At 35.9% G+C, this 461,373-nt stretch carries 360 protein-coding genes, 7 tRNA genes and 1 riboswitch (1 of these 368 only partly in view); of the genes, 191 read left to right on the top strand and 176 right to left on the bottom strand.

Features of this window, described 5'->3' with window-relative positions:
• Nucleotides 1–360, bottom strand: partial view of an acetyltransferase gene (locus HCX49_RS16520; RefSeq protein ID WP_168127642.1) — the 5' portion only. Its footprint begins 168 nt before the window's first position; only the first 360 of its 528 coding nucleotides appear in the window; the start codon lies at nt 358–360; its stop codon lies beyond the left edge, outside the window.
• A 267-nt stretch (nt 361–627) separates the two neighbouring features.
• Between HCX49_RS16520 and HCX49_RS16515 the strand changes: the two genes are divergently transcribed.
• Together HCX49_RS16515 and HCX49_RS16510 are read left to right on the top strand one after the other, a co-directional pair.
• Nucleotides 628–1,107: a DUF4293 domain-containing protein gene (locus HCX49_RS16515; protein WP_168127641.1), complete on the top strand. Its 480-nt coding sequence runs from the start codon at nt 628–630 to the stop codon at nt 1,105–1,107.
• A gap of 152 nt (nt 1,108–1,259) precedes the next feature.
• A complete protein-coding gene (locus tag HCX49_RS16510; protein ID WP_168127640.1) occupies nt 1,260–1,727 on the top strand; it encodes a hypothetical protein in 468 nt (155 codons plus the stop codon).
• Between the two features lie 32 nt (nt 1,728–1,759).
• Here the strand turns inward: HCX49_RS16510 and HCX49_RS16505 are convergent, their stop codons facing one another.
• Nucleotides 1,760–2,299 (bottom strand): tetratricopeptide repeat protein, encoded by a 540-nt coding sequence (locus HCX49_RS16505; RefSeq protein WP_021192435.1) that lies wholly within the window; start codon nt 2,297–2,299, stop codon nt 1,760–1,762.
• Between the two features lie 113 nt (nt 2,300–2,412).
• Between HCX49_RS16505 and ung the strand changes: the two genes are divergently transcribed.
• Nucleotides 2,413–3,087 (top strand): uracil-DNA glycosylase, encoded by a 675-nt coding sequence (ung, locus tag HCX49_RS16500; RefSeq protein WP_168127639.1) that lies wholly within the window; start codon nt 2,413–2,415, stop codon nt 3,085–3,087.
• A 9-nt stretch (nt 3,088–3,096) separates the two neighbouring features.
• On the opposite strand, the gene HCX49_RS16495 is transcribed toward ung, so the two are convergent.
• Entirely contained in the window at nt 3,097–4,176 is a 1,080-nt protein-coding gene (locus HCX49_RS16495; protein ID WP_168127638.1) for a DUF6695 family protein, read from the bottom strand.
• Between the two features lie 384 nt (nt 4,177–4,560).
• Complete coding sequence (locus HCX49_RS16490) at nt 4,561–5,031, bottom strand: Lrp/AsnC family transcriptional regulator (RefSeq protein WP_021192431.1); 471 nt, start codon at nt 5,029–5,031, stop codon at nt 4,561–4,563.
• 342 nt (nt 5,032–5,373) lie between these two features.
• Here HCX49_RS16490 and sufB point away from each other — a divergent pair, with 342 nt between their 5' ends.
• From sufB to sufD, 3 genes are all read left to right on the top strand, one after another.
• Entirely contained in the window at nt 5,374–6,825 is a 1,452-nt protein-coding gene (gene sufB, locus HCX49_RS16485) for a Fe-S cluster assembly protein SufB (protein ID WP_021192430.1), read from the top strand.
• A 69-nt stretch (nt 6,826–6,894) separates the two neighbouring features.
• Nucleotides 6,895–7,653: a Fe-S cluster assembly ATPase SufC gene (sufC, locus tag HCX49_RS16480; protein ID WP_021192429.1), complete on the top strand. Its 759-nt coding sequence runs from the start codon at nt 6,895–6,897 to the stop codon at nt 7,651–7,653.
• Between the two features lie 58 nt (nt 7,654–7,711).
• On the top strand, nt 7,712–9,013 hold the full coding sequence (gene sufD, locus HCX49_RS16475; protein ID WP_168127637.1) for a Fe-S cluster assembly protein SufD: 1,302 nt from the start codon (nt 7,712–7,714) through the stop codon (nt 9,011–9,013).
• A 78-nt stretch (nt 9,014–9,091) separates the two neighbouring features.
• On the opposite strand, the gene HCX49_RS16470 is transcribed toward sufD, so the two are convergent.
• Complete coding sequence (locus HCX49_RS16470; RefSeq protein ID WP_165905865.1) at nt 9,092–9,508, bottom strand: PH domain-containing protein; 417 nt, start codon at nt 9,506–9,508, stop codon at nt 9,092–9,094.
• Nucleotides 9,509–9,783: 275 nt separating this feature from the next.
• Here HCX49_RS16470 and HCX49_RS16465 point away from each other — a divergent pair, with 275 nt between their 5' ends.
• From HCX49_RS16465 to HCX49_RS16445, 5 genes are all read left to right on the top strand, one after another.
• Nucleotides 9,784–11,121: a sensor histidine kinase gene (locus HCX49_RS16465; protein WP_165905864.1), complete on the top strand. Its 1,338-nt coding sequence runs from the start codon at nt 9,784–9,786 to the stop codon at nt 11,119–11,121.
• Between the two features lie 159 nt (nt 11,122–11,280).
• Nucleotides 11,281–13,896, top strand: coding sequence for a zinc-dependent metalloprotease (locus HCX49_RS16460; protein WP_168127636.1), 2,616 nt, complete (start codon nt 11,281–11,283; stop codon nt 13,894–13,896).
• 24 nt (nt 13,897–13,920) lie between these two features.
• On the top strand, nt 13,921–17,265 hold the full coding sequence (locus tag HCX49_RS16455) for a SusC/RagA family TonB-linked outer membrane protein (RefSeq protein WP_168127635.1): 3,345 nt from the start codon (nt 13,921–13,923) through the stop codon (nt 17,263–17,265).
• An 11-nt stretch (nt 17,266–17,276) separates the two neighbouring features.
• On the top strand, nt 17,277–18,596 hold the full coding sequence (locus tag HCX49_RS16450; RefSeq protein WP_132769440.1) for a RagB/SusD family nutrient uptake outer membrane protein: 1,320 nt from the start codon (nt 17,277–17,279) through the stop codon (nt 18,594–18,596).
• A gap of 70 nt (nt 18,597–18,666) precedes the next feature.
• Nucleotides 18,667–19,392 (top strand): LytR/AlgR family response regulator transcription factor, encoded by a 726-nt coding sequence (locus tag HCX49_RS16445; protein ID WP_132769438.1) that lies wholly within the window; start codon nt 18,667–18,669, stop codon nt 19,390–19,392.
• Here the strand turns inward: HCX49_RS16445 and HCX49_RS16440 are convergent, their stop codons facing one another.
• On the bottom strand, nt 19,393–19,827 hold the full coding sequence (locus HCX49_RS16440; RefSeq protein ID WP_021188858.1) for a PH domain-containing protein: 435 nt from the start codon (nt 19,825–19,827) through the stop codon (nt 19,393–19,395).
• Between the two features lie 182 nt (nt 19,828–20,009).
• Here HCX49_RS16440 and HCX49_RS16435 point away from each other — a divergent pair, with 182 nt between their 5' ends.
• Complete coding sequence (locus tag HCX49_RS16435; protein WP_132769434.1) at nt 20,010–21,245, top strand: MFS transporter; 1,236 nt, start codon at nt 20,010–20,012, stop codon at nt 21,243–21,245.
• 40 nt (nt 21,246–21,285) lie between these two features.
• On the opposite strand, the gene HCX49_RS16430 is transcribed toward HCX49_RS16435, so the two are convergent.
• Nucleotides 21,286–21,358 (bottom strand) — tRNA-Gly (locus tag HCX49_RS16430).
• Between the two features lie 64 nt (nt 21,359–21,422).
• Entirely contained in the window at nt 21,423–22,961 is a 1,539-nt protein-coding gene (locus HCX49_RS16425) for an NAD(P)/FAD-dependent oxidoreductase (RefSeq protein ID WP_021188859.1), read from the bottom strand.
• Nucleotides 22,962–23,137: 176 nt separating this feature from the next.
• Here HCX49_RS16425 and HCX49_RS16420 point away from each other — a divergent pair, with 176 nt between their 5' ends.
• The 5 genes from HCX49_RS16420 to HCX49_RS16400 all read left to right on the top strand — a co-directional run bounded on the left by HCX49_RS16420 (nt 23,138) and on the right by HCX49_RS16400 (nt 26,762).
• Nucleotides 23,138–23,716, top strand: coding sequence for a LemA family protein (locus HCX49_RS16420; RefSeq protein WP_021188860.1), 579 nt, complete (start codon nt 23,138–23,140; stop codon nt 23,714–23,716).
• Between the two features lie 89 nt (nt 23,717–23,805).
• Entirely contained in the window at nt 23,806–24,237 is a 432-nt protein-coding gene (locus HCX49_RS16415) for a TPM domain-containing protein (RefSeq protein ID WP_021188861.1), read from the top strand.
• Nucleotides 24,238–24,306: 69 nt separating this feature from the next.
• Nucleotides 24,307–25,071 carry a TPM domain-containing protein gene (locus HCX49_RS16410; RefSeq protein WP_132770060.1) on the top strand — a complete coding sequence of 255 codons (765 nt, stop codon included), beginning with the start codon at nt 24,307–24,309 and terminating at the stop codon, nt 25,069–25,071.
• Between the two features lie 44 nt (nt 25,072–25,115).
• Entirely contained in the window at nt 25,116–26,246 is a 1,131-nt protein-coding gene (locus HCX49_RS16405) for a TlpA disulfide reductase family protein (protein ID WP_168127634.1), read from the top strand.
• A gap of 72 nt (nt 26,247–26,318) precedes the next feature.
• On the top strand, nt 26,319–26,762 hold the full coding sequence (locus tag HCX49_RS16400) for a hypothetical protein (protein ID WP_132769430.1): 444 nt from the start codon (nt 26,319–26,321) through the stop codon (nt 26,760–26,762).
• Between the two features lie 69 nt (nt 26,763–26,831).
• Here HCX49_RS16400 and HCX49_RS16395 read toward each other — a convergent pair whose 3' ends face one another.
• Nucleotides 26,832–28,418: a glycoside hydrolase family 10 protein gene (locus HCX49_RS16395; RefSeq protein ID WP_168127633.1), complete on the bottom strand. Its 1,587-nt coding sequence runs from the start codon at nt 28,416–28,418 to the stop codon at nt 26,832–26,834.
• 152 nt (nt 28,419–28,570) lie between these two features.
• On the opposite strand from HCX49_RS16395, the gene HCX49_RS16390 reads away from it, so the two are divergent.
• The 6 genes from HCX49_RS16390 (at nt 28,571) to HCX49_RS16365 (ending at nt 37,871) form a co-directional block, all read left to right on the top strand.
• On the top strand, nt 28,571–29,998 hold the full coding sequence (locus HCX49_RS16390; RefSeq protein WP_021191985.1) for an L-serine ammonia-lyase: 1,428 nt from the start codon (nt 28,571–28,573) through the stop codon (nt 29,996–29,998).
• A gap of 94 nt (nt 29,999–30,092) precedes the next feature.
• Nucleotides 30,093–30,896 carry an MBL fold metallo-hydrolase gene (locus HCX49_RS16385; RefSeq protein WP_021191984.1) on the top strand — a complete coding sequence of 268 codons (804 nt, stop codon included), beginning with the start codon at nt 30,093–30,095 and terminating at the stop codon, nt 30,894–30,896.
• Nucleotides 30,897–31,394: 498 nt separating this feature from the next.
• Nucleotides 31,395–34,544 carry a SusC/RagA family TonB-linked outer membrane protein gene (locus tag HCX49_RS16380; RefSeq protein WP_168127632.1) on the top strand — a complete coding sequence of 1,050 codons (3,150 nt, stop codon included), beginning with the start codon at nt 31,395–31,397 and terminating at the stop codon, nt 34,542–34,544.
• An 11-nt stretch (nt 34,545–34,555) separates the two neighbouring features.
• Complete coding sequence (locus tag HCX49_RS16375) at nt 34,556–36,082, top strand: RagB/SusD family nutrient uptake outer membrane protein (protein ID WP_168127631.1); 1,527 nt, start codon at nt 34,556–34,558, stop codon at nt 36,080–36,082.
• Nucleotides 36,083–36,093: 11 nt separating this feature from the next.
• Nucleotides 36,094–36,786, top strand: a complete 693-nt coding sequence (locus HCX49_RS16370) for a hypothetical protein (protein WP_168127630.1) — start codon at nt 36,094–36,096, stop codon at nt 36,784–36,786.
• A 17-nt stretch (nt 36,787–36,803) separates the two neighbouring features.
• Nucleotides 36,804–37,871, top strand: coding sequence for a DUF5007 domain-containing protein (locus HCX49_RS16365; RefSeq protein ID WP_021191981.1), 1,068 nt, complete (start codon nt 36,804–36,806; stop codon nt 37,869–37,871).
• Between the two features lie 183 nt (nt 37,872–38,054).
• Here HCX49_RS16365 and HCX49_RS16360 read toward each other — a convergent pair whose 3' ends face one another.
• Nucleotides 38,055–38,855, bottom strand: coding sequence for a hypothetical protein (locus HCX49_RS16360; RefSeq protein WP_168127629.1), 801 nt, complete (start codon nt 38,853–38,855; stop codon nt 38,055–38,057).
• Between the two features lie 253 nt (nt 38,856–39,108).
• Between HCX49_RS16360 and HCX49_RS16355 the strand changes: the two genes are divergently transcribed.
• The 3 genes from HCX49_RS16355 (at nt 39,109) to HCX49_RS16345 (ending at nt 43,326) form a co-directional block, all read left to right on the top strand.
• Nucleotides 39,109–40,287: a DUF1343 domain-containing protein gene (locus HCX49_RS16355; RefSeq protein ID WP_339424098.1), complete on the top strand. Its 1,179-nt coding sequence runs from the start codon at nt 39,109–39,111 to the stop codon at nt 40,285–40,287.
• A 426-nt stretch (nt 40,288–40,713) separates the two neighbouring features.
• A complete protein-coding gene (locus HCX49_RS16350; protein ID WP_168127627.1) occupies nt 40,714–41,496 on the top strand; it encodes a hypothetical protein in 783 nt (260 codons plus the stop codon).
• A 279-nt stretch (nt 41,497–41,775) separates the two neighbouring features.
• A complete protein-coding gene (locus HCX49_RS16345; RefSeq protein ID WP_168127626.1) occupies nt 41,776–43,326 on the top strand; it encodes a sulfatase in 1,551 nt (516 codons plus the stop codon).
• A gap of 92 nt (nt 43,327–43,418) precedes the next feature.
• Here HCX49_RS16345 and HCX49_RS16340 read toward each other — a convergent pair whose 3' ends face one another.
• Complete coding sequence (locus HCX49_RS16340) at nt 43,419–43,835, bottom strand: hypothetical protein (RefSeq protein ID WP_165905863.1); 417 nt, start codon at nt 43,833–43,835, stop codon at nt 43,419–43,421.
• A 497-nt stretch (nt 43,836–44,332) separates the two neighbouring features.
• Nucleotides 44,333–45,055: a hypothetical protein gene (locus HCX49_RS16335; RefSeq protein WP_021191972.1), complete on the bottom strand. Its 723-nt coding sequence runs from the start codon at nt 45,053–45,055 to the stop codon at nt 44,333–44,335.
• Nucleotides 45,056–45,156: 101 nt separating this feature from the next.
• Between HCX49_RS16335 and HCX49_RS16330 the strand changes: the two genes are divergently transcribed.
• The 3 genes from HCX49_RS16330 (at nt 45,157) to HCX49_RS16320 (ending at nt 47,544) form a co-directional block, all read left to right on the top strand.
• Nucleotides 45,157–45,573 (top strand): hypothetical protein, encoded by a 417-nt coding sequence (locus HCX49_RS16330; protein ID WP_132769405.1) that lies wholly within the window; start codon nt 45,157–45,159, stop codon nt 45,571–45,573.
• Nucleotides 45,574–45,712: 139 nt separating this feature from the next.
• Nucleotides 45,713–46,105, top strand: a complete 393-nt coding sequence (locus HCX49_RS16325; protein WP_021191970.1) for a hypothetical protein — start codon at nt 45,713–45,715, stop codon at nt 46,103–46,105.
• A gap of 218 nt (nt 46,106–46,323) precedes the next feature.
• Nucleotides 46,324–47,544: a hypothetical protein gene (locus HCX49_RS16320; protein WP_132769404.1), complete on the top strand. Its 1,221-nt coding sequence runs from the start codon at nt 46,324–46,326 to the stop codon at nt 47,542–47,544.
• 60 nt (nt 47,545–47,604) lie between these two features.
• On the opposite strand, the gene lipB is transcribed toward HCX49_RS16320, so the two are convergent.
• The 10 genes from lipB to HCX49_RS25735 all read right to left on the bottom strand — a co-directional run bounded on the left by lipB (nt 47,605) and on the right by HCX49_RS25735 (nt 60,277).
• A complete protein-coding gene (gene lipB / locus HCX49_RS16315) occupies nt 47,605–48,303 on the bottom strand; it encodes a lipoyl(octanoyl) transferase LipB (RefSeq protein WP_021191966.1) in 699 nt (232 codons plus the stop codon).
• A 112-nt stretch (nt 48,304–48,415) separates the two neighbouring features.
• Nucleotides 48,416–49,603 (bottom strand): GTPase HflX, encoded by a 1,188-nt coding sequence (gene hflX, locus HCX49_RS16310; RefSeq protein WP_021191965.1) that lies wholly within the window; start codon nt 49,601–49,603, stop codon nt 48,416–48,418.
• Between the two features lie 226 nt (nt 49,604–49,829).
• Nucleotides 49,830–51,935, bottom strand: a complete 2,106-nt coding sequence (gene recG / locus HCX49_RS16305; protein WP_132769402.1) for an ATP-dependent DNA helicase RecG — start codon at nt 51,933–51,935, stop codon at nt 49,830–49,832.
• A 197-nt stretch (nt 51,936–52,132) separates the two neighbouring features.
• Complete coding sequence (locus tag HCX49_RS16300) at nt 52,133–53,800, bottom strand: RagB/SusD family nutrient uptake outer membrane protein (RefSeq protein WP_132769400.1); 1,668 nt, start codon at nt 53,798–53,800, stop codon at nt 52,133–52,135.
• 10 nt (nt 53,801–53,810) lie between these two features.
• Complete coding sequence (locus tag HCX49_RS16295) at nt 53,811–56,870, bottom strand: SusC/RagA family TonB-linked outer membrane protein (RefSeq protein ID WP_021191960.1); 3,060 nt, start codon at nt 56,868–56,870, stop codon at nt 53,811–53,813.
• Nucleotides 56,871–57,512: 642 nt separating this feature from the next.
• On the bottom strand, nt 57,513–58,034 hold the full coding sequence (locus HCX49_RS16290) for a hypothetical protein (protein ID WP_132769398.1): 522 nt from the start codon (nt 58,032–58,034) through the stop codon (nt 57,513–57,515).
• An 18-nt stretch (nt 58,035–58,052) separates the two neighbouring features.
• Entirely contained in the window at nt 58,053–58,757 is a 705-nt protein-coding gene (locus tag HCX49_RS16285; RefSeq protein WP_132769397.1) for a hypothetical protein, read from the bottom strand.
• Between the two features lie 65 nt (nt 58,758–58,822).
• On the bottom strand, nt 58,823–59,749 hold the full coding sequence (locus HCX49_RS16280) for an EamA family transporter (RefSeq protein WP_021191957.1): 927 nt from the start codon (nt 59,747–59,749) through the stop codon (nt 58,823–58,825).
• Nucleotides 59,749–60,135: a RidA family protein gene (locus HCX49_RS16275; RefSeq protein ID WP_021191956.1), complete on the bottom strand. Its 387-nt coding sequence runs from the start codon at nt 60,133–60,135 to the stop codon at nt 59,749–59,751. The genes HCX49_RS16280 and HCX49_RS16275 overlap by 1 nt, the downstream gene beginning before the upstream one ends.
• A 10-nt stretch (nt 60,136–60,145) precedes the next feature.
• Nucleotides 60,146–60,277, bottom strand: a complete 132-nt coding sequence (locus tag HCX49_RS25735) for a DUF6728 family protein (protein ID WP_310437834.1) — start codon at nt 60,275–60,277, stop codon at nt 60,146–60,148.
• A 68-nt stretch (nt 60,278–60,345) separates the two neighbouring features.
• On the opposite strand from HCX49_RS25735, the gene nagA reads away from it, so the two are divergent.
• From nagA to HCX49_RS16175, 21 genes are all read left to right on the top strand, one after another.
• Nucleotides 60,346–61,458 carry an N-acetylglucosamine-6-phosphate deacetylase gene (gene nagA, locus HCX49_RS16270; RefSeq protein WP_132769395.1) on the top strand — a complete coding sequence of 371 codons (1,113 nt, stop codon included), beginning with the start codon at nt 60,346–60,348 and terminating at the stop codon, nt 61,456–61,458.
• Nucleotides 61,459–61,527: 69 nt separating this feature from the next.
• Nucleotides 61,528–63,135, top strand: a complete 1,608-nt coding sequence (locus tag HCX49_RS16265; RefSeq protein WP_132769394.1) for a glycoside hydrolase family 10 protein — start codon at nt 61,528–61,530, stop codon at nt 63,133–63,135.
• 165 nt (nt 63,136–63,300) lie between these two features.
• Nucleotides 63,301–63,849 carry an acyl-CoA thioesterase gene (locus HCX49_RS16260; RefSeq protein WP_132769392.1) on the top strand — a complete coding sequence of 183 codons (549 nt, stop codon included), beginning with the start codon at nt 63,301–63,303 and terminating at the stop codon, nt 63,847–63,849.
• A 243-nt stretch (nt 63,850–64,092) separates the two neighbouring features.
• Nucleotides 64,093–67,176 (top strand): SusC/RagA family TonB-linked outer membrane protein, encoded by a 3,084-nt coding sequence (locus HCX49_RS16255; protein ID WP_132769390.1) that lies wholly within the window; start codon nt 64,093–64,095, stop codon nt 67,174–67,176.
• Between the two features lie 4 nt (nt 67,177–67,180).
• Nucleotides 67,181–68,812, top strand: coding sequence for a SusD/RagB family nutrient-binding outer membrane lipoprotein (locus HCX49_RS16250; protein ID WP_021191952.1), 1,632 nt, complete (start codon nt 67,181–67,183; stop codon nt 68,810–68,812).
• 51 nt (nt 68,813–68,863) lie between these two features.
• Nucleotides 68,864–69,505, top strand: coding sequence for an N-acetylmuramoyl-L-alanine amidase (locus HCX49_RS16245; protein WP_132769388.1), 642 nt, complete (start codon nt 68,864–68,866; stop codon nt 69,503–69,505).
• A gap of 483 nt (nt 69,506–69,988) precedes the next feature.
• Nucleotides 69,989–71,206, top strand: coding sequence for an exo-beta-N-acetylmuramidase NamZ domain-containing protein (locus tag HCX49_RS16240; protein ID WP_168127625.1), 1,218 nt, complete (start codon nt 69,989–69,991; stop codon nt 71,204–71,206).
• A gap of 57 nt (nt 71,207–71,263) precedes the next feature.
• Nucleotides 71,264–74,722 (top strand): SusC/RagA family TonB-linked outer membrane protein, encoded by a 3,459-nt coding sequence (locus HCX49_RS16235; RefSeq protein WP_132769384.1) that lies wholly within the window; start codon nt 71,264–71,266, stop codon nt 74,720–74,722.
• 5 nt (nt 74,723–74,727) lie between these two features.
• Complete coding sequence (locus tag HCX49_RS16230; RefSeq protein WP_237682827.1) at nt 74,728–76,590, top strand: RagB/SusD family nutrient uptake outer membrane protein; 1,863 nt, start codon at nt 74,728–74,730, stop codon at nt 76,588–76,590.
• Nucleotides 76,591–76,760: 170 nt separating this feature from the next.
• Nucleotides 76,761–78,614, top strand: a complete 1,854-nt coding sequence (locus tag HCX49_RS16225; protein ID WP_168127624.1) for a PQQ-binding-like beta-propeller repeat protein — start codon at nt 76,761–76,763, stop codon at nt 78,612–78,614.
• A gap of 20 nt (nt 78,615–78,634) precedes the next feature.
• On the top strand, nt 78,635–80,461 hold the full coding sequence (locus HCX49_RS16220) for a glycoside hydrolase family 9 protein (protein ID WP_237682826.1): 1,827 nt from the start codon (nt 78,635–78,637) through the stop codon (nt 80,459–80,461).
• 38 nt (nt 80,462–80,499) lie between these two features.
• Nucleotides 80,500–81,156 (top strand): polysaccharide deacetylase family protein, encoded by a 657-nt coding sequence (locus HCX49_RS25590; RefSeq protein ID WP_237682825.1) that lies wholly within the window; start codon nt 80,500–80,502, stop codon nt 81,154–81,156.
• Between the two features lie 25 nt (nt 81,157–81,181).
• Nucleotides 81,182–81,994 carry an N-acetylmuramic acid 6-phosphate etherase gene (gene murQ, locus HCX49_RS16215; protein ID WP_132769378.1) on the top strand — a complete coding sequence of 271 codons (813 nt, stop codon included), beginning with the start codon at nt 81,182–81,184 and terminating at the stop codon, nt 81,992–81,994.
• Between the two features lie 30 nt (nt 81,995–82,024).
• Complete coding sequence (locus HCX49_RS16210; RefSeq protein ID WP_132769376.1) at nt 82,025–83,515, top strand: sodium:solute symporter; 1,491 nt, start codon at nt 82,025–82,027, stop codon at nt 83,513–83,515.
• Nucleotides 83,516–83,584: 69 nt separating this feature from the next.
• Nucleotides 83,585–84,400 carry a purine-nucleoside phosphorylase gene (locus tag HCX49_RS16205; protein ID WP_132769374.1) on the top strand — a complete coding sequence of 272 codons (816 nt, stop codon included), beginning with the start codon at nt 83,585–83,587 and terminating at the stop codon, nt 84,398–84,400.
• Between the two features lie 28 nt (nt 84,401–84,428).
• A complete protein-coding gene (locus tag HCX49_RS16200; protein ID WP_132769372.1) occupies nt 84,429–86,417 on the top strand; it encodes a putative porin in 1,989 nt (662 codons plus the stop codon).
• Nucleotides 86,418–86,603: 186 nt separating this feature from the next.
• Nucleotides 86,604–86,678: transfer RNA gene (locus HCX49_RS16195), tRNA-Val, on the top strand.
• A gap of 30 nt (nt 86,679–86,708) precedes the next feature.
• Nucleotides 86,709–86,783, top strand: a tRNA-Val gene (locus HCX49_RS16190).
• 114 nt (nt 86,784–86,897) lie between these two features.
• Nucleotides 86,898–86,972: transfer RNA gene (locus tag HCX49_RS16185), tRNA-Val, on the top strand.
• A gap of 46 nt (nt 86,973–87,018) precedes the next feature.
• A complete protein-coding gene (locus tag HCX49_RS16180; RefSeq protein ID WP_132769370.1) occupies nt 87,019–87,264 on the top strand; it encodes a GIY-YIG nuclease family protein in 246 nt (81 codons plus the stop codon).
• 271 nt (nt 87,265–87,535) lie between these two features.
• Nucleotides 87,536–90,469 (top strand): M16 family metallopeptidase, encoded by a 2,934-nt coding sequence (locus HCX49_RS16175; protein ID WP_132769368.1) that lies wholly within the window; start codon nt 87,536–87,538, stop codon nt 90,467–90,469.
• Nucleotides 90,470–90,512: 43 nt separating this feature from the next.
• On the opposite strand, the gene HCX49_RS16170 is transcribed toward HCX49_RS16175, so the two are convergent.
• Together HCX49_RS16170 and HCX49_RS16165 are read right to left on the bottom strand one after the other, a co-directional pair.
• Entirely contained in the window at nt 90,513–91,235 is a 723-nt protein-coding gene (locus HCX49_RS16170) for a DUF1080 domain-containing protein (protein WP_165905862.1), read from the bottom strand.
• 100 nt (nt 91,236–91,335) lie between these two features.
• Nucleotides 91,336–91,857 (bottom strand): NADPH-dependent FMN reductase, encoded by a 522-nt coding sequence (locus tag HCX49_RS16165; RefSeq protein WP_132769364.1) that lies wholly within the window; start codon nt 91,855–91,857, stop codon nt 91,336–91,338.
• 228 nt (nt 91,858–92,085) lie between these two features.
• Here HCX49_RS16165 and HCX49_RS16160 point away from each other — a divergent pair, with 228 nt between their 5' ends.
• The 5 genes from HCX49_RS16160 (at nt 92,086) to lepB (ending at nt 96,898) form a co-directional block, all read left to right on the top strand.
• Complete coding sequence (locus tag HCX49_RS16160; RefSeq protein WP_132769363.1) at nt 92,086–92,883, top strand: ParA family protein; 798 nt, start codon at nt 92,086–92,088, stop codon at nt 92,881–92,883.
• Nucleotide 92,884: 1 nt separating this feature from the next.
• A complete protein-coding gene (locus tag HCX49_RS16155) occupies nt 92,885–93,811 on the top strand; it encodes a ParB/RepB/Spo0J family partition protein (protein ID WP_021188018.1) in 927 nt (308 codons plus the stop codon).
• Nucleotide 93,812: 1 nt separating this feature from the next.
• Nucleotides 93,813–94,535, top strand: a complete 723-nt coding sequence (locus HCX49_RS16150; RefSeq protein ID WP_132769361.1) for a DUF5683 domain-containing protein — start codon at nt 93,813–93,815, stop codon at nt 94,533–94,535.
• An 84-nt stretch (nt 94,536–94,619) separates the two neighbouring features.
• On the top strand, nt 94,620–95,366 hold the full coding sequence (dapB, locus tag HCX49_RS16145; protein WP_132769359.1) for a 4-hydroxy-tetrahydrodipicolinate reductase: 747 nt from the start codon (nt 94,620–94,622) through the stop codon (nt 95,364–95,366).
• Nucleotides 95,367–95,473: 107 nt separating this feature from the next.
• Entirely contained in the window at nt 95,474–96,898 is a 1,425-nt protein-coding gene (gene lepB, locus HCX49_RS16140) for a signal peptidase I (protein ID WP_132769357.1), read from the top strand.
• Between the two features lie 45 nt (nt 96,899–96,943).
• Here lepB and HCX49_RS16135 read toward each other — a convergent pair whose 3' ends face one another.
• Nucleotides 96,944–97,660 (bottom strand): pyridoxine 5'-phosphate synthase, encoded by a 717-nt coding sequence (locus HCX49_RS16135; RefSeq protein WP_021188016.1) that lies wholly within the window; start codon nt 97,658–97,660, stop codon nt 96,944–96,946.
• Nucleotides 97,661–97,777: 117 nt separating this feature from the next.
• Here HCX49_RS16135 and cdaA point away from each other — a divergent pair, with 117 nt between their 5' ends.
• Nucleotides 97,778–98,572: a diadenylate cyclase CdaA gene (gene cdaA, locus HCX49_RS16130; RefSeq protein WP_021188015.1), complete on the top strand. Its 795-nt coding sequence runs from the start codon at nt 97,778–97,780 to the stop codon at nt 98,570–98,572.
• 47 nt (nt 98,573–98,619) lie between these two features.
• On the opposite strand, the gene HCX49_RS16125 is transcribed toward cdaA, so the two are convergent.
• The 6 genes from HCX49_RS16125 to HCX49_RS16100 all read right to left on the bottom strand — a co-directional run bounded on the left by HCX49_RS16125 (nt 98,620) and on the right by HCX49_RS16100 (nt 105,156).
• Entirely contained in the window at nt 98,620–99,468 is an 849-nt protein-coding gene (locus HCX49_RS16125) for a DUF2911 domain-containing protein (RefSeq protein ID WP_132769355.1), read from the bottom strand.
• Between the two features lie 114 nt (nt 99,469–99,582).
• Nucleotides 99,583–101,310: a DUF4091 domain-containing protein gene (locus tag HCX49_RS16120; RefSeq protein WP_132769353.1), complete on the bottom strand. Its 1,728-nt coding sequence runs from the start codon at nt 101,308–101,310 to the stop codon at nt 99,583–99,585.
• 69 nt (nt 101,311–101,379) lie between these two features.
• Nucleotides 101,380–102,675 carry a sugar MFS transporter gene (locus HCX49_RS16115; protein ID WP_021188012.1) on the bottom strand — a complete coding sequence of 432 codons (1,296 nt, stop codon included), beginning with the start codon at nt 102,673–102,675 and terminating at the stop codon, nt 101,380–101,382.
• Nucleotides 102,676–103,006: 331 nt separating this feature from the next.
• On the bottom strand, nt 103,007–103,426 hold the full coding sequence (locus tag HCX49_RS16110; RefSeq protein ID WP_132840961.1) for a hotdog fold thioesterase: 420 nt from the start codon (nt 103,424–103,426) through the stop codon (nt 103,007–103,009).
• Nucleotides 103,398–103,946: a DinB family protein gene (locus tag HCX49_RS16105; protein WP_132769349.1), complete on the bottom strand. Its 549-nt coding sequence runs from the start codon at nt 103,944–103,946 to the stop codon at nt 103,398–103,400. Before HCX49_RS16105 ends, HCX49_RS16110 begins: the two co-directional genes overlap by 29 nt.
• A complete protein-coding gene (locus HCX49_RS16100) occupies nt 103,927–105,156 on the bottom strand; it encodes a sensor histidine kinase (protein ID WP_132769347.1) in 1,230 nt (409 codons plus the stop codon). The genes HCX49_RS16105 and HCX49_RS16100 overlap by 20 nt, the downstream gene beginning before the upstream one ends.
• Nucleotides 105,157–105,317: 161 nt before the next feature.
• Here HCX49_RS16100 and gltX point away from each other — a divergent pair, with 161 nt between their 5' ends.
• Nucleotides 105,318–106,844, top strand: coding sequence for a glutamate--tRNA ligase (gltX, locus tag HCX49_RS16095; RefSeq protein WP_132769345.1), 1,527 nt, complete (start codon nt 105,318–105,320; stop codon nt 106,842–106,844).
• 58 nt (nt 106,845–106,902) lie between these two features.
• Here the strand turns inward: gltX and HCX49_RS16090 are convergent, their stop codons facing one another.
• Both HCX49_RS16090 and dapF read right to left on the bottom strand, forming a co-directional pair.
• Nucleotides 106,903–109,788: a DEAD/DEAH box helicase gene (locus HCX49_RS16090; RefSeq protein WP_021188008.1), complete on the bottom strand. Its 2,886-nt coding sequence runs from the start codon at nt 109,786–109,788 to the stop codon at nt 106,903–106,905.
• A gap of 171 nt (nt 109,789–109,959) precedes the next feature.
• Nucleotides 109,960–110,742 (bottom strand): diaminopimelate epimerase, encoded by a 783-nt coding sequence (gene dapF, locus HCX49_RS16085; RefSeq protein WP_132769343.1) that lies wholly within the window; start codon nt 110,740–110,742, stop codon nt 109,960–109,962.
• A gap of 243 nt (nt 110,743–110,985) precedes the next feature.
• On the opposite strand from dapF, the gene HCX49_RS16080 reads away from it, so the two are divergent.
• From HCX49_RS16080 to HCX49_RS16060, 5 genes are all read left to right on the top strand, one after another.
• A complete protein-coding gene (locus tag HCX49_RS16080; RefSeq protein ID WP_132769341.1) occupies nt 110,986–112,533 on the top strand; it encodes a Do family serine endopeptidase in 1,548 nt (515 codons plus the stop codon).
• 105 nt (nt 112,534–112,638) lie between these two features.
• Complete coding sequence (locus tag HCX49_RS16075) at nt 112,639–113,073, top strand: low molecular weight protein-tyrosine-phosphatase (protein WP_132769339.1); 435 nt, start codon at nt 112,639–112,641, stop codon at nt 113,071–113,073.
• A gap of 183 nt (nt 113,074–113,256) precedes the next feature.
• Nucleotides 113,257–113,604, top strand: coding sequence for a hypothetical protein (locus HCX49_RS16070; protein ID WP_021188004.1), 348 nt, complete (start codon nt 113,257–113,259; stop codon nt 113,602–113,604).
• 9 nt (nt 113,605–113,613) lie between these two features.
• Nucleotides 113,614–114,366: a peptidylprolyl isomerase gene (locus HCX49_RS16065; RefSeq protein WP_132769337.1), complete on the top strand. Its 753-nt coding sequence runs from the start codon at nt 113,614–113,616 to the stop codon at nt 114,364–114,366.
• 18 nt (nt 114,367–114,384) lie between these two features.
• Nucleotides 114,385–115,149 (top strand): exodeoxyribonuclease III, encoded by a 765-nt coding sequence (locus tag HCX49_RS16060; protein ID WP_132769335.1) that lies wholly within the window; start codon nt 114,385–114,387, stop codon nt 115,147–115,149.
• 121 nt (nt 115,150–115,270) lie between these two features.
• On the opposite strand, the gene HCX49_RS16055 is transcribed toward HCX49_RS16060, so the two are convergent.
• Entirely contained in the window at nt 115,271–116,332 is a 1,062-nt protein-coding gene (locus tag HCX49_RS16055) for an Mrp/NBP35 family ATP-binding protein (RefSeq protein ID WP_021189414.1), read from the bottom strand.
• Nucleotides 116,333–116,521: 189 nt separating this feature from the next.
• Here HCX49_RS16055 and HCX49_RS16050 point away from each other — a divergent pair, with 189 nt between their 5' ends.
• Genes HCX49_RS16050 through hpt form a run of 3 tightly spaced genes read left to right on the top strand, consistent with a single transcriptional unit; the run spans nt 116,522 to nt 119,085 of the window.
• Nucleotides 116,522–117,931: an AsmA family protein gene (locus HCX49_RS16050; protein ID WP_237682824.1), complete on the top strand. Its 1,410-nt coding sequence runs from the start codon at nt 116,522–116,524 to the stop codon at nt 117,929–117,931.
• Nucleotides 117,844–118,545, top strand: a complete 702-nt coding sequence (locus tag HCX49_RS25585; RefSeq protein WP_317166841.1) for a biosynthetic peptidoglycan transglycosylase — start codon at nt 117,844–117,846, stop codon at nt 118,543–118,545. The genes HCX49_RS16050 and HCX49_RS25585 overlap by 88 nt, the downstream gene beginning before the upstream one ends.
• The gene (gene hpt / locus HCX49_RS16045; RefSeq protein WP_021189412.1) at nt 118,546–119,085 is read left to right on the top strand and encodes a hypoxanthine phosphoribosyltransferase; all 540 of its coding nucleotides are present in this window, start codon (nt 118,546–118,548) and stop codon (nt 119,083–119,085) included.
• On the opposite strand, the gene HCX49_RS16040 is transcribed toward hpt, so the two are convergent.
• Nucleotides 119,082–119,642, bottom strand: coding sequence for a DNA-3-methyladenine glycosylase I (locus HCX49_RS16040; RefSeq protein WP_132769331.1), 561 nt, complete (start codon nt 119,640–119,642; stop codon nt 119,082–119,084). The genes hpt and HCX49_RS16040 overlap by 4 nt on opposite strands.
• A 110-nt stretch (nt 119,643–119,752) precedes the next feature.
• Between HCX49_RS16040 and HCX49_RS16035 the strand changes: the two genes are divergently transcribed.
• From HCX49_RS16035 to HCX49_RS16025, 3 genes are all read left to right on the top strand, one after another.
• Nucleotides 119,753–120,706: a DUF4271 domain-containing protein gene (locus HCX49_RS16035; RefSeq protein WP_165905861.1), complete on the top strand. Its 954-nt coding sequence runs from the start codon at nt 119,753–119,755 to the stop codon at nt 120,704–120,706.
• 12 nt (nt 120,707–120,718) lie between these two features.
• Nucleotides 120,719–121,489 carry a uroporphyrinogen-III synthase gene (locus tag HCX49_RS16030; protein WP_021189409.1) on the top strand — a complete coding sequence of 257 codons (771 nt, stop codon included), beginning with the start codon at nt 120,719–120,721 and terminating at the stop codon, nt 121,487–121,489.
• 283 nt (nt 121,490–121,772) lie between these two features.
• Nucleotides 121,773–122,639, top strand: coding sequence for a cupin-like domain-containing protein (locus HCX49_RS16025; protein ID WP_132769327.1), 867 nt, complete (start codon nt 121,773–121,775; stop codon nt 122,637–122,639).
• 68 nt (nt 122,640–122,707) lie between these two features.
• Here the strand turns inward: HCX49_RS16025 and HCX49_RS16020 are convergent, their stop codons facing one another.
• Nucleotides 122,708–125,584: a PD-(D/E)XK nuclease family protein gene (locus HCX49_RS16020; RefSeq protein ID WP_132769325.1), complete on the bottom strand. Its 2,877-nt coding sequence runs from the start codon at nt 125,582–125,584 to the stop codon at nt 122,708–122,710.
• Between the two features lie 3 nt (nt 125,585–125,587).
• Nucleotides 125,588–128,959: a UvrD-helicase domain-containing protein gene (locus HCX49_RS16015; protein ID WP_132769323.1), complete on the bottom strand. Its 3,372-nt coding sequence runs from the start codon at nt 128,957–128,959 to the stop codon at nt 125,588–125,590.
• 348 nt (nt 128,960–129,307) lie between these two features.
• Here HCX49_RS16015 and HCX49_RS16010 point away from each other — a divergent pair, with 348 nt between their 5' ends.
• The 4 genes from HCX49_RS16010 to HCX49_RS15995 all read left to right on the top strand — a co-directional run bounded on the left by HCX49_RS16010 (nt 129,308) and on the right by HCX49_RS15995 (nt 134,960).
• Complete coding sequence (locus HCX49_RS16010) at nt 129,308–129,829, top strand: 30S ribosomal protein S16 (protein ID WP_021189406.1); 522 nt, start codon at nt 129,308–129,310, stop codon at nt 129,827–129,829.
• A gap of 133 nt (nt 129,830–129,962) precedes the next feature.
• The gene (gene rimM / locus HCX49_RS16005; RefSeq protein ID WP_132769321.1) at nt 129,963–130,490 is read left to right on the top strand and encodes a ribosome maturation factor RimM; all 528 of its coding nucleotides are present in this window, start codon (nt 129,963–129,965) and stop codon (nt 130,488–130,490) included.
• Between the two features lie 166 nt (nt 130,491–130,656).
• Nucleotides 130,657–130,762, top strand: a riboswitch (SAM riboswitch).
• 60 nt (nt 130,763–130,822) lie between these two features.
• Nucleotides 130,823–131,779, top strand: a complete 957-nt coding sequence (gene metF, locus HCX49_RS16000) for a methylenetetrahydrofolate reductase [NAD(P)H] (RefSeq protein ID WP_132769319.1) — start codon at nt 130,823–130,825, stop codon at nt 131,777–131,779.
• 166 nt (nt 131,780–131,945) lie between these two features.
• Nucleotides 131,946–134,960, top strand: coding sequence for a protein O-mannosyl-transferase family (locus HCX49_RS15995; RefSeq protein ID WP_132769317.1), 3,015 nt, complete (start codon nt 131,946–131,948; stop codon nt 134,958–134,960).
• A 50-nt stretch (nt 134,961–135,010) separates the two neighbouring features.
• Here the strand turns inward: HCX49_RS15995 and HCX49_RS15990 are convergent, their stop codons facing one another.
• The 4 genes from HCX49_RS15990 to HCX49_RS15975 form a co-directional block, all read right to left on the bottom strand.
• Nucleotides 135,011–136,678, bottom strand: coding sequence for a glutamine--tRNA ligase/YqeY domain fusion protein (locus tag HCX49_RS15990; RefSeq protein WP_132769315.1), 1,668 nt, complete (start codon nt 136,676–136,678; stop codon nt 135,011–135,013).
• 160 nt (nt 136,679–136,838) lie between these two features.
• On the bottom strand, nt 136,839–137,483 hold the full coding sequence (locus tag HCX49_RS15985; RefSeq protein WP_021190157.1) for a carbonic anhydrase: 645 nt from the start codon (nt 137,481–137,483) through the stop codon (nt 136,839–136,841).
• Nucleotides 137,484–137,577: 94 nt separating this feature from the next.
• Nucleotides 137,578–139,116: a SulP family inorganic anion transporter gene (locus tag HCX49_RS15980; protein ID WP_031288378.1), complete on the bottom strand. Its 1,539-nt coding sequence runs from the start codon at nt 139,114–139,116 to the stop codon at nt 137,578–137,580.
• A 99-nt stretch (nt 139,117–139,215) separates the two neighbouring features.
• Nucleotides 139,216–139,485 (bottom strand): hypothetical protein, encoded by a 270-nt coding sequence (locus HCX49_RS15975; protein ID WP_031288376.1) that lies wholly within the window; start codon nt 139,483–139,485, stop codon nt 139,216–139,218.
• A gap of 283 nt (nt 139,486–139,768) precedes the next feature.
• Here HCX49_RS15975 and HCX49_RS15970 point away from each other — a divergent pair, with 283 nt between their 5' ends.
• The 5 genes from HCX49_RS15970 (at nt 139,769) to HCX49_RS15950 (ending at nt 143,900) form a co-directional block, all read left to right on the top strand.
• The gene (locus HCX49_RS15970; RefSeq protein ID WP_168127623.1) at nt 139,769–141,310 is read left to right on the top strand and encodes a helicase HerA-like domain-containing protein; all 1,542 of its coding nucleotides are present in this window, start codon (nt 139,769–139,771) and stop codon (nt 141,308–141,310) included.
• Nucleotides 141,311–141,365: 55 nt separating this feature from the next.
• A complete protein-coding gene (locus tag HCX49_RS15965) occupies nt 141,366–142,277 on the top strand; it encodes an NDP-sugar synthase (protein ID WP_132769311.1) in 912 nt (303 codons plus the stop codon).
• Between the two features lie 104 nt (nt 142,278–142,381).
• A complete protein-coding gene (locus tag HCX49_RS15960) occupies nt 142,382–143,062 on the top strand; it encodes a TIGR02117 family protein (protein ID WP_206368541.1) in 681 nt (226 codons plus the stop codon).
• A 132-nt stretch (nt 143,063–143,194) separates the two neighbouring features.
• Nucleotides 143,195–143,704 carry a hypothetical protein gene (locus tag HCX49_RS15955; RefSeq protein ID WP_168127622.1) on the top strand — a complete coding sequence of 170 codons (510 nt, stop codon included), beginning with the start codon at nt 143,195–143,197 and terminating at the stop codon, nt 143,702–143,704.
• Nucleotides 143,694–143,900: a helix-turn-helix transcriptional regulator gene (locus tag HCX49_RS15950; protein WP_021190153.1), complete on the top strand. Its 207-nt coding sequence runs from the start codon at nt 143,694–143,696 to the stop codon at nt 143,898–143,900. Before HCX49_RS15955 ends, HCX49_RS15950 begins: the two co-directional genes overlap by 11 nt.
• 57 nt (nt 143,901–143,957) lie before the next feature.
• On the opposite strand, the gene dnaK is transcribed toward HCX49_RS15950, so the two are convergent.
• Nucleotides 143,958–145,862, bottom strand: coding sequence for a molecular chaperone DnaK (dnaK, locus tag HCX49_RS15945; protein ID WP_132769309.1), 1,905 nt, complete (start codon nt 145,860–145,862; stop codon nt 143,958–143,960).
• 213 nt (nt 145,863–146,075) lie between these two features.
• On the opposite strand from dnaK, the gene HCX49_RS15940 reads away from it, so the two are divergent.
• A complete protein-coding gene (locus HCX49_RS15940; RefSeq protein ID WP_021190152.1) occupies nt 146,076–146,630 on the top strand; it encodes a thioredoxin family protein in 555 nt (184 codons plus the stop codon).
• Between the two features lie 18 nt (nt 146,631–146,648).
• On the opposite strand, the gene HCX49_RS15935 is transcribed toward HCX49_RS15940, so the two are convergent.
• The gene (locus tag HCX49_RS15935) at nt 146,649–147,557 is read right to left on the bottom strand and encodes a GLPGLI family protein (RefSeq protein WP_168127621.1); all 909 of its coding nucleotides are present in this window, start codon (nt 147,555–147,557) and stop codon (nt 146,649–146,651) included.
• Nucleotides 147,550–150,222 (bottom strand): TonB-dependent receptor domain-containing protein, encoded by a 2,673-nt coding sequence (locus HCX49_RS15930; protein WP_021190149.1) that lies wholly within the window; start codon nt 150,220–150,222, stop codon nt 147,550–147,552. Before HCX49_RS15930 ends, HCX49_RS15935 begins: the two co-directional genes overlap by 8 nt.
• Before the next feature lie 194 nt (nt 150,223–150,416).
• On the opposite strand from HCX49_RS15930, the gene HCX49_RS15925 reads away from it, so the two are divergent.
• From HCX49_RS15925 to HCX49_RS15915, 3 genes are all read left to right on the top strand, one after another.
• Complete coding sequence (locus HCX49_RS15925) at nt 150,417–150,770, top strand: MmcQ/YjbR family DNA-binding protein (protein WP_021190148.1); 354 nt, start codon at nt 150,417–150,419, stop codon at nt 150,768–150,770.
• A 150-nt stretch (nt 150,771–150,920) separates the two neighbouring features.
• Nucleotides 150,921–152,063, top strand: a complete 1,143-nt coding sequence (locus HCX49_RS15920; protein WP_168127620.1) for a PCMD domain-containing protein — start codon at nt 150,921–150,923, stop codon at nt 152,061–152,063.
• Nucleotides 152,064–152,092: 29 nt separating this feature from the next.
• Nucleotides 152,093–152,869 (top strand): porin family protein, encoded by a 777-nt coding sequence (locus tag HCX49_RS15915; protein ID WP_168127619.1) that lies wholly within the window; start codon nt 152,093–152,095, stop codon nt 152,867–152,869.
• Between the two features lie 162 nt (nt 152,870–153,031).
• On the opposite strand, the gene HCX49_RS15910 is transcribed toward HCX49_RS15915, so the two are convergent.
• Nucleotides 153,032–153,994 (bottom strand): isopenicillin N synthase family dioxygenase, encoded by a 963-nt coding sequence (locus HCX49_RS15910; protein ID WP_045752411.1) that lies wholly within the window; start codon nt 153,992–153,994, stop codon nt 153,032–153,034.
• A 288-nt stretch (nt 153,995–154,282) separates the two neighbouring features.
• On the opposite strand from HCX49_RS15910, the gene HCX49_RS15905 reads away from it, so the two are divergent.
• The 6 genes from HCX49_RS15905 (at nt 154,283) to HCX49_RS15880 (ending at nt 162,262) form a co-directional block, all read left to right on the top strand.
• Nucleotides 154,283–154,732 (top strand): MarR family winged helix-turn-helix transcriptional regulator, encoded by a 450-nt coding sequence (locus tag HCX49_RS15905; protein ID WP_021187929.1) that lies wholly within the window; start codon nt 154,283–154,285, stop codon nt 154,730–154,732.
• A 37-nt stretch (nt 154,733–154,769) separates the two neighbouring features.
• Nucleotides 154,770–157,196: a 3-hydroxyacyl-CoA dehydrogenase/enoyl-CoA hydratase family protein gene (locus HCX49_RS15900; protein ID WP_132769299.1), complete on the top strand. Its 2,427-nt coding sequence runs from the start codon at nt 154,770–154,772 to the stop codon at nt 157,194–157,196.
• A gap of 42 nt (nt 157,197–157,238) precedes the next feature.
• The gene (locus HCX49_RS15895) at nt 157,239–157,601 is read left to right on the top strand and encodes a four helix bundle protein (RefSeq protein ID WP_132769297.1); all 363 of its coding nucleotides are present in this window, start codon (nt 157,239–157,241) and stop codon (nt 157,599–157,601) included.
• 55 nt (nt 157,602–157,656) lie between these two features.
• Nucleotides 157,657–158,832: an acetyl-CoA C-acyltransferase gene (locus HCX49_RS15890; protein WP_132769295.1), complete on the top strand. Its 1,176-nt coding sequence runs from the start codon at nt 157,657–157,659 to the stop codon at nt 158,830–158,832.
• 257 nt (nt 158,833–159,089) lie between these two features.
• Nucleotides 159,090–160,868 (top strand): acyl-CoA dehydrogenase family protein, encoded by a 1,779-nt coding sequence (locus HCX49_RS15885; RefSeq protein WP_168127618.1) that lies wholly within the window; start codon nt 159,090–159,092, stop codon nt 160,866–160,868.
• 137 nt (nt 160,869–161,005) lie between these two features.
• Nucleotides 161,006–162,262: a YeiH family protein gene (locus HCX49_RS15880; protein ID WP_031286926.1), complete on the top strand. Its 1,257-nt coding sequence runs from the start codon at nt 161,006–161,008 to the stop codon at nt 162,260–162,262.
• Between the two features lie 102 nt (nt 162,263–162,364).
• Here the strand turns inward: HCX49_RS15880 and putP are convergent, their stop codons facing one another.
• Complete coding sequence (gene putP / locus HCX49_RS15875) at nt 162,365–163,858, bottom strand: sodium/proline symporter PutP (protein WP_168127617.1); 1,494 nt, start codon at nt 163,856–163,858, stop codon at nt 162,365–162,367.
• 203 nt (nt 163,859–164,061) lie between these two features.
• Between putP and HCX49_RS15870 the strand changes: the two genes are divergently transcribed.
• Both HCX49_RS15870 and HCX49_RS15865 read left to right on the top strand, forming a co-directional pair.
• On the top strand, nt 164,062–164,598 hold the full coding sequence (locus HCX49_RS15870) for an RNA polymerase sigma factor (RefSeq protein ID WP_031286924.1): 537 nt from the start codon (nt 164,062–164,064) through the stop codon (nt 164,596–164,598).
• On the top strand, nt 164,558–165,298 hold the full coding sequence (locus HCX49_RS15865) for a hypothetical protein (protein WP_206368539.1): 741 nt from the start codon (nt 164,558–164,560) through the stop codon (nt 165,296–165,298). Before HCX49_RS15870 ends, HCX49_RS15865 begins: the two co-directional genes overlap by 41 nt.
• Before the next feature lie 6 nt (nt 165,299–165,304).
• Here the strand turns inward: HCX49_RS15865 and HCX49_RS15860 are convergent, their stop codons facing one another.
• The 8 genes from HCX49_RS15860 to HCX49_RS15825 all read right to left on the bottom strand — a co-directional run bounded on the left by HCX49_RS15860 (nt 165,305) and on the right by HCX49_RS15825 (nt 173,824).
• Nucleotides 165,305–166,528, bottom strand: a complete 1,224-nt coding sequence (locus HCX49_RS15860) for a carboxypeptidase-like regulatory domain-containing protein (protein ID WP_168127616.1) — start codon at nt 166,526–166,528, stop codon at nt 165,305–165,307.
• A 143-nt stretch (nt 166,529–166,671) separates the two neighbouring features.
• Nucleotides 166,672–167,238, bottom strand: a complete 567-nt coding sequence (locus HCX49_RS15855; protein ID WP_132769287.1) for a nitroreductase — start codon at nt 167,236–167,238, stop codon at nt 166,672–166,674.
• Nucleotides 167,239–167,283: 45 nt separating this feature from the next.
• Nucleotides 167,284–168,543: a peptidase T gene (gene pepT, locus HCX49_RS15850; protein WP_168127615.1), complete on the bottom strand. Its 1,260-nt coding sequence runs from the start codon at nt 168,541–168,543 to the stop codon at nt 167,284–167,286.
• A gap of 552 nt (nt 168,544–169,095) precedes the next feature.
• Nucleotides 169,096–169,905 (bottom strand): DUF4197 domain-containing protein, encoded by an 810-nt coding sequence (locus HCX49_RS15845; RefSeq protein WP_168127614.1) that lies wholly within the window; start codon nt 169,903–169,905, stop codon nt 169,096–169,098.
• A 183-nt stretch (nt 169,906–170,088) separates the two neighbouring features.
• Entirely contained in the window at nt 170,089–170,925 is an 837-nt protein-coding gene (locus tag HCX49_RS15840) for an endonuclease/exonuclease/phosphatase family protein (protein ID WP_168127613.1), read from the bottom strand.
• Nucleotides 170,926–170,982: 57 nt separating this feature from the next.
• The gene (locus HCX49_RS15835) at nt 170,983–171,777 is read right to left on the bottom strand and encodes a glycerophosphodiester phosphodiesterase (protein ID WP_237682823.1); all 795 of its coding nucleotides are present in this window, start codon (nt 171,775–171,777) and stop codon (nt 170,983–170,985) included.
• A gap of 225 nt (nt 171,778–172,002) precedes the next feature.
• On the bottom strand, nt 172,003–172,650 hold the full coding sequence (locus HCX49_RS15830; protein WP_132841010.1) for an HD domain-containing protein: 648 nt from the start codon (nt 172,648–172,650) through the stop codon (nt 172,003–172,005).
• Nucleotides 172,643–173,824, bottom strand: coding sequence for a class I SAM-dependent RNA methyltransferase (locus HCX49_RS15825; protein WP_168127611.1), 1,182 nt, complete (start codon nt 173,822–173,824; stop codon nt 172,643–172,645). Before HCX49_RS15825 ends, HCX49_RS15830 begins: the two co-directional genes overlap by 8 nt.
• Nucleotides 173,825–173,894: 70 nt before the next feature.
• Between HCX49_RS15825 and HCX49_RS15820 the strand changes: the two genes are divergently transcribed.
• Complete coding sequence (locus HCX49_RS15820; protein ID WP_021187916.1) at nt 173,895–174,269, top strand: DUF3127 domain-containing protein; 375 nt, start codon at nt 173,895–173,897, stop codon at nt 174,267–174,269.
• A gap of 63 nt (nt 174,270–174,332) precedes the next feature.
• Here HCX49_RS15820 and HCX49_RS15815 read toward each other — a convergent pair whose 3' ends face one another.
• The 5 genes from HCX49_RS15815 to HCX49_RS15795 form a co-directional block, all read right to left on the bottom strand.
• Complete coding sequence (locus HCX49_RS15815) at nt 174,333–175,325, bottom strand: acyltransferase (RefSeq protein ID WP_168127610.1); 993 nt, start codon at nt 175,323–175,325, stop codon at nt 174,333–174,335.
• 8 nt (nt 175,326–175,333) lie between these two features.
• Nucleotides 175,334–176,503, bottom strand: a complete 1,170-nt coding sequence (locus HCX49_RS15810; protein WP_168127609.1) for an MFS transporter — start codon at nt 176,501–176,503, stop codon at nt 175,334–175,336.
• A gap of 85 nt (nt 176,504–176,588) precedes the next feature.
• On the bottom strand, nt 176,589–177,119 hold the full coding sequence (locus HCX49_RS15805) for a fumarate hydratase (RefSeq protein WP_168127608.1): 531 nt from the start codon (nt 177,117–177,119) through the stop codon (nt 176,589–176,591).
• 4 nt (nt 177,120–177,123) lie between these two features.
• Nucleotides 177,124–178,521, bottom strand: coding sequence for a class II fumarate hydratase (gene fumC, locus HCX49_RS15800; protein ID WP_021188024.1), 1,398 nt, complete (start codon nt 178,519–178,521; stop codon nt 177,124–177,126).
• 108 nt (nt 178,522–178,629) lie between these two features.
• On the bottom strand, nt 178,630–179,199 hold the full coding sequence (locus HCX49_RS15795) for a hypothetical protein (protein ID WP_168127607.1): 570 nt from the start codon (nt 179,197–179,199) through the stop codon (nt 178,630–178,632).
• 150 nt (nt 179,200–179,349) lie between these two features.
• On the opposite strand from HCX49_RS15795, the gene HCX49_RS15790 reads away from it, so the two are divergent.
• Nucleotides 179,350–180,951, top strand: a complete 1,602-nt coding sequence (locus tag HCX49_RS15790) for a S41 family peptidase (RefSeq protein WP_132769275.1) — start codon at nt 179,350–179,352, stop codon at nt 180,949–180,951.
• On the opposite strand, the gene HCX49_RS15785 is transcribed toward HCX49_RS15790, so the two are convergent.
• The 5 genes from HCX49_RS15785 to uvrA all read right to left on the bottom strand — a co-directional run bounded on the left by HCX49_RS15785 (nt 180,948) and on the right by uvrA (nt 188,496).
• Complete coding sequence (locus HCX49_RS15785; RefSeq protein ID WP_132841019.1) at nt 180,948–182,066, bottom strand: endonuclease/exonuclease/phosphatase family protein; 1,119 nt, start codon at nt 182,064–182,066, stop codon at nt 180,948–180,950. The genes HCX49_RS15790 and HCX49_RS15785 overlap by 4 nt on opposite strands.
• Nucleotides 182,059–182,940 carry a rhomboid family intramembrane serine protease gene (locus HCX49_RS15780; protein ID WP_132841021.1) on the bottom strand — a complete coding sequence of 294 codons (882 nt, stop codon included), beginning with the start codon at nt 182,938–182,940 and terminating at the stop codon, nt 182,059–182,061. Before HCX49_RS15780 ends, HCX49_RS15785 begins: the two co-directional genes overlap by 8 nt.
• Nucleotides 182,941–182,953: 13 nt before the next feature.
• Nucleotides 182,954–183,631, bottom strand: a complete 678-nt coding sequence (locus HCX49_RS15775) for a rhomboid family intramembrane serine protease (protein WP_132841022.1) — start codon at nt 183,629–183,631, stop codon at nt 182,954–182,956.
• 12 nt (nt 183,632–183,643) lie between these two features.
• The gene (gene mutL, locus HCX49_RS15770; RefSeq protein ID WP_132769269.1) at nt 183,644–185,521 is read right to left on the bottom strand and encodes a DNA mismatch repair endonuclease MutL; all 1,878 of its coding nucleotides are present in this window, start codon (nt 185,519–185,521) and stop codon (nt 183,644–183,646) included.
• Nucleotides 185,522–185,655: 134 nt separating this feature from the next.
• On the bottom strand, nt 185,656–188,496 hold the full coding sequence (gene uvrA / locus HCX49_RS15765; protein WP_168127833.1) for an excinuclease ABC subunit UvrA: 2,841 nt from the start codon (nt 188,494–188,496) through the stop codon (nt 185,656–185,658).
• 165 nt (nt 188,497–188,661) lie between these two features.
• On the opposite strand from uvrA, the gene HCX49_RS15760 reads away from it, so the two are divergent.
• Nucleotides 188,662–189,717: a DUF2157 domain-containing protein gene (locus HCX49_RS15760; protein WP_132769267.1), complete on the top strand. Its 1,056-nt coding sequence runs from the start codon at nt 188,662–188,664 to the stop codon at nt 189,715–189,717.
• Nucleotides 189,718–189,747: 30 nt separating this feature from the next.
• Here HCX49_RS15760 and HCX49_RS15755 read toward each other — a convergent pair whose 3' ends face one another.
• Both HCX49_RS15755 and HCX49_RS15750 read right to left on the bottom strand, forming a co-directional pair.
• The gene (locus HCX49_RS15755; RefSeq protein WP_132769265.1) at nt 189,748–190,419 is read right to left on the bottom strand and encodes a response regulator transcription factor; all 672 of its coding nucleotides are present in this window, start codon (nt 190,417–190,419) and stop codon (nt 189,748–189,750) included.
• Entirely contained in the window at nt 190,412–191,746 is a 1,335-nt protein-coding gene (locus tag HCX49_RS15750) for a sensor histidine kinase (RefSeq protein WP_168127606.1), read from the bottom strand. The genes HCX49_RS15755 and HCX49_RS15750 overlap by 8 nt, the downstream gene beginning before the upstream one ends.
• A gap of 114 nt (nt 191,747–191,860) precedes the next feature.
• Between HCX49_RS15750 and HCX49_RS15745 the strand changes: the two genes are divergently transcribed.
• The gene (locus tag HCX49_RS15745; RefSeq protein WP_168127605.1) at nt 191,861–194,236 is read left to right on the top strand and encodes an outer membrane beta-barrel family protein; all 2,376 of its coding nucleotides are present in this window, start codon (nt 191,861–191,863) and stop codon (nt 194,234–194,236) included.
• Between the two features lie 114 nt (nt 194,237–194,350).
• Here HCX49_RS15745 and HCX49_RS15740 read toward each other — a convergent pair whose 3' ends face one another.
• The 3 genes from HCX49_RS15740 to HCX49_RS15730 all read right to left on the bottom strand — a co-directional run bounded on the left by HCX49_RS15740 (nt 194,351) and on the right by HCX49_RS15730 (nt 197,529).
• Entirely contained in the window at nt 194,351–194,767 is a 417-nt protein-coding gene (locus tag HCX49_RS15740) for an OsmC family protein (protein ID WP_031287012.1), read from the bottom strand.
• 225 nt (nt 194,768–194,992) lie between these two features.
• Nucleotides 194,993–196,285, bottom strand: a complete 1,293-nt coding sequence (locus HCX49_RS15735; RefSeq protein WP_132769260.1) for a G-D-S-L family lipolytic protein — start codon at nt 196,283–196,285, stop codon at nt 194,993–194,995.
• A gap of 26 nt (nt 196,286–196,311) precedes the next feature.
• Nucleotides 196,312–197,529, bottom strand: a complete 1,218-nt coding sequence (locus HCX49_RS15730; RefSeq protein ID WP_132841032.1) for an OmpP1/FadL family transporter — start codon at nt 197,527–197,529, stop codon at nt 196,312–196,314.
• Nucleotides 197,530–197,713: 184 nt separating this feature from the next.
• Between HCX49_RS15730 and tpx the strand changes: the two genes are divergently transcribed.
• Nucleotides 197,714–198,214: a thiol peroxidase gene (gene tpx, locus HCX49_RS15725; protein ID WP_132769257.1), complete on the top strand. Its 501-nt coding sequence runs from the start codon at nt 197,714–197,716 to the stop codon at nt 198,212–198,214.
• A 53-nt stretch (nt 198,215–198,267) separates the two neighbouring features.
• Here the strand turns inward: tpx and HCX49_RS15720 are convergent, their stop codons facing one another.
• Together HCX49_RS15720 and HCX49_RS15715 are read right to left on the bottom strand one after the other, a co-directional pair.
• Nucleotides 198,268–199,440, bottom strand: coding sequence for a trans-sulfuration enzyme family protein (locus tag HCX49_RS15720; protein WP_021188037.1), 1,173 nt, complete (start codon nt 199,438–199,440; stop codon nt 198,268–198,270).
• Between the two features lie 349 nt (nt 199,441–199,789).
• Nucleotides 199,790–201,289 carry a catalase gene (locus HCX49_RS15715; RefSeq protein ID WP_132769255.1) on the bottom strand — a complete coding sequence of 500 codons (1,500 nt, stop codon included), beginning with the start codon at nt 201,287–201,289 and terminating at the stop codon, nt 199,790–199,792.
• A 226-nt stretch (nt 201,290–201,515) separates the two neighbouring features.
• Here HCX49_RS15715 and HCX49_RS15710 point away from each other — a divergent pair, with 226 nt between their 5' ends.
• From HCX49_RS15710 to HCX49_RS15685, 6 genes are all read left to right on the top strand, one after another.
• Nucleotides 201,516–203,411: an alpha-L-fucosidase gene (locus tag HCX49_RS15710; RefSeq protein WP_132769253.1), complete on the top strand. Its 1,896-nt coding sequence runs from the start codon at nt 201,516–201,518 to the stop codon at nt 203,409–203,411.
• Between the two features lie 3 nt (nt 203,412–203,414).
• Nucleotides 203,415–205,763: a glycosyl hydrolase family 95 catalytic domain-containing protein gene (locus HCX49_RS15705; protein WP_168127604.1), complete on the top strand. Its 2,349-nt coding sequence runs from the start codon at nt 203,415–203,417 to the stop codon at nt 205,761–205,763.
• 62 nt (nt 205,764–205,825) lie between these two features.
• The gene (locus tag HCX49_RS15700) at nt 205,826–207,064 is read left to right on the top strand and encodes a hypothetical protein (RefSeq protein WP_132769249.1); all 1,239 of its coding nucleotides are present in this window, start codon (nt 205,826–205,828) and stop codon (nt 207,062–207,064) included.
• An 82-nt stretch (nt 207,065–207,146) separates the two neighbouring features.
• Nucleotides 207,147–208,028 carry an AraC family transcriptional regulator gene (locus HCX49_RS15695; protein ID WP_132769247.1) on the top strand — a complete coding sequence of 294 codons (882 nt, stop codon included), beginning with the start codon at nt 207,147–207,149 and terminating at the stop codon, nt 208,026–208,028.
• A gap of 22 nt (nt 208,029–208,050) precedes the next feature.
• Nucleotides 208,051–209,784: a M64 family metallopeptidase gene (locus HCX49_RS15690; RefSeq protein ID WP_132769245.1), complete on the top strand. Its 1,734-nt coding sequence runs from the start codon at nt 208,051–208,053 to the stop codon at nt 209,782–209,784.
• Between the two features lie 59 nt (nt 209,785–209,843).
• The gene (locus tag HCX49_RS15685) at nt 209,844–211,292 is read left to right on the top strand and encodes a hypothetical protein (RefSeq protein WP_168127603.1); all 1,449 of its coding nucleotides are present in this window, start codon (nt 209,844–209,846) and stop codon (nt 211,290–211,292) included.
• A gap of 96 nt (nt 211,293–211,388) precedes the next feature.
• On the opposite strand, the gene HCX49_RS15680 is transcribed toward HCX49_RS15685, so the two are convergent.
• The 4 genes from HCX49_RS15680 to HCX49_RS15665 form a co-directional block, all read right to left on the bottom strand.
• Nucleotides 211,389–212,858 carry a glycine--tRNA ligase gene (locus tag HCX49_RS15680; protein WP_132769241.1) on the bottom strand — a complete coding sequence of 490 codons (1,470 nt, stop codon included), beginning with the start codon at nt 212,856–212,858 and terminating at the stop codon, nt 211,389–211,391.
• Nucleotides 212,859–212,988: 130 nt separating this feature from the next.
• Entirely contained in the window at nt 212,989–213,450 is a 462-nt protein-coding gene (bcp, locus tag HCX49_RS15675) for a thioredoxin-dependent thiol peroxidase (protein ID WP_021191329.1), read from the bottom strand.
• Between the two features lie 36 nt (nt 213,451–213,486).
• Nucleotides 213,487–215,208: a M23 family metallopeptidase gene (locus tag HCX49_RS15670; protein ID WP_168127602.1), complete on the bottom strand. Its 1,722-nt coding sequence runs from the start codon at nt 215,206–215,208 to the stop codon at nt 213,487–213,489.
• Between the two features lie 5 nt (nt 215,209–215,213).
• A complete protein-coding gene (locus HCX49_RS15665) occupies nt 215,214–215,825 on the bottom strand; it encodes a fumarylacetoacetate hydrolase family protein (RefSeq protein ID WP_168127601.1) in 612 nt (203 codons plus the stop codon).
• A gap of 292 nt (nt 215,826–216,117) precedes the next feature.
• On the opposite strand from HCX49_RS15665, the gene HCX49_RS15660 reads away from it, so the two are divergent.
• The 7 genes from HCX49_RS15660 to HCX49_RS15630 all read left to right on the top strand — a co-directional run bounded on the left by HCX49_RS15660 (nt 216,118) and on the right by HCX49_RS15630 (nt 226,218).
• Complete coding sequence (locus tag HCX49_RS15660; RefSeq protein WP_168127600.1) at nt 216,118–216,630, top strand: DUF6266 family protein; 513 nt, start codon at nt 216,118–216,120, stop codon at nt 216,628–216,630.
• Between the two features lie 158 nt (nt 216,631–216,788).
• Entirely contained in the window at nt 216,789–217,439 is a 651-nt protein-coding gene (locus HCX49_RS15655; protein ID WP_168127599.1) for an HAD family hydrolase, read from the top strand.
• A gap of 91 nt (nt 217,440–217,530) precedes the next feature.
• Nucleotides 217,531–218,031 (top strand): gluconate 2-dehydrogenase subunit 3 family protein, encoded by a 501-nt coding sequence (locus HCX49_RS15650; protein WP_237682822.1) that lies wholly within the window; start codon nt 217,531–217,533, stop codon nt 218,029–218,031.
• Complete coding sequence (locus HCX49_RS15645) at nt 218,032–219,747, top strand: GMC oxidoreductase (protein WP_168127598.1); 1,716 nt, start codon at nt 218,032–218,034, stop codon at nt 219,745–219,747.
• Between the two features lie 484 nt (nt 219,748–220,231).
• Nucleotides 220,232–223,411, top strand: a complete 3,180-nt coding sequence (locus HCX49_RS15640) for a SusC/RagA family TonB-linked outer membrane protein (RefSeq protein ID WP_206368536.1) — start codon at nt 220,232–220,234, stop codon at nt 223,409–223,411.
• A 14-nt stretch (nt 223,412–223,425) separates the two neighbouring features.
• On the top strand, nt 223,426–224,991 hold the full coding sequence (locus HCX49_RS15635) for a RagB/SusD family nutrient uptake outer membrane protein (RefSeq protein WP_168127597.1): 1,566 nt from the start codon (nt 223,426–223,428) through the stop codon (nt 224,989–224,991).
• Nucleotides 224,992–225,039: 48 nt separating this feature from the next.
• On the top strand, nt 225,040–226,218 hold the full coding sequence (locus tag HCX49_RS15630; protein ID WP_206368534.1) for a glycoside hydrolase family 76 protein: 1,179 nt from the start codon (nt 225,040–225,042) through the stop codon (nt 226,216–226,218).
• A 42-nt stretch (nt 226,219–226,260) separates the two neighbouring features.
• On the opposite strand, the gene HCX49_RS15625 is transcribed toward HCX49_RS15630, so the two are convergent.
• From HCX49_RS15625 to HCX49_RS15600, 6 genes are all read right to left on the bottom strand, one after another.
• A complete protein-coding gene (locus HCX49_RS15625; protein WP_168127596.1) occupies nt 226,261–228,069 on the bottom strand; it encodes a M60 family metallopeptidase in 1,809 nt (602 codons plus the stop codon).
• 339 nt (nt 228,070–228,408) lie between these two features.
• Nucleotides 228,409–228,891 (bottom strand): carboxypeptidase-like regulatory domain-containing protein, encoded by a 483-nt coding sequence (locus HCX49_RS15620; protein WP_168127595.1) that lies wholly within the window; start codon nt 228,889–228,891, stop codon nt 228,409–228,411.
• Between the two features lie 114 nt (nt 228,892–229,005).
• The gene (nrdF, locus tag HCX49_RS15615; RefSeq protein WP_021191849.1) at nt 229,006–229,992 is read right to left on the bottom strand and encodes a class 1b ribonucleoside-diphosphate reductase subunit beta; all 987 of its coding nucleotides are present in this window, start codon (nt 229,990–229,992) and stop codon (nt 229,006–229,008) included.
• Between the two features lie 98 nt (nt 229,993–230,090).
• Nucleotides 230,091–232,196 (bottom strand): class 1b ribonucleoside-diphosphate reductase subunit alpha, encoded by a 2,106-nt coding sequence (nrdE, locus tag HCX49_RS15610; protein WP_132841062.1) that lies wholly within the window; start codon nt 232,194–232,196, stop codon nt 230,091–230,093.
• Complete coding sequence (gene nrdI / locus HCX49_RS15605; protein WP_206368532.1) at nt 232,156–232,563, bottom strand: class Ib ribonucleoside-diphosphate reductase assembly flavoprotein NrdI; 408 nt, start codon at nt 232,561–232,563, stop codon at nt 232,156–232,158. The genes nrdE and nrdI overlap by 41 nt, the downstream gene beginning before the upstream one ends.
• Nucleotides 232,564–232,593: 30 nt before the next feature.
• Nucleotides 232,594–232,827 carry a thioredoxin family protein gene (locus HCX49_RS15600; RefSeq protein ID WP_021191847.1) on the bottom strand — a complete coding sequence of 78 codons (234 nt, stop codon included), beginning with the start codon at nt 232,825–232,827 and terminating at the stop codon, nt 232,594–232,596.
• Nucleotides 232,828–233,193: 366 nt separating this feature from the next.
• Here HCX49_RS15600 and HCX49_RS15595 point away from each other — a divergent pair, with 366 nt between their 5' ends.
• Nucleotides 233,194–235,599, top strand: coding sequence for a prolyl oligopeptidase family serine peptidase (locus tag HCX49_RS15595; protein WP_168127594.1), 2,406 nt, complete (start codon nt 233,194–233,196; stop codon nt 235,597–235,599).
• A 107-nt stretch (nt 235,600–235,706) separates the two neighbouring features.
• Here the strand turns inward: HCX49_RS15595 and HCX49_RS15590 are convergent, their stop codons facing one another.
• The 20 genes from HCX49_RS15590 to HCX49_RS15495 form a co-directional block, all read right to left on the bottom strand.
• Nucleotides 235,707–236,225: a DUF2911 domain-containing protein gene (locus HCX49_RS15590; protein ID WP_132769218.1), complete on the bottom strand. Its 519-nt coding sequence runs from the start codon at nt 236,223–236,225 to the stop codon at nt 235,707–235,709.
• A gap of 251 nt (nt 236,226–236,476) precedes the next feature.
• On the bottom strand, nt 236,477–237,730 hold the full coding sequence (gene ilvA / locus HCX49_RS15585) for a threonine ammonia-lyase IlvA (protein ID WP_021191845.1): 1,254 nt from the start codon (nt 237,728–237,730) through the stop codon (nt 236,477–236,479).
• A gap of 148 nt (nt 237,731–237,878) precedes the next feature.
• The gene (locus HCX49_RS15580; protein ID WP_021191844.1) at nt 237,879–239,042 is read right to left on the bottom strand and encodes a 2-isopropylmalate synthase; all 1,164 of its coding nucleotides are present in this window, start codon (nt 239,040–239,042) and stop codon (nt 237,879–237,881) included.
• Nucleotides 239,043–239,077: 35 nt separating this feature from the next.
• Nucleotides 239,078–240,151 (bottom strand): 3-isopropylmalate dehydrogenase, encoded by a 1,074-nt coding sequence (gene leuB, locus HCX49_RS15575; protein ID WP_132769216.1) that lies wholly within the window; start codon nt 240,149–240,151, stop codon nt 239,078–239,080.
• Between the two features lie 134 nt (nt 240,152–240,285).
• On the bottom strand, nt 240,286–241,749 hold the full coding sequence (locus HCX49_RS15570; protein WP_206368530.1) for an ATP-binding cassette domain-containing protein: 1,464 nt from the start codon (nt 241,747–241,749) through the stop codon (nt 240,286–240,288).
• Nucleotides 241,749–242,333 (bottom strand): 3-isopropylmalate dehydratase small subunit, encoded by a 585-nt coding sequence (leuD, locus tag HCX49_RS15565; RefSeq protein WP_132769212.1) that lies wholly within the window; start codon nt 242,331–242,333, stop codon nt 241,749–241,751. Before leuD ends, HCX49_RS15570 begins: the two co-directional genes overlap by 1 nt.
• A 213-nt stretch (nt 242,334–242,546) precedes the next feature.
• Complete coding sequence (locus HCX49_RS15560; protein WP_021191842.1) at nt 242,547–243,368, bottom strand: methyltransferase domain-containing protein; 822 nt, start codon at nt 243,366–243,368, stop codon at nt 242,547–242,549.
• A gap of 41 nt (nt 243,369–243,409) precedes the next feature.
• Nucleotides 243,410–244,807, bottom strand: a complete 1,398-nt coding sequence (gene leuC, locus HCX49_RS15555; RefSeq protein WP_021191841.1) for a 3-isopropylmalate dehydratase large subunit — start codon at nt 244,805–244,807, stop codon at nt 243,410–243,412.
• A 94-nt stretch (nt 244,808–244,901) separates the two neighbouring features.
• Complete coding sequence (ilvC, locus tag HCX49_RS15550) at nt 244,902–246,383, bottom strand: ketol-acid reductoisomerase (protein WP_168127593.1); 1,482 nt, start codon at nt 246,381–246,383, stop codon at nt 244,902–244,904.
• A 40-nt stretch (nt 246,384–246,423) separates the two neighbouring features.
• On the bottom strand, nt 246,424–246,900 hold the full coding sequence (locus HCX49_RS15545; RefSeq protein ID WP_132769204.1) for a DinB family protein: 477 nt from the start codon (nt 246,898–246,900) through the stop codon (nt 246,424–246,426).
• An 87-nt stretch (nt 246,901–246,987) separates the two neighbouring features.
• The gene (gene ilvN, locus HCX49_RS15540) at nt 246,988–247,578 is read right to left on the bottom strand and encodes an acetolactate synthase small subunit (protein WP_021191838.1); all 591 of its coding nucleotides are present in this window, start codon (nt 247,576–247,578) and stop codon (nt 246,988–246,990) included.
• A 1-nt stretch (nt 247,579) separates the two neighbouring features.
• Complete coding sequence (gene ilvB, locus HCX49_RS15535) at nt 247,580–249,325, bottom strand: biosynthetic-type acetolactate synthase large subunit (protein WP_132769202.1); 1,746 nt, start codon at nt 249,323–249,325, stop codon at nt 247,580–247,582.
• A 58-nt stretch (nt 249,326–249,383) separates the two neighbouring features.
• Nucleotides 249,384–251,084, bottom strand: a complete 1,701-nt coding sequence (ilvD, locus tag HCX49_RS15530; protein WP_021191837.1) for a dihydroxy-acid dehydratase — start codon at nt 251,082–251,084, stop codon at nt 249,384–249,386.
• The gene (gene ilvE, locus HCX49_RS15525) at nt 251,068–251,958 is read right to left on the bottom strand and encodes a branched-chain-amino-acid transaminase (RefSeq protein WP_021191836.1); all 891 of its coding nucleotides are present in this window, start codon (nt 251,956–251,958) and stop codon (nt 251,068–251,070) included. Before ilvE ends, ilvD begins: the two co-directional genes overlap by 17 nt.
• Nucleotides 251,959–252,852: 894 nt before the next feature.
• Nucleotides 252,853–253,101, bottom strand: a complete 249-nt coding sequence (gene atpC / locus HCX49_RS15520) for an ATP synthase F1 subunit epsilon (protein WP_132769200.1) — start codon at nt 253,099–253,101, stop codon at nt 252,853–252,855.
• Between the two features lie 108 nt (nt 253,102–253,209).
• The gene (gene atpD / locus HCX49_RS15515) at nt 253,210–254,712 is read right to left on the bottom strand and encodes a F0F1 ATP synthase subunit beta (protein ID WP_132769198.1); all 1,503 of its coding nucleotides are present in this window, start codon (nt 254,710–254,712) and stop codon (nt 253,210–253,212) included.
• 471 nt (nt 254,713–255,183) lie between these two features.
• Nucleotides 255,184–255,816: a hypothetical protein gene (locus HCX49_RS15510; protein WP_021191834.1), complete on the bottom strand. Its 633-nt coding sequence runs from the start codon at nt 255,814–255,816 to the stop codon at nt 255,184–255,186.
• Nucleotides 255,817–255,980: 164 nt separating this feature from the next.
• Complete coding sequence (locus HCX49_RS15505; protein ID WP_132769196.1) at nt 255,981–257,894, bottom strand: DUF294 nucleotidyltransferase-like domain-containing protein; 1,914 nt, start codon at nt 257,892–257,894, stop codon at nt 255,981–255,983.
• A gap of 10 nt (nt 257,895–257,904) precedes the next feature.
• Nucleotides 257,905–258,531: a 3'-5' exonuclease gene (locus HCX49_RS15500; RefSeq protein ID WP_021191833.1), complete on the bottom strand. Its 627-nt coding sequence runs from the start codon at nt 258,529–258,531 to the stop codon at nt 257,905–257,907.
• An 80-nt stretch (nt 258,532–258,611) separates the two neighbouring features.
• The gene (locus HCX49_RS15495; RefSeq protein ID WP_168127592.1) at nt 258,612–262,664 is read right to left on the bottom strand and encodes a two-component regulator propeller domain-containing protein; all 4,053 of its coding nucleotides are present in this window, start codon (nt 262,662–262,664) and stop codon (nt 258,612–258,614) included.
• 518 nt (nt 262,665–263,182) lie between these two features.
• Between HCX49_RS15495 and HCX49_RS15490 the strand changes: the two genes are divergently transcribed.
• The 11 genes from HCX49_RS15490 (at nt 263,183) to HCX49_RS15440 (ending at nt 281,832) form a co-directional block, all read left to right on the top strand.
• Nucleotides 263,183–264,295 (top strand): glycoside hydrolase family 88 protein, encoded by a 1,113-nt coding sequence (locus HCX49_RS15490; protein ID WP_132769192.1) that lies wholly within the window; start codon nt 263,183–263,185, stop codon nt 264,293–264,295.
• A complete protein-coding gene (locus HCX49_RS15485; protein WP_206368528.1) occupies nt 264,295–265,530 on the top strand; it encodes a DUF2264 domain-containing protein in 1,236 nt (411 codons plus the stop codon). Before HCX49_RS15490 ends, HCX49_RS15485 begins: the two co-directional genes overlap by 1 nt.
• 12 nt (nt 265,531–265,542) lie before the next feature.
• Nucleotides 265,543–266,898, top strand: a complete 1,356-nt coding sequence (locus tag HCX49_RS15480) for a BNR repeat-containing protein (RefSeq protein WP_168127591.1) — start codon at nt 265,543–265,545, stop codon at nt 266,896–266,898.
• A 2-nt stretch (nt 266,899–266,900) separates the two neighbouring features.
• On the top strand, nt 266,901–268,925 hold the full coding sequence (locus tag HCX49_RS15475) for a DUF2264 domain-containing protein (RefSeq protein WP_168127590.1): 2,025 nt from the start codon (nt 266,901–266,903) through the stop codon (nt 268,923–268,925).
• Between the two features lie 539 nt (nt 268,926–269,464).
• Nucleotides 269,465–272,476, top strand: a complete 3,012-nt coding sequence (locus HCX49_RS15470) for a SusC/RagA family TonB-linked outer membrane protein (protein ID WP_206368526.1) — start codon at nt 269,465–269,467, stop codon at nt 272,474–272,476.
• Between the two features lie 91 nt (nt 272,477–272,567).
• Nucleotides 272,568–274,310, top strand: coding sequence for a RagB/SusD family nutrient uptake outer membrane protein (locus tag HCX49_RS15465; RefSeq protein ID WP_206368525.1), 1,743 nt, complete (start codon nt 272,568–272,570; stop codon nt 274,308–274,310).
• A 191-nt stretch (nt 274,311–274,501) separates the two neighbouring features.
• On the top strand, nt 274,502–275,578 hold the full coding sequence (gene rhaT, locus HCX49_RS15460; RefSeq protein WP_168127589.1) for an L-rhamnose/proton symporter RhaT: 1,077 nt from the start codon (nt 274,502–274,504) through the stop codon (nt 275,576–275,578).
• A 16-nt stretch (nt 275,579–275,594) separates the two neighbouring features.
• On the top strand, nt 275,595–277,703 hold the full coding sequence (locus HCX49_RS15455) for a bifunctional aldolase/short-chain dehydrogenase (protein WP_168127588.1): 2,109 nt from the start codon (nt 275,595–275,597) through the stop codon (nt 277,701–277,703).
• Nucleotides 277,704–277,784: 81 nt separating this feature from the next.
• Complete coding sequence (locus HCX49_RS15450) at nt 277,785–279,059, top strand: TIM barrel protein (protein WP_168127587.1); 1,275 nt, start codon at nt 277,785–277,787, stop codon at nt 279,057–279,059.
• Nucleotides 279,060–279,069: 10 nt separating this feature from the next.
• The gene (locus HCX49_RS15445) at nt 279,070–280,425 is read left to right on the top strand and encodes an FGGY-family carbohydrate kinase (RefSeq protein ID WP_132769180.1); all 1,356 of its coding nucleotides are present in this window, start codon (nt 279,070–279,072) and stop codon (nt 280,423–280,425) included.
• 369 nt (nt 280,426–280,794) lie between these two features.
• Nucleotides 280,795–281,832 (top strand): substrate-binding domain-containing protein, encoded by a 1,038-nt coding sequence (locus HCX49_RS15440; protein WP_206368523.1) that lies wholly within the window; start codon nt 280,795–280,797, stop codon nt 281,830–281,832.
• Between the two features lie 73 nt (nt 281,833–281,905).
• On the opposite strand, the gene HCX49_RS15435 is transcribed toward HCX49_RS15440, so the two are convergent.
• The 9 genes from HCX49_RS15435 to panC form a co-directional block, all read right to left on the bottom strand.
• Nucleotides 281,906–282,466, bottom strand: a complete 561-nt coding sequence (locus tag HCX49_RS15435) for a DUF4136 domain-containing protein (RefSeq protein ID WP_132769178.1) — start codon at nt 282,464–282,466, stop codon at nt 281,906–281,908.
• A 78-nt stretch (nt 282,467–282,544) separates the two neighbouring features.
• The gene (locus HCX49_RS15430) at nt 282,545–284,185 is read right to left on the bottom strand and encodes an NAD+ synthase (RefSeq protein WP_168127586.1); all 1,641 of its coding nucleotides are present in this window, start codon (nt 284,183–284,185) and stop codon (nt 282,545–282,547) included.
• A 198-nt stretch (nt 284,186–284,383) separates the two neighbouring features.
• On the bottom strand, nt 284,384–285,016 hold the full coding sequence (locus HCX49_RS15425) for an FKBP-type peptidyl-prolyl cis-trans isomerase (protein ID WP_132769174.1): 633 nt from the start codon (nt 285,014–285,016) through the stop codon (nt 284,384–284,386).
• Nucleotides 285,017–285,252: 236 nt separating this feature from the next.
• A complete protein-coding gene (locus HCX49_RS15420; protein ID WP_132769172.1) occupies nt 285,253–285,933 on the bottom strand; it encodes a hypothetical protein in 681 nt (226 codons plus the stop codon).
• Nucleotides 285,934–286,006: 73 nt separating this feature from the next.
• The gene (locus HCX49_RS15415; protein WP_168127585.1) at nt 286,007–286,465 is read right to left on the bottom strand and encodes a thioredoxin family protein; all 459 of its coding nucleotides are present in this window, start codon (nt 286,463–286,465) and stop codon (nt 286,007–286,009) included.
• A 28-nt stretch (nt 286,466–286,493) separates the two neighbouring features.
• Nucleotides 286,494–288,821: a TonB-dependent receptor domain-containing protein gene (locus HCX49_RS15410; RefSeq protein WP_168127584.1), complete on the bottom strand. Its 2,328-nt coding sequence runs from the start codon at nt 288,819–288,821 to the stop codon at nt 286,494–286,496.
• A 236-nt stretch (nt 288,822–289,057) separates the two neighbouring features.
• Nucleotides 289,058–289,417 (bottom strand): hypothetical protein, encoded by a 360-nt coding sequence (locus tag HCX49_RS15405; protein ID WP_237682821.1) that lies wholly within the window; start codon nt 289,415–289,417, stop codon nt 289,058–289,060.
• Nucleotides 289,418–289,505: 88 nt separating this feature from the next.
• Nucleotides 289,506–289,856 carry an aspartate 1-decarboxylase gene (gene panD, locus HCX49_RS15400; RefSeq protein ID WP_031288422.1) on the bottom strand — a complete coding sequence of 117 codons (351 nt, stop codon included), beginning with the start codon at nt 289,854–289,856 and terminating at the stop codon, nt 289,506–289,508.
• Nucleotides 289,857–289,913: 57 nt separating this feature from the next.
• On the bottom strand, nt 289,914–290,759 hold the full coding sequence (gene panC, locus HCX49_RS15395; protein ID WP_021190242.1) for a pantoate--beta-alanine ligase: 846 nt from the start codon (nt 290,757–290,759) through the stop codon (nt 289,914–289,916).
• 151 nt (nt 290,760–290,910) lie between these two features.
• Here panC and HCX49_RS15390 point away from each other — a divergent pair, with 151 nt between their 5' ends.
• Together HCX49_RS15390 and ispF are read left to right on the top strand one after the other, a co-directional pair.
• Nucleotides 290,911–291,735: a glycogen/starch synthase gene (locus HCX49_RS15390; protein WP_031288421.1), complete on the top strand. Its 825-nt coding sequence runs from the start codon at nt 290,911–290,913 to the stop codon at nt 291,733–291,735.
• A gap of 175 nt (nt 291,736–291,910) precedes the next feature.
• Nucleotides 291,911–292,390: a 2-C-methyl-D-erythritol 2,4-cyclodiphosphate synthase gene (gene ispF / locus HCX49_RS15385; protein ID WP_021190240.1), complete on the top strand. Its 480-nt coding sequence runs from the start codon at nt 291,911–291,913 to the stop codon at nt 292,388–292,390.
• Here ispF and HCX49_RS15380 read toward each other — a convergent pair.
• Nucleotides 292,387–293,604, bottom strand: coding sequence for a TCR/Tet family MFS transporter (locus HCX49_RS15380; RefSeq protein ID WP_132769166.1), 1,218 nt, complete (start codon nt 293,602–293,604; stop codon nt 292,387–292,389). The two genes, ispF and HCX49_RS15380, sit on opposite strands and share 4 nt — an antisense overlap.
• A gap of 462 nt (nt 293,605–294,066) precedes the next feature.
• Between HCX49_RS15380 and HCX49_RS15375 the strand changes: the two genes are divergently transcribed.
• On the top strand, nt 294,067–296,322 hold the full coding sequence (locus tag HCX49_RS15375) for a transglycosylase domain-containing protein (protein ID WP_132769164.1): 2,256 nt from the start codon (nt 294,067–294,069) through the stop codon (nt 296,320–296,322).
• A gap of 73 nt (nt 296,323–296,395) precedes the next feature.
• Entirely contained in the window at nt 296,396–298,198 is a 1,803-nt protein-coding gene (gene uvrC / locus HCX49_RS15370; RefSeq protein ID WP_168127583.1) for an excinuclease ABC subunit UvrC, read from the top strand.
• A 107-nt stretch (nt 298,199–298,305) separates the two neighbouring features.
• Here the strand turns inward: uvrC and era are convergent, their stop codons facing one another.
• The gene (era, locus tag HCX49_RS15365) at nt 298,306–299,184 is read right to left on the bottom strand and encodes a GTPase Era (protein WP_132769161.1); all 879 of its coding nucleotides are present in this window, start codon (nt 299,182–299,184) and stop codon (nt 298,306–298,308) included.
• 114 nt (nt 299,185–299,298) lie between these two features.
• On the opposite strand from era, the gene HCX49_RS15360 reads away from it, so the two are divergent.
• From HCX49_RS15360 to HCX49_RS15320, 9 genes are all read left to right on the top strand, one after another.
• Nucleotides 299,299–299,371: transfer RNA gene (locus tag HCX49_RS15360), tRNA-Met, on the top strand.
• Between the two features lie 49 nt (nt 299,372–299,420).
• Nucleotides 299,421–299,493, top strand: a tRNA-Met gene (locus tag HCX49_RS15355).
• 375 nt (nt 299,494–299,868) lie between these two features.
• The gene (locus HCX49_RS15350) at nt 299,869–302,970 is read left to right on the top strand and encodes a SusC/RagA family TonB-linked outer membrane protein (protein WP_132769159.1); all 3,102 of its coding nucleotides are present in this window, start codon (nt 299,869–299,871) and stop codon (nt 302,968–302,970) included.
• A 17-nt stretch (nt 302,971–302,987) separates the two neighbouring features.
• The gene (locus tag HCX49_RS15345; RefSeq protein WP_132769157.1) at nt 302,988–304,622 is read left to right on the top strand and encodes a RagB/SusD family nutrient uptake outer membrane protein; all 1,635 of its coding nucleotides are present in this window, start codon (nt 302,988–302,990) and stop codon (nt 304,620–304,622) included.
• Nucleotides 304,623–304,912: 290 nt separating this feature from the next.
• Complete coding sequence (locus HCX49_RS15340) at nt 304,913–307,987, top strand: SusC/RagA family TonB-linked outer membrane protein (RefSeq protein WP_165905858.1); 3,075 nt, start codon at nt 304,913–304,915, stop codon at nt 307,985–307,987.
• 20 nt (nt 307,988–308,007) lie between these two features.
• Nucleotides 308,008–309,741: a RagB/SusD family nutrient uptake outer membrane protein gene (locus HCX49_RS15335; RefSeq protein ID WP_168127582.1), complete on the top strand. Its 1,734-nt coding sequence runs from the start codon at nt 308,008–308,010 to the stop codon at nt 309,739–309,741.
• 428 nt (nt 309,742–310,169) lie between these two features.
• Complete coding sequence (der, locus tag HCX49_RS15330) at nt 310,170–311,471, top strand: ribosome biogenesis GTPase Der (protein WP_021188677.1); 1,302 nt, start codon at nt 310,170–310,172, stop codon at nt 311,469–311,471.
• 19 nt (nt 311,472–311,490) lie between these two features.
• Nucleotides 311,491–312,957 carry a cysteine--tRNA ligase gene (cysS, locus tag HCX49_RS15325; protein WP_132769153.1) on the top strand — a complete coding sequence of 489 codons (1,467 nt, stop codon included), beginning with the start codon at nt 311,491–311,493 and terminating at the stop codon, nt 312,955–312,957.
• 32 nt (nt 312,958–312,989) lie between these two features.
• Nucleotides 312,990–313,874: a hypothetical protein gene (locus tag HCX49_RS15320; protein ID WP_021188679.1), complete on the top strand. Its 885-nt coding sequence runs from the start codon at nt 312,990–312,992 to the stop codon at nt 313,872–313,874.
• Nucleotides 313,875–313,955: 81 nt separating this feature from the next.
• Here the strand turns inward: HCX49_RS15320 and HCX49_RS15315 are convergent, their stop codons facing one another.
• Entirely contained in the window at nt 313,956–315,305 is a 1,350-nt protein-coding gene (locus HCX49_RS15315) for a peptidylprolyl isomerase (RefSeq protein ID WP_168127581.1), read from the bottom strand.
• 360 nt (nt 315,306–315,665) lie between these two features.
• On the opposite strand from HCX49_RS15315, the gene HCX49_RS15310 reads away from it, so the two are divergent.
• A complete protein-coding gene (locus HCX49_RS15310) occupies nt 315,666–316,760 on the top strand; it encodes a lactonase family protein (RefSeq protein ID WP_021191303.1) in 1,095 nt (364 codons plus the stop codon).
• Here HCX49_RS15310 and mnhG read toward each other — a convergent pair.
• Genes mnhG through mbhE form a run of 7 tightly spaced genes read right to left on the bottom strand, consistent with a single transcriptional unit; the run spans nt 316,750 to nt 322,479 of the window.
• Entirely contained in the window at nt 316,750–317,142 is a 393-nt protein-coding gene (mnhG, locus tag HCX49_RS15305) for a monovalent cation/H(+) antiporter subunit G (protein ID WP_021191304.1), read from the bottom strand. The two genes, HCX49_RS15310 and mnhG, sit on opposite strands and share 11 nt — an antisense overlap.
• Nucleotides 317,135–317,362: a monovalent cation/H+ antiporter complex subunit F gene (locus HCX49_RS15300; protein ID WP_232789402.1), complete on the bottom strand. Its 228-nt coding sequence runs from the start codon at nt 317,360–317,362 to the stop codon at nt 317,135–317,137. Before HCX49_RS15300 ends, mnhG begins: the two co-directional genes overlap by 8 nt.
• Nucleotides 317,363–317,406: 44 nt before the next feature.
• Entirely contained in the window at nt 317,407–317,883 is a 477-nt protein-coding gene (locus HCX49_RS15295) for a Na+/H+ antiporter subunit E (RefSeq protein ID WP_021191306.1), read from the bottom strand.
• Nucleotides 317,884–317,891: 8 nt separating this feature from the next.
• On the bottom strand, nt 317,892–319,394 hold the full coding sequence (locus HCX49_RS15290) for a proton-conducting transporter membrane subunit (protein ID WP_132769146.1): 1,503 nt from the start codon (nt 319,392–319,394) through the stop codon (nt 317,892–317,894).
• A complete protein-coding gene (locus HCX49_RS15285; protein ID WP_021190426.1) occupies nt 319,391–319,747 on the bottom strand; it encodes a Na+/H+ antiporter subunit C in 357 nt (118 codons plus the stop codon). The genes HCX49_RS15290 and HCX49_RS15285 overlap by 4 nt, the downstream gene beginning before the upstream one ends.
• A gap of 7 nt (nt 319,748–319,754) precedes the next feature.
• Complete coding sequence (locus HCX49_RS15280) at nt 319,755–320,168, bottom strand: Na+/H+ antiporter subunit B (RefSeq protein ID WP_021190427.1); 414 nt, start codon at nt 320,166–320,168, stop codon at nt 319,755–319,757.
• A gap of 1 nt (nt 320,169) precedes the next feature.
• Nucleotides 320,170–322,479 (bottom strand): hydrogen gas-evolving membrane-bound hydrogenase subunit E, encoded by a 2,310-nt coding sequence (gene mbhE, locus HCX49_RS15275; protein WP_132769144.1) that lies wholly within the window; start codon nt 322,477–322,479, stop codon nt 320,170–320,172.
• Nucleotides 322,480–322,690: 211 nt separating this feature from the next.
• Between mbhE and HCX49_RS15270 the strand changes: the two genes are divergently transcribed.
• The 8 genes from HCX49_RS15270 (at nt 322,691) to HCX49_RS15235 (ending at nt 334,474) form a co-directional block, all read left to right on the top strand.
• Nucleotides 322,691–323,227: an RNA polymerase sigma factor gene (locus HCX49_RS15270; protein ID WP_021190428.1), complete on the top strand. Its 537-nt coding sequence runs from the start codon at nt 322,691–322,693 to the stop codon at nt 323,225–323,227.
• A 240-nt stretch (nt 323,228–323,467) separates the two neighbouring features.
• A complete protein-coding gene (locus HCX49_RS15265; protein ID WP_132769142.1) occupies nt 323,468–324,628 on the top strand; it encodes a FecR family protein in 1,161 nt (386 codons plus the stop codon).
• Between the two features lie 128 nt (nt 324,629–324,756).
• Entirely contained in the window at nt 324,757–328,461 is a 3,705-nt protein-coding gene (locus HCX49_RS15260) for a SusC/RagA family TonB-linked outer membrane protein (protein ID WP_132769140.1), read from the top strand.
• Between the two features lie 11 nt (nt 328,462–328,472).
• The gene (locus HCX49_RS15255) at nt 328,473–329,945 is read left to right on the top strand and encodes a RagB/SusD family nutrient uptake outer membrane protein (RefSeq protein ID WP_168127580.1); all 1,473 of its coding nucleotides are present in this window, start codon (nt 328,473–328,475) and stop codon (nt 329,943–329,945) included.
• 3 nt (nt 329,946–329,948) lie between these two features.
• Nucleotides 329,949–331,319: a substrate import-associated zinc metallohydrolase lipoprotein gene (locus tag HCX49_RS15250; RefSeq protein ID WP_168127579.1), complete on the top strand. Its 1,371-nt coding sequence runs from the start codon at nt 329,949–329,951 to the stop codon at nt 331,317–331,319.
• Between the two features lie 3 nt (nt 331,320–331,322).
• Nucleotides 331,323–332,651: a DUF4302 domain-containing protein gene (locus HCX49_RS15245; protein WP_132769134.1), complete on the top strand. Its 1,329-nt coding sequence runs from the start codon at nt 331,323–331,325 to the stop codon at nt 332,649–332,651.
• A 206-nt stretch (nt 332,652–332,857) separates the two neighbouring features.
• On the top strand, nt 332,858–333,709 hold the full coding sequence (locus HCX49_RS15240) for a hypothetical protein (protein WP_132769132.1): 852 nt from the start codon (nt 332,858–332,860) through the stop codon (nt 333,707–333,709).
• Between the two features lie 165 nt (nt 333,710–333,874).
• Nucleotides 333,875–334,474 (top strand): helix-turn-helix domain-containing protein, encoded by a 600-nt coding sequence (locus HCX49_RS15235; protein WP_165905857.1) that lies wholly within the window; start codon nt 333,875–333,877, stop codon nt 334,472–334,474.
• A gap of 783 nt (nt 334,475–335,257) precedes the next feature.
• On the opposite strand, the gene acs is transcribed toward HCX49_RS15235, so the two are convergent.
• A complete protein-coding gene (gene acs / locus HCX49_RS15230) occupies nt 335,258–337,174 on the bottom strand; it encodes an acetate--CoA ligase (protein ID WP_132769128.1) in 1,917 nt (638 codons plus the stop codon).
• Between the two features lie 198 nt (nt 337,175–337,372).
• On the opposite strand from acs, the gene HCX49_RS15225 reads away from it, so the two are divergent.
• Nucleotides 337,373–338,224 carry a hypothetical protein gene (locus tag HCX49_RS15225; protein ID WP_237682820.1) on the top strand — a complete coding sequence of 284 codons (852 nt, stop codon included), beginning with the start codon at nt 337,373–337,375 and terminating at the stop codon, nt 338,222–338,224.
• Between the two features lie 16 nt (nt 338,225–338,240).
• Here the strand turns inward: HCX49_RS15225 and HCX49_RS15220 are convergent, their stop codons facing one another.
• The 3 genes from HCX49_RS15220 to rsmA all read right to left on the bottom strand — a co-directional run bounded on the left by HCX49_RS15220 (nt 338,241) and on the right by rsmA (nt 341,206).
• On the bottom strand, nt 338,241–339,173 hold the full coding sequence (locus HCX49_RS15220; RefSeq protein ID WP_132769124.1) for an NAD(P)-dependent oxidoreductase: 933 nt from the start codon (nt 339,171–339,173) through the stop codon (nt 338,241–338,243).
• A gap of 96 nt (nt 339,174–339,269) precedes the next feature.
• On the bottom strand, nt 339,270–340,418 hold the full coding sequence (locus HCX49_RS15215) for an FAD-dependent monooxygenase (protein WP_168127577.1): 1,149 nt from the start codon (nt 340,416–340,418) through the stop codon (nt 339,270–339,272).
• Nucleotides 340,419–340,429: 11 nt separating this feature from the next.
• The gene (rsmA, locus tag HCX49_RS15210) at nt 340,430–341,206 is read right to left on the bottom strand and encodes a 16S rRNA (adenine(1518)-N(6)/adenine(1519)-N(6))-dimethyltransferase RsmA (protein ID WP_132769120.1); all 777 of its coding nucleotides are present in this window, start codon (nt 341,204–341,206) and stop codon (nt 340,430–340,432) included.
• 183 nt (nt 341,207–341,389) lie between these two features.
• Here rsmA and pdxA point away from each other — a divergent pair, with 183 nt between their 5' ends.
• The 4 genes from pdxA (at nt 341,390) to miaA (ending at nt 345,571) form a co-directional block, all read left to right on the top strand.
• On the top strand, nt 341,390–342,445 hold the full coding sequence (gene pdxA, locus HCX49_RS15205; protein ID WP_132769118.1) for a 4-hydroxythreonine-4-phosphate dehydrogenase PdxA: 1,056 nt from the start codon (nt 341,390–341,392) through the stop codon (nt 342,443–342,445).
• Nucleotides 342,446–342,562: 117 nt separating this feature from the next.
• Entirely contained in the window at nt 342,563–343,996 is a 1,434-nt protein-coding gene (locus tag HCX49_RS15200) for a CCA tRNA nucleotidyltransferase (RefSeq protein WP_168127576.1), read from the top strand.
• A 70-nt stretch (nt 343,997–344,066) separates the two neighbouring features.
• The gene (locus tag HCX49_RS15195; RefSeq protein WP_021190443.1) at nt 344,067–344,657 is read left to right on the top strand and encodes an IS1096 element passenger TnpR family protein; all 591 of its coding nucleotides are present in this window, start codon (nt 344,067–344,069) and stop codon (nt 344,655–344,657) included.
• A complete protein-coding gene (gene miaA / locus HCX49_RS15190; RefSeq protein WP_168127575.1) occupies nt 344,657–345,571 on the top strand; it encodes a tRNA (adenosine(37)-N6)-dimethylallyltransferase MiaA in 915 nt (304 codons plus the stop codon). The genes HCX49_RS15195 and miaA overlap by 1 nt, the downstream gene beginning before the upstream one ends.
• Nucleotides 345,572–345,685: 114 nt before the next feature.
• On the opposite strand, the gene HCX49_RS15185 is transcribed toward miaA, so the two are convergent.
• Nucleotides 345,686–346,756: a branched-chain amino acid aminotransferase gene (locus tag HCX49_RS15185; protein WP_021190447.1), complete on the bottom strand. Its 1,071-nt coding sequence runs from the start codon at nt 346,754–346,756 to the stop codon at nt 345,686–345,688.
• A gap of 387 nt (nt 346,757–347,143) precedes the next feature.
• Here HCX49_RS15185 and HCX49_RS25425 point away from each other — a divergent pair, with 387 nt between their 5' ends.
• The gene (locus tag HCX49_RS25425; RefSeq protein ID WP_021190448.1) at nt 347,144–347,290 is read left to right on the top strand and encodes a hypothetical protein; all 147 of its coding nucleotides are present in this window, start codon (nt 347,144–347,146) and stop codon (nt 347,288–347,290) included.
• Nucleotides 347,291–347,405: 115 nt separating this feature from the next.
• On the opposite strand, the gene HCX49_RS15180 is transcribed toward HCX49_RS25425, so the two are convergent.
• Genes HCX49_RS15180 through recJ form a run of 3 tightly spaced genes read right to left on the bottom strand, consistent with a single transcriptional unit; the run spans nt 347,406 to nt 351,429 of the window.
• Nucleotides 347,406–348,920: a GH3 auxin-responsive promoter family protein gene (locus HCX49_RS15180; RefSeq protein WP_132769114.1), complete on the bottom strand. Its 1,515-nt coding sequence runs from the start codon at nt 348,918–348,920 to the stop codon at nt 347,406–347,408.
• A gap of 18 nt (nt 348,921–348,938) precedes the next feature.
• Entirely contained in the window at nt 348,939–349,679 is a 741-nt protein-coding gene (lptB, locus tag HCX49_RS15175) for an LPS export ABC transporter ATP-binding protein (RefSeq protein WP_021190449.1), read from the bottom strand.
• 49 nt (nt 349,680–349,728) lie between these two features.
• Entirely contained in the window at nt 349,729–351,429 is a 1,701-nt protein-coding gene (gene recJ, locus HCX49_RS15170) for a single-stranded-DNA-specific exonuclease RecJ (RefSeq protein ID WP_021190450.1), read from the bottom strand.
• A gap of 113 nt (nt 351,430–351,542) precedes the next feature.
• Between recJ and HCX49_RS15165 the strand changes: the two genes are divergently transcribed.
• The 3 genes from HCX49_RS15165 to HCX49_RS15155 all read left to right on the top strand — a co-directional run bounded on the left by HCX49_RS15165 (nt 351,543) and on the right by HCX49_RS15155 (nt 354,283).
• The gene (locus tag HCX49_RS15165; RefSeq protein WP_168127574.1) at nt 351,543–352,322 is read left to right on the top strand and encodes an MBL fold metallo-hydrolase; all 780 of its coding nucleotides are present in this window, start codon (nt 351,543–351,545) and stop codon (nt 352,320–352,322) included.
• A 215-nt stretch (nt 352,323–352,537) separates the two neighbouring features.
• Complete coding sequence (locus HCX49_RS15160; protein ID WP_021190452.1) at nt 352,538–353,017, top strand: cation:proton antiporter regulatory subunit; 480 nt, start codon at nt 352,538–352,540, stop codon at nt 353,015–353,017.
• Between the two features lie 24 nt (nt 353,018–353,041).
• Nucleotides 353,042–354,283, top strand: coding sequence for a cation:proton antiporter (locus HCX49_RS15155; protein ID WP_021190453.1), 1,242 nt, complete (start codon nt 353,042–353,044; stop codon nt 354,281–354,283).
• Nucleotides 354,284–354,319: 36 nt separating this feature from the next.
• Here the strand turns inward: HCX49_RS15155 and HCX49_RS15150 are convergent, their stop codons facing one another.
• Together HCX49_RS15150 and HCX49_RS15145 are read right to left on the bottom strand one after the other, a co-directional pair.
• A complete protein-coding gene (locus HCX49_RS15150; protein ID WP_021190454.1) occupies nt 354,320–354,649 on the bottom strand; it encodes a metal-sulfur cluster assembly factor in 330 nt (109 codons plus the stop codon).
• Between the two features lies 1 nt (nt 354,650).
• A complete protein-coding gene (locus tag HCX49_RS15145) occupies nt 354,651–355,820 on the bottom strand; it encodes a glycosyltransferase family 4 protein (RefSeq protein ID WP_168127573.1) in 1,170 nt (389 codons plus the stop codon).
• A gap of 273 nt (nt 355,821–356,093) precedes the next feature.
• On the opposite strand from HCX49_RS15145, the gene HCX49_RS15140 reads away from it, so the two are divergent.
• On the top strand, nt 356,094–357,062 hold the full coding sequence (locus tag HCX49_RS15140; protein WP_132769108.1) for a polyprenyl synthetase family protein: 969 nt from the start codon (nt 356,094–356,096) through the stop codon (nt 357,060–357,062).
• 91 nt (nt 357,063–357,153) lie between these two features.
• A complete protein-coding gene (locus HCX49_RS15135) occupies nt 357,154–357,930 on the top strand; it encodes an amidohydrolase (protein ID WP_021190460.1) in 777 nt (258 codons plus the stop codon).
• 5 nt (nt 357,931–357,935) lie between these two features.
• Here HCX49_RS15135 and HCX49_RS15130 read toward each other — a convergent pair whose 3' ends face one another.
• Complete coding sequence (locus tag HCX49_RS15130; RefSeq protein WP_132769107.1) at nt 357,936–358,253, bottom strand: hypothetical protein; 318 nt, start codon at nt 358,251–358,253, stop codon at nt 357,936–357,938.
• A 242-nt stretch (nt 358,254–358,495) separates the two neighbouring features.
• On the opposite strand from HCX49_RS15130, the gene HCX49_RS15125 reads away from it, so the two are divergent.
• Nucleotides 358,496–358,942: a MarR family winged helix-turn-helix transcriptional regulator gene (locus HCX49_RS15125; protein WP_021190462.1), complete on the top strand. Its 447-nt coding sequence runs from the start codon at nt 358,496–358,498 to the stop codon at nt 358,940–358,942.
• Between the two features lie 41 nt (nt 358,943–358,983).
• On the opposite strand, the gene HCX49_RS15120 is transcribed toward HCX49_RS15125, so the two are convergent.
• From HCX49_RS15120 to HCX49_RS15105, 4 genes are all read right to left on the bottom strand, one after another.
• On the bottom strand, nt 358,984–360,534 hold the full coding sequence (locus HCX49_RS15120) for an FMN-binding glutamate synthase family protein (protein ID WP_021190463.1): 1,551 nt from the start codon (nt 360,532–360,534) through the stop codon (nt 358,984–358,986).
• 217 nt (nt 360,535–360,751) lie between these two features.
• Nucleotides 360,752–361,516 carry a Rossmann-like and DUF2520 domain-containing protein gene (locus tag HCX49_RS15115; RefSeq protein ID WP_021190464.1) on the bottom strand — a complete coding sequence of 255 codons (765 nt, stop codon included), beginning with the start codon at nt 361,514–361,516 and terminating at the stop codon, nt 360,752–360,754.
• Nucleotides 361,516–363,981, bottom strand: a complete 2,466-nt coding sequence (locus HCX49_RS15110) for a heme lyase CcmF/NrfE family subunit (RefSeq protein WP_168127572.1) — start codon at nt 363,979–363,981, stop codon at nt 361,516–361,518. The genes HCX49_RS15115 and HCX49_RS15110 overlap by 1 nt, the downstream gene beginning before the upstream one ends.
• A 20-nt stretch (nt 363,982–364,001) precedes the next feature.
• On the bottom strand, nt 364,002–364,412 hold the full coding sequence (locus HCX49_RS15105; RefSeq protein ID WP_168127571.1) for a cytochrome c maturation protein CcmE: 411 nt from the start codon (nt 364,410–364,412) through the stop codon (nt 364,002–364,004).
• Between the two features lie 357 nt (nt 364,413–364,769).
• On the opposite strand from HCX49_RS15105, the gene HCX49_RS15100 reads away from it, so the two are divergent.
• Nucleotides 364,770–365,717 (top strand): lipid A deacylase LpxR family protein, encoded by a 948-nt coding sequence (locus HCX49_RS15100; protein WP_132769101.1) that lies wholly within the window; start codon nt 364,770–364,772, stop codon nt 365,715–365,717.
• Here HCX49_RS15100 and HCX49_RS15095 read toward each other — a convergent pair.
• Entirely contained in the window at nt 365,706–366,956 is a 1,251-nt protein-coding gene (locus HCX49_RS15095; protein ID WP_168127570.1) for a dicarboxylate/amino acid:cation symporter, read from the bottom strand. The genes HCX49_RS15100 and HCX49_RS15095 overlap by 12 nt on opposite strands.
• Before the next feature lie 368 nt (nt 366,957–367,324).
• Between HCX49_RS15095 and HCX49_RS15090 the strand changes: the two genes are divergently transcribed.
• The 5 genes from HCX49_RS15090 to HCX49_RS15070 all read left to right on the top strand — a co-directional run bounded on the left by HCX49_RS15090 (nt 367,325) and on the right by HCX49_RS15070 (nt 375,294).
• A complete protein-coding gene (locus HCX49_RS15090) occupies nt 367,325–367,906 on the top strand; it encodes an RNA polymerase sigma factor (protein WP_168127569.1) in 582 nt (193 codons plus the stop codon).
• A 100-nt stretch (nt 367,907–368,006) separates the two neighbouring features.
• Nucleotides 368,007–369,194, top strand: a complete 1,188-nt coding sequence (locus tag HCX49_RS15085) for a FecR family protein (RefSeq protein WP_168127568.1) — start codon at nt 368,007–368,009, stop codon at nt 369,192–369,194.
• 131 nt (nt 369,195–369,325) lie between these two features.
• A complete protein-coding gene (locus HCX49_RS15080) occupies nt 369,326–372,673 on the top strand; it encodes a TonB-dependent receptor (RefSeq protein ID WP_168127567.1) in 3,348 nt (1,115 codons plus the stop codon).
• A gap of 9 nt (nt 372,674–372,682) precedes the next feature.
• Complete coding sequence (locus HCX49_RS15075; RefSeq protein ID WP_168127566.1) at nt 372,683–374,134, top strand: RagB/SusD family nutrient uptake outer membrane protein; 1,452 nt, start codon at nt 372,683–372,685, stop codon at nt 374,132–374,134.
• A gap of 8 nt (nt 374,135–374,142) precedes the next feature.
• Entirely contained in the window at nt 374,143–375,294 is a 1,152-nt protein-coding gene (locus tag HCX49_RS15070; RefSeq protein WP_168127565.1) for a metallophosphoesterase, read from the top strand.
• Nucleotides 375,295–375,355: 61 nt separating this feature from the next.
• Here HCX49_RS15070 and HCX49_RS15065 read toward each other — a convergent pair whose 3' ends face one another.
• On the bottom strand, nt 375,356–376,567 hold the full coding sequence (locus tag HCX49_RS15065) for an FG-GAP repeat domain-containing protein (protein ID WP_168127564.1): 1,212 nt from the start codon (nt 376,565–376,567) through the stop codon (nt 375,356–375,358).
• A gap of 203 nt (nt 376,568–376,770) precedes the next feature.
• Here HCX49_RS15065 and mnmD point away from each other — a divergent pair, with 203 nt between their 5' ends.
• Complete coding sequence (gene mnmD, locus HCX49_RS15060; RefSeq protein WP_168127563.1) at nt 376,771–377,436, top strand: tRNA (5-methylaminomethyl-2-thiouridine)(34)-methyltransferase MnmD; 666 nt, start codon at nt 376,771–376,773, stop codon at nt 377,434–377,436.
• Nucleotides 377,437–377,520: 84 nt separating this feature from the next.
• On the opposite strand, the gene HCX49_RS25420 is transcribed toward mnmD, so the two are convergent.
• From HCX49_RS25420 to HCX49_RS15045, 4 genes are all read right to left on the bottom strand, one after another.
• A complete protein-coding gene (locus HCX49_RS25420) occupies nt 377,521–377,790 on the bottom strand; it encodes a hypothetical protein (RefSeq protein ID WP_206368521.1) in 270 nt (89 codons plus the stop codon).
• 507 nt (nt 377,791–378,297) lie between these two features.
• The gene (locus HCX49_RS15055; protein ID WP_021190473.1) at nt 378,298–378,795 is read right to left on the bottom strand and encodes a peptidylprolyl isomerase; all 498 of its coding nucleotides are present in this window, start codon (nt 378,793–378,795) and stop codon (nt 378,298–378,300) included.
• A 30-nt stretch (nt 378,796–378,825) separates the two neighbouring features.
• A complete protein-coding gene (locus HCX49_RS15050; protein WP_168127562.1) occupies nt 378,826–380,829 on the bottom strand; it encodes a thioredoxin domain-containing protein in 2,004 nt (667 codons plus the stop codon).
• A 22-nt stretch (nt 380,830–380,851) separates the two neighbouring features.
• On the bottom strand, nt 380,852–381,337 hold the full coding sequence (locus HCX49_RS15045) for a SixA phosphatase family protein (protein WP_168127561.1): 486 nt from the start codon (nt 381,335–381,337) through the stop codon (nt 380,852–380,854).
• A gap of 431 nt (nt 381,338–381,768) precedes the next feature.
• Between HCX49_RS15045 and HCX49_RS15040 the strand changes: the two genes are divergently transcribed.
• A complete protein-coding gene (locus HCX49_RS15040) occupies nt 381,769–382,863 on the top strand; it encodes a glycosyltransferase family 4 protein (protein WP_168127560.1) in 1,095 nt (364 codons plus the stop codon).
• Nucleotides 382,864–382,926: 63 nt separating this feature from the next.
• Here the strand turns inward: HCX49_RS15040 and HCX49_RS15035 are convergent, their stop codons facing one another.
• Nucleotides 382,927–383,715, bottom strand: a complete 789-nt coding sequence (locus HCX49_RS15035; RefSeq protein WP_168127559.1) for a glycosyltransferase family 2 protein — start codon at nt 383,713–383,715, stop codon at nt 382,927–382,929.
• 291 nt (nt 383,716–384,006) lie between these two features.
• Between HCX49_RS15035 and HCX49_RS15030 the strand changes: the two genes are divergently transcribed.
• From HCX49_RS15030 to HCX49_RS15015, 4 genes are all read left to right on the top strand, one after another.
• On the top strand, nt 384,007–385,038 hold the full coding sequence (locus HCX49_RS15030) for a glycosyltransferase family 2 protein (RefSeq protein WP_168127558.1): 1,032 nt from the start codon (nt 384,007–384,009) through the stop codon (nt 385,036–385,038).
• Between the two features lie 2 nt (nt 385,039–385,040).
• Complete coding sequence (locus tag HCX49_RS15025) at nt 385,041–386,306, top strand: glycosyltransferase (protein WP_168127557.1); 1,266 nt, start codon at nt 385,041–385,043, stop codon at nt 386,304–386,306.
• A gap of 428 nt (nt 386,307–386,734) precedes the next feature.
• Nucleotides 386,735–387,913, top strand: a complete 1,179-nt coding sequence (locus HCX49_RS15020) for a glycosyltransferase family 4 protein (protein ID WP_168127556.1) — start codon at nt 386,735–386,737, stop codon at nt 387,911–387,913.
• 87 nt (nt 387,914–388,000) lie between these two features.
• Nucleotides 388,001–389,074: a glycosyltransferase family 4 protein gene (locus HCX49_RS15015; RefSeq protein ID WP_168127555.1), complete on the top strand. Its 1,074-nt coding sequence runs from the start codon at nt 388,001–388,003 to the stop codon at nt 389,072–389,074.
• Between the two features lie 66 nt (nt 389,075–389,140).
• Here HCX49_RS15015 and HCX49_RS15010 read toward each other — a convergent pair whose 3' ends face one another.
• The 16 genes from HCX49_RS15010 to HCX49_RS14935 all read right to left on the bottom strand — a co-directional run bounded on the left by HCX49_RS15010 (nt 389,141) and on the right by HCX49_RS14935 (nt 406,011).
• Complete coding sequence (locus HCX49_RS15010; RefSeq protein ID WP_168127554.1) at nt 389,141–390,229, bottom strand: glycosyltransferase; 1,089 nt, start codon at nt 390,227–390,229, stop codon at nt 389,141–389,143.
• On the bottom strand, nt 390,226–391,344 hold the full coding sequence (locus HCX49_RS15005; protein ID WP_168127553.1) for a glycosyltransferase family 4 protein: 1,119 nt from the start codon (nt 391,342–391,344) through the stop codon (nt 390,226–390,228). The genes HCX49_RS15010 and HCX49_RS15005 overlap by 4 nt, the downstream gene beginning before the upstream one ends.
• Nucleotides 391,345–391,424: 80 nt before the next feature.
• Nucleotides 391,425–392,450 (bottom strand): glycosyltransferase family 9 protein, encoded by a 1,026-nt coding sequence (locus tag HCX49_RS15000; protein WP_168127552.1) that lies wholly within the window; start codon nt 392,448–392,450, stop codon nt 391,425–391,427.
• A complete protein-coding gene (locus HCX49_RS14995) occupies nt 392,450–393,055 on the bottom strand; it encodes a DUF4254 domain-containing protein (RefSeq protein WP_132769066.1) in 606 nt (201 codons plus the stop codon). The genes HCX49_RS15000 and HCX49_RS14995 overlap by 1 nt, the downstream gene beginning before the upstream one ends.
• A gap of 157 nt (nt 393,056–393,212) precedes the next feature.
• The gene (locus HCX49_RS14990) at nt 393,213–394,703 is read right to left on the bottom strand and encodes an NADH-quinone oxidoreductase subunit N (protein WP_168127551.1); all 1,491 of its coding nucleotides are present in this window, start codon (nt 394,701–394,703) and stop codon (nt 393,213–393,215) included.
• Between the two features lie 4 nt (nt 394,704–394,707).
• Nucleotides 394,708–396,309 carry a NuoM family protein gene (locus tag HCX49_RS14985; RefSeq protein WP_168127550.1) on the bottom strand — a complete coding sequence of 534 codons (1,602 nt, stop codon included), beginning with the start codon at nt 396,307–396,309 and terminating at the stop codon, nt 394,708–394,710.
• Between the two features lie 3 nt (nt 396,310–396,312).
• Complete coding sequence (locus HCX49_RS14980) at nt 396,313–398,355, bottom strand: NADH-quinone oxidoreductase subunit L (RefSeq protein ID WP_168127549.1); 2,043 nt, start codon at nt 398,353–398,355, stop codon at nt 396,313–396,315.
• A gap of 2 nt (nt 398,356–398,357) precedes the next feature.
• On the bottom strand, nt 398,358–398,663 hold the full coding sequence (gene nuoK / locus HCX49_RS14975) for an NADH-quinone oxidoreductase subunit NuoK (protein WP_132769058.1): 306 nt from the start codon (nt 398,661–398,663) through the stop codon (nt 398,358–398,360).
• A complete protein-coding gene (locus HCX49_RS14970; protein ID WP_132769056.1) occupies nt 398,660–399,208 on the bottom strand; it encodes an NADH-quinone oxidoreductase subunit J in 549 nt (182 codons plus the stop codon). Before HCX49_RS14970 ends, nuoK begins: the two co-directional genes overlap by 4 nt.
• Nucleotides 399,208–399,771 carry a 4Fe-4S binding protein gene (locus tag HCX49_RS14965; RefSeq protein WP_132769054.1) on the bottom strand — a complete coding sequence of 188 codons (564 nt, stop codon included), beginning with the start codon at nt 399,769–399,771 and terminating at the stop codon, nt 399,208–399,210. Before HCX49_RS14965 ends, HCX49_RS14970 begins: the two co-directional genes overlap by 1 nt.
• Nucleotides 399,772–399,786: 15 nt before the next feature.
• Nucleotides 399,787–400,860 (bottom strand): complex I subunit 1/NuoH family protein, encoded by a 1,074-nt coding sequence (locus HCX49_RS14960; RefSeq protein ID WP_237682819.1) that lies wholly within the window; start codon nt 400,858–400,860, stop codon nt 399,787–399,789.
• Between the two features lie 169 nt (nt 400,861–401,029).
• Nucleotides 401,030–402,316: a citrate synthase gene (locus HCX49_RS14955; RefSeq protein WP_132769051.1), complete on the bottom strand. Its 1,287-nt coding sequence runs from the start codon at nt 402,314–402,316 to the stop codon at nt 401,030–401,032.
• Nucleotides 402,317–402,645: 329 nt separating this feature from the next.
• Nucleotides 402,646–403,557 carry a molybdate ABC transporter substrate-binding protein gene (locus HCX49_RS14950; protein WP_168127548.1) on the bottom strand — a complete coding sequence of 304 codons (912 nt, stop codon included), beginning with the start codon at nt 403,555–403,557 and terminating at the stop codon, nt 402,646–402,648.
• A gap of 14 nt (nt 403,558–403,571) precedes the next feature.
• Nucleotides 403,572–404,042 carry a DsrE family protein gene (locus tag HCX49_RS14945; RefSeq protein ID WP_021188704.1) on the bottom strand — a complete coding sequence of 157 codons (471 nt, stop codon included), beginning with the start codon at nt 404,040–404,042 and terminating at the stop codon, nt 403,572–403,574.
• A 3-nt stretch (nt 404,043–404,045) separates the two neighbouring features.
• A complete protein-coding gene (locus HCX49_RS14940; protein WP_132841227.1) occupies nt 404,046–405,026 on the bottom strand; it encodes a c-type cytochrome in 981 nt (326 codons plus the stop codon).
• A 79-nt stretch (nt 405,027–405,105) separates the two neighbouring features.
• Nucleotides 405,106–406,011 carry a LysR family transcriptional regulator gene (locus HCX49_RS14935; protein ID WP_132769046.1) on the bottom strand — a complete coding sequence of 302 codons (906 nt, stop codon included), beginning with the start codon at nt 406,009–406,011 and terminating at the stop codon, nt 405,106–405,108.
• Between the two features lie 452 nt (nt 406,012–406,463).
• Between HCX49_RS14935 and HCX49_RS14930 the strand changes: the two genes are divergently transcribed.
• A complete protein-coding gene (locus tag HCX49_RS14930; RefSeq protein WP_021188707.1) occupies nt 406,464–406,826 on the top strand; it encodes a BlaI/MecI/CopY family transcriptional regulator in 363 nt (120 codons plus the stop codon).
• A gap of 5 nt (nt 406,827–406,831) precedes the next feature.
• Complete coding sequence (locus HCX49_RS14925) at nt 406,832–408,913, top strand: M56 family metallopeptidase (RefSeq protein WP_168127547.1); 2,082 nt, start codon at nt 406,832–406,834, stop codon at nt 408,911–408,913.
• A gap of 70 nt (nt 408,914–408,983) precedes the next feature.
• Here the strand turns inward: HCX49_RS14925 and HCX49_RS14920 are convergent, their stop codons facing one another.
• The 9 genes from HCX49_RS14920 to HCX49_RS14880 form a co-directional block, all read right to left on the bottom strand.
• On the bottom strand, nt 408,984–411,020 hold the full coding sequence (locus HCX49_RS14920; protein ID WP_168127546.1) for a beta-N-acetylhexosaminidase: 2,037 nt from the start codon (nt 411,018–411,020) through the stop codon (nt 408,984–408,986).
• Between the two features lie 150 nt (nt 411,021–411,170).
• Nucleotides 411,171–411,734, bottom strand: coding sequence for an aminoacyl-tRNA hydrolase (pth, locus tag HCX49_RS14915; protein ID WP_168127545.1), 564 nt, complete (start codon nt 411,732–411,734; stop codon nt 411,171–411,173).
• Nucleotides 411,735–411,824: 90 nt separating this feature from the next.
• Nucleotides 411,825–412,571, bottom strand: a complete 747-nt coding sequence (gene pstB, locus HCX49_RS14910) for a phosphate ABC transporter ATP-binding protein PstB (protein ID WP_132769040.1) — start codon at nt 412,569–412,571, stop codon at nt 411,825–411,827.
• Nucleotides 412,561–413,418 (bottom strand): phosphate ABC transporter permease PstA, encoded by an 858-nt coding sequence (pstA, locus tag HCX49_RS14905; protein WP_132769038.1) that lies wholly within the window; start codon nt 413,416–413,418, stop codon nt 412,561–412,563. Before pstA ends, pstB begins: the two co-directional genes overlap by 11 nt.
• Nucleotides 413,408–414,298, bottom strand: coding sequence for a phosphate ABC transporter permease subunit PstC (gene pstC, locus HCX49_RS14900; protein WP_021188714.1), 891 nt, complete (start codon nt 414,296–414,298; stop codon nt 413,408–413,410). Before pstC ends, pstA begins: the two co-directional genes overlap by 11 nt.
• A gap of 8 nt (nt 414,299–414,306) precedes the next feature.
• Complete coding sequence (locus HCX49_RS14895; protein ID WP_168127544.1) at nt 414,307–415,161, bottom strand: substrate-binding domain-containing protein; 855 nt, start codon at nt 415,159–415,161, stop codon at nt 414,307–414,309.
• Between the two features lie 179 nt (nt 415,162–415,340).
• Nucleotides 415,341–415,937 (bottom strand): 50S ribosomal protein L25/general stress protein Ctc, encoded by a 597-nt coding sequence (locus HCX49_RS14890; protein WP_021188716.1) that lies wholly within the window; start codon nt 415,935–415,937, stop codon nt 415,341–415,343.
• Nucleotides 415,938–416,077: 140 nt separating this feature from the next.
• Nucleotides 416,078–417,034, bottom strand: coding sequence for a ribose-phosphate pyrophosphokinase (locus HCX49_RS14885; RefSeq protein ID WP_021188717.1), 957 nt, complete (start codon nt 417,032–417,034; stop codon nt 416,078–416,080).
• Between the two features lie 651 nt (nt 417,035–417,685).
• A tRNA-Gln gene (locus HCX49_RS14880) sits at nt 417,686–417,756 on the bottom strand.
• Between the two features lie 291 nt (nt 417,757–418,047).
• On the opposite strand from HCX49_RS14880, the gene HCX49_RS14875 reads away from it, so the two are divergent.
• From HCX49_RS14875 to HCX49_RS14815, 13 genes are all read left to right on the top strand, one after another.
• The gene (locus tag HCX49_RS14875) at nt 418,048–421,056 is read left to right on the top strand and encodes a DUF2723 domain-containing protein (protein ID WP_132841240.1); all 3,009 of its coding nucleotides are present in this window, start codon (nt 418,048–418,050) and stop codon (nt 421,054–421,056) included.
• A gap of 435 nt (nt 421,057–421,491) precedes the next feature.
• A complete protein-coding gene (locus HCX49_RS14870; protein WP_168127543.1) occupies nt 421,492–423,228 on the top strand; it encodes a GMC oxidoreductase in 1,737 nt (578 codons plus the stop codon).
• 5 nt (nt 423,229–423,233) lie between these two features.
• Nucleotides 423,234–423,866: a gluconate 2-dehydrogenase subunit 3 family protein gene (locus HCX49_RS14865; protein ID WP_168127542.1), complete on the top strand. Its 633-nt coding sequence runs from the start codon at nt 423,234–423,236 to the stop codon at nt 423,864–423,866.
• 159 nt (nt 423,867–424,025) lie between these two features.
• On the top strand, nt 424,026–425,420 hold the full coding sequence (locus HCX49_RS14860; protein ID WP_168127541.1) for an APC family permease: 1,395 nt from the start codon (nt 424,026–424,028) through the stop codon (nt 425,418–425,420).
• Nucleotides 425,421–425,506: 86 nt separating this feature from the next.
• Nucleotides 425,507–426,055: a bifunctional pyr operon transcriptional regulator/uracil phosphoribosyltransferase PyrR gene (gene pyrR, locus HCX49_RS14855; RefSeq protein WP_168127540.1), complete on the top strand. Its 549-nt coding sequence runs from the start codon at nt 425,507–425,509 to the stop codon at nt 426,053–426,055.
• A gap of 27 nt (nt 426,056–426,082) precedes the next feature.
• Nucleotides 426,083–427,021, top strand: coding sequence for an aspartate carbamoyltransferase catalytic subunit (locus HCX49_RS14850; protein ID WP_021188731.1), 939 nt, complete (start codon nt 426,083–426,085; stop codon nt 427,019–427,021).
• A gap of 237 nt (nt 427,022–427,258) precedes the next feature.
• Nucleotides 427,259–430,294, top strand: coding sequence for a tetratricopeptide repeat protein (locus HCX49_RS14845; RefSeq protein WP_132769024.1), 3,036 nt, complete (start codon nt 427,259–427,261; stop codon nt 430,292–430,294).
• A gap of 6 nt (nt 430,295–430,300) precedes the next feature.
• On the top strand, nt 430,301–432,037 hold the full coding sequence (locus HCX49_RS14840) for a TonB-dependent receptor (protein ID WP_132769022.1): 1,737 nt from the start codon (nt 430,301–430,303) through the stop codon (nt 432,035–432,037).
• 43 nt (nt 432,038–432,080) lie between these two features.
• Nucleotides 432,081–433,265 carry an SPOR domain-containing protein gene (locus HCX49_RS14835; protein ID WP_168127539.1) on the top strand — a complete coding sequence of 395 codons (1,185 nt, stop codon included), beginning with the start codon at nt 432,081–432,083 and terminating at the stop codon, nt 433,263–433,265.
• A gap of 34 nt (nt 433,266–433,299) precedes the next feature.
• The gene (locus HCX49_RS14830) at nt 433,300–434,001 is read left to right on the top strand and encodes a MotA/TolQ/ExbB proton channel family protein (protein ID WP_132769018.1); all 702 of its coding nucleotides are present in this window, start codon (nt 433,300–433,302) and stop codon (nt 433,999–434,001) included.
• 43 nt (nt 434,002–434,044) lie between these two features.
• Entirely contained in the window at nt 434,045–434,452 is a 408-nt protein-coding gene (locus HCX49_RS14825) for an ExbD/TolR family protein (RefSeq protein ID WP_132769016.1), read from the top strand.
• A gap of 59 nt (nt 434,453–434,511) precedes the next feature.
• On the top strand, nt 434,512–435,339 hold the full coding sequence (locus tag HCX49_RS14820) for an energy transducer TonB (RefSeq protein ID WP_168127538.1): 828 nt from the start codon (nt 434,512–434,514) through the stop codon (nt 435,337–435,339).
• A gap of 12 nt (nt 435,340–435,351) precedes the next feature.
• Nucleotides 435,352–436,650 (top strand): bifunctional folylpolyglutamate synthase/dihydrofolate synthase, encoded by a 1,299-nt coding sequence (locus tag HCX49_RS14815; protein WP_168127537.1) that lies wholly within the window; start codon nt 435,352–435,354, stop codon nt 436,648–436,650.
• 192 nt (nt 436,651–436,842) lie between these two features.
• Here the strand turns inward: HCX49_RS14815 and HCX49_RS14810 are convergent, their stop codons facing one another.
• The 6 genes from HCX49_RS14810 to HCX49_RS14785 all read right to left on the bottom strand — a co-directional run bounded on the left by HCX49_RS14810 (nt 436,843) and on the right by HCX49_RS14785 (nt 445,462).
• Nucleotides 436,843–437,862, bottom strand: a complete 1,020-nt coding sequence (locus tag HCX49_RS14810; protein ID WP_021188735.1) for an asparaginase — start codon at nt 437,860–437,862, stop codon at nt 436,843–436,845.
• Nucleotides 437,863–437,870: 8 nt separating this feature from the next.
• Entirely contained in the window at nt 437,871–438,638 is a 768-nt protein-coding gene (locus tag HCX49_RS14805; protein WP_168127536.1) for a TatD family hydrolase, read from the bottom strand.
• Between the two features lie 639 nt (nt 438,639–439,277).
• The gene (locus tag HCX49_RS14800; RefSeq protein WP_168127535.1) at nt 439,278–440,264 is read right to left on the bottom strand and encodes an FKBP-type peptidyl-prolyl cis-trans isomerase; all 987 of its coding nucleotides are present in this window, start codon (nt 440,262–440,264) and stop codon (nt 439,278–439,280) included.
• 428 nt (nt 440,265–440,692) lie between these two features.
• The gene (locus HCX49_RS14795; protein WP_132769008.1) at nt 440,693–441,676 is read right to left on the bottom strand and encodes an FKBP-type peptidyl-prolyl cis-trans isomerase; all 984 of its coding nucleotides are present in this window, start codon (nt 441,674–441,676) and stop codon (nt 440,693–440,695) included.
• An 18-nt stretch (nt 441,677–441,694) separates the two neighbouring features.
• Entirely contained in the window at nt 441,695–442,705 is a 1,011-nt protein-coding gene (locus HCX49_RS14790) for a DHH family phosphoesterase (RefSeq protein WP_168127534.1), read from the bottom strand.
• Nucleotides 442,706–442,822: 117 nt separating this feature from the next.
• Entirely contained in the window at nt 442,823–445,462 is a 2,640-nt protein-coding gene (locus HCX49_RS14785) for a PQQ-binding-like beta-propeller repeat protein (RefSeq protein ID WP_168127533.1), read from the bottom strand.
• A 157-nt stretch (nt 445,463–445,619) separates the two neighbouring features.
• Here HCX49_RS14785 and HCX49_RS14780 point away from each other — a divergent pair, with 157 nt between their 5' ends.
• The 5 genes from HCX49_RS14780 (at nt 445,620) to HCX49_RS14760 (ending at nt 451,981) form a co-directional block, all read left to right on the top strand.
• A complete protein-coding gene (locus tag HCX49_RS14780) occupies nt 445,620–446,009 on the top strand; it encodes a DUF423 domain-containing protein (protein ID WP_021190553.1) in 390 nt (129 codons plus the stop codon).
• Between the two features lie 79 nt (nt 446,010–446,088).
• Nucleotides 446,089–448,590 (top strand): primosomal protein N', encoded by a 2,502-nt coding sequence (gene priA / locus HCX49_RS14775; protein ID WP_237682818.1) that lies wholly within the window; start codon nt 446,089–446,091, stop codon nt 448,588–448,590.
• A 129-nt stretch (nt 448,591–448,719) separates the two neighbouring features.
• Nucleotides 448,720–449,376 carry a protein-L-isoaspartate(D-aspartate) O-methyltransferase gene (locus tag HCX49_RS14770; RefSeq protein WP_168127532.1) on the top strand — a complete coding sequence of 219 codons (657 nt, stop codon included), beginning with the start codon at nt 448,720–448,722 and terminating at the stop codon, nt 449,374–449,376.
• A gap of 370 nt (nt 449,377–449,746) precedes the next feature.
• Nucleotides 449,747–451,570, top strand: a complete 1,824-nt coding sequence (locus HCX49_RS14765; protein ID WP_168127531.1) for a MutS-related protein — start codon at nt 449,747–449,749, stop codon at nt 451,568–451,570.
• Nucleotides 451,571–451,576: 6 nt separating this feature from the next.
• The gene (locus HCX49_RS14760) at nt 451,577–451,981 is read left to right on the top strand and encodes an acyl-CoA thioesterase (protein WP_132769000.1); all 405 of its coding nucleotides are present in this window, start codon (nt 451,577–451,579) and stop codon (nt 451,979–451,981) included.
• A gap of 42 nt (nt 451,982–452,023) precedes the next feature.
• On the opposite strand, the gene HCX49_RS14755 is transcribed toward HCX49_RS14760, so the two are convergent.
• Nucleotides 452,024–452,401, bottom strand: a complete 378-nt coding sequence (locus HCX49_RS14755; protein ID WP_021190548.1) for a DUF779 domain-containing protein — start codon at nt 452,399–452,401, stop codon at nt 452,024–452,026.
• An 84-nt stretch (nt 452,402–452,485) separates the two neighbouring features.
• On the bottom strand, nt 452,486–453,988 hold the full coding sequence (locus HCX49_RS14750) for an aldehyde dehydrogenase family protein (RefSeq protein ID WP_168127530.1): 1,503 nt from the start codon (nt 453,986–453,988) through the stop codon (nt 452,486–452,488).
• Between the two features lie 208 nt (nt 453,989–454,196).
• Between HCX49_RS14750 and HCX49_RS14745 the strand changes: the two genes are divergently transcribed.
• Complete coding sequence (locus tag HCX49_RS14745; protein WP_168127529.1) at nt 454,197–455,105, top strand: helix-turn-helix domain-containing protein; 909 nt, start codon at nt 454,197–454,199, stop codon at nt 455,103–455,105.
• A 4-nt stretch (nt 455,106–455,109) separates the two neighbouring features.
• Here the strand turns inward: HCX49_RS14745 and smpB are convergent, their stop codons facing one another.
• Nucleotides 455,110–455,565 carry an SsrA-binding protein SmpB gene (smpB, locus tag HCX49_RS14740; RefSeq protein WP_132768994.1) on the bottom strand — a complete coding sequence of 152 codons (456 nt, stop codon included), beginning with the start codon at nt 455,563–455,565 and terminating at the stop codon, nt 455,110–455,112.
• A 389-nt stretch (nt 455,566–455,954) separates the two neighbouring features.
• Here smpB and spt point away from each other — a divergent pair, with 389 nt between their 5' ends.
• From spt to HCX49_RS14715, 5 genes are read left to right on the top strand one after another with little or no spacing between them, the layout of a single operon-like run.
• The gene (gene spt / locus HCX49_RS14735) at nt 455,955–457,154 is read left to right on the top strand and encodes a serine palmitoyltransferase (protein WP_021190543.1); all 1,200 of its coding nucleotides are present in this window, start codon (nt 455,955–455,957) and stop codon (nt 457,152–457,154) included.
• A 9-nt stretch (nt 457,155–457,163) separates the two neighbouring features.
• On the top strand, nt 457,164–458,288 hold the full coding sequence (locus HCX49_RS14730; RefSeq protein ID WP_168127528.1) for a hypothetical protein: 1,125 nt from the start codon (nt 457,164–457,166) through the stop codon (nt 458,286–458,288).
• The gene (locus HCX49_RS14725; protein ID WP_168127527.1) at nt 458,285–459,277 is read left to right on the top strand and encodes an NAD-dependent epimerase/dehydratase family protein; all 993 of its coding nucleotides are present in this window, start codon (nt 458,285–458,287) and stop codon (nt 459,275–459,277) included. The genes HCX49_RS14730 and HCX49_RS14725 overlap by 4 nt, the downstream gene beginning before the upstream one ends.
• A gap of 11 nt (nt 459,278–459,288) precedes the next feature.
• Nucleotides 459,289–459,978, top strand: coding sequence for a CDP-alcohol phosphatidyltransferase family protein (locus tag HCX49_RS14720; protein ID WP_132768988.1), 690 nt, complete (start codon nt 459,289–459,291; stop codon nt 459,976–459,978).
• Nucleotides 459,979–459,981: 3 nt separating this feature from the next.
• Nucleotides 459,982–460,368, top strand: coding sequence for a GtrA family protein (locus tag HCX49_RS14715; protein ID WP_021190541.1), 387 nt, complete (start codon nt 459,982–459,984; stop codon nt 460,366–460,368).
• The last annotated feature ends 1,005 nt before the right edge of the window (nt 460,369–461,373 follow it).

The following is a 461,373-nucleotide window of genomic DNA, read 5'->3' as shown; positions in this document are numbered from 1 at the left end:
GCTACCAATAACACAATGGTTACCAATTTGAACATCAGGAGCAATGGATGCTCCAGGTAAAATAAGAGTGCCTTTGCCGATATCCGCTCTTTTAGAGACATGCGCTTTAGGATGTATCAGTGAACAGTATTTCCAAAAACAGTTTTCGGAAACAATTCTTTGTCGTAATCCCGAATCGAGAACAGCTACAAATACCATATCTTCTTCCTGATTTATCTCCTCGTGAAGTTCAACCGGATAATCAAAGACATCATTAATAAGCAATGATTTATCAATAAGACCTGCAATATCCAATTTAAGATCTTCTGCAGTTTCGACAGCAACTTTAGCGTGTGCTGTAGCGCCATAAATATATAACATCTCGCAAAAGTAAAAAATACCAAATCAAAAGCAGGAATTAATTGTTATTGTTATGTAATGTGTTATTTTTAAATTAGCAGTTCGCGAATATAGTAGTACAAGTGACCGTTAAGTCTAGTATAATCACATTGCAATACATTTGATTGTAACCCAAACAAAGACAATTTTCAATCTTATCTCCAGCTACAAAAGGGTGTTTGTATCGGAAATATATTGTGTTTGCAATCAAATTTATCTAAGTTTGTCATCAATCAATTTATATAAAAAATGATTCAACGTATTCAAACCATTTATTTGCTGGTAGCCGGACTTGTTTTGTTTGGCTTATTTCTGTTTCCATATGTTCATTATAATGATCTTGTAGGCCTTGGAAAAGATGTAAAAGTAACAGGTATTTATGGAACGTCGGCTGGTTTGCCAACACATGAAACTGGTTTTTATTATATCTTACAGATCATTGCAACGGTAGTAATTGGCCTGTTACCCCTATATACCATCTTCAAATTTAAGAATCGCAAAACTCAGATAAAATTGATTCTTCTGAATATTGTATTGATCATTTTATTAGGCATATGGTTATATGCAAGTGCAAGTGGTCATTTAGTAACGGTAAATCAGTTTTTAGGAGCAGGGACAATTGGTGTCGGCTTCTTTTTATTGCCGATATCCATTATTTTTCTATCCTTAGCATTAGGAGCAATTCGTAAAGATGAAAAATTGATCAAGTCTGCAGATCGATTACGTTAATAAGAAAAACAAGATTTAATATAGAAAGCTATGTATTCAGTACATAGCTTTTTTTAATTTTTAAAAATGAAACCAGCATCTGCATATTCTTCACAAATAGTAGTGAATATGCTCATGCTAGTTTGATTACAGTTAAAAACAGATTATATTCAATGAAAATAATAATAAAAGACCTCGTTATCATATGCATGTTTATTTTATTTGGACAGTTTGTGTATGCACAGTCCGATAAGATAGAAAAGGAGCCATTAGTAGTAGATGAAATTCAAGTTGATGTTAAAAGCGTCCAGATTGATGCTAAATTAAAGACTGCAACCGTAGAGCTTTTTCTTACCTCTTACAATAGAAATGAACGCGAACTTAAATTAAACACTTATGGTACGCAATTGGTTGATGTAAAAGGTAAAAAATATCTGTTCGGAACGCTAAGTCTAGGGAAAATTCTGGTAAAATTAGAGGACAAGCAAAACTACATTAACTATTTAATGAAAATGGATGAACCTGTATTGTTGACCCTAAAAATTGCAAACTGGGGAAAAGAAAAACCAAAAGAATTGATTCTTGTCTTTGAAAACAGTGAAGAAGAAGGTCACTATATAGAAACGGCTGTTCAATTATAATTGAACAGCCGTTTCTATATAAATTTAATAACTTATCTGCTGTATCGAATTTGTTGGCGATCCATCATACCCATCTGATCTTTCATCATTTTGATTTGATCGGCCAATAATTTACTCTTATCTGCTTTTTTAGCTTCCTGTAAATATTTCTCTGCCTCACGCTTATTACGTTTTGCCATTGCTATACCTGCTAAACTAAGTTTTGCTAATGCAATATTGTGATCCATATGAAGACCTAATGTCAATGCCTTTTTGAAATATTTCTCAGCTTGCATAGGAGCACGTTGCGATTCGATCAGGCCGATTAACATATTGTAATAACCATATTGAGCCGGAATTAACTGCTTTTCATAGTTTGTGATTTTATTTAACCATTTTTCAGCTTTTGGCATATCTTGCTTGCGAAGAAACCATTGCGCCAGTAACATATATTCATGGAAGAAAACTGTTACAAATCCGATTATTGTTAAGAATATTCCTAAAATACCCCATCCCCATTGGCCAATCCAAAATAAAGCAACTGTTCCGATTAATAGCACACTGCTAATAATAATTCTTACAAGATTTGACATAAGTCTATATTTAATGTAAATGTATATCGAGTTTAATTTTGCAAATATCCGTTAAATTGTGCGCTAAAGCAACTTGTTTTAGTTGTTATTTTGTAAAATTGTATATTTAGAATATGGGAAAACGTTTTGATAAATCTTGGGAACCGATTTTGGGCCCACTTTTAGGTCAGTCTTATATGGTTGATCTATCTTTTTTTGTGCAACAAGCAAGAGATAATGGACAAGTATTTCCTCCGCAAGATCTAGTATTCAATGCATTTCGATTAACAACTTTTGATTCTCTTAAAGTAGTGATTTTGGGTCAGGATCCTTATCACAACGATGGTCAAGCTCACGGTCTGGCATTTTCGGTTCCAGAGGGTATTGCATTACCGCCATCCTTAAAGAATATTTTTAAAGAATTGGAAACAGATATTTTGGACTTTAAAATTCCGAAATCAGGAGATTTATCGTATTGGGGCAAACAGGGAGTTTTATTATTGAATGCTACTCTTACAGTCAATGCACATCAAGCAGGGTCACATCAGAAAAAAGGTTGGGAAAAGTTCACAGATCAGGTTATTCAGGCAATTTCAGAAAATAAGGAAGCTGTAGTCTTTTTATTGTGGGGTGCATATGCACAGAAAAAGGCGAGCCTAATAAACGCTCAGAAACATTTGGTTTTGACAGCAGTACATCCATCACCTTTATCTGTTTATCGTGGGTTTTTCGGATGCAGGCATTTTTCTCAGACAAATGTCTTCTTACAGCAACGTGGAGAAAAACCGATTGACTGGAAATTGATCTAGCTATCCATCTCAAGCAGTCATAACTTCCGCTAGTAACGATTGCAGTTCTTGAGTAGAAATATGATGGAGATGATTTATTTTGATTTTTCGTTGCTTATAAAGCACATGTGTCATTTGAAGATGGCTGTCATAAGTTATTTTTAGATCTTGCAAACACGTTATTCTTTCTTCAATCTCACCGATAATCGCATATTCAAAAGTGCCGATTATGGTAAACCGCTGTATGAGCAACTGATTGTTTCTAAGCAACGATAGATCAAACCAGGCTCCTTCACCAACGCCACCGAGATATTGAGAACTCTCAGGGATATGAAGCGGTTTATGTTTAGATAACATGCTTCCGATACTGATGTCTTCAGGGAGTAAAGCAGCCTGTTTGCTGTATACGTTTTCACTTAGCTTTTTAATTAAGAATAAGAGTGATTGAACGCGAGACATTCTGAAATTCTGCAATCCATATTCTGGAGAATAACGGTAAATCATTTTGTTCTCAGCAGAATTGACAATATTGCTGATCGGACTAGCTTTAATAGTTTCCGGAAAATTAATTGGATGGGACCAGCAAAATTGGCGTGAAGAAGCAAACAGTAGCCGTGTAATGAAACGGGAGCAGTTATTGTTTCCTTTTGCCACTGCTCCGTAAGGATAGGAACCTTTCTGTACCCATTTATCTGCAAATGCTTTTGCATGGTCAAAGTTAAGTCCTTTGACAATAGAGAAGAAAAGTTCACCACTTCCCTGCATAGCAGGTTTCATATCTTCAAAATGAGCAACGATAGCCTCTAAATTTGAAATCTCCCCATTGTTGAACGTCGCTTTGATACTGATTGATAAAAGAGGGTCTGATTCCTTTGATCTTGTTCGTCCATAACCTCGCGGGGAGATATATCTGCCAAAATCATAATAAAACAAATCGCCTGTTTTTGAGGAAATGATAACAACACCAGTATGTCCAACCTTAAAATTTAAATTCTTAACGATCCCTATTTTTTTGAAAAACATCATCCATTTTTCATCACCTCTTATTGTGGCATCTGGCCAAGAAAGAATAAGTGCAAAATCAGGATATGGTGTAATAGTATCTGTCATAACTGTCTTGTAAAGATAATAAATATAATTTATTGCCTTCTCTAATGCTGTCACATGCGAAAAATAGTAATTATGAATAACTATTTTTTCACAGTTTTATTTATGATAAATTCATTATCAACACGTAACCTTAATCTACTTTTATCAGTCAAGTATATTAGAAAGAATATGGTATATCAATTATAGTAGTTGTCAAGTAATGAATGGAAAGCAAAATAACTGGTACTAAAATCGAGCCGATTTTTAAGTGGGACAGCAGATTTTTCGCTAAAGTGAAAATCCCTAAGACAGATCATAAAGGAAGTAATCCAAAATAGGGATGTATATATACGATGAAGAACATTGCCCATCAGCAGCAAGCAAAATGGACAATGTATTTATTCATTAATATTCCAAAGGAATAATAGGTTCTTTTTTACTTGTGGACATTATCATCATGGTCTGGAAAGTTTTTACAAACGGAATCTTAGCTATTTTTTCCATAATTACAGCTTCATATGCTTTAATATCCTTAACATATACTTTAAGCATGAAATCACAGCTTCCTGTTACGTGGTGACATTCAGTTACTTCTGGAATCATTTTAACTGCTGCCACAAATTCTGGGATAGCATTGTGTGTGTGAAAATCCAACGATATTTGTATGAAAGATTTGATTCCTAATCCTAATTTTTCTTCATCAACAAATGCGTGGTAGCTCTTTATAAATCCCGAATTTTCAAGTTTCCGTACTCGTTCCAATGTTGGAGCGGGCGAAAGTCCGATGCTTGAAGCTAGTTGCAGGTTGGTGATACGTCCGTTCTCCTGTAATAATTTTAGGATTTTTAAATCTGTTTTATCTGGCAAAAATGGCATATTCAACTATTTTTATTGGTGATATTCTGTAAATATACACAATTGTTCCAAATTTAATTTGGTGTTGTAGTGTGTTTTTGATTTTTAATTTTTTGTATAATCAAAAACAATATTTTAAACCATATGATATAGATTTTTGTTATGGTGAATCATTTGTTTGTAAAAAAAGAGCTACCTGTTAAGCTTAGAGTGCGTAAAAAGTGACATTCGTCACTTTTTTTATCAAAATGGGCGCTTAAACTACTAAAAGTAACGTTTTATTGACATGTAAATCGTAACTTTGTCGTTCAGAAGATTGTGGGTTTTACCTGAATGCAATTTTTTAAACCGTGAGAGCGAACTATGAGTACTAAAGACGACGATTTACTAAAAGAGCTGGAGCTCGAAGAATATAAATACGGGTTCACAACAGACATCGAAATGGAATTTGCGCCGATTGGTCTTACAGAAGACACCGTGCGTTTTATTTCAGCTAAGAAAAACGAGCCTGAATGGTTATTGGAATGGAGATTAAAAGCATTCCGTCATTTTCAGACCTTAAAAATGCCGAAATGGCAAAATTTCGAAACACCAGAGGTTGATTTTCAAGGCATTTCCTATTATGCGGCGCCAAAGGCAAAACCGCAATTGAACAGTTTAGATGAAGTAGACCCTGAGTTATTGTCTACATTCGCTAAGCTTGGAATTCCTTTGGACGAGCAGAAAATTTTGGCAGGTGTAGTTGCCGTAGATGCTGTATTTGATTCAGTATCTGTGAAAACAACTTTCCGTGAAAAATTAAAAGAACAAGGTGTTATCTTTTGTTCTTTCGGTGAAGCTGTTCAAGAGCACCCTGAATTGGTTAAAAAATATTTAGGATCAGTTGTTCCTCAAACAGATAATATTTACGCCGCATTAAATTCAGCAGTATTCTCTGATGGATCTTTCGTTTACATTCCGAAAGGCGTTCGTTGCCCAATGGAATTGTCTACTTATTTCCGTATCAACGCACAAAATACAGGTCAATTTGAACGTACATTAATTGTTGCTGAAGAAGGCGCTTATGTCTCCTATTTAGAAGGTTGTACAGCTCCTATGCGCGATGAAAATCAATTGCACGCAGCAGTAGTCGAATTAATTGCAGAAAAAGACGCTGAAATAAAATATTCTACCGTTCAAAACTGGTATCCTGGTGATAAAGACGGTAAAGGTGGTATCTTCAACTTCGTTACAAAACGTGGTATTTGTAAAGGTGATAATAGCAAAATTTCCTGGACACAAGTAGAAACTGGGTCAGCAATTACATGGAAATATCCCGGTGTCATCTTAAAAGGCGATAATTCAGTTGGTGAATTTTATTCGGTAGCAATGACACGTAATATGCAAGTCGCAGATACAGGTACCAAGATGATTCACATCGGAAAAAACACCAAATCAAAGATTATTTCTAAAGGTATTTCTGCAGGCAAAAGCCACAACAGTTACAGAGGTTTGGTGAAAATCGGACCAAATGCAGATAACGCAAGAAACTTTACACAATGTGACTCCTTACTAATCGGAGACCGTTGTGGTGCACATACGTTCCCTTATATTGAAAATCGTAATAATACAGCAACTTTAGAACATGAGGCTACCACTTCAAAAATAGGAGAAGATCAAGTCTTTTACCTCAATCAACGTGGTATCGATTCGGAGAAGGCAGTAGGGTTAATTGTCAATGGTTACGCAAAGGAAGTATTAAACCAGTTACCGATGGAATTTGCTGTTGAAGCACAGAAGTTGTTGGCGATTTCGTTAGAAGGTTCAGTAGGATAGATAAAAAAATAGTTGCAACCAGAGTACTTGTTTAAAGTACCATGCGCAATACACAATACTAATAAAGAAATGTTAAGTATAAAAAATTTACACGCGTCTGTAGACGGCAAACAAATTTTAAAAGGTTTAAATCTTGAAGTAAAAGCAGGTGAGATTCATGCAATCATGGGTCCCAATGGTGCTGGTAAAAGTACTTTAGGAAATGTTTTAGCTGGTCGTGATGCGTACGAAGTGACAGAAGGTGAAGCTTTATTGGACAACGTTGATCTATTGGATTTATCTCCAGAAGATCGTGCTCGTGAAGGGCTGTTCTTAGCTTTCCAATATCCAATTGAAATACCAGGAGTATCGAACATTAACTTCTTGAAAACAGCAGTTAACGATATTCGTGCATATAAAGGTCTGCCTCCAATGGAAGCAAAAGAATTCTTAAAAACAGTGAAAGAAAAGCAACAGTTGGTAGAATTCTCTGCGAACTTGGCTAACCGTTCATTGAATGAAGGATTCTCAGGTGGTGAGAAAAAAAGAAATGAGATCTTCCAGCTGGCCATGTTAAATCCTAAATTATCTATTTTGGATGAAACAGATTCAGGTTTGGATATCGATGCTTTACGTATCGTAGCAAATGGTGTTAATCAATTGCGTTCTAAAGATAATGCTTTCGTAGTTATCACGCATTACCAACGTCTTTTAGATTATATCGTGCCAGATGTTGTTCACGTATTATACAACGGACGTATTGTAAAATCTGGTCCTAAAGAATTAGCTTTAGAATTAGAAGAAAAAGGTTACGATTGGTTAAAAGAATTAGACGCACAAAACGCATAATTACACAAATCTTGTGAAAGAATAGAGGTGTTAATTAGCGATTTGATTAAAATATAAAATGAATACATTAGTTTCAGAATCATTACTTCAACAAGTGTTGAGCAATTTTCAAGAGCAAGTAGCGGAGCCTACTTTTTTGTCGGCAATACGTCAGCAAGCTTTTGATCGCTTCTCAGCAGTTGGCTTTCCAACGGTGAAAGACGAAGAGTGGAAATATACCAATATTCATAAGCTTATCGATCAATCATATGTATTGAATTCGGATGTGGATATTGAAGGATTAGATTTTAGTGCCGGTGAAATTCCAAATTTGGATGCACACCGCATTGTGTTGGTTAACGGTCAATACATGCTGTTATTCTCTTCTTTAGAAGAAGAAAAAGGCCTTATCGTGAAAACGATGGAGGATGCTGTAGAAGAACCTGCTTTTCAAGCGCATTTTGCACAACATGCAGACAAAACTAGTAATCCTTTCGTAGCATTGAATACAGCTGGTTTTACAAATGGTGTTTTTATTGCACTTGCAAAAAATACAATTTTATCTAAGCCGATCCATATTATCCATGTTGCGACAGGTACAGAAGATTTCTTTTCACAGACACGTAATTTAATCGTGCTGGAAGCAAATGCTGAAGCAGAGATTATCGAGTCTTATATGACTGTTGCTGGTGCCGCTAAAAACATTCAAAATAAAGTATCAGAGATCATTGTCAAAGAAAATGCTAAAATGCAACATTACTATTTGCAAGTAGCGGAATCTGCGAGTAATTATTTCAATCATACGGAAGTATATCAAGAGAAATATAGCTTATACAATAACTATAACTGTAATTTTCCTGGAGCAGCTTTTATAAGAAATAATATCAACGTACGTCTTGACGCTGAAAATGTGGAAAGCCACTTATACGGTATCAACTTGACAGATGATAAACAGTTGGTCGATAACCACACAGAAGTGGATCATATGAAACCACATTGTGAATCTTACGAATGGTATAAAAATATTACGCAGGGAGAATCTGCAGCTGTTTTTAATGGTAAGATTTTCGTACGTGAGGATGCTCAAAAAACAAATGCATTTCAGCAAAATAATAACTTGTTGATCTCAGATAAATCTGCAGTTTATACGAAGCCTCAGCTTGAAATTTTTGCTGATGATGTGAAGTGTTCACACGGTTGTACAATTGGACAATTTGATAACGATGCCCTATTTTATTTAAGAGCTAGAGGTATTGGTGAAGAAGCTGCTCGTATCTTATTGGTACATGCATTTGCATTTGATGTAACGACTCGTTTCTCGAATGAGGTTGTTCGTCAATATGTCGAAGAATTAGTTGAAGAAAACTTAACTAGTAAATAGGTTAACTTCCTAGGTGCAATAAAATACTAGGTGCAATAAAATAAAAGCGTTTGAGCTCTAATTCAAACGCTTTTATTTCTAAATAATTTCAAGATCTGGATTTACTTTTAGTAATTCTTGTATAAATGAATCCTCAGAACGAGGATTTACAAAAACATCATCATATTTATTGAAATGTATTACTAAACCCTTCTGGTAAGGATTTAAAAAAGGGTAGATTCCTCTGATTTGATTTCGCTCTATTTTTCTAATTGTACTAATGGGGATTGTTTTTTTTTCTAAAAAATTGTTTAGCTGAAGAAATTCATTTGTAATATGATATTTTGGAGATATAAACATAGCATACCAGATAAATCCAAGCAATGAAGTTGATAATAGTGCTCCCAGAAAAAGTCCTTTATTAATACTTCCGTAGGAATTGAAAACAAATAAGGTAAGGATAATAAGTAACCAGACATAAGTTCCTTTACCAATTTTAGGGTGATAACTTTTCATAATCATTGTTTTTTGGCTTTAATTCCTTTAATATAGTGATTTTTTCACTTTTCTACAAGTATTAGTATTGCGCTTGATGCTTAATATATAATTTTAAACTTTGTAAGTTTTTAGGCTCTTTGTTGATGAATAAATATATAACTTCATTTTATTTTAAACGTAATCGATTTATAATCTTAGGGTTATCGCTATTTGTGATAGTTTCGATCTACGTCTTGATGTTTCGAGTCATTGACCATAGGTTACACACTTTAAACAAGAGGATTTTAAAAGAGATGTCATTTGAGAAATCACAATTAGTCCAAAAAGAATTCGATGATTTTGATTGTGTTTTCCATTTGATGGGGCTTGCTGCTGATGAAGGACAGCAAAAATTTATGAATAAACTGATTGATCAAGACAGTGTGCGACAGTTTCTCATTGCCTACACATATTGGAGATCTGATGGTCTTAATTTTTCAAAAAGTCTGGAATGGTATGCCGATCCGAAGGCCGTAGATCCCGTGATTAAGAGTACAGCATTACCAGAAGATTTCAGAAAAACAAAATTTATTAAAAGTGAAAAAGGGATGTATTTACATGTTTATGTCCCAACCGATGAGGGAATTCTTCAGCTGACACTAGATCTGCATAAACTGAACGCTTATTTTTGGGCTGGAAATCCAGGAACCCGGGCATATTTTGAAGTATATGATGCCAATGGAATATGTTTGATTTATCCTGATGAAAAACAAATAGGAAAAAAAAGAATAAAGAGCTGGAAGCAATATCCTGTGAAAAATAATCTGGTCATGTCAGACTATATTCTGATGGAAGTTCTGTTGGATGAATATAAATTCAAAGGAACATTTGAAAATAATCGATTATTTGTGAATGTGCTATTGATGCTGACAGAAGATGATGTACGTGATATTAGTAACAAGACATTCCTTCTAGGTGCTATAGGTATTGCTACCATGTTATTTTTTATGTTTTTGCTTGACATTCAAAATAGAAAAGCGAAGCGATTGCGGCTAAAAAATCTGGAATATCAAAAAGAAGATGCTTTGCTTCGCTTTGAAAATTTGAAACGGAAAGTAGATCCACATTTTCTGTTTAATGCTTTGGGATCCCTACAGCAATTAATTGGCAAAGATCCGGCTCAAGCAAAAGTTTTTGTTGGGAAGATGGCAAAAGTATACCGGAAGTTTTTAAGTGGTGATGAGTCAGGTCTAGCAACGATAAGAGAAGAATTGGCACTTGCAGAGGAATATTTTTTCATGCAAAAAATACGTTTTGGAGATACCTTAAGTCCATTGAAAATCAACGTCACTCCAGAGGTCATATCTTTATTTATTCCGAAATTCAGTTTGCAGATTTTAATTGAAAATGCCATCAAACACAATGAACTTCGTAAGGAGCAGCCATTATCAATTACGATTGAAGAGCAGGAAGGAAGATTGGTCGTTCGTAATACTGTATTGTTCAAAAACCCGGATATGGACGCCGCAGGTTATGGAACCAAAATGATAGCACATGTTTACGATTTTTACCAGGTACAAGGGTTTGAAATCCAGTATCATGATGCTGATTTTATTGTATATCTACCATTCATCCATATTGACAGTCGATAAAGATAAAATAATAATTTTAGAGCACTGGACTATTTCTTCCAGTAAAACTGCGGATTCACTCCTGAAATTCACGCCTTCACTCGGATTCGCTTTTTGGAACCATAATATATTGGCATCTTCACCACCCTATATCTATGAGTCCTATTTTAATTTAAACAAATGAATAATCTGCCTTTCAAAAGAAATTCAGCATTAGCAAGCTTTGGTTTCTTTTCTATTTTCATTCTCAATTCTTGTCAGCTGCTCAGTCCTCTAGGCTTAGGTAAAAAGAAAGATGTTGTCGCTGATTCCACAAAAAAGGATTCTGCTTTAGTTTACGACAAGTTTCTAAAAAATGCCAAAATTGATAGCGGGATTTTTAATGTTATTAATAAAGAGAAAGATTTCTTTTTCGAAATACCGGTTGAGAAACTGGATAAAGACTTTTTGTTGATCAATAAAATCTCTTCTGTACCCTTAGCTTTGAATGAAGCAGGTTTAAATAAGGGTATGAATTATGAAAATAAAGTAATACGTTTCTCCCTAAAAAAAGCGCGGAAAGAGATTTGGGCAAGTGAGCTCAAACCTCAGGTAGAAGTACCTAAAGAAGATGCGATAGCACGCTCAGTCGCCGATAATTTTACAGCATCTTTTATTGAATCATTTAAAATTGAAGGCTATAATAAAGATTCATCGTCAGTAATTATCAAAATAAATAAAGTATTTGATGGAACTGAGAAAAGTTTTAATGATGTATTTACCAATATTGGATTAGGTACTTCTCCTAAAACTGCATTATCATTGATCGATCAGATGAAATCATTTGATAACAACATCGTGATTCGCTCCATATTATCTACACGTGTCACCGAAGGGAATGAATCTATTCCAATCAGTTTAACCATCACTAGTAATATATTAGAATTGCCTAAAGATGCAATGAAGCCACGTTTCTCAGATCCTAGGGTAGGTTATTTTACTACTCCACGCTGGTATTTTTCAGATAAGCAGCAAGAAATGGAGAAAAGAGAACTGGTAACACGCTGGCGGTTAGAGCCACGTGAAGAAGATGTGGAACGTTATTTAGCGGGCGAACTGGTTGTTCCAAAGAAACCAATAGTTTTCTACATTGATCCAGCTACTCCACAGCAATGGCGTAAACAAATTATCGAAGGAGTGCACGATTGGCAAAAAGCCTTTGAAGAGGCCGGTTTTAAAGATGCCATCATTGCAAAAGAAGTTCCAAAAGGAATGGACTTTGATATCGATGATGCAAATACATCAGCCATCACTTATGCAGCTTCTCCACAGGCCAATGCGATGGGACCATCAGTTGTTGATCCACGTACCGGTGAGATTTTAGAAGCAGATGTAATCTGGTGGCATAATGTAATGACTGCTTTAAATACCTGGATGCGTGTACAGACAGGAACGATCGATCCATCTGTTCGCGGTAACGTGTTCTCCGATGAGAAAATGGCACATGCCATCCGCTTTGTATCATCACACGAGATTGGACATACATTAGGATTGAAGCATAATATGGGATCGTCTTTTAGTTTCCCTGTAGATTCATTGCGTTCAGCTTCCTTTACACAGAAGATGGGAGGGACAGCAACATCCATTATGGATTATGCCCGCTTTAATTATGTGGCACAACCAGAAGATCAAGTACAGGCTATTACGCCAGTGATTGGTTTATATGATAAGTATGCAATTGCCTGGGCCTACCGTTGGTATCCAAATAAGACTGCCTGGGATGAACTTCCATTGCTAAAAAAAGAAATTGAATCGAAGCAGGACAATCCTTACTATTGGTACGGAGAGCAACAGGACCCTAAAAATACAGTTGATCCAAGATCGCAGTCAGAAGATTTAGGAGACAATGCCATGCTTGCTGGTACATATGGGTTGAAAAATCTGAAACGTATCATGCCACAGATCATTAACTGGACGACTACTTCAGGTCAGGATTACTATAAAGCAGGTAAATTATATATGGCTGTTATTGGTCAGTGGTATGCTTATGCAGATCATGTTTCCAACAATATCGGTGGTATCTATCTCAATAATCCTGTTTTAGGTGACGGTAAAGACGCATATGCACCAGTGCCACGCCAGAAACAGGTAGAAGCATTAGCTTACTTAAAAGAAAACGTTTTCACTTTGCCAGAGTGGTTGTTCCGAAAAGAATTGATGACAAAAACATTTCCATTAAAAGATAGTCCAGTAGGTTCTTTCGAATATGCGCCTTATACATTAAAAAGAGAATTTCAATACAGCTTATTATATAATTTACTTCAAGATCAGCGCTTATTGCGCATGACCGAGATGGAACTACTTTTCGGACGTGCTCAAGCGTGGAGTGTAGAGGAATTTCTGAAAACATTACGTCAGGAGATATTTGCAAAAACTTTAAAAAAGCAAAACTTAGATATTGATGCCCGTATGTTGCAGCAGAACTATATCGATATATTATTGGTAACCAATAATAAAAGTATGGATAAGTTGAATACGAAAAAATTGTCTTTTGTAGATCAATTTATGAAAGTGGCTAAACCAGCGTTCTGTCCGATACATGCAACAGCACATACTAATTCTGATGAACATGATTTACGCAATGTGCATGTTTCAGGTATGAGCAGAACATCTGAAATGCTGACCGTGAAGCGAGCGGAATTAATCCAGATACAGAAGTTGTTGAAAGCAGCGCAGTCTTCAGGAGATTTTACCACTCAGGCACATTATCAGGACCTGTTAATGCGGATCAATAGTTCGTTAAATGTGAATAATTAACAAAAATCTATATATAAAAAACAAATGAACAAATTCTTACTCTTTGTCATCTTTTCTTGCGTGCAACTTACTTCGTATGCACAAGAAACGATAACCCTAAAGGGAAAAGTGTTGGATAGCAAAACACAAACACCGATATTAGGTGCTACAGTTTTTATTGAAAGCACAGCAGTAGGGGAATCTACGGGCGTAGTTGGTCAAATACAACAATCTGCATTGGGAGCAGTGACCGACAATGCTGGTAATTTTACGCTAACTGTACCGACGGACGTTAAATATTTTACGGTTTCCTTTGTAGGGTACCAAAATAAGCAAGTCCAGGTAGCAAAGGTATACAACACGATCTTTTTGGAGGCAACAGATAATGCTCTTGATGAAGTGATCGTAACAGGGTATACCAATATCAGTAAGGTCAAAAACACGACCGCTTATAATAAGCTGAAATTAGATGATATCAAGCAAACCGGTGTGTCTAGTGTTGACCAATTACTGGAAGGACAGGTAGCAGGTTTACAATTAAGCAATCTTAATGGTGGACCAAACAGTGCACCAAAGATTCGTATCCGCGGTACCGTATCCTTAAATGGAACACAAGATCCACTATGGGTAATTGATGGTTTACCGATCGAAGGAACTGCATTGCCCAATACTTTCGATAAAGATAATTTGAACAATCTGTCGAATTTACCGATTGCAGGTATCAATCCAGATGATATTGCGGATATTACCGTATTGAAAGATGCCGCGGCAACTTCAATTTATGGCGCTAGAGCTGCCAATGGTGTTATCGTCATTACAACTAAAAAAGGTAAAAAAGGACCTACACAGGTTTCTGTATCGGCAAATAGTTTCGTTACGCAAAAACCTGATTTTACGAAACTCAACCTGATGAACGCATCAGAAAAGGTTGAGTTTGAATTAGGGATGGCCAATCGTTCGGATTTGACTTACCGTACTAACCAAGGCGCTATTGCTCGGTTGTTGAGTGCTAATAATGAATTAGATTCTTATCGTAAATTTGGTATAACGGGCCTTTCTAAAACAACACAAGATGCGATCAGTCAATTGCGCAGTCAGAGTCATAACTGGGGAGATGAATTGTACCGTACTGCATTAAATCAGCAATATACAGCAGCAATATCTGGAGGATCTGATGGACATGATTTTTATTTATCAGGTGGATTCTATGATGAACAAGCAGCTACCAAAGGGGTCGGAATGCGTCGTTATTCATTGACTTTAAATAATAACTTTAAGATCAGTAATAAGCTAAAGGCTGGTATCAATTTATTGGGATCATCTACAGATCGTAATAATTTCATTCAGGATCGTGATGCATTTACAAACCCCAATACCTATGCACGGACAGTTAACCCATATTTGACGCCAAGAGACGCACAGGGTAATTATGTGTATGACCAAGATATCGTAGGCTATGAAAGAGATACCTATATTCCTTTCAATGCTCTAGAAGAACGTGCAAATACAAATTATAATTTGAATAACAAAAGCTTAAAAGCGATTGCAAATTTAACCTATCAGATTTTGCCATCGTTATCTTTACGTACTGAACTGGGTTTGCAATTTGAAGAGTCAGGCACAGAGCGTTTCGCTGACAAGGAAAGTTATAATACAAGAAAGTTTAGGGCACAAACACGTTATTATGATAGTGCTTCAAAAACAAATAAGTATTTTTTGCCTGATGGCGGGCAAATCCAGAATGATAAGAACAGTATTTTTCAATACAACTGGAAATCTTTTGCTCAATACAACTTGAAATTCGATGATCACCATGATATTGAAATCATGGCAGGTACGGAGTTGAGAAGATCTAAAAATACGGGTATAATGACACGCGGTTTTGGTTACAATCCAAAAACATTGACAACTCAGCCTATTTTGTTCCCATCTAGTAATTATGCGACTGATAAAAAATATCAGCAATATGTTAAAACAATAGGTGAATCTTCTTATGCATCATTTTATGCAAATGCTTCATATAGTTATGATCGTAAATATAATATATATGGTAGTATCCGTTACGATGGCTCCAATATGTTTGGTGTAGATCCTAAATATAGATTCTTACCCATCTGGTCACTATCGGGATCATGGAATGCAAAAGAAGAAGATTTCTTGAAAGATCAGGAATGGGTTTCTAATCTGAAATTTCGTGGTTCTTACGGTATACAAGGTAATATTGATCGTAATTCATATCCATTTATTATCGGTACATATAGTAATGGATCTATGTTGCCTGGAAATAACGAAGAAAGCATTGTTGTTGACATGCCTGCTAATGATAAATTACGTTGGGAGCGTACACAGTCCTGGAATGCAGGTTTTGATTTCGGAATTCTAAAAAATAGAGTACAGTTTACGGTTGATTATTATAATCGTTTATCGACAGATCTAATTGGTACAAGTCAATTGCCATTAGAAAATGGATTCCCGAATGTATCACGCAACTGGGCATCTGTTAGCAATGATGGTATTGAATTCTCAGTTAATAGCCAAAATATCGTGCGTGATCGTTTCTCTTGGTCGACAGATTTTAATATTGCACATAACCGTAATAAGTTGAAACGTGTGATGGCAGATCCGACAGCTTACAATGTAGATGCGCGTGCAGGTAATCCGATCAATGCGATGTATGAAATTGAGACAGCTGGTTTGGATGCTGATGGTTTGCCTCAGTTCTACAACGATCAAGGAGCTGTCGTATCATATGAAGATTACTTTCAATTGTTTGATCCCTATGCAGATATGGCGCCGGGTCTTTTTGTAAATTCATCGATGAATAACAATGAATATCAGAATAAATTTAAATACAAAGGTAGTATGGACCCTAAATTTGTTGGTGGTATGACAAACAGGTTCCGCTATGCTAATTTTGATCTAGCTGTTTCAGTTGTATTTAATATTGACCAATGGATGAGACGTAGTCCAACTTATAATCCAGCCATTGTAGATCGCGGATCCAATTATACAAAAGATGTACTGCAGGCATTGACTCCAGGCTCAAAAGATTTTATTGCAATAGGTTCGACAAGCGCTGAAGCGAGTGATCGCTGGATGGCCTACAGCTGGATGGATGGTAACGATCCATCAAATGCTTTTAAATATTTAGATATCTGGTCTAAAAAGATGAGTTATTTACGTGTCAATAGCATCCGTTTAGGTTATACTTTGCCAAAATCAGTAGCAAATAAAATTCAGGCATCTAATATCCGATTTAATATAGAAGGACGTAACCTGTTTGTTTTTGGTAATAATTATGATGGATATTTTGATCCGGAAACGTTTGGTAATAACTATGCACAACCCATCTCCAAATCATTTGCTTTTGGTTTAACAGCATCATTTTAATTAAGATATCCATGAAAAAGAATTTATTATATATAGGATTGTTAGTTGGTGGGCTTTTAAGCACTTCTTGCAATAAATACTTAGATATACAACCAGTAGGAACTGTTGTTCCTACTACAGAAGCTGATTTTAGAGCTTTGATGTTTAGTGGCTATAAAGTTTATCCAGAACACAAATCATACTTAAACTTACGTACAGACGAGTTGTTATTGGATGAATTTTCTACCGATCTGGCAACATTGAAAGATCTTTATCTATGGAATGATCAAAATCCTGATCGCAATACTCAATCCATGGCTTGGGAAACGCTCTTTAAAAGTATTTTCTATGCCAATCACATCATTGCAGAAGCTAAAGACAAAGCAGGAGATACAGATGCTGTAAAGCAAATCCGTGCAGAAGCCTATTTGTTACGTGCTTATGCGCACTTTGAATTATTAAATACCTACGCTGATAATTATAATGCTGCAACAGCTGCAACAGATCGTGGCGTACCGATTTCGATAAAAGTAGACTTGGAGCAATTGTTTGCGCCAGCAACAGTAGAAAAAGTATATGCCCAGATTCTGCAGGATATGGAAGACGCATCTGCTTTATTACAAGTTCAAGATCAGGCGACCAACGTAAAATACAGATTCAGCCGTCGTGCTTACGAAGCCTTTGAAGCACGTTTAAGATTATATCGTGGCGAATGGGAACTTGCAACCAAAGCTGCCGATAAAGGATTAGCGATTAATGCGAATCTAGAAAATTTAAACGAAGTCGGTTCAAAATTACCAAATGATTTTGAATCCAAAGAGATGATTCAGGCATGGGAAGAGGTAGGAAAAACGAATGTTTCTCGCTCAACTTATATTAGTCCATCTTTTATGGCTAAGTATAAAGCGGGAGATTTACGTGTTAATCGTTATTTTCAAAAATTAGGAAGTGACTATGTATCTAAAAAAGGGGGAGATAACCGCTTTAATGTCACGTTTAGAAATGCAGAGTTATATTTAATTAAAGCGGAAACAGCAGCGAGATTGGGACAAAAAGAACAAGCTATTGCAGCTTTGACTACGCTATTAAAAAATAGATTGACCGCAAGTGCTTTTACAACAGCTCAAGTAAAATTGGCAACCCTATCTAATGCTGAACTGATTATGTTTATACTAGATGAGCGTGCTCGAGAACTTGCTTTGGAAGGATTGCGTTGGTACGATTTAAAACGTACAACACGACCTGAAATTGTACATAGCTATCAGTCTAAAGACTATACTTTAATTCAAAATGATCCACGTTATGTCATTCGTTATCCTAAAGAAGCGATATCAAATAATCCAGATTTATAAAATTAGAGCAATTTCATAAATTCCGATCCCCATTCTCGAAAGAATGGGGATTTTTTTTTAAATTCAGCACATGTTTAAAAAGATATTAATCGTAGAAGATGAAAATTGGGCCTCTGAAAGTCTATTGGAGAAATTAGACCAATTGATTGCTACGAAATTTCAATCTACGATTATAACAACAGTGCGTGAAGCTACCGATTGGTTGCTTAAAAATGAAGTCGATCTCATTTTTATGGATGTGCAACTCGGTGATGGATTGAGTTTCGAAATATTTGACCAGGTCAAAGTTCAGGCACCTGTTATTTTTACTACAGCGTTTGAAGATTACGCCTTAAAAGCTTTTCAGAATCAAGGCTATGCCTATTTGTTGAAGCCGTATGACGACGACGAGTTACAACAGGCACTTAATAAAGTCGCGCCGTTTATCGTCCAGGATACCAGGGAGATTCAATACAAAACTCGTTTTCTAGTACGGTATGGTATGCGGTTAAAATCGATACCGACAACAGAAATTGCCTATTTTATGGCTGAAGATAAAATATTGTACGGCTACACAAAAGATGGAGATCAATTTATTGTCGACGATACCATAACAGGTCTTGTGTCTCGCCTGGATCCAACATTCTTTTTTCAGGTCAATCGCAAATTCATTATCCATATAGATTCCATTATAGATATGTTGAAAGTAGCTCGTAATCGCATACGGCTCCAATTACAACCAGCGTTGCCAGCTGGTATCGAAGTTATCGTGAGTGAAGATAAATCATCCGATTTTCAGATGTGGTTGGACCGCTGATTAAGCTGATCGTATGATTTTAATAGCAGGATTGTATTGCAGTAATTCATTTACAAAATTATCATTTCCGTCTGGGCTAATGTATATTTCTTCGTACTTGTTATAGTGTATGATCAAACCTTTGCGGGCAGCTGCTGGTTTAAAACCCACCCATAAAGTCTTTCCAATCTCTATTTTGTGAATTTTGTCAATGGCAATCTTTCCTCTAAAGATACACGTTCGATAAGAAAAATACGGACTGTCTATTGTATACCTCGGTCTTGGTAATAATAATGTGGCTATCAACAATGTCGGAAGACCTATTATAGTCACAAATTCTATAAAAGTAGCTTGTTCAGTACGAAGTGTAACGATCATCATGACTATCATGGATAATATAAGGCCAATGATCATGGCATCCATCAAAGGGTCTTGTCTGCTTCTGAAAACTTTCATAATTTATAGGATGTTGCTAATCTTAAAGTTAACAAATTTTTGTAAATTTGCATCGTTATGAAAGTCGCTTTATATACAACGTTTTATTTTATTCCTTGACGATTTTAGCTCAGTCAAGTAAATAGTTTTTTTAATAAATGATATTTCGCATCATTTAAGGTTGTATAATACTTTATTATTTTATGGAAAAGAAAAATTGGTTTCAAACCTATATGTATATTTGGATTGGACAATTTGTGTCACTGTTGACGAGCTCTGCTGTCAATTTTGCTGTGATTGTCTGGTTGAGTTTAACGCATAAGTCGGCCGAGGTATTGGCTTTGGCAGGTATTGCAGGCTTATTGCCACAGGCACTTATTGGACCCTTCGTAGGTGTTTTAATTGATCGCTGGGACCGGAAAAAGGTAATGATTTTTGCCGATGCATTTATTGCTTTATGCACCCTAATGATGACTTTTGTTTTGCAGGAGGCTGCAGTAGGGCTATCGCTGATCTATCTGTTGCTAACTTGTCGTTCCATAGGGGCAGCTTTTCATGCACCAGCGATGCAGGCAATAGCACCACTGATGGTTCCGGAAGATAAATTGCTACGTGTATCTGGAATAAATCAGATGCTTCAGTCCGTCAGTAGTATTGCCGGGCCTGCATTAGGAACGCTGGCGATTACTTATTTTTCAATCGCTCAAGTGCTTTATCTCGATGTTATCGGTGCGGCAGTTGCAATAGTATCGTTGTTCTTTGTCACCATTCCTCATTTAAAGGTTGAATCTAAATTATCCTTTGGACAGGCATGGGGTGATCTGAAACAAGGTATGCAGGCCATCTACCATAATCGTGGCTTGAGCCTATTGTTTTTATACGCGATGATCGCTACTTTTTGTGTTATGCCGATCGCTATTATGTTTCCACTTTTGACAATCGATCATTTTAATGGCGGAAAATGGGAGATGAGTGTGATTGAAATTATATGGGGAGTAGGCATGTTAGTAGGAGGAGGATTATTGGGAGCATTTAAAGTGAATTTTTCGAAAGTAATTATGATCAATACCATGCATATTGTACTGGGATTGACATTTGCTTTTTCAGGATGGTTCCCATCCACTTGGTTCATTCCTTTTGTAATCGTGACTGGAATAGGCGGTGTATCCATGTCGCTGTTCTCAGCCTCTTTTATGACGACCATACAAGAAGAAGTCGCACCCCAAATGTTAGGTCGCGTATTTTCGCTCTATTTTAGTCTTGCTATTCTGCCAAGTGTCATCGGATTACTTTTTACGGGTATGATAGCAGATGTAATTGGAGTAGCCAACGCTTTTGTGATCGCAGGATTATTGATGATGATTGTAGGCGTATTGTCCTTTTTTACACCAGCTGTCATGCGACTGGGAAAAAAAGTGCCCCATAACGAAGCAGTATAAAATAAAAAAGCTTCCAAATTTTGGAAGCTTTTTTATTTTGAGCGAAAGACGAGATTCGAACTCGCGACCCCAACCTTGGCAAGGTTGTGCTCTACCAACTGAGCTACTTTCGCGTTGGTCTTACAAAAATACGGCTTTATTTGAATTTTTGCAAGACCAATTTAATATTTTATCAATTTAATTGATCGCATTGGCACAGTTCATACCATCAATAGCAGCGGAAATAATACCCCCAGCATAACCAGCCCCTTCAGCACAAGGGTAAAGACCCTTAATTTCAGGATGTTGTAAAGATAACTTATCACGGGGAATACGGACGGGTGAAGAAGTGCGGGATTCTACAGCAACAAGGATAGCTTCATTGGTATAGTAACCTTTCATCTTTTTACCGAAGATAGGCAATGCACCGCGTAATGCTTCGTACACAAATTTTGGTAACACCTGAGTTAAATCTGCAGAAACCGTACCCGGTTTATAAGAGTTTTCCGGAAGATCTTTGGATATCCGCCCCTCAACAAAATCAATCATCCGTTGCGCAGGAGCCACCATTTTTCCACCACCAGCTTCAAAAGCACGTTTTTCGATTTCACGTTGAAAATCCAACAACGCAAATGGATTGCTGTCCGATCCCGGAACATCCTCCAGGTTGATCTGGATAACAGTACCAGAATTGGCGTGCGGATTATTGCGTTTCGATGGCGACCAGCCATTCACAACGATTTCATTGTCTGCAGTAGAACAAGGAGCAATGACCCCACCTGGGCACATACAGAACGAAAACACACCACGGCCATTTACCTGTTCCACAAGACTATAATAAGCCGGTGGAAGATGCTCGCTTCGGACTTCACAATGATACTGTGCTTGATCAATAATCTCCTGCGGATGCTCAATTCGAACACCTAGAGCAAAAGCTTTAGCCTCAAGTAACCAGTTTTTAGCACGGAAGAGTTCGAAAATATCACGTGCCGAGTGTCCTGTAGCTACAATGACATGATTTGATTTCAATTGTTTTCCACTTGCAAGTGTGACACCTGTAACCTGATTATTTTCCGTATTGATATCAACTACACGTTGTTCAAAAATAACCTCGCCACCATGCGCGATAATCGTTTCTCGGATGTCCTGAATAATATGAGGTAACTTGTTCGTTCCGATATGAGGGCGCGCATTGACCAAAATATCTTCATTCGCACCATGGGCAACAAAAAGTTTAAGTACTTTCTCAACATCACCACGTTTATCCGAGCGGGTATATAGCTTTCCATCAGAATATGTACCGGCACCACCTTCACCAAAACAATAATTGGAGTCTTCATCAACAATACCTTCGCGGTTTAACTTCGCAAGGTCACGGCGGCGATCCTGCACAGCTTTACCACGTTCAACAATAATAGGTTTAAGCCCTTTTTCCAAACATTGTAGCGCTGCAAATAAACCTGCAGGGCCAGCACCGATAATTAACACTGGTTGTGCGTTATGGGCCAATTTAAAGTGGGTTTCAAAAACTTCATTAATAGGTTCTTCGTCGATAAAAAATATAATACGAGCTCTAAAAACGACATGTCGGCTACGGGCATCAATAGAACGCTTGCGAATTTTAAATCCTTTAATACGCTCACCATTTATTTTCAAGGCTTTAGAACCTTGAATTAGAATATAATTATCGTCCTCAATTCTTTCCGGAGCGATAGCCAGTTCAATTTCTTTCTGCATAAATTTCTTGCTGGGTTTTTATCCCAAAAACAGCCCAAAGTTAAGGATAACTGCTGTATTTTTTTAGTTATAAATACTTAACGCCTAAAATTATTCTTATATTCGTAGGAGTGGTATGAGCTTTGTAGTAAGCTTTCTATCAAAATTTAATTTGAAATATATTAATTCAACAAAAAATGAAAAGATTATTAGTCGCATTCTTTGGTTTAATGGTCGCATTATCTTTCAGTTCATGCGGATACAATACAATGGTATCGCAAGATGAAAATGTAAAAGGAAAATGGGCTCAAGTTGAAAATGCATATCAGAGACGTGCAGATTTAGTTCCGAATTTGGTAAATACCGTAAAAGGAGCAGCAAAGCACGAAGAAAGTACATTAACAGCTGTTGTTGAAGCACGTGCCAAGGCGACTTCTATCACGGTAGATCCTACCAATTTGAATGAAGAAACAATTGCACAATATCAAAAAGTACAGGACCAGTTTTCAGGTTCTTTAAGTAAGTTGATGGCTACAGTAGAAGCTTACCCAGATTTGAAAGCAAATCAAAACTTTTTAGAATTGCAAGCGCAATTAGAAGGTACTGAAAATAGAATTTCAACCGAACGTAGAGCTTACAATGAAGCGGTACAGCAGTTCAATACAACTGTGAGAAGTTTTCCTAACAATTTGATGGCTGGCATGTTTGGCTTTAAAGCAAAAGGAACTTTCACAGCACAAGAAGGTGCGGATAAAGCGCCAGCAGTATCTTTCTAAATACAGCGTATTAGTTTACTAGAAAAGATGAATGATGGCCGAAATTTGTGCACGCATTCATCTTTTTTTATTTAAAAAAGACTTTAGTAATGGGAACATTTTCATCAGAAGAGCAGGAAAAAGTAGTACATGCGATCAGTATTGCGGAAAATAAAACTTCCGGTGAGATCCGTGTGGTTGTTGAGAAACACTGTCCTGGAGAAGTTTTCGATCGTGCAACCCACTATTTTGAAAAGTTGGATATGCATAAGACCGCTTTAAGAAATGGAGTTTTAATCTACTTAGCACACGAAGACCATAAATTTTCCGTTATAGGAGATGCGGGAATTCATAAGAAAGTAGGGGACGATTTCTGGGAGAAAACGAAAGAAATTATGGTTCAGGAATTTCGGAATGCACAATATGTGAATGGTTTGATCCAAGGCATTGAGCATGCAGGCGAACAACTGGCGAAATTTTATCCACGAGAAGACGATGATATTAATGAATTACCAAATGATATTGTTTTTGGCGATAAATAAAAAATGGATAAACGAAAAGAAAATAGGTCATTGACCAAAATTAGATTGTCAGCCATACGTTTTGTTGTCATGACGGCAGTCGCAGTACTATTTAGTATTGCAGGTGTATTTGCACAGGACGATTTTCCGGCGACATCCAACAGATTGGTCAACGATTATACAAACACATTATCGCCCACTCAGGTACAGCAGTTAGAGCAAAAACTACTGGCTTTTGAAGACTCTACCTCCATACAGATTGCGGTAGTCTTGATGAATTCAACAGGATCTTATGATATCAGTGATTATGCCGTAAGACTAGCTCAAAAGTGGGGCGTAGGAAATAAAAAGTACAACACAGGTATTCTGTTGCTTGCCGCAATTGGCGATCGTGCTGTTACTATTCAGACAGGGTACGGTATAGAAGGCGCTGTTCCTGATGCGATCGCACATCGAATTATTGAAAACGAAATAAAGCCAGCTTTCCGGGCGCAGGATTATTTTTCAGGAGTTAATAAGGCAACTGATGCTCTGATTTCCTATACCAAAGGAGAGTATAAAGCAGATCCTAAGCAACCCCAAGGAAAAGGAGGCACTTCAAAGATGTTGATCGTGATTGTGATTGTGATCATTGTCATCGCAGTGATTTCTAGAAAAGGAGGAAACGGTGGAAATGGTGGTGGTAAAGTCATGAATGGTACAGGAACTTCCGATTTGTTTTGGTGGACACTCTTAAATACACTTGGACGAGGCGGTTCCGGAGGTGGCGGCTTTGGTGGCGGTGGAGATAGTGGTGGTTTCGGCGGTTTTGGTGGCGGTGGCTTCGGTGGTGGCGGTGCCAGCGGCAGATGGTAATCCAAACCGTGTAAATGAAGTAATAAATATCAAATTATATACAGATGAAAAAAGGAATATTATTGGGATTAGGACTTATCCCGACTTTAATTTTTGCACAAGAGAATTTTACCGTAACAGGTAAAATACAAGGAGCGACAGATAAAGCAAAAGTGTTTATGCAATATGCTGAAAACAATGCGCGCAAAATAGATTCAACAACAGTAACAGGTGGACAGTTTAAATTTAGCGGTACAGTTGCTGGACCTGTTAAAGCGTACTTAATTCTTTCAGCAGACGGAACTAGCATCAAAGAAATACAAAATCCTGATTTGACGCAAGTATACCTGTCAACTGGAGTGATCAAAGTAGAATCTACTGGTGAGATGAAAAATGCAGTTATTTCGGGTAATGCGATCAATAATGATTTTGCAAAATACCAAACTGCTGTTAAGCCTTTCTCAGAGGGATTTCAGGCATTAAATAAGCGTTATTCAGAAGCTGCTGAAGAACAGCGTAATGACCAGACTTTTATTGCAGGTCTGCAAAAAGAAGCCGGAGAAATCAATGAGAAACAAGAATTGGTGGACGAGCAGTTTATTAAAAATAATAAATCAAGTTTCATTACATTGGATTTATTAGGAGATAAATTAGATGCTGAAAATGTCAATTCATTGATTATTCCAAGTTATCAAGCGTTATCAGCAGAGCTAAAAAACAGTAAAAAAGGTAAAGAATTAGCAACAAGAATTGAAAAGTTAAAAGCAGTAGCTATCGGAGCAGTAGCGCCGGACTTTACATTACCTGATACTGCAGGTAATCAGGTTTCTCTTTCTTCTTTAAGAGGTAAATATGTATTATTAGACTTCTGGGCAAGCTGGTGCGGACCATGTCGCCAAGAGAACCCTAATGTTGTAGCAGCATTTAATAAATTTAAAGACAAGAACTTTACTGTATTTGGAGTCTCTTTAGATAATCCAGGTAAAAAAGACGCCTGGTTGAAAGCGATTGCAGACGATCAATTAGGACAGTGGCCACAAGTGTCAGATTTGCAAGGATGGAAATCTGCTCCAGTAGGTTTATATGAAGTACGTGGTATTCCACAGAACTTTTTAATCGATCCGACAGGAAAGATTGTTGCCTCTAATTTACGAGGTGAAGCTTTAGAAGCTAAATTAGCAGAATTACTAAAGTAATAGCAGTGTAAGGATATCTTAAAAAGGGCTTTTCAATTCGTTGAAAAGCCCTTTTTATGTTTACTATTGTACATGCGTACTTTTTTAACCCTTATCGTAGCGACCGTGTTAATGGTCAGTTGCCAAAACAAACAAGAAGCGGGAGTGCCCGTTCTGAACCTTGCCTCATTAGCGGCAATCCCATTAGACAATCCCATTGATACTTTGGCGAAAGGCAAAGCCTTTATAGAGGTTAAATTGCCTCCTGGAGCTCGAATTGAAGAATTGTCGAAAGAAGATTTAGGACTATTAAAAGCCGCTGCTTATCGTTTTTTTGGACAAGTTAAATTGGTCGACAATCAATATATCGCAAATATCAAAGAAGGAAAAGAAATTGCGGTTTCGGATGCTGTGGTTGCAGCTTATTTGAAAGCAATAGCCAATACCAATGCATTTGCAGACTCCTTAAAAAATGAAGGACAAGAAATCCAATTGCCGGCTATAACAGATGAATACCGTAATGCTTTATTAAAATAATAAAAAAGCCGATTATATACTAATCGGCTTTCTTTTTGTCATATTTTGAAACCAGTACTGTATAACTTTTTATTGTTGCCGCGTTACTTCTTGATTTGTACTATATAGATGAGTTTTTTGGGTACTTCTTATGTTAGATGGTTCACTCTCATTTTTCATTCGGTCCAGTGCCGTCACCATATAATAGTACTGTTGATGTATTTCCAGGTCACTATCATCAAATTGAAGGTCATCCTCATTATAAGAAATATGGATGATATTCTTACTATTATTCAAATCAGGTTGATCCCCCTCTTTAAATCGGTAAACAATATAGCCATAAGCAGATTGACCATCAGACGCACGATCGGGTTTTTGCCAGACTAGGTGATTTAATTTTGTATTTTCTGAAGACCTCAACTGTAATCCAAAAGGTGCATTGGGCGGGATACTGTCGATCCACGGCATCGTCGGAGGCAAAGCCGATGTTTTATACAGATTACGTTGCAAAGAATCCTGAAGACCGGCAAGATTGTCCGTTAAAGATTTTGAACTAAAGAAGATACTTCCCTGTACATTCTGTTGTTCTCGTAAAAAACGGATCTGACGCGGAATTTGGCTTCGGTCAGTCCATCCAGGTTTTTGCTCATTCACGCGATAAGCACCATGACCGATATAAAAGTGTCGGCCATAAGTATGATGTTGCCACCATTCAACCAGAATTTCATAAGCGGCAGCACGGTTTTGGAAAGGAAAATAAATCTGGGGATTGATGTAGTCTATCCAACCCTCTTTGATCCATTTCACGCCATCCGCAAATAAAGTCCGGTAACCACTTAAACCATGTGTATTAGAACCGTCACGGTTTGCATCCTTATTATCCCAGATACCAAAAGGACTAACACCGTATTTTACATAAGGTTTTTTAGCTTTGATCGCAACGCCCAGATCGTGAATAAGCACATCGACATTATTTCTGCGCCAATCCTCTATATTTGAAAAGTTGTTGCTGTATTGGCCAAACGTTAAGCGGTCAGGAATAGCTGTGTTGCGGCTGTCGGGGTAGGGATAAAAATAATCATCAAAATGAACACCATCAATATCATAATTGCTCACGACATCCATGATGACATCGATGATATATTGACGCACCTCCGGTATTCCCGGATTAAATAATTTTTTTCCAGCGTAGGTAAAAAACCATTCGGGTTTCTTTTTCGTGATATGATCTTCTGAAAAATGGTTCGGGTTTAGAGTTGTTGAAGCACGGTAAGGGTTGATCCAGGCATGCAGTTCCATCCCTCTTTTATGGCATTCAGCGATAATGAAATCCAAAGGGTCATAAAAAGGTTCAGGAGGCTTTCCTTGTTTCCCCGTTAAATAACGGCTCCAGCCTTCTCTACCACGACCATAGAAAGCGTCTGCAGCGGGTCGAATCTGAAAAAGAATAGTATTCATACTCGACTTTTTGTGCTGGTCAAGTATTTGTATCAGCTCTTGTTTCTGTTTTTCAACATTAGTGCCAGTGGCGACTGTTGGCCAGTCAATATTACCTATAGTGGCAATCCAAACACCGCGAACTTCTCTTTTGGGGCTAGGTTGAGCGAATAAAAGTTGTGCTGTTGATGCTATTAAAAAAAATACTCCAAGTAAGTGCAGAACGTGTTTAATTCTCATTTGTTTAATGATAAGTTAACAAAGATAATTAAGCTTTATTGATAAAGTATTAAATCTTTGTAAGAACTTTGTGGTTGTTTTATATTCTGTAAATTGCAATGTTTTTGGACTGTCCTAAAAACATTATTTTTATAGCGCTTTATTAGTATAGCATGAGCAAAGAGCAAATTTCCGTTTTTGATATGTTTAAAATAGGTATTGGCCCCTCCAGTTCACATACCTTAGGTCCCTGGCGTGCGGCGCAGCAGTTCACAAAGGTACTGCAGGATAAGGATGTACTTAATAACGTCGAATCTGTTAAGATATTATTATATGGATCTTTAGCCAAAACAGGTACTGGGCACGGAACTGATATTGCTGTGATGTTGGGTTTAAGCGGAGATGATCCTGTAACTTTTGATGTCAATCAAGTAACACCAAAAGTAGAACATATCAAATCTGTAAATCAGTTGCGTCTGGCTGGTACACATACCATTCCGTTTACATACAAAGAAGACTTGCTTTTTTTATATAGTGAAAGCTTACCCTTTCATCCCAATGCAGTTACTTTTCAGGCATTTTTGAATAATGGAAAGGCTCTTAGTGAAACCTATTATTCAATTGGTGGTGGATTTGTTGTTCAGGAAAATGATGAGAGCAGTTCTTCAACAGAGGTCGATCTACCTTTTCCGGTAGATACCGCACAGGATTTATTGCATTGGTGCCGCAAGACAGGTTTGAAAATCTCAGAGCTCGTTTTAGAAAATGAACATGCTTGGCGTGAAGAAGAAGAGACGCGCGCCGGCGTATTAAATATCTATAAAACCATATACGAATGTATATATCGTGGGTGCCATACAGCGGGAACACTACCAGGAGGACTTAATGTAGAAAGAAGAGCTGCAAAACTGAATCAGCGATTGCTTAAAAACCGAAGCTATCACGATTATGAAAGCTGGATCGCAGCAATAAAAGCAGGAGGAGAGAATTTTCAATATATCCTGGATTGGGTAAGTTGTTTTGCTTTAGCAGTAAATGAAGAAAATGCTTCATTTGGAAGAGTCGTTACCGCGCCAACAAATGGAGCGTCTGGTGTTATTCCTGCCGTATTGCAATATTTTATTACCTTCCATAATGGAGATTCAGAAGATAAAATTATTCAGTTTATTCTAACCGCTTCCGAAATCGGTTCCATATTTAAAAAAGGAGCAACTATTTCTGCCGCTATGGGCGGATGTCAGGCTGAGATTGGAGTATCATCAGCAATGGCAGCTGGAGCATTGACCGAATGTCTCGGCGGATCGCAAAGACAGGTTCTCATGGCCGCAGAAATCGCCATGGAACATCATTTGGGCCTAACATGTGATCCTATTGGAGGTTTAGTACAGATACCATGTATTGAGCGAAATACGATGGGAGCTATAAAGGCTATCACAGCTGCGCAGTTGGCCCTGCAATCCAACCCTGATAAAGCCAAAGTCAGTCTCGATACAGTTGTCAAGACCATGTGGCAGACCGCGTTAGATATGAACGTTAAATATAAAGAAACGGCAGATGGCGGTTTGGCTGTACAGATTCCGTTAAGTTTACCGGAATGTTAATGTTAAAGAACCCGTTGTCATAAAAATATTTATGTTGCATGAATGAGGTCTGATCATGCAATATAAATGTCAATAAAGAATAAATGAAATACATATGAAGTATTGTGCTATTGCCTCAGGCAGTAATGGAAATTGTTATTATATCGCGAAAGGCGATACAGCTATTCTAGTAGATGCGGGTATTAATAATAAGCACATTCATCTCCGTATGCATAATCTAGGTATAATTCCAACTCAGATCAAAGCCGTTTTTATTACCCATGAACATACGGATCATATTCGGGGTTTATCTGTTTTTGTCAAAAAATATAATATACCGGTGTATATCACTCAGGGCAGTTACGATGGAACAAGATTGCATCTTCCTGGCCACTTGGTGCACATCATTACCCCAGATGCCGTTACCGAGATCGGAGAAATGAAGATTTATGGTATACCTAAGTATCACGATGCAAAAGAACCTTGCAGTTTTTTGATTTCCGATGGAACGCATAATATTGGCGTGTTGACCGATATAGGTCGTCCGTGTTCAAATGTGCAGCATGTCATCAAACATGCAGATGTACTATTGCTAGAATCCAATTTCGATGAAGAGATGCTTAGAAACGGGCGATATTCCTATTTTCTAAAAAATAGAATCAGCAGCGGGTGGGGGCATCTTTCCAATGCAGTTGCGTTAGAATTATTCAACAAATACCGAACAGCCCGTCTCAAACACTTAATTCTAACGCACCTTTCAGGCGAAAATAACACCGTAGAACTGGTTCACGAAACGTTTAGAACACATTGTGAAGACATTCTACTTTCCGTTGCCACACGCTATGAAGAAACAGAAATTTTTGATGTTTTAGACCTCCATAATATAGAAAGCAATCAGGTCATTAGTCAGTGCGGATAGGGAAAATCTTATCATTACATAATGTAACGATCTAAACCGTTAAAGTTATAAACTTTAACGGTTTTGTTTTTTATGTTAAAATCCTTAACGAGCTAAAATTCAAGAACATTTATTTGGTAAAATAATTTCATAAAGTTTTCATGTTTAGTATTTGTGAAAAATGGAATTTTTAAACACTAAAATTTAGTTGCATAGTGTATTAATATATTGTTTCATAAAAAAACCGTTTAAATTATTACGAAACAACAAATGCCCATATACTCCTTGAAATGGGAAAAATTCAATGTAATTAATATGTTAAAAAATGTAAAAATTTCCCGATTTCAGGAAAAAAAATAGTACAAATTACGCATACGTTTGCGTGAAAATAGAACAATCGTTTGCGATGCAATCAAGTTAATTCTTTTGTTTAGAATGAAAATTAAGAAAATGTAAAATTTGAGTTACCATTTCAATTGCTGTAAATTAACCTAAAATTTACTAACCAAATCAATTGTTATGAAGAAAATTTTACCAATTTTTCTCTTCTTTTTGATGTCATGTAATTTATTGTTTGCACAGGTAACTAATATTACTGGAACAATAAAAGACGACAAAGGAAGAACATTACCTGGGATAACAGTATCCGAACGAGGTACCAAAAATCAAGCTTCAAGTGGAGGTGATGGAAACTTTACTATTAAAGTTAAAGGTATTCCTACTGCCTTAATTATTAGTGGTGTTGGGTATAAAAAACAAGAAATACCAGTGAATAAAGAGACGCATGTCACCATTAATCTTGAAGAATCTACTAATGATCTGAGTGAAGCTATTGTGACAGGTTATACTACAATTAGTCGACGAAAAACAACAGGATCTATTTCCAGTATTACAAGTAAAGAAATTGAAAACTTGCCTGCGGCTAGTATTGATGTTCTTTTACAAGGTAAATTGCCAGGAGTCAATGTCCAGAACTTTACAGGACAGCCAGGTGTTAAGACTTCTTTGGTAATTCGTGGAAACACAAACATTCCAAGATCAAGCGGTGACTTTGATGCAGATAATTTAAGTAGTAATCCTTTATATGTACTCGATGGTATACCAGTATCAGATGATGAGATTAAAAACTTTAATGTTACTGGAACAAATTATTTAGCGAGTTTAAATCCAAATGATATTGAATCTGTCGATGTATTAAAAGATGCATCTGCGGCAGCATTATATGGCGCTCGAGCAAATAATGGGGTTATCATTATTAAGACGAAAAGAGGGGTGCTTGGAAAGCCTAAATTGAGTTTAAATACCTACCAAGGTTATGTGACGAAACCAGGAAAGGTGGAAACATTGATTGGTGCCGCAGAGCGTAGAAAAAAGATGGAATTAATTTATAAATATGCGAATGATGCACAAGAGCAAAATATTCCTCAATTACTTACTGATAGTTTAAATCCTGCATTTAATAATAATAATGATTACCAAGATCTATTTTATCAATCAGGCTACGTTCAGAATTATGATTTAGCTGTATCCGGTGCTACTGAAAATGTAAATTATCGTATCAGTGGAGGTATGTACAACGAGAAAGGAATAGTTAAAAGTACAGGTTATAAACGGTATTCTTTTACCAGTAATGTAAATTTTAATATTACTCAGAATCTTGAGTTTCTAACTAATTTTAAAGCTTCTACAGGCAAAAGATTAGAAGGAAAGGGGACCACTGATTTCTTAAAACAAGGTAGATATAGAAGTGTATTCGGGATTAATCCAATCAGTATGCCAACTTCATTGTTAGGTATGAGCGATGATGATGTAAATAGTATCATTAATCCGTATGATTATCAGCGGAATGATAATGTGAACGTTGATCTAAGTGGAGTTGGAGAATTACGTTATACTTTCTTAAAAGACTTTCGTATCAGTACAAGAAGTATTATTAATTATTCAACAGCTAAAAATGACTTTGCTTCTCCGTCCATTATTAATACAGATGGTTTAGCATACGCAAAATCGACTTATACACAATATCGAAAATACTTATTGACCAATAATATATTGTGGACTAAGACTTTAAATGATAAACATAATATTACTGCAACTTTTGTGCAAGAATATGAGACTCGTAAAAATGAGGGCTTATATTTGCTAGGCAGAGATATTCCAAATGATAACATTCAAGTTATTAAAGGTATTGCATCTCAAAATTTAAGTGGCTATTCCGATCAATCTACATATGCAAAGTTATCCTTTCTAGGAGCTGCTCACTACGATTATAAGGGCAAATACCTTTTTGATGCAGTTTATCGTGGAGATGCTTCTTCACGTTTCGGAAAGAATAATAAGTGGGGATATTTTCCATCGTTAGGAGCAGGATGGATCTTAACAGAAGAAGATTTCTTATCGCAGTCGGAATGGGTTAAAGAACTGAAACTACGTGGAAGTTGGGGTAGAACAGGTGATGAAAGTAGTATCGGTGATAATGATCGTTATAATGCTTATATCGCTGGTAATGGGAATTACCCAGGAAATTATGGTAGTACATATGGTGGTGGTACCGCAGTTATACCAAACTATGCCGGTATAACAAATGATGATATCACTTGGCAAAGAACGGAGACTTGGAATGCTGGTGTAGATGCATTGCTTTTCAATGGAAGACTGACGGTCAATGTAGATGCTTATGTGAGAACTACGACTGGACAAATGTTAAGTGTATGGATTCCAGAATATACTGGATATCTGAGTACATTTACAAATGCAGCCGGTGTGCGTAATTCAGGTCTTGAAATTAACCTAATGGGAAAAGTATTTGGTAGGGAAAAAGCTTTACAATGGACACCATCTATTAATTTTTCATTCAATAAAAATATAGTAACAGCTCTTCCAGATGGAAATCGTGACCTGTATTATGATCAAGCAGTTTATGTTGTTGGGAAACCATTAAATATGTTTTATGGTTATTTAGTAAATGGTGCAATTAGTACTTCCAATGATATTATTGTAAATCCATATACGGGTGCTGTGGGCGCTTCAAAATGGGGAACATTACAGCCGGGATATCCAAATTGGGTCGATGTAAATGGTGATTATAAAATATCAGATGCAATAGGTGAAAATGATATGACTTTTTTTGGTGATCCTAACCCTAAAGTAACAGGTGGTTTTACCAATTATTTTAGTTATAAGGATTTCTCATTGCAAATTCTGACGACGTTTACTTTTGGAAGAGATATTATCAATAGTACTTTTGCGCAGCGTATGTCTAATGGGTTCTTCTATGGTAATCCTAAAGATCTTTCAAAAGCTTCAATTGGTAATTTAGATAATTATGATTTTTGGCAAAAAGAAGGTGACATAAGTCGTTATCCTGCCGCGAATCCATATATGGGATTATATGCCTGGAGAGCTGGTCAATCGATGTTCATGGAACCAGGATGGTATATCCGTATTAAGAACATCAATTTAGCGTACCGTTTTGATAAAACAAAACATGCTTGGATGAATCGTGCAGGTATAAATTCATTCCGTATTTATGGTACTATGGACAATGTACATATGTTTCAAAAATTTTCGGGGATTGATGCTGAACGTGTTGATGGGAGAGGATTTGACTATGGAGATGGTTATCCACTACCATCAAAATATACATTGGGTGTACAATTCGAATTTTAATAGATACTATTATGAAAATACAGTTTAAACAATATATAAAAATTGGGGTAGCGGCCTTGATTTTAATTGGTTTATTTGGAGCGAGTTCATGTAATAAAGACTTGGAAAATAAATTGATAAACGATACGTATTCAGATACGTATTGGCAAAATGAAAAAGATATCAATGGTGCCGTTTTAGGGACATATGGTTTATTCCGTAAGGCAATGACTACAAACCAATGTTTTTTTATTTGGGGAGATGCACCAATAGGAATATTAACAACGCTTGAAGGAACAAATCATTCAGGAGTATATACATCTGGTAATTTTGCACTTCCATATCGTGAAACAGGGGTTCATAATTGGACAAACTGGTATCGAGTGGTCGATTTATCCAATCTGATTATTAAGCGGGTACCAGAACTTGATGATAATAAATTTTCATCGGGAAATAAGAACTATCTTTTGGGGGAGGCATATTTCATGCGGGCGCTGGCTTATTTTTATATGTCTCGTGTCTGGGGCGATCTTCCATTGCAAACTACGCCAACTGAAACGGCTAATCAGGCTGTTTTGAAAGGAAGAACTCCTACAGATGAAATTCTTAAATTAATTGTCGAAGATGCACAAAAAGCATCATCATTATTAACTTGGGAGGGTGTTGAAGGCAACGGTAGACGTCGTGCTAATAAAGCGGCTGCATTAGCTTTACTAGCCCACACAACTGCTTGGCAAAATGACTATGCTAAAACTATTCTTTATACAGATTCAATAATTTCAAAAAAGGAAATCTTTTCATTGCAACCAAAAGGAAGTATTCGTAATGTTTTCAAAGATGCAAATGCAAAAGAGAATATTTTTGTATTTACAACTAAAGATAGTGAAAATGAATCATCACAATATGATGGTAATGTAAACATATTTTCTGCTGCAGTAGGATTCATAACTGTTTCGAATCAAATTTATGTCAACATGCCGTTTAATGTACCAAATTATTTTATTACAAATTCAAAACTTGATGAAATTTACGGAGATAACTCAGTTGAAGATTCGCGTAAATTAGAATTCTTTCGTAATATGACGAATACTGAAAACAACTCTTTAATGAAGTATTCAGATATTGTTTATAAAAATGCTGCCACCAATTCGGACCCTCGACTAGAAAGTAATTATGTGATATTCCGTTTGGCTGATATGATTTTATTAAAGGCTGAAGCACTAAACGCTCTAAATCGTGATGGAGATGCGTTGACAGCTGTAAACAGCATACGAACGAGAGCAGGTGCAAAAACGATGTTAAATAGTGGTGGAGCAAACCTTAAACGTGATATATTAAAAGAAAGACAAAGAGAATTAATTGGAGAAGGACATGCGTATTTTGATATAGTGAGAAACACATGGAAATCAGGAAATAATAATTTATTTGTTCAATTGACTTCTTGGAGTATGGATGCAGGAAGATTAGCTCAAAAAGGTTATTTATTTCCTATTCACAATACAATATTAAATACTAATCGTTTAATCACCCAGAACCCATATTGGATGGGTAGATATTAATGAAGAAAATTATGAAAAAAATAATATTCCTAACAGCAGTAATTATTGGTTTTTTTACGAGTTGTAAAAAAGATGACGTAATCGATGGTAGATTAAGTATTGGTTACGTTAATATGACTACTTATGATTTTTTGAAATCACATCCTCAACATTTGTTTGATACAACTTTGATGATTATAGATAAAGCTGGATTGAAGGATAAGGTCAATGCTGCAAAAACATTTTTTGTTCCTACGAATTATTCAATTCGTAATTTTCTGTTGTCGAAACAGCAAGAAATTCGCAAACAGAATGAAAAATTGAATTTCAATATTGATTCGTTATTTAAATACTACACACCTAAAATGTTGCAGGATTCAATGAGTGTTTATTTTTTCTCGGGTAGAATTACACGTGATGATCTGACCGAGGCCGGTACTATTTATCAGACGGAGGAACCATCTACTAAATTATTAGCAACTTTAGAACAATCAACAAGTAATGATTACTTGGTAGATGGTATTATTTCGCAAGGACCAAAATTTATTTATTTGACTAAGATTATTGGTGAACGTGATATTATGAAAAATGGTTCATTGAATGATCCCTCAGGTAATACAAAGTTAAATGATATCAGGGTCTTGTGCCAGACAACAGGACTTTTAACTAATACAGGAGTTATACATGTTCTGAATAACACACATATTTGGGCTTTTAGGAGATAATTTTAAATTGAATCAAAATGAAAATTAATTATAAAAAAATTATTATAGCCACTGCGGTTTTCTCTCTTTTTTACACAGGGTGTAAGAAAATAGAAGTCGGTTATTTGAGTGATAATATTCGTTATGGATCTAATCCTATAACGGTTGATCAGGGCACATTTTATATCGCAACTGGAATTATTCCTGATGCTTCCACTCCTCCATTTAAAATCACTTTATTGGATATTAGAAATAAAGAAACTGGAAAACGAGAAGAAGCTTTTTTTAAAGAGTCTGATGTTGTGGTCTGGAAGGAAAAATATGATCCCAAAACTGATACTACTCTGGAAATTATAAATAGTAAAAGAGCTATTGAAAAGAGATTACCTTTTACAGTTTTGGAAAAAAGTGGTCAATTCATGTTTACACAAGCAACAGATAAAGTTCCAGTCGGTGATTATGAAGTTGATTTACGTGTTGAAAATCCCAAAGGAACTAAAGATTATAAAGGGATAACGACTGTTCGACTTTCTCCTGTTAAGGAATATTCTTATGAAAATGCACCTTACTTTATTGCTGTTGAGGCTAATAGTGAAACAAGTATTCGTTATCCGTATGATGACCAATGGGTTGATCAAACTAAAGGTCAAACCACAAATACAACGTTAAAAATAACACGTGTTGCAGATGGACCAAATCAAATAGTACTAAAAGTTATTGACAAAAATGGAGCAGTGTTTCCAGGTAAAGCATTAGAGAGAAGACCTTCTGGAAATGATTTTCTTAAAACATTGTCAACATTTGCATATAAAACAACTGTTACTGATACTGCTGTCTTATATGATTATGCGCAGACAAGATTTCCAGATATTTACTGGGATACTCAATCAAACGGTCTTAACTGTTATTATAGAATATACTCGCAATGGATAAAATCCGTAGATTACGCTGATTCTAAAAATTGGAATCCACCATTTGGTCTAAATTATTTGACGCAGGAGGGACCAGTGAAATTAAATATTCGTTTCAATACAAAAATTAATAGACCTGGTAAGTATATTTATGAGCTTCATTTGAAAGCAACTAAAAATCCAAATGCAAAATAAGCTATAGAGTGATTTAACTATATTTTTCAATATAGTGCTCGGACTCGATTTTAATTGTCTTTTGTTAAGACTTTAAGAATTGATAGATTAATTAAGAAAACCTCGAACTTCAGTTTCGAGGTTTTCTGTTTTAAGGGAAAACTAATCTGATCATCTATTGTCTGGAATATTCAAATTAATTATTTACTCATACATGGTTGAAGCCGTAAAAATTGTTGGATATATAAGTAAAGTCTGCGCGCACAGGATAGCACTTTTTATTTCATATTCAGTTCCGCTTTTTAAGCCATTTATCACATAATAAGTTTTCCTTGGTCCATTCAATGAGCCGGTTCCAGAAGAATGAAATTGTGGAGTTTGTAACCATTGATCTTGTGTGTTTTTCTCTCTGTATAGAAGAACTATGTATGTATTTAAACTTAAATCATTAGGAAACAATACTAAAATTTCATTATCTTTTTTATGTAAATCAGTATTATTAGGTCCAACATTAGTGATTATGTCAGGAAATTGTGGACTTGTTAGTGAAGATGGATACGTGCAATTATTATTTCCACTTCCTGAAGATATTGTGATGCTTTTTGTTAAAGAAATGTTTTTAATAATTCCATTTATTAAATAATCAAAAGTCGCCTTAATATTATATTGTTTTGAAGCAATACCTTGGAAATTTGCGGTTCCAGTACTACCAAAGATTGCAGAATTCTGATAGGTTCCGTCAACACCCAGGCATTCTATTGACCCATTGATTTGGGTTGCTCCGGAAACTCCTACTAAAGTGGCCTTTGTATTGATGATTGTTCCGCTGACAGTGACTTCTAAAGTTATAGATGGAGGACCATTAGCTAAGAGATTAATGTTTTGAGACTTTGTACTGCTAATTTTGTTTAGCTCATCTTTTGTGATTTCAGTTCCATTTTGTTTAGAACAGCTAAATAAAAGCACAACTAGAAACAAAGTAAGTTTGTAAATTGAATTTTTCATAATTTTTTAGGGATTAGTTATGTGAATTTATGTAAATATTTCTATTTATTATGTTGATATTTTTGACACTTTATAAGTGTTTTAATCAGTCAATACTGTAATAAATAATATCTACATAAGTTAAGCGTCTTTTTTATACCTCAATTTTCTTCCATTCCAAAATAAATGAAATCACTATCTTTATATAGATTACACTTGTAACCCTATTATGATGAATGCTAAACAATTAATCAGTTTTATGATAGCCATTTGTATGATGCTTACGATTGGTAAAGCACAGACAAAATTAAACTATTGCAACGATCAGATACGAACCGGAGCAGAACAGACGGAAAAATACCTACCCTATTTAAAAGATAAACGAGTTGCCATATTAGGCAATCCATCAACAGTAATAAAAGAGCGCCATCTTGTCGATAGCCTTTTGCTCAGAGGAGTTAATATTGTCAAGATTTTTGGCCCAGAGCACGGCTTTAGAGGAAATGCAAGTAATGGAACCGAAGTATCGGACGAAAGAGATCCCACAACGCAGATACCCATAATTTCCCTGTACGGAAATAAGAAAAAACCAACAGCAAAGGATTTAGCAGATGTCGATATCTTTATTTTTGATGTGCAGGACATGGGCGTCCGTTTTTATACCAATATCAATACCTTACGGGATATAATGGAAGCGTGTGCCGAAAATGGTAAAGAGTTGCTTATCCTTGATAGACCAAATCCCAATGCATACCTCATTGATGGACCCATACTCGATATGAAACATAAATCAGGAATCGGTCAGTTCCCGGTACCCATTGCCCACGGTATGACTACGGCCGAATTTGCTCAGATGATCAACGGAGAGAAGTGGATGGCAACAGACCGTAAATGCAAATTGAAAATCATTCCAATAGAAGGGTATAACCACAGTATGCTATATAAATTACCTGTCAGCCCATCACCGAATCTCAATACTGAACAGAGTATAATTCTATACCCCAGCACCTGCCTCTTTGAAGGAACCAAATTGAATCACGGTCGTGGAACAGATTTTCCATTCACCATTGTTGGCAGTCCGATATATAAAGGAATCTTCACATTTTCCTTCACACCCGTTAGTAAAAAAGGAATGAGTGAAACACCACTGTTCATGAATGAAGTCTGTTACGGATTAGATTTACGAGATTATGATTTGCAAAGTCTCGTTGACAGTAAAGAGATCAATCTTTCATGGATAAAAGAAATGTACAATAAATCCCCAGAAAAAGATAAATTCTTTGACCAGAGCTATTCCAAGCAAATCGGTAGTATCGAAAAGCTGGCCGGAGTAGACCAATTTCGAAAGCAGATAGAGAACAATGTGAGCGATCAGGAAATCAGAGCAAGTTGGAAAGCAGGTTTAGAAAGCTATAAAAAGATGCGTCAGAAATATGTCCTTTATAAAGATTGATGTAATACCGGAAAAAATCACTTATTCTACAGGTGGCACATCATTTTCATTAAAACCAATTAAAACACGCCATTAATCGGCAGTGGTTTGAAGTTTCTTTGAGAATCATTCGAGACAAGTAGGAGACAAGTTCGGCGATGGTATGCCTTCTGTTCGGCGTTTGTTTGCCTCCTTGCCGAACCCCTCCCGAACAATAGGCGAAAGAGAGTCGAACCATTCCCGAAGGTGTTCCCTATGAATGTCAAGGCACTACCGACTCAATCCCGAATAAAGTATGGACTTTCACGGACTTCTACGGACTTACATGGACTTTTACGCACTTAAATTTACTGAATGTAGAGATATGAGCTAGTTGATTCATAAAGCTAATAATTGTATTTATCCAATAAATAAACTATTTTTAGTAAAACCAGTATAGCATAAATCATGTTCGATTTCGAAAAACCTAAGAATCCATATCGAAAAAAAGGAAAAGATTATAATTTGTCAGAGAACAGCAAATTAGCAGGAGCAGATTTCGCATACTCCAATACATTAGCCAGCAGGATTTATAAGCAGATGAAAATCATACAAGATGATTCCGCTAAGTACGAATCCTTCTTACGTCTCAAAAAGAAGCTTTACATGGTCATTCGAAATGATCGTCAACATGATCTAGGACAATTGAAATTAGGATACGGGAACATAAATCCGCTAAAGAACTTCCGTTTTTCACCAAAGACTAGTTGGCAAACTTTCTTTATGAATTATCCCACAACAAATTTTGACGCGGAGAAAGAAGAATTATGTATAAGTACTCCACCGATTTTAGCCCGTGAACTAGATACACTTCCTGAAAGAGTAAGAAAAGTTATTCTGAAGATGCATATCATTAAAGTGTCCATAGATGATGAAAATACAGTTGATATAAGTTCAAGTAAAGAGTTGGTTATAGTTAAGGGTGATGATGTCGAATCACGATCGGTCATTTTTTCCATTAAAGATAAACCCAATGTGCTATTATTATGTGTGGCCACCGTACGGATGTGGCTGTTATCCACAGATCGTAAAGAGGAATTTCTGACCCTAAACACAAAATATATGACTGCAGAAATATTTGATGCCATATTGATTCGTAACGGTCAGATCTGCAAGTTTGAAGAGGAAACAAATAAAGAAAGCCGTCCTTCGGAATTTCCAGATTCAGATGAAGAACTAGATTGGGTGTAATAAGTTTTGAAATTTTAATAAAAGTAATATTTTGTGAGCTTGTGCTTCCGTAGAATCATTTTAATTTATCGTTCTTAGAGTTTGAGCAGCCTCCGACCTGGAGAGGAAAGGCCGTAAATGAAGCTTTTGCTAAATAATGATTTTTTAAAAGATATATCCATTACTAGGGGAAATTAATAGTAACAGGAAGCCCTCTGATCTGCTCAGGGGCTTTTGCATTTAAGAACCAAATTTGATTAAAGAATAATACTTTGTAAATTAGGACATATAAATCTAAACATGCTATTTAAAAAATCAACCTTCTTCCTGTTATTATTTTCTTGTGCAATCGGAAGTGGCCAAGTTCATGCCCAAACAAAAGAACGACCGAATATTATCGCATTCATCGTAGATGATATGGGATGGGAAGATACTTCGGTTCCTTTTTGGAAAGAAAAAACTTCGTTAAACAATTTTTATCAGACACCGAATATGGAACGTCTGGCGAACCAAGGTATGAAATTTACACAGGCTTATGCCAGTAGTGTTTGTTCTCCAAGCCGGGTAAGTTTAATGAGTGGCATGAATGCCGCACGACATCGGGTGACCAATTGGACATTAAACAGAAATGCTTCCGTAGATGCTAAAGATGATGAGTTGGATTTTCCTTTGTGGAACGTAAATGGTATGCAACCCGTTGATACCATAGAGCGATCTGTATTTGTCAATTCCTTGCCTCAACTATTAAAGGAAAACGGATATTTAACCGTTCATGCAGGAAAGGCTCACTTTGGAGCTGTGGGAACACCTGGAGCTGATCCTATAAATTTGGGGTTTGATGTGAATATTGCCGGTCATGCAGCGGGTGGTCCTGGTAGCTTTCTGGGAACAGAAAATTTTGGGAATAATAAAGATGGAACGCCCAAAAGTCCTTGGGGAGTACCGGGTTTGGAAGAATATTACGGTCAGGATATATTCTTGACAGAAGCATTGACGCAAAAAGCACTAAAAGTTTTGAATGACTCATTGTCAAATCAAAAACCTTTCTTTTTGTATATGTCACATTATGCAGTGCACGTACCTTTTAATGCAGATAAACGGTTCTATCAGAAATATATTGATAAAGGAGCCACTCATGTTGAAGCACAATATGCTTCAATGGTAGAAGGTATGGATAAGAGCCTCGGCGATATGATGGATTTTTTGGAAAGTAAACATTTGACTGATAATACGATCATCCTCTTTATTTCTGACAATGGTGGTTATGCGATACAGGATCGTGGCAGAACATGTAAAAAACACAGATGGAATGAACCTTTAAAAAGTGGCAAAGGATCGGCATATGAAGGTGGGATAAGAGTACCCATGCTGGTTAAGTGGCCCGCTGTTGTTAAAGAAAATTCGGTAACGGAATATCCCGTTATAATAGAGGATATATTTCCGACAGTATTGAACATGGCAGGAGTTAAAAAAACAAAAACTGTGCAACATATAGACGGAGAAAATTTTATTTCTGTACTGAAAGCGAATAAGCAGGTAAATCGTAAATCGGCCATATATTGGCACTTTCCAAATAGCTGGGGCGAGACTGGACCCGGAATAGGTGCAACAAGTACAGTGAGAGACGGTGACTGGAAACTGATCTATTGGCATAAAACGCAGAAAAAAGAACTGTTTAATATCAAGAACGATATCGGAGAAGAGCAAGATCTTGCGATGAATAATCCCAAAATTGTAAAAAGGTTATCACATAAGCTGGGAGGCTATTTAAGACATGTAGATGCTCAGATGCCAATTATTAAAAATACTAAAGCTTCTGTTCCTTATCCAGACGTAGTTTCTGATCGGTAGTACTTCGTAATAAATTTTGGTAAATGATATATGAAAATAACAAAACAAAGCCCTCTATAATATTTTAGAGGGCTTTTACTTTTTTTAGCTATCTAATTTATTCCTGAGTTTAATTTATGCTCCAAACATTTTTCTATTCCTCCCACAGCATGTATCGTCTGCAGAGCAATGGGAAGATTAGTGAGAAATTGTGCAATGGGAATTATACTGTCCGCACTTTGTATGAAAGAATCTTTTAATGAGGTAATGGAAAAACTTTCTATTAATTCATCCATGATTTCGTACCATTCTCTATGAGTTTTGAAACGAAACATTCGAGCTAAGAAATCAGGAGGATAGATTCCTAAGTTATTATTGCACGAACAAGCTATCTCGTGTTTATGATTTAAGAATAAATCTTTTTTCTTACATTTTTGTAGGTCTGATTGGATGAAAATCAACCACGCGAGGTCGATTGCATAACCGATATTCATATAAATGTAACCATAGTTGAAATCTTGGCAGCGCATCCTGCTACTGACAGAAATATTAACAAGGTGGTTGAAATTTTTACTCCAGTCCGTATTGCTTTTTGCAAATTTCTCTAAAGAGTTTGAATAATTCTTAAAGGTATATTTAGGTAAATACCTAAACTCTTTCCATTTTAGTTTTTTTTTTCATGATTGTAATATTGGATTATTATGCTGTTGGGTAGCATTAAATAGGCTGTCTGAAAGGCTATATCAAGGGGGGTATGTTGTGTTCATTTGCTACATTTTAGTTTGTGTTATTTCTTGTCACATCTTTTTGGTGAGAATGGAGATGAAATGTAACATTGTATTCAGACGCCTTATTATTTATTTGTTTTATAACATATTTTTTTCGTTAAATGCTCTGTTTTTTTAAGATTATAGAGATTGTAAGGTTGGCTGAATACAGGTCATGTTCTCTTTTAAAGTGTTTACCGGGTCAAGATGATCTGTTGCTTCCATATATAGTCCTGTTATTTTCTGTGTAGCTCCTTCTTTTATATTTGCGCCTTATTCTCTGTTTCCAGTTTTGTCGAGTTTATTTCCGACATTTTTTCTTCATCTCGTATATCATGAGGATCGTCTAATGATTCATTATTTGATTCCGCTTCTTCACGTGGTTTCCTTGATTCCATATGAACATAGGGAGGTAGAGGAATAGTGATACCCCCATGCTCATAGATATAATAAAGTGCGTACGCCAAACGAATGAGAAACTCGCGAATAACGACAATTTTATCACCGAAATGTTCATCGCCGATAGATCTTTTTAAAGTTAGCTGTTCCATCAGGCCATCCATGGTTTTATACCATTTTTGTAAGGGCTGATAAGAGAAAAACTTACGAATCAAATCGTAGGGGCTTTTTTTATTATTACAAGTGAATTCAGGTCCATACGAATAATTGAAGTAATCTTTTCTTGTGTCAAATAATGTTAAGGGATTCTTATGTTTGGGTAGTCCACATTGTTTAAAAATAACATAAGCTATTTCCATCTGCTTAATCATTTGATGGCAATTGTAGCCATTTTCGGGATAACCACCGGTCGACATCGCTGGATAAGCTCCAGTTGTTACAAAGAGATTGATATCCTTTTGCCAGTTAATGATATCAGTTTGCTGTTGGAAAAAATCACGGATGTAGATCATGGGATTTTTGATATTCTTTTTACTTAAATAGCGAAAATGTTTCGCTTTTAGTTTCTTTTGCGTATTTTTCATAATGGAAATTTTGGTTTAAAATGGTTTTAATTATCTTCATAAAACTAATTTAGGGATTATTTTAAGTCAAAACAAATTATTTTAAGATTAAATTTGCACATATGAGTGATTATTTGAAGAGAATTAAGCTTGTTGCTGATCGGGAAGGTATGAGTGTTTCTGCTTTAGAAGCTACTATTGGGGCCAGTAAAGGCGTTTTTACAAGAGCCCTGAACAACGGGACAGATATTCAATCAAAGTGGCTAATCAGCTTGTTAGAAAATTATCCCGATTATTCAGCAGAATGGTTACTAAGAGGTGAAGGAGCTATGTTATGTGCTAAATCAATCGTTAAAGAATTTAATGAGACCTACTTAACAGCCGAACAGGAAGGCATTAGTAATGCTGTAATTAATGCCTTACATCAAGTAATAGCATCTCAAAATGCAACAATTAAATCCCAGGAAAAGATAATTTCCTTCATGGAGCGACAATTATCAGTTTACGAACAGGAAAATACATCGTCAAAAAAGGAGTAACCCATACGGGGTGATATTTAAGTAGGGATAAAGTAATATTGAAATAGCGTAAAATAACACGCAGAAATTGCGAGTTAAGAGGTTATAATGATGAGAGCGCTGTGTTGCATCATAAAGTATAGGTTAAAAAAGAGAAATCATGTCGGGAGTTAAAGAACGTGTGTTATTAATTGCAGAAAGTAAGGGGATAAGCAAAGCTATTTTTTTTGAAGGCTTGGGATTTTCTTATGCTAATTTTAAAGGCGTTCAAAAATTTTCAGCACTTAGTTCGGATGCAATGATAGCGATCTTAACTAAATATAATGATATATGTCCAACCTGGTTACTGATGGGTACAGGTGAAATGTATAGGAACAGTAACGGTGATGAAAGGGTTTCTCTTGAACATTCCAAGCAGCGCCCAGATGATAATGCAATTAAGATGGACGAGGCAATGAATAAAGTGATCAATGCTTTGGAACAGACGATAAGAACACAAGAGAAGACAATTCTTGCCCTTGAAAAGCAAATTGGTTTCTTGGAAAAAGAATAGGGTCGGGTATCATTGCACCTGATTTCTATAAATTAGGCCAATATTGACTCAAGAAAATTTGTATAGTACAATATTTCGTTATTATAATTTTAAAAAAATAACGGATTCAAGTGATTTTATTGCCGTGGTTTTCGTTTATTTTTGTCTCATGGAGGTGAACTGTCGAATATAAGAATTATTATTGCTAAGATCTTTTAATAATTAATAATACCATATTTATGTTGGGAAGACTATATCGTTTGTTTGCTGTGTTACTTTGTTTTACAACACTTGATACTGTTGCTCAATCGGCCGGTGATCGTCCTGTTTACACTTCAGAATGGGGGCATCTCTATCGAACCGAAAATAACAAAATGGATCTGCTGGGGATATTTCCGACGGAAGCTCCTGTATATGTTTTGGACTCTACAAAAACACAATATAAGGTGCAGGTGAGTAATGGGGATATTGGGTTTATAATGAAGCAACCTCTCCAACGGGCAATGTTTGGTAAGCGATCAGCGGGTGAACCTGCGCAATATTTCTATCGGGGTACACAAGGAAGCCAGTGCCCTCATTTTTTTGTTCAGGTATCGGAATTACGGGTGCGTAAAGCTCCAGATGTTTCAAGCACTGCAGTAAGAAGAGCAAGACTCAATGAGCTGGTCTGTATCGATTACTTTCCGCTCTACACGGACGGTTGGGTATATGTGGGTGATCACTTTCATGAGAGACCAGAATTCATTCAGGCAAAATTTCTAGGTGCGGAATTGACCTATGATAAAGTGTTAAAAGAATATCTCAAAGTAAAAGGTAAGGATCAAAAACAGGAAATTTTATGGGTAGGAAGACTCCGGGAAATTGCCTGGACCGATGATAAAAAATTAAAACAGGCATTGACATTTTGGAAAGAGTCATTCGAAAATGCTGGATTACAGGACCCGAAAGTTGATATTGATTTTGAATTGTATCTGGCAGATTGGTTTCAAGTTCGTCCGGCATTCGATGTGGTGGAGAAGCAGGTGACATCTTTACGGATGCATTTCGATTGGAAGGGGTTGCTTCTTTATGATGGGAAGATAACAGAAAGTCAGATGAAGCAACTTCAGATGCAAAAAGTATCGGTTATTCCGGATATGCCCGAATGCGGTTGGGAACCTGTATATTATTATCGATCTGATAATAATATCGTGGCATTTGAAGAAAATGTCAAGGGAAAAGTTTTTGGGTCCGTATATCAGGTTACCCTCAGCAATGAGCTAGCCTTGTGGATGGGAGAGGAGCGAATCGATATGAATTATGATGAAAAGGAATTTGTGAAACATTTTGGACATCTGGTTTCGACCGACTGGATCGGTGCCCCGCATGTTTATCGAATCCCCGATGGTGACGCAGGCCTATTTATGATCACTTTTGAAAATGGAAAAGCCGTCCGTTATGAATGTATGTTTTATTGTTAGAAAAGTCAATTAAAGATAAAATAAAAAAGGACCTGAAGCTTTTGTAAGTCCTTTTTTATTTTAAACCAATTCCATAGCGAAGAGATTGGCGATATGCCCTTTTAGCTTATCTTTTACTTCGTTAATATTGGGTTTATAGCCCAGTTCTCGCTCCATAGAGGTAACGTCTTTGTCGTCTATACCACAGGGTACAATATTTCCAAAATAGCTTAGATCGGCATTTACATTGAATGCAAATCCATGCATGGTTACCCATCGGCTTGCGCGGACACCCATCGCGCAGATTTTCCGTGCCTTTTCGTTGTCCCCATCGATCCATACACCTGTAAAACTTGGGTATCTTCCTGCCTGAATTCCATAATCATTTAGGGTTAGGATGATCGCCTCTTCTAACGTGCGTAGATAAAGATGAATATCGGTAAAGAAATTATCTAAATCCAGAATTGGGTATCCAACAATCTGACCAGGACCATGATAGGTAATATCACCGCCACGGTTGATCTTATAGTAGGTTGCTTCTTTCTCTTCGAGCGCTTTTTCATCCAATAAAAGATGTTCAGGTTTCCCAGATTTCCCTAAGGTATATACATGAGGGTGCTCGTTGAAAATTAAAAAGTTTTCCGTTGGAAGTTCTGTGCTGTTAACCCGGTTTTCATGTTTTACAGCTAAGGTTTTATTAAAAATCTCTTCTTGTCTATCCCAGGCTTCTTGATAGTCAACCAAGCCCCAATCGATAAAGGTTACTTTTTTATTTTGCATAGTGATGTGGCTATATGCGTTTTAGCCCAGTTTGAAATGATTAAAGCACGCTTGATTTTACATTGGATATAACCTGTTTTTCAAGCGTACTTTAAGTACTTATAAATTCGGATTAGTAAAGCAAATTATTATAAGGATATCTTTCACGGTGAATTTCCACAATGATATCGTATAATTTTTGTTTAAATTCCTCTAAGTTTGTTTTATTTGTAGCTGAAATGAAGATTGCTGGATCAGCATTCTTGGCCATCCAGCTGTTTTCAAAATCTTCCAATGTTACTGTTTTTTCACCTTCTTCACCCTCTTCAACTGTCGGTACATAAGCATCAATTTTATTGAATACCGTAATGATTGGTTTATCTAAAGCTCCAATATCTTTCAATGTCTCATTAACAGCGATAATATGATCTTCAAAATTTGGGTGTGAAATATCAACCGCATGAATCAATACATCCGCTTCGCGAACTTCGTCTAATGTTGATTTAAAACATTCAACTAAATGATGGGGAAGTTTACGGATAAAACCTACAGTATCGGATAATAAGAATGGTAAATTATCAATCACTACTTTACGAACGGTTGTATCTAATGTTGCAAATAATTTGTTTTCAATCAAAACATCCGATTTTGAAATCATGTTCATGATGGTTGATTTCCCGACATTGGTATAGCCGACTAAAGCAACACGTATCATTTCACCCCGATTTTTACGTTGTGTTTCATTCTGTTTGTCAATCAGATCAAGACGTTCTTTTAAAACAGTTATTTTATTTAAAATAATACGTCTATCAGTTTCAATCTGACTTTCACCAGGACCACGCATACCAATACCACCACGTTGGCGTTCCAAGTGGGTCCATAATCTTGTCAACCTGGGTAATAAATACTGTAATTGTGCTAATTCAACTTGTGTTTTTGCTTGCGCACTTTTAGCGTGGCTTGCAAAAATATCTAAAATTAAATTTGATCTGTCTAATATTTTAACTTGAAGCTCACGTTCGATATTACGTAATTGAGAAGGAGATAATTCATCATCAAAAACGACCATATCAATTTCTTCTGCGATAACAAAAGCTTTAATATCTTCCAATTTTCCTGCCCCTACATAGGTAGAGCGATCTGGATAAGTTAATTTTTGCGTGATAATACCTTTTGTTATCCCGCCTGCAGTTTGAACTAAAAATTCTAATTCTTCAAGATACTCGTGTGCTTTTTCCTCGCTTAATCCCTGAGGAATTACACTCACGAGTAAAGCTGTTTCGGGTCTTACTGCGGTGTCGTATATTTTGATTTTTGCCATTGTTTTCTATTCTAATTTTGTATTGCTTATTAAGATTTTGCATGAGTAGGCCCAGGGGCACTGCAAAAAGACGTGAAAATGATGTGACGTCATAGCACGATGACTCAATAATAATACAAAGATAATCGTTTTTAGTTTAATTGTTTTATGCCAAAAGCGGATCCTATAATTTTATTAAAGAAGCTTATAGACTAATGCATAATGGAATAGGAGGGAGATAAGTACTTTATGAGATCTTATCCCATGCAATACCGTCCGTTTTTCTAGCGAGGTATTGTCTGAGTGATGCATGACGTTCTTCTGTCATTTCTGGATCTTCCTTGAAGATATCAATAACAGAATTTCGGGCTTCTGACAGAAGCTGTTGGTCTGTTGCAAGGTTGGCCAATTTTAATTCCAGTACACCAGATTGTTGCGTACCTGAAATATCGCCCGGACCACGAAGTTCTAAATCAACTTCTGCGATTTCGAATCCATCATTTGTTCGTACCATTGTATTCAATCGCAACTTCCCTTCCTTGCTCAACTTATTACTTGACATTAAGATACAGAACGATTGCTCTGCACCACGGCCAACCCGTCCTCTCAACTGATGGAGCTGAGATAAACCAAATCGTTCCGAGTTTTCAATAATCATGACAGAAGCATTGGGAACATTAACACCGACTTCAATTACGGTTGTTGCAACCATAATCTGGGTTTCATGTTTCACAAAACGTTGCATCTCAAAATCCTTATCTTTGACAGGCATCTTGCCATGGACAATACTGATCTTAAATTCAGGAAGCGGAAATTCACGTTGGATATTTTCCAGACCTGCTTCTAAGTATAATAAGTCTAGTTTCTCACTTTCCTTGATCAGTGGAAATACAACATACACCTGTCTCCCCTTTGCTATTTCTTCACGGATAAGACCAAACATGCGCAATCTGGAGCTCTCGAAAAAATGAACTGTCTTAATCGGTTTTCTTCCCGCAGGGAGTTCGTCGATAACCGAAATGTCCAAATCGCCATACATAGTCATTGCCAAAGTACGCGGAATAGGGGTAGCGGTCATCACGAGCATATGTGGTGGAATGCTATTTTTACGCCAAAGTTTAGCGCGCTGTTCAACTCCAAACCGGTGTTGTTCGTCAATAACAACAAAACCTAAATTCTTAAATTTGACTTTGTCTTCAATTAAGGCATGGGTTCCTATCAGGATATCCAACGAACCATTTTCCAATTCTTCATGTATGATACGGCGTTGCTTAGTACTCGTAGAGCCTGTTAACAATTTAATATTGCAGATATCCTCTCCCAGTAACTCTTTTAGCCCCGTATAATGTTGGGTTGCTAATATTTCTGTTGGTGCCATCATGCAAGCTTGAAAACCGTTGTCTATGGCCAAAAGCATAGTTAAAAGTGCAACCACTGTTTTCCCAGATCCCACATCGCCCTGCACCAAACGATTCATTTGTGCGCCGGTAACAGTATCCTGTCTGATCTCTTTGACGACACGTTTCTGTGCGTTGGTCAACGGAAAAGGAATCCGTTCTTTGAAAAAGGTATTGAATTTGTCGCCGACTTTAGAGAAAATCTGTCCCCTGAATTTTTTAGTATTGAGCTGTTTATTTTTTAGTAATTTGAGCTGAATATAGAATAATTCTTCAAATTTGATACGTTTTATGGCCTGCGTCAGTTCCTCTTGACTCTGTGGAAAATGAATCGCAACAGTGGCTCTGACTTGGTCCATCAATTGATGCTTGGCCAATAAATAAGCTGGTAGCTGTTCAGTGAGTTGACGAAATACGGTTTCTAAAGCAGTCTGCTGTAATTTTTGAATCCCTTTACTGTCCAAGTTGAACTTCTTCAGTTTCTCAGTGGAGGAGTAGACAGGTTGCAAAGTCATATTACCCAGGTTTTTTACTTGAGCTTGATAAGGTTCCATTTCGGGATGTGTGATCGATATCTGTCCGTTAAATACAGATGGTTTGCCATAGAGCACATAGGCCGAACCTACTTTTAATGATTTCTGTAACCAGGTGATCGATTGGAACCACACCAGTTCGATGCTCCCTGTTTCATCTTTGAATTGTCCAACCAAACGTTTTGCTCTTTTTTCACCAACTTCTTTAAGCCCAATAAGTCTCCCTAATACTTGGGCCGAATACATATCGGCATCCAGTTGTCTTATTTTATGAAATACGGTACGGTCAATATAGCGAAAAGGGTAATAACTAAGCAGATCACCAATGGTGAAAATTTGCAATTCTTTTTTAATTACATCAGCTTTCTGAGGGCCTACGCCTTTCAGATATTCTATTGGGGTTATTAAAGATAAATCAGCCATTCTTCTACTTTGCTAATTTAAGGATTTTACTTAAAAATTTAGCAAAATAGTATAGATGATTGCTAAAGTTGTTGTATATGTTAATTAAAAAGGAGTATTTAGTCCGGTGATGTGGTATCAGATATTTTTTTCGCATATTAATAAAAAAGGCTGCCCCTTTATTGAAGAGGCAGCCTTTAAATAGGATAAGATGTTGATTAAAAATTTCCTTTATTCACATCCCACCATAGACGTGTACCGCCGTTATCAGCACCGCCAAGTAATGAAATGGCATTCTGTACCTCAGCTGCATTCGTGTTGTACTCATTTTGTGGAAATGGTAAACGACGGATCTGAATCTTAGTGTCAATAAGACCAGCGCTATTATTCACCGCAACAGGGAATAATTTTGGATATCCGGTTCTACGGAACTCACTCCAGGCTTCTTGTCCTTCTGGGAAGATCGCTAACCATTTTTGTGTAATAATACGTTCCAACTTTTCTTCATTAGAGGCTGCATCATTCCATTGAATAGTTAAGTTAGTTGGTGCAGCTGCATTATTGCTTGCATTGAATGGATCAACGTAAGCAGCAGCTTTACTCGTATTGTCTTGTAAATAGGCCGATAAACCGCTTACGCCCCATTGTGCAAAAGAGGTTTCAACACCTTTTTCGTAAAGTGATTTTGCTGTTCCACCAACATTTGCCCAACCTCTCAATGCGCCTTCAGCACGTAAAAAATAGACTTCAGCAGCAGTCATTAAAATTGGGGCAGTGGTTGCTGTGAATGACGGCGTACTTCCTCCCGTATTAAGCGCTGATAACATCTGGTATTTGTCTTTTTCAATACCTGCTGCACCTGTACGGATACCAATGTATTTGCCCGCGAAGCCGGTTGTCTGTTTGTCAACTGGTACTGGCTCCATATATTTGGAAATACGTGGATCGCCGTAACCTGTCATGTATGACTGTAAAGAAGCATTCATACGGGTATCTGCCCAATTCTTTGAAATAAACCAAAGGGGATTGCTGAATGTACCGTCTGTAGGAACTTTTACTTTGAAGTTTTCACTATTCGCTTCAATAACGCCACCATTTGCTGGATCTAACGCTTTCTCTGCTTGTGCTTTTGCTAGTTGAGGTTCAACTTTTACAATACGCACAGCAAAACGCAAGCGAAGTGAGTTAGCTAATTTTAACCAGTTCTTAAAACGTGTTTGGTTATCCAAATTCGGATATACTAAATCGATCTCTTCAATTTTGTCGGTCATTGGACTTTGGGCATTAAATGACTTTAAAGCCTCCGTCGCTTCATCTAATTCTTTGAAAAAAGCAGTGTAAAGATCAGCTTGCTTATCATAAGGAATATCTCCAGATGTGCCTACTTTGCTATATGGAATAGGTCCGTAAATATCAGTTACACGATTAGCAGCAGCTACCTTAATTACTTTTGCGGCTCCGCCAAGTGCTGGATAGTTTTTATCCAATCCATTTTTTTGTAGTTTATCAATAGATTTGATCACATCAAGGTAAAGCACTTTAAAGGGTTCACCATTCCAGCCATTTACCATAGCGTAATTCAGGTTATTTTGACCGCTATTGAAAGGTGTAGGGGACATGAAATAACCAGAGAATACGTCGGCATTCAAATTTTGTTGAAGTTGATATGAATTTGGATCACCACCTCCAGAAAAATTGTAGATGGCCATCTGTGCTGTTTTGAAGAATAGTACTAAATCTTTTCCATCGGCAGCCAGGTCTTCATCTGTCAGGCCGTTGTTGTTTTTGTTATATTCTTCGAAGTTTTTTGTACAGCTGCTCATGGCACTTCCAAGTACCACAAAAGCTAACATCAACTTACTTATATTTTTGAAATTGTATTTCATCGTTGTTTTATTAAAAAGTTGCATTCAAAGTAAGACCATAATTACGAGTTGGAGGCATCATGAAGATATCGACTCCACTTAATGTATTGCCGGTAGACATGGTCACTTCCGGGTCAAAAGGTGCTTTCTTAGTAAAGTAGAATAGATTTCTGCCGACTGCCGAAACGCGGAGCTTTTTAAAGAAACTATCATTAAGATTAAAGTCATAGCCTAGCACTAATTCACGTAGTCGAACAACTGTTCCGTCATAAATATATTGACTGCTTACAGGTCCCATACCACCAACGGTTGTATACCATTTCTCTGCTGCAACATTTGTTACTTCAGCACCAGCAGCTGTAATGCCATTGATTGTTACACCTCCATTAGCGCGGGCATCTCCACTTGCTTTTGAAACACCATAACCGTCAAGAAGCGCTTGTGTTATGGACATCACTTCGTAATCAAACTTACCGTCGATCAAGAAACTTAAGTTGAAGTTTTTGTAACTAAAGCTATTGTTCAATCCCATTTGCCAAATAGGATTTGAATTTCCTAATTTGGTATAATTGGAATTCTTTTGGGGAGTACCGTCTGCCGAGACTAGAATACGGCCTTGATCATCACGAGCAAAATCTTGACCATAAATGTCACCAAAAGAACCGCCTACTTCAAATTTGGAAGCGTAATTGTTACGTCCATCTCCGGTTAATGCAAATTCTTTAATGCGATCATCTAATTTGATAATCTTATTTTTGTTATAAGTGAAGTTTAAACTTGTTGTCCAGGTAAAATTGTCATTCTTAATGGCATCTAATGACACTAATGCTTCAACCCCTTGATTTTGGATATCTCCAGCATTGATGGCATATTGATCATACAATGATGCTTGACTGGCAGCAATTTTGAAGAACTGATTCTTCGTATTTGTCTTATAGTAGGTTACATCTACGTTTAAACGGTTGTTCCACATACGCCATTCAGTACCAATCTCTAATGAATGTGTTTTCTCTGGTTTAAGACCCTTAAGAAAAGCAATATCATTGAGGTTGATAACACCATAAGCATTCAGATTATTGGTTAATAAGGTGGTGTAAGGAGGTAAATCATTACCAACGATAGCATATGAACCCCTAATTTTGGCCATGTTGACAAAATCAGGCATATTCAATTTGTCGTTTAAGACAACACCTAAACCTACTGATGGATAAAAGAATGAATTTGATTCTGTGAAAGCAAGTGTACTTGACCAATCATTACGAGCAGTTAAATCAAGATATAACCATTGATCGTATGATAGATTAGCACTGGCAAAAACAGATTGCAGTTGTCTTCTGTTATTTGATAAACCTGTCGGAGTAGGTGTAGTCGAATTCTGAATGATAAACTGATTTGGATATTGCAGACCTGCTGTTCCACTGGTGTAATCTACTCCTTCAGTCTTCCAGTCTGTAATACTTGTTCCCACGACACCGGTAATCTGAAGCTTATCGTTCACATTGAAGTTCATATTGGCGATTAGATCACCATATTGTTGTGTGATGGTTGTATTCGTGTAATTATAGCCGCCATTTGGTCTAGCTAAAATATTTTGAGTACCTGCATATATTTTTCGATCCCAAACTTCACTTGTACGATCTACACTTCCACGTGCTTGAACATTAATCCATGGTGCAATTTGATATTTGGCACTTCCATTTAATAATAAACGGTTTCTTTTAGAACTGTTCTGGTTTCTGTTTACGATCCACCATGGGTTTTGTTGGGTTGTAGGATCATCGGATAAAGTAAACCAGTTCTGATCATAAAGATTACGGCTTGGATTAAATTTCTCAAAATCTTTGTAAGGTGAAATATCAATACTACGAGGCAATAAATAAAGTCCTACTAGAGGATTATAATAAAAACCAGATGTTGGTGCATTATCCAATTTTTGGGTAATATAATTGGCACTTCCTTCAACCGTTAATTTGTCATCAAAGAATTTAGCACTTTCTTTCAGATTGAAATTGTGACGGGTCATGTCATTATTTGGCGTGATTCCTTTTGCTAAGGTGTTCGCGTAAGAAAAATAAGTTTGATTTTTCTCGTTTCCGCCTGATAATGTCAATGAATTTGTAAAATTACTCCCTGTTCTTAAGAACTTGTCAACATTATTAAAATTAGCTTGATCGCTTTTCTCTCCCCAACTGGATACACTTGTCGCACTAGATTTTCCACCCGATCCTTGTCCATATTGATTTTGAAATTCGGGTAAAGATGTTGCTTGTTCGATTTGTGCACTGGAAGAGAAATTGACGGTTGTACGTCCTCCTTTTCCAGACTTTGTTGTAATCAGAATAACACCGTTTGCCGCTTGGCTACCATATAAAGCCGCAGCAGATGCTCCTTTTAGTACAGAGATATTTTCAACATCTTCTGGATTGATCATAGCAATTGGATCTCCGGGATCGCGTTGGCCACCAAATACGTTATCAGGTTGTGTTCCTAATGTCTGATTATTGATAGGTACACCATCAACAACATATAATACCTGATTGTTGCCTGATGCAGATTTATTACCTCTAAGCACAACTTTAGCAGAACCGCCGGGGCCCGATGAACTGGAAGCAATATTGACACCTGCAACTTTACCATTTAGATTATTGGCTAAGTTGGTGCTTTTTACGCGATTCAGTTCATCACCTTTGAGTTGTTGGGTCGAATAAGTTAAGGATTTTTGAGAACGGCTAATTCCTAGTGCTGTAACGACTACACTTTCTAATTGTTGTGTCTGCGGTACAAGACTCACGTTGATAGTAGTCTCATTTGGCCCTAATGTAACAGTTTTGGTTTCGTAACCAATCACACTAATGCTCAAAATACGATTCTTATCGTCAACGTTAATTTGAAAAACACCATTAGCATCCGTAGAACTAGCTTTAGAAGTACCTAGAACTTTAATGGTTGCTCCAGCTATTGCGGCTTTAGATTGGCTGTCCACAATAGTACCCTTTACTTGATTATTTTGGGCATGGAGTAAAGATGCTGAAAAAAGCATTGTCGGAACAATACCCAGTATCTTTAATGTAGTTTGTAATTTACTATTCATTCAGTAATATGTGTTATGATCTAATTATGTCTTTACACATTTCATAAGAATAGATTTATTGTAAATGGCTAATTCAATTTAGCACATTGGTCAGTAGATGTCTCATATTGAAGATAGGTAGGATACGTAATTTCGCAAATGTGAATAAATATCAATACAAGGTAAAAATAAGAAGGATTCTTATTCTAGGAATCTAATGTACTACTGTTCTATAAAATTTAAAAGAGTTTTATAACATATGTGATATATTTTAACATTTTTTTCCTGTAAATAGCTATTTATCAGGTTGTTTTATTTCAATGTTTTTTACAGGGAAATTATGTTTTGTATCATAATTTGTTTTAATCTCATAAAATATATGTTCAGACGTACAGGGGGAGATCAAAAAAAATCGGCCAATACTTTAAGAGCTTAGCCGATTTTAAAAATACTGCTGTTTGTTTTATTATTCTGAGAGCTCAACAACGGGTTTGTTATTGACGCATTTTACTCCTTTGGGATATGTATATTTTCCTGTCGAACAATTCGGCTTTTCACGTTCTATGATATTCTTTTTTAAGGAATTGTAAAGTGCAATATCTTTCATGATTTCCGGACGTTCTGCTGTTCTAATATAAGCTATATGTTCAACTCCACAGTTTTTTAAGAGTATTGTCGTACCCCAGTTTCGGTTCCGCTACAAGTAAGATTATTCAGGTATTTGTCGATCTTTATTTTTAAAGGGGCAATACGTATTTTACTTTCTGATAAGCTTAAATCTTTTATGTACAGCAATTTGGCTTTTCCATTTACGCAGGAAAGTTGAGTGGGTTCACTATTAAACAAAATATACTCCTCACAGGGTTCGTAAATAATTCCTTCTTTGATACCGGCATTGACTTCGTTGGATCTAAGTGCTAGATATTCCTCCCATAGTTTGTTGAATTGTGATTTGAAACGTTTATGCACAGGGAAATAAACATGCCCACACCAAAAGTTGCTGACTTTTTCAATGTTCCAGTCGTTCAAATTTTCACATTTTTCTGAAGCAATGAGTTTATCAATTTCGGCTTTCTTTTCTTCAGCTTTAGCAGACCATTGTTCAGAAGTAAAATCGTCTTTTTTGCAAGCACTAAAAAGTAACATAAATAGAAACAAATAGCTGACTAGTTTTATAAATTTCATATCGAGTAAGTATAAAGTCTAAAAGACTAAAATCGGTTTATTATTTTCACATCGTACGGATTTGGGGGCGGGGCCACTATTCGGAGTACAATTTTGTAGTTCTTTATCTAATTGTGTTAGATGGAAATATAAGGTATTATATTCTGTAAGAATTGTATAAAATCCATTACGATATGTTTGATTAGCAATGGTTGGAATCCATATTTGGGAACAATCTTTTTTTATGCCAGTAACTATCCAATCATTCGCCGCGGTACATGGTTTATCTTTAAAGTAATGCTGCAGTGTTTCACTTCTTTCGTTTAGAGCCTTTCGTGTCTGTTCGGTATTGAAATCTTCGACAGTTTTTACCTTTGCAAATCCATTCTGGCATATGATTCCGAAATGTACAGGCATATGTAGAGATACAAAGTTTGGATATGGCCGATCATCAGCGTCCATGGCTTTTGTTAATAAATTAGTATGTTCTTTTTTTAGAAGATCATATTTGTTTTTTATTGTGGGAGAAACGGGTAAGTAACCTCGAGTATTTGGATCTAACAATAAGGTATCGACGTACCACTTGCTGATGTCTCCGCATGAAATACTTTGTGTCAACAATTGCATTTCTTGATATTTCTCTGATGCTTTTTTATAAAGCTCATCATAAGAAAGGTGATCTTTTTTACACGATAGTATCGTGAGCACTAAAAAAGAAAGTGTAAAAAATCGATAGATTTTCATTGCATTAAGGTTACATGGTTAATATTAGTTTATTAACCATGTAAACGTAACTAAAACAGGTTGTGCTACATGTGTTTTTTCCTTTTAAAGAGAAATTTTATTTTATCAGAATTGAAGATAATAATGGCAATGAAAATAAGGCCATATGCCCAGAACTTATAAGGATCTACCTGTTCCCGAAAGTATGTAACAGCGAGTGCGAATGCAATGATGGGATTAATATATAACATGATCCCCAGTGTCGAAGAAGATATTCTCTTTAAAGCATACATGCTCGAGAAGAGCGGTATGATTGTGAACAATAGTGCTATGGTTAAAGTAACAGTCCAAAATGTGCTGTCTTGAGGTATTGGACTTTGATCAACGAGCATTTGAGGTATAATGAATAATGTACAGATGGCAAGTTGGATTGCCAGCATATTGAGCTTGTCAAACCCTTGTATAATACGCTGTAATACCAAATAAAAGGCATATAGTGAGCCAATGGTTAAAGACCATAATACTTCTGTAAGTGATCCGGTTGCCAACATGCATACACCAGTAATAGCAATAAGTAAAGATACCTTTTGGGCTATATTTAAGTTTTCTTTTAAAATTAAATAGCCTGCTGCAGTCGTGATTAATGGACATAAGATGTAAGCAAAGGCACCGGCCTGTACACTGATGCTATTAATGCAGTAGATATACGTATACCAGTTTGCAAATAAAAGTATAGCCGAAATAAGGGTAAGATAGGTAATCTTAGTTCTGTTATTCTTGGGCAGTTGCCTAAAATAATTATAATCAGCTCTAATGTCGGCCTTTCTGAAAACGATATTGAAGAGCCAAAGAAGTGAAACGGCTAATATGATGCGGTAATGGAGGATATCTTCTGCTGACCAATTTTTTAATAAGCGTATAGGGACAGCCATAAACCCCCAGATTAAAGGACCTAAAAAAGCCGCTAAGAAATACTTTCCGCGGCCTTCAGTATCTTGTTCTATGTTTGCCATTAATCTTTCCAAGCAATCACGGAGATTTCTACATTTACATTTTTTGGAAGAGTCTTTACAGCAACACATTCACGTGCAGGCTGTGCTGTAGTGAAGTATTGTGCGTAGACTTCATTTACTGTAGCAAAGTCATCCATACTACTTAAGAAAATAGATGCTTTAACAACATCTTCAAATCCATAGCCTGCGTTTTTTAAGATGGCATCAACATTCTTTAACACTTGATGTGCTTCATCTGCAGCTCCTGTTGTGATTAATTCCATAGTTTCAGGAATTAAAGGAATTTGTCCGGAAACGTATAATGTTTTGTCAGCTTTTATAGCTTGGTTGTAAGGACCAATTGCGGCTGGTGCTTTTTCGGTATTTAAAATAATTTTTTGAGACATATGCTGGTATTTAGGATGCAAAGAAAAACTTGTAAATCAGCGCCAGAATGAAAACGATGATGGCTATAGCATTAATAATATGCATAGCTTTTAGATTGCCGTTCGTTGGGCGATTGGGGTCTTTTTTTCTAAAAAAGTACATGGAACTAAGTTACGCTAGTAAATTGATAATCGCAATGATTATCTTTAAACAATCAAAAATAAAAGATAATGAATAAACTCGCTTTAGTTGGTGGAAGAATTTTTTCAGATTATAATCTTATTGAAGATAAAACATTGCTTATTGAAAATGGAAAGATTACTGCAATAGTAGAGCCTAATCAAGTTCCAGCTGATTTTGAACAGATTGTTGTTAATGGAGCTAATATTTGTGCGGGTCTCATTGATTTACAGTTATATGGCGACGGTGATGATTTATTTTCGGCGCATTTGACTTCAGCATCTTTACAGCGCATTTCTGATCGTTTGGTTCGAAAAGGAACGACTTCATATATGATGACTTTAGCGACAAATACGTTTAAAGTTTTTCAAGAAGCGATTCAGGTTGCTGACAATTTTAAACATGATGCATTATTGGGCTTGCACCTTGAAGGGCCATTCTTGAATGCAAAGAAGAGAGGGGCTCACCCGGCTGATCTCATTGTAAAAGCAACAAAAGAAAATATTAAGGATTTGCTTGGCGAGCACAATACTGTTGTGAAAATGATGACCATTGCTCCGGAATGTATGGACGATGATGTTCTTGAGTACCTAAAATCGTATGAACTTTTATTAAGTGCAGGGCATAGTGATGCAACATTTAAGGAAGGCACTAAAGGTTTTGATTTGGGGATTCCCACAAGTACCCACCTATTTAATGCGATGTCTTCTTTACATCATCGGGAGGTTGGTATGGTAGGAGCTATTTTCAATCATCCAACAGCATGTTCGAGTATAATTACAGATGGACATCACGTCAGTTTCGAGGCCGTTAAAGTGGCTAAAAAACAAATGGGCGAACGATTGTTTTTGATATCAGATGCAGTTGCTGCTTGTGCAAAAGGAATCTATCAACATGTGTTGAATGACGGTTATTATTCACTGCCCGACGGGACGATTTCGGGAGGAGCCATTTCTTTATTTGAATCGGTTAGAAATATAGTGCAACAGGTTGGTGTTCCATTGGACGAGGCGATACGGATGGGAACTACTTATCCAGCAAGACTGCTAAAGCGTACAGATATTGGAAACCTGAATATAGGAAGTATAGCTAATGTGATCATTTTTACTTCTAATTTTGAACTTCAAGATGTTCTGGTTAAAGGAAAGTTAATATCGCGCTAGTGCTCTTGATACAAATCCATAATCCGTACATTTGTAACTTATTTTGAAATAATTCCTTAACATTTTTTAATGAAACATCACTTATTAATACTTTCAGTTGCTTTATTCTTATTTTCATGCTCTTCCAAAAAGAATAGAAAAACAGAAGAGGTAAAAGCCACACCTGCTGTAATTGTACAGCATCCGGATAAAAAGGATAAACCGCAACGTGAAAAGGTTAACATTAATATACAAGAGAAAAAGATTGAAGCACCAAAAGAAATCGCTGTGGAGCTTCCTGAAGTGCAACGTGAATTTCGTGCTGCATGGATCGCATCTGTCGCAAATATAAATTGGCCAAGTAAAAACTTTTTATCTACGGATGAACAAAAACAGGAAGCGATCCAGATTTTAGAATTTTTGAAAGCAAATAATTTCAATGCAGCTATTTTTCAGGTTCGCCCCTCGTCGGATGCGATGTATAAGAGTGATCTCGAGCCTTGGTCATATTTTTTAACAGGAGAACAAGGGAAAGCTCCTTTTCCATATTATGATCCTTTGGAATTTTGGGTTGAAGAGGCACATAAGCGGGGGATTGAATTACATGTTTGGTTAAATCCTTATCGTGCTCACCATACTTCTGGCGGTAAGTTGACAGAGGCATCTATGGCTAAAAAGATGCCCAATTCCGTTGTCCGTTTGAAGCAGGGATGGTATTGGTTTGATCCATCAAAACAATCTACTCAAGACCATGCTGCCCGTGTAGTAATGGATATTGTAAAACGTTATAACATTGACGGGGTACATTTTGATGATTATTTTTATCCTTATGCGGAATATAATGGAGGGCAGGATTTTCCGGATAATGACAGTTGGAATGATTACAAAAAGAATGGTGGTACATTGGCTCGTGCAGATTGGCGTAGAAATAGTGTAAACACATTCATTGAACGGATCTATAAAGAAATAAAAGCTGAAAAGAATTTTGTGAAATTTGGTATTAGTCCTTTTGGGATCTGGAAACCAGGTTATCCGGCAGGTATTCAAGGATCTAGTCAATATGATCAATTGTATGCAGATGCAAAGCTATGGCTTAATAAAGGCTGGGTCGATTATTATACGCCACAATTGTATTGGCCTATACAGCCTGCTAAGCAAAGTTTCACAACTTTATTGAAATGGTGGGAGAGTGAAAATACAATGCACAGACATCTTTGGCCAGGTATCAATACTGTCGGGAAACGTACAGCAGAATATTCAACTGAAATTGTAAATCAAATTGCTGCGATGCGTAATATCGTGCCAGATAGCAAAGGTATTGTTCATTGGAGCTTAGCCGGTTTAATTAAAAACCCTACGATGACAAGAGCAATTTTTGAAGGTCCTTACCAAAATAAAGTATTGATACCTAGAACGCCTTGGTTGAATGCAAATCCGATGCTGAAGCCAACTTTGTTGTTGACAGCAGAAAAAGATTTTGTTTTTGCAAAGTGGCAACATAAACAAGTAGATCAAGTTTATCACTGGATACTTTACTGCAACTATGGTGGTGAGTGGTCATATGAGATTTTTGATCCTTCGGTTACTGCCAAGCAACTTGCAAAAAGTAAGAATGGTAAAAAGTTACAGTATGTGGCAGTAAAAGCAGTGGACCGTCTGAGTAATGAGAGTCCATATATGGCGGAAAAGATTAAGTAATTTAAAATAAATCTATTAAAAGGGATATCCAAAAAGGTATCCCTTTTTTTTGTTCTGCGAATTCGTGTTTTGATGTGGTAGCGTACATTATAGTCTCGGTGTCTTAATTACATTGCTTGATAACAAGCGATTTGGAGTTCGTATTTATCTGAAGTATATTTAGATATGGAAGATACTTATAAAAAAGCTGGTGAATCTGTTATACGGATATCTCAGTTGATGTTACCCTCTAACGCCAACTTTGGCGGAAAGATTCATGGCGGCTATATTTTGTCATTGATGGATCAAATTGCTTTTGCAGTTGCCTCCAAGTTTTCCGGAAATTATTGTGTGACAGCGTCCGTTGGAAAAGTGGACTTTCTAAAGCCTATTGAAGTAGGGGAGTTGGTAACACTTATCGCTTCGGTCAATTATGTAGGAAATAGTTCGATGGAAGTTGGAATTCGTGTTGAATCGATGAATATTCAATCTGGTGAGACAAAACACTGCAATTCATCATATTTTACAATGATTGCGAAAAATGCTGAAGGCAAATCTGTTCGTGTTCCGCGACTTATATTGGAAAGTGAAAAGGAGATCTTTCGGTTTTATAAAAGTGTGATTAAAATCGAAATTGAGAAGGAGAGAGAGCGGGCTACCCTCGATTTGGAATTTGACTCTCAAGAACAACAGGAATATATCAGACAACATTACGATGTGAAAATAAATTTGTGATGATGGTGATAATAATTTAGTGGTGCGGTCTTTTGCATATTGTATTTTTTGTTTTTAAGGTTTATCAATCGATTGTATGATAACTTAATGATTTTCAAGTGTGTTTTATGGCATTTTTTGAAAATAATTACGCATAATCTTGCAAAGCTTAGAACCTTTTTATACTATTGTAAAGTAATTCGTATAAACCTGTCGGGATCGAAACATCCGATATAAACAATTGCTACTAACTAAATTATTATCATGAATAAAAAATTACTCTTATTCTGTTCGGGAGTGATGTTATCTACCAGTTTGTGGGCACAAACGAAAACTATTTCGGGAAAAGTGACCAATGCATCTGATGGGACATCAATGTCGAATGTGACTGTAAGCATCAAAGGCAAAGCAGTAAGTACGCAGACCAATCCAGATGGAAGTTTTACCATTAAAGCAGATCCTGGAGATGTGCTTATTTTTAGCACTATTGGTTCCAAACCATTGCAACAGACTGTTGGCTCAAGCTCTACCGTCAATATTGCCCTTTCCAACAGTGAAGAAGCATTGACCGAGGTAGTTGTAACTGCTATGGGGATAAAGAAGGAGAAAAAAGCTTTAGGTTATGCTGTTCAGGATATTAAGGCCGACGAGCTGATGAAGAATAAAAATCCTAATGTGATCAATTCTCTGAATGGTAAGATTGCAGGTGTGAATGTAACCAACTCTGGAGGTTCCCCCGGAGGTTCGGCATCTATTGTTATTCGTGGTGGCACATCTTTAGAAAGAGATAATCAACCTTTGTTTGTTATTGATGGTATGCCCATGGATAATTCGACTGGTCAAGGTGATAATTCAGCATTTGACGGAAATACAAATATTTCAACGACAAATGGTAATCGAGCATTAGATATTAATCCCGAAGATATTGAGTCTATTTCAGTATTAAAAGGCCCGGCTGCTGCTGCGCTTTATGGTTTGAGGGCAGCGGCCGGGGCTGTGGTTATTACCACAAAGAAGGGTAAAGAAGGTGCAACTTCTATTGGTATTAATTCGCGTATCGGTACTAATTGGGTTAATCGTCTGCCAAAGCAACAGGATAAGTTTAAACAAGGATCATATTACAATGGTTTATTTATTCCTGAAACTAGCTTATCCTGGGGTGATGCTTTTAAAGATGGGGAGAAAATCTATAATAATATGGAAGATTTCTATCAAACCGCAACTACATATGATAATTCATTTAATGTTTCTGGCGGATCTGCAAAAGGGAACTTCTATCTATCGGGTTCAAATATTAAACAGAGCGGTGTTGTGCCAACAACAGATTTCGACCGGACTACATTTCGATTTAATGCAGAGCAGAAAACAGATATCTTTACCTTTGGTGCTAATGCTTCTTTTGCACGTTCCTCAACTCGTAAAACTTTAACTGGATCTGGTTTATGGGGTGGTTCTGGTTCGGGCTATATGGAATCTATAATTGCTTGGCCGAGAAATTCAAATATGCGAGATTGGATAAATCCTGATGGTTCACAGCATTTATTATTGCCAAATATTCCATTGTTAGATAATGCGGATAATCCATATTGGACGATTAATAAGAATCCACAAAATGATAAAACAGATCGTTTTTTAGGTACTGCTTATGCCTCTGCTAAAATTACGAGTTGGTTAGATGCTACATATCGTCTAGGTATCGATAATTATACTACGGATTTTAGTACATTAATTTCTCCTGGATCTGCAGTCAAATTGGCCTGGCAGAATGGTATGCTTTCTGAAGGAAAAAGACAATACTCCTATTTGAATTCAAATTTCATGTTAAATTTCCATAAAGTAATTGCTGAAGACTGGGATTTAAATTTGTTATTAGGGACTTCTGCTGAAGATACTCACATACAGGCAAATTCTTTACGTGCAGAAAATTTTTCTATTCCAAATTTTCAAAGTATCAATAATGCCGAAAATGGAGATAAATATTTAAATCAAGTAATCACGGATAAGCGCTTATTAGGTGTTTATGGTGAATTTAGAGCGGGATATAAAAATTTGGCGTTCTTTAGTGTTACTGGAAGAAATGATTGGTCTTCAACTTTGCCAATCCAAAACCGTTCATTTTTCTACCCATCTGTTTCAGGAAGTTTAATTTTCACTGAGCTAATGGAAAAGAATGATATGTTATCATTTGGAAAATTACGAGCATCGTATGCTCAAGTGGGAAAAGATGCTCCGGCATATCAAACCAATACTTATTTGTTTGGTCCTGAATTAACGATAGGTGGAGGTTATAGAAATGCCTGGACACGAGGTAATGATCAATTAAAACCTGAGACAACAACCTCTATGGAATTTGGTACGGAATTGAAATTCCTAAAAAATAGATTGGGGCTAGATTTTACATACTATCAAAATAATTCGAAAGATCAAATCTTACAACCTCGTGTTTCAAACGCTACAGGTTATATCTTAAGTTATGTAAATACGGGTGAAATTGAAAATAAAGGTTTTGAGATTTCGTTAAATGCAACTCCAATAAAACGAGATCATTTCACTTGGGATATGATGTTGAATTTTTCACATAATAAAGGTGTTGTTAAATCGCTTCCTGCGGCACTCCCAATATTATATGTTACTGATGTGCAGGTGGGAAACGGTAAAGCTGCTTCTTTTGGTAATGGGAATTTTATGGGCCTGTCGGGATCAACATGGCAGAAGGATGCAGACGGAAATCTTTTATTAGATTGGGAAACAGGAAATCCTTTGACATCCACATTGACTACTACACCAATTGGCAATCGTGAACCAGATTTTATTGGAGGATTAACTAATAATTTCACGTATAAAAATTGGGATTTTTCATTCTTATTTGATTTTCGTAAAGGTGGAGATATCTTGAATGGGACAGAATATCTGATGACAACTTATGGGCTTAGTAAAGAAACAGAAAATAGAGGCCAGACACTTACCTTTACAGGGAAATCTTTAAATCCAGTTACAAAAGAATACGAGACAGTAACGCGTGAAGTTATTGCTACAGAAAAATATTATCGAGATATTTATGCAAATAACACTCCTTTTTTTGTTGAAAAAGTTAATTGGTTGCGTTTACGCTCGGTTTCATTGACTTATAGTTTACCATCATCTATCTTAAAAAGATCCAAAGTTTTCAAAGGTGCTTCTTTTAATGTAACCGGAACAAACTTGTGGTTGCTTACAAATTATTCAGGGATGGATCCGGAGACAAGTGCAGCGGGGGCGGGTGTTATCGGATCAGGTTCGGTAGGTATTGATTATGCAGGCGTTCCTGCAACTGCTGGATTTACATTTGGTGTTAATTTAAAATTCTAACGTAATGAAAAAAATATTTTATATAGCCACAACTTCTATACTATTGCTACTCAATTCTTGCAGTAAATGGTTAGATGTCAATGAAAATCCTAATTCTGCGAATTCAACAGTACCTACACCTCAACAACGACTGCCATCAATGTTGGCTCAGTTTATCGATGGATATGAGTCTGCAGGTACACGTACTTCATTTTTAGGTCAACAATTGGCAGTTGTAAATGCTAACAACAACAACTGGAATTTAACCAGGTGGAATTCAACAGCTTCTTCAACAGGCTGGCCTTGGCAATCATGGTATGTGAATACTGCGGTAAATATTGATCCATTAATTGAGAGTGCAACTAAAGTTGGAGCTTACCACTATATTGGAGTAGCAAAACTGATTAAAGCTTGGGGCTTTGGTTATATGGCTGATTTATATGGAATGTTGCCGTATGACGAGTTTGATAAAGTTAATAATCTCACACCTAAGTTTGATGATGGAGAATATGTGTACACCAAAATTTTAGCTTTAATTGATGAGGCTATCTTAGATTTGTCTAAAGAACAAGCTTCTGGAGCAGCTCCATTATCTGCCGGAGACATTTATAATAAGGGAAACGTACAGAATTGGTTGAAATTAGCTTATGGATTAAAAGCTAGATTTTTAAATCATTATAGTAAATTACCTACATATAACTCACAAGCTGTATTAGACGCTTTGGCGAAAGCTCCAATTTTAAATGATGAGAGTACAATTATACAATATATCGATGAGACAGCTACGACAAGTGATCAGAGTAAAGCTTCTTTGCAGTGGGGGAATACTGGGACTTCAGCCCGTATTACGCAATTATATTATAATTATATTACCAATAATTATCATGGCGCCCCCTCTGGTAATGCTAATGTTATTGATCCGCGATTAAACTTATTAGTTCCAAGTTCTCAGAATCCAGATGGCAGTTATCGTCAAACCTTATTTGTAGATATGACTTCGGATTTGCCAAAAACAGGCCCTGCTTCTTATGTTTATGCCAGCGCGACAAATAAATTTTCAAATAAAGATTCTGTTTATATTTCAATGCGTAAGGAGGTTGCAGCAAATGGACGAGTACTTTCAACAGGAACTTGGTATACTGAAAAAGGAGGTAAAGGATTATTATTAACTAATTCTGAAATGAAGTTCATTGAAGCAGAAGTTCGCTTTAAAAAAGGAGAATTGGGAGCTGCGCTAACCGCTTATCAAGCCGGTATCAAGGCGCATATGGAAATAATGGGTGTTAAGGCTTCTGATGTAGCAGCATATATGGCAAGTTCTTCCATAGTGCAGGAAGCTGGAAAATTAACTTTAAGTCATATCATGATTCAAAAATATATCGCTCTTTCGTACTCCCCTGAGCAATGGTCTGACTTGAGAAGAATGAATTATTGTACGGATGCATCAGGGAATTACAATGAATCAACGGGTATTTATAAAGGATTTAAAAGGCCGTCCCATGTATTTGCCACTGCTTATCCGTCGCAAATTGAATGGCCTAGACGGTTTGCAATTCCATCTTATGAAATTAATTATAACCTAACTCAAGTAAAAGCGGCTAATGCGGAAGCGGATTTGCCAACATATCAAAATCAACGTATTTGGTGGGATAAATAAAAAATAATTAGGGTTTACATTTTTTTGTAAACCCTTTTATATATTAGTGAAATGAGATATTTTTATTTTCTATTTTTATTTTTTGCCATTCGTTCATTTGCGCAGACATCTGAAATTATTCAAAAACCAATTATTTGGAATGCTGAGCGTGAGCAATTGTCTTTAGATTATTTGAAAAAAAGGCATGGTATTGTACAGCAAAAAGCCATTATTAAGCCAACAATGGTAGTAGTGCACTGGACCGCGAATAACAGTGTTCAGGCAACATTTAATACATTCAATCCAGTGCTATTGCCCGGAAGGCCTGAACTCAGAAAAGCAAGTGCTTTAAATGTTTCTTCCCAATATGTTATTGACAGAGATGGAACAATTTATCAGTTTTTACCCGATACAGTGTTTGCGAGACACACTATTGGTTTAAACTATTGTGCTATCGGTATTGAAAATATTGGAGGAGATAAGTATCCACTTACCGAAAAGCAGTTAAAAGCAAATGAGAAGCTGATTAGATACTTGAAAAGTAAGTATCCGATTGATTTTGTAATTGGCCATCATGAATATAGAGCTTTTCGAAAGACTAAATATTGGAAAGAGACTGATCCTGATTATTTTACGTCTAAATCAGATCCAGGGGATGCCTTTATGTTAAAGCTGAGGGGAAATCTGACTGATTTGAAACTTTTATCTTTATAATAGATCGAATCGATCAATGAAATAAAAGGAGCTCGTATGGGTTCCTTTTTTTGTTATTTATTTTTTTTTGAGGATTTCATTGCATTTGAGGAGTTTTTTTGTCGCTTTTGATCCCCGAAAGATATTTCTCTTATCTTTTTCTTAAGAAAGTGTTGTTTGCTGTTTTATGCTACATTCTGCATATGTATCAGTAATGTTACATTAAGGTGTATCTGTTACACTATTTGAACCACTTTTACATCTTTAAATTTTGTTTAATATGTTGTTATTTAATTAGTTGCGTTATTGAAGTGATTTTTTCTGTTAAAAAATGTTAAATAAATAGCAATTGAATATGGATAAAATAAAAGTGATCACTTACTTTGTTTTGCGTTTTTATGAGTTATTTAATTTAAAAAACGAAAACATCTACTTACATTTATTGACGAATTATCAACTATTTGGCAGTATGGTAGATATGCTGTCATCAATTTTAATTTAACTATGAAAAGACTATTTGCATTCCTTGCATTGACAAGTTTTCTTACTTTCAATTCGTGTGCTAGTAAATCAGCAATTGTAAGCAAGACTTCTTCTGTTATTAATAATTCAGAAATCTTACCTGGAGCAGATCAACTTGCAATTTATTTACCAATGCTAAAAGGTAAGAAGGTTGGGATAATGGGGAATCAAACTTCTGTTGTTGGACGATCAAAGGAACATTTGGTTGATCTATTATTTCGGGAGAAAGTGGATTTAAAATTCGCTTTTGCTCCTGAGCATGGATTTAGAGGTGATGTAGAAAGGGGGGAGAAATTTGGAAATGATGTTGACTCAAAAACAGGATTGCCTTTATATACTTTATATGGCGGTAATCAGAAACAGGATTCAATCATAAACACTATCGATGTTATGATTTTCGATCTTCAGGATGTAGGTGCTCGATTTTATACTTATATCACTTCGTTGCATCGTGTCATGGAATTATGTGCAAAACATAATAAGAAATTGATTGTTTTGGATCGACCTAATCCAAATGGAGATCAAGTAGACGGTCCAGTAAGACATGATGATAAATTTAAATCTGATGTTTCATGGCACAAAATAGCGATGATTCACGGGTTGACAATTGGTGAATTGGCGAAAATGGTTAATGGTGAAAAATGGTTAGAAAATGGAAAGCAATGTGATGTTACGGTTGTCCCTGTAAAAGGATATGATCATAAGATGATGTATGAACTGCCGGTTATTCCCTCACCAAGTCTTCCAAATGCGTTATCGGTTCGGCTGTATTTATCATTATGTCTTTTTGAGGGGACTGATATTTCCGTGGGACGTGGAACGGACTGGCCATTTCAAATTATTGGTTATACCAATCCAGTTTACGGTTCATTTACTTTTACTCCAGGTGATCGCCATGGTATGACAAAACATGTGGAAGGTAAAGGCGCTGTTAATTATGGTGTTGATCTGCGAAATATAATTCCTTCAGAGCACAAGTTTACCCTGAAATATCTCTTGGATTTTTACAATAAAACTCCTGATAAGTCAACTTTCTTTGCTCGACCTGCCTTTTTTGACAAGCTAGCGGGAACAGATCAATTAAGACTGCAGATTCTTGCGGGTAAATCGGAAGAAGAAATTAGAGCATCATGGGCTAAGGATTTAGACGCATATAAATTGATGCGTAAAAAATATTTGATCTACCCAGATTTTAAATAAAACAAACAAACTAAATATCAATATAAGCAATCATTTATTTTAAAACGCTACAATACAATGAGAAAATTTATACTATTTTCTGTTGCAGTGGGATTAAGTGTGCCTTCTAAGTCTTTCAGTAATGTGAGCAAAGAGAGTATTCTAAATAATCCTAAAGTAACACAGTCACTTTTAGCTTCATCCAAATCTGTACTTCAAAATGCAGTTCAGGGGGTAGTGACTGGACCAGATGGGCCCATATCTGAGGTAAGCGTAGTAGTTGTTGGAGGGACGGCATCTACAAAAACTGATAGCCAAGGTCATTTCAAAATTGCTGCTCCAATTGGAAGTAAATTAAGATTTACTTCTGTGGGTTATGCAACAAAAGAGGTGACAGTAACTTCTAATACAGTTAATGTAACCATAGAATCTAGCAATCAAGCTTTGGAAGAAGTCGTTGTGGTTGGTTATGGTACGCAGAAAAAAGGAAATTTGACAGGTGCTGTTTCGTCAATTTCTGTAAAAGATAATTTACAAGGCAGAGCTATTGCTGATGTTGGAAGAGGTATTCAGGGAACTACTCCAGGTTTGACCGTGGTTATTCCAAGTGGCGAGGTCGGGTCTGATCCGGTTATGAAAATACGTGGGCAGATAGGTTCTATTGCAGGAACATCTAACCCACTTATTTTGTTGGATAATGTTGAAATACCAAGTATTCAGTTGGTTAATCCTGCTGATGTGGAATCGATTACTGTATTGAAAGATGCTGCCGCATCATCAATTTATGGTGCAAAAGCAGCCTTTGGTGTTGTTTTGATTACGACAAAAAAAGGTGGATCAGGTGAAAAAGTAAATATCAATTATTCAAATAACTTTTCGTTTCAAAGCTCGGCAATCGATTATAATATGGCTGGGGTAAATGCTTTGAAATATACTTTGGAAGCTGTAGAGCGTGTTGGAGGAACCGAAGCTGGGGCTTTTTATAAAGTAAATCGTGAAAGTTATAACCGTGCTTTAGAATGGGAGAAGCTATATGGTGGAAAATTAGGTGTTAATGATCCAACTGTATATGGAAGAGATTGGTATGTGAATCCAGCTGAACCAACAAAAAAATATGGTGTACGAACTTATGATCCTCAAGATTATATGATTCGTGATGTTGCTCCTTCGTCACAACATAATCTTTCATTTTCTGGATCTGCAGGAAAAACAGATTACAATTTAAGTATGGCTACTCTCAGTCAGGCTGGAATGATGAAAACTACTGACAACGATAAGTTTAAGCGTTATAATGCTTCGTTGCGGATTTCTACCGAGCTTAACAAATATTTGACTGTGAGAGCAGGAGCGATGGTCTCTAGAAGAAATAAACAGTATCCGTATACGACTAACTCAACAACTGCAGATCCTTGGTTATATTTGTATAGATGGAGTTCGCTGTATCCAATGGGCTTGGATGAAAATGATAGAGCGATCAGAAGTCCTTGGAGTGAAACATCTGCGGCAAATACAGCCAGTCTACAAAATAATTATTTAAATCTAAATCTAGGAGCGACAGTAAAAATTAATGATAACTGGAAGTTTGATATTGATTACACATTTGCAAATAATGAGATGATCAATACTTATCCAGGAACACGATTTACAGGGGCAGATTCATGGGTTGCTGGTGTGGCTAGAAATGATGCAAATGGCGTTCCTGTTTATGTTGATAATACAGGTGCTTTAGTAGCTTCAGATGTTTCTGGTGCCATGCGTGCATACGATCTAAATTATTATCAGTATACGCCTAATGGTGGTAATCCTGATCATTATAAAAGGACAGCTGGTAACGAACGAAATAATACGATCAATGCATTGACAACTTACAATTTAAGGGTAAATGATGATCACGATTTTAAATTTATTGCAGGATTGAACCGTGTAACATTAGATTATTCTGAAAATTCTTCGCAAACATTTAATCTAATAGATTTAAATAATCCTCAGTTAGGATTTGGAATTAATACTGCATCACAACAAGCTACGGGTGATGCAAAATGGGAAGCTCAGTTGGGGTACTTTGGACGTGTGAACTATGCCTACAAGAATAAGTATCTTTTTGAGGGTAACATTAGATATGATGGTTCTTCTAAATTTCCGACAGACTTGAAATGGAAATGGTTTCCATCTTTTTCAGCTGGTTGGGTTGCTTCGGAAGAAGGTTTTATGGAATGGTCTAAGCCTGTTGTGAACCAATTGAAATTTAGAGGTTCATGGGGCTCTATTGGTGATCAAACGATTAAGCCAAGTTTATATACGTCAACTATGACTGTTGGTGAGGTGAGTTGGTTGGCTGCAGATGGTAGTAGGGTTTATGCGATCGGTACACCAACTTCTGTGCGATCGGATATATCGTGGCAAAATATTGAAACTTTGAATTTAGGAGCTGATTTAAGAGTGCTTAATAATAAGTTGGGTTTTGTATTTGATTGGTATAGAAGAAATACGAGAAATATGATTGTTCCTAGTGGAAATGTGAGTGCAACATTTGGAGCGCCAGCACCACAAGGGAATTATGGTGATATGAAGACTCAAGGATGGGAGTTTGCGGTAGACTTTAATCATAGATTTAGCAATGGTTTAGGTTTAAACATGCGTGGAACATTAGCTGATGCACAATCAACTATCTTAAAATATACAGATACGCAGTTGATCAGCAGTTATTATGTGGGTAAAAAAGTAGGAGAAATCTGGGGGTATAAAACTGATAGATTGTACCAAGCTTCAGATTTTGAATATGATGCCGCTGGAGCATTAGTTAAAACAACAGATAAAGGTAAAATAGTAAATAAATTATCTGACCCTAAAGGCGCTTACCAAGGATATTTGCAGAATAGCAGTGACTTTATTTTCGGGCCTGGTGATGTAAAATTTGCTGATTTAAACGGTGATGGAGTTATCAATGATGGAAGTAAGACCGTTAATGATCATGGGGATTTAGCAATCTTGGGGAATGAGACGCCTAGATATGAATATGGTTTCCGTTTAGGTCTTGATTTTAAGGGGTTTGATTTTTCTGCGTTTGTTCAAGGTATTGGGAAACGTGAAATGTGGGGTAATGGTTCGTTAGCGATTGCTGGCTATCAATCCTCTGACGGTGCAATGCCTTCAACTATTGCCGATAATTTTTGGTCTGCCGATAATCTTGAAGCATTTTATCCTAGAGCTTATAATAATGGTGGTAACAATCTGAATAATAATATGCAAATCCAATCGAGATACCTGTTGGACTTATCATACCTGCGTGTTAAAAATATAACGTTGGGTTATTCGTTGCCAACTACGATGCTGAATAAAGTTTATATTAAATCAGCACGTGTCTATACGTCATTAGAGAATTTCTTTACAAAAGATCATGTAAATGGATTGCCTATCGATCCTGAAGTGATAAATGGTTATTCAATGTTTAATGACACGAATTATAACTCGGGAAGAACAGGGATTGGTACGCCTACTTTTAAGTCGGTATCGTTTGGTGTTCAAGTTAATTTTTAATAACAATGAAAATGAAATATTCAAAGAAAATAGCATACGTTGCTTTTGGGGCAATGGCTTTGTTTTCATCATGTAATAAGGAAGTGTTAGATAGAAATCAATTGACACAGTTGGAAGATGAAAATAGTTGGGGAAATGAATTGGGACTTCGGTTATATGCGAATGGGTTTTATCAAAATTACTTTGTGGGGTATAATAGTGCTTGGGGGACAGATTATGCTCCGGTTACTGGTTATACGTTCTCAGATGATTTGACAAATAGAAACGTTCAGACAAATTTTGAAAATGCTGTTCCTGCATCTCGTGTAGGTTCTGGTAGCACGATTACTGCTATGGAGGCTCCATCTATGTTGACGCAGTATTCTGGCCCAACATGGAATTTTGCTTGGGTAAGAAAGGCAAATATTTTTATCAATAGAATCGATACTAAAACTAAACCAAATATTACCACTGAAGCCTATAATCATTGGACTGCAGTTGCGCGCTTTTTTAGAGGGTTTGAATATAGTCGCTTAGTGGAGGTTTTTGGTGATGTTCCTTATTTTGATCGTGAACTCGCGGATAATGATACCCAATTAATGTATAAAGACCGTGATAAACGCGGTGAGGTAATGGATAAGGTTTACGAAGACTTTAAATATGCCTTGGAGAATATGAGAATCAATGACGGTAAACAGTATTTGAATAGATATATTGCCGCATCTTTTATTTCTAGATTAATGTTGTTTGAAGGATCATTTCAATATTATCATAACCTGGATAAAAATAGGGCTAAGAAATATCTTGAATTAGCACAACAAGCTTCTGAAATTGTTATCAATTCGAACGCGTATTCATTTACGAGTGATTTTAAAAGTTTGTTTTCTTCAGATGATCTAAGCGCCAATAAAGAGGTGATCATGTATAGAGCCTACGATAATGGTAAAAGTGTTACGCATAGTGTAGGATCTTATAGTAACGGAACTGAAGGACAAAATTCAGCAGCCAATTTAGTATTGATGAAATCGTTTATTTGTAACGATGGTAAGCCTTGGCAAAATTCTACTGCAACAAATGCAAGTAGTTTCAAGATAAAAGATTTGGCAGTGTCGCGTGATCCTAGATTTGAGGCTTCATTTTATGAAAAACCATTAAGTTCTTCTGCGACTTTATTGTATGCTTTTAAATTTGCTTCTCGTGAGGCTCTTACTTATTTAGGCAAAACATATCCTGCGGCTTGGGCTAGTAATACAAATATTACTGATGCGCCTGTCATTCGTCTAGCTGAAGTTGTATTGAACTGGGTCGAGACGAAACAGATTTTAGCTGAAGGTTTTGGTGGAGCTGCAGTTACGCAGTCGGATCTGGATAAGTCGGTTAATGCGATCAGAAACCGTCCAATTGATGCTATTGCAACTTCAAAAGGAGTTAAAAAAACTGCGCCTTTAATTCTTGGAGCTATTGCGGTAGATCCTTCTCGTGATGGTGATGTTTCTCCTTTGATGTGGGAAATTCGTCGTGAACGCCGAATGGAATTTGTGTACGAAGGTTTTAGATTGTTGGATATTAAGCGCTGGAAAAAACTTAATTACATGGATTATAGTAAAAATCAAGACTATTTCTTAGGCCCGTGGTTAGATGTGAAAACAGATATGCCTAGTTTACTAAATAAGAGTAATGAAGGTAAATTGAAAGTTGTGAATGCAACCGGTGCGACAATTACATATAATGGTAGCAATGCTGATCAATTGGTTGGTTTTTATATGGTTGAAAATGCGCAACATAGAGAACCTTTCACAGATCGCTCTTATATGGCTCCAGTTGGTCAGGCTCAGGTTAACGAGTATAAAGACAGAGGATATACATTAACACAAACAGCAGGCTGGTAGTCTTTGACTACTGGGTTATTAGAGCCACTTAATTTAAGTGGCTCTTTTTATTTGTTTCCATTGATCAATATATAAAAGTCTTTGTTTGCGTTATTATTTTATGTTATTGCACAAACATGCATGTTTGTGCATTTTTTTAAGTATATTTACTTTAATAACTGATTCCTATAATGATAAAAAGAACCTATAGTTTTATTTGCATAATGATTTTTGCCTTCAATTTCTTGCATGCGCAAACTTTCAAATTTGCTCATGTAACAGATACGCATGTTGGCGGTGCAACTGGAGAAGAAGATTTACGTCGAACCGTAAAAGATCTGAATACATTAAAAGATATTGATTTTGTTATTTTATCGGGTGATATTACAGAGTTTGGTGCGGATCATGAATTGAAATTGGCCAAGCAGATACTGGATAGCTTGTCATTACCCTGGTATGTAATACCTGGAAATCATGATGGTAACTGGTCTGAAAATGGGGCTAATACATTTCGTAGTGTGTTTGGAGGTGAAACCTTCTTCTTTAAACATAAAGGATTTATATTTTTGGGAACAAACTCTGGTCCTAACATGCGGATGAGTCCCGGTCAGATTCCGAGGGAAAACCTAGTGTGGATGGATTCTGTGTTTATTGCTCATCCTGATCGTAATACCCCTCTCATATATATCAATCATTATCCGCAAGATTCTTCTTTAAATAATTGGTTTGAAGCGTTGGATCGTGTGAAATCTAGGAATGTGCAATTGGCTTTTTGTGGACATGGTCATATAAATAAAGTGTACGACTGGGAGGGTATACCCGGGATCATGGGGAGGTCAAATTTGCGCGCCAAGAATGAGTATGGTGGTTATAATATTGTGACGATTGACCAGGGTAAGGCTACTTGTCAAGAACGTACAGTTGATGGAACTTACTTGGATCCTTGGGCAGTGATCCCGCTAGAAAATCATCATTTTGAACTAGATAAAAAGAAATATCCAAGACCAAATTACGCAGTTAATGAAAAATTTGCCTCTAAAGTTGCTGTGGATTGGGTTTTTCAAGATGAGAGTGATATCGGTTCTGGAATGGCACTTTATAAAGATTTGATCATTACAGCAAATACTTCAGGTGATGTTTTTGCTTTGGATAATAATACGGGACAGAAAAAATGGTCATTTAAAACTGGTGGTAAAGTTTATTCAACACCAGCTGCTTGGAAGGGGGTTGTTATCGTCGGTTCTTCAGATCATTATATCTATGGATTGGATGCAGAAAGTGGACTGTTAAAATGGAAAGTAAAAACAGGAAAAGCTGTTTTGGGATCACCTTTGATTCAGAGTGGCACTGCATACATCGGTGGTTCGGATGGAGTTTTTAGAGCATTGGATGTATTGACTGGAAAGGAAAAGTGGAATTTTAAGGGTGTAAAGGGGTATGTTTCTACGCTTCCAACTTATTATCAAAATCTAATTATTTTTGGTTCATGGGGTAATGGTTTTTATGCCTTAAATGCGCAGTCAGGTAAATTAGAGTGGGAATGGAATAATGGGCATGCAAATCGGATGTTTTCAGCTGCTGCTTGTTATCCCGTTGCGGTGAATAACGCCATTTATGTAGTAGCTCCAGATCGGTTTATGACAGCATTAAATGCAAAAGATGGAACGGTTATCTGGCGAGAGAAGAAGGATACGATACGAGTTAGAGAGTCAATGGGTTTATCAACTGATCATAAATATGTTTATGTGAAAACAATGGATGGTGATTTACTTGGTATTTCCACCAAAGCTGATAAAATGGAAGTCTCATGGAAATCAGATTTGAAACTTCCATATGAACTAACCCCGTCAGCGATAACCGCTAACAGTAAAATTGTTTTTGTACCAAGTCATTCAGGTTTGCTGTCAGCTGTTAATGCCTCATCAGGAGCTGTAATGTGGCAATATAAAATATCAAATGGTATGGTCAATCCGCCATTGATTATGGGTAATAAAGGGTTAGTTTGCAGCACAATGGACGGTAAAATTGTTAAACTAAAATTTTAACTTTATAAAAGTTCTAAATTATGAAATTAACTACACAAAACTTATTACATTTACAGCGAGTTTTTATGCTTGTTTTTGCATGTTTTGTTTTTAACTTTGCGAAAGCGCAAGAACAGGCATGGATAAGAGTGAACCAATTAGGGTATACACCTGCAGGAATTAAAGTTGCGGTATTTGGAGCAAAGGAAAAGGCTGATTATACTCGGTTTGAACTGATTGATGTGAAAACGCAGAAAAGTGTATTTTCGAATCTAATCGGTAAAGATTTTGGAACTTATGGACCATTTGTGCAAAGCTTTAGGTTTGATTTTTCAGCATATCGCGATACGGGTTCTTATTATTTAAGAGTTGGAAAAGTGAAATCACCAGTTTTTAAAATTGGAAAGGATGTATATAAAGGAGCTGCTGATTTTGCACTTCGTTATATGCGGCAACAAAGAACACTTTTTAACCCGTATCTGAAAGATAGCTGTCATACACACGATGGTTTTGTATTGCATGCTAATAAGGTAGGTATTGCAGATAGCTCACGTATTGATGCAGGAGGAGGCTGGCATGATGCTTCCGATTATTTGCAATATTCAACGACTTCGGCAAATGCTACTTATCATTTGTTAGCGGCTTATAGAGATTTTCCAAAAGTATTTGGTGATCAAAAGCAGGCAAATGGATTGGATGGCCAGAATGGTCGCGCTGATGTGCTGGACGAAGCAAAATGGGGATTGGATTGGTTGCTGAAGATGCATCCTGCGCCAAACTTAATGTTTAACCAGATTGCAGATGACCGTGATCATACGAATATGAGAATGCCAGGTGAAGATCCTTTTTATGGAAGAGGTTTTGAAAGACCTGTTTATTTTATAAATGGAGAACCGCAACAAAGAGGTAAGTTTATGAATAATACAACTGGTACAAGTTCAACGGCAGCCAAATTTTCGAGTGCTTTTCATCTGGGTAGTTCTTTGTTTCGAAATGATGATATTAAATATGCTAAAACTTTGGCTAAAAAAGCCAAAACAGCATATAACTTTGCATTAATAAAACCTGGGGTAACACAAACAGTATCAGTGAAGTCTCCTTATATTTATGCCGAGGATAATTGGGTTGATGACATGGAACTTGCTGGAGCAATGTTTTATGGAGCAACAAATAAGAAGCGGTTTTTAAATGAATCGATAGTTTATGCGCGGCAGGAGAAAATTACGCCGTGGATGGAAACAGATACCGCAGCACATTATCAATGGTATCCATTTATTAATCTAGGGCATTATGAACTGGGAAAACAGCTAAAAGGCAATGATCGCGAGGAGATTGTCTCATATTATAAGTCTGGAATAGCGTCGGTTTTTGAACGGGCAAAAACAAATGCCTTTTATAGGGGTGTTCCTTTTATTTGGTGCAGTAATAATTTGACTGTATCCTTCGCTATTCAATGTTTATGGTATAAAGAATTGACACAGGATACACAATATGATGAATTGGCACAAGCAAATATAGATTGGATCTTCGGTACAAATCCTTGGGGTACAAGCATGGTTTATGGCCTGCCTTCGTGGGGCGATACACCGGTTAATCCGCATTCTGCTTTTACTCATTTAAAGAATTTTCCAATTGATGGTGGGTTAGTTGATGGTCCCATAATGACTTCGACATATCGTAATCTGATCGGAATTAAATTGCTCAATGAGGATCCGTATGCGGCATTTCAAAGTGATCTTGTTGTTTATCATGATGATTATGGTGACTATAGTACAAATGAACCTACAATGGATGGTACTGCTTCATTGATCTATTTGTTAGCTTCTCAAGAACAAAAGGCCTTAGAGGAGCCTCAAATAAAAAAGTAGTCAAAGATTCTTTTGGAGCTATCGTGAGAGGAGATAGCTTGCAAAAGCAATTAGCGCTGGTTTTTACAGGACATGATTTAGCTGATGGTGGATTGACGGTGCTAAAAATATTGAAAGAAAAGGATGTAAAGGGTTCTTTCTTTCTAACAGGAGACTTTTTGAGAACATCCAAATTTCGTTCTGTTGTAAAGGAGATTAAAAGGAATAAAAATTATCTTTCTGCTCATTCTGATAAACACTTATTGTTTAGTGACTGGGGCAATAGACAAGGTTTATTAGTAACAAAGGATTCATTTATCCAAGATTTGGAGATGAATTTCAGGGAATTAGAAAAATTAGGTTTTCGAACCGATAACAAATATTTTATTCCTTCGTATGAATGGTACAATCAGGAGATTGTAACTTGGAGTGAGCAAATGGGATATGTTCCCATTAATTATACTCCTGGATTACGAACTGCCGCCGATTATAGTTATCCTGAAATGGGTAAACGATATTTATCTTCCGATGATATTGAAAAGGGGCTATGGGAACAAAATAAAAAGCTAAACGGATTAAATGGATTTATCATACTCATACATATGGGCACAGACTCACGTCGAAAAGATAAATTTTATCACCGTTTAGGTAAAATAATAGATAAGTTAAAGAAAGAGGAATATCAATTTGTCGATATTCGTGAGTTATTACAATAGAATAAAGGATAATATAGAAGATAGGATGATAAATACAACCGAAAAAGAATCGCATTACCAGGATTTAGAAAAAATGACTGTTTTGGAGTTGTTGACGAATATTAATAACGAAGATAAGACCGTTCCGATGGCTGTTGAAAAAGCTATTCCGCAGATAGAGGCGTTGGTTAATGAGTGTGTGGCTAAGATGAAAAATGGGGGACGTGTTTTTTATATCGGTGCTGGTACAAGTGGACGACTAGGTGTTTTGGATGCATCAGAATGTCCTCCAACTTATGGTGTTCCATTTGATTGGATTATCGGAATGATTGCAGGAGGAGATACGGCTATCCGAAAAGCAGTTGAATTTGCCGAAGATGATACAGAACAGGCCTGGAAGGACTTGACTGAATATAGTATCAATAAAACGGATGTTGTTATCGGTATTGCCGCATCAGGAACGACTCCTTATGTAGTTGGAGGTTTACAAGCTGCCAATGCCGCGGGATTAGCAACAGGCTGTATCGTTTGTAATAGTGGTTCTCCTATAGCAAAAGAAGCGCAATTACCTGTGGAAGTTGTGGTTGGACCTGAGTTTGTTACAGGTTCTACACGTATGAAAGCAGGGACTGCTCAAAAATTAGTACTGAATATGCTAAGTACCTCCATTATGATCCAATTGGGACGTGTGCAGGGAAATAAAATGGTCGACATGCAATTATCTAATCATAAATTAGTGGCTCGCGGGGTCCGTATTATTATGGATGAAACGAATGCAACGGAAGCTGAAGCGACAGAATTATTGGAAAAATTTGGTCATGTGCGCCAAGCAATAGAGGCATATCAAGAAACACACTAAACACTAAATCACCTATTATAAAACAAACTTATGTCACCAATAATTTTATTATCATTTTTGGTGGTCTACTTTGCTGTTTTACTTGCCGTAGCGCATTTTACTTCAAAGGGATCATCAGATAACTCCACTTTTTTTGTGGCTAATCGCAATTCGAAATGGTATATGGTTGCCTTTGGAATGATTGGTACTGCATTGTCAGGAGTGACTTTTATTTCAGTACCGGGAGCAGTTGGTGCTTCAGAATTTAGCTACTTTCAGTTTGTACTCGGAAATGCCGTTGGTTTTATTATCATCGCATATGTCTTGTTACCGCTATATTATAGGATGAACCTAACTTCTATTTACACCTATTTAGAAGAACGTTTTGGTCATACAACCTATAAAACAGGAGCAGCTATTTTTTTAATTTCAAGAACGATTGGTTCTGCCTTTCGTCTTTACTTGGTTGCTATTGTATTGCAACATTTTATTTTTGACGCTTGGAATATTCCTTTTGTAGTTACAGTTGTCATCTGTCTGTTGTTAATTTGGCTTTATACAAATAAAGGCGGGTTGAAGACAATTATTGTTACAGATACACTGCAAACAACATTTTTGATAACAGCGGTTATTCTTTCCATCTACTTTATGGCTAAAGGACTAAACTTTGGAATTGTTGATACTTTCGAAGCAGTTAAAGAAAGTAGCTATTCTAAAATATTCTTTTTGGATGATTTTGTTGGTAGCAAAGCTAATTTTTGGAAACAATTTCTAGGGGGGATTTTTGTAACCATTGCCATGACAGGATTAGACCAGGATCTGATGCAGAAGAACCTCTCCATGGGAACAATCAAAGAGGCTCAAAAGAATATGATTACCTTTACCAGTGTATTTGTGGTGATCAATATTTTCTTTTTAGCAGTTGGAGCACTGCTCTATATCTATGCAGAGAAAAATGGAATTGATATCAGTCAGCTCGCTACTCGTGATTATTTATATCCTGAAATTGCTTTAAATCATTTGGCTATTCTTCCGGCAATAATTTTTATGATGGGATTGACGGCAGCTACATTTGCAACTACTGACTCAGCATTAACTGCTTTGACGACTTCGTATTGTATTGATTTCCTAAATTTCAATAAAAAAGAGAATCCAAATGATCCTGTATTGGTTAAGCAACGCAATTATGTACATTTTGGCTTTTCTATTGTTATGTTATTGGTGATTTTAGTATTCAAATTAATCAATGATGATTCGGTCGTAAACGCAATCTTTACAGCTGCAAGTTACACATATGGTCCATTGTTGGGACTCTTTGTTGTAGGTATTGCTACAAAATACGCAGTTAAAGACAAACTAGTGCCTTTCATTTGTGTTATATCACCAGCTATTTTGTATATTTTGAAAACTTATGTAATAGAAGTTTATACGCCGTATGTAATCGGTTTAGACTTGATCATTATCAATGGTTTTATAACATTCTTATTGTTGATTTTAACTTCTCCGGGTAAAGCCTCCGATAGAGCGCTTTCACATAATTAAAAAAAGTTAAGTGATTTGTACGTGCAAAAAAATTAAGTTAAGTTTGATTAAATTAGTTTTTTTGCACGTATGTATCAATTGATAGAAGAAACCGCTGGATTTATCCGCAAGAAAATAGGCGATTTTCAGCCTGAATTTGGAATAATACTAGGTACTGGATTGGGTAAGTTGGTCGATGAGATCGACGTCCAGTATTCATTGATGTATTCCAATATCCCCAACTTTCCCATTTCTACAGTTGAATTTCATTCCGGTAAATTGATATTCGGTACGCTGAATGGTCGTAGGGTTGTAGCGATGCAGGGTAGACTTCATTATTATGAAGGCTACAATATGAAAGAAATTACATTTCCAATCCGTATCATGAAAGTCTTGGGCATTCAGAAGCTCTTTGTTTCAAATGCCTCAGGATCTTTAAACCCTAATATTCTTAAAGGTGATTTGGGTATTATTTCCGATCACATTAATTTGTTGCCAGATAATCCGCTACGTGGTTCAAACTTAGCCGCATTCGGTCCACGTTTTCCTGATATGAGTCAACCCTATAACCGTGAAATGGTAAAGCAAGGTTTAGACATTGCTGTCCACAAAGAAATTAGGGCGCATGAGGTTGTATATGTAGCCGCCCCGGGACCAAATTTGGAAACTAAAGCCGAGTATCGTTACATGAGATTGATTGGTGGTGATATTGTAGGGATGAGTACTGTGCCTGAAGTTATTGTCGCTAATCATATGGATATACCTGTTTTTGCGATCTCTGTGATTACTGATGAGGGTTTTCATGATCATCTGCAACCTGTTTCTTTGCAGGATATCGTAGATATAGCAGCAAAAGCTGAACCAAAGATGACGTTAATTTTGAAAGAATTAATAGCTTTGCAATAGTTTTTAAACAATACTAGTTCAAATATTAATGAAGGTGACCCTGCGCTTATTAGCGATTTTTTGTTGTATTCTTGGTTTTGTAAATCAAGTTCAAGCACAAAGTAATGATGAATGGAGTAGTGCTTTAGATTCTGCTAGGGCAAAAGAGGATGCAAAACAGGATTCTGTTATTTTGTCTGCTAAATATATTCGATATACAACATTGGATATGATGAAAAAAGGAACCTACACCGTTCAAATAGATACATCACATCGTAATTTTCAATATTACAATAAACAGAATTTACCAGGGAATCCGAGTATCAATTTAGGCTCCTACGGTTTGGCAACGCGTGACCTATTATTTCAACCTAGTAAAACGATAGGTTTTCAAAGTGGATTTCATAGCTTGGAGCGGACCTTATACAGACCGGATTCTATTCAATATTTTAGGGCCCGTGCTAGATTTTCGGAACTTTATGCTGTAGGTTTTTTCTTTGATGATCAAGTGTTTCGTGCTAGACTTGCACAAAATATAAATCCAAGACTTAATATAGGTGGAGAATTTCATGCAACAAGAGCAGATGGATATTATACCAATCAGAAGTATTCCGATATCAAATCGGCTTTATTTGCTTGGTACGAGTCCGAAAATCACCGCTATAATTTGTTGACAAATTTAGTGTTTAATAAACTTGATGCTTCAGAGAATGGTTCGATTTTATCAGATAATATATTCAAAGATAAAGAAAAACAATCGTCCGATCGTTACCCCGTAAGATTACAGGGGCAAGGAGACAATAGACCTCGAAATGAATGGCGTGATAATTCATTCTTCCTTCGTCAATCGATGTTTCTTGGTCATCTTGATACCGTTGATGCAGGTAAGTCTACGATGCAGATTTACCCTACAAATAGTGTTGCACATAATAGTTCTGTACGGATTCAGAAATATAATTTTTTTAAAAATGAAACCGATGCTAATGGTGCTTTCCCCTATGGCTCTTCCAGATTAACGCAGGATACAACGGAAATTACTTCTATTTCAAATGAATTTGAATATAGCTTTTACTTGAGGGGAAAATCTATTTTTAAAAATGAAGCGAAATTAAATGTTGCTTTTCAACATGATATGTATTGGTATTCCGATAGTGGTGTCAATAACAGATTTTATCAAAATGGTATGCTAAAGGGGGAGCTGGGGTATAAGTTCTCAGATCGAGTCAATCTGACAGGTAAAGTCAATCAGATAGTGATGGGTCATAATTTTGGTGATTATCTTTATGAAGCAAAAGCCGACTTTTTATTAAGTTCTAATGTTGGTAAAATTACGCTTTCGGCTTATTCGCAGAATAAATCACCAGAAATGGTGTTTAATCGAATGAATTATACGTACCATCAATGGGAGCGGGATCTTAATAAAACAAAAACACAAAATCTAGCTTTTCAGTATAGCAATCCAAAAATTGGGTTCAATGGAAAGGTTGAATACTTTTTAATGGATAACTATCTTTATTTTAAAGAGATTGATAATCCGCAAAATGATCCACGTCTGGCTAAATTAATTGAACCGGCGCAATTAGGATCTGTTAATCTATTAAAGGTTTCAGTAGGACAAAAGTTCAAGTTTAGTAAATTTACCTTGGATAACTTAATTGTATATCAAAAAACAGATCAGCAGGAAACACTTGCAACTCCTGAAATATATACCTGGCATAGTTTGTATTACAGCAATGTGCTTTATAAGGTGGTTGATTTCAACATTGGAGTTGATGCACGTTTCAACACTCCGTTTACAACACCATCTTATTCAATTAATGCAAGTCAGTTTTATAATGATAATGCAGGGATTAAATTTTCGACTTATCCTATATTTGATGCGTGGGCTACAGCAAACATACAACGCGTGACACTTTTTATCAGTTGTAATTTTGTAAACCAATATTTGGGCATGCCAAAAGGCTATTATACTGTTCGTCGTTATCCGATGAATGATGCGAATATAAGATTTGGTGTTTCTTGGAAATTCTATGACTAAAAATATTGAAAATTATATGCGTGGCTTCTAGTGGATTGCGTTTTTAAGCGTAAAAAACTTTTGAAATAATTTTGAGAGTCGAAATTTTGCAGTACATTTGCATACGCAATTAGGGAAAGGTATTATATACCAAGAACTAAAGCGGAGAATTAGCTCAGCTAATTTATTGAAAGTCTGAAAAAAAATGGAGAATTAGCTCAGCTGGTTCAGAGCATCTGCCTTACAAGCAGAGGGTCACTGGTTCGAACCCAGTATTCTCCACACAAACAGAAGTGTTTCAAAATACTTAATGGAGAATTAGCTCAGCTGGTTCAGAGCATCTGCCTTACAAGCAGAGGGTCACTGGTTCGAACCCAGTATTCTCCACACAAACAGAAGTGTTTCAAAATACTTAAATGTGAATTGGCTCAGCTGGTTCAGAGCATCCCTATATATCGGGAGTGGTCACTGACAAATGAGATGGTTCATTGAAAGAAAAAAGGAGAATTAGCTCAGCTGGTTCAGAGCATCTGCCTTACAAGCAGAGGGTCACTGGTTCGAACCCAGTATTCTCCACATCAAAGCATCGATTTATCGATGCTTTTTTTATTTACCCCTTTTTATGTATTTCCTATATATTTTATATTCGTTAAGCTGTGACCGGTATTATATCGGTGTTTCTTCAGATGTTGAGGGGCGACTTCGCAGGCATAACGCTGTTTATAAAAAAGGTTTTACCGGTAGAGCTCAGGATTGGGAGGTTGTATACCAGGAAGAATATGGCTCTAAGCATGATGCTTTGATTAGGGAAACGCTTATTAAATCTTGGAAAAGCCGTTTAAAAATCGAAGAATTGATTCGTGTCTAGTACGCTGGTTCAGATCATCCCGATACATCGGGAGTGGTCACTGGTTCGAACCCAGTATTCTGCACATCAAAGCATCGATTTATCGATGCTTTTTTTATTTACTCCTTTTTATGTTTCCTTTATATTTTATCGAAGCTAAATTGATCTAGCTGATTGCTTTCGCAATTGAAATTTACCTCATAGTAGTGTTGTCATTTTAAAGATGTTCAAACACGATGAGTTTTCATATAAACATTTATATATTTGATTGTATTATATAAACTTATTAGAAATGAATTTAAAATCTATTTCGGTAATAGCTTTTGTGTTCTTATCACACGTAACAATTTTTGCACAGGTGAAAAAGTATGATTGGAAAGAAGCAAACGAGGGTGGGTATACGTATCGTTACGTAACCAATGATCCTACAAATTCGCGTTTTTATACATTAAAAAACGGTCTTACAGTTATTTTGAGCCCTTCTAAAAAGGTACCTCGTATTCAGGCCTATATTGCAACGAAAGCAGGTAGTAAAACTGATCCTTCAGATCACACAGGCTTAGCACATTATTTAGAGCACATGCTTTTTAAAGGGACTGATAAGTTTGGATCAAAAGATTGGGCAAAGGAAAAACCATTACTGGATCAGATCGATGGTTTATATGAACAGTATAACTCCACTAAGGATGAAGCCAAGCGTAAAGAAATTTATAAGCAGATCGATCAGGTTTCTGGCGAGGCAGCAAAATATGCTATTGCTAATGAATACGATAAATTGATGAGTGAGATGGGGGCTGAAGGGACAAATGCCTTCACTTCTTTTGAACAGACTGTCTATACTGAGGATATTCCCAATAATGTCATCGATAAGTTTCTGGCTGTACAAGCAGAGCGTTTTCGTAATCCTATATTAAGATTGTTTCATACAGAATTAGAAGCTGTTTACGAAGAGAAGAATAGAGGTTTGGATAATGATGGACGTAAATCTGTAGAAGCCATGTTTGAGGCGATGTTTCCAAATAATAATTATGGAAAACAGACAACTATCGGTACGGTTGAACATTTGAAGAACCCGTCTTTGAAAGCGATTCGTGAATATTTTAATACGTATTATGTCCCTAATAATATGGGGGTAATTATGTCTGGTGACTTTGATCCAAATGAAGTAGTAAAGAAAATCGATCAGGCGTTCAGTTATATGAAACCGAAAGAAATTCCAGCCTATACTTTTGATGCTGAAAAAGACATCAAACAACCAATTGTAAGAGAGGTTAAAGGTCCAGAATCGGAATTTCTATTTTTAGGTTTCCGTTTCCCCGGTGCATCTACAAAAGATGCTCAAATGTTAAATTTGCTCGGAAATATGCTTACAAATGGTTCAGCTGGATTAATTGATTTAGATTTAGTGAAATCTCAAAAGTTATTGGGAGCAGGGGCTTTTCCATATGTATTAAAAGATTATTCGATGTTGATCATGCAGGCTAATCCAAGTCAAGGTCAATCTTTAGATGATGTGAAATCTTTGATTTTAGGAGAATTGGATAAGCTGCGTAAAGGTGATTTTTCTGACGACCTGATTACTTCCATTGTAAATAACGAAAAGAAATCAGAAATTTCACGAAATGAAAGCTATAGTAATCGTGCTGAGGAGTTAATGGATGCCTTTACTTCTGGAGTTGATTGGTCGACAGAATTGAGTTATTCAGATAACTTAACTAAAATCACGAAGAAAGATATTATGGATTTTGCTACAAAATATCTGAATGATAATAATTATGTAGTGGTCTATAAACGTAAGGGCATTGACGATAGCATTGTAAAAGTAGAGAAACCTCCTATTACGCCTGTAGTTGTAAATCGTGACGATCAATCACTTTTTCTAAAAACTATTGCTGCAATGCCTGAAAGCAAAATTGCACCTGTCTGGTTAGATTATACTAAAGATGTACAAAAGACTACCTTAAAAGGTCTTGATGTGATCGCAGTGCAAAATAAAGATAACGCATTGTTTAGTTTAACTTATCGTTACGAGATGGGGAAATGGAATAATAAGTTATTAAGTATTGCCGCAGATTATTTAGAATTCTTAGGTACTAAAGAAAAAACCAGTGAAGATTTCAGCAAGGCGTTTTATAAGTTGGCCTCAGATTTTTCAGTGTCTTCAGGTAATGAAGAAACACGTATTAATATTTCAGGATTAAATGAAAATTTTGAACAAACAGTTGAGCTGATTCAAGATTTATTAAAAAATAGTGTTGGTGATCAAGAAGCATTGGAAGCTTATATCGGTCGTTTGAAGAAATCAAGAACAAATGCTAAAGAAAATAAGAACTTGATCATGGAAGGATTGAGGTCATATGCAAAATATGGAGCTAAAAATCCTTTTAATAATGTTTTGACAGATCAAGAGTTGGATGCGATCAAAGCATCGGACTTAGTTGCTATTTTACACGAGCTGGCAAATACAAAACATCAAATATTATATTACGGGCCTAAGACCACCAGTCAATTGGTTGCTACTCTTAAACCTTTAAATTCAAATACCAATTTTGCTACAGTTCAGAAAGCAAATACTTTTGAAGAATTGCCTACCCCTAAAAATCAAGTGTTGTTTACTAATTTTGATATGAAGCAGGCGGAAGTATTCTGGTTTAGAAATTCTGAAGTGTATAATTCAAAATATAGTCCTACTGTCGCATTATTTAATATGTATTTTGGTGGTGGTATGGGAAGTATCGTATTTCAAACGATTCGAGAATCTAAAGCTTTAGCTTATTCTACTTATGCTAATTTTGCTTCTCCTGTTAAAAAGGAAAATCATTATTCGGTAGGCGCATATGTCGGTACACAGGCCGATAAATTTAATGAAGCTGTTGTCGGTATGAATGAACTATTAAATGATTTACCTGATGCTCCAAAAGCTTTGGATATTGCTAAAGTTAGTTTAGTAAAATCATTGGCTAGTGACCGAATTACAAATGCAAATATTTTATCAAATTATCTAAGTGCACAGCGGTTGGGACTTACTTCAGATATCCGTAAAGATGTTTATGAACAAGCACCAAAATTAAGTTTTACAGACCTAAAAGCTTTTCATAATAAAGAAATGAGTCGTAAACCTTATGTTTATTGTATTGTTGCAAAAGATGAAAATATAAAAATGGAGGATCTGCAAAAACTTGGAGAAGTTAAGAAATTAACATTGCAAGAGTTGTTCGGATATTAATCTGATTTAAAAAATAAGAGCAGGATTACCTGCTCTTATTTTTTTATAATACCTTAATTTTGATGTTACGAAAAGAAACTTCATCAGTATGGTTTTGTAAGGCAATTTTTCCTTTTTGGAATTTACCGAAATCTGGATAGTTCTTCATATTGGTACCAGCGACAAGATCTTTCCATTCCTGGGTGTTGGTTTCGTTTTCGAATGTTAACTTCCCATTTAACCAAAAGCTTACTTTTCCCTTGTTCTGTACAATTCTAGATTGATTCCATTCGTTGTAGGGATTAGGTTTTGAATTGGATCCTATGCCCTTTATTGCGTACAACGATCCAGCCCAATGTGTTGAATCTGTTTGATGCCGCGGTTCCGCATTGGCATTATCTAAAAGTTGCATTTCAAGTCCTGTAACAAATGTAGCGTCATATTTTGGATCCTCTTGAACATCTATAAATACGCCGCTATTGCCACCTTTGGCAACTTTCCAATCAAATTTTAAGTCAAAGTCTTGAAAAGTTTCATTCGAAACTAAATCTCCAAATACACCAGTTTTAACAGTGGGGTCGCAAAGTATAGCATCATCTTTTACCACCCATTTAGAGGGTTGATTCCCTTGGTTGTAAATATGCCAATTGTTAATATCTTTTCCGTTAAAGAGAAGTTGCCAACCCTCTTCTTTTTCGATTGCACTTAGCGTATTATGTTCTGTAGTTTGTTTGCAAGACCATAGTAAGCCAATGGATAATAGGAGGTATGTAATTTTTAATTTCATATGATTAAGTTTTGGGCAAAATACAAATATTTGCGCTTTTATTGAATTAAAACACAAGAGCCAATGCGTGTAAGCATTGGCTCTTGTGTTTTGTAAATTTTTAAAAATGAATAAGTTCATCTATTTGTTCATGAATGGCATTCCTTGTTTCAATATGCACAAATGTATTTTCTTCGCTTATTTCATTTTGAATATGAGGTAAAAAAATTTTTAATGGTAAAACATGCATACGTAAGTAATTACATATTCCGGTTAGATGATCTATCCCTCTTAAATTACCATAGCGTCCCGATGAAATACCAACAAGAGCCGCTTTTTTATGGCAGAAGCTAATTGGGAAAGTACAGGCGTCAATGAAGACCTTGAGTACGCCTGGTATACTGCCATTATACTCTGGTGTGATAAAAATAAATTTATCGGCTTCAGATACCAACTGTTGTATCTTTTTAAACTGGTCACTTCGTTGACCATATAAATCTGAGACTATAATATCTGCAGGTAGATTTGTTAAAGGTAGTATTTGACAGCTTTCACCGCTTTTTTGTATGTAATCTTGATAGTATTGTGCAACTTTTAGCGTCTTACTTTTGGGTCGATTCGTCCCCGAAATTATTAAAATCATTGTCTAGTTGTAACTTATAAAAACCCAAGGAACAAAGTGGATGTATATCCTGATTTTTTGTATCTTAGCATCTTGAGGATCTATTCCTTTAGATGCTTTCAAAAGTAAGAAATATGCATGATTTAAGTGTTTTTTTGCGTGGAAGAATTTATGAATGAACAGAATAATCCTTTTTTGTGACTTTAGGGGAACAAAATGACATTTTATAAAGAAAGAATTTCATTCGAAATGGGTAAAATTATATCAATTGCAAATCAAAAGGGTGGTGTTGGTAAGACGACAACATCAATCAATCTGGCAGCTAGTTTAGCTGTTTTAGAATATAAAACCTTATTGGTTGACGCTGATCCACAAGCAAACTCTACTTCTGGAATTGGATTTGATCCAAGAACCATTAAAGAAAGTATCTATGAGTGTCTGGTAAATGATCTAGATCCACGTGATGCTATTCAAGCTACTGAAACTCCTAATTTAGACTTATTACCTGCTCATATTGACCTGGTAGGTGCTGAGATCGAAATGATTAATATGCACGAACGTGAGTATAAGATGAAAAAAATCTTAGATCAGGTAAAGGATGATTATGATTTTATCATTATTGACTGCTCTCCTTCACTAGGTTTAATTACGATTAATGCTTTATCGGCTTCAAATTCAGTTGTAATTCCTGTTCAATGTGAATATTTTGCATTAGAAGGGCTAGGCAAGTTGTTGAATACAATTAAAATTGTTCAGACACGTTTAAATACTAGTTTGGAAATAGAAGGTATTTTATTGACCATGTACGATGTGCGATTACGTTTGTCTAATCAAGTTGTAGAGGAAGTTAAGACACATTTTACTGATTTGGTATTTGAAACGATTATCCAGCGAAATACGCGATTAAGTGAGGCGCCAAGTTTTGGTATTTCTGTGATTATGCACGATGCATCCTGTAAAGGTGCAATCAACTATTTAAATTTGGCCAGAGAAATTTTACATAAGAACGGACATCTAAAAGAATTAGATTCAACAGTTACAATATAATATGGCAGCACAACAGCGAAAAACAGGTCTAGGAAGAGGATTAGGTGCCTTATTAAACGATAGTGCCGATATCCCTGAAAGAAATTCGGAGGTAGAAACATCCCGGGTAGAATCTGCTACAAAATCAAAAGAATCTGGCAATATTAGTACAGTTAATGTGGATACGATAGAAATGAATCCATTTCAACCCCGTACTGATTTTGATCCACAAGCGCTACAGGAACTGTCTGAATCGATCTTATTGCAAGGTTTAATTCAACCTATTACTGTTAGAAAAATTGGTGAGAATGCCTACCAGTTGATTTCTGGAGAACGCAGATACCGTGCATCAAAATTAGCTGGTATTACCGAAATTCCGGCATATATCCGGACAGCGAATGACCAACAGATGTTGGAAATGGCACTGATTGAAAACATTCAACGTGAAAATCTAAATGCGATTGAAGTAGCATTAAGTTTTCAACGGATGATTGAAGAGTGTAATTTGAAGCAAGAAGAATTGGGAGAACGTGTAAGTAAAAACCGTTCTACCGTAACCAATTATTTACGCTTATTGAAATTGCCTCCTGTTATTCAAGCAGCGATCCGTGATGGAGAGTTAACGATGGGACATGCACGTGCGCTAATTAATGTGGGAGAGGTAGATAAGCAATTGTATATCTTTAAATTGATCGTTGACTTAGGATTGTCTGTTCGCAAGGCAGAAGAATTGGTGCGGGAGATTCAAAATGGCAATAAAAAGAAAGCACAAAAAGATAAGAATGTACCTAAATCATTTCAGTTTCAAAAGATTGAAGATGATCTGGCATCTAAATTTTCATCTCAGGTTAAGTTAAATTTGAAAAGTGCAAAAGGAAAAGGTGCGATCGAAATTCCTTTTGAGTCTGAAGATGATCTGAGCCGTATTCTGGAATTATTAGACTGGTAAGATGTATAAAATAATCAGTTTATTCTGTTCTATATTTATCTTTTTTGCTGCGCAGGCACAGAAAGTTGATACAAAGGATAAAGTTGCTTTAAAAACAGTTACAGCAACAGATTCAACGAAAAAAGTATCGGCAGTGCAGGATACAACAAAAAAAGAGAGCCGTAGGGAACGAAAAAAAAGAGAGAAGGCTGAAGAAGAAGCAAAAACACCCAAAATCTTTAAAGATTCAACACGTCTTGCTATTGAAGCCAAAACCGTTACCGCATGGAAGCGATCTTTAGTTTTGCCAGGATGGGGTCAATATACCAATAAGGGATTATGGTGGATCAAGGTTCCTGTAATTTATGGAGGATTTGCAACCACGGTACTTGTCTTTGACTTTAACAACCGTTTTTATAAAGAACTTCTTGATGAACTTGATTATCGTTTTGAATTTAATCAGAAGAAAAATCCGTTGTATTTTAACGCTTCAGATCAAGGTCTTATCAGTGCAAAAGATTATGCACGGCGTAATCGAGATTTAATGGTGCTTTTAACTGTGGGGTTATACGGGTTGAATGTGGTTGAAGCCTATGTGGACTCAATGCTAAAGAATCGATGGAGTGTAAGTTCTGAAAAGGTCGCATTTTCCATTAGGCCAACTGTACTTCAGGGCCCATCAAATAGTTTTGCATTTAATGCCGTTCCAACTATGGGACTGAAATTATCCATGAAAATAAAATAAAAATTATATAACTTAAAGCTGTATTTGTGCGCTGTCGCATAGATTTATTTGGTCTTCTTTATTTAAATATGATCTGAAATAGATATGAAAATAGTATTATTCGGCTACGGAAAAATGGGCCAAATCATAGAAAAATTTGCTCAAAAGAGGGGGCATGAAATTCATTTGATCGTCAATAGCGAAAATCGTAATCTCATTACAGTGGATGAACTGGTTGGTGCAGATGTTGCAATTGACTTTGGTGTTCCACAGGCAGCGATAGCTAATATGGAACTTTGCTTAGAAGCAAATCTTCCGATTGTAATGGGTACAACAGGCTGGTATGAACATCTTGATACGATCAAGGAGAAATGTCTCTCTGTGGATGGGTCTATCTTATATGGTTCTAATTTTTCGATCGGTGTAAATATCTTTTTTCATATCAATAAGATGTTGGCGAGAGCAATTCAGCCTTATAAAGCTTACGATGTACAGGTTGAGGAAATTCATCATATCCACAAATTGGACGCACCAAGTGGAACTGCTATTACAATAGCGGAGGGTATCCTGAACAATAGCGACACTAAAACTTCCTGGGTTAATTCTGTCGTTGGCGATGGAGAAGAGGAGGTTATTCCGAAAGCAGATCAATTGCTAATAGAGAGTCATCGTATTGAAGAAGTTCCAGGAACTCATACTGTTGTATATAGTTCTGAAGTGGATCAAATTGAATTTAAGCATACAGCACACAGTCGTGATGGTTTTGCTTTAGGTTCAGTAATTGCTGCTGAATGGTTATTTGGAAAGCAAGGATTCTATCAGGTGACAGAAATGTTTGATTTTAATCGGTAACTAAGTTGCCGATTTTGCATTAAAAAATAAGGATTCTGTAACGAATCCATAGTCTATTATACTAATTGAAATATTAGATTATTAAACAATAAAATTTTAAGAAGCTTATGTGGTATATTATTTTTGCGGTCTTAACAGTAGTTGCTCATTACGGGCTTTGGAAATTATTTGTTAAGGCAGGAAGACCGGGATGGGAAGCATTAGTTCCTTTTTATCGGGAATATGTGATGGCTCAATTGACAGGTCGTGCAAAATGGATTGTTGTTCTTTTGCTAGTTCCAATCGTAAATATTTTTATTTTCTATGGATTGTATTTGGACCTTATAAAGGCATTTGGGAAAAGAAGATTCTGGGAAAATACGGCAGCAGTTTTAGCTCCTTTTATTGTATTGCCTCTTTGGGGTAACGATCCTCTAGTAAAGTATTTAGGAAATCCAAATTCAGAGGAATTTAAAAAGAAATATTTTTATAAAAAATCAATGGCCCGCGAATGGGCAGATGCGATTGTTTTTGCAACAGTTGCAGCATCCTTAATTCGTGGTTTTTTGATTGAAGCGTATATGATTCCAACTGGATCCATGGAGCGAACATTGTTAGTCGGTGATTTCTTGTTCGTTAGTAAGTTGAATTATGGGCCTCGTATTCCAATGACACCTTTGGCATTTCCTTTTGCTCATCATACGATGCCGCTAACAGGCGGAAAAGCTTATTCCGAACTGATCGAACTTCCTTATAAACGTTTACCTGGTTTTCAGGATATCAAAAGAAATGATGTCGTAGTATTCAATTATCCTATGGAAGCCGATGCTCCTTACAACAGACCCGTTGATAAACGTGAAAACTACATCAAGCGTTGTGTAGGGATGCCTGGAGATGAAGTTTCAATGGCAAATGCAGTATTTTTTGTAAATGGTAAGCCTGGTTTTAATCCGCCAGAAGGACAATTAGATTATATTGTAGTAACGGATCAATCTGGTTTGGATCTGCGTGTGATGAAAGAAAAACGATTAGAAATGTCTGATACCGGACAACCTAACATTTATCAAGTTTTTATGACAGCAGATGAGGCTGCAATGGTCAAAGGTTGGATAAATGTAAAGGAAGTTGTTCCCAATATTCGTAAAGCTGGAGAAAATGAAGATGGAACTTTTCCTCATGTTGCATCTCTGAACTGGAATTTTGACAATTTTGGTCCTATTAAAGTTCCGAGTAAAGGATGGACAGTTCAATTAGATAGTGCAACAATGCCACTATATGAACGTGCAATCACTGTTTATGAAGGTAATAAATTAGAAAATAAGTCTGATGGTATTTATATTAATGGTGTAAAAGCTAATTCTTATACTTTCAAAATGAATTATTACTGGATGATGGGTGATAATAGACACAATTCATTAGATTCTAGAGGATGGGGTTTCGTGCCGGAAGATCATATAGTGGGTAAAGCATTATTTACCTGGTTAAGTCTTGATGAATTGGGATCGGGACTATCGAAAATAAGATGGAATAGAATATTCAAAGGAATAGAATAAACATAACAACAAAAGAGGCTTAACATTTGTAAAGCCTCTTTTGTTTTATTTAAGTGCGTTTAAGTATCTTTTTATCGTTTCTTCTAAGCCTAAGTACAGGGCATCAGCAATTAGAGCATGTCCTATGCTTACTTCTAACAATCCGGGAATATGTTCGTTAAAGTAAGTTAGGTTATTTAAATCTAAATCATGACCAGCATTAATGCCTAATCCTACCTCTCTCGCTTTTAATGCGGCATGAAAATAAGGTTTGATCGCTTCATCTCTTTCATCTAAGAATGCTTGAGCATATGACTCTGTATAAAGCTCAATTCGGTCAGTACCCGTTTCTGCTGCTGCCTCAACCATATCTTCATCTGGATCCACAAAAATAGAAACTCGAATACCTTGATCTTTAAATAGTTTGCACATATCAGTCAGATATGCCTTATTTTTAATAGTATCCCAACCATGATTCGAAGTAATCTGTCCCTCCGCATCAGGAACTAATGTTACCTGAGCAGGTTTGTTCGCCAAAACAAGATCTATAAATTTTTGTTCCTGACAATTACCTTCAATATTTAATTCTGTTTGAATATTGGCTTTTAAGTCAAAAACATCTGCATAACGGATGTGGCGTTCGTCAGGTCTTGGATGTACAGTAATTCCATTTGCACCAAAACGTTCACAGGCTAGAGCAGCTGCTAATACATTTGGATTATTTCCGCCACGAGAATTACGTAGGGTAGCAATTTTATTGATGTTTACAGATAATGCAGTCATGTTGATTTCAATCTTTAAAGTAAAAATACAAAACAATTTGCATGCTTACTCATATTAGCAACAATTTGCTTGATAAAGAACAGATTCTTAAATTGATTTTTTTTAACTTGCATCTATATGGAAGGATTTGATTACAGCCTTTTTAGAGGTTTCCGCTTGCTCGATGTTATCGATATTATTTTAGTAGCGATTATTATTTACTATGTGTATAGTTTGATACGCGGGACCATTGCTGTTAATATATTAATAGGTGTCGCATTATTCTACGGAATATATATAATTGTTAAGCAGATGCATATGCGCTTGCTGACGGAAATATTTGGGGGCTTTATCTCTGTTGGTTCTATTGCCTTGATTGTTGTATTTCAACAGGAGATCCGGCGTTTCCTGTTACATATAGGGAAAAACATTTCGATGAAGCGAAAGAAGATCTTATGGTCCTTTTTGGTTAGCAAACGTACTGTTGCAAAAGATAATTCTGAACACATGAGACCTATTATTGAGGCATGTCGTAGCATGTCAAAATCCCGTACGGGTGCGCTATTGGTTTTTTCTAAATATTTTGATGAAGAATACTATCAAAGCAGTGGTGAGTATATTGATGCACATATCTCTAAGCGCCTAATAGAAAGTATTTTCAATAAGAATAGCCCTTTACATGATGGAGCTGTAGTTGTTGTTGATTTTAAAATTATGTCAGCTTCTTGTATTTTACCTTTATCAGATAGCGAAGATCTGCCTTTGCAATTTGGCTTACGACATCGTGCCGCGATTGGGGTGACAGAGGTATCTGATGCTGTCGCTGTTATTGTATCAGAGGAAACGGGTGAAATATCTTTTGCAAAAGATGGCAATGTCAATATGAATATTACACATGAGGAACTCGCAGAATTGCTGAAAGAAGAATTATAAAAAAACGCCACTTTTTTCGAAGTGGCGTTTTTTATAGCATAATATTATTATTTACCAGCTTCTTGGATCACCTGGTTATTTAATTTAACGTACTCAGCATTATTCCCTTTTTGTGCAATTTCTACTCCTTTTTGAGCTGTTGCAATTGCACCTTTTTTATCGCCAGATTTTAATTGAATTTTAGCTTTCCAATAACGAACATATGGTGCATCAGGATTTTCTTTTTCAGCCTCATTTGCCCAAGCTAATGCTTTATTAAGATCTAAATTATTACTTAGGTAAAATTGTGCAGCTTGTAGATAAGGTTTTTTATCACCTTTCATTGCTTGATCAATATTAGCTAAAATCTCCTTCGTTTGATCGGTTTTAATTGTAAATTTCGTGTATGTGTTTTCCCAAGCTAATGATAGTGTAGCCGAATTAGTTGTTACATTTTCAAATTGCATGGTAAAAGTTTCTACCTTATTAGAAAGCTTTGTGGATTTTACATTAAAACGAACTAAATCATCTTTCTTATCGTAGGTATAGGCTCCCCACTGATTACTGTTTTTTGTTAATATGATTGTCCAGTCACCTTTAGTTGGGATAGTTAAAATACCATATGTTCCTGCAGGAACCTTATTTCCTTCTATTGTAACTTCTTCTTCAAATTTAATAATAGGAAGGTTATTAGCACCTGTTCTCCAAACTTCATTGTAAGGAACCAAATTACCAAAGATAACACGACCGTTTATGTTCGGTCTTTGGTATGTAAGCGCTATGTTTTTAATTCCTAAACCTTGAGTAATCGAAGTCGTACTACTTGCTTGCGGCAATTTTACTTGAGCAAAAGAAGTTGTAGAGATACTAAATGTGAGTACCGTCGCGGCGCACAGTGTTAAAATAGATTTTTTCATTTTGGAAACGTTTAATTTTTCCTAATTTACTCGTAAAAAATCAGAATAAAGAATTTTGATTATTAATAATAAGAGCCGGTAAATCATCTTTATCGGCTCTTATATTCTATATTTTTATAAACTGTTTAATATTTTTTGTGCTTCTTTCACTTGGTTTGGTATTGCTTTTTGATTGATATTTTTATTTGTGAATCCAGCAATGGCATCATTCAATTTCTGTAATTGAGATGCTTTTAACTCTTTTTTCAAGATTCTTATTTTTTCAGCATCCTGAATCCCTTCAATTAATTTTTCGAAACGAATAGAAGTCATATTATCAGGATAAACAAAATAGGTGTCGCCACCTAACCACGTTCCATAACGTGTATCTTGATTAGGATTTGAATTCCAGCAGTCAAATGCCCATCTTAAATAACCATCAAAACCTCTTTGAACACTGTGCCACGCTAACCACGTTGCTTCTTGATATCCAGAATTAGTAAAAGTGTTCGGGAATATTTCTGAACAGCAAGTGTAAACAGTGGTTTTGTAACCTTTTTCCTGACGGGCTTTTAATACATCTGGAGCCATATCTTCTCCTAGAGTAATACTATAATCTGCAAATTCATTCGAAATTTGTGGATGATATCCACCGGCAAGAGATGATTTGAATTGGGGATCAGCTTCTTTGATAATAGCAATAGCACGTTTCATATCTTCCTGGGGTCTTTCATCCATGGCAATGGTTGTCCATTCGAAGTATCCTTTTTGTTTAAGGTGTTTTGCGAAATCTTTTAAAAGAGGTAACCAATGTGCTCTATATTTTGGATCATCAGTTTTTATTTTTAAAATTTCATATTTTCCGGTGTTTTCATCAAAATATTGGAAATTCATATTCCATGGAATCATGCTATAACAATTGATATATTCTGAAATTCCAATTTCACGCATGAAACTTACCCATTTATCAAAAATACTGTAATCATATGACCAAGAACCGTCCTTCTTTTTAGTCCATTTGATCATAGCTTGGTATTTATCATACGTTTGACCATTCCAAGGATCGTTGATGATACTTGCAGTGATATTTTTCTGACCAGCATCGCGTAACCTTTCATAATATGGTTTCATGACACTGAAGTGTGCAGGAGACCATAGCTCGACGTTATGATGCCGAGCAATAGAGTAAGGGTTTTGCCATAGATCTAAATGATAAGCCCAATCTTTTGCTTCAGGAAGTATATGTGATAATACCTCTACTGTATAAGGAATAGTGGTGTTATAATTTGTACCTTTTAGTGTAAGTGATCCTTTATAGATTCCAGGAGCTGCATCACGAGGAACTTGAATACTTAACCAGAGGGGTCTCGTGGTATTTTTATCATATTCAAAACTTGATTGATTAGTGATACGGTCTGCAACTAAAGCGGAATCTAGTATTTTACTGATACCGCAACCATTTTTTAAATCTCCAGGAAGGTCTGTCATTACATAAGAAATATACCCAGTAGTAATATCTTTTGTTCCGATTTCCTGCCCTTTGCTATTTTTTAACGGTGAAGAACTCACTTCAATTTTATCGTGATTTTGGTTACTCCAAAAGACTAATTGTGTATGTACTTTCTCACCTCTCCAAGCTTTTGTAATCCATGATTTACTTAGTGTTTCTAGGGTGGGTGGGTTTCTTTTGGAATAACTATAATCAGCTGTGCTAAAAGAAAAATTATTATTCTCTTTTAGACTGTTCCATTTTTCAGTTGTTTGAGGGGCTTTTGGATCTTTCAGTTCATTTATTCTCTGGGAATAGCCCTGTTGTGTATAAACGAATAGACCAAATAGTAAACAATAAAACGATTTTTTCATATTTAGGTGGATAAGAAAATAGCGATTATTTCTTAAAAATAATCGCTATTTGATTGTAATTAGTATTTTTTATTTCTGTCCGACTCTGTGGCCCTTTGTTGCGAAGTATAAGATATACAGATAAGCAGGAACCATAGCATAAAGAAATGCATGTTGAAAGTCAACATGTAAATTATCTTTTAAGTAACCATAAATTAGAGGCCAAATAGCTCCTCCGGCAATACCCATAATCATGATGGCTGATCCTGTTTTAGTAAAACGGCCTAGACCTTTAATACCTAGTGGGAAAATAGCAGGCCACATTAAAGAATTGGCAATACCTAAAAGGGCAACGAAAATGAATGAAGTGATTCCAGTTGTAAATACAGAAATAACAGTGAATAAAATACCAACAATAGTACAAACTCGTAATGCTAATTGTTGAGAAACAAATTTTGGTATTGCAATAATACCAACAATGTAACCTAAAAGCATACATCCTAATGTGAATGTTGTCGCATAGGTAACTAATGCACCATGGATATTTAATTCTCTTGCATAAACACCAATAATATCTCCAGCCATTACTTCTACAGCAACACAGAAAAAGATAGCTAAAGAGCCTAAGAATAGGTGTGGGAATTGGAATACACTTGTTTTTTTCTCTTTAAGAATAACTGCCCCATTCTCATCAGTATGTTCTTCTTCTGCATTTACATCCACCTCAGGTAAATGTGTTATTTTAATAACGATCGCAAATAAAACGAAGATAACAGCTAACGTAATGTATGGTGTATGTACGCGTTGTAATAAAGAATCTAGAATGGCATTTTTAGCTTCCATATCTACCGCGGCATCCAATTTAGCTGTTATAGCAGAAGAATCTTTTAAGAATAATGTACCAAATATTAATGGAACAATAATACCTGCAGATTTATTGAAAAAGCCAGCAATAGATATTCTTTGTGCAGCACTGTCAATAGGGCCAATGATACTTAAATATGGGTTAACAGCAGTTTGTAGTAATGCCATTGCAGAACCTTGAACAAAAATTCCTGTTAAGAAAAGAATATAGCTTCTACCATCTGCAGCAGGAATGAAAATTAAAGAACCAACTCCAAGTAAAATTAAGCTGAGAACTAATCCATTTTTAAAACCAATTTTTTTCAAAATCCAAGAACTTGGGATTGCTAAAAAGAAGTAAGCGATGTAAGAAGCAAATGTTACAAAAAAGGCTTGTAAATCTGTTTCTAAATTACAGGCAATCTTTAAGAATGGGATAAGTGTTCCATTTGCCCAAGTGACAAATCCTAAAATGAAGAATAAGGCACAACACATAGCCATGGGGCGAAATGCTGTTTTTCCTGAATTTGGTTGAGAATTCATTTTTTTAGTATCAATTAATTGTTTTTTAGATTATAAAATTAGAAAATAATGATTTTTATAGTGTCTCTATTCAAGATGTGCTTACACAATCGATTGATATTGGTTTATAATAAAAAATCATGCTTTCCATTACAAGACTAATTAAATAAATTCAATATAGGAAATAAAAAGAAGTGGTTTTTGAGATTATTTAGTAATATTTTCATTAGAAAAAAGGAGCATTATACCTAGTATAATACTCCTTTCTTGTAAAAACCGTATTTGTAAACCAATCCAGTTGGCTTCATTTATATTTAAGACAAGTAATAAGAATAAATGTTTTAAAATAATTTTATTTTGGTATAATAGCGACTGTCAATCTGGAAATACAATTTAAGTTACCCGATTCATCTGCAATTCGTACATCCCAAATATGAGTTTGTTTGCCAATGTGTACGGCTGTACAAACTGCGGTTACTAATCCTGTAGCAACTGGTCTTAAATGATTAGCATTAATCTCCAATCCCACGCCTTTATAAATATCTGGATCAATAATCAGATTGGATGCGATACTTCCTATTGATTCGGCTAGTACAACAGATGCTCCGCCATGCAGGATTCCAAATGGCTGTCTTGTTTTGTCATTCACGGGCATCGTTGCAGTAATGGAATGACTATCGATTGCCGTCGCTTTAATTTCGAGCAGACCGGTCATATATTGAGAGAGGATACCGTTTATCTGCTCAATGCTGTAATTCTGAAACCAAATCATGGACATTGTTTGAGTTGAAATAACGCTCTTGAATAATTATGCGGTGATGATTTAGGTGTCCGGCAATCACATATAATAAAGCTTTTACACTTGTAAGTCTTTCTGACGCCATTCCTTTTCTCTCCAATTCTGCCTCATTGAAGTTTTCGAAAAGAAACATATTTGCTTTTCTAAGATGTACAAATTCTTTACTTAGAGAGGCTAATGTGCGTTCGCTATATCTTGAGTTTTGGATAAAGTATTCTTGATCATACCCCAAAAGTTCTTTCATATCATTTCGAGAGAAGCGCAGGGCACGGTAAGCCATAATACGTTCATTATCCAAAATATGCCCTATAACCTCTTTAATAGACCATTTATCTTCAGCATAACGGTAATCGCCTTTTTCTTCAGGTATGGTATCTAGGAACGCTGGAAAGGATAAAATTTGTTCTTCCAGTACTTCCATGACATCGCCGACAACGGTCTCAATGTACGTGGAATACACCGCTGGGTATTCATCAGATTTCAGTGGGTTCATATGTTAGATTACTTTTTAATATTATTCTAAATGTTGTTCCTTTTCCTATTTCCGAGTCTTTGACAAAAATGTGGCCTTGATGATAATGTACCATTCTTTTGGTTAAACTCAGTCCCAATCCCCACCCTCGTTTGCGCGTGGTGAAACCTGGTTGAAATACCGTTTCAAAATTTGATCTGGGAATTCCTTTACCTGTATCACTAATGTCTATAAAAATTTCCTCTTTCGCAATATTTTCAGATATTTTAACAGTTATCTTTCCTTCTGATGCAATTGCGTTAACGGCGTTTTTCAGAAGATTCTCAATAATCCAATCAAATAAGGGAATGTTTAGTTTCGCTTCAACATGTTTGTCACCCGTGAGCTCGAAGAGAATCTTGTCACTTGTTCTTACTTTGAAGTAACGAATGTAAGCGGCTATCACCTCATAAACATTCGCATTGTGAAGAACAGGTGTTGAACCAATTTTGGAAAAGCGATCGGCGACGATTTCTAAACGTTTAATGTCATTTTCCATCTCATTTAAAGTTTCGTCATCTTCTGCATCGAACTTTAATTTAATAAGCTCAACCCAGCCCATTAATGAAGAAATCGGTGTACCGAGCTGATGAGCAGCTTCCTTAGTCAAACCTACCCAGACTAAATTCTGTTCTGATTTTCGAATAGAATTAAAGACGGTATATCCAATAATTAGAAAGATAGCGATTAATGATAACTGAATATAAGGAAACACACGAAGTTGTTGTAGAAACCAGGAGTCTTTGTAATATACCATCCATTTTGCTCCATTGTCTAAATTTAAAATAATAGGAGCATGGCTTTTCTTCATGAAATTGAGTTGCTTCTCAAAGTAATGTGGATCGTAATCCAAATGATGGTTCGAGCTATCTTTTGCTGTTGTTTTAATGTTGGTTTTGGTCGAATCTAAATCCCTCCAGAATACAATATTATCCTTTTCATCGGTAATGATTGCAGGAACTGCTAGACTATCTCTTACCGAGTAGACGAACGTTATAAATTCATCGTCAACATCTGGCATGGTCATAATACTTTTTGTACTCATTGCCCATACTTCTGCTTTTGTTCGCTCTACCTTTGATAAATTTCGAACAAGGTAATTTGTGTACAAAAGCGAAGCCGCCGCGATGATGGCCGCGAAAATAAGCAAGAAAAATTTCCAACGTTGTTGGTTGTATTGATACGGATTCATATAAGTGATCAGGAATCTTGTTGCCGCAAATTAAGTAATTAAATGAAATTTACCTTTATCGGCAACATTTATCTATTCATAAACTCCCTGTTTTATTATTTTATTGTGGTTATCAGTGCTATAGTTTCATTGAAATGAAAATTTTGTGGTAATTTTGTGTCATGAGTTCTGAAAGAAAAGTAAGAGTGCGTTTTGCACCAAGTCCTACAGGTGGATTGCACCTTGGAGGAGTTCGTACAGCTTTATTTAATTATTTGTACGCGCGTAAACATCAAGGAGATTTTATTTTGCGTGTTGAAGATACTGATCAGACACGATTTGTTGCTGGTGCAGAAGAATATATTAATGAATGTTTAGCTTGGTGTGGCTTAACACCAGATGAAAGTCCTCTTAAAGGTGGCGATTTTGGACCCTATCGTCAAAGTGAACGAAAACCTTCTTATCGCCAATTTGCGGAACAATTGATAGAAAAGGGATATGCTTATTATGCATTTGATACTTCGGCTGAATTGGATGAACAACGAAAAGAACAACCGAATTTCCGTTACAGCCATGAAAATAGATTGAAACTTAGAAATTCATTAAGTTTATCACAAGAAGAAACAGCAGAACTATTAGCCGCAGGTACACCCCATACGGTTCGTATCAAAGTACCAACAGATGAAACCGTTTCTTTTAATGATATGATTCGTGGACAAGTAAGTTTTGATACTAATCTTATTGATGATAAGGTTTTGTTAAAAGCTGATGGAATGCCTACTTATCACTTAGCTGTTGTCGTCGATGACAAAGCAATGGAGATTTCTCACGTTTTCCGAGGGGAAGAATGGTTACCTTCTGCTCCTGTACATGTTTTATTATGGGAATATTTAGGATGGAATGATGAAATGCCAAAATGGGCACATTTACCATTAATATTGAAGCCCGATGGTAATGGTAAATTGAGTAAGCGTGATGGTGACCGATTAGGTTTTCCTGTGTATGCTATGAATTGGAAAGATGCGCAATCAGAGACTGTAACGCAGGGATTCCGTGAAATGGGATTTTTGCCGGAAGCATTTGTCAATATGTTAGGTGTACTGGGATGGAATGATGGCACAGAACAAGAATTGTTTTCTTTAGATGAATTGATCGCAAAATTCTCGGTAGAGCGTATTAGTAAAGCTGGAGCAAAATTTGATTTTGAAAAGGCGAAATGGTTCAACCATGAGTGGATCAAAAAATCGTCTAACGAGGATTTATTGCCACAGATTAAAGCCCTGTTAACATTGCATAACGTGCAAAAGGTAGACGATCATTTTGTTACTGAAGTTTTAAGTGCAGTGAAAGAGCGTTTGACTTTTGTTTCGGATTTTTGGGAACAAGCATCATTCTTCTTTGTACAACCAGAAAATTATGACCTAGCTGCTGTTAAACCTAAATGGTCTGCTGAGAAAACGGATTTCTTTCAGAAAGTTAATAGCGAATTTGGTAAATTTGAGTCTTGGGATGCTTCAGCATTGGAAGCGTACTTTAAAGGTGCTATTCAGGAGTCAGGCATGAAAATGGGTGAATTGATGATGCCTTTCCGTATTATGTTAGTGGGAGGTAAATTTGGTCCAGATGTGTTCCAAATCGTTTCATTATTAGGACAAGAAGAAGTAATAGCTCGTGTTAATAAAGCTTTAGTAGCTTTTACAGCTGAATAAGAGCACTGATATATATGATAAGCCCCCCATGCGTTGTATGGGGGCTTTTTTTGAGCAACTAACCCAGTAGCTCTTGAATATCTTCTGAAGAGAGTGATTTGATAAAACTTTCTTCAGTGGTAATTAAACTTTGAGCAATGGAACGCTTCCTGTTTTGCATTGCAAGTATTTTCTCTTCGACAGTATCTTTTGAGATGAATTTGTATATAAAGACATTTTTTGTTTGTCCAATACGGTGGGATCTATCAACAGCTTGTTGCTCCACAGCAGGATTCCACCATGGATCTAAAATAAATACGTAGTCCGCTTCAATAAGGTTTAGGCCTACACCGCCGGCTTTGATGGATATTAAAAACAGCTTGGTGTCTTTATCTTCTCTAAATTGACTAACAGCTTCGTCCCTATTTTTTGTGCTTCCATCCAAGTAGGCATAATTAATACTTTTTTTGTCAAAATAGCTTCTGAAAATATTCAACTGCTTGACGAATTGAGAGAAAATCAATACTTTATTACCATTTTGAAGTACTTTTTCAAGTGTTTCTATGACAGTATCGAATTTACCCGAATTGCCTGTGTATTCCTGATCAACCATTTTCGGGTGGTTGGCAAGTTGTCTCAATTTAATCAATCCTTGTAATAATGCGATCTGATTTGATTTTGCTTTTCCTGCGAGCTGATTGTCTAAAATGGCATTACGATATTCCGATTTAACCTTTTCATACAGTTCATGCTGTTTCTCTGACATTTCGCAGTAAAGGACCTGTTCCGTTTTTGGAGGTAATTCCGTTGCTACTTGATCTTTAGTTCTACGTAAAATGAACGGTTTAACTATAGTTTGAAGTCTTTTTGCTTTTTCTTCATCCTTTTTCTTTTCGATTGGTTGAACAAATTCTTTTTGAAAATAAGTATAACTACCCAAGAGGCCTGGATTTGTAAAATGCATCTGTGTCCATAAATCAGAAACTGAATTTTCTACGGGTGTTCCGCTTAATGCTAATTTATGTTGACTTTTTAGACTTTTGATCGCTTTAAATGATTTTGATGTTGGATTTTTAATGTTTTGACTTTCATCTAGGATGATATAGTTGAAGTAAAACTGATTTAAAAATTCCTCATCAATACGAGTGATACCATATGTAGTAATGACCAGATCATACGGAGAAAGCAACTGTGGGTCTTTTAATCTATTATTTCCCGTATGCAGATAAATCTTAAGATCAGGAGCAAATTTAGTAGCCTCATTTTGCCAATTGTAAATTAATGAGGTTGGCAATATTAGTAAAGATGTTCTGACAGCATGGTCTGCTATTAATATTTCTTTTTGATGTTGCAGTAGGGCTAATGTTTGAATAGTCTTACCAAGACCCATATCATCTGCCAAGCATCCTCCAAATTTATATTGCTGTAAGAAATTGAACCAATTGTAGCCAGCCCTTTGATAAGGTCGGAGTTGACCATGAAAATTTTTAGGTAATGGTGCATCAGCGATTTCTTCGAAATCAGCTAATTTTTTTAATTTTCGACTAAAGGTAAGTTCTGTATGTTCACTGATTTCATACAGCAAACCCAGATGAATTTTATTTAATTTTAATTCATTCTTATCCCTAGAGAATTGAAATAAGTGATTGTATTGTGCAAACCACTCTTCAGGTATCATCGCAATCTCTCCATTGGGTAAAGTAAATTCTTTAATGTTATGAAGGATATGATGGCGCAATTGAATAAAAGGAATTTCAAAAGGACCAAATTTTGCGATCGCTTTGATATCAAACCAGTCGTTATCCTCATTGATGGATATATCAATGGAAGTTTGGCCGATGAAGAATTTCTTTTCGGCTACATCCTGAATGATTTCAAACCCTTTTTCCCGCAATACCAAATCATTTTGACTTATCCAATCAAAAATAGAAGGCCGTTTTCCAAGTATTTCTTTTGGCAGTAAATCATTAGAGTGGGGATATAGTTTTTCTAAACCAAGCTCAGTAATGATCTTTGCCTGATTTTCTTCCCAAATAATCGATCTTTTTATACGATGGAAAGTATACAGATCATTTTCCTCATCATATTCCATACGTACATTGACCTTATTGTCTTTTCCAGACGAAAAGATATAAGGCCCATATTGAAACTGCAATTCAACATGCGAATCACCTTCCTCATGATAGATTAATTTTAATATTGGGTTGGCATTATGTTGATGGGTTTTGATCTCAAAGCCTTCAGCATATACATTATATTTCTCTATTAAGCTACAAACAAAAGTTTCAAAATATTTTTTCTCGGTACTTCTGGATACAGATATGAATCTTTTATTTAAAAAAGGGCTGAGTTTTTTCCCCTCTAATTGTTGGTCGAAGTGGAATAGGGTATTGTTTAAAAGTAGCCAAGCTTGTTCATTGACAATGACTTGTGCGTTCTTAAACATGAATTCCATACGATGGTCTTCATATTTAATCGTTGGAAAATAGCGGGTTTCCTCTTCATTTCTTCTAAAATGGAAAAGTACGGAAGCGGGTTGAGGAGCGATCAATAGTTTTTGATCTGCAGGATAACCATCTTTGCTCATGAGGAATATAGGCTTCTCTCCAACAAGGGCAAAGAATTGTAACAATACCTGATCAATTTTTGTTCTTAATAATTCATACAGATTTTTATCAAATACTTTTGAAAAAAAGTCTACGGGTCTTATTGCTTTTTTATGGAACTTTTTAATAAGGCTTGTTTGCTCAATTTCATCTAATAATCGGATTAATTTATAATCCAATTCATCGACCGCTTGCGCATATTCATTGACTGTATTGCTAAATACGCGTTGATATCGAAGTGAATATGTCCCATTTGGATTTAACTTAACCACATGTGGTTCTATTAAATAGCCCAAGTAAGGATGTTCGCAGATTGAATAAACAATTCGGTGTGATGAAGATAACTTTGTTTGTTGCATTAATATATTCGTACCTCTAAAAAGGTTTCTAATATACAGATTAATCTATATGATGTGGCTAAAATTTGTTAATAAATTTATGCTCAATGAACATAAACGTGGATTTTGTTTATGTTCATCAAGTAATATTTGACTTTTTAATAAATTTTTTGGTCAGTCAAAGATGGGGAATTAAATCATTCCTTCGAAAACAAATGTGGCAGGGCCCTTCAGGTAAACTTCTGTAAAGGAAGTTCCGTCTTTAAGAAAGGAAATATACAATTGACCTCCTAATACACGGATAGGTATTGTTATTTGTCCATTTAGATTTTCGTGAAGAGCTATAGTCATCGCTGCTGCAGTTGCTCCGGTGCCACAAGCAAATGTTTCATCTTCAACACCTCGTTCAAATGTACGTAAGAAATATCCGGAGTCGCCTTCTTTTTCGATAAAATTGACGTTGATACCCTCTGTTTTGTAGATCTCATTGTTTCGAATCTCATAACCTGCCTTGAAAACATCTAAATCAACCAGATTATGCATAAACTTAATATAGTGAGGGGAGCCTGTATTGATCACGTATGCCTCTCCATCACGGCTTATTTCTTGAACATCAATCATCTGCAGGTCAATCAAATTATTTTCTAAATTGGCATGATGACTTCCGTCTACTGCCAAAAAGTCAGTTTTGTCAGATATTAATTTGAGATCTCTAGCAAATGCAACAATACACCGGCCCCCATTGCCACACATAGTTCCTTCTCGTCCATCCGAATTGTAATAAATCATCTCAAAATCAAAGTTTTCTTTTTCTTGCAATAACATCAGGCCATCTGCACCGATACCAAATCTTCGGTCACAAAGCTTTTGTATCAAACCCTCATTCTTACTGTCGAAATGAAGCTTTCTATTATCAATTAGAATAAAATCATTGCCGGCGCCTTGGTATTTTGAAAATTTAATTTTTGATTCCATTTGAGTGATTGTATCTAGCAAAATTAACTTTTCTGTTACAGATAACATAGGGAAAGTTAAGTTTTGTTAAAATAGTCTTTCATAGGCTTTAATTAACATTTTTTAACGTGTCTAATTTGCAGAGAATATTGAAATGGTACTAGATTTGAAAAGTATCTGTTATATTTATGTAGAATAAATTTTCGGGATAAATATCAATTTGAAGTATATCATATTTAATAAAAAATTTAGAAGCTATAGTTTATGAACAAAGTAAGTTTAACTTTATTAACAGCAGTCTTCGGTGGAGCCGTAGCCCTTGGGGGTTATAAGCTTTTTGAAAATAAAAAGTTTGAAGGAATGTCTATCGAGGACAAACAGAAAGTATATTTTGCGAACAATCCAACTGGAGTGATGTCCTCAACAGGAAATCCTGATTTTACACAAGCTGCTGCTATTGTGTCTCCGGGGGTAGTTCATATTAAAACAACATATACGAGACAAGCGCCTCAAGGTGGTGGATCGGGTTCTCCTTTCGACATGTTTGAAGAGTTTTTTGGAACACCGCAGGGCCGTGGTCGTCAACAGAGACAGGCACAACCTGTCCAAGCGTCAGGTTCTGGAGTAATAATAACAGAGGATGGTTATATTGTAACAAATAATCACGTTGTGGAGGACGCCGATAAGATTGAGGTTGTCTTGACAGATAAACGTTCCTTTGAAGCAAAAGTAATAGGTCGCGATCCAAATACGGATTTGGCCCTTCTTAAAGTGACGGGTAAAGGTTTGCCTGTCGTGAAGCTAGGGAATTCGGATAATGTCAATATCGGAGAATGGGTTTTAGCGGTAGGATATCCACTGGGATTACAGTCTACAGTAACTGCAGGTATAGTGAGTGCTAAAGGTCGTCAGATTGGGATCTTAGGTGAAAGTCAACAACAACCAAGAGGATATGGAAATCAGGACCAACCTCCTGTGAATTCTTCAATTGAGTCTTTTATCCAGACAGATGCCGTTATTAATAGAGGTAATAGCGGGGGAGCATTGGTTAATGCACAGGGTGAGTTAATCGGTATTAATTCAGCAATAGCATCACCAACAGGGGTTTATGCTGGATATGGTTTTGCAATACCAGTTAATTTAGTTAAAAAAATTGTTGACGATTTTATTGAGTTTGGAAATGTTAAGCGTGGATACATTGGTATTACCTTTACTGAAATTACACCAGAGTTAGCGAAAGAAAAAGGATTTACAGATGTGAATGGTCTGTATGTTCAAGATATCGTTAAAGGTGGAGCTGCTGAAGCTGCAGGAATTCAGAAAGCAGATTTGATTACGAAAATTAATGGTAAAGTGATTACTTCTTCGCCAGTTCTACAAGAAACAATCGGTAGATTACGTCCTGGAGATAAAGTTAAATTAACGTTTAAGCGCGATGGAAAAGAGAAAGAGGTGACGGTAACTTTAAAAGGCGAAGAAATTAATAAAGCTGCAGCTGGTGATAAATCAAGTAAAAGTGCTACCGAAATTTATAATAAGTTAGGTGCTAGCTTCATGCCTGCTTCTAGTGAGAAGAAAAAAGAATTAGGAATTAACTCAGGTGTTGTAGTGACGCAAATAAATAAAGGTGGTGTATTTGAATACTTTGGAGTAGAAAGAGGATTAGTGATAACAGAGGTGAATGGGGTTCCAGTTAATAATGTTGATGAAATTGAAGCGGCATTAGGTAAAACAAAACGTAATATTGTAAGCTTAAAAGGAGTTCCTGAGCGTGGAAGTACTGTTATTATTAATGTTCCTATTGAATATTAATTAGATTTTAGGTTGGTTATGGAAAGGTGGTTTCGGAATCGAAATCACCTTTTTTTAGTTTATATATACCACTTATAATAGCAATATTATCATTATTTTTAAGGCATGAAAATTTTAATGGTTTGTTTAGGAAATATTTGTCGCTCACCATTGGCACATGGTATTCTGAGCCATATGGCAAAGGAAGAAGGTTTAGATTGGACAATTGAATCTGCTGGAACAGGAGACTGGCATATTGGTCAAAGCCCAGACCGTAGATCTATCGCTGTGGCTAAAAAATATGCAGTAGATATTTCACAACAAAAGGCAATGCATTTTAATCCTAGTTTATTTGAAATCTATGATCATATTTTGGTAATGGATCACCAAAATTATAAGGATGTCGTTGCACAGGCATCAACAAAAGAAGAAAAAGATAAAGTTGCTTTATTTTTAGTTAATGATATTGTTCCCGATCCCTATTTTGATGAAAGCTTATTTGAACCTGTTTATAAGATGATCGAAGCTCGTTGTAAAGAATTAATCAAAGCGTGGAAGTAATAATATGAAATGTCTAGAACCCCATATTTTCAGGAGATAGGTACATCTTGCTAATCTCGCGCTGAGATCTACTTGAGGTAAAATTGATAATCTGAATGTACTATGTTTCATATTCACATTTATATATTAGTATATAAATTACAATTTATCTAAGTTTGTCTTTATATCTAAGATTGTCTTTATATGAATGCATCAGAAGTAAATAAGAAATGGGTGATTTTGCAACATGAGATTGCACAGTCATTTGATATGGATCTACCAGATTTAAAAGTGTTTTTATTTCTGATAGGTGTCCAGGAATTAGGGAAAGGACCGCAGACTTTTTCAAAAAGAGAAAAAGAAGAGTTGATGCATATAGCTAATTGCCGCCTTTTTAGTGCAATGGGCTTTTATGAGCTTAAGGGGTTGGACGAACAAGGATGGCCACATTGGGAATTGATTAAGCCTATTCCTAATTATACATTGCTTGAACAAGAGTTGATCATAAAATCATTGATCATTGATTATTTTCAAGAGCTAAATGTAATTTAATAAAACGTAATGAAAAGAATTGTTTTAAGTTTATTTTTTTGTGCTTTATCGATCGTAGTATTTGCTGCAAAGCCTGCGTTTAAATATGTACGTATTCAAACAGATAAAGGAGTAGTTGTTTTAAAATTGTATAATGAAACACCTAAGCATCGGGATAATTTTATCAAATTGGTGAAAGAAAACTATTTCGACAGTTTATTGTTTCATCGTGTTATACAGAATTTTATGATTCAAGGTGGAGATCCTGATTCAAAAAATGCCAAATCAGGACAACTGTTAGGTGATGGTGGTCCAAGTTATACAATTCCTTCAGAAATACAATCGGGATTATTTCATAAAAAAGGTGCTCTTGGTGCCGCACGTGACGATAATCCGGCAAAAGCTTCCTCTGCGTCACAGTTTTACATCGTACAGGGCAAGAAATTTACGAATGCAGGTCTGGATAGTTTAGAAACTTTACGAATGAAAGGCGTAAAATTTACTGAAGCACAACGCACAACTTATACAACCGTGGGTGGTACTCCGCATTTGGATGGAAATTATACGGTATTCGGAGAGCTGGTCAATGGAACGGAAGTTATCGACGCGATTGCCGCTGTAAAAACGGATAAAAATGATCGTCCTTTAACAGATGAGCGTATGTATGTTAAATTATTAACGAAAAGAGAAGCAATTAATTTGGAACGTGAATTAAAGGGTTTAAAACCTCAGAACGGTTTCTTTACAAAGATTGCAGATTTATTTTCTTCTCAAAATTATTAAGCTTCAAAAAAGATTACTGTGAAAATAGTTACTTATAACGTCAATGGTTTACGAGCGGCCATAAAAAAAGATTGGTTAGGTTGGGTAAAGGAAGTAAATGCAGATGTTATATGTTTGCAGGAGATAAAAGCGACTCCCGATCAAATTCCTGAAATAGCATTGCTGGAACAGCTCGGTTATGAACATTATTGGTATCCTGCTCAGAAAAAAGGATATAGTGGTACCGCTATATTTACTAGAATAACACCAAAACATGTTGAGTATGGATGTGGACATGAGGATTATGACTTTGAGGGACGAATTATTCGTGCAGATTTTGATGATTTGTCCATCATGAGTACTTATTTTCCTTCAGGCACCACGGGAGATATCCGACAAGATTTTAAGTATCGGTTTCTTGCAGATTTTCAGGATTATTCGAATCAGTTACTACAGGAAAAGCCTAATTTAATTGTATGTGGTGATTATAATATCTGTCACCGTCCGATTGATATTCACAATCCGAAATCAAATGCTAACTCTTCAGGTTTTTTACCAGAGGAAAGGGAGTGGATGGAAAATTTTATAAACTCAGGGTATATTGACTCTTTCCGTCACTTAAATCCAGATCCGCATCACTACAGCTGGTGGAGTTATCGTGCAGGAGCACGTGCTAGAAATTTAGGTTGGCGTATTGACTATAATATGGTATCAAATGCTTTAGCAGATCGAATCGAATCGGCTACAATATTAAATCAGGCGGTACATTCTGATCACTGTCCAGTTGTCCTTAACTTAAAATAATACTATGTCGAAGCAGTAGCTTCCATATTTAATGATGGAATAAGTTTATCGTCATTTACAACACAAAAGAAAAGGCCCTAATTCTTTATTAGGGCCTTTTCTTTTTATACGATATAAGTTGCTATCTAACAGCTTGTATAATAGACAACTGTTGTGCTACTTTTTCAGCGATTGCTATAAATGCTTTGGTTGTTGGATCTTCTTCATCAATAGCGATTGGAAAACCGTTATCTCCGGCATCAGAAATCCCCTTTAATAAAGGAATCTCCCCTAAGAAAGGTATTTTGTATTCTTCTGCTAGCCTTGTTCCTCCACCTTTACCAAATATGTAATATTTGTTTTCAGGTAATTCTGCTGGTGTGAAGTACGCCATGTTCTCCACGATACCCAGCAATGGGATATTGATAGAGTCCATTAGAAACATTCCCATACCTTTAATAGCATCAGCTAGTGCTACATGCTGTGGTGTCGTTACAATGACTGCACCTGCAATAGGATAGTTTTGGGCAACAGTGATATGGATATCTCCGGTTCCTGGTGGCATATCGATCACTAAATAATCTAAATCACCCCAATCAGTGTCATTCAATAATTGTTTGATAGCCGATGTTGCCATTGGACCTCTCCATGGAATAGGCTGATTTGGATCTGTGAAAAATCCGATCGATAACAATTTGATACCAAACTTTTCTATAGGCTGTATTTTAACAGTACCATCTTCATGTTGTACAGATTGAGGTTTTTCACCTTCTAAGCCAAACATAATTGGAAGGGAAGGGCCATAGATATCGGCATCTAAAAGTCCTGTTTTTGCACCTTTAGCATGTAATGATAAGGCTAGGTTTGCAGCAACAGTCGATTTACCCACACCACCTTTTCCCGAAGAAACAAGGATGATGTTTTTAATTCCTAAAAGTTGATTTCCTTCTTTACCTAATACACGTGAGGTCATGTGAACATCTACTGCAATATTCTTGTCAATAAAATGCGCAATAGCATTGCGACAAGCATGTTCTATATGATCCTTAAGTGGGCATGCTGGAGTTGTTAAAACAACTTCGAAAGATACTTTTTGATCTTCAATCACAATATTCTGAATCATATTGAGCGTAACCAAATCTTTTTTCAAATCTGGCTCTTCGACATATGATAATGCTTCTAGTACTTGTTCTTTGGTTATCATCTGATATATGGATGCATGTATATTAAACTACAAATTTACTGAATGATAAATTAAAACTTGTCATAAAGATGTTTTTAATGATATTAAGATTTAATTTTTACATTTGAGTATTCAAAATCGAGTGTGATACGTTGTTATAATATGTCCAATAATCTTAAGACCCTTCTTCGCTCCAAGAAAATGCGAATCTTGTACATTGTATTAGGAGTTATTTCTATATTTATAGTAGCAGGAGGTGTATTCGCATATCAAAAAAGAGACGGTATCTTGTTGTCTGCAATCAACAAGGCAAAAGAAAAACTTGCGACCAAGTATGACTTGGACCTTAAAATCCAATATTATTCTTTTAAAGGCCTATCAGCTGTTCAGTTTCAGAATATTATTTTGCAACCTAAAGGTAAAGAGCAATTGGCCCATATTCAGGATCTGACTGTATCTATTCGAATATTTCCATTACTATTCGGTGATGTCAAATTAGGTCAGATCTTAATGAACAATAGTGCGGTCACTTTGATTAAGAAAGATTCGACAAGTAATTACGATTTCCTATTCAAGAAAAAAAATAGAGATAGCACAGCTAATGATAAAGCTGAAACTAATTTTGCAGAACTGGCCGATCGTATGCTAAAGAGCGTATTCTTTAAAATTCCAAAGGATATGGATTTACAGAATTTCGAAATATCCTATCAGGATGATAGCACTTCACAGCGTATCTCAATTCCTGAGGCAGAAATCTCAGGTGGAGATCTTAAAACAAAATTCCTGTTGAATGATCATGAAGCTGTCTGGAATCTAGAGGGCACAGTCAATCCTGATGGGAAGGAAATGTATCTCCGGTTGTTTTCTGATGCAAAAGATGTAGAGCTACCATTGTTACGACGAAAATTTGGTTTAAGAGCAAGTTTTGATGCGTTGACATTTCGTTTAAATAAGGTCGATCGTAAAAATAAAGAGTTATTGTCGCTATCTGGTGAATGGGGGTTTGAGAATTTGAAATTGAATCATTGGCGTATTTCAGATAAAGATGTTCTTTTTCCTGAAGGTTTAATGAGTGGTATTCTTAATATTGGAAAAACATCTGTTGAAATTGATAAGGAAAGTAAGGTTAAGGTTAAAGAGTTTGAATTTAGTCCTTATGTAAAATATGTGCATAAACCTGATAAACAATTAGAACTGGCCATTCATACCGATCGAATTGAGGCTCAAAAGTTTTTTGATGCCATACCTCAAGGGTTATTTCATTCTTTAGAAGGTATACGTGTTTCCGGACATATGCAATATGATTTAAATTTTGCATTGAACTTTAAGAAACCGAATGAAGTGATCTTTACATCTAAAATGGATGATAAAGATTTAAAAATAGAAAAATGGGGTAATGCTAATATTCAAGAATTAAATACAGCATTTACCTACATTGCCTATGAGAAAGGAGAGCCCATGAGAACGATAGTACTTGGCCCTCAGAATAAAGATTTTACACCTTTAGATCAGATTTCAAGGTATATGCAGATATCCTTAATCAATACGGAAGATCCATCTTTTTTTCTCATAACGGTTTTCAAGAAGAGGCTTTTCGTTTATCAATTGCTACAAATTTAAAGGAGAAAAAATTTAAACGTGGAGCAAGCACAATTTCGATGCAACTTGTGAAAAACGTGTTTTTGAACCGTAATAAAACGGTAGTAAGAAAGGTAGAAGAGATTATTTTAGTCTGGTTGATGGAGTCTTCTAAACAAGTCAGTAAGAAACGACTTTATGAAGTGTATTTGAATGTCATAGAGTGGGGGAATAATGTTTATGGTATTACAGAAGCATCTCGTTATTACTTTGGTAAAAAACCTGCAGATTTAAATTTAGGTGAAAGTATCTTTTTGTCTAGTATTGTACCTCGACCTAAGACGGGTTTATATTCTTTTGACTGGACAGGCCATCTGAAGTCAAATATGATCCGCTATTTTAATACCTATGGCAACATCATGGTTAAGACAAAGCAGATTGGAGTAGACTCTACGGTGTCTAATTATGGTTTTTATCAAGTCGAGTTGGTGCCACATCTTCGATCGGCAAGACCTGCATTTTTTGATTCAGTACAAACAGATACATTGGATCTAGAAGAGGGAGAAGATAATTTTCTAAACTTAGATGAGACAACGGAAGCCCACAAGCGATCTCTTTTTGATAAATTATTAGGGCGAAATAAAGAAGAAAAATAAATGAAACAGATACAGATAGATGAATTGCACTTTGAATTGATGATTGATGAAAATCAGATTCAAAAACGGATACGTTTGATTGGCGTTGATATTAATCATCGTTATGAAGATAAAAATCCAGTATTTATTGGTGTCTTAAATGGCTGTTTCATGTTTATGAGCGACCTTTTGAAGCAGGTTGTAATTCCTTGTGAAATGTCTTTTGTAAAACTATCTTCTTATCAGGGTACCAACCAGGGGGAAATGAGTGAGCTTATAGGTTTGGGTATAGATCTTAAAGGAAGGGATGTTATTATTGTAGAGGATATAGTAGAGTCAGGTAATTCATTAAAGCATACCATAGCCTCCATCGAAAAGCAGTCACCATCCAGTGTAGTGGTATGTACGCTATTGTTAAAGCCTGAATGTTTACAAAATGATTTTGAAAACATTCAGTATGTAGGCTTTGAGATTGAAAAAGAGTTTGTTGTTGGCTACGGTATGGATTACAATGGTTTGGGACGAAATATCCCACATATTTATAAAAATATTGTTATTTAGTTTCTGAAAGTACAAGAATTAAGGTGATCGTTGACCATCCCTACAGCTTGCATATAGGCATAGCAAATGGTAGATCCAAAAAACTTAACACCTCTTTTTTTTAGATCTTTAGAAATTAAATCAGATTCTAAGGACGTAACTGCGGTGTCCTTTTGTGTTAGGATGTTGTTTTCAATCCGCTCCCGATTGGGCATAAATTGATAGAGATATTCATAGAAGCTACCAAACTCCTCTTGAATTTTGATAAAAATTTGGGCGTTTGTTATTGATGTTTCAATTTTCCGACGATGGCGGACAACTCCCGTATTTGTTAAAATGTGCTCTACATCTTCAGGAGTGAACTTTGCCACAGCTTGTACATCAAAATCTGCGAATGCCTCCTTGTATTGGGGCCTTCTTTTCAATATGGTAATCCAGCTTAATCCAGCTTGCGCAGATTCCAAAATCATAAATTCAAAAAGGGTTTTGTCATCCTTAACCTGTTTACCCCATTCCAAATCATGATACTCCATATACAGCGGGTCGTTCCCGCACCATAAACATCTTGTTGTTGACATCTGTTCGTTTTTAATTTTGGTTGAAGTTAAGAAAAGCGTTTGTAATGTTTTTTTTCTAAGCCAATTTTTATCATAACTTTACAACTCTAAAGAGTTTCAAAGCGATGCAGGTGAAGTTAAGCTACATTATTCAGTTTATTTTTTTCATTTTTTTATCTTTTGCCCATAATGCAAAAGGACAGGAGACTGTTGATTCGATAAGCAAGATTTCCATTGATTCTGTAACGATCTCAGATACTTTGGCTGTGAAACAAGTTCCAAAAGGACAGGAATTGCTCCATCCATCTTTAATACGGCCCTATCATATCGTAGAAATTGTTGGCGATGAAATTATTCTTCATAATTTGAACTCATATGCTGTTACACAATATTTTAAAACAAGTGATCTAAAAGGTAAAGATAAAGTACATGTTGGCATATTAAAATATGAACGGAAAAGGTGGGTATTATTTACAAGTCTATTTCTTTTTTTAGCATTTGCAATAGTTCGGTTTTTCTTCTCTTCAGATGTAAAATTAATTGTATCTGCATATTTTAATGAACGAATTATTGTACAAGTAAGTAAAGAAGATACCATATTAACCTCTTGGCCGTTTATCTTTTTATACCTACTGTTTTCTTTAGCACTAAGCTTATTTGTCTGTATATTTTATGCATACATCCTACAACGATTTAACTTCTTATCTTTTACCAATTATTTAAAAATATCAGCGATCATAGCAATAATATTTGCTTTAAAAATAGGATTTATAAGGTTTATAGCGTTTGTTTTTGAAATACAGCGATTAGTGAAAGAATATGTTACAATCTTATATTTAATTTACTTTAATTCATTGTTATTTTTACTGCCAGTAGTGCTTGTAGTAAGTCTTGTACCTTTAGAATATCTGTCTTATATCTTCAGTTTCACGGTAATCATCGGTATACTGCTGTTTTCTTATCGTTTTTTACGGACAGCGCTAAATGTTGTCTCTCAACAGCAGTTTTCAGTTTTTTATTTAATTTTGTATCTTTGTTGCCTAGAAATAGCACCTATTTTAATATTGGTGCGACTACTAAGCTAATTAAATGATAATATGCAAACTTCCGACGTAGAAAGAGCGAAAAAGGTAAAAAGTATATTGGTAACCTTGCCAAAGCCTGAAAATGATAAGTCACCATATGCTGCATTAGCACTGAAGTATAATTTAAAACTTGATTTTAGAGGTTTCATCCACGTAGAGGGTGTTCCAGCACGTGATGTAAGAAAAGATAAAGTTAATCTTGCTGATTTTACGGCTGTTATTTTTACAAGCAGAAATGCTGTAGATCATTTCTTTAGAGTCTGTGAAGAAATGCGTTTTGAAGTGTCTTCTGAGTTGAAATATTTCTGTATTTCTGAAACGATAGCTTTGTACCTTCAAAAGTATATTCAGTATCGTAAGCGTAAAATTTTCTTTGGAAAGCAAACAGCTAAAGATTTAGAAGACGTTCTTAAGAAGCATAAAGACGAAAATTTCTTATTTCCTTGTTCAGATGTCGCAAATGAAGAGACAAGTAAGTGGTTGAAAGAAAATGGCTATAAATTTACACCTGCTGTTCTTTTTAAAACAGTGGTAAGTGATTTATCTGATCTGAAGGATGTTTTTTATGATGTCATCGTATTCTTTAGTCCTTCTAGTGTGCAATCTCTGTATGAGAATTTTCCAGATTTTAAACAAAATCAAACCAGAATTGCTGCATTTGGTGGAAGCACACAACAAGCATTACTTGAGCATGGCTTAGTTTTAGATATTCCTGCACCAACACCTAAGGCACCTAGTATGACAATGGCGGTTGAGGAATATATAAAAATGGTAAATAAATAAAAATATCATTATCTCAATTTGAGATGATGATCGAAATAAGGCTTAAGACGAAGTTTGATTGAATACTGAAAAGTTATTTGTAATTCTCTATATGTTTTTATTCAGTAATATTAAGATGATAATATAAAATTAAATGACAAGTGTCATTTAGTTATTTAGAATATTTCTACTAACTTGTGAGCTAAATTAGTACTTTAGCAGGAGTGATTGTTTTTAATCATGGCATAAGTTTAAGTAGAAATATTTTTTTTAAGTTTGTAGTAGTTGTAAAAACAGATAGCTTGTGAAATTAAAACCAGTTGATAGTATCTCAGGAATAACTCCAAAAGAATTTGTAAAAGATTACTTAAAAAAAGGTCAGCCTGTAATTATTAAAGACTTTATAAGTAAGGATAGTGCATGTTGGGATAAATGGAGTTACGATTATTTCAAGGAAATTGCAGGTCAAGAGCAAGTAGATGTGTATGGGCGTGAAGAAAATTCTCAAAATCATGCTGCAAGTCCTCCTGTTGGGAAAATGACTTTGGCAGAATACTTAGATAAAATAAGTGCAGAACCTACCGAGCTACGGTTGTTCCTTTTTAATCTGCTGAAGATTAGACCAGAACTAAAAAAGGATGTTATTTATAACGATGTGACCGGTGGTAAAGTGATTCAATGGTTACCTTACTTATTTTTTGGTGGAGAAGGGTCGTCAACAAGAAATCACTTTGATATTGATATGTCACATGTGTTTATTTCCCAGTTTCAAGGATCTAAGCGGATCTGGTTATTTCCAAATGATCAATCTGATTTATTGTACAAATTACCCTATAATTTTCATAGTATAGCCAATCCTAAATACAGTACTGAAGCTGAATATCCTGGATTACAATTTATAAAAGGCTATGAAGCGGTTATAAATCCTGGAGATACGTTATATATGCCGGCAGGGTGGTGGCATTATATCCAATATGATACGGAAGGTTATTCCATCTCAGTTCGGGCTTTAGCAAATACATTCTCTGAAAAATTAATTGGTGCCCGCAATTTGTTCATCACCCGTTATTTTGATGATGCTATGCGTAGGATCTTTAAAAAGAAATGGTTGGATTATAAGATAGAAATGGCAATAAAACGAGCGCAAAAAGCGATTAAAAAATTAAAATAGTATATTTTAATTGATAAAAAGAGCTCCATCCGACACAAAAGGGTGGAGCTCTTTTTATGATATTGCATTTATTCTTCGTCTTCTTCGTCGATAGCGTTTTTGTAAAATAAAGTATAAGGATCCGAATCGTATATTTTTGCTTTTGGATCATGTCTAAAAGGAATTTCTGGATTGAAGATCTCTTCCAAAGTAGCTTTTAGAAAGGAAATAAATTCTTTTTTCACTTCTGCAAGATATACTGTTTCTAACACTTCTGATTTGGCGTAAAATAAAGTTCCTTCTTCCCTCATTTTTCGAGCAACATACAGATTAGGTTCTATTCCGATACGTCCTGTTACCTGCTCATAGACATACGTATAAAATAAAGTTTGCACCAATGCTTTATTCTCCGTGTTTTTGATAAACACTTTATCCAATGACTTAAAATTGACTTCGTCCGCGCCTGTTTTATAATCAACAATACGTATTTTGACTGTTTTATCTTTTAATAGCACTTCGTCCACGCGGTCAATAATACCGTATATACGTACATTTTCCTCTTTCCCTTCAACCTCGATAGGTAAATCCATGATATAGTCTTCATCATTTTCCAATTCAATGATTTTGATGCCAATAAAGTGATCGATGTCATGTTGAACCAGTAATCTGACATATTCAGAAGAAATCTTATGCATGATCCGCTGAAGACTATTTAGCGAATTTAGTCCCGTGCCTTCCAATTGATATAATTCAATTATTTCGGCAATAATTAAAGCATCTACTGTCTGTAATGATTGCTCTAATTTTCCTATAGGTACAAATTTTGCTGCACCTTTGAATGGTAGATAGACTTTTTCCATCACGTTGTGAATAACAGTACCCAAATTGTTCATTTCAAATTCTTGCGAGATACTGGGAGGTTCTTTAATCTCAGCTACATATTTCAAGAAAAATTGTAGGGGAGATTGTAAATAAGTCGTGAGCGCGGTTGCAGAAATTTTTTTCTTATTAGTAATGAAATCCGAGCGCAATTTATCCCAAATTTTTCCTTTTTTGTCAATGATAACTTCATCTTGATCAGGTAAAAAGGTAATATTTTGCTGTTGATTATGTTTTAAAAAATTGAACTTGCTTTCAAACTCCAGCTGTTTGATAAAGCGGCTTTCCTCTCCAGATGAACTGTCGCTAACAATACCATTATAGAGCAGATGGATCTCGGTACTGTATTGAAAATGACGATAGAACAAATATGCGGAAAGCGCGTCCTGGTTCTCCAGAATTGGTAATCCATAAGCCTGTCTTAGTGAATTGGGGATGAATGTTGGAGAGCTAGATGTTTTAGGCAATATACCCTCATTTGCACCTAAAACATAAACGTGGTCAAAATTGAGACAACGACTTTCTAAAAGCCCCATGATCTGCAGTCCTTCAAGTGGATTACCCTCGATTGCCGAATTGATATTTGCAATTGCTTTACTGATTAGTCCAAATTGAAATGGTAGGCTTAGCGGTTGAAGCGATTCTAGGCCTAAATTAAGCTGGTTTAAAGTCTTTCTTACTTCAATCAATAAGTTGCTGTCAATCTGTTTTATTCGATCTTCCTGTGCTAGATTTTGCAGTAGATTATCAATGATATGAATCAATATAGCAATTGCTTCCTCTATCCTTACAATGGGGTGGAAGAAGTGTGCTAAACTTGAACTTTTGAAGGAAAGCTCTTTGATTTCTACTTCGAAAAGTTGTTTATCTGATATAAGCTTTTGAATGTCCAACTTTTCCTCTTTAGACACATTGGTCAATGGGTGATTGATAAATGTCTCAATCAGTGTGTATGGAATTTTATTTTTTTTCTGATGTGTGATGAGGTGTTGTACCTCCATCCACAATTCTATAATGCCGTAGATGGGAGATTGAGTCAAAGGAAAACCGGTGGTAATATTAGGTTTCACATCTGGAAGACTTTGTAATAGCGATACTAGTAAAGATTCATCTGCCAATAAGATAGCAGAAGATTTGCCTTCCTTTTCATTATTTACTAAAATATCATGCAATAATTTGGTTTGCGATACATTTCCGGTTGCGGAATAAAGGTTTACATCTGAATAGCGATTGCCAATAACATTTGAACTTTCACCTAATGCATTTTTCAATCCGCTTTCAAATATGTTACGACGAATAAATAATCCTGCCTCTTGTTGTTTGTCATCTAAATAGTAAGCATCTGCATCAAAATAGAATAATGCCAAACCTGCATCTTGCCACTTTTTGAATAAAGTAGCTTCTGCTTTGCTCAAAGCATTGAATCCGACAAAAATGATTTGTTTATACTGTTGGTGGAATGTTTGGTTTTTTGCTTTTCCATCCACAATATCACGGTAGATGGTCGGCATATTTGTCATTTTTTTAACTTTTAATTCTTCTTTAAACGACCGATATAGCACCGGAAGACGTCGCCATAACTTTAAAAATCGTTCTTGTACAGCAGTATGACCTGCTATGGAAAATGATTGCCAAAATTGACGGATAAAATCCTGCTGTTCTGCAGTGAAATGTTGAAACTGTAAATCAATTTGGGTATTGTCAAACAATTCCATAAAGATTTCGTCTATGTCAACAAGATCATAATCCAGCTGTGAAAAATCACTCAATATGGTTTCTGCTATTGGGTAAAACTCTTCTAAGGTCTCCGCTTCATGACCTTCCTTGGCGAGGAGTTCATTGTGTAAATGATAGAGAATAAAAAATTGTGCAATAGGTGTAGCCTCAGACAAGTTAGTGGACAGACGAAAAAATTCTTGAATGGTAAAAAATTGTGGTGACCAAATTGCTTGACCATATACCTCAGCTAGATGTTGTTTGAGGTACGTAATCGGTCTCTTATTATTGAATATTATAGCAGTTTCGTGTAGATCTTCTCCAAAACGATTTTTCAAATCGATAGCGACGTCTTTTAAAAATGGATTCATTTCTTAGTTTTTTGCTTGTATGATAACCTCTACTAAATCATTTGACTTGGCGTAAAATAAAAATCCTTTCACATTTTTATACCCCAATTCTTCCAAAGTTTTGACATATTGTTTGACTTGCTTCTGATGTGACAGCGCTTCGCTCTGTGTAAATTTAAAGTCTAATACGATTGTCTCTTCTTCACTTGTGAAAACTTTATCAGGACGTAATGTTTCTCCTTTAGCAGTAATAATAGCCGATTCATTCCAAATTTTGAAATTCCCAGTTAACCATTTATTAATCTGTTGGTGTTGCCAAATTTGGTTGACTTCATGTAAAATCGCTGACTTTTCTGAAGGTGTAAATATTCCTTCAGAAATATATTGATTTATAATACCATCAATTTCGTCTTCAGAAGTTATGATCGACATAATTTCGTGAGCCATTACACCATATTGGGACGCTTTATCCAATAGCAGGATACTGGTGATAGTGCGTTGTGATGATTTATCAAAGGCTTTATCCAATTCTTTTGAAATCGGGTATTGCTGTAAGGCAATTTTGCCAACTTCAATCTTAGTGCTTTTTTCTCTACGAATAACATGGTCGATATGCAATTCGTTGTCGGTAAGTGTAAAGGCTCCATTATTGCTGTCAAGCACTTGATAAACAATATCACTGATTAAATCATTTTTTACATCCATTCCCATTATCTCTCCCGTTTTTTTGTCAACGATTTGCTTAAAAGCAGGAGCCGATATATAAAGATGTTCTATTGCTCGGGTTGTCGCCACATAAAATGTATTCAGGGCATCCATATAATTGAAAACCATCTCTTCATAATATTTTTGATAGAGTGTTGATTGCCCTAAAGAAGAGGTATATTTTATGGGCGCCTTTCCAATAATTTCAAGAGCTGTACCTTCCGTATCTATCCAGAAGTTTCCGTTGGTCATACCATCTAGTGTCCAACTGCAGAAAGGAATCATAACGACATCGTAAGCTAAACCTTTAGATTTATGTACAGTGGTTACCTCAATGGCATCCACTTTGCCCGAAGAAGGAAGTACCGCCTTCACCCCATCTTCATCCCAAAAGGTTAAGAACTGGTTAATTCCGCGTTCCCCATTTGCAGAAAAATTAGCGATCATATCTTTGAATGCAAGAATATAAGGCAAATGTGGGTTGTGTAATGAGGTTAAACTATAAACTTCTATAAGTTTTTCAACGAGGTGAACTAAGGGTAATTTTTGCCAATTTTCCCAATTTTCAATCAGATCCTTAGGGAGGTCCTCATTTAAATTAAGAACATCATTTTCCTTAAATTTCAACCAGACTTCGGCATTGAAATTTTGCTCTTTTTGAATAATATGATACAGATGTGTGATTTTAGCTTTATATAAAATGTGCTTATCCGTATTAAAAACAAATGCTTTTAATGTTTCGATCAACAGCTGAATACCTTCGTTAGCCTCTAATGCCAGTGCGTCTCCAGAGATAACTTCAAAATGTAACTGTTTTTCATTTCTATAATTCATTAATTCGTGGATAATCAATCGCGCCTGTTTATTCGATCGTACAAGGATTCCGATTTGATTAGCTTGGTATCTGCCCGAAGTAATCCATTCTTCAATCTGTTCACATAAGGAAGATACAGTAAGATTTTCAACTTGTGAGTTTCTTCTCACGTTATTTTCTACATCAAAATATTTGATGGTAATAGAACCCTTTTGTGATTCATCTAAGACCTTTGCTTCTGGAACCTTTTGTGACGCACCATCGTAGGCTTTATTAATCATGTGGTCATATCCCATTTCCTGCCACCATGTTTGTCCTTCCGTAGTAAGATTAGTAGCAATATGTTCATTAAGTAACTGTTGGATATGATCAGGTACTGTCTCAAATAGGTAATTATTGAAATGAATAATATTTGGAAGACTTCTATAGTTTACATCCAGCGAGCCATTCTCAACAAGTTCCTGTAATTCCTGCTCGTTTGAAATATGAAAGGCATCTGCTACTTGTTTTTCAGCCTGTTCCAATAGTATTCGCCAATCTCCATTTCTCCAACGGTAGATACTTTGTTTAACATCACCAACGATTAAATGCTCGGATAATTCTCCCGATGCATTCCCAAGGGCATTAATCAATAAAGGACTGTAATTTTTCCACTGAATGCGGGAAGTGTCCTGAAACTCATCGAACAAGAAATACTGATAGCGATTTCCAATCTTTTCCCAAATAAAAGTAGGATCTCCATGTTGATCTAGCCCAAGCTTATTCAATTGGATCTGCGCATCGGAAATTAATTGTGCATTATTTTCCTTTCGCCATTGCGCTAACAAATCACTCATTTCTTTTAAAAGACGGAGGTAGTAGAAATTCTTTTGGAATGCCTCATATGTGATATAAGTACTTAATTTATCCTGTAATATTTTGAAATTTTTTAAGATAGGTAAAAGTGCCTGCTGTAGTCCGTAATTAACTTCTTTTTTGCCATCTAAAAATGCATCTTCCTTATCTAGGAGCTCTACATATTTACCAATGATCTCCTGTAGTTTAGAAGTACTTTGTTTGAATACGTTGTTCTTTGAATTAGAAAGCGAGTAAATCGGATTTCTACTTTTTCCTTTTAAGTCAGCAGAATCCATATTTAATGCCTTAAAAGTATTTGCAAAACTTTTTATTTCCTCATGAACTGCTTCTAGGAATATTTTTGTAAAGTTTTCAATTTCTTTATTTAAGGTATTGAACACTTTATCCGAATCTTGCGATAGGAGGTGTTTGTCAAACTCTTTAAAGTTTTCAGAAAATATCTCATTCGCTAGATTGGTTAATTCACGACGATAGTTCCAGTTTTCATTATTTAAAATTTTCTTTTCCGCATATTCAATAATCCATTCCAATAAATCAGGGCGTTGATCCAGAAGTTGATTTAACATGACAGTAAGGTCCTGCCGCACCTTACTTGTATTCATTTCAATCTTGTAAGCAGCATCTAAATTGAGTTCGTAAGTAAAGCTTCGAATCACTTTTTGCGAAAAACCATCAATGGTACTGATGGTAAAATGGCTATAATCATGTAAGATTTTACGATAAACACGATGTGCTTTTTCTTGAATTGAAGTCGTACTCCAATATGGAAATTGGGTCAACAATAAACGTCTATAATCATCGATTTTTCGGCTTTTGTCACCTTGTGCTAATCCTTTTAGAACAGATAAGATCCTTTCCTTCATCTCAGCGGTCGCCTTATTAGTAAAAGTGACGGCCAATATTTCACGATAACTGTTTTCTTTTGAAAGTAATAAAGTCAGGTAATGGACAGTTAAGCTGAATGTTTTGCCTGAACCAGCTGAGGCTTTTAATATTTTTAATGGCGCTATCGATGACATGAATTCAATTTGATTTGGAAGGATGAAAATACGCTTATTAATTTGAATAGACAAAATTGCTAATGCGTACGGAACCTTTAGAAATAAGGCAAAATTACAAATTAATTCCCTATATAAATTTGTATCATCCAGATGGCATCTATGATTTGTTTCGTTGTAAGACTAAGACGGTGTGCATGAAATAATTTGGCCATAATGGTATATAATGACGCTTATTTGTCATCTTTCTTATTCTGTGGAAGTTGACTTCTATTTTTAGTTTTTAACTTCCAATAATCCTTTGTATCTTTGCGTCCCCTCTTGCATGTAGCACGGGGGATATGTTGAATACATAAATAACACAAAAACATGGCAACTAAAATCAGATTGCAAAGACATGGTAAAAAAGGACGTCCTTTTTACCACCTAGTAGTAGCAGATGCACGTGCTCCACGTGATGGTAAATTCATCGAACGTATTGGTTCTTACAACCCGAACACAAATCCAGCGACTATCGTTTTGGATTTTGACAAAGCTTTGGATTGGATGAATAATGGTGCACAACCTACTGACACAGCTCGTACTATCCTTTCGGATAAAGGTGTTTTATACAAAAAACACTTATTAGGCGGTGTTAAAAAAGGTGCATTTGATGAAGCAGCTGCTGAAGCTAAATTTGTAGCTTGGACTGAAGCTAATGATGCAAGAACTGCTGGTAAAAAAGACGGTTTAGCAACTACTAAAGCTGAAGCTAAGAAAATTGCATTAGCTGCTGAAGCTAAGAAAAAAGAAGAAAAAGCTGCTGCTATTGCCGCTAAAAATGCGCCAGTTGTAGAAGAAACTCCTGCTGAAGAAACTGAAGCTCCTGCTGCAGAAGAAACTGAAGGTTAATTTTTCTTTCATACAGTATCAAGAAAGCCGGTTCAATTTTGATCCGGCTTTTTTTTAAGAATGTAGTTGCTATACCTACGAAGTACTGTATTTATATATTTATATTTTTAAATTTGCACTTTCAAATTAGAACATGACCATAGAAGAAAGTTTTTACATCGGTTATATTAGCAAAACACGTGGATTAAAAGGTGAGCTTCAGCTTTTTTTTGAATTTGAAGATTATCAAGATTTAGACTTTGATGTTTTATTTGCTGAAGTGAATAAAAAATTAGTGCCTTACTTTGTCGACAATATCAAATACCAATCAAATAGTACAGCCTATTTAAATTTAGAAGACGTCGATCATATTGATAAAGCACAACCTTTAGTGCGTAAGAAAATATACCTTCCAAATGATAAAATGCCAGAGCGTGATCCTGATGATTTTAGATATACGGATTTAATTGGATACTTGGTGATTGATGAAGTTCATGGAGAATTAGGAGAGATTAAACATGTACAGGAAATGCCTCAGCAATTTATAGCAACAGTAGACTTTAATGGAAAAGAATTGATGTTCCCATTAAATGACGATCTTATGCTAGGAATTGATTCAGAGGATAAAGTTTTAGAGGTTGATTTACCAGATGGATTGGTTGAGCTATATAAGGAGATTTAAAGTCTTCACGATATACAGATTAATAAAAAGGAGTTACTGTAGTTATATGCAGTAACTCTTTTTTATTTAAAGAAATCCATTTTAATAAACGTTTTATTGGGGCATTTTTTTAGGCATGACCTTAATATTATTTTGATTATAAATTTCTATTGCCGATATTAGCCGATGCTTATAGAGAAAGGCCGAGGGAATAGACCCAATGAAGCCTTAGCAACCTGTTATTTTATAAGGTGCTACATTCTACCCCAACTCAGAGCTGGGAAAGATAAGTTGAAACAAGTCCACTTGTGCATTTCGATGTAAGCCAACCAAAATCACTTTAAAAAATATTAATGAAAATCGTTGATCATATCAGTAATGCCAAAGGAAAAACTTTGTTTTCTTTTGAACTGTTGCCACCAGCTAAGGGGCAAGGTATCCAAAGTATTTTTAAAACAATGGATGCACTTATGGAATTCAAGCCTCCCTTTATCGATGTGACTTATCATAGAGAAGACTACATGTATAAGAAGCACGAGAGCGGTTTATTAGAACGTGTGGCTTATCGTAAACGTCCAGGGACTGTTGCAATTTGTGCCGCTATTATGAATAAGTATAAAGTGGATGCTGTACCACATCTTATCTGTGGTGGTTTCACAAAAGAGGAAACTGAAAATGCTTTGATAGATTTGAACTTCTTGGGTATTGACAATGTGCTCGTATTGAGAGGTGATGCAAGAAAAGGCGATCCTGATTTCATACCAACAGAAGGTGGTCATGCATTTGCAACAGATCTTTTACAGCAGGTTGCCGATATGAACCAAGGACAGTACTTACATGAGGATATTGCGATTTCAGAAAAGACCAACTTTTGTATTGGCGTTGCAGGATATCCTGAAAAACACTTCGAAGCGCCAAATTTTAATACCGATTTTAAATGGTTAAAAAAGAAGGTTGAGATGGGGGCTGAGTTTATTGTTACACAAATGTTCTTTAATGTTGAAAAATATAAAGAGTTTGTCAATAAGTGCAGGGAAAATGATATTCATATTCCAATTATACCAGGTTTAAAACCATTGACAACAAAAAAACAACTGATTACGCTTCCGAAAATTTTTCATTTGGATATTCCAGAGGAATTGAGTGAAGCAGTATCCGGATGTAAAAATAATGCAGACGTGAGACAAGTCGGAGAAGAGTGGTTGGTACAACAATGTAAAGAATTAATTGACTTTGGTGCGCCAGTTTTACATTTTTATACCATGAGTAATCCTGGACCGACTAAAAGTATTGTAGAAAAGTTATTCTAAGACTTATATCGTATAAAAAAGCCTGCTATCACATTATAGCAGGCTTTTTTATGCGTTTCGATTTTTGTTAAAAAAAGTTAATCACCCTCAAATGAAATCTCTTTTTATTATATTTAATTGAAAATTAATTTGATTTATCAAATAATCAATTAAACCTGAATCATTCATGGATTATAAGAAAGTAAACAACGTGTTAGGTTGGCTATGTGCCATCATAGCAACATCCGTTTTCATTATCACAGCAGAGCGAACAACAAGTTGGTGGGATACTGGTGAATTTATTGCATCAGCATATAAACTTCAGATTGTTCATCAGCCTGGAGCACCTTTGTTTCTAATGTTGCAGAATATATTTTCAAATTTTGCTTTAGGAAATTTAGCTCAGATTGCATTTTGGATGAATGTGGGTTCTGCTATATGCAGTGGTTTGACAGTTATGTTTTTGTTTTGGACCATAACAGCATTAGCAAGAAAAATTATCCAATCTGATCATCAATCCAATGATAAAAATCATCTGATTAAAATAATGGGAGCAGGCATGGTGGGAGCTTTAGCTTACAGTTTCTCCGATACATTCTGGTATTCAGCAGTAGAATCTGAAGTTTATGCGATGTCATCCTTATGTACAGCAGTCGTATTCTGGGCAATTCTAAAATGGGAAGCCCGTGCAAATAAACCGCATGCAGATCGTTGGCTTATTGTCATCGCTTATATTATTGGACTTTCAATAGGAGTTCATTTATTGAATCTATTAGTTATTCCAGCGATAGCACTTATTATTTATTTTAAGAAAACTGATCGTACAACGTTTTGGGGAATTAGTAAAGCATTGTTTATTGGACTAGGAATATTGGCCATTATTCTGTGGGGAATAATCCAGTACCTTATTAAATTTGCTGCCAAGTTTGATTTGTTTTTTGTCAATACACTTGGATTAGGATTTGGCTCGGGCATATTCGTTTTTATCATAATGATCTTATCGGCATTAGTTTATGGCATATATTACTCCATAAGAAAAGGAAAAGTTATTTTGAATACAGCGATTTTGGCAACTTGTTTTATTTTATTAGGATATAGCTCTTTCACTATGGTATTGCTAAGGGCTAATGCTAACCCTTCCTTAAATAATAATGATCCTGAAAACGTATTTTCTTTCTTGGGTTATTTAAGTAGAGAACAGTATGAATCAGAGCCACTCATAAAAGGGCAATATTTTGATGCAAATCCCATAGGTATCAATGAACGTATTGATTATAGAAAAGACAACCACCAGTATACTTCAATAAAAAGAGCCGCAAGTTATCAATTTGATAGAGAAACCATTTTCCCAAGGATTTACAGTCAAAAACCCTATCATCAATATTTTTATAAAGGTTATTTAGGTATTGAAGAAGGAAGAAAAGCAAATTTTGCTGACAACTTGAAATTCTTCTTTAACTATCAAGTGGGGCATATGTATGCACGTTATTTCCTGTGGAACTTTGTTGGAAGGCAAAATGATCAGCAGGGACACGGTTCTTTAACAGAAGGAAATTGGTTATCAGGGATTAAGGCTATCGACAATTTACATGTAGGTGGACAATCTAAATTATCGGATGAAATGATCCATAATCCATCTCGGAATACCTATTTTTTCCTTCCGCTAATAATTGGATTCGCAGGTGCACTATGGCATTTTAAACGTAACAAGAAAGATGCAACTGTTGTTAGTCTCTTATTTATGTTTACAGGATTGGCCATCGTTATCTATTTAAATCAATCTCCTTTGCAACCACGTGAACGTGATTATGCTTATGCAGGATCATTTTATGCTTTCGCAATCTGGATTGGATTAGGTGTATTTGCTATTTCTGAATTTTTTAAAAAATATATTAATGAAAGAAATGCAAATCTGCTTGCTACATCATTATGTCTCATAGCTGGCCCATTGATTCTTATTAGTCAAAATTGGGATGATCATAATCGATCGGAGAAATCGTTAGCTCGGGATATGGCGAAAAATTATTTAGAAACCTGTGCTCCCAATGCGATCCTGTTTACTTACGGTGATCATGATACTTTTCCGCTATGGTATTTACAAGAAGTAGAAGGTGTTCGGCGGGATGTTAGAATAGTGGTGATCAGTTATTTGACTTCTGACTGGTATTTCCGCCAGGTGAAAAATGGTACCTATCAGGCCGCAGGATTGCCGATCACGATACCGAATGAAAAGGTGGCAAAAGGCCTTCGAGAATCTTTGCCTTACCATGATCTGAATTTAGCAGGATCTACAGATATAAACTTGTTGTTGGATTTTTTATTATCAGATAGTAATGATAACAAACTTCAAATGAGAGACGGACAATATGAAAACTTTCTGCCAACAAAAAGCTTGAAGCTTGCCGTGAATAAGGAAGATGTCATTAGAAATAAAGTCGTACCTCAAGAATGGGAAAGTGAGATCCCAAAACAAATGGAGTGGACTTTTGGTAATGATTACGTCACCCGCGCAGATCTAGGCTTGATGTCTGTTCTTGTGAATAATAATTGGAAAAGACCAATTTATTTTTCAGGAATGGTACCCGCTGAAAGTTTGATGGGATTGGATAAATACATGGTTAATGAAGGGTTTGCCAAACGGTTGATGCCTATAGAAGCAAAGCTTGAAAAAGGGGAGTCTCTAATTAATGTCGATAAATTATATAAAAATATTGTTGATAAATACGCTTGGGGAAACATACATCAAGCAACTTACCTTGATACGGATTCCTTCCGTTTTGCAGGTATGTATGCAGAGGAGATTTTCGGGAAAGCAGCGCGAACCCTATTGGCAAAAGGGGAGACCGAAAAAGCAAGACAAGTGGCAGTAAAAGCATTTAATGAATTACCCCAAAGACTATATAGCATGTCTGATGTGACGAGTTATGGGGATGTTATTGATACGCTTTATAAAACTGGAGAAATAAAATTTGCAAACCAGCTGGTTGATCGTAATATGAAATTTTTAACAGAGCATATGGATTATTATCAACAACTAGCTATTGACAAACCTGAAAACGGGTTGGAAGTTCAAAATATAAGGATGGCTCTTGACTCGGTCGATCTATATGAACGTATACTTTCTAATACAAAAGAAAAGGACCGATATGCATATATTGCTGAGCTGAGCAATAAATATAAAAAGATGTATCTATCAGAATGATATATTAAAAAAAGGGAAGCAGCTGCTTCCCTTTTTTGTTAATATTAATATTATCCTTTTTTAACTTCCTTGGCCCAAGAGTCTTTTAGTCCGACCGTACGGTTGAAAACCAAGTGATCTGGTTTAGAAGATGTATCTAAAGTGAAATACCCTAAACGGATAAACTGATAACCTTTTCCAGGGATTGCATTTAACAAATCAGGTTCAATAAATGCTTTGCTGATTTTTAAACTATCTGGATTAATCGATTCTTTGAAGTTTTCTGAAGCAGCAGGATTCTCGTCGTTAAATAAACGATCGTACAATCTGATTTCTGTTTCTTTAGCATGTGGCACAGAAACCCAGTGAATAGTTCCTTTAACTTTCATTCCTGAAGTATCTTCGCCAGATTTTGAATTGGGCACATAAGTACAGTGTACTTCTGTTACTTGACCATTTGCATCTTTAACGAAATCATGACAGGTTACTATATATGCATTTTTTAGACGCACAGAAAGGCCAGGACCTAAACGGAAAAATTTCTTTGGAGCATCTTCCATAAAGTCATCACGTTCAATCCATAATTCATTTGAAAAAGGAATCATACGAGAACCTTCACCACCCTCAACTTCTGGGTTGTTTTCACCATGTAGTTCTTCAATGTGGTCAGAAGGAAGGTTTGTGATCACTAATTTAATAGGGTCTAGCACAGCCATTCTTCTCCATGCTGTTTTATTCAGATCCTCACGAATACAGAATTCCAACAGACTCACATCAATCATATTTTCGCGTTTAGCGACGCCGATCTTATCACAGAAAGTACGGATACTTGCTGGAGTATAACCTCTTCTGCGTAAACCTGAAATAGTAGGCATACGTGGATCATCCCAACTTTCTACAAATTTATCATTTACCAATTGTAAAAGCTTACGCTTACTCATAACGGTGTAGGTCATGTTTAAACGTGCAAATTCATATTGCTTTGAAGGATAGATTTCTAGTTTTTCAATACACCAGTCGTACAATGCACGATGTGGAATAAATTCTAACGTACAGATAGAATGTGTGATTTTTTCGATAGAATCGGATTGTCCATGTGCAAAATCGTACATGGGATAAATACACCATTTATTTCCAGTTCGGTGGTGATGCGCGTGTTTGATGCGGTATAACAACGGATCACGTAAGTGCATATTTGGATTTGCAAGATCTATCTTAGCACGTAACACTTTTTCACCATCTTGGTATTTACCATCTTTCATTTCTTGAAAAAGAACCAAATTCTCTTCAATGCTACGACTGCGATTAGGAGTTGGAACTCCAGGTTCAGTTGGCGTACCTTTGGCTGCTGCAATTTCTTCGGCAGTACTATCATCTACATAAGCCAAATCTTTTTTGATGAGGTCTACAGCATATTGATAAAGGGTGTCAAAATAATCAGAAGTATATAATTCCTGTGCCCAGTTGAAGCCAAGCCATTGAATGTCGTTTTTAATACTTTCAACGTACTCCGTATCTTCTGTCACGGGGTTAGTATCGTCAAAACGTAAGTTGGTCTGGCCATTGTATTTTTGCCCTAAACCGAAGTTTAGGCAAATAGATTTTGCATGACCGATGTGAAGATAGCCGTTAGGCTCGGGAGGGAAACGTGTCAATACACGCCCATCATGGGTCCCATTACGAAGATCTGCTTCGATAATTTCTTCAATAAAATTTAATGATTTCTCCTCGTTTATCATAATACAAAGTTAAGTATTACTTCGAATTATCCGTAGTAGTTCTTACATTTTAAAGTAAGTTGTTTCGAAAGAAAAATGAGTGAGTTGTAACGGAGAGAAGAGATGCTGTAAAGAACTGTTTTTAATAGTAAAAGGATCGGTTGCCCGATCCTTTTATATGCTATCTATAAGAGAATACATCTCCAAGATCTTCGTTACTCGTGAACGTACAATCAAGATCTGTTAATTCACCTGTTCCAATGTTGATGACCATTCCATGAACAGCTAGATCGTTTCTGTCTTTCCAAGCATTTTGGATAATAGAAGTTGTACATAAGTTAAATACCTGTTCTTGCACATTTAACTCAATTAAACGATCAACTTTTTTATCATGTTCATCAATTGCATCTATTTCTGCTGCATGTAAACGATAAACATCTTTGATGTGACATAACCAGTTATCAATAATTCCAAATTGATTACGGCTTAATGATGCCGCTACACCACCACAGCCATAGTGACCAGCAATAATAATCTGCTTTACTTTCAATACATTTACAGCATAATCGAGTACTGATAACATGCTCATGTCCGAATGCACACACATGTTTGCGATATTACGGTGTACAAATACTTCTCCAGGTTTAGTACCTGTGATTTCATTTGCAGGAACACGACTATCAGCGCAACCAATCCATAAAATTTCTGGATTTTGACCTTTTGCTAATTGTTGAAAACGACCAGTCGTATCATTCTTAACAAAGTCCATCCACTCACGATTTCCTTGTAAAATTTTTTTAAATCCTATTTCTAAATCTTTTTCCATTTTATATATATATTAATACAGTTCATTCAGTCATGTGCTGTATGTTTTATCCCTTATAGGATACAAATCTCGTTAATTAATTGTTTTTATTTTATTATTTTTTCTTGTATTCAATATCTGTCAATTCAATGCGCTTTCCTTTGGTCAGGGCATTCTGTTCAAAATCTTTAATGACCTCGATAACATCTTTATCAATGAATTTACTACCTGTACCGTTAATAACAATAAGGCCAACAGATTTTGGAAGACTATAAAGCTTTTGTTGAATAGGAGCTTTGTTTAAAAAAGATACTTCTTCCGCTAAAGTGATTACAGCTTTGTCGTAATCATTTTGTTTGACGATATCAAATTTGAAAGCATTCTGCATATTAGCTTTTAAAATATAAAAAGTGGCTACCACAAGACCAATACCTACACCCATTAATAAGTCTGTAAATACAATTGCCACAATTGTTGCAAAGAAAGGAATAAACTGGTCAAGTCCTTTTTTATACATAGATGTAAATAAAGCTGGTTTCGCTAGCTTATAGCCAGTTTGCAATAAAATAGCAGCTAAACAAGATAGTGGGATAAAATTTAATACGTTAGGTATGATCAGAATCGCTAGTAATAACCACATACCATGAAGTAAGGCAGATTGTCTTGTTCTTCCTCCAGCATTTACATTCGCTGATGAACGTACAATAACTGACGTCATTGGTAAACCACCCAATAGACCACTTGTTATGTTACCAACTCCTTGTGCAATCAGTTCCCGATTGGTCGGCGTATTTCTTTTAAATGGATCAATTTTATCGACCGCTTCAATACTCAATAGTGTTTCTAAACTGGCAATGATCGCAATGGTGAAAGCGACAATCCAAACTTCTTTATTGATGATCTGTGTAAAATCGGGAAGCGTAAACAGCCCTGTAAATTCTGCAAAGGAATTAACAATCGGTACAAGTACAAACTGTGACTCTGCTAATTGAAATGCTGTTCCATTAAAGGCAAATGATAATCCGATACCTAAAGCCACTACGATTAGTGGAGCAGGAATGCTTTTCAATTTCGGTATGCTTGGCCAATAAATTAAAACAATCAGTGATAAGATGCAGATAATCAAAGCCCCAGGGCCAATTGAAGATACCAAAGTGTCTGTAAATGCGCCAATTCCATGGCCGTTATCAAGCTCAAAAGCATGTGTTTCCAACATACCAAGTGCCAAAGGAATTTGCTTTAATATAATGGTAATCCCAATGGCAGCAAGCATTCCAACAATAACCGAGGATGGGAAATAATTACCAATCATTCCCGCCTTTACAATACCTAGAATCAACTGAAGTATTCCAGCAATAACTACGGCTAATAAAAACGTTTCATAAGCTCCAAGACTCTGAATGGCTCCTAAAACGATAACTGTAAGACCAGCTGCAGGACCACTGACGCTTAAAGGTGATTTACTGATAGAAGAAACGACTACACCGCCAATTACTCCAGTTAACAATCCTGCAAACAATGGCGCACCAGAAGCCATTGCAATACCCAAACATAGTGGAAGTGCTACTAAAAACACCACAACACTAGCGGGTACATCATATTTTAAGTCTCTTTTCGATAGTTTCAGAAAAGCAGACATACGAGTTCCAAACATTAGTTTTTGTCTAAAATTTTACCTGTTTTTTTTATATAAGATTTTCCTTTAGTCAGATCTGACCAAAGTTGAGGTCATGCCAAAGCATGTACAGGAAGCCTAGCAGTTAGGAGGCGGCGTAGGAACAGATGGGTGGAATGCACGAATACTTTTTTCATTTTTCAAGTAGTGCTTTTGTTTTCCGTGGTTATCAGTTATGATCGCTAGAAAGTAAGATTCTTCAGTTTTGGCATTAAAAAACTTTGATCCGGACTCATTATGATCACTATGTGCTCCATTGTTGTTCTCAATTTCTAATTGAAGCACAATTTGAAGAATGGTATTTTGATCTAATAAAGATGAAAATATAGGTGTTATTGATATGCTCATCTTTGTGAAAAAGATTAAAGCACATAATAAAGCGGCTATATTTCTAATTTTTTTATTAAACATCTTTCTTCAAAACTGTATCTGTCCCCTATTTAGAGTATGTAAAAATACATTTTTCATGTTAAAAAATTGTGAAATTTTTTAAAAAAAATCCATGCTGACAAAAAAATTACAAAGACTCAATATTTCGTTCTATCTTTAATAGAGGAAATATAACATGTAAAAAGTGAAGAGATTTCTCAAGCGTTAACTGTTTGGGTTTTAAAAATTAGCAAATTAAGTAATGGAAGATCAAACACTATTTATTGAAAAAGTAAAAGCATCATACAATCCAAAGGGAGCCTATATATATTTAGGTGCAGGTATTTTGGACGGTAATATTTTATCAGAGGCTAAAGTTAACCTGGCTTTAAAAATGATGAATCGACATGGCTTAATTGCAGGAGCAACCGGAACTGGGAAAACACGTACTTTGCAGTTAATTGCAGAACAGTTGTCTGATGCAGGAGTTCCCGTGTTTATGCTAGATGTTAAGGGAGATTTATCGGGCTTAGCTGTTGAAGGACAAACCAATCAAGCGCTTATAGATCGTGGAGATGCTGTGGGCGTTCCGTTTGTACCAGCGAGTTTTCCCATCGAATTATTTTCTTTGACAGGTAATAAAGGAACAACAATGCGGATAAAAGTATCTGATGTTGGTCCTATTCTTTTGTCCCGTATTTTAGAACTGAATGATACACAAACTGGAGTGTTAGCTGCAATCTTTAAATATGCACAAGATCATAATATGCCTTTGGTTGATTTTAATGATGTTAAAAAGTTACTGAGTTACCTCGCCGATGGTCCAGGAAGTGAGGAGATTAAAGATGATTATGGTAAAATAAGTACATCGAGTTCCGGAACTATTTTACGTAAGATAGTTGCTATAGAACAACAGGGTGTTGCTCATATATTTGGAGAGAAGGAATTTGATATCGAAGATTTATTTCAAAAAGTAGATGGCAGAGGTGTCATTAGTTTATTGAATATTTCGGATGTTCAGGATCAACCCGTGTTATTTTCAACATTTCTATTAAGTATATTAGCCCAGTTGTTTAAAAATTTACCTGAAGTAGGCGATTTGGATAAACCAAAGTTGGTATTTTTCTTTGATGAAGCTCATCTACTATTTAAAGATGCTTCTAAAGCATTTCTGACGCAGGTAGAGCAGATCGTTAGATTGATTCGATCAAAAGGTATAGGCGTATTCTTTTGTACTCAGTCACCAACAGATATTCCCGAGTCTGTGTTGGCACAGTTGGGGAATCGCGTACAGCATGCTTTACGTGCTTTTACTCCGAATGATGCTGAGAATTTAAGAAAAACTGTCAAAACATATCCTAAATCAGATTTTTATGCAATCGATCAAATATTAACATCCTTAGGAACAGGGCAGGCACTCATTACAGTGCTGAATGATAAAGGAATTCCTACAGAAGTTGTTTCCACACATCTGGTACCAGCAAGAGCTGTCATGGGACCTGCAGATGCAACAACTTACGATCAGCTTGTCAAACAATCTGATTTGTATTTGAAATATCAACAACGTGAGGAAAATCGCTCTGCAGCTGAGATTGTTGATGAAAGAATGAAAGTGGCAAATGATCAGCAGATACAGCAAGATCGAGAAAAAGAAGAGGCTAAGCTTGCTAAGAGCAGTTCGAGAAGACAAACACCACTAGAAGCCGCTCAGAAAACAGCGACGACCACACTTGCAAGAGAAGGGGTAAAGTTGTTGGGGAAACTGGCAAGTGGTTTGTTAACAGCATTCTTTAAGAAAAAGTAATCTAATATTTATATATTTGCACAAATTTAAACTAGAAACGACCTAGAAATTGGATATGAGTAAACCAACTTTATTAATTTTGGCAGCAGGTATGGCTAGCCGTTACGGATCATTGAAACAGATTGATGCTTTTGGGCCTCACGGCGAAACTATTATTGATTATTCTATCTATGATGCTATTAATGCTGGATTTGGCAAAGTAGTATTTATAATTCGTGAAGAATTTTTAGATAAAATGAAAGAAGTCTTTGACGAAAAGTTAAAAGGAAAAATCGAAGTAGATTACGCTTTCCAAGATTTTGATTTAAAGAAGTATGGTATTGACCGTGAAATAGAGCGTGCTAAACCTTGGGGTACTGCACACGCTGTAATGAGTGCAAAAAATCACGTTGATGGACCTTTCTGTGTGATTAATGCAGATGATTTTTACGGTACGGATTCTTACGAAAAAATGGCTAAGTTCTTAACAACTGAAGTATCAGATGACCAAATGGCTTTGATGGGATTTCAAGTTGGTAATACGTTATCCGATTATGGTTATGTATCTAGAGGGGTATGTGTAGTAAGTCCTTCAGGACATATGGAAAGTGTTACGGAACGTACTAAGATATACTATAAAGAAATTGAAGGCGAGAAAAAAATAGTTTTCGAAGAAGGTGATGTAATAACAGAGTTGGATCCGGAAAGTCGTGTATCTATGAATTTCTGGGGCTTTACTCCAAAAGTATTTGAAGTGGCTGAAGGCATGTTTAGAGATTTTGTTGAGAAAAATTCGGAAGATCCTAAATCTGAATTCTTCATTCCTTCTGTAGCAGATTATTTCGTGCAAACAAAGCAAGCAGATTTTAAAGTTATCCCGACCTCATCAAAATGGTTCGGTGTTACCTATAAAGAAGATAAGGAAATTGTGCAGGCATCAATCCTAAAATTGATTGCAGATGGTGCATATCCAGAAAAAATATTTTAAAATATTATCGTAGTATTTTCTAAACCCGCAATATTTGTTGCGGGTTTTTTTTATGTTTGAGTATTAGAAGGTATTATCATTCTAAGATCAAGTCCATTATAAACATGAAAAAAATATTAAAAGTGCTATTATATATTCTTATCACACTCATTCTAATTGTATTTATTTATTGGTTGTCAGAACGTGTCTTATCGCGAATAAGTGCACATAGAGAAAATTCTGCTCTACCGAAAGATATAACGTTGTATATTATGTCAAATGGTGTGCATACAGATCTAGTATTCCCCGTTAAAAATAATCTGATGGATTGGACACATCTATTTCCATTAAGTAATAATAAGGGAAAAGATACCACATATACTTACATGGGAATAGGATGGGGAGATAAGGGCTTTTATTTAAATACCCCAGAATGGAAAGATCTAAAAGCTTCGACAGCATTTGTAGCAGCAACTGGCATTGGTGAAACGGCACTACATATTACCTATCATAAATCAGTGGAGGAGAATGAGCTCTGTTACAAGTATATGATTGATACAGTACAATATCAAATCCTTATTGATTTTGTGAAATCATCGTTGGAATATGATGCTGAAAATAAGCCAATTGTAATTAATACTAATGCACAGTATGGTGATTCGGATGCTTTTTATGAAGCCAAAGGATCTTACAGCATGTTTTACTCATGCAATACTTGGACGAACGAGGCTCTTAAAAAGGCGAATATGCCAGCGGGTATATGGGCAACATTAGATAAAGGAATATTAAGCCATTACAAAAAATAGCACTCCAGTATTCATCACAATAAAAGACATAATAGATTGACAAGTATTTTTTACATTTTGTAAAAAACACTTGTCAATATGTATGATTAGTTTTACATTTGTCGTACTAACAATATAAAACTTAAAATCATTATGAAAAAAATTCCTTTATTACCCCGGTACTTCCGGTGGATTGGATTAGGATTAGTCCTCATGTTTTTAATCCCAACGGCATTATATATGCTAAAAGAAAATAGTATTTTAATTACTAATTATCCAAGAATAAAAGGGGTAGAGATTATGCCTTTCGAATTATCTTTTTCTACTTTTGCAGTTTTGGGAGGAAATGATGGCCCTTTTGAAATTATTAATACAGAAATGTCACTAACATTACAGCTTTTATCGATCTTTTTAGGGTTGAGTTTTATTGCATTTACGAAGTATAAGTATGAGGATGAAATGATTAATTCTATTCGTCTTTATTCTAGGTCCTGGTCTATTATTTCTTTTGCTATTTTCAATGTATTATTAATTGCATTTGTTTATGCTAGTTGGTATATAAGCCTGGCATTTTTAAGTCCAAATATTATATTATTGCTTTATATTATTATTTTTCGGTTCCAGGTTTTTAAAATGAATAGGAGGTTAGCGCATGAAGAATAATATTAAAATCAATCGACTGATGAAAGATTATTCACAAGAACAGTTAGCAAATAAAGTCGGAGTAAGTAGACAGACAATCAATGCCTTGGAAGCTGCGAAATATGTTCCTTCAACTGTATTGGCACTTAAGTTATCAAGAGTATTGGATAAAAGTATAGAAGAATTATTCCAATTGGAAGATTCAGACTTGGTCTAATAATAAAAAAGCTCGAAGATTCATCTTCGAGCTTTTTATTATTTAAAAGGAGTGTAATTATTTGACTTCTTCGTATTCTACGTCAGTTACGTCATCACCACCTTGGTTACCACCATTGTTTGCTTGACCAGCATCACCTTGAGGTTGTGAACCACCTTGTGAAGCAGCATACATCTCTTCAGAAGCAGCATTCCAAGCATTGTTTACTTCTGCAGAAGCTGAATCGATATCAGCAAAACTTCTTGCTTCAAAAGCAGCTTTCAATTTTACTAAACCAGCTTCGATAGCCGCTTTTTTATCTGCTGAAATTTTATCTCCGTATTCTTTTAATTGTTTTTCAGTTGAGAAAATCAAAGCATCTGCACCATTGATTTTATCAGCTTCTTCTTTCATTTTTTGATCCGCTTCAGCATTTGCTTCAGCTTCTTCTTTCATTTTTTTGATTTCTTCGTCAGATAAACCAGATGAAGCTTCAATACGGATATTTTGCTCTTTTCCAGTTGCTTTATCTTTAGCAGAAACTTTAATGATACCATTTGCATCGATGTCGAATGTTACTTCAATTTGAGGAACACCACGAGGAGCAGAAGGAATATCATTTAAGTGGAAACGGCCAATCGTACGGTTTTGAGCAGCCATTGGACGCTCTCCTTGTAAGATGTGGATTTCAACAGATGGTTGATTATCAGAAGCAGTTGAGAACGTTTCAGACTTTTTAGTAGGAATAGTTGTATTTGCTTCAATTAATTTAGTCATCACACCACCCATTGTTTCGATACCTAATGATAAAGGAGTAACGTCTAATAATAATACGTCTTTCACTTCACCAGTTAATACACCACCTTGGATAGCAGCACCTAATGCTACAACTTCATCAGGGTTAACACCTTTAGAAGGCTCTTTTCCGAAGAATGCTTTTACTGCATCAACGATTGCAGGGATACGTGTAGAGCCACCAACTAAGATGATCTCATCGATATCACCTGTACTGAATCCAGCATTTTTCAATGCAGAACGACAAGGATCAATTGTACGTTTGATCAAATCAGCAGCTAAGCTTTCAAATTTAGCACGTGATAAAGGACGAACTAAGTGTTTCGGGCCTGTTGCATCAGCAGTGATGTATGGCAAATTGATTTCAGTAGAAGTTGTGCTTGATAATTCAATTTTAGCTTTCTCAGCAGCTTCTTTCAAACGTTGCAATGCCATTGGATCTTTTTTCAAGTCAAAGCCATTGTTTTCGTTTTTAAACTCGTCATTTAACCAGTTGATGATTACATTATCAAAGTCATCACCACCTAAGTGTGTATCACCGTCAGTAGATTTAACTTCAAATACACCATCACCTAATTCCAATACTGAAACGTCATGTGTACCACCACCACAGTCAAAAACAACAATTTTCATGTCTTTGTGTGCTTTATCTAAACCATAAGCTAAAGCAGCAGCTGTTGGCTCGTTGATAATACGTTTAACTGTTAAACCAGCGATTTCACCAGCTTCTTTAGTTGCTTGACGTTGTGCATCATTGAAGTATGCAGGAACTGTAATTACAGCTTCAGTTACTTCTTGACCTAAGAAATCTTCTGCAGTTTTCTTCATTTTTTGAAGAATCATAGCTGAAATTTCTTGAGGTGTATATTTACGGTCGTCAATTTCTACACGTGGTGTATTGTTGTCGCCTTTTACTACATTATAAGGTACATGTTGCGCTTCATTTACAGACTCATCATAAGATAAACCCATAAAGCGTTTAATAGAGTAAATAGTTTTAGTCGGGTTTGTGATCGCTTGACGTTTTGCTGGATCACCTACCTTACGCTCGCCACCTTCAACAAAAGCAACGATAGAAGGGGTTGTACGTTTACCCTCATTGTTAGCAATAACTACCGGTTCGTTACCTTCCATTACAGCAACACATGAATTGGTCGTACCTAAGTCGATTCCTATTATTTTAGACATATTATATATATTTATTTTTTACTAATCTGTTTGTTGTATACCTACCTAATCAACCCTTGTGCCAATCATTTTGTTTTGATGAAAATGAATAAAATTGACAAGTAAACGTCAGAATTGGTGACAAACTGTCATTTCTATGTTTCTTTATTTCGTCTGAATTGTGCAAATGGCAAAATTTTGTCATATTGTATCCCAAAATATAAAAGCTAATATATGCAGTTCGAAGAATACGTATCCTATTTTAAAGCTATCGTAGAAAATCCCGAGAATTATGAAGGTTATCAAGACGAAGAAATCTTTAATTACACCAAATTAAATTGGTCGAGAATGAATCGCTGGTTGAAAAAATTTGAACCCAATGCTGAAACAGCTTCATTTATGAACGGGATTGCAACCAAGCAACATTGGATCTTAATAACAGAACCATGGTGCGGTGATGCCGCTCATTCTGTCCCCATGATTTACCAGATGGTGAAGAGTAATCCATTGCTTGTTCTGGATATACAGTTACGTGATTCGGAACCTTATACAATTAACCAATATTTGACCAATGGCGGAAAGTCTATTCCTAAATTAGTGATTCGTAATGAGCAAGGTGATGACTTGGCTGTATGGGGACCGCGCCCTCAGGGCTGTACAGATCTATTTGTTATGATGAAAGGTAAAGGAGCTGAATTTAATGACATTAAAGAAGAGATTCAAAAATGGTATAATCAAGATAAAGGAGTTGCCATACAGGAGGAATTAGTTGACATACTTAGTCGATAACTGATTAGAGCAGATTCTTTAATAAAGAATCTGCTCTAATATTTGTCTTCTTTGTTGCGCATCACTGTTACCTCTTCCCCTAAACATACTGCCTGAAAGCAATTTGAAAAATTCGTTGGATGACATCTCTTTTGCTTTTTTATCTTTCCACGAACTTGAAACCTGATCAGTGGTGAATTTTACCTCAGTCGCCCAATAATTGATATGCATTTCAGGAACAACAAGTCCCAAGATCATTCCGGGCAATCCTCCTGTTAATACCGGCCCTCCTGAGACAGGAATCTCTTCTGAATAAAAAGCGATTAGATAGAGTGAATCTTTCGTCGCCCCATTTACACGTCTACATTCATACCCTGAAATTGTTCTAAACTCATCTGTGAATCGCCATGTAACATCCTGAAGACTATCTTTTATAATAATTTTTTCGTCAATTTGAAGCTGTACTTCAGAAAGCTTAGCTTTAAGGTTCTGAAAATAAGTTTTATCGCCCATTCTGTTGTTTCCTCTGCCCATGCCACGCATACCGCCACCTCCATTTGTGCCTGTTCGTTGATTGGCTCCTGCATTCCCTCGTCCTCCTGCATTCCCTCGTCCTCCTCCTGAACTTCTTCCAACTCTTGTATTTGCTGGTGAGGTATTGGGTTTTGTTGGCGTTTCTTCTGCATTGGACTCCATCAATGTCTGGTTCTCATCAAACTTCAGAACAAAATTGGATGTAGAACTTTCTGGCATTTCATCGATGTTTCCCATGTACATCATACCTCTATTACCGTTTCCACCATGCTTAGCCATCAATTCTCGCATTCTCGCTTTCGTATACACCACTTTTTCAAAATTGATGGTTCCCTTTGTTGCAAAGTAAGCATGTTGCGCAAATGCATCTGTGCCAAATAGCAAAAGAATGAAACCTATTAATAATTTAGTCATTTTTCTTTCCTAATTTTTTGTTAAAATCCCATTTCAATCCAAGCATGAAATATTGAGTAAGCATCTGTTGTTGTGATTCCGAAAATTTACTGCTGTCAAATGAGCGATTGGTAGTATTGAATGTTTTAAAAATATCAAATGCTTTTAAGCTTAATTGTAGGTTATTGCTCATCAATTTCTTATTTAATTCCATATTCATATAAAATTGATTGATAGCTTTAGTGTATACTTTGTTCTTACCCGTATATCCGTAATTAATAACCTGCACCAGATCAAATTTAAAGGGTAGGAAGTATTTGATATCCGTATTGATATTTGCTCTCAGACTATTACTGTTTAAATCAGGTTGTAAAAGAGTCTCCACACGATCAACACCTATATTCGTAAAGAAGTTGAAGTCAATAACCTTAGAATTTTGTTTATTTAATCCAAAACCTGCACTTGCATTGTAGTTCTTGGAATTGTTCAATACACCATTCAGAAAGTCGTAACTATTTCCATAACTTAAATTCGCATTTGGATTGAACTGAAGTAAATTATTAAATAAAGGTTTACTATAACCAGAGTATACTCTAGCGGACCAGTTTATTTTATCTCGTATGTTTTCATAATTACTGGTTGTCACCCCTTCAGAATCAAGGATTCTCTTATTTGCAATCGGATTATGTGTTGTTGTAATACCCGCATTGATATTGAAGCTCGAACTTCTTAAAATGCTAAAGGTATTAAAATTTAAATTATAAGAGTTTTCAGTTGATTTCTTTAAATCGGGGTTTCCTAATTGTACAAATAATGGATTTGTCTGTGGTTGTAAGGCTATCAATTGTCCGAACGTCGGAATTCTGTTCGATGTACCGTAGCTAAGCATCAAATTTTTGTTTAAAGACAATTTGTAATTAACATTCATATTCAGGTTATTATCCCAAAAGTTGCGATTGAGATTAATATCACGATAGGTGTCAATTAATTTTTGATTCCTATAGCTCATCGTATTTGATAGGTTAATATTGAGTTTGTCTTTAATGTTGTAGTTTAACTGAATATTTGCACCCTGATTGAAATTTTTGTTTTCTTCATTTTTAGAATATAATGAATCTAACAACGTATATTCACCCAGTCCATTGGCATTTAATGATCTATTTAGACTTTTTGAAACGCTACTGTTCATCGTATATCCTACAGTTAGGTACAAGTCTTGAAGTAATTTCTCATTTAAATTTAGAGAAGCACCGATTCGATTGTTCTTCGCTTCGTTTACACGTTTTTGATCTATAGTATCAGCTCTGTTAAGCGCGTTGTTTTTATAATAGTTTGTAATCGATTTTGTTTGACCAATAGATTCACTTTGTGATAATTGCGTATTAAACTGAACATTAATAGACCGTCCATTATTGTTTAATCTTCTTCTATAATTAATACGGAAATCGGCATTATCATTATTTCCCTTTGAGCTGTTATTTTCATCAAAAGTGTTCGTTAGTGTAGTGTCATTAATGGTGATCCTACGGTTCGACGTACTTTTAGTATAGGTGTCTGATTTGCCTGCATTCAATTGAACGTCTAGATTTTGGATAGAATCGATTTTGAATCGTACCTGTGTTCTGACATTGTTATTTTTTGTATCGTTATCGGAGCTGTTACTTCCTATTGTTTCTTGTGTTTTGTCTTCAAATAATTCCTTAACGTTAGAAGTTCGTTCATTAGTAGCGCTGTTGTTGTTGAAATTATAACTGGAATTTAATGATAATCTTTTCTTTAGAAATACATTATCATAATTTACGCCAATATTTTTATATTCAGGTTTACCTTGAATGCTGGCATTGGAACGGATCCTTGAATCATTTCCCCCTCCCATATTGTTCCAGTTTCCGGTTAGTCCTATACGTTCAGAACGATTGAATTTAGCGGCAAATAAACCCGCGTCAAATAAATGTTTAGTACCAATTGTAGCATTCGCATTTCCGAAAATACCTTTTCTAGCTTCTTCTTTAAGCACCACATTAACCGTTTTGATACGTACGCCGTCATCCACTCCCGTTAATTCAGCTTCATCAGATTTTTTCTCGTATACCTGTACTTTGTCAATAGCATCTGCTCTAACATTGCGAATCGCAATTTTAGGATCATAACCAAAAAATTCTTCACCATCTATCAATACCTTTGAAACTGTTTTCCCCTGAGCAGTAATAGTTCCGTCCGAAGATACAGTCATACCGGGTAACCTTCGGAGAAGGTCTTCCAATTTTGCATTTTTTTCAGTTTCAAAACTACCGGCATTATATTCTATTGTGTCACCTTTAATTTTTATTGGTAGTTTTTGCGTAATAACAACCTCTTCAAGAACATTGGCTCGTGAACTTATCTTAATATCATGTAAATCAATCTTGCTATCTTCTACATTTATAATGTCACTGTATAGTTCAAATTTTGGATAAGTCACAAGTACGCGATAAGCACCTTTTTCTGGGGGTTGAATATTGAAACTACCTTCCTCGTTTGTGCGTGTAAATACTTTCAAAATAGAATCTTGTGCCGTAAGTAAGATTACTGAAGCATTGAAAAGGGGCTTGTTTTCGCCTCGATCTATAACCTTACCCTTAATAGAAGTTTGTGCGTAACTTAATGATGTGCAAAAAAATAATAGGAGGAAAAATATCCTGTTCATAATGCTATTTAGGTGAAGTTATGTGTCAAATATAGAATATTAACCGGTTCTTAATATTTGTGTAATCAGAATGTTATAAAAACAGAGCATTATTTACAATAATTAACATTTTTTGTTTTTTTATAATCTTTATCAGCAGGCTGTACATTGGGTAAAATAATAATTATTTCTTAACTTTCAGAAAAAATCCAAACATGAATATCGAAGAATTACGCGATTATTGCATAGCAAAAAATGCAGTAACAGAAGAACTTCCATTTGGTCCTGATACACTGGTTTTTAAAGTTGCTTCTAAAGTTTTTCTATTAGTTGGGTTAGATCAATTGGAGGGACTATCTTTTAATGTTAAGTGTGATCCAGAGTATGCTATTAGTTTGAGACAGGAATTTCTGCAGACAGTTTTTCCAGGTTATCATATGAATAAGAAACATTGGAATACAGTTCATGCAAATCGTGAATTAACAGACCAAAAGTTATTGGAATTAATTGATCATAGTTATGATCTTGTATTTGCATCATTGCCTAAAAAAATAAAAGAAAATCTTTAATAACAGTTGAATTTCCTTTAATTGTCAAGTTTTAGAGACAAAGGTCTTTTTTCTCCACGAAATTTAAGTTGTTACCCCAACAATCTTAACTTTGCGCCACGTTAATAATTCTCACAATTAACGATATTTTACATTAAATATTAATTTATTATGGAACAAAAACGAATTCTATCGTTTATGATTTGTATTATGCTGTTTTTTGGATTAAATGGCTGTATTAAAGAAGAGGCATTGAATACAGAAGCTGATATTGAACAGGCGAGTATTCTGAATGGAGATTTAGCACTTAGTACAGCACCTTCTATAGGTAATAATACGATTATTTTTAAACTAAAACGCTTTTCTGGTAGTTACGTACATACGCCTGAGTTTGTGTTGACACCAGGAGCGACTATCTTGCCAAAAAGTGGTACCGAACTTGATTTTTCACAACCTCAAAAATATACGGTAACTTCTCAAGATGGTGCATGGTCAAAGACTTATACAGTCTCATTTGTAGTTGACGAAGGCGCTAATTTTTATGGTGCATTTGAAAATGCACAAGTTGTTGATACAGATAATCCTGTAGGTCATTACCATCAGTTTTTTGAATTAACAGCAGGCGGTCAGAAAAATATTATTTGGGAAACAGCAAATGAGGGATATAATATTCTTGCTGGTACATTAGTGGGAGAGGATAAAGATTTAATACCATCTTTCTATCCAACTTCGCAAGTAACAGACGGTTATCTTGGTAATGCTGCTAAATTAATGACGAAAGATACCGGTCCATTAGGCGGGATGTTCGGTTCGCCATTGGCTGCGGGTAATCTGTTTGTTGGGGAGTTCAGGCTTACTTTTCCTACTGTTAATTCTACTCGATTTGGTATCTCGTACAACAATGATACTGCTCCGGTAGCATTAAAAGGTTTCTTTAAATATAAAGCCGGTGAAAAATTTGTAGATAATACAAAACCATCACAGCTCACTAAAGATACGTGGGATGGATATGCAATTTTATTTGAAAAATCAGCTGATTTAAATAAAAATTTCTTAACAGGTACACATGCCTTTAAAGATTCTCGGATCGTTAGTGTTGCTAGAATTGGAACAAAAGAACAAATTGAAACTGATAAATGGACAGCATTTAATGTTCCTTTTTCTTTTGTGAATGGTAAATCTTTTGATCCAGCTAAAGAATATATGTATACCATAGTATTCAGTTCAAGTAAAGAAGGAGATATTTTTAATGGTGCTGTAGGAAGTACTTTATTTATTGATGAGGTAGAGCTTGTTACAGGTCAAAAAAAATAATGATGAATATAAATAATAAAACTATTGTAATGAACAGAATACTATATGTTGTAGCTATTTGTTTAATGGTTACCCAATATGCCCAGGCGCAAGACAGTACAGTTAACAGTAACACAAATTTTTTTGATACAAATATTGATTACGCAGTGCAAGCGCAATTTAGTATAGGGGGCAGTAGTCCATTAGGTATGCCTCGTGAAATAAGAAAGATTGAAAGTTTTAATCCCGGGTTTAGTTTTGGTTTAGAAGCAAACGCTACTAAATGGATACATGAAAATGGAAAATGGGGAGTGCGATTAGGGCTTCGTTTTGAAGAAAAAGGAATGAAGACCAATGCCCGCGTCAAGAACTATCTAACAGAAGTGGTTAAGGATAATTCAAAAGTTAGAGGTTACTATACAGGAAAAGTACAGACAAATGTGAGTAATACATATTTTACTATACCTGTTTTGGCTGTTTATAAACTTTCGGATAAATGGAATTTATATGGAGGTCTCTATTTTTCAAGATTGATTGACAATACATTTGATGGATATGTATCGGATGGCTATTTAAGGCAAAATACACCAACAGGAACAAAAATATCGTTTGAAGACGGAAGTCAAGCTGCATATGATTTCTCGGACAATGTTCGGAAATTTCAATGGGGTACTCAACTTGGAGCAGAATGGAAAATGAATAAACATTTTAAATTATTGACAGACCTTACATATGGCTTCAATAATATTTTAGAAAAAGATTTCAATTCTATCGATTTCAGTATGCATAATATTTACCTCAACGTAGGTTTTGGTTATTCTTTTTAAACAGATTAATATGGATTTCCTGATTGATCATTGTCAAAAGGGAAATCAAGATTTTAATGATGTTAAAAATTAAAAATGGCCTGTTAAATTTTTAACAGGCCATTTTTGTTTTCTAATAAACAGTTTGTTTGAAAGGTTGGTCTTCTTTTTTATAAAAAATACTTACATCTTCAAACCGATCTCTCTCAAACGTTCATCTAAATATTCACCTGCAGTATAATCAGGATAAGCTTTTGGATAGGTTTCGCTAATGCAAGAATCTAAACAAGCTAAGCTCATTGATGCTTTAGGGTGTAAGAAGAAAGGAATAGAAAAACGAGAATTACCCATTAATTCACGCGGTGGATTAACGACACGGTGTGTAGTTGATTTTAATTTATTATTTGTTAAGCGCTGCAACATGTCACCAACATTGATAACGATATCTTCACCTTTAGCTTTAATAGGAAACCATTCACCGTCTTTTGTCATAACCTCAAGACCGTCAGCACTCGCTCCAATTAATAAAGTAATTAAATTGATATCTTCGTGTGCTCCGGCACGAACAGCATCAGGTGCTAATTCATCAGGATTTTGGATCGGAAAGTAATGGATTGCACGTAAAATAGAGTTACCGTTGATAACGAATTTTTCGAAATAATCTTCTTCTAGCTCCAAATAAGTTGCAATTGCTTTTAATAATTCACGACCAGTGTCTTCTAGTTTTTTATATACTTCGGCGGTGATTTCACTGAATCGGGGTAATTCGGCAACTTCCGGATTATCAGGAAAATCAGTTTTACTATATTCTTCACCAACGATTGTTTGTCCTCTTTGCCAAAATTCTTTCAAATCTGGAGTTGTGGAATCTTTTGCTTTTTCGCGACCTTTTGTTGTATACCCTCTTTGTCCGGCAAGTTCAGGAAACTCATATTTCAATTTTGTTTCTGTCGGTAATGAGAAGAATGCGGGTACGATTTGATACAATTCGTCTATTAGTTCTTTTGATAGACCATGATTAGCAATAGTAACGAAACCAGTTTCGTTAAAAGCTTTTCCAATGTCTTGGATAAATTGACCGCGCTGTTCTGAATTCCCCTCAGTAAAGTTTAACAAGTCAAGTCTCGGTATATTAACTAAAGCCATACGTTTATGTTTGTTTGTACAAAGGTAACCGATTTAATTTTGAATATAAAAACACAAATGTGAATAACTGTAGGGGTGTTTTGCTTAAGTTGTTGGTTTGTAGTTGTTAAAAGTTTTCCACATTTTGATAATATGGCATATTGTTGATTATAATCGGTATTTTAATACCTTAGTAAGGGACTATTCATTTCCGTCAAATATTTATTAAAAATTTAATATTAACTATTTGAAATCCAAAAAAAATAAATTAGATTTGTTATGCTTGCATAGTAAATAATAAAGCAAATTATGAGTCAAAATAAAACAATTGATTATTTTTTAAAAACAGGTTGGCAGACTATCGCTAATAAGTATAACCAGATTGCGACGCAGTATGGTTTTACTCAGGCTGCTGGTTATATTTTAATTAATATCCATAAAGAGGGGACCCCCGTATCACAGATCGCCAATTTAACAGGTGTGAAAACAACTAGTTTGTCTCGGGTGTTAAATAATTTAGAGAAGTTGGGATTTATTTATAGAGAAGCGAGTGCATCTGATAAGCGATCGGTTAAAGTGTATTTAACAGAGCTGGGTAAAGAAAAAAGAGAAATGGCAAAAAACGTCGTTCGTAATTTTAATCATTATCTCGAGGAAAATTTATCAGAGAAAGAGCGGAATCAATTGATGAAATCTTTAGCCAAATTAAATGAATTGGCGACTTCATATCAAGAAGAAAATAGTACCATCGATCAATAATAAGCTTAGCAATTATTGATAATAAACAATTAGATAAATGAGTAGAAACATTAGAAAAGTAGCAGTATTAGGTTCTGGAGTAATGGGCTCTAGGATCGCTTGCCATTTTGCTAACATCGGTATGGAAGTATTACTTTTGGACATCGTTCCAAAAGAGCTATTGCCAGCTGAAACAGCAAAAGGACTTACTTTGGATAGTAAGTTCGTTCGCAATCGCATTGTCAACCAGTCTTTAGAAACGGCTGTAAAATCTAATCCATCTCCTATTTATAGTAAATCTTTTGTGAAAAGGATTTCAACAGGAAATTTTGATGATAATATGTCTGATATCGCATCATGCGATTGGATCATTGAAGTTGTCGTTGAACGATTGGATATCAAAAAATCTGTGTTTGAACGCGTTGAACAATACCGAAAACCAGGCACTTTGATTACTTCAAATACTTCGGGTATTCCGATACATCTTATGACGGAAGGTAGATCCGAAGATTTTAAAGATCATTTTTGTGGTACACACTTCTTTAATCCGCCACGTTATTTACAATTGTTGGAAATTATTCCTACCCCCCATACAATAAAAGAAGTTGTTGATTTTCTGTTAGAATTTGGTGACAAGTTTTTAGGTAAAACTGTTGTTTTATGCAAGGATACACCAGCATTTATTGGCAATAGAATCGGTGTTTATTCAATGCTTGCTTTAACCCATCTCGTTGAACCGCTAGGTTTGACTGTGGAAGAAGTTGATAAGTATACCGGTCCAGCGATGGGGCATCCGAAATCGGCAACTTTCCGAACAGCTGATGTTGTTGGTTTAGATACTTTGGTAAACGTTGCTAATGGCCTCGCCCAGAATGCACCCAATGATGAAGCTAAAGGGGTATTTCAATTGCCTTCCTTTATAACTAAAATGGTTGAAAATAAGTGGCTAGGTGAAAAAACCAAAAAAGGATTTTACGAAAAAGTAAAAGATGCTTCTGGAAATTCAGAAATTCAATCTTTAAATCTGAAAACTTTAACATTTGGACCTCAAGGAAAGGTGAAATCTGCTACCCTGGAAGCTACAAAATTGGTGGAAGATATTCGCAAACGAATGAAAGTATATGAACAAGGGAAAGATAAAGCAGGAGAATTGTTCCGTGCCATGCATTATCCTTTGTTTGAATACGTATCTAATCGTGTACCTGAAATTACTGACGATTTTTTCCGTATCGATGATGCGATGCGTGCTGGCTTCGGTTGGGAGATAGGTCCTTTCGAGGTTTGGGATGCTTTAGGTGTTCGAGAGACAATAGAAAAAATTAAGAACGAAGAGAAACGTCTCCCAGGTCAACGTGGTGAAGTTTCACAATGGGTTCATGATATGTTAGACGCAGGTTGTGAGTCTTTCTATAAAATCGAAAATGGCGTTCGTCAATATTATGATATTGCATCAAAATCATACAAACCTATTCCAGGAACAGAAGATCTTATTGTTTTAGATCACATCCGTGAAAGCAAAACAATTTGGAAAAATTCCGGAGTTTCCATTATTGATCTTGGAGATGGAATTATCAATTGTGAATTCCATACCAAAATGAATACGATCGGTGGAGATGTAATTCAAGGCGTGAATAAAGCAATTGATTTAGCTGAAAAAGAATATCGTGGATTAGTAATTTCTAACGAAGGAAAAAATTTCTCCGCAGGAGCTAATATAGGTATGATATTCATGATGGCCGCTGAGCAAGACTACGATGAATTAAATATGGCGGTTCGTGCTTTCCAGAATACTTCTATGCGGATTCGCTATTCGTCCATTCCAGTAGTAGTAGCACCATTTCAAATGACATTAGGAGGAGGCTGTGAATTTTCAATGCATGCCGATTTTGTGCAGGCACATGCTGAGACATATATGGGCTTAGTTGAATTTGGAGTTGGTGTAATTCCAGGTGGCGGAGGTACTAAAGAATTTGCTTTACGTGCTTCAGATGAATATAAAGAAGATCAAATTGTTCAAAATACTTTAAAAGATCGTTTTTTGACCATAGGAACAGCAAAAGTGTCAACCTCAGCTATAGAGGCCTATGAGCTTGGATACCTGCAGCAAGGTAAGTATGCGATTACTATGAATAAAGCTCGACTTATTGCTGATGCAAAAGAAAAGGCTTTAGAATTAGCTAATGCAGGTTATATACAGCCCGTTCAAAGGACTGATATTAAGGTATTGGGAAAACAAGGATTAGGAATTGTCTATGTAGGAGCAAGTTCAATGCGTGCTGGAAATTATATCTCTGACCATGATAAAAAGATTTCTGAAAAATTAGGAAATGTTTTATGTGGCGGTGAGTTATCGGCACCAACAGAAGTCTCTGAACAGTATTTATTGGATCTAGAACGTAAAGCTTTTCTTGAGCTATGTGCAGAACGAAAAACTTTGGAACGTATCCAATTTATGTTAACAAAAGGAAAACCGTTAAGAAATTAGAGTATAAATTAGATTAGAGATTTGAGACATTAGATTTGAGATATGCATAATCTGAAAGAATTAAAGATTTGGAGTAAATCAATTGAATTAGCTACAAAAGTATATGAAGTAGTATCTCTTTTTCCTTCAGAAGAAAAATTTGGATTATCATCTCAGATTAAACGATCGGTTATATCGATTGCGTCAAATATAGCAGAAGGAGCAGGTAGAAATTCAGGAAATGAATTTATTCATTTTCTTGGAATTGCAAATGGATCATCTTTCGAATTGCAGACACAAATTATTATAGCACAAAATCTAAAGCTGTTAAAGGTTGAGCAAGCCGAACAGCTGTGTTCTCAAATTATAGAAATTCAAAAAATGATTTTTGGATTTTTGAATAAATTAAAAAATGATAATAAATAATATGTGAATTTTAACGATCTGATATCTTAAATCTCACATCTCACATCTAAAAATTATGGAAGCATACATTGTAGCAGGATATCGTACAGCAGTAGGGAAAGCACCTCGTGGAGGATTTCGTTTTATGCGTGCGGATGATTTGGCCGCTGATGTGATCAAGCATTTGGTGGCATCAGTACCCAACTTAAATAAAGAAGAAATTGACGATGTAATCGTCGGTAATGCGATGCCAGAAGCAGAGCAAGGATTGAATGTAGGACGTTTAATTTCTTTGATGGGCTTGCAAACGGATAAAGTACCAGGAGTCACTGTAAACCGTTACTGTGCCTCTGGGTTGGAGACAATAGCCACAGCTGTAGCAAAAATAAAAGCCGGAATGGCAGATTGTATTATTGCTGGCGGAGTCGAGGTCATGTCAGGAATGCCTTTTGGAGGATGGAAAATTGTTCCAAACCCTGAAGTAGCAAAAGAAAACCCAGATTGGTATTGGGGAATGGGACTTACAGCCGAAGCTGTTGCAAAAGAATACGGCGTATCTCGAGAAGACCAAGATGCATTCTCTTTAAAATCACATCAAAAAGCTGTTGAGGCTATTAAAAATGGTCATTTAAAAGATGGCATTGTTCCGATTACAGTAAAGGAAAACTACTTAAAGGATGGCAAAAAATTAGAAACAAGAGAATATGTCGTTGATACAGACGAAGGACCGAGAGCAGATTCATCGCTTGAGGCGCTTGCGAAGTTGCGTCCAGTTTTTGCAGCTGACGGTGTAGTTACTGCAGGTAACTCATCACAAACTTCAGATGGAGCAGCCTTTGTTTTGATTGTTTCAGAAGAAAAAATGAAGGAATTGAACCTAAAACCGATAGCACGTCTTGTCAGTTATGCCGTGGCAGGTGTTCCGCCACGTATCATGGGGATTGGTCCTATTGTAGCAATACCAAAAGCTTTGAAAATGGCAGGATTAAAAAAGGAAGATATTGATTTATTCGAATTGAATGAAGCGTTTGCATCACAATCTTTAGCCGTAATTCGTGAATTGGGTCTTGATGAAGAAAAAGTTAATGTCAATGGCGGTGCCATTGCTTTAGGACATCCACTGGGTTGTACTGGAGCCAAATTGACTGTTCAAATATTAAATGAACTGAAGCGTAGAAATAAAAAATACGGCATGGTAACCATGTGTGTCGGAACAGGGCAGGGAGCAGCAGGTATTTTTGAATTACTATAGATAGCGCAAATTTTAAGACTTCGACAGAGTATATGAAATGTTCTTTATCGAAATCAAATGGCACATTTTGAGGATGACTTGAGCTTTTCATCCAGATGTTTTTTTTAAATCGGACCATTTAAACTGATTTTAAGCTTAGAGATCAATAAGGTGACATATAGAGATGTACCTGTTTTAAATTAGAGAATAATATTTAACAATAGAAGCAAAGAAATAAGGTCTTAGTCTTTATCCTTTGCACTTTAATCAGAAAAATTATGAGCAACACAATTAAAGGCGGAGAATTTGTAATTAAAGAGACATCTTATACAGATATTTTTATTCCTGAAGAATTTGATGAAGAAGCAAAGATGATTCGTCAGACCTGTATTGACTTTCTAGATACGGAAGTTCTAAACAAATTGGATCGTATTGACTCCCAGGAAGAAGGTTTGATGCCAAGTCTTATGGATAAAGCTGGAGAACTAGGAATGTTGAGTGTGTCCATACCAGAAGAATACGGGGGATTTGGTAAAAACTTCAATACATCCATGTTAGTTGCAGATGCGGTTGGGGGAGGATTCTCCTTTGCTGTGGCATTATCGGCACATACAGGCATAGGTACTTTGCCTATTTTATACTATGGAAATGCAGCTCAAAAAACAAAATATATTCCAAAATTAGCTACTGGGGAATGGAAAGCTTCTTATTGTTTAACAGAACCTAATTCAGGATCAGATGCCAATTCTGGTCGTACTGCAGCAAAATTAAATGCCGCAGGTACACACTATGTCATTAATGGACAGAAGATGTGGATTACAAATGGTGGTTTTGCTGATATCTTTATTGTTTTTGCAAAAATTGATGATGATAAGAATCTTACCGCTTTTATTGTTGAGAAAGATTTTGGAGGAATCAGCATGAACCCGGAAGAGCATAAACTGGGAATCAAAGGATCTTCAACCCGTCAGGTATTTTTCAACGATTGTGAAGTTCCTGTTGAAAATATGCTTTCTGAACGTGAAAATGGATTTAAAATAGCGGTTAATATCCTAAACATTGGTCGTATAAAATTAGGTGCCGCTACTATCGGTTCATCACGCATGGTGATTACACAAGCTATTAAATATGCGAATGAGCGAGTGCAGTTCAATTTACCTATTTCCAAATTTGGAGCCATCCGTTACAAATTAGCTGAAATGGCAACACGATTATTTGCAACCGAATCAGCAGCATATCGTGCCGGTCAGAATATTGATGACACCTACGAATCATTAGTTGCAGGGGGAATGGATGAAGCCAAAGCAAAACTGAAATCTGTAGAACAATATGCTATCGAGTGTGCGATCATTAAAGTGTGGTGCTCGGAAATGTTAGATTATGTTGTGGATGAAGGCGTACAGATTTATGGAGGCATGGGATATTCAGCAGAAGCACCAATGGAACGCGCTTATCGAGATTCACGTATCAATCGTATTTTTGAAGGTACCAATGAAGTTAACAGACTGTTGGTGGTAGATATGCTTTTAAAACGTGCCATGAAGGGTGAGATTGATTTGATGGGACCTGCTACTGCAGTTGCATCAGAACTATTAGCTATTCCTGATTTTGGAGAAGAAGATGAAACACCATTTGCAGCAGAAAAGAAAATTATCGCTAATTTGAAAAAGGCAGGCTTATTAATTGCTGGCGCCGCAGTTCAAAAATTGATGATGTCTTTATCTAAGGAGCAGGAGATTTTGATGAATATTGCCGATATCATTGGTTATGTATACATCGCTGAGTCAGCGTTACTTCGTGCGGAGAAATTATATCATACAAAAGGAGTAGAAGCAAGTGCTGATGCAACAGATATGGCTAAAATTTATCTATATTCAACCATTGATAAAGTAAATGTTGCAGGAAAAGAAGCCCTAAATTCTTTTGCTGAAGGTGATGAGTTGAAAATGATGTTAGTGGGTTTACGTCGCTTTACAAAATCAGAACCATATAATGTGAAAGATGCGCGTCAACGAATTGCTAAGAAGTTGATTGATGCCAATAAATATTGTTTTTAGGTTTTAAAAAGTGATTATAGGTTTAGAAGCCGAGATGAAAACATCTCGGCTTTATTATTTGGTAACTTTTTCGTTTACTAGTTGCCGGCATGGATAATATTTCTAAATTTGGGGTTTCTAAATTAAAACCTGTTTACATGTCATCTTCGAAATCATTCTCCTTAGCTGAGGATTGGGTAGTTGTTATCTTAGGATTAGGAATTGTCTTTTTAGCAATTTTTGGGGTCATTGTTCCTCAACCAAGTTTCAGCTGGAGCAATTTTTCAGAATTAGGAAACCAAGTATTTTCCATTCATAACCTGCAGGCAATAGCGACCCAATTTGGTCTAGTCTTTATTGTCGCCATTATCGGAGCCTCCTTATTAGGTAAGTCGGTTAAAAGCTTATTAATAGTTTTTCCGTCTGTCTATGTGTTAACCATGCTCGCACTCATCTTTGCTGGAAATTCACTCGTAAAAGACTATAATCTAGAAGCTGTTATTTTCAGTTTGGCGATCGGCTTGGTCATCAGTAATTTTTTCAATCTTCCTGATTGGTTTAAAAGTGCATTAAGTACAGAGTTGTATGTCAAAATTGGATTGATTCTTTTAGGAACAACAGTTATTTTTGGAGATATACTCAAAGCTGGTTCACTGGGACTTATCCAAGCATTAGTAGTGGTCATTTCAGTATGGTATTTTGCTTTTTGGGTTTGTAAAAAATTAAAGATTGATAAAGAAATGGCTTTAATGCTATCAAGCGCAGTATCTATCTGTGGGGTATCAGCAGCAATTGCAACATCTGGAGCAATTAAAGGAGATAGTAAAAAGCTATCTTATATTATTTCACTTGTCTTGATCACGGCAATTCCGATGATGATTTTTATGCCTTATTTGGCAGATAAAATGGGATTGTCTCAAGAAGTAACAGGAGCATGGTTAGGAGGTTCAATAGATACATCGGGAGCTGTAGCCGCTTCAGGTAGTTTAGTTGGAGAGGAAGCCTTAAAGATCAGTACAATTGTTAAATTTTCACAAAATGTATTATTAGGAATTGCAGCGTTTGCAATTAGTATTTATTGGAGCTATTCAAAGTCAGTAGATGATGAAACAAAGAAAGAGAAACCAACTTTGAAAATTATTTGGGAGAGATTTCCAAAGTTTGTCCTAGGTTTTATATTTGCATCTTTACTTTTCTCATTTTTTATTTCACCAGAAACAAATGTTGCGGTTAAAGGAAGTTTGAAATTTATTCAGGGACTTTGGTTTACCCTGGCCTTTACCTCAATAGGACTGGAAACTAATTTTAAAGACCTGTTTCAACAGGATAATAAAAAGCCACTGTATGCCTTTTTAATTGCACAAACATTTAATATTATTGTGACCTTAATTATTGCACTCTTGTTATTTCAGTAGACTTAGAAATACAATGATGGATGAAAAAGGCCACTAATATCTCGTCAATATCAACATTTCAAATAGTAAAAAGGATAACCAGATTTAGGTTATCCTTTTTTATTATTTCAGAATTTTCGTAACCTGATCAAATTCCTCCACAATGGAAGCGTCAACAGGTTTACTGAAAAACGAAACAATAACAATCGTTAAGAAACTCAAAATGAAACCAGGTATGATTTCATAAACAGATTTGTAATCGTGAGGGATATACACCCATAAAAGTACAGCAGCACCACCCACCAACATTCCTAATAATCCTGCAGTGGCGGTTGTTTTTTTCCAAAGCAGCGACAAGATGATAAGGGGACCAAAGGCTGCGCCAAAACCGGCCCAGGCATTTCCCACAAGATTTAATATGCTGTCTTTAGGGTTTAGGGAGAGTAGTAAGGCAATTATCGCTACAATAAGCACAGATAGTCTACTTACGAGTAACATACGTTTAGGAGAGGCTGTTTTATTAAAAAAAGCTTTATAAATATCTTCTGTCATTGAGCTAGAGGTCACTAATAATTGAGAAGATATGGTACTCATGACAGCTGCTAAAATTGCGGATAAGAGAAAACCGCCAATTAAGGGATGAAATAAAGTTCTCGAAAGATGGATAAAAATAGTTTCTGACAATTCCTTTGATTGATCAAATTGCAACATAGTAGTTTGATCAAACTTATATAAATAAGCTATTCCAAATAATCCCAAAAGTAATGCTCCCCCAACAGTTAGAATCATCCAGCTAATTCCGATTCTTTTAGCTTTAGGGATATCTTTAACATCTCCAATAGCCATAAATCGCACTAAAATATGAGGTTGCCCAAAGTAACCCAATCCCCAAGCGAGTAAAGATACGATCGATACAGTGGTGGTACCCTTTAGTAAATCTAAATAATTAGCACCTTTATTATGTATAATATCCAATGTATTACCCAGTCCATCAAGTTGGATAATCAGTACAATTGGAATAATAACAAGCGCAGTAACCATAATTGTTCCCTGCACAAAATCTGTTAAGCTAACAGCTAAAAATCCACCTAAGAAAGTATACAGTACAACAACAAAAGTTGTAGCATACAATCCAGTATAGTAATCAATACCAAAAGCAGATTCAAACAATCGACCTCCCGAAACCATACCAGCTGAAGTATATAAAGTGAAAAATACTAAAATGAAAATTGAAGAAACAATTTTTAAGAGCTGGGTCTTATCTTTAAAACGATTCTCAAAAAATACAGGGAGTGTAATTGCATTTTGGGCAACTTCTGTATATACCCGAAGTCGAGGGGCTACAATAACATAATTGAAGTATGCGCCAATAGTCAGACCAATTGCAATCCATGCACTGGATAATCCTGAAAGATACATCGCACCGGGAAGTCCCATGAGTAACCAGCCGCTCATGTCTGCTGCACCTGCCGATAAAGCAGTCACAGCCGCGCCCATCTTGCGCCCACCGATCAAAAAATCATCGGAATTACTGTTTGACTTCCTCCAAGAGTAAATTCCAATTCCAATCATTAAGGCCATATATAAGCCAATAGCTATTAATTCATATTCATTCATAAGCATCTATTATTCTTTAAAATGTCATCAAATAATTGATAAAGACTATCAAGTTTTGATTGTACGAAGATACTACAATCAATTTGAAGCGATAGAATTTCAATAACTCGATATAAAAGTGAAACATAATATTAATCTTTGCTTGATTGTTTTATGGAATTATGTATCTTAAAGCATCAATTAAGCAAAGTAATATCCCGAGCATGACAGAAAAGGAATTATTAATACAATATCGAAGTACAGGAGATCTGGATCTTTTGGGTAAATTGTATGCTCCCTATATGTCATTGCTTTATGGTGTATGTTTTAAATATTTGCACGATGCCGAAAAGAGTCAGGATGCCGTCATGCAAATTTTTGAAGAATTGATTCGGAAATTGCGCATCCACGAGGTCGATAATTTTAAAAGCTGGCTTTACACATTTTCTAAAAATTTTTGCCTCATGCAGCTGAGGAAAGAAAAGGGAACGCAGTATGTTGATATTGATGAACAAGTTGCGGTTGGTCATGATTATTTAGATGAATCTGATCCCAAAGAATGGAGCGAAAGTCAATTTGAAAAATTAGAAATGTGCATGTTGACGCTAAAACCTGAGCAGGAGCGTTGTATCAGGTTATTTTATTTAGAGCAAAAGTGTTATAAAGATATCGTAGTCCTTACCGGAATAGAAATGAATAAAGTGAAAAGCTATATTCAAAATGGCAAGCGAAATCTTAAAATTTGTATGGAGAGTAAGTAAAATGGAAAATAATTATCAATTATCCAGAATTCATAACTACATCAGTGGTCTGATGAATAAAGAGGAAATGTTTCAACTAGAGAAAGAAGCATTGGAAGATCCTTTTTTGCAGGATGCAATTGAAGGTTATCGTTTGCAAAAAGGAGTGGATGTACGACAATTGAGTTTGTTGCAACAGCGTTTAAACCGCCGCGTGGAGCAAACGATATCTACCCGTAATGCCCAGTTTTATACTTGGCAACGATTGGCAGTTGGATCAGCAGCAGCAGTCATTTTTGTCGTGCTTATCGCCTTTATTTATTTTAAGAATTTTAATACAAATAAAAGTAGAACGACAGAAGTCGAGCTGAGTTCCCCTGAAAATAAGATTGGGATTGAACCCATCTTAACTGGTGGAGATGCCTCACCGATAGAAGGATGGAATGCATTCGAGCAATATCTGCAAAGAAATGTACAGGTGCGGGATGTAGGAGGTAAAATTATCCTGAATTTTGAAGTTGATAAAAATGGAAAATTAAAAAATGTTAATTTTGAAGACGCACCCAATGAAGTTCTAAAAAAGGAGATATTAAGATTAATAGACAAGGGACCCAAGTGGCATGGAAAAAAAGGTAAATTAATTATTAGCTTTCCTATAGAAAATCCTACCCAAGCTTTCAAGCCGACACATTGTTTTGGAATTGTAGAAAAAAGTAATTAAGAAAGACTATTTATTATTTTCCTGTACAGTATAATCCAAGGGGAGCATATTGCCAACTTTAGAATACCAGGCAAAAAAACCTTCCATTGACCATTGTATAGCAGGCGTATAGTTTCCTTGATAATTTATGACAATGGATGAATCGTCATCTATTTTTAAACGAGATGATTCATCATAAGCATTGTTAGAATTGAAATAATCGAGGTCTATTTTTTGGGTCCTATTTAAGATATGAATGTAATTTTGATGGTGAATTTCCTTTAATTGATTTCCCAAGCTTCCTTTTTCAAGATCAGATTCAGTTAACTGTTTTCCTAAGACGTCATAGAACGCAGGTTGCCGCATGATATTTTGATATTTAGTCACACTATCTTTGATGATTTCTGATTGCAGTATATAAAATGAGTTCCATTTACCTTCATATTTCGTATTGACCAGTGACGTTATTGTTTTCAGTTTTTCCTGGGCATCTTTTCTTTCTAGATTTTCTTTTTTAGTAAGCTCGCGGACTACATAACCATCCTCCTGCCATTTATGTTCATATAAACTTCGTATAAAGCGCATCATGGAAAGCTGGTAGGCCACTCTTCTTTGCGTCAATATACTCTTTGTAATCCGCTTATAATCTTTAAAATAGCTAAAACCTTCAAATTGAATTGTATTTTCAGGAAAGTTTGATCGAAAACTAATGAGATCGTATGAGATCATATAACCCAGTTCTTTATTGTCTATTTGTATTGGTTCGTTCGCTATTACAGTTAATATTTTTGATGATTTATTATATCGGAATCGCAGTATATCTGGATTTAATATTTTCGTTTTTTGGGCAAATTTACTTGTTCCGATAAAGCTTTCCGTAAAATATTTACCCCACTTTGCCCAACCATCTTTTTCAAACGGGATAACACTAACTTCTTCTAAAGTAGTAATCTTACGTGTTAAATAAATCTTTACCTTTTCATAATTATTAGTAGTAATTGTTTCAAATGCGGCCTCATATCCAATATTTGAAATGACCAGTTCTTGATTCTGGATAATTTTTTGGTGCAGTTGGAAACTACCATCCTTTGCAGTACTGGTTGCAGAAGATGAATTATTGATATAAACAGTAGCTCCGTGAATAGGTTGCTTAGTCTCCCTATCCAATACAACACCTTTAATCACGCTTTGGGCGAAACTTGGAGAGAATGTAAAGATTATGTATAATAAGAAGGATATGATTATTTTCATAGGCCAATTTTGGTTTAATTTACGAATATATCGTAGACTGTGAAAATAAATTTTTAAAAATTTGAGATTAAGAAGTTTAATAATAAACTGCAATAAAAAAGGTCGACTATTGGGTCGACCTTTTTTATAATTAAAGAATATTTTTATTCCTCCCAACGGATTTTGTCCGCAATAGGAGATCGAACAGGTTCTCTAGCTTCTGTTTCATGGTGTCCTAAATAGAACAACCCAATGCACTTTTGATTCTCTTCTAAATTTAAGAAATTGCTTAAGTGATTGATTAATCCTGGAGTAGCCCAATAACCTCCCAATCCTAAAGAATGTGCCGCTAACCACATATTTTCAATCGCACAAGATGTTGCCGCCAGTTCTTCCCACTCAGGAACGTCACCAGTATAATTGACAATTAAAGCTATTGCAACTTTGGATTGCGTAGCCTTTTCACCCATAGTGATTTCTGTTTTTTCAAAGTATTTTTCTGGAGGAGTGACCGCTTTATAAATACGCGAAAGTTCAGTGCCTAGACGTAAAAGACCTTCGCCTTTGAAAATAGTAAAACGCCAAGGTTGCGTTCTTTTATGAGTAGGAGCAGCATTCGCCGCTTCTAAAATCGTTAAGATATCTTCTTTATTAACATCTTGATCCGTAAAATTAGCTTGAAAAACTGATCTTCGGCTCTGTATTGCTTTTAAAACTTCGTTAGATTGCATATATGTTATTTCCTTAAACGCGTTGAATATGTATGAAGTTAATGATTATTTTTCTTCCCAAAGAGAGGCTACATGCAAAATTGTTAAAACAGCTTTTTGCATATCTTGTTCAGATACCCATTCCTGTTTTCCATGGAAGGCGTGTCCACCAGCAAAAATATTAGGACAAGGTAATCCCATAAAAGATAAACGCGAACCATCAGTACCACCGCGAATACTTCTGCGTGCAGCCTTCATGCCAGCCCGTGTAATTGCTTCAATTCCAATTTCCATGATTTGAGGATATTGATCTAGAATTTCCTTCATGTTGCGGTACTGTTCCTTTACTTCGAACGTATAACTGCAGTTAGGGTATTGAGCGACTATAGATTTTGCAATAGCTTCCAGCTCAGATTCATGCTTTACTAAATTAGCTGTAAGGTGATCACGGATAATAAAATGGATTTCTGCTTTTTCCACTGTGCCCGAGATATTTGTCGGATGAACAAAACCATCTTTTTTATTTGTACTTTCTGGCGACAGGCGGTCCTGGGGTAAAGCCTCTATGATTGCACTAGCAATTTTGATAGCACTTTGCATTTTTCCTTTAGCAAATCCAGGATGAACGGAAACACCATGTATGGTTAATGTTGCACCATCTGCAGAAAAAGTTTCATCTTCTATCGTGCCCGCTTTTTCACCATCCATCGTGTATGCATAATCAGCAGCTAGGCGTTTAAGATCAGCTTTGTCAACCCCTCTTCCAATTTCTTCATCTGGCGTAAATAAGATTTTTATATCCCCATGCTTGATCTCAGGATGTTTCATTAATAAACGAGCTGCATCCATTATTTCTGCAATTCCCGCCTTATCATCGGCGCCCAATAGTGTTGTACCGCTCGCTGTAATAATATTATGACCGATTTGATTTGCCAGATCAGGATGTTCCGAATATTTGATGATAATACTGTTATCATCCGGTAATACCAGATCCTGACCTTGATAATCATGATGAACCAAAGGTTTAACATCTTTACCTGAGGAGTCAGGTGACGTGTCCATATGTGAACAGAAACAAATAGTAGGTACTTTTTTAGTACTATTGGAAGGGATAGTTGCATATACATAGCCATTTTCATCCATGGCTGCATCAGAAATTCCCAATGCCAGTAATTCCTCCACAAGAAGATTGCCTAAATTTTTTTGCTTTTCTGTCGAAGGACAAGTAGGCGAACTTGCATCCGACTGTGTATCTATCTGTACATAACGTTGGAATCTTTCAAAAACTGAAAAATCACTGATGTTATTGATCTCGAACTTACTCATACTTTTTATATCATTAATGTGATTATGCCCTGCAAAATTACAAAAAATGTGAGCATTAGCGAATTTTGACTTTTATAGTTTATTATTTGTAAAACAATATTTTTTTTGTAAATTTAAAAAACTTAAAATTTGATTTCCAGTATGTTGCGTTTATTAAAAGCAATGTTTCTCCTTCTTTTTATCGCTCAGTTATTTTTACTTTTTAGTATGGATAATTCTATTAGACAATTGATCTATATTAGTCAATTTATATACCTTCTAATTCCGTTTTGGATTTTAATCAAGACAAAGAATCAACGAATCTTAAGAAAAGCATTTCAAATTTATCTGATTATTTGTGGATTATATTATATGTTTTTCGCTTTAATACTAATGGCGAAACATGTGCAGATCACACCTTATTTTGGAGTAAATTTATTTGTGAAGTCTATCTTATTATTGATCGGACTTGCTACTATATACCAGTATAAAAATTGGTCCAGGCTATATTTTAGCCATATTAACAAAAGAAACGTAAAGGTGTAGACAGAATTAAAAATTCTGTCCAATACCTTATTTTTGATTATCAGCCCAGCCGAATACTTTTGATAGTAAATCCGTGTTTCGCGATCCACCAATATTTTCTCTGATCTTTAACTCTTGATCTGCTACTTTTACAAATAATCCATCGATAGCTTTTTGCGTAACGTAACCTGTTAAATTGGTTTCTACCTTTTTTGAAAATGGTAAATTGTTATAAGCAGTCGTTAATTGATTCCAGTAACCCGATACATTATTAGCCCCCATTGCCTTGTCTATAACAGGAGAGAATTTTGAAGTCAGTTCGGTCGAAGTATTTGTTTTAAAGAAAGTCGTTGCGGCAATTTGATTACCACTTAATAAAATATTGTAAGCATCTGTAATCGTCATTTTCGATAAAGAGTTGACAAAAACAGTCCCTGCTTCACTAACAGCTGTTTCCGCAGCTCTATTCATACTGCTGATAAACTGATCACACAAAGAACCCATACCTACTGCGCGAAGTGCTTTTTCTACTTTTTGAGCTTCAGCAGGCATTAAAATTTTGACTGCGGCATCTCCTAAAAAACCATCTTTTACAGAAAGAATATTAACACTGTTAGTCAATCCTTTAGCTAAAGCTTCTTTTATACCTGAAGTAGCTTCTTTCTTTGTAATATTTTTTACGACAGCCTGATTAGAGGGAACAACTTTACTCGTAGTAGTATCGCTATTTGTTTTATTTTGAGCAGATGTAGAATTTAAGATATCCTTTAACTTAGAAAGCCCTTTGGACTGAGCTTGAGATTGAGTTGCAAAGAATAATCCTGATGCAATAAGAGCGTATGATAAGATACTTTTCATGTCTTTTTTTTGTAAAACTACAAATTAGAACGCAAAAGGAATCTAAAGTTTAACGAAGAGTACGAATATTTACCGTATTTAGAAGGGTGAGTGGATACCCAAATGATCGTCTAACTCTTGATAAATCAAGGGAAAAGGTAGTTTAATTGCGCCGGTTTTAGACCGGCACAATATAATTCTGTTTTATAGCGATAAATCTACAATAACAGGAAAATGATCTGACGGAAATTTTCCCTGATACGTATCAGTCAATATTGCATAGTTACTTACTTTTGTTTTAGGAACAACAAAAATATGATCTATCCTTTCTTTCTGTTTAATACTTTTACCCCAGCCATTAAAAGAAGAGCTTGGTTCATAGATTCGAGGACTAACGGTATAACTATCGACCACAGTTTTGCTATTTGCTAAAGTAAAATATGCTTCATTATGTTCATCAACATTGAAATCACCTGTTAAGATTAAAGGAAGATTATCGGCTAATTCCTTTGCCTTAGTTAAGATTAATTTAGCACTTTCTTTTCTCGCTTCAACACCAACATGGTCAAAGTGCGTATTCATAAAAATAAATGATTTTCCACTTTTTTTATCCTTTAAAACTGCCCATGTGCAGATTCGTGGCAGTGCAGCATCCCAGCCTTTATTGGGTTGTTTTGTATCTGTCGCAGACAACCAGAAAGTTCCGCTTTTAATAGCATCAAAACGGTTCTTGTTATAAAAAATTGAAGAATGTTCTCCTTTTTCTGCACCATCATCTCTACCAACACCTATCGATTTAAAATCAGGAAGACGGTCTTGAAGATCTTTCACTTGGTCAATAAATGCTTCCTGTATACCGAAAATTTCGAAATTATGGAATTTAATCAAATTGGCTACAGCATCTCTGCGTTCATTCCACATATTACCAATATCATGATCATTTTTCTGTCTTATATTGTAGGTGGCCACTCGCATTTGCTGTGCAAGAGCACTTCCTAAACCCACAAGTAAAATAGAGAAAGCAAGAATAATTTTTTTCATTAACTTATTTTTTTATAAATGTGTTGTTCATATATATGAACTGCTATACAAGGTTAATTATTTTTTGAGTAAAGTCTTTAAAAGCTCAGGTTCATTCGTTGTAATGTAATCAATCTTTTGACTGATCAGAGATTTCATATCATCTTCTTTATTAACTGTCCAAGCATTTGTCGTCAGCTTTAATGCTTTTGATTCTTGTAACCAGGTTGGGTTTTTCGTGAAAACACTAAGATGATAATCAATACCCGTTAAACCATCCTTTTTAATTTGATCAGGAGCAATATCGCCATTTAAATAGGCTACCTTAGCTTTAGGATCAAGTTCATGGATCTTTTTACAAGCATCATAACTGAAAGCAATATATTCAGTTACTTTTTCAGCTTTTAATTCTTTTACTAAAGCGACAGCTTTTTCAGTAGCCTCCAAAGTACGTTCCAGTCCTAGTTTATTAGTCTTCAATTCAAGAATTAATTTTAAACCTTTAAGCTTTAACCCTGCTTTGATATATTCCTCCAAAGTAGGAATTTTCTCTCCATTTGGATGGCTTTTGGCCAATAACTCCTGGTAAGTAGCGGTCGCAATATCTATTCCGTAAAAATCATTATCATGATTGACAACAAGTACATTATCCTTTGTAAGATGTACATCATATTCCGAACCCCAGAGATTTAAATCCTTAGCGGCTTTTAACGAAGCAATTGAATTTTCCGGAACTTTCGTGTTTTTAAAAGCTCCACGGTGAGCAATGATTTTGGTTTGAGCATTTACTTCAGTGATTCCCATAACGGCCATAGTGGCAAGGATTACAAAAACTGTTTTTTTCATCGGATATAAATATAAAGTAGTATTCATGTTTTCTGGTATAGACGAATACTTTGTTTTACTTAGGAGCCTACGAGCTCTTTTTGTTTTAAATATAAAAAATAAGCGATCATAACCTGTTCGCATAGATTGCAATTTATTACGGGCTTAGTTTTACAGACTAAATTTAAACAAAAAAAATGGTACCTCGATAATTATCGAAAGTACCATTTTTGTGTAATTTCCGAGTTAAGGAAATATTAAGTTTTATTATAATTATCGTTTACCTTCCCACTCAGCATAAAATTCATCTAAAAAAGAAAGCATAAATTCATGTCTTTTTTCAGCGATAGCTTGAGCGGCTTTGGTATTCATTTTATCTTTAAGCAATAAAAGCTTTTCGTGAAAATGATTAATTGTCGGTGCTTCAGAATGTTTGTAGCTTTCCTTGTCCTGATATTCTTGAACAGGGACATTCGGATTATACATTTCTCTGTTTTTATGACCACCATAGTTGAATGCTCGAGCAACACCAATTGCACCTATTGCATCCAAACGATCAGCATCCTGAACAATCTCAAGTTCCTTAGAATGAAAAACGATTTCGCCAAGACTTGCCTTAAAAGACATGTTTAAAATAATTTTTTCAACATGTTCAATTACGTCTTTATCAACGCCTATAGAGGTTAAAAATTCACCAGCAACACGAGGGCCTATCGTTTCATCTCCATCGTGAAATTTGCTATCAGCAATATCATGTAATAAAGCGGCTAGTTCGCAAGTTTGGTAATCCGCCTCTTCAGTTTGAAGAATTAATTTTGTGTTGTTCCATACACGTTGGATATGAGACCAATCATGACCAGATTCAGCAAATTTTAATCTGTCCTGTACAAATGCAACCGTACTTTCAATAATCTTATTCATAAATTACTTTTGGTTTTTCGCGAGTTCCCTCGTATAATTCGTATTCTAATAAACGACAATCTAATTTACCGTTATAAAATTCAACTTTTCTAGAAGCCCGTAAGCCTATCTTTTTGGCAAGATCCGGATTTCCAGTAAAAATGTAACCTTTATAACCCTTGCAGTTTTGTTTTAGAAAGTCACCTACACGTTTATATGTTAATTCCAATTGACTATGATTACCAAGGCGTTCACCATATTCCGGGTTAAATATAGCAATTCCTTTTTCTTCTTGTGGTACAGTTGTGTCAGCAAAATCACAAACTTGAAAATCAATAAGCTGATCTACACCAGCAGTCTTGGCATTCATGATCGCAATATCTACCGCCTGTTGCGAAAGATCTGAAGCAATTATCTTCGGATTTGCTTTCTTATTGACCTGTTCTTTAAGATTTCTTCTTTCTTGAAAAAAGACTTCTTCATCGTAACCAATGAAATGCATAAACGAATAGTTCATGCGGTAAAGACCAGGACGACGGTTGGTCGCGATCAATGCTGCTTCAATAGCTAAAGTACCAGAACCACACATTGGGTTGACAAAAGATGATAGACCATCCCATTTCGTTGCAAGAATAGTACCAGCAGCAAGTGCTTCTAACATTGGTGCCTTTCCAGGGTGTTTACGATAACCATGTTTCGCTAGTGTTTCACCGGAAGAATCGATAAAAACTTCTGCGCGATCATCTTTCCAATACAGATGTATAACAGCTTTGTTTGAATCAGAACCCGAATTTGGGCGAATGTCCTTTTTTTCTTTGATACGATCAACTATGGCATCCTTAACTTTCAAATTCGCAAATAAAGGTGTCGTGATTGTTTCGTTATCGACATTTGAAGTCACAGAAAAATAGCCGTCAAAAGCAATAAGCTCTTCCCATGCGATGTCTTTCAGTTCATCGTATAGTTCCTGAGGGTTGGACGCTTTAAATTCTTTTATCGAATAAAGAATCTGAGAAGCAGTGCGCAAATTCAAATTTAACTTAATCGTTTCATTCAAGGTGTTAAATAATTCTACACCAGTAGAGAAAGAACGTTTGATCTCGAAGCCAAGTTCTTCGACTTCTTGTTGCAAATAAGGAGAAAGTCGCTTATTGCAAGTGATGATGATTTTATTGGGGGTGTTGAAAACTTCCATAATATTTGTACAAAGTTAGTTAATCTCTTACTCAAAAAATGCTTATTTTTACGGTTTAATATTTTTGATTATGGAAATTAGAGGAAAAGTACACGAAATAGGTGCTACGCAACAAGTAACAGAGTCATTTAAGAAGCGTGATATAATCGTGGCTTACGCTGAAAATCCGCAGTTTGTTGAATATATTCGCTTTGAAGCTACTCAAGACAGAACATCAATTTTTGATGGTTTGACTGTAGGTGAAGAAATTGAAGTTTCTTTCAATTTACGTGGTCGTCCTTGGACAAATAAAGAAGGTGTAACAACATACTTCAATTCATTAGTTGCTTGGAGAGTTACTAAATTAGCAAATACTGCTGCTTCAGCTCCTGCTCCAGGTTATGCTGAAATGCCAGCTCCAGTTGATTTATCAGGATCAAATGACGACGACGATTTACCTTTCTAGTCTTACGCGAATCTCAAATATAAAAAAGCTTCAATTCGCCCTGCGCTTATTGAAGCTTTTTTATTAACCAGAAATGTATTTGCCAAAAGGAATTTTGCGAATACCGTATATAACCATAATACTGATGGCAAGTGTAACAAAAGTTGCTAAAGGAATCTTTAAAAATGTGCCCACGGGTAATATCGGATGTACATAGTTTAAAATCAGGATATGGCAGAGATATATTCCAAAACTATATTGATCGATCCATACTGCCCACTGGGGAAGTTTTAGATCACTCGATATTGTTTTGATGAATATAAATATGCCGGTAGCAATAAGGACTGTATTCGGTGACAAATAACCGTATAAAAGTGGACGAAATTCATGTGCGCTTAAACTCATTTCATAAGTAAAATAAGCTGTTCCCAATGCAGCCATGATAAATAAAAACAAACACCACCATTTTATCCCACTAAAATCTTTTACCTTCAAATAATAACCTAAGATCAAGTACCCTGTATAACTCGAAAAAAATGTAAGATCGAATTTTGGTAGATAGGTTGAAAAGTTTTTGTTGAATATAAACAGCGTTATAAACCATAAAACTAAAAAAATCTCCAGTTCTCTCATAGATGAATGCTTTACGATCTTTTGAAGAAAAGGAATAGCAAGGTATAGACCCATGATCATATAGAGATACCAAAGATGTGCGTTCGCACCGTTTTTGAGTCTATAGACCAATGTAGAGATCAATTGGTCTATATTTAATTCCAGCACATTCGTGTTATAAAAAAAGTAAATAATAGTCCAAAAAAGAAAGGGATAAAAAATCTTAAGGAGTCTTTTTTTATAAAACTGTCCTGTATGTTCTTCTTTCGTCAGCAGGAGAGCCCCAGAAAGCATCACAAATATGGGAACAGAGAATCGAGTGAAACTATTTATCAGATTTGCATATTTCCAGTCAAACCCAGCTATATCAGTACTATTTAAGTAACCAGAAGATGCGTGTATCGCGATAACTGCAATGGTAGCAATAATTCGAAGGACACTGATATAGCTAAGTTTTTCAGTCATATTATCTGTTAGTCTGCACTTGGGATTCTGTTCTTTTGTACAAATTGAACCAAGAATACACAAGCAAGTAAAGCTCCTATAGTGGCCATTCCAACACCTACTAAAGAAGGAGTATTATACATTAAGCCATATGTAATGGGTATACCTCCTAAATAAGCTCCTAAAGTATTACCCAAGTTGAATGCTGCCTGACCACCCGCTGCAGCCAAAGTTTCAGCACCTTTAGCAGTGCGGATCAACATCATCTGTGTAGGTGGACCTATTGTAAAAGAAACCAAACCCGTAATAAAGGCCATAATGTATGCTGACCATTGAAATGGTGAAACAAAATAAACAAAGACTAAACATATCGCCATAGCACTAAAACTAGCAATGGCCGCTTTTGTCGGAGAGATGGTATCAGCCATTTTTCCACCCAATAAATTTCCAAAAAACATACCTATACCGATTAAAATCATAATAATAGGCACACGATTAGGGTCAAGTCCAGATACATTTGTAACCAATGGAGCAATATAGCTGATCCAAGCAAAAAGACCTCCAGTTCCGATTGCAATAATTGCCATCAGTAGCCATGCTTCTTGCTTTTTGAAAAAACTTACCTGTGCTAAGATATTATTTTGTTTAGAAGATTCAATTTTTGGTAACCAAAGATAAATCATTAAAAATGTCAGGAGGCCTAGTACACTGATGACACCATAGGTAATGCGCCAAGAGTAATGATGTCCGATATATGTTCCTAAAGGCACACCTGCTAAATTAGCAATCGTCATACCTGTAAACATAATCGATATTGCCTGCGCCTCTTTACCTTTAGGAGCTAATCTAGCTGCAACAACAGAACCTACACCAAAGAAAGCTCCATGTGGCAAACCGGACATAAATCTGGAAAGTTGCATAGTAAAATGGGTAGGAGATATAGCAAATAATCCATTAAAAATGAAAAATAGAACCATTAAAAAAAGTAAAACGTTTTTAGGAGGGTATTTTCCAGATAATAGTACTAATGTAGGGGCACCAACAACAACACCGATAGCATAAAGTGCTATTAAATGGGCAGCTGTTGGAATATCGATATTTAAGTCTTTTGCGATGTCTGGTAAGATTCCCATCATAGAAAATTCTGTCATTCCTATAGCGAGACCTCCAAATGCCAATGCAATAATTCCTTTATTCATATTTTTTGCTCAGATAGTGACGAGCGTGTCGTTAATGATAGAAAAAGCCATTTAAAAAATTAAATGGCTACATGTTTATTCTTTTTTATTGCCAGCGTTTCTGCGGGACACAAATTACATCCTTTGTTTTACGTAATATGATAGGACGCTGATCATATTTATTTTCTAATACTAGAGAATCTTTAGAGTGGAAAGCAACTTTAAACCTTGGTAAATATTGACCTTGGCGATAGCAACCAGATACTTTTTGTTTGCCATTTTCTTTGACGTATATACCATCGACAATGACACTGTCACCACGTACAACATAAATACCTTTAGCATATTCGATCCAAGACCCATTATTGTAACAGCTATCCGATATCTGCTTTGTTTTAGCATGGACATACATGCGTGCATAAATGGAGTCACAGGTAAAACGGAAATCCGTGAGCGTATATTGCAACATTTGATCTTGGTCGGCAATACTGTCTTGTTTCCATTCCCCTTGCAAATAACCAGCACCCTCAGATTGCATTTCCGAATTGAATTTGCAACTTCCAAATAGCAAAAGCATACCCATTGCTAAAAATAGGTATGCTTTGATATTTTTTAATTTATTTAAAAATGGAATCATAGCCTTATTTTAAGCTACCTACCATTTCTTCAGGTTTTACCCACTCGTCAAATTCTGCAGCAGTTACATATCCTAATGCAATAGCCGTTTCTTTTAATGTCGAGTTATTTTTATGTGCTGTCTGTGCAATTTCTGCCGATTTGTAGTAGCCTATTTTAGTATTCAAAGCCGTTACCAACATCAAAGAGTTATCAACTAATTCTTTAATACGAGCATAATTTGGTTCAATACCACTTGCACAGTGCTCTTCAAATGATACACAAGCATCTCCGATTAATCGAGCTGATTGTAAAAAGTTAGACGCCATTAAAGGTTTGAATACGTTCAATTCATAGTGACCTTGAGTACCACCGATAGTAATAGCAACATCATTACCCATTACCTGAGCAGCAACCATTGTTAAAGCCTCACATTGAGTAGGGTTAACTTTTCCAGGCATGATTGAAGAACCAGGTTCATTTTCAGGAATAATAATTTCACCAATACCAGAGCGAGGGCCAGATGCCAACATGCGGATATCGTTAGCAATTTTATTTAACGAAACTGCTAATTGTTTTAATGATCCGTGTGATTCAACAATGGCATCATGCGCAGCTAAAGCTTCAAATTTATTCTCAGCAGTAATGAAAGGATGACCAGTAAATTCAGCGATATATTTTGCTACCAGGACATCATATCCAGCAGGTGTATTTAATCCCGTACCAACTGCAGTACCACCTAATGCTACTTCTGCCAAATGCGCTAAAGTATTTTTAACAGCTTTGATACCATAATTCAACTGTGCTACATAGCCTGATAATTCTTGACCCAATGTTAAAGGAGTTGCATCCATTAAGTGAGTACGGCCAATTTTAACAACATTCATGAATTCAGCAGATTTTTTTGCTAATGTATCACGTAGTTTTTCAACACCAGGAATTGTTACTTCAACAACTGCTTTATAGGCCGCTATGTGCATTCCAGTAGGGTAGGTGTCATTAGAAGATTGTGATTTGTTCACATCATCATTCGCTTTTAATACAGGCTCACCTTCTCCAATTTTGAAACCAGCTAATACCTGAGCACGGTTTGCAATTACTTCATTTAAATTCATGTTAGATTGAGTTCCCGAGCCTGTTTGCCAGATTACCAATGGAAATTGATCGTCCAATTTACCAGCTAAGATCTCATCACAAACTGCAGCAATAGCATCACGTTTCTCAATAGGTAATACACCTAATTCAGCATTTGCATAAGCAGCAGCTTTTTTTAAGTAAGCAAAACCTTCGATAATTTCATGTGGCATAGATGCAGCAGGACCAATTTTGAAATTATTGCGTGAACGTTCAGTTTGAGCACCCCAGTATTTATCTGCAGGTACTTGAACTTCACCCATGGTATCTTTTTCTATTCTAAATGACATAGCGTTTGATTTTTTTTAATATAACAAAGTTAAGTAAAAATATAGAGAACAGGCATTCAAACACTTCATCTTAGTAAAATTTGAATGTCATAGTATCTTCAAATGTTATTAACCATTCAATCGTTTGGTTAATTGTTCATTGATATGATGGAAAACTTGGATTGGTTTTAGGGTACGCCAAGAAAGATCATTGAGGTTTCCTCCAAAATTGATATAATAATCAATATTATTTTGCATAAATTCTGTGATGACATGTGTCCTAAAATTAACAGCAGCTATCCAACCATCATCAATATCCTGAAACCATTCTTCATAATAAGTATCATCCGAAGCATGAAAATTAAGAATATTTTCACCAATTAATATAAAATGATTAATACCCGAAGCGATCATCAAATCAATCACTTCACGCTTCAGAATCATAATATCATTATCAATGGCATCATTCCATTCGCCTATCAGTTCGATGATGCAAAATTGCTTGTCATAGTCTACAAATAGTACTTTCAAATATAAAGTATGTGAACCAAAGTCGTCCCACTGGGGGTGTAAAAGGAAATTATAAATCTGTTTGTCGTATTCAAATTCATTATATATCGTTCCGTAAAAAGGAGACTGTTCATCTTCCGATGCGATATAATCATGTCTCCAATTGTAAAAAGGTTCAATTTCGTGCATTTTGGCAGATTATTTGATTGTTACAAACACAAAGTTGAGAAAACTTTCACATATTAACCACTTTTAACGACTTTTGTTTTAATCCAAAAATCAACGCATATATTGTGGTTTTAATGGATAAAACTTAGTATTTTTGAAGCATCTTTTCATATGCAAGGAAGTATAAAACGGAATATTTTTGTGGCAGCAACATACGCAGGAGTTTTACTCGTGGGGCTATTGCTTGGGCAAAAATATGCCGATGAACAAGGTAATAAACAGTCAACTTCTATTCTAGCAGGAGGACTGACCGGTAATTCTGAAAAAGTTCAATATCTAGTTAATTTAATATCGGACAATTACGTTGATAAAGTAAGCTTGGATACGATTCAGGATGAAGCCATTCAGCATATCATTACCCGATTAGATCCTTTTTCAACCTATTTAAAACCCAATGAACGTTTAGCACAAGCAGAGGCTCTGGAAGGAACTTTTGATGGTATTGGTGTTGAGTATTTTAATCTTAACGATACCTTGCTTGTTGTCGGAATGATCTCAGCAGGTCCTGCAGAAAAGTCTGGAATGAAGATTGGAGATCGATTGGTCAAAATTGCGAATCGAAATATAGCTGGCGTACGTGTGACAGAAAATGAAGTAGACAAGTTGATTCGAGGTAAAAAAGGATCTACAGTAGACATCATTGTGAAACGAAATAACGAAATCTTGACAACTCCGCTCAAAGTTGTTCGCGATCAAGTATCTGTGAGTACATTGGATGCATCCTACATGATAGCTCCTAAAGTAGCTTACGTAAAAATAAGACGTTTTGGGCATCAGACTTCTGAAGATTTTAAAATCAAATTGCGCGATCTTCGAAAAAGTGGAGCGCAAGATTTAATTTTAGATTTGAGAGGTAATGGCGGCGGTTATGTACATACAGCTATTGAAATAGCCAGTATGTTTTTTAAAGATAAGCGTTTACTGATGTATACCGAAGGAGCCAATGAATTGCGAAGGGATTATTTCTCAAAAGAAACTGGTGATTTTAGTGAAGGTCGCATCGTAATACTTATTAATGAAGATTCAGCTTCCGCAAGCGAGATCGTGACAGGTGCGCTACAGGATTTAGACAGAGGTACAGTAGTCGGTCGTCGTTCCTATGGCAAAGGATTAGTTCAAGAACAATTTGATTTTGCCGATGGCTCTGCCGTTAACCTGACAGTAGCACGTTATTACACGCCTTTGGGCAGATGTATTCAGCGCAAATATACGCGCGCAAATTACGATCAGTCTAAGTATATGACCACATTTGACCTATGGACGTTGGATACCGAATTTAATCCTCATGATTTATATACCACCAGTAAGGGGAAAATGCTATTTGGGGGAGGAGGAATTCAGCCCGACGTTCTCATTCCAATAGATTCCAATGAAATCAGTGCTAAATATAGAGAAATATATCATTCCAATAGTATACAAGAATTTGTTTATGATAGGTTTACAAAAAAATTGCCAGCTTATTCCATAGAAAATTTCTTGAGTGGTTACAATTTGCCTGACTCCGAGTTTAATGATTTCATTTCCTTTTTATTAAAAAAAGGAATAGCTGTGAACAAACTTGAAGCAGATCGTCTGCATCAAATTATTCAATCAGATATTGAGGCACTAGTAGGACGTTATTATTTTGGTAGAGAAGCTTACTTTAAGATAAAAAATAGAAAAGATCATTTTGTTGCAGGAGCATTTCGTGCATTGGGAATTCAGATGCACTAAAGGTGCTTCAATTTCAAATCGCTCCAGATAGGGTAGTGGTCTGATAATTTTCTTTTAACCACATGATAATTTAAGATATCAAAATTGGAACTGGCAAAAATATAATCAATTTGAAAGATCGGCAATAATTCATAATGCGTCACTCCCCAACCCGATCCTTTTTCTTTAAATGCATTGTGGAGACCCTTACTCACCCGATTTACTGAATAGCTCATAGGAGTATCATTAAAGTCACCCATTACGATAAAAGGGAAAGGACAAGCGTCCATATGTTTTTTTAAAGAACTAGCCTGCTCACTTCTAAATTCAAAAGCATTTTTAAGCTTTCGTCCAATGCGACGTGTAGCAGCATTATCAGTCTCCTTTTTGGATGATGGATTTTGAAAAAATTCCTTTTCATCATTTTGAAGAGCAAAAGATCTGAGATGAACATTGTAGACGCGGATAGTACTATCATTTTTTTCAATATCTGCGTACGAAATGCGGTTGATACCATAGTCATTATCTAAGATATTACCAGAATTTATAATCGGATATTTGGAGAATATGGTCATTCCATAAGCCTCATAATCATTTTTGGCACTTTCTGCAAAATAATGATAGTCATAGCCTAGTTTGCTCTTAAACTCATTAGAGATGACATATTTCCCTTTTATTTTACTGTAATATTCTTGGAAACAGACAATGTCAGGTTTAATACTGTCCAATATCTTTATCGCATCATTTTTGAAGTTTTTCTTTGAGTCGTTGATATCTTTAAAAAGATGGGCATTGAAGCTAAGTACGCGGATCTGATCAGATGCTTTTTGAGTTATTGGCGAGCTCGAACGTAAATTCCAATGTTTTGTTAGCAGTGGCCAGCCAAGTAAGATCGTTGCTAAAGAAAATACAATCATTTTAGGTTTTCTTAACAACCAATAAGCGATAAAACCAATATTGACAAGTAATATCGGTAAATAACCTAAACCAAAAAATGCAATAGGCCAAACTGTCTTAGGATTGATGAAAGAAGCAGAATAGCTAATCAATAAAGCAACAATAGCAAGAATGTTAAAAATGAAAACGGTCCTGCTTAAATAGCCCAATTTTTTTTTTAACAATACACGCTTAACCATCGATCTTATTATTATTGCTTGCTTTGAAAAGAATTTCTTTTTCGTGTGAACTTAGACTATCATAGCCTGTTAGGGATATCTTATCCAAAATTTGATCGATCTGATCCTGATTGGGCAAATCATAACGATGATGCTTTGATTGTTGTGCACCATTCCCAACGACAACTTTCATTTTTGCGGATCTTTTCTGTTTTCTTTTAAATACTTTAGACCAGTCCATGCCCGATTGCAGTGCATAAATAAATCCCATTCCAAAGAGAATGGAACAAAAATAACTGATGGCCGCAGGTCTATTCGTAAGAATAAAGAACAAAAACTGGATTGCAAAATAAATGATAGCGATAGTCTTTAATTTAACATTCCCAAACAGCAATAGTCTAAGTTCATATTTTGGAACTAAGGTAGCTGTAGCAGCTAAAATTGCAGCTAATCCAAATGCTCCAGTGCTCAATGGAGGATTAATCGTATTGGAGAAAAGAGCAAGGTGTGAGAAGACTAAAAAGATCAGTCCCGACATGATAGCGGAGACAATGTAAATGAAAAGAAACTGTTTCCTATTTAAAAAATTAAAGAAAATAGTACCTAACCAATATAGCCATAAACAATCAAAAGCAACGTTGAAAAGGCCTGTATATAGAAAGTTATACGTAATTAGAGACCACGGTTGCTGGATGAATGCCTGAAAATTTGTTGGTAAACTTAGTTTATCTACGCTCCATTGAAAAAGAGGGAAAGAAATAATCTTCAGCTCAAAAAGGAGATCAAAAAAATAAATCAGAATAAATAGGAAAACCTGTCCACCAATAATAAATGGAATGGGAGAGCCTGAACCGAAGGTTGTCCTGATAAAGTTTTTGAACGAGTTTTCCCTCATCTTATAAAGTTAATTAATATAATCCTTTTTTTATACCCCAGACCTTTAATAGTATATAACCAAATAAAGCTCCACCGACATGAGCTAAGTGTGCAACAGAATCGCCCGGTCTAGATATACTCATATAAATTTCGAGAAGAATAAATCCCCCTATCATGTATTTGGCTTTAACGGGTACTGGTATAAATAAGAATTGCAATGGTAAGTTCGGAAATAGATAAGCAAATGATAAAAGTATTCCGTAAACAGCACCTGAAGCACCTAACATTCTAGTCGTGTATATTTCTTTAACAAGGTTTGGATTGCTAGAAGCTAAATTAGAAAGATCTAAACTATGATGCAGAGGAAAAAATGAACCCGTAGCATTGTACAGTTCAATGCCCTGCACACCCGATTGTAATAACCAAGCACCCAAACCCGAAAGTAAATATAAATTTAGAAAACGTTTAGGTCCTAAAACCTGTTCAATAAGGGAGCCAAACATCACAAGTGAAAACATATTAAAAAAGATATGTGATAGATCCGCATGCATAAACATATGGGTGATGACCTGCCAAATTTTGAAAAAGGGTGAATCTGGATAAAATACTGGAAGATAATTGTACGCCATTGGACTTAGATTAGAACCAATAAAAAATACAATATTGACTATTAATAAGTTCTTGACAACAGGTGTTAATTGTGGAAACATAATTTTTATTTTCTAATTTTTACTAAACTTTTCTAATAGTTCCTGTAAGGTAATGGTAATAACGATTGGTTTCCCAAAAATAGAGATATTTGGAGACTCACAAGCGAAAAGCTGATCAATAAGTTCTGATATCGCATTATTATCCAGAAAAGTACCTGGTTTTATTGCCGCATTGCGCGCTAAGCTTTTTGCTAAATTCTCACGTTTCTCAATTTTGAAATCATTAAGATTGTTCTTATAATCTTCTAAGATCTGTTCAATAATTTTACGTTCGTCAATTCCGGTACCTAAATCTGCAGGTATTCCGTCAATGATATAGCTGTTTTTTCCAAATGAACGAATTTGAAACCCTAAACTTTGAATATCTTCCAATAAATCTTGCATCAATTCATTATCCGAAGGATTTAAATCAATACTTTGAGGAAACAGACTCTGTTGACTCAAACCTTTATGTTGATCAAGCTGTGATTTGAACTGTTCAAATAAGATGCGTTCATGAGCAGCTTGTTGATCGATCAGCATCACACCAGAATGAATTTGTGAAACAATGAATCGATTATGGATCTGAAAAAATTGTTTCGTTGTCGCTTGACTTTTTATACCTTGTATCTGATGAATTGGACGGTCTTGTTGTTCGTGCTCTAAAGGCAGTTGCATCGATTCATCCTGTTCAGTAATTTGATATAAAGTATCCCAATTTTGAGGAATGGCCGTTTTCTTTTCAAAACCTGCGAGATAATTATCTGATCGCGAAAATGTCGTCTTTGTAATCTGATCAGGTTCAAACGGATTAAAATCAGGATTAAAATTCACCGTAGGTACAATGATCTCGTCCAAAGGTTTTGGCGTGATCATGTTTGAGAAACCTGTTTCTTGTTCAAAATCCAAAGAAGGCGCGATATTATATCGTCCCAAAGACCTTTTAACAGCAGATCGGATGATCGCGTAAATTGCCTTTTCATCTTCGTATTTAATTTCCGTTTTCGTTGGGTGTACATTGATATCAATCTTTGAAGGATCGATGTCAATGAAAAGTACATATAAAGGAAATGTTTCTGCTGGCAGAATTTCTTCAAAAGCATTCATCACAGCATGATTCAAGTAATGGTCTCTGATAAATCGCTTATTAACAAAGAAGAATTGTTCCCCTCTTGTTTTTTTAGCAAACTGAGGCTTTCCTACAAAACCATTTACTTTTATGATCGTGGTATCCTCTTCTACAGGTACTAATCGCTGATTATACGTGTTGCCAAATAGATGAACAATACGTTGTTTCAATGTTTCCGCAGGTAAATGAAACATTTCATTACCATCACTATGTAACGTCAAAAAGATTTCAGGATTAGCTAATGCTATCCGTTGGAACTCTTCAATAATATGACGCATCTCGACCGAATTGCTTTTTAAAAAGTTTCGGCGTGCAGGTATATTGTAAAATAGATTTTTAATGGAAATATTGGTGCCAGCAGCGACAGCTTCTGGTGCTTGATTGATGATTTTAGAGCCCTCTATCTCTACGACAGTACCCAATTCATCCTCAAAACGACGTGTTTTTAATGTCACATGTGCAATGGCAGCGATGGAAGCCATTGCTTCACCTCGAAATCCCATTGTACGAATGGCAAACAAATCTTCTGCTTTACGAATTTTGGAAGTAGCATGTCGTTCAAAACAAAGACGTGCATCCGTCACGCTCATTCCACAACCATTATCAATCACTTGAATTAATGATTTTCCAGCATCTTTGATGATCAATTGTATCTTGTCAGCCCCAGCATCAATAGCATTTTCAATCAATTCTTTGATCGCCGCGGCAGGTCTTTGTACGACTTCACCCGCTGCAATTTGATTGGCAACATTATCTGGTAATAATTGAATAATATCCGACATATGACGCGAAGTTACGAAATTAATGAGGAATGCTTTTAATTCCGTTAGAAAGTTGTCGTATAAATTACATTACTTATTAACTTTCATGAGTTAGATTTGATACGTAATACTTACGTATCAAATCTAACTGTTCGTTATTGCATTTCCAGTTTAAGGAATCGAGCCGTTTCGCTCTTTTTATTTTTGATTAACTCTTCAGGTACACCTGCAAATAAGACATTACCGCCTTCTTTACCACCTTCAGGGCCAATGTCAATCACCCAATCAGCACATTTAATAACATCGAGATTATGTTCGATGATTAAGATCGTGTTACCACGGTCAACTAATCGGTTGATTACGCCCATCAATACATTAACATCCTCAAAATGCAAACCCGTTGTCGGCTCATCTAAGATATAAAATGTATTTCCGGTGTCTTTCTTGGAAAGCTCTGTCGCCAATTTAATCCGTTGTGCTTCCCCGCCCGATAATGTTGTTGAAGACTGTCCCAATGTAATATAACCCAAGCCAACATCCTGTAATGTTTTAATCTTACGATAGATGGAAGGAATATTTTCAAAGAAAATGACTGCCTCATCAACACTCATATCCAGGATATCTGAGATGGATTTACTTCTGAAGCGAACCTCCAAAGTTTCTCTGTTATAACGTTTTCCATGACATGTTTCACAAGGAACCTGGACATCAGGAAGGAAATTCATTTCCACAACCTTCATTCCACCTCCTTGACAAGTTTCACAACGACCGCCTTTCACATTAAATGAAAAACGTCCCGGTTTATAACCCCTTATTTTCGCTTCAGGAAGTTGGACAAATAAAGTTCTGATATCTGAAAATACACCCGTATAAGTAGAAGGGTTTGATCTTGGCGTACGACCGATCGGACTTTGGTCTATTTCAATGACCTTATCGACATGCTCCAGACCTTCGATACTTTTGTAAGGAAGTGGAATACCTTTTGCACGGAAAAAATGTTTATTTAGAATCGGATATAACGTACCAGTAATCAAACTTGATTTACCAGAACCCGAAACACCCGAGACAAGAATTAATTTTCCAAGTGGAAAATCAACAGAAACATTTTTTAAGTTATTTCCTGTTGCACCTTTTAAAGATAATGTTTTTCCGTTTCCAGCTCTTCGTTCTGAAGGAATCGCAACCTCTTTTTTCCCATTTAAATAAGCTGCAGTTAGTGATTTTGATTTCAGGATATCTTTCGGTTTCCCTTCAGCGACCACTTGACCACCATTGACACCCGCGGCAGGTCCCATATCAATAACATAGTCTGCATTTAAGATCATGTCTTTATCATGTTCAACAACCAGTACCGAATTGCCGATATCACGTAAATTTTTTAGAGAATTGATCAGACGCTCATTATCTCTCTGGTGGAGACCGATGCTCGGCTCATCCAAGATGTATAAAACATTGACAAGTTGGGAACCTATTTGTGTCGCAAGTCGGATACGTTGCGCTTCACCACCAGATAGCGATTTAGAAGAACGATCTATAGTCAGGTAATTTAAACCGACATCCAGTAAGAAACCTAGACGTGATTGTATTTCTTTTAATATTTCGGTAGCAATGATCTGTTGACGTTCATCTAAAGAAGCGTTTACATTTGAGAACCATTCATATAGCGATTTAATATCCATATGTGCCAGTTCATAAATGTTTTTACCGGCAAATTTAAAATGAAGTGATTCCTTTTTAAGTCTTGCACCTTGACAAGTTGGACATACAATCTTTGATCTGAAATCATCTAAAGAAGACATATCATCACTAGATTTGCCAGACTGCTCCTCTAGCATTTTGAAAATACCAGAAAACTCAATGCGGTAATCACGTACATCGTAACTGCCGTAGGAAACAGCAACTGAAATAGGCTCCTCAGCACCAAATAGTAACGTGTCGATTTGCTCTTCTGTCAACTTCTCTAGCGGTGTTGTCAAAGAAAAATCAAGTTTTTTAGCCACAGCTTTCAACACTTGGAAGTTCCAGGTCTCCTTTGCAGGTCCTAAGGGAGCTAAGCCTCCTTTTTGAATGCTTAATTTTCCATCAGGGATAACGGTGTTTTTGTCAATTTCAAAAATATATCCTAGGCCATCACATTTTGGACAGGCACCGTATGGGGAGTTAAATGAAAACGTATTAGGCTGCGGTTCATCGTAAGAAATACCTGATTCGGCATCCATGAGATAGCGGCTGAAAAATTGCTCGACATTTTCTTGATTGGCTACCTTAATAATTCCTTTTGCTGTCTTCATCGCTTGCATAACAGATGTTTGCAACCTTTTTTTATCGTCGGCAGTAACCTTTAAGCGGTCGATCACAATTTCAATATCGTGTATTTTATAGCGGTCTACCTGCATTTTAGGCGTTAAATCTACGATTTCTCCATCTACACGGACTTTAACATAACCCTGTTTACGGATTTGCTCAAACAACTCACGGTAATGACCTTTACGCCCTTTGATCACGGGAGCTAAAATATTCAAAGCCTGTCCATCAAAATCGGTTAAAATACGATCAACAATCTGGTCGTCAGACATGCGTTGCATGCGATTGCCTGTAACATAAGAAAATGCTTCACTTGCGCGAGCAAATAGCAAACGCATAAAATCATACACCTCAGTGATGGTGCCGACAGTAGAACGCGGATTTTTGCTTGTTGTTTTTTGTTCAATAGAAATCACAGGACTCAAACCAGAAATTTTATCTACATCCGGTCGTTCCATACCACCTAAAAACTGACGGCTATAAGCGCTAAATGTTTCCATGTAACGTCTTTGGCCTTCCGCGTATATGGTGTCAAAAGCTAATGACGATTTACCACTGCCACTTAATCCTGTAATAACAACCAATTCGTTTCGAGGAAATGAAATGTCAATATTTTTGAGGTTATGTACACGTGCTCCAAATACTTGAACTTCACTTTGTTCACCTAAATCAGGTGTGATTTTCTTTGTCATGTAACCGCTGTTTTCTTCCAAACGCAGATGAATTTCTGCAAACATGCAAAATTACTTATTTTTAATGAACTTTAAGAGTGCTCACCTCTTTATTATTGTCACGCTATTGCAAATCTATACCCTAAGTGAAAGGTATAATTTGTATTTTGCAACCACAAAAGTTATATGAAGAAATTAGACGTTACTAAACAAGAAAAAGAATCCTTAGAAGAAGCAATACAATTTTGGGAAAAGGAAAATGTAATTGATGCATCGACAGCAAAAGCTATGGTCGATAGCATTGATGTCAAAAGCTTTGATTGGAAGCGCCTAGCACGGTATGCATTTTGGGTTGCCTTAGCATCTTTGGTATTTGCAGTTTTTTCTTTAATGACTGATACTGCATTTCTCAAATTTGTAGATACACTGTACGAAGCGCCCAATATTTTATTCTGTCTCTTTTTTGGTGCTTTAGCTGTATTGTTTTATACCCTCGGCTTTCGTTACAAAACAAAATTTCCTAATAAAAATCTTTCTATTGAAACCATGATGTTGATAGGTGTTTTTTCGACAGCAGCATGCATCGGATTTTTAGGAAAGGTATTGGATAAGAATAGTATGCACTATTCTTTACTATTTCTATTATCAGTCCTCATATACGGATATCTCGCGAACCGCTTAAAATCTAAGCTCATATGGGTATTTATGCTTGTTGCATTAGGAATCTGGTTTGCGACCGAAACAGCATATCATAGTGATTGGGGATTTAAGTTCTGGGGAATGAATTACCCACTACGTTTTACTATTTTTGGACTAATGCTGACATTAATTGCTGTTTATGTGCAGCCACGGTTCAAAAAACTGATAGAATTTCAACCGCTAAGCTACCTCATTGGCTTACTATACTTAATGATTTCATTGTGGTCTCTTTCTATTTTTGGTAATTATTCAGATTTCTATGAATGGACTTTAGTAAGACAGTACCACATCTTTTATTGGGGTCTGTTGTCGACAGCAGTAGCCGCAGGTCTCGTTATCTATGGACTGAAGATGAAAGACAATACAACAAGAGAAATTGGTTTTGTATTTTTTGTATTGAATGTCTACACAAGATATGTAGAATACCTTTGGGATAATATCAATCGTGCAATCTTTTTTCTTATTTTGGCAGTATCATTCTGGTTTGTTGGTCGTTGGGCAGAAAAATTATGGCAAAAAAGAGAAGATAGTTTAGATACCTAATATCACGATATAAGTACCAAGCGCGCATACTTAAAAGGAAATGTTAAAGCCTACACCTCTTGAAGAAGTAATGTGTAGATTTAAATCATGTTTGAGGTACTTGCGTAATCTCGTAATGAAAACATCCATGCTGCGGCCATTAAAAAAGTCACTGTTACCCCAGACTTGCTGTAAGATTTCTTCCCTTGTCACAAGAGAACCATTGCGTTGACATAGAAACTGTAAGAGCTTCGCTTCTCTTTCTGTTAGTTTAAATTGTTCCAGTGGATGAGTGAGGAGTAATCGCTGAGGGAAAAATTGATAACTACCAAGGGTAATTGATGTGATCTGATCAGTTTTTTTATTACGCTTTAGGATATTTTGGATTCGTAATACTAATTCCTCTGGATCACAGGGTTTTGTTAGGTAATCGTCAGCGCCAATTTTTAAACCTGTTATTTTATCTATTTTTTGTTCTTTGGCGGTTAGGAAAATAAAAGGGACTTCAGGATAGTATTCTTTGATCTCCTGCGCTAATGTGAAACCGCTTTTAACGGGTAACATTACATCCAAAATTAATAGATCGTAAGGAAGTATATTTTCAGCAAGCAGTAATTCCGCTGGGCTTTGCATCCAGTGCACATCATATCCGGAAAGCTGTAAATAATGCTGCAACATAAATCCGAAATCAGCATCGTCTTCAATTAACAAAAGTTTATTCATGGGGAATTATAATATTAAAAGTAGTTCCTATATTGATTTTGCTAGTAACGTCTATTTTGCCTTGATGACGCCCTACAATCGTATTGACAAGATATAATCCTAGTCCTAAACCCTTGCTATCATGGATATTATTTTTTTGTATGCGGTAGAATTTCTCAAAGATATGAGGAATTTCTTTTAAAGCCATTCCTATCCCATTATCACGTACTTGGATTTCAAATAAATTCTTGTTCGTGGAAATTGATACACTCAGATGAGAAGCACCATACTTGATGCTGTTATTCATAAGATTGACAATAATGGTCGTAAAATCGGATTCGTTAATTGGTATTTCGATTGTTGAAAACTCATTTATATCAAATTTTATATGAGGATGAGCAAGTTTAAAATCAGCAAGTATCATCTTCACTTGATCAAAGGTAATGGGGATGTCTGCATCTGTTTTGTCACTTTCATGCAAAGGTTGTAAAGTGTTTTCCAGACGTTCCACTTGACGTTCCATAACGGCTAGAATGGTAGGATCAGGTTGTTTTTGAATTGTTTTTAAAGCTACTTTAAGCGTTGCAATGGGCGTTTTTAGTTCATGCGAAATATTGTCAACGGCATCATGCAACTGACTAATCTTTCTCTGTTGCTGTTTTAAATTCTGATATGTTCGATAAAATAAGAATAATAAAGCCAATAGAATCAATGTTGAATTGAAGAGTAGGAATGCTAACTCCTTAAAAACAATCCAGTTGATATTGACCACCTCAAACGTTGATCTTCGAAGAACAAGAAAACTGTACTGTTTATCTTCCTGCTCAGCAGTGATTGTTGACTGTTCTTTCGTTAACTGTTTAACAGTTTTTTCAGTAGACCAGGTTCCAGAAGATAACTCCAATGGATGCGTCATCTCACCACTTGTTTTATAGACAATTATTGGTTTTTTGATCAGTTTTTCTTGAGCGTTTTGAAAGGTGATTTGCAGAATCTCTTTTTGTAATCTTACCTGAAAACCTAATGGGGAAAAAAGACTATCTACATAATGTGTCAACGCTTTCTCAGTTTTATTTACTTTATCAGCATAACTGCTTTCCAGCGTTGCAAGCGTAATTTTTTTCTGAGCTAGTTGTATGTAGTAAGAAGTTGCGTCTTGATTATTAAGGAGATCATTGTCGAATAGAGCGTCAGTCTCATCTATTTTTCCTAGTTTCTCTTTTGTTAGCGAATATATCTCCCTTTTCTTCAATTGAAAAGAATTCAAGAGCAAATAGGATTGAATGCCCATAAGGATAACAAAGAGGATCGTGAAAAAATAAATATAGTTTTTAGACTTAAGTTCCATATACAAATATAGGTTGCGATTTTGAATAAATGGAACCTTAACCTACCATTAACTCTTTATTAACCATCGCTCTCCACTACTTGAGGCTACTTTGTAGCAGCAATTTAATCAAGTATGAAGTATCTAATTATTCTATTATTATTACCTTTTCTTGGACAGGCTCAAGGGAAGCGTTTATCCGGTAGTGTGTGCGATCAAAACGAAATTCCTTTGAAAGGAGCAACTGTCATTTTATTGGACAGTATAAGTAAACCCATCCACACATTAAGTCTCGACACTGCCGGTAGGTTTGATTTTGTAATAGAAGACAACCGGCTATATCGTATGGCAATATCCCATTTAAATTATCAGAGCCGAGAATTGAATTTTCGATCAGATACCTTACAAGTTCCATTATTAATAAAGTTAAGTCCTAATGAGTCGAAATTGGAAGAAGCGCAAGTAACCGGTAAAAGACCAAGGGTTACTCGAAAAATTGATCGTTTAGAGTTTAATGTGCAAGGAAGTAACCTATCCGGATTGAACAGTTGGGATATTTTAAAACGGACACCTATGGTTATGGTAAGTGGAAGTAGTATAACTGTACGTGGAGACAAAAAAGTAGTTGTCATGATTAATGAAAGAAAACTGATGATGAGCGGGGAAGAACTAAAAACGTTACTCGAAAATACAGCAGGATCGGATGTTCAATCTATTGAGGTCATTACAAGTCCACCTGCAAAATATGAAGCGGAGGGAAGTACTATTATTAATATAAAACTCAATAAATCGCAACTATTTGGGTACAGAGGTACGCTACTGGCATTGGCAGAGCAAAGTAATTATGGTAAGCAACTATTTGGACTGACCCAATACTATAAAAATGAAAAAGTTAATGTTCGCGCCACTTATAATTTTGGAAGAGGGACATATGCGCGCTATGGGACAGATTTTGTTTACTACCCCAAAGATGAAACTTCCTGGGAAAGTGTTATGACCCGTGTTGATAAAAATAATAGTCAAAACAGTTATGTGTTTTCGCTCGACTACACGCCGGATAGTATCTGGAATATTGCCGTCGGTCTAAACGGATATTATGGACCAAAATCAACAGGATTATATCAAGTACCGACTTCCATCTATAATAAGGATAGGTTACTGGAGTCTTCTTATTTAACACAGAACGATCATATCGAATCGCGTAAAACCAATAACTATTACTTGCAGGTTAATAAAAAAATAAATTCCAACTGGAATGCAAATTGGTCTTCCTATTTTACAACAAATCGTAAATCTAATCTACAGGATGTATGGACAGATCTACAATTTAAGAATCAAGATCCTAAAAGTACGCGCTTTCTGAGTGACAATGCTACACAGAACCAATTATTCACAACACAGCTCGATCTTTCTGTAAATATGAATAATATTGCCATTGAGTTTGGAGGTAAGTTTAGTGCTGTGAAAACGAAAAGTACCTTAATGTTTTCAGATGATGCTTCAGGAAGTTTTGAGCCTCGATCAGATAAGAGTAATATTTTTGATTACGATGAACAGCAGGCGGCTGTATATGGATCAATAGCATATAAATGGCGAAAATGGAGCTGGAAAGGAGGTTTGCGTCTTGAAAATACGGCATTGGAAGGAGTCGTCTCAGAACCGGAAGACCGGAATAATCAAAATTATTGGGTACTCTTTCCAACCTTCTATGCTCAGTACCAAACAGATCAGGAATACCAATGGGGGGTTTCTTACGGTAAGCGTATCAGCAGACCTGCTTATTCGTGGTTAAACCCGGCGAAGTCCTATTATAATCTTTTTTCTTATTTTCAGGGAGATCCGCGGTTGAAGGCTACAATTATTCATAATCTCAATATTACGTTAACGAAAAAAGAATGGAATGTAGATTTATTTTATCGATATGAGCAATGGCCGTCCATGGAGATTGCTATTCAAGATAATATAAATCATCAATTGATCTATCATTACACGAATATTCGAAACGGGCAGGGAGCAGGTGTAGATTTGGGTAAAAGTTTTCAATTATTGAAAAATTGGAGTTTAAACGCACAACTGGAAGGGATGTACAATGTCAATAATTATCAAGGTAGCGATATGCAATTGTATCGTAATCGAGTGTGGATGGCCAATGGAAATTTTAGTTCAATTTTCGTGCTGAATAAAGAAAGCGACTGGAACCTTGAGCTTGGAAACACCTTTGAGTCGCCTACCATACAGGGACCTTTTAAGATCACAGGTTATTCTAGTACCTATCTGATCACGAGCCGTAAGTTTTTTGGTAAACGGTTTGAAGTCAATCTTTCTTTTATGGATATTTTTAAATCGGAAAGACAAAGGGTATCTTCAAAATATGCGGACCAAAATAATTACTATAACGATTATCGAGATACACGCAAAGTCAATATAACATTACGCTATCATTTTGGCAATCAGAAGATAAAGAATAATTCCATTGTACCTAAAAAGACGGAAGAGCAGGGGAGGTTGTAATTCGCGAGCATAATATTAAAATACAAAAACCAGATAGCAATAGTTATCTGGTTTTTGTATGTTTTTATTTTACAATGCGTAAGTTCAGATTATGAGCTAAGCATTCCACTATTATTAATTGATTTTGAGTGAATAGGTGATATTGATACCACCTGCGGCAAGCATATCATGTACCGAACAGTATTTTTTGACCGCCAATTCTGCTGCCTTTTGAGCTTTAATTTCATCAATAGCACCTTTTAGATAAAAGCTAATGTGGATATCTGTAAAGATATTTGGAATTTCCTCGCGGCGTTTTCCCTCAACCTCAACTTGTATATCTTCAATTTCCTGACGCTGTTTCGTCAAAATAGAAGAAAGATCAAATACACTACATGAGCCTAGTGCCATTAAGACTAATTCCATCGGGCGAACTCCTTTGCCTTCACCACCAATAGCTTCTGAACCATCAATATTTACTTTTACATTGGATAGTTCGCTTGCTGCTTCAAAGTGAACTGCTTTATTTTGACGATTTAGTGTTACTTTCATGATTGAATCTCCTTGTATATACAAATTTAATGAAATTTGCTTTCATTAACAATATAATTGCGCTGACACGTAAATAACATGACTTGTTATTACTTTTTTCTTACAAAGCGGTTATATACATAATAAGATATACTTATTACCCTAAACACATCTAATTGAGGATAAATATAAAAAGGGTGATCATAATTATGATACACCCTTTTACCAAACCATTTATTAATATTTTTATGGAAGTTTCACACCTCTATAATCAGATATATTTAACCTCGGAACTTGAGCACCGTACGTTTTATTGATGGCTTCAATAAATACATTTGCCATTAATGCATTTCCAATAGGCGTCAAATGTATTCCGTCCAATGAAAACCCATTTCCAGTGATATATTTCGCACTTACCGATAGACCATCGATGCGGATGCCATTTTTAACAGCTGTTAAAAATGCATTGACGTCTGCGACAGCTAAGCCTTTAGACGCGGCGATCGATTTAATTGATTTATTGAAATCATTGACACGCACTACCACTTCTGCAGCTTCTTTTGTATCTAAAACATATTTGTCCTCAACAGGATTGAGCGGGTGTAATCCGTAAGGTATTTTGTTTACATTTGGAACACCCAATAAACCTGCCGATGAAAAAGGGAGGACAAAGAAATCCTGATCCGTAGCAGCTCGCGGGCCCGTCTTAGTTGCGATGTAAATATCAGTCACTTTGGTTGTACTTGCGGCATTTACTGCCGCTAGAAGCGCTTGACGTGTTACTGTTGTAAAATAAGGCACGGATGTTACATCAGGGATCGTTGCTAACACACCTTTTTGCCCTTTTGCTGTTAATGTTGTTACATAATTATTCAATAGGGTATTGAACAGTGCTGTAGAGGTTAATGTTGTCGTTGGACCTTCATTAACAGCTCCATTGGTTGCATACCCCAATACATCATTATTTCCCAATGAAAATGTAAAGAACGTATGATTTTGTGACGTAGAATAAGTGAAATAATTCATTGTTGGTGGAGTGCCTTCTGGTAATAGACGTTCGAAGTACATATTTCCAGCTGCTGTTCCTATGCCAGGTGCAAAAGCCATATCCATACGCATACCCGGTACCCCTAAATTATTGATCGGATCAGTAAATTTCGTTAATAATTTTGGACTAGCGGAGCGGTAAGCTAATTTGTCTGTAACCTGTTCTGTTACTGGTTGGCCATTGACCAATGCTTTAAGACGAATATAGCCCGATCCATTGGACTGCTCCTCGCTAAAAAATGGAGATTTGAACTCGCCTCCGCCTACTTTTTGAAGTTGTTCTGAGATGAGCAATGGAAAAGCTACTTTTTGGCCATCAAGATATAGTCCCCCATCAGCGAATCCTGCAGAAAGAGAATTTCCAATGGCAATATATTTACTAAAGTCAGCTTTTGTTCCTGCTGAAGGTGTGAATTCGTCGAGAGATGGTTTACATGCTGTGATACTCAGTATCGCCAATGCAACTCCTATATATAAATTTCTTCTGTTCATGATAATAACATTTTTAATATAAATGCTTAAAATTTGTACGTCAATCCAATACCTGGTGCGTAAATATTCGTCGTATACGTTCCTGATAAATGGCTGTCTACATTATTTGCTTCGCGAGGTAATATTCTCTGGTATGCAAAAGAGCCTGTTAGATCAAACTTCTGATTCATTTTGTATGTGAAACCGCCAGCGATCAGTACACGGTTGTTATCTGGAGTTTCTGGATAGACATAATCTTTACTCACAGGCGTTGCGATATAACCGCCACCGATACGGAGTTGCAATTTCTCTGATGGCAAGTATTCGATACCCGCTTTAATAGAACCTGCTTTTGTATAATTCTTAGGGGAATGCGTGTCAGGAGTATTTGCACCACTATAATCAAAGTTTAGTTCTTTATAAATATCGTAATTGATCACCGTTCCATCCACAGCCATTTTCACTTTGTCACTGATCGGGAATGTTACACCAACAGCAAAAGTAGATGGGAGTGGAAGTTCGGCGCTAAATTTACTATCTGGTGGAAATGTTCCTTGCGCCGCTTCAGGTACTGTGAATTTAGCATCTCCATCTTTTAATTTCGTAACAACTTTAGATCGGTAGCTCATAGAAATGGCAAATTCTTCATTTAAGTTGTAGTGAACACCGACATTATATCCTGTTCCAGTACCGGTTCCTTTTAATTCAGCCAACCCTGATGACCCATCTTGGAAATAAACGGGAACAGCACTTTGTAAATCCACAGAACCAATGTTATACACAAAACCCCCACCGATGCTGAAGTTGTCCGTTAATTTGACACTGACGGTAGGTTGGATGTATATGGCGCGTAACGACAAACTAACTAAACTGTATTTACCTGTCCATTCAGTGCCCCAGTCTACTGCACCTCCATAAGGTGTATATATTCCTATACCCGCTTTCCACCACGTATTTTTAGGTCCTACTGTGGCAAAAACAGAAAAAGGTGGCGTTATCTGATTTTTAGTATGATCCACCACAGAACTTCCTGTTGCTTGAAAAGCAGATTTAAACATAACACCATTTCCGTTTACAGAAACCGCATTGTGGCTCATTTTTGAAAGTGCTCCTGGGCTATAAAAGATGGAAGATTCATCTATAAAGTAGGCAGAACCTGCACCACCCATACCGACAGATTTTGGACTCTGAAGATTGACTTGAGATCCCTGTGCTAAAAGTAAAGACGGCGATACACAAAGCAAGGTAATTAGTAACTTCTTCATATACATCAAATTTGGTTTATCGTTTGTGTTTGAATTACAATGCTAACATAGTAAATTTTTGTGGCTTTTCGATATTATTTTGGCGAAAATTGATAAATATTTATTTTGAAAGAATGTGTGTTAATAAATGTGATTTTTGTAGTAAGATTAACAGGAAATCATTAAATTGCTAAAAAAAATAATTATGGCAACAGTAGCATTCAAAGGTGGAGCAGTTAATACGGTTGGAAATTTACCAGCAGTAGGAAATCAAGCTCCAGATTTTAAATTGACAGCAGGTGATTTATCTGATAAATCATTAGCAGATTATAAAGGAAAGAAAGTAGTTTTAAATATTTTCCCAAGTGTAGATACAGGTACCTGTGCAGCATCTGTTCGTGCTTTCAATAAAGCAGCGTCAGGATTAGAAAATACAGTGGTGTTATGTATTTCCAAAGATTTACCATTTGCTCAAGGACGTTTTTGTGCAGCGGAAGGTTTGAATAATGTGGTTACATTGTCGGAATATAAAGACAGTAATTTTTCAGATGCATATCAATTGCGTTTTTCCGATGGCCCTTTAGCGGGTTTATTGAGCCGTGTAGTCATTACATTGGATGAAAACGGTAAAGTTTTATATGAAGAGCAAGTTGCGGAAGTGACAGAAGAGCCAAATTACGAAGCTGCATTGGCATCTTTGAAATAAGCAGATCATAAATAAAGAATAGAGCCATCTTCTTGGAGATGGCTCTATTTTTTTTATTTAGTTTTTTCCAATGCCTGTAAGATATCCTGGATAATATCTTCCTGATCTTCTAAACCAACCGATAGACGCACACTACCCGGTTGAATACCAAGGTTTAGACGTTCATCTTCTGTTAATTTCGAATGCGTTGTAGAAGCAGGATGGGTAGCGATTGATCTTGCATCCCCTAAATTAGAAGTATATAAAATCATATTTAATTCGTCTAAGAAACGGAAAGCTCGCTCTTTTCCACCTTTAACAACAAAAGTGACAATACCACCACCGGCCTTCATCTGTTTTTTTGCAAGCTCATATTGCGGATGGGAAGGAAGAAATGGATATTTAACATCTTCAATTTCTTCGTTTGTTTCCAAAACTGTTGCTAATGCTAATGCGTTGCTGCAATGTCTATCCATACGTAAGCCCAGTGTATCTAAGCTTTTAGAGATGACCCAAGCATTAAAAGGAGATAAGGAAGGACCAGTATGGCGAATGAAAAACATTAATTTGTCGATCAATTCCTGTTTACCTACAACTAATCCACCAAGGACACGACCCTGACCGTCCATATATTTTGTAGCAGAATGAATTGACAAATCAAAACCATACTTTAATGGTTTTTGAAGATAAGGTGTTGCAAAGCAGTTGTCAATGGCTAAAATAATATTAGGATATTTTTTCTTTAAAGAACCTAACCATTCCAGATCTACTAATTCCAGACCAGGGTTAGAAGGTGATTCCAGGAAAATAATTTTTGTATTCGGCTGAATGGCTTTTTCCCATTCTTCGGGATCGACCGCATCAACATACGTTGTTGTTACTCCCCAACGAGGGAATAGTTGCGTAAATAGTTGGTGAGTTGAACCAAAAATAGCGCGTGACGAAACAATATGGTCACCACTTTCAACAATACCTGCAAAAGAGGCAAAGACTGCTGCCATACCCGAAGAGAAGGACAGCCCAGCTTCTGCTTCCTCTAGGATACAAACTTTGTTAATAAGCTCTGAAGTATTTGGATTGGCATAGCGGGAGTATATCATTCCTTGCTCTTCATCAGCAAAAATAGCTCTTCCCTGTTCTGCGCTATCAAAGATAAAACTAGAAGTAAGATATAGGGGCACCGAATGCTCACGTGTTGCAGAACGATCGGCTTGTTCGCGGATGATTTTAGATTGATCTTTGTTCATGATGAGGTAAAGGTACAAGTTGTAAATTTTATTTTTTATATTTTATCAAATAATTTTGCGTAAAAAATAATCAGTAGAACAACTTAGGTTTTGTAAATTTATAAGATTCCAATCTCAAATAACAGCCTATCATACAGTTAAATCGATTGTAATGCGATTCATTTAGTTTTGTCAATATTGATTCGATTCTGAATAAGTACTATTAAAAAGCTAGGATAAGTGTGGTATAGGTAGATGTGAAGCTTTAAATTTTGATAATTATCATAGTTTATGATGTATTGCGAAGGTATAAAAAGAGCGGAAGTGTATGGGTACATTTCCGCTCTTTTTATTATTGCCGAATGATTTTTTATTTTTGAGGCATATGTTTCGCCATTTCATCCATAGAGAATCCTAATCCTTTAGCAACTCCTAGTCCTAAATTCATGTCGGCTCTAAACCAATGGCACAGTTGTCGCATAACAATTTCATCTCGTTTTGGTCCTTCAATTCCGGACATAGCACCTACTATATTTTGAATGAGATGTTCTTTCTGTCCAGCATCCAATAAACGGTATAAATCACCTGGCTGGGTATAATGATCATCCTCACCAGGAGCGTTGCGGTCATAATTATCAGCCACTAGGCTATCTACTTGCAATGCAGGTTCCTTGTAGGATTGGTCTTCGTAATGACCATCAAAACTATTTGGATAATAATTTGGAGCTGCCCCTTGATTCCCATTGACAGTCATCTGACCATCACGTTGATAATTATTAGTCATAAAAGGACATCTGTTCACAGGAATCTGTTCATAATTTCCCCCTAGACGATAACGTTGAGCATCAGGGTAAGATAATATACGTCCCTGTAGCATTTTATCTGGTGAGAATCCAATTCCATCTACAATATGTGCCGGAGCAAAAGCCACTTGTTCTACATGAGCGAAGTAATTATCTGGGTTTTGATTTAATTCCATTTCACCAACCTCGATGAGAGGATATTCTTTCTGTGACCATACTTTTGTTAAGTCAAATGGATTCCAACGGAACGTTTTAGTCTCCGATTCTGTCATGACTTGGATATAAAGCTTCCATTTCGGAAAATCACCCTTCGCAATAGCTGTATGTAAATCACGTTGTGCATAATCCATATCTTTAGCGCGCATTTCATCAGCTTCTGCACCTGTCAAATTTTTTATTCCTTGTTGTGTTCTGAAGTGGTATTTGATATAGACACGTTCATTTTGCGCGTTGATCATAGAGTACGTATGACTTCCATAACCGTGCATATGTCTGAATCCAAATGGCGTTCCACGATCGGACATCAAAGTCGTTACTTGGTGCAATGATTCGGGATTGAGTGACCAGAAGTCCCAGACCATGGTTGCCGATTTACAGTTAGTATGAGGATCTCTCTTTTGAGTGTGAATAAAATCAGGAAATTTTTTAGCATCCTTGATAAAGAAGACTGGCGTGTTATTACCGACCAAGTCGTAGTTTCCATCTTCGGTATAAAATTTAACAGCAAATCCGCGTGGATCACGTTCGGAATCTGCCGAACCTCTTTCTCCTCCGACAGTTGAAAAGCGAATGAATAATTTTGTTTGCTTTCCAATACCATTAAAGAGTTTTGCTCTTGTGTATTTCGAAATATCATTGGTTACCGTGAAGGTACCATAGGCACCAGAACCCTTAGCATGTACAATACGTTCCGGAATACGTTCTCGGTTGAAATGAGCCAGTTTTTCATGGAGGAAATAATCTTGTAATAGCACCGGACCTCTTGGGCCAATTGTCATCGTGTCTTCGTAGTTTACAACAGGAGCGCCCGATGCTGTTGTAATTTTTTTGTTTCTATTGTCTTCCATTTTTAAAAAATTTATGAGTTTTCCCCTATTGTTCTACAACAAATTTAAATGAAATGAATGAGCTTATCTTATTGATAATCTTGATGCCTTATCAAGATTAGTGATGACTATTTTGTATATGTAATATAAATATAATCAATCGATTGCTTGAGGAAAATGATTTTGTTAGATTTTTAATACCCTAAAATTAAACTATATTTAAACCTTAAAACCTTTATCTAATTATATGTTTACTTTTCTATTCTCTAGTCTTCTCTGGGTAAATGGTAGTTTTTTGCTATCTGAACCGGTAAATCCACCAAAACCTTATGGAGCACTTCCTTCCGAACGGCAGTTGAAATGGCATGAAATGGATATGTATTGTTTAATACATTATACACCAACTACCTTCCAAAATAAGGAGTGGGGATATGGTGACGCAGATCCTGCTATCTTTAATCCTACAAATTTTGATGCTAATCAAATTGCTAAGGCAGCGGCTTCTGGGGGCTTTAAAGGGCTCATCTCTGTTGCAAAACATCATGATGGCTTTTGTTTATGGCCAACAGCCACGACAACTTATAGTGTAGCGTCATCTCCCTGGAAACAAGGAAAAGGGGATATGGTTAAAGATTTTATGACTGCGACGCATGCAAACAACATGAAATTTGGTGTTTATCTTTCTGCTTGGGATCGAAATGATACCAGATATGGAACAGCCGCTTATGCTGATGCATACCGGGCGCAATTGACTGAGTTAATGTCTAATTATGGTGAATTGTTTACCTCTTGGCATGATGGCGCCAATGGTGGAGATGGTTATTATGGAGGTTTAAAAGAGAAAAGGACGATTGACCGCAACACCTATTATGCGTGGGAGGAGAAAACTTGGCCAATCGTTCGTAAACTGCAACCGATGGCCATGATTTTTAGTGATGTTGGTCCAGATATGCGTTGGGTAGGAAATGAAAGTGGATTTGCGGGAGAAACCTCATGGGCTACATTTACGCCGGAAGGCCTTGATGGGAAAAAAGCAGTTCCTGGATTGGTAAATGAAAAAACACTGACTTCAGGAGTAAGAAATGGGAAATACTGGATTCCTGCGGAATGTGATGTACCACAACGACCAGGGTGGTTTTATCATGCCGAGCAGAATGCGAAAGTAAAAACACCAACTGAACTGTTTGAGATCTATCTGAAATCTGTAGGCCGTGGTGCAAATATGAATCTTGGATTGGCACCGATGCCATCAGGACAACTGCATGAAAATGATGTGAAATCACTTGAAGCTTTCGGAAGAAAGGTGAAAAAAACGTTTGAAAATAATTTAGCAAAAGATGCGCAGATTACGGCAACAACTACTCGCGATCATGAAACTGGAGAATACGGGACGAAATATATTATCGATAATGATCGCTATAGCTATTGGGCAACCAATGATGATGAGCATCAAGCTGCTCTGGAAATTAAATTGAAATCAGCGCAAACATTTGATATTATCCAGATCAGAGAAAATATTAAATTAGGACAACGTCTGGATAGTGTTTTAGTTGAGCAGAAAGTGAATGGGCAATGGACCTTGCTCACTAAAGCTACCAGTATCGGAGCAAATCGATTAATGAAACTGACGAAGCCCATTACAACGGATGAACTACGAATTCAATTATTTGCACCTGTAGCGATTACAGTAAGTGATTTTGGTTTATTTAAAGAATTTGATGAATCTTTTGAATTTGAGGATACTGGATTCAAAAAATTAAGTGCAAGGCAGTTTACGGCAGCAGCTTTTACGGAATCGGCAAAAGCAATAGATAATAATGCGGAAACTTTTGCAACAGTCACTGCTTATGAGAAAGGATTTGTTTTTGAATTGAAAGAAGCGATTAACGGGTTTGGATACTTACCTCGTCAAGATGGTAAAACAATCGGTACAGCTACGAAGTACAAAATTTACAGCAGTCAAAATAAACAGCAATGGGAACTTTTGAAGGAAGGTGAATTTTCAAATATCAAAGCAAATCCGATTTTACAGCAAATCATTTTTGACGATGTTGTAAAAGTAAAATACATCAAATTTGTTCCAACGGAAACGTTAACCAAAAATGTATTCACAGTAGCATCCTTTGAATTATATTCTAAGTAAGAAATGAAAGGTATAACAAAATCAACATTATTTGCGCTGGCAGCCATGACTTGCTTGCAGGCGCAAGCGCAAAAAAGAGACGCTTTAACCATGTGGTATGACAAACCTGCCAACCGCTGGGAAGAAACGCTTCCTTTAGGCAATGGGTTAATCGGAATGATGCCTGATGGGGGTATTCAGTCTGAATCATTGGTATTAAATGAAATTTCCATGTGGTCGGGTTCTGCCGAAGACCCTAATAATTATAACGCATATAAGAGTGTCAGTGAAATTCAGAAGTTATTGATAGCTGGAAAGAACAAAGAAGCAGAAGAACTGGTCAATAAGAATTTTGTCTGTAATGGCCAAGGATCTGCTTTCGGAACCGGAGCCAATGCACCTTTTGGTTGTTATCAGAATTTTGGATTTCTAAAATTCAATTTTAAACTAAGTGCTGAAGGTGTTTCAAATTATGAAAGATCCTTAAATATTGGCAATGCAACCGCGCAGACTTCCTTTACTGTAGGAGGAGTGGATTATAAGAGGACTTATTATACTTCTTTTGATCAAAATGTAGGTGTTGTACACTTAACTGCTTCAAAGAAAAAAAATATCAGTTTTGCTATTGCCTTAGAAAGAGCTGAAAATATTGATTCTTATCAAGTTAAAAATGGGGAGATTATTTTGCAGGGTTCTTTGCCAGATGGTAAAGGCGGCAAAAACTTACAGTTTGCGAGTAAAGTGAAGATTAGATTTAAGGGCGGAAAACTAACGGATGATGGTAAGCAATTGATCTTGACAGGTGCCGACGAAGCTACTGTTCTTTTTGCAGCGAGTACGAATTACTATGGAACTGATCCACAACAGGTGATCAGCCAGGATATCGCTACTGCTGAAAAAATAGCACAAGAAAAGCTCTATAGCAATCATAAAAAAGCATTTGCAAAGAAATTTGATCGTGTTGCTTTAACCATCGCAGATGATCAGACTAAGGTGAATATTCCGACTGGAAAACGTTTACAGCAATTTTTTGAAAATCCAGCCTTAGATAATGGATTGGCCGCATTATATTTTCAATTTGGCCGCTACTTGAGTATTTCAAGCACAGCTCCCGAACACAAGAATGCATTACCTCCAAATTTGCAGGGATTATGGGCACATCAGATTCAAACACCTTGGAATGGGGATTATCACTTAAACATCAATGCACAAATGAATCACTGGGGAGTGGAAGTAAGTAATCTATCTGAATACCATACCCCTTTTATTGCCCTGATCAAGCGTATTGCAAAGACAGGTGAAAAAACGGCTAAAGCTTATTACAATGCGCCAGGATGGGTCGTTTATATGATGACAAATGTTTGGGGTTTCTCAGCACCCGGAGAAAATGCATCTTGGGGGTCGAGTACAGCTTCAGGATGGTTATGTAATCACCTGTGGGAGCATTATCAATTTACTCAGGATAAAGCCTATTTAAAAGAAGTTTATCCTGTATTAAAAGGAGCAGCAGAGTTTTATGATTATATTTTAGTTAAGGATCCTAAGACAGGCTGGTTGGTTACTTCACCTTCAGTTTCTCCAGAAAATGGATTTCGTCTTCCAAATGGTGAAGTCGCATCAGTAGTGATGGGACCTACGATTGATAACCAAATTGTTAGAGAACTTTATGGGAACTTGATTCAGGCGGATAGTCTTTTGCAATTAAACGATCCTTTTATTCAAAAGTTAAAAGATAAGTTGACACAGATTCCACCAGCAGTAGTGGTAAGTAAAAGCGGCCGTGTGCAAGAATGGTTGGAAGATTATACTGAAATAGAACCAAAACATAGACACGTTTCACATTTATATGGATTATATCCGGCTCATTTCATTTCACCACAACAAAATAAAGAGTGGGCAGAGGCCGCTCGTAAAACATTAGAAGTAAGAGGAGATGAGGGGACAGGCTGGTCTCGCGCATGGAAGATTCTTTTCTGGGCAAGGTTGCAAGATGGTGACCATTCTTTAGAAATTTTAAGACAATTGCTCAAACCAGCTTTTGTTAATGAAACGACCTATCAAGGAGTCGGAGCAGGTACTTACCCTAATCTGTTCTGTGCACATCCGCCGTTTCAGATAGATGGTAATTTTGGAGGTTCTGCCGGAATTGGAGAAATGCTTCTCCAAAGCCATTCCGGATTTATTCACCTACTGCCGGCATTGCCAAAAGCATGGAAAGATGGCGCCGTAAAAGGATTGAAAGCTAGAGGAAATTATACGGTTGATATGACTTGGAAGAATGGACAGATCACCAATTATAAAATAACGGGACCAAATAAAACTGTTGTTAAAGTATTAAATGGATCGACATACGAAAATTATAAAATAAAATAATTTATAAATAAAATTCTGTAAATTGGTTGTAAATTCATGATGAGTTTACAACCAATTTTTTTATGAACCAACCACTTTACTATTGTCTGATATGTTTCGTCTTTTTTATAAGTTCATGTCAGTCCAATCCAGAAAAAAAGCAGGAGAAAAAAGGAACACCAATTGTCTATAAAATTACGGGGTCTTTAAATCCCGAAGTAAATGGTACCGTTTATTTGCAAGATCACGATAATTCCATGCAGCAGTTTCGTCGAGCTAAAGTAGAACAAGGCAAGTTCGTTTTAGAAGGCGAGTTGGTCATTGATGCATTTTATGATCTGATCATCAGGTCCGATTCGGGAGCTGTGAAATCCTTTAATTATAGCACGCCCCTTTATGTGGAAGCTGATGCTGATTATGATGTTGCTATCAAGGAAAAAGGCGATCATTTTAGTATTGAGGTAAAAACAAATTCATTGACGACAAATGAACTGATAGCATTCAATAAAAACAAAGAAAAAGTACAGCACGAATTAGATGAACAGCTTGCCAAATACAGCGACGAAACTGCTGCTTTGAATGCTAAGCTCATGAACTTTAGCAGAGGACAAGAGTCTGTCTATAATCAAACTATAGATAGACTTGAAGAAATAACAAAACAGTCGAATGAAATTCGGGCTAGAAAAGATGATAAAAGATTTTACGAAGAATATGTTTTGAATAGCAAACAAAAAGCATCATTTCTGATTCCCTATTCCTTTAAGTACATCAGCCTGAATAAGGAGAATTATAAAGATTATGATCAAATTTTAGCACATTTAGATCCTGCTATTCAGAAACACCCACTTGTTAAAGCAGCTGTTGCAAAAGTAGATGATGTCAAGAATTATTATGCTAATATGCCTGTTTTTCCGGCTATTACTCCTCGTAATCTAAAAGGTGATTCTTTGAAGTTTGACCAGCTAGTAGATAAGAAAATGATAATTGTTGCGGTTTGGTCAAGTAAAGGCAAAAATTCAAAAATGGATTTACCGGTTTTAGTACGCAAAGAAGCCGAATTGAAAAAAATGGGTGTTGAAGTTGTGTATTTGACCGATGATGAAGATTATGAACGTTGGAGGGCAAGCAATCGACAAATCGGATTAGGAATGAACAGTTATTTGTTAAACGTGACTGATCGTGATTTTATCGAAAATAGCTATAATGTTATTGGAACCCCACGATACTTATGGCTGGATCCAAAATCAAGAACTGTTATTGAACTGGCAGGTGCAGATCCAACGTTACCAGATTTTATTAAAAATGTCAAGAATAAATTATAATACAATTTACGTTTATTGTCCGCTATAATGTTTAAATTTGAATAATTAAACAATATCTGTTTTTTTGTAGCTATTTGTAAGAATGAAAATTGTTCAGTTTACCGTTCCTGTCCCCAATCAAGGTTCCGTTTGTGTACAAGAAGATCTGTTGGTTGAATTTTACAGCAACTATCATCGACATAAAGAAATCCAACTGACATACATTCTAAAGGGGGAAGGTACTTTTTTGATTGGCAATTTTACACATCAATTCAAACAAGATGAAATTTATATTGTAGATGCCGATGAACCGCATATGTTTCAACGATCTGAGCTAGTTCCTGATCCTGATTTAAAAGAGCAGATCCATGCGATTCATATATTCTTTGATTACGCCCGGTTTAAAGATTTCTTACAATTGCCGGAATTGACAGAAGTCCGTTCATTTCTAGAAAATATCAATGTAAGTAAAAAACTGGACGCCGCTTCAAATCCAGGGATCAAACGTAAGTTTTTACAGATTAATGAGACGGATGGGTTAGATCGTTTAACGGCATTTATGGGGCTTGTCGATTATTTAGCTGAAAAAGTAGATCTATGGACTTCACTTTATACAGGAATTCCTCAAAAAAAGTATTCTGACGCAGAAGGGATTCGCATTAATGATATTTTTCAGTATACATTTAAGCATTTTGAGAAAAAGATAGCCTTGGAAGATATCGCGGCAATTGCCCATATGACACCGCATGCCTTCTGTAAATACTTTAAAAAACACACCCGAAAAACTTATATTACTTTCCTCAATGAAATTCGCATTGAGCAAGCTTGTAAAATGCTGATACATGGTCTTTCTGAGAATGTATCGGATATCGCTTTTAAAACCGGCTTTAATAATGTGGTGAATTTTAATCGTGTATTTAAAAAAATCACGAAGGTATCTCCCAGTGAATACCTGATGCAGCACAAAATTAAAGACATGAACTAATACCTAATCAATACCTATCGTAATGAATATCAGATTACAGCATTTCCTTTTTAGTTTTATATTTTTATTTCTCCTGTTTCCCAATTGTTTTGCACAGCGTTATGCGATCGATACGTTACAATATCAAGGTACTGATCAAAAGGTTGTCAACCTAGTGATCTTGGGCGATGGTTATACACAGGCGCAGTTGATGGATTTTGAAGAAGATGCCAAACGTTTCACAGATTATTTCTTTCAAACGGAACCCTTTCGTCAGTACAGTAATTACTTTAATGTATTCGCGATTAAAACACCGTCTTTAGAATCTGGAGCTGTACATGCTTGTACTGCCAGTGACTGTGTACACGGCAATACGGATTTGAGTCAATATCCAGCCCGCTTTAATAAGTTTACAAAAAAATATCCAGTTCCTATTGCATCACCTAATACCATCTTTGGAAGCAGTTTCGATAACGGAGGACTGCACCGGCTGGTGGTACCACAAAAGTATCAGGTTATCGAGCAGGTATTAAAGGAGCATATTCCCAATTATACACAAGTTGTGATTTTGGTAAACTCTCCCTTTTACGGAGGTTCTGGTGGTAAGTATGCGACAGCAACCGTTAACTTTATGAGTAATGATATTGCTGTTCATGAGATCGGTCATTCTTTTTCTATTTTAGCCGACGAATATTGGGCAGGTAATCAATATGCAATTGAAGGTCCTAATCGTAGTCAGGAGTCTGATCCGACAAAGGTTCCTTGGAAGAATTGGGTCGGGACACAAGGTGTTGGTGTATATTCTTACGGAGGATCAGGATCAAAGTCGACTTGGTTTAGACCGCATGAATTTTGTAAAATGCAATACTTAGTGGCTCCTTTTTGTGCTGTTTGTCAAGAAGTTTTTGTAGAGACCATACATCAGAAAACAAATCCAATTCTAGCTACCCTGCCAGTCGCGAGTAAACCTGTAGATGCAGATAGCATGTCTGTTTTCTCTTTAAAATTGTTAAAACCATCCCCCAATACACTTGAAGTGAAATGGTATCTTAATAATCGGTTAATTGATCAAAATATTGACTCTATTTATTTGAATATGGGTATGCTTGAAGTGGGTGTAAACCAATTAAAAGCGATTGTGAAAGATACAACTTCATTAGTTCGTATCCATTCTCATCAACAGCATGTTTATGAAACAGTATGGTCTATTAACAATAAAATGGACTGCGCACTCGCAATGCCACTTTCAAACTGGGGCGATACGCTCGAGACCTGTTATAATGGCGGACAGGTACTATCCATAAAACATGCAAGTCGTGGATTGACTTACAATTGGTATAGCGAACATCAATTAACAGTTCCTTTCGCTACTGGATCGAATGTGAGTGTCAATAATATCCATGAATCTACTGTTTATTTCGTGGAAAGTATGTGGCAGGGCAAAAAATCTGAAAAAAAGAGAATATTAGTTAAAGTTTTTGATAAAGTTGAAAAACCAAAAGGTGCGAAAGTACGATTCGATAAGAAGTTGAATAAAATACGTGTTACTTTGAGCGAAAAGATTGATGATCGTTACAATTACTTATGGTGTAACGAAAATGGTACATTATTATATGAATGGGATGAGTTTAATGGCGAATATGTTTCTCCAAAAGGAAATAACAATGAATTACTGTTAAATAAATCGAATTCAAATTCAAAAATATATGTGATAAAAGTTAATAAAACAACAACGTGCCGTAGTGAAAAGTTGGAGATTTTAATTTCAAAGTTTTAATACTCTACTTAAGTAGGTATCTTTAAGGTTATTTATATATTATAAACCATAGATATTTTATGAAAAAGAATGTTAAATTTAATTTTAACATATTTTCTTTGGTATTCATCTTTTTATTAGCCGTTGCTTCATCATGTCAAAAGAACAAGAAAATTTCAGATGAATTAGACGAAAATGTGTTCTCAGTAAAGTTCAAAATTAAAGATTTTGAAAGTATTGTATCGCCGCTTCAAAGGGCAAATGGCGCTAGGAAATTAGTTTCCTCAAAAGCCTCTGTTAATTCTCAGGAAGAAACTTTATTTAAATGGGACTTCGATCTAGGAAATGCAGATCCTATTATTGCATTTAATCCGTTACCTGTTATTGATTATAATAATGGGAAAGTTGATTACGGTTTTACCGCAGGATGGCCTACTACAGGCAAATCAATTAGTTTTAGAGGGGTGGAGTCAATCCTTTTTAAACTTCCCGCACAGCAGATCGAATTGCTCAGTAATCTGAGTCTAGATGTGAATAGTTCGGGGACAGGTCCACGTGCCTTATTGATCGATTATTCGACCGATAAGGGTTCAAACTTTTCGAAATTGTCGGATACGATTCACTATCCACTGGATTTAACAAGCACCGGTATATCAAAGCTCCCAATCTCTCAATCTCTGAATGCGATACCGGTTATGGGTAAAGATGCCGTTTGGATACGTATACGTTTGTATTCCGGTAAACGCCCGCCTGGAAGCATTTATAATCCGACCAGCAGTACATTTAAACTTGATAATGTTTTGATTACTGGAGTTGTGAACGATACAGCATTACAAAACAAATTATATTATCATATTTATAATGCTTCAGGTAATGAACTGGTCAAACAGGGCGGTATCTCAGCAGCGGAAACTTTTGCGGTTGATCTGCCATTGGGGACATATTATTTGAGTGTACTGACAAAAAATTCCAATAGTCCTATCGTGTTTGCTAATAGTACCAATCGCAATGGATTTTATATCAGTAATTCATTTATGGAGAAGGAAGCCGAGATTTATGCGGTTCGAGATACCTTTGAGGTTAAACAGTCTATAGAAAGGACATTGCTATTAAAACGTTTATACAGTGAGGTGAAAGTAGAGTTTACCGATATAGTTGATTTAAGTCATATTGATAGTATCCGAATACAGCAAAAGCATCCCGGCTTTTATTATTATCCCTTTAGTAACAGCAGCAACAGTCAGTTGGATGCGACTTTCTTGAAGATCGAACCCAATTTTACAGAGAATAATAAAAGTTTCTTTTTTAATCAATTTATGGGGTTTCATGATACAAATAAAACGATCAAGTATGAACTCACCGTTTACGAAAAGGGATCTGTTATTAGATCATTTGAATTAAAAAGTGAAGTTAAGAATAATATGCAGGTTCTTTTTAAGGGCTTATTATTAGAAGAAATCAATCCTGGACAAGGATTTATAATACGGAAGAATGAAAAATGGGATGGAAACATCGATGTTGATTTTTAAAGTTAAATATCGACAACCAACGTTGTTTAATTAAATTTCGAAACAAAAAAAGAGCTTGCCGTTCAACAGCAAGCTCTTTTTTGTTTATTTAAGAGATTACAATACTTTTTTCAAAAGTGTGTTCCAACCAACTAGATCAGCAACAAATTTCTCTAAGTCTGCAATTGCTACACGTTCCTGTTGCATGGAGTCACGGTGACGGATCGTAACCATATTGTCTTCTAATGACTGATGGTCTACTGTGATACAGATTGGCGTACCGATTGCATCTTGACGACGGTATCGTTTACCAATTGAATCTTTTTCATCATACTGTACATTGTAATCCAATTTTAATACAGCCATAATCTCACGTGCTTTTTCTGGAAGACCATCTTTTTTTGTTAAAGGTAAGATGGCCGCTTTAACAGGTGCAATTGCAGGAGGGAATTTCAATACGACACGTGAATCTTGCTTTTCAGGTGTTGAAAGATCTTCTTGAACCAATGAATTACATAGAACTGTTAAGAACAGACGATCTAAACCGATAGAAGTTTCGACTACGTAAGGGATATAGTTCTGATTGATCTCTGTATCAAAATATTGCATTTTTTTACCAGAGAATTCTTGGTGTTGTTTTAAATCAAAATCAGTTCTGGAGTGGATACCTTCAACCTCTTTAAATCCAAATGGGAAATTGAATTCAATATCTACTGCCGCATTCGCATAATGAGCTAATTTATCGTGATTGTGGTAACGGTAGTTATCAGGGTTGAAACCTAAAGCTAAATGCCATTTAAGACGAGTTTCTTTCCATTTATTGTACCATTCCATTTCTGTACCTGGGCGAACAAAAAATTGTAATTCCATTTGTTCAAATTCACGCATACGCATAATGAATTGACGAGCAATAACTTCGTTACGGAATGCTTTACCAATTTGAGCAATTCCGAAAGGAATTTTCATGCGGCCAGTTTTTTGAACATTTAAGAAGTTAACAAAAATACCTTGAGCAGTTTCGGGACGTAAGTATACTTGTTCAGCACCATCTGCCATAGCACCCATTTGGGTAGCAAACATCAAGTTGAACTGACGTACATCAGTCCAGTTTTTAGTTCCAGAAACAGGACAAACGATATTGTGATCTTCAATAATAGTTTTTAAACCAGCAAGATCATCAGCATTCAAGGCAACGTTCAATGCTTCTAATAGCGCAGCCGCTTTTTCAGTTTTACCATCAGCTTCGTAACGCGCTATTTTATCTTCGATCAATTGATCTGCACGGTAACGTTTCTTAGAATCTTTGTTGTCGATCATTGGATCATTAAACCCGTCCACGTGGCCTGAAGCTTTCCAGGTCGTTGGGTGCATAAAGATAGCAGCATCGATACCGACAATGTTTTCATGCAATTGCACCATGGATTTCCACCAATAGGTCTTTAAATTATTTTTTAATTCAGAACCTAATTGACCATAATCATAGACAGCACTTAAGCCATCATATATTTCACTTGATTGGAATACAAAACCATATTCCTTAGAGTGGGATACTATACTTTTAAAGAAGTCGTCTGTTTGTTTGCTCATAAGTAGCAAATATAAATATTAGTATTTAGATTTTAGATAGTCGTACTTAGATAATGATAATCGTATGCAGGCCATGTATATAAATGCATGGTCGGTTGCTGTTTTATCATGATTCTAGTACTGTCAAATATTATTTTATAAGATCGCGAATTTGTTGAGATGCATTCTTATTGTCCACCTTTTTAATGATGTGAGCAATATTTCCTTGTTCATCAATAACAAATGTTGTGCGTGCAGTTCCCATATACTTTTTACCGTACATGTTTTTTTCTACCCAAACACCATAATCATTGACAATTTTCTGATCTTCATCAACCAGTAATTGAAAGGGAAGTTCATGTTTGTTGATGAACTTTTGATGAGAAGCTTCTCCATCGATACTTACCCCGATAATTTCAAATCCATCTTTCTTTAAAGACTGATAATTATCTCTAAAATTGCAAGCCTCTGTTGTGCAACCTGGTGTATTATCTTTTGGGTAGAAATATAAAATCACCTTCGTTCCAATAAAATCTGACAAAGAAATACTTTCTCCATTTTGGTTCTTAGCCGTTATTGCAGGCGCTTTCTGTCCTATTTCTAATGTAGCCATATGTGTTATTAATTAATCTAATGAACAAGATACTGATTATCTGGTGAAACTTGCTTCATAAACTCTGACATTATCTTTCCAGTCTTTGACCTCCAGCTTAAAGCTATGTTTTCCGGATCCTAAAGTGGATTCGAAGTTATGCCAGATATGACGATTTTTTGGGTCATATTTCATCAGCACCCATTCGCCATCAATGTAAGCATTGAATGACTGTATCCCGGATAGATTATCAGAAATGGTAAAGTCAATTTGCTTTTGTGCACTGACATTTTTATTGTTAATGAGATTACGGGCTATGATGGTTGGAGCTATCGTATCAACTGCTACATAGAAGTCGCCAAAACTGCGTACCAACGCTGTTACTAAACCATTTTCATATTTTCCACCCTGTGCACCACCATCTGTTGAAACGAGAAGAGCTTTACTGTACAGTTCTTTCGTCAGGTCGGCAGTTGGCCTAATACTTAATGTGTAAGAACCAAATACAGGCGTAAATTTATTATGGACGCGATGTAATTGAGAATAACCGTTGGCTGGTTTTTGACCTTCACTATAAGTAAAGTTTAAATTGTCATATAGCGTATTTTTGGGTATGGTTACTTTAAAATTGTCTGCTTGGTAAATGTTGTCCAGTAGGAAGTTGAAGTATTTACCAGCGTTTGACGGATTGTTTTTGACTACATAGTTTGCATTTCGTCGCACTTCGAAATTTATTTCTGTGGCATTGCCCTGAACATCTTTGACAACATAACGAACCTGATGTACTTTATCATCTTTAAGTTCCATAACACCGCTGTTGTCCAATTGTGCATAGATATCGATTGGATTTCCCGGTTGCTTAAAACTCTTTTGTACACGTACATTTGATTTTTTCCAATAAGGATAATCGATATAGGAATGGATAGCACGGGTCTTATCAAAAGGAATAGCTTCGAAAAGTACAGTACTGATATTTTTATTATCTAAAAATAATTCTATTGAATATACACCGTAAGTAAAGGAGATTCCTTTACGCCTATCTACGGTGTTGATCCCTAAACCAAATTTACCATTAACAGGAATCGGTGAGCTACCGGCAAGACTATAATTTCCATTGGCCAATGCTTTTACAGTCTGATGCCTTCGGGGTGTATTTTCATCGAAAATTGGATTGTCCAGATCATATAGTGTTACACCTCGTATGATAGGCTTAATACCATCTGGAAATGTAAGTCCAAAAAGTTGTGTGTTGAAAGGAAGCTGCTGTTTTGTATCGCGAATTTCAAAATGAAGATGTGGACCTGCAGATCCTCCTGTATTTCCTGAGTTTGCCAGAAGTTGTCCTTTCTTCAATTTGAACTGACCAGGTTTTAGAAATAGGTCGACGTCAAAACGTTTTTGTTTATACTGCTCTGCTTTTATAAAAGCATTGAGCTCATTATTGAAGCTTTCTAAATGTAGGTATACAGAAGTATAGCCATTGGGATGATCGAGGTAAACGGAATTCCCTCCACCCCCGATCTGTACACGGATACGCGAAACAAAACCGTCTGCAACGGCATATACTGGTATATTTATTTTTTGTTGCGTCCGATAGTCATCACCGCCATGGAAATGTGTTGCTCTCAATTCTCCGAATGAACCCGAGGCTTGCGGAGCAATATCCATAGGCGGTCTAAAATAATTTTGAGGGTATTGACGATGTTTGATGATATCCTGTGGATGGAGTGTGTTGGAAACAAGTGCAAACATCCCGATTATTGCGGTTAATTTTTTCATAGACCTTACTTTATGGTGCAACTAAACATTTGTTTCTCACCAATAAAACCAACTAAAGTATCACCGATTACAACGGGACCAACTCCTGCAGGAGTACCTGTGTAAATAAGATCTCCCTTTCGTAAAGTAATGAACTTGGAGATATAAACTATCAAATCGTCATATGAAAAAATCAGATCCTTTGTATTTCCCTGCTGCACGGTTTCTTTGTTCTTTAGCAAGGAGAAATCAAGATTTTTAAGATCATCAATCTCTTCCTTTGGAATCAACGGGCTGATGACAGCTGAGCCATCAAAAGATTTTGCTAACTCCCAGGGAAGACCCTTCTCTTTGTGTTTTTGTTGTATGTCTCGCGCTGTGAAGTCAATACCGAGTCCGATGGCATCAAAATATGTGTTTGCGAATTTTTGGCTTACATGTTTTCCTTCTTTACAGATGCGTAATACGATTTCCGCTTCGTAGTGAATGTCGTTAGAAAACTCTGGATAATAAAAGTCTTTGTTATCCTTCAATAAAGCGGTGTCGGGTTTCATGAATACAACAGGCTCTTGTGGGATAGGGTTGTTCAGTTCTTTAGCGTGGTCTACATAGTTACGGCCTATAGCAATGACTTTCATCTTGATCTTTCTTAAAGTAAAGCACCTGGATATATGCGTTGATGGTGCGGAATATACAAACTTAGCAAATGTAGAAAGTAATTCAAATTGATTCGGATCAAATTGGGAAAGTGTTATAATTTAATAGGGAGTTAATAGGGGGATAATAGGGGGATAATAGGGGTATAGCCCTACTAACTCCCTATTAAAACTGACTAAACAATATTTTATACCTAAATTAATGTATAATTTTGTATATATTTGGTATTGAGGAGTGTAAGAGGATTTGAAAACCAAATAACTATTTAAACCAATGGCAATTCAAGAGAACGGTCCTAATGGACCTTTTAAAGGTAAAGTAGGTTCAGTATATGGCTATAAGCTCAATGGTCAAAATATTATTAGAGGTGCTCGAAATAAAAATAGAAAGCCTCCAACCGAAGCTATGTTAATGAATCAGCAGAAGATGAAGGTTGCGAATAATTTTATTGTATCTGTAAAAGCTTTAATGCAGTATGGCTATCGTCATCAAGCTCCAAAGGGAAGTATAATTGGACCATTTCAGACAGCGCAACAACATATCTTAAAGGACACGATGGAGCTGGATGCTGATTGCCAATATTATGTTAATGTTGAAAAAGTTTTTGTATTTAGAGGTCCGCTTTCTCCTCCGACAGGTTGTTCTGTTGAAAGGCATGGCAAGATGTTGCATATGAAATGGATCGTTAATGCCGATTATAAGGATAAAATGTACAAAATGAGCTTCGCATTATTTAACACAAAAGAATTTATGCAACTTGACATCGGTGTCGCTGAGGTTAATTAAGGCTCTTGTACAGTACCATTAATTGGATCTTTTGACGAGAAAACTCCCATTCACGTATATTTTGTAATATGGGATTCGTACCTTGATTTAAATTCCGATTCGGTGTATTGCGGCATAGTTGAGTAGGAATTGCTCTTTGGTTTGACTATTTTTAAAGCATGAAAGATTTAAAAGCCGTATTTTTTGATTTTGATGGGACATTGGTGGATTCTGAACGTTTTTATTTTGAAGCATGGAAGCCAATTCTTAAGTATCATTTTTCAATTGATTTAGATTTTGAGACTTGGATTCAACATTTTGCAGGACATACTTTAGCGCGTAATCTATTGACGATGAAAGAGCTCTGGGACGTAGAGGTAAAGGAAGAATTTATGTGGAAAACCACCAGGGAAAATTATGCGCAGCAAGATATGCTGAGTATCCCCCTAATGCCCCATGCAAGAGAATTGATTCATTTTTTGGTTGAACAGGATATTCAGATCGGATTAGTGACTTCTAATTTTAGGCCAACTGTAGATCGCATGTTGACACATTATGATTTACATGAGCATTTTTCCTGGTTTGTAACTCGTGAGGATGTTGTTAATCCAAAACCTAATCCATCTTGTTATGAAAACGCATTACAGTTATCGGGCTTTAGTAGGGAAGAGGTCGTTGCTATAGAAGATACTGCAACAGGCGCGAGAGCGGCAATCGATGCCGGATTGAAGTGCATTGCTGTCACAAAACAAAAAGCTGAGCGTGATCGTCTGGATTTTGCAACCTATCTTTTTTCAGACTTAAAAGAGGTTAATGCTATCCTGAGGTAGCTTTTTGCATTTTTGTTACAAAAAATTAATCGTTTTAGCTTTGTTATTTTTAATATTATCTTTAATATTACAGCAGTAAGAACACCTTATTATGATGAATCGAAGAACCCTTGTTAAGCAATTGTTTATTATTGCTGGAGGAATTGCTCTATTGCCATCTTGCCTTCGTGAACAAGGAGGAGCATCTATTGTGCTCCAAAATATTAAGTTATCTGCAACAGATGAAGATTTCCTTGCAAAATTAGCTGAAATACTGATCCCTAAGAACGACTCTCCTGGTGGATTAGAGCTGAACTTACATCTGTTTGTGATGAAAATGGTTGATGATTGTGAAAGTCCAGAAAACCAACAGGTATTTGTAAAGGGCATGCAGGCATTAAAGGACAATTCCGAATCGCAGACTTCAGAGGAGCTTTTAACCTCGATAACAACTTTGGAGGGTCAAAAGGAGGGAGATGAAGTTGCTTTTTTTAAGATATTCAAAAATCGGGCTATTCAAGGATATTTAAATTCTGAATACGTGATGAAAAACAAGTTGATATACAAATTGATTCCTGGGCCTTATCAAGCTGCGGTAAAATTGAAAGCGTAAATGGCAAATATTAATATAGACAGTCAAAAAGATAGAACCTACGATGCAATTGTGATTGGATCGGGGATTAGCGGTGGTTGGTCTGCGAAAGAATTGTGTGAAAAGGGATTAAAAACTTTGGTATTGGAGCGTGGCCGTGATGTCAAGCATATCAAAGATTATCCGACAACCAATATGAATCCCTGGGAATTTGAACATCGTAATGAGATGCCTTATGCGATCAAACAGGAGAATCCGATCGTTAGTAAATGTTATGCTTTTCATGAAGATGCTGCTCATTTTTTTGTAAAAGATAAAGAGCATCCTTATGTGCAGGACAAACCTTTTGATTGGATTCGTGGTTACCAGGTAGGTGGCAAATCGTTGTTATGGGCAAGACAGACACAGCGTTGGTCTGACTTTGATTTTGAAGGCCCAGCCCGCGATGGTTTTGCTGTTGATTGGCCGATTCGATATGCCGATTTAAAGCCATGGTACGATTATGTTGAAAAATTTGCTGGGATTGCAGGAGATAAGGATGGTTTGCCGGAATTGCCTGATGGCGAATTTTTACCGGGCTATCCGCTTAATATGGTTGAAAAATATTTCAAACAATCCGTTGCATCCAATTATCCTGAACGGAAGTTAATTTCGGCACGTTGTGCACATCTTTCGAAGCCTAATCAGATTCATTTTGATCAGGGACGTGTGCAGTGCCAAAACCGTACATTATGTCAGCGTGGCTGTCCTTTTGGAGGCTACTTTAGTTCCAATGCGGTGACATTGCCATGGGCAGCAAAAACGGGTAATATGACCTTGCGTCCTTTTTCAGTTGTGCATTCTATTTTATATGATGAGCAAAAAGGGAAAGCTGTTGGCGTTCGTGTTATAGACACCAATACGAAGGAAGAAATCGATTTTTATGCACGCGTTATTTTTGTTAATGCGGCAGCAATTAATACAAATTTGATTTTATTGAATTCTAAATCAAATCGTTTCCCGAATGGATTGGGTAATGATTCCGGTGTATTGGGCAAATATGTTGCTTTCCATAATTATAGTGCCCGGATTTATGCGGAGTATGAAGGATTGCAGGACTATACAACGGAAGGACGAAATCCTGCGGGCGGTGGTTATATTCCACGGTTTAGAAACTTGCATAAGCAGGAAACAGATTATCTCCGCGGATATGCCGCAGGTTTTGGTGCATATCGGGGTAAAGACAGTGACCGAAGCGGAGCAGGTGAATCGTTAAAAAATAACTTACTGAATCCAAAGCTTGGAAATTGGCAGGTTGGCTCTCACATGATGGGCGAAACTATACCAAAAGAGTCTGGACAGGTAACCTTGGATACAAAGAAAATGGATGATTGGGGAATTCCTCTACTCCATATTGCTGTCGATTACGATGATAACGATGCAAAGATGAAGAAGGATTATCTTGATACAATGGAGGATATGTTCCAGACTGCTGGGTTTACAAATATCCGACGTGATGACGGTAACCAGGCTCCAGGTCTTGATATTCATGAGATGGGTGGAGCACGAATGGGATTGGATCCTAAAACATCGATGCTGAATAAATGGAATCAAGTTCATTCTGTACCCAATGTATTTGTTACAGACGGTGCAGCGATGACTTCCACCTCTACACAAAATCCTTCTCTAACATATATGGCTTTTTCGGCCCGTGCAGTGGATTATGCTGTAAATGAGATGAAAAAAGGAAATATCTAAAAAATTTTAAAGATTAAGTTTTTTGAAAAAAAAACTTAATCTTTAAAATTAAAGCACTAATTTAAACCAATCTTAATTATCACAAATTAAGATAAACCAAACCAAATATCTTCACATCCGGTTTATGATACGGCTTAAGGAATGATATTTACAATTTATTTGCTAAAACGATTAAACAAATTATGATATGATGACCAATTTATGTTCGAAACTAAAATGAAAAACTGAATACCCTTTTATCCATTATAATTAACAAACTGAAGTAATAATTTTGTCTGAGTGTCTTTGAAAGGGAATTCTAGCACAATATTTTTTACTCTAAATAGCTAAAACGATTAAACTATTATCAAGCTAAGGATACCTATGCTTGAAATTTTAGATGTACTGGCTATATACGTTGTATAATTAAAAACCAATAAGCAAACATGTTTCTTCTTTTAAACGGTTGAAACAAATAAATAAATCTAAAATCACTTTAAAAATTATGAACAAATTTGACGCAAGAACATTTTTGCAGTTGAAGAAAAATTCTAAATTGTTTTTTTCTTTAGCTGTTATTGCTGGATCTATGCAACAGGTAAATGCCTCGTCCGCTACTTTGTCGGGGTATGCGCATGTATCAAAAGCAAAAGAACTTGTTGCTAAGCAAGGACAGGTTAGTGGTAAAATTGTGGACAGTAGCGGAAACCCAGTTTCGGGTGTAACGGTTTCTGTTAAAGGAACTTCTGTAGGTACCCAGACTTCTGAGACCGGTAGCTTTAGTATTAATGCGAAAGTAGGGGATATGCTGGTCATATCTTCAGTTGGATTTAAGACCGCGGAGACAAGAGTAAGTAGTACCTCAGGTTTAACCATTCGATTGGAATCTGCCGCAGATGTGCTGGATGAAGTCGTGGTAGTCGGTTATGGTACTATGCGTAAATCGGATGTGACAGGATCTATTGCAATGGTGAAAGGTGCTGATATGATTAAAAATCAAGGATTTAGTCCGCTAGATAATTTAAGAGGGAAAGCATCGGGGGTAAATATTTTCTCCAATTCCAGCCAGCCAGGTGCTTATGGTAATCGTGTTATCATTCGGGGTGTTGCTACGATTAATTCTTCATCAAATCCGCTTTATGTAGTGGACGGTGTGGTGATGGAAGATTTTCAATTGCTCAATCCGAACGATATCGAAAATATCGAGGTATTAAAAGATGCTTCGTCTGCAGCAATTTATGGTGCACGAGGTGCAAATGGGGTTATTTTAGTAACTACTAAGCGTGGAAATAAAGATGGAAGACGTACCATCAGTTACCAAGGTTCGGTAGGGATAAGTACTCCACAACGTTATATGGATCTTCTGAATGCGCAGGAGTGGACAGATGCCTTTATGATTGGATTAGAAAATGAAAATAAATATCAAGCTAAATTTTTAAAAGACAAAGATAAAGACTGGAAACCTTGGTCTTTAGATAGAAAAGATTGGTTTAATGACCCTGATTATTTTGATGCCAATGGTAATCCGCTTTATGATACCGATTGGCAAAAAGAGGCTACTCGTACTGCAATTACCCATAATCATCAGTTAAATATTCAACAGGGAGATGATAAATCTTCTGTAGGAGCATTTTTGAATTACACTGATCAGCAAGGGGTAATGAACAACACTTGGAACAAGCGTGTTAACGGAAAGATGGCGTATGATTCGAAACCGACTTCTTGGTTATCAACAGCAATAAATTTATCTGTAAACCATACTTGGGGCCGTTATACTCCTGAAGATGGAGGTGGCCAAGATGCAAGAAGAACAATGATTGAAATGTTACCTTGGTATCCTGTACGCGATAAGCTTGGAAAGTATACAAATTCTTCTTCTTCAACAGTTTCAAAAACTTTAGGATTTGAAGGGATGTCGAATCCCGTTTCTATTTTAGATCTACAAAAGCGTATGCGTTACAATACGCAGATTTTTGGAAATGCCGCGTTGACATTTCATTTAGCCGATGGGTTAGATTTAAAAACACAATTGGGTGTTGATAATCATCAAAAAACTTATCGAGGTTATTCCTCTGTATTGCTGAATAATATATCTGCTCCAAATGGTTGGGCTGAGATTAATCATACCAATACTTTTTACTGGCAAGAAGAGACTTATTTGACTTATAATAAGCAATTTGATAAGCACCGCATTAATGCGATGGCCGGTTTATCTTGGCAGGGACGGACCTATGATTATGATAATTCAAGAACTGAAGGTTTTCAGGATGATTTCTACGAATACTATAATATGGGAATTGGTACGATCCCATCGGCACCAGGATCAAACTGGAATAAATGGACTATGAATTCCTATTTCTTACGGGCGTCCTACTCATACGATAATAGATATTCTGCTACTGTTACCAGCCGTTATGATGGATCATCTAAATTTGGGGAGAATAATAGATATGCTTTTTTCCCGTCAGCTGGTTTAGCTTGGAATGTGTCCAATGAAGATTTCTTGAAAGGTAACGAAACGATCAGTAATCTGAAATTGCATACGAGTTATGGCTTAACAGGAAACTCTGAAATAAGCCCATATAAAAAACTTGCAAATGTAGAAGGAGGAACCATTTTATTAAATGATACCAGACAGCCTTATTCTTTTGTGAATACGATTGCTAATCCAGATTTAAAATGGGAAAAAACAGCACAATATGATGTTGGTGTTGAATTGGGTTTATTTCAAAATCGATTGAATTTCGATATGTCTTTTTATCATAAGAAAACTACAGATTTATTACTTGACGCACCTATTCCAACAGCAACAGGTTTTCCTTCAGTGATGAAGAATATCGGATCAGTTCAAAATCAAGGTTTAGATATGATGATAACAGGAACTATAGTTGCCAATGAAAACTTTAGCTGGAAATCATCTTTAAACATGAACTATAATAAAAATAAGGTATTGAAATTGGGTGATAATAATGCCGACATCTTAATGAACAGTTGGGTTGGTGGCGCCAATAGTATTATTCGTGTAGGAGAAAATTTAAATAGTTTTTATGGTTATCGTAGATTAGGTGTTTATACACAGGCAGATGTTGATGCAGGAAATGCCGAAATACATCAAATCGGAAGGGCTAAACGTACGACAGAAAAAGAGATTATTGGAAAAGGACTGCCAGATTGGACAGGAAGTTTTATTAATAACTTAAGTTATAAGAATTTTGATTTAACATTAGATCTTCAATTTGTAAAAGGTGTAGATGTTATGCAACAATTTTACCACTCTACTTATGACCGTTTTGGAATTACCAATGGTTTAAAAGAAATTTTAACAGATGCCTATAATGGAAGTAATCCGAATACAATGCAACAGGCTATTTACTTGAGTAATGGTGGTCATGCAGGTCAAGATACGAATGTCGATGATGCTTGGGTAGCTGATGGATCATACCTACGTGTGAATATGATTCAGTTGGGGTATACATTCAAACCTGAAGCTTTGAAGAGAGTCGGTTTATCAGCGTTACGTATATACACAAATGCTAATAATCCATTTTTATTGACCTCTAGTAAATTTAAAGGGTATGATCCGGAGAGTACTTCGCAAGGAGAGAACCAATTTGGCCAGAATATGACTTTTTTCTCTTATCCAAGAGCAAAAACTTTTATGTTAGGTCTTAATGTTACATTTTAATTTTGAAAAATCTAATGAAGAAAAATAAATTGTTTTTGTTGTTATTAGCAGGGCTAGCGCTAACGACATCATGTAATAAATTTTTAGAAGAAGCACCTAAATCAACAGTTACTTTAGGATCATACTATGAGACCGAAGATCAGGCAGAAGCAACAATTAATAGTTTGTATAGAAGAGGAGCTTCTCAACGGTACTCTTTTGCTTCTAGTGCATATATAGGTCCAACGGCATCAATAAATACCATGTTAACAGGCTATTTCACTAATAGTTATGAGGGGCAGGAACGTATTTGTTTGTTTTCGCGAGAATTGACTCGTCAAAATAATACAAATTTGATTTCTGGTACCATGAATACCATTTGGGATGAATCGTATAAAACAATTAATATCGCAAATGCAGGATTGAAGTATGTACCTATAATTCCGATGTCTGATCAAAGTAGAAGCTTACTTTTAGCAGAAGCGAAATTCTTTAGAGCCTACAATTACTTTTATTTAGTAAAAACTTTTGGTGATATTCCATTATCTGCAACTGTAATTGAATCTTTGAATGATGATCTTTATTTAGAAAGATCTCCTGCTGCAAAAGTATATGAATTAATCGAGGCCGATCTTAAAGAAGCAGTAAATGTTTTACCAGCAGTTAAGTTTGCCAGTAATGGGCACCGCGTTACAAAATTTGTTGCGGCAATGACATTAGCGAACGTATATTTACAGCAAGGAAAATTTGCTGAAGCAGCAGCAATGGCTCAGATAGTGGTTAATTCTCCTCATAAAATGACGCAAAACTCGGATCTTGCAAGTAATAGTGCTTATAACCAGTTGCGTAAGATCGATGATTTAGATGAGGTGATTTATGCTCAAGAGTATAATGCAACCATTAGCAGCAGCAGCTGGTGGCCAACATATGGATTTAGTTCGTCTGCAGTATCCGTATTTGATAAATATTCGATCTTTGAACGTGTTTTTGGTCCCACAAAACAATTTTTAAATGTGTACGATACAAAAGATTTGAGAATTAAACCTAATCAGTTTTTTCACTGGTCTTATACGAATCCAAAAACATTGGCGAAGTGGGAATCTACTGAAGCTGGTATTTGGTATTATGTGGATGAGGATGCCTTATTAACAACTGGCAAAGGAACAAAAGATTGGAATTTTTACCGCTATCCTGAAGCTTTGTTGATTGCTGCTGAAGCAATTGCTAAAAGTGGCGGTGTTACACCTGAAGCAGCGGGCTACTTAGCGCAGGTTAAGGCCCGTGCGAATACAGAAGGTAAAACTGTTGCTCAATTTACTTCTGATTTACAAGCTTTATCTGTTGATAATTTTGTGAAAGAATGTTGGATTGAACGCTTGAGAGAGTTTCCATTGGAGTTCAAGATGTGGGATGATATTGTAAGAACGAAGATGTTTCCTGTTATCTCAACTACTGATGCTGGTAAAATAGATTTTGTACCCCTTATTGGTGCTAAAAATGCATCAGGTGCAGTATTTAAAGATTCTGATCTATTATGGCCAATATCACCGGATGAAATACAAAGAAATCCTAAGTTAAAACAAAACGAAGGTTATAAATAGCATAATGAGGCTGTCCAATCAAATTGGACAGCCTTTTTTAAGGATCTAATGATGAGAATATTTAGTTTTTACCTACTTTTTAATATTACACTTTTGGCGAATGGTTTACAGGCACAGGAAAAAGTACACTTTGATGTTGCAGCCGCGCAGACTATGAAACAGATTTATCATTTATTTGGCAATGTTGAAAACCAGCTTCTATTGGAAAGGTTTCCTTTTGATGAGGGTTTTAAAGCCGATTATTTGAATAACACCGAACAAGCATCGCAGCAAAAGAAATATGCTTATCTATGGCCTTTTTCGGGTAGTTTTTCAGCTGTTAATGCTTTGATGGAGTTGCCGAAGAAAAAAAGAGAATTTCAGAATGTACTCGATCAAAAAGTATTGGTCGGCCTTGCGGGGTATCGTGATCAAAAACGCCTTCCTGTGGGATATGCATCATACTTAAATAACGCTCCTGTTTCCGATCGCTTTTATGATGATAATATCTGGCTCGGTATTGATTTTACGGATAGTTATTTGTCGACGAAAAAACAAGATTATCTTACTAAAGCGAAGGAAGTGTGGGCGTTTGTGATGAGTGGTGAAGACGACCTAATTGGTGGTGGTATCTACTGGTGTGAACAAAAAAAAGAATCTAAAAATGCATGTTCTAATGCTCCTGCGAGTGTATTTGCGCTTAAGATGTATGAAGCAACGAAGGATAACCACTATTTGGAAGAGGGCAGGAGACTTTACCATTGGACCAAAGAAAAATTAGAAGATCCTAATGATGGCCTTTTTTGGGATAATATGAGCTTAAATGGACATATAGATAAAGCAAAATACTCTTATAATTCGGGTCAGATGTTGCAAGCAGCGGCTTTATTGTACCGGTTGACTCAGGAGAAGCAATATTTGATGGATGCTCAAAAGCTCGGAGAAGCCTGTTATTCTTATTTTTTTCAAGATGTCACAGGACAAGAATTTAAATTGTTAAAAAACAGCAATCTATGGTTTCATGCTGTGATGATGCGGGGATTTATCAGTCTATTTGAACAAGATCATAATCCTAAGTATTTGGCAGTTTTTGCTAATAATCTGCAATATGCCTGGAACCATATGCGAGATGAAAAAGGTTTGTTCTATACGGACTGGACACTTAAAGATAGGAAGGAAACGAAAGGGTTGCTAGATCAGTGTGCATTTGTAGAGATGTATGCGCGACTGGCAAAACTTGGATACTAATAAAAAAATAGGCTGATTATATCAGCCTATTTTTTTATTAAATTATAATACATTGATTCTTTTTCCATCCCATCCCACAGCCTTGACCTGTGTTGTACCTTTTGGAGTATGAACGGTTGTGCTGGAGACGTCATTAGACCCAGCTCCTACAAATGCAATTTTTACAAGTTTATCACCTGCATAGGTTTCAAATGCTACAGCATTTTTCCAAGCGCTGTTTTGAACAATGATTTTATCTTCTTTTTTCTCGAAACCAGAACCTTCGATCCCGTTTAAGGGCAGTCTATTTTTATAAATTGAAGTGCTGTTTGCAGTAATATAATGTAATACCGGTGTGGAAGGTTTCTTATACTTAGATGCATACTGTTTTACGGCTGCAATATCAGCTGCTGTGATGGTCATCTGTGCGCAGGTATAATCATCTACCCAAAGGTCAATAGGGATAAGCATTCCAGACTGTTCAAAGAAATCTGTGAGATCTAATTTTGACGCATCACATGCGTTTTTGATAAACTCGAGCTGGTAGTATGCGTCTTGTTTAGTTGCTGTTGCTGGAGCATTAATTGCTTTCGTAAAGATATCACCATAAAAGTTTTTGTTCTCCCATGAATTTCCTTTTCCTGCGACATTGAAGTACAGCTGTAATTGCCAAAGTGGAACTAGTTTTACGAAGTGATCTCCGCCCCAATCACGTGGACGTTGGCGATCCCACCTGTCTGGGCCGGCTTGTGTTAACCAGGGTTGACGGTGTACAAATGCAGATTCCATATAAGCAGTGATACGGCCTCCAATTTTAGGTTCATCATAGTCTTTTAAGCGTTCTCGTTCTAATTTGGGACTATGGCTGTTATACGTATATTGTGTCCATACGGAATAGATGTTATTGGTTACCTCTGTTGTACCTACCCATTTCATATTAGGCCTTACTTGGTTGACATGACCAAACTCATGCGCTACTCCCCAAGAATTTTTCCTAAGATTAGCCACATTTGCGACATCTTTCATGGTATTATCGTGAAATGCAGCGCCGATACCATCAGCATGCATAAATCCTTGCCAGATAACACGGCCAAACATTCTGTTCTTCGGAACTCTTTTTGTTTGTGTCAACCCCATGATTTGGTGCTGGATACCAATTATAGAATCATAAAGTTGGATCAGTTCTACTCCTTGATGGGGTGCATTTTCTTGTAATGATTTTACCGAATATGCAAGTTGTACTTGTTTTCCTACAATATCTAAGATGGGTCCAGAAGCATTTCCTAGCATACGATCCCAATCTTTATTGGTATGCTTACCTCGTTCAAATACATCATTCACTTTTCCACCAAGTATGTGAATGTTGATCTTTTTTGAAGATACTTTGTCTTCTGTGAAATATTGAATGTAAGCATTTCCTTTATTTTCAATTTTCAAAGCATTATAGCCTTCTTTTAGATTGTAGTCTTTTTGTTTGAAGTTTTTATCATCCCAGTTTGTTACGCGTAGCGCAATAGTGCTTCCATTGGTTTTTCCAACCCATACAATAGCTTCATCTCCTGCTGTGAAGTAAATACCAGTAGGATTTTCATATTGGGAGTAAGGGCTTGTTTTAAGTCGATTGCTTAGGCTATTGGGAGATTGATAATTTGTATAAGCGCGTAAACGTTTTTGAATGGGGTAAGATCCCTCTTTTAATTGTCTAGCAGCCTGCTTTAATATCAAATTATTGATATTTTCAATGTCCTGATCTCTGGCATTCTTTTTTAATTGACTGTAATCGTCTTTTGCAAATACTTGGCTATACTGTTGCTGAGCGTAAGACTGTACAGTTATTACAGTTATCAATAAAAAAGTAAATAGTTTATTCATCGTTATTGAATTGGTTTGAAGGTAATTTCAAATATAATCCAAAAGATAGCTTTATTTATGACCTTCATTTAAGACAAACGATTGTGTAATATAGGTTTTACTATTTATAATTTTTTCCATATTTCTTCGGTTACCCACACGGAGTTTGGAAGTTGATATTTCACTCTTATCTGGTGGTCTTTTTCTGTTTTGGAATAAAATAAGATATTGGTTATCCCTTGCAGTGATTTATCATATGAATAATCGATGTCTTCATATATCTGATTATTTAATGCTGTAAATCTACCTGATAATTGTTTGGATCCATTTGAACTGGTAATTATGAAGGATCGATCTGCGTTATACTCTTTTATATTGCCAAAAGAAGTTTTTTCTCTTGGTACTGTGCTCTGTCCCATCGGATAGAATCCGAATGTTAGTGATTTCAAGAAGTTTCCATTTACCGACTAAAAGTTTATCAAATCCTGCTGAAACAATGACTTCTTCCAGTTGATTGGCGGGCCTTGGTATTAATTTTAAAGTTGTTATCTCGTGAGTAAGATCGCTGGTTTTTATAGTGAGCATGTTATAATTGAGATGCGATATGCGTATATTTTTACTTTGTGTATTTCCTAGACGTGCAATTCCATTTTCATCCGAAACGGTTCCATTATTTTCCTCTTCTAAAAATATACTTGCTTTGGGTATGGGGTGTGATGTTGTGGCATCAAGCAGAATAATTTTTTTTAATTGGGCTTGGCACAGATGGGTGCAACATAAGTATATAATTAAAAAGCTTAGAAATACAAGTGTGCCTGAAGGCTGTTTTTGCAATGTGGTCATAATCGTCAGGTTTAGGTTATCTACCTATATGACTACGACGGATTCAATTAGTTTAAAATAAAAATTCCCTTTACATAATCTGTAAAGGGAATCGCTATAATGGAATTTAGATAGTTATACGTTGACCGTGGCATCCATTTTAAAATCGTCATCTTTCAGGTGTACGATTTCCATTGATTTTTCGTAGTTTGTTGATTTTTTCGAGAAGAAATCATGTTGCGTTGTTTCTGTATTTAGGCCATTTAAAACAATTGGGTTCACCTGCTTCACTTCAAAGATCGGATCAAATCCAAGATTCATTAATGCCTTATTACCGTTGTAACGAACATATTCTTTTACCTCTGCTGTTAAACCAACTTCGGTATAGATTTCCTCTGTATATTTCATCTCGTTGTCGAACAATTCGTTCAATAAATTGATGAATTTTTGTTTCACTTCTTCTTGATTTTTTAGTTTTTTGAAGACTTCTTGTGCCATTAATCCAACGAAAACACCGTGGATAGACTCATCGGCAATAATTTTTTTGATGATATCTGCTGAAGCAACCATTTGTCCTTGACCACATAACCACAATGGTAAGAAGAAACCTGAATAAAATAGAAATGACTCAAGAAGCACTGAAGCTGCCAGTGTCATAAATAATTCTTCATTTGTTGGATTCTTTTTGTCTAATACATGGTAATAAGAGTCAATGGTGGATGCTTTGAATTGCAAAAATTTATTTTGTTCAACCCAACCAAAAATATCATTGATTTCGTTTGTAGTAGATACCGTTGTAAAAATAGTCGAATATGATTTTGCGTGGATCGCCTCCATCATACACATATACGATAATACAGCCTTATTTTGTAACGATTCTGTATGTTCGATGATTTTTGGCATTCCTGTATGGCTCTGTAAAGTATCTAACAAAGTCAATCCGCCCAATGCTTTTTTGTAGCATTCTTTCATTTCCCAGCTTAATCCTTTCCAACTATCAATATCTTTTGAAGGGATATATTCGGTATCAATCCAGAATTGTCTAATATTTTGCTCCCAAAACATCAAGGCATAATCATTATCTGGCGTATTCCAGTTTACAGCAGTATATTGTTTACTCATTATTTTACAGCGAGAATTATTGAATGTATATGTTAATAGCGCTATTCAAAAGTTTTAATAACTTTTGAATAGCTTATGGGTTTTATTTTAAATGAAGTTTATGCTGAACAAGAAACACAATCTTCAATAGATGACTTACGTGTACGCGTATAATACAATGATTTTAATCCTAATTTATGTGCATAAATGTAGTATCTAGATAGATCACGTGTATTATCTTTAGAATTTGTATGTAAAATAGTACTTACTCCTTGATCAATGTGACGTTGGATTACAGATACTAATTTAAGTACCTTGAATTGATCCATGTCGTATGCCGATTTGAAGTAGAAGTAATTATCATTTGTCAAATAAGGCATTGGGTAATAGGTTGTACTATCTCCATATTCGCGAACTTCGATGATATCCACAATCGGCATAACAGAAGCGGTTGCGTTCATGATATAAGATGTAGATTGGTTCGGTGCAATAGCCAAACGATAAGCATGATAAATACCGTGCTCTTGAACTTCTGCTTTCAATTTTTCCCAATCTTCAATTGTTGGAATATGTACTCCTTCAAATAATTCTTTAACCTTATCTGTTTTTGGCAAATAATCGCGTTCTGTATATGTGTTGAAATATGATCCATCTGCATAAGCTGACTTTTCAAATCCTACAAATGTTCTTTGACGGTCACGTGCGATTTCCATCGATGCTTCCAAAGAGTAGAAGTTCATCATCATAAAGAATGCATTGGCAAAGTCTAATGCTTCCTCCGATTCGTACATAATAAAGCTTTTCGCTAAATAACCATGTAGATTCATAGCTCCAAGTCCTACTGAATGTAATTCTTTATTTGCTTTGGCGATAGAAGGAACCATTTTGATATCTGTTACATCAGATACCATTGTTAAAGCACGCATTGCTAATTTAACAGATTCTTTAACACGCTTATTATCCATTACGGTAGCAATATTCAAGGAACCTAAGTTACACGAGATACCATATTTGATTTGATCTTCTTCTCCGTAGATATTTATTTCTGAAACTTCAGACACCTGCATGATCTCAGTACATAAGTTTGAGAATTTTACTTTACCAATGCCATTCAATGCATGAGCACGGTTGGTGTTTTCTTTGTAGAAGATATAAGGATAGCCGGACTCTTTTTGTGTCTGTGCAACCTTTACTAACATGTGACGGGCGTTGATTTTCTTTTTCTTGATATTCGGATTGGTAATCAACTCTTCGTACATCTTGTCCATATCCATTTCATCCAATGGAATGCCGTATTCCAGCATCACAGTATGTGGATATATTAAGTAACAGGCTTCATCTTTTTCAGCCAACTCCATGAATTTATCAGGAATAATGATACCTATAGAAAGGGATTTGATACGTACTTTCTCATCCACATTGATTTTTTTACAGTCTAAGAACTCTTCAATGTCAGCATGAAAAATGTTTAAGTATACAGCTCCAGCACCAGGACGCTGACCCAGTTGGTTGGCATATGAGAAAGTATCTTCCATGATTTTCATGATTGGAAGAACACCTCCTGCGCGACCTTCAACTCCTTTGATGGCTTCGCCACGAGCACGAATTTTCGATATATTGAATGAAACTCCGCCTCCGATGGAAGATAATTTCATTGCTGAATCAACCGCATAGCCGATACCATTTAAATTGTCACCAATTTCATCTAAGAAACAAGAAACCAATTCTCCAGAACGTTTTTTACCTGCATTTAAGAATGTTGGTGTTGCTGGTTGATATTCTTGATTGATGAATAATTCGGCATAAGCAATTGCTTTTTCTACACCTTCGTGACGCGCTAAAAATAAAGCTACTGCTACGACACGGTCTTCATAACGTTCTAAGAACTTTTCTCCAGAATCGTCTCTTAACGCATAGCTTTGGAAAAATTTAAACGCAGCCATGAAAGAGGCAAAGCGGAATTTTTTTGCGAAAACAAAATTATAGACCGTTTCCATTTCTTCGTATGTAAACCATTCGTAGAAATTGATATAGTAATTTTGCTCAATTAAGTAATCGATTTTTTCTTTTAAAGTATAAAAGAACACCGTGTTCTTATTTACATACTCTAAAAAATAGGCACGTACGGCCTCTTTATCTTTATGTAAGCTAAACTCGTCATCATGTTTAATCATGATTTCGTTGTTAAGCAATATCCAGTTTTTTGCTACCTCGTTTGCTACCATCGCAGTTGTTCTTTATGATGTCAATAAATTGGTTAATATCCTCCATTGTACCAGACAATTCAAATTTGAAAGCCAATGGGATGTCAAAGTCAGCTGAAATTTTATCAGCGGCAAGTCCAAAGTTCTGTCCCCAGTTGCGGTTCCCGCTCGAAGTGACCGAATATATTTTAGACGCGTTTGCTGTCATAAATATGCGGGTCGTTTCGGGCATTTGTCCGAAATTAGTTGTGAACGTTACGAGATGCCCCGATTCTTCAGCAATAAGATCTGTGGTTATTTTATGAGCATGCCAGCCTGTGATTTGGGTAAGCTTGTCCATAAAACGTTGCACATTTCCAGTTTTGCTATCGTAATAAATATGTATCATGGATTATAAAAATTTGATACCAGATTATTATTATAATGCGATCGCTCCTAATTCTTCAGGCTTAAATCCAATGATACGGTGTTGAATTTCGTCATTTTCCAAAACGATTACGGTCGGAACTGTGCGAACTTTAAATTTTGCAGCTAAATCTGGTTGGTCAAATGGGTTGATAGACTCATATTTGATACCTTTTTGATCTAGATATGCAGATACTTGCGCACAAGGTGCACAATCGTTTTTCTCGAATTTGATGATTCTTGCCATGATTATACTTAAATTTAAAAATCGCGCTTCCTAAAAGAAGGCGAGTTGAGTTGAATGATTTTAACAAGTTTGAGAAGCCTAATTTCCCAACTCTAACAAATATCATAAATTTAATTTGAAGCTGTAATTTGACTTTTCCACATTGGTGGAAAAAAATGATCGATATAGGGCTTTGCGCATGCGGAATATTTGTATTCGCTTGGTTATCAATATTAATTTAATGTTGATAACTTTAGAAGATAGAAAATATCTGTATTTTAAGAATCTTTTTTTAGTCTAATATTTATGTCATAAAGTGACTACACTTTCTTCGTTTAATCTAATTATTTACTATATTTTGACAGCTTATTATATTAAAATATATATATGAAAAAATTACTTTGCGGTTTACTATTTTTATTATCTCTGGAAGCCTCCGCTCAAGAGAATGTCACTTTCCAAAAACCTTCTTCTGAAATTTTAGCCTTAGCTGATTTTATACGCCCTCCACAGATACGAATGTCTAATGATCATAATTGGATCTTATTTTTATATCGACCTACTTATAAGTCTTTGGCAGAATTGGGGCAGGAAGAGATGAAGCTGGCCGGTCTTCGTATCAATCCGGCAACAAATGTTGAAAGTGCAGAAACCTTCTTTAGTAAATTTTCTTTAAAGAAAATTGCTGATGATAAGGAGATTACAGATTTTAGAGGCATGCCTGCTAATCCTTCATTGGCAAATTTAACGTTTTCACCAGATAATGCGAAATTAGCTTTTACCAATACAAATACTACCGGTACGGCTTTATTTATATTAGATTTAAAATCATTGCAGGTTAAACAATTGACATCATATGTGTTGAATACGTTATTAGATGCACCTTATAAATGGTTCCGTAATTCTGAACGTTTGTTGATTTCAACACTACCAGTAAATAGAATAAAATTAATTGACCAAACAAAAGATTTGCCGACCGGGCCAGTTGTTTCGACAAGTGATGGACAGGTGTCGCAATTGAGAACATATCAGGATTTGCTGAAAAATCCACAGGATGAGACTAATTTTGAAACGTTGGTTCAGTCTGAATTACAAATTGTAGATCTAGAAGGTGCAGTTCAAAAGTTTAGTGATAAAGCAATTTTTGCCGGGACCTCTTTTTCTCCAAATGGCGAATATATTTTAGTGAATACCATTAAAAAGCCTTATTCTTATATTGTACCTTATTCTAGATTTCCCCAGGAAACAGCTATTTACGATCTGACAGGCAAATTAATTACCAAGGTAAATGATGTTCCTTTGATAGAAGTTATGCCTAAGGGTTTTTCTGCTTCACGTACAGGTCGTCGGAATTTGCATTGGAGAGATGATAAACCAGCAACTTTAGCCTATGTTGAGGCTTTGGACGGCGGTGATCCCGGGAAGAATGTTGAATTTCGTGATGCTTTATATACATTGGACTTTCCTTTTACCTCATCCCCTAAATTGATCACCAAAACCAAAGATCGCTTTGCTGGTGTCATCTGGGGAAATGATGAATATGCAATGGTCAGTTCGCAATGGTATGATACCCGTAATGTGAAAACATTTTTGATTAATCCAAGTTCTGGAGCGTCAAAATTGATTAATGACCGCAATAGCCAAGATATCTACAATGATCCTGGGGATGTGTTTAAGGCACGTAATAACTTTGGAACGTATCCGATGTCAATTCAAAATGATAAAGTGTTTTTAATAGGGAAGGGATTTACAAAGGAAGGGGAATTTCCTTTTGTGGATGAGCTGGATCTAAAGAGTTTAAAGAAAAAAAGACTTTACACCGCTAAAAAATCAGATCTTCAAGAACGTATTATTCAGCTTATTGATCCGAAAACGGGAGACATGATGGTTTCTCTGCAATCTGCTTCGGTATTTCCCAATTATTTTACAAAGAATATTAAAACAGGAAAACAAAAGGCATTGACACAGTTGAAAAATCCATTTACGAATTTAGAAAAAGTACACAAGGAGATCTTGAATTATAAACGTAAAGATGGTGTTGATCTTTCAGGTACTTTATACCTGCCTGCAGGTTACGATTTTAAGAATAAGGAAAAACTTCCTTTGTTGATCTGGGCTTATCCAAGAGAATATAAAGATAAAAATACAGCTGGCCAAAGTACTGCAAACCCGAAAGAATTTACCTATCCGAGTTATGGATCATTTATTTATTGGGTGTCTAAGGGGTATGCCGTATTGGATAATGCCGCATTCCCAATTGTTGGCGAGGGTACTCAGGAACCAAATGATACTTTTATTGAACAGCTTGTTGCGAATGGTGCAGCGGCAATCGATGCGGTCGATAGTTTAGGCTATATTGATAGAAAGAAAGTGGCTGTTGGAGGACATTCTTACGGTGCTTTTATGACCGCACATCTTTTATCTAATTCAAATTTATTTGCTGCTGGAATATCAAGATCTGGTGCTTATAATCGTACGTTAACTCCTTTTGGATTTCAAAGTGAACAACGTAACTTTTGGGATGACCCACAACTGTATATGACCATGTCTCCATTTGTAAGTGCTGATAAGATGAAAACTCCTTTATTACTTGTACATGGGGGGGCAGATAATAATCCGGGTACCTTTACATTACAGACAGAGCGTTATTTCCAAGCATTGAAAAATCTTGGAGCTCCTGTTCGTATGGTTATTTTACCGCGTGAGGCACATGGTTATGTTGCAAAGGAAAATATTTTCCACCTATTGTGGGAACAGGATAAGTTTTTAGAAAAATATTTAAAAAACAAATAACCCTTAGTAAAAAGCCAGATAAAAATTATCTGGCTTTTTTAATACATATGCGTTTTTAACGCATGTCAAATGTTATTTTACAGTTTGATCTCTTTTGAAATTCTTAATTATAGCGCAGCTTTGACTTGGACTGGTAGTAAATGATCGCCCCATATTAATGCAATTTTACCAGACTTATCCACATCAATTTTAAATTGTTCCTGTGGTGTAGTGCTTGTTGAATTTCTAACATTTACACGTAATGCATCTTGTGCTTGATCATATTTTGTTCCCCATTGATTCCATGTTTTATTGAAAATAACAATTGTCTCTTGTTCACCGGGAATAGTATATAAGCTATATTTTCCTTTTGTTAATTTTTTACCTTCAATAAGTACATCTTTATCAAATGCTACAGTTGTTGCTTCATTTGCACCCGTACGCCATATTTCTCCAACTTTGACAATATCAACACCAATTTGTCTACCTTTTAAAGATGGACGGCTGTAGTTTACATCAATGGTTACACCATCACTAGTAGTGACTTTAACACTATCAGGTGGGCTTGGTCTCTTGGTTTTATCAGTTTGTCCAAATACAGTGGTACAAATGATCGTTAACATAAATAAGATAGCTGTTGTTTTCATAATATTTTTTAATTAAATATACATAAAAATTTAAAGTAAAAAATTGATAGTAAGCTTTTTAAAGTAATTTCTTGTATTTAGAGATATCGATGCCACAATTTTAGTTTTGTTGATACATAGGTAGATCGTATGGTAAAGTTTTGGTGTAAATGAGGAATAGTTGTACTTGGAGAAGGCTAGAAATAAATTTTAATACAAAAAGGGGAATATGTGTTTTGCATATTCCCCTTTTATTTTTTCTCATTAAGCACTTAAACAAGGTATTCAAATAAGGTTTGATCTTTATTTAATTCGATATATTCAAATTTGTTTTCCGTCATTCTTTGTAACAACGATTGGTAATCTGCCGGGTTGTTTAGTTCGATACCAATCAAGGCTGGACCACGCTCGCGTTCGGTTTTTTTGATAAATTCGAAACGGGTAATATCATCTTTGGGGCTTAATACCTCGGATACGAATAGTTTTAAAGCTCCTGGGCGATTTGGGAAACGTACAATAAAGTAATGTTTATATCCTTCATATAAGAGTGATAATTCTTGGATTTCACTCATACGGTTAATATCATTATTGCCTCCTGAAATAATACAGACAACTTTTTTTCCTTTTATTTCATCTTTATGAAACTCTAATGCCGCTACCGAAAGCGCTCCCGCAGGTTCTACGACGATTGCATCTTTATTATATAGCTCTAATATGCAGGTACAGATTTTTCCTTCTGGGATCGATCGGATATCATCTAAATATTCGCGGCTGATCTCGAATGTAAGGTCTCCAACTTTTTGAACAGCAGCACCATCGACAAATTTATTGATCTTCTCGAGTTCGACAGGTTTTCCCGCTGTAAATGCCGCCTGCATAGAAGCTGCTCCTTGTGGCTCTACACCATAGCATTTGATATTGGGATTTTTGTTTTTTAAATAGTAACTCGTTCCTGCAGAAAGTCCACCGCCACCGATTGGAATAAAAACAGCATTAACATCTGGTAAGTCTTGTAAGATTTCTACGGCTACTGTTCCCTGTCCTTCAATAACCTTTGGATCATCAAAAGGAGGAATGAAGGTCATGTTATTTTCTTCAGTATAAATGCGAGCCGCTTTCTGACAGTCATCAAAAGTATCTCCGGTCAATATAATTTCGATATTGCCATTGCCCCACATTTCTGTTTGTGTTATTTTTTGTTTTGGTGTTGGGCCGGGCATAAAAATAACACCTTTAATATCGAGCTTTTTACAAGAGAAGGCAACTCCCTGTGCATGATTGCCTGCACTTGCACACACCACACCACGCTTTTGCTCTTCTTGGCTCAGCGAAATTATTTTATTATATGCTCCTCTTAATTTGTATGATCTAACGATTTGCAGGTCTTCTCGTTTCAGATAGACATCTGCGCCATATTTCTCAGAAAGATAAGTGTTGTATTGCAAAGCTGTGCGATTGACGACGTCCTTGATACGATGGTAAGTGCTTTCTGAGTCGATTTGTAAATTAGAAAAATCTAAACTCATTTTGTTCTATTATGATTAGGTGATTGTTTTTTTTTATTCAAATAAAAAAACGTCATTTCGACTTAGAATAAAAGTAAATAAGTTTTTTGACTTTTTACTTGCAAATTTATTCTTTGTCAAAATGACGTTTTAATAAGTTTTTGTGTTATTAAACGCTTTCTGCGAATAAACTTCTGAGATCATCGTCGCAAATATCTTTTTTGGCATCTGCTAGAATTAGGAAGCGCTCATATGTTTCTGCAAGGGCTTCTTTTTCTAAGGTGTAACCGAGACGTTCTAAGTGATGCTTTAAAGCATGACGACCGGAACGAGCGGTTAAGATAATACCTGCTTCTTCTAATCCCACATCTTCGGGGCGAATAATTTCATAAGTCTCACGGTGTTTTAAGAAACCATCTTGATGAATACCGGAGCTGTGCGCGAAGGCATTACGCCCAACAATTGCTTTATTAGGTTGTACTGGCATATTCATCATTTCACTTACTTTACGTGAAAGGTAAGTGAACATCTTGCTGTCAATATTTGAAGTTAGGTTACCGAAAGACTGATTATGAACTTTTAGAATCATAGCCACTTCTTCCAAAGAGGTATTTCCAGCACGTTCGCCGATACCATTGATGGTACATTCTACCTGACGCGCACCATTTTGGATTGCAGCAATGGAATTGGCTGTTGCTAATCCTAAATCATTATGGCAATGTGCAGAAATAATCGCTTGATCAATGTTTTTAACATTTTCTTTCAAAAACTTTATTTTAGCGCCATATTGATCAGGTAAACAGTAACCGTTCGTATCTGGAATGTTGACAACAGTAGCACCTGCGGCAATAACTGCTTCGACCATTTGCGCTAAGTAAACTAAATCAGCGCGGCCGGCATCTTCTGCGTAAAACTCTACATCTTCAACATGTGATTTTGCATATTTTACTGCCGCAACAGCGCGATCTAATATTTCTTCGCGTGTGGAGTTGAATTTATACTTGATATGCATATCAGAAGCTCCGATACCCGTATGGATACGTGGTCTTTTTGCATATTTTAAGGCTTCTGCCGCAACTTTAATATCATTTTCATTGGCACGTGTCAAAGCACAGATAATAACATCATTTACGGCCTTGGATAATTCAACAACCGATTGAAAATCTCCGGGACTAGAAACTGGGAAACCAGCCTCAATAACATCGACACCCAGTTTCTCCAAATCTTTTGCAATGTCGATTTTTTCAGGAGTAGTTAATTGACATCCTGGTACCTGTTCGCCATCGCGAAGAGTGGTATCGAAGATGTATAGATGATTTGGATCGTGTAACATAGCTTTATGTTTATAATTTAGAAACTCTGTTCAGTCTATTTAATAAATTCTAATACTTTAGCACCCATTTCTTGTGTGCCTAATATTTTGTCTGCAGGTGTATTTACATTTGCAATATCACCTGTTCTCCAGCCAGCTTTTAAAGTTGCTGCAACTGCTTCCGTTACTTCTTTAGCTTCTGCTTGTAAACCAAAACTAATATCTAACATTAATGCAACAGATAAAATCGATGCCAATGGATTGGCTTTATTCTGTCCTGCAATATCGTGCGCTGAACCATGGATAGGTTCAAAAAACCCTGTACCGTCACCAATAGATGCAGAAGCTAGCATGCCCATAGAACCAGCAATCTGTGAAGCTTCGTCTGTTAAAATGTCACCAAATAAGTTGGCGGTTAGTACCACATCAAATTTCTTTGGATTTTTCACCAATTGCATCGCAGCATTGTCAATAAACATATGTTCAGTTTCGACATCTGGATATTCTGTTGCAATCTCTTGCACGACTTCTCTCCAAAGACGGGATGTTTCTAATACGTTTGCTTTATCTACCGAACATAATTTCTTAGAACGTGTACGGGCAGCTTCATAAGCTTTACGTGCTATACGTTCTACTTCATAGCGGTTATAATTCATTAGATCTGAAGCGAAATTATTATCTTCAGAACGATTTTTCTCACCGAAGTATACGTCTCCTGTTAACTCGCGGAAGAAAAGGATATCTGTTCCTTTTAATACTTCTGGTTTCAAGCTAGATGCGTCTAATAGTTCATCAAATAACAAGATGGGACGTAAGTTTGCATAAAGACCTAATTCTTTACGGATTTTTAATAATCCTTGTTCCGGACGTACTTTAGCAGATGGATCATTATCGTATTTAGCATGTCCAATGGCACCGAATAGGATTGCATCACTTGATTTTGCTTTTTCTAAGGTTTCATCTGGCAATGGGTTTCCGGTAGCTTCAATAGCAACGTGACCCATGATCGCTTCATCAAAACTGAATTCATGACCATATTTTTGTCCGATTTTTTCTAGAACTTTTTTACCCCAAATAGTTACTTCTTGTCCTATTCCGTCACCAGGAATAACGAGTATATTTTTTTTCATCAGATTAATTATTTTGAGTGTATGTTTTCAATTGGATAATCGACTCCATTTCACTCGTTTTTATTTTTTATGATGAAACTATCATGCGCATATCTACTGTATGTTGGGAGTAGCGTGGGCATGATAGTTTCCTGTTATGCGTACTGTAAAATATCTTCAATGGTTTTAACCATTCCTTTTTCTAATATGATTTTCTTTTCAAGGCATGCCGGTAGCTGTGTCTCAAAATGGCCAACATAAATTAATGTTTTTCCATAGGTGCATAGTTCATCTACAACTGCATTGAAATGTTGTGTTTGTTCGTAATCAAGACCCTGGCAGGGTTCGTCCAAAATTAATAATTCAGGATTCTTAATCACTGTTCTTGCTAGCAAAGCTAAACGTTGTTTGCCTAAGGGTAGTGTATTTAATAATTTATTTTTATCTTCTTTCAAATCAAAGAAATCCAATACTTGATCGAGGAATTGTTGGTTTTCAAAGCTGAGATTACGGAATAGTCCAACGGAATCAAAAAAACCTGAAGCAACACTTTGCCAAACTTTCGCTGACTGATCAAAGTACCAATGCATTTCAGGTGAAATAATTCCTAAATGAGCTTTGATGTCCCATATACTTTCTCCAGATCCTCTTTGTTTACCGAAAAGAACAATATCATTGGCATAGGCCTGAGGGTGATCTCCATTGATTAAACTTAATAACGTAGACTTTCCAGATCCATTATGCCCCTGCAATAACCATTTCTCACCTGCTTTTACTTCCCAACTAATTTTTTTTAGTACCTCTTTTTCACCATACCTTACATCCACATTGGACATTTTTACCATGGTTTGGGAAGTAATACGTGGAGATTTCTGTAAAAAATGTGGAAGTGGTTTTCTTGCGCGCTCTTTTTCTCTTGAGAATGCTGCTTGTGAAGAAACTTCAAGTAACTGACCTCCTTGTATTTCTGCAAAATGATTGATACAGGTTGGCACTGTTTGATCATTACTGATTAATATCAAAGTCACTCCAGCGTGTGCTAAATCATCGAACGCTTGATTAAGTTCTTGGCGAGATTGACGATCCAGACCTGTATAGGGTTGGTCAATAATCAATACTTGTGGCTTTAGCCATAACGCTTTAATTAACTGCAGTTTTTTATGTTCACCACTGGATAATTCTATAAGCTGTGTGTTTTGAACATCTTCAAACCCAAAAGTTTGAAAGTATGGTTTTACCTCTTCAAATTGCAAATGTTTTTCTTTTGCAAAATGTAGAAATTCGGCCTGTACTGTTAAAGTATCGTTGGTTTGATGTTTGTTGTAACGTTGCTGGTAATAGAAGTTTTTATCGCCTTCTAAATTGGTGAATTGATACCAATTTGAAACATATAAAACTTCTGCAGGAAGAGGAGAGCTGCTGTTAAAGTTAATTTTTAAAAGTCCACTGTATGGAATTTGGCCTGCAATTGCTTGTGCCAAAGTAGTCTTTCCCGTACCGCTTCTACCACCGATTAACCAGTGCTGACCTGGTTCAATTTGCCAATTCAAGTCCTGCAGTACCACATGATATTGGTGCTGGACAGTTAAATTGGCAATATGGACGACAGGTTCTATCATTATCTTGTTTGTTCGAAAGTTTCGATTGCACTTTTGTTGTTTAGGATGAAATCAATATCATCATATCCGTTAATAAGACATGATTTTTTGTAAGGATTAATTTCAAAAGATTGTTGTGCACCTGTTTCAGATAATGTAACGGTTTGATTTTCTAGATCCACGATAATTTCTGTGTTCGGGTTTTTAAATACGGTATCAAAAATAGTTTCTAAAAACTCGTCTGTTACCTGAATCGGCAATACGCCATTATTCAAGGCATTGCCTTTGAAGATATCTGCGAAGAAACTACTGATCACAACATCAAATCCATAATCCTGGATAGCCCAAGCAGCATGCTCACGACTGGAACCACAACCAAAGTTTTTACCTGCTACAAGAACTTTTCCTGTGTAAGTAGGGTTGTTCATTACAAAATCAGACTTGGGTTGATTTTCGCTATCATAACGCCAGTCGCGGAATAAATTGTCACCAAATCCATCCCGTGTAGTCGCTTTTAAAAAGCGTGCTGGGATAATCTGATCGGTATCTATATTTTCAATCGGTAAAGGAACTACCGTTGTTGTTATTGTTTCAAATTTTTTCATCTAAATAATTTGTTATTTTATGTTGATGAAGCTATCATGAGAAGAGTATTTATCTCCTTTTTGAGCCACTTTTGCCTCATGATGGTTTCCTCCACTTCATTATTTACGAGTATCTGTCTTTAACTGTATCAATGAACAACTCGTTTCACTTTATATGTGAGCTGTTTCAAGCTCTTGATATTTTCCGTGTTATGTTGTTGTCAGTGCAATGTTTTATTTTAAAACTGCTCTAACTTCTCTAAGCTTCATAGTCATGCTGACGGCTAAATTATCAGCCCAATTGTTGTAATCTTTAATAGCATCTAAACGTTCTTGATCGCTCACATACCCTTCTTCTACCATTTGTTTTGAGTTGGCTACCTGCGACCATATTTTTAATTTGTCTAGGTGTAATGGGTTGTTGCGCTCATAATGTTCATCGGCGTTAAAGACTTCGATTTGACCAAAACCATGTTCTTCAAAAATGTCATCCAGATCGTATCCGATTCTATTGTTCATACCAGCGTCATTTCGCCACATCAAAAACATGTGATAATAATGTTCCATACTTCTGGGTATTTTTGGAGTCCAATCGATGGCTTCATGATTATAGTCTAATATCGATACTTGCCCATTGGGTTTTAATAACGTTTTCAATTTATCAATCGCTTTATCAAGTGTTGAAATCCATTGAAAAGTACGTGCTGAAACGATCAGGTCAAATTTTTCGATGCTGTCAAAATCTAGTAAATCACAATGAATCAATTCTAGATTCTGGATACTACCAAATAGATTTTTTCCTTCCGTAATAAAAGACTCTGTATTATCAATTCCAACAACAGCACCTGATGGGCCGACTATGGCTGCGATATCTTTTGTGATCGCACCTGTTCCACAACCGATATCCAAAACTCTTAATCCTGGTTTTAGAGCAGATTTCAATGTATGATAATCTTTTTCCAACGTTCTTTGATTAAAGATTGCGTTTGCACTTTGCTCTTCACGTTGAATCACTTTATTTTCGGTGACTGCGACTGTCTGACAAATTTGGCACATTTGTAAAAGTTATTTAAGAACAGCTACTATTAGCAATTAGATTATATCAACTCCCTAACATCGGTAATTTTACCTGTTACAGCTGCCGCTGCCGCAGTTAAAGGTGATACCAGCATCGTGCGGGCATCAGGTCCTTGACGTCCTTCAAAATTTCTATTTGATGTCGAAACACAGTATTTTCCTGCAGGAATTTTATCTTCATTCATGCCTAGACATGCTGAACAGCCTGGTTCACGTAATTGAAATCCTGCCGCTTCGAAAATTTTATCTAATCCTTCTTCGATTGCCTGTTTTTCAACTTGTTTTGAGCCGGGAACGATCCAAACTTCTACTTGTTCTGCTTTTTGTTTTCCTTGAACAAATGCAGCAACTTCACGTAAATCTTCGATACGGGAGTTTGTACAGCTTCCAATAAAGACATAATCTACTGGTTTTCCTAAAATTGGAGCATCATCAGCAAAGCCCATATAGTTGAGTGCTTTTTGATAAGATGGCTGTTCTGATTCAGGTTGTGACTGTGTAGCTGGAATACTTTCTGTAATGCCCATACCCATTCCTGGATTAGTACCATAGGTGATCATCGGTGCGATATCTGCTGCATCAAATTCTAATACAGCATCAAATTGTGCGTCATCATCAGAATATAATGTTTTCCAATATGCTAATGCTTTATCCCATTCTTCTCCTTTAGGAGCGAATTCACGTCCTTTTACATAATCGAAAGTAGTTTGATCGGGAGCAATTAAGCCTCCACGAGCTCCCATTTCAATACTCATATTACAAATGGTCATTCTAGCTTCCATACTTAATGAACGGATTGCTGAACCAGCGTATTCAATAAAATAGCCTGTACCACCTGCTGCAGAGATTTTTGCAATGATGTATAAGATAATATCTTTTGCGCCTACTCCTTTTTGCAAATCACCATTTACTTCGATTTTCATCGTTTTTGGTTTTTGTTGCAGTAAGCATTGTGTTGCAAAAACTTGTTCCACTTGAGAAGTGCCTATTCCAAAAGCAATAGCACCAAATGCACCGTGTGTTGAGGTATGACTATCTCCACATACCATAGTTTTACCTGGTAATGTAATCCCTAATTCTGGCCCAATCACGTGTACAATACCTTGGTAGGGGTGACCTAAACCATATAGGTTAATACCGAATTCAGCACAGTTTTTAGTCAACATATCAACTTGGTAGCGTGATAATTCTTCTTTGATGGGAAGGTGCTGATTTAAAGTGGGGACATTATGATCTGCCGTGGCAACAGTTTGGTTGGGACGAAATACCGGTAAACCTCTTTTGCGCAGACCATCGAATGCTTGTGGGGAAGTTACCTCATGGATAAGGTGGGTGTCTATATAAATAATATCTGGAAATCCTTCTTCACGTTTGACGACATGCGCATCCCAAATTTTTTCTACTAATGTTTTTGACATTTTCTTCTCTAATGTTAATTTTTCAATTTAATTCGGTTGTTTTTTTGGAACTTCCTAAAAACAACCGAATTTTTGCAGTCTAAATTACGAAAATTTAAACAGTTTTTATAGCTTTCATTGCAGTCATTGCTTGACGTAATTTACGACCTACAATTTCTACTTCATGATTACGTAAAATATCATTAATTTCCACTAACTGAGCATTATCTACTGAAGCGTCTTTACCAGCATTATAGTTTTTACCTACTAAATCAGTTTGTATTGTTTTCATGAAATCAGCTAATAATGGTTTACAAGCTTGATCAAATAAATAACAGCCATATTCTGCTGTATCTGAAATAACACGGTTCATTTCAAATAATTTTTTACGAGCGATTGTATTCGCGATTAAAGGAGTTTCGTGCAATGATTCGTAGTAAGCTGATTCTGGTTTAATTCCGGCTTCAACCATAGTTTCGAAAGCTAATTCAACACCAGCTCTGATGAAAGCAACCATCAAAGTATAGTTGTCAAAGTACTCTTGCTCTGCAATTTTCACATCACCTGCAGGAGTTTTTTCAAATGCTGTCTCACCAGTTTCAGCTCTCCATTTTAATAGATTTGCATCACCGTTAGCCCAATCTTCCATCATCGTTTTACTGAATTCGCCAGAGATAATGTCATCTTGGTGTTTTTGGAATAGCGGACGCATGATATCTTTCAATTCTTCTGATAATTCAAAAGCTTTGATTTTAGCAGGATTGCTTAAACGATCCATCATACCACTTACACCACCGTGCTTTAATGCTTCAGTAATAACTTCCACACCATATTGAACTAGTTTAGATGCATATCCAGCGTCAATTCCTTGTTCAACCATTTTATCGAACGATAAAATAGAACCTGTTTGCAATAAACCACATAGGATGGTTTGCTCGCCCATTAAATCAGATTTTACTTCAGCAACAAATGATGATTTCAATACACCAGCTCTGTGACCACCTGTACCTACACAATATGCTTTTGCTTCAGCCCATCCTTTTCCTTGTGGATCGTTTTCTGGGTGAACAGCAATTAAAGTAGGAACACCAAAACCACGCACATATTCAGCACGTACTTCAGATCCTGGACATTTAGGTGCTACCATAATAACAGTAATGTCTTTACGGATTTGCATACCTTCTTCTACGATGTTGAAACCGTGTGAATAGGACAAAGTAGCACCTTCTTTCATTAAAGGCATTACAGCATTGATCACAGCAGTATGTTGCTTATCTGGTGTTAAGTTAATTACTAGATCTGCAGTAGGAATTAATTCTTCATAAGTTCCTACTGTAAAATTGTTATCTGTAGCATTTTTCCAAGAATCTCTTTTTTGCTCAATAGCTTCTTTACGTAAAGTATATGATACGTCTAAACCACTATCTCTCAAATTTAGACCTTGGTTTAAACCTTGTGCACCACAGCCTACGATTACGATTTTTTTACCCTTTAAAGCATCTACACCGTCAGCGAATTGACTGTTGTCCATAAAATCTGCTTGACCTAATTGATGTAATTGATCTCTAAGTGGTAGTGTGTTGAAATAATTTGCCATTGTTGTTGTTAATTTCTTTATTGATGGTTTGTTGATTATTTTATTTACTGTTTCTAATTGCTTTGCGTTGTGCTAAGGCATATCCCCAATGCAAATTGTCGTGCGATAGGGTTGCGATTAGTACTTCTTCGATTGTTTTCATCTCAGCACCATAGGTTGCTGTAGCGTAAGGAGTGATAGTCGTAAAAATACCTTTCTCATAGTCGCTTTGAATCTGATCGACGGTTGTTAGTGCTAATGCTTTCAATTCATCTACTTCTTCCTGTGTCACGTTACGTGTCGGTTTAGTATCTTTTTTATAGTCTTCATTGTACTTTACTGATAACGTATCTGCTAAGATACCGGTGCGAACATAACTCAACGTTTGTGTTGAAACGACGATATGCGCAAAATTCCAGAAGATGTTATTATTGAATCCTTCTGGTATAAGATTTAATTCGTCTAATGTCAAATCATCTAGCAATCTTATAAATCCTTTACGGCTACTGATAATAAATTCAAATATGTGTTGTGTCATTTTTTACTTTTTTAATCGAAATTTTCAATGAGGCAATGATTTTTATAGGACATTGCCTCATTTTTTGAAAGTTAAGAAATGTTGCCATTACATGGTGAAAACATCATCTCCTTTTTCGAGATATTCGTTTTCAACGACATCTTCAGAAGGTTCTCTGCGTTCAAATTCTTTTAATTTAGCATGAAATCCAGCACTTTCTTTAATGATAGCGATACGTGCACCACGTACAAATTCTATTAAATTATACTTGGTCAACTCTTCTGTTAACTTATCAATTTCCTCACGATGACCTGCGGTTTCGAAGACGGTGTAGTCTTTGCGGATAACAACTGCAGATGCGCCATATTGACGTAATAGTCTTTCTACATACACTTTTTCTGTAATGACTTCTGTTGGAACTTTGTATAAAGCTTGTTCTTGCCAGATTACTTCATCATTAGTATTGTAGTATGCTTTGAGTACCTCTACCTGTTTTTCGATTTGACGGCATAATTTGCGTACTACTTCTTCTATTTCAGTAATTAAAATCGTAAAGCGATGAATCCCTTCTACTTCGGAAGGAGAAGTGTTTAAACTTTCGATATTTATTTTTCTTCTTGAGAATATGGTTGATATTCTACCGATCATACCGATAGAATTTTCTGTATATATTGTGATTGTATATTCTTGTTTTTCCATTTTATTTCAATCTAATTTCTGAAACACTTGTCCCTTGGGCAACCATTGGAAATACATTGTTTTCCTTGCCAACCATTACTTCGAGAAGGTAAGCTCCATCATGATCCAACATCGTTTTTAAAGCTGTTTTCAACTGATCTCTTTCTGAAACTTTTTGCCCTTCTATGTAGTATGATTTTGCTAAGGCAACAAAATCTGGACTGGTAATATTCACGAAAGAATAGCGTTTTTCATTGAAAAGCTGTTGCCATTGGCGAACCATTCCTAAGAATTGATTGTTTAGGATCAAGATTTTTACTTTAGCACCAAATTGCATAATAGTTCCCAACTCTTGGAGTGTCATCTGGAATCCTCCATCGCCAATAATAGCAATAACATCGCGATGTGGAGCGCCATACCAGGCACCTATTGCCGCAGGTAGACCAAATCCCATGGTTCCTAATCCTCCTGAAGTAACATTGGATTTGGTTTGATTGAATTTTGCATAACGGCAGGCAACCATTTGATGTTGACCGACATCGGTCGTGATAATTGCATCTCCGCCAGTCAATTCATTTAATAAATGAACAACTTCACCCATTGTTAGCACATCACCTGTAGGGTGAAGCTCATTTTGGATGACCTCTTTAATTTCTTCTTTTTCTAAGGTTCTGAATTGTTCTAACCAATCGGTATGTTCTTTTTTGTCAATTAACTCGGTCAGTTGCGGCAAAGTTTCTTTACAATCTCCCCAAACTGCAACTGTTGTTTGAACATTTTTATCAATTTCGGCAGGGTCAATATCCAAATGAACTACTTTTGCCTGTTTAGCATATTTGTCAAGACGTCCCGTAACACGGTCATCAAAACGCATACCTATAGCGATTAAAACATCACACTCGTTAGTCATCACATTAGGTGCATAGTTACCATGCATACCAAGCATTCCAACATGTTGTGGATGATCTGTTTCGAGTGCGCTAAGCCCCATTACTGTGGCTGCAGCAGGTATTCCTGATTTTTCTAAGAAATCTTTAAACTCCTGCTCAGCTTTACCTAAGATAATACCTTGACCAAATAGTATAAATGGTTTTTGTGCACTATTGATTAAAGCTGCCGCTTCCTGTACATATTCTTTTCTTACAATAGGAGATGGACGGTACGAACGGATGTGCGTACATTTTTCATAACCTAAATAATCGAATAATTCCATTTGTGCATTTTTGGTAATATCAATCAATACGGGACCTGGACGGCCAGTACTGGCAATATGAAAAGCTTTTGCTATAGCTGTAGGAATTTCTGATGCTTCTGTCACCTGATAACTCCATTTGGTGACAGGAGCAGTAATATTAATGACGTCTGTTTCTTGAAAGGCATCGGTACCCAATAGACTAGCAAATACTTGTCCAGTGATACAGACTATAGGGTTACTATCAATCATAGCATCGGCTAAACCAGTAACCAAATTTGTTGCTCCGGGACCAGAAGTTGCAAATACAACACCGGTACGACCTGAGGTTCTTGCATAGCCTTGTGCTGCATGAATACCACCTTGTTCGTGGCGGACTAGAATATGAGTCAATTTTTCATTGTAATCATATAATGCATCATAGATGGGCATAATAGCCCCTCCAGGATATCCAAATACGGTATCAACACCTTCACACAATAAGGCTTCTAATACCGCCTGCGAACCTTTTAGTTGACTAATAGGTTGAGGTTGCTTCGCACATTCCTTGCTTTCAGTTTTTTCCAGCGTACTCATTATTTTTAATTTATTCGATTTTTAATTCTTTGTTTTGTTGATTATTCGGTCTTCTTCTTTATAGATCTGTTACACAGCCTTCTGATGCGTCAGCAACAGTTTTAGCATATTTGTAAAGTACTCCTTTTGTTACTTTTAGTGCTGGTTGTATCCATTTTGCACGTCGAGCAGCAATTGTTGCTTCATCTACTTTTAGATTTAGTGTATTGTTGATGGTATCAATTTCAATGATATCTTCATCTTCTACTAATCCGATCAAACCTCCTTTATACGCTTCAGGGGTAATGTGTCCCACGACAAAACCATGCGTACCTCCAGAGAATCTTCCGTCTGTGATTAATGCTACGGATTTACCTAATCCTGCACCAATAATAGCTGAAGTAGGTTTTAGCATTTCTGGCATTCCAGGTGCTCCAACCGGTCCTTCATTTTTGATAACCACTACATCTCCTTTTTTGACACGTCCTGAAGAGATACCTGCGATAAGATCTTGTTCTCCATCAAATACACGTGCGGGTCCGACAAATTTTTCTCCTTCTTTTCCTGAAATTTTTGCTACCGAACCTTTCTCGGCTAAGTTTCCATATAGGATCTGTAAGTGTCCATTTGCTTTAATAGGATCGGCTAGTTTATGAATGATCTTTTGATCATAATCTATTACGGATTTAACATCTGCTAAATTCTCAGCCAATGTTTTTCCTGTTACAGTCAAACAGTCCCCATGTAGCAATCCCTCATTTAATAAATATTTTAAAACTGCAGGGATTCCACCGTACTGATGTAAATCTTGCATTAAGTATTTACCTGATGGTTTAAAATCAGCTAAAACCGGGGTTTCATCCGACATACGTTGGAAATCATCTTGTGTGATATTTACTCCAACGGATTTGCCAATTGCTATAAAGTGCAATACGGCATTTGTACTTCCTCCTAGTATGATGATCGCACGGATGGCATTTTCAAATGCTTTACGTGTCATGATATCGGAAGGTTTGATATCTTTTTCTAATAAGATACGGATATATTTACCTGCTTCTAAACATTCATCTTTTTTATCTTGTGATACAGCAGGATTGGATGATGAGTAAGGTAAACTCATTCCTAATGCTTCGATGGCAGCAGCCATTGTATTTGCGGTATACATTCCACCACAGGCACCTGCTCCTGGACATGTATTACGGATGACACCATCGTAATCTTCGTCGGAAATATTACCACATATTTTTTGCCCTAAAGCTTCAAATGCGGAGACAATATTTAAATCTTCGCCTTTATAATGACCGGGTGCAATTGTTCCACCATATACCATAATCGCAGGACGATCTAAACGGCCCATAGCGATAACTGCACCTGGCATGTTCTTATCACATCCTGGGATCGCAATCAATCCATCATAATATTGGCCACCACAGATTGTCTCAATGCTATCAGCAATGACATCCCTGCTTACTAATGAATAACGCATACCCGCAGTACCATTACTCATACCATCGCTGACACCGATTGTACCAAATGTTAATCCGACTAAATCACTTGCCCAGACACCTTTTTTAACGACTTGTGCTAGATCATTTAAATGCATGTTACAGGTGTTCCCATCATAACCCATACTTGCAATACCTACTTGTGCTTTTTCCATGTCCGCATCCGTAAGACCAATACCATAAAGCATTGCTTTTGCTGCGGGTTGTGTTTCGTCTTGTGTGAATGTACGGCTGTATTTATTCAATATTTGTTCTTTATCAGATGATGACTTCATAGTTCTCGTTCTCTAATACTAAATTTTTATATCTTCTTTGTATAGAAGCACCTATTGTATGCTCCCAATCTTCTTTATAAATAATGTGATCGACTTGTTTGATTCCTATTATTTCTGCTGCCGTTCCTGATAGAAAAGCTGAATCTGCTTCGTGGATATCTTGCACTGTCAACCTTTTCTCAATTAGTTCAATTCCTAATTTTTTACAGATCAGCATGACTTGTTTTCGGGTTATGCCAGGAAAAATATTCTGAATAGGCGGTGTATACAGTTTGAAATCTTTTTCAATAAATAAGTTTTCACTTGACGCTTGTGCAACATAACCATCCTGATCTAACAACAGTGCTTCGTCATATCCATTTTTTATTGCTTTACTACTTGCTAAAATGGAGTTGATGTATTGGCCTGATATTTTTGATGAAATCGGAAATGCCTTTGAACTTGGTCGCTGAATATCCGATATTTCAACCTTTAATAAATTTTGTCCTAAATAAGGTCCCCATTCCCATGCCGCCATCATGATCCGAGCTTCTGTTGATGAAGTGAGATGCATGTTGGATCCAGAGAATACCAATGGACGAATGTAGGCTGAACGTAGATTGTTGATGGATAATAATTCATAAGCACGGTCAATCAACTCCCTATTATCCCACGTATATGGTATGTTGATTGCCTCACATGACTTCTCTAGACGCTCAAAGTGTTCCAGTGCCTTAAAAATACGAGGTCCATTGTGGGTGTTATATGCCCTAAGACCCTCAAACGCACCATATCCATAATGCAAAGCTTGAGTATACAGGTCAAGACCCGTAGCAAAAGCTTTGACGTAAGATCCGTCTAAGTAAATTAATGTGTTCTCGTCGTAATATTTCATAACCTTGTTATCTACCCTCCCTATTAGTAATAATTAGAAAATGACCTGTTTTTGTTTCCCTTGGGTAAATGTAATTTAAGCGTAAACTTTACTGCTGAAATTATTTCTTTAAGTTACTCCGAATAAAAATAATTGGCAATAGCCTTATCTAACTTTTTTGATTAAGTATATAATTTTGATTATTTGTTTTTTGCAAAATTAAATTTTTATATTTTTAATATTAGTGATATTTTAGAATGCAGTAAGTAGACCGTATTTAAAATCGGTCTACTTGGGTCAAAAATATTTTTTTTCATTTTAACCTCAAATTCTTCTTAAAAATTGATAATTCCTTATTCTTTTTATTTTTTTGAGTGTTATTTCTTTGAAGCGATACTCCGTTTTTTTTGATTCATGAGACTACAGTTTATGAACAATATGTGGAAAAAATTTTAAATGGGATGATGGGGGGATAGGTTGTGAAAACTGGGGACTTGGAAACCGACAAGTTGCATTGCTTTAAACAAATTGTTGATAGCTTTCAGATTGCTGGGTGTTAGATTGGATGTGTCTTGTGGATCTGTGTATGGAGAAATGTCAAGAATGGGTCAGAACGTTTTTATTATGGTGGAATTTAAGAGTCTTCTAAAGTGTTTGTTTAAGATGATTTTCTTGTCTTAGTATAAGGAGAAAAACTAATCTTGATGCATAATGCACTATTTTGTCAACTTATCCACATTGTGGACAAATGATGTTTATTTTAGGTTGGAGGATATGCCACTTTTCTATTGACATGTTAAGAGGGAAATCATTTTCGGATTTATAATAGTTTTTCAACAATTTGTTTATAATGTGTTGAAAAAATAAAAGCCTCTTATTTTTTAATAAGAGGCTTTTGAGATCATCGTAAGATGATTATGCTTCAATAATTCCTTCGGCCAAAATGGTAACGACATTATTCTTAGCTTCTACAACACCACCTTTGATGTTTAAGATCTGCTCGTCTTTACCTTGCTGAACAATTACTTTTCCGTCTTCCAAAGTCGAAATGATAGCCGCGTGATCTTTCAATATTTGAAAAGATCCTGAAGTTCCTGGAACAGTTACTGCAGTTGCATCACCTTCAAATACTATTTTGTCTGGAGTGATTATAGATAATTTCATTATTTTTAGATATAAGATTTGAGATTTGAAATTTGAGAACTTGAGGTCTTCAAATAGATATGAGATAATAGCGTCTCCATTACCTCATATCTAATGTCTAATATCTAATTAAACTGCTTCAGCTAATAATTTTTTACCTTTTTCGATTGCTTCTTCGATGCTACCTACTAAGTTGAAAGCTGCTTCAGGATATTCATCAACTTCACCTTGAAGGATCATATTGAATCCTTTGATTGTATCTTTGATATCTACTAATACACCTTTTAAACCTGTAAATTGCTCCGCAACGTGGAAAGGTTGAGATAAGAAACGTTGAACACGACGTGCGCGTTGTACTGTTAATTTATCTTCTTCAGACAGCTCATCCATACCTAAGATAGCGATGATATCTTGTAATTCTTTGTAACGTTGTAAGATTTCTTTAACACGTTGTGCTGTATCGTAGTGCTCATTACCTAAAATTGCAGGGCTTAAGATACGAGAAGTTGAATCTAATGGATCCACCGCAGGGTAAATACCTAACTCAGCAATCTTACGAGACAATACTGTTGTTGCATCTAAGTGAGCGAATGTTGTCGCTGGTGCAGGGTCAGTTAAATCATCGGCAGGTACATATACCGCTTGAACGGATGTAATTGATCCATTTTTAGTAGATGTGATACGCTCTTGCATTAAACCCATCTCTGTTGCCAAAGTTGGTTGGTAACCTACTGCAGAAGGCATACGGCCTAATAAAGCAGATACTTCAGAACCAGCTTGTGTAAAACGGAAGATATTATCAATAAAGAATAATACGTCTTTACCTTTACCATCTTCTTCACCATCACGGAAATATTCAGCGATTGTTAAACCTGATAAAGCAACACGTGCACGCGCACCTGGAGGCTCATTCATTTGACCGAATACGAAAGTACATTTTGATTCTTTCATTAATTCAGTATCGATAGCATCTAAAGGCCATTGACCTTTTTCCATCTCTTCCATGAAATGCTCACCGTATTTGATAATGCCTGATTCCAACATCTCACGTAATAAGTCATTACCCTCACGTGTACGCTCTCCAACACCAGCAAATACAGATAAACCACCGTGTCCTTTTGCAATATTGTTGATTAATTCTTGGATTAATACAGTTTTACCTACACCGGCACCACCAAACAATCCAATTTTACCACCTTTAGAATAAGGCTCTAATAAATCGATTACTTTAATACCTGTAAAAAGTACTTCAGTTTCAGTCGATAAATCTTCAAATTTAGGTGGAACATTATGGATCGAACGACCATTTGTTTTATCTAAATTTTTGATCCCGTCAATGGCATCACCCACAACGTTGAATACACGACCTTTAATTTCTTCACCAATAGGCATTTTGATTGGAGCACCTGTGTCGACAACTTTCATTCCACGAACCAAACCTTCGGTTGCATCCATAGAAATTGTACGAACACGTTCCTCACCTAAGTGTTGTTGAACCTCTAAAACGACACGCTGACCATTTTCTCTTTCGATAATCAAGGCATCGTAAATTCTAGGTAGATTTTCATTGTCGGCGAAGTTGACGTCAACCACTGGGCCGATAATCTGCGCTATTTTACCAATATTGGGCATATTATAGGGACTAAATATTTATTAATCAATTTTATAAAGGCAATAAAAACCGCCTCTTTTTGGTCAGCAAAAATAAGCTTATTGTCGCTGAAAAACAAATAGAAATTTCAATTAAATTCTTTTTTATTTAAATATGTCAATTTGTTATTCATTCTAATTGACTGGGTTCGCTGAAAAAATCATCTTTGGCTCCATAATACGTGCCTATGCTTCTTAATGGCATTTTTTCTGGATCTTTTATTTTTAGCTATACAGCCTGAGGAGATCAAGAAATCTTTATTTTTAACAATTCATGATAGCTGATATGATCATAATTATTGTTAATCAGGTGATTTTAATTTTCGAAAGTTGATGATTGGGAGAAAAAACCTCCTTGTATTTTTTATTTCTATAATCGTTTTGATCTATCATCCAATAAAATAGGGGCAATTCACATCATGTGGATTGCCCCTAATTATCTATCTTAGAATCTTATGATTTCTTATTTAACTCGTCTTGAAGTTGACGTTTTAAAGCTTGTTCTTTTTCAAGCGCTTTTTTACGGAATAATGCAAGCTCTTCTTGTGCTTGATCTGCTGTTTTTTGATATTCATCAGTATTCACCTTAGCCTTGCGGTAAGAAAATAAAAATGTAACGGTGCTGATTAAAAGTACAGCAATAATTATCCACACGATACTGCTATAAGCTGACTTTGTCGTATTAATACCTAAAAATGAAAAACTATCTACTTTTTCTTGCTCTTGCGCTAATTGATCTTTTAAAATTTGAACACTATCTTGTAAACCTTTTGTTGTTGATCCATAATTAGAACTAGCAGACTTTAAGGTGTTAATTTCTTTCTGAAGTTTACTTACAGTATCAACTACATTTTTTTTGATAATTTCAAGATTTGTTTTGCGCACCATCTTGAAATCATAATTATTTTTTGATATGTAGTTCAAATGGTCAAACTGATTTGCAAGACTACCTTTACTCAAACCTTCTGGGCCAAACTTATTAGCACTCGCTGTTGTTGGTTGAGCTACTGGAGCTTGAGCCGATGCGAATTGCTGTTGCGCACATAGAAGAGATACAGTGATAATTAATGATTTTAAAATATGCATATATAAATTGATGTTACAGATTTTTACAAAAGTAATGATTGCTTCTAATATATACTAAAAAGTTAAGATTTGAGGCTTTAAATTTTAAATTTATTATAAATTGCATATTCATGTGGTCTGTTTATAATAAATTAAAGAGATCTTTTAGTCTAATGCGATCGGAATTATCCTAAAAGGTTGTTTGTGAATTTAAATTTTATACCTAATTGAAAATTACTAATAGTTTTAAAAATTTCTTTTAATGTTGCTTTTTCTATTTTCGTTAGACTGTCAATTCGGATGTAATTATCGGGATTTGATTTTATTGTTATAATTTGATTTGCTTGATTTTTTAATCTAAGAGCCATTAAATAATAATAGGATTGACTAAGTTCTTCATATTGGGATTGTGTGAAAACTCCTATTTCTACTAACTTCTTAAGTCTAACTCCGGTATTTTCTTCATAGATTAGGTTTTTTAATGCATATACCCGTACGAGATCTACAATCGGATTCATTGCTTTTTTGATATTTAGAAATTCTGAAGTACCAATAGTCTGTGTTTTGATGGCATTGAAGAAGGTTAGCGGTGGTTCATATTGCAAAGCATTTTTCGCTATAAAAGAAAAAAAACGTTCGTTGGGTTTTTGTAATTCGTGGTTGAGAAAAGATTTAAGTTCATCAATGATTCCCTTGTCACCATACAGTCTTCTACAATCAAAGAAGGTGGAAAATTTAATAGCATTTTCTGGTATGGTATCTTCGATCCAACTTTTGTAATTATTTTTCCAGTGTGATAATGAATGTGTCCATGCGGGATTACTGGCCATATATCCTCCTGTACAGTAGACAAATCCAATTTTATTTAAGTCATCTGAAACTTGGTTGGCGAATTTGAGGAAGTAGTCTCTCACGTACTCACGTTGCTCATTGGCTTTATCTTCATAAATAATGGCGTTGTCCTGATCGGTTTTTAAGGTCTGCTCTTTTCTGCCCTCACTTCCTGTTACCATAAATACGAACTTAGCTGGGGGAGGTCCCATATTGTGAATCGTTTTCTCAATCACTTTTATGGCAATGGTATCAGCAATCATTGTAATAACCTGGTTTGCAACAGCGGCATTGACACCTCGGCCGAGTAATTGGTTGATGATTTTCGGTACATTATCCCACTTATCCTTAAGTTCGGTTAATGACTCCGCGAGCTTTACGGATTGTATAAAAACTAAAGGTGATTGTCCCTGTTCGCTTAATAAGCGGTTACGGCTCAAGAAGCCAACGTACTCTCCATCTTTTTCAACTAATAAATACTTCGTTTTTGTTCTAAACATCATCAATACCGCTTCGTATAGAATTGCCTGGTTAGAAATACTAACGATAGGATTATCCATAACGGTTCCAATAGCTTTATCAGCCTGGATTTGTTTTGCAATAACGTTATCTCGGAGTGTTATATCTGTTGCATACCCAACAATTTTATCTTTCTGCATAATAAAAATGCAACTCACTTTATTGGATGACATTATTTTTGCAGCTTCATAAATGGGCGTATTGTAATCTGTTGAGACGATATCTTTATAAATGATATTATCAATCTTACGGGAGTAGAGTTGATCTGCTGCGTAATAACTTTCTTCAAATGATGCAGGGGATTTTACAAAATGTGAAAATTCTTCTTCCAGCATTTTACGGCCAAAAGCATTTGTGAAGAAATGAAAGAACTCCTCATTGGCGTTGCAAAGTTCAAAAAAATCTTTACGAGGCAATCGATATATGATTGTCCCCTTTTTTACCATTACTGATTTTAATGCTTTTTTCCGATTTAAAAGCACTGAAATTCCGCCAAAACAATAAGGATTTTCGTGGATTTCGATTGATCGTTTATTCTCCATGTTATCGAGAAAGAATGTTTCGTACTGTCCCTTGTAAATGAGATCTACTCCATCTATATCTGTTATTCCTTGTCGGTAAATAAGTTCTTCCTTTGAAAATGTGCATTTTGTCATCAGATCCACTAAACTTTTTTGTACAGATTCTTGCAGTACATGGAAAGGGGCTGTAGTTTTTAATAGGGATAAAATAATTTCAGAATTATGCATAGGTTCAAAATTAGATTTGAAATAAATTAAAGAAACGGGCCTGTTGATTTTCAATATCTTCGGACGTCAGTTCATTTCTGTTAGCCATCTCAAAATAACATTTTGCAGTTATTTCGGCGTCCGTTACTGCATTATGTAAAGACTGAGGTATGGTCGAGAATAACATCTCATGGAGCAGTGAAAGATTCAGGTGAACTCTATGGGGATTTCTGACATACTTTTTACTATGCCATAGTGTGCAGAAATAAATTAAATGGTTAAATGGCATGTTGAGTTTAGTTCTGACAAATTCAGCAGCAAGGACTTGTAAATCGAATGATAAAAAGTGTCCAACAATTAAGGGATTGTATTTTTTTAAATCATAAGCTAATTTACGTAATACATCTTTTTTGTTGACACCATTTTCTCTTAAAAACTGTGGTGTTATACCATGAATTTTCTCAGATTCTCGGTTGATAAAAATAAAGGGTTCATAAATATATTTGTTTGTGCGTGTAATTTCATTAAAATCTGAATCATATATTATCCATGCAACTTGAAGTACACGGGGCCAATTTTGTGTATTGTTATATTTTTTATCCCATTTTTCGGGTAACCCTGAGGTTTCTGTATCAAGAAATAATATGTATTTTTTCAAAAAGTATTTTTCTATTTATTATTAAAAATAAGTAAATTATCGATGATATGGATAGTTAAAAGATGAAAAAGACAGTTTGATCAAATATGTTGTGCAGTTGTATTTTTTTGAAACTCAGTAGGAGTTATCCCAAATGATGCCTTGAAGCAAGTTGCAAAGTATCTTGGGTCAGAGAAACCTGTCGCGAATGCCACTTCACTAACTGTAATTGATTTATCTTTTTCCATCATTTGACATGCATGCTTAAGGCGAATATTCTTTATAAATTCACTTGGAGATAAATCTAGCAAAACTTTGGTTTTACGATACAAAGTTGATTTGGATAGTGCCAGAATCTCACCGAGCTTGATAATATCAAATTGATCATCACTTAAATTTTCTTCAACAACTTTGATCATCCGTTGTAAAAACTGTTCATCAACAGGCGTATAATCCAAAGTAGCGATATTAATTTGTGTGTTGTTGTTGAAGTTGATTTGCTTCGTCCGTTTATTGATGATAAAACTCTGTATTTTGGCTTCTAAAACTTGAATGTCAAAAGGTTTACTGATGTAACCTTCAGCTCCAGCTTGATAGCATTCTATACGATCTTCCATACTATTTTTGGCAGTTAGCAACAATATTGGAATATGATTGATTTCCATATTTTGTTTGACAGCTCTGCACAGAGAAAGCCCATCCATTTCAGGCATCATGATATCACTAACAATGATATCAATTTCATTTTTATTTAAAAGATCGAGTCCTTGCTTACCGTCAGAGGCAACGTGAACATGATATTTTTTTGATAAAATGCTAAACATGGTTTGTTGAAGATCTTCATTGTCTTCTACTAATAGAATATGTAGTTGTTTTGAATTTTCATTCGTATCTTCAATGATAGCTGTTGTGAATTTGTCTGCTTCGTAAGTAATTTCGTCTTTTTTAGCAAAAGATTCGTTCCATATCTGAATACCATTTTTGACATAAAATTCCTGATCAACTGGTAATATGATTTGGAAGCAGGTTCCTTGATCAGGAACACTTTCAACAGTAATTTTACCAAAATGAATATCAACTAACTCCTTTGTTACTGAGAGACCAATCCCATTGCTTTCTTGATTTACAAATGACTTATTGTTATAAAATGGTTTAAATATTTTATCTAACTCATTTTTATCGATTCCAATGCCATTATCACGTACAAAAAGATAGAGCAGTTTTTGTTTTTTATCTTCTTTAATATAATATGACAGGGTGATTTTACCACCTCTAGGTGTATATTTAAAGGCATTCGAGAGTAAATTGAAAAGAATCTTATCCATTTTATCCGCGTCATAGTAGATATCTGTTGTACACTCTCCATGATTGATTTCAAATTCAATATTTTTTCGAATGGCTAATGGGTTAAAAAACACATGGCTCAATTGATTTATAAATGTGGGCAGATATTCTTGACTAACTTTCAATTCCATCAAATTATTTTCTATTCTGCGGAAATCCAAAATTTGTTGCAATAAGCGTTTTAGGCGATCTAGATTCAATCTCATTTTTTCAAACTGACTTAAATGATGCTTTGTGGTCATTTGAACATCATCTACTAAACAAGAAATAATGGTTAGTGGTGTTAACAAGTCGTGAGAAATACTTGTAAAATAGCTGAGTTTGGACTGTGCCAGTGCATGTGCATTTTCTTTTTCTATTTGGGCTATTTTTAGATCATTTCTTAATTTTAAACGGTGTAAAGTAAAATTTATGAAATAGTAAAATATACCAATCAGTAGACACGCATATAAGAAATAGGCTAAGTTACTCTCATAAAATGCAGCCTTTTTGTAAATATTAATTTCAGTAATCGTCGTATTCCATTTATTATTTAAATCAGTCGATTTTATTAAAAAACGATAAGATCCTTTTCCTAAATTATTATATGCTGCAAAAATTCGATCTCGGGATGCATTGATCCAATCCTGATCAATACCTTCTAACTTGTAGGCATATCGAAGTTTATTATCCTGGGTATAGCCAAGGGATGAAAAGGAAAATTCTATATTTTGGTCTTCGGGTTCTAATGTTAATATCTGTTGATTGAAATTAAATTTTTTCTGATTGGATTCAAGGACAATGGACTTATTATTAATCTTGATATCTGTTACTTGCACTTTAGCTTTATAATTTGGGATATTGCTATTATCATCCAATCTAACCATTCCGTTATATCCTCCAAAGTAGACCGAGTTTGATTTCTTATCAATCGTAAATGCTCTTTTGGAAAACATATTGACTTGCAGGCTGTCAGTCGATGTAAATTCCAAAATGTCTTTATTGAGTGCATTTATTTTAAATATATTTCTGGTGCTGGAAAGCCATACGGTATTATTTAGGCAAACGATATCCAAAAGTTGGTTCTTTCCAAATAAAGCCGAATTTGCCAATTCCTCCATTTTCTTTAAACCTGTTTGATAATAGAGTAAGCGATTATCTTTGGTTCCAATCCATAGATTATCATTTTTATCAACATCTAAGGATTCAATTTGATTCGTTTTGAGAACTGCTGTTGATTGACCAATATGTTGGAGTACCTGATCAGGATTATTTTTATTGATGTAATAAATGCCGCTTCCTTTGGTGGCAATCCAGATATTTGATTTTTTATCTTCAGCTATGCTAACCGCTTGATCTTTTATTTTTGTGATGAGCTTTATTTTTTTGCTTTTTGGATCACTATATAATACACCTTGGTTTGTCGCTATCCAAGTTCTCGATTGATTATCTTGAAAAAAGAAGATGGGGACCCCGGAGTGATTGGCTTCACGTTTTAGATCAATCTTATAGTCTAACTTGATATTTTTATGCTTTTTTTTGAAAACGTTTATAGTTGCTTCATAAGCAGAACCGACCCACAGTTCATGCTGTACATCAATGGCGCAGCTAGCAGCTCTAATGGAGATTAATTCGCGTAGATTGGCGTTACTATAGGTATTTAATAAACCATCTTTAGGATTTAAACTTCCAAAACCAAAACGCTCTAGATTAAACCAAAAGATACCCTTTTTATCTCGATATAACATATTTACATTGGGAGCAATGCTATATCGACTTTTAATTTCTTTAAAGGTGTAATTTTGAATGAGAGGTTTATCAAAACTAATCGTAGATATTCCTTTCCCACCGATAGACAACCATAATGTTCCTGATCTATCTTGATAAATATCATTGAAGATATTGGTTGTATGATCAAAATGGGGAGCCATATTTACTTCTTGAAGTGCACCATCTATATATTGAAAAGTAGAGATACCAGAAAATGAAAGTATCCAAATATAATTGCGATGCCGATCTTGAACGATGTTATAGAATAAATCTTCCTTTCCAATATTTCGACGCTTGTTTTTGATTTCTATTTCTTGATATAAATTCTTTCTATTGTCTGGATTAAATAAATAAATTCCATCCCCCCAGGTACATACCCAGAGTTGTTTATTATGATCTTCAAATAATTTAAAAGGATTGTTACGTGTTCCAAGTTTTGGGTACGCAACGAATTGATTTGTTTGTATATCTAATTTAAATAACCCTTGTTCCCAAATGGCTACCCAAATATTGCCATTTTTATCTTCAAATATGGTATTAACAGTCCCCGGTGGTATTTTATAAATGGAATTATGATCATCTTGATAGTTTTGGATAATGGATAAGTCTTTGTTATATACCACAATACCATTGTCTGATCCTACCCATAATCTGTTTTTTTTATCAATCAGTAATGTTGTAATACGTGTTGCAGATTGGAGGTTATTTTTGAAGGGTTTGATCACATAGCTTTCTTTTTCTAATGTATATAATCCTTTTTCTGTACCTAGAATGAGGTAATTATGATATTCTACTAGTGTTTTAATGTTCTGGTTGGTAGCCGTTTTACCATCATTGGTCTTCAATTTGAAATTTAAAATATTATAGGCGTCATATCTGCTTAATCCCTGTGTAGAAGCAAACCAGATATACCCATCCTTATCCTGACAAGTTTGATTGATTGTCAATGAGGGTAATTCATTATTTTTGGTAATGGGATTCAATCCCATTTGTTGACCATTAACTTGGATATAGAAAAGTAAATATATAATGAAGAAGAAGGTTTGATATGTATTTTTCATAATCAATTGGTTTAATCTAATCAGATCGACAATTTGTTCTTCACTTATATCTCTTTGCATCAACTTTGTCTAAAGAGCCAATGAATTAAATAACACAAGAAAAAAGGGAAACTTAATTTAATTCCTTAATCAATAATGGTTAGCTTTAAATAGCTCATTTTTTCCGTCTTACTTGAGCATCTAAATGTTTCAAAAAGTCAGATTCAAATTGGTATCTTCTTTAAAGATATAGAATGTTATTTAAAATAAATGTAATATAAACATTTATTTTAAAAATTGATTACTTTCTTGTTTGTGTCTCTTTTTTATCAAAAGCTCCGTAAAAATGCGTTTTTAGTCAAAAGAAACATGTAATCAATGGCTATAATCATAAAATGATCCCATTTTGTATGTTGAATAAACTAAAATTAAACATCGACCGTATAGATTTTATCTAGATTTGAATAACCAATCTTCAATCATATTTACATCTGCTAAACCCTGTTGATTGGATTTTTTAAACCTTAAAATTTTAAGATATGCACAAATACGTTCTTGTTTATTTTCTTCTGATTACTTATTCTGTCTTTGGACAAGACTTTAAAAAGAGTGATGTTTTGGCCCAATTGAATGTTGCTAATCAATATTGGCAGACCAATCATAAGCCTCAAGTTTGGGCATTTTGGGATCAAGCCGCTTATCACAGTGGTAATATGGAGTTTTATAAAGAGTTTAAAAATAAAAACTTCTTAAAATATACAGAAGATTGGGCAGATTTTAATGAATGGAAGGGTGCAAAATCAACTGATAAAGCGAATTGGAAATATAGCTATGGGGAGACCGATGACTATGTGTTATTTGGCGATTGGCAGATCTGTTTTCAAACGTATATTGATCTTTATCATATCGCCCCTAAAGCTTACAAGATAGCTCGAGCGCAAGAAGTGATGAATTACCAAATTCATTCCAAACATTATGATTACTGGTGGTGGGCTGATGGACTATATATGGTTATGCCTGTAATGACTAAGATGTACAATTTAACTAAAAACCCGCTCTATTTAGAAAAACTTCATGAATATTTGGATTATGCAGATGGTATCATGTATGATAAGGATGAAAAATTGTATTATAGGGATGCAAAATACGTTTATCCAAAACATAAGACTGCCCATGGAAAAAAAGACTTTTGGGCAAGAGGTGATGGTTGGGTATTCGCGGGATTAGCAAAAGTGCTACAAGATCTACCCAAAGACAATGCTCATTATAAACATTATGTAAAACGTTTTCAAGATATGGCCGATGCTATTGTAGCGTGTCAACAGAAGGAGGGTTTCTGGACGAGAAGTATGCTGGATCCAGAACATGCACCCGGTAAAGAATCCAGTGGAACGGCATTCTTTACTTATGGACTTCTTTGGGGCATTAATAATGGTATTCTGAACAAAAACGAATTTGAGGGTGCTGCAAAAAAAGGATGGCATTATTTAAGTACTGTTGCTTTACAGCGTGATGGAAAAGTAGGTTATATTCAGCCTATAGGAGAAAAGGCCATACCGGGTCAAGTGGTTGATGCCCATTCAACATCGCCATTCGGTGTCGGAGCATTTTTATTGGCAGGTGTTGAAATGTATAGATATTTAAGCGAGTAATGATGAAAAATGTATGGACATTATGGATATTCATATGCTTCGCCGCTGTGACATATGGGCAGAAGAGAAATCCTATTGCATGGAAAGAAACTTCAAGAGCCTTTTGGCTAAAGGAGATGGATCGTATGGCAAGACCGGTTATGCGTAGTCTGGCTCATGACAGTTTAAAGATCAATATGCCTCAAATTACTTCTGTTGCAGTTGACAATAAAGAACATCGCATTCAAGTACAATATGTAGAGGTATTAGGTCGAGTTTTAAGCGGAATATCGCCTTGGTTGGCTTTGAATGATGGTTCGGAAGAAGAGCAAGCATTGAGAAAACAATATCGCAATTGGACTATTCAAGCCTTAAAAAATGCCTTAGATAGTAATGCAAATGATTTTCTGCGTTTTGATCTAGGTGGGCAGCAATTAGTGGATGCCTCATTTATTTCAGTTGCTTTTTTGCGTTGTCCTTGGTTATGGGATCATCTGGATCCTGTAACCCAAGGTCATTTGATTGAGGCTATCAAAACGACACGTCAATTCAGACCGGTGTTTTCCAATTGGTTACTTTTTTCTGCTATGAATGAAGCTTTTTTAGCCCAGTACAGTACAGGTTGGGATGTTATGCGAGTGGATTATGCTTTGCAACAACTGGAACAATGGTATGTTGGAGATGGGATGTATATGGATGGTCCTCATTACGCATATGATTATTATAATAGTTATGTCATTCATCCTTTTTTATCCGGAATTATGGATGTCATCGAGCAAAAGACTAAAAATTATGATAGCATGTTTGCAAAAATTAAATTACGAAACCAACGATATGCCACTATATTGGAAAGGTTGATTAATACAGATGGGACTTTTCCACCATCGGGCCGGTCAGTAATTTATCGTGGAGCAGCATTTCATCACCTGGCAGACATGGCATTGAAAAAGAGATTACCCAAAGAGTTAACGGAAGGACAAGTTCGCGCCGCTTTATCTGCCGTTATGAAGAAAACATTTGAAAGCCCATCAACTTACCATCAAAACTGGTTAACGATTGGTTTATATGGAGATCAGCCCGGATTAGGGGATTTTTATAACAATCAGGGGAGTCCATATTTATGCAGTACTATTTTTTTACCTCTTGGACTTTCTGAAACGGATAGTTTTTGGACTTCCAAAGAAGAAGAATGGAGTTCGAAGCGTATTTGGTCTGGACAGGATTGGAAAAAAGATCAAAGTAAGGTCATTCAATAATAGATAAGAGTCATGAGATTAATAACATTTTGTACAGTTGGAGTAATTTATTTTTATCTTATCCTTTCCTTAAATTTCTGTTTTTCGCAAAGCAAGCAGCTTCAGGTCATGGAAGTTGGAGACGGTTGGGCTAAGAATACGGTCAATACAGCTGTTTTTCGAAAAAATTCTCTCGTTAGTGATGCGAAGTTTCAATACATAGCCTACTACAACGAGAAGGGAAAAGTTGTATTAGGAAAAAGAAAGTTGAACGAGAAGAGCTGGCAGCTACAGGTTACCGAATATACGGGCAGAGCTAAGGATGCACATAATATTATCAGTATCATGATTGATGGAGAGGGATATTTACATGTTTGTTGGGATCATCATAATGGTCAGTTGCGATATGCTCGAACAAAGCAGCCGCATACACTGGACTTAGGACCTGAGCAGTCTATGATCGGGGAAGATGAACAGTATGTGACTTATCCTGAATTTTTTAAAATGCCTGATGGTTCATTATTATTTCTTTATCGTGATGGCGGTTCTGGATCAGGAAATCTTGTTATGAATAATTATGATCCCAAGAATAAAAAATGGACTAGACTGCATCGTAATTTAATCGATGGAGAAGGGAAACGAAATGCTTATTGGCAGGCATATGTCGACAACCAAGGAACGATACATTTGTCTTGGGTATGGCGAGAAAGTCCCGATGTAGCCAGTAATCATGATATGGCATATGCTTGTTCTAAGGATGGAGGGCTCACTTGGGAGTCTACTACTGGAGCTCAATATACATTACCTATACAGGAATCAACAGCGGAATATGCGGTGCGTATTCCTCAAAACAGTGAATTGATCAATCAAACATCGATGGCTGCAGATGATGATGGCAATCCATTTATTGCGACTTACTGGCGGGCTGCAGGTTCTACAATTCCTCAATATAAACTTATTTATTATAGGAAAGGTGCTTGGGAAGTCCGTTCTTTTGATTTTAGAAAAATGTCTTTCAGTTTGAGTGGACATGGGACAAAAGAAATACCTATAGCGAGACCACAATTAATGGTTAAAGGGAAAGGAGATAGGGTTGCTGTCATGCTCTTGTTCCGGGATAAGGAAAGATTAGGTCGAGCTTCTGTCTTGAACTTAAATAAGGTGACGGATAATGATTATCAACTATTTGATTTGAATAACGAATCATTAGGAGCATGGGAACCCAGTTATGATACTGAGATGTGGCGAAACAAGGGGCGATTATCACTATTTGTTCAAGCTACTGATCAAAAGGATGGAGAAGGACTTTTAGAATCTGGTCCAAGTAAGGTCAGGGTTATTGAATGGGCGCCTAGTCTCGAGGCAATACAAAATATAATCAAACATTAATTATGAAAAAATACATGTTTGGGTTTATGTCCTGCTTCATATTCATTGTATCCTATCCCATGGATATGTTCGGACAAGGGACAAGAGATGCTGTTTTTAACGTCAAAAATCCAGATCTGAATCTCAGTCCCTATACCGGTATGAACCGTCAACATTGGTTAGATGCAGCCGAATATCTTTTAAAGGGTGCCTTTAGTTACGTCAGTAATCTGGATAGCCCGATGGAGTTTCCTAAACAACCAGGACGTAGTTATCCTAGAGACGGCGTTCATACGGAAACAGAACGGTTGGAAGGACTTTGTAGGACTCTGTTTATTGCTTTGCCTTTGATGAAGGGAAATCCCGACTATGAAATTGGTGGTCTAAAGATTGCCGATTATTACCGGCATCAGATTACGCAATTAGTGAATCCAAATTCGACGAGTTTCATTCCACCTTTACCCAAAAAAGGAGGACCAAGTCAAAAGCTTGTTGAATTTGGTGGTTTGGCCGTATCGCTGATGGCCGCTCCCGAAATTTTATGGGATCCGCTATCACAGGAGAAAAAAGATACTTTAGCGCATACACTCTTAAGTTATGGTAACGGACCTACTATTGATATGAATTGGCGTTTTTTTAATGTCATGATTTTAAGCTTCTTTAAGAGTAAAGGTTACTCGATACGTGAAGATTATTTAAAGGAATTGTTGGAGAAATGTTTATCTGATTATAAGGGGAATGGTTGGTATAATGACCAGCCTTATTATGATTATTATAGTATGTGGGGGTATCAGATGTACGGAACTTTATGGGCTACCTATTATGGCGATCAGATGTATCCAGATTATGCGAAGAAGTTCAGGACTCATTTAAGAGAAATGGTCGGTCATTATCCTTATATGTTCAGTAAGGACGGGGAAATGATTATGTGGGGGAGAAGTATTGCCTATCGCATGGGAGCTGCTGTTCCCTTTCCTCTGATGGGTTTTCTAGAGGACAAAAGCATCAATTATGGATGGATGCGAAGAATTGCATCAGGAACACTGTTACAATTTCTCAAACAGCCTGATTTTTTATCTGAAGGTATTCCTACACTTGGTTTTTATGGTGCATTTGAACCTGCCGTGCAGGAATACAGCTGTAGGGGAAGTGCTTTTTGGTTGGGTAAAATATTTTTAGGATTGCTCATTCCTGATGATAATATATTTTGGACAGCAAATGAAAATTTAGGTGCTTGGGAGAGCGAGATACCAAAAGCGAAGGTGTTGAATAAGCTTGCTCCTGGTGCTGAAATTTTGATTACTGATTATGCTGGAATTGGCGCATCAGAGATCAGGGCTTGGTGTGATAGTAAAACTATCGGCTATTATCAGGGAACTGAGAATTATAATAAACTGGCTTATAATAGCGCATTTCCTTGGCAAGCGGATGGAAAGAATGGTGAAGTATCAATGAACTATATGTTTCAAATTGGTGGGAAGAAATGGGAATCACTTCGCCGTTATAAATTCAAAGGCTATCAGGATGATATTTATTACAGGGACGCTGTATTAGCTTCGGATTCTACCATCAGCTTGCAACTTGCAGATATTATACTTCCTAACGGAATCTTGCGTGTGGATCAGGTGTATAGCCAAAAATCTATTGCGCTACGGTTGGGACACTACGCATTGCCACAATATGAAGATAGAGCAATTGTTGAGCATCAAATTAAATATAAAAAATGGACAGCAAGTATTATTGACAATGGGCAGTATCAGTTAGCTGTTATTCCTGTTGAGGGCTGGGAAGAGGTGGAGATAGTAAGTGCAGCAGGTTTAAACCCAGTTTCTGAAACGAGTAAAGTCCTGAATTTAAAAGCAAACACAAGTGCAAATCAAAAGCAATTGTTTGCGACACTTATGTTATGGAAAAAATCGGGCGAAAAATGGACTAATGATGAATTATTCCCAATAAAAAAATTGAACCAAAAGCTGAATCAAGTAGGAATTAGTAGGAAAAATGGTCGTTATCAAGTCTTGAATTTGATATCCACGGATCAACAATAATAACCTTTGATCAATATTTTGCAAGTGAAAAGTGTAATGGCGAATATGATCTATATCAAAGGTCGTTATGGTTAAGAATCTATTTTAAGTATTTAGAGAAAAGAGATAATGCTACTGCGCAAGAGCTAGTATATATCGCAACAAAATTTTTAAAACCATTTTATTTAAAATGTCCCCAAGGCATCTCTTAAATAAAATGGTTTTTGCTTTTTATTGAGTTTTAGTGAATTATTATGACTCCTGAATAGATTTTCAACCTTATTGAATCGATTTCAAACCGTTTATAAGCGAATCCGCTATAATTTTGACCTAGAGGGAATTGGAAAATAGCGCAACAAGAGTGCTTCTCTTCCTAACCAATGGAATTTTAGCGAACGATCTTCTTGAGTTTGCTAAGTACCAATTATAAACAAAAATATAAACTATACGATGATGGGATCAAGTTGAAATCAACCTTTAGGGGGATTATAGGATAAAGGTATGGTCCTATAATAAATGGAATAAAATAGTAATTCTAATCTAAAAACCAATTGTAAATTATGTTAACCCACTATTGCAATAAATACGCAAAAAGCACATTGCTATTAAACAGTTTATTTTTAATAGCGATGACTACTTATGGTCAAGCAACTTCCATAAAGGGAACTATTCGAGACGCTTCTACAGGAAAAACCATAAGCAACATTACCGTTAAAGTAAAAGGAAGTTCGGTCAGTACACAAACAAATACCGTCGGTAGCTTTACCATTCAAGCTAATCACGGAAATACTTTGATCATTTCCTCGGTCGGATATCAGGAAAAGGAGGTTATTGTACCTCAGGGGGGAATTGTTGATGTTACGCTTGTTCCATCTGAAAATGTACTTGACGAATTAGTTGTGGTCGGATATGGAATACAAAAGAGATCGGATGTTACGGGGTCTGTGGCATCAGTACCAAAGGATCGATTGTCAAAAATTCCGGTTACGAATGTGATGCAAGCTATCCAAGGTGCCGTATCCAATGTTTCGGTTTCGCAAGCATCCTCTATACCTGGAGATGCTCCAAATGTTCAAGTTCGAGGTAAGAACTCGATCAATGCATCTTCAGAACCGTATATTGTCGTTGATGGAATTCCGCTATCGCGTACAGATGGTTCTATTAATGATATCAATCCCAATGATATTGAGTCGGTCGAGATCTTAAAAGATCCATCAGCTGTTGCGATTTATGGTGTGAATGGTTCTAATGGTGTTATTTTGATCACCACAAAGCGCGGTACATCCGGAACCCCGCGTATTCGTTACAGTGGTTATGGCGGTGTAGAAAATGTTGCACATATTCTTAAGCCCGTTTCGGGAGAAGAGCTTTTAAAGCGTTATGCTGAATATTCCCGCATTAATAATAGTCCGCTATATAATGGTGGTCCGGTTCGCAATCGGAATGAGCTTGATAATTACACCAATGGTGTGACCATCGATTGGTTGGATGCGGTGATGCAGACAGGTGTGATCCAGAATCACAATGTCAGTTTATCAGGTGGAAGTGAGAATGCCAAATACTATGTCTCTGGAGATTATCTGGATCAAAAAGGCGTTTTATTAGGATACAACTATAAAAGATATTCATTTAGAACGAATACAGATTTTAAACCAACTAAATATTTATCGGTAGGTACATCATCTTATATCATAGCGCATAATAGAGATGGTGGACGCGCGAGTCTTCTACAGGCTGCTGCAATGAGCCCTTATGCCAAAATGTATAACGATGACGGCACTTTAACACAGCATCCCATGTATTCGGAACAGCTTTGGACCAATCCACTTTTGCCAACGACATTAAATCCAGAGCGTCGTCAATTTAATATCTCCCTCAACGGTTATGCAGATCTTAATTTTGGGGAGCTTTACAAACCGCTGGAAGGTTTAAAATATAAACTCAATGCAGGATATACTTATGTCCCTGGTCGTACCAACGAATATGAAGGGGAGAGTGTTTATAATTTTGCCGGGATGGGTCGTATCACCAACAGTGAATCTCAGTCCTATACATTGGAGAATATATTAACATACACGAAGGATTTTGGTAAGCATCATCTTGATTTCACAGGATTATATGCCTCAAAAAGTAAATATTGGCAACAGGCTATTGCTACAGGAGAGGTATTCCCTAATGATGCCTTGGAATGGGGTAATCTAGGTGCTGCCGCCACACAGAAAGTGTCTTCTCAAGCCGACTTGTACCGCTCTATTTCCCAAATGGGTAGATTAAATTACTCTTACGATAGCCGTTATTTATTTACAGTAACTGCACGTCGAGATGGGGCCTCTATCTTTGGTAGAAATAATAAATACGGAATGTTTCCATCTGCCGCTGTCGCATGGAATATACATAATGAATGGTTCATGAATAGCACTAAAGATGTGGTGGACAATTTAAAATGGAGAATATCTTACGGTATTTCTGGAAATGAGGCTATTGGCATCTATGAAACGCTTTCGTTAATGGATGCCAGTACTATTGCGATGAAAGGCTTATCCAATACGGCATTGAATATTCGTAAAAGAATGGGAAATGATGATTTGGAATGGGAAAAAACAAAGGGATTCAATACAGGGATTGACTTCGGATTATTTAAAAGCAGAATAAGTGGAAGCATCGATGTGTATAAAACCAATTCTTATGATATACTTTTAAAACAGCGCCTTCCAAGACTTACGGGTTTTGAAGATGTGTATTTTAATATTGGAAAGGTTGCTAATACAGGTATAGACCTGACGCTGAATACCAAAAATATTGTGAAGAATGATTTTACTTGGTCCAGTACGGTTGTATTCTCCCGCAATAAAAATAAGATTGTAGAAGTTTATGGTGATGGAAAAGAAGATCTGGGCAATAGGTGGTTGATCGGACATCCGCTGGGTATCATCTATGATTTTACCAAAGTGGGGATCTGGCAGGAAGAGGAAATAAAAGCGGGAGCTAATAAAGGATGGGATGAACAAGCAGAAGCAGGAAGTGTAAAATTAGCGGATCTAAATGGTGATGGTCTAATTAATGAGGACGACCGATCTGTATTGGGACAAACTGCCCCGAAATGGACCGCTGGACTTACCAATACATTTAGCTATAAAGCATTTTCATTAAATATTTTCATCAATACGGTGCAAGGAGCACTACGCAATAATCCGCAGATCGGTTCGGCTGCAGATGAAATGGGACGTAAAAGTACGCCAGCAGAATTGGGCTATTGGACTCCTGAAAATAAAAGTAACGAATGGCGTTCATTGAGTAATCGTTCCAATGTATATGGTTATGGGTTTCCATCAAATGCAAGTTTTACACGGTTGAAAGATGTGACCTTAAGTTACAATATGCCACAAAATACCTTGAATAAATTGGGTATCAATGGGGCTACGGTTTATGTCAGTGGCCGAAACCTATATACATGGACCAATTGGATTGGCTGGGATCCCGAAGCTCGAGATATCACTCGTGGATCTGATAATGCTCATCTAAATTATCCAATGGTTCGCACCTATGTACTTGGAGTTAATTTAACCTTTTAATGAAATCATGAAACCATCATGAGTAAATGTGCACAAAGAAAGATATACTGCTCATGATAGCTTCATCATCGATAAAAAATAATATATACTGATGAAAAAAACAATGAATATTCAAAATAAGTTATTACCTGTCTTTACGATCTTTTTGTTAGGTTCTGCATCTTGTAGTAAGAATTTTCTGGAAGAGAAACCCTATTCTAATTACGAAGCTGGAAATAGTGATCCATCAACAATAGAAAATAGAGTTTTAGGTTTGCATGCGACTTTTGGTCAATTGTGGGGTTATAGTGGGCGTCAAGGATTTTTGTCGTGTTGGCAGATCGGTACTGATATCGCAAATGCTGGTTCTACGGAAGGTGTGGAAAATCCTTTTTTTCAATATGCTGATCTCAATCCAGAAAATGGTGGAGTAAGCTACTTATGGCAACGCTGTTACGAGTTTATTAACAATGCAAATAGCATTATTGAAGCTGTAGGGGATACTAATCCAAAGGCAGCAGCAGAAGCAAGATTCTTTAGAGCTTATGCTTATCATATGTTGGTCACGCTATGGGGCGATGTGCCTTTGTTGACTACTTCTATTAAAGTTCCAACGTTCAATTATGTACGAAATTCTACTGTAGAAGTGGACAAAGTGATTGTTGAAGATCTGGAATATGCGGCTAAGGAATTGGCTAATGTTGGACAAGCTGCTGCTCCAAGCCGGATCAATAAAGATATGGCAAGACAATTGGCTGCTGAAGTTTATCTTCGAATGGGCATGAGAGATCCTGCTTATTTTGCTAAAGCAGAAGCCATGGCAACAGCCATCATTGAAAGCGGCAGTTATAAATTAATTGACAGTCGTTACGGTAAATACTTAAATGAGGGTGGCGATGCTTTTCGAGATATGTTTAGACAGGGCAATATGCGCCGCGCTCAAGGAAATACCGAAGCCATATGGACTTTTGAAGTTGAATTTAATCGCGAAGTGAATGGTGGAACCATCGATAATCCGCAGCATCGTCGTGTATGGCAACCTTCCTATCACAAGTGGGATGGAATGGTAAACGCTGATTCTCTTGGAGGAAGGGGTAATGGACGTTTGAGATTAAGCAATTTTATGAAGTATACGGTCTGGAAAGGACTTCAAGGTGATATTCGGAATAGCAATTATAATATCCGTCGTACCACAAATTATAACCGACCTAATATGACCGTCAACAATGCTGTGGTAACACCATGGAGTACAGAAATCGGTGTGGATGCCGATGGTTATCGTGTTGCTAAAGGTGCAGGGGTTAGAAATGTGACGATAAAAACTGGTGATAAAGTGATTCCTTTTCGTACAGACAGTTTGGAAGTATGGTATCCTTTCCCAACAAAGTGGGGTGGTTATGATCCGATAGATGATTTTGGCTATGCATTGGTCAAAGATTGGCCAGTCATGCGGTTTGGAGAAACGTATCTATTAAGGGCAGAGGCACGTCTTAGACAAAATAATCTAGGCGGAGCAGCTGAGGATATCAATAAGTTGAGAGATCGTTCTTTTAAAGATACGCGTATTCAATCTGGAAACACCGCTTTAGGAAAGGTTCTCGCATCAAATATGACGATCGATTTTATTCTTGATGAACGTGCCCGTGAGTTGATTTCAGAAGAAAATCGTAGAATGACTTTGGTGAGAACAAATAAACTCAAAGAACGTATTGCTTTAAATGGTGATCAAGGACCGGCAAATAAAATAACCAGTGGTTTCCAAGATTATAATATTTTACTTCCAATCCCCTTGAGTGAAATTCAATTAAATAACAAAGAAGGGGAAGGACTTAAACAAAATTTAGGATATAAATAATCTAGTTTTATTACTTTAATAATAATAATATGCAAAAGGTCAATTTTCCACACATTGAAAATTGACCTTTTGCTTCTAAATCATGAAATATCTGTTGGCTATAATCTCTGTATTTATGCATAACAGTCCATAACAGTTTACCTATTTTAATCTTGTAATTTAGTTTATGTACAATACCTAAAAAGATAAATATGAATGCTGTTTTCGGAGTTTTATTTCATTTCATTGGCGGTTTTGCGTCAGGAAGTTTTTATGTGCCTTATAAGAAAGTTGAAGGATGGTCATGGGAATCCATGTGGATCCTAGGTGGTCTATTTTCTTGGATTATTGTACCACCATTTGCAGCATGGTTAACTATTCCTAATTTTTGGGAGATTATCAGCAATGCCCAGGCAGCTACTTTATATTATACTTTTTTATTTGGATTGTTATGGGGTATAGGTGGACTTACCTATGGTCTAGGGATACGTTATCTTGGTGTTTCCTTAGGTAGCAGTATTATTTTGGGCTTAAGTATGGTCTTTGGTTCGCTGATGCCAAGTCTTTATTATTTTTTTTACCCCACAGTGGGTAAACATGGAGTCAACTATTTTTTTATGACTCAATCAGGAACTTGCATATTGATAGGTTTATTAATATGTCTAATGGGTGTTGTGCTGTGCGGTCGGGCAGGTGTTTCAAAGGAGAAAAGTCTTTCGACTCTTTCTAAGGCCGCAAGGTCTGATTACAATTTTACTCTGGGTATTATCGTTGCGATCATTTCTGGTGTACTTAGTGCTTGTTTCAATTTTGGTATTGAAGCAGGTAAACCGCTTGCTAATGTTGCAAATTCCATATGGAAAAATAGTAATTCGAACAGTGGAGAATTTCTTTATCAAAATAATGTGACTTATATCATTATCCTTTGGGGAGGTTTTACTACAAATTTTATATGGTGCGTCTATCTCCTAATTAAAAATAGAACTTTTTCAGACTATACTAAATCCAATGTACCAAAAGGAAAGAATTTACTTTTTTGTGCTTTGGCAGGTACAATGTGGTATTTACAGTTCTTCTTTTATGGTATGGGTGAGAGTCGATTGGGTAATGGTGCCAGTTCTTGGATTCTTCACATGGCGTTCATTATTTTAATTTCAAATGCTTGGGGAATTATATTAAATGAGTGGAAGGGCGTGAATAGAATGGCATATCGATCTATAATTGCAGGCATAGCGACAATCATAATTTCTATTTGTGTTGTAGGGTTTGCAAGAACTTTAGAAAATTAATTTAATATATATAGCAGTGAAAACATACAAACATGTAAATTATTTGTGGGACGATAAAATAGCGCAATCATTGCAAGGTGATGAAGTTGCTTTATTATTATATCGTTCAAATATTCTAGGCGCCGATCTAAGAATTACTAATTATGGAGGTGGGAATACTTCTTGTAAAGTTTTGGAGAAAGATCCACTTACTGATGAAAGTGTTGAAGTCATGTGGATAAAGGGGTCTGGCGGAGATATCGGCACGCTGAAGAAGTCAGGGCTTGCAGCATTATATCTTCAGCGCTTACGTAATCTTGAAAATGTGTATAGAGGAATCGAATATGAGGATGAAATGGTCGCACTATTTAATCATTGTATTTTTGATTTAAGCTCTAAGGCGCCTTCTATTGATACGCCCTTGCACGGATTTTTACCATTTAAGCATATTGACCATTTACATCCAGATGCCGCAATTGCAATTGCAGCTTCTAAAGATGGGAAAAGTATCACTGCTGAATTGTTCAAAGGATCGATCGGTTGGGTTGATTGGCAACGTCCTGGTTTTGATTTAGGTTTACAATTAAAAGCCTGTTTAGAAGCAAATCCTGGTATCAAGGGTATTATGTTGGGATCTCATGGCTTGTTTACTTGGGGAGACACTGCTTACGATTGTTATATTAATTCTTTGGATGTTATTGAGACTTGTGCCACCTACCTTGAACAAAGTTCTGGTAAGAAGAATAACGTGTTTGGCAGCCAGAAAATGGTAAGTCTTAATAAAGCAGAAAGAAATGCGCAAGTCGTAAAATTAGCTCCTATTTTGCGGGGATTTTGCTCAAGTGAACGCCATATGATCGGACATTTTACAGACGATGAACGTGTTTTAGAATTTATCAATTCAAACGATCTGGACCGATTAGCACCATTAGGGACAAGCTGTCCGGATCATTTTTTAAGAACTAAAATCCAGCCCTTAGTACTAAATTTAGATAAATCTGAATGTTTAGATAATGTAGCGGAGGTTAAAAGAAAATTGGAGCCTTTGTTTGCAGGATATCGAGAGATGTATGAACAGTATTATGACCGTTGTAAACATGAAAATAGCCCCGCTATACGTGATAAAAATCCCGTTATTGTTTTATATCCCGGAGTTGGTCTTTTTTCGTTTGCAAAGGATAAACAAACTGCTCGTGTAGCTGCTGAATTTTATATTAATGCCATTAATGTAATGAAAGGTGCTGAAGCGGTAAGCGAATATACTGCATTGCCACGTCAGGAAGCTTTTGATATTGAATACTGGCTGTTGGAAGAGGCAAAATTACAACGTATGCCAAAATCAAAAGCATTATCAGGTAAGATTGTACTCGTGACAGGAAGTGGTGGTGGGATTGGAAAGGCGATTGCAAGAAAGATGGCACAGGAAGGTGCTGTTGTCGTGTTGAATGATATCAATGCTGATCGGCTTGCATCATGCGAGGTAGAATTCGTAGCAGAGTTTGGTAGAGATGCGGTTATTACGACTCTACTCGATGTAACTAATGAGGCCCAGATAAAACATGCACTCAATGATGCTGTACTAGCTTTTGGTGGGATTGACATTGTCGTTAATAATGCGGGTTTATCCATTTCTAAAACGATCGAGGAACATACACAAGATGACTGGGATCTTTTATATGACGTTTTGGTTAAAGGTCAGTTTCTGGTAACTCAGGCTGCAACAGCTATATTAAAAGCACAAAATATCGGTGGTGATATTGTCAATATTGTAAGTAAAAATGCTTTAGTGAGTGGTCCGAATAATATTGGTTATGGTAGTGCAAAGGGGGCTCAATTACACATGAGCCGTTTGAGTGCCGCTGAATTAGGGGCAGCAAAAATTCGAGTGAATGTAGTGAACCCAGATGCCGTAATTTCCGATAGTAATATTTGGGCAGGTGGTTGGGCCGCAGGTCGTGCTAAGGCATACGGTGTAAAGATAGAGGAGTTACCTGCATATTATGCAAAACGTACTTTGTTAAATGAGATTATTCTGCCAGAAGACATTGCAAATGCGTGTTTTGCACATGTTGGTGGTTTACTGAATAAATCTACAGGTAATATATTAAACGTTGATGGGGGAGTGGCAATGGCTTTTTTACGGTAGGTTTTATATCTTAGTTTTTAAGGAATGAAAAGAAAGTACATGCTGTATCTAAGTAAATTTTAACCAATAACCATTTTTAATATGATTTTAGATCAACAATTAATAAAAAAGCACAATAATAAATTAGAAAAGAAACATAATCGAGCATTTGAATTTATTTCTCAGGATATTGATGAAGTTGAAGAGCTTATTGCTAAACTTCAGAAATTTCAGATCGGGATACCGAGTTGGGCACTAGGGACAGGTGGTACACGCTTCGGACGTTTTTCTGGCCCTGGCGAGCCAGGGAGTTTGGAGCAAAAGTTTGAAGATGTTGGTCTACTACATGCGCTTAATAAATCTAGCGGAGCTATTTCCTTACATATACCTTGGGATATTCCAGAAGACACCGCAAAAATGAAGGAATTGGCACGTTCTTTAAATATCACGTTCGATGCTGTTAATTCCAATACTTTTCAAGATCAACCACAGCAGGAATATAGTTATAAGTATGGATCTTTGCATCATGTTGATCCTGAGGTTCGCAAGCAGGCTATTGATCATAATATAGAGGTTATCAATTATGGAAAAGCTCTCGGTTCAAAGGCTTTGACTGTTTGGTTAGCTGATGGTTCATCTTTTCCTGGCCAATTGAATTTCCGTGAGGCTTTTCAGAATACGTTATCCAGTTTGCAGGAAATCTATAAACACTTACCCGAGGATTGGAAATTGTTTATCGAGTATAAAGCTTTCGAACCTTATTTCTATTCGATGACTATTGGAGATTGGGGGCAGTCTCTACTTTTGGCAAATAAGCTTGGCCCTAAAGCTTACACATTAGTGGATTTAGGGCACCATTTACCAAATGCTAATATTGAACAGATCGTATCATTGTTATTAATGGAGGGGAAGCTTGGCGGTTTTCATTTTAATGATAGTAAATATGCTGATGACGATTTAACAGCAGGAAGTATTAAACCCTATCAGCTTTTTCTGATTTTTAATGAATTAATTGATGGGATGGATGTGAAGGGAATGGATCACGCTACTGGTTTAGGTTGGATGATTGATGCTTCACATAATCTTAAAGATCCTTTAGTGGACTTGCTGCAATCTGTTGAAGCCATTAAAATTGCTTATGCGCAAGCATTACTTATCGATCGTGTTGCACTCAAGGCCGCTCAACAAGCGAATAATATTGTAAAAGCACAAGAAATTCTTCAAGATGCATTTCGTACGGATGTAAGACCATTGGTTGCTGAATCTAGGTTGAGGAGTGGTGCAGCTTTAAATCCTGTATTATTATTTGAAGAGGAAAAATTACGTGATAAGCTAATAGAAGAGAGAGGTTTACAAACTATTGCAACTGGATTATAAAGTTTTTAGGATGAATAATGATAAAATTCCTGTAGTTGCTATTTTCGATGTTGGTAAAACCAACAAAAAGCTGTTTCTATTTGATTCTAATTATCAGATCGTGTTTGAACGTTCGGCCAGATTTTTAGAAACAAAGGATGAGGACGGGGATCCTTGTGAAAATCTTGAAAGTCTTAGATTATCGGTTTTTGATTCACTTCATGAGGTCTTTAGAAAGAATGAATTTGAAATTAAAGCGATTAATTTTACATCATACGGGGCTAGCTTTGTATATCTTGATGAAAATGGTAGACCCTTAACTCCATTATATAATTATCTAAAAGAATTTCCTGTTACTATTCAACAAGAACTGCATAATAAGTATGGAGGAGAGGAACATTTTTCTTTAACAACTTCATCGCCAACATTAGGTAGTTTAAATTCGGGTTTCCAGATTCTTCGATTAAAAAAGAAGCAACCAGAAATTTATAAACAGGTCAACTTTGCTCTGCATTTGCCCCAATATTTAAGTTTTCTGGTTTCTGGAAAGTTCTACTCAGATATGACCAGCATCGGTTGTCATACTGCTCTATGGGATTTTGAAAAGGGTGAGTATCATCAATGGGTACAAGATGAGGGTATTACCAAGGTGTTAGCTCCAATTGTTAAAGGAGATGAAGTTTTTGATGGTGCATTTCCTGGTAGCCCTTTTAGAGTAGGAGCGGGGCTTCATGATAGTTCTTCGGCTTTAATTCCTTATTTATTCAATTTTAGTGAACCATTTGTTCTAATATCCACGGGCACTTGGTGTATCTCATTTAATCCATTTAATAATAGTGCTCTAACTTCTTGCGAACTAAAAAAGGACTGTTTGTTTTATCAATCTTATTTAGGAAACCCGGTTAAGGCTTCGCGGTTATTTGCAGGTTATGAACATGAACTGCAATCTAAACGAATTGCTGATTTCTTTCATGTTACGACAGCGAAGTTTCGTAATCTTCAGCTTAATCTAAGGATTTTAGAAAAATTAATGAAAGAGCCTGTAATTGTGGATTTAAAAGCATTTTCAAAAGTTGAGCTTGATCGATACCGTAATTATGAAGAAGCTTACCATAGTTTAATTTTACACCTCATCAAAGTACAGGTGGAATCAACAAAACTAGTTTTAGATGCGAATAAGATCTCTAGAATATTTGTAGACGGTGGGTTTAGTAAGAACCATATTTATATGAGTCTTCTGGCAAAAGAATTTCCTGAAGTCGAAGTTTTTGGCGCTTCAATGGCTCAGGCAACAGCATTGGGCGCAGCTCTTGTCATTCATGACCATTGGAATGAGCTGGCAATACCGAATGACCTTATTGCATTGCGGTACTTTAGAAATAAATGAAATTTAAATTGTTATAGATCAGAACTATGAATAAGAAAAGGGTCGAGTGTAATCACTTGATCCTTTTCTTCAATACAAAAGGTTTCTAAATAGAGAGCGTGAAAGTCTTTAAAAAACCAATTGTTTTTTAGGAATCATTAGACAAACAACCTTTAAGGTGTTTGTCTAATCATGAATGGCGTAAATAGATTTTTTACCAGAACAAGTTTACGGCTATTGACAATAGTTTCCATCTTGTGCTGTTATGGTACCTAGTAGTAAACACCTAAAAAAGTTGAAATATGAAAAATATGAATGGTCTTAGAGTTTAACTTTTTTAAAATTTTATGCTAATTAATTGTTATTTTAGTGATTAATCTAAATTTTAAAATGACCAATTCAACTGCTCAGTTTTTAATGACACTGGAGATCAGTGATTTTTCAGCAACTCCTAAATATCTCCAATTGGCGAATACCATCATTGATGCGGTAAAAAATGAAAGGCTTAAGAAGAGTGAAATGCTTCCTTCAATTAATGAATCCAGTACTTATCTTGAAATATCTAGAGATACGGTTGAAAAGGCTTATCGCTATTTAAAAAAGCATGAAATTATTGCATCAAATCCAGGTAAGGGATACTATGTCAATAAAACAGATATTCAATCCAAATGTAAAATTGCACTGTTTCTGAATAAATTGAGTGTTCACAAAAAAATAGTCTATGATTCATTTGCGAAGGAGTTGGGGGATTATGCTGATCTCGATTTATTTGTCTATAATTCAGACCTTTCTTATCTCAAGAATTTATTAGCGAATCTGACCAAAACTTATGACTATTACGTGCTGTTTCCACATTTTAAAGAGGGACGAGATAAAGCGCCAGATATTATTCGTAGAATACCAATCGATAAGCTAATGTTATTAGGACGATTTATTGATGATGTACCTGGTGATTTTCCAGCGGTTTATGAGAATTATGAACAGGATATTTATTTAGCATTGGAACAAGCTAATGAAGTTTTAAGTAAATATAAAATGATAAAATTGGTTTTTCCAGATCATAGTGATTTCCCAAAAGCAATTATCAAAGGTTTTTATAAATTTTGTCAGCAATACGCTTTTGATCATGAGCTGGTGTCTGAATTAAATAAAGAAAAAGTGGTAGTGGGTACTTGTTATATTAATATTATTGAAGATGATCTCGTAAAGCTACTGAACAAGATCCAGCAGAAAAAGCTTTTGATAGGTAAAGATATTGGTGTTATTTCCTATAATGAAACACCTTTAAAGAAATTTATTTTGAATGGAATTACAACCATATCAACTGATTTTGAAACAATGGGACGGATGGCGGCAAATTTGATTAAAAATAACTCTAAAGAGAGGCTAGAAGTTCCATTTAATATTAAGATTCGAGCTTCTATATAAAGGAATTTCTTAGACTATAAAAAAAGCCATGAGAAAACTCATGGCTTTTATACTTTTGATCACGATTACAGTATTATTTTTTTATGGTTAAAGGGTATTGTTTAAATACTCCTTGAACAACTTTAGCAACATTAGTTGCAGCTTTCTCTGGACTATTAACTTCACCAGATCCACGTGCTTGCCAAACAACTTTATTTGTTTTACGGTCTACAGCTTCTATGATTAAGTGAGCGTAGCGGTAGCGTTCTTTGGCTACAGGATATGTTGCATAACCATAATAAGGAGAAAACCACGGTCTGTACCAACCCCATGGACCTCCATAAGCGTATGAGGATCCATATACTAAACGGCTTTTGTTATTGACAATTGTTATATAACGGAATAACAAATCTGGATTATCCTTACTGTAAGATAAGCCTCTTGCTTGTAATTCGCTGTTGCTCGCGTCTAATATATTTGTTCTTGCAATATCATTATCAAAGTATGATTTTGATAACGAATCAACAGGTGGTAACCAGCCATAAGTACGATATTGCGAAAAATCTACTTTTTCGTCGCGCATCGTATTATATTGATATGAGGCACAAGATGCAAGAATTAGACTTGCAAATAGGAAATAAATTATTTTTTTCATGACCAATAGGATTTATATTATTTTCTTAGTGTTAGACAAATGTAAATGTTAAAAGTTTAATTATATCAGTAAAAAAAATTATTGATAAAAGGCAACTAATGGCATCGAACGGCCTGGACCAAAAGCTTTTGGACTAATGCGCAGTATTGGAGGAGCCTGAAATCTTTTAAATTCGGCATTATTAACTAGTTTTATAATTTTTTCAACAATATTAAGATCATAACCTTGAGCTAAAATTTCCTCTTTTGATTTTTGTTTTTCGATATATAGGAATAATATTTCATCCAGTAAATCATATGGTGGTAAGGAATCTGAATCCTTTTGATCGGGTCTTAATTCTGCAGAAGGTGCTTTTTCAATTGTATTAGATGGGATAATTTCCTTATTTCGGTTAATGTATCGGGCGAGATCATAGGCCTTTGATTTATATACGTCTCCTATTACTGAAATCGATCCTGCCATATCTCCATATAAGGTGCCATAACCTACCGCTGCTTCACTTTTATTTGAAGTGTTTAAAACGATATGACCAAATTTGTTGGAAATTGCCATTAATAACGTACCTCTGGTACGTGCCTGGATATTTTCTTCGGCAACACCCGCTTGTTGCCCTTCAAAAAAGGGAGCTAATGTTGTTTCGTAGGCCTGTGTAATATCTTTTATTGGAATGATATGATGTGCGCAATTGGTGTTTTTTACGAGATCTAATGCATCTTGAATGGAATGGTCGGATGAATAAATAGAAGGAAGCAATATTGCAAGTACATTTTCTGAACCTAATGCTTCACAGGCTAATGCGGCAACTAGTGCTGAATCTAATCCACCGGAAAGGCCTAAGACAGCTTTTTTGAAACCAGATTTGTGAAAATAATCACGTAAACCTAAAAGCAGGGCATCGTGAATCAGTGCTATTTCCTGATCTTGGGGTACCGTAAATGCTGTTGTTGCTTTTATGGTTTGATCTCTATATTCTATAATCTGTACATCTTCTTCGAATTTTTTTAATTCGCAACAAATTGCTCCATTTTCATCAATAGCTAATGATCTTCCATCAAAAATTATATCCATATGAGCACCTACTTGGTTAACATAGATTAACGGACGTTTTGCTTTTGCCACTTGTGCTTTCAAAACAGCAACACGATCTTCGTAATGGACATAAGAAAAAGGCGATGCTGCAATATTGATCAGCAAATCTGGGTTTTCTTGAAGTAATTCGCTCATGGGATCGCCAACATAAGAATTATTTCCTTGATCGTCATCCCATAAATCTTCACAAATGGTCAATGCTATTTTTGTTTTTTTATAGGTGAGACATGCGAATTTTCTGCTAGGTTCAAAGTAACGATATTCGTCAAAAACATCATAGTTAGGAAGTAGTCCTTTTTTACTAATGTGTGTAATCTTTCCATTTTCTAAACAAACTGCAGCATTGTATAGCGCTTTACCTTCTGGATCTGTATTGGGGACAGGCGCTCCGATAATGCATAAAATATCTTGGCAATGTGATGCAATGGTGGTAATAGATTCACTACACTGTTTTAAGAATGTTGCATTTTGCAAAAGATCCTTTGCTGGGTAGCCGCCAATTGCTAATTCAGAAAAAACAATAATTTCAGTTTGTTGTGCTCTTGCATTTTCAATAGCAGTAATAATTTTTGCTGTGTTGGAACTGAAGTTGCCGATATGATAATTTAACTGGGCTAAAGCTATTTTCATTTTTGCGTCTTTGTTTTGAATGGTATACTGATATGAAGAGCAAGATAAGAAGTTTTTTAGACTACTTTTTGATACTATTGTTTTTTTATTTTAGTTTTTGATAGTGAATTAAAAACAAACAGGATCTTTACGTAAGTAAAGATCCTGCATCGTGTATTCGTTTAAAATTTTAGAAGAAATAAATCTCCCAAACGCCATTTAATTGCTAATTGAAACAACTTCAATTTCAGAATATAGTGGAGAGTTTGCTGGAACTTTATCTTTTGCAACTTGATCATAACCGAATGGAGATGGTGCTACAGCTTTTATTTTACTTCCTTTTTTAAGTCCTTTTACAGTTAATCCACCGATATTTACTTCCTTACCTTGAAAAGATAATTTTTTTGGAAAAAAAGCGAACTGCCAGAATAAGATAATACGGTCTCTATTTATCGTAAATGTTGCTGGGCTACCCTCTTTAGATTCATCAACAAGAGTTCCTTTATCTGCGCCGTTCAGTAAATTAACTTTATAATTTACTACAGCGGTAGGATACATCAGGTAACCACCGGAGCTGATTTGATAAGCGTATGAAGCATCGTCACCTTCAGCTATCAGATCATACCAAATACCAGTTGCTGTATCTAATTTAGGATTCGTGAAATTTTTGATGGCAAATGATTTCAACTGAGGAGCCTGTTCTTTTAGTAAATTTTGGATTCTCGCATTTTCGATAGAATCTTTAATTCTTTGTTCTTCAGCTAATTTTGAAAAGTCGTCTGATTTACTACAAGATGCCAAAGCAATAATCATTGCCAACATTCCAAAAAAGATTTTTGTAAAATTTTTCATAAATTTCTTTACTTATTACTGTTATTATACCGGTTAAAACGTTCAATTGTTTAGATGTGCTACAAGGTACGAAAGAATTTTAAAGCAAGTAAAGTGTAGGATAATTTTTTATTGGGCAATGTGCTGTCTTTTTGTTCGTTAACAATAGTTTTCTTGTGAAAATTATATATATATAAAAGGTCCTTTACATCACGATGTAAAGGACCTTTTATATGCTTTTATTGATTTTGTATTAATTACGAACCAGTAACATCTCCAACAGTTTTCACTTCGATTGTGTAAACAACTGGAGTATTTTTAGGAACAGTTACTTTTTCGCTACCTTTTGTATATTCTACTTGGTCAAAAGTATAATAAGATGGTGAAATAAAACTAATTTTATCATTTTTTTGGAGACCTTTTGGTAGTAATCCCTCGAATCTTACATCTTTACCTTGGATATTAATGATTGTTGGTACAAATGCTTGAACCCAAGCAGCTCCGTATACTGTAGTTGCTTGACGAATATCTGTGTAATTTTTAGGAACTCCATCTGTATTTTTATCAAATACAGTTCCATTCATCAGTTCACCCTTAAAATTTACAGTTGCTGCCCAAACATTTAACCCTGCTTGTCCAATACCATTAACAGTTCCTTTATATACGTAAGGAGTTTCATTTCCAGCCGCTAAATCTACTTTATACCAGATTCCAGTTGAATCAGAGTATTTAGCATTATCTCCCCATTTGGTTTTTGCATATTGCTCTAATAAAGGAGCTTGTATTCTTTTTAATGAATCTCTGCGTACTTTTTCTAATCTTGCTTTTTCAATTTGCTCTCTTTCAGCTTTCTCATAATCAAAATCATTTTTGTTACAGGAAGCAAAAACTATCCCCATGCATAAAAATGCCATTAAAAATTTCGTAAATTTTTTCATAATTTTTTAAATTGTATCTTATATTACCACTAAAACGTTATGTTTTTCGGTTTCGCTACAGCGAGATGTTAAATTATCTTAAAAAATTCGCTAACTCTTTTGGGCTTAGATATTTTTGCTTAATACTTTTTAATTTAAATGTTTGATCATAACGCAGGAGACTCGGGAAAACCATCTTTTGGCTGGTTAACAAGAGTAAGGCTAAGGGATGATATTGTCCGGTATTTTTTTTGGGAGTTTTTGATTTCCATACTTGCTGATCGAAAGTGATGTACTCAACCGTCTCCGCATCTAATTCAACTAGATAATAATCTTTGTTTAATCGGTCATAGATTTCTTTTTTTGAAAAGACTTCTTTTTCCATTTTTCTGCAGTAGCTGCACCAGTCGGTATGAATGAAGATGATTGTTTCTTTTGGTGCTATGCTTAATAAAGAGTCTAATTGTTGAAAAGAGGTATAAATTATCCGCTCTTGACCATAATGGCTGAGCGGATAAAGGATAATCGTTATTAATAAAACAAATTTGTGCATATGCTTCATCTTTCTTTAATAAATGGGATTAGTGAAAATGGCCAATTTTTACTCCAAAGGTTATTGTACGTGGTTTTGTCGGACCGTAAATGTAGTTTGAATCTCGATTAGCGCCTTTATCGAAATCTTTTTGGAATGCGTTGAACATATTTTGTACACCTGCAAATAATTCAAGGTTAAAATCTTTGTGAACAGCAAAAGTATATCCTAACCGTGCATTCAGCTCCATAAAATCCCTCGTATTTTTGAGGCTCATGATTTCTTCTTGTATATGCGAGATCTTCATTTTTCCGGTGTAAACTCCTGTTAGGTCAACTGCGAATTTCTTAGTTGCTTTCCAATTGGCATTTAAGTACCCATAGACATTTGGCGTACGTAAGAAATCTTGGGACAAAATGGCTTCTTGACCTGTTTTAGCTTCAGCTATCAGTTGTGCCGATTGGTATCGCGAGCGTTGTATCGTACCACCAGCTTGTAGACTAAATATACTTGAAGGGGCTACATTAAGTTCTAGGTTTGTTCCGTATACATAGGCATCTGTACCGTTTCGCATTTCTTCAATCATAATGTCATTGGATTCTGATTTCAAGACTGTCGTAAATGGATTATTCAACTGTGTATAGAAGCCCTCCACTAAAAGACTTGTTTGCGTATTACCAAAATTTCTGCTGAAATTGAACGATCCGGTATAAGCATTTGAATATTCTGTTTTTAGGTCTTCTCCAATTAATACAAAAACCTGTTTTCCTCCGATTGAGGTCACATGCATATCTTCATTGAAGGCTTGTGGGGCACGGAACCCGCGAGCATACCCGCCACGAAATTGAATATTACTATTGATATCGTACAAGATGGTTAATCGCGGATTCCAAGATCCAAAATTCTTCTGACTGCTGCGTTCCACTTGTTGGAGCTGATAATTTCCATCGACGAAGATGTAGTCGTATCGCATTCCTATTAATGCTTTGAAAGAGGATATTGGCTTCCATTCGTATTGGGCATAAGTTCCTATTCCTTTTGTTTTTTGATCGATGATACGTTGATATCCGGGAATCTGATCATTTGTTTTGTTGTAGTTGAACTCAATACCGCCGGTAAAGACATCATCCTCAAAATTGTTTGTGTATTGTGTTCCTGTAACAAAAGACAAATCATCTGTGTCTCCATAAGAATTTGCGGCTCTTAAACTATCTGTTGCAGTGGGCGCTTCGCCCAGTCCCCCGTAAAAACTTTTACGTTTTGTTTTTTGGCCGGAAGCATACACGGAGATTTTTTGTTTATAGTCAGCTAAATAATGATCGTAAGTGATACCACCAATCAGTGAATTGGTTTCCAGTTGTTCTGTGATGGCTGTAAAATGGGGTGATTTGTTAAATTGGTCTCCTCCTCTTCTAAATTCCTGTATGGTACTGAAATCTACTGTTATTTTATTGACATCGGAAGGTTTGAAAAATGCTTTTGTTCCGAATGTGGTATTGTTAAGTTCTGTTATCTCCGAAAATCCGTCCTTATTTTTATCAAATGGTTGACGATTCCGGTGCATACCATAAAAGGTAACTCCTGTTGTAAGGTCTTCATCTACGTAGGAGGTGTTGAAGTCTACCGTATTATCCCAACTGCTACCGCCGATTAATGAGTTGGTAGATTTAATCTGCCAATCATTTTCGACAGGATCTTTAGTAATGATATTAATGGTACCGGCAATTGCATTTGCTCCAAATAGGGCAGAACCACCACTTCGAACGACTTCGATGCGGTCGATCATACTGGTTGGAAGTTGGTCTAAACCATATACACTGTTTAATGCGCTGAATACGGATCTGCTGTTGATCAAGATCTGTGAATAGGCGCCTTCTAATCCGTTTAGACGGACTTGTGAAAAACCGCAGTTTTGACAGTTGTTCTCTACCCTAACTCCTGGTTGATAGTTTAGTGTTTCGGACATAGCTACAGATTGTGTAGCCTGAAAAAGTTTAGGGCCTAATACCTGCACAATAACTGGTGCTTCCTTTTTACTGACACCATATCGGGTTGCGCTTACAACGACTTCATTCAAATGCAGGTTGTCTGTATTTAATTTAAAGTGTACGGTGGAATCTGTTAGCAATATCAGCTGTTTGATGGTTTGATAGCCAACAGCGGTTATCTGTATATTTTGTTTTTGTTTAGTTAGTTTTTGAAATTCAAAATAGCCTGCGGTATCAGAAACGGTCGAGTGAAGACCATTTTCGATGTTGATAGTTGCTCCAACTATACCTTTACCGTCATTGTTACTGATTTTACCTTTTAATGTATGTTGTGCATATGTATGCATACTGATCATCATGATGATGATCAATAGGTTGATATTTCTCATTGGAGTGTATTTGTCCTTTTAATAGTAATGAACCTATCATGGGAGGTGTGAAATATCGGTACGAAGCAATGCGAATGCCTGCTCCATGTATATTTTCATACCAGCTATGTCCACTATGGTTACATTATTTACTTAAAATAATTAATAAATTACAGCACGACGCAATGCGTCGTGCTATCGCACGGCGAATAGCATTCGTCTTGATAATAAGGATGAATGCAATAACTAATTTTATTTTAAGCAAAATCTGGAGGACCCCTTGAGAAAGCGTGATCGACGACACGATTGGTGACAACCGGTGTGTAGACTTGATAACTGTAGATATGAACGACAGTTCGAATGGGTTGTTCAAAAACGATAAATTCACTTTGAACAAAGTTCTGATTGTAGACGACATTGAGGAAATCAATTTGATCGTCGGATTCTTGCGGTCTGGGCTGATCGTTTGTAAAATCGTAGGGGTGATTGTGCATGACAATCTCTCCGTTTGATTTTACTTCTTTGTGCATGAAAATAACACCAGAAATAATGATCAAGCTGATCAATGTCAATTGCATTGATGCTAAGATCTTTCTGATATATATATTCTTTGACATGTAGGTAATAAAAAAGCACCCGCTTAATACGAGTGCTAAATTATTGAAAATAAACGTAGCTTTCTATTGAAAGTGTATTATTTAAATATTATTTTATAAGTTGATTGTTGTCATCTGGGAAAACCAAGCTAGGAATATGCTTTTTAGCTTGCTCCATTTCCATTTGTGCATACGATATGATGATCACAATATCACCCACTTGAACTAATCTTGCTGCAGCGCCATTTAAGCAGATGGTACCGGAAGCTCTTTTTCCAGGAATAACATATGTTTCTAAACGAGCGCCATTGTTATTGTTAACGATTTGAACTTTTTCGTTTGCAATAATATTTGCTGCATCCATTAAATCCTCATCAATTGTGATACTACCAACGTAATTAAGCTCGGCCTGTGTAACCCGAACACGGTGGATTTTAGATTTCATTACCTCTATAAACATGTGGCAAAGTTAGATTTTTCTTGTAAAAATGTAAAGTTAATAAGTATAATGTGACATTTAATTCAAAATCATGTTATCAATAAGCCGTACATCTTCGACCCGCGCAGTGACAAGTGCTACATATTGTTTATCTTGTTCAATTGTTTTGATTTCTTTCAATGTCGTTGTTTCGCAAATAGCGAGATATTCTAAGGTAATACCTTCGCTGGAGTTCAATAGTTCTGTTGCCTGTTTATTTAATTGAAGTAAAGGTATCTTTCCAAAGTTACTTTTGATATACAGAAGTGTTTTGGACAAAGCTAACGCTTGTATTTTACCATTGGATGAGAGGCGCATGTTTCTTGAACTTAAAGCAAGACCATTTTCATCTCGGATGATTGGGCATAATGCAATGGTGATCGGTAATTGCTTTACCTTGATCATATGTTCAATAACCATGACCTGTTGGAAGTCTTTTTGACCAAAGCATGCAATATCTGGTTGCACTAAGGCGAATAATTTGTAAACGACTTGCGTTACACCTTGAAAGTGCCCCGGTCTCATTTTCCCTTCCCATATAGTATCTAATCCGTTTAGATCAATGTGCCATTTTTCATTTGGATCAGGGTACATCTCCTCTACGGTCGGTAAGAATAAGACATCACAATGAGCAGCTTCTAATAATGCGATATCATGCTCAATGGGTCTTGGATACTTTTCTAAATCTTTTGGGTCGTTAAATTGTGTTGGGTTGACAAAAATACTGCAAACGGTGACATCTGATAAAGGTTTTGCATAATTCAGTAAAGAGATATGTCCTTCATGTAGTGCACCCATTGTTGGGATAAGAGCTATTTTTTGTTTGTTGATTCGTGCTGTTTCCAGGTAATCTTGGAGCTCTTTTTTAGTCTCGAAAATTCTCACTTTTAGAAATTTTAATACAGGGCAAAAGTGGGGAATATATTTGTGAATATAAAACGATGATTTGTAAGGAATTGTATTGTCGGGATATTTTTTGTATCTTTGTAGACCGATTTTACTGTTCTAATAAAAATAAAATAAATAAAAACTGGAGATGGCAAAAACGAAGATATTGTTTATAACCCACGAGATGTCGCCTTTCCTCGAATTAACTAAAATTTCTGAAATCACGCGTCAATTGCCACAGGCTATGCAAGAGAAAGGATTTGAAATCCGTATTCTTATGCCTCGTTTTGGTAATATTAATGAGCGTAGAAATAGATTGCATGAGGTAATTCGTCTGTCAGGCTTAAACATTGTGGTGGATAACAATGACAATCCGCTAATCATTAAGGTAGCTTCATTGCCTGCGGCACGTATGCAGGTTTACTTTTTGGATAATGAAGACTATTTTCAGCGGAAAAAAGTTTTTCGTGACGAGAATGGAGAATTTTTTAATGATAACAATGAGCGTTCTGTGTTCTTTTGTAAAGGAGCACTGGAAACGGTTAAGAAGTTAGGTTGGTCACCAGATGTGGTACATTGCCACGGTTGGTTTTCAGCATTAGTGCCGGCTTATTTAAAGACGACATATAAAGATGATCCTACTTTTAAAGGTGCCAAAGTTATGTATTCGTTGTATAACGAAGAGTTCTCCGGAACTTTAGGCGATAAATACAGAGAAATTGCCCCTGAAGGTGCATTGACAAAAGATGATGTTGCTAGTTATGGTGACGGTAGTTATGTCAACATCTATAAAGGTGCTTTGGACTTCACCGATGTAGCGGTTGTAGCTGAGGAGGGTGTTAATCCAGAAATTCTAGCATATGCAAAAGAAAAAGGAATTCAGGTCTTTGAACCTAATGGTGATGAAGATTATGAAGCTTTCAATGATCTTTTTGATCAATTTGCTCCTGTAGAAGAAGAAACAACGGTTTAAAATAGAAATTAAACGTATTTAAATAGCGTCTAAGAAATTAGACGCTATTTTTTTGTGAAATATCATCAGTGAAGGATCTCTTATATATTAGATTAAAATCTGATTGTTAACAAATAAGTTTTGCGTTTGATTTAATGGTAAGGATGATAATTTAAAATGTTACCTTAGCTTTATTATGAAAATTAAAGTTGGATTTGGCTTTGATGTCCATCAATTAGAAGAGGGGCATCCATTTATAGTAGGTGGAGTAGAATTGGATCATCATGCTGGTGCATTCGGCCATTCGGATGCGGATGTTTTGGCTCATGCCATTTGTGATGCGCTCCTGGGGGCCGCAAATTTAGAGGATATTGGTTATCATTTCCCAAATACAGATGAGCAATGGAGAGGTATTAGCAGTCTTGTTTTACTGAAACATTGTGTTAAGCTAATTGGAGATAAGGGGTATACCATAGGGAACATTGATGCTATGCTATGCCTGGAGGCTCCTAAAATTAAACCGTATATCGGACAGATGAAGGCTAAAATATCGGAGGCCTCAGGTTTGGACGTTGATGATATTTCGATCAAAGCAACGACGAATGAATCCATGGGATTTGTCGGAAGACAAGAGGGGGTAGTAGCATATGCTGTTTGTTTGATCGAAAAAGCTTAAACTTTCTGTTTCTTTTTAAAAAAGAAGCAGGCAACAATAAAACTGATTGCTGTAAGTACGAATCCTAGATAGAAAGGAGCTCCTGGTAAATAAAGGGCTTCTTTTTTATCTGTAAAGTGAGCAAACAACCAGCTCATGACGGGAGGGCCTATAATGGCTGTTAAGCTAATAATACTTGTTAATCCACCTTGTATCTGTCCCTGCTCATTCGATGGCGTTTCGTTGGATACAAGGCTCTGGATAGCTGGCCCTGCGATTCCCGCAAATACATAGGGTATTACGGCTAGGAAAATTAACCATGGAGCGTATGCCATCCCCATTAAGGGCATCGATATCACGTAGAGTCCAGATCCAATTAAAATACTTTTTTCTAATCCCAATTTTGGAATAATAATTCGAATCAGTCCGGCTTGAACTATAGCCAACAACATACCTATAAAACCCAAAGAGATACCAACCATTCTTTCATCCCATTGATATCTTTCCATGGTGTAATATGACCAAGTACTTTGTACGGCATGAGAAGAGATGTTTATCAGAAAGATGCAAAAAAATAATTGTTTTAGATGCGGGTATTTAGCAAGTTGCTTGAAGGCACCTACCGGATTTGCATTTTTCCATCTGAAAGGTCTTCTGTTTTCTTTTTTTAATGATTCTGGAATGAAAAAATAACCATATAAGAAATTCAAAAAGCTTAATAATGCTGCTGCGAAAAACGGTATTCTGGCACCATAATGCCCCAATAACCCTCCTAGCAATGGACCTACTATAAAACCTAAGCCAAATGCAGCTCCCAATAATCCGAAATTCTGAGCTTTTTTCTCGTGCGAACTGATATCTGCTATAAATGCAGCAGCTACTGTGTAGCTGGCTCCTGTAATACCTGCTATAAACCTACCGATGAATAACCACAGGATGGTTGGAGCTAACCCCATGAGTAAATAGTTGATAGAAAAGCCTAAGAGTGATATTAAAAGGATGGGTCTTCTACCAAATCGGTCACTGAGATTACCTAACACGGATGCAAAGAAGAATTGAGTTAATGCATAACAAAACATGAGCAAACCACCATATCGCGATGCATCACTTAATGTGCCGCCAATCAATTCTTCAATTAATTTAGGCATTACAGGTATAATAATACCTAAACCAATGACGTCAATTAGTACGGTTAAAAAAATGAAAAATAGACTTTTTGAAGTGTTGACTTGCATATTTTACTGTTTTTTATTTTTTAGATAGGCTTTTAAACGATTTACTGGCCTATAGCTTTATCATTTATTTTAATAATCTATATGTTTTTGCCTGTCACGAATGACAGACAATTGATTTGTTTTTAAATCTAAACTAAATTTCTGAAATACCAAGCTTTAGCGATATTGAAAAATTAGGATCATACCCTAAGGATTGTTTTTGAACCAATCAAAGGCGATCTGTTTTATTTAGAAAATGGTTTTAAAGACTGAAATGTGCGATTGGTTTAAAGTTTCTTTTTTGTAGTAATTGATTCTTTTTCAGTGTTTTTTTAACGGATGTTGTATCGAATGAAGATTCCTCAAAATATTTGTAATATCTTTGTTGTCATGCACATAATCTTTGGCACATTATCTGATATTGTAGCGGAGGCATATGTCATCATATTTTATAATGATCAAATCGAGAAAGAATAAGGTTCAATGAAGAGAGAATCAAAAAAAAACCAACTGCAACCAGAAGATATTAAGCGGTACACACGTAATTTCTGGAAATTTATTATTGGAATAATAGCTTTTGGGTTTCTATTTATATTTAGTGTTCGCCTGGGGTTATTTGGAAAGTTACCGTCTTTTAGTGATTTAGAAAATCCTAAGAGTAATTTAGCTTCGGAAGTTATAACGGAAGATAATAAGGTTTTAGGTACTTATTATATTCAAAATAGGTCAAATGTGAAGTATAGTGAGTTGTCACCTTACTTGATACATGCCTTGATCTCAACAGAGGATAAGCGTTTTTACGATCACTCCGGTATTGATTATACACGTACTTTTACGGTCATTTTCCACACTTTAACTGGAAATAAACAAGGAGGGAGTACGATTACACAGCAATTAGCTCTTAATTTATTTTCAGACGGTCGTGCTAAAAGTGCTCCTAAGCGTATCATTCAAAAGTTTCAGGAATGGATAACTGCTGTTCGTTTAGAGCGTAATTATACCAAAGAAGAGATTATCACCATGTATTTCAATACAGTGGACTTTGGAGCATATAATACCTATGGTATTAAATCAGCCGCACGTACTTATTTCAATACAACTCCTGATAAACTTACTGCAGACCAAGCTGCTTTATTAGTGGGTATGCTGAAAGGTCCGGGCGTTTATTCTCCTGTCAGGTATCCGCAAAACGCATTAGCGCGTAGAAATACAGTCTTGGACAATATGAATAAAGCAAATTTCATTTCTACAGAGGAAGAGGCTAGTGCACAAGCTAAACCATTGGGATTACAATTGAAAATCGCCAATTATGGGGAAGGTTTAGCACCTTATTTTCGTGCGGTATTAAAAGAAGAAATCAAGAAAGAATTTTCAAAATTATCGATTACCAAATCGGATGGTACACCTTATGATCTGGATCGTGATGGGTTGAAAATTTATACAACAATTAATATGTCCATGCAGCAATATGCTGAAGATGCCCAGAAAGAATGGATGAAATCTTTACAGGGTAAGTTTGCTGTACAATGGAAAAATAAGGATCCTTTTAAAGGAGATAAAGCCAAGTTACTGACGACAGGTATGCGACGTTCTGAACGCTACCGTGTTTTGAAGGAAAATGGACTTTCTGAAGATGAAATCAAGAAAGCATTTCAGGTAAAAGTTCCGATGTCTATTTTCACTTGGAAGGGTTCTGTGGATACTGTTATGGCTCCGATTGATTCTATCAAATACAATAAATTGATGTTACGTAATGCAATGATGTCGATGGAACCAAAAACTGGACATATCAAGGCTTGGGTCGGTGGAATAAATTTTGAGCATTTCAAGTATGATCAAGTAAAAATGGGGACGAGACAGGTCGGTTCAACTGCCAAGCCATTTACTTATGCTGTCGCAGTTGATAATGGCTACTCTCCATGTTACAGTATTCCAAATTATCAACAGACTTATGGAAATTGGACACCAAGGGGTACAGCTGAAGGTGGGAATCCGATTACTTTAGCTAATGCATTGGCCTTGTCTCAGAATTATGCGACTGCATATTTGGTGAATCAAGTTACACCGGAGGCAGTTGCTGCATTGACGAAACGTATGGGTATTACCAGTGATGTCCCGAACTATCCATCCATTTCACTTGGAGCATATGAAGCTTCTGTATTTGATATGGTTGGTGCTTATTCGGCATTTGTAAATCATGGTACCTGGATTGAACCTAATGCGATCTTGAGGATCGAAGATAAGAATGGAACTCCTATTTATGAAAAGGCACCTAAAGTTGTTAAGGCTTTGAACAGTGAGTCTGCTTATATTATTGTAGACATGTTAAAATCGGTTGTCTCGAAAGGTACAGGAAGACGAATTCAATGGAAATATCATCTGACGAATCCAATCGGAGGAAAGACGGGTACAACCAATGATAATGCTGATGCTTGGTTTATCGGGATCACTCCTGAACTGGTGTCGGGTGTCTGGACAGGAGCTGAAGATCGTAGTATTAGTTTTGCGAATATGCAAGACGGGCAGGGAGCTGCAGCAGCAATGCCTGTATTTGCACTTTATATGCAGAAGGTGTATGCAGATAAAAACCTCAATTATACGAAGGGCGATTTTGAACTTCCTGAAGGTGGGCTAACGCGAGTAGTCGACTGTTCTAAGTACTGGGGAGGGGGCGGAAGCTCCGGAGCAGACAGCACGGGTTCGGAATCAAACTTAAATGATGATCGATTAGGTTTTTAAATTTTATTAAATAAAGATATAAAGCCAGATAATTGAGTTTTTCGAAATTTGTTATCTGGCTTATTTGTTATATATGAGCGTGTTTGATTATAAAGAGGAGCTTAAAAGAATTCCACATAAGCCTGGGGTTTATCAGTATTTTGATAAACAGGATGTCCTGATTTATATCGGTAAAGCTAAAGATCTCAGGAATCGGGTTGGTTCTTATTTTGTGAATGAAACGCAACATAACGGTAAGACGCGTGTATTAGTTCGTCAGATCAACCGTATTTCTTTTACAATTGTAGATACGGAGATTGATGCATGGTTGCTGGAAAATTCATTGATTAAGAAACATAAGCCCAAGTATAATGTATTATTAAAAGATGATAAAACTTATCCTTGGATTGTCATTAAAAATGAACGCTTTCCCCGAGTTTTTTGGACACGTAAATATATTAAAGATGGCTCTCGGTATTATGGTCCTTATGCCTCTGTAGGGATGATGCACATTGTATTGGACGTAATCCGGGATCTTTTTCCGCTAAGGACCTGTAATTTGGCACTGACTCAGGAGAATATTGCTAGGGGTAAATTCAAAATTTGCCTTGAATATCAGATTGGCAACTGTAAAGGTCCATGTGAAGGTTATCAATCTGAAGAAGATTATGATCAGAATCTGAGTGATATTAAAGATATTTTAAATGGTAAAATTTCTGTTGTCACGAATAGGATTAAAGAGCAGATGTCTGCTGCAGTATCGGAAATGAATTTCGAAAAGGCGCATTCCTTTAAGATGAAATTAGATAAACTGGATCTGTATCAGAGTAAGTCTACAGTTGTTAATTCATCTATCACGAATGTTGATGTTTTCAGTATTGCATCGGATGAAAGTTATGCTTTTGTTAATTATTTAAAAGTGATGAACGGGGTAATCATTCAAACACAGACTGTTGAAATGAAGCGGCGACTGGATGAGACTGAACAAGAACTTCTTGCTTTAGCGATTCCTGAGATCCGGGATCGGTTTAAAAGCTTATCACGAGAAATTATCGTTCCATTTGAACTGGATATTCAGGAAAATGATCAGATCAAATTTACGGTTCCAAAACTAGGGGAAAAGAGAAAACTATTGGATCTATCGTTGAAGAATGTAGCGTTCTTTAAAAAAGAACGATTGCTACATTATGAGAAATTGAATCCAGATGTACGTGTAGATCGTATTTTAACGCAGATGAAGAAAGATTTGCGGTTAAATGTCTTGCCTCAGCATATTGAATGTTTTGATAACTCTAATATTCAAGGTAGTTATCCTGTATCTGCTATTGTAGTCTTTAAAGATGGTAAGCCATCAAAAAAGGATTACCGACACTTCAATGTTAAAACAGTAGTAGGTCCAAATGATTTTGCCACGATGGAGGAGGCTGTATATAGGCGATATAAGCGGGTTTTGGAAGAAGATGGTGATTTACCTCAGTTGATTATTATTGATGGGGGTAAGGGACAGTTAGGGGCCGCTTTGAAAAGCTTGCGATTATTAGGGATAGAGAAACAGGTTACAGTAATTGGTATTGCTAAGCGGCTGGAGGAGCTGTATTATCCGGGTGATCAATATCCTCTCTATTTGGATAAAAAATCGGAAACTCTTAAAATCATTCAACACTTGCGGGATGAAGCCCATCGGTTCGGAATTACTTTTCACAGAAATCAACGTAGCCGAAAAACTTTTGTATCTGAACTCGAAGATATTCCTGGCATAGGTAAGACTACGGTAGAGAAATTACTGACTACCTTTAAATCTGTTAAGAAGATTAAAGAGGCTCCAGAAGAAGAGTTGAGAAAAGTGTTGAACTTAAAACAGCTACAGGCACTTTTAGCACATTTTAAGCGAAATTAAGCGCGTTTGTCTTGCATTTTTTATTAAGAGAAAAGCCCCAATAAGTTGATCACTAATGGGGCTTTTGTATGCTGGTTAACATTTGTACTAAAAACTATTTTCTAGCATTAGTCGTCATAACCAAATCTTTTTAAGTAATTTTTCTTACTTCTCCAATCTGGAATTACTTTTACGAAAACCTCAAGAAAGACTTTTTTGTCAATAAATGCCTCAATATCCTGGCGAGCGTACGTGCCGACTTTTTTAATCATTGATCCACCGGTACCGATGATGATATTCTTTTGTGAATCACGCTCCACAATGATTTCTGCAGCGATACGAGTGATCTTCGGTTCTTCTTTATAAGATGTAACAACGACTTCAGTACTGTAAGGAATTTCCTTGTCATACAGTTTGAATATTTTTTCGCGAATCATTTCCGAAACAAAGAAACGCATTGATTTGTCTGTTAATTCATCTTTTTCATAGTAAGGAGCATGTACAGGAAGTTTTTCCTTGATATAGTCCATTACTCCAGTGATATTATGATTAAGAAGTGCTGATACCGCAAAAATAACTTCTGGGTTGATCGTTTCTTTCCAGAACTCTACTTTAGCCATCACTTCAGCTTCGTTAGACTTATCAATTTTATTGATAAGAACAGCTACTGGAGAACTTGTTTTTTTTAATTTCTCAATAACATCATTTTCATCATATTTTTCATTGATATCTGTAACAAGTAAAATAATGTCCGCATCGATCAGCGATCCTTGGACAAAATTCATCATTGATTCTTGTAACGAATAGTTTGGTTTGATGATACCAGGTGTGTCTGAAAAGACAATTTGGTGCTCCTCATCATTGACTATTCCAATAATGCGGTGTCTTGTTGTTTGAGCTTTAGGAGTGATGATAGACATCTTTTCACCCACTAAAGCGTTCATTAGCGTAGACTTACCTGCATTAGGTTTACCGATGATGCTTACGAATCCTGCTTTATGCGACATTTTTTTTAATTTAATTAGGATTACAAAGAAACAAAATATATCTTTGTGCTCCAATTCGGAGGTAAAGATATCTTGCTTTTTAACACAAAAAGGACGATTGAACTAAAAATATATTGCGGGATGGAGCAGTTGGTAGCTCGTCGGGCTCATAACCCGAAGGTCATCAGTTCGAGTCTGATTCCCGCTACTAAAAGAGTCTGTTGAAAGACACAGACTCCAAGACATTAAAAATACATTGCGGGATGGAGCAGTTGGTAGCTCGTCGGGCTCATAACCCGAAGGTCATCAGTTCGAGTCTGATTCCCGCTACTTGGTAACCCTTTAGTCAAAAGCTAAAGGGTTTATTTTTGTCTTTTATTTTTTCCACCTCCTTCCCAATACCTATGATTTAATCCTCTAATTGTTACAAAGATTCTTTTTTAATGAATGGGATTCATTTTTCTTTATTTGAATATTATTTTCAATCTAAAGAGTTTGATAATTAGTGTTTTACTGATTATCAACCAATTTATATGTAGTACTTATTATTTTTTTAATAAAGTTGTCTAGGCAATATATGCAATCGATTGTTCGATTTTTGCTCTTTTTTTTTCAATAATATAGATTTAATATTGTGTTTACAAATAGTAAACAACTGACTTAAATACAATACAAAATCATTATTTACAATTATTAAATTAACCTATGAAAAGAAGAGCTACCATACTTTCTTGTGCTTTGTCTTTAGTTATGAGTGCAACTTTTGCACAAAAAATTAAAGTTAAGGGTAATGTTACAGATGACAAGGGAAATCAGTTGTCGGGTGTAACTATTACTGAGAAAGGTACAAGTAATGCTACGGCAACTAATGCTGCAGGAGGATTTGAATTAAATGCAGAAACAGGTAAAATACTTATTTTTAATATTGTGGGATACGAGCCCAAGGAGGTGGTTTATACCGGTGGAAATCTGAATATTTCATTAACATCTTCAAATACAGCATTAGATGAAGTTGTTATCGTAGCTTTTGGTACCCAAAAGAAAGCAAATTTAACAGGTTCTGTAGCAACAATTACCCCTAAGCAATTGGCAGATAGACCTGTAACTTCATTGCAGAATGCTTTACAAGGTATATCACCAGGCGTGACAGTCTTGAGTAGACCAGGTGAGGTAGGAAAATCTTCTAGTACGGGCGCGTCAAGTAATTCTGGAGGAATAACTGTACGTGGTAGAACTAATTTAGGTTCACCTTCGCCGATGTTTATTATTGATGGAATTCCAGCAACTAGTGCAGAATTTTCGGCATTGAGTCCAAATGATATCAATAGTATGTCCGTTCTAAAAGATGCTGCTTCTGCATCATTGTATGGTTCTCGAGCTGCTAATGGTGTTATTTTAGTAACGACTAAGCGTGGTGGCGGTGACCGAGCTGTCGTAGGTTTTAATGCAAACTACGGGTTTCAAAGTGCAACTTATTTACCAGAATATGCTGATGCTGTAGGTTATGCCGAACTGCATAATAAGGCGATGGTAAATGCGGGAAAAGCTCCTACATTTAAGCAAGATGTGATCGATAAATTTAAAAATCAAACCGATCCTGATTATTATCCTAATAATGATTGGTATAAAGAGGTCTTGAGAGGTTCCGCTCCTCAGCGTGATTTTGGATTGAATGTAAATGCTCCTGGAAAAATTACAAACTACTATCTTGGCTTAAACTATTTTGATCAAGAATCTTTAGTACCAGGACGAAAACAGGATCGTATTAATATGAAATTGAATACCAATACGACCGTTATCAAGGATTTGTTAACATTTAACACAAATGTTTCTTTTTTAAAGCAAGATTATGATCGTAATGGTAGTGCTATAAGCTGGGTTGAGATGGGTAGAGCGCTTCCTTTTACCTCAATACGTCAATCAGATGGTTCTTGGGGGTCAATCTCAAATGGAGCTGCTAACGCGACAATTGCAAAAAACAATCAATTGCGCGCCATTACTGAAGGTGGAAGGGGTAATAATAGAGATAATTATTTACAAATGGCTGCCAACGCATCTTTAACTCCGCTTAAAGGTTTATCAATTGATGGGGCTATATCTTTGAAATATACCAATACAAATTCTTTTGATTTTATAAATCGTACAGATCCTGTTATAAATTTCATTACAAAACAACCCATGGCCTCTACTGTAAATGCAATCAATGAGCTAAAGGAATTTTGGGGTAAACGTCAGGAGTTGATGTTGCAAGGAACAATTAATTATGAGCGTCGATTTGGAGATCACTATGCGAAAGCGACTGTTGGTGCTTCTGAGGAGTCAAATGTATACAGGGAAGCATTTTTAGGTAGACAAAATTTTGTTAACAACGATGCTTCTACGATTATTAACGGTAGTTCGGGCGAAATTAGTAAAGATGATAAAGGTCTTGCTAACCGCACTACTCAAGATGAGTGGGCATTGCGTTCTTTTTTTGGCCGATTTAATTATTCGTACCAAGATAAGTATCTCTTTGAAGCAAACATGAGAATGGATTACTCCTCTCGATTTGCTCCGGAAGTTCGTAGAGCAATTTTCCCATCTTTCTCTGCCGGTTGGAATATCAATAAGGAATCTTTTATGCAGGATGTGGAGTGGATTGATTTATTAAAGTTAAGAGGATCTTATGGTACATTGGGCAATCAAGATGCAGTTGCGATAGGTAATTATTATAATCTTTTGGATCGTTATTCTGCTTACAGCTTTGATGGATTAGCAGTTGATGGATTAGAGCAGCAATATGGAGCTAATAGACTTGCGCTCTGGGAAAAAGTTACGATGTCGAATATTGGATTGGACGCTACTTTTTTAGGGGGTAAGTTTAATTTAGTAGCTGATTATTTTGTTAAAAAATCGGAGGATGTACTATTAAGACCCGCAACTTTGTCTACATCGGGCTTTGATAAAGATCACACACCATATTATAATCAAGGGACTACGCAAAATAAAGGAATTGAGATTGCATTGACTTACAATGGTAAAGTAGGTGATGAATTTACATATTCGGTATCGGGAAATATCTCGAAGATTAAAAATACCATACTTTCTTTAGGTGATGTAAATGAAATCACCGACGGTTACTACATCAATCGTGTAGGCGGATCTGTTGGTGACTATTATGGTTATAAATCTGATGGATTGTTTACCAATGCGGAAGAGCTAAAGAATGTCAATTATGAAGCAATGGGAGGTACACCAAAATTAGGAGATATCCGATATGTAGATATCAATGGTGATCATAAAATTGATGCAGAGGATCGTACAATCTTAGGTAATGATGTTCCTTGGTTCAATTATGGGTTTAATTTCAGAGCTGCCTATAAAAATTTTGATATTGATGTGTTGACTTATGGAGTTGGTGGAGTTAAAACTTATTTGGATAATGAGGCTTCCTTTCCTTTCTTCAATGGTGCTAACATTAAGAAGAGCTGGTCAAACGGTTGGTCCGAAGAAAATAATGTATCGGATGCTCCATTTCCGAGAATCACATTGACAGGTGATGCTCCTCATAATTATAAAACATCAGATTTTTGGTTGTTTAGTGGTAACTATTTCAGAATTCGTGCCATTACGGTCGGATACACATTTCCTAAAGAAATGTTGAGTAATATCAAAATGTCTCAATTACGCTTCTTTGCTTCATCTAATAATCCATTTACTATTATGGCGGATAAGCGTCTTGGCGATTTTGATCCGGAAACTGGTTCGGGAAGAGCAAGTTATCCGGGTGTGAAAACAATTTCTGTTGGTTTAACCGCTAAATTTTAATTTTTAATAGAAAAGCAATGAAAAGACATATATTATATCCCTTATTAGCAACAACACTGTTATTTGGAGCCTGTTCAAAAGATTTTTTAGACCGTACACCTGTTAACAAGGTTCCGGAGGAAGAATTTTGGAGAACTGAAAATGATGTGAAATTAGCGGTAAACGCTATTTATGGAAAACTATCTGATGGTATGTATGATGATGGAGCTTCAGATTTGGTTCATGCTCAATACCCATGGGAAAGTGCTTCAACGGCAATATCATCTGGCTCGCTAGGTGCAGACATCGATGCAGGCTGGAGTTATATTCCAATCCGAACATGTAATTATTTTTTAGAAAATGTAGATAAAGCTGTCATGGATGAAACGCTTAAAGAGCGTTATAAAGCTGAAGTTCGTTTTATTCGTGCTTATCTATATATCCCTATGGTAGAGAAATTTGGAGATATTCCTTTGGTGACTAAGGTCTTGACTAAGGAAGAATCTAATGTTCCTCGCGTTGCGAAGAAGGAAGTACTTGATTTCTTGTTTAAGGAATTACAAGAAGTTTCAGCAAAATTGCCTGCGTCATACTCTTCTGAAAAGGGAAGGATTACGAAAGGTGCCGCTTTAGCTTTACAATCGCGATTATATTTGATGGAGAATAATTGGGAGGAGGCTGCACGTACAGCCAAGGAAGTAATGGGCTTAGGATATGGATTGTTTCATGCTGGTGCTGAATCAGAATTAAATAAAAAAGATAATTATGCGCAATTTGTTGATTTTGAAAATGCTGATGATGAGAAAAAGTTTCGATTAGGGCTTAGAAGTTATGAAGGTATCTTTCAGGTTGAAAATGAAGGTAACAGTGAAGTGATTTTGGATAGACAATATATTCGTGTCGCTCAATCTCAATTGAATAATACCTTACTAGGAGAAGGTGCTGTGGGCGGCTGGAGTTCTTTAACACCAACACAGAATTTAGTTGATCTTTATGTTAATTTTAAGACGGGAGAATCCATCAAGCCTGTGAGTGCTGAAGTAAGAGCTGCTAATTATGCAAAAGCGGATAAGGCTGATTTTGTGAAGGAGTTTAAAAATCGTGATCCACGTTTTTATGCCTCTATATTATTTGAGACAGCGCCTTGGAATGCTTTAACAAAAGAAGGAGGATATAAGTTTACTTGGAGCAGTGGTAAATCTAATATGTCAATAACAGGATATAATTTTAGGAAATTAGTAGATCCAACATCTAATAGAGATCAGATTGATTCTTATGCTAATGTTATCCTAATTCGTTATGCTGAAGTTTTACTTAACTACGCAGAAGCTCAAAATGAAAAATCTGGACCAGATGCAACAGTTTTTGATGCTTTGGACCAACTTCGTGTTCGTGCAGGTTTGCCTAAAGTCGATCGCGGAGCATATGGAAGTCAAGGTAAGTTAAGGGAATTAATTCGTAATGAGAGAGCTGTTGAATTGGTGTTAGAAGGCGTGCGCTATTATGATATTCGTCGTTGGAAAACCGCTCCTGATGTAATGAAAAATATTTACGATGTAAAAAATGGGCTAGCTCAAGAGCGAGTTTGGAATGATAGATTATATCTAATGCCTGTTCCGCAAAGCCAAATTGATTTATCTTATGGAGTTTTGAAACAGAACACAGGTTATTAATTTATTTTAACCCGATTAATAAAAGCAGGTATCTCTATAAATACCTGCTTTTATTGTTTATTGTGATATAATAGCCGAGCAGTTATTTCATTATGAAGAAGTTTGTATAAGCGCTATGATTGGGTAGTTTCTGAGATAACTATATTTTAGTTTTCATAACAATCGTTTGCGTGAATTTATGCAATCGATTTCGTTACATATTAAATTTATATTAAGTAATCTTTACGCTATTTTGCACTGTATAAATTATGATAATTAACTAATATACTGATTATCTTGAAATTAAGTTTATGAATAAAAGATTTACAAAACCTTTTTTTACGACTAAATTTTACCCGATTACATCTGCCTTAATGTTTGCTCTTGTAGCTCCAAATATGGTGATGGCAAATGATTATGGTAATTTGATTAGCGTAACAAGTAATAGTATGCAACAGAAAGTTTCTGGTACTGTTACATCAAGTACGGGCCCATTAAGCGGAGTGACTATTTCTGTGAAAGAAAAACCTACTCTTGCGACTTCAACTGATGCTAATGGTCGCTATTCTCTTCAAGTTGAAGTTGGTCAAACTTTGATTTTTTCAGCCATTGGATTTAACAAAACTGAAAAACTAGTGGAAGGTGCATTTTTAAATGTGCAGTTACAAGAGTCCAATCAAGCACTTGAAGAAGTTGTAGTTGTAGGTTATGGCACTCAAAAGAAAGAGAGTCTAACAGGAGCGCTACAAGTTGTAAAGGGTGATCAATTGAGAGGTACAACTTCTCCGAATGTGGAGAATATGTTAAATGGAAAAGCTGCTGGTGTTTATGTTGCCCCCGGATCGGGTCAGCCAGGTGCAAAAGGAGGAGTCGTGATTCGTGGTCAAGCTACTTTAAGTGGTACAACTAGTCCGCTCTGGGTCGTAGATGGTGTAATTCTTGGATCTAGTGCTGGAGATTTAAATCCAGATGATATCGCAACATTAACAATTTTGAAAGACGCAGCTTCCACTGCTATTTATGGTTCTCAAGGCGCAAATGGTGTAGTTGTCGTAACGACTAAGAACCCATCTGCAAGCGGCACTTCAATCAGTTTTTCTACAAAAATGGGATTCAATCAGCTTACCAATGGTAATATGAAAATGATGAACGGTGCAGAATTGTATGATTACTATGCTTCTTTTGCTAACCAAAGTGCAATCAAATTTCCACGTTGGAATGCAGATTTAAGAGATAGCAATTTTGACTGGTGGAAAGTAGCTACTCAGCAAGGATTTACGCAAAATCATAATGTTTCGATTCAAAGTGGTACGGAGAAGTTGCAGTCTTACTTGTCATTAGGTTATTATAATGAAGTAGGTGCTGTAAAAGGTTATGAATACGATCGTTATAACTTCCGTATGAATACAGTTTATAAGCCTACCACATGGTTGACTGTTAAACCAACATTGGTGGGGGCACGTCGTGGAGTTGAAGATAGACAGTATTCTACAACTGCTATGTATTCAAATTTCCCTTGGGACAGTCCATATGATGCTAATGGTAACTTGGTTGGTCACCGTTCAAGTAGCTGGGTAAATAGTGCGAGTACAAACTACCTTTACGATTTACAATGGGATCATAGCGCCAACACAAATTATGAATTCAGTGGTAATATGGACTTTGATATCAAGTTCACGAATTGGCTAACATTTTCGTCTGTTAATAACTACCGCTATAACACGTATAGTGCTGCTGGTTATACTGATCCACGCTCTAATGGTGGAGAAAGTGTAAAAGGACGTTTAACCGATTATCGTTCGGAATATGCACGACGTTACACCAGCCAAATATTAAAATTCAATAAATCTTGGGGCAAGCATGCTGTGAACGCATTAGCAGCATATGAATTCAATGATTATTGGTCTAAGACATTAGATGTATATGGAACTGGATTTATTCCAGGATTTGAAGTGCTTGATGTTGTTTCTCGACCAGAAAGAACTAAAGGAGCGATCAATGAATGGGCTGTTCAATCTTTCTTGTCTAATGCAAACTATGCTTACGATGGTAAATATTTAGGACAATTGTCTTTCCGTCGTGATGGCGCTTCTAACTTTGGTGACAATGCGAAATACGGAAATTTCTTCTCTGTGAGTGGAGGATGGAATATCAATCGCGAGAATTGGTTCAATGCCTCATGGGTTGATAATTTAAAAGTTCGTGCTTCTTATGGTTCTGTCGGTAACCGCCCTAGTGAGTTGTATCCACAATATAGCTTATATTCTGTATCATCATCATCCGGATATAATGAGACTTCGGGCGCTTTGATTTATCGGATTGGAAACAAGAATCTGACGTGGGAGCGTACGTTTACTACAGGGGCAGGATTTGATGCATCGATGTTCAGTAATCGTGCTCGTGTAAGTTTTGACTACTATGATAAAAAAACCGATAATATCTTATATAATGTGCCAATTAGTGGATTAACTGGAGTTACTTCTGTGTATAAGAATATCGGTAAGATGCAAAATAGAGGTATTGAGCTTACTTTAGGTGGAGATATCATTCGAAAAAATGACTTTACGTGGAGTCTGGATATCAATATTGGTCACAATAAAAATAAACTGACACAATTGATTAAGAGTAAGGATGCTAGTGGAAATGACGTTGTTAGACCACTTATCATTGGTGATGGTTTAGGCATCGCTGGTTCTGCTAATCGTGTTTTAGAACCTGGTTTACCTGTTGATACCTATTATATGCCGATATGGGCTGGAGTGAATGTAGAGACAGGTGCTCCCGAATGGTATAAAGTTGAAACCGATCAAGATGGTAATCAAACTCAAGTAAAGACCTCTAATTATTCTGCAGCAACATTACAGAAAGCAGGAAAAGCATCGCCAGATCTATTTGGAGGATTCAATACTGGAATAACTTATAAGCAATTTGATTTAAATGCTTCGTTTGGCTATTCAATTGGTGGAAAAATCTATAACTATTCTCGTCAAGAATACGATTCGGATGGAACATATACAGATAGAAATCAAATGAAATTGCAAGATGGCTGGAACCGTTGGGAAAAACCGGGAGATATAGCAACACATCCTATTGCGAAATACAATAATAACGATAAAGGAAATTCTACTTCAACTCGTTATTTAGAAGATGGTGATTTTTTAAGGTTGCGTTCTTTAACCTTAGGATATAATTTGAAATTGGAACAGTATAAATTGAAAAATGTTCGTTTGTTCTTTACGGGGGAGAACTTGTTTACCATTACAAATTACTCAGGTGTAGATCCTGAAATGTCTGTGAATGATTCAGGTGCTATATTGGGTTCTGCAGGACCTGCTATTTATCCTGCTACACGTAAATTTATGTTTGGTCTTAATGTGACATTTTAGTTAAAAGAGGAAAAAATTTTATGAAAAAGATATTATTTGTATTATTAGCAGCTGCTAGCTTTACGTCATGTAATATAGATAGGTTACCCCATAACTTAATGGATTCGGATGTTATTGCGAATAATCCAGACGCGATGATCAATGGTGCTTATGCACAATTAAAAGCATGGTCAGACCCGATGCATCGCGCAGGGGAATATGCAGGAGATAATATGATGATTAGGGGTGCCTCAACGGATGCATTTTATGAGTTTATTTCTTATGCACGTACTCCGAATAACGGACGTTTGTCTGAATTTTGGAATGCAGGTTATAAGGCAATTGCTCAATCTTCCAATGTGATGAAAATTATAAAAGAGGGAGAAAGTGCTGAAAAAGACAATCAATTAGGAGAATGTTACTATATCCGCGGGATGATGTATTTCTATTTGGTTCGTGCATATGGACGTCCTTATTATCAAAATCCAGAAACAAATCTAGGTTTGCCTATTGTAAATGGTACACCGGATGATGTATTTGATAATTTACATTTACCAGACCGTTCAACTGTTAAAGAAACTTATGCGCAAGCGATAAGCGATCTGAAGAAAGCGGAGTCTTTGTTGACAATTAATAAAGGTAATATTTATGCTTCTAAGGGAGCAGCTCAAGCGATGTTATCCCGTGTTTATCTATATATGAGTGGTACATATCAATCACCCAATGCAGAATATGCAAGATTGTCTGTTGAGTATGCGGATAAGGTAATCAACTCTGGATCTTATTCATTGTTGGAAAGAGAGCGATTTATGAAATATAATACGTTCACACCAGAAAATAATAACGAGACTATTTTCGCAGTTAAAAGAGTAGCATCTGAATTTTCGGGTGATGATCATTATTATGGTATTGGTGGTATGTATTCCAATATTGGAGGTATGGGCTGGGGTGAGATGTATGCAAGTGCTAAATACATTGATTTATTGAATGAAACCGGTCGTAACGATTGGCGTCCAGATAATTACCGCATCGTTGATGCTCGAGCATCTTTTATAGAACCTACTTATGCAAAAGATGAAAAAACAGGTAAGTATTCTGAAGTGTTTCGTTTTGTAAAAGAAGATGGAGTGAGTACGTTAAACTATGCTCAATTTGTTATTGAACGAGCTGGAAATGCAATCAATGCTGTAGAAGTAATCCCAGAAACGAAAACGGAGAAGGAGAAAAGAATATCATATGCATTAACTGTAATTGATGCAGGTCAGGGAATTTATAGCTTGAAATATAAAGATGGTAAAACCTACAAAGGAGTTCTCGATTACTATATTTCCTTGAACCGTGTATATCCTCAGTTTTACATCACCAAATGTTCTAAAGAAGGTGAAAATTCGCAATTACATTCACCTGTCATCAGCAGGTTAGGAGAGGTTTATCTCAATAGAGCAGAAGCACAAGCAAAACTAGGTAATTACAGTGCAGCTTTAGCGGATTTAAATAAAATAAGAACCCGCTCAATTACGAATGGTGCTTATTCATCTTTAAATGCTTCAAATGCAAGTAAATTAATTGATAAAGAGCGTGAATTGGAATTAGCATTTCAAGCAGAACGTAGCTATGATGTATTTCGTAACGGTGAAGCCTTGACGCGTCAATATCCGGGACCGCACAATCAGTCAGAGGTTATTGCTCCGACAGACTTTCGTGTAGTATACTTTATACCACAGTCTGCGATTAATTCTTACCCTGGTGTATTAACACAAAATCCAACTCAATAGTTTAAGTTTAGATTTTGATGAATAAAGTAATGGCTTTGCAATTTTGCAAAGCCATTTTTTATGTTTAATAATTATGATTGCTAGAATTTTCGCGAAAACGATTTTATGAATTAGAATAAATGAAATTTAGTGTTTTAGAACACCCCAGCTATTTGGGACTTTTTTTATTGAATCCCTTTTAGGATACTTTTTGGTAAGCTTATATTCTTTTAATTGAATTTCAATTAAAAGAATACTTACGGACTGATAGCAAGTTTGTTTGATAGTCTTAGCTCAGTTGTAAAATATGATAATAAAAATCTTATTGTTTACGATAAGATTAGATTGATTTTCAAAAATACCAGGTATATTATGTAACTTTGCCCACTGAGTTAAATTGTATTTAAATAAGTTGCCGTGAGGTAACGAGAATAATATATAGTAAAAATATGGCAAATATTGTTGCAATTGTAGGTCGTCCAAATGTTGGGAAATCCACGCTTTTTAATCGTCTGACGGAGAGTAGAAAAGCTATTGTTGATGACTTTAGTGGAGTGACGCGCGACCGTCACTATGAAACGGCAGAATGGATTGGGAAAAAGTTTACAGTAATTGATACTGGTGGGTTTGTACATGGATCGGATGATGTTTTTGAAGAAGCAATTCGTGACCAGGTTCATATCGCAATAGAAGAAGCATCAGCGATCATTTTTATGGTTGATGTAACAACAGGTATTACGGATTTAGATGATGAGATCGCAGATCTTTTGAGAAGAAGTTCTAAACCGGTATATGTTGCTGCAAATAAAGTTGACCACGCTAAATTACACCATGACTCTGCAGAGTTTTATGCTTTTGGTTTAGGTGAAATTTATAATGTTTCTTCCGCTACAGGATCGGGGACAGGGGAATTATTAGATGCTGTAGTTTCAACTTTTGAAGACGAAGAAGAAGATGATACCACATTAGCGAAATATACAATCGTAGGTCGTCCGAACGTAGGTAAATCTTCTTTAACAAATGCTTTATTAGGTGTTGATCGTAATATTGTAACACCTGTTGCAGGTACGACACGCGATTCGATTCGTATTCATTATAAGCAATTTGGACATGAGTTCTTATTGATTGATACAGCAGGTTTGAGACGTAAATCTAAGGTAAACGAAGATATTGAGTTTTACTCTGTGATGCGTACAATCAAGGCATTAGAGGATTCTGATGTTGTCCTTTTAATGTTAGATGCAAATGATGGTATTGAAGCACAGGATATCAATATTTTTCATTTGGCAGAAAAAAATAGAAAAGGTATTGTAATTATTGTCAATAAATGGGATACCATTGAAAAAGACAATAAAACGATGAAAGAGTTTGAAGCTCGAATTAAAGAGAAAATCGCTCCTTTTACAGATATACCGATTGTCTTTACTTCGGTCACTGAAAAACAACGTATTTTCAAAGCGCTAGAAGTAGCAGCAAAAGTTTATGAGAATAAAACGAAAAAAATACCTACTTCAAAATTGAACGAAGTGATGTTGCAGGTGATTGAGAATTATCCTCCACCAGCTTTAAAGGGTAAATATATCAAGGTAAAATACGTAACGCAATTACCAGGACGTACACCTATGTTTGCATTCTTCTGTAACTTACCACAGTATGTAAAAGATCCGTACAAACGTTATATCGAAAATAAATTACGTGAGCACTTCGATTTTGAAGGTGTTCCAATTCAAATATATTTTAGACAAAAATAGAAACAGCTATTTTCTAGACATGGAAAACAATCTTCATTTATACAATACGTTAACACGTAAGAAAGAAAAATTCCAACCATTACATCCCTCTTTAGTAGGGATGTATGTTTGTGGGCCTACTGTATACAGTGATGTTCACTTAGGAAATTGTCGGACTTTTGTGTCATTTGATTTGATATTTCGTTATTTAAAACATCTCGGATTTAAAGTTCGTTATGTACGTAATATTACCGATGCAGGCCATTTGGAAGGGGATAATGATGAAGGTGATGATAAGTTTGCTAAAAAGGCAAAATTGGAGCAATTGGAACCGATGGAGATTGTTCAAAAATATACTCTTGGTTTCCACGATGTGCTTCGTCTTTTTAATACTTTACCTCCAAGTATAGAACCGACCGCTACAGGACATATTTCTGAGCAGATTGAAATGGTCCAAAAGATCATTGCTAATGGCTATGCTTATGAAGTAGATGGGACTGTATATTTTGATGTAGAGAAATATGTGAAAGATTACGATTATACTATTCTGACTAATCGTAAGCTGGAAGATATGTTGAATAATACACGTGAGCTTGGTGGCCAAGATGAAAAACATGGCCGTCTGGATTTTGCATTATGGATCAAAGCTAAGCCAGAACATATTATGCGCTGGCCTTCACCTTGGAGTGTTGGATTTCCGGGTTGGCATATTGAATGTTCGGCGATGAGCCGTAAATATTTAGGCGATCAGTTTGATATTCATGGTGGAGGTATGGATCTGGCAGCAACGCATCATACAAACGAAATAGCTCAGTCTGAAGCATGTAATCATACTGCACCTGCCAAATATTGGATGCATACCAATATGTTAACGGTAAATGGAGCACGTATGTCTAAATCTTCAGGAAATGGCTTTTTACCTCATCAGTTGTTTACCGGTGATCATCCTTTGTTGGAACGTGGATATTCACCTATGGCTGTTCGTTTCTTTATGTTACAAGCGCATTATAGAAGCACATTGGATTTCTCAAATGAGGCACTTGATGCTGCAGATAAAGGGTTCAAGCGTCTTATGACAGCGGTAAATCTATTGGATAAGCTGAAACCTTCAAAAGGTAAGTCTGCTGTTGATGTAGCTGATTTACGTGCGAAATGTTATGCTGCCATGGATGATGATTTCAATAGCCCTATCTTAATTGCAGAATTGTTTGAAGTCGTTCGTTCGATTAATTCTATTTACGATGGAAAAGCAGCTATCAGTGCTGCTGATCTAGAAGAGTTAAGAGCATTTGTACAACATTTTATTTTTGATATTCTAGGCTTGCAAGATGATCAATTATCGAGCACTGATAATGTGGATGAAATCATGGCTATTGTGATCAAATTACGTGATGGAGCTAAGCAAAATAAAGATTTTGCTACATCTGATCGTATTCGTGAGGAACTTAATGCTATCGGTATTCAATTAAAAGATAGCAAAGATGGAACGCTTTGGAATAAGATTTGATAGTTAGTGTCCAATTAAAATAAAGACATTACATGAATATATGGAATAAAATGTCGGCAATAGTTTTCATGAGTGCCTTTTCAGCACAAGTGTATGCACAGGTTCCCGATAAAGTAGGTAGTTTAATCAATGCCGACAAAGAGGCTGCGTTGATTTCTAAGACAACTACTCCGCATCAGGCTTTTCTGTCGATTGTCGATAAAGAGTCTAAATTTTTTGTTCCTTCCGAGGTCAATGCTTTAGATTATCTTAATAATAGGCCGAATATACCCGATGTACTAACTTGGGAACCAGCGCTAGCGATGGTTTCAAAAAGTCAAGAATTTGGGGTTACTACTGGTTCGATGGAATTTCAGAAAGTAGGAGCGAGAAAACGTTTTGGGCAGTACTTAACCGTCTGGAAAAGAAATAAAAAAGGTAAGTGGCTGGTGGATATTCGTGCTGAAGTTGAAAATTTTGGCAATAAGGAAAATTCTGAACTGGAGTTTTATGAACCTAGTGAAGCTTGGTATTTGAAGCACCGTTCTCAGGTACGTTTAGATCAACGTAAAGAGATTGTTTTTGAAACCGATAAGCTTTTGTCAACGGTTCTTAAGGCTGATAATCAAGCGGGTTATAAAGAGTTTTTGAATGAAGATGCAAGATTTCTTTTTCCTTGGATACAACCAATAGAAGGTAAAAAAGAAATATTAGCATATTTAAAGAAATCTCGTATTAATATTCTAACTACTCCTGAAAAAGTAGGTAGAGCATATAGCGGTGAGTATGCTTATTCATTCGGTACTGCAACTGTCAATATTAAGGATAAGGTCGTTAAATACAATTATATCCGTATTTGGAAGTTGAGTGAACTCGCGAAGGACGATGTATCTAAAGCAAATTGGAATATACTTGTAGAAATGATGTTTGAAAGATAATATTTTTTCACATTATTTATAAAATAGAAAGGGCTTCAAAATTAATTTTGAAGCCCTTTCTATTTTATCTTATCAGATCAACTATTTTTTAGAGATCCAAACTTTAAGTTCATTACAGTCTTTAAAGTCATCGGCAATATTGATATATGTGTTCTCTCTCTTAGATTCAAACCAGGTATTCAATTTGCGGTTTACTTTATCTTGACGTGCAGCTTCTTTGATTTTCACAAAATCCTCATCTAAGTTTGCTTTATGAGGAGCAATACGTGATTTTAAATAATTGAATCGTAGACCAATTTCACCTGTACGATCTGTAAATTGTGCCGGTTTAGAATATTCTCCAGGTTTTAATGGATCTATAGCTTGAAATACAGAAGCTTCCAATTTATCTACAGGTATTAATGTTGAACGGGTTTCTCCCTCTTGGTTAAGAACCATTCCACCATTAAATTTTGATTCTTCACTGTCAGAGTTTGTCGTTGCAGCATGATAAAAATCTAATTTTCCTGTTGTCACTAAGTTGTAGATGCTATCCATCTTTGCTTGTGTGCGTTCAATACTAGCAGCTGTTGGTTTAAACTTAATCAAAATATGTCTAACATGTACTTCTTCCCCACGTCTTTCTAACACTTGTAAAAAGTGGAAACCATATTTTGTTTCAAAAACAGGAGAAACATCACCCGCTTTTAATTTAAAAGCCATTGCTGCAAATTCCTTAACCCAATTATCACGTGTATTGAAACCTAAATCTCCACCATAAGGAGCAGATCCATCTTCAGAATATAAACGTGCAACTGTACCAAAATCAGAACCATCTGTAACCTGTTTGCGAAGTCCCTCTGCCTTTGCTTTAAACTCAGCTTTCTCTTCAACAGTTAGTTTAGGGAACATAACAATTTCACCAATTTCTACTTCTGTATTAAAATAAGGTAGGCTATCGGTATTCAGTCCTTCATAATAGCGTTTTACCTCAATAGGTGTAACGTCTACTTTTTGAACAATATTCTGACGCATTTTATTTGCTTTCAATTGCTCATATATACTAGGACGCATATCTTCTTTGTATTGCAACAGAGATCTATTTAAGAATTTTTCTAATCTTTCTTGACCACCTGCTTGTTGAGACATATAGCGTAGTCGGCTGTTTAGGTTATCATCAACTTCAGTTTCGCCCACTTCGATGGAGTCAATTACCGCCTGCTGAGAAAGTAATTTCTGTGTTAACAGCTGTTGCAGCATTTCACATTTGAAATCTGCATTTGGTTTATTACCACCTGAAAGATATTGCGCATACTGCATATCAACATCTGATTGTAAAATAATACCAGATCCTACTGTCGCAACTACTCGATCGATAACTTGTTTTTGAGCAAATACTGTTTGTGCTGTCACAAATACCAATAATAGCAACGTATATAAGTTTTTTTTCATTAGAATAATATGTCTTTTAATGGTGATGAAGCTATCATGAGCTGGTTACTACTCGCGGTTTGTAAGCTATTATAAGCCCATGATGGTTTCATTCGTGGAATGTAATTTAAATGCTTTTTAAAAATATAACTGTTCAAACTTAAAGTTCTGAAAGCTTGCACAAAATTATTAGAATATATTAATTATTCTTAATTTTATTTGAATATTATTTCCGAGGTCTTATCCCGTTTATATGCTTATTATGAATAATAACATATTGAACGGCTCTGGAACAGCTAAAATAAGTATTTACAAGGTAGTAAAAGTAGTTTTAACCAAATTTAACACTACATTTTCCCACAAAATTTTAATTTTGAAATCATGAAAAAAATTATACTTTTTATTTTGACCTGTTTTCCTTTTTTTGGTTGGTCGCAAAACATTTCCATGTTTGTAGGTACTTATACCTCTAACACCGAAAGTAAAGGAATCTATGCATTTGATTTTAATGTAAAAACGGGTGAAATAGCGCTAGTATCGACCACTCCATTAGTGGATCCCTCTTTTCTAGCTCGAAAGGATAATATTTTATATGCCGTTAGTGAGCAGGGAAATAATAAAGGAAGTTTAACTGCGTATTCTTATAACAAAGGTAAATTTACAATCTTAAATACAGTTCCTACAAAAGGAGATGCGCCCTGTCATGTTTCGGTGAGTCCTTATAAAAACCTGATCACAGCTTCTAATTATAGTGGTGGCTCTTTTGTACTATACGGATTAGAACCCAATGGTGTTATCGGTAATCTAAAAGATTTTGTTCAACATGAAGGTAAAGGCGTTGACAAAGCTAGACAAGAAGGCCCTCATGTACATTCTGCGTTTTTCTCAAAAAAAGGAAATGAACTTTTTGTACAAGATTTAGGTCTAGATCAAATTTCGATTTATAAATTAATTGATCCAAAATCAAAGGATGTTAAATTGGGTACAGATCCTGCGGAAGTATTCTCTTCAGCAGGTGGTGGTCCTCGACATATTGCCTTTGATAAGAAAGAAAAGCATATGTATGTCGTACTCGAAATGACAGCAGACATTGCTGTATACAAACGGGATGGACAAGATTGGTTATTTGATCAATCTGTTAATATTAATCCTGATGGGTTTACAGGGAAAAATGGTGCCGCTGATATCAAAGTATCTCCGGACGGAAAATTTCTGTATGCATCAAACAGAGGTGATGCTAATACCATTGGAATTTTCGCTATTGCTAAAGACGGAAAATTGACCAAAGTAGCAAATCAGAGTACATCTGGAAAAGGACCGCGCAATTTTAATTTTAGCCCTGACGGTAAATTCCTATTGGTAGCCAATCAAACGAGTAACGAAATTATCACTTTTAGCAGGGATGAAAAAACAGGACTTCTAAAAGAGACTGGAAAACCACTTCGTGTTCCTGCTCCAGTTTGTATTATTTTTTAGTGATATCATCTGTTGATGAAGAGTCGTCAGAATTACTTTTTAATTCATGTGTCTCTTCATCATACATACCCTCTAATTCATCTGTGATTGTCCCTTTCCACAATTTAATGCCCGTTATATAGGCAACCCTTCCAATCATATGCGCCGCAACCGGAGCTGTTAGTACTAGAAAGAACGCGATTGCGATTGTTTTTGTTGTGACGGAGACGTCAGGAAAGACAATTGCGGCACAAAGCAAAAGCAAACCAACACCTAGAGTTGCAGCTTTAACCGTAACAGAAAGGCGTAAATAAAAGTCAGGCATTCTAAGGATGCCAATGGAAGCGAAGAGAATCGCTAAGGCGCCGATGGTACTCAGCACTGCAATAATAATATCAGTCATTATAGTCTTGTTTTTCTAAATAATAGGCAAAGGCAATTGTTCCTAAAAAGGCAATTAGGGCAAGTATCATGGCCACGTCAAGAAAAATTTCTTGAGATGTCGTGATACTATAGACAGTAATAATCCCAATACCTGTGGTAATGATTAGATCTAGAGCAATAACCCTATCGGCCACATCCGGTCCTTTGAAAAGACGTATAAATGTAATTACTGTTGACAAAATTAATATGGGCAGAATCACATAATCTAAATATTCAGTTAAGCTCATCTCAAAATTTCTAAAAGTTTGCGTTCAACATTGTTTTTCAACTCTGTCATGAATTTTTGTTTATCATGTAGGTACATGACATGGATATATAAAATCTTTTTGTCTTCGCTGATATCCAGAATTAATGTTCCCGGTGTTAGTGAGATAAAGGTAGAAAGTAAGTTGATCTCAAAATCAGACTTAGCATCCATCTTGTATTTCACAATTCCAGGTTTAAAAAAATACTTAGGTGTGATCACGTCGTAAGCAACCTGTAGATTAGCTATAATCATTTGATACAAGAAGAAAAAGAGAAAGCTAATCGTTTTCGGGACACGGTAAAAATAACGCTGATCAACTTCATTTCGGTTCATGACCCATAGAATGAAGAAACCAAGTAAGAAGCCAAAAAGAAAATTCGTATAATACATTGAACCTGTTAATGCTACCCAAATAAAAGAAAGCAGCAGGTTCATTAAAAACTGTTTGATCATATTTTACTTTATTTGCCTAATACTGCTTGAATATAAGGTTTGGTGTTTAACATTTCTGATGATATGCGGTCCGCTACCTGAATGATACTTTCTGCATTGAGTCCGATATATAAAGAACTAGCTGCAAGTATACAGATCGGTAAAATCAATGCGACCTTTCGAATACCTATCAGGTCTTTAAATTTGTCCTCAATTGCATCGGGGTCTTGTGGTTTTTTCCAAAATACTTCCGACCAAAATTTTGCGAGTACAAATAAAGTCATGAAGCTACCTAGTATAAGTGCTCCTGCATAAAAGTAATGTCCTGTTTGAAAGGCACCCTGCAATAAATATATTTTTGGCCAAAATCCGGATAATGGTGGTATACCAGCCAGTGAAAACAGTACTATGGCAATCAGCAATGAAATTTTTGGATATTCAGCATACAATCCACCCAGTTTTTTCATATCCATAGATCCTCTCATTTGACGGATCAATCCGGCGATTAAGAAGATGTTCGTTTTAACCATGATATCATGAATTAAATAAAATACGGCACCGAGAATTGCCAACTTGCTATAAATACCTAATCCCCCTATCATAAATCCGATATGGCATACGATGAGGTAAGAAAATAGCCGTCTTATATTGGTCTTGATCAATACACCGAATGCTCCTGTTAAAATGGTCAAAATTGCCAATATGACCAACAGATTCCGAATAAATTCATTAGGAATGAAAATTAAGGTAAAGACCCGGAATAAGGCATATATACCTACCTTAGTGAGTAGCCCACCAAATATAGCTGCTACAGCAGAAGGAGGTGTGTGATAGGATGATGGCAACCAGAAGTAAAGAGGGAAAATCGCAGACTTGATGCCAAATCCAATTAAAAAGAAAGTAGCAGTAATATCAACTATTGCACGGTTTTCAATCTTGGGAACGATGAGTGCTAGATCGGCCATATTTAAAGACCCCGATATACCATAAAGAATACCGATTCCAGTTAAGAAGAAAGTAGAAGCGAGTATATTCATCGCCATATACTTTACAGCGCCCTCTAATTGTGCTTTCCGACCTCCCAGGGTCATTAATACAAAGGATGAAATAATAATAACTTCAAAAAACACGTAAAGATTGAAAATATCTCCGGTTAAAAATGCACCATTTAATCCCATCACTAAAAAGTGGAAGATAGGGAAGTAACCGTAGAGTATACGTTGCCGGCCGATACCTGTTGCAGAGAAAATAGATACTGCTAAAGTCGCTATCGCTGTGAGCAGAACTAAGGTGGAGCTTAGTAAATCTGCTACAAATACAATTCCGAAAGGAGCCTCCCAATTGGCCGCATGCATAATGAGTATGTCTCCATTAAATACTTTAGCAAATAATTTGATGGCAAAAATTAAACTTATGAAACTGCCGCCAATGCTGAGGATACGTTGTGGACCTGTTTTTCTCCAAAAACCTAACTGTATGATTGCAGTAAATAAATGTACAAGTACTGTTGCTATAATTTGATTATCAATCATATATCTTCGTCTTCGGGTGTGTTTAAGTTGTCTAGATCGTCCGTGTTAATTAGTGCATAAACACGTTTTAATAGTACAATAGCAAAGGAAGTTAAGCCGAAGCTAATGACAATTGCGGTTAAAATTAATGCTTGAGGTATTGGATCTGCATATATATCTTGAAAGACTTTCAATCCATCTCTAATGATCGGCGGTTTTCCTTTGGTGATATTACCCAAGAGAAATATCAAAATATTGGTGCCGTTTCCAAGTAGCATAATTCCTAGAAGTAGTTTAACCATACTTCTTCTTAAAATAAGATATATGCCTGTCGCATATAATACGCCTATGAGTAAAATAAGTAGTATTTCCATTGCAATGTTAATCTGAACTGAGTGAAATGGTGAATAAAATGGTTAAAACAACTCCGATGACCACGAGGTAAATACCAAGATCGAAGAGTAGTGCTGTACCAATCATACCAATAACTGGGATCGGATGTTCCAGCCATAATCCAGTCATTACAGGCAGTCCGAAAAGTGCTGGCATAAACATACTGAATGCAGATATTCCTAATCCGATAGGAAGTAAGGATAGGGGTTTATAACGCAATATCTTCATTGTTTCTTCAGTACCATGAGCGAAACTGTGTAAGACAAAAGCAATGGATGCAACCAAACCTCCGACAAAACCACCGCCTGGGTAGTAATGTCCTCTTAATAATAGAAAAAAGGAAAATAAAAGAAGTATAGGCAACAAATATTTTGAAGCTGTTTGTAAAATAGTACTTTTCATATTATTCTTTCTCCGATGATTTTAAACGTAATTTTAATAAGCTGTACACACCTAATGCAGCGATCGATAATACAACAACTTCAAACATGGTATCAAACCCCCTGAAGTCAACAAGCAGTACATTTACGACATTTCTACCTTTCGCTAATAGATATGCATTTTTACCATAGAAGTCACTTATCGCAATATTCGTAGGAACATGTAGTACGCGAATGGCCACCAAAGCTAAGATTATCCCAAATATGATGGCAACCACCGCATCCCTTATCAGTACTCTTTTATTGGCAAGATTTAGAAATGGAGGTAATTTAAAGAGAACAAGAACAAATAGAACTACTGTTAGCGTGTCTATTGTAAATTGTGTCATAGCCAAATCCGGAGCACTGTAGAATACGAAAAGTAAACAGATACCGTATCCAATGACACTAGTTGAAACTACAGCGGTTAGCCTTGAAGAAGTGCTCAAGGTGAGAGCGACAGCTCCAAATACGATCAGAATAGTAACCACTTCGTATACGCTTACTGCTGATAGTAGTTCCCAGTTGATATGTAGTGGGCCACCAAGGTAAAGTTGATAAGCTAAAAGAACCTCTGCAAATATGATGATCTTCAATAGGTAAGAGCGAAGATATCCGTTATGGAAATAATGCGAATAACTTGTCGAGAAATTGTAAATGGTCCGATAACATTTTTGAAAAATGGTAATCGGCGCTATGAAATTTAATTGTTCAATCCATTTTAATTTATGTTCACTTGGCTTATTGATAAAATAGATAACTGTGCCCAGTACTATAGTTATGGCACTTAATAGCAAAATAGTATTAAATCCATGCCATATTTTAAGTTGAAAATCACTTTTAACGGACATGATACTATTTACGGTGGGTTGTGCGATCAGATCGCCAATAAAAGTTGGGAAACAACCAAAAACGACTCCTAAGAGTGCAAGTATAAACGGAGGTATCCAAAGCGATTTTGCAGGAAGTTTTATTTTCTCAAAATTTTCAGGAAGTTTCCCAAAAAATGGTTTGATACCAGCCATGAAACCCGCAGATACCAATAGAATATTTGTTATTACTGCTGCAACAGTCAGGTAAATAGCTAAATGTTTTTCACTATGTAATGTCGCTTCATATATTAAATCTTTTCCAATAAATCCAAATGTTAAAGGTACTCCGGCACTGGATATAGCGGCTAAAAAACCAGCAATTGCAACAGGTAATAAAACCTTTCTCAATCCTTGCAGTACAGATAGGTCCCGAGTGTGGGTGGCGTGATCAATAATACCTGTAATTAAAAATAATGTTGCTTTATATAGTGCATGCACAACAATAAAAACAGAGGCAGCGATGATGGCATCTTGGGTGCCAAGACCTAACAAAAAAACTAAAATACCTAATGCCGATATGGTTGAATAAGCGAGTACGCCCTTCATATCAGTTCTAAAAAGAGAATGAAAAGCTCCATATAGCATTGTGATTCCACCAATAATCATGAGGCTATACGTCCACGCTGTATTATTGCCTAAAATGGGATAAAAACGTGCAAGTAGGTAGATACCAGCTTTTACCATAGTTGCTGAGTGCAGGTAAGCAGATACTGGGGTAGGCGCTTTCATAGCACCAGGTAACCAAAAATGAAATGGAAATTGTGCAGATTTGGTCATAGCACCTAAGATGATAAGACCTAATATATAAGGAAATAGCTGATGTTCCTGAATTAGTTGAGCCTTACTTACGAGCTCGGAGATGGAATAGGTATTGGCAATATTACCGATTAGAACAAGACCTGCCAATAAAAAGAAGCCTCCTAGTCCAGTTACGCTTAATGCTGTCAGGGCACTTTTTCTAGATTCTATTTTTTCATTATTAAAACCAATCAAGAAAAACGAGCTGATGCTGGTCAGTTCCCAGAAGGTAAATAATAGAAAGATGTTGTCAGACAGTACAAGGCCGAGCATGGCCGACATGAACATACATAAGTATCCGAAAAAGCGATCAACATACGGATCATCTTTTAAATATGATTTAGCATAAAAAAATATACAGGTTCCGATTCCGGTGATTAATAAAGAAAATAGGAGTGATAATCCATCTAGTCTAAAATCAAAATTTATACCTAGTGAGGGTATCCAATCAATATGCTGCACATATGATTTATCCCAATTTATTAATGGTAGATATTGGAGATAATAAAGAAATAAAAGTAGCGGTATGAATGCGAGAATAATTCCCCATTTAGTTTTTACGAATTTGCCAAATGGAACAATAAGGCTCGATGTTATTAGTCCTATTAGAACGGTAAATAGCATTTAGTCTTTGTTTTTAATATTTGTGAAAGGCTACAATATAAGAAAAATTGACGGTTATTTCTGAATTGGAGGTGTAATTTTATGAGAAATTAATTTCGAATGACTATAGCATTTAACAAAATTTAACATTAACTTCGTTTTGAACTAACATGCTAAACCGTTTAAAAACTACCTAATTAATAATTTGTACTTGACCAAATTTATGTTTTAAATGAACAGTAACGTCCATAAACAATTATTTGAAGAACATTATAGAAGCCTATGTCATTTTGCATGGAAGCTATGTGGGGACGCTACAGAAGCTGAAGATCTGGCACAGGATGCATTCATTTCTTATTATAACCATGAAGATCATATTTCTACACATCAGGGTGCTATAAAGAATTACCTTTATACTTCTGTGAGGTATGCATTTTTAAATAGCAAGCGGAAAGAAAGGGTTGTTGAGAAGTATTGGTTAAATTCTCCATTTAATGAGTGCAGCAACGATTCTTTAGAATTAGATATTATTCATTCGGAAGTTATCGCAGAGGTTCATAAAATTATGCAAAGCATGCCTGAAGGCTGTCGTATCGTATTTAAAATGGGATACTTTGAAGGATTAAGTAATCAGGATATCTCTAAAGAGCTAAATATTAGTGTTAATACTGTGAAAACTCAAAAGCAACGTGGGTTAAAAACAATTATGAAGAAAATGAATCCTGAATTGTTGCCCCTAGCGTTGATTTTCTATAACATGTTTCGATAGATGCTTCCCGCATTCTATATAGATCAAACTCAAATTGATTTTTCTCTTACCAGTATTTTATTAGTCAAAAGCAGGTTATTTTTTTAGGTTCATATCTTTTATGAATCACTGTTATATATTTATGTTAATGGTGTTATATAATCTCTATAAGCCTGTTTCACTTTATTCTTTCAAGAAATTTACTTTTTTTAAAAATTGTTGTCACCCATTCGGGCGAGCAAAGTTTCTTTATTATATATTATGAAGAGTAAACCTTTTATTATTGCTGAAATCATCAAAAAATCTTTAGTCGGGGAACTGTCTATTGAAGAAAAAACTGTGCTTGAAAATTGGATAAATTTAACGGATGAAAACAAAAAATTGTACGCTAGTTTTAAGCAATCCCATAAAGTTGAAGAAGATTTAAAGTTTTTAAGATCAATTGATGTTGAGCAAGCTTGGAATAATTTAGAAAAAAAGCAAAATAGCACGCAAAAAGTTGAAAATAATTTTAATCTTAAAATTTGGATTCCACTTATTGCCTCATGTTTAGTCTTGTGTTTCCTCTTTTTATATCAAAATAAATCACCTAAGAATTCAAAGATAATTGCCATCCAATCTACCAAACATAAAAATGATATAAAGCCAGCTTCAAATGATGCCTTGTTAATATTGGATAATGGTGAAACTTTTGATCTCAGTAATCGTAATAACGGGCAAATAGCCAATAACATTAAGCTTAGCAATGATCAGCTGGAGTATGTAAAAGGTCATTATGGAGGTGCAGAACTCAGGTATAACACTTTAGTTGTTCCGAAAGGCGGTTATTATAAGCTCGAACTATCAGATGGTACTAAGGTCTGGATTAATGCGATGTCCAGATTGAAGTTCCCTGAGTCTTTTGGATCAGGAGAGCGTAAGGTACAATTGGATGGCGAAGCTTATTTTGAAGTATCTAAAGATGTTGATCGTCCTTTTATAGTCCAAGCGAATGGTACTGACGTTAAAGTTTTAGGTACACATTTTAATGTTGACGCTTATAGTAAAAAAGTAAGAACAACTTTGGAAGAAGGAAAAGTTGAAGTGTCCAATGCTGATCTTGCTATCATATTACAGCCAGGAGAGTTTGCAGAATCTGTTGATGGAAGACTCAATAAAGGTTATGCAGATTTGGCAAAGGACCTGGCATGGCATAATAATGAATTTTATTTTAATAAAGATAATGTTCAATCCATTGTCGATCAGTTATCTAATTGGTATGATGTAGAAGCTAAATTTGACCAAGGGGTCAATAGAAATAAAGCAATCACCGGATCAGTTGATCGCAATGTTCCACTTTCGCAGGTATTAGAGATGTTAGAATATGTAAGTGATTTGCGGTTTAAGATAGATGGAGATCAATTAATTATTAAAAATAAATAACACGATATGGAGAATAAATACTAAACCTAATTATTAAACAAAAAATACAGAGATGTTGCAGCATCCCTGTATCTATTCTTAATTAAGAAGCTAACCGAAAAATTAACTCATTAACCAAATGTAAATGTATGAATAACTTACCATTTGGCAAAAAACGACCTTGGGATTCTCAAGACTCGTTATTTTGCAAACCTTTACGTATTATGAAAATTAGTACCTTTTTAATGTTTGCTTTCGTTACTGGTGTCCAGGCTGAAGGGATTGCGCAAAAGGTCAACCTTAAACTCAAAAATGTTAGGGTCGAAGATGCGTTATCAGCTATTGGCAAACAGACAAAGCATCGTTTCCTTTACAGTGACGATGTCACTAGAGGTGCGAAGAGAATAAGTCTAAATTTAAAAGACGCAAGTCTTGAAGATGCACTTGAAGAAGTTTTAAGTGATAATAACTATACCTATAAAGTCATTGCCAATACGATTACTATCAATAATATTGAAAAAAGTAGTAATAAAACCTCAGAGGTTGTATTGCAAAATACCGTTAGTGGAACAGTCAAAGATAAGGAAGGGCGACCTTTGACAGGAGCGAGTATAACTGTTAAAGGAACAAGCGTTTCAACACAAACAGATAATAGTGGTAATTTTAAAATAAATGCTCCTGCCAATGCTACCTTAATTATTCGATATGTAGGTTTTACTCAAATTGAAACGGCTATTAATGAAAGAAATGTTATTTCAATAACATTGAATCGTACAGAACAACAATTGGACATTGTTAATGTAGTAGCAACAGGTTATCAAAATTTGGATCGCAAGCTGTTTACAGGGGCATCATCAAAAATTGATGCTAAAGAGGCAGAGCGCGCAGGAGTGCCAGATATATCGAGAATGTTAGAAGGACAGGTTGCTGGTGTTTCAGTACAAAATGTATCCGGAACATTTGGGGCTGCACCTAAGATTCGTGTCCGTGGAGCAACTTCTCTTACGGGAGATAATAAACCCCTTTGGGTTATTGATGGTGTTATCTTGGACGAAGCTGTTAATATTTCGAATGAAGCACTTTCAACAGGTGATGCCAACACATTATTAGGATCTTCCGTAGCCGGTTTAAATCCAGATGATATTGAATCTATTACAGTTTTAAAAGATGCTGCCGCTACAGCAATGTATGGTGCAGCAGCGATGAATGGAGTTGTAGTAGTAAATACAAAGAGAGGGCGCAATACAGACGGTGCAGTTAATTTTAATTATTCAGGTAATTTTACAACTTACATTAAACCTAATTATAATCAATTTGATATCATGAATTCTGCAGAGCAGATGCAATTGATTATTGATATGGAGAATAAAGGGTATCTGAATCATTCACAAGTTTCAAGAGCCCCTACAGGAGGAGTATTTAATAAAATGTATAATTTAATGTATGATTATGATCCGAAAACGGATTCATATGCGTTACGTAATGACGCCCCTTCCCGCTATGAGTTTTTGCAACGTTACGCTAATACAAATACGGACTGGTTTGATGAGCTGTTTAAAAGTAATATAGCACATGACCATTCTTTGAGTATGAGTTCAGGTACAAGTAAAGCACAAACCTATGCTTCTACTAGTTTTATGAATGATCCAGGTTACACGCTTGGTAATCAAGCGAGACGTTTTACTGCTAATATTCGAAATAATTATAAAATCAGTGATAAACTAAGTACAGAGTTTATCTTTCAGGGAAATATTAGAGATCAACGGGCTCCAGGTACGCTGAACCGTAACTCTGATGCCGTGTATGGAAGCTATTCGCGTGATTTTGATATCAATCCATATTCTTATTCCTTAAATACCAGTCGGATAATTACGGCTTTTGATGAAAATGGTGATCGTGAGTTTTTTACTCGGGATTATGCACCGTTCAATATTCTAAATGAGTTAGATAATAACTATATCAAACTCAAATTAATGGATATCAAAGTTCAGGCGGGGATTACCTACAAAATTTTACCTTCCTTAACTTATTCTGCAAACGGTATGTATCGTTATTACAATTCGGAAAGGCAGCATATGATTACAGAGAATGCTAATTTATCAAAAGCATATCGGGCGAACCAAGATCAAACTGTAAACAGTGGAAATAGGTTTTTATATGCAGATCCTGATTTTCCAAATACAGATAAATATGTTATCCTTCCAAATGGTGGATTTTTCAATTTGGCAAATAATAATATGATCAGTTATTATATGCGCCATAATTTGGAATATAATCAAACCTGGAATGACCATTCTTTAAATCTATTTGGTACATACGAACTTCAGTTTGGAGATAAGCAAAGTCATGATTTTAACGGGCCAGGTATAGAATATGGTAATGGTAATTTGGTATTACCTAGTTCTCGCTATTATAAAAAATTGATAGAATCAGGCGATAAACCGTTCGCGATGAATTATACTTATGATCGTAAGATTGCTTATGCTATTCGAGGTGCATACAACTATATGAATAAGTATTCATTTAACTTTACCACACGTTATGATGGATCCAATAAAATGGGACGGACAAATGTGGCAAGGTGGTTACCTACTTGGAATCTGTCTGGAGCTTGGGATATTGATCAAGAAAACTTCTTTAATAAGGACAATGGTATTCTTTCTGGTGCGCGATTACGTGGAACCTATGGCTTAGTTGCTAACATGGGGAATGCATCCAATTCTTCAGCAGTATTCTATAATGCTACTACGTATAGACCTTTTGAGGGAGAAAAAGAAGGAAAAATCAGCCTCGATGATTTAGAAAATTCAGAATTGACATGGGAAAAGATGTACGAATTGAATATTGGTACGGATTTATCATTTTTGAACAATCGAATTGATCTAAATTTTGATTACTATAAGCGTAATATCTTTGATCTAATTGGCCCAATACGCACATCGGGTATCGGAGGGAAATTTGAGAAATTAGCCAATTATGCCGATATGAAAAGCCAAGGTATAGATATTCAATTAGGCGGTTATCCTTTCAAAAATCCAGAAGGTTTCACTTGGCGGACACAATTTACCTTAGGTTTTAATAAAACTGAAATTACAAAACTTGATGTAACACGTAATATCTGGAATCTTGTTTCTGCTGAAGGTGGCGCTATGCTTGGACGACCTCATCGCGGATTATACTCAATAGATTTTGATAAATTGGCAACAAATGGAGGATATCCCACTTATATTGGAACGGATGGAACTCCTGGTGAGACTTACTTTTGGTTGCAGGATAATGAAACAAATTTCTTAAAATATGAAGGTCCAGTTGATCCAACCGTTGCTGGAGGATATTATAACCGTCTAGAATATAAAAATTTCAATTTGTCGTTTTTGTTAAAATTTGCATTTGGAAGTAAAGTACGTTTGCAGCCAACATATTCAGCAACTTATTTGGATATGTATAATGTATCAAGAGATTTAGTTAACCGCTTTATTTTTAAAGGTGATGAGTTCCTAACAGTCATCCCTTCTACATTAGATGGATTAACTTCCGAATTTGATATTAAGAATTCCAATGGCGATCGTAACGCATCAAATTATACTTATAACGCTTACAACTATTCTAGCGAACGTGTAGCTAAGGGTGATTATATTCGTTTATCACAGATTTCCGTAGGTTATAATGTTCCAAAAGAATTAGTTTCTAAGATTAAATTTAGAACCGCTCAGTTCAATTTGGTTGGTAATAACCTTTGGTTGCTGCATTCGGACAAAAAGTTAAACGGTGTCGACCCTGAGTTTTATAGCAATGGAGGCGTAGCTCTTCCAGTTCCGAAACAAGTGACATTATCTGTAAAATTAGGATTCTAAAAGACTAAACTATGAAACTTTCAAATTTTAAATATTTAATAATCTCATCGACATTGTTATTCGGCAGTTGTAGTAAATATCTGGATCAACAACCGGATATGCGTGCAGAAATTAATACAGTCGATAAAGTTAAGAGACTCATTACTTCTGCCTATCCTTTTAATAATTATCTTGCTATGGCTGAGACTTATTCAGACAATGTGGAAGACAAAGGTGTAGGAGATTTATATCAACCGGTTCCAGCATTGTACCGTTGGCAAGATGTTAAAGATAGCGGTTCTGATACACCTACTGGTTATTGGAATAAATGTTATGAAGCTATTGCTGCAGCAAATCATGCTTTGGATGCAATTGAATCAAATAACTTTGGAGACGAGGTTTTGGCATATAAAGGAGAAGCATTAGTAGCACGTGCATATGCACATTTTATGCTTGTCAACTTTTTTGCAAAAGTATATGATCATAAAAAACCAGAAAGTAATACGTCTCCAGGAATCCCTTATGTAACAAAACCAGAAACAAAAGTTATAGAAAAGTATGATCGTGGGACAGTTCAGTCTGTTTATGAAAATATCCGGAAGGATTTAGAAGAAGGACTAGCCCTTTTAGATGCTAACCCTGCTGAGTGGACAGTACCTAAATACCATTTCACGCCCGCTGCGGCCCATGCTTTCGCTACGAGATTTTATTTGTTTACTGGCGAATGGCAGAAAGTCATTGACAATGCAAATAAGATTTTTGCAGGTGGCAATTTTGCGGGCAAGCTGATCCCTTATAATTCAACATTTAAAAAAATGACATTTGAAGAGGTGCACACGGTTTTCGCAAAAGCCGAGCAGCCCTATAATTTATTAATAAATGAAACCTATAGTGGCTATCAGAGGTGGTGGAATAATCGTTATGCTATGGGTATAAACGTATTTCAAGACATATATAATGGCAATACAGCAGCCGGTGGTAAATTTTATAATTTTGGAGTTTCTTATGGTGCCCCTCATTATACTACGTATATATGGAAAGAATATTGGTATGTCACCAATACAACTGCCAATACGGGTTTCCCCATGTTAATGGTTCCAGTTTTAATTACGGATGAAGCTTTGATGAATAGAGCAGAAGCATATTTAGAGCTCGGAAATACTGGAGCTGGTATAGCCGATATGAATTTAATGGCAAGCAACCGAATTGAGAATTACAATCCGGCAAACCATGCCGTAACTACAGAAAAATCCAAATTGTTTTTTGGTGTACAGGATGATAAGGAAGCCCTTATTCAAACGGTGTTACAATTTAAACAAGTCGGTTTTATGTCTATGGGATTAAGGTGGTTGGATATTATTCGTAAGGGAATTACGGTAAAGCACCTTGTCATAGCAAATGATGAAAGTGAGTCTTATATAGAATTGAAACCAGAGGATCCAAGACGCGTTTTCCAAATTCCGGAAGAAGCGAAACTGTCCGGTGTTGAACAAAATCCAAGGTAAATTATGAAAACGACAGTAAAAATATTTATACTAGTTAGTTTAATAACTGGCTTATACTCTTGTACAAAGGAGGAAAAACTCAATGTGAAAATTGAAAATTACGATACATTCGTACCCGGGGAAATTGATAAATGGATTACAACTAATTTAACAGATCCCTATAATATTGAGGTGGTTTACCGGTATCAGCGTAATATGCATGATATCAATAAAAATATAGCTCCAGCAGATGAAGCTAAAGTCATTCCACAAATGGACGTTGTTATTAAGGGTTTTTTGGATGTTTACAAAAAGATCGGGGGTATTCCTTTTATTAAAACTTATACACCCAAACAATTTGCCTTATTTGGATCAGGTGATTATGATGTAGATGGTTCTGTAAAAGGTGGTACCGCAGATGGAGGAAGAAGGATTACATTGTATGGCATAAATAACTTTAGTACTGAGAACGCCAATTCTGTTCTTGGGAATTTACAGGTAATCCATCATGAGTTTACCCATATCCTGAATCAAAATAGATTTATTCCTGGCGAATATGGAAGGGTAAGTGTGGGAGATTATTATTCGAATTGGACTGCACAAGAGAATACTACAGCATTGGCACGTTCTCTTGGCTTCATTACTCCCTATGCCCGTAAGTCCATAGGTGAAGATTTTGCGGAAGTGTTATCTCACTTGATAGTAGCTGGGCAATTGTATTATGATGATTTTGCGTACAATAGTGGAAAAGATGCCTATCCTAAATTTAAACAGAAGGAGTCAATTGTTCGGGACTATATGATGCAAAACTTTAATATTGATGTTACGCAATTGCAAATTGAATTTCAGCGTATAATGAGCGAAACATATAAATCAACAAGATACTCTGCTGCAACGGCACTTAATAGTAATTATCTAGGTTCATTGGATTGGGATATCCGTAACACTTGGGGTTTGGAAAATACAATTTCTATAAAACAACGAGATCTTTTTATGAATATTCTTGACGAATTAGGAGGATGGAGAACTAAGACAATGGTGTTTCAATTCGTTTCCGCAACAAAAGCAACCCTAAATATAGGATTCGGAGATGATAATAATAATTATAATGCCGCTTATGATTTTGATATTGTGAGGAATGCCGATAATAGTTATAAAATCTCGAAATCAGCTGTACAAGGAACAAGTACAATTTATGATAATGGTAATGTTCCTTGGGTTATAAGTGACACTAAACCACTACTAGATTATCTTGGTAGTACTCACTTTTCAGCCGAATGGAAGAGTGTGGATTTAACCGTTAATCCAACTGATTATTTACAATATTTTGTATTGAAAAATATCGAGGATCCGAGCGTGAAATTTATGGGGAAAGTTAATTTGAGAAAATATTAAGTTATGAAAAATATATTTTATTTAATGTTTTTGGTTTTATTAACTATTAGCTGTAGTAAACCAAAAGAGATCGATCCCATTTTTGGGGATCCCACGCAACGCATTGCGGATACATTAGCTTATGTGAAAAATACTTTGGTAGCTGCAGCGAATGGATGGAAAGCCTACACAACTACCTCTATTAGCAATGGAGGATATGGATTTTATATGAAATTTGGTGAAAATGACAGGCTGAAAATGGTTGCTGATTTGGACGAAACGAGTGCTTCTGAAATAAAAGAGTCTACCTATCGTATACGCCAAATCATGTATGCAACTTTGTCTTTCGATACATATAATTATATAACCAAGCTACAAGATCCTAATCCTGACGTGTACGGAGGTGCACCAGGTAAGGGGTTGGGTAGCGATAATGAGTATGATTATGTTAAGACTCATGGAGATACACTATTTTTTCAGGGGCGTAAATTTGTTCAGCCTCTTATATTGGTTAAAGCTACGGCTGCTGAGGAAAATGCTTTTTTAACTAAAAAGTTATTGACTAGTATTGAAGATGTAAATACTTATTTTGAAGAAGGAATTAATGTAGTTTCTTTAAATAAGGCAAATTGTGAATTTACTTTAAATATTGCTGCCAAGCAGATAAATCTTATGGCAATGATTGATGGTAAGGTAGAAAGTGTTCAAATTCCATATTTTTACAGCCTTAATAAAAACCTGATTTTACTAGGTGATGTCTCTTTTGATGGTGAAAAATTTACTAATGTTACTGAGGAAAATGGTGTTTATAAATTACATTCTGTATCTGGCAAGTCATTCACTATTAATAAGTCCGAAGAATATTTGCTACCTCCTCAATATAAACTAGGAACTGCAATTACAGATATGTACCAACCAGGTGTCTATAATTATAGTTCTTATCTTCCGCTAAAAACATGGTCTACCAGTTATTCTGTTGATTGGAATGAATATGTACGGCTTTCAAAAACAGGAGGGTATAACTTAACCGTTGGTGAATCTTTTTATAACTTCAATGATGCTAAAAAATTGATTACAATGGATGGGTATATTTATCAAGATAATACAAGGTTTATAGGTGGATATGTAATGAATTATTCAATCGACCTTGAGAATGGTACAATACGTTTCCTTTCTGTCAAAAATACTACAAATAATGGAGGAATAATGGTGCCATACATGAACCAAACATTCTTCAAAAAGATGATAAATCACGATTTTAAATTGTCATTTATAAAAGATGAAAATTTTGGTCCGGGTATTCAATTTACTAGTGTAGAAGATCCTAATTATTATTTTTCTTTTGTTTATTAATTGAAGGGTGAATTTTATAAATACGTCCACAATATAATTAATGATTGATTTTGTGGACGTATTTACATAGCAATACTATACTTAATTTAATATGTTATAGGAATTTGTTGGGTAGATTTGAAATTATAAAAAAAGTTACTGCTTTGGCTTGCTATAACTTTTTTCAATTCTCAATCCAATGTTTCTTAAATTATTACAGTGCAATAATGTTTAAAGATATCATTTGGTGTTTTAAAAGGACTATTTTTAAGAGATATTCTTTTATTTATTTTGGAATTTTTTATTTAGTCAGTTGTAACGTCTCAAATAGTAATTATTTTTCAGGCAATCTCAATGTTAGTCCACCATTTTATATCGATTTTTATCACTTAAATAGTGGAGGAAAGGTATTTTCGGATAGTCTCAATAGTAATGATTTTAACATATCTATAAAGAATCTTCCAAAAGGGATTTATCAAGCGGTGTTTTCATGGAAAAGGGACTTACTTAGACCTCAAGATATTGAACGATTTTCACGACAGCCTGAGTTAGGAGTCCCAAAATATTTTTTATCAACGACTTTTTGGTTAGACAATGAAGAGGCCAATGAATACAACTTATCGTTCGATAAAGTTTATAATCAGGACGAGTTGGAAGAGATATTATTTAATCAAGTGGCGGACGAACCTACTCACATGTGGGTAAAATCTAATGGATTAAATAATAAGCTGTATTGTCAATACCTTGATTTATTAGATGGATTTAAGCATAAAAACCGACATCAGAAAGATAGCTTGCAACAGGTAGAGAATTATTATATTGAGCATAAAATGTACGATGAAGCCAAGATAGTTAGCGCAACGTTACATGAACCTTGGCTAGATCTTGTGAAAAATGAATTGATTACTCAAGAAATTCTATTTATGAAGAAACACATATCTAGCGATGTTATTATTCAGATATATAATTTTCAAGTAAATAGTAAGCAGGATTTTGAAAGGTATATCAAAGTCTATAATTCCTTTCCATCTAACATAAAACAAGTTTTGGATAGACGATTACGACATTTTATGGAATAGAAAAGTTGAATATCAATAATTATCAAATGTTAAAATATTTATCTCCAAAGGTATTCTAATACAATAATCCCCTTTAAATGCATTTAAATGCATTTGCATGTTTTTGACATATTTTTGGCACATGTTATAATTCATTATATAAATAACATTTTACACTTTCGTCTTATGGAAAGACAAAATATTCAAGAACAGATAAAATTCATGCGAAAGCAGAGGGGACTGACACAACAGGATCTGGCAGAGGTGGCTGGTGTCTCCTTAAGGACGATACAACGAGTTGAGAAGGGAACAGAAGAAATTAGTGGATTTAGTTTAAAACAAATTAGTCAGGTATTAGAAATACCTTTAGAGCAATTAATCATGCCAAATGTAAACCAAATAAGTATAGACAAGGATCAAACGGGAAGTATTAAAGGACTTTACTTATCATCATTGCTATTATTTGTGAATCCACTCTTAGGACTTTTAGTGCCAGCAATAATTGGTTCGACTAAACAAAACAAAAGCGACTTTTATAAAAAGGAATTAAGAAAAATGATAACAGCACACGCGTTGGCTTTATTTTTTTTAAGTATTTCTATTTCATATCTTTTCCTGACAGGTCTTTTAAATATTACTATGCCCGCATTTCTGGATAAGATATTGAATGCATATGTTCTTTTTACAATCCCACTCATCTATTATGTGTTTATTATTTTGTTTACAGCAATTAATTACCTTAATATCGATAAAAAATTAAAAAATCAAGATTTGACAGTGATATAATGACCAATTAGTTTTTGGAATAATAAAGCTATAAATTGGTTGTAACAAATCTGCAGAAGTAAATTGACGCTTTGTTTATCTCAAACAGAATAGAAAGGCATGATATTTTTCCATACACTTTGTTTTTTGGTATTTTTATTATGATCATTTTTGAGGAAAAACATAGACTTCCTAAGTTTATTCTGATTATATATATTATTCAATATGTGGTATTAACAATATATTATTTAAAAATGGATGTGATGTCGTTGTACTACCACATTCCAGCTATAATTATAGGTATTTTGTTGTTTATTTGCAGATCTAAGTTAATTTTGAACGATGATGTTATTCTAACAAATTCATTTTTTTATTTTTTTAATAGAAAGTATGATTTAAAAAAAATTGACAGTTGCAAATTTGATAGCATATCTGCTTTAGGATATTTTGGTGGCTGGGGAATAAGATATAGCAAGAAGTACGGTTGGTCTTACATTTTTAGTTCAAATTATATTGTTACTTTCTGTTTTGAGAATAAGAAGAAAGTCACTTTTTCAATACAGAATATAGCTAAACTAAAAACAGCGTTAACTAATTTGGATATTTGTTTTAAATAGTTCTCACTTTTGTATGCGCAGATATCTCTTATGATTAAGGTGAGGATTTCGATTCAAAGGTCTATTTTACTTGATTTTATCAAGCTCTCATTTCTATATTATTTTTTTTCTTGAAAAATATAGATAAAAGATCTAACTAAAAAAGCCTGCGCACGCGCAGGCTTCTTTAGTTAGAAATATAATATAATTACTTATTCATTTTTTCTGCACCTTCAATGATTGCTTCAACTACAGCTGGATCTTGAAGAGTGGAAGTATCTCCCAAGTTGGATCTTTCACCCTCTGCAATTTTTCTAAGAATGCGACGCATGATTTTTCCAGAACGTGTCTTAGGAAGATCTGATACAAATTGGATGATATCAGGTTTTGCGATAGCACCAATCAATCTTGTAATCGTCTGCATGATATCTTTACGTGTACTTTCTTCATCAATATGATGATTGGCAATAACGTAAGCATAGATACCTTGTCCTTTTACGGGGTGCGGGTAACCAACAATAGCTGATTCTACAACATCAGAGTGCATATTGATTGCATTTTCTACTTCAGCAGTTCCGATGCGGTGTCCAGATACGTTTAATACATCATCCACACGACCTGTGATTTTGTAATAACCCTCAGGGTTTCTATAACAGCCATCACCTGTGAAATACATATTTTCGTAAGTTGCAAAATAGGTCTGACGGCAACGCTCATGATCTCCCCAAGTGGTACGTAACATACCTGGCCACGGGAATTTGATACATAAATTTCCGGAAACATCATTTCCTTCAATTTCTTTTCCATTCTCGTCCATAAGTGCAGGCTGAACCCCTGGTAATGGTAACATCGCATATCCTGGTATAGTTGGTGAAATACCAGCCATAGGAGCGATTAAGATACCGCCATTTTCAGTTTGCCACCAGGTATCAACAATAGGAGCTTTTCCTTTACCGACTTTATTGTTATACCAATGCCAAGCTTCCTCATTGATAGGCTCACCAACTGATCCCAGTTTACGGATACTGCTCAAATCCTTTCCATCAATAAATGAGTCTCCAAAAGCCATCAGTGAACGGATAGCTGTTGGTGCTGTATATAAAATATTGACTTTATATTTATCAACGATATCCCATAAACGGCCAGCGTCAGGATAGGTTGGTGTACCTTCAAACATTAATGAAGTAGCTCCCTGTGAAAGAGGTCCGTAAACAATGTAGGAGTGACCTGTAATCCAGCCAATATCTGCAGTACAGAAGTATACTTCACCTTGCTGATATTGAAATACGTTTGCAAAAGTATAACCAGTATAAACCATATAGCCACCAGTGGTATGGACAACACCCTTTGGTTTGCCTGTAGAACCTGAAGTATACAAGATAAATAATGTGTCTTCTGAATCCATTTCTTCTGCGGGACAAGCTGGATTTCCTTGTGTTTCTACTTTCTTAATTTCATCTTCCCACCATACATCACGACCTTTAATCATGGAGACTGGTGTACGTGTTCTTGTTAATACAATGACTTTTTCAACAGAGTCACATTGCATTAATGCATCATCAACAATGCTCTTTAATTCTAATACTTTTGGACCACGGTAGCTACCATCAGAAGTCACAACTACTTTACAGGCCGCATCATTGATACGGTCAGCGATAGATTGAGCCGAAAAACCTCCGAAGACTACGTTGTGAATAGCACCGATACGTGCACAGGCTAAAGTCGCAATAACCAATTCGGGAACCATTGGTAAATAAATACATACACGGTCTCCTTTGCGGATATTGTTATTTTTTAGAACGTTGGCAAATTGCTCAACTTTCTGTAAAAGTTGTTTGTAAGATAAAATGCGATGCGATTCATTTGGATCATTTGGCTCCCAAATAATCGCAGGTTTATCCCCTAAATTATAGATATGGCGGTCAAGGCAATTTTCTGTAATATTTAATTTTCCACCTTCGAACCATTTTACATTAGGCTCTGTAAAATTCCAATTCAGAACATTTGTCCATTTTCTTTTCCAAAAAAAGTTTTCCGCTATCTCTCCCCAGAAAGTTTCCGGACTTTCTACACTTTTTTTATAAACGTCTTGATATTCTTCAAATGATTTGATTTGTAGACTCATATTTTGGTTTTATTAAATTCAATCCCTTAAAACTTATTTGGTTGATTAAACAAGTTCATTTGGAATCAGCTAATTTAGTTTTTTTTGAGACAATTGCCAATTTATAAAATTTATAATTTGAAATTTAACTTTTTTATAACACTATTGTTATATTGCTCATGATATAATAGATTGATCTATATGGATGTATTAAAAAAAATGTACTATTTTTTAATTTTTAGCAATATATTAATTGCATTGGCGGCAGCTTCGCAGTGTGTATTGACGTACATTATACTTGATCAGGAGATTAATGGTTATATCGCATTAATTGAGGGAGCGGCTACACTTGCGCTTTACAATTTTAGCTTGATTTTATCTAAACCACAACATCCGGAGAAATCAATTTATGCCCGTACAAGGTGGGTTTTTAAATATGAACGTATTTTATGGATCAACACATTTATAGCAACAGGTATTTGCCTATGGTGTCTTTTTCATATCCACGTTTACTCTATCTTTTTCTTAGGTGTTATTGGATTGGTCAGCGTATTGTATAGTCTTCCTATTATTCCTTTAAAAGATCGATGGGGGGGATTAAGACAGATTCCGGCAATGAAAATTTTTCATATTGCATTGGTATGGGTATTAAGCAGTGTTTTTCTTCCCTATATAGAGCTTTACAGTAATGCTATGTCAGTAAACCTGCATTTATTGTATTACCTCGCTTGTTTAAAGTTCGTTTTCTTGATTATCTGTACGTTGCCATTTGACATTCGTGATATCAAGCAGGATTCTTATTATCATCTCCGAACATTGCCCAATATGCTCGGAGAGGGGAGAGCAAAGAGCCTATGTTACATCTTACTGTGCATACATAGTCTCTTGATTTTATGTGCTCCTTATTTATTGATTATAAAAGTTGGTCTTCTTGTTACGAACACAATTATTTACCTCATTTTGAGATTTCTTGTTTTCAGAACAAATGAACACTATCATTATGCTTACTTACTAGATGTAAGTCTCGTGCTCCAATTTTTAATCATTGTGTTTATTAAAAATTTTGTTTGATTTTATCTTAAAACGATTACTTGTTCAAAAAAGAGATAATCTTATCCGCAACTACATCAGATAATTTATAGTAACTTTCAAATGTCCATCCTGCAACATGAGGACTTAAAATTACATTGTCTCTACTTGTTAGATCTGAAAACCAAGATTGCTCTTTAAGACCAGGAAAATTCTCTACGGGAAGGACATCAAAAGCAGCTCCTATGATTTTTCCTTCATCCATTGCCTTTAATACAGCAGGAATTTGAACAATACCACCACGAGCTCCTAAAAGGAAAAATATGGGTTTGCGAAAATGATATAAATATTCTTCGTTGATCAATCCTTTTGTCTCTTTGGTTAGTGGAATGTGAAAACTAAGTACATCTGCATGTTTGACAACTTCTTCCATGGAGACTTCCTTTGCGAATTGATCTGAAAAGCCAGTTTTGTACTTGTCATATGCAATAACTTTTACACCAAAGCCGGAGAGTTTCTTTGCCATAGCCTGGCCATTGTGACCATAACCAATAATGGCAACAGTTCGACCTTGTAATTCATAGCCACGGTTGGCCTCACGACGCCATAAACCGGTCTTAATTTCCTGATTGGTTCTGTTAAGATGATTCATAAGAGAAAGCAACATACCGATCATATGTTCACCAACGGCATCACAGTTTCCTTCATTTGCACTTATGAGTTCAATTCCTTTTGATTGTGCATAAGCCTCATCAATATTATCCATACCAGCTCCGCAACGTGCTATAAATTGGAGATTATTTGCTAAATCTATAAAGTGCTGATCGACTTGAAATTTAGATCTTATGATTAATCCCGTATAATCAGAAATGTATTTTTCAGCATCTGCGCGATCGAACTCAGGTTTGTAATCGTAGGCAATTCCAGCTTGATCCAATTTTTGAGTAAGCACTGCATGCGCGTCATCAACGATTAATACTTTTGTTTTCATAATGATTATTTATTTACATTAAAACAAATTATAATTAAACAGCAATGAATTGATCATAAGTCAGATATGCATGCTGACTTGTTCAATTCAATATAATTACAATTTCATAAAATCAACACTTAGCAGTTTTTTAAGCTTATACTGCTTAACTTCTTCAGGTAGTATACGCATCAATGTATCTCGGATGATAATACTTATCGGATTCTCCCATTGTGCGACCTTTCCGATAGACCATGATGTTTCGGTAATATAACGTGTTCTTTTTAACCTTCTTTTTTCAAATATTTGAAAAGCAAGAACAACATCTGTCGTTTTCTTTAATTCGTCTATCAATACGGCTACATCTTCAATTGCCTGACACGCACCCTGACCCATATTGGGGGTTGTTGCATGTCCTGCATCGCCAATAAATAAGGTATTACCGAAAGCTAGATTTTTTAGAGGTTTAATATCAATGATATCATTCCAGATCAATTGCTGGTCATTTGTTTCAGCAAGGACGCTTGTAATCGGATCATGATAAGACGCAAAGTTTTGTTGCAGATCCTTGATTGTGTAACGACTGAATACTTTGTTATGAGCGGGAGAATTTATACAAGCATACCAATAAATCTTGTTTCCAACAAGAGGAGTCATGCCAAAGCGTCCTTTGTTCCCCCATGTTTCTGAACCAGTGCTGAGGTTTATATTAGCATTATCAATGGTTGCACGCCAACAGGTATAACCTGCATAGCGTGGTGCTGAACCAGGAATCAATTGTTGTCTTAATCGAGAATTAACACCGTCAGCAATAATCAGATAGTCCGTTTGATGTATGGTCCCATCTTCAAAAAAGATGTCAATTTCTCCTTCTCGGTATTCTATTTTAAGAGCTCTTTTTCCAAGATGTAAGTTTTCATATTCAATTTGTGCGAGTAGAAACTGATGTAAATCTGCACGGTGTATAGCAAAATTATCCTGTTCATACTTGTCACTAATGGTTTTGGTTTCGGGAGCTGCAAGAATCCTTCCCTGCTTATCCAGAATATTATAGTTTTCTAAATAATGTCCTAGGGGGATGACACCTGCTTTAAGTTCCAAGTATTCTAATGCCTGAATGGCATTGGCCGCTAAACCAAAACCAGCTCCAATACCTTTTAATGCCTTAGCACTTTCATAGATAGTGGCTTGTATACCAATTTTGTTAAGGCCAATGGCTGCAGTCAAACCAGCAACACCACCTCCGATAATGGTAAAGCGTTTCATGGAGCTAGATCTTAGGCATTCGCAATTTCGTTTGTTAGAACGATAAAATCATTAACCGTTAATCGCTCAGCGCGTAATTCATATAATGGATTGTCCGACATTTTATCTTTTGTAACTACCGCCGACAGCGAGTTTCTTAAGGTCTTACGTCTTTGGTTGAAACCAGATTTTACAACTCTCCAGAATAATTTCTCATCACACGCAAGTGCTGTGCGATCATTTCTCGTCATTCGAATGACACCAGAAAGTACCTTTGGTGGTGGATTAAATGCACCAGCCTTTACGGTGAATAAATATTCTACATGATAGTAAGCCTGTAAGAACACACTTAAAATACCATATTCTTTACTACCTGCCTTTGCTGTACAGCGCTCTGCAACTTCCTTTTGAAACATACCGGTCATCTGCACAACACGGTTGCGTTCATCCAATATTTTAAATAAAATCTGAGAAGAAATATTATAAGGGAAATTACCGATTACGGCCATCTTTTCGCCAAAATGTTGTGAAAAATCCAAGTTTAAAAAGTCACCATGAATCAGACGGTGTTCCAACTGAGGATATTTATCTGCTAAAAATTCAATAGATTCATCATCCACATCGATCATCCATGTTTCGTAAGCATCATTTTGTAGAAGAAAATCGGAAAGAACACCCATTCCAGGACCGACCTCAAGCACCTGCGTGAATCCTAATTTTGGATCCAAAGCATCAACTATTTTTTTTGCCGCATTTTTATCATTCAAAAAATGTTGTCCTAAATGTTTCTTGGCTCTTACTGTACTCATATATGCTCGAATTTGGTACAAATATAGTTAACTTGTGGAGGATAATAAACAGGTAAGGTAAATGAGTGGCAATTTATCATCTGTTTCTCTTGAAGGTGGTTTATATGAATTGGAAATTAAAGTGATGCTTGACTATTTCATATAATTTTAATTACTTTTGAGTCAATAATTTCATTTTTTACTATGGCTGACAAATTAAAAATAGGTATTACAGTAGGCGATATCAATGGTATCGGATTGGAAGTAATTATAAAATCATTATTGGACAATCGTGTTTTAGAATTTTTCACTCCGATTGTTTACGGTAATACAAAAGTTGCGTCATTTCATAGAAAAGCATTAGGTGTCAGTGATTTTAGTTTTAATGTCATCAATGATCCTGAGCAGGCAAATCCTAAACGGGCTAACATGATTAATTGCTGGCAGGAGGATGTCAAGATAACTTTAGGCGAAGAAAATGAGATCGGTGGTAAATATGCTTTTATTTCATTAGAAAAAGCGGTTGAAGATCTAAATGCAGGAAAGATTGATGCTTTGGTCACTGCCCCTATTAATAAACATAATATCCAGCAGGAAGGATTTCATTTTCCAGGACATACGGAGTATTTGCAAGAAAAAACAAATGCGGATGATGTATTGATGTTTATGATCTGTGATGAGTTGCGGGTGGGTGTTGTTACAGGCCATATACCTGTAAAAGATGTTTCCGATCATATTACAGAAGCAGCAATTTTAAATAAATTGGAGCTAATGAATGAGAGTCTTAAAAAGGACTTCTGGATTCAGAAACCTAAAATTGCTGTACTCGGATTAAATCCACATGCAGGAGATAATGGTGTTATTGGTGTTGAAGATGATATGATTATCCGACCAACGATAGAAAAAGCAAAAGAAAAAGGAATATTGTGTTTTGGACCCTATCCTGCAGATGGTTTTTTTGCTAATCATGCTTACGAAAAATTTGATGCGGTATTAGCTATGTACCATGATCAAGGATTGATTCCTTTTAAACATATTGCAAATCGTAATGGTGTAAATTTTACTGCAGGTTTGCCGATTGTTCGTACTTCTCCAGATCATGGAACGGGTTATGATATTGCTGGACAAAATGTTGCTGCTCATGAGTCTTTCATGGAAGCTATATTTCAGGCAGTTCACATTGTAAAGCGTCGTCGTGAACAGGCAGAGCTATCTCAAAATCCACTAGCTTTCCGCAAGCTTTCTCGCGATCGCGATTAAATATAAAGACGTAATATTATTAGTCTTGTGCGCTTATATCGCAAGACTAATATCTATTTTATAATAAATTCCTTACTTTTGCATCCTAGTGTTTTTTTAAGGACCTAGATTCATGCTATGAGTGATAATTTACAACATCCTATTTTCCCAATCATTAAAGAGTTAGCCGAAACAACAAATACGGAGTGCTACGTCATTGGCGGTTATGTACGCGATCATATTATGGGCCGGCCTTTTAAAAATGATGTGGATATTGTTGTTGTTGGAAGTGGAATTGAGTTTGCTACAGCTTTAGGAAATAAATTGAAAACTAAAGTTGCTGTTTACAAAAGTTTTGGAACAGCAATGTTAGTTTTTGAAGGATTAAATGTGGAATTTGTAGGAGCTCGTAAAGAATCTTACCGTGCTAATTCCCGAAAACCAATTGTTGAAGATGGAACTTTAGTTGATGATCAAAATCGACGTGATTTTACCATCAATGCTATGGCATATTCACTGAATAAGGATAATTATGGTGAGTTGCTTGATCCATTTGATGGAGTAAGGGATATTGAATTACGTACTATACGTACACCATTAGATCCAATCGTGACATTTTCCGATGATCCTTTGCGTATGATGCGTGCTATTCGTTTCGCTACACAATTGAACTTTAAGATTGATACAAAGGCGATTCAAGCGATCACAGATACTAAAGATCGTATTCGTATTATATCAAAAGAGCGCATCACTGACGAAATTAATAAGATTATCTTGTCAGAAAAACCTTCTATTGGATTTAAATACTTATTTGATACAGGGTTATTGGCTTTGGTTTTTCCTGCAATGCAAAACTTATACGGTGTAGAAATCATCGATGGAAAAGGACATAAAGATAATTTTTACCATACGCTGGAAGTTTTGGATAATGTCTGTGAAACAACCGATGATCTGTGGTTAAGATGGGCTGCTATTATGCACGATATTGCAAAACCTCCCACAAAAAGATTTGATAAAAAGCTAGGATGGACCTTTCATGGTCATGAAGATAAAGGGGCACGAATGGTTCCTAAATTATTTGCTGAGTTAAAACTTCCATTGAATGAAAAAATGAAGTTTGTTCAGAAACTAGTTTTATTACATCTAAGACCAATTGTACTGGCTCAAGATATTGTTACTGATTCTGCTGTACGTCGTTTGTTATTTGAGGCCGGTGATGATATTGATGCTTTGATGCAATTATGCCATGCCGACGTAACAACAAAAAATGAATATAAAAAGAAGAAATATCGTCAGAATTTCGAATTGGTCAAGCAAAAACTAAAAGATGTTGAAGAACGTGATCAGATCCGAAATTGGCAACCTCCAATTTCTGGAGAAGATATTATGGAAGTTTTTGGTATTGGGCCAGGTCGTGAAGTTGGGAAAATAAAAAATGCAATCCGAGAAGCGATCTTAGAAGGAGAGATTCCTAATGCTAAGATGGACGCATATCATTTTATGGTCAACAAAGCTCAAGATTTGGGCTTGACTATTAGAAAGGCATGGGATTTGAATACAAAAGTTAAATAAAAAAAGTATCTTTAATCGCTTCAATTCTTATTGAAGCTCATCTTGTTAACAAACAAAACGAATATTAGAAATGGCTATTTATAGATTCAGAATCACTTTTGAAGATTATGAGGATGTGTATAGAGAAATCGATATGCTTTCGAAACAAACTTTCTTAGAATTACATGAGGCTATTCATAAGACAACTGCTTATGAAGCTGACCGTTCATCTTCCTTTTATGTTAGTAACGATCAATGGAAAAAAGGAACTGAAATTGCTCTTTTACCAACTGCTCGTAAAATTTCAGATGGTGTTTTACTAATGGAAAATATTCGTTTAAGCAAGTTTATTGACGATCCCCACCAAAAGTTTTATTACATCTATAATTTTGATAGACCTTATGAATTTCATGTGGAATTGATCAAAATTTTAAAAGAAGAGGAAGGCAAAACTTATCCTACTGTTTTTAAAACGGTGGGTCAAGCACCAAAATCTTTAGCAGCAGCGAATTTTCCTGTTGCAGATCCTTTGGATGACGATGAAGAAGATGAAGTTTTGGTAGATGAAACGCAATATGGCGTTGATGATGACGAAGAATTCGATTTGTTTGACGGGGATGATGAAGAAGAAAGTGGAGAAAAGTCTGAAGAGGAAAGTAGTGGTTCGTTTGACGAATATTAATGTTAGGCACCACAGATCAACATAATAAAACTTTAATTGCTATAGTAGGGCCTACTGCAGTAGGTAAGACTGCTATGGCAATTGAGCTTGCTCAATATTTTGATACGGAGATTATTTCAGCCGATTCAAGACAGTTTTACCGTGAAATGAGTATTGGTACGGCCAAACCTACTGCATCTGAATTAGGTCAGGCGCCTCATCATTTTATTAATTCACATTCTATAGAAGAGGATTATTCTGCCGGTGATTTTGAAAAAGAGGCATTAGAAACAATAAGCTCGCTGTTCAAAAAAAAGGATATAGTCATTATGGTAGGCGGATCTGGTTTATTTGTGAGAGCAGTATGTGAAGGTTTGGATAATTTACCAAAGGCCCTTCCAGAAACAAGAGAACGGTTAAATAACAGGTTTGATAACGAGGGAATTGTGCCACTTCAAGCTTATTTAAAAGAAGTCGATCCTGTTTATTATGATCAGGTAGATATTTCAAATGTTCAACGGGTAATTCGAGCCCTGGAAGTATTTGAAACTACTGGATTACCATTTTCTAATTTTCTTCAAAAGACAAAAGCAGTGAGACCCTTTAAGATCATTACAGTTGGACTTACAATGGACCGAACAACTTTATACGAACGCATTAATATGCGTGTCGATTTGATGGTGAAAGATGGTTTATTGGGTGAAGTAAAGTCATTAATATCTTTTAAACATAAGCCTGCTTTAATGACTGTCGGTTATTCTGAGCTGTTCGATTTCTTAGATGAGAAAATATCTTGGGAAGAAGCAATAGATAAAATTAAGCAAAACTCGCGACGGTATGCTAAAAGGCAACTCACTTGGTTTAAGAAAGATATCAGTACAGTTTGGTTTGATCCTAAGGACAAAAACCAGATTATAGATTATATTCAATCATAATTTTATACGATATCAACAGAGTTATCCACATTATGTTAATAACTCTGTTGATAACATAAAAAGGGCTTGATTACAATGGTAATCAAGCCCTTTTTTCTACGAAATGAAATATAATTATTCCACGATCAAATTCCATCCAAATTCGTCAGCAATTCTGCCATATCGAAGATCATCTAAATAGGTTAATACTTTTTTAGAGAAATCGCGACCTTCTACAGGAGGTAATTGAAACAATTCACCTTCATAACCAATAGTGGCAATTGGTGTTAATGTTGCAGCTGTACCAGCAGCAAATGCATCTGTTACAATTCCTGCTTTGATTCCATCAATAAGTTCTTTGACAGATACTCTGCGTTGCTCCGTTTTATATCCCCAGCTTGCCGCCAGTTCCATAATTGTACGTCTTGTTACACCATGTAGGATCGTATCACCGTGAGGAGTAATAATACTGTCACCGATACGGAATATTAGGTTGGCTGTTCCAGCCTCTTCAATATATTTATGTTCCGAAGCATCAGTCCACATCAATTGATCAAAACCTTCATCATTTGCCAAACGAGTAGGGTATAGTGACAATGCATAGTTACCTGCATTTTTTGAGAAACCTACTCCGCCTTCTGCTGCGCGGGTATAATGTGTTTCTACCTTTAATTTTAAAGGATTGCTATAGTAAGCACCTACAGGGCTAGTGATAATTATAAATTTGTAGGAATTAGAAGGGTGTACTCCTAAAGCCGCTTCAGTACCGAACATAAATGGACGGATATATAAAGATGTGCCTGGAGCATTTGGAATCCATTTATTATCGGTGGCTAATAGTTTTTTTAATCCACCTAAAAAGATTTCTTCAGGAACTTCTGGCATCTCCAGACGAGCTGCAGAAGTATTGAATCTTTCCCAGTTCTTGTCAGGACGGAAAATACTAATAGTTCCATCTTGAAATTTGTATGCTTTAATACCTTCAAAGATTGCTTGGCCATAATGTAAAGCCGACATAGAAGGGCTTACATTAATATCACCATAAGGCACAATACTGACATCAGTCCATGCTCCATCTTCATAGGTAGCGACCAACATATGGTCGGATAATATTTTTCCAAATTTTAGATTGTTAAAATCTACTTGCGAGAGTCTCGATTGTTGTGTGGGCTCTACGCGAATTGAATAATTTTCTGTCGCGCTCATTGTATTTTAATTACAAATGCTAAAGTATGAAAAAAACCACGAATTTGAATGATAAACCTCTTGTTTATCAAATATTATTCTGAGTGAGAAAATTTTATTATTACACAGTAAATTTGTCTATTTTTTAGGATTTTACGTTTTATTTTATGGACAGATTATCATTTGAATTACTAGAGATTATCATTTTTTAGGCTTTTTTAGCTGTTTTGTTACCTTTTCCTTTATTCTGTGTTAATTTTAGATGAATTAACACAGTAATTGTAAAGTGGCATGTTATTTGGATTAACGGAAACACTAATCTATCATCAAAAATGGTAGGTTTTAAAAAGGGCTAACACTTCTAAACAGATATTCACTAATAAAAAACAAACTAAACGATTAAAAACCATGCACCGATTAAACAGTAAAAACAATGCATTGGAAAATGATGAATTAGAATTTGATCAAAACACAGCTGTGGAGAAAAAAGGATTTTCACTAAATTTTATTTTAGGCTTTTTTGTTTTTCTTTATAAAACGGCTATCAAACCCTAGGGTATTTTATTATTTTTCAAATTTAGCAGGTACTAAAAAATTGAAATGAGATTGCTCATAAACTGATCAATCTCATTTTTTATTAAAATCTTTCCCTATAAACTTTTAAGGTACATTACTTCTTTATTATGTCCAATATAGGCTCAAGGTAATCACGATTATTCGACAGTCGCGGTACTTTATTTTGCCCACCAAGCTTACCCTTTGATTTCATCCATTGAAAGAATGTGTATGCAGGGGCATTGTGAATAACCGGAAATTGTAATGCCATATTTTTATAACGTTTAGCATCATAATCCGAATTGATCTCTCTCAATGTTTGATCCAATATCTTACAAAACGTTTCAAAATTATCAGGTTGTTGTTCAAATTCAATAATCCATTCATGAGCTCCAGCTTCACCCTCTTTAAAGTAAATCGGTCCAGCAGTATAATCTTTTACAATTGCACGTGTACTTTCACTAGCCTTCTTTATAGCATCCTCTGCATTATCGACGATAAGTTCTTCGCCAAAGGTATTGATGAATTGTTTTGTCCGTCCTGTTATTTGAATACGGTATGGAGATAGCGTTACAAATTTAATCGTATCACCGATCATGTACCGCCATAAACCAGCATTGGTCGAAATGATCAAAGCATAATTTTTATTTAATTCTACTTGATGTAATCCTAATGTTTGCGGATTCTCATCATATAAATTTTCGATCGGTAAGAATTCGTAATAAATGCCATAGTCAAGCATTAATAATAATTCTTCTGAGTCGGGCAGATCTTGAAGAGCAAAGTATCCTTCGGATGCATTATAATTTTCTAAATAATACATATTATCAGAAGGAATCAGTTTTTTAAACTGTTCGCGATAAGGTTTGAAACTTACGCCACCATGGGTATAAAATTCCAGATTAGGCCAGACTTCAAGCAAATTATTCTTACCTGTGATTTCCAATATCTTTTTTGCTAGAACAATATTCCATGTTGGAACACCAGCCAGATTGGTGACATTCTCATGGATGGTGATATTGGCCACCTTTTCTATTTTTTCCTCAAAATCAGGAAGTAAAGTTACTTCTAAATTTGGAGTACGCTTAAATTCGGCCCAAAAAGGGAGATTCCGCAATAGAATAGAAGATAAATCACCATAATAAGAGTCTGAACTAAAACTGTTAATCTGAGAACTCCCTCCTAATACGACCGATTTTCCACAGAAAATCTGGCTTTCGGGTTTATTGTTGAAGTAAATTGTCAACATATCTTTCCCACCCTGAAAGTGACATTCTGTTAAAGACTCTTCACTGACTGGGATAAATTTGCTACGGTCTGAGGTAGTTCCCGAAGATTTGGCGAACCACTTGATGTCAGATGGCCATAGTATATTTTGCTCTCCTTTGATCATCCGATCGATATAAGGCTTCAATGAATTGTAATCTTGAATTGGAACTCTGTTTTTAAATTCCTCAGGCGTTAAAATACTGTTGTAATCGTATTTTTTCCCCCATTCTGTTGCTTCGGCTGATGATATTAAACTTTGAAACCATTCTTCTTGTACATCATGTGGATATTTCATGAATAATTCAATCTGATGAATCCGTTTTTTCATGAACCAAGTAAGTAGGGAGTCTAATATTGCCATATAAAGGTAGAATTAACGTTAAATAATTATCTTTTTGCGACGGAGTTCAAAATGTTGGCCTAAATAGAATGTACGGGCCATTTCATTACTGGCAATTTCTTCTGGAGTTCCAGCAAGCATAATTTTACCTTCTGTCAATAAGTAAGCCCTATCTGTAATGGATAACGTTTCTTGTACGTTATGATCGGTAATTAAAATTCCGATATTACGTGTTTTTAACTTTGCAACAATTGTTTGGATTTCCTCTACCGCGATTGGATCCACACCCGCAAAAGGTTCATCTAACAAGATAAAAGATGGGTTTGCCGCTAATGCCCGTGCGATCTCCGTACGACGTCTTTCTCCACCGGAAAGAAGATCACCTCTGTTTTTACGGACACGGTGCAAGCTAAATTCGGTTAAAAGTTCTTCCAGTTTTTCTAAGCGTTCCTTTTTATTAGGATAATGGATCTCCAGTACAGATAATATGTTGTGTTCAACCGATAGTTTTCTAAAAATCGAAGCTTCTTGGGCAAGATAACCGATTCCTTTTTGAGCACGCTGGTACATGGCATCCTGTGTGATTTCTTGATCGTCTAAATAAACATGACCCTCATTAGGTTTTATTAATCCAACAATCATATAAAAAGAAGTCGTCTTTCCCGCTCCGTTAGGTCCTAGAAGACCAACAATTTCCCCTTGCTCTACCTGGAAAGAAACATCGTTTACAACAGTGCGTTGCTTATATTTTTTGATGAGATGTTCTGCTCTTAGTATCATTTGATTCGTGTTTTAACTCAAAAAAGCAATCTGATAAGTACAAATATATTTAATATCGGATTCCTTTTATATTTAATTGCAAATTCTTTTTGCCTCGCCATACATTTTCTTCTATGCTATAACAGATGTCAAATGGCTTACCACTGTTAATAGCCTGTATATGTTCAGATAATCCAAAACCAATGCAATCAAAAGAAGGAGAGTTTTCTTGTTTGATGGTCATTTTTAAGTGATTCGATCCTACTAAATAGGCAGGTCCGATTAAACTAACTTTTTGACTAAGGAAAATGGGGCTTTCGTTTTGAGGCCCGAATGGTTCAAATTGACTTAGAATGCGGTGAAATTTGGCATCAATATCTTGCAGGTTTAGTTTAGTATCAATCAAGATCTCTTGTATTAACATCTGAGGAGTAATGAGTTTAGAAACAACCTCTTCGAAACGATCCTGAAATAATTTGATATTTCCGATCTGCATCGTCAACCCTGCTGCATATTTATGCCCTCCAAATTGATCTAATAGATCGCTACATTCACTTAAGGCTTCATATAAATCAAACCCAATTACAGATCTACAGGAACCTGCGATATGACCATTGGTTTCGGTCAGAATAATCGTTGGTCTATAGTATTTTTCAGTCAACCTTGATGCCACAATGCCGATAACACCTTTATGCCAATCTGATTTATAGAGCACAGTTGATTTTCGTGTTTTTAGCGAGTCATTTTGATCTATAATCGCTAGAGCTTCTTCGGTTATTCTAAGGTCAAAATCTTTACGAACATTATTTTGATCATCAATATTGATACTAAAATCTTTTGCTTCTTGCAGTGATTTTGATATTAATAATTTTACCGCATCTTTAGCATGATCAATACGACCAGAAGCATTGATCCGCGGACCTATTTGAAAAACAATATCATTTACTGTGAATGTCTTTGTTTTATTGGTGGATAAATCAACAAGTGCTTGAAGACCGCAGCAAGGATTGGTATTTAATTTAATGAGTCCGAAATGCGTCAGAATTCTATTTTCTCCAGTTATAGGTACAATATCCGATGCAATACTTACCGCAACAAGATCTAAAAATTGATAGCAAATATCCAAAGACATATCATTTTTCATGATAAAGGCTTGGATAAGTTTAAATCCTATACCGCAGCCCGATAATTCTTTGTATGGATAAGCACAGTCTTTTCTTTTTGGATCAAGTACAGCAAATGCTTTTGGAAGTTCATCTCCAGGTAAATGGTGATCACCAATAATGAAGTCGATATTCTTAGAATTGGCATAGTCAACTTTATCGTTTGCTTTTATACCACAGTCAAGTGCAATGATCAATGAGAAACCGTTTTCTGCAGCATAATCTATACCTTGTGTAGAGATACCATATCCTTCAGCATAACGATCAGGAATATAGAATTCAATGCGCGAGTGAAACTCTCGAAAAAAACTATACACAACAGCTACAGCAGTAGTGCCATCTACATCATAATCTCCATAAATTAAGATCTTTTCATTCTGGCCGATTGCGGTCGTAATTCGCGCAATTGCTTTTTCCATATCTTGCATTAAGAATGGATTGTGCAGTTGGTCTAGAGAAGGTCTAAAAAACTGTTTTGAAGTATCAAAAGTCTCAATATTTCTACTGACTAACAATTCTGCTAATACTGGATTAATACCAAGTTCATTGCCTAATTGATTAACTTTTTTGACCTCACTTTTAGATTTTAGTACCCACCTTTTTTGCATATCTTTGCATCGTAATTATGTGTAAATATACGTTTTGTCTATTGACTAACCTAATTATACACTAGGGTAATCATAGCGTTGTGTCTAACACGCAAGTTTCCAATAAATTAAAGATGTTACAAGTATATTCCTTATTCGAAGGCTCATTTTCGGTCGATGTTTCTAAAAAATTTATTCCCTTTGACCCTGCTGTTGATAGTAAAAATGATCGTCCAGCTTCTATGTTTATTCAAGTGCATCCGTTTCTAATCGAGACCGCAAATGGATTGGTTTTATGTGATACTGGACTTGGATTAACAAACAATGAAGGGAAACTACTTCTCTATGAAAATATTGAAAAATTAGGTTATTCTCCCAAAGATGTGAAATATGTATTGATGTCACACTTGCATAAAGATCATGCTGGTGGTATGGTGAGTTTCACTGATCAGGTCGGAAGGATTGCATTTCCCGAAGCAGAGTATATAGTGCAACGAGGTGAATGGGAAGATGCTTATTCCGGAATCAATAGCTCTTACCGTACTGAAATTTTTGATGTTCTGCAAAGGAGCGGTAATCTGAATCTTGTTGAAGGAGATGGTAAAGTTAATGAAGAAGTTGAATATTGTTTAAGTGGCGGGCATACCCAACATCATCAGACCTTCCACATTAATAATGGAAAAGATCATTATTTTTTTGGAGGAGACGTCCTGCCGGAACCAGAGATGATCTTTCAAAATCAGAGCGCAAAATATGACTATGATGGACATTTGTCAAGAAAGTTACGTCAGGAGTACTGGGAAAATGGAGCTCCAAACGATTGGATTTATCTTTTTTATCATGCCACAAGTATAGCAATAGGAAAGCCTACCATGCAGTTTGATAGAAGTTTTACAGTGATTGAAGCAAAATAAAAATCAAGAAAAGATAAAAAATACCGCATCTTTTCTTAACTTAAGGAAGACCTGTGTACAAGGACTTCATTGTATCTGTATTTGAATTAATCCGATGGTCACGTCATATAAATTCTATTATGACTGGATTTTTGGTTAAGTTTGTATAAAGCTGTATAGTATGCCTTTTTACTTCAGCTATTGAAAAATTAAGTTTTATAATAAAGCAAAAAAATATGTCTATTGTAAGAGAGTCGGATCTTATTGGTATTGGAAAAAAGTATCAAATTGAAACTGAAGCTGGAGACAATATGGTCGTGGTTATTCATGACGATGGTCGAAGAGAATTATATCGTTATGATGAGGAAGAGAGTGAGTCTCGCTGTGTCATGACCTTAAGCGATGAGGAATCAAGACAGGTTGCCGGTATTATCGGAGGATTGTCCTATAAGCCTAAAGCTTTAGAAACAATTGAAGTCGCTTTAGATGATTTAAGAATTGAATGGTATAAAGTTGAAGGCAAATTTGAAGGAGCCAATAAAACGATTGGCGAATTGGAAGTTCGTCAACGTACAGGAGCATCTATTATAGCAGGAATACTAGGTGATAATACGGTTATTAATCCAGGACCTGATTATATGATTAGTCCAGGGACTACCTTAGTTATTGCCGGAAAAAAGAATAATATTAAATTATTGAAAGAGATATTATTGTAAACATTGTAAACTAAATAAATATATATGCCATCACACACACTTATTTTAGAAATTGGAATCGCAGTAGGCCTTGTCGCATTTGTTGGTTTAATCGCCAATAAGTTAAAGTTTTCAGTTATTCCATTTTTTATATTGATAGGTATGGTGTTGGGCCAGCATGCTCCCCAAATTGGTCATATAGACCTGACATTTACGGAAAGTAAACCGTTTATTGATTTTATGGGGCGCTTAGGCGTACTTTTTCTGTTGTTTTATCTCGGACTGGAATTCTCGGTTGGCCGATTAATTAAGTCCGGAAAATCAATCGTGACAGGTGGAACAGTGTATGTTTTACTCAATTTTGTGTCTGGGTTACTCATTGGATGGATGATGGATCTGCCATTTAAGGAGATGATGGTACTTTGTGGTATTATGACAAGTTCTTCCACAGCCATTGTAGCAAAGGTATTGACAGATTTGAAACGGACTGCAAATCCTGAAACAGAGGTGATTATGGGAATGATTATGTTTGATGATTTATTTATTGCCATGCATATTTCTTTCCTTTCGGGATTGATTCTAACGGGAAGTAGTTCTTTTTGGACTGTTGCCGGAACTTCATTGCTAGCATTGGGATTTATTTTAACATTTCTAATTCTGGGAAGAAAGCTAGTTCCTGCAATTGATAAGCTATTGCAGGTTAAATCTTCTGAACTATTTGTCCTTGTTATCTTTGCACTACTATTTATAACAGCTGGATTTTCTGAAACTATTCACGTTGCGGAAGCCATTGGAGCATTAATGGCAGGATTAGTTTTAGCAGATTCGCAATATATCAAGAAGATTGAAGCGATGGTATTGCCCTACAAAGATTTTTTTGGAGCAATGTTCTTTTTTAGCTTTGGTTTATCAATAGATATACTATCCTTGGGTGGTGCGGTATTATGGGCCTCAATTGCTGCTCTGGTTACTATCCTCGGTAATTTGGCTTCAGGATACTTTGCGGCAAGGTTCTCAGGAATGAAGAATAAAACAGCTTTTGATATCGGATTTACATTATCTGCTCGAGGTGAGTTTTCCATTATCATGGCCAATATTGGTAAGGCAGGAGGGTTATTGCCTGTTATCCAGTCGTTTGTCGTTGTGTATGTGTTGATTCTGTCAATTGTATCACCACTGTTAACAAAAGAATCCCGTAATCTATGGACAAAATTATTCGGTAAGGATGAAATTAAACCAAAAACAGTCAAAAGGCTAAGTGATCTGGAGTCTGGTCAAACATTATAAAAAAAGGGAATCTATTATAGATTCCCTTTTTTACCATTACAAGAAGCCTAATTCTAATTTTGCTTCTTCGCTCATCATATCCCTTGTCCACGGTGGATCGAATGTAAGCTCAACAAGAGCTTCTGTAACGCCAGGTACAGCAGCAACCTTACTTTGTACCTCATCCATGATCTGACCAGCAACTGGACATCCTGGCGCAGTTAATGTCATCACTATCTTAGCGGTTCCATTTTCTTTGGTTATGATTTCATATACCAATCCTAAATCGACAATATTTGCCGGTTTTAATTCTGGATCATAAACAGTTTCTAATGCTTCCTGGATAGCTGGCGCAATATTTAACTTATCTAAAATTATAATACTCATTTTAAGATCGTTTTATGTTATCTTCAATTGCTTCATTATATATTTCAAGCAATTTCTTTTTATTCTCTTCTGGAGTAAAATTACTAAAATAGAACTCTTTTGTTGTTTGTCTAATGTTATATTTTTCTTTAATACTGTAATTTTTCCATTGCTGTACAGTTTTTAACATATTATCCACACTTTGTGGGTTAAATAGTAATCCTGTCTTATCTGGGATAATTAATTCACTTAAAGCTCCGATATCACTGCCGATCACTGGGGTTCCGACTGAGAAAGCCTCTAAGATCGTCATTGGCATCCCCTCAAACCATACTGAGGGCACGAGCAATGCTTCGGCTTTTTCAACTAATGGCAGTATTTCATCACGGGTTCTAAAACCCATATATTTTATATTGGCATGACGATTTGCAGTATCGACTACTGTTTGTTTTAAAGGTCCGTCACCTATAATGATGATCTTGCTATCTGTTTTTGAAAATGCTTTCAAAAGATTTACGATACCTTTTTCTTCTGTAAGTCTTCCGATATATATAAAAAAGTCTTCCTGAGCATCGATTGTATCTTTAATAGGAAAGGTAAAGTTTGGTTTGATTGTAAATTTTTGTGCAGGAACATGTAAGGTTGAATCTATAAAAAGTTTTTTCGCAAAACTTGATAAAGCTATATATCGATCTACCATATTCCATGTTCCAATTCGTCTATGAAACCAATAGTTCAATGCAAGTACAAAAGTCTTGACAGTAGATCCGTCTAGTACTTTCTTTTTAATGGCTGTCCATGGAAAATTTTCTTTTAAACTGGAAAGAAATAGCTGATGCTCATGATATAATATAGCAGAGGGACAAAGAATACGAAAATTGTGCAAGGTCATGATGAGTGGAACGCCCAATTTGTGAATTGTCCTTAAAATGATAGGACCACTTGCATAATGTGTATTATGAATATGGACAACCTGAGGTTTAAAATTATTAATGCACTTTCTTACGCGATAAGCCGCAGCAATATTCCAAAAAGAAAAAAGTGTTTGCAAAGCGCCTTTCCATCCTTTTTTATTTTGAAAGGTAAACGTCTCCACATCATGATCTATAGCGAGTAATTCACTTTCCTGTTTGAAAACGGTGTCTTCACCTCCTGGCCCTTGATAAAAAGTATGGATGATTAGAATACGCATATATGCTTGCTTTTTTACAAACTTAGATAAATTTGTTTTATGTGCAATTTTAATTCCAGTGCAGTAACAACAAATATAATCGATCCTAGGTAAGGTATCTATCTGCTCACGATTCATTAACTTTAAATATTTTATCTTTTTCTCACTAAGAAAGTAGGTGTAGGAGATAAAAACTATTTGAAATGAATTAAACTGTTTTCAACGGTACTTAGTAAAAGTTTGTTTTTATAATTGTTATCTTCGCGTATCATTAGGAGAAGATGACTAGATACTATGCAGCATTTACAAAAACTAATCTCTGACTCGATTCAAAACAGTCAATTTCCGAATCAACCGAATAATCTTTACGACCCAATTCGCTATTTTTTAAGTTTAGGTGGTAAACGTATTAGACCAGCCTTGACATTGGTTGCCGCTGAAATGTTTGATATTAAAGAAATTAATGATGCTTTACCTGCTGCAAAATCAATCGAATATTTTCATAACTTTTCTTTAGTTCATGATGACGTTATGGATAAAGCACCTCTACGAAGAGGAAAAGCAACCGTTCATGAGAAATGGGATTTGAATGTCGCTATCCTTTCAGGAGATGGATTATTGGTAAAAGCTTATGATGAATTGGCTAATAGCAATCCGCTTTATATAGCAGATCTCCTTAAAACTTTTAATAGAGTTGCTATGCAAGTCTGTGAAGGCCAACAACTGGATATGGATTATGAACATACTGATAAAATTAGTATGGATCAATATATTGAGATGATTAGGCTTAAAACTTCAGTACTGTTAGGAGGTGCACTACAGATGGGGGCAATATTGGCCGAAGCAAATCTTAGTGATCAAAAATTAATTTATGAATTTGGAGAATATATAGGAATAGCTTTCCAGCTTCAAGATGATGTACTAGATGCTTATGGCAACCCTGAAACTTTTGGTAAACAGATTGGAGGAGATATTCTAATTAATAAAAAGACCTATCTGTTGGTCAAATTAATGGAAATCATAAAGGAAGAGGATCTTACAAAACTTCAGAATTTATTAAACGCAACAATACAGGATAATCCAAACAAATTGCATGATATGTTATCACTATACCAAAACTATAATATTAAAGAATATGCAGACAAATTAAAAGATGCATATACACAACGTGCATTTGAAAGATTATCGGCGATTAATATACCAAATCACAAGAAAGAGACGTTAATAACATTATCGACTCAACTCCTCATCAGGGAACAATAGTAATAGCTATTAATTGTCTATTTAATCTTTATTTATTTAAAAAATTCTTAATTTGTAGACTTAGGTCATCATAATTTACGAAACAACTACAATGGAACCGTTAAAAGTAACAATCTTTCAAGCATATATCTTTTGGGAAAATGTCGATAAGAACTTGAGTAATCTCGCGCTTAAACTCTCGAATTTAAGAGAAAAAACGGATCTTATTATTTTGCCTGAAATGTTCAATACCGGATTTACAAATAATGTAGAGAAGTGTGCAGAACCAAGTGATGGTAAAACCATGCAGTGGCTGTTCCACATGTCCCAAAGTTTAAATTGTGTGATAGCAGGTTCATTGATTATAACAGAAGACGGGAAATACTTTAATCGTTTTGTCTGGATGTCTCCAGATGGAACCTACGTAAAATATGACAAAAGACATTTGTTTGCAATGGCAAAAGAAGACCTCTATTTTACAGCTGGACGAGAACGTATTATTGTAAACATCAGAGGTTGGAATATATGTCCTATGATTTGTTATGATATACGCTTTCCGGTATGGTCAAGAAATATTGGTGGCGCTTATGATTTATTGATATATACTGCAAACTGGCCAGATAAACGTTCTGCTCATTGGAGAACCTTAATTCCAGCACGTGCTATAGAAAATCAAGCTTTTGTTATTGGTGTTAATCGTGTAGGTCACGATGGTAATGATATTTATTATTCAGGTGGTTCTATGTGTATTTCTCCTGTAGGAGATGTGGTTTATTATAAACCTGAAGATGAAGATCTGTATACATTTACTATTCATCCCAAAGATCTTCATGAAGCAAGAAAATCTTTTCCATTTTTACAGGATGCAGATAGCTTCACAATAGATTAATGTCATTATTTGTAGGGTCTATCAAGAATGATAGACATTATGACTGCCTTTCTTAAATCAAAGTCTTCTGTTACCATTGGTTCTTTTTGTAAAGATTGTGGTAATTTATTTTTTTTATTCAAAGCTAAGCGGTGCTCTTCTCTTTCTTTTTTAAATCGCTGAATTTCGTTTGTATCTTTTATTTTTTCTGAGTAAAAAGGTGGTGGGGTAACCACATTCTTTTCTTTCTGAGAGGGTTGATATGCAGGTGGTTCTGTTTTGTTTTTGCTAGGAATAGGGGCATTTGCCTTTCTTCTTTTTAGCGCAGCATCTTGCTCTTTCATATAGTTCTGATATGACTTAAAACCAAAGATTGCTAATGCAATTAATAGGGGGACCAACTTTTCCATAGCATGAAGATAACAAAAAAAAAACAATTTAATTTTTGTTATACCATGTAAAGCATTATATTTATAATATAAACCTATTTGGCCAACGAGTTATAGTTAATTTTATCTTTTTTGAAAATAAAGATCCGTTGGCTAAAAAGTACGATATAGTATAACCTAAAAAGACTTTGATTATTATGCTTAATGAAGATTTAATTGGAAAGATAGAGTTCTATGATTTTCTAACTGGAAAAGCGACTACAGCCATATCGCGTAGAATGCAGCGTAATTTAAAAGATGTGGGAATCAATATTACGGCTGAGCAATGGAGTATTTTGTACAATTTATGGCAAGAGGAGGGACTTACACAACAAGAGTTGGCCATTAGAACCTTTAGAGATAAACCAAGTATTACGCGTTTAATTAATAATTTGGAGAAATTAAATTTAGTTATCCGAGTAAATGATAAAGATGATCGTAGATCAAATTTGATTTATTTAACTAAGTCTGCCCGTAAGTTAAAAGAGATGGGTATGCAACAAGCTAATAAGACTATTGCTGAAGCATTGGATGGGGTATCTCCAGATACAATTGATATGGCGCAAGTAACGCTTCAACAAGTTATCTGCAATTTGAGAAAATAATAAAGAAGGGCTTTTGTTTTATGAAAAGCCCTTCTTTATTATTAAAATATTTTTGCCTCAAAATCAGTATGACTTTCGATTAGACGACCTTCTCTTCCAAAATAGATGTCTTGAAAACTTAATGTGTTAACAGCATCAACTTTTCTGAAAAATTTATCGGCACTGACATCGGATAAAGTTTTAAATCCACAAGCTTCCATAATCTCTACAGTAGCACGTAAAGTGTTACGATGGAATTGTGCGACACGTACATATTTATCGTTAACATCTAATCCTTTATACAAGTGGGGCTGTTGTGTTGCAACTCCTACAGGACAAGTATCTTCGTTACATTTCAAAGCTTGAATGCAGCCTAATGCAAACATCATTCCTCTGGCACTATAGCATGCATCTGCTCCGAGAGCAATTACTTTTAACAAATCAAAACCAGTGACGATTCTACTCGAAACTAAGAGCTTGATATGTCTTTTAAGACCAAAAGCAATTAGAGTTTTTGTAACAAAAGCTAAAGCATCATATAATGGCATTCCTAGATTATCTGTAAATTCGAGTGGTGCAGCACCTGTTCCACCCTCGGAACCATCAATAGCAATAAAATCTGGGAATATCTGTGTTGTTTGCATTGCACGACAGATTTCAATAAACTCTTGTTTATCACCGATACACATTTTGAATCCCACAGGTTTGAAGTCACTTAATTCTTTCAATCTATGAATGAATTCCATCATTTCAATTGGATTTGAGAATGCACTGTGTGCAGGAGGTGACATGACATCTGTACCTGGGATGACGTGGCGAATTGCAGCAACTTCGGGTGTGTTTTTGGCTGCAGGTAGTATACCTCCATGGCCAGGTTTAGCACCTTGTGATATTTTCAGTTCAATCATCTTGATGTTAGGACGTGAAGTTTTTTCTCTAAAAAGTTCACCATCAAATTTACCGTCATGCGTACGACAGCCAAAATAACCCGTACCTACCTGCCAGATCAAATCGCCACCACTGTTATGATAGTCACTGATACCACCTTCTCCAGTGTTGTGTGCAAAATTTTGTAATTGAGCACCTTTATTTAATGCGGTAATAGCTGTTTTACTCAATGCGCCATAACTCATTGCAGAAATGTTAAAAACACTTAAACTATAAGGATGTTTACAAGCTGCATTCCCTACAGTAGTACGTAAGTCATGATTATCAATGTGACAAGGAAAGACAGAGTGAGCTGCCCATTCATTACCGACTGTTTGTGGATCTGTCTGCATACCGAAAGCAACAGTTTCCCGTTGGTTTTTAGCGCGTTGATAAACGATAGAACGTTGTCTTCTATTAAAAGGACGTCCATCAGTATCAGACTCCCAAAAGTATTGACGTAATTCTGGACGAATGGATTCAAAGAAATAACGGAAATATCCAACTAAAGGATAGTTTCTTAAAATTGCATGTTTATGTTGGAAACTGTGATATATCGCCACAAATAAAAGAGGCATCGGTATGACTAACAACCAAAACCACTGTGGTGTAAAAATAAGCCCAAAAGAGATTATAATCAAATTGATTACAGTCATGGTGCCAAGAATTAATTTTCTAACGGTCATAATTTAAATAGTATTTAGACTCTTACTTTAATAAAAATTTGATCAAATATCAATCAAATGTAATCGATTGATCTGTTACAATTTTAATGTTTACTATGCTTTCAAATATTGAACCAATGTTCATTTTATACAAAGCAAAAGTACTAAGTTACTTGTTGTAAAAGAAAATTAATGGCCGTTATGAAGAAGTTTTAAAATCTTGGTAAAGAAATGATATTTAGCTTTTTCTTTTTACAATCTCTTGTGATAATAGTTGATAGATTTGTTTCCAATCATCATGTTCGCTGATAAAATTTAAATGCTTTTTTATCGTGATTTCGTCATTTCTAACAGCTGGTCCGGTCTGAACTTGACTAGGTAGCTTAGATTGTACCTTTTGTGCAGTTTCAAGAATAATTGGCCTGATTATATCAAACGGTAAATCGTGCTGCTGTAAGAGGTCATAACTGATTTGAAAGAGTGCGTTTGTGAAGTTATTCGCAAATACTGAGGCTATATGAATAGCTAATCTTTGACTTGAGCTACAAGCGATAGATTTTGGTGCTATAGTAGCCATAAGCTTCATCAGAATATTAAATGTTATGGAGTCATTTCCTTCAATACAAAACGGAATAAGACTGAAGTCGGATTGATCATTTTTAGAAATGGACTGCGGAGGATATATCACACCATAATGCTGAAATTTACTTAAAACTTGTATATCTGTAGCTCCAGAACAGTGCACAACAATGCCGGAGATAGCTGTAGATATGGTTTCAATAAGTGATGGAATAGCATGATCCGGAATTGCGATCATATAGAGATCAGCTTCTTTATTTATTTCTGATACCTTAGAAATAGCCTCTGCATTTACAGCAAAGGCCAATGCTTGAGCATTGACCTTCTGTTGACTGAATATTTGCAAGATTTTGTGACCTTTGTTATGGAAGTTATGTGCAAAGTGTGTTGCAACATTTCCACTTCCTAAGATGACAATATTCATTAGCTTTGTTTTTTATCTAATCTTTTTGCCTCACTATTTCTTCTAAAAATAGACATGAAAAATCCGATTGTCATGACAATAGTTCCACACCAGAAGAAATTAATATATGGAAATTTAATCGCTTTAAATACAATCCATTTTTTCTCTGGAAGTGGTTTTTGGTAAACCATAACTTCTAATTTATCTTTTTTAGGCAAGATATTTGAAAAACGGAAACGTAGTCCTTCTTCATTTACATCTTTATTAAAATCATATGAAGTACCATCTTTGATTAAAAACACCGGTTCAACGTTGTATTCTTTTTTATCAGAAGCGATAACTTTGATTTTTAATCCTACAATGACATCTTTCTCTCCCTTAGGGATGTTTTCTAAATGAGCATTTCTGTTAATACCTTCAATGACAAAGAAACCATTTCTATAACGAAGGGTGTCACCAACATTGACCTCATAAGTTGCCGGTTCTTCATAATCCTCAAAGCCTGTTTTCTGATCGGCAGGGATATTTGCATTTTTCGCCTGTAAGTCCGAAGCTGCCGCAGTTATTAGGGTGTAAATGTCATGTGTGAAGTAGTGCTTTGTCGCAGGAGTACCGATCAATCCTCCCATTTTCTCATTATTCTGAGCAAACGGCATAAGTACAAACGAATTTTTTACTTTTCCACTTTCCTCATCGATTGCTTCATATTTTATCTTATAAAACACATTGGGTTGTGCTACACTATCACCAATATAAGTGATGCGGTATTCACCCATCTGCACCGGTTCACCCTCTGTTAAGAACAGGTTGTCACCAGGTTTTTCAACCTTGTCAAATCCAGATACAGCAATATAACCCGTATTATTGATTGAAATCACTTCATTGGTAGATGCTGCTATCATGGCTCCAATTAATAATAATCCAAATCCAATGTGCGCAATAGCTGACCCCGCTAATTTCCACTTACCTTTTACGGCATCTGCTAATACGCGAATATTCGCGAGAATACAGAATAGGGAAGAGAAGGTTATTAAGATGAAAATTAAATTTGTGTATGTTTTCGTGATGTAAGAAACTGCAGCAGTTAATACAATAGCTACGATTAAAGAAGCGATGGTTGACGCGAAAAATTTTCTAGGATCTGTTTTTTTATACTTCAAGAATTGGGTGATTGAAGTTAAAATCATAATAATGACCGCAAATCCCGACTGCCATTTGTTATAATGTTGGATCGGATCTAAAGGTGGAGCAACCTTGGTTCCAAAAATAGCATTGAAGACTGGAATTGAAGTTGAAGAGATCATTTGAACGCAGGCAACAGTTAGAACCAAAGCGCCTATGAACAACCAAAATTCTCTTGAATAGATATCCTCCTCTTTTTGAGTCGTCGGCATTTGTTTTTTACGGACAACCAAAGCTACAACCATAATCACAAAGAAGGTCGCATTAAAGGCAATAAGTTGAACATTTAACCCCAAATCAGTAAATGAGTGCACAGATGTTTCTCCTAGAATCCCACTTCTTGTTAAGTAGGAAGCATAGATGACAAGAACGAAACTGATTAAAGCCAAGAATGTAGCTGTAAAGTAAGAATGCCCAGAGTTTTTATAAGCAATCATTACGTGAACAGCAGCAATTAAAGTAAACCAAGGAATAATAGATGCATTTTCTACAGGATCCCAAGCCCAGAAACCACCAAAGTTAAGTGCTTCATACGCCCAAAATGATCCCATAATTATACCTACACCCAATATCATGACAGCAAAAAGTGCCCATGGTAATCCAGGTGTAATCCACTCTTTATAACGTTTGGTCCATAAAGCCGCGGCCGCATAAGCAAAGGGAACAACCATAGAAGCAAAACCTAAGAATAGCGTTGGCGGGTGAATAACCATCCAATAGTTTTGTAACAGTGGGTTTAAACCTTTGCCATCAGGAATTAAAGATAAATAGTTTGGATCGTTAAAAATTGGTCCCTCTATAGCCTCTCTTAGTAAGATAAAAGGCGAGCTACCTAGATGAAATCCAAAAATTTGTACACCTACGATCATAGAAGCTAGAAATACTTGACACAACATGATGAAGGTCATTACTGGACCCTCCCAATCTTTAGCCTTAAAAAGTAAAACTGATCCTAATACACTTTGCCAGAACATCCAGAGTAAAAAACTACCTTCCTGACCTTCCCAAAAACTGGAGATGATGTAATGTGTAGGCAATGATTTGGAGCTATGTGCCCATGCATAATGGTATTCAAATAAATGAGTATGGATAATGAAAAAAAGCGTTGCAGCAATCGCAATGATTGAGGCTGCATTTGTCCAGAAAGCAATCCGGGCAATTTTTAACCAAGATTTTTCTTCTTTATTTGTTGTAGCAAAATAATAACTAATGAAAGATAGTAATGCTGTTCCGAATGAGAGAACAATAAAAAACTGACCTATTTTTCCAGGCAATAGATTCTCGCCTACGTAGTTTACGTCCATTTATTTGGTGATTATGAATATTAGTTATTAAATGCTGTAGCGTTAGTTTCTGTAACCTCGACTTTATCTTGGTTATATTTCGAAGGACATTTCATCAATATTTTTGACGCATGAAATACATTACCATCCATTTTACCTGTTAATACAATTTGTTCAGATCGTTCGATATCCTGAGGTTTTGAACCATTGAATACAATTTGACATTCTGTACTATCATTGTCATACATGTAAAATGAAAAGTGATTTGCATTAGTTTTTGGATCATAATGCAATGCTTTTTCCTTATTAAGTACGCCTACAACATAGAGTTCTGTTTTTTTCTCTTTCGCTTCTGTAAAAGTTGAATAGGTGCTAGAATCTGTGTAAATTACAAGAATCATCGCAATTGCAACAGCAATAAGGGCGATTAGAATAATGGAACTTTTTTTCATTAGAATAATTTGTTTAATAAATGAGCGTCAGCTTTCTATTTGTATTATTGAGCTCGCTAACACTCGGTTTTAAAGGCCATGAAGCTATCATGAGCAGTTATTCATTTTATTAATGAGCTGATTTAAGCTCATGATGGTTTCATTTTTAAAAAAAATTAACACTTTATCGAATACAAAATTACGAATAGATTGGCGAAGTAACTAAATTTGCAACCGGGATCGTTTATTTATAACCTTTCTAAATAAATTTATAATGCGTTGAAAATAGGTTTAAATCATTCTATACAACATACATTTAATCTTATTAAATATCTTTAATTTAGTTTATATCTTAATTTTTACAATCATTTGGATCGAATGAAAATAATCGTGTTGCGTATTGTGTGTTTGCTCGTAGGGATATTGCCTTTACAACTTGCTTTATCGCAAAGCAAAATTTTAAAAAGTGAAATTGCTCTCCAAAATGATAATGACGTTTATTTATTAACATCTCAGGACCGTTATTATACAAATGGAATCAATATAAACTATAGATTAGGTTTAAAATCAGATACTTCGAAAGTTAAAAATCGTGTGTTGGATATTGAGCTTGGACAAAAGATGTACAACGGGGTTAATTTGTATAATAATAGATCATCACAATGGGATAGACCGTTTGCAGCCTATCTATACCTATCGGGTGAATTGAATCAGTATTATAGACAGGAACAGGTATTAAGTTTAAAAGTTGAATTCGGGCAGGTTGGACCACTTGCAAAAGGAAAGGAGGTGCAAAAAATTATCCATCAGGTATTCAATATTTATGAAGTATCTGGCTGGGAAGGGCAGATCCCAAATGCATTTGGTGTTGATCTAGGATTAAAGTATCAAAGGCTGTTCTATAGATCATCTGGCAGAAGTTTCGAAATTTCGGGTGTAAGTTCAGGAACATTAGGAATGAACCATGTAAATGCAAATATTGGTTTGCCTATCAGATGGGGGCGCTTACGGTCATTTTATCATTCTGCATTTACTAAGGGACATGTTCAGAGTACGGAGACCGATCGAGAATTATTTTTCTATTATATACCATCCTTATATTATCACGGCTATAATTCCACTATTCAAGGCGGGATTGGACATGATAAAACATTCAGAGATCAATATACGATTGAGAAATTCATGCCTAGCCATAAAGTTGGATTTATGCTGGCAAGTGGTCGATCAACCCTAGGATTATCCTATGTCTTTCAATCACGAGAAGCGAAAGAAATGCTTTATGGTACGCATCAATATGGATCCTTGTTTTATGGATTACGATTTTAAAACCTCCGCTGTAACAACCTGATATTTATTTCCGGTAAATTTTGTCACGAGCATACTTGCTACAGTGTCTCCGGTAGAATTTAATATGGTCGCTAATGGATCAACGAGCGTTCCGATAATCATTACGGCTGGAACGGCTTCTATTGGAAGGTCCAGCACAGAGATCATTAACATTTCTCCAATATATCCGCCATTAGGAATTCCGCCTGCTACCACACTAACTAGAACAGTAATTCCGAGTGACATAACGAGCGTCATCGGATCAAAAAAATCTTTTCCTATTAACAAAAATGCAACGTATATTTTAAAAATAGAAGATATACTGGATCCTTGTTTATGTAGCGTTGTTCCCAAAGGAATGACCACATTAGCGATAGTATCTGGAACTCCAATGTTTTTTGCAGCCAGTAAGTTAGCAGGCATTGTTGCCAAACTACTGCAAGAACCTAATGCAGTCAGCGTGGGAATAATATTATTTTTCCAATAAGAGGTAATTCCATATTTGCCATTCGCAATAAATGCAAAGACAGTGAAACCCACAAAAAAATAACAGGTTCCAAATAAATAATAAAGCCCTAAAGGTTTGGCATAGAAACCAAAAAGCTGTGGTCCTAAACTACTGACTTGATAAGCAAAATAAGCACCTAAACCGATCGGTGAAATTTTCATGATCAAGATCAACAAATTTTTCATCACTTCATTTCCAGCATTTAAGAAAGATAGGAATGGCTGTGCAACAGCACTTGATTTTCGCGTAGCTATACCCACTAAAAATGAGAAAATTACAAGAGCAAGCATATTCTCTCGTGATAGTAGTTTACCAAACTCTGAAACGGTTAAAAAGCGAACCATCTTATCACTCCAGGTGTCATCAGGATTATTGTCCAGAAGTTCTGAACCATTTGGTACTATGGGAGCGTCAAGAGGAAAGAAATAAAGGACGGCAATCGTAGCACAGGCAGAAATGAGTACACCCATTAAAAAGACGCCGGTCATTGCCCCGATGATCTTGCCGAGTTGGTTTGTTCCTTCAATATTAGCTACAGATGATGAGATAGCAAAGAAAACTAGCGGAATGACAGCAACAAATAACAAGTTCAGGAAAATATCACCTATAGGCTTGATATATGGAACTATAGTAGGTAAATATATTCCTAAGATACTCCCTGCAAGGATACCTACAATAAGTAGGATGATGCTTCCATAATTTTGGAGAAATATATTGGTTGTGTATGTCATTGTGGATACTAATTTAGTTTTTTTTATTTATATATCATTTAATATATAGTGAACGGAACTTAAAATTCAAAATTTTCAATTTATACTAGTTTGATTTTGAATATGATTTGTCTAATTGTTGGTAGACCTCGAACAGCTTGCAATTTTATTATTGATTTAATGGTTAAAAGGTTTGTACATCTTATTGGTAGTATAATGCCTCTGCACGGTTAACGGTATGATGCCGGTATTTTAAATAATTGTTAACAACTTGTTATTCTAAAAAGTCTTTTCTATTTTAGTCCAAAATAGTGACTCTAACCTATGTATCACTTTAAATAGATGCCTTTTCGTTTTTTTGAAAAAATAGTCTAATTTCACACTGCCTTATGACAGATTCACAATTGATAGACAGTTTGAAAGGAGACGATCAAACGGGATTTGTTATCATCTATCATCGATTTTATAAGCAATTATTCTTTTTTATACTGAAGTATATTAAAGAAGCAGATATTGCGGAAGAGATCGTAGCTGATGTATTTGTTAAGGTGTGGGATCGTCGGATGAATTTCCCCACTATGGAAAACCTTCGGGCATTTGTTTATATTTCAGCTAAAAATGCAAGTCTTAACACGATTCGGGCAAAACGTTCCAAAGGTATTCATGAATCTTTATCAGACTATGAAGATCTTTTAGTTGATGACAAGGATGCCTTTTCGAATTTGATACATGCCGAACTTGTTCATGCTATTTTTACAGAAGTAGAAAAATTACCTGAAAAACAAAAAGAAGTTTTTAATTTAACCTTCCTAGAAGATAAGACCGTTGAGGAAATTGCAGAAGAACTGGCAATGAGTCCTTCCGCCGTATACACTAACCGTTCTCGGGCAATTAACACAATTAGACACCTGTTAAAGACAAAAAATACATTAGCACTTTTTGCTTTTTTATCTTTTGTTGGCCAAAAGTAAATATATATTTTATTTAACTCATTATTAGATATTTAGGTTTTTTTCTCAAATATGCTGTAAGATTGTTAAGTAACTCGTGTTTCTATTATCAAAATGAATAATGGCACACACGAAGCATCATATAGACAACACCTTAATCCTATTACAAGAATATTTGAAAGGGAATATTCATCCAACTACAGATAGAGAGCTTCGGATGCTTTTTCAACAATATCCAGATTTACGAATCATGGTAGAAAAGTTGGAAAATGCTGATCATTTGCGTCAAGAACTAGAATATTATAGTGTGCACGTCAAAGATATCGAAAAAAGAGAATCTCGAGTACTCTCTAATATCATGACAAAAATTGAGAAACCATCTTTAAAGAAAACGACAAGTTATAAAAAGTTACCACTATGGTATACAGTTGCTGCTTGTATCATTGGATTAGCAATATTTGGTATTTGGACCATCAAAAGTAAAGATCACAATAACAATATTGATGTTACAAAATTAGCAGAAAACCTGCACCCTGGTGGAAACAAAGCAACACTTCATTTTTCTGACGGGAGCAGTTTAGGATTAGATCAAAGCCATAATGGAATCGTTATAGGCAGTAGTATCACCTATAATGATGGTTCCGTAGCCTTAGGTAGCTCGACGGATAAAAGACAGATGATGACCTTATCAACTCCGCGGGGAGGGCAATATGAGATTCAGTTGTCGGATGGTACAAAAGTATGGCTAAATGCATCTACAAGTCTAAAATACCCAGATAAATTTACAGAACAGCAACGTTTAGTGGAATTAGACGGTGAAGCCTTCTTTGAAGTAGCGAAATCGCAAGGTAGACCATTTATTGTTATTACTGCAAAGGAAAAAATAGAAGTGTTAGGAACTCATTTCAATGTCTATTCTTATCCAAATGAGAAAGAATCCAAAGTTTCTTTAAAAGAAGGTAAAGTTAAAGTTTCTGTTCCCACTGGAGAAGAGAAAGTACTTGCACCAGGCGAACAGGCAGTGGTCAATGGAGAAAACCTTCGTGTGCAACAAGTCTCTATAGATGAAAGTATCTCTTGGACAAATGATGAGTTTATGTTTAATAATGAACCTCTAGGTACAGTGCTGACACAGGTCGCAAGATGGTATGATATAGATATCGATATAGACCCTAGTCTTTCAAAAATTACGCTATGGGGATCCGTTTCCCGACTTGATACTTTTGATAAAGTGTTAAAAATTATAAAAATGACTGACGATAAAATTAAAATTCAAATCGAAGGGAGGAGGGTAAAGCTTATGAAATAATGATTACACTCAGAATCTAATATTTCGTAATCTTAAGTAGCTGAGGAAGGTGGTACTTCCCCAGCAATTGGTTCGAAAATTAAAAAATACTTGCTAACTATTTATTAAACTAACAAAACCAACCAAATGTAATGAAAAAGTATAAATACCTCATTATTATGAAAATGATTATTATGCTTCTTTTGTTTACCGTGGGACAGCTTCATGCAGGAAGTTTTGCTCAAACGGTACGTATTAAGAAGAAGAATAGTGCTATTGTTGACGTATTCCGTGAAATCAAAAAGCAGACTGGATATACAGTTCTTTGTAAATCGGAAATTATCAACAATACGCCTTCTGTAAGTGTAGATTTTGATAATGTAACGTTAGACCGTGCCCTTTCCGAGTTGCTAACTCCACGTGGACTGACTTATATTAAAGATGGAAAGTCTATCGTCGTTAAATCGGGTAAACCTGATTTTGATAACCAACAAACTATTAAGAATTCCAAAATCACAATCTTAAGCGAACAAAAATCGGTACATGGACAAGTAACAGACCAAAGTGGACAGGTGCTTTCTGGTGTCAGTGTTTCGATTAAAGGAACAAAAAATACTGTAGGAACCGACCAAAATGGCAATTTTTCGATTGTGGCATCACGAGGATCTATCTTACAGTTTAACTTTTTAGGTTATGAAAGAAAAGAAGTAGAAGTTGTTTCTGAGACCGTAAATGTGAGCCTGCAGTTTAGTCAAGCAAATTTAGAAGAGGTTGTTGTAACGGGGTATGGTACGTTTAAGAAATCAGATTATACTGGATCTGCTTCAACAATCCGTACTGAGCGCATGTCCGACGTGCCTGCTGTCGATTTTTCGACAATGCTTCAGGGAAATGCGCCTGGGGTGCAAGTTAATTCACTTTCCGGTCAGCCAGGTGGTGCTACTGATATCCGTATTAGAGGAATGGGATCTATTAATGCTTCTAGCAAACCTTTATTTGTCATCGACGGTGTTCCGGTAATGTCTAATGATATTTCATCAAGTAGTTCAAATAATGCTGGATTGGATGTCATGTCTACTTTGAGTAATGCCGATATTGAGCAGATTACAGTAATTAAAGATGCCGCAGCAGCTTCACTTTATGGATCACGTGCTGCTGGTGGAGTAATTTTGATTACCACAAAGTCTGGAAAAGCTGGAAAGCCAGTATTCTCATTTAAGGGTGCTTATGGTCTTTCAAGTCAAGCAACAGATTTCCGTGAGGTCATGGATGGTCCCCAACGACGCGAGATGCTTTTGGAAGGACTTCGAAACCGTGCTCGTTACATCGATAAGGTGGTCGATGATAACTTAATAGAAGAATATGCACAAGCGAACATCGATAAGTATGCACCTAAACCTTGGAGTGGTTGGACAGATTGGAAGAAAGAATTGTTTCGCCAAAATTCTCCTTTTAGAAATGCAGATCTTTCTGCTTCAGGAGGTGATGGTAAGCTCTCTTACTACACATCGATGGGGTATGTCAATCAAACAGGTTTGTCTTATCAATCTGGTTTTGAGCGTATAACTGGCCGTTTGAATGTTAAATATAAAATGAGCGATAAAATAGAACTTGGAGCTAATATTCTATACTCAAACATTGCTCAAGATGTGAATTCAGAAGGAGGAGCTTATACTTCACCGATCTATTCAACTCGTCATAAGATTACAGCTTCGGAGCCGGTGTACAATGAAGATGGTTCATTTTTCACAGATTTCTTTTCTAATGGACCGCGTAATCCTAAAGCAACTTCCTTGTATAATTACCGAAGAGAACAGGGTGATCGTTCTTTTAATACCGTATTTGCCAATTATAAGTTCTTTAATGGTTTAGTCTTTAATACAACTTTTAGTTTAGACCATACCAATACCAAATATAATTCTTGGTCAGATCCACGTACATCAGACGGTGAGAAAACAAATGGTTCTTTAACTACAAGTTTTACAGATTATAATCAGATCGTATGGCGGAATAGTTTAACTTATAATAAGACTTTTGCTAACAAGCATCATTTGGATATATTGGGCGGATATGAGGTTAATAAATTTCGCAAAGATGGAATTGATGGTGCAAAAGATAATTTTCCTTCAGTAGATAAAGTTGTTCTTTCAAATGGTTCTGTCATTACAGATCTTTCTGGTTCCAATTCAGAATGGCGTTTGTTGTCTTACCTTTCCAGAGCAAACTATAATTATGATGATAAATATTTCTTTGGTGGTAGCGTTCGTATGGATGGTAGCTCTCGTATTCATCGTGATAGCCGTTGGGGGAAATTTTGGTCCTTATCAGGAGCATGGAAGTTTTCAAAAGAAAACTTTATGGAATCAATAGGTGACGTTGTAACTGACGGTAAGATTCGGGTGTCATATGGTACTAATGGTACTCTACCCAATACGTATTATACTTATATGGATTTGACCGGTTTTGGTTTTCCTTATCTTAATAATCCTGGTATAAGAGAAACTCAGATTGGAAACCCGGCTTTACAATGGGAGAAACAAAATAATCTAAATATTGGATTAGATCTTCGTCTTTTTGATCGTTTGGGAGCTACCTTCGAATGGTACAGACGCCAGTCGTCAGATCTATTGAACGATATGCCTACGTCCTATACAACAGGTTTTTCTGCTTATCTAACCAATATTGGAGCACTTCGTAACTCAGGAATAGAAGTTGATTTGAATGCAGATATTTTAAGAGATTCTGAATTTAAATGGACTTCAAATCTAAATTTTGGAATGAACAGAAATAAGACTATATCATTAGCTGATGGAAGTTCTGAGTTAAGGGACGGTACATTGATTCACCGTGTCGGCCAACCATGGTATAGCTATTATCTGATCGAATTTGCGGGGATAAGTAAGGAAACTGGTGTGCCACAATATTACATCAATGATCCAGCTAATCTAGATTCAAGAGATATCACAGAAGATTATACCAAAGCAAACAGAATTCTTTATAAAAGTGTCGATCCTAAGTTGATCGGTGGTTTTACTAATACCCTTCGTTATAAGATTTTTGATCTAAACTTTACATGGACATATTCTCTGGGTGGTTATTCATACGATAGCGGTGCGAGTAAAACAGAGCTTGCTGGAAAAACGGGTTATGATAATATTCCGCAATATTATGAACGCAGATGGCAAAAGCCAGGTGATGATATCGATATCGAAATGTTTATGGTTGGAAATACTTACGATATGAGCAGTGTAGCCAATACACGTCGTGTTCATTCAACAGATCATATCCGATTGAAAAACTTGACTTTCGGAGTATCTCTTCCGCAACACATTGCACGTCGTCTTAAAGTGAGTAATATCAGAGCATATTGTTCAGGAGTCAATCTTTTGACTTTTGCAGCTTATAATAATTATGATCCTGAGGTACCTGTAAATGGTACAGTATATTTTGAATCCCCAAAACTGAAGACGGTTACTTTTGGTTTGGATATTAAATTCTAAAAAAAGACTATGAAACTTATATTATCAACGGTTCTGATATCTTGTACTTTGTTAGTTGGATGTGGGGACCAATGGTTGGAAAAATCCCAGCCAAGTACTTCTACAGAAAGTTCTGAAGCAATTAAATCTGCCCGAGAAGCTCAATATGCTTTAAATGGCATTTACGATATTCTACGTGGTTCTGAATATTATGGAGCTCGTATGACTTATTATGGCGATGTAACTGGAGAAGATATGTTGTCGAACGGTGACACAAAACGTGCGGCAAAATATTATCTTTTTGATTTTAACAAGGACAATACTCCTTCATCACTGTGGTATCAGCCTTATCGTGTTTTAAGAAATGCGAATGGTGTTTTGGCCTTCGTTAATGGAGTTGAGAAAGAACAATTGACTGATGAACTCAATGACATAAAAGGACAGGCATTAACACTTCGCGCGTTGGCACATTTTGATTTAGTTAAAGTGTTTGGAGATCCTTATACAAAAAACAACGGGGCCTCACTAGGGGTACCGATTGAAATAGAAAAACATAATTCAACTAATAAACCTGCACGTAATTCAGTAAAAGAAGTCTATACACAGATTGTAGGTGATTTGGAAAATGCAGTAACCTTAATGAGTGCTGCGAAAAAAAATGGCAAACTTAATAAATTTGGTGCACAGCAACTATTAGCAAGAGCATATCTTTATATGGGCGAAAATTCCAAAGCTTTAACTGTCGCGATGCAATTGATCAAAGAAGCGGAAACAACACAGAGCTCGACTAAAGGTCAATATCTGTTATGGACAAATAGTGAATACGCTTCTGTTTGGTCAAAGGATTTTACAAATGAAGTTTTGTTTCAGCTATCTATTGTAAAGACTGAAAACGGTCCTGGAAAAGAAGGAATAGGGTATCTATTGTGGAGAAATGGATATAATGACATTATTTTATCGGACGATTACATGAAGTTAATCAAAGATGACTCCAATGATGTCCGTCATAAGGTCATTACAAAATATACCAGTAAACAGGTTGACTATTATTATTTGAACAAATATCCTGGAAATACTGCTGATGGTGAAAATCCTGAATTTGCAGATGTTCCTGTTCTTCGTCTTTCGGAGGGATATTTAATTGCAGCCGAAGCTGCCGTTAAACTAAACGACAGTGCAAATGCTTTGAAGTATCTTAACGCTATAGTTTCTCGTGCTAATCCTGCAAAATCTGTTTCTGGTGTCGTTACTCTAGAACGAGTTATGGAAGAGCGCCGTCGTGAACTTGTAGGTGAGGGACATCGACTTTTTGATGCATTACGCAACAATATGCGTATAGAGCGTAAAGGTAGTGCTCATGTTTCGCCATCTTTAAGACCTGAAACCAAATCGTTTGATCGCACATTTTTCAAAACATTGATGGCTATTCCACGAATTGAGATTGATGCGAATAAAAACATCGTTCAAAACGACGGATATTAAACTATATTATGATGTATAACTGCATTAAACAATATCTTAAAGTCAATTATACTGGTCCTTCTTGGACCAGTATAACTTGTGCTTTGACAGCTGTATTTGTTCTTTTTCAGATTGCCGATACACATAGTCAAACAACATTGGGAAATAACGATGGTCCCTATTTCTTTTATGAAAATGGAGGAACGAAGCTTGTGCGTGTCGATAATGGTGAGATTCGAAGTGAAGTACCGGTTAAATCATCATTTAAAGTCGTGACAGAAGATGGTGAACATCAGTTTGAAGTAAAGCGACACCCGCTTAAGACCCCTAGCTGGAATTCTCCAAAAAGTAATAAGATCCTTGTTCTGTCAGATCCTCATGGCGATTTTCAATCTTTTTATGCTATTCTAAAAGCGCAGAAAGTAATTGGAAATCATTATGAATGGACTTTTGGAAAAAATAACTTGGTCATTATCGGAGATGTATTTGATCGCGGTAAAGACGTATTACCTATCTTTTGGTTAATCTATAAATTGGAAAACGAGGCTGAAAAAGCTGGCGGTAAGGTGCACTTTCTTTTGGGCAATCATGAAGAAATGATCTTACGAGGTAATTATAAATACACCCAAGATAAGTATAAAATGCTTGCTGACGCTATTGGAAAAGATTATCGTGATTTCTGGTCATTAGATACTGAATTAGGAAAATGGCTACAAAGTAAAAATACGATGGAGAAGATAGGGGATCATCTTTTTGTACATGCAGGACTTAGTCATACCATGCTAGATCCACAATGGACAATACCTGCAGTAAATGATTCTGTTCGTTTTTATTTGTTTCAAACCAAAGAAGAGAGACATAAGTCGCGTGCAGGTACTTTTCTATTTGGTAGTGAAGGGCCTTTGTGGTATCGCGGCATGGTTCGTCAAGAAGAAAAGTACCACCCTTTAAGCGAAGCAGATTTAGAAACAATACTGCAGATTTACAGTGCTAAAAGAATATATCTTGGACATACAATTTTTCCGGAAGTTACCTCTTTTTATAAAGGTCGCGTTATTGCTGTAAATGTGAATAATGAAGCAAATAGAATAGGAGGCAAAAGTCGTGGATTACTTATTGAGGGAAATAAGACGAGCGTCATTTATGATGATGTAAAGAAGAATAAGAGATTAGCACAATAAAGTCCTATTCTTTTATAATTGAATGTTTAGGCTGGGACTTTCCCAGCCTATTTGTTAAAATTTATTTTTGACCCAATAACAGACGAACCTGAGAGCCCCATCCGCCGATCACCATATCAGCTATCCCATCCGCGTTGACATCGTCAACTGCAATACCCCAGCTTCTACCACGTGTAATTTCAGGGATTGTTTTGTCAGTAACAAAAGAAAAGTGACCCTTTCCATCGTTTCTTAAAGCTTGCACTTGCATCTCTTCAAAAGGAGGAATCTTGATTGCACTCAGTATAATGTCTAAGTGTCCGTCATGATCAAAATCAATTGCAGTAGCCGCATACGTAGAAAATGTTTGTTCTGGCATTCTAGATTCTGTTTCATCTACAAAACGACGGTCGCCCTGATTTATAAGCAATCGGGCTCTGGGATCTTTATCTTTTGCGCCCCCATTACTTGTTAGATTGGCGAAAAGTATATCGGGTTTCCCATCGCCATTTGCATCAAATACAATCACCTCGCGCGTGTGTAAGGGTACCATGAGCGGTAATCCTGCAGTATGTTCTATGAAATTTCCTTTTCCATCATTAAATAATAAACGATTTGGTGGAGTTTCGTTACCAATAATCATATCCATGTGACCATCTGCGTCCAAATCTGCAAATTTGACGGATTGAGTTTGATCTTCAACCTGTGGAAGTGAAATTGAAGTATGGTCTAAAAAATACCCAGGTCGCTTAGCATCATTTATCCATAAGAAATTTTGTGGTGATTTGCCCGAATTACCGATAACAATATCCATAAGGCCATCTCCGTTGACATCTGCTACATCCAGACCGTTAGCTTCGCTTTTGCCTAATAGCCGATCGGATACATCGATAAATGTGCCATCACCTTTACCTAGATAATACTCATGGTTCTGATCATCCTCAGCCACAAAAATAAGGTCTATAAAACCATCTTTATTAAAATCTGCCGCCCTTACATGCTCGGTATCATGCGGTTTATCAGCAAAAACACCTTTCTTCCAAGAAAACTTACCACTTCCATCGTTAAGGTATAATCTGTTGGGTTCAGATTCTAGAGCCAGTACAAGATCAAGATCTCCATCTGCATCAACATCGATAAGGATTACATCCAAAGCATGCGCTTTTGCATCTTGTGGAATATTTGTTAACGTCACATCATTAAAATATTTCTGTTGAGCCACACTGCATTGCGTAGAGCCAAACAATAAGCATATGCTCATATAACTTAGTGATTGTTGGATGTAATTTTTCATAATCATTTTGTTTACAAGATGTTAATATATAAATAATTATTCATTTTTAATGAAAGGTTTTTAAATTTTCTTGATAAGAACAAACAATTTTATGAGGTATTGTTTTTTACTTTTAATAACCTCAATGAAATATAAAGACTGATTATATGGATATCCATAGCAATTAAGTTCATTTTATTCTATTTTTGTTATCTATGCGTGAAATGGAATTTGTAACAACAGGAGATGGTTCAAAAACATTGTTTAATGAACAAATAGGAGAGTGCTACCACTCCAAACATGGAGCTGTTCAAGAAAGTAAACATGTTTTTATTCAGACAGGACTTGATTATTACATTCAGAAACACTCCTTTAAGGATATCGCTATTTTGGAAGTCGGTTTTGGAACAGGCTTAAACTTTACGCAAACGCTCGCTTATACATCTGGTAAAGAAATTTCGGTAGATTATGTAGGTATAGAAGGCTATCCATTGTCACTGGAGGTTATTCAGCAAATTGGTTATGATGCATTCGTTTCTGAAGAAAACTGGAATAATTATATAACAGGTTATAACCAAGCTCTAAATGAAACAACAGAGATTGATTCAAATACAAATTTACATATCGATCATACCTTATTGATGGATTTTAGTTCAGATAAAACTTTTGATTTGGTATACTTTGATGCTTTTGCCGCTATTCATCAACCCGAAATGTGGTCAGATGAGGCTTTGGCACATGTTTCAAAATTTATAAAACCAGGAGGTGTATTTGTTACCTATGCTATTACCGGCAATCTCAAAAGAAGCATGAAAGCACTAGGATTTACGATCGAAAAAGCACCGGGAGCACCAGGGAAGAGAGAGATGTTACGGGCGACAAAGGTTTAAGGCAATGATTCATAATAGTAGGTTGTGAATATGAAAGTTACAACAATATGATTATAAAGACAATTCTTAAAAAACAGGATTTAGCTAAAGTTTTTCAAACTCAAAAGTTATAGGTTTGTGAGTTGGGCGATTCGGTGCAGTTACGCCACAGATAGGAAGATATTTTCCGTATTCTTCTTTCATTTTGTCCTTGGGGTCTCGATTATTCAAGTCAATATATGGACGAGGTGACTGCCATGACCATTTTATGGTTTGGTGACAATTAAGAGTCAGACTACTTTGAAATGAATAAGAAGGATGTGTAATATTCGCGGTAGCCATGATTGAGAATACGCTATGGAGGCTATGGGCCATGCTTCATTATAGAGTTATTGCAAAACAGGAGCATGGTTTCGCACTATGGCGGGAGGCTTTCGACAAAGGATAAAACGATTCCGCCACAGGGGTAAATGAAACAGACAGGTGGCGAAACGAGTTTGCCACGTAAGGAAATGGCAGGGACAGGCGACGAAACGATTTTGTCACGTGGGGAAATGATTTATACAAGCAACGACACTATTCCATAATATGTGAAATGATGCAGTCATAGGACAAAACGATTCTGCCACGTGGGGAAATGAAACATACAGTGGTCACTACGATTCCGCCACGTGCGGAAATGTCATATACTGGCGACGAAATGAAGCCGCCATAGCGCGAAATCGATGAAAAATTGCAATTTCTCTTATAGCTGAAGTTATTAATCAACAGTCAGAACTGTTAGCTCCTTTCTGAAATTAGACTATACGTTATAATTACTACAAATAAAAACGGATGCTGGTTTGAACCAACATCCGTCTCTTATAAATATTTTGGTCAGAATTAGTGACCTTGAGTACCATCTACACCGTGAGAGTGACCATGAGATAACTCTTCTTCAGTTGCAGGACGTACATTTAAAATTTCGATTTCGAAATGTAATGATTTACCAGCCATTGGGTGGTTTAAGTCAGCAACTACAACTTCAGGAGTTACTTCTACAACTACTGCACGAAATTGGTTACCTTGGTTATCTTGTAAAGGGATAACCTCACCTACTGGAGGTAAACCAGTTTCTTTGAACATATCTGCTGGTAATTGGGCAACAGCACGCTCGTCTTTTTCGCCATAAGCATCTTCTGCAGATAATTCAAATGCAGTAGTGTCACCAACATTTAAGCCAGCGATGTTTTCTTCAAATTTAGGAAGCATCATGCCTACACCATATAAGAAGTCTAAAGGATTTTCTGTTGTTGTTTCTTCTACGAATACTTTTTCGCCGTTTTCGATTGTGTGAAGTTTGTAAGTTAACGCTACTACGTCATTAGTTACTATTGCCATTTGTTTTGATTTTTGGGATATCCCCCGTTATTATTCTATTATTTTTATAAGTTCTGCAATTGTATCCTGTGGCAGACTGCATGTTTTATTTCGACAAAGGTATGCTTTTGAATTTAAACCCTGTCTATTTAATAACAATGGTAGACTGCTTTTTGTTCCACCCAATACAATTTTATTCGGAATGTAATAATGATCTAGCTCCTTACGAAATGCATGTGCATCTTCTCCAGTTAGCGCAATCTCATTGCAACCATACAATTCTTCTAACAATAATATTGCCCAATTTGAATATGCAGAACCATATGTCTTGATTTGTGGGAATACATTGGCAAATAACTGATCTGAAATTGCCGTATACTCCTCATTGTCAGTTAGTAGGCCTATTTTTTTTAATTGATGACAAATTGCTGATGTAGATGACGGAATGACATTATCCATGACTTCACTTTTTCGGGCAATTAATTTTTCTGCGCTCGATGCACTGTAGTAAAACGTTGTTTCGTCGCTATCATAAAATAATTCGATTGTTTTATCGAGTAATGAGGTTGCTGTTTGTAACCATTTTTCCTCAAATGTAGCTTCATAAAGTGCTGTAAATGCAGTGATCGTAAAAGCGTAATCATCTAAAAAACCGGGGATACTGCGATTTGAATCTTGTGGCTGATGTAAGATACTGAAATCGCCGGCAATCAATTCACTCTTCAGAAATTCAGCATTCAGTAAAGCCAGCTCTAAGTATTCCTTTTTATCAAAGATGCGGTATGCATCAATCAGCCCCTTTAGCATTAACGCGTTCCATGTTGCCAACTGTTTGTGGTCAAGTCCAGGATGAATACGATTTTTTCTGTAGTCAAATAGCTTTTTCTTTATTGACTGTAGGTAAATTTCCCATTCTTCTGTGTTGTAGCCAGCTTCCTTAGCCATTTTATCAGCATCAATGTCACAAATCAATATATTAGTTTTTTCTTCTTCCCAGTTACCTTCAACAGTTATGTTGTAATAAGCGATAAATAAATCAGCATCTTCACCTAACACCGTTTTAATTTCGACGATGTCAAATGTGTAGAATTTTCCTTCGACGCCTTCACTATCGGCATCTAAAGCTGCATAAAAGCCATTGTTCGGAGCTAACATTTCGCGTTGCGCCCAAGCAATTGTCTCTTCAACGACACGTTTATATAAAGGATGGGGTTGCTGTTGATAAGCTTCTGCATACAGGGAAATGAGTTGGCCATTGTCGTACAGCATTTTTTCAAAATGTGGGACATGCCATTCACTATCGACTGAATAGCGCGCAAAGCCACCTCCGATGTGGTCGTAGATACCTCCAGAAGCAATTTTTTGGAGCGTAAAATGAACATGGCTTAGTGTTTCAGTATCCTGCGATAAAACAGCGTAACGCAATAAGAATAACCAGTTGTTAGGAAGCGGAAATTTTGGACTGCGATGATAACCACCGTCTCTCGGATCAAATAATTCTTTCCAAGGTTTTATAATATCTTCTAAATTTTCAAACTTATATTGCTCCGGTATTGCATTTATAGGTAATCGCTCACTCTGTTGAATGCCTTTTGTCAATTTGTCAGCATATTCCATTGCTACAGCAGGTTGTTCTTCCCACATGCGGGCAATCTGAATTAAAATATTCTGCCAATCATGAGCTTTGAAATAAGTACCACCATAGATGGGTCTACCGTCAGGTAAACAGATGCAGTTTAATGGCCATCCACCAGCATTTGTCATCAACTGTACTGCAGTCATATAGACCTGATCAATATCGGGACGCTCTTCTCTATCTATTTTAATCGGAACATAAAACTTATTCATGGTCTGTGCGATCACGTCATTTTCAAAGCTTTCGCGTTCCATCACATGACACCAGTGACAGGCAGAGTAACCGATACTGATGATGATCAATTTATTTTCTTCCTGTGCTTTCTTTAATGCTTCTTCCCCCCATGGCATCCAGTGAACCGGATTGTGCGCATGTTGTTTCAAATAAGGAGAATTTTCAAATTGCAATTGATTTGCCATAACCCGAAGGTACAAAAATGAATTATACTATGGTATTTAAAAGCGTAGCAGTATTGGATGTTAGGGTATTAAAATCAAAACCCTCATCAAGAATAAGATGTACAACTTGCGATGTTGATAAAGGGACAGATTCATTACTCACATATTCAATAAAATCTGATAAACCAGGGTTATGGCCAAATATAAATAGTGTATGAATATGTGGTGGAACCTGGTTGATTAGTTTTAGAATATCCAAATAAGTAGCCTCGTAAAGCTGATCTTCTTTAATTAAAGCGATTTGAGGGTATTTAATTGTTTTAATAAATATTTCTGCAGTTTGATATGCTCTGATTGCAGATGATGAGATACAGAGCGTAGTAGAATCCGCTTGCATCTGTAGAGCAAGCTGATGGGAAACACGTTGTGCTCTTTCTATGCCTTTATCTAATAATATACGGTCAAAATCTTTCTTAGAAAATGACTGTTCAGCCTTGGCATGACGGACGATATAGAGATTTTTAGACATATTCTGAAGTTATCCATATAAATATAAATAAAATCGATTTATTATTTCAAAGAATAGGAAAGTTTAACATTAAATTAATGGTAATATTGTATTTAGACATACTTGTTAAGATTTGAATAACCATATCCTTAATTTCAATGATAAATAAGGAATGAGTTACTTGCAATATAGTACCAAATAAGATATACTTACAAACAGTATTATTGCGAGACTATTTGCTTGTAATTTACTTTGATTATGATGTTTTTAAAGCTTTTCATAAAATAAGTTTTGATAGGTTGAAAGCAGTTTCGACTAAGTGAATTATATTTGTCAAAAATGATAATTGTTGCCTTCATATAAGTGAATAAATTCATATTCTGAATTTATTCACTTTGGAAAAGGAAATTTTCATTTTATAGCAATTGATTGAATTATAAAATATAAGATTAATGAAGGTATTATTTGATTATCAAATTTTTGCAGCACAAAAGTTTGGGGGTATTTCTCGATATTTTGTAGAATTGATGAATGGAATCGATAAGGTTGAAGATATGTCATATCGCATAGATGTGTATGGTAATATCAATCATTATTTATCTGAAAAGCATATTAGAGCTTTCAATTTTATTGAAAAAATCAAGAAGTATCAACGAAAACCTTATAAATCAATAACGAAAAATCAACTTGTAACATTAAATGCTCTTCAAAATTCCTCCATTGATGTTTTTCATCCTACATATTATGATCCCTATTTTATTCAGGATCTTAAGAAGCCACTTGTTATTACAATTCACGATATGATTTATGAAAATTACCCAGATATTTTTTCATCGGATTCTCCAATTGCTCACAATAAGCGATTGCATATTGAGAAAGCAGATAAAATAATTGCTGTTTCCGAGAAAACAAAAAGTGACATCCTGAAATATTACAACTTGAATGAAGATAAAATTGAAGTAGTCTATCATGGTATTGATTTAAATCAACCATTAGTTTATGAAGATATTCGAAACCTTCCGGAATTATATATTTTATATGTCGGTAACCGATACGGATATAAGAATTTTAGTTTGCTGGTTCAAGCTTTTTCTAAATTATCTATACAGTTTCCTGAACTCAAACTTGTATTGGCTGGTAGTAGCTTGGCAATTTCTGAACAGGAACTTTTATATAGAAATCATATAACAGATAAAGTCATTCACGTAGCAGCTACTGATGAGCAGTTAAATCTATTATATACGAAAGCTTTATTTTTTGTTTATCCTTCTCTTTATGAGGGGTTTGGTTTGCCTATTTTGGAAGCTTTTAAAAATGAATGTCCGGTATTATTAAGTAATGCAAGTTGCTTTCCAGAGATTGCAGGAGATGCCGCGGCTTATTTTGAAGTGGAATCCTTAGATTCTTTTGTTAGTGAAATGAAAAGTTTGCTTGAATCTAAATTATTACGTGAAAGCTTAATAAATAAAGGAAAAGAAAAATTAATAAATTACAGCATGCATTCATGTATTGAAAAAACAATTAAAATCTATAAAAGCTTAGGTTAAAATAACTGTAATTATCGGTTTTCTTTGACAGACCAAGTAGATTCAGAAATTTCAATAAATCCTTTACTGAAATTTCTTTACTCCGAATGCTTTAAGTATTTTAAATCCTTTTGATGATTGGATTCTTTCTAATTTTTTTACAGCCGCAGTAGTTCTAGTGAAATCTTCAAGTATAAAAGAAAAATTTTCTTTGAGAAAACGATCACGTTCTGCATTAATTTTATCGTGATTCTCAGGTCTAGCTGTAATACCCGTAAGATCAAAGTTGGTTATGATTTCATTAATATGTTTGGTACTGACATTCTCTTTGACAATTACTTTAGTGAAAAATGCCCAATCAGCAACTATTGGATAAGATGTATCATATAATCCATATCTTGTAAATAAATCTTTTTTTATGAATGAGCATGGGTGACCTATAGTTTCATAAAGGAATTGGCTAAAGGTTAATTTACTTGGGTAGTGTTGAACTCTTGAACTATCTTCATCCTCATAGATCAGAGATCCATAAATAATTTCTTCGCCATCTAGTTGCGATATAATATTATTAATCACTTCGGAGTTGTTAAGGTAATCTCCACTGTTGAGGAATAATAAATATTCGCCTTTTGCCAGTTGAATACCTTTGTTCATTGCGTCATAGATTCCACTATCTTTTTCAGAAATTTTAATATCAATAAATCCAGAATTGTTTATTAAATCTTGACTCCCATCTGATGAATTTCCATCAATTACTAAATATTCAAAATTTTTATTTGACTGATTATCAATTGATTTTAGTGTTTTTTTTAAACCATCTTTATTATTTAAATTTATTGTTATTATCGATAGCTTGGTGTTTTGATTCGTCATATTCAATTTATTCTGCCCCTAAATTACAAATTTTACAAATTAATTATTCAATTCTTTTTTTTACTAATCCCATATCATGGCTCTATATTTTCAGTAAGATAGGTTTAAAAAGAAATAAAAGTTATAATTTCGTTTCATTATATTGGTAATAACATAATACTTTTTTATTTTAAGATTTTTTAAAATTGATATTTTAAATTGACTGGCGCACTACTTCTTACTAAATGAGTTTTTCAGAGTTTGATAATTAATGTATTATGAATTTAAATTTAACGAATAAGGATTTGATATATGAGTGCTAATAAAGTTGATGTTTCTGTTGTTATTCCAATCTATAATTGTGAATCTTTTCTTGAGGAGGCTATAAAGAGTGTTTTAAATCAGAATATCAAATGTATTGAATTAATTTTGGTAAATGACGGAAGTACTGATCGGTCAGCGTTAATTTGTGAGAAATATGTAGTCGAGCATGCTCATATCCATTACTTTTACCAGAGTAATTCTGGGGTATCGGTAGCTAGAAATAAGGGGCTACTAGAAGCAACCGGATCATATGTTTTTTTTCTGGATGCAGACGATACAATGGAGAATACATTTTTAAAAAATTCATTTGATATTGCTATAAGTAGTCAAAGTGATATCGTTGTCGTTGGAGCACATAGTTGCTCTCGTTTCCCCAATATTATGGCTTTACCTACTTGGGGGATGCTTTTAAAACGGGAATTTTTGCAACAATATCCTGAAGTTAGATTTCCTGTTGGTATACAACCATGTGAGGACGGTTTATTTTCGCATCAATTACTTGCATTAACAACCCAAATTAGCTTAAGTCCAAATAGTTCCTATTACTATCGTCAACATGATGATCAAAATCATAATATTATCAATCAAAATAGCGATAAAGTTTTAGATCAGATTCCAATTTGGTTCAATATTTTAAAGAATTTTTATACAAAATATAATCTTCATAAATCACATGCCCTTCATTTGGCACTTTTTATAGAACATGAACCTTTCGAACTTAGGTATTTAAAGATGTCTCTAAATAATTCTCAAAGAGAGAGACTTTTTGGACTTATTCGTGTTTTTATGAATGATAAGGTACTTCCATTTTTAACTGAAAACGATAAAAAAAAGTTAAGCTTTTTATTTAGGTATTTCTTGTCAGCAAACACATATCAAGACTTTGAAGAATTTTATAGAAAATGTGAAGATAAAAAAATAAGAAAAATTAAGCTGAAATTGTTTTTGCTGAAATTCGTTCCATTTTCGAAAAAGAAAACATTAAGGCTTCAAAGCAAAATAGGAGCAAAGAATAATTGATTATGAAAATATTGTTGGTTCAGCATCTTTATTTTATTAACGGAAGTGGGGGAACAGAAAAGATCTGTTCTTTTCTTGCTAACAGTTTTGTTAATAATGGGCATCAGGTTGAAATTGCAACAAATGAGAATATCTCAGGAAAGGCGATATTCAAGTTACACTCACTAGTTAAAGTAACAAACATCTATAGCCCCGATCTAATACAAAAAAATCAAATTCCTATATCAAATTATAGTGGAAGTAATCCTTTAAATTGGCTTATTCATAAAATTCGTAAAAAATATGCCAAGGCTTATAATTCTATTTTAAAAATGAGCATGAAAGGCGAACAAAATCTATTTGTTTATAATTTGGAACGTCGTGCAAAAGCCTGGAAAACTTATATTGATGAAGTAAAGCCTGATGTAATTATTACTATGTCAATAGGCTCTTTATTGGAGATTACTTATAATAATGAAATAACTGTTCCAATTATTGATTCTGTCAATGGTAGACCAGATTATGATTATACAAATATTTTTGGAGGTAGAAAACCATTCGAAGTCAAATTATTAAAAAATTCATTTCAGAATCTTGCTGGAGTCCAATTACTATTTGCAGGTTATTCTGATTACTTACCAGATTGTTTTGTCGGCAAAATTGCCGTAATTCCTAATCCTGTCCCCAGAATTAAGGAGTTTGTTAATCATTTTATTTCAAAAGATCGATACAAGGTTATTCACATTGCTCGTTTAGATATGGCATGTAAACAACAACATCTCGCTATTGAAAGTTTTGCAAAATTAGCGCCCCAGTATATAAATTGGGATTTTGAATTGTGGGGAGTAGGATCAGATATGCAACGTTTACAAAAACAGATTACTGATTTAAATATGGAGGATAGAATTTTCTTGAAAGGATTTACTGAGGATCCAATTCAAAAATTGAAAGAAGCTGATATATTTATATTTCCTAGTAAGTATGAAGGATTTGGGCTAGCTCTTGCCGAGGCAATGTCCGCAGGTCTTCCTGCAATTGGTTTTAAGAGCTGTTCTGGAGTTAATGAAATAATAAAACATAATGAAACAGGTTTTTTGGTAAATGATAATATAGAATTGTGTGTGTGTTTAGAAAAGTTGATGGTCAGTCCAGCGCTACGTGATCAGTTGGGAAAGAATGCTAAAATAAGTATAGAGGACTTTAGTGAAGAAAGTATAAGTGAAAAATGGCAAAAATTTGTTCAAGAGATTGTATATTCGTCCGCTGTTACGAAAAATATTAGAATATGACAGCCAAAAATAATATATAGAATATTAGTAATGCTATTTATTGAGTTTTACGACGGCTCATTTTTTAATTGATCGCAATACCATTAAAATTTTAAATATTATAGGTTTCTATTACATCTACCATTTTGTTTACTTTGAATTAGTTCAAAATTACAATTTGGATATCATTGTAAACCTATTTTTTTATAATAACTTTTATTGTGATGATATCATTAGTAGTAAGTTATAATATTAAAATAAATAATTCTTTTTGTGTTGCGTTTCGTGTATTATTTTCGTTAAGAAGTTATTGCTGTTTTTATAAATTTATATTTAAAAAAGTTTTAAAAGATCTAAAATCAATATCTGTTGGTGGAATTAGTAAATAATATCCATTTTGGTCGTAGTCGTATGACAATATGTATCGATCATTAATTTAAGCATTTTAAATGTCGAAGAAGAAAAAAATACTTTATTTCGTTCCTGATAATCCATTTAATAACAAGGCTGGTAATATTACAAGGTTTGTTAAGATGTTGGACTATTTTAGCAGAAAATCTGGAGAATTTGATGTCGATTTCATTACAGAGCGATTTTGGGGTAATTGGAATGATGAAAGTATTAGGATGTTCGCAGATAAGTATCCTACAATTAATCTTGTTGTTTTGGATAGGAAAATAGACAGGAAAAAGTTTTTGAGTTATATTTTCAAGTATAAAATATGGGAGTTTATCTTCGGTTTTACAAAGAGTAAAATCGACTTAACAACATATCTTTTAAAATTTAATTTTAAAAAATTTACTGGAAATAAAAAATACGATTTTGCTATAATTAGTTATGTTAATTGGGGAAGTCTTATTAAAAATTTAAAATCATATAAAATTTCAATAATTGATACACATGATTTTATAACAGGTCAGTATTTAACCACATATAGAGCTAAGAAATCAACATCATTGCCATATCGAATATTAGAAAAGGAAGTGGGCATCTTAAAAGAGTTTGATGAAATTTGGACATATTCTGTAGAAGAAAAATATATATTTGAGCAGTTTACCCAAAAACCAGTACAGCTAGTTCCTATTTCATTTCCTAATCGTAAATCGGAGTTTTTATGTAATAAAGACTCTCGAAGACTTTTTTATGTAGCAAGTGACAATGATCATAACAAAAGAAGTGTTAAATGGTTCCTAAAGGAAGTATTACAACATATCAACAAAGATATTGAAATCGTAGTTGCTGGTAGTATTAGTAAATATTTTTCTGGCTCAAACCAAGTAATAACGCTTGGAGTTGTGGAAGACTTAAAATCTCTTTTCGTGAATGCGAAAGTATTTATGTGTCCTATGTTAACTGGGACTGGAATAAAAATTAAAGTTGTGGAAGCATTATCTTATGGCATGCCAGTTGTTACTAATATAAGAGGAATAGATGGTTTGTTTAATAAGAAGCAGAATGGTTGCATTGTTGCATCCTCAGGAGTAGAATTTGCCAATGAAATAAATAGGCTTTTTAATGATGAGAACTATTATAAAAAAATACAATCTGAAGGAGAAAGCTATTTTCTAAATAACCATAGTGAAGTTTTGGAAGAAGAGTTTTTAAATGACTCCTTGATTAAAGATTAGTTTAAGTTTCTAAAATCAATTTTTTTAATTAGGGATTCCTTTATTATCAAGGAAAAAACTGTTAATCGAAAGTGTGATATTGAGTCAATGAGTTATAAAATTATATTTGATACTGAAAGAATGAAACATAAGCATACAGGCTTATATTTCTTTTGTAAACACCTTGGCTTATCTTTATTGAAAAACCAAACAACTGATGCTGAATTATCATTTTATTATCCGGATGCTATTAAAAAAGACTTTGGTGACCGAGTTAATTATATTAAGCAAAAATCGTTACATAAATTTTGGATGCCTAGGTTTAATAATGTAGACCTCTGGCATTCAACATATCAATTGAGTTCATACTTTCCAAGTAAAGGCACAAAAACTAAAGTTTTATCTACTATTCATGATCTTAACTTTCTTAAGGAAGGAAAATCTGTACAAAAGGAAAAATATTATTTAAAAAAACTGCAGGACAATTTGGATCGTGCAGATTGTATTGTTGCTATCTCTAAGTATGTTAAAAATGATTTGGAACAACACTGTGATTTAAGAGGTAAACCTATACATATAGTGTATAATGGGAATAATATTGAGACAGAAATTGTAAATCAATATCATTCTGCAGAAAATAATCAGCATATTAGAAAACAACTGTTATTTACAATTGGTACTGTAAACCATAAAAAGAATTTTCATGTTTTGCCATATTTATTAGTTGGAAATGATCTAGAACTAGTAATAAGTGGTGTTGTCAATGAAATTGGTTATGATAAGTATATCCTATCTATTGCTAAAGAATTAGGAGTTTTGGATCGTGTTGTTATTACTGGGCCAATTACGGAGGAAGAAAAATATCAATATCTAAGTAACTGCGCCATGTTTGTTTTTCCGTCAATTGCCGAAGGTTTTGGTTTACCTGTTATAGAGGCCATGTCTTTTGGTAAGAAAGTGCTATTATCTACAAATACGTGCTTACCAGAAATCGGTGGTGAGGAAGCTTTTTTCTTAGATTCAACCGAGAAGGATTATATGATTAATTTTGGTAAATTTCACATTATGAACTTAATTAATTCTACTGATAGAAGTTCCCATATAAAAAAGTGGGCCGGACAATTTTCATGGGATATGGCAGCAAAACAATATTGGAACCTATATGAAGAAGTGTTAAAGTAAGAATACTGGGTTTCTTCTTGGGGTGTTTTGAAATATTTAGAACTTTACGTAAAAGTACACTAAAAACTAGTTGTTTAAAATATAATCTTCGAGGTTCTTGTAGATTATATTTTTATCAAAGGATTTTAGTATAAATTTCCTTCCTGCTGTCCCCATTTCTTTCCGAAGCTTAATGTCTTGTAGTTTTTTGATTTTCTCCACCATTTGTGGAATACTATTTACTTCCGTTAAAAAGCCAGAGATGTTATCCTTTACTAATTCAGGATTGCTACTACTGTTAAAAGCTATAATGGGCTTCTCTGCTAAAGAAGCCTCTGCTAGTACATATCCAAAACCTTCCCATAGTGAACTTAATATAAAAATATCAATATCAACTAAAAAGCTCCTCGGGGAATCTGTGAATCCTAGAAAATGAACATTCTTATCTGTCCCCTTTTCTATATTATAAGTTTTTAATTCGCTTTCCAGTTCACCTTTTCCTGTAATGTAAATCTGATGTTTAATCTGTAGTCGGGTTAATTCTAAAGAGAGATCGATTAAAAACTTCTGATTCTTTTGTGGAGCAAGTCTTGCTAGATTTCCTATAATTAATGAATCATCTTTGCGATCGGGAACTATTTTTTTATAAACTAATTGATCAAATTTTTGAAAATCGATAGGGTTGTAAATTACTCTAATTTTTTCTTTTGGAAACAGTTGAGGATTATTTGCTAATATCGTTTCTCGAGTTGCATAGGAATTTGCTAACACATCAGTGATATAGTTTCCAAAAATACGCTGATTTAGAAATGTATTTTTGATAGGAATAGCAGATCCCCTTCGGTATATAATACGAGGAACTCCTGCACTATGAGCGGCGTAAGCTGCAATTTTTAAATCTCTCGGATTATTGATTAATACGACTTCAATCTGTAACTTTTCAAATGTCGAAGTCAAATAGCACCTCTTTACCGGATTTAGAAAACTAAGATTAGTTAAATGGACTTCAATATATGTGATTGCAGGGAATGCAAGTAGCTTGGTTTTTAATTTACTGTTCTTTGAGCCAAAAAAATAAACATCATGACCAAGCTTTGCAAAATGTACAGCAGACTCAAAATGCCATTTTTCACCTCCGCCCCACGTCTCTATCGAATTAAAAAAACCTATTCTCATTTACTAATTTTTTTGTAAAGCTTCATCCATTGAGCAGCCAAGATTTCATCATTAAACTGCTGCGCATATGCTAATCCCTCTTGACGCATTTCTTCCTGTTTTTCCTGAGAATTCAGGATGGCATCAATACTAATCGCTAATTGATCTATATCATTCGGATCAATATAGCGGGAAAATGGTCCTCCAGCTTCAGGAAAAACGCCAGAATTTGTTGTAATAACAGGGGTTCCACTATATAATGCCTCAATGATAGGTATTCCAAAACCTTCGAAAATTGAAGGGTAAACAAATATCTTAGCAATGCTATAGAGAACCGATAATTCATTCATTGTCAATCCTTGTAAAAAGATTACGCGATTCTCCATATTATGAGCCGCAACGTACGATTTTATTTCCTTAGCATAAGCAGTCTGTTTACCAACTATAACTAAAGGAATATCTTTATCTTTAATTGCCTGGACAATTGAAAATGCATTTTTACGAGGCTCGATTGTACCTACATTCAATATGAATTCGTTGGGAAGACCCAACTTCTTAATTAAGGTTTGCTTTTCTTCTTCCGATTTAACAGATTTAAATGATTCATGACATCCTTGGTAGATGACTTTGATCTTGTCTTTAGAAATGTGAAAAAAATCAACAATATCTAATTTGGTTTGTTCACTTATCGCTACAATTTGATCTGCATGCTCGCATGCATATTTAAATTTCTTATGGTAAAGCGCACGGTCAATCTTTTTATATAGTTCAGGATAGCGAATAAAAATCAAATCATGAATTGTCACGACAGATTTAATGGATGTTTTTTCTAGACCTATTGGGATCTCTCCGGAAAGACCGTGATAAATATCAATCTGATCATGTTCTAAATCCTTAACAATACGGTTAGAACGCCAATTACTTGGTAAGGTACGATTTATAAAACCAGAGGGACGTTTAATAATATGATCTGGAACTAGACTATTATAGTGAGATTTTCCAGTTTGTGGTGTGTAAAGGAGGTATTCTATCTCAGGATTATTAGCACGTAATATGCGAATTAAATCACGGCTGTAGTTCCCTAGCCCTGTGTGATTATTAAAAAATCGCTTTGCATCAAATCCTATTCTTAACATTTTATTACTTGTATATTGTCTTATTTTAGATGTTACTTAAAGTGGGTAAAAGTATTATTCGATTATCTGTAAATTCAAATTTAGATAATTTGTTTTATTTTGTTAATAATCATTTCCGAAGAGACTAAATCAATTGCTTCCTTACCATCACAATCACAGGGCTTATTCCCATATATTGAATTTGGTCTATTAGGATGTTCTACCTGAACACAATCTTTTATGGATTGTCCATAACCAAGAAATCCCGCAAAAGGGTGGGTAGCACCCCACACCGACAAGCAACGAACACCCATTAAAGAAGCCATATGCATACCTGAAGAATCCATACTGATCATTAAGTCTAAATTAGAAATAATAGCAAGTTCTTCTTTAAGATTGAAACGACCAATTGTACTGTGGACACTGGGATATAGTGCTTGCCATTTTTCAGCTTGTGCTTGTTCCAATTTCCCTCCGCCAAATATGAATATGTCAAAGTTGTTCTGGGATAAGAAAGCAATTACTTCCTGCATTTTTGGAAGAGGAAAGACTTTATAGGGGTGTTGTGCAAATGGGGCGATTCCAATTTTTCTGCTTTCATCATCCGAAAATAAAGCATGTGCTAAGTTGGGTAATGCCAACTTAGTAGGCTCTAATTTATTCTGCAATATAAATTTAAAACCAAGATCACGAAATACATCGGCATAACGTTCAACAGTCGGTTTTAACGGTTTCAAAACCTTATTTTGAAATCGGGTAAGTGCTTTTTTTTCTTTTCGGCCTTTGTCCAATTGCTTGACCACAAGTCCCGATACTTTAAAAAGAACTGCTAAAATTCGAGATCTTAAATTAAAATGTAGATCAGCAACTGCATCGGCACCATAAGAAGTTAATTCTCTTTTTAGATTGACAATACCTTTTAAACCCTTATGTTGTTCTTTGGGATTAAAAGGATGGAATTGTACATTCGGAATACCTTCAAAAAAAGCCTTAAAAGGTGGACGGGTTACCATAATAATCGTTACAGCAGGGTACTGTTGCACAAATTCCTTCAAGACTGAAGCAACCATGGCAACATCTCCCATGGCAGAGAAGCGCGTAACAATTATTTTGGATGGTAAAGACATTATTTTGATGCTTGATACAATACAGGATTTAAACTCGGATCGTTATACATCTTCATCTGTTTATAGACTTTCATGTATTTTTTTCCAGCTTGGATATCAGAAAGCAATTCATCAATACTCTGAGAGAGATCAACACGTTGTTCTAAAAGAATATTCAATTTAATTTGACAAGCATCGATATGGCTCGGTGCTACATCATTACGTAAAGTCTCTTGCTCCATATGATAGATTTTTAAAGCTAGTATCGACAATCTGTCAATTGCCCAAGCAGGACTTTCTGTGTTGATTTTAGCATCTTCGTTTGGAGTAACATCTTGAAATTTCAATAGATAGTAGCTGTCTATATATTCCACAGTATCTGTACGATGCTGATTGGATTCATCGATTCTTCTTTTCCAGTATAAACCTACCTTAGGATCGATTTCAGGATTTCTGACCACATCTTCCATATGCCATTGTACGGTATCAATCCAACATTTCATATACAGTAAATGTTCCAATGATGACGACTCAAAAGGGTTTTGAATAACTTGATCAATTTCGTTTTCAACGTGATAATCTGCGATTGCACGTTGAAAAATAGTGTTAGCTAATGCACTTATCATAGTACAAACTTAGATAAATTTGTTTTATTTACAATCTTAATTGCGTCATATCTAAAACAAATTTATTTGCCAGAATCTGTTTTAGGAAATGCTGTTAGGGTATTAGCTGCTATACCCGAAAAGAACTTCTTAATTGATGAAAGAATAATTTGGAAGCCTATTTTAATAAATCTAAAAGCAGACCTGGATATATTCCGAGGAGTACAACCAAAATACTGATCGAAACAGCTATAAGAACTAAAAATCTGTTGAACTTTGGTAACGCTATAGCCGTGTCACTATCTCTTAAAAATGCAAGTAGTGGAATTTTAAAATAAAAGAATAACGAGATCACAGAAGTTAAGGCTCCTACAATAAGTAGGAATAATAAAGGTATTTCATTTAACGTCTGGTACTGTTCAAACACCTTAGAAAATACCAGAAGTTTTCCGATAAATCCCGCAGTAGGAGGGAGTCCGATTAGTGAGATCAACAGAATAGAGAAGCTCACAAATATCACCGGGTATTTTTTACCCAAACCTTTATAAGATTCAATAGTGGTGCTTTCAAGACCTTGTTCCAGTTGATCAATAAATAAAAAGACTGCGATATTCATCAAAGCATAGATTGCCAGATAAAATAATAGAACATTAGGATCGTTGTCAATATAAACAAGAGCCACCATCAAGAGTATACCAGTATGACCAATCGAAGAATAGGCCATCATTCTTTTAATATCTTTTTGCTTTAATGCGGCTAGATTTCCGATAAGCATTGTAGCGATTGCAATGATGATGATAACGGAGATTAAGAACTCTGAGTAGAAGAATGGGCTAGCAGTCCAGCTCGCCAGTAAACGTGATAACAGAACCAGTGCACCAATTTTTGGCACTGTTGATAGATAGGCAGTTATCGGGGTCGGAGCACCTTGATAAACATCAGGACTCCACACATGAAAAGGGGCAAAGCTTAATTTAAAACCAATTCCGGTTAGTAAAAACAGAAATGCAATACAGGTCATGACTTTTGGAGCTTCAATAAGTCCCTGGATATGTTGCTGGCTATCAAAATTTAAGTTTCCCGTGAAACCGTAAATAAGTGATAGACCATACAGCATGACCGCTGCACAGATGGAGCCAAATAAAACATATTTCATTGCCGCTTCAGCCTCAAATTTCGTTTTAGAGAAATATCCGACCATGACGTACGAGCTGATCGATAAAGTTTCAATCGCTATAAAAATCAGCAACCAGTTGCTGCTTATCGTTAATAAGTGCAGTCCTAGTGTAGCTGTGAGCAATACTGCATAAAGATCACCAATAGGACGGATCTGATTTGAAAAACGTTGCTGGATGAATACAGCTATAAGTATAGTTGATAGCGATAAGATGATTCGGGATAAAATAGATAATTTATCAATTTTGATCATCTCAAAAAATCCAGATTCACCAGTAAGTAGGCTATTCTGATCAAAAAGGAAATATAAACTAAGTAATAAACCGATTATGGTAATAGCAAATGAACTCTGTTTCCAAATTCGGTCTATAAATAAACTGCAAAATATACTGCATACAAAAGCAATCATGAGTGCAAGTTCCGGCTTGAATAAAGGGATACTTACTATGATATGGTCTAAAATTGACGAAATTGATGAAGCAAATGCGGCCATGTTTTTAGTTATACTGTTGAATAAAGGAAACCAAATTGATGACAGAAGCATTCATTTGGTCGAATATAATAAAAGGACATATTCCTAAAAGTAGAGCAAGTGCTAAAGTCGGGAACAAGACCAGTTGTTCCCTAACGGAAAGATCGACTAAGGCCTGTTGCCAAGAATCTCCACCTTTTAATCTTGTTTCTCCAAAAAACATTCTTTGTAATGTCCATAACAGATAGGCCGCACTCATTAGGATTCCAATAGATCCAGCTATAGCCATCCATCTTGGGAGACCAGTACCTAAACTTGCTGAATTAAATGTTCCGATAATCACAAACGCCTCTGCAATAAATGCAGAGAAACCAGGTAAACCTAAAGAAGCAAAAAATGCAATAGCTATATAAGCAGTATATTTAGGCATAATACTGGCCAATCCTCTAAAATGTGGAATGTAACGGTCATGTACACGGTCGTAGATAACACCGACCAAGAAAAATAAGGCCGCAGATAGAAAACCATGACTAATCATCTGAAACATTGCTCCCGAAATACCCTCTGCAGTAAAAGAAGCTAAGCCCAAGAGCACAAATCCCATATGGGATACAGAAGAATAAGCAATCATTCGTTTCAAATCTTTTTGTGCTAATGCATTAAAGGCGCCATATAAGATCGAAATCACCCCGATAAGACCCAGCCACCAGTTACTAGTGGCTGCAGCATCAGGGAAGATGCTGAAACAAACGCGGATGATACCATATCCCCCAATTTTTAATAAGATACCCGCTAGGATAATAGAAACGGGTGTCGGAGCTTCCACGTGCGCATCAGGCAACCAGGTATGTAGCGGGACAATAGGAACTTTAATAGCAAAAGCAAAGAAAAGTACGATAAATCCAATCAGACGGGCTGATATACCAAAAATCTCCTGATAACCATCCAGTGCAAAAATAGAACCTTCTACATAATTGTCCGGATTCATCATATGGATCATGCTAAAGGTATGAGCACCTGTAACAGGATTGATCACCGAGAAGTAAAGACCTACTATGACCAAGAGCATGAAAACAGAACCGAATAATGTATAAATGAAAAACTTCATGGCAGCATATTCTCTTCGCTCGCCACCCCAGATTCCGATGAGGAAGTACAAAGGGAGTAACATCACCTCATAAAATAAATAGAATAAGAAGAAGTCTAAAGCACAGAATATACCGATGACCGCCATATTCAGAAGCATAAGTAAGGCAAAATACCCCTTAAGACTTTTCTGGATATTCCAAGAAGCGCCAATTGCCATTAGCATGACAAATGCACTTAGAACCAATAAAGGCATAGAAATCCCGTCTACACCAAGTAGGTAGTCAATCTCCAGTTTACCAACAGTTCCAAGATCCAAGCGAATCCACGGCAGTTGCTCTACCAATTGATATCCTTCAAGTGTATTGATACCTGTTGCCGTTGGATTAAACGAGAAGTAGGCCATTCCTGCCAATAGAAACTGAATAGCAGTTATAGCAAGGGCAATATATTTATAAGCATCCTTGAATCGACTAGGAAGTGCTAATATAATCGCTGTCGCTAGTAGAGGTAAAAAGATTAATAAGGATAGTGTAGGCATTTTCTAACGTAATAAAAGATAAATTAAACCAACTATAACAAGTAAGAATACAGAATATAAATAAGTCTGTAGTCTCCCATTTTGGGGTGAACGCACAAAAGTTCCTAACAGAAGAGCGAATTTTCCAATAGCATTAACTAAACCATCAACAATATGTTTATCAAGCCAATGACTCAAATGCGCGAGCTGCTGGATCAATTTTGTTAAGCTGTGTATAAAACCATCAACAATATTTCGATCTAACCAATAGGATAGAGCACTTAATTTCAAAATACTGTTGACAATAATTGTTTCATTAAATGAATTCAGATATCCCTGATGCAAGGATAACCGGTTTGCAAGACTATTTTCATTTAGTGGATATTGACCTTTTGCATACCATTTCCATCCTAATATCCACACTGATAATGCACCGACTGTTAGTAATACAGGAATAACCAGATGGGCAAGATGATTTGCTTCGTAAGGGTAATCGACCAGTAATCCATCCATTATCCACGAGTCATGATAGGAAATTGGATTGATCGAAAATAGAGGAAAGAAACAGCATATGCCTAGGAAATACATTGGCCAAAGCATGAGCTTAGGCGATTCACTCAAATGTATAGATGATCCCAATAGATTTTTGATACGCAGTTCCGAAAAGAAGGCCTTAAAAATTAGACGTCCAATATAAAATGAAGTCATAATACTGACGATAATCAATGTCACTGGCACGATCTGAAACAAAGCTCCTTTTGTTGATGCCCATTCGAATGCAGAAATAATGATACTATCTTTTGATAAATAGCCCGAAGTCAACGGAAAACCCGCAAGTGCCAAGGAAGCTACTGTCATCAGTACAAATGTTTGTGGCATATAGTGACGAAGTCCACCCATATTGCGCAGATCCTGTGGGTCGAAATCATGCTTGCTATGCGCTTTCAGATGTGCCATTTCATGGATAACAGCCCCAGCACATAAGAATAATAAACACTTGAAAAAAGCATGTGTCAATAAATGAAACATAGCCGCATCCCAGGTGCCGATACCTATTCCCACCATCATATAACCCAATTGGGAAATTGTCGAAAAAGCAAGTATTTTTTTGATGTCATATTGTCCCAAAGCAAAATATGCAGCAGTAGTAGCAGTGATGGTACCAATGATAGCAATAGTCAAAAGGACTGTTTCGTTGAATAAGGGAAATAAAGTACTCATTAAAAATACACCGGCAGCCACCATGGTCGCAGCATGTATTAAAGATGAAACAGATGTAGGTCCCTCCATAGCATCAGGTAGCCAGACATGTAATGGAAATTGGGCTGATTTTGCCATCGCTCCTAAGAAAAATGCAAGGCCAGTAATCGTTAACCAGATCGCATCCATACTATTGTGTGGAGATATCCATAGGCCGTTTTCAATACTAGTATTAGCGATAAGTCCATCATTTCCAAATAGATTGATCAGATTGAGGGATCCAAATTGAGCGTAGACAATCGCTATGCCGATCAAGAAGCCCAAATCACCGATTCGGTTGACTAAAAAAGCCTTCTTATTTGCTTGCACGGCAGCATCCTTCGTATACCAGAATCCAATTAATAGATAAGATGCAAACCCGACAAGTTCCCAGAACACATACATAAGCAGTAAATTGTTCATGATGACAAGCCCGAGCATTGCGAAGCAAAATAGACTGAGATACATCCAATAACGATGTATGCCGGTATCATCGTGCATATATGATTTAGAATAAATATGCACCGGAACCGCTATTGTCGAAACTAATAGTAGCATCAAAGAGCTGAGGTTATTCAGCAATAGACCAACTGTAAAAGTTGTATTTCCTATTGTAAACCATCTGATCTCAGAAGATAATGGCATTGCGTTCCAGACATCGAGAAATGTAAATAAACTAAAGATGAAGCTTAAAATGATCGCCGCTGTACCAACAAGGCCAGATCGATCTTTTTTACCAACAACAGCCTGATATAGAAAAGCCAGCAAAGGCATTGCCAAAGCAAACAATGCTGTATTAATGGGTGATATGTCAAATAAATAGTTCAATGCTAGTCTTTTAATTCACGAATTTGATCCGGATTAATGCTTCTGTATTGTCGGTATACATTTAAAATGATGGCCAATCCAACTGCAACAGCAGCCGCAGCAAGTACGATGGCAAACAGTGCAAATATTTGGCCCCCATAATTAATTTTATCATACTTTCCGAAAGCTACAAAATTGAGGATAGCCGCATTGATCATCAATTCAATGCCAACTAAAATCATAATGGCGTTCTTCTTTGCAAGAACAGCATATAGGCCAATACAAAAAATACAGGCCGAGACAACTAGAAAGTGTGTTAAGGTGATCATTTTTGTAAATCCTTTCGTGAAAGATGTGATGCTCCGATCAAAGCCATCATCAAAAAGATGGAAATAACTTCAAATGGAAGCACGTACTGGGTCATAAACTTAATACCTAATTGATGGATATTATTGTCTGTACTTTTGATAACCGTATTATTTTGGATAGCTGTTGCCATCCAAGCTGGGAAAGATTCTTGCCATTCCAGAATGCCAAAAATCATGACTCCAAAAAAGGCGAGAGCAACAGGTAGCACCTTCCATGTCGGTAGGGAGAATAAAGAACCTGTTGTTTGCTGTAAATCTTGCAACAGCTCTTTGTTAGAAAGCATAAATGCAAAAAGCAATAAGATTAATACACCGCCTACATATACCATGATTTGCGTAATAGCAACAAAGTCTGCTAAAGCAAATAAGTAAAGTCCGGCCATAGCAAATAAAACAACAAAAAATAAAAATAGCGCGCGTGCTATATTTTTTAAGCTTACTACTAATAAGGCAGAACCTACAGCTAAAAGTGCAAAAGCATAAAATAAAAAAAGCTCTAAAGTCATTATTTTGATTTTGCTGCCTCCTTTTCAGCTTGAAATTTGGTCCATTCAGATTTTCTTTGCGCAACTTGATCGTCGGTCATATCCGAAAATCCATAAATCAGATCCGTTAATTTCGTTGAACTGCGGTCATATTGATTTGTCATCGTGATACATTCTGTTGGACATACAACCGTACATAATCCACAGTACATACACTTTGCCATGTCAATATCAAACTGAGCGGGGTAAAGACGTTTGACACTACCATCTGAAGTTTTTCCGATTGCTTCCGGAGATTTGATCGCTTCAATTGCGATACAATCTACAGGACAAGCCTTCGCACATAAATCACAGACAATGCAGTCGTCGATCTCAACTTCAAGCTGGTATCGCGCAACTTCAGGAATGGGCATTTTGACTTTCGGATACTGCACTGTTGCAATACCATCCTGTTTATCAAAATAATTATCTTTTGTAATATCCAGTTCTTGACGTGCCTTTCGAGCACCAAACAGATGCTTTACTGTCAAAGATAGTCCCTTGAAAGCAGTTGTTAATGCATGAAAAGCCGTTTTGAATATCATATCGAATTAACCAAATTAAACAATTACTAAAATTCTCCAGATCGCTGATATAGCCATACATAAAAACGCGAGAGGTGTTAAAACCTTCCAGCATAAATTCATCAGTTGATCGGCACGTAAGCGCGGTAAAGTCCATCTGATCCACATTTGTACCCCAACTAAAAAGAGGGATTTGGAAAAAGTCCAAAATATTCCCCAGCCAAAGCCTGTTGTCCAGTCAGCCAGTTTTAATGGGCCAATATTCGGAAGAGGTGTATTCCAAGCGCCTAAGAATAAAACTACACCCAACATGGATACCAGAAACATCATAGCATATTCAGCTAGAAATAAAAATGCAAACTGTATCCCCCCATATTCGGTATGAAAGCCACCAACAAGTTCTGATTCTGCTTCCGGAATATCAAAAGGAGCACGGTTACACTCTGCTAAAGTCGCTATAAAAAATATAATATAGGTGACGATCATATGGGGGGCTTGAAAAATATTCCAGGCAAATATACCACCGACATTTTTAATAGACCAAATACCTAAAAACTTGATTTCTTCTGTTGATAATACACCTTGATTCGTCGCAATATCATTCAGATTTAGCGTCTGCGTAAGCATCACGGCTGCGATCAAGGATAATCCTACAGGAATTTCATAAGAAACCATTTGTGCAATTGCACGCATAGAACCAAGCAATGAAAATTTATTGTTAGAACCCCAACCGGCCATTAAGATACCAATAGCATCTATGGAGACTATAGCCATAATTAGGAATAAGCCAGTATGTGTATTGACTGGGATAAAATCCTTAGACCATGGCATAACAGAAAACCCCGTGAAAACAGCTACGAAAATAACAATAGGAGCCATGCGGAATAAAATTTTATCCGCTAGTAGCGGAGTAATCAATTCCTTTTGTAGTAGCTTTAAAATATCTGCTATGGTCTGGAGAGATCCATATTTTCCCGTTTCCATAGGACCAAGTCTATCTTGAACAAAGCCTGCAATTTTACGTTCCGCATATACCGCAAACAACGTAAAAACTGCTATAAACATGAATATAGCAACAGGAACAAGGATATGGATGAATAAATCTAACAATTCTTATTTGTAATGATTATTAATAAGTGAAATTCTAGTAGGCAAATTTAATGAAAAGGTATGAATTAAGAGAAGGAAAAACAAATTATATACTGGTTTAATAGACATTTGTTTATGGAAATAAAAAAAGCATCTCGAAAGATGCTTTTTTATTAAAATATTTTAAGAATTAACGTTGTGTTATTTCAACATAATCACGTTCCGTCGGACCAGTATATACTTGTCTTGGACGACCGATAGGTTCTTTGTTTTCACGCATTTCTTTCCATTGTGCAATCCATCCCGGAAGACGACCTAAAGCAAATAATACGGTAAACATTTCCGAGTTGAATCCTAATGCACGGTAAATAATACCTGAGTAGAAATCAACATTTGGATATAATTTTCTATCGATGAAGTATTGATCATTTAATGCCGCTTCTTCTAATTTTTTAGCGATATCTAAAACAGGATCATTAACACCTAATTTTTCTAAGATATCATCACATGCTTTTTTAATGATTTTAGCACGAGGATCGAAGTTTTTATAGACACGGTGACCGAATCCCATCAAACGGAAAGGATCATTTTTATCTTTTGCTTTCGCTAAATATTTTTCAGCATCTCCGCCATCATTTTTGATCGCTTCAAGCATTTCAATTACAGCTTGGTTTGCTCCACCATGTAACGGTCCCCAAAGGGCATTGATACCAGCAGAAATAGAAGCATATAAATTTGCGTTTGATGAACCTACAATACGTACTGTAGAAGTCGAACAGTTCTGTTCGTGGTCAGCATGCAAAATCAATAATTTATGCATTGCATCAATCACAACTGGATCAAAAGTTTTATCCTGATTGACTTCACCAAAGATCATATTTAAGAAGTTGTCGATATAACCTAAATTAGTTTTAGGATATACAACAGGATGACCTAAAGATTTCTTTTGAATCCAAGAAACAATCGTAGGCATTTTAGCCAATAAATTGATAATTGTTTTGTCTTCTTCTTCAGGTGTTGGATTTGGATCTAAAGATTCAGGGTAAAATGCTGATAAAGCTCCAACTAGACAAGATAATTGTCCCATTGGATGGGATTTTGAAGGAAAGCCTGCAAAGAAGTTTTTCATGTCTTCATGAATCATCATCTGTGATTTGATGTCCGTTCTGAATTGTTCTAAAACTGCTTTTGTTGGAAGGTCTCCGTATATCAATAAATAAGCAACTTCCAAGAAAGTTGATTTCTCCGCTAATTGTTCGATAGGGTAGCCACGGTATCTTAAAATACCTGTCTCACCATCAAGGAAAGTGACAGCACTTTTTGCTGCACCAGTGTTTTTAAAACCTGGATCTAATGTAATATATCCAGATTGATCTCTCAATTTAGAGATGTCAACTGCTTTTTCGTTTTCTGTACCAGTAATAACTGGAAATTCGTATGACGAACCATTTAAAATAATAGATGCTGTTTCAGACATAAGCTTCTTATGTTATCATGTGTTTATGCAAATGTAATAAAATTGAGGGCTAATATACTAGGTTTTCGTAATAATAATGCCATAATCTAAGCATTTTTGACATTATTTTTAATTAAAAATCTTAGTTATTACTGATACGCGCCATTTGTTTATCCAAAAGTTTTCAATTGGCTGATAAGGTAAAAATCTAATTTTTTAAGCATAATGTTGCTTATGCACATAATACAAAAAAAGCCCTTCCAATTTGCCTCTTCGATGAGTATAAAAGGAAAGACTTTTTTGATTCTTCCACGCAGAAACCTGAAACAAAATTTAGGCAATGCTAAAGCTTAATCTACCTGAAAACCATATTTTTTATAAATGTTTTTTGCAGAATCTGATTGGAGGTAAGCCATAAAATCACTAGCAGCTTGTTTATTTTTAGATTTTTTCAATTTACCAGCCATATATTTCGCCGTAATGTTTTCATTATCCGGAATGGTAATACTTTCTACCGGATGTTTGATCATTTTTTGAAAAAATGCCTCTGAGTACCATACTGGAGCAACATCGGCTTGACCTTCTAATATTCGAAGTGGACTCTCTCGATGATGTATTTTAGTGAGATAAGTAGATTTATCTGCAACCTTGTCTTCCATAATGGTATGTACGAGTTCTTCTCCACCAACTTTGCGATAAGCGGTTTTTATCTGCTCGCCAACACCTTCCCAAGCTGGATTCGGCATGCTGATACGAACATCCTTACGTTTTAAATCCTTCAAGGATTTGATGTTTTTCGGATTACCCTTTGGAACCATTAAGGTAAGTTTGTTGGTTGCATAAGCAATAGTCTGATCAAAATAGTCAGCCATCTCTGTGATCCGTCTTTGACCCGCAGTGTAAATATCTGGCGTGTGCGTAATCTTCAAATTGCCGATTGTTAGTGATCCACCTTGAATTTGTTTTGCCAGTATTCCCGGAGGTAATGTTTCGACAAATATGCGCTCGTACTGTGGATGTTCTTTCTTGAAAGTTTTGATAAGATCATCGATAACCATAAACTGGTTTCCGGCAAAGAAAATAACCAATTGTGGATTTTCAATTTCACCATAAAGATCAGGGATGTTGTCAATTCCAGGGATCGTAAAATTAACAGCAGATTCAGGAGGGGTATTCCAAGGAGGATGAAATTGATGATCTTGTGCATAGGAACATGAAGTTCCAAGTAACAAAGCAAGTATAGTTTTAGCGAGTTTTTGCATGTCTTGTTTTCAAATTATGGTTTAACAATTGTCCAGCCTTGATGAGCTCTGATCACCAATTCACCATTACCGCTGGGAACATAACCGATGAAATCAAACAGTTGTTCCTTGGTCAGATTACGTTCTTTTAACGAGTTGGTACATTGTGCTACTTGGACCCCTCTTGCGATTAGTTTTTTGAACTGTTCTTCATATTTAGAAGTACTTTTTAAAAATGCCTCAGTACCACCAGAAAAAGCAATCAGTTCAAGCGTTAATTTTCCTTTTAATCGTGGATCGTCCAACACATTGTTGATGTTGCGAATTGCTTTCTCAATTGTTTTTGGATCATTGCTATCCAATTGGTAGATCGCATGATACGATTTTTTTTCAGCAACAGCTCCTTGAAAGGACGCATTTTTCACCAATGCTTCCTCTTGCGTTTGTGCCGCTAATTTACCCATGCTACAGATAGCAAGGATCATAATCATAATTGTTTTATTCATTTTTTAAAAATTAAAAGGACCGAATTTATGTTGTATTGCACTTATCTCGTCGTTATAAGGTGGATAAGGTGAGTCTTTTGGTTTTTTTGCTAAGTTAGGATAGTCATTTTCCTTATTTGCTTTGATTGGTCTAGAAAAAGAATTGATATAAGCAGCCACATCAAATGCCTGTTCATCTGTTAAAATCGGACTGTCGTGAGTAGCACCTAAAGGCATATTTGCTTTGATAAATTTCATTGCTGTTAACATACGTGCCATTCCTGCACCATCATTGTAGGAATCATTTCCCCATAGAGGTGGATATTGATATCCTTTAGTTCCAGCAAGTTTTTGGCCTTCTCCATTTGTACCATGGCAACTTTGGCAATGCTGTTGAAAGACAGTAGCTCCATTCTTTTGATCGGCAGCTCTTTCCGGAATGGTCACTTTGACAAATCCCTGCCCAGTAATTCGCTTTCCAATTGGCGTATCTTTACTGATATGTTTAATATAGGTAACAATTGCCCTCATTTCGGTACTGTTCACATCAATAGCTTTTCCGTTCATGCTACGTTCAAAACAACCGTTGATACGCTCTTCTAGTGATTCCACTTTATCTTCTCTGCCAATGTAAATCGGGAAAACACCTGTAAGCCCTACATAGGGAGCCGCAAATGATTTTGTTCCGCCATTGAGGTGGCAATTGGTACAGGCTAGATGATTACCAATTTTACTTCCATCTTTTTCATAAAAATAGTTGTAAGTCTCCCTTATCAGTTTTTCACCATAGCTTGCCATTTTATCTTCGGCATTGTCAGCATAAGGTGTCAGTTTTAATTGATCAACATGGTTAATTATTTCGCTCTGTTCAGACTCTTTATCAGGAGATTTATGCGCTAAAGCATTTGTCATATAAGCAGATAAAACAATGAAGCATAATAATATGCTCGTCACGATAATAATGGTATTGCTACTCCTCCTAATTTTTTTAATATCCTCTTCCATTCATACTAGGTTTTAAACAAATGTACCCTATTACAGAATGCTGTTATAATTCATAATTATTATCTGTTATAACGAAATGTTATGAGTAGATTTTACCCTTATGCTGTTGAATAAAGTTCATGAATTTTAATGGAAGGCCCGCAAGTCCTCCAACCAAATGGGTGATGTAGAAATAACGCTCTATGCTAAAATCTTCTAACTCAATGATTTTTAAATCACCGTTTTTAAGCTCTTCTTGTATCGCATGGATCGAAAGAAATGCCGCTGTATTGCTGTATTTTAGATACCTTTTAATACTTTCGGAGGATGATAAAATAATTTCTGTATGGAGATGCTGTAACGAAATTCCAGCTTCTTTCAATTTGCAATCGATGATATCACGAGTTCCAGATCCAGGTTCCCGGAATACGAGTGCTAATTTATAGATGTCATTTAAGACAAATCTCTCTTCTTTACATAAAGGATTAGTATTGCGGGTGACCAAAACAATTTCATCTTTGATATAGGGTGTGAATTTTAATGATCTATTATCTGGCAATCCCTCTGTAATCCCCAGATGAATTTCGTTCTTGATAAGAAGTTGCTCAACCCGTTTTGAATTAGCCTGCGTGACTTTTATTTCATTTTGTGGAAAATGGAGATTAAACTCCACTAACATTTTAGGAATTACATATTGAGAAATCGTTGTGCTGATTCCCAGGAAGAGATTTCCATTTTGCTTTCCTGTTATTTCGTTGATTTCATAAGTCGCCTGATTGTATTGTTCCAAAATGACCTGCGCATGTTTATAAAGAATCTTTCCAGCAGGAGTAAGGGCAAGCCGGTTGCCTAATCGTTCAAATAACGGTGTACCAATGGAGTTTTCAATCTCCTGTATATTTTTACTTACAGCTGGCTGTGAGATAAAAAGCTCTGATGCCGCTTTTGTGAAGTTGAGCGTATTGGCCGCAACGTAAAAAACTTTTAACCTAAAATCGAAATCCATAAATGAAATACCCTTATCGTAATGAAATGTATAGAACCAAATCTAAAAAAAATTGAATGCGTTTTTAGCTATTAACAAAATTGTCACAATTATAAATGTAAGTTGTTTTCAAATTTATTGAAGATTTGAATAGCATGATAGAATATGGTTTGGATTTAGAATATTAATTCAGGCCCAGTCAAAGCATGTTTATCAGCCATAGATCTATTGACAGTTTACTTTTATCGGGAATTACTAGACAAGGTGGATATCTTGAACTTGATCACAATATTGAATTCTGATAATAATGCTCTTGAACTATAAGCAAGGACAGCTTTGACATTGCGTGTTTCATTTTTTTCAATGGAGAAATAGTATTTGAAAATCCAGAGAATAAAAAAAAAGAATTATTAATTTGAATTGTTACGATTATTTCGTAGACTTGTGTATAATTAGTAGTTTAATAATCAGGTATGGAAAAGTTAACAGCACAAGAAGAACAGGCGATGCAGGCCATTTGGAATCTTAAGGCATGTTTTGTGAAAGAGATTTTGGACAATATCAAAGGCGAGAAGATGCCCTATACGACATTGGCCTCTACAGTTAAAAATCTAGAAAAAAAGGGATTCGTAAAGTCAGTTAAGTATGCAAATGCAAATCGATACGAACCGTTGATTTCTGAAGAAGATTATAAAGAGACATTTATGCACTCTTTCGTAGGAGACTATTTTAAGAATTCATATAAGGAGATGGTTACATTTTTTGTGAAAGAAGAAAAGCTATCTGCATCCGAATTGGAAGAAATCATGCAAATGATCAAGGAAAATAAAAGCTAGTAACCATGGAAAATATCCTAAATTATGCGATCCAGATTAATGTATTACTAAGTGTTGTATACTTAGGATATGTATTGTTATTAAAGAATCTGACATTTTACCTGCTTAACCGCATGTATTTTATTACAGGTATTTTATTTTCATTTACCTATCCGTTCTTAGATATTCAATCCTGGTTTAGAAAACCAATTCCATCCGTAGGGGAGATCGCGATGGATTGGTCAATGGATCTCGGACAAGAGGTGGACAAATCGGTCTTTACCTTAAATAATGTATTGATCCTTTTACTTTTCATAGGGGTAACGATTTTATCAATTCGCTTCTTAATTCAGATGATTAGCCTATTGCGAATTCATATTTATTCTGAACCTGCACAGTGGCAATCTTATCTTTTTAGAAATGTTTTTATACCCATTGTACCCTTTTCGTTTTTAAATAAAATATACGTTAACAGAGATCATCATCCAGAACCGGAGCTCATGGATATTTTTAAACATGAAGATATTCATGTAAAGGGTTTGCATTCTATTGATATCCTGATCAGTGAGTTTACTTTAATCAGCAGCTGGTTCAATCCTTTTGTATGGCTCATGCGAAAGGCAATCCGTGAAAATTTGGAATTTCTAACAGATCAGCAAGTACTCAATAATGGCGTAGATAGACAGACCTACCAGTATAGCTTGCTACGTGTCAATGCTAGCGGCGGGTCGGCGACATTAGGAAATCAGTTTAGTTTTAAGACACTAAAGCGAAGGATAATGATGATGAATAAAAAAAGATCTGCAAAAATACAGCTCGGAAAGTACGCATTTATGTTGCCTATTTTTGTATTGACAGCTGGTGCATTTACTCTAAATAAAGCAGAGGCTAAGATAACGCAAGCGACAGATTCGGCGAAAGAGATTGATTTAGAATCTGCAGTATCCGTTGGTCAGTCCGCGCAAAATACCATTGAAGAAGCGGGTTTAGTTCAGGATACGTTAAAAGGAAAAGTAATAGGTGTAAATGTAAAAGAGGAAGCCGTTTCAATTATTGGAATTAAGACAGATACCTCAAAGTTTACTGCTCATGGAGTAAAGGTTAAGCAGGGTGCGAAGATAAAGATTAAATCTTTATCTAAAAACGTATTATTTATATTGGATGGAAAGAAAGTTGATGATATTCATAGTGTAGATCCAAATGATATCGAGGCTATTACTGTGCTTAAAAATAAGGCTGCAATAGATCTGTATGGAGAGAAAGGGAAAGAGGGTGTTGTTTTGGTTACAACTAAATTCGGAGGGAAGACATCTTCAGAAATAAACACCGGAAAAAATATAGTGAGCGGAAAGGATACTTTTAATGATAAATCCAATAAAATTGAATTAACATATGCCCCAGACAAATCCGATAAGGTGACTTTAGGGAAGCTAAATCCTGATCAACCTCAACCATTATTTGTAGTTGATGGTAAAATATCGGAAAATATAAATAAGATTGACCCCAATTCTATAGAGTCCATGGAAATATTAAAAAGTCCTTATGCCCAAACGCTCTATGGTAATAAAGGTAAAGATGGTGTTATTTTAATTAAGACAAAATCATTTGCAGAGAAAAATCCAGATGCCTTAAAAGACAACGTTAAAAAAACAATTAATCGTGAAATTTCCAAGGAAAGAACCCGTCAGGATTCTGTTAAGATGCTAAAGGGTGGTCAAGTTAATCAAATAAAGGTTACGGGATACAAAAAGTCAGCGGATGATTTTTATGCGACAACGTTGCAACAGGAAAAACTAAAAAAGTTTTTAAATGATAATAAAGGAAATATCGATCCAAAAGACGGTTATGTTTTAGTAATAAATGGAAAAGTTGCCCGAGAATCGGATCTTAAGGAAGTCGACGCCAAAACAGTGACGAAAGTAATGGCTACAGATTTAACAGCAAAAAATAGTGAGTTGTCGAAAAATATAATAGGACTATTGGCATTAGAATCATCCACTAATAAAAAAGCAGTTCGGGGTGCAAGTGCCTCTGTAATTAAGAATGGTAAGGAAATTAAGTTGCTGGTCAGTGAAGATGATCAAAATCCGCGTATTGTGATCAAATGACCCTGATGTTAATGGTTTATGAAAAAGCCTCAAAATCCATAAATTTTGAGGCTTTTTTGTGAAAGAACTTTTATCTCGGTTCAGCTACTGTGAAGGGTTGATAAGGACTTAGGTTAAAAGTAAAGTTTCCATTAGAATCTGTACCACCAACACTTCTTACTTTAGCTCTGACGGTGTATTTCGCTTTGGGATTGTACTGTTTCACTTCAAAATTGAAGAAGAATGGTTTAATCTTATTTGTCCCTCTAAATTTATCTGCTAATGCGTGATGTTTGTCTGCACTGATCACCTGACCATTTTCCAAAAGTTCGACACCATCTATTTCCAAAAAGTCTTTACCTGCTGTAAAGAGGAAGCCCGCCTGCACGCGGCCAGTAGTATACACTTTCTTAGTAACGTCAATTGTCATTTCTTTAAACTCTTCAGTAACTGTTGCAGGACTCCACTTAGCTACTGTAAAACCGTCCTTTTTATAGTAGTCGACTTTCAGTTCGTCCAATCGATCATAATGTTTTTCCAATCGGGCTGTAAAATCTGCAAAATCTTTTTTATTCTTCACTGTCCATCCCGTCTCAGCTAGTGCCAGTAAGCGCGGGAAGTTATGGATATTCATATCCTTTAGTTCTTGTGTTAATGCAGTCCATTGATTAGCCTGTACACCTAACACCAGTTTTTCCTCATCTTTAGTTAATCCTTTACTCGGATCATACTCGTATACTTTTTCAAGCGTATTGATATTACCGTAGGCTAGATCACTCATAGTACCGTCATTTCGATCTGCTTGTGTAATATCAAAATACAAAGGATCAGTTGGCGTTGCTACACTTTCAAATCCATTTTCTACAGCCTTTTTGATCGCATCAGCTCCGAGCCAGCTCATAATAGCTGTTTCTTTAGGTAGATTTTTAACATCTGTCAAGATATCATTCCATCCCAATGGTTTTCTCCCTTTACTCGTGATAATTTTAGAAACGCGGGTCACAAAGTAACTCTGTAATTCAGTAACCGTTTTAATATTATTCTTTTTCATGAAGTCGATCACGTGTTGTTCCTTTTCCCATAGGTCGTGTCGTACCTCATCACCACCGAAATGTATGTATTGGCCTGGAAATAATGCGGTAACTTCCGTAAATACATCATCAAGAAATTTATAAACAGCTTCTTTTGTTGGGTCTAAAGTATTCGGTGTAAATTGATTTCCCCAGTATCCCCATGAAGAAACAAAAGGAAATACATGATTGGGGTAGCTATTATTATTAACGCCGAGTTCCGGATATACCAAAATCGTTGGCCAGGAGTGTCCCGGAACATCAATCTCAGGAACAATCGTGATATGTCTTGCTTTGGCATAAGCCACAACATCCTTAATTTGCTCCTGAGTGTAGAAACCACTCCTTTCAGCAGGTTGGTGAGTTGTATGGTGGAAAATTGTTGCTTTTTCAGATGTTAGTTTAGGATATTTTTTGATCTCTATGCGCCAACCCTGATCGTCAGTTAGATGCCAGTGAAAAGTATTCAGTTTATAGAGTGCCATTACATCCAGATATTTTTTGATCACATCCACGCTATAAAATGTCCGGCTTACATCTTGCATATAGCCACGCCAGTTGTACCTCGGAATATCACTTATCGACACGTTGGGAATAGACCACTGACCATTATTAACTACCGATTGGCTTTCAATCGTACTTGGTAACAGCTGTCTGAGTGTTTGAGACGCATAATACAAACCCGTAGCAGTTTTTGCTTTCACAATGATATTATCCGATTTAATATCCAAGGTATATCCTTCTGCCGAGCTGTTTTTTAAACTCTTATCAATAACAAAGTGTATCCCTTTTTTACGGATATTTTCCTGTTCTATTTTAAGATCAAAATCTGTAGCGATTTTTATTAAACCTGCCAGTTCCTGTATTTCAGATCGATTTTCCTTATTGATGAATATTGTGGTGCCGGAGTTTATAGAGAATGCTCCATTTTGAGCAGTTAGCTCACTTGGTTTCGGTATAATAGAATAACGCGAATCCTGGGCCTCTACCTGATGAGAAAGCAATAAAATGGCTAATATAGTAAGACATTTCTGCTTTGTTTTTTGGAAATAAAACATGCTTTAGTCGGTTTTATATTGATTTAAGTCTGCTTAAAGGTAGAAAATCATTTTAAATTAAAACCAGGCTTTCGAATATCAAACGTTTGCGCTTTTTTGAGCATCGCTTTATAAAAGAAACAAAGCCGTTAACAGGTTAACGGCTTTGTTTTATTTTGTATTCAGATTGGTCATGGTCAGTTCAATACCGATATTGACAAAGCTATTGATCATCTTTACAGCATGATCGATAAGCTGTGGCAGTTCTTTTTGCTCTTCAGGATCAAATGGCCCAAGCACATAATCCACCTGTCTGCCTTTGGGATAATTATCACCAATTCCAAAACGCAGACGCGGGTATGCCTGCCCGCCACATAGTGCTTCAATAGACTTTAAACCATTATGTCCTGCAGCAGAGCCCTTAGGCTTGATACGTAAGGATCCAAAAGGAATAGCAAGATCATCCACAATAACCAGCGTATTTTCGATAGGAACTTTCAGCAGTTGCATGTAATAATTCATTGCCTTACCGCTTAAGTTCATATAAGTAGTCGGTTTGATTACATATACATTATGGCCCCGTTGCTTATACTCCGCATATGACGCAAGTTTTAACGTTGAAAAAGAAGCATTAGCTTCCTTAACAAGTTGATCTGCGACCATAAAACCGATATTATGACGTGTGTCGGCATATTCCCTTCCGATATTGCCCAATCCTACGATAAGATAATTCATTGTTTAATACTTAGCCTGCAAAAGTAAGGAAACCTTTTCATATACAATAGTTCTTCCATGCTTTAACAAACAAAATAGCACACTCAGTTCTTATCCAAAGTGTCCGCTAATATAGTTTTTCGTAATTTCATGTTGCGGATTGTTAAAGATATCATAAGTAGCACCCTCTTCCTTCACTTCACCCAGATACATGAAGATCGTTTTATCAGCCACACGTTGTGCCTGCTGCATATTATGTGTCACAATAACAATTGTATACTGTTCTTTTAACTGATGGATCAGCTCCTCTATTTTTAGGGTACTAACCGGATCCAAAGCCGAACAAGGTTCGTCCATTAAAATAACATCAGGACGAAGTGCAACTGCACGGGCAATACACAGACGTTGTTGCTGTCCACCAGATAAACGGGTTGCCGGTTTTTTAAGATCATCTTTCACCTCATCCCACAGATATACCTCTTCAAGAGCTTTTTGAATAACAGCAGGACTTGCGTCTAGATTGTTCAGCTTCAGACCGTAAGCGATATTTTCCTGGATACTTTTTGGAAATGGGTTCGCTTTTTGGAAAACCATGCCTATTCTCTTGCGTATATCCGTAACCGAGATACCTTTTTCATAAATATTTTGACCGTCGATACTGACCGTTCCTTCAATTCTAGCATCAGGAACTAGGTCATGCATGCGGTTAAAGGAGCGAAGTAAAGTACTTTTGCCACATCCGGAAGGACCGATCAATGCCGTTACTTTTTTCTCAGGAAACTCAATATCAATTCCCTTTAAAACATGTTTAGAACCAAACCAGATATTCAGATCTTTGGTATATAAATTATTGGTCATTTTTTCTGTATTTATAACGAATGTAAAATGCGGTTAAATTCATTAAGAAAACCACGATAATAAGTACGAGTGCAGTTCCATAAGCCAATGGACGCACTTCTTCTATAGATTGATGCTGTGTCGACAGCATGTAAAGGTGATAAGGCAAAGCCATAAATTCCTGACTAGTGTTAACAGACACATCTGTAATGTAAAATGCAACACCGGTAAACAAAATTGGCGCTGTTTCACCTGCCGCTCGCGATAATGTCAAAACAACACCCGTGAGGATACCGGGCAATGAAGCTGGAAGCACAACATCTTTAATCGATTCAAATTTTGTAGCCCCTACAGCAAGTGCCGCTTCACGCATACTCGCAGGAATACGTAGTAATGCCTCTTCCGTTGTCGTTATGATATAGGGCAAGGATAAAAGCCCCAATGTCAAACCAGCAGATAAAAGTGAAGTTCCAAAATGTAGGCCCTGCACAAATAATGCTAATCCGAATAAACCATAGATGATTGATGGTACACCTGATAAGTTACGTATAGAAGCTCTGATGGTACGTGTTAGCCATGTGTTTTTGGCATATTCATTTAAGTAGATCGCACAGCAGACACCAAAAGGAATTGCAAATAGCGCCGTTATCAATGTCAAGATAACTGTTCCGATTATTGGCGAAAGCACGCCACCTTTAGTCATACCATCGGTTGGTAATTCAGTGATGAAAGACCACGAGATCGCAGACCAGCCTTTTGAAAAAATTTCGTAAAGGATGACAATAAGGAAAAAACAGACTAATCCAGTAGAAAGTAATAATGAACCCCATTCAATAATGGGAGTTATTTTTTTAAAATTAAGCCGCATGATATTTTCTAAAACGATTAATAAAATATTCACCAACCAGATTGGCTATTAAAGTCATGAAGAACAATACAATTGCGATGGCAAATAAAGCAAAGTAATGTGTTGTCTGAAAAGGCACTTCGCCCATTTCTATAGCAATTGTTGCTGTAATGGTTTTGACCGAATCAAAGAAATCCTCAGGAAAAAGGGCTGCATTCCCAGTCGCCATTAATACCGTCATGGTTTCACCGATGGCTCTTCCAAGTCCGAGCATAACGGCTGCAATGATTCCGGGAGCTGCTGCTGGGATAGTAATTTTGATCAACGTTTGCCACTTACTTGCGCCAAGTGCATAGCTACCTTCGCGATAAGTTTTTGGAATAGCATGGATGGCATCTTCAGAAATTGTGATGATGGTCGGTAATGCCATAATAGCAAGTAAAAGAGAACCGTTTAAAGCATTTAGTCCATTTGGAAGATCTGTAAGCGATGCTATTTTGGGTCCTACCAATACAATTCCTAAGAAACCGATGACAACAGAAGGAATAGCAGCAAGCATTTCGATTAAGGGTTTCAATATATTTTTAACTTTAGGACTTGCATATTCCGAAATGTAAGCTGCTGTACCAATTCCCAAAGGGATCGCAATTACCATAGCACCAAATGCAACAATTGTTGTACTCACGATCAATGGTAAAATACCATAGGTAGGAATTGCAGCTGTAGGGTTCCATTCACGTCCTGTTAGGAAATCCAATGGTTTTACTTCTAAAAAGAAAGAAATAGCATTGTAGAGTAACATTCCGAAGATACCACCTAAAAGTGCCAACACAAGATATCCTGTCAATTTGAAAGTGTGCTGGGCGACACGATCAATTAAAATTCTATTTTTATACTTCATAACCTTTATTAATGAATAACGTAATACCCCGACGATTCGATTAAAGCTTTTCCTTTCGTATTTTTTTCAAATGAAATGAACGGTTCTACTTTTTCCCATGATGATTCCGGAATAAATTGGAATAACGGACGCTGGAAGTAGTATCGATTTTGACGGATGGCCTCTTGGTCTAATGGCGATACAGCTGTGTTCGTTTTATCAATGATTTTTAAAACTTTTATTCCTTGCTGAACATTGGTGTTTTGAGAGATATAACCTGCACCAACATACCCAATACCAGATTTATCCAGTTTTACACTTTCTAAAATCTGCGAATTACCAGTCATCTCCTTCGCTGCTTGACTGAATTTGATTTTTAATTTTTTCTTGACAAAAGAATAAGTTCCAGAACTACTCTGTCTACCGTAAATGGTGATCGGTAAATTGCTATTTGACAATTTAGACCAGGAATCCTGTGTACCATCTAAAATTTCTGCTAGATCTTTTAGGTTGATGGAGTCAATAGGATTGTCTTTATTCACCACAAATGCCGTAGCATCTTCCGCAAACACAACTGTTCTTAAAGGAATATTTTTTTCTTTGAAGAGATCAATCTCGTCCTCTGTAAGTGGACGTGAAGAATTTGCAATATCAGCCTGCCCATTGAGAAGAGCAGTGATACCTAGACCTGAACCTCCGCCGGAGATAGCTATACTGAAATCAGCGTTTTCCTTAGAGAACTCTTCTGCAAGATTAACAGCTAAGTTCACTTCGGTGTCTGAACCTTTCATTTTGATCGCATGATCGGAATCAGCACAACTTTGAATCAAAATAAGGATGGAGAACAGGAATATCTGAGGATATCCAAAAATGTGTTTTTTCATTACTTTTATAAAACAAGTCGAGACCTGAAGATGATCTCAAAAGTAATGATACACTGTTAATTCGTGATAAATTCAATGTTAAGATGGTGTTAAGAATTAATTCCCTAAACTTTTCTTAACAAAAAAAGGCATCGATAATTCGATGCCTTTTAATAAGCTGTTTAATAAATCCCGAAAGATTATTTTTTACCACCTTTAGTTGCTTTCGCAGCTTCTGTTTCTGCTTGACGTAAAGCACGTGACATGATAACAGATACGATCGTATCGTCAGAGTTGTTTAAAACTTTAGCGTTTTCTAAAACTACTTGAGCTACGCGGAATGATTTACCAACTTCTAAAGATTCCATAGGAACTGCAATTTCTTGAGGTAAGTTTCCAGGTAAAGCTTTAACACGTAATTTACGTAATTTTTGAACTAATTTACCTCCTAATTTAACACCTGGAGAAGTACCAGTTAATGTTACAGGGATATTTAAAGTAACTTCTTTCTCATCATTCAACTCTAAAAAGTCAACGTGAGTAACTAAGTCAGTTAATGGGTGGAATTGAGCGTCTTGAACGATAGCCTTTACAGTTTTTCCATCAAGGTTTAATTCAATGAAGATAACCTCTGGAGTGTAAAGTACTGCTTTCAAATCAGCTGCGGATACAGAAAGGTGAGTTTGTGTAGAACCACCATATAGAACTGCAGGAATATTACCTTCGTAACGCAATTCTTTCGCATCTCTTTTCCCTACGCTCTGTCTTACAGAACCGCTAATAGCAATTGATTTCATCTTTAATTTGATTAAATTTTAAGGTGCAAAGATATGTTTTTTTTGTTATAATGTTACTGTAATTGCTAATATTATAACAAAAAAAACCTTCCTCCATAAAGAGAAAGGTTTTTATATGTTTTGAATTCTAAGTGGTTAACTTATTCAACTTCGAATAAATCAGAGATAGAACCGTGTTGGTTAACATTCTTAATTGCTTTTCCAAATAATTCTGCAGTAGATAACACTCTAATTTTAGTCGACTGTTTCATTTTTTCTGGATCCAATTGAATGGTATCGGTAACAATCATTTCAGATAATACAGAGTTTTCAATTGTTTCGTAAGCTTTACCTGATAGTACAGCATGTGTACATACTGCTCTTACAGATTTAGCGCCACTTTCCATGATCAAAGCTGCTGCTTTTGATAAAGTACCTGCAGTATCACAGATATCGTCAATCAAAACAACGTCTTGACCAGTAACATCACCAATGATAGACATTGATTCAATTTCGTTGGCACGTTTACGACGTTTGTCGCAGATGATTACTTCTGCATTGAAGAATTTTGCAAATGTACGTGCGCGGTAAGAACCACCCATGTCTGGAGATGCAATCGTTAAGTTAGGAAGGTTTAATGATTTGATGTAAGGAACAAAGATAATCGAACCGTCTAAGTGATCAACAGGAATATCGAAGAAACCTTGGATTTGCGCCGCATGTAGATCCATTGTCATGATGCGGTGTGCACCTGCTGCGGTAATTAAATTAGCAATCATTTTAGCACCAATGGCTACGCGTGGTTTGTCTTTACGATCCTGACGTGCAAAACCGAAATAAGGAACTACAGCAGTAATGTAATGGGCTGAAGCACGCTTTGCTGCATCAATCATCAACAATAATTCAAATAAATTGTCTGTTGGTTGATTTGTTGATTGAACAATAAATACATCGCTTCCACGAACTGATTCATTGTAAAAAGGTTGGATTTCTCCATCGCTAAAACGAGATAACGTTTTATCTCCAAGAGGTTTCCCGTAGGAGGTAGCGATTTTTTCTGCTAATTCTGTAGTGCCAGAACCGGCGAATAACTTAACCGTGTTGAATTGCAAAGGCATGGTTTTTTATTTTTGATATAGTGGATTAGAATAGAATTTTCTGTTTGTATGTTGCCAATTACTTTCTAATGACTTAAAAAAAAAGGATTGTTTTTATAACAATCCATTTTTTTCTTTTTAAAGTTGCTCGACCTGGATTCGAACCAAGACAAACAGTACCAAAAACTGTCGTACTACCCTTATACTATCGAGCAATCTATCTTATAGATTCGATTGACATGTCAACCTTTATCCTTTCGATGGTGCAAAGTTAGATAAATGTTTTTAATTTCAAAATTTCAATCAAAAAAAAATGTAAAAATTTAAATAATGCCTCATTATGAGCAGGAAAAAGTAAAAGTCAAGCAGATTGCATTATTTTGTTATTATAATAATTCGAGCACTACCCACGATATTTTTAATGTTAAACAGCTGTAGAATGTCAAAATCTTATCCCAAGGTGTATAGTGTATGATAACTTCTTTTGAATAGTATCCACTAACAGGTATCATATTTACTACTGGTGGAAATATTTATTGAGAACTATCTTTTTAATGTAGTATATATTATGGATATACTCCATTTAGACAGGATTGGATCAATACATCATGAAAGTATTTTTGAAAATGTATTAAAACAAAAAAGGCTTACCGAAGTAAGCCTTTTTTAATGTTGCCCGACCTGGATTCGAACCAAGACAAACAGTACCAAAAACTGTCGTACTACCCTTATACTATCGGGCAAACATTCTCAAAAGCGTAACACTATGGAAGCGTGTTGGTCACTTTTGATGATGCAAATATACGGCGCTTTTTCATTTCTGCAAATAAAAAATGAACGGTAAATGCCTTTTAATTGATTCTCAGGCTAATAATTTTTTAATTTATTCTGAAAGACCAGTTCTTGGCCTAGTCTAGAGCTTATCTGGCAGTAACAAATTTGAGTTTAAGCGTATAAAAAAATATAATTTATTCGTTTCTTATTAAATATCCTTATTTTCGGAACGTATTATAATCTTTATACAGTATAATTATATGAACTATACTAAAATTAACAATGTTTTAGGGTGGGCCTGCGCAATTATTGCTACCGTCACTTATATGTTAACCGCAGAAAGGTCAACGAGTTGGTGGGACTGCGGTGAGTTTATCGCCTCAGCATATAAAATGCAGGTGGTTCACCAACCAGGTGCTCCGTTATTTTTGATGATTCAAAATATATTCTCGAACCTTGCAGGGGGAGATGTTACAAGAATTGCTTTTTGGATGAATGTGGGATCTGGAGTATGTAGTGGTATTACCATTTTGTTTTTATTCTGGACCATTACAGCATTAGCTCGAAAAGTGGTCACAAAATCTGTAGATGGAACATATTCAAGTGCAGATTTGATCAAGATCTTCGGATCAGGATTGGTAGGAGCTTTAGCATATGCATTCTCAGATACATTCTGGTTCTCAGCAGTAGAATCCGAAGTATATGCCATGTCTTCTTTATGTACAGCTGTCGTATTTTGGGGTATTCTAAAATGGGAAAATCATGCAGATGAACCTGGTGCTGACCGTTGGTTGATTTTTATCGCTTACGTAATGGGACTTTCCATAGGCGTTCACTTATTAAACTTACTTGTTATCCCTGCTATTGCAGTTGTTATTTACTTTAAGAGAGCAAAGACAATTACAAGCAAAGGAGCTATCCAGTCATTTCTTTTAGGGGTAGTGGTTTTAGCGGTGATCTTATGGGGCATCATTCAATACTCGGTTAAATTCGCCGCTTATTTTGATTTATTCTTCGTCAATACATTAGGATTGGGATTTGGATCAGGATTCACATTTTTTGTTGTGTTATTGGTGGCATTATTAGCTTATGGTATTTGGTATTCGATCAAAAAAGTAAAACCGATCTTAAATATTGTAATGATCAGTGCTTCTTTTATCATTTTCGGATACAGCTCATTTGCCATGATTATGATCCGTGCAAAAGCAAATCCAACGTTAAATAATAGTGATCCAGAAAATGCCTTTACTTTCTTAAGTTATTTGGGACGTGAGCAATATGCAAGTGAGCCTTTGTTTAAAGGTCCTAACTTTGATTCTAAAGTTACAGGAGTAGAACCTACCTATTCTTACAGAAAAGATAAAGATAAGTATACAAAAATCCAGACAGGATCTACTTACCAATACGATAAAGAAGTTTTATTCCCTCGTGTGTATAGTAATAGAGATGGTCATCCTGGCTATTATCAGGACTATTTAAGATTAGGTGAAGGACAGTCTCCAACATTTGGTGATAACTTAAAATTCTTCTTTAATTATCAGATAGGTCATATGTACGGTCGTTATTTCCTTTGGAATTTTGCAGGTCGTCAAAATGATCAGCAAGGACACGGTACTTTTACAGAAGGAAACTGGATCTCTGGTATTAAACCGATCGATCAAATGTTGGTCGGTGGACAAGATGCCCTTCCTGATTCTTTAAATACCGATCCATCAAATAATAAGTATTTCTTCTTACCGCTAATTATAGGATTGATAGGTGCTTTCTGGCACTTCGGTAAAAGACAAAAAGATGCTGGTGTTGTTGGATTGTTATTTTTCTTTACAGGCTTAGCTATTGTTCTTTATTTAAATCAAAGTCCTTTACAACCACGTGAACGTGACTATGCTTATGCTGGATCGTTCTATGCATTTGCCATATGGATTGGACTAGGAGTCTTTGCGATAGCAGATTTCTTAGGTAAGAAAATGAATCCTAAAACAGCGGCAGGACTTACGACAGTGGTTTGTTTACTTGCAGCACCTGTTTTATTAGCAAAAGAAAACTGGGATGATCACGATCGTTCACATAAATTAACGGCACGTGATCTGGCAAAAGATTATTTAGAATCTTGTGCTCCTAACGCTATTTTATTCACTTACGGGGATAACGACACTTATCCATTGTGGTATGCACAGGAAGTGGAAGGTATCCGCACAGATGTACGTGTGGTAAACTTAAGCTTATTAAGTGCAGATTGGTATATGGCTCAAATGCAGAAAAAGGCAAATGATGCCGATGCGTTACCGATCAATATTGATAAAGAGAAGTTTAAAAAAGGAGTGCGTGATGTGATGTACTTCCAAGATGTTCAAATTCCAGGACATGCTGATTTGAATTTAGTTTTACAGTTTATGCTTTCGGATGATGCTAAAAATAAAGCACAGCTGAATTCTGGTGAATTTGAGAACTTCTTGCCAACTAAAAATCTAGCTTTAGCGGTAGATAGAAATGCGGTTATCCAAAATAAAACAGTACCAAAAGAATGGGAAAATACGATTCCAGATACTTTAGCATGGACTTATAATAAGAATTATGTGACCAGAGCCGAACTGTCTATCTTATCTATTTTAGCTGATAACAATTGGAAAAGACCTATTTACTTTGCAGCTACAGTTCCAAATGATAATTACTTAGGTCTAGACAAGTACCTAGTGCAGGAAGGTTTTGCATATCGTTTAATGCCTATTCAGGTTGCAAAAGAAAATGCAGGAGCGCTTGTCAATACTGAAGCCGCTTATACTGATATTACCAAGAAGTATGCTTGGGGAAATATGGCAACATCACCTTACTTGGATCCAGAATCGTACCGTATGATTGGTTTAATTGTCAACTCAATAACGGGAAGTACTGCAACACAGCTCTTGGAACAAGGAAAAGAGAAAGAAGCGAAAGAAATAGCTTTGTTAGTGTACGACAAAATGCCGAAACGTGTTTTCTTGATGCGCGATGTTTTAAACTATACACCGATCATTAATGTTTTATACAGTGTCGGTGAAACTCAAAAAGCAAACGACATTGTTAAGCGTAATTTGCAGTTCTTAACTCAAAATATGTCTTATTATAATGCTATTGCGCAGACAAAACCAGAATTGGAATATTCAAATATTGAAACTGCTTTAAGAACACTGGGTGTTTATAAGAGTATTTTATCTCAGACAAAAGAGACGAAATTACTACAAGAAATACAACAGCTTGAAGAAAATTATAAAAAGCAGTTTGGAATATAGTAGATTAATAGACAAAAAAGAGGGGCTTGCAGTTTTGTAAGCCCCTCTTTTTTGTCTATTATTTTTGTTAGCAGACAGCTACTAGAAAAAGTGATCAACCATGGAGGTATTTTTTTATAACATTAAAAATATTTGAATGAACAAGCATTAATACTGACATTTAAAAAACTCATTTTCTTAACTGCACCTTTATACTAACTTTATTTTAGTCTTGATATGGTTTATGGTTATAAAAAGGGGATGATGGGAGGGTAATTGTAAAGGCTTGTTTACAAAGCGCTAAAACGATAAAACGGTTTTGTGATTTTGAGTAATTTTACCTAATTTGTCCTTTCATCTATACAATTAATTATAACCAAACAGATTTGAAGTGCATGTTGTTTTATTTTTTTCAATCGTAAGATAAACGGCTTCTAAGAAAATTAAAAATTGATTATGGTAAATTATCAAATAAAGGAAAGTACAGAAGTCTATGATGCTATTGTCGTCGGTTCGGGAGCCGGTGGTGGTATGGCGGGTTATATACTTGCCAATGCAGGCCTTAAAGTGCTGATGTTGGAAGCTGGTCCTTTTTATGACCCGGCAAAAGATTCTCAACAGCTACGCTGGCCTTGGGAATCTCCCCGACGCGGTGCCTCGACGACCCGTCCTTTTGGCGACTTTGATGCCGCATACGGAGGATGGCAACTTGAAGGAGAGCCTTATAGTAAAGTAGGAGGTACTGAATTTGAATGGTTTCGTGCCCGTATGTTAGGCGGTCGTACCAACCACTGGGGCAGAATATCATTGCGCATGGGGCCCGATGATTTCAAACCTAAAGATGGTGTTACTGATGCATGGCCAATTACCTATGATGAAGTTAAACCTTTTTACGACCGTGTAGATCGCATGATCGGTGTTTATGGAACTGTAGAAGGCATTCATAACGAACCTGATGGAATCTTTATGAAACCACCAAAGCCACGGTTAAATGAACTATATATAGCCAAGGGCGCAAAGAAAGCTGGGGTACCTGTTATTCCAGGACGTGGAGCAGTATTAACAGAAGTATCCAAAGAAATAAAAGGTAGAGGTACATGTTTTTATTGTGGTCAGTGTGGACGTGCCTGTAAAGTATATGGCGATTTTTCGTCATCTTCCTGTTTAGTGATACCAGCAATAAAGACCGGAAATCTAAAAGTAATCGATAATGCAATGGTTCGTGAAGTATTGACCAATGATGAAGGGATTGCTATCGGGGTTTCATATGTTGATACCAAAGATTTGCAGGAATACGCAGTGAAAGGAAAGACTGTCATATTAGGAGCTAGTGCATGTGAGAGTGCACGTATTATGCTTAACTCGAAATCTAAAGCACATCCAGGAGGTGTAGGGAACAGCAGTGGTGTTGTGGGAAAATATCTTCATGATTCAACGGGAGCAAGTCTCTCCGGTTTTTTACCACAATTGTTAGACCGTAAACGCTATAATGAAGATGGGGTTGGAAGCGTACATATCTACTCACCATGGTGGGAAGATAATAAGAAGCTTAATTTTCCTCGTGGCTATCATATTGAGTATGGGGGAGGTTTACACATGCCTTCTTATGGTTTTTTAAACTGGGTACCCAATGTAAATAACAATGCAAAAGGTCCTGATGGTAAGCAAAAGCCATTGGGTGGATATGGAGAATCTTTAAAACAGGATTATAACAGTTTTTACGGCGCTAATGTAGGTATGGCAGGAAGAGGAACGGCATTAGCCAGAATAGATAATTATTGTGAAATAGATCCCAATAAAGTCGATAAATTTGGAATACCTGTATTGCGCTTCCATTATAAATGGGCAAACGAGGAGATTGCACAGGCAAAGCATATGCAAGAAACATTTCAGTCAGTTATGCACGAAATGGGAGCTGTGATAACCTCAAAGATTCCGGGAGCGGATACCTTATATGGTTTAGAAGCACCAGGAAAAATTATCCACGAAGGTGGTACCACACGTATGGGAAATGATCCTAAAACTTCAGCTCTGAACAAATGGGGGCAAGCGCATGATTGTAAAAATCTGTTTGTTGTAGATGCCGGGCCATTTGTACAACAAGGTGATAAAAATTTGACTTGGACTATACTGGCTCTGTCAATGCGTACAGCAGAATATATTTTACAGGAAAAGAAAAATTTAAATAGCTAGAACTCATGAATAGAAGAGAATCACTAAAAGCATTAGGGCTTATCGCTGCTGGGACTGGTCTATTGGCAGGCTCCTGTAAATCCGATAATAGTAAAACTGCTGTTGCAGATGCAGCAGACAGAATTCCCGGAATTCAGGATTTTGAATATGAACGTACTAAAGCATTACAAGAAGAAAAATTCTTTAATGAACATGAATTTGCAACAATAACTGTTTTAGCAGATATCATCATACCGAAGGATGCATCTTCAGGAAGTGCTACGGATGCTGGTGTACCAGATTTTATCGAGTTCATCGTGAAAGATTTACCAGATAATAAAATTCCAATGCGCGGGGGATTGAAATGGCTGGATGTACACAGTCAAAAGAGATATGGACAAGCTTTTGTAAACTGTAAACAACAGGAGCAATTGGCGATTGTAGATGATATCGCATATCCCGAATTAGCAAGACCTGAAATGCAACAAGGAGTTGCTTTTTTCTCGCTGATGCGTAACCTAACGTCTTCTGGATTTTATACCAGTGAAATCGGTGTAAAGGCTATCGGTTTTAAAGGAAACACACCAGGAGTGTGGACAGGTGTGCCCGACGATGTTTTGAAAGAACATGGTTTTGATCCATCTAAGTTTTTTGGATAGGATTTAAAATTCACTTGAATAAAGCGTTTAAATATACGCAAAACTGTTACGCCTTCATTTCTATTTTAGTTAGAAATGAAGGCATTTTTTATTTTTTGACAACCTGTTGTTTTTCAGGAATATTTGTAAGTTTGTTGTCAGGTAACCAACCTAAAATATATGAATCGACAACTCAAACTTTGGGATGCCATTATGATTGTAATGGGATCAATGATTGGAAGCGGTATTTTTATTGTTTCATCGGACATGATGCGGCAATTGGGGTCCGGATGGTGGGTGATTATTGTTTGGATTATTACTGCAATAATGACTGTATCTGCCGCAATCTGTTACGGTGAGTTATCAGCTTTATTCCCAAAAGCAGGAGGGCAGTATACCTACTTAACGGAAGTTTTTGGGAAAATGACCGGCTTCCTATATGGTTGGAGTCTCTTTACCGTCATTCAGACAGGAACTATTGCTGCGGTCGCTGTGGCATTCGGTAAATTTACAGCCTATCTCATTCCTGAACTTAATAATGCCCCTCCCTTATATGAAAATGGATCATTTAAGATCACCTGGATTCAGGTATTAGCCATGTTCATTATTTTAGTCCTCACCTTTATTAATACGAAGGGAGTGCGAAGTGGTAAAATGATTCAGTCTTTTTTTACATCATCAAAAATAATTGCATTAATTCTGTTGATCATAGGTGGTATATTTATGATTAAGGAGAATCATTTTTCAGAAAATCTAAGTTATGGTTTAAGTTCCTATCAAAATTTAAAAGGCCTTGGTTGGACAGATATCAGTGGTGGTATCCTTTTAGGAGGTATAGCGGCGGCAATGGTTGGATCGGTTTTTAGCAGTGTAGCCTGGGAAAATGTAACGTTTATAGCGGGAGAAATTGAAAATCCAAAACGCAACGTCGTACGTGCAATGGTGATTGGAACTTCTTTAGTTATGGTGTTGTATCTGCTATGTAACTATGTTTATCTTGCTGCTTTAAGTAGAGATGAAATTGCATTTGCAGTCAATGATCGGGTTGCAGTAGCAACAGCACATAAAATTTTAGGGGAAACAGGTACGATAATTATGGCCATTTTAGTCATGATATCCACATTTGGTTGTGTCAACGGTATTGTGTTATCTGGCGCTAGAGTATTTCAGCGTATGGCTAAAGATGGACTGTTCTTGAAACAAGCAATCCCCAATAATAAGTATGAAGTTCCCGAGCGCTCTTTATGGTTGCAAGGTATATGGGCATCCTTACTATGTTTAAGTGGTCAGTATGGCGATTTGCTCGATATGATATCTTTTGTTATTGTGCTTTTCTACATGATCACGGTGTTTGCCGTTATTTGGTTAAGATTTAAAGCACCAACATTGGAGCGCCCTTATAAAACTGCGGGTTATCCCATTGTTCCGGTTATTTATCTTGTTATTGGCGCCACTTTCTGCATTTTGCTCATCCTGTATAAACCACAGTATACCTGGCCAGGATTTATTCTTATTATTTTGGGACTTCCCGTATATTGGTTAATCAATAAAAAGAAAGCATCTCCGATTGAATAAAGATTAGAGGACGTTGGAGATATTAAATTCATCTTTTATTCGGATTTTTTCAAAAAAAGTGGTACGTTTGCTTAAACATTCCCTTAATGAAACAGTCGATTTTATTAGATGGACCAAAATTTCAGATTACCATTCAAAGACTTTGTCGTCAATTGATTGAGAATCATGGAGATTTTTCAAATACAGTTATTATTGGTATACAGCCTCGCGGAACTTTCTTAGCCAAATGCATTGTCAAGGAATTAGAGAAGATGTTAGGTATTTCAATTTTAAGTGGTGATTTGGATATTACATTTTATCGTGATGATTTTCGTAGAAAAGGAAACGATGGTCCCATTTTAGCTAACAGCACAAACATTAATTTTATTGTAGAAGGTAAGAAAGTCATTTTAATGGATGACGTCCTTTGGACTGGTCGAACCATTCGTTCTGCAATGGATGCAATCCAAGCATTTGGTCGCGCTGAACGTATCGAACTATTGGTTCTGGTTGATCGCCGTTTTTCGAGACAGATTCCGATCCAGCCCGATTACATTGGAATCCAAGTGGATTCTATTGATTCTCAGAAAGTGATTGTGAACTGGAAAGAGTTGGATAATCAAGATAGTATCATCTTGGTAACAGAAAAGAAATAGAATAAAGAAAATCTGAATACATTAAAAATGTCATCAACAGCTGAACAATTAAGTACACGTCATTTGTTAGGAATAAAAGATTTAAATGAATCTGATATTCAATTAATTTTAAATACAGCGAGTAACTTTAAAGAAGTTTTAAACAGACCGATTAAAAAAGTTCCTTCACTTCGTGATATTACAATCGCAAATGTCTTCTTTGAAAATTCTACACGTACACGTTTATCATTTGAGCTAGCTGAAAAAAGACTCTCTGCAGATATCGTTAATTTTGCGGCCTCTTCTTCTTCTGTAAGTAAAGGTGAGACATTGATCGATACCGTCAATAATATCTTAGCGATGAAGGTTGATATGATTGTTATGCGTCATCCTTATGCTGGAGCAGGTGTGTTTTTAAGTAAGCATGTTAACGCACAAATTGTTAATGCCGGCGACGGAGCACATGAACACCCGACTCAAGCTTTGTTAGATTCTTTCTCGATTCGTGAGCGCTTTGGAGATGTCGCAGGACGTAAAGTTGCCATAATAGGTGATATCACTCATTCACGTGTAGCACTATCCAATATTCTATGTTTACAAAAACAGGGAGCTGAAGTGATGGTGTGCGGACCAACAACATTGATTCCTAAATACATTACTTCATTAGGAGTAAAAGTGGAGCATGACTTGATGAAAGCTTTGAACTGGTGTGACGTAGCCAATATGTTACGCATCCAGCTGGAAAGACAAGATATCGCTTACTTTCCATCCCTAAGAGAATATACCATGTTGTATGGGTTGAATAAAACGCTGTTGGATTCATTGGATAAAGAAATAACAATTATGCATCCAGGACCTATTAATAGAGGGGTAGAGATTACTTCGGACGTTGCAGATAGCGCGCACTCTATTATTTTAGATCAAGTAGAAAATGGCGTAGCAGTACGTATGGCTGTACTTTACCTATTGGCAGGACAGCGCGGATAGCATTAATTGTCAATATAGATCAATATGCCTGATTTTTTATTTTTAAATCAGGCATATTTTTTTTGTATTAAATACGTTATACTTTGGATAATGTTAACAATTGTGAATAACTTTTGAGGAAAACTCCTTATTTTAGGCTTAATTTAGTACTTTGAATATTACTATGAATTTTACTTCGCTTTTTTGAGCTAAGTACTTGCAATACAAAATAAAAACATATAAAATATTTTACATATTATGTATAAAAAGATTTACCAGGTAGGGTTTGCGCTAAGTTTGATGGCGACACCAGCTTTAGCACAGCAAACAGAATGGCAACAAATCAACAAAGCATACAAGTCCGGGATGGAGTTGTTTGAAAGAGGCAAATTTACATCTGCTTCAGAACAATTTAATCGTGTAGAAGCGTTACGGACAAAATCCTCTTTGCAATTGGATGAAACAGAAGAATTAACGCTGTTGAAAGAAAATGTACGCTATTATCAAGCTGTATGCGCTTTAGAATTGGGGGAAACAGATGCCGAAGCACAGTTTTTGAAATATATCAAAGACTATCCAAGTAGTGCTAACGCAAAAGCAGCATATTTTCAAATTGGAAAATCTTACTATGCTAAGAAAGATTATGTAAAAGCTATTGAATGGTTTACCAAAATTGATAGTAAAAATCTGGCAGGTAATGAAAGTTTAGAATATCGTTTTAAATTAGGATATTCTTACTTTACAACAAAGAATTATACTGCTGCTAAACCACTTTTTGAAACATTAAAAGATCAAAAGTCTGAATACCAGGAAGCATCAATATATTACTACGCTTATTTATGTTATTTAGATGCGGAGTATAAAACTGCATTAAATGAGTTTGAACGTTTGAATGGTTCAAAAACATTTGAAACAAGTTATCCTTATTACATTACAGCTTTGTATTTCTTGGACAAACGTTACGATGACGTTTTGGATTATGCTTTGCCTATCATGCAACGTACGAAACAGGAGAATGAAACCGAATTGTTCCGTATTGTGGCTGCGACCTACTTTATCAAAGGAGATTTAAAATCATCCAAAAGTTACTACGATAAGTTCCAAGCACAAGATCAAGGAAAAACACAGAATAATCAAGATAGCTACCAAATCGGTTATATCGCTTACAAATTAAAAGATTATGATAAGGCAATAACAGAATTGGAAAAAATGACAGAACCTGATGCATATTATCAAAGTGCGATGATTACATTGGGAGATTCATTCTTGAAAAAAGGAAATAAGCAAGCAGCACGTAACGCATTCTTCAAAGCCTCAAAATTAGATTTTGATAAAGATCTGCAAGAAGAAGGATTATTTAACTATGCTAAGCTTTCTTATGAATTGGAATTCCATCAAGTAGCATTAGCTTCTACACAGGAATATCTTAAAACTTATCCAAAATCAAAACGTCAGGAAGAAGCGAAAACTTTATTAGCTGAAGTTTTATTGAGTACAAAGAACTACCGCGAAGCTGTTGATATCTTAGAGACCATTCAGAAAAGAGGTAGAGAAGCAAATGTAGCTTATCAAAAAGTAACTTACTATAGAGGTTTAGAGTATTATAACGAACGTGCATTTGAAAATGCAATTTCATTATTCATGCGTTCTGAAGCAAATCGTTATGATGAAGAAATCTATGCGTTAGCTACCTACTGGAAAGCAGAGGCGATGTATGAAGTTCGTAAATATGGAGAAGCCGTAACCAATTTTAATAAATTCTTACGTTTACCGGCAGCAGCAAAAACTGATGTTTACAATTATGCCAATTATGCTTTAGCATATGCTGCATTTAGAAATGGAAACTACAATACATCTGCAAATTATTTTGAACGCTTTTTAGCGACAGGTGGTTCAAAAGGAATCGAGTTGAATACCCGTAACGATGCTATTGCTCGTTTAGGGGACTCCTATTTCTCAGCAAAGAACTACGGTAAAGCAATGGAGCAGTATGATCGATTGATTAATGGAAAAGCCGCTAGTCAAGATTACGCATTATTCCAACGCGGTATCATTCAGGGTCTACAAGGAAATAATGAAGGTAAAATTGCCACGCTGAAGTCTGTAATTGCTAAATATCCGACATCAAATTATGCCGATGACGTTTCTTTTGAGATCCCATACACTTATTTCTTAATGGGACAGTCCGACCAAGCTATTTCAGGTCTGCAAACGATGGTGGAGAAATATCCACGTAGTAGTTATGTGCCTCGTGCTTTGGTAACAATCGGTTTAGTACAATATAATCAAGATAATAACGAAGCTGCTTTAAAGACTTTCCAACGCGTAGTGGACCAATATGCAACAACGGATGAAGCTAAGCAAGCAATGCGATCTATTGAAAATATCTATTTAGACAATAGTGATGCTACTGGTTATATCAAATATGCTACTGGTACCAATATTGGAAATTTAACAACATCTGAGCAGGATAGCCGTACATTTTCTACAGCAACAACATTATTCTCAAGATCAAACTTCCAAGGTGCAGTTGAAGCCGTGAATGCTTATTTTGATAAATTCCCTAAGCCTATTCAAGAGAAATATGCGCGTTTTATCCGTGCTGAAAGTAATGCTGCTTTAGGTCATACCGATGAGGCCTTACATGACTATAACATTATCTTGAATGACTGGACAAGCGCTTATACAGAACGTACTTTGGTGAGTGTATCACGCTTATATTTGAAACAGAAGAAATATAATGAAGCAACACAACTGTTGAAAAAATTAGAATTGACTTCTGAGTATAAATCTAATTACAGCTATGCGATCAACAATTTAATGGTCAGCTATTTCGAGATCGGTGACTATAAAGAAACGCTGAATTATTCCAATGCAGTAAGAAATTACGAAAAATCATCTGAGGAAGAGATCGCAAATGCATCACTTTATGCTGGTAAAGCATATTTGAAACAAAGTAAGCGTGCAGAAGCGCTGAAGGAATTTAATTTAGCGGCATTGAAGAGCCGTACAGTTATTGGTGCTGAAGCACGTTATAATGTTGCCTTGATGCAGTATGAAAATAAAGAATACGAAGCCGCTATTAAGTCTGCTTTTGATGTTTCAGATTCGTTTTCATCTTATGATTACTGGGTTGCAAAAAGTTTTATCCTAATGGCAGATGCTTACGTAGGAAAAGGAGATAACTTCCAGGCGAAATCTACTTTAGAAAGTGTGATTGAGAATTATGACGGTAAGGATGATATTTTGCCAACAGCAAAAGCTCGTCTAGAAAAATTGAACAAAAAGAAATAGGAAATAATGAAGAAGTTGCACAATACAACAGTGAAGAAATATACATTAGCAACCTTGTTATTGGGAGCTGGAATGCACTCCTTTGCACAAGAAACACCAAAAAAAGTTGATCCTGCTACACCAGTGACAATTGATTCTTTTGATGTCGTACGTGATTATAAACCTATTCTTGCAGATGCGGTAAAAATCCGTCGTAGTCCTGATATGACCAATAAAAGGGAGTATCAGCCTAAGTTGAGCTATAATAATATTTCAGATAAGAAACTCGATATCAATACTGGATTGCGTGAGTTAAATGTGAAAGAATTGCCTTTCTCACAACTTGCTGATCAAACAAGTAACTATGTTAAATTTGGTGTAGGAAACTACAATACCATCTTAGGAGAAGCATATTTGGCCGTCGATAAATTTGAAAATACACGATTCGGATTATTTGCCAAGCACTTAAACCAAAAAGGCAGTATTGAAGGTCAGAAGTTCGCTACACAGGATGTCGGTATTTTTGGCCGTCGTGTTTACGAACCTTTTACAGTAAATGGAACTTTAGGATATAATCGTTATTCGACAAACTTCTACGGACAGGTGTTTGATAACAGTTCTAATTTAATCAATACAACGCCAGAGGCACAAGCTTTTAATGATATCTATTTCAACGGTGAACTGACAAGTAATGCAGATGTGGATAAGGCCGGGGCGGTAAGCTATTCTGCGAAAGCAGATGCTTATCTTTTTAAAGATAAATATGATGCTAAAGAAAATTCATTCGCCATATCCGGTTATGTGAATAAAAAAGTCAATACATTTAATGTGGGGGCTAATCTAAGTGCTAGCTTTAACTCAGTTGAAGATGTTAAGGTGGCAACAAAAAATCATGTAGCATCGATCAATCCATACATTAAATTTAAAGGTGATAATTATAATGTTACTTTGGGTGCCAATCTCGTTTCTGAGTTTGGAGATACCAGCCGTTTTAATGTTTTTCCAACAGTGGAAGCTGATTTTGCAGTTGTACCGCAGTATGTATACTTATTTGCAGGTGCAAATGGAGGTGTTAAACAAGGATCATTACGTGGTTTTGCAAAAGAAAATCCTTACTTAAATAGCAATATTGATGTACGCAATACTCTTGAAAAACTAAATGTATATGCAGGATTAAAGGGTAATGCAGGAGCAAATTTTGGCTATAAAGTAAAAGCATTTTACAAGCAGATCGAAGGACTTCCTTTGTATGTGAATAGTAGAGAAGAATTAGGAGGCGGTTTTGTTCCGTACAAATTTGATGTCATTTATGATGGATATTCAAGTAAAGCAACTCATTTTGGTATAGAGGGTGAGATGAATGTGCGTGTTTCACAATTGGTTAATTTAAGCGGTAAACTTAATATCGATGATTACAAAGTGAAAGATAATGAAGAGGCATGGTCATTGCCGAAATTCCGTTTCTTAGCCAATGCAAGATTCAATATTTCGGATAAATTCTTTGTAGATGCTGAATTATCAACTCAAGGGCAGACTTCCGCTTTAGCTTATACGTATACAAGTGCAACAGTAAGATCTGAGAATCCAAGTAAAGTAACCATCCCTTCTTTTGCAGATTTTAATGCAGGAGCAGAGTACCGTATCAAAAAGCAATTGGGTGTTTTTGTAAAGGCTAATAATATCTTTGGAAAAGAGTACGAGCGCTATCAATACTACCCACGTTTAGGTTTTAATATAATTGGTGGTATAAACTTTTCTTTTTAATACAAGAAGATTATAACTTTGCGTTAGCAAATAAGGAACAAGAATGAATTTAGGTAAAAACATCAATAATCTATTAAAGCGTTACGCTGAAGTTTACGTTAAGGGCTTGGGGGTGTTCAAAAGAAAGCATTCCGCAGCTCAGTTCGATAAGCAGCGCAACCTGTTTTTACCACCTATTTCTTATGTGGAATTTGATTCGACAGCCGAAAGCGGTTTTAATTTTATTCATTACATACAACAACAGCAAAACCTGAATCTTGATGCCGCGACTCAGGTGTTGCAGGATGCTGTTGCTGATTTAAAGGATCAATTGATCCAAAATGGACAGGCTAAACTTGAAGACTTAGGACACATTGTGAGCTATGGTTCAAGTTTAGTTTTTAAACCATTAGATCTCTCAGGTTTTAATTTTGAACCGATCAGACATGTTATTGCTCCAGAAATAGAGACTGTTATTCCCGATCGTGAATTGGAAGAAAATATTCCATTTTCTCCGACTGAACTAGAGGAACCCGTGGAAGATATTATCGAGGATGAACCGGCAGATACAGAGCAAGTAGAAGAGGAAATCGTACCTGAAACGGTAGTGGTAGCACCTTCACCAGTTGAAACACCTGTAGTGCCGATAATACATGAACCTGTATCCGAAACGATTGACGAAAGAGTAGAAACTGATCCAGCGATATTTTATCAGGAAAGAAGTAATAAATCAAATACAGTTTGGTATTATATTTCGGCAGCGATCATTATTGTGGTGTCTGTTATTGTTGCTTTCTTGCTTAATCCGTCATTGAAGGATCAATTGTTTGGAAAGAAACAAGCAACTGCACCGGTCGTCGTTGCTGCACCAGTGGATACACTACCTAAAATCGATAGTACACAACTGAAGCAAGATTCAACTGCAACAGTTGATTCTCTAAAAGTGGATACAGCAGCACTTCAAACAACACTAAAGGAAACGGTAGTCTTAAAAGAATCAGTACCTGTAGCACAGCCAAATTATCAATTGGTTATTGCCACGCCAAAAACAATGGAATTGGCAGAAGAGGAAGTGCTGAGGTTGCGTAAAAAAGGATATCAAACTGTGCGGGCAGTTGATAGCAAATTTAAAAGAAATAAAAAACGTGTGATTTGGGATACCTACATGACAAAAGAAGAAGCAGATCGGGACCAGGCAACTGTCGCGAAGACTTTTTCAGGAGCATGGGTAGAGAAAATAGCGAAATAGTCTAATATAAACAATTTTAAAATTATAAATTATTATGTCATTGATTCAAAGCGACAGCAATCTTTTGGACACCGTTAATCAAGCTGCACAGCAAGCAGTACCTGTAGTAAGAGACGAAAATTTGAGCTTAATTCAAATGATGATGAAGGGGGGATGGATTATGGTTCCCATTTTATTATTGTTGTTTATTGGTTTGATCATCTTTTTTGAGCGTTTCCTGACTATTCGTAAAGCTGCAAAGTATGATGTTTCACTAATGTCACAAGTAAAAGCAAGTGTGCTTTCTGGTAAATTGGACGCTGCTTTAGCAGTTTGCCGTTCGAGTCACTCAGCATTAGGACGTATGTTGCAAAAGGGATTACTACGTGTAGGACGTCCAATCAAAGATATTGAAGGTGCTATTGAGAATGTAGGTAAACTTGAGGTTGCTAAATTGGAAAAGAATATTAATATTCTAGGTATTATTGCAGGTATTGCGCCGATGCTTGGTTTCGTAGGAACAATTTTTGGAGTAATTACAATTTTCCATGAAGTAGAGATGGCTGGTGGTATTGATATTGGGTCAGTATCCGGAGGTCTTTATGTGAAGATGGTAGCTTCGGCATCTGGCTTAACAGTTGGTATCTTAGCATATATTGGTTACCATATCCTAAATATGATGGTTGAGCGTTTGATCTTACGTATGGAGACAGATGCAGTTGAATTTATTGATTTATTAGATGAACCTGGCGCATAATCGCAGGGTCGTATAGCTAATTAATCAATTAAAATTTAGAATAATGAATCTAAGAAGTAGAAAAAATAAACCAGCAGCTGAAGTACATACTTCAGCATTGAACGACATCATGTTCTTTCTGATGTTATTCTTTTTGTTGGCATCTGCTGTTTCCAATCCGCAGGTTGTGAAGTTATTACTTCCAAAATCCAGTGCTGGAGAGCAGTCTGTATCCAAAAAAACATTGACGGTTTCGATTACCTCGGATTTAGCTTACCATGTTGAAAAGGCAGTTGTACCTTATGATGCACTAGAAGCAGCAATCCAATCGCAAATGAGAACAGGAGAAGAATTGACGATCATGATGTATGTTGATAATTCAGTCCCTATTCAGAATGTGATTTCAGTAATGGATATTGCCAACCGCTTGAAAATAAAAGTTGTTTTGGCGACAGAACCAAAGAAAGATTAAAGAGTTTTAAACCTTTTTTAAGGTTTAAGTTCTAATTTTAAAGAATAGGAGATAAATACATGGCTTACCATCTTCAACATGAGGAAAATAACTTCCCCAAAGCATTAGGGATTTCTACTGCTATAATGGGGATTTTGGTATTGATAAGTTTCTTTATCATTTTTGGAACCAAAATGCCCGATGAATACGGTATGGGCGGTATGGTTGTGAATTATGGTACAGCAGAAGAAGGCATGGGCGATGATTACATGAGTGTTGAAGAACCTTCTGTAGATCCCAATGCTAATAATGTAAAACCAGATCGCGTCGTTCCAGAAGAAATACCGACACCTACACCTTCACAGCAGGTCGCTGACAAAGCAGTCGTGACACAAGATGTTGAAGATGCTCCCGTTGTTACGAAGGCTTCAAAGCCCGTAAAAACAGTTGCGCCTGAAACAACAAAAGAAGTGAAGGACAGTAAACCTGCAGTAAATTCGAATGCCCTTTATAAAGGCAAAAAGAATAACGGCACAGGTTCTGGTGATGGTACAGGAACGGTACCTGGCAATCAAGGTAGTAAATTAGGTGATCCTTTAGCCAGTAATTATGGTGAAGGTGGTTCTGGAAACGGTAATATGATGCTTTCAATTGAAAACAGAAGTTTTACGCAGAGACCTCAGATTGATGATAATGGACAGCAGGCTGGTAAAGTAGCTGTTGAGTTCCGCGTAAACCAATCGGGAGTGATCATTTATGCACGTGCCGGAGTGAAAGGTACAACCATCACGGATCCAAGCTTATTGGAAAAATGTGAAAGAGCTGTTCGTGGAGCTCGATTGAATCAATTGCCAAATGCGCCTGACTCTCAGACAGGCAGAATTGTATTCAATTTTAAACTAAGATAAAATTTATTGTCAATGCATAATTATAATGAGGTAATCGAGTATTTATATGCTCGATTACCTATGTTTACCCGTGACGGGGCATCCGCCTATAAAAAGGATTTAGATAATACCTTAGCATTACTTCATGCGTTAGGAAATCCACAAGATAAATTCAAATCTATTCATATTGCCGGTACGAATGGGAAAGGTTCATCCTCTCACATGTTGGCTTCTATCTTTGCAGAGGTAGGATATAAAACAGCCCTGTATACTTCACCACATTTATTAGATTTTAGGGAACGTATTCGTATCAATGGACAGATGGTCGATGAGCAATTTGTTATTGATTTTGTGAATAATCTGCATGCACTGATTGAAGAGATTCAACCCTCATTTTTTGAGGTTACGGTGGCTATGGCATTTGATTACTTTGCAAAACAGCACGTTGATATTGCCATCATTGAAGTTGGTTTAGGTGGTCGTCTTGATTCTACAAATGTCATCATGCCACTGGCATCCTTAATCACTAATATCGGTTTTGACCATATGAATATGTTGGGTGATACGCTTCCAGCTATAGCATCTGAAAAAGCAGGTATTATAAAAAAAGATACTCCTGTTGTCGTATCGGAATATCATAAAGATACTGCGCCTGTATTTCTAGAAAAAGCTAAGCTTGAAAATGCAGCGCTTGAGTTTGCATCCGACAAATTGCAATCAGAAATTAAAGCCATTAATGAAGATCATTTACAGATTGAAGTCAAGGATAAGGAAGGTCATATCGAGCAATACGAATTAGATCTAAAAGGAACGTATCAATCAAAAAATATATTAGGTGTCTTGCGGATTGTTGATCATATGCGGACACGAGGTTATGATCTGTCACAGGACGATGTAAAAAATGGTTTGCGAAAAGTACAGTCTTTTACTGGCCTTCAAGGTCGATGGCAGACACTTTCCAAAAAACCTTTTATCATTTGCGATACTGGACATAATGAGGATGGAATTAGGGAAGTTCTGAAAAATTTAGCCAATACAAACTATCGGCAATTGCATTTTGTAATAGGAGCTATGAAGGATAAAGATTTAGGACATATGCTCCCATTGTTACCTACAGATGCGATCTATTATTTTAGTAACCCTGATATGCCTAGAGCGATGCCTTCAGAAGAACTTGCAGCTGAAGCACATCTATTGGGACTAAAAGGAAATGCATATGGCCCTGTCGTAAAAGCTTTTGAAGCAGCAAAAAAACAGTATCAGGACGGAGATTTAATTTTTATAGGAGGAAGTAACTTTGTGGTATCAGAAGTGCTTGCCGCTATAAACTAATGTGCTGCCTGATAAGACAGCTATTGTAAAGTAAAGCAAAAAAAAAGAGCGAGCAGATCTTTAGATCTGCTCGCTCTTTTTTATGCCACAAGATTGTAGTTAAGTAATTACCCAATTTTCGAATTTTCTTCAAGTGCTGGGAATTTTATTCTATGTAAAATTTATCCAAATTCAATTCAATTTATGAAAAAATTAATCGTTGATAGTCAATTCACCTCTGATATCCTTTTCGATCCAATAGGCAACATCTTTTTGATCTTCGCATTCACCCTGTAGGTACATGAGCTTTGTTACAGCAGCTTCAAAAGTCATATCGTAACCATTGAGTACTCCAATCGCTTTTAGTCCAGTGCTCGTCTCATAACGCCCCAGTTCAACAGAACCAACCTTACATTGTGATATATTTAAAATATTCTTACCGTTATCAATGGCTTCTTTCAGCAAATCTAAAAACCATTGATCGGTAGTGGTATTTCCGGAGCCAAATGTTTCCATAACAATAGAACGGACATCCGAATTTAATACTGCTCTGATTGTACTAGGACTTATACCTGGAAACAATTTCAGAACACCCACGCGATCGTCAAGTTTGGTATGCAAAATAAACTCTTTACCACTGTTGTTTAATAAAGCATCTTGATTGTATTGGAGATGAATACCTGCCTCTACAAGAACCGGATAATTGGGGGAACGGAAAGCTTCAAATTTTGCCGAATTATATTTGAAAGAACGGTTACCTCTAAATAATTTATTGTCAAATAGAATACATACTTCTTGAATCATGGAGACCCCAAAATGCTTTGTAGACGCAATTTCTAAGGCAGTCATCATATTTTCCCTTGCATCGGTGCGAATTTCTCCGATCGGTAATTGAGAACCTGATAAAATGACGGGTTTTTGTAACCCTTCCAGCATAAAGCTTAAAACCGAAGCCGAAAATGACATGGTATCTGATCCATGTAAGATGACAAAACCATCATATTCATCGTAATTGTCCTTAATGATCTGTGCCATTTCAATCCATATTTCAGGCTTCATATTGGAAGAATCAATAATGGGATTAAAGGAATGTACGGTTAATTTATAATTTAATCGACTTAGATCTGGAAGATTGCGCTTGATTAATTCAAAGTCAAAGGGAACGAAAGTTCCCGTTTCGTCTTTGACCATTCCTATGGTGCCACCTGTGTATATGATAAATATGTTATGCATGATGTGAGTTAGATTCCAAATATTCTTTTTGAGTTTTCAGTTGTTATTGCCGCTACTTGTTCTATTGGTAATTCTTTAATGTCAGCTATTTTTTGTGCTATATAGTATAGATAACTACTTTCATTTTGTTTGCCTCGAAACGGCATCGGAGCAAGATAAGGCGCATCAGTTTCCAGTACAATATGTTGTAGGCCTATCTGTTTAACGACTTCGTCAAGCCCCGCTTTTTTAAAAGTGACAACTCCGCCAATACCCAGTGCGAAACCCAGATCGATAGCATGTTGCGCTTGTTCAATGTTTCCTGTAAAACAATGTAGTACCCCAAAAAGCTTTTCATCTTTTAGTTCTTCTAATAATTCAAATAATTCGTTAAAAGCCTCACGACAATGAATATCTATTGGTAAATTAAGATCTTTAGCCCATTGTACCTGCTGACGAAAAGCATCTTTTTGAATCTCCAAAGTAGATTTGTCCCAATACAGGTCTAGGCCAATTTCTCCGATAGCATATACTTTGTGTTGCTGCAGTGCCGCATAGATTTTTGTTAGTTCTTCTTGATAGTTTTCTTTTACATCACAGGGATGTAAACCGAGCATCGGAAAACAGTTGTTTGGGTATGCATCAACAGTTTTCATGACTGCAGCTATCGATGCACTATTGACATTTGGAAGAAAAAGGCGATGAATATCTTTATCAAAGCAACGTTGCATTTGTTCTGCTAATGAATCGTTTTCGGTGTGATAGTATATATGGGTATGGGTATCTGTTAGTAACATGGATTATAGTTATAGCGAAGGTAAAAATAAATGTTTAGGATGAAACGACCTAATTTGATGAAACTTAGTCATTATCACGGTGATGGATATAGCGCCAATGCTTTGAAAATTAGAAACTCATATAGCTGTTTTATTACGAATATAAAACTACACAGCTTTTTTTTTGATTTTTTGTTAAAAATGAGAAATATTTGATCAAAATTTTAACTGTTTTATTATTAAGGACAGGGTAATATTCCTGTATTTAGGAATATTGTAGATAAATCACCTATATAATGCATATTCCTTCCTTTTACGATGGGATCTATAGCACTCTTCTATCCCGTCAATTAGAAAAGATGTAGTCATTCATCCATCCATTTATTTGATATAAAAATCAAACGCTTACTTATTCTTACTTCCTTCTTTATTTGTTTAAGTACACTTTGTCAGGTCACGATTTCAAGCAAATTGCTAAAAGTTTTACAGATAATAAAATTCTGATAATTATGGACTTAACCAAGCCAATTTTGCGTAATGCCCAAGCTAATTATTGATCCTTATCGCATTGAAGGGTTTATCAACATTTGGAAATAGAAGACCAATGAAAAAGGGCTTATTGAATTACCAATAAGCCCTTTTTGATAAATATTTATGTCCTTATTTTTTTACTGGTGTAGCAGGTGTCAATTTTGTTGCAGGAATTGTTGTTGGAGCAGCTGCAGGAGCTTTTCCAGGAATAATGTCAATAACTTCTACGTCAAAAATTAACGGCGAATATGGAGGAATCTCTCCAGCCTGACGTTCGCCATAAGCTAAATTAGAAGGGATAACCAATGTTGCTTTTGAGCCTTTGTTTAATAACTGGAAAGCTTCCGTCCAGCCTGTTATAACACCATCTACACCTAAATGTAGACGAAGAGGTTCATAAGGTCTTTGTGCATTGAATTTTTTATATTTTTTAGCAAGATCAGCTTGATTGGTATCAAATACTTTATCGTTTGCTAATTTCCCAACGTAATTAACAACTACTGTATCACCAACAGCGGCATTTTTACCTGATCCTGGTTTTGTAATTACATATTGTAAACCGGAAGCAGTTTTCTGAGTTGCTAATTTATTATTCTTTAAGAACGCTTCAACTTTCCCTGTTTCAGCCCCTTTTAATTTTGCAGTCTGTTCCTCAAAATATTTCGTAACCTGCTCACTTAATTGTTGGTCTGTTAATTTACCTTTTTTGAAGTGTTTTTGAACTTTAATCGTATAGATGATGTATTTATCAGCAAAATCAGGTTTTGGTTGCTTTGTTTTAGCCGTTATAGAATCTAAATTAATCTTAAATACCAAACTATCACCTTCACCTACAAATTTGAATAAACCAGTTGGATCTCCTGGGTTTTGTTTGATGATACTATCCGGATATAATTGTAGGATTTGTGGAACTCCTGCATCGTAAGTACTCGACATGACAGAATCTCTATCAGATTTTTGAATAATATCTACCGACAATAGATCACCTGCAACTGCCTTTTCTGCACCAGCATCCTTCACGATTTTGTATTCTAGGCCACCCTCGGCCTTTTTAAAGTTTTGGCAAGCAGTTAATAAAAGCCCTGATGCCGCGAATAGTAAAATTGATTTTTTCATTTAAGTTTAATTGCTTTCTTATTTTTTATTAATTCTTTATAATCTGGTCATACGACTTTAGTCGTATTGAGATTCTGTTCCTTTTAAATAGTCTTCCTATTCTATGGAAGGAAACATCTCAGATCAAAGATAATTTAATTTGTTCAGTTCTGGCAGTAATTTTTACGTAAAAAAATGTAAACATGGATATGAAAAATAGCTATGATACTGCTTAAACATGGATTTTAAATTATCATGGAAGGCAAAAGAAAACATTAAAAATTTTTAAAGAAAATCATGCGATTTGAATTTTTATTAACCCTAATTTGGATATAAAGGAAAGGTGATTCTTGTGAAAATATAATATAAATTTTAAATTTAGGTCCGCCCCAAAAAAAAGCACTTATCGGTGATCCGATAAGTGCTTTTCATTTTGATAATTTCTGTACTTATTTCTTTACAGGCGTAGCCGGTGTCGTTGTTGCAGGAATTGTCGTTGGAGCTGCAGCAGGTGCTTTTCCAGGGATAATGTCAAGAACTTCCACATCGAAAATTAAAGGTGAATATGGAGGAATTTCTCCAGCAGGACGTTCGCCATAAGCTAAAACCGAAGGAATAACCAAAGTAGCTTTTGAACCTTTGTTCAATAATTGGAAAGCTTCAGTCCAACCTGTAATAACGCCATCAACACCTAAATGTAAACGTAAAGGCTCGTAAGGTCTTTGTGGATTAAATTTGTTATGTTTTTTAGCTAGATCAGCTTGGTTAGTATCAAATACTTTATCGTTTGTCAATCTACCGATGTAGTTAACAACTACAGTGTCACCAACAGCCGCATTTTTACCTGATCCAGCCTTAGTAACAACATATTGTAAACCAGAAGCAGTTTTCTTAGGTGCTAATTTGTTGTTTTTCAAGAAAGCTTCAACTTTTCCAGCTTCAGCGCCTTTTAATTTTGCAGTCTCTGCTTCAAAATACTTCGTAACTTGCTCACCTAATTGTTGATCAGTTAACTTACCTTTTTTGAAGTGTTTTTGAACTTTAATCGTATAGATAATATATTTATCAGCAAATGCTGGTTTTGGTTGTTGTGTTTTGGCAGCTACAGAATCTAAATCGATTTTAAATACCAAACTATCACCTTCACCTACAAGTTTAAATAAACCTGTTGGATCTCCTGGGTTTTGTTTGATGATACTATCTGGATATAATTGTACGATTTGTGGAATTCCAGCATCAAAAGTACTATTTAATAATGAATCTCTATCTGTTTTAACAACCATGTCTACCGACAATAAATCACCAGATACAGCTTTTTCAGCACCAGCATCTTTAGCGATTTTGTATTCTAGGCCACCTTCAGCCTTTTTAAAATTTTGGCAAGCAGTTAATAATAGTCCTGATGCCGCGAATAATAGAATTGATTTCTTCATTTCAGTTTTATTGCTATCTTATTTTGTTAATATTTCTTTATAATTCGGTAAAGCGGATTTAAATGTATTGATAACCGTTTGTAGATCATCATGTGAATTTCCTCCAGATGCATTGAGATGACCACCGCCATTAAAATATGTTTTGCATATTTCATTGCATGGAACATCACCAATCGAGCGCAAAGATAATTTAATTTGTTCTTTTCTGTCAATAATTAATGCAGCTAATCGAATTCCTTTAATTGACAATGCATAATTCACAAGTCCTTCGGTATCTCCAGTAATCACTTCGAAGCTTTTTAAATCTTCTTGTGTAACGTAAATCATGGCTGTGTTGTACTCTGGGAATACTTCTAAACGATTGAGTAAGCAGTATCCTAAGAATTTTAACCTTCCTTCCGAAGAACTGTTATAGATCAGCTCGTGAATAGCCCAGTTCTCTGCGCCACAATCGATCAAGCTCGCGATTATCCGGTGTATTTCTGAAGTCGTAGAACGGAAACGGAATGAACCTGTGTCGGTCATAATGCCTGTATACAGGCAGGTTGCCATATCTGCAGAGATACTGCCAGCTTCTTGCATTTCTGTTGTTATAAATCTGAAAATTAGCTGTGCAGTTGCCGCAGCTTTAGGATCCCAATATTCATAATCATGAAAACCTTGAGGTTCAAGATGGTGGTCAATCATACATTTTATACCTGTCGCGTTTTCAACAGGAACTGCCATATCATGGATACGGGACAGTCCATTAAAATCAAGGCAGAAAATGATTTCAGCATCGGCAATTAATTTTTGATTTTCTTGTACTTCTTTGGTGTAAATGCGCACATGTTCTAAACCCGGTAACCAGTCTAAAAAGGATGGGAAATCGGATGGAACGATAAGGCTTACATCATGTTTATGGGCTTTTAGCCAATAAAATAGACCTAATGAAGAACCCAGCGCATCGCCATCCGGCTTGAAGTGCGTAGTGATTACAATTCTTTTAGGTTCTGATAAAAGTGTTTTTAGTTGTTCTGATGTCAGCATATTCGTATTAAGTCTGCAAACCTACTATAAAAAAAAATATTTATAGCATTTTTTTATAAACATTTGAGACGTTTTTGATTTTTGATTTATGTTTTTAAATTTTTGAAATACAATTTGTTAAAATTTATAAACATAAATTTTGTGATCTCGTTTAGAGCTAATTAAATAAGATGAATTATTCCCGAAATCGATAGGACCAAAATAGAATTTTGACATACCTTCTACAGGAAAGCCATTTCTTACAAGACCATCTTCATTGAAGATATAAATCATACGGTTATCTGTACCTACAGCAACAAGATCGTTATTGTTTGTCACTTTAAAGAATAAAGGTCTGTTACTGACATCGTCCACAAATTTGTATGCAAAATATTTAGTGCTATCTTTCTGGTTATACACAGATAGATTATTGTCACTAAGAACAACGTAATCTTTATCCGCACTGCCACTTACATCTTCAAAGTTGAACGTAAAGTTTGTGCCCCAATCGCCAATTTTTAATTTGATCGGATCTCCCTCGAAAGGAACTTTAATCACTTCTCCTTTATCTTTCGGTACAATAACAAAGGAATTCTTCATATCCGAAGTTGTTATCAACCCAATTGGGTTCTTTAACGTTTGCCCATTGACATTAAGCTCTTCTTTACGGATAAGAGTACCATCTTCATTAAAAAAGTAAACTGACCCTTGGCTGGTTCCTGCAATGATAAAATTTTGATTAGCAATTGTAGCTGCTTTCAAATCAAATAAAATTTTGCTGTCCAAGCTTGGATTTTTCCAATCTTCGATCTTTTTTCCCGTCAGATCGTATACAGCTATCTGGTTTGAGCACGGAATATAGATTCTTTTTTCATTGTTGAAATTTGTCAGTGTAAGACCTGCAGAGGCATTGCTCGGTAAACCCACAGAAAAACCAGGTATTAACTTTCCATCAGGAGAAAAACGATACAGACGACTTCTGGTATTCAACAGTATACTACGGTCCTGCAATTGAATCGGTTGCCCTAAAATTTCTCCCTGAAAGAGTGTTTTCCATAATTCTTTACCAGAAGGGCTGAGTGCATAGACCGTATGATCCTGCTCTTGTACTAAAATAAATTTGCTGTTTTCAGTCTGATTAAATACCCAAGGATTATTGATTAATTTTGAGTTCATTTGAAATGTCCATGCTGCAGTCCCTCCAAAACGATTTTTAGATTTGTATAAGGCATAAAAACCTGAAATAAATCCACCAGCATTTCCACTTACCTGCAAAGAAGTCGAGTAAAAATTTTGATAACCAAAAAGTTCCTTATCTCTGAAGTTTTTAGCATACTCCGACTTTAAGTTATTAATGATTGTATTCTTCGCTGTTTCAGGTTCGATATAAAACGTAACATTCGCTCTGTTGCTCTGAATGGCACTATGATTCTTGAAGATGGCTGTTCCAGACATCATCTGGTTATCGAAATAAGCCTGACGGTACTTTCGTAGAACACCGGTCTGATTTGCCACAACAAGTACTTTTCCGATTCTTGTAAAGTATGGACGCTGAAAACTTTTGAAGGGATCTCCGAAACTTGAATAAAGAATGTTGGAATAATCAAATTGGTAGATATCATCTCCTTGATTGCTGCTTATTTTTTTTGAAGTTTCTATAAATTTACTGCTATCAGCTAAACTAACAAGACCTAGAATATTCATATTATCCAATTCCGCAATTGCAAATTCATCATTCCATAAAGGTAAAATATCAGTTTGAAAGATTACTTTTCCTTCATTCTCAATGAGCTTTTGATGGCTCTTAATTTTATCAGCTTCCTTTCGATAGGTAAATAAATCGCTAAGTGAGCGATGAAAGCTATTGATATCAGAAAGGCTATAGTTAATGTAGGAAGAGGTGTTTTTTGGTAAAAAATTAGCTAAAGTTTGCACTTGTGGTGATTGATGAGCAAAAAGTTGCAGATAGTTATGCTGATTCAGGTTAAGCTGCGTTTCTCCTTTAAAAATTAATGCATCATCTTTGAAGTTTAGATTCCAGGCTGTAGATCCTTGTAATGAATCAATTTGATTAAGATACATGCCAAACTTACTGCGCATGATTTTTTTTGCTAGAGCTGCAATTTGATTATTACTAAAATAAAGACTTAACGGAGTATTCTTACTGTTTTGACTGATGAAGAATTCAATTTGCTTATGATCTAATTTTTTAACCGATTTATCAATGACCTGATGGATTATTGAAGGATTATAACCAGCAAAAAGAATATTTTCATGAAGTGTACAGAACAGCACAGAATCTTTAATACCTTTATCAAAACTGTAAATGCGGTGACCTAGCGTGTCAGTTTGATTTTTCTTGTATTTTTTATCTACACCTTGAAATAAAGCTTCTAAGGTCTTATCGTTTATTTTTTCATTCAGACCGACCGTATATAATGATGCCATACCCGATTTTGTAGGGTGATAGGAAAGAATGACTTCCACATCCTGCACTTTGCCTTTAATCGATGCCGCACTTAAGAAATCCTGCTTAATTGTTTTGAGATTGTCAAAATCTTGTTTTCCCTGAATTGCTTCAAACAGTTCGAAATTCTGGAAAATTGTATCCGTTGTTTCGTTATTTCTGAAAGCTGCAATAAAGTAGGTATCAGCAGGTAAATACTGGAGTGTTTTTGTCGCAGTTTCTTGCTTGCTGCTGCTGTCGGAGAAGTAGTAGATGGAAGCCGCAACTACGGCTATAAAAAGTAGGACAGTAACAATAATCGTATTTCTCATATCTAATAACAAACGTACTAAAAAATATCTGGAACCTGAGTTGTCACAAATGTAAGTACTCCTTTGTAACAATAAATTTAACAAATATTCTCCTTTTCTGAGGAAGATTTGATACATTTATCCAGCATTAATAAAATATAGACGTAATTTTCGATTAATGAATAAGAGAATCATCCTAGTGGCTGCATTTTTTGGTGCACTAGCTGTTATTTTAGGCGCTTTTGGTGCGCATGGTTTAGAAGGTAAGATTAGTGAACAACATATCGAAACTTGGAAAACTGCCAATCAGTACCATTTTTACCATACTTTGGCTTTGTTGTTTCTGTCCACTTTTTCGCGGGCAAAAACTGCATCTATCCGTGTCTCATTTATAGCCTTTATAATTGGATTGCTTTTCTTTTCAGGTTCTTTATATCTGTTAAGTGTGCGCGAAATTACAGGTTTTGGAAATCCAGCTATTCTTGGCCCAATAACACCGCTGGGTGGAGTCGCCTTTATAGTAGGTTGGGCAGCACTTTTCGTTGCCGCATTAAAGAATAAGTCATAATTTAACGGTTTTATTACCGTAAGATGAGCCCTCGGAGAAATTAACGTTTTTTCGAGGGCTTATTTTTTAGTAATTTTACATGATACTTGAAATGAATATGCCAGAGCCTCAAAACTTATTTTTTATAGACCGAGCAACTGTTTTTGTTGATGTTATTTTGCCTTTAGCATTAGCGAATACCTATACTTACCGAATTCCAGTTGAATGGAATGATAAGATCCAGGTAGGTGTTCGTGTTATGGTTCAATTTGGAAAGAATAAAATCTATTCTGCTATTGTAAAACAAATAACGAAAGAGGCGCCAAAGCATTATGAAGCAAAGTATATTTTAGACATCATTGATGAAAAACCTATCGTAGATGGTGCACAACTACAGTTGTGGGACTGGATATCTGATTATTATATGTGTTCATTGGGAGAGGTTATGCAAGCTGCTTTACCCTCTGCTTTGAAATTGGCAAGTGAAACTAAGATCGCCTCGGCTATTTCAGAAGATTTCGACCGTTCGACTTTGACTGATAAAGAGTATCTGATCATTGAAGCACTTGAGGTGGCCGGTGAATTAAAAGTAAATGATATCGTTAAGCTATTGAGTCAAAAGTCTGTTTTCCCCATATTGAAAGCGATGTTTGATAAGGGAATAATATTGATTTCTGAAGAGATTACTGAACGATATAAACCAAAGACTAAAGTTTTTTTCTCTTTTGCTCCGGAATTTCGGGATGAAGATGGTAAACGGAACTTATTAGATGCCTTAAATCGAGCTCCAAAGCAGCAGGATGCCGTATTGGGTTTCATGCAATTGTTGAAAAAAGGAGTGGATGTTACCCGACAGATGATAATGGAAGCATCGGGATGTGGTTCGGGCGCCATTACAGCATTAGTTGATAAAGGCGTATTTCAGGTTAAAGAGAAAGTCGTCAGCCGTTTTCAAGGAGAAGATCTCGAATTGGAGGCCAATTTTGAATTTAATGATAATCAAAAACGTGTTTTTGACGAAATTCATCAGTGCTTTGAAACTAAAGATGTCACCTTATTGCATGGTGTGACAGCATCGGGGAAAACACAACTCTATATCAGATTGATTGAGGAAGCATTGGCAAGAGGTCATTCAGCCCTATATTTACTGCCTGAAATAGCTTTAACATCACAGATTACCGCACGTCTCAAATTGCATTTTGGCGATAAACTTGGTGTATATCATTCGAAATTTAATGATAACGAACGTGCTGAGGTATGGCATAAGGTAATGAAAAACGAATTTAAGGTTATCGTAGGCGCCCGTTCTTCCGTGTTTTTACCTTTTCAAGATCTGGGAATTATTATTGTCGATGAAGAGCATGAGAGTTCTTACAAACAATATGATCCCGCACCGCGCTATCATGCTCGTGATACAGCGATATATTTGGGGTATATTCATCAGACTAAAGTATTACTAGGTTCTGCAACACCATCTATTGAAAGTTTCTATAATGCAAAATCCAAGAAATATGGTTTTGTACAGCTTTTAGAACGTTTTGGTCAAGCACAATTGCCAGAAATCCATATTGTCGATATACCGCAAGAAGGAAGAAAGGAAAATATGTTTTCATACTTCTCGGGTACTTTATTAAAAGCTATAGAAGGAGCATTGGAACGTAAGGAACAAGTGATTCTATTTCAGAATCGACGTGGACATACCACCATAATTCAATGTAACACCTGTGGTTTTGTAGCTAAATGTGTGAACTGTGATGTCAGTATGACTTACCATAAGAGTTCAAACATGATGCATTGCCATTACTGTGGCCACGTGGAACCTCCAATTAAAATCTGCCCCGCATGTGGTATGCCACATATTGAAAGTAAAGGTTTTGGAACCGAGCGTGTAGAGGAAGAACTGGAATTACTGATGCCTAATGTCCGAATAGGACGTTTGGATCTAGATTCTACAAAAGGGAAAAATGGTTTTGATAAAATTATAGGTGCTTTTGATGAACATGAATTTGATATTCTGATCGGTACACAAATGGTTGCAAAAGGACTGGATTTTGGAAAGGTCAGCTTAATCGGTATCATCAATGCAGATACCATGATTAATTTTCCTGATTTTAGAGCCTATGAAAGAGCTTTTTCACTTTTCTTGCAGGTCGCAGGACGTGCAGGAAGAAGAGAGGCAGGAGGACAGGTTATCATTCAGACTTACACACCAAAACACCGTGTGTTAGAACAGGTTGTTGCGCATGATTATCAAGCCATGTTTGATACAGAGATCATTGAACGTAAAAATTTTGCATATCCGCCGTTCTACCGTGTGATCAGAATCGATATTAAGCATATGGATATCCAGAAATGTTATGACGGAGCTAAAAAATTTGCGTCAGGTCTGCGCCAGCAATTAGGTTCACGGGTTCTTGGACCAGAAACCCCTTTAGTAGGAAGAGTACGTAATTATTTTATTCAGACGATCACATTGAAAATTGAACGCAATAACATCAGTATTGTTAAAGTAAAAGATCTGATTAAGATGGTGAAGAATGATTTTATTGCAGATAAAGCAAACACGGGTTCACGCATTGTGATCGATGTAGATCCTTATTAGAGGAATCGGTAGATGAAATTAGCCAAAAATTATTCTTTTCAAATGAAATAGCTTGCAGGCTAATTGATTAGTTATGAAAAAGTTCTTGTAGTGGTAATTGTTAAATAACAATAGTATTTTTGAGTCATAATGGCGTATAAATTTGTAGATAATTATAGAGAAAAAGGTGCTCGTAAGCAATTGGTGCAGCTGCTGAAGACAAGAGGTATTAGTGACCAGAATGTGCTGAATGCCATTGCTAAAGTACCACGTCATTTTTTCTTTGATGAAACCTTTTGGAATCAAGCATATAAAGATATCGCATTTCCAATCGGCGATGGACAAACGATATCTCAACCGTATACTGTTGCTTATCAATCGGAACTGCTGCATGTTAAAAAAGGAGATAAGGTTTTAGAAATAGGAACAGGTTCGGGATATCAAACTTGTATACTGCTGGAGCTAGGCGCTCAGGTTTATACCATAGAACGACAAGAAAATTTATATAATAGAACCATACAGGTATTGCCATATATGGGATATAAACCCCATTTTTTCTGTGGGGACGGTTCTAAAGGAATTGAACAGCATGCACCATATGATAAGATTATCGTAACTGCGGGTGCTCCATTTGTACCCGAGATTATGCTGAAGCAGTTAAAAATAGGGGGTATATTTGTAATACCGGTAGGTGATGAGAAAGAACAAAAAATGGTCACAATCATTCGGGTTGGTGAGAATGATTTTGATAGCATTGAATTAGATACATTTAGATTTGTCCCTTTGGTTGGGGATCAAGCTTGGTAATAACCAGGCTTTTTTTTAGCGATTTGGATTATGATCCCTTCTTACTATTAAATGTTCAGAGAAATGACGAATATAGGGCTGATGATAAAGAATAGCACTGTGATCTAAATGCATCAAATTAGTGAGGAAGTTTTACTGCGTACATCTAATAACTAATGATACATCAAACTGCTAGTAAAGAAGATGTGAATGCCTTAAATAATTAATAAAAAGTAAACAAAATGAGTGTAACGTGCCTATAATGCCGTTGAAAATGGATACTCATAAATAATTATATATAGATGGAAGCGAGCATGAGCATATGTACTGCTTTTGGGGAGGAGTATGCTTATGCTCGCTTCATTACCGTTAAACAACAAATTATACTTCAATGAAAGATAAAATGATGGATTTATATCTTAGCAATAAGGAACAGATTGAACAGGAAGTGAAAAAGCTCGACAGAGTGATCAATAAGAATAGTTTTTATCGCCTCGGTGTTATTATTTTTGGTGGGGCAGCGCTATTCTATTCATTTCAGCTTGAAAATCTTGTTCTTGTATTGATTTTATTTTTTGCACTGATATTTCTTTTTGCTTTTTTGGTTAATAGACAAAGTAAATTAGAAAAAATAAGTGATTACCAGAAAGCGTTATTAGCGGTCAATGTCAATGAGCTAACGCTAGCAAATACAGGAGTCAATATCTACGATAACGGTATGCATCTGGAAGATGGTAAGCATCCTTACAGCTCCGATCTGGACATTGTAGGAAATCATTCGCTATTTGAGTTATTAAACCGCTCAACTACAAAACTGAGTATAGCGGTATTAGGTAGTTGGTTACTTAATGATGCAAAGCGTGGCGAGATTGTGAAACGTCAGGAAGCTGCAGCTGAAATAGCTAGTGATATGCGTTGGAGTCAGGATTTTCAAGCAAAGCTTTTATCAAATCTGAATCAGAAGCTAGATGTAAAGTCTTTTTTAGCAACCTATTTTGAGTCCGGAGATTTTACATTCGGAAGCGCAATTATGCGGATCTATGTTAAGCTTGCCCCTTTTATATTTATAGGATCGGTCGTTTTAGCCGTTTTTGTTCCATCTGTGGCATACCTCCCAGTCATCATAGGATTGATCCATATCCTTTGGTCAATGTTCAACGGTGGCAAAATTTCTTTTTTTTCCAGTCGGATCGATAAAGTAGGAAATCTGCTGGATTCATATGCCGCAAGTATGGAACTGGTCGAAAATAGGGCTTGGACAGCGAACCGTAACCAGGAATTACAGGAAAAATTAAAAATAGAGGGGTCATCAGATTCGGTTTCCCATGCGTTCAAGAAATTGGGTAAGCTGATCAGTAATCTGGATGCCCGAAACAACATGATGGTCGGGACAATTTTAAATCTGATATTTTTATGGGATTTTAAGCAGGTATTGGCCATTGTAGACTGGAAAGCTAAGTATCAAGCTAATATTTTGGAAGCTTTTGATACTTTAGCTGAAGTAGAGGCTTTGGTGAGTTTAGGTACTTGGAAGCGAAATCATGCTGAATGGACTACCCCAATTATTCTTGACCATCTGGAGACACCCATAGAAGCTGTCGATTTGGCGCATCCCTTGATTGCATCTGATAAATCTATTGCCAATACCTATACAAATGCTGACCATGAAATCGCTTTGGTGACAGGATCTAATATGGCTGGAAAGAGTACATTTCTGCGTACTGTCGGTATAAATGCTGTTTTGGCTTATGCGGGAGCAGTAGTGCCAGCAAGATCTTTCAAAATTCCGATGTTTCATTTGATATCTTATATGCGCATTAAGGATAATCTGAATGAAAGTACGTCAACTTTTAAAGCAGAATTGGACCGGATGAAATTTATTTTAGAAACTGTAGCGGAACGCAACGATAGTTTCTTTTTAATCGATGAGATGTTAAGAGGAACTAATTCTGTTGATAAATATTTAGGCTCTAGAGCTATTATCAAAAAATTGATTACAGAAAAAGGAAAGGGAATGGTTGCAACGCATGATCTGCAATTATCAACGTTAGCCGACGAATATCCACAGGTTGTAAAGAATTACCACTTTGATATACAGGTGATCCAAGGAGAAATGCTATTTGATTATAAACTGAAAATAGGAGAGTGTAAAATATTTAATGCTTCAATGTTGTTAAAAGGTATTGGAGTCGACGTAGAACAAGGAAGAAATTAAACAAAAATGACATTACAAGAAAGAATTGAACAGTCGAGAACACATCATTTTATAACTGTTTTTCCGTTTACAACAAATCACCACGCAACATTATTTGGTGGTAAAGCCATGGCGATCATGGACGAGGTAACTTTTATGTGTGCAACACGGTTCTGTAGAAAAGCACTCGTAACTGTTTCCTCAGATAAGATTGATTTTGAAAAAGCAATCCCTGCAGGAAGTATGATTGAAGCTATTGCGGAAGTAATACATGTAGGAAGGACTAGCTTAAAGGTAAAAGTGGAAATCTTCTTAGAAGATATGTACAAAGATGGAAGAGAATTAGCGGTGAAGGGTGTTTTCTCATTTGTTGCCTTAGATGATAATAAAAAGCCGATACCAGTTTTACAGGGACTGGAAATCGAAGATTAGTATATCGGATATCCTAAATTGCGTATGGAATAACAAGTCTTGTTATTCCATACGTTTTATAGGAGATAGGTCGTTTAGCTCTTCCTCAGTAAATAGCCTATAGTGTACTTTGAAAGTTTTCCCCAAAGAAGACTCTAAAGAAAATCCCCCCGGGCCAAACCCATCAAGTACATCAAGTGTGAAATGTGAAAATTTCCAATATTCAAATAAATCCCGATCGATCCAAAATTCATAACCTTCAGCAAGCCCGATCATAGCATCATTCATTCTGGGATAGTATCCCCCTTTTTCAAAACATTGAGGCTGTGTGCCCTCGCAACACCCTCCAGCCTGATAGAACATCAGATCTCCGTGTTGAGCTACTAATTCACGAATCAGTTCTTTGGCTTTTTCAGTAACTGCTAAACGCTCTGTCATCATATATTGCTTTTATATCAGTATCATAAGAAATTAAAAAATGGGATTATATCGATAACCCCATTTTTTAATATTGTGTTTTGCTGATTAGAAAAATCCAAGTTTCTCTTTGCTATAAGAAATCAGCATATTTTTTGTTTGACGGTAATGGTCGAGCATCATTTTATGATTCTCACGTCCGATACCCGATTGCTTATAACCACCAAAAGGAGCGCCTGCAGGATAAGAGTGATATTGGTTGACCCATACACGTCCAGCCTGGATAGCGCGCGGGATTTGGTATAATTGATGAGCATCTCGTGTCCATACACCAGCTCCCAGCCCATAAATGGTATCATTAGCAATTTCTAAAGCCTCTTTTTCATCTTTAAATGTAGTTACTGCTAATACCGGGCCGAATATTTCCTCTTGGAAAATACGCATTTTGTTATGACCCTTAAATAAAGTTGGTTTGATATAATAACCATCTTCTAAGCCATCACCCAAATGGTTCTCATCGCCACCAGTTAATACTTCTGCCCCCTCTTCTTTACCCAATTTTATATAGGACATGATTTTATCCTTTTGGATTTTTGAAGCCTGTGCACCCATCATAGTCTCAGGGTCCAAAGGATCACCAACTTTAATTTGATTCACACGGTCTATTACTTTAGCAATAAAGCGTTCGTAAATATCCTCCTGAATCAATAAACGCGATGGACAAGTGCAAATTTCACCTTGATTTAATGCAAACAGAACAGCTCCCTCAATTGCTTTGTCTAAAAATGCATCGTCGTGGTCCATGACAGAACTGAAGAAAACATTTGGAGATTTACCGCCCAATTCCAATGTTACAGGAATGATATTTTCAGTTGCATACTGCATTACCATACGACCTGTTGCGGTAGAACCTGTAAATGCAGCTTTAGAAACTTTAGGGTTTGTTACTAATGCGCGACCTAATTCACCACCAAAACCATTCACGATGTTAACAACACCAGCAGGAAGTAAATCACCGATTATTTCCATTAAAACAAGAATTGATGTGGGGGTACTTTCCGCAGGTTTTAGAACCACACAGTTACCTGCAGCTAATGCAGGAGCTAATTTCCATACAGCCATCAGAATAGGGAAGTTCCAAGGGATAATCTGCGCGATCACACCAATAGGTTCATGCACAATAAGAGACACCGTATTTTGATCCAATTCACTTAGCGAACCTTCTTCAGCACGGATAACACTTGCAAAATAACGGAAGTGATCAATGGCTAAAGGAATATCGGCATTTAATGTTTCGCGAACAGCTTTTCCGTTGTCAACAGTTTCCACTGTGGCAATATATTCTAAATTCTGTTCGATGCGGTCTGCTATTTTATTTAAAATGATGCTTCTTTCGGTTGCTGAAGTCTTTCCCCAAGTTTCAAATGCTTTCGATGCAGTATCAACAGCGAGTTCTAAATCTTCTTTTGTGGAATGTGCGACTTGTGTAAATACTTTTCCATCTAAGGGAGAAATATTGTCAAAATATTTACCTAATGTAGGTGGAACAAATTCTCCACCAATGTAATTTCCATAACGTTCTTTAAACGATGGTCTTTGAATTGCTGCCATAATATTTATTTTTATAATGTTATACAAATTGTTGAATACCAAATTTAACGAAAACGATTGTTCTCGTATAGCATTATAGTTTCAAACGATAGCACAATAGGAGCAACGTTATCAACAAATATTTCTATTAATCAAGCTAATACTATTGGATATTTAAGACAATTTGTCTAAGTTTGATTACCAGCCAATTATAATAAAAGATAGGGATATGATAAATAACAGGCTTGTAAATACATTACCATTTTCGTCGCGTCATGAACTTTCTACTTTGGTAGAAAATAGGAGAGCTTTTACGTTAGAAAATTTGGAGCTTAATGTCTTTGAAACATACAAGGCGTCAGAAAAAGTAGCGTTACAGTTTGATGATCTGGTTATGATCAATATGATTCAGGGTAAAAAAGTGATGCATTTGCAACAGGTGGATTCCTTTGATTATTTACCTGGTCAGACCATGGTTTTGCCAGCTTATAGTAAGATGCAGATCGATTTTCCCGAAGCGACCTTTACCGACCCTACGCAATGTACGGCGCTGACCATAAGTAAAAGTAAGATAGACGGTGTGATCAACCGTTTAAATGAGTGCTATCCCAAAGAACAACATTTAGCAGATTGGAAATTAGATATGAATTTATTCCATCTCTATAATACACCCGAATTGACAGATTTAATTAATAAATTATTTCAGACCATTACAGGGGATAATGTGTTGAAAGATGCATTAGCAGATTTAGCATTTAATGAATTAGTTATTCGTCTCCTACAGACGCAGTCACTATTATCACTTGATATTGCCAAGACAAAAACGAACACGGTATTACAGCATATTCGTAACTATATACATGCCAACCTTTCAGAATCCATTACTGTGGAAATTTTGGAAAAACAGGCAAATATGAGTAAATCAAGTCTATTTCGCCTTTTTAAGAATGAGTTGGGAATAACGCCTATCGAATATATCATACGAACGCGTATGCAACAGGCAAAGAGCTTATTACGAAAAACAAAAAGTGTTAAAGAGACGTGCTTTAGTTTGGGGTTTAATGATGTAAACTACTTCGTCCGTCTCTTTAAAAGCAGGGTGGGGGTGACACCCGGTGCTTATATAATAGGAGAATAAAATTTTATTTTTTCATCATCCTATCAAGCTCTCTTTTGCCCTCTCTTTCCTTAATTGTATCACGCTTGTCAAAGTCTTTTTTACCTTGTGCTAAGGCAATTTCGACTTTTGCAAATCCTCTGGCACTGATGAAAATACGTAAAGGAACGATTGTAAAGCCTTTCTCTTCACCTTTCACGCGTAATTTTTTTAATTCTTTTTTTGTTAAAAGCAACTGGCGATCTCGTTTTGCTTCATGATTGTAAAAAGATCCATGCGAATACTCGGCAATATGCATGTTCCGCAAATAAAGTCCATCATGGAAAAAGTTGCAGAAACTGTCGTTGATATTTGCTTTCCCTTCCCTAATTGATTTAATTTCAGTGCCTAGTAAACGTATTCCTGCAACATACCTGTCCAGAAGGTTGTATTCAAATGAAGCTCTTTTATTTTTTATATTGATATCTGATGATATTGCCATAATTTCTTAATATATTTATTCCTATTCCATTTCCAATACAAACCAGATTAAGTTTGTTAAATGTAATCACATAGGAAAGCAAATATAAATATTATAATGGTGTTTTTTTAGCATTGTTATTTTTGGATTTTAATTTAAGTGTTAAATTAAAATTATTTTTACGATATTTATATGTGAAAAATATGACTAACATTAAGTGAAAGTCAGCTTTTGTTTTCGTATGTTTGCATCGTTTTTGATTTAATACTGTTTTTCGTGCAGTATTATGAAGTCATTTTGTGTTAATCTATTTGGAAGTAGGAATTGAAAGTGTTGATGATGAAGCTATTATTTTGGTAATCATTACAATCAAAAACAATTATAAAATTTAAGAAATACCTTTTAATCGCATGAGTAAAGGAAAATTAGGCGAGAGAATATCGCAATTTAAAATCGTTAATGAATTAAAAGCTAAGGGCTTATACGCTTATTTTAGACCGATTCAGTCGAGACAGGATACCGAAGTGAAAATTGATGGCAAGCGTGTTTTGATGTTTGGTTCTAATTCTTATTTAGGGTTAACGACGGATGAACGTATTATCAAAGCTTCTCAAGACGCATTAGCAAAATATGGAACCGGTTGTGCTGGATCTCGTTTTTTAAATGGTACTTTAGATATTCATGTGGAGCTTGAAGAGAAATTGTCGGCTTATGTGGGGAAAGAGTCTACTATTTTATTCAGTACAGGTTTTCAATCAAACTTGGGCCCATTATCATGTCTTACTGGTCGCAATGATTATATCTTATTGGATGAACGTGATCATGCTTCTATCATTGATGGAAGTAGATTATCTTTTTCTAAAGTAATCAAGTATGCACACAATGATATGAATGATCTGCGTGCAAAAATTGCTAGATTACCAGAAGAAAGTGGTAAATTGATTGCAACGGATGGTATCTTCAGTATGGAGGGAGATATTGTTAATTTGCCTGAATTGATAAAGATTGCAGATGAATTTGATGCAACTGTTATGGTTGATGATGCACATAGTTTAGGTGTAATCGGAGAAAAAGGTGCAGGTACTGCCTCTCACTTTGGACTAACCGACAGTGCCGACTTAATTATGGGTACTTTCAGTAAATCATTTGCCTCTCTAGGTGGCTTTGTATCAGGCGATGCTGATGTTATCGATTACTTGAAACACTCTGCGCGGTCAGTTATGTTCAGTGCAAGTATGACACCAGCTTCTGTCGCTTCGACATTGAAAGCTTTGGAGATTATACAAACCGAACCTCAGCATATTGAGAAATTATGGTCAAATACAAATTATGCTAAAAAATTACTTTTAGAAAGTGGATTTGATTTAGGTGCTACAGAAAGCCCTATATTACCGATCTTTATTAGAAATAACGAGAAAACATTCTGGGTAACCAAAATGCTTCAAGACGATGGGGTTTTTGTTAATCCAGTAGTTTCACCTGCTGTTCCTGCAGAAGAATCATTGATTCGTTTCTCTTTAATGGCAACACATAGCTTTGATCAAATTGATGAAGCTATTGAGAAGATGGTAAAAGTCTTCAAATTAGCAGATGTTGAATCTTTAATCTAAGTGTCTATTATGATACAGGTTATTCCCGTTGAAACAAAGAAACAGAAACGGTTATATATAGATTTTCCGCATAGTTTATATGCGGAAAATCCTTATTATGTACCAGAGCTATATCTTGCTCAGTATGATTTGCTTACTCCTGGTAAGCATCCTTTCTACAAACATTCCTCCACACAATTATTTTTAGCATACAAAGATCAAAAACTGGTCGGTCGTATCGCCGCAATTTGGAATGTTAATCATAATGCATTCAATCAAGTGCAGGAAGGGCAATGGGGATTTTTTGATTGTATTAACGATCAAGAGGTTGCAAATGCTTTGTTTCAAGCAGCAAAGGATTGGGTGAAAGCTAAAGGTGGAACTAATATTGTTGGTCCAATTAATTTAACGACTAATGATACTTGTGGTTTATTGATCGAAGGATTTGATAGCCCACCTGTAGCGATGATGCCTTATAATTTTCCTTATTATCCAGAATTAGTTACTCAAGCAGGTTTTCAAAAAAAAGTTGATTTGCGTGCCTACCTAGTGATGGAAAATAAAGCAAGTAAACGATCTGTGCTGTTGTTGGAGAAACTGGAAGAACGATTAAACCGTTCGGGAATTAAGATTCGTCAAATGAACTTGAAGGATTTTAAAAATGAAACCGAGCGAATTAGGGAGATCTATAATAAAGCTTGGGATAAAAACTTAGGTTTTGTGCCTTTTACGGAAGATGAATTTAACTACGCTGCAAAGGAAATGAAAATGATCGTTGATCCTCGATATGCTTTATTGGCTGAAAAGGATGGGAAGGTCATTGGATTCGCTTTAGGAATTCCGGATATCAATCAGATTCTAATTAAAATCAAACGTGGTAGACTATTGCCGACTGGGATTTTTAAATTGCTCTTTGGATTGAAAAAGGTGAACCTAATTCGAGTTTTGATGCTTGGCGTATTGGATGAGTATCGTAAATTAGGAATAGAAGCCTGCCTTTATGGTAGGATAATTAAAAACTCTGGCGATGGGTTTACCGTCAAAGGAGCAGAATGCTCGTGGATGCTTGATACTAATTATATGATGAATCACGCCATCGAGCAAATCAATGGAGAATTATACAAACGCTATCGTTTGTATGAGCAAGCGCTATGAGAAAAAAAATCCTAATCACAGGCGCAAGTGGTTTTGTCGGTTATCATCTCGTTCAAGCTGCCCTTGAGGCAGGTTTGGAGGTGCATGCAGCTGTTCGGAAAACCAGTGATGTCAGTGAAATAAAGTCTTTTGTTGATCAATTTGTTTATCCTGATTTTAAAGATAAGGATTCATTATTGAAACTGCTGGAGCAAGAGCAATATGCCTATATTGTTCATGGAGCAGCTATGACTAGAGCGAAGAATGAGCAGGATCTTGTTGATGTTAATGTCGGTTATACTGAAGTTTTAGCAGATGCGGTATTTCAGGCTAATATTCCTCTTGAACGTTTTGTTTTTATCAGTAGTTTGGCAGCTATTGGCCCGGTGGCCTATGATGCACCAGCTATCAATGAACAAAACGAGTATCATCCTGTGACTGCTTATGGTCGAAGTAAGGTGTTAGCAGAACGCATGCTTGAAAAATATGCAGCTAATAAGCTTTCCATTATTCGCCCCACCGCCGTGTATGGTCCCAAAGAGAAAGATCTTTTTGTTTTATTTAAAACATTAAATGCTGGATTTGATGCCTATATCGGGAAATCGCCACAAAAATTAACGTTTGTCTTTGTGAAAGATCTGACAGATGCTATTTTAAATGCTTGTTTTCTCGATAATGGAGATAAAAAATCTTACAATATTACAGACGGCCAAGTTTATGGTCGTTATGAAATGGCGACAATTTTCAAGAAATACACTTCAAAATCATTATATAGATTTCATCTTCCATTTAGTCTTGTGAAAGGTGTTGCTCAGGTTATGGAGCGGGCTTATAAAAATTCCAGCACCATACCGGTATTGTATCCGGAAAGATTAAATGAATTGACAGCAGCCAGTTGGGCATGTGACATCAGTTCGTCAAAAGAAAATATTCAATATAGACCGCGTTATGATTTGGATGCTGGACTGAAGGTTACAATTCAGTGGTACCGTGATCATAATTGGTTATAATAAAAAGAGAGATGAGTGGTCAAAAAATAAATAAAAAACTTTTTCAAGATAGAAAAAGAACAAATATATTGAGTAATCCGGAACAGAAATTTATTTCATATTTAGTTCCACGTATTCCAAATTGGATTTCGTCCGATGGTTTGACAGCGATCGGTCTATTTGGATCCGTCATGATTATGGCAAGTTTTATCTTGGCCCAATATTGTGACATTAATTATCTACTGCTAGGTATTCTAGGCTTTTTTATTCAATGGTTCGGAGACTCTCTTGATGGCCGTATTGCTTTTTATAGAAATAAATCGCGTAAATGGTATGGATTTTCACTGGATATTGTAATGGATTGGATCAGTACGGTACTGATTGGTCTGGGGTATGTATTTTATGCAAAAGGTAATTTTGAATTAACAGGTTTTGTATTGGTAGCTTTGTATGGCTGGGCCATGATTCTTTCTTTGTTGCGTTATAAGGTAACAGATAAGTATACAATAGATGCAGGAATTGTTGGGCCTACAGAAATCAGGGTCATTATATGTCTTGTTTTACTTATAGAAGTATTTTTTGTAGGTGCAATTCATTACTTAGTGATGGGTATCTGTGCTATTCTTTTTGTTATAAATTCTATTGATACTAAAAAGTTATTAGATTTAGGCGATATCAGAGATGCTGAAGAGAAGAAAACTAAAGAGTCAGAAAATTTATAAGATATGAACCCAAAAATCAAAGAGTTCTTTAAGGCGCAGTTATCTGCTTTTGTAGGCGGTCTTTCCGATTTTGGTATTTATACTTTTTGTTATAAAGTGCTGAGTTTTTCTCCAGCATTCTCAAATGTAATCAGTGGCTCTTTAGGAGCCATTGTTAATTTCGTTATTAACCGTTATTGGTCTTTCAATAATACTGCTGCCCCGTTGGGCCAGCAGCTCGGTAAATTTGTAGTTGTAGTTGCAGGAAGTATTTTATTAAAGTCGGGTGGTATTTATTTATTGGATGATATATGGCACTTACACCCATTAGTCTCCAAAGTAATAGTGGAGATTATTGTTTCCTTGGGATTTAATTATACACTTCAGCGATTTTGGGTTTTTAAAAAGTAGAAATCGGCTTTTGAAATATTTATGGAATAAGATTATTAAGGTCATCTCAACGGAGATGACTTTTTTATTTTTAGGCCTTTTCCTTAATAAAATGAATCAGAGCTTCTTTGCGTATATTTTGATTTTTACTTCAGTTTTATTTTTCCTTAATATTACGATGCTCATCGTAAGGACGCGATAGCTTTCATTTATTTAAAGAGATTTCAAGGTGTGATTGCTTCATGGAGCAGCATTGTTTTGACAAGATGATAGGACCACGTTAAAGTAATTAGTAACGTCATAAATCACACTGTACTTAAGTAAATCAAAAGAAACCTACTATTGTTAGCAGGGTGATACCATGTTATAAACAACTGGGTACCTTGTTCGCATATAAGAGAGGTATAACAGGGGGATAAGAGGGGGATTTTATAGGGGGTTTATAGGGATATATCCCTATAAACCCCCTATAAAATCCCAATAATATCTATATAAATCCTGGCTTAAATAATAATCAGGTCCCTGTCAGTTCCTGATCAGGTTATAATATGCCTTATTCTGGAGTATCTGTACGGAGGGTAATAGTAATAGTAACGATGATCCTGCTGTACCGATACTCCGAGAAGATATAATTTCTGCGGAACCATTTCCTAAAAGCATACTGTATCCATAAAAGACGGCCCAGGACGAACAGTCCGCCCGCATACCCTTTTTACAGTTCAAAGCCAGGATCGCCCGTTTCTGAGCTCCCGAAACAGCGAACATCTAAATTTATCGGTCAGGTTATAAGCCTTTTACCGGTTCACGGCAAACTATTTCCGGAAAAGATTAGGAAGTGATTATAAAAAGGTGCTATCTTTGCACCACTCCGCAAGGGAGGAACGGCTGATCCGAAAGGGGAGGCACTGAAAAAAGAAGGGTTTAATTCAGGTTAAACGCAGAAACAGCAGGAAAACAAAAAAATAAATTTTCACATTTATTTTGGATATACCAAAAAGATTTCTACCTTTGCAGTCCCAACGGAAA

It is taken from the genome of Sphingobacterium sp. B16(2022) (genome assembly GCF_012030425.1).
In the GTDB taxonomy this organism is placed as follows: Bacteria; Bacteroidota; Bacteroidia; order Sphingobacteriales; family Sphingobacteriaceae; genus Sphingobacterium; species Sphingobacterium anhuiense.
Note: the sequence above shows the minus strand (reverse complement) of the source record. Positions and strands in the feature narration are given on the sequence as shown.

Excerpts from the sequence above, each read along its gene's own strand:
- HCX49_RS16515 (WP_168127641.1), top strand. The coding sequence starts at position 628 with ATGATTCAACGTATTCAAACCATTTATTTGCTGGTAGCCGGACTTGTT.
- HCX49_RS16510 (WP_168127640.1), top strand. The coding sequence starts at position 1,260 with ATGAAAATAATAATAAAAGACCTCGTTATCATATGCATGTTTATTTTA.
- HCX49_RS16505 (WP_021192435.1), bottom strand. The coding sequence starts at position 2,299 with ATGTCAAATCTTGTAAGAATTATTATTAGCAGTGTGCTATTAATCGGA.
- ung (WP_168127639.1), top strand. The coding sequence starts at position 2,413 with ATGGGAAAACGTTTTGATAAATCTTGGGAACCGATTTTGGGCCCACTT.
- HCX49_RS16495 (WP_168127638.1), bottom strand. The coding sequence starts at position 4,176 with ATGACAGATACTATTACACCATATCCTGATTTTGCACTTATTCTTTCT.
- HCX49_RS16490 (WP_021192431.1), bottom strand. The coding sequence starts at position 5,031 with ATGCCATTTTTGCCAGATAAAACAGATTTAAAAATCCTAAAATTATTA.
- sufB (WP_021192430.1), top strand. The coding sequence starts at position 5,374 with ATGAGTACTAAAGACGACGATTTACTAAAAGAGCTGGAGCTCGAAGAA.
- sufC (WP_021192429.1), top strand. The coding sequence starts at position 6,895 with ATGTTAAGTATAAAAAATTTACACGCGTCTGTAGACGGCAAACAAATT.
- sufD (WP_168127637.1), top strand. The coding sequence starts at position 7,712 with ATGAATACATTAGTTTCAGAATCATTACTTCAACAAGTGTTGAGCAAT.
- HCX49_RS16470 (WP_165905865.1), bottom strand. The coding sequence starts at position 9,508 with ATGAAAAGTTATCACCCTAAAATTGGTAAAGGAACTTATGTCTGGTTA.
- HCX49_RS16465 (WP_165905864.1), top strand. The coding sequence starts at position 9,784 with ATGTCATTTGAGAAATCACAATTAGTCCAAAAAGAATTCGATGATTTT.
- HCX49_RS16460 (WP_168127636.1), top strand. The coding sequence starts at position 11,281 with ATGAATAATCTGCCTTTCAAAAGAAATTCAGCATTAGCAAGCTTTGGT.
- HCX49_RS16455 (WP_168127635.1), top strand. The coding sequence starts at position 13,921 with ATGAACAAATTCTTACTCTTTGTCATCTTTTCTTGCGTGCAACTTACT.
- HCX49_RS16450 (WP_132769440.1), top strand. The coding sequence starts at position 17,277 with ATGAAAAAGAATTTATTATATATAGGATTGTTAGTTGGTGGGCTTTTA.
- HCX49_RS16445 (WP_132769438.1), top strand. The coding sequence starts at position 18,667 with ATGTTTAAAAAGATATTAATCGTAGAAGATGAAAATTGGGCCTCTGAA.
- HCX49_RS16440 (WP_021188858.1), bottom strand. The coding sequence starts at position 19,827 with ATGAAAGTTTTCAGAAGCAGACAAGACCCTTTGATGGATGCCATGATC.
- HCX49_RS16435 (WP_132769434.1), top strand. The coding sequence starts at position 20,010 with ATGGAAAAGAAAAATTGGTTTCAAACCTATATGTATATTTGGATTGGA.
- HCX49_RS16425 (WP_021188859.1), bottom strand. The coding sequence starts at position 22,961 with ATGCAGAAAGAAATTGAACTGGCTATCGCTCCGGAAAGAATTGAGGAC.
- HCX49_RS16420 (WP_021188860.1), top strand. The coding sequence starts at position 23,138 with ATGAAAAGATTATTAGTCGCATTCTTTGGTTTAATGGTCGCATTATCT.
- HCX49_RS16415 (WP_021188861.1), top strand. The coding sequence starts at position 23,806 with ATGGGAACATTTTCATCAGAAGAGCAGGAAAAAGTAGTACATGCGATC.
- HCX49_RS16410 (WP_132770060.1), top strand. The coding sequence starts at position 24,307 with ATGACGGCAGTCGCAGTACTATTTAGTATTGCAGGTGTATTTGCACAG.
- HCX49_RS16405 (WP_168127634.1), top strand. The coding sequence starts at position 25,116 with ATGAAAAAAGGAATATTATTGGGATTAGGACTTATCCCGACTTTAATT.
- HCX49_RS16400 (WP_132769430.1), top strand. The coding sequence starts at position 26,319 with ATGCGTACTTTTTTAACCCTTATCGTAGCGACCGTGTTAATGGTCAGT.
- HCX49_RS16395 (WP_168127633.1), bottom strand. The coding sequence starts at position 28,418 with ATGAGAATTAAACACGTTCTGCACTTACTTGGAGTATTTTTTTTAATA.
- HCX49_RS16390 (WP_021191985.1), top strand. The coding sequence starts at position 28,571 with ATGAGCAAAGAGCAAATTTCCGTTTTTGATATGTTTAAAATAGGTATT.
- HCX49_RS16385 (WP_021191984.1), top strand. The coding sequence starts at position 30,093 with ATGAAGTATTGTGCTATTGCCTCAGGCAGTAATGGAAATTGTTATTAT.
- HCX49_RS16380 (WP_168127632.1), top strand. The coding sequence starts at position 31,395 with ATGAAGAAAATTTTACCAATTTTTCTCTTCTTTTTGATGTCATGTAAT.
- HCX49_RS16375 (WP_168127631.1), top strand. The coding sequence starts at position 34,556 with ATGAAAATACAGTTTAAACAATATATAAAAATTGGGGTAGCGGCCTTG.
- HCX49_RS16370 (WP_168127630.1), top strand. The coding sequence starts at position 36,094 with ATGAAAAAAATAATATTCCTAACAGCAGTAATTATTGGTTTTTTTACG.
- HCX49_RS16365 (WP_021191981.1), top strand. The coding sequence starts at position 36,804 with ATGAAAATTAATTATAAAAAAATTATTATAGCCACTGCGGTTTTCTCT.
- HCX49_RS16360 (WP_168127629.1), bottom strand. The coding sequence starts at position 38,855 with ATGAAAAATTCAATTTACAAACTTACTTTGTTTCTAGTTGTGCTTTTA.
- HCX49_RS16355 (WP_339424098.1), top strand. The coding sequence starts at position 39,109 with ATGATGCTTACGATTGGTAAAGCACAGACAAAATTAAACTATTGCAAC.
- HCX49_RS16350 (WP_168127627.1), top strand. The coding sequence starts at position 40,714 with ATGTTCGATTTCGAAAAACCTAAGAATCCATATCGAAAAAAAGGAAAA.
- HCX49_RS16345 (WP_168127626.1), top strand. The coding sequence starts at position 41,776 with ATGCTATTTAAAAAATCAACCTTCTTCCTGTTATTATTTTCTTGTGCA.
- HCX49_RS16340 (WP_165905863.1), bottom strand. The coding sequence starts at position 43,835 with ATGCGCTGCCAAGATTTCAACTATGGTTACATTTATATGAATATCGGT.
- HCX49_RS16335 (WP_021191972.1), bottom strand. The coding sequence starts at position 45,055 with ATGAAAAATACGCAAAAGAAACTAAAAGCGAAACATTTTCGCTATTTA.
- HCX49_RS16330 (WP_132769405.1), top strand. The coding sequence starts at position 45,157 with ATGAGTGATTATTTGAAGAGAATTAAGCTTGTTGCTGATCGGGAAGGT.
- HCX49_RS16325 (WP_021191970.1), top strand. The coding sequence starts at position 45,713 with ATGTCGGGAGTTAAAGAACGTGTGTTATTAATTGCAGAAAGTAAGGGG.
- HCX49_RS16320 (WP_132769404.1), top strand. The coding sequence starts at position 46,324 with ATGTTGGGAAGACTATATCGTTTGTTTGCTGTGTTACTTTGTTTTACA.
- lipB (WP_021191966.1), bottom strand. The coding sequence starts at position 48,303 with ATGCAAAATAAAAAAGTAACCTTTATCGATTGGGGCTTGGTTGACTAT.
- hflX (WP_021191965.1), bottom strand. The coding sequence starts at position 49,603 with ATGGCAAAAATCAAAATATACGACACCGCAGTAAGACCCGAAACAGCT.
- recG (WP_132769402.1), bottom strand. The coding sequence starts at position 51,935 with ATGGCTGATTTATCTTTAATAACCCCAATAGAATATCTGAAAGGCGTA.
- HCX49_RS16300 (WP_132769400.1), bottom strand. The coding sequence starts at position 53,800 with ATGAAATACAATTTCAAAAATATAAGTAAGTTGATGTTAGCTTTTGTG.
- HCX49_RS16295 (WP_021191960.1), bottom strand. The coding sequence starts at position 56,870 with ATGAATAGTAAATTACAAACTACATTAAAGATACTGGGTATTGTTCCG.
- HCX49_RS16290 (WP_132769398.1), bottom strand. The coding sequence starts at position 58,034 with ATGAAATTTATAAAACTAGTCAGCTATTTGTTTCTATTTATGTTACTT.
- HCX49_RS16285 (WP_132769397.1), bottom strand. The coding sequence starts at position 58,757 with ATGAAAATCTATCGATTTTTTACACTTTCTTTTTTAGTGCTCACGATA.
- HCX49_RS16280 (WP_021191957.1), bottom strand. The coding sequence starts at position 59,749 with ATGGCAAACATAGAACAAGATACTGAAGGCCGCGGAAAGTATTTCTTA.
- HCX49_RS16275 (WP_021191956.1), bottom strand. The coding sequence starts at position 60,135 with ATGTCTCAAAAAATTATTTTAAATACCGAAAAAGCACCAGCCGCAATT.
- HCX49_RS25735 (WP_310437834.1), bottom strand. The coding sequence starts at position 60,277 with ATGTACTTTTTTAGAAAAAAAGACCCCAATCGCCCAACGAACGGCAAT.
- nagA (WP_132769395.1), top strand. The coding sequence starts at position 60,346 with ATGAATAAACTCGCTTTAGTTGGTGGAAGAATTTTTTCAGATTATAAT.
- HCX49_RS16265 (WP_132769394.1), top strand. The coding sequence starts at position 61,528 with ATGAAACATCACTTATTAATACTTTCAGTTGCTTTATTCTTATTTTCA.
- HCX49_RS16260 (WP_132769392.1), top strand. The coding sequence starts at position 63,301 with ATGGAAGATACTTATAAAAAAGCTGGTGAATCTGTTATACGGATATCT.
- HCX49_RS16255 (WP_132769390.1), top strand. The coding sequence starts at position 64,093 with ATGAATAAAAAATTACTCTTATTCTGTTCGGGAGTGATGTTATCTACC.
- HCX49_RS16250 (WP_021191952.1), top strand. The coding sequence starts at position 67,181 with ATGAAAAAAATATTTTATATAGCCACAACTTCTATACTATTGCTACTC.
- HCX49_RS16245 (WP_132769388.1), top strand. The coding sequence starts at position 68,864 with ATGAGATATTTTTATTTTCTATTTTTATTTTTTGCCATTCGTTCATTT.
- HCX49_RS16240 (WP_168127625.1), top strand. The coding sequence starts at position 69,989 with ATGAAAAGACTATTTGCATTCCTTGCATTGACAAGTTTTCTTACTTTC.
- HCX49_RS16235 (WP_132769384.1), top strand. The coding sequence starts at position 71,264 with ATGAGAAAATTTATACTATTTTCTGTTGCAGTGGGATTAAGTGTGCCT.
- HCX49_RS16230 (WP_237682827.1), top strand. The coding sequence starts at position 74,728 with ATGAAAATGAAATATTCAAAGAAAATAGCATACGTTGCTTTTGGGGCA.
- HCX49_RS16225 (WP_168127624.1), top strand. The coding sequence starts at position 76,761 with ATGATAAAAAGAACCTATAGTTTTATTTGCATAATGATTTTTGCCTTC.
- HCX49_RS16220 (WP_237682826.1), top strand. The coding sequence starts at position 78,635 with ATGAAATTAACTACACAAAACTTATTACATTTACAGCGAGTTTTTATG.
- murQ (WP_132769378.1), top strand. The coding sequence starts at position 81,182 with ATGATAAATACAACCGAAAAAGAATCGCATTACCAGGATTTAGAAAAA.
- HCX49_RS16210 (WP_132769376.1), top strand. The coding sequence starts at position 82,025 with ATGTCACCAATAATTTTATTATCATTTTTGGTGGTCTACTTTGCTGTT.
- HCX49_RS16205 (WP_132769374.1), top strand. The coding sequence starts at position 83,585 with ATGTATCAATTGATAGAAGAAACCGCTGGATTTATCCGCAAGAAAATA.
- HCX49_RS16200 (WP_132769372.1), top strand. The coding sequence starts at position 84,429 with ATGAAGGTGACCCTGCGCTTATTAGCGATTTTTTGTTGTATTCTTGGT.
- HCX49_RS16180 (WP_132769370.1), top strand. The coding sequence starts at position 87,019 with ATGTATTTCCTATATATTTTATATTCGTTAAGCTGTGACCGGTATTAT.
- HCX49_RS16175 (WP_132769368.1), top strand. The coding sequence starts at position 87,536 with ATGAATTTAAAATCTATTTCGGTAATAGCTTTTGTGTTCTTATCACAC.
- HCX49_RS16170 (WP_165905862.1), bottom strand. The coding sequence starts at position 91,235 with ATGAAATTAAAAATTACATACCTCCTATTATCCATTGGCTTACTATGG.
- HCX49_RS16165 (WP_132769364.1), bottom strand. The coding sequence starts at position 91,857 with ATGATTTTAATAATTTCGGGGACGAATCGACCCAAAAGTAAGACGCTA.
- HCX49_RS16160 (WP_132769363.1), top strand. The coding sequence starts at position 92,086 with ATGGGTAAAATTATATCAATTGCAAATCAAAAGGGTGGTGTTGGTAAG.
- HCX49_RS16155 (WP_021188018.1), top strand. The coding sequence starts at position 92,885 with ATGGCAGCACAACAGCGAAAAACAGGTCTAGGAAGAGGATTAGGTGCC.
- HCX49_RS16150 (WP_132769361.1), top strand. The coding sequence starts at position 93,813 with ATGTATAAAATAATCAGTTTATTCTGTTCTATATTTATCTTTTTTGCT.
- dapB (WP_132769359.1), top strand. The coding sequence starts at position 94,620 with ATGAAAATAGTATTATTCGGCTACGGAAAAATGGGCCAAATCATAGAA.
- lepB (WP_132769357.1), top strand. The coding sequence starts at position 95,474 with ATGTGGTATATTATTTTTGCGGTCTTAACAGTAGTTGCTCATTACGGG.
- HCX49_RS16135 (WP_021188016.1), bottom strand. The coding sequence starts at position 97,660 with ATGACTGCATTATCTGTAAACATCAATAAAATTGCTACCCTACGTAAT.
- cdaA (WP_021188015.1), top strand. The coding sequence starts at position 97,778 with ATGGAAGGATTTGATTACAGCCTTTTTAGAGGTTTCCGCTTGCTCGAT.
- HCX49_RS16125 (WP_132769355.1), bottom strand. The coding sequence starts at position 99,468 with ATGAAAAAATCTATTTTAACACTGTGCGCCGCGACGGTACTCACATTT.
- HCX49_RS16120 (WP_132769353.1), bottom strand. The coding sequence starts at position 101,310 with ATGAAAAAATCGTTTTATTGTTTACTATTTGGTCTATTCGTTTATACA.
- HCX49_RS16115 (WP_021188012.1), bottom strand. The coding sequence starts at position 102,675 with ATGAATTCTCAACCAAATTCAGGAAAAACAGCATTTCGCCCCATGGCT.
- HCX49_RS16110 (WP_132840961.1), bottom strand. The coding sequence starts at position 103,426 with ATGATTTGGTTTCAGAATTACAGCATTGAGCAGATAAACGGTATCCTC.
- HCX49_RS16105 (WP_132769349.1), bottom strand. The coding sequence starts at position 103,946 with ATGAACCCACTGAAATCTGATGAATACCCAGCGGTGTATTCCACGTAC.
- HCX49_RS16100 (WP_132769347.1), bottom strand. The coding sequence starts at position 105,156 with ATGAATCCGTATCAATACAACCAACAACGTTGGAAATTTTTCTTGCTT.
- gltX (WP_132769345.1), top strand. The coding sequence starts at position 105,318 with ATGAGTTCTGAAAGAAAAGTAAGAGTGCGTTTTGCACCAAGTCCTACA.
- HCX49_RS16090 (WP_021188008.1), bottom strand. The coding sequence starts at position 109,788 with ATGCAACAAACAAAGTTATCTTCATCACACCGAATTGTTTATTCAATC.
- dapF (WP_132769343.1), bottom strand. The coding sequence starts at position 110,742 with ATGGAATCAAAAATTAAATTTTCAAAATACCAAGGCGCCGGCAATGAT.
- HCX49_RS16080 (WP_132769341.1), top strand. The coding sequence starts at position 110,986 with ATGAACAAAGTAAGTTTAACTTTATTAACAGCAGTCTTCGGTGGAGCC.
- HCX49_RS16075 (WP_132769339.1), top strand. The coding sequence starts at position 112,639 with ATGAAAATTTTAATGGTTTGTTTAGGAAATATTTGTCGCTCACCATTG.
- HCX49_RS16070 (WP_021188004.1), top strand. The coding sequence starts at position 113,257 with ATGAATGCATCAGAAGTAAATAAGAAATGGGTGATTTTGCAACATGAG.
- HCX49_RS16065 (WP_132769337.1), top strand. The coding sequence starts at position 113,614 with ATGAAAAGAATTGTTTTAAGTTTATTTTTTTGTGCTTTATCGATCGTA.
- HCX49_RS16055 (WP_021189414.1), bottom strand. The coding sequence starts at position 116,332 with ATGATAACCAAAGAACAAGTACTAGAAGCATTATCATATGTCGAAGAG.
- hpt (WP_021189412.1), top strand. The coding sequence starts at position 118,546 with ATGAAACAGATACAGATAGATGAATTGCACTTTGAATTGATGATTGAT.
- HCX49_RS16040 (WP_132769331.1), bottom strand. The coding sequence starts at position 119,642 with ATGTCAACAACAAGATGTTTATGGTGCGGGAACGACCCGCTGTATATG.
- HCX49_RS16030 (WP_021189409.1), top strand. The coding sequence starts at position 120,719 with ATGCAAACTTCCGACGTAGAAAGAGCGAAAAAGGTAAAAAGTATATTG.
- HCX49_RS16020 (WP_132769325.1), bottom strand. The coding sequence starts at position 125,584 with ATGAATCCATTTTTAAAAGACGTCGCTATCGATTTGAAAAATCGTTTT.
- HCX49_RS16015 (WP_132769323.1), bottom strand. The coding sequence starts at position 128,959 with ATGTCATCGATAGCGCCATTAAAAATATTAAAAGCCTCAGCTGGTTCA.
- HCX49_RS16010 (WP_021189406.1), top strand. The coding sequence starts at position 129,308 with ATGGCAACTAAAATCAGATTGCAAAGACATGGTAAAAAAGGACGTCCT.
- rimM (WP_132769321.1), top strand. The coding sequence starts at position 129,963 with ATGACCATAGAAGAAAGTTTTTACATCGGTTATATTAGCAAAACACGT.
- metF (WP_132769319.1), top strand. The coding sequence starts at position 130,823 with ATGAAAATCGTTGATCATATCAGTAATGCCAAAGGAAAAACTTTGTTT.
- HCX49_RS15995 (WP_132769317.1), top strand. The coding sequence starts at position 131,946 with ATGGATTATAAGAAAGTAAACAACGTGTTAGGTTGGCTATGTGCCATC.
- HCX49_RS15990 (WP_132769315.1), bottom strand. The coding sequence starts at position 136,678 with ATGATAAACGAGGAGAAATCATTAAATTTTATTGAAGAAATTATCGAA.
- HCX49_RS15985 (WP_021190157.1), bottom strand. The coding sequence starts at position 137,483 with ATGGAAAAAGATTTAGAAATAGGATTTAAAAAAATTTTACAAGGAAAT.
- HCX49_RS15980 (WP_031288378.1), bottom strand. The coding sequence starts at position 139,116 with ATGTTTGGAACTCGTATGTCTGCTTTTCTGAAACTATCGAAAAGAGAC.
- HCX49_RS15975 (WP_031288376.1), bottom strand. The coding sequence starts at position 139,485 with ATGAGCATATCAATAACACCTATATTTTCATCTTTATTAGATCAAAAT.
- HCX49_RS15970 (WP_168127623.1), top strand. The coding sequence starts at position 139,769 with ATGGAAGATCAAACACTATTTATTGAAAAAGTAAAAGCATCATACAAT.
- HCX49_RS15965 (WP_132769311.1), top strand. The coding sequence starts at position 141,366 with ATGAGTAAACCAACTTTATTAATTTTGGCAGCAGGTATGGCTAGCCGT.
- HCX49_RS15960 (WP_206368541.1), top strand. The coding sequence starts at position 142,382 with ATGAAAAAAATATTAAAAGTGCTATTATATATTCTTATCACACTCATT.
- HCX49_RS15955 (WP_168127622.1), top strand. The coding sequence starts at position 143,195 with ATGAAAAAAATTCCTTTATTACCCCGGTACTTCCGGTGGATTGGATTA.
- HCX49_RS15950 (WP_021190153.1), top strand. The coding sequence starts at position 143,694 with ATGAAGAATAATATTAAAATCAATCGACTGATGAAAGATTATTCACAA.
- dnaK (WP_132769309.1), bottom strand. The coding sequence starts at position 145,862 with ATGTCTAAAATAATAGGAATCGACTTAGGTACGACCAATTCATGTGTT.
- HCX49_RS15940 (WP_021190152.1), top strand. The coding sequence starts at position 146,076 with ATGCAGTTCGAAGAATACGTATCCTATTTTAAAGCTATCGTAGAAAAT.
- HCX49_RS15935 (WP_168127621.1), bottom strand. The coding sequence starts at position 147,557 with ATGACTAAATTATTAATAGGTTTCATTCTTTTGCTATTTGGCACAGAT.
- HCX49_RS15930 (WP_021190149.1), bottom strand. The coding sequence starts at position 150,222 with ATGAACAGGATATTTTTCCTCCTATTATTTTTTTGCACATCATTAAGT.
- HCX49_RS15925 (WP_021190148.1), top strand. The coding sequence starts at position 150,417 with ATGAATATCGAAGAATTACGCGATTATTGCATAGCAAAAAATGCAGTA.
- HCX49_RS15920 (WP_168127620.1), top strand. The coding sequence starts at position 150,921 with ATGGAACAAAAACGAATTCTATCGTTTATGATTTGTATTATGCTGTTT.
- HCX49_RS15915 (WP_168127619.1), top strand. The coding sequence starts at position 152,093 with ATGAACAGAATACTATATGTTGTAGCTATTTGTTTAATGGTTACCCAA.
- HCX49_RS15910 (WP_045752411.1), bottom strand. The coding sequence starts at position 153,994 with ATGGCTTTAGTTAATATACCGAGACTTGACTTGTTAAACTTTACTGAG.
- HCX49_RS15905 (WP_021187929.1), top strand. The coding sequence starts at position 154,283 with ATGAGTCAAAATAAAACAATTGATTATTTTTTAAAAACAGGTTGGCAG.
- HCX49_RS15900 (WP_132769299.1), top strand. The coding sequence starts at position 154,770 with ATGAGTAGAAACATTAGAAAAGTAGCAGTATTAGGTTCTGGAGTAATG.
- HCX49_RS15895 (WP_132769297.1), top strand. The coding sequence starts at position 157,239 with ATGCATAATCTGAAAGAATTAAAGATTTGGAGTAAATCAATTGAATTA.
- HCX49_RS15890 (WP_132769295.1), top strand. The coding sequence starts at position 157,657 with ATGGAAGCATACATTGTAGCAGGATATCGTACAGCAGTAGGGAAAGCA.
- HCX49_RS15885 (WP_168127618.1), top strand. The coding sequence starts at position 159,090 with ATGAGCAACACAATTAAAGGCGGAGAATTTGTAATTAAAGAGACATCT.
- HCX49_RS15880 (WP_031286926.1), top strand. The coding sequence starts at position 161,006 with ATGTCATCTTCGAAATCATTCTCCTTAGCTGAGGATTGGGTAGTTGTT.
- putP (WP_168127617.1), bottom strand. The coding sequence starts at position 163,858 with ATGAATGAATATGAATTAATAGCTATTGGCTTATATATGGCCTTAATG.
- HCX49_RS15870 (WP_031286924.1), top strand. The coding sequence starts at position 164,062 with ATGACAGAAAAGGAATTATTAATACAATATCGAAGTACAGGAGATCTG.
- HCX49_RS15865 (WP_206368539.1), top strand. The coding sequence starts at position 164,558 with ATGGCAAGCGAAATCTTAAAATTTGTATGGAGAGTAAGTAAAATGGAA.
- HCX49_RS15860 (WP_168127616.1), bottom strand. The coding sequence starts at position 166,528 with ATGAAAATAATCATATCCTTCTTATTATACATAATCTTTACATTCTCT.
- HCX49_RS15855 (WP_132769287.1), bottom strand. The coding sequence starts at position 167,238 with ATGCAATCTAACGAAGTTTTAAAAGCAATACAGAGCCGAAGATCAGTT.
- pepT (WP_168127615.1), bottom strand. The coding sequence starts at position 168,543 with ATGAGTAAGTTCGAGATCAATAACATCAGTGATTTTTCAGTTTTTGAA.
- HCX49_RS15845 (WP_168127614.1), bottom strand. The coding sequence starts at position 169,905 with ATGAAAAGTATCTTATCATACGCTCTTATTGCATCAGGATTATTCTTT.
- HCX49_RS15840 (WP_168127613.1), bottom strand. The coding sequence starts at position 170,925 with ATGAAAAAAATTATTCTTGCTTTCTCTATTTTACTTGTGGGTTTAGGA.
- HCX49_RS15835 (WP_237682823.1), bottom strand. The coding sequence starts at position 171,777 with ATGAATACTACTTTATATTTATATCCGATGAAAAAAACAGTTTTTGTA.
- HCX49_RS15830 (WP_132841010.1), bottom strand. The coding sequence starts at position 172,650 with ATGAATAAGATTATTGAAAGTACGGTTGCATTTGTACAGGACAGATTA.
- HCX49_RS15825 (WP_168127611.1), bottom strand. The coding sequence starts at position 173,824 with ATGGAAGTTTTCAACACCCCCAATAAAATCATCATCACTTGCAATAAG.
- HCX49_RS15820 (WP_021187916.1), top strand. The coding sequence starts at position 173,895 with ATGGAAATTAGAGGAAAAGTACACGAAATAGGTGCTACGCAACAAGTA.
- HCX49_RS15815 (WP_168127610.1), bottom strand. The coding sequence starts at position 175,325 with ATGACTGAAAAACTTAGCTATATCAGTGTCCTTCGAATTATTGCTACC.
- HCX49_RS15810 (WP_168127609.1), bottom strand. The coding sequence starts at position 176,503 with ATGAATAAAGGAATTATTGCATTGGCATTTGGAGGTCTCGCTATAGGA.
- HCX49_RS15805 (WP_168127608.1), bottom strand. The coding sequence starts at position 177,119 with ATGATTCCATTTTTAAATAAATTAAAAAATATCAAAGCATACCTATTT.
- fumC (WP_021188024.1), bottom strand. The coding sequence starts at position 178,521 with ATGTCATTTAGAATAGAAAAAGATACCATGGGTGAAGTTCAAGTACCT.
- HCX49_RS15795 (WP_168127607.1), bottom strand. The coding sequence starts at position 179,199 with ATGCACGAAATTGAACCTTTTTACAATTGGAGACATGATTATATCGCA.
- HCX49_RS15790 (WP_132769275.1), top strand. The coding sequence starts at position 179,350 with ATGCAAGGAAGTATAAAACGGAATATTTTTGTGGCAGCAACATACGCA.
- HCX49_RS15785 (WP_132841019.1), bottom strand. The coding sequence starts at position 182,066 with ATGGTTAAGCGTGTATTGTTAAAAAAAAAATTGGGCTATTTAAGCAGG.
- HCX49_RS15780 (WP_132841021.1), bottom strand. The coding sequence starts at position 182,940 with ATGAGGGAAAACTCGTTCAAAAACTTTATCAGGACAACCTTCGGTTCA.
- HCX49_RS15775 (WP_132841022.1), bottom strand. The coding sequence starts at position 183,631 with ATGTTTCCACAATTAACACCTGTTGTCAAGAACTTATTAATAGTCAAT.
- mutL (WP_132769269.1), bottom strand. The coding sequence starts at position 185,521 with ATGTCGGATATTATTCAATTATTACCAGATAATGTTGCCAATCAAATT.
- uvrA (WP_168127833.1), bottom strand. The coding sequence starts at position 188,496 with ATGACAAAGAAAATCACACCTGATTTAGGTGAACAAAGTGAAGTTCAA.
- HCX49_RS15760 (WP_132769267.1), top strand. The coding sequence starts at position 188,662 with ATGAAGAAATTAGACGTTACTAAACAAGAAAAAGAATCCTTAGAAGAA.
- HCX49_RS15755 (WP_132769265.1), bottom strand. The coding sequence starts at position 190,419 with ATGAATAAACTTTTGTTAATTGAAGACGATGCTGATTTCGGATTTATG.
- HCX49_RS15750 (WP_168127606.1), bottom strand. The coding sequence starts at position 191,746 with ATGGAACTTAAGTCTAAAAACTATATTTATTTTTTCACGATCCTCTTT.
- HCX49_RS15745 (WP_168127605.1), top strand. The coding sequence starts at position 191,861 with ATGAAGTATCTAATTATTCTATTATTATTACCTTTTCTTGGACAGGCT.
- HCX49_RS15740 (WP_031287012.1), bottom strand. The coding sequence starts at position 194,767 with ATGAAAGTAACACTAAATCGTCAAAATAAAGCAGTTCACTTTGAAGCA.
- HCX49_RS15735 (WP_132769260.1), bottom strand. The coding sequence starts at position 196,285 with ATGAACAGAAGAAATTTATATATAGGAGTTGCATTGGCGATACTGAGT.
- HCX49_RS15730 (WP_132841032.1), bottom strand. The coding sequence starts at position 197,529 with ATGAAGAAGTTACTAATTACCTTGCTTTGTGTATCGCCGTCTTTACTT.
- tpx (WP_132769257.1), top strand. The coding sequence starts at position 197,714 with ATGGCAACAGTAGCATTCAAAGGTGGAGCAGTTAATACGGTTGGAAAT.
- HCX49_RS15720 (WP_021188037.1), bottom strand. The coding sequence starts at position 199,440 with ATGAACAAAGATCAATCTAAAATCATCCGCGAACAAGCCGATCGTTCT.
- HCX49_RS15715 (WP_132769255.1), bottom strand. The coding sequence starts at position 201,289 with ATGGAAGACAATAGAAACAAAAAAATTACAACAGCATCGGGCGCTCCT.
- HCX49_RS15710 (WP_132769253.1), top strand. The coding sequence starts at position 201,516 with ATGTTTACTTTTCTATTCTCTAGTCTTCTCTGGGTAAATGGTAGTTTT.
- HCX49_RS15705 (WP_168127604.1), top strand. The coding sequence starts at position 203,415 with ATGAAAGGTATAACAAAATCAACATTATTTGCGCTGGCAGCCATGACT.
- HCX49_RS15700 (WP_132769249.1), top strand. The coding sequence starts at position 205,826 with ATGAACCAACCACTTTACTATTGTCTGATATGTTTCGTCTTTTTTATA.
- HCX49_RS15695 (WP_132769247.1), top strand. The coding sequence starts at position 207,147 with ATGAAAATTGTTCAGTTTACCGTTCCTGTCCCCAATCAAGGTTCCGTT.
- HCX49_RS15690 (WP_132769245.1), top strand. The coding sequence starts at position 208,051 with ATGAATATCAGATTACAGCATTTCCTTTTTAGTTTTATATTTTTATTT.
- HCX49_RS15685 (WP_168127603.1), top strand. The coding sequence starts at position 209,844 with ATGAAAAAGAATGTTAAATTTAATTTTAACATATTTTCTTTGGTATTC.
- HCX49_RS15680 (WP_132769241.1), bottom strand. The coding sequence starts at position 212,858 with ATGAGCAAACAAACAGACGACTTCTTTAAAAGTATAGTATCCCACTCT.
- bcp (WP_021191329.1), bottom strand. The coding sequence starts at position 213,450 with ATGGCTACATTAGAAATAGGACAGAAAGCGCCTGCAATAACGGCTAAG.
- HCX49_RS15670 (WP_168127602.1), bottom strand. The coding sequence starts at position 215,208 with ATGAAAAAATTAACCGCAATAATCGGGATGTTTGCACTTGTTTCCAAC.
- HCX49_RS15665 (WP_168127601.1), bottom strand. The coding sequence starts at position 215,825 with ATGAAAGTCATTGCTATAGGCCGTAACTATGTAGACCACGCTAAAGAA.
- HCX49_RS15660 (WP_168127600.1), top strand. The coding sequence starts at position 216,118 with ATGGCAATTCAAGAGAACGGTCCTAATGGACCTTTTAAAGGTAAAGTA.
- HCX49_RS15655 (WP_168127599.1), top strand. The coding sequence starts at position 216,789 with ATGAAAGATTTAAAAGCCGTATTTTTTGATTTTGATGGGACATTGGTG.
- HCX49_RS15650 (WP_237682822.1), top strand. The coding sequence starts at position 217,531 with ATGATGAATCGAAGAACCCTTGTTAAGCAATTGTTTATTATTGCTGGA.
- HCX49_RS15645 (WP_168127598.1), top strand. The coding sequence starts at position 218,032 with ATGGCAAATATTAATATAGACAGTCAAAAAGATAGAACCTACGATGCA.
- HCX49_RS15640 (WP_206368536.1), top strand. The coding sequence starts at position 220,232 with ATGAACAAATTTGACGCAAGAACATTTTTGCAGTTGAAGAAAAATTCT.
- HCX49_RS15635 (WP_168127597.1), top strand. The coding sequence starts at position 223,426 with ATGAAGAAAAATAAATTGTTTTTGTTGTTATTAGCAGGGCTAGCGCTA.
- HCX49_RS15630 (WP_206368534.1), top strand. The coding sequence starts at position 225,040 with ATGATGAGAATATTTAGTTTTTACCTACTTTTTAATATTACACTTTTG.
- HCX49_RS15625 (WP_168127596.1), bottom strand. The coding sequence starts at position 228,069 with ATGAATAAACTATTTACTTTTTTATTGATAACTGTAATAACTGTACAG.
- HCX49_RS15620 (WP_168127595.1), bottom strand. The coding sequence starts at position 228,891 with ATGACCACATTGCAAAAACAGCCTTCAGGCACACTTGTATTTCTAAGC.
- nrdF (WP_021191849.1), bottom strand. The coding sequence starts at position 229,992 with ATGAGTAAACAATATACTGCTGTAAACTGGAATACGCCAGATAATGAT.
- nrdE (WP_132841062.1), bottom strand. The coding sequence starts at position 232,196 with ATGGTAGCAAACGAGGTAGCAAAAAACTGGATATTGCTTAACAACGAA.
- nrdI (WP_206368532.1), bottom strand. The coding sequence starts at position 232,563 with ATGATACATATTTATTACGATAGCAAAACTGGAAATGTGCAACGTTTT.
- HCX49_RS15600 (WP_021191847.1), bottom strand. The coding sequence starts at position 232,827 with ATGGCAAGAATCATCAAATTCGAGAAAAACGATTGTGCACCTTGTGCG.
- HCX49_RS15595 (WP_168127594.1), top strand. The coding sequence starts at position 233,194 with ATGAAAAAATTACTTTGCGGTTTACTATTTTTATTATCTCTGGAAGCC.
- HCX49_RS15590 (WP_132769218.1), bottom strand. The coding sequence starts at position 236,225 with ATGAAAACAACAGCTATCTTATTTATGTTAACGATCATTTGTACCACT.
- ilvA (WP_021191845.1), bottom strand. The coding sequence starts at position 237,730 with ATGAGTTTAGATTTTTCTAATTTACAAATCGACTCAGAAAGCACTTAC.
- HCX49_RS15580 (WP_021191844.1), bottom strand. The coding sequence starts at position 239,042 with ATGTTACACGATCCAAATCATCTATACATCTTCGATACCACTCTTCGC.
- leuB (WP_132769216.1), bottom strand. The coding sequence starts at position 240,151 with ATGAAAAAAAATATACTCGTTATTCCTGGTGACGGAATAGGACAAGAA.
- HCX49_RS15570 (WP_206368530.1), bottom strand. The coding sequence starts at position 241,749 with ATGATAGAACCTGTCGTCCATATTGCCAATTTAACTGTCCAGCACCAA.
- leuD (WP_132769212.1), bottom strand. The coding sequence starts at position 242,333 with ATGAAAAAATTTGAAACAATAACAACAACGGTAGTTCCTTTACCGATT.
- HCX49_RS15560 (WP_021191842.1), bottom strand. The coding sequence starts at position 243,368 with ATGTGCCAAATTTGTCAGACAGTCGCAGTCACCGAAAATAAAGTGATT.
- leuC (WP_021191841.1), bottom strand. The coding sequence starts at position 244,807 with ATGTCAAAAACATTAGTAGAAAAAATTTGGGATGCGCATGTCGTCAAA.
- ilvC (WP_168127593.1), bottom strand. The coding sequence starts at position 246,383 with ATGGCAAATTATTTCAACACACTACCACTTAGAGATCAATTACATCAA.
- HCX49_RS15545 (WP_132769204.1), bottom strand. The coding sequence starts at position 246,900 with ATGACACAACACATATTTGAATTTATTATCAGTAGCCGTAAAGGATTT.
- ilvN (WP_021191838.1), bottom strand. The coding sequence starts at position 247,578 with ATGGAAAAACAAGAATATACAATCACAATATATACAGAAAATTCTATC.
- ilvB (WP_132769202.1), bottom strand. The coding sequence starts at position 249,325 with ATGAGTACGCTGGAAAAAACTGAAAGCAAGGAATGTGCGAAGCAACCT.
- ilvD (WP_021191837.1), bottom strand. The coding sequence starts at position 251,084 with ATGAAGTCATCATCTGATAAAGAACAAATATTGAATAAATACAGCCGT.
- ilvE (WP_021191836.1), bottom strand. The coding sequence starts at position 251,958 with ATGAAATATTACGACGAGAACACATTAATTTACTTAGACGGATCTTAC.
- atpC (WP_132769200.1), bottom strand. The coding sequence starts at position 253,101 with ATGAAATTATCTATAATCACTCCAGACAAAATAGTATTTGAAGGTGAT.
- atpD (WP_132769198.1), bottom strand. The coding sequence starts at position 254,712 with ATGCCCAATATTGGTAAAATAGCGCAGATTATCGGCCCAGTGGTTGAC.
- HCX49_RS15510 (WP_021191834.1), bottom strand. The coding sequence starts at position 255,816 with ATGCATATTTTAAAATCATTAATTATCACTGTATCTCTTCTATGTGCG.
- HCX49_RS15505 (WP_132769196.1), bottom strand. The coding sequence starts at position 257,894 with ATGCATAATTCTGAAATTATTTTATCCCTATTAAAAACTACAGCCCCT.
- HCX49_RS15495 (WP_168127592.1), bottom strand. The coding sequence starts at position 262,664 with ATGAAAAATACATATCAAACCTTCTTCTTCATTATATATTTACTTTTC.
- HCX49_RS15490 (WP_132769192.1), top strand. The coding sequence starts at position 263,183 with ATGCACAAATACGTTCTTGTTTATTTTCTTCTGATTACTTATTCTGTC.
- HCX49_RS15485 (WP_206368528.1), top strand. The coding sequence starts at position 264,295 with ATGATGAAAAATGTATGGACATTATGGATATTCATATGCTTCGCCGCT.
- HCX49_RS15480 (WP_168127591.1), top strand. The coding sequence starts at position 265,543 with ATGAGATTAATAACATTTTGTACAGTTGGAGTAATTTATTTTTATCTT.
- HCX49_RS15475 (WP_168127590.1), top strand. The coding sequence starts at position 266,901 with ATGAAAAAATACATGTTTGGGTTTATGTCCTGCTTCATATTCATTGTA.
- HCX49_RS15470 (WP_206368526.1), top strand. The coding sequence starts at position 269,465 with ATGTTAACCCACTATTGCAATAAATACGCAAAAAGCACATTGCTATTA.
- HCX49_RS15465 (WP_206368525.1), top strand. The coding sequence starts at position 272,568 with ATGAAAAAAACAATGAATATTCAAAATAAGTTATTACCTGTCTTTACG.
- rhaT (WP_168127589.1), top strand. The coding sequence starts at position 274,502 with ATGAATGCTGTTTTCGGAGTTTTATTTCATTTCATTGGCGGTTTTGCG.
- HCX49_RS15450 (WP_168127587.1), top strand. The coding sequence starts at position 277,785 with ATGATTTTAGATCAACAATTAATAAAAAAGCACAATAATAAATTAGAA.
- HCX49_RS15445 (WP_132769180.1), top strand. The coding sequence starts at position 279,070 with ATGAATAATGATAAAATTCCTGTAGTTGCTATTTTCGATGTTGGTAAA.
- HCX49_RS15440 (WP_206368523.1), top strand. The coding sequence starts at position 280,795 with ATGACCAATTCAACTGCTCAGTTTTTAATGACACTGGAGATCAGTGAT.
- HCX49_RS15435 (WP_132769178.1), bottom strand. The coding sequence starts at position 282,466 with ATGAAAAAAATAATTTATTTCCTATTTGCAAGTCTAATTCTTGCATCT.
- HCX49_RS15430 (WP_168127586.1), bottom strand. The coding sequence starts at position 284,185 with ATGAAAATAGCTTTAGCCCAGTTAAATTATCATATCGGCAACTTCAGT.
- HCX49_RS15425 (WP_132769174.1), bottom strand. The coding sequence starts at position 285,016 with ATGAAAAATTTTACAAAAATCTTTTTTGGAATGTTGGCAATGATTATT.
- HCX49_RS15420 (WP_132769172.1), bottom strand. The coding sequence starts at position 285,933 with ATGAAAAAATTTACGAAATTTTTAATGGCATTTTTATGCATGGGGATA.
- HCX49_RS15415 (WP_168127585.1), bottom strand. The coding sequence starts at position 286,465 with ATGCACAAATTTGTTTTATTAATAACGATTATCCTTTATCCGCTCAGC.
- HCX49_RS15410 (WP_168127584.1), bottom strand. The coding sequence starts at position 288,821 with ATGAGAAATATCAACCTATTGATCATCATCATGATGATCAGTATGCAT.
- HCX49_RS15405 (WP_237682821.1), bottom strand. The coding sequence starts at position 289,417 with ATGTCAAAGAATATATATATCAGAAAGATCTTAGCATCAATGCAATTG.
- panD (WP_031288422.1), bottom strand. The coding sequence starts at position 289,856 with ATGTTTATAGAGGTAATGAAATCTAAAATCCACCGTGTTCGGGTTACA.
- HCX49_RS15390 (WP_031288421.1), top strand. The coding sequence starts at position 290,911 with ATGGCAAAAACGAAGATATTGTTTATAACCCACGAGATGTCGCCTTTC.
- ispF (WP_021190240.1), top strand. The coding sequence starts at position 291,911 with ATGAAAATTAAAGTTGGATTTGGCTTTGATGTCCATCAATTAGAAGAG.
- HCX49_RS15380 (WP_132769166.1), bottom strand. The coding sequence starts at position 293,604 with ATGCAAGTCAACACTTCAAAAAGTCTATTTTTCATTTTTTTAACCGTA.
- HCX49_RS15375 (WP_132769164.1), top strand. The coding sequence starts at position 294,067 with ATGAAGAGAGAATCAAAAAAAAACCAACTGCAACCAGAAGATATTAAG.
- uvrC (WP_168127583.1), top strand. The coding sequence starts at position 296,396 with ATGAGCGTGTTTGATTATAAAGAGGAGCTTAAAAGAATTCCACATAAG.
- era (WP_132769161.1), bottom strand. The coding sequence starts at position 299,184 with ATGTCGCATAAAGCAGGATTCGTAAGCATCATCGGTAAACCTAATGCA.
- HCX49_RS15350 (WP_132769159.1), top strand. The coding sequence starts at position 299,869 with ATGAAAAGAAGAGCTACCATACTTTCTTGTGCTTTGTCTTTAGTTATG.
- HCX49_RS15345 (WP_132769157.1), top strand. The coding sequence starts at position 302,988 with ATGAAAAGACATATATTATATCCCTTATTAGCAACAACACTGTTATTT.
- HCX49_RS15340 (WP_165905858.1), top strand. The coding sequence starts at position 304,913 with ATGAATAAAAGATTTACAAAACCTTTTTTTACGACTAAATTTTACCCG.
- HCX49_RS15335 (WP_168127582.1), top strand. The coding sequence starts at position 308,008 with ATGAAAAAGATATTATTTGTATTATTAGCAGCTGCTAGCTTTACGTCA.
- der (WP_021188677.1), top strand. The coding sequence starts at position 310,170 with ATGGCAAATATTGTTGCAATTGTAGGTCGTCCAAATGTTGGGAAATCC.
- cysS (WP_132769153.1), top strand. The coding sequence starts at position 311,491 with ATGGAAAACAATCTTCATTTATACAATACGTTAACACGTAAGAAAGAA.
- HCX49_RS15320 (WP_021188679.1), top strand. The coding sequence starts at position 312,990 with ATGAATATATGGAATAAAATGTCGGCAATAGTTTTCATGAGTGCCTTT.
- HCX49_RS15315 (WP_168127581.1), bottom strand. The coding sequence starts at position 315,305 with ATGAAAAAAAACTTATATACGTTGCTATTATTGGTATTTGTGACAGCA.
- HCX49_RS15310 (WP_021191303.1), top strand. The coding sequence starts at position 315,666 with ATGAAAAAAATTATACTTTTTATTTTGACCTGTTTTCCTTTTTTTGGT.
- mnhG (WP_021191304.1), bottom strand. The coding sequence starts at position 317,142 with ATGACTGATATTATTATTGCAGTGCTGAGTACCATCGGCGCCTTAGCG.
- HCX49_RS15295 (WP_021191306.1), bottom strand. The coding sequence starts at position 317,883 with ATGATCAAACAGTTTTTAATGAACCTGCTGCTTTCTTTTATTTGGGTA.
- HCX49_RS15290 (WP_132769146.1), bottom strand. The coding sequence starts at position 319,394 with ATGATTGATAATCAAATTATAGCAACAGTACTTGTACATTTATTTACT.
- HCX49_RS15285 (WP_021190426.1), bottom strand. The coding sequence starts at position 319,747 with ATGGAAATACTACTTATTTTACTCATAGGCGTATTATATGCGACAGGC.
- HCX49_RS15280 (WP_021190427.1), bottom strand. The coding sequence starts at position 320,168 with ATGAAAAGTACTATTTTACAAACAGCTTCAAAATATTTGTTGCCTATA.
- mbhE (WP_132769144.1), bottom strand. The coding sequence starts at position 322,479 with ATGCTATTTACCGTTCTAATAGGACTAATAACATCGAGCCTTATTGTT.
- HCX49_RS15270 (WP_021190428.1), top strand. The coding sequence starts at position 322,691 with ATGAACAGTAACGTCCATAAACAATTATTTGAAGAACATTATAGAAGC.
- HCX49_RS15265 (WP_132769142.1), top strand. The coding sequence starts at position 323,468 with ATGAAGAGTAAACCTTTTATTATTGCTGAAATCATCAAAAAATCTTTA.
- HCX49_RS15260 (WP_132769140.1), top strand. The coding sequence starts at position 324,757 with ATGAATAACTTACCATTTGGCAAAAAACGACCTTGGGATTCTCAAGAC.
- HCX49_RS15255 (WP_168127580.1), top strand. The coding sequence starts at position 328,473 with ATGAAACTTTCAAATTTTAAATATTTAATAATCTCATCGACATTGTTA.
- HCX49_RS15250 (WP_168127579.1), top strand. The coding sequence starts at position 329,949 with ATGAAAACGACAGTAAAAATATTTATACTAGTTAGTTTAATAACTGGC.
- HCX49_RS15245 (WP_132769134.1), top strand. The coding sequence starts at position 331,323 with ATGAAAAATATATTTTATTTAATGTTTTTGGTTTTATTAACTATTAGC.
- HCX49_RS15240 (WP_132769132.1), top strand. The coding sequence starts at position 332,858 with ATGTTTAAAGATATCATTTGGTGTTTTAAAAGGACTATTTTTAAGAGA.
- HCX49_RS15235 (WP_165905857.1), top strand. The coding sequence starts at position 333,875 with ATGGAAAGACAAAATATTCAAGAACAGATAAAATTCATGCGAAAGCAG.
- acs (WP_132769128.1), bottom strand. The coding sequence starts at position 337,174 with ATGAGTCTACAAATCAAATCATTTGAAGAATATCAAGACGTTTATAAA.
- HCX49_RS15225 (WP_237682820.1), top strand. The coding sequence starts at position 337,373 with ATGTACTATTTTTTAATTTTTAGCAATATATTAATTGCATTGGCGGCA.
- HCX49_RS15220 (WP_132769124.1), bottom strand. The coding sequence starts at position 339,173 with ATGAAAACAAAAGTATTAATCGTTGATGACGCGCATGCAGTGCTTACT.
- HCX49_RS15215 (WP_168127577.1), bottom strand. The coding sequence starts at position 340,418 with ATGAAACGCTTTACCATTATCGGAGGTGGTGTTGCTGGTTTGACTGCA.
- rsmA (WP_132769120.1), bottom strand. The coding sequence starts at position 341,206 with ATGAGTACAGTAAGAGCCAAGAAACATTTAGGACAACATTTTTTGAAT.
- pdxA (WP_132769118.1), top strand. The coding sequence starts at position 341,390 with ATGGCTGACAAATTAAAAATAGGTATTACAGTAGGCGATATCAATGGT.
- HCX49_RS15200 (WP_168127576.1), top strand. The coding sequence starts at position 342,563 with ATGAGTGATAATTTACAACATCCTATTTTCCCAATCATTAAAGAGTTA.
- HCX49_RS15195 (WP_021190443.1), top strand. The coding sequence starts at position 344,067 with ATGGCTATTTATAGATTCAGAATCACTTTTGAAGATTATGAGGATGTG.
- miaA (WP_168127575.1), top strand. The coding sequence starts at position 344,657 with ATGTTAGGCACCACAGATCAACATAATAAAACTTTAATTGCTATAGTA.
- HCX49_RS15185 (WP_021190447.1), bottom strand. The coding sequence starts at position 346,756 with ATGAGCGCGACAGAAAATTATTCAATTCGCGTAGAGCCCACACAACAA.
- HCX49_RS25425 (WP_021190448.1), top strand. The coding sequence starts at position 347,144 with ATGCACCGATTAAACAGTAAAAACAATGCATTGGAAAATGATGAATTA.
- HCX49_RS15180 (WP_132769114.1), bottom strand. The coding sequence starts at position 348,920 with ATGGCAATATTAGACTCCCTACTTACTTGGTTCATGAAAAAACGGATT.
- lptB (WP_021190449.1), bottom strand. The coding sequence starts at position 349,679 with ATGATACTAAGAGCAGAACATCTCATCAAAAAATATAAGCAACGCACT.
- recJ (WP_021190450.1), bottom strand. The coding sequence starts at position 351,429 with ATGCAAAAAAGGTGGGTACTAAAATCTAAAAGTGAGGTCAAAAAAGTT.
- HCX49_RS15165 (WP_168127574.1), top strand. The coding sequence starts at position 351,543 with ATGTTACAAGTATATTCCTTATTCGAAGGCTCATTTTCGGTCGATGTT.
- HCX49_RS15160 (WP_021190452.1), top strand. The coding sequence starts at position 352,538 with ATGTCTATTGTAAGAGAGTCGGATCTTATTGGTATTGGAAAAAAGTAT.
- HCX49_RS15155 (WP_021190453.1), top strand. The coding sequence starts at position 353,042 with ATGCCATCACACACACTTATTTTAGAAATTGGAATCGCAGTAGGCCTT.
- HCX49_RS15150 (WP_021190454.1), bottom strand. The coding sequence starts at position 354,649 with ATGAGTATTATAATTTTAGATAAGTTAAATATTGCGCCAGCTATCCAG.
- HCX49_RS15145 (WP_168127573.1), bottom strand. The coding sequence starts at position 355,820 with ATGCGTATTCTAATCATCCATACTTTTTATCAAGGGCCAGGAGGTGAA.
- HCX49_RS15140 (WP_132769108.1), top strand. The coding sequence starts at position 356,094 with ATGCAGCATTTACAAAAACTAATCTCTGACTCGATTCAAAACAGTCAA.
- HCX49_RS15135 (WP_021190460.1), top strand. The coding sequence starts at position 357,154 with ATGGAACCGTTAAAAGTAACAATCTTTCAAGCATATATCTTTTGGGAA.
- HCX49_RS15130 (WP_132769107.1), bottom strand. The coding sequence starts at position 358,253 with ATGAAAGAGCAAGATGCTGCGCTAAAAAGAAGAAAGGCAAATGCCCCT.
- HCX49_RS15125 (WP_021190462.1), top strand. The coding sequence starts at position 358,496 with ATGCTTAATGAAGATTTAATTGGAAAGATAGAGTTCTATGATTTTCTA.
- HCX49_RS15120 (WP_021190463.1), bottom strand. The coding sequence starts at position 360,534 with ATGACCGTTAGAAAATTAATTCTTGGCACCATGACTGTAATCAATTTG.
- HCX49_RS15115 (WP_021190464.1), bottom strand. The coding sequence starts at position 361,516 with ATGAATATTGTCATCTTAGGAAGTGGAAATGTTGCAACACACTTTGCA.
- HCX49_RS15110 (WP_168127572.1), bottom strand. The coding sequence starts at position 363,981 with ATGGACGTAAACTACGTAGGCGAGAATCTATTGCCTGGAAAAATAGGT.
- HCX49_RS15105 (WP_168127571.1), bottom strand. The coding sequence starts at position 364,412 with ATGAAAAAAAGTTCCATTATTCTAATCGCCCTTATTGCTGTTGCAATT.
- HCX49_RS15100 (WP_132769101.1), top strand. The coding sequence starts at position 364,770 with ATGAAAATAATCGTGTTGCGTATTGTGTGTTTGCTCGTAGGGATATTG.
- HCX49_RS15095 (WP_168127570.1), bottom strand. The coding sequence starts at position 366,956 with ATGACATACACAACCAATATATTTCTCCAAAATTATGGAAGCATCATC.
- HCX49_RS15090 (WP_168127569.1), top strand. The coding sequence starts at position 367,325 with ATGACAGATTCACAATTGATAGACAGTTTGAAAGGAGACGATCAAACG.
- HCX49_RS15085 (WP_168127568.1), top strand. The coding sequence starts at position 368,007 with ATGGCACACACGAAGCATCATATAGACAACACCTTAATCCTATTACAA.
- HCX49_RS15080 (WP_168127567.1), top strand. The coding sequence starts at position 369,326 with ATGAAAAAGTATAAATACCTCATTATTATGAAAATGATTATTATGCTT.
- HCX49_RS15075 (WP_168127566.1), top strand. The coding sequence starts at position 372,683 with ATGAAACTTATATTATCAACGGTTCTGATATCTTGTACTTTGTTAGTT.
- HCX49_RS15070 (WP_168127565.1), top strand. The coding sequence starts at position 374,143 with ATGATGTATAACTGCATTAAACAATATCTTAAAGTCAATTATACTGGT.
- HCX49_RS15065 (WP_168127564.1), bottom strand. The coding sequence starts at position 376,567 with ATGAAAAATTACATCCAACAATCACTAAGTTATATGAGCATATGCTTA.
- mnmD (WP_168127563.1), top strand. The coding sequence starts at position 376,771 with ATGGAATTTGTAACAACAGGAGATGGTTCAAAAACATTGTTTAATGAA.
- HCX49_RS25420 (WP_206368521.1), bottom strand. The coding sequence starts at position 377,790 with ATGGCCCATAGCCTCCATAGCGTATTCTCAATCATGGCTACCGCGAAT.
- HCX49_RS15055 (WP_021190473.1), bottom strand. The coding sequence starts at position 378,795 with ATGGCAATAGTAACTAATGACGTAGTAGCGTTAACTTACAAACTTCAC.
- HCX49_RS15050 (WP_168127562.1), bottom strand. The coding sequence starts at position 380,829 with ATGGCAAATCAATTGCAATTTGAAAATTCTCCTTATTTGAAACAACAT.
- HCX49_RS15045 (WP_168127561.1), bottom strand. The coding sequence starts at position 381,337 with ATGTCTAAAAATCTCTATATCGTCCGTCATGCCAAGGCTGAACAGTCA.
- HCX49_RS15040 (WP_168127560.1), top strand. The coding sequence starts at position 381,769 with ATGAAGGTATTATTTGATTATCAAATTTTTGCAGCACAAAAGTTTGGG.
- HCX49_RS15035 (WP_168127559.1), bottom strand. The coding sequence starts at position 383,715 with ATGACGAATCAAAACACCAAGCTATCGATAATAACAATAAATTTAAAT.
- HCX49_RS15030 (WP_168127558.1), top strand. The coding sequence starts at position 384,007 with ATGAGTGCTAATAAAGTTGATGTTTCTGTTGTTATTCCAATCTATAAT.
- HCX49_RS15025 (WP_168127557.1), top strand. The coding sequence starts at position 385,041 with ATGAAAATATTGTTGGTTCAGCATCTTTATTTTATTAACGGAAGTGGG.
- HCX49_RS15020 (WP_168127556.1), top strand. The coding sequence starts at position 386,735 with ATGTCGAAGAAGAAAAAAATACTTTATTTCGTTCCTGATAATCCATTT.
- HCX49_RS15015 (WP_168127555.1), top strand. The coding sequence starts at position 388,001 with ATGAGTTATAAAATTATATTTGATACTGAAAGAATGAAACATAAGCAT.
- HCX49_RS15010 (WP_168127554.1), bottom strand. The coding sequence starts at position 390,229 with ATGAGAATAGGTTTTTTTAATTCGATAGAGACGTGGGGCGGAGGTGAA.
- HCX49_RS15005 (WP_168127553.1), bottom strand. The coding sequence starts at position 391,344 with ATGTTAAGAATAGGATTTGATGCAAAGCGATTTTTTAATAATCACACA.
- HCX49_RS15000 (WP_168127552.1), bottom strand. The coding sequence starts at position 392,450 with ATGTCTTTACCATCCAAAATAATTGTTACGCGCTTCTCTGCCATGGGA.
- HCX49_RS14995 (WP_132769066.1), bottom strand. The coding sequence starts at position 393,055 with ATGATAAGTGCATTAGCTAACACTATTTTTCAACGTGCAATCGCAGAT.
- HCX49_RS14990 (WP_168127551.1), bottom strand. The coding sequence starts at position 394,703 with ATGGCCGCATTTGCTTCATCAATTTCGTCAATTTTAGACCATATCATA.
- HCX49_RS14985 (WP_168127550.1), bottom strand. The coding sequence starts at position 396,309 with ATGCCTACACTATCCTTATTAATCTTTTTACCTCTACTAGCGACAGCG.
- nuoK (WP_132769058.1), bottom strand. The coding sequence starts at position 398,663 with ATGATCACCTTAACACACTTTCTAGTTGTCTCGGCCTGTATTTTTTGT.
- HCX49_RS14970 (WP_132769056.1), bottom strand. The coding sequence starts at position 399,208 with ATGACTTTAGAGCTTTTTTTATTTTATGCTTTTGCACTTTTAGCTGTA.
- HCX49_RS14965 (WP_132769054.1), bottom strand. The coding sequence starts at position 399,771 with ATGATATTCAAAACGGCTTTTCATGCATTAACAACTGCTTTCAAGGGA.
- HCX49_RS14955 (WP_132769051.1), bottom strand. The coding sequence starts at position 402,316 with ATGTCTGAAACAGCATCTATTATTTTAAATGGTTCGTCATACGAATTT.
- HCX49_RS14950 (WP_168127548.1), bottom strand. The coding sequence starts at position 403,557 with ATGCAAAAACTCGCTAAAACTATACTTGCTTTGTTACTTGGAACTTCA.
- HCX49_RS14945 (WP_021188704.1), bottom strand. The coding sequence starts at position 404,042 with ATGAATAAAACAATTATGATTATGATCCTTGCTATCTGTAGCATGGGT.
- HCX49_RS14940 (WP_132841227.1), bottom strand. The coding sequence starts at position 405,026 with ATGGAAGAGGATATTAAAAAAATTAGGAGGAGTAGCAATACCATTATT.
- HCX49_RS14935 (WP_132769046.1), bottom strand. The coding sequence starts at position 406,011 with ATGGATTTCGATTTTAGGTTAAAAGTTTTTTACGTTGCGGCCAATACG.
- HCX49_RS14930 (WP_021188707.1), top strand. The coding sequence starts at position 406,464 with ATGGAAAAGTTAACAGCACAAGAAGAACAGGCGATGCAGGCCATTTGG.
- HCX49_RS14925 (WP_168127547.1), top strand. The coding sequence starts at position 406,832 with ATGGAAAATATCCTAAATTATGCGATCCAGATTAATGTATTACTAAGT.
- HCX49_RS14920 (WP_168127546.1), bottom strand. The coding sequence starts at position 411,020 with ATGTTTTATTTCCAAAAAACAAAGCAGAAATGTCTTACTATATTAGCC.
- pth (WP_168127545.1), bottom strand. The coding sequence starts at position 411,734 with ATGAATTATCTTATCGTAGGATTGGGCAATATCGGAAGGGAATATGCC.
- pstB (WP_132769040.1), bottom strand. The coding sequence starts at position 412,571 with ATGACCAATAATTTATATACCAAAGATCTGAATATCTGGTTTGGTTCT.
- pstA (WP_132769038.1), bottom strand. The coding sequence starts at position 413,418 with ATGCGGCTTAATTTTAAAAAAATAACTCCCATTATTGAATGGGGTTCA.
- pstC (WP_021188714.1), bottom strand. The coding sequence starts at position 414,298 with ATGAAGTATAAAAATAGAATTTTAATTGATCGTGTCGCCCAGCACACT.
- HCX49_RS14895 (WP_168127544.1), bottom strand. The coding sequence starts at position 415,161 with ATGAAAAAACACATTTTTGGATATCCTCAGATATTCCTGTTCTCCATC.
- HCX49_RS14890 (WP_021188716.1), bottom strand. The coding sequence starts at position 415,937 with ATGAAATCAATTGCTATTAGCGGTTCTGTAAGACAGAGCGTAGGGAAA.
- HCX49_RS14885 (WP_021188717.1), bottom strand. The coding sequence starts at position 417,034 with ATGCCTTTGCAATTCAACACGGTTAAGTTATTCGCCGGTTCTGGCACT.
- HCX49_RS14875 (WP_132841240.1), top strand. The coding sequence starts at position 418,048 with ATGAACTATACTAAAATTAACAATGTTTTAGGGTGGGCCTGCGCAATT.
- HCX49_RS14870 (WP_168127543.1), top strand. The coding sequence starts at position 421,492 with ATGGTAAATTATCAAATAAAGGAAAGTACAGAAGTCTATGATGCTATT.
- HCX49_RS14865 (WP_168127542.1), top strand. The coding sequence starts at position 423,234 with ATGAATAGAAGAGAATCACTAAAAGCATTAGGGCTTATCGCTGCTGGG.
- HCX49_RS14860 (WP_168127541.1), top strand. The coding sequence starts at position 424,026 with ATGAATCGACAACTCAAACTTTGGGATGCCATTATGATTGTAATGGGA.
- pyrR (WP_168127540.1), top strand. The coding sequence starts at position 425,507 with ATGAAACAGTCGATTTTATTAGATGGACCAAAATTTCAGATTACCATT.
- HCX49_RS14850 (WP_021188731.1), top strand. The coding sequence starts at position 426,083 with ATGTCATCAACAGCTGAACAATTAAGTACACGTCATTTGTTAGGAATA.
- HCX49_RS14845 (WP_132769024.1), top strand. The coding sequence starts at position 427,259 with ATGTATAAAAAGATTTACCAGGTAGGGTTTGCGCTAAGTTTGATGGCG.
- HCX49_RS14840 (WP_132769022.1), top strand. The coding sequence starts at position 430,301 with ATGAAGAAGTTGCACAATACAACAGTGAAGAAATATACATTAGCAACC.
- HCX49_RS14835 (WP_168127539.1), top strand. The coding sequence starts at position 432,081 with ATGAATTTAGGTAAAAACATCAATAATCTATTAAAGCGTTACGCTGAA.
- HCX49_RS14830 (WP_132769018.1), top strand. The coding sequence starts at position 433,300 with ATGTCATTGATTCAAAGCGACAGCAATCTTTTGGACACCGTTAATCAA.
- HCX49_RS14825 (WP_132769016.1), top strand. The coding sequence starts at position 434,045 with ATGAATCTAAGAAGTAGAAAAAATAAACCAGCAGCTGAAGTACATACT.
- HCX49_RS14820 (WP_168127538.1), top strand. The coding sequence starts at position 434,512 with ATGGCTTACCATCTTCAACATGAGGAAAATAACTTCCCCAAAGCATTA.
- HCX49_RS14815 (WP_168127537.1), top strand. The coding sequence starts at position 435,352 with ATGCATAATTATAATGAGGTAATCGAGTATTTATATGCTCGATTACCT.
- HCX49_RS14810 (WP_021188735.1), bottom strand. The coding sequence starts at position 437,862 with ATGCATAACATATTTATCATATACACAGGTGGCACCATAGGAATGGTC.
- HCX49_RS14805 (WP_168127536.1), bottom strand. The coding sequence starts at position 438,638 with ATGTTACTAACAGATACCCATACCCATATATACTATCACACCGAAAAC.
- HCX49_RS14800 (WP_168127535.1), bottom strand. The coding sequence starts at position 440,264 with ATGAAAAAATCAATTTTACTATTCGCGGCATCAGGGCTTTTATTAACT.
- HCX49_RS14795 (WP_132769008.1), bottom strand. The coding sequence starts at position 441,676 with ATGAAGAAATCAATTCTATTATTCGCGGCATCAGGACTATTATTAACT.
- HCX49_RS14790 (WP_168127534.1), bottom strand. The coding sequence starts at position 442,705 with ATGCTGACATCAGAACAACTAAAAACACTTTTATCAGAACCTAAAAGA.
- HCX49_RS14785 (WP_168127533.1), bottom strand. The coding sequence starts at position 445,462 with ATGAGAAATACGATTATTGTTACTGTCCTACTTTTTATAGCCGTAGTT.
- HCX49_RS14780 (WP_021190553.1), top strand. The coding sequence starts at position 445,620 with ATGAATAAGAGAATCATCCTAGTGGCTGCATTTTTTGGTGCACTAGCT.
- priA (WP_237682818.1), top strand. The coding sequence starts at position 446,089 with ATGATACTTGAAATGAATATGCCAGAGCCTCAAAACTTATTTTTTATA.
- HCX49_RS14770 (WP_168127532.1), top strand. The coding sequence starts at position 448,720 with ATGGCGTATAAATTTGTAGATAATTATAGAGAAAAAGGTGCTCGTAAG.
- HCX49_RS14765 (WP_168127531.1), top strand. The coding sequence starts at position 449,747 with ATGAAAGATAAAATGATGGATTTATATCTTAGCAATAAGGAACAGATT.
- HCX49_RS14760 (WP_132769000.1), top strand. The coding sequence starts at position 451,577 with ATGACATTACAAGAAAGAATTGAACAGTCGAGAACACATCATTTTATA.
- HCX49_RS14755 (WP_021190548.1), bottom strand. The coding sequence starts at position 452,401 with ATGATGACAGAGCGTTTAGCAGTTACTGAAAAAGCCAAAGAACTGATT.
- HCX49_RS14750 (WP_168127530.1), bottom strand. The coding sequence starts at position 453,988 with ATGGCAGCAATTCAAAGACCATCGTTTAAAGAACGTTATGGAAATTAC.
- HCX49_RS14745 (WP_168127529.1), top strand. The coding sequence starts at position 454,197 with ATGATAAATAACAGGCTTGTAAATACATTACCATTTTCGTCGCGTCAT.
- smpB (WP_132768994.1), bottom strand. The coding sequence starts at position 455,565 with ATGGCAATATCATCAGATATCAATATAAAAAATAAAAGAGCTTCATTT.
- spt (WP_021190543.1), top strand. The coding sequence starts at position 455,955 with ATGAGTAAAGGAAAATTAGGCGAGAGAATATCGCAATTTAAAATCGTT.
- HCX49_RS14730 (WP_168127528.1), top strand. The coding sequence starts at position 457,164 with ATGATACAGGTTATTCCCGTTGAAACAAAGAAACAGAAACGGTTATAT.
- HCX49_RS14725 (WP_168127527.1), top strand. The coding sequence starts at position 458,285 with ATGAGAAAAAAAATCCTAATCACAGGCGCAAGTGGTTTTGTCGGTTAT.
- HCX49_RS14720 (WP_132768988.1), top strand. The coding sequence starts at position 459,289 with ATGAGTGGTCAAAAAATAAATAAAAAACTTTTTCAAGATAGAAAAAGA.
- HCX49_RS14715 (WP_021190541.1), top strand. The coding sequence starts at position 459,982 with ATGAACCCAAAAATCAAAGAGTTCTTTAAGGCGCAGTTATCTGCTTTT.